This is a genomic window from Sulfurimonas sp. (genome assembly GCF_028713515.1).
GTDB lineage: Bacteria > Campylobacterota > Campylobacteria > Campylobacterales > Sulfurimonadaceae > Sulfurimonas.
This window is the reverse complement of sequence record NZ_JAQTOD010000003.1, coordinates 56,692-402,710: the sequence shown is the minus strand read 5'-3', so window position 1 is coordinate 402,710 and position 346,019 is coordinate 56,692. Positions and strand designations below refer to the sequence as shown.

Sequence of the window (346,019 nt, the reverse complement as noted above, 5' to 3'; positions counted from 1 at the left end):
TTAGTTTTCAATGATCTCAAACGAAGTTATTTCGGCTCTTCTAGAGCGTTACACCTAAACTTTAGGTCGCTTTGTTTGTGGATGGGAATTATAGGTAAGAGTTGCTTAGAGAGGGCTTAATTGGTGGGTGATATTTAAAAAAAAAGGAATATTACTTGAAATCTATCTGTAAGTTTTACGGATAGCTTATATAGTCGCAATTAAATTTTTTAGTTAGAGCCAAGTTTATCAATTATAGGAGCTAGATTATGCCAAAGTAGCTTCATATCAATTTAGTAAATTTAACTTTATTTTAAATATAGATGGTGCGACCGGGGAGATTTGAACTCCCACACCCGTAAGGCACTACCACCTCAAGGTAGCGTGTCTACCGTTCCACCACGGTCGCATTTTTTAATAAAGAGAGATGTCTAACTCAAAAATGAGTTAGACTTTGAGGTATTTTTACTTATTAACCTAGGTAAGGGTTAGCGTAAAGAGCGATTAACGCTATTACTAGTGCATAGATAACTTGAGCTTCAATCATTGCAAGAGCGATGAACATTGTAGTCATAAGCTTAGCGCCTAAACCTGGATTTCTTGCAGTTCCAGCGATTGTTGCAGCAGCAGTATGACCCATACCGATAGCTCCACCAAGAGCAGCTAAACCAAGACCAAGACCAGCAGCGATCATCGAGTAAGCTTTAAGAGTTTGGTTAGCAACCTCACCATCAGCAGCGAAAGCAGCAGCAGTAAAAGCTACCACCAAGAAAAGAATTTTTTTCATTTGAATCTCCAATAATTATTACAAATTTGTTCGGCTAGCGTAACCACTCTTGCGAATAGCAATAGATACATAAATGCAACTATTTTCCTACTTAAAATTTGATTTGCGAATTATACAAGAATTGTACTAAAAGATTATTTAAAAACCTTTATGCACGACCAAGAGAGATTTTATTGCCCTTAAACTCCAAGATTTCAACGCCAATCTCTTCGCCTTCGCTTAGAACATCAGAGATTTTCTCTACTCTTTGATCAGATACCTTGGAGATATGCAAAAGTCCATCAGTTCCATCTGGAAGCTCAATGAACGCTCCAAAATCAACTATTTTTTTTACGATTCCCTTGTATTTATCTCCAACCTTATACTCTATCTTTGCGACTTTTGGTGTGTTTATGATACCTTCAATATGAGCTCTTGCTCCCTCTACACCACTTTTGCTTTTTCCAGTAACTTTAACTTTGCCATCTTTTTTATCTATATCGATAGCTACTTCAAATTTCTCTATAATTTCACGAATAGTTTTTCCAGCTTGGCCGATAATATCACCAATAAAACTTGGATTTATATGAAAGAAATCTGAATTTGGTAAAACGCCATCATTAAGCTCTATGTTTGTCTCGGCCTCAAGCATAATATCAATTATATGTGCTCTGCCCTCTTTTGCTTGGTAAAGCACCTCTTTTAGGACATCAAGGCTGATTCCACCTAATTTTATATCCATCTGCATAGCTGTAATGCCATTTTTTGAACCAGTAACTTTAAAATCTAAATCGCCATCATGATCCTCAAGCCCCATAATGTCTGATAAAATCGCGTATCTGTCTCCATCGCTAACCATACCCATAGCAATTCCAGCAACAATATCACTAGTCTCTATATCGGCCGCGCGAAGAGCCATATAGCCACCACAAACAGTGGCCATTGAAGATGAACCATTTGATTCAAGTACTTCAGAAACTAAACGAATCGTCTGTGAGTCTAAATCAAGAATCGGCTCTAGTGCTCTTTTTGCAAGATTTCCATGACCTAGTTCTCTTCTTTTTACGCCAGTAATCGGCGAAGCTTCACCCACACTAAAGCCTGGAAAATTATAATGAACCATAAAGTGTTCATTTTGTGTTCCGCTATCCGTTAATGATTCATACATTTGAGCATCTTTAGCTCCACCTATCGTAAGAACAACTAGCGCTTGTGTCTCTCCACGAGTAAATAGACATGAAGAGTGAGCAGATGGAAGGACATTTGTGCTAATACTTATAGGTCTAACTTCTCTTAAAGTTCTACCATCTGCACGAATGTTTTCATCTAAAATCTGAGTTCTGACCTGTCCTCTCTTAACCTTCTCTACTGCATCTTTTAACTCTACTTCATCCCAACTCGCGTTCGTTTTGAGTATGTTTTTTCTTAGCGTTCTTAGTGCTGTTGAACGCTCCGATTTTGCCATTTGATTCATCGCAGATTTTATCTCTGGCATATGAGTTGTTCTTACAAAATCAACCATCTCTTCGTTAATATTATGTGCTTTATACTCAAGACTCAAGCACTCTCTTTTATATGGAGCAAAAAGTTCTTCATATTTTATATTATTCTGGGATAAAGCCTCTTGCGCTTGTTCAAAAATTCCAATAAGCTCATCTTCACTAATTGCATTTGAAACATGCATTTCCACTATCGGCATGCCAAGAGTTGGATCCATAAATGGGTCAACTACTAAGCTGTTGTCAAACTCATTTGAGCCAATCGTCCTCATCTCAATCATCAAAAGATCATCTTTTGTTCCAGAGAGATAAAGGTCTAATGTGGAACTATTTAGTTGTGAAAGTGTTGGATTTAAAACCAACTCTCCATCAACTTTTACAACTCTCAGTGCGCAAACAGATTTATCAATACTGATGTCACTAACAAAAAGAGCAGCAGATGCTGCATTTAACGCCAAGACTTGAAGGTCAGACTCTTTATCTGCGCTAAGCACTAGTATGGTTACCTGTGTTGGATATCCAAAACCTTTTGGAAAAAGTGGGCGCAAAGAACGGTCAACTATACGAGATGTTAATGTTTCAAAATCGCTTGGCTTTGTCTCGCGTTTAAAAAATCCGCCAGGAATCTTTCCAGCTGCGTAACTTTTTTCTATATACTGAACAGTCAGTGGTAAAAAATCATCTTTTACTATCTCTGTTTCATCTATAACAACTGTTGCCAAAATAACTGTTTTACCGCTTCTTAGCCATGCTGCACCATTTGCCTGTTTTGCAACTTCACCAAAAGAGTACTTCTCTTCTCTGTTTATTAAATCTACTGTTACATCATATTTCATTTTTTATCTCCCAATAATTTTTTCATTAACTTAGTTTCCTTTTGAGTTTTCTGGTAATTTGTAGATAAATCCAGAGGCCTTACTTCCTGGCACAGTTGATGGCATAATTGGCTTCAATGCCACCGTTACAAATACATATCTATCATTTATCGAATCTGCTATCCCATACTTACTTAGAGTTGGTCTGTTGTTTTCAATATACCTTAAACCAAAGTCCCAGCATCTTTTTTTATATAATAATCCAAAATCAACTCCTTTTTTTCTATCAAGCTCTAGGTCATAATCATATTTAAAATCATAAGTATAGTGTTTATTGTATCTATAACTCAAAAATGAGGTCAAATAACTTGTATTTGGAATCGACTCTACAAACTTATTTTGACGCATGTGAGACAAACCTATATCAAAACTACCGCTCCTGTATGTTATTTTGTTAAAGTTCTTAGAAAAACCACTCTCATCATAGTTATAAAACATATTATTATAGAAATTTAAGTTAGTAGTTATCTGATAATCAAATTCATTTTCAAGCTCACCTGCTCCGCCATTAACATCACCATAAGAGATAATCTGAGCAAGCCTGTGATATATTATCTGCGCTCCATCAGCTCCGTAAAAATATTGTGAATAGTAGAGTTGTAGATTCTCTTTAACATCTGCAATATTATAAAATTCACAAATTGGCAGTGACTTATTTTGTGCGAGCGAACACTGATCTTTTCGCTCCTTATAATATCCATTTCTTAACTCACTTCCAGCAGTAGTATATGTTGCACCAACATCTATGGAGTGAGTAACTGTATCAAAGGCCCTTGTTAGTTGAGAGGATAGAGAAAACGAGTGGGAAGTTCTTGCAAAAAAGCCATTGCTGTACTCACTGTCAACTGTTTGATTTGTGTCTTGCCCCTTAAAGGTTGTCTGTTGTGCATAGATATAGGGCTTATATGAGGCATTTATATGCTCATTAAAAAGTGATGTCTGAAATGACAATGGAATATTTATATCTGTCTGCACCGCACTTTTGCCAACTTGTCTATAAAAGTCATTACTTTTTATATCAAAATTATATAAAAAGTGATTTTCAAAAAGCGTATCTAAATACCTGTGATATTGGACTGCTGGAAGATTTTGTAGAGTTGTTTCATTGCTGGATTTTATTAGATCTTTATAGTATTTGAAATATGCACCTATATAATTTTTATCTGTGTTATAAAAAAGGTTTATTCTTGAGAGTAGCTGTTTTGCTGTCACGGTTTTAGTCATATTATTTGTTGAGAGATTTAGGTACTCAACATCATTCATGTTTATTATATCAGCATATATGCCGGACTGACCTTCAAAATTTGTATTGAACCATTGATTGATAAAATCACTATTAATATAGTTAAACTTAAACCCATAGTGCGATTGATTTGCTAAATTGTTATCAATAAAATATTGACTTTTTTCTTTAAAATAGCCAATATTCAGTGCTCCTTTTGATGTATTTGTATCTACAAATCTGAAGTCTGAATATATTCCATCACCACGGCTAGTTCTTATTTGTGGTGTTAATTCTAAATCCCACCAATTCTGCTCAGCAATATAGAGTGATTGCTCATAATAAAACCCATCCCTGTTTGAGATTCCAAATGTTGGAGGCAAAAGTCCTGTCCTTCTGGTTGTATCTAGCGGGTATCCAAAATAGGGGGTATAAAAAACAGGAATATCGTATATATAAAGTCTTGCATTATACAAATTTAGCCATTTAGTATCCATGTTATAGTCAGAGGATGAAAAGTCCATTCTCCAGAGTGGATTGTTTGGATCACATCCGCTCATCGAGCCAGATTTTATGTTTAAATCTTTATCTTTTAAACAGCCCTCTTTCCCACTAAGCCAAACTCTTGATGTATCTTCTGCCATATAAAACGGCTTAAACTCTTTCTCTTTTTTTGCAATATTTAGTCTTGCATAATTTCCAAGGAGCTTAACGCTGTCCCCTTTAGAAGCTCTAACATTATCAAAAAGTTCTAGTTCACCACTGTTTCTATCATATACTGCTTTTTTCGCGCTTAAGTGATAATCTTGGTAGATTACTATAACCTCACCACTTGCTGTTACTATGTTATCTTTTGCATCCATTTTTGTTGCGTAGAGCTCAACTTTTTCATCTGCAACTAAAAATGTGGTTAATATCAAAAAAGACAGGAGAAGCTTAAGCATTTATTACCAAAGTTTTAGCGCTCTTGTCGTGCCAAGCTTGTCTATTTTTATCTAACATACCCCACAAAAAACCTAGATAATAGATAGCTTCACTAAAAATTCGCACAATTGCACGGTTTAGTGAAATAATTACATTTGGATTTTGTAGTGTTTTTATCTCAACAACTCTAATTTTCATAACTATTTTGCCTATTGTCGCACCATACTTCATAACAAAAAAAGCTTGATAAAATATTTTTATGGCGACATATTCTAAAATAAAAGAGTAGATAACCTTAATCATCTCTTCTTGTGTTTTTGCTGCAAAGAAAGAGTCGCCAACTGCTATTATCAATAAAACAGTAAGAATTACTTCATCTATAAAAAAAGCTGTTGCTCTTTTTTTTATTGGAGCAAGAGTCATCTCTTGATGATTAAGAATTTTTTGAATCTCTTCGTCCACTTTTATCTTATCCTACAGCGCTTGATAAGCTATATCGGTACGAAGTTTTTTGCCAGCAAAATGAACCTGTCCACATCTCAGATACGCTCTATCTCTTGCCTCTTTTATACTATCACCAACACCAATACAAACTAAAACTCTACCACCATCTGCATACAAAATACCATCTATCATACTCACACCAGCAAAAGAGATATGGCTATTTTTTTCTACATCAGTGTGAAGAACTTTATCTAAAATAATCTCTGCTGGTTTTGAGTTTTTATATGGATAATCTCCACTAGCCATCACAACACCTACAGCAAACTGCTTTGAAAACTCTACTTTTATCTCTTTTAGTCTGTTTGTAGAAGCTTTATAGAACATATCACTCACGCTTGAAGTCATAAGAGGCATAAGAATTTCGCACTCAGGATCTCCAAAACGAACATTAAACTCTAGCGTAATTGGCTCGCCCTTAACAACCATAATGCCTATGAAAAGAACGCCCTCAAACGGTGCACCCTCTTTTTTCATTCCATCTAGTGTTGGACGAATAATTCTGTCTCTTACTTTTTGATAAAGCTCTTCATCTACTAAAGGGGTTGGAGCGTATGCGCCCATTCCGCCAGTATTTGGTCCCATATCATTATTTAAAAGTCTTTTGTGATCCTGCGCAGCTGGTAGCAAAATATAGTCATCTCCATCGCAAACCGCAAACATGGAAAGCTCATATCCATCTAAAAACTCTTCTACAACGACTTTTAGTCCTGCATCTCCAAAGCTTTTTCCACTTAACATCTCTGAAATTGCAATTTTTGCCTCATTGTGATTCTGGGCGATTATCACGCCTTTTCCACCACAAAGCCCATCTGCTTTTACAACGATTGGAGCAGTTAATTTGTTTGTAAAGTTAAATGCTTCCTCGATTGAAGCGGTTTCAATATAGCGAGCAGTTGGAATGTTATATTTTGCCAAAAAATTTTTCATATAAACTTTTGAACCCTCAAGTTGAGCGGCTTCTTTGCTTGGTCCAAATATAACAAGTCCATGGGATTTGAAAATATCAACAACACCATCGACAAGCGGAGCTTCTGGACCGACAATTGTCAGCTCTATTTTGTTCTCTTTTGCATAAAGCGCTAGTTCATTGTAATCTTTTATATCAAGATTTACTCCAAAATCTGTCGTAGCACCATTTCCTGGCATAAAAAAAAGCTCATGTTTTTCATCTTCGTTTGATATCGCACGAGCAATTGAGTACTCTCTGCCACCACTACCTAAAATTAAAATTTTCATTCATACTCCAAAAAAAATAAAAAAATATCTATTTAAAAAATCAGTAAATTCTAAATAGATATTTTTGAAAAATAGCCCAAGTAGCCGTTTCGCATTGGCTTGGTTCTAAAAGCCGTATTTAGGCGAAGAGAGAACTTTCTAACGGCGGCAGTATCTCGACAGAGCTAACATATCTCAAACGATAGCACCACACACGAAAATCCTACCTATTCGCAAGTTGAATATGTAGAACCCTCATTATGCGATATGTCGAACTACCTAGACTATAAACACTATTGTACAAAAATGATACTTGATTTTTCTTTTAAAGAGTGAGTGCCAGCTCTACGCAGCTCTCTATAGATGTTGCTTTGGAAATATAAAAATCTGTCCCATCTGGCAACTCTTGCGCCGTTGTTTTGCCAATTACTACAATTTTTGCATCTTTATGAAGTGTATTGTTTTTTAAAAAACAGCTTATTGACGATGGAGAAGTAAAGATAAGTGTAGAATCATCATTAATTCTCACATCTAAAATCTCTTGTGAACACTCACTTACATACAAAATTTCTTCATCGATTAAATATCCGCTATCTCTACTTTTTTGTACAAAGTCTGACGCAATTAATTCCGCTCTTAGATATAGCCATTTTGTGTCTTTAGGAAATTTCTCTATAAATTCTGTTAAATTATCGCCATATCCATCGCCAACAGCTAAAACTTTTCCACCAAAATTCTCATAAGCCACTGCTGTTTTTTGTGAAACACAAAGAGTCTCGGTTGCTATAAAATCTTCTTTGTTATACTGCTCTAACGCTTTTACCGTCTGTTTTGATGTAACTATAAGATAGTCATAATCTAAAAAATTTATGAAAGGTTTTAAAAAACGAACCTCAAGAGATTTAATATTGATTGTGTTCTCGTTTTTGGAAGTAGCAAAGAGGTAAATTTTTTTCGGCATTCATTCTCACTAATGTTTAAATACAGCAAATCATAAAAAATTTGATGTAGTTTGGGATGTTTTAAGACAAAAGCATAGTGAACTATGCTGAAGTTTTAATCATTTCAAAATGCATTGAAATTTTTATGATTTTACTCCCACTCGATTGTTGCTGGTGGCTTTGAACTTATATCGTAAACGACTCGGTTTATCCCATCAACTTCATTGATAATTCTTCTGCTTATTCTCTCTAACAAATCATGTGGAAGATGAGCAAATGTAGCAGTCATTCCATCAACTGCCTCTACAACTCTCACACAAACAGTGTTGTCGTAAGTACGGTTATCGCCCATAACACCGACTGATTTTACATTTAAAAGCACTGCAAACGCTTGCCATGTTTTTGCATAGTATCCGCTAGCTTTTAACTCATCTAGTAAAATCACATCAGCCTCACGAAGCAGATCTAAATCTGGCTGGTTTACATCGCCCATGATTCTGATTGCAAGTCCTGGTCCAGGGAACGGATGACGGTTTATCATAGACTCTGGAAGTCCAAGCTCAAGACCTATTTTTCTGACCTCATCTTTAAAGAGTTCACGAAGTGGTTCGATAAGCTTAAAATCCATCCAGTCTGGTAGGCCACCAACATTATGATGAGATTTTATAACCTCTGATGGACCGTTCACGCTGATTGATTCGATTACATCGGGATAGAGGGTTCCTTGAGCTAAAAACTTAATACCATTATGTTTTTTAGCCTCTTTTTCAAACTCTTCAATAAAAGTGTGTCCAATAATTTTACGCTTTTTCTCCGGATCGCTAACACCTGCCAATTTACTTAAAAAACTCTCTCTTGCATCAACCACAACCAAAGGAACTTTTAAATTAATTTTAAAAACTTCTTCAACCTGTTCTCTCTCCCCTTTTCTAAGAAGTCCATTGTCAACAAAAACCGGAACCAACTGATCACCAATTGCCTCATAAAGCATCGCTGCAACAACAGAACTATCAACCCCACCGCTAAGACCACAAAGAACTTTTCCATCCCCAACCTGAGCTCTGATTTTAGCAATTTGCTCTTTTAAGAAATGTTCCATTTTCCATTTTTCACTGACGCCGCATATGCCTCTTGCAAAATTACGAAGCATCAAATAACCCTCCTCAGAGTGCTGAACTTCTGGGTGGTATTGCATTGCGTAGATTCTTTTTTCTTCATTAGAAATGGCCGCGTAAGGCGAATTTGGCGATGTTGCAATAGGCTTAAATCCATCTGGGAGAACATCTACTTTATCGCTATGACTCATCCAAACAACTCTCTCATCGTCACAATCTTTAAAAAGTGGTGAACAATTCTCACCAACGGTTATGATATTTAGCTCTGCTTTTCCATACTCATGATGAGATGAGCGGATTACACTGCCACCAAAATCTGCTGCGATTCTTTGCATACCATAGCAGATGCCAAGAACAGGTATTCCCATAGCGTAAACTTCTTGATCTACAGTATAGGCATTTTCATTATAAACAGATGATGGACCACCGCTAAGAATGATTCCTTTTGGATTTTTTGCTCTAATTTCGCTTGCTTTTGTGTAGTATGGAAGAATTTCACAATATATTTTATCTTCACGCAAACGACGAGCTATAAGTTGAGTATATTGAGAGCCAAAATCTAAAACTATGATGCTAACATTTATCATTTTGAATGCCTTTTGTAAGAGTTTTTATAGGTGCCAGAGGCGGATTTATGAGGATTTGCACCCCTTCAAGTAGTGAAAGGATACAATAATCAACATTAATGTTTTATGTAGAGACCGAGCATTTGATACTGAACATACCATATTGCGACTGAGACAATATAGCCAACCAAAATTGTCCATGAGTACTTCATATGAGAGCCGAATGTGTATATTCCAGATAGTTTACCCATAACACCTACGCCAGCAGCAGAGCCAAAACTAATCAAAGAGCCACCGATTCCGGCGGTCATGGTAACTAACATCCACTGATCAACTCCCATATCTGGGTTTGCCTTTAGTATTGCAGACATCACTGGAACATTATCAACTATTGCGGAGAGGAATCCTACGCCAATGTTTGACCATGTTGCACCCAAAGCATCAGGATGATAAACCACAGATGCAAGAGCCAACCAACCGACAAAGTAAAGTCCACCAACAGCCGCCAATATACCAAAGAAGAACAGAAGCGTATTATTCTCTATTTTACTCATAGATTCAAAGATGTTTAGTTTTGAATTATATTTTCTCTTTAATCTATATTGAAATAACTTAAGCACAGCCAAACCAAGCATCATGCCCCACATAGCTGGTAGATGAAGAAGCTGATGAGATAAAACGGCTGAGGCAATTGTAAAAACTCCAAGAGCAATCACGCCACCCGCCCCCTGCATTAAAATTGGGGCTTTCTCTGTCTTTGCATCAAAAACAGGTTTAGTTTGTGGTACGAATCTACTAAGCAAGTATGCAGTTACAACATATCCGCCAGCCGAGGCTGGGAAAAGAAACAGGAAGTCAGAAAAAACCCCTTTTCCAGTTGTCCATGCCATCAAAGTTGTAATATCTCCAAACGGACTCCATGCGCCACCTGCGTTTGCTGCTACGACAATATTTATGGCTCCAGGAACCAAAAAAGATGTTTTTTCTCTCTCGATTGTTATAAGTACAGTTGAGAGAATAAGCGCTGTTGTTAGGTTGTCTGCTATTGGTGAGATGAAAAATGCCAAAAGTCCAGTTAACCAAAAAAGCTTTCTGTAGTTGTACCCTTTTGACACTAAATTATATTTAAGTTTTTCAAAAACATTCATATGAATTAGCGTCTCAATATATGTCATAGCCACAAATAGAAAGAAAAATATTTCAGCAATTTCAAGTATTTGATGTTGTGCTTGAGCATGCACAAGCTCCATATCTAAACCATTCAAAGCATAATAAATTGCCACTAAAATAAAAATGATTGTTCCTGCAAAAAGAGCAGGCTTTGATTTGTCTAAATGGTACTTATCTTCAGTTGCAACAAAATAGTATGCAATCATAAAAATAAGAAGAGAGCTTATTCCAGCCCATGTTAGAGTCAAATCTGGCATAGTCTCTGCTGCACAGCCAGAGCTTGCGAATGCAAAAGTAGAAACAAAAATCAGCAAGATAAATTTAATCACCTACATCCTCTTTTATATAATGAACGCCTATCGACTCTTCTCTTTTAAGTGCCGATAAGACTATCTCTCTTGCGGTTAATAGACGAAATTTTAACAATCTGCCAATCTTCTCATTTAAAAGAGCATCTATCTGCTCCAACGCACTATTTAATCCATCTTTTGTTTTAACAATAGAGACATTTTCCCACATTATCTTACGAAGCAGGTTTTTTTTGGCTTTGTCATCTTTAAAGCTCATAATCTCATCATCTACTTTAAACTCTATGGATTTAGTTGAGTAATTGGAGTTCAGGATATCTTTGGTCGCTCTTGTGGCAAATACCAAACCCTCCAGAAGAGAGTTTGAGGCAAGTCTGTTCGCTCCATGAACTTTAGTAGATGCCACCTCTCCAATAGCATAAAGATTTTTTATATTTGGCACTTTGCCATCAACATCAGTCTTAATTCCGCCAATCGCATAGTGAAACGCTGGGGATATTGGGACTCTCTCATACGGTACATCAAAACCTAAATCTTGTAAACTCTTAAATATATTTGGAAATCTATGCGTGAAATAGTGATAGTCAAAGTTACTAAACGCGAGATATACCTTAAGCCCTGTTTTTTTATTGTACTCATAGATAGACTTGCTAACTATATCTCTGGAAGCAAGTTCCCCTCGTTCATCATAATCAAACAAAAATCTTCTTCCATTTTCATCTTCTATAGTAGCGCCCTCGCCTCGGAGTGCTTCGGTGAGGAGGAGTTTTTGTGCGGATTCACTTTTTACAAAAACGGTTGGATGAAACTGCATCATCTCCATGTTTTCAAGCTCTATATCCTTAAGTAGGCAAAGCCCCTGCATATCGGCGCTAATACATGGAGCATTTGTGTGATACTCATAAAGCGAACCTACTCCACCACTAGCAATAATCACACTGTTTGCATATATGTTTCTGCTCTCTCTATGATCAAGCACGGTTACACCATAGCAAACACCATCTTTTATTAACAAATCTACCACCCTGGCATCGCCTAGCATCGGATGAGGATTTTTTGATAGTAAAAAATAGTGCAAGTATCTTCCCGTTGCATCTCCGCCGGCATGAAGAATTCTTTCTCTTGAGTGAGCCGCCTCTTTTGTGTAAAGAAGCTCTCCATTTTCATCAGAATCAAAAAGAAATCCGCGATTTATCAGATCATCAATAGTACCTCTTGAGCTCTCACTAAGTACTCTAACTGCGTCTTCATCGCAAAGCCCAGCTCCTGCATCAAGAGTATCTTTAATGTGCATTGGTATATCTTTACTATCAACCGCTAGTGCGACGCCACCTTGAGCATAAAAACTGTTACATTTAAATGTCTCTCTTTTGTTTATAATTAAAACCTTTTTATCACGAGGAAGGTGCAGTGCAGCGTAAAGTCCAGCTACTCCAGCACCTACAATTATTACATCATATTTCATTACTGCTTATCAACACTTTCATTATCATCCATATTTTGGTTTTGGATAATAAACTCTATATTTTTATCACCTTGCGGTGCTTTTTCTTGATAATATGGATTTGCTTTATACCCACATCCGCTCAAACTTAACAAAAAGATTGTTATAATTATCAGATGAAAAATGCTACTCAAATTATTAATTCTATTCAATGCAAACCTCAATTTCACAGATTATTGGAACATGGATGTATTAGCAGACTAAAATCTTCACTGCTATCAAGCATACAAAAAAGCATCAAATTTGGATACATCAAAAATGAGACACTTTTCTTCGTTTTGTCCACCAATTTAAATAAATTAGATGTCAATAATATTATAAATATGATTAAATCAATTTTAAACTCACCTATGATTATGGAATCACAAAATTTTCTAGAGTGTTCAGATTTGAAGATAAAAGATGTTGTCTGTTTTGTGGATCATAAACCAAAGATTGCGCTAGAAGTTTACAGCTCAAATCAAGGCAATACAAATTATGTAGAGAGAGCGACTGGCGACATAGAAGTAGACATAGAGGACCCAAAACTACGAGAACTGGCTATGAGTATTTTAACAATCATAAAAGCAAAACATGAATCTTGAAGAGACTATAAAACAGCTTCCCTCTTCCGCTGGAATCTATCAATACTTCGACAAAGATGGACATCTGCTCTACATAGGAAAAGCGAAAAATCTATCAAACAGAGTGAAAAGTTACTTTAATTTTACTCCCATATTTAAGCCAAACCAAAATCTATCTCTTCGCATAACAAAGATGCTCGCTCAAACTGTTTCGCTTAATTATATCGTCGTAAACAGTGAGCATGACGCACTTATACTTGAGAATTCACTTATAAAACAGCTAAATCCAAAATATAATATTTTGCTTCGTGATGATAAAACTTATCCATATATTTACATAGACTACTCACAAAAATATCCTAGATTTGAGCTTACAAGAAAAGTTATTGATTCTACGGATATTAAATATTTTGGACCCTACTCTGTTGGTGCGAGAGATATTTTAGACTCGATTTACGAGCTTTGCAAACTCGTTCAAAAAAAGGGCTCACTAAAATCAAAAAAGATCTGTCTTTATCATCAAATAGACAGATGCTTAGCTCCTTGTGAACTTGCCGTGAGCGATACAGAGTATAAAAAAGAGGTTGATTTAGCCATAGAGTTGATTCAAAATAAAAAAACAGTCATAAGCAAACTGCAAAATAGAATGGAGTTTTATGCAGAAAATCTTAGGTTTGAAGAGGCTGGAGAACTTAGAGATAGAATCCTAAGAATTGAGCGTTCACAAATAAAAAGCGAGATTGACTTTGCAACTAATGAAAACTACGACATTTTTGCTATCTGTTCCAAAGAAAAAAGAGCAGCAGTCGTTAGGATATTTATGCGTGACGGCAAGATAATCTCCTCAACTCATGACTTCATAAACCTTTATGAGGGTTATGATGAAGATGAGTTTTATCAGAGAGTTTTGTTAGAGTTTTATAAAAATGAGAAACCACCAATTATCGCGCCAATTTTAGTGGCCTCAAACTTTGAGTCACTATCTTTAGTTCAAAAGCATCTCACGCAAGTTTTTGGGAAAAAAGCAGAGATAAAAGTACCTCTAAAAGGTGAAAAGAAGGAGTTGATAAATCTAGCACTTTTAAATGCTGAGGAGCTTTTAAAAAATGATAAAACTCAAAACAGTGGTCAGATACTGGATGAAATCAAAGAGCTTTTTAAGCTAGAGCGCACTCCAAATCGTATAGAAGTTTTTGATAACTCCCACATGGCAGGAGTTGCAACAGTTGGAGCAATGGCAGTTTATGAAGACGGCAAGTTTGATAAAAAAAGCTACCGGATATACCATCTTCAAGCAAAAGATGAGTATTCGCAAATGAGAGAGATGCTAACAAAAAGGGTAGAGAGTTTCTCAAAAAATTCTCCGCCTGATTTATGGATACTCGATGGTGGAGCTACGCTTTTAAAGTTGGCATCAGATATTTTGGTGTCAAACGGTATATCTCTAGACTTAATTGCAATATCAAAAGAGAAAATAGACGCAAAAGCCCATCGGGCAAAGGGTAAAGCGAATGATATCTTGTATACCAGAGAGAACATTGTAAAGTTACCAAATAGCGACAAAAGGCTCCATTGGGCTCAAAACATGAGAGATGAGGCTCATAGATGCGCTATAAATTTTCATAAAAAAACAAAACTAAAACTTGACAACGAGAGTAAGCTATTGACACTAAATGGTATATCACAAGCAAAAATAGTTAAGCTTTTAAAACATTTTGAAACATTTGATACCCTTAGAGAATTAAGTGTTGAAGAGATAAGTTCTATTTTAAATCAAAAAGATGCCCAAATTATAAAAAACATTTATAAATAAGTTTTATTTTAAACTATTCATGATATATTAGTGCCGTTTATAGTGACATTTAAGTAGAGGTTTTTTATGAATAAAGTTATACCAACTAGTGAAGAGTATATCTATGAAGGCAAAGTGGCAATAAGTCAAACAGATTTAAATGATAATATCACTTTTGTAAATAGAAAGTTTTGTGAAATTTCGGGATACTCAGCAGAGGAACTCGTAAATAATAATCACTCCAAAGTAAAACATCCAGATATGCCACATGAGGTGTTTAACCAGATGCACAAAGCGCTTAAAAGTGGGCAAGTTTGGAATGGACTCTTAAAAAATCTGCGTAAAGATGGCTCTTTTTACTGGATAAACTCAGAGATTGCGCCAATCCACAATAATCAGGATGAAATAATAGGTTATATCTCTGTGAGCAAACCTGTACCTAGAAAAAATATTGAAGAATACAATATAAATCATATAAATTAAACAAAAACAGTGTAACACAAAGGGCAAGTATGCTAATTTACAACCACAAAAAAGAGTTTATAGGAATTGATGAGAATGATTTAAGAGTATTAGGTTTTTCAAACCTAGCTGAGCTTCAACACGAAGCAGCTGATTTTGCAGATCTTTTTGCAAAATCGGTTGGCTATATACATAACTTCAAGCATGTTCATTGGATTGACTATGTTGCTTGTGATGACTCAGGAGCAAAACAAAAAGTAATTATCCGTGCAAAAAGCAAAAATTTCGTAGCTTCACTAGATATACAGACGATTTATCTCTCTGATAACCCATCACAAAAAGCCTATATTATAAATCTACTAAATATCAGAGCACTTCTTGATTCTCAAAGTGAGCAGATAAAAATAGAGCCTCTAGTTACATCAGCACCAAAAATAGATATACCAAAAAACACTCAAGCAACAGATAGTTATGTTCCTAAACAGATATCTAGTGAGCCAATTTTAAATATAGAGGCAGATCTTTATCCAAAAGTAGATGAAAATATCTCCTTGCCTATCGATATTGATATAAGTGAACTTACACAAGACAATAAAAAACATATACCATCTAAAGAGTTAAAAGATTCAAAACAGCCAGCTTTCGAGCCAAAGCAAATTACTGAAGCAGATGATGATCTCGGTGAGTTTGCAAACTACAAATTTAGTCCGGAAACGGCTTCGGAAGCACTTGGTCTTCCAGTTGATCTTATAGAAGAGTTTATTCAAGATTTTATTGCTCAGGCCAATAGTTTTAAAACAGAACTATATCAAGCTGCACATGACAAAGACATAGATAAAATTAAAATACTTTCTCATAAGTTAAAAGGTGTGGCAGCAAATCTACGAGTAGAAGATGCACTTAGCATATTAACCTCCATTGGTACAGTCAACGAAAGTGACGATATAGAGACAATTTTAAATAAACTATTCAAAACACTCGACAGGCTCTCAGGAAGCGAAAACAAAAACACAACATACACACAAACTGACATAAGAGATAACAAAATAGATATAGATGAGGACGATTTTGTTTTATCACTTAAAGATGAAGAACCTTTTCCAGCAAAGAGTGTTGAGATACAAGAGAAAGTTTTAGAAATAGATGACAGTCAAGTACCAGACATCATAGAGATTGCGGAACTTGCTGATGATGACTTCTATAAACAAAATAAAGAGCCCATACAAAATAATATAAGCGACGAAGAACTAATGATATTAGACACAGACGCTACACTAAAGGAAGATAATTCTGATATAGAAAAAGAAATTTTAAATATAGCTCTTTCGTACGACAAAGAGTTAGTTGCCAACAGTATTGGACTAGATGCAAATAGTTTTAATAAACTTCTTGAAGAGTATCTAGAAACCAGTCGTCAACTATGCGAAAACATAGTTGTATCTATGGAAAATGGTGATTTCAACAGCTCAAAAGAAGATGCAATAGAGCTAAAAGGAATGAGCGACAATATGCGAATTCATAAGTTCGATGATGAACTCAATACTATAATCAATTCTAACAGTAGCGAAGAGGTTATAAAAAATATTAGTGTTATTACAACAAAACTAAACCAAATCTCAAACATAGAAGGTAAATAATGCAACTAGGATTAAAAAATAGATTACGCCTAATAAGCCTACTCCCAATTCTTGTTCTTTTTTCATTGACGAGTTATTATGTTTATAGCTCTTATATTGCTTTTCAAGCAGCGGAGCAACTACAAAACAGATTGACTCAAAATAAACATCTCAATGAAGTAGTTGGAAATATTGCGAGAGAACGTGGTATGAGCGCCATGTATCTTGGTAACAAAACAGAGAATATTCTAAAGTCACTACATGAACAGAGAAAAGTTGTTGATGAAAAAGTTGCAGTATTTCTTAAGTATTCAAGAGATTTACAAACTTCAAACATCAGTTCGTCTGAAAAAAGAAGATTAGTTGCAAACATAAATGATGTTGTTACTTCTATTGCAAAAATAAAAGCAGTAAGACCAAAAATCGATCGACTAGATGCTAAGTTTGATGAATTTTTCTTTAAAGTATATACGGATGCTCAAGGAAAGTTTGTTAAACAGTTAGAGCAAATTACAGAGAATCAAATTGACAAAGAGATTAGCCAACTATATTCTCAATATATAACCATGGTTAACGCAAAAGAGGCATCTGGCATTGAGAGAGGATATATGTCATATAACATCTCTCGCTCAGCAAAGCTTATTGATAATGACCTAAGCAAATGGATTTCGATTATCGGTAAAGCGGACTCAGTGAATTACGCTGGCATCCAAAATATAGAACTCTCTAAAAAATTAGATTCTCTCTTTAAGAGCGAAGATAGCATAGAGTTATTTCAAGATATAAATACAGAAAGAACGGCGTTAATCACCGCTTCACAAAGTGGAGAATATGAAATTGCCTCCGGCGTATGGTTTACCATGCAATCAGAAAAAATTAATATTATCACAGAGGCAGAAAATTTACTAATTGCAGCAATGGACAAAAGAGCTCAAAAAGTACAAGCTGACTCCATACAATTTCTTGCTATTACTTTTAGTATCTGGTTAATTGCTATAATACTTGCTGTTTTAGGCTATCTACTTTCAAATGAAATTGCAAATAACATTAAGCATCTAGAGAGCGTTCTAAAAAGAGTTGCAGAAGATACATCTCTACAAAATAATAAAAAAATTAACCTTCATACTGCCGAAGGTACAAATATGGCCTACGCACTTCTTGAAGAGATTATTGATCAAACAAGAAGAGATAAACAATCAGCACAAGAAGCAAGTGAAGCAAAATCAATGTTCTTGGCAAACATGTCGCATGAGATTCGTACACCACTAAATGGAATTGTTGGATTTACTGAACTTCTAAAAGATTCTGGACTTCAAGAAGAACAGATTGAGTTTGTTGAGATAATAGAAAAAAGTTCTGAAAATCTTCTTGAAATTATAAACAATATCCTTGACTTATCTAAAATCGAGAGCAATAAGCTTGAGATAGAAAATATTGCATTTAACCCAATCTTAGAGTTTGAAAGTGCTGTTGAAGTTTACGCAGTAAGAGCAAGTGAAAAACATATAGATCTTGGATGTTTCATTGATCCTGCGTTAGAGTTCCCACTCAAAGGTGATCCAACAAAACTAAAAGAGGTAATAATAAACCTTCTCTCAAATGCAGTTAAATTTACAAATAATGCTGGCGCAATAAATGTTGACATAAGAAAAGTAAAATCTGACACAATTGGTAAAACTACTATAAAATTTGAGATTCAAGATAGTGGTATTGGTGTAACGAGTGAACAAAAATCTAGAATCTTTGAAGCATTCTCTCAAGCAGATACATCGATTACTAGAAAGTATGGTGGAACTGGACTTGGTCTTACTATATCAAGTAGTTTTGTTGAACTTATGGGTGGCAAACTTGATCTTCACAGTATTCCAGGACAGGGGACTACATTCTTTTTCAGTATTGAGTTTGATGAAGTCGAGACGCTAAATGATAGCTCAGAGGGTATGTTTAATCAGTTGAATGCTCTAATACTCAGCGACTCAATAAAACTTAAAAAACAGGATAAATACTTAAGGGAATACCTTGAATATTTTGGCGTAGGATATACAACTTTTAAAGATATCAACAAAGTACAACTTCTCCAAAATGACACAAACTACAATCTTCTTTTTGTGGATTATGACTATGTTACAAACGAGAGTCTACAGGAGTTTGCAAAACTTTCTCTAGAGCTGATTGTACTTACAAAATCCAATTTAATAAGAAAAATTGACTCACTAGGGCTAGATATATTTAAAACTCTCTATGAGCCTATTCACTCATCAAAACTCAAGCAAACACTCGAAAATTATGTGATGCTAAACTCTACTACGCAGATTGCAAAGAAACAAAATCGTAGAAAGTTTGACACGCTTACATCAAGGTTTAAAGCTGACATCTTGGTTGCGGAAGATAACATAATCAACCAGAAACTAATCCAAAGAACTCTTGAGGATTTAGGCATAACCGTAACTATAGCAAACAATGGTCTTGAAGCATTTCAAAAAAGAAAAGATGGCAAGTTTGACATGATTTTCATGGATATACAGATGCCTTTCTTAGACGGCGTCGAAGCAACAGCTGAGATATTAGAGTGGGAAGAAGATTACAATCAAGAGCATATACCTATAGTAGCACTAACAGCAAATGCGCTCAAAGGTGATAGAGAGAAGTTTTTAGCAGCTGGTCTTGACGAATATACAACAAAACCACTTATCCGCTCAGAGATAATCTCTCTGTTAAATCATTTCTTGGTAGATAGCATTGTTGATATAAGCGATATTTCTGTGCAGAGACAAAAAACAGTACAAAATAGTCCTCAAGAAGAAAAAGAAGCGATAGAAGCAAAAGCTCAAGCAGTATACAAAGCTGATATTTTAATCGCAAAGAAAAGTAGTTTTGAAATGAAACTCTACAACAAAATCATAGAGGGCATTGATGGAATAAGCTGTGAAGCAGCAACATCTCTAGCGGAATTTAAAGAACTAATCAAAAATAATTCGTATAGAGTTGTTCTGTTTGACAAAGAGTACAACGAGTTAGATATAGCAGATATATCTTCTACTATCAGAAATAAAAACAACATAGATGGACTAAAATCACATATAGTACTTGTTGATGATTCCATGGAAAAAAATGGATCTGATCAAAAAGAGTATGTAGATGAAATAATAAAAAATGCAGTAGATAGAGAAGTTATAAAATCTCTATTTACTAATTAATGAGAGGTAATCTATAATGATAAAAAGCTTGATAGTACTAGCAGTAGATGATGACATGATAAATCTAAAACTTCTAAAATCTATGTTAATGAAAAATGAAAGTGTCAAAGAAGTGATTGAGGCAAAAAATGGTGCAGAAGCAATAGGATTCATAAAATCAAGAGACGATATAGATCTCATACTTCTTGATATAATAATGCCAATCATGAACGGTATAGAGATGTTAAAAGTAATTCGTTCAGATGAAAATATAAAGCAAGTTCCAATAATTGTTCTTACTACTGATGAAACAAAGAAGAATGAAGCGCTAGAACTTGGTGCTAATGGATTTTTAATGAAGCCAATTAGAAGCATTGATTTACTTCAAAAAATAAATGATCTTGTGATTTAGTAATTTTTTTGGTCTAGAGCTATTCTAGACTAAAAAGTATAATTGGCTCTAAACCAATATCTGGCTTAAAACCTCTTCCACTCTACTGACTGGTACAATCTCTACGCTATCTCTAACCTCTTTTGGGATATCTTCCAAATCTCTATCATAATTCTTGCTCGGAATCAGAACTTTGGTCATTCCTGCTTTGTGTGCAGCTATAAGTTTTTCTCTAAGTCCGCCGATTGGTAGGACATCTCCACTCAAAGAAACCTCTCCAGTCATAGCAATCTCAGAGCGGATTTTTCTAGAACTCAGAATCGAAGCTATAACGCTAACCATCGCGATTCCAGCACTTGGTCCATCTTTTGGAGTAGCTCCATCTGGAACATGTAGATGCAGGTCGTATCTTTTATATACTTCACTGGCATCAATCTCTTCTTTATCCTCTTTCTCTTTTGTGGTAAGAGGAATATTTGAGGCATCAATTTTTAGTTTTTTGTTATCGATGAGTGTTTTTACAACACTAAAAGCTATCCTTGCGGACTCTTTCATAACATCACCAAGGCTTCCAGTTAGTTGCATCACACCTTTTCCGTTTATCCTGATGCTCTCTATTTTTAAAACATCACCACCAACCGCTGTCCAAGCAAGACCATTTACAACACCAACCACTGGGATTTTTGTTGTTTTTTCTATCTCAAAAACAGTTTTATCAAAGTAATCTTTTAAATTTTTAAGATTTATAGAAACCTTAATAACCTCTGGATGCTGCAAAATCTCTTTTGCAATTTTCCTTGACATATTTGCAACTCGTCTGCGAAGATTTCTAACTCCTGCCTCACGAGTATAACTATGGATTATCTCTTTTACAGCAGGGGTTGAGATTGATACTTCTGATTTTTTAAGTCCATGCTTTTTTAACTCTTGAGGAATTATGTACCTTTGAGCAATCTCAAATTTCTCCTGTGGAGTGTATGAGCTGATTGATATAAACTCCATCCTGTCTCTCAGTGGAGCCGGAATTCTTCCAACATCGTTCGCCGTTGCTATAAAAATAACTTTAGATAAGTCAATGTTGAAGTTGAGATAATAGTCTCTAAATTCAACATTTTGCTCAGGGTCTAATATCTCTAAAAGTGCTGCAGTTGGGTCACCTCTTCCGGTTTTTGCTACTTTATCTATCTCATCTAAAACAACAACTGGATTCATTTTTTTAGCATCTATCAGACCTTGAACAATTCGCCCTGGCATCGCTCCAACATAAGTTCTTCTATGTCCACGAAGTTCATTTACATCTTCTAACCCACCAAGCGCGATTCTTACAAGTGGTCGCTTGAGTGCTTTTGCTATCGAGTTTGCCAAAGAAGTTTTACCAACACCAGGAGGTCCCGAGAAACATAAAATTGCACCCGTACTCTCCTGATCTTTTACTCCTCTAAGCTCCATTAACTCTTTTACAGCAAAAAACTCCACTATTCTCTCTTTTGGTTTTTCCAATGAGAAGTGATCTTTATCTAATTGATTTTCAACATTATCAATATTGAGAGCTTTTGTACTCTCTTCACCAAAAGGAATCTCTAAAACCCAGTCTAAGTATGTTTGAGTCATCGAAGCGTCAGAAGAGTCTGGATGCATTCTTGAGAATCTCTCCAGCTGCTTATGTACCTCTTTATAGGCTTCTGGACTCATTTTACTTTTTTTTGCTTCGAGTTTTTTTCTATACTCCTCTTGCTCTTCTTCTCTTGAAGTATCAGTTCCGAGCTCTTTTTGAATCTGCTTTAACTGCTCTTTTAAAAAATACTCTTTGTTTATTTTTTCTATATGAGAGTGAACTTTTGTGCGAATCTCTCGTTGGAGCTTGTTAGCTTCTATCTCATCTATCAAATGCTCAATTAAATCTAAAAATCTTTTTTCAGTATCTACCTCTGCGAAAAGCCCATAAGCCTGCTCTTTTTTAAGCTTGATGGTTGAGCAGATAAGGTCTATAATACGGTTATGATCATGATTTTCTTCTATAGTACGAAGCAAGTCTGGAGGAAAATAGCTACTGACACTTGAGAGTGTTCTGACTTTTTCTCTAACAACCTCTAAAATGGCATCTATTTTCAGAGAGTTGACATGAGTGGCATGTATAATGTCTACTCTTGCACGAAGAGGGTTGTTAGATGTTTTTTCAAAAGTTTTTGCACGAGCTAAACCTTGAAAAAGAACTTTTACTCTACCATCTGGAAGTGAAACTTTTCTCATGATTGAGCCGACAACGCCAACATTATAGAGTGACTCAAACTCTCTTTCTCCCTCATGAGAAGGTTTTGTTGGACATACCATAACTAAAGAGCCCTCTTCTATGGCTTTTGTAGCGGATTTTATATTGCCATCATCACTTAAAAAAAGTGGAGAAATCATAAAAGGATATAAAAAAAGTTCATCCTCCGCAATAATTGGTATCTCTGCTGGAAAGTCACTATAATCGCTTAATTTCATTTTTTACTCTCCGAACTATTATTTTCTTTTACTGATGTTTCATTGTCATCTTTTACAGAGTTTCTTGAAACAACGCTTTTTGTATTTGGTATCATAAACGCATACCAACTCTGGGTGCCATCGCCCTCAAACCAAGAGCGATACCAAGGAACTTCTGCTCTTTGCACATCGCTCCAAACTATCCAAGGAACTGGTTTTAAGATTTTATAGTAAGATGCACTTTTTGGTTTATCAAGCCTTTTGTACAGATCTGCTATATCCTCATTTAGAGATGCTTGAGCAAGATATAGGCGAGTAAGCATACTGTTGACTACTTCAATGTACATTGAGCTTGTATAATTTAACTTGAACTCTTCACCATTTTTTATAGCTTCATCTATAAGCGCTTGATCTCTTCTTGGGTTTGGCAATGACATATACTTTGCTCTAATTTTTAAAAAATCAGCCTGCTCTCTCTCGTTTGCTGTTGCATATCTCTTAACATACTCATCTAAAAAATGTTCACTTAAGATATACTCTTCTTCGTGCATATGAGCGATGGCCAAAATCATAGTAGCCTCGGGCAGAAGTGGCGATCCAGCGTGCTCGCTTTGAAGCGAACTGTAGTAATTATCTGCTTTTTCTAAATCACCGCTTGAAACTTGTTCGACAATCTTGGAGTACCAATACGCTGCAGGTTTATTGTACTCCTCAATCTCTTTAGAGCACCCTAAAAACAGTAGAGTTACAGTCACCACACTTACTAAAAAATAACTTTTAAATCTCATACAAAATCCCTAATATTTGGTAGGTTGGCATTTTATACAAATTACCATTAATTTTATATTTTAGCTAAACGCGAAACAAACTAGGTACGGTTTATGCTTTAATGTCATAATGCCAAAAAAAGAGGTTGAACAGTATGAAATTTGATATGTGCGTTCCTATACTAGGATTTGAAAATGTAAAAGAGGTAACTCTAGAAAAAATCGATGATACTCTTATGATAATGAAGCCAACAAATGAAGAAAATATCTCTTTTGCGCTGATTGATCCTTTTATACTAAGAAACTATGATTTTGAAGCTCCCGATGATATTCAAAAGCTACTAGAAATCACCGACAAATCAAATATTATTGTTTTAAATATTGTACTTATCCAATCTCCAATCGAAGAATCGCTTGTAAATTTTGCTGGTCCTTTTATATTTAACACAGACACCAACAAAGCCGCTCAAGTCATCTTAAGTCACTCCCCAGAGTATGGTGTAGCCGAGAAAATATCTAGCTTTTTAAACAAATAACCTAACTAAACCTTTCATAATATAGCCACGAAAGGTTTAAAACTTCCTCTCGTTTGCGCTCCTATAAGAAAATACTATTAAGCATCATATAAGCATAGTTGCGTGTATAATCTAGTATTGTATAACGCTTACTTCTAGAGCCCTGTTTTTGTGTGCAGCAAAGTTAAAAATAAGAGGTATGCTAAATCCCAAGGAGGATAAGATGAAATCTTTAAAAATATTTTCACAGCTTATAGGCATTTTTGGAATACTAATGATGTTTTCTGTGTCTGGGTGGGGGGCTGTTTGTAGCAGCGGTTCTCTGCATGACAGTCATATATTTACTGAATCTGGTTCAAATGCCTCTTATACGGATGCGGTGACCAATAATAGTTTTGACAACAACGACCAATATAATTATTATTTTCAAGTTCCGCTAGCGGGTGTATTAACATTTATAAAAAATTCATCCACAGCTTCGGTAACATTTCGTTACGACTTAACTAATTGTCCTACTGGTTCAAGCACATTACTTAGTTCAGGAAATAGTATCCATCTTACTGCTGATACTGATTTCAATATGGCTGTTTTTGCAAGCGCAAATAATCAACATTATGACTTTACATTTAGCTTTGTTGCTGATCAAACTCCACCAATCATGGGTAATGTCCCAAACCAAACGGCAAATGTTGATAGTGCATTTTCTCTTAACTTATCTTCTTATGTAACCATCACTAACGGTGATGCAATTTCATCATACACACTCACCGGCACACTGCCGACCGGTTTAAATTTTAACTCTTCAACAGGTGTTATTAGTGGCACACCTGTAGCTACGGCTTCTGCGGTAACATTTAGTATAACAGCAACAGATAATGACGGCACATCAAATTCGGATAGTTTCACAATCACAGTAGATCCAAAATTAACTGAAACAACTGGCGGACGAGACTTTGTAGAGCGAACCCAGCATAATCTTTTTGGGGATGTAAAAGTTATAGGAAACACCGTCTTGTGTGTTCTGAGTGGTGGTGCTTGTGTCGAACCTACAACAACGGATTCAAATTCACAAACAAACTTAAGCAAAGCGCCAACATCATACTCAACACTTGCTATACCATCCAATGCTGTTATTAAATATGCTAGGCTTTATTGGCAGGGACGCAAAGCTGCCACAAGCTCTAATGACGCATGGGATGCTACTTCTAAAGCAGCTGCTGGAACTATAAATATAAGAAAAGGTGCTACTGGAGCATTTACTACGCTAACTGCTGATATAAAAGATTTTGATTCAACAAGCTCAACTAATTATATTAGAATCTACTCTGCAAGCGCAGATGCTTCAAGTATCGTCGATAGCAATGGAACATACTATATTGATACAACAAGTTTTTATACAGAAACAGGACAAACGGGTAGTAAGACCATAAGCGATGGTTTAGGAGCATACGGCGCATGGATTTTAGCAGTTGTTTATGAGGACCCAAGTGGAACAGTAGCTAGAAATGTTACTATTTTTGATGGCTACAAGCAAGTAACAAGCAGCTCTGGAAATATAGACATTAGTGTTAGTGGATTCTTAACACCAAAATCTGGCACAGTAGACTCTAACACATATGTTTTTGCTGGAGAGGGAGATAAGTATATAACTGGAGATATTATTAAGATGGCTGGGTTAACATACAATACAACTCTGCAATCAATAGGCACATTTGACTCAAGAGTAGATGTTACTGGAACCAGAAGCCCAAGCTTGACCAACAATAATGGTATTGATATTCAACTCTACAAAACCGGTACAACTTCAGGAGCATTAAACATTATAGGAACCAATGAAGTTGGGGCCAAATTTCAATTTACATCAACTCAAGATACATATTTCCCATCAGTAATTGCTTTTTCCACTCAGCTCTATCTGCCACAAATGTGTTATGACTACTCAATAAAACAAGATGGACGGTATCTTGATGTAAACAGAACCGCTTACCCTATAGCACATTTAAACTCAACTATCTCATCTTCTCCACTAGATATAGTCGTTTATTTGAAAAACAGAGAGGCAGATATAGCGGCTCAAGGCATAGCACTTAAAGCGGATGTAAATGATACGCGTTTTAACTTTGTAGGAGATATCTCTACTTCAAATACAAATGGCTCAATGCTAATTGACAGAGGGGCACCAACTTTAAGTTCACCACTTTGCGCTTATGATAAAAATGGCGATAACTCAACAACAAACAATGGATGTACAAATGGCCACGATATACGAAAGGGTAATGGTTCGCTTAACTCCCAAGATTATGTTTATACAAAATTTCAACTGACCCCTAACTATATAAATGGTACGGGCGAAGTAGATGAACCACTCGGATTATCACTAAAATACTACATTGTCGCTGGTGGGAATAAGATAGAGTATCCAGACTATCTACTAGGAAGCACCAATGTTCCTCTTTGTCCACCAACCAATGGTTATCAACCAGCATGGGGGCAGTTTAATGTTGTAAAAAGCGGACAAACTTCAAACAATTTAGAGACTCAGATCTCAAGAAAACCCTTTAATTCAGCAGTTATTTTTGATTCTACGCCAGCAACTGGTAACAATTCAGCTCCAACATCCAACATAAATACTACTGTTTTAGTAGAAATGGTAGATATGGATGCATTTGGTGACCTAAATGCCTCTTGCGCAAATCCAGACTCCGCTATATCTGCCCCTATTTTTACTCCAATAAATTTTACATCGGCTAACTATCAAACAACGATAGCAGCTCAGACTGATGATTACTATAATTTTGCAGTAAAAAATGGTGCATTCCGTGTTTGGTATTTTAATGACAGCAATGGAACACTGATTCAAAATTGGAGTGCTTCAACATCAAACAGTGGTAAAACACTCTCTAGTATTTCGGGCTTATACAAAAGTGGCACACACACGCAGTGTTCTGCTTCTAATAAGTGTGGAACGACTGACGCAGGAGCGCAAGCGCAGACTACAGCATGCTTTGAGTGTATAAAAGATAATTATGCTAGACCTTTATGCTCAAGGGATAATTTTTCTATCCGTCCAGAATCGTATGATGTTCGCGTTTATGATATCAATCAAACACTGCCAATATACAATATTGTCTCAGATCCATCAAATGTTAAAAACAACACAAAAGTTAATCTCTCTAATTTGTATGGGTATTCCCCAAACATTTCATCCGCATCAAGTCGTATAAATATGGCAGGAGGATATAGTTATCGTTTTGATATAAATGCCACAGGACACGATGATAGTTCTTTAGGTGTGCCTGGCTACACACGATACTTCAATGGTGATAGCAACTACAATGCAACAATGTTTTGGGATCCTCAATCTGCAAAAACAGGATGTAATGATACTGCAAATAAAAATATTTTATTCTATGTGGCAAATGGACAAATGCAAAACGAAGAGCGCAATCACCAAGAAGTTGGAGAGTATAAGCTAAGTATTGTTGATTACTCATGGACAGCTGTTGATTGGCAATATATAGATCATCATACCGTGGCGAATGGTTTTGCTATTGGGGCTGACTGCGTTACAAACTCATCAACAACCACCGGAGCTCAAAATGGATGTGTAATCAAAACGAATCACGGAAGCAATGGAAGTACCTATACATACAAAGACCAAGACTTTACATTCCATCCGTATAAATTTGATTTAAGCACTATAACTTCAACCGTTGGATTAAACAATGCAGCACTTGGGGTTAACTCATTTATATATGACGCAAATATAACAAGAGCTGAAGATCAAAACATGTCAGTACACTTTAATGGCTCTATAAAAGCTTTTGGTTATGACGATTCTGTTTTAAGCAACTTTGTTAGTGGCTGTTATGCAAAACAATTAGATATAAATGTATCTCACTCAACAACTTCTGCATCACCTAGCTATGTATTTAAAAATTTAAACCAAGATAACACAATCCGAAGAAGCATTAGTGGTGATTTAAACAGTACAATCACAGTGCTTCCTGGTGACTTCAATCAAACATTAATTGGAGAAGCAAAAACAATAACAAATATCAACTACATAAGAGATGTAAACAATTCACTTAATCCAATTGTTGTGACATACGGCAATTATGATGTAAACTGCACAGCTACAAATCTTAATTGTAAATTTAATGCTGATCTGATTCCAGACAAAATGACGGGAGGTAAAGCTACCATAAACAAGGGTGTTGCACATCTATATGGTCGTACTCATGCTTCAAGACAAAGATATAGTGGAAATGCAGGAGACGCAAATATATATTATGAAGTCTACTGTTTTGGCACAGATAAAAACAATACCATATGTAACAAAAATCTGCTCCTCCCAACAATAGGTGCGAACCTACGAAACACCGATGACTTAAGATGGTTTATCAACGACAACCATGATAGCGCAACACATGGCGCAGTTGGTGTGATTACTGAGTTAACGAATAACCATGTTGCCAGTGTATTTAATGGAGCTGGAGCGACAACAAATCCTGCACGAACAACCCTAACCTATGATGGAACCAGAGGATATCCATATAAAACAACTATGGAAAACACCGCATCTGGCTGGCTAATATATGACCCCAACAATCCACTAGCTATAAGAAATCAATTCTCTATAGAATTTGAAAATGGTGGGGCTGGATGGAGTGGTGCCCACGAAACAAAAGCTACCACTAAAAGCAGCAATGGTGCAGCTAAAACCAACAGGAGAACAAATTGGTAAGAAGAGAACAGTTCATGCAAAGATACGCTTTTACGATGATAGAGCTTATCTTTGCTATTGTTATTATCTCTATTGCAGTAATTTCTTTACCGACTATAACTGACACCAATTCAAGAGGGATTGAGAACGGCATCATGCAAGAAGCAGTGTTTGCTGGTTCTGCTGAGTTAAATAGTGCGACTTCAAACTATTGGGATAGCAGATCTATGGAAGATAACAATGTTAGTAACCTTGAGAGAGTTATAGATATAAACAGCAATTGCGATAACAACAGACTAAAGCCTGGACACATAAATCAGCCGTTTCATAGAAGATGCTTAGATAGCAATACCACAACTGTTAATGACATCAACGATACAACTTTTCCAAATTTAAACAATGCAGCTCATCTAAGTGAAGATATTTTTGAGCACTATGGAGATGTGGATAATAATGTGAGTGCTGGCTATAAAAACACATATCAAAGCACGGTTACTGTCACTCGTCCAAACAATAGCAATGTAAAAACACTCGCAGTAACTGTTACAAATGGTGGTACAAATATCATAATCCTAAGAACTCAAAGCACCAATATTGGCGAAGTTGACTATTTTAAAAGAAGGTTTTAATGCGCAGATATGCCTTTACTCTCATAGAGCTTATTTTTGTTATTGTTATCATGGGCTTGCTAAGCAAATTTGGCGTAGAGTTTTTGGCTCGTGCTTATGATAGTTTTATAGCCTCAAGTATAAACAACTCTCTACAATCTAAAAGTGCTATGGCGGTTGAGACTATTGCCACCAGGCTTCAATTTCGCATAAAAGATTCTATCATAGCAAGACAGCCTGGAGTAACCTATCAGGCACTAGCAAGTTCAACTCTTGCGGAAAGCGCCACTGTTCTTGAGTGGATTGGGTATGATATTGATGGTATGCGAGCTGGTGCAACTCCATCGTGGAGCGGGATTATAGATTTATATCATCCAAACACGACCGCAGCAACGCTTTTTTCTCCTCAGACAAATACGACTGATATTGATGCAAGTATAGCTGCTTTATCAGATGGTGGCAGCAGTATAAGCAGCGCTGCGCTATATTTTATCGGCTCAAATAGTGACATAACAGCTGGTTATGGATGGGGTGGCGCTATAGCAGATCACAACAACTCTACAATACATCCTATAAATTCTACCGGTGCTGGTACTGATAGGTTTGTAACAGGAATAACTGGGGTTAATTTTAATGGGGCTGATTTATATGAATACTACCAACTTGCTTGGAGCGCTTATGCCGTTTCTCATGAGGGAGCTAACCTATGGCTCTACTATGATTATCAGCCATGGCTTGGGGAAACATATTTAAACGGTAAAAAAGTTCTACTTATGCAAAATGTAGATACTTTCAGATTTAAAGCTATCGGCTCCATTGTAAAAATTCAAGTGTGCGTTAATCAAAGCATACTTGTAGGAAAGGAGTACTCTTTATGCAAAGAAAAAACTATATTTTAAGAACAAATTTCAAGGGCAAAAGAGCTGGAATTGCGATGATAATGGCAATTATTGTTGTGGTTGTGATATCAACCATAATGGTTTTATCACTTATTCTGACATCTGAGACAACTAAAAAAACAGCAGATTTGTATCTTTACGAGCAGGCAGTTTTATACTCAAGAAGTGCTGCTGAACTTGCTCTTTTAGAGATAGCAAACAATGGATGTCAAAATAGTTTTAATCAAGTTTTAGGAAATGCGGGCGAAATACAATACGATGCCAATATTAGTATGCAATATATCTATACAGGACCTGCTACTAATATAGCGGGAACAGCATGTACACCTTACAATCCAACATCTCCACTATACATAACAACCCCAGAACAAAATGGTTCGGTTTTAATGGATATAACAATAACACTACATGACTCAAGCATTGCTAATGAACCAATAACATACTTCCGAAGAACTATACAAAAACTCTAACTATGTAAACTTTTTAATGTTATAATATTTTACACTTGATTATTAAAGGATTTACAATGAACATTTCTCTAACAGGGCGTCATTTAGAGCTAACTGACGCTATTAAAACTCACATGACAACGTCGATCGACACACTTAGCAAATTTCACATGGACATAATATCTGTAAATGTAATAGCATCCAAACAAACCAAAAAAGGTAAAGAGCAATCAGTAGTTGAGTTTGTTATAAATCTTGCCCATAAAAACTCTATTGTTATTAGTCAAAATGACCAAGACCTCTACACTGCGATTGATTTAGCAACCGCAAGAGCACAAAAAGCAATGGGGCGAATACACGAGAGAGAGAGTGACCATAATAAAGTTGGCATGAATGAAGCGAAAGCTGAAACCAAGATTGACCTGCACGCAATAGCAGAAGCTATGGAAGATGAGATAGTTCCTGTTGAACTAGCACTCTACAAGCCTCGCGAAGTTGAAGATGTTCTTCAAGACCTAAAAGAGAGTGGAAAACTATTTGAGATTTTTATAGGTCATGATGGAAAAACTCGTGTTTTATATAAAAGAAATGACTCTAAATTTGGATTGTATTAGTCGATGCTATTATCTGAATCTTTTGCATTAGTGCGAAAGATTCGTTAATTTAACCAAATCATCTTTTACACTCTTAACTATCTCTTCATCTTCTGCCAAATCAACCCACTTAAACTCACTTCCGCTTTGCGTTGTGCCTCTTAGCAAGTCACCGCTTTTTCGGTATTTAAGATCCAGATTTGCTATGTCAAATCCACTTATGGTTTGTGTAAATTTCTCTAGTCTCTGGGAGCTATTTTTATTTGTATATAAAAAGCAGTATCCCTTTAAACCCGTTCTACTAACTCTTCCACGAAGCTGATGAAGTGTTGATAGACCTAATCTCTCGGCTCCAACTATAACAACTGTACTAAGTTTTGGAAGAGAGATACCAACTTCCACAACTGTTGTGGCTATCAGAATATCTCCTTTTTCACGAAATGCTAAAAGCACCTCCTCTTTCTCTTTGTCTTTACCGTGAGTAACATAAACATTTTGAAATCTTTTTTCCCAATATCCCCTAGCCTCTTGTATGCTCTGGTACTCCAAAACCTCGCTCTGCTCTACAAGCGGATAAACCAAAAGCACCTGATTACCAAAACTTATCTCACTTTTAATATGCTCTAATAACTCCGCAAAATCACTCTTGTGAATAATTTTGCTTGTTATATCTTTTTTAAAAGGTGTTGAAGTTATTAGTGAAACATCAATATGCGCACTATCTATCATCGCCTGTGTTCTTGGGATTGGAGTTGCTGAGAACTGCAGAAAATGCGCTCTTTGCGTGGTGCTATCTATAAACTTTTCAAGCGTATTTCTCTGCACAACTCCAAAGCGATGTTGCTCATCAATCATTATAAGCGAAGATGGCGGCAACTCTCTATAAAGAAGTGCATGTGTGCCGATGATAAAGTCAAAACTACTCAAATCCATCTTCTTTGTTTTATTTGTAATTATGGCAATCTTTATATCGGGGAGAAATTTTTTTGCCTCTTCAAATAGCTGATTTGCTAAAATTGTGGTCGGTGCCATAAGCACTGAGCGGTGTGGCAGCATCATAAAACATGATGCAAGAATAACCATAGTTTTACCGCTTCCAACATCGCCAACAACAACTCTTTTTGCAGAAACTCCGCTAGAGAAATCTTTTTTTATATCCTCTATGGCTTCTTGCTGTGCTTTTGTGAGCTCGAATGGCAATTTTTCTGCCCACTCTTTATAGTTGCCGCCGGCATAAGATATAGATTTAAAATATCTTCTTTTTCCAGACAACTGCCTCATGTAAATAAAAAGCTCAAGATATTTTAGAGCATCCAAACTCTCTTTGGATAGCTCTCGCAAATTAGGACTATTATCTTTTGGAAAATGAAACTCCAGCACTTTATCTGCTATATCTTTTCTTACTCCGTCACTTAAAAGATTCTCTTTTGTCAGAACCTCTTGAACAAGACGGCTCATGACATCGCTTCTTAGTGTTGTTTTATATTTTGGAGTAATTGCACCGATATTTATCACTTTTTTTGGCATACTCATAGTGCAAAATCCGCTATTGCACTCAATACTACCATAAAAATAGTCTCGCATACCAACCCTAAATTGATGAAGCATATATGGTTTTGGATGAAAAATAACCCCTTTTATTAAAGCATCAAAATTATGTGCATAAAAAGTTATCTGAATTGAATTTTGGGAGCGGTGAATCGACTCAACCGTTGCGTCTATAAGCTGTGATTCTTGGGGTCTAAGCTCATCATGAAGTCGTAAATCTTCATAGCTAGATGGGATAATTATGGCAAGTTCCAAGCAAGAAGCTATACCAAGTTTTTTAAACTTCTCCTCTTGCTCTTTTGTAAAACTCATAGTTATCTGCCTAGTTTGTTCTCTAGTTTCTTAACTCGTGAGTATAAATTGCCTATCACAAACACCATAAACATAAGCATTACAGTCAAAATTGTATCTTCTATATTTTGCATACTTTTTCCTTTTTATATTACCATAGCACTTGAAAAACAAGAAGGTCGAGCCCCCTGGTTAAAATTCTGAAAAAATTTGATAATCACATAGAAAATCATTAATATTTTTCAGGATTATGTTAAGAGTATTTATCTTAACTTCCTCATGCTAAAATTGTCCCGCCTTAATCGGTGGCGACAAGAGGTATTATAATCAAAAACACTTTTTTATTAAAAAATATTGCAAATTGTCATATTTTTGGATTACTTTGTCACAATCGAGAAGCTAAGTTCTTGTATCTCTGTATGCTCTTTTATGAAACTGTTTAAATCATCCAATTTTAGATTTTTGATAAGTTCTAGCTCTTTTAGTGAGTGTCCAAGCTCTCTACCATCATAAAACTCCATAAATGCACGGCTTAATCTTTGGCTCATCGTCTCAACCCTTAAGGGTTCACTTCCAAGCATAAATTTTTTAGTCTGCTCTAGCTCATCTTTTGTTACACCATTTTTAACAAAATTCTCAATGACCTCTTTAACGCTCTTTTTAGCATCCTCTTGTGACTCTAGTTTTGTTTGCAAATATCCACTCATATAAGAGCTAGATTGACTTACATTTGTTTTTGCATAAGCCGAGTACGCTAAACCTTTTTTCACTCTTATCTCTTCCATAAGTCTTGAACCAAAACCACCAGCGCCTAAAATATATGACGCTACTCTTGCTTTATAATTATCACTAAAATCTACTCTCATGTTATATGGTGAACCAAAGTATATATAAGCCTGCTGGGTCTCTTTTTTGATAACACTCTCGCTAGGTTTAACAACTACTTCATGATGCTTAAGAGAACCTACAGTACCTTTTTTTATGTTAGCGATTATCTTAGAGATTTTTACTTTTATATCTTCTATCTCAACATCTCCTCCAACCATAACAACAAGGTTTGAGCCTACAAGATGGTTTGAGAGAAACTCTTTTACATCACTAAGCTCAATGCTCTTTACACTCTCTATAGTTCCAGAGTCGTTATTTGCCATCGGCGTATCGTTAAAAAGCATCGCTTTTAGTGCGTTTGAAGCGACATAATCATAATCATTTACTTTTGAGCTGATAGAGCCAATTGTTGTAGTTTTAACTTTACTTATGACATCTTCACTAAGATTTGGGTCTTGCAGAAGCCTATCGAAATAGCCAAGTCCTTCATCTAGTTGCCCTTTAAGCGACCCTAGTTCAACAACAAAAGTCTCTTTTCCGGCAGTGGCAGAGATATGTATAGCTTTAGCTTCAAGAGCCTCAGCAAAAGCATTACTGCCGAGTTTTAGTGTACCTTCATTCATAACTTTTGCACAAAATCTTGCTAATCCTACTTTTTTCTCATCCGAGATGCTTCCGCTGTTTTTAAAAACAAACTGCACGGTTGCTAATGGTAACCTTTTATCTTGCTCTATTATGATTGGTACGACTATATCATTTACTTTTATCTCTTGTATAACTGTCGCCATTATTGTACTTCCTAAAATTAGTAGTGTTAAAAATATTTTTATCATCTATGCGAACTTCTCTAAAATCTCATAAGCCGTATTTCTTATAGCTGGAATCTCTCCAATGTTTCTTATGAGATGAACCATCTCCTCTTTCGCCATTTTATACGCCACTCCAGCACTGCTTACAACATTTTCTTCCATCATGGTTGAGCCCAAATCATTTGCTCCAAAAGAGAGAGCCATCTGCCCAATATATGGTCCTTGTGTTACCCATGAGCTCTGGATATTTGGTACATTGTCAAGATAGAGTCTCGCAACCGCTAAAAGTCTTAGATAACGATTTGAAGATGGTTTATCCATATCTGGAATTAGGCGAAGAAGCTCTGTATTTTTACCTTGAAAACTCCACATAATAAAAGCTCTAAATCCACCAGTCTCATCTTGAAGCTCTCTTATCATATCGAAGTGATCTATGATATCCTCATCGCTCTCAACCGTTCCATACATCATCGTAGCCGTTGACATGATACCAAGTTTATGAGCCTTTCTGTGAATATCAACCCACACTTCGCTATCAATCTTTTTAGGTGCAATGATGTCTCTTACTTTATCACTCAGTATCTCAGCACCAGCACCAGGGATTGATGCTAGGCCTTTAACTTTCAAACGCTCTAAAACCTCTTCGACGCTTATATGCGAGACTTTTGCTATAAAATCTATCTCAATTGAAGAGAATCCATGGATAGTAATTGTTGGATATTTTGTGTGAATATGTTCAACCATATCCTCATACCACTCAATCTTTAGCTTCGGATGAACTCCGCCTTGAAAAAGTATCTGCGTTCCACCAATCTCCAAAAGTTCATCGATTTTTTCATCTATCTCATCATAAGTTAAAACATAAGCATCTGCATCTTTTTCATGTCTATAAAATGCACAAAACTTGCAATCAACCCAACAAATATTTGTATAGTTAATATTTCTATCGACCACAAAAGTTGTAACACCGTCTGGATGAAGCTCTTTTTTTCGAGCAGTTGCCATTCGACCCAACTCTTTGAGATCTGCATTTTTAATAAGCTCAAGCGCTTCTTGTTTTGTTAATCTTTTCATCTATTTAATTTATTTATCTTTTGAAATAGCGTCAAGTACGCCATTTATAAACTTTGGCGACTGTTCTGTTCCAAATGCTTTTGTGATTTCCACCGCTTCATTTATAACAACAGCAGAATCAAGCCCTCCAAAAAGTATTTCATAAGTTGCAAGTCTAAGAGTGGCTCTCTCAATCGCTCCTAGTCTCTCAAAATCCCACTCTTTAAGATGTTTAACAATTGCCTCATCGCAAGCCTCTATATTTTGCATGACACCCTCATACAATGTAAGCGCAAAATCTTTTTGCTTGTTTCTGATTTTTTTCTCTTCTAGAATCTCGTCTGTATGTTCTGCGATATTTCCATTTCCCAAATCAAAAGCGTATAGCAGACTTACAACCGCCATTCTAGCCTGATGTCTAGTCGCCATAATTACGCACCTATCGCTTCATAAAGATCAAGCATCTCTATAACAACAGTCATCGCCTCAAAGCCCTTATTTCCGGCTTTTGTTCCAGCTCTCTCGATTGCCTGCTCAATTGTATCTGTTGTTAAAAGTCCAAAAGATACCGGTTTTTTATGTTTCAGACTAACAGTAGCGATTCCTTTAGTTGCTTCAGCACTAACATAATCAAAATGAGGAGTTGAACCACGAATTACCGCACCAAGAGCACAAATAGCATCATATTTTCCACTTGCTAAAAGTTGCTCAATTACCATCGGGAGCTCAAATGCACCAGGCGCTAAAACATGAGTTAAATCCGCCTCTTCCCCACCATGACGAAAAAATGCATCTTTAGCACCCTCAACTAATCTATCAACAATGAAATGATTCCATCTTGTGCTTACAATAGCAACTTTTTTGCCATTTATTACTTTTAATTTGCCTTCTATGATATTCATCTTATATCTCCCTAATTTTTTTAATTTTATTTATCAGACTCTCTAACTCATCAAGCTTTATCATATTTGGTCCATCGCTAAGTGCTATGCTTGGGTCGAAGTGAGTTTCAAAGAAAAATCCATCAACCCCAACCGCAGCAGCAGCTTTTGCAAGATACGGAACCATAGAACTGTCTCCACCTGTTTTGCCGCCTAAAGAACCAGGCATCTGAACAGAGTGAGTTGCATCAAAAATAGTCGGCGCAAACTCCCTCATAATAACAAGTGAGCGCATATCCACAACGATATTTCCATAACCAAAAGATGAGCCTCTCTCACAAAGATAGACTCCATATTTTTTAGAGTTTTCATAGCTAACCTCATCACATCCACGAGTTTTTAGCACTTTCATAACTGAGTGCTTCATATCCGGGGGGTTGATAAACTGCCCTTTTTTGATATTTACCTCTTTTGTAGTTTTAGCACACGCAACCAAAAGATCTGTTTGACGGCATAAAAACGCAGGAATTTGAAGCATATCTACAACCTCAGCAACCACAGCAACTTGATGCGATTCATGGACATCTGTTACTATTTTGTAACCAAAATCATTTTTCACCTTCTCTAAAATCCGAAGCCCTTCATCGATTCCAAGCCCGCGAAAACTATCAAGTGCTGTTCTGTTTGCTTTATCAAAACTAGATTTGAAGTAAAAATCTATTGAGCTATCATTTTGATAAATTTCCAACGCTTTAGCAATCTTAAAAATATTATCTTCACTCTCAATAACGCAAGGTCCAGCTAGTAGTTTCATATATTTTACCTTTTAAAAATGAAAAAAATTATATCATAATGGGTTTAATCAAAGCTGTTACTATTTTTGAGGTTCAAATATGCATTTAATATATTATTTTAAAAAGTGAAATGAGTTATCTATCTTTCAATATCACTCTTATTATTATCACACAAGCAATAGTAGCTCTTCACATGCTCTATCTCAGAAGAAATCATAGTGCAATTTTAGCTTGGCTGATGGTTCTTATGCTATTTCCATATCTCGCCTTTGCCTTTTACTTTGTGTTTGGTAACAGAAAAGCGGGACAAAAAAATAGAAAAAAAATATTGCTTCCTCAAAACACTCTTCCTAAAGATGCGCCTTATTTAAACCCAATTGAAACAGTTATGAAGCATCACTCTATTTTTGCAACAACCTATAAAAACAAAATGATGTTATGTTTTAATGGAGTTGAAGCCTTTGAGCTTATAATGGATGAGATTAGTCGTGCTAAAGAGTCTATCTGTATTGGTATGTATATTTTCAACAATGATGAAACTGGCAAAATCATCCTGAGTGCACTGCGAGACAAGGCTGCACAAGGAGTTGATGTTAAACTCTTACTTGATGGCGTTGGTTCGTACTGGCTCTACTTTAACCAATATTTACTTAATCCCCTTAAAGAAGCAGGTGCGCATGTGCTATTTTTTAATCCCATTTTACAAAATCCATTTAAAAATTATCTAAATCTACGAAATCACCGTAAAATATATATCTTTGATAAGCAGACAGTTGTAAGTGGAGGAATGAATATCTCCAAGGAGTACCTAGGGGCAAAAGCATCAAAAAAACAGTGGATTGATATGCTGTTTCGAATTGAAGGGGAAGCTATTTTGCCATATCTTGATATTTTTAAAGCGGATTTTGAGTTTGCTGGTGGAGAGACTATTTTAACAAAAATAAAAAATTCTACCTCACCACAAGAGGACCTAGTTCAAGTTGTCCCCTCTGGTCCAGATGTTAAAAGTGACGCACTGTATGAGGCTCTACTAAGTGCAATATACGCCGCAACACAAAGAGTATGGATAGTTACTCCATATTTTGTACCAGATGAAAACATCCTAAAAGCACTTATTATTGCCAGACATAAGGGCATTGATGTAAAGCTAATTACTCCTTATGATTCAAAACATTGGATTGCCAATGTTGCTAGAAGCAGTTATATGCGTGAACTCGAAGAGAATGAGGTCGATATAGTGCTACTAAGCAAAAAAATGCTTCATGCAAAAGCGATACTCTTTGATGAGTATGCCGTGATGCTAGGCTCAGTTAATATTGACAACAGAAGCCTTTTTCTTAACTACGAAGTTGTCAGTTTTGTATATACCAAAAGAGTTGTGATTGAAGTTGAGCAGTGGATTAAAAAACTAACAGAAGGATCGGTACAAAAAATGAAAAAAGCTTCCTACTCGCGAAGAATCTTAGAGAATCTTATGAGAATCTTTTCCCCACAATTATGATTAAACAAGAGCTTATCAAATCTAAAAAGGAGAAACTGACAAGTGAGTTTGGGCTTCTGTGCTGGAATATTTATAAACAAAATGACAAAATCCGTTTTAACAACTATCTTGAATCACTGCTTAGGGAACACAAAGTAGATTTGATTGCCTTCCAAGAAGTTAAAATAAATATGGGTAGTAAATCTTTCCTCAATCAATTTCATCTCTCATTCGCTCCTAATATCAAAATTTTTAACAATATTTATGGTGTTATGAACGGCGCGTGCATTCCTGAAATAAAAACATTTTCACTTCTATCTAAACATAAAGAGAGCGTACTTGCAACCCACAAAAGTGCCGTTTTTTCATCATACAAACTTAAAAATGGTGAGACTTTACTGTTAGTAAATCTCCATGCAATTAACTTTAGAGGAACCAATGTCTATAACAAAGAGATGGACCAAATCATAGAAGTACTTCGCCATCATGAGGGAGCGATGATTGTCGCAGGGGATTTTAACAGTTGGAATAAAAAAAGGATGGAGACGCTTTCAAAACTCGCTCACACACTGCATCTTCAATCAGTCACAATGGACCACGGTCATCTAATCAAATCTTTTATGCGTCATAAACTTGATCATATTTTTTATCGCGGAATAGAGCTCAAAGATAGCCATGTAATAGATACAGCAAAACACTCAGACCATAACGCACTATATGCTCGTTTTAGAATCTCTGAAAAATAAACTATAGTTCTCTTAAAATTTCTTCTTTGATATTTTTAAACGGTGCTTTTATTGTTTTTATTTTGTATGATATATTATTCTTTATAAGCGGAGAGAGAGTCATTATTCCCTCTAAATCTAAGTTACAATCCGCAACCACAAACCTATCACCCCAAATTCTAAACACTAAAAGCTCATTCATCTCTTTTTTCAAAAACTCTGCAAACTCTATGAGCAACTTATTGCCACCATCCCAAGTTTTCTCTCTGTTGTATTTTGTGAAATTAGATAGTGAAATTACACTTAAGCTATCAGGAATCTGGTACCCTGAACGACCATCAACAACAAGAGTAAAGTACTCCTCATTGTATAGTTTTGTGAGTCTATCTTGAAAGAAATAACTCAATCTCTCTTTTTCTATCTCGCTCATTGGTACTATCTGGTCTATGATCTGATTTATTTTAACATCTGCCAATACTTTTGTTGCCGCCGCAACAGCTAGCGGATGGTAATGACTTCCACTCAACTCTTTTAGTTCAGCGATAGCTATTTCCACACTTTTTCTAGGTTTATAAATTCTGTTTGTTGTCATAGCATCAAACGAGTCTGCAATCGCCAATATACACCCAGAGAGCGAGATCTCATCCCCTTGTTTACCATATGGGTAACCGCTTCCATCAAATCTCTCATGATGAAGCAGAACTATCTCTGCTAGTTCTTTGTATGAATCTATATTTGAGAGCACCTCATAGCCAGCAATAACATGCTCTTTGATAAGGTCATACTCAAGTTTTGTTAGCGCTCCAGGTTTTAGCAGTACAGAATCTGGCGTAACAACTTTACCTATATCATGAATCTTTGCTGCTTCAACTAAATCTTTTATATTTTTCTTAGATAACCCAAGCTCTGTAGCTATCATAGAAGAGTACTCAGCAACCCTTGCGGTATGTCCTGCGGTATAAGTGTCTCTTTGTTCTATCATTTCCACAAGCGCTTCAATAAAATCTTGATATCTTTTAATTTTTTCCTCACGCAAAAACTCCAGCGCGTCTTGTTGTATAAATGAATTAATAGCAAAGCCTATATCACCAGCGAGCTCATCAAGCATATTAATGTCATCATCACTAAATCCATTCTCCATTGTTGTGCATATCGTCATAACACCTATTGACTCTTTTGCAAAACTATTGCTCTTAAGAGGAGTGGAGTAAATCGTACTAATACCGTACAGTTCTGCTTTTTCTCTACAAAATTCTGGCACACTATCGTTCTTTAAATCTAAAATCAAAAGTTGCTGAGCAGATTCAAAAACATCTATATCTACTTTTGTTATCATCTTCTCATTCCATGGGCTATAAGAAGCCATAACTTCTAGCGCTTTACCTCTCATGATGGCTATTTTAACACTTGAAAAAGAGTCATTAAGACTTAATGCCGATGCAGCTTGATCTATAAGCTCTTCTATACTCTTTGCTGTAATTAAGACTTGATTTACATCCGCCACCGTTCTAAGCACTGAACGAAGATGTTTTTCATGCAAATATGCATTTTCGAGTTTTGTTGTTTTTTCTTTTACCATCACCTCTAACTCTTGCTTTATATGAGCTTCGCGATAAGTAAGTCTTCGTATAACTATGTATATAAACGCCAAAAACAAAAGAGAGATTCCAAAATTAATAAAAGTAGCATTTAAGAAAATCTTCATTGCAGGGTCTTTAAAAATATATTTAGGTATTTTTATACTAGTAACACCTCTTATATCGCCAACTTTATAGCCATACGCCGTATCGTTGTATCTATCTTTTATATACCCATTTACTTTATCTATCTCTCCATGACAAGCAAGACAATATGGGACAATTTTTAATGGCTCACTGAAAAATAGAGACTCTTCTCCGTTTTGCACAATAGTCTTAACAAATTGGGTTTTTTCTGGATATGCTTTAAAGTAAGCGATAGACTCCGCTTCAAGCTTGTCTGCTCTGTTTTTTTGATTTCGAGGTCGATCGGAGACATTTCGGATAGTTATGCCCTGAGTTGTTCTTTTTGAAAACTCATCACTAATAAGAGTGGAAGCATGTGCTGGCAAAAATCCAACAGTAGAGTCGTTGAGATCAATTCCGCTTTTTAAAAATTGTTGATGATAGACATACCGCATAGATAACAAGTATTCATTTAAGGCTTTTGCCCTGTTGTAACCCTCTAGCTCAATTGCCTCTTTTGTTTGGCTATAGCGTTTGAGCGTGTCAATCGTCAACCCAACTACAACAAGCACACTTATAATCCAAAAAAGGCGAGTAGTTAGATTTAATTTAAAAATACTTTCTGAATTCACTACAAACCTTTAGATGGTAACTGTTTTATTGAAAATTCTTATGCTAAAAAATCCAAATAGTTATAAGAATACTACTTTTAAAGTTAAATTAATTTTAATAAAACTAACTATTTATTTTATCACATAAAAATTGCTATTTCTCTTTAGCCACAACAATTCCAGCAAGCACAATCAAAACAATCCCACAAATAGTTATAATATCAGGAAATATATCACCAAGCAAAACTCCAACAATTATCGAAAAGATGATTCCTGTATAGCTAATTGCACCAATAATTCCAGCCTTTGTTTCACTGTATGCTTTTGTCATGTAATACTGAGACAAAGTCCCCAACACTCCAAGTCCAATGATATAAATCCAAATAATTCCAATGGGCATCACAAACTCACCAAGCATAAAATCCAAGCTCGTAATATAAAAGTATTTTGACAAAATCATCAAGATTATTGGACCAACCGTTCCAACTAAAGTAAAAGAGAGAACGATTGCTCTTGTGTCATAATACTCTTTAAGCTCTCTAATGGAGGTATAAGCAAGTGCAGCGCCTACCCCACTAAAAATTCCAAGTAAATCGTACTTTGTAAAACCTATATTTGAAGGCTGAGTTATCAAAAGTATGCCTGCAAACCCTACAAATACCCCAAACCAAGCATTTACGGATAACTTTTCATTTAAAAATAACCATGCAAAAATAGCAGTAAAAATCGGGGCTGTTTTTGAAAATGTCATCGCGTCGCCAAGAGGTATATGAGCAACATTATAAAAATATGCGAGAAGCGCTAAAAACCCCATTAAGCCTCGAAAGAAGAGCAAAAATGGTTTTGAACCTTTTTTTGTCATTGGTTTTTTGTATATGGCATAGCCTATGATAAAAACACCAAAAATATTTCTAAAAAAAACAACTTCAAGTGAACTCATATATGCTGAAGCAAGCTTTGCAAATGCCCCCATAATGGCAAACAAAAATGATGCAAAAAGCATATACTTAATACCGCTGTTAAACTCTTTTAATCTTTTCATTGAGCAATTATAGCTCTTTATTAACTTCTATTTTCTATAATTATCAAAACAATAAAGGGAAATTATGGGAAACATAGTACTTCTAGCAATCGTGATTGGATTTTTTTACTGGATATTTAAGAGTTACTCAAGATACACAGCATACTCAGCGGAAGCTTTTAAAAATTTCTCAGTAAGCAAAGAGTCCCTTAAGCGAAGCGATTTGGGTCTTTTTGTCGCACTTGTCGCCAAAGTAGCTAAAGCCGACGGAAGAGTTGATGCACTTGAAGCACAGCTTGTTGGGATAATGTTTGATGATATCTCAGCAATTTTTCCAGAGCCCACTAAAACAAAAGAGATATTAAAAGAGATATTTTACGAAGAAAAAGATAACTTTGATAATTTAGCCCAAATCGCACAAACACTCGGGAATGCAACCAAAAAAGATAGAGCAAAACAGCAGCAATTTATGGGCTTTTTAATTCAGTTGGCTTTTATTGACGGAGAGGTTAGCAAGAGCGAAGATGAAGTGCTCATAACCATAGCTGAGGCTTTTGAGTTTGACCCCGACAACTATCATGCTATTTTTGACCAATTTGAAAACATTATGAAAAATGTCAAGCCTAAAACAAATATAAGCGATGCTTACGCACTTTTGGGCGTAAAAGAGAGTGATGATATAAGCGTGATTAAAAAAGCATATAGAGATTTGGTTCGCAAGTACCATCCAGACATCATAAAGTCACAAAACAGTGATGAGGCGTATATGAAAGAGGCGACTGCCAAAACTCAAGAGATAAATCAAGCGTATGAGATGATAAAAAAGGTTAAAGAAAGTGTTAAAATCTAAAAAACTACTACTTTTTCTTTCTGTTTCATGCTTACTTGAAGCAGACAACGCAAGCTCACTTCTCTTTAATGGCAATTGTTTAACTTGTCACCATGAGACAAAAACAGTATCTGCGCCATCAATGGTAGAGTTAAGGAGCAGATATCTGAGTGTGTTTAGCAAAAAAGAGGATTTTGTAAACTATATGAGTGCATGGGTTGAGCATCCAAATGCTAAAACTTCCATCATGCAAGATGCCATCAAAAAACATGCTCTTATGCCTGATCTTGGCTTCGATAAAGAAGTATTAAGAGATATTTCTACATATATCTATGAGACAGATTTTAAAAAAAGAGGTGGACTATACTAACTGGACTAAACCATAGTTTTTACACTACCGCATAAAGTCTCTCTCCCAAAAAAAATCTATCCAATCATCGGCAATATTTATCCAAAAATCTGGCTCATATTTTGAAGTTTCTTTATAGAAAAGTGTTGCGGATTTAAACTCTATATTTTTAAACTCTGACTTCAAACAACCCATTACAACACTCAGTGTCTCGCCACTATCAGAGATATCATCAACAACTAAAACCCTCTTAACCTCCTTAAAATTACAACTTCCAAATATTGCAATCTCGTCTCTTTTTATCTGAATATCATAAAATTCAGTTCTTATACTTTGGACATCTCTTATATTTAATCCCTCCGCCAAAGCATGAGAAAGGGTCAATCCACCTCTCGCAATAGCAACTATTGCCTCTGCTTCAAACTCAGCAACCATAGAAATCAGAGTGTTTACATCATTTTTAAAATCATTATAAGCGTAATATTTCATGCTCAAATTATACTAAAAAAACTTATTTAAGATTAGAATTGATAGAATGTTACATCTAATTTTAAGGAGATCGTATGATCAAAACTCTTTCATCAATAGCTTTAGCAGGCTTAATAGCTGCTTCTATCTCAGGGTGTAACTCTTCTGTAGCACCTGAAAAAGACGCTGACTTTCGTTGTAAGCAAGAGGGTGTTTTAGCTCCAAAATGGACTTGTGTTCCTATGATGGAGGGTGCTTATGCTGGTGTTGGAATAACTCCTAAGAGTGCCGCTGGAATGGGTCATATGAGAACAATTGCTACTGCAAATGGTAGACAAGACTTAGCTCAACAGATTCAAACTCAAGTAAAAGCAAAAGTTGAGACATTTACTCGCACGACTGGTGTTGGTTCAGGAGAGACTGTTGACGCTGTTGCAACAAGTGTTTCAAAGCAAATTGCTAAAATTGATTTAAGTGGTTCAAAAGGTGTTGACACTTGGACTGCTCCATCAGGTGCTCTTTATATGCTTGTAACTGTTCCTGAAGCTACAGTAAACAAAGAGGTAAAAGAAAAAGTTAAAACTAGCTTTAAAAATGACGAAGCTCTTTGGCAACAATTTCAATCTAAAAATGCTCTAGAAGGATTAGACAAAGAGTTTCCAACTAACTAATGCTAAAAATATTTGCCTTTTCACTACTTCTTGCGTTAATTCTTGTTGGTTGTGTTAAACCTTTACCAAAAGATTCAAAAGATTTGCAACCTGCTTGGGTTTTAAACCCAAGTCTAAATGGTAAAATAGGAGCAATTGGAACTGCAAATAGACACTATAAAGGTCTAGCTTTTCAAAGAGAACTCGCGATCACGCGAGGACTTGATGAGTTAGCATTACAGCAAGGTGTAAAAATATCCCTAAGTATTGAAAAAAAAGATAGAGTTGTAAACGACAACTCTACACTATCCATGGAAACGCAAGGTTCATACTCAGTAAACTCAAGCAATGTTACAGCCCACATTGAAGATGTATGGAGAGATCCAATAAGCGATGAGATATACATCTGGCTGATTCTTGACAAATAAAACTGCAATCATAAGCAAAGACGCTCATAAACTCCCTCACCAAAAGTTAAACCTTATCACTTTTTATTTAGCTATAATTCCACACTAACTACAAATTTTCTTCACAAAAACAAGGTAAATCAAATGAAAAAAATCGCTATTATAGGTCGTCCAAATGTTGGCAAAAGCTCACTTTTTAACAGACTTGTTAAAAAAAGAGACGCTATTACTTCAGATATAGCTGGAACTACAAGGGATGTTAAAAGACGACCGGTAATGATTCTAAATAAACAAGCTCTGCTACTCGATACGGGTGGACTAGACCAAGGGTGTGAATTGTTTGATAAAATCAAAGAAAAATCACTCTTGGCTGCAAAAAATGCAGACATAATTTTGTTTATGGTTGATGGAAAAAGTTTGCCAGAGGAAGATGATAAAAAACTTTTCTATCAACTACAAGCGCTCGGTAAAGATGTCGCACTTGTGGTAAACAAAATAGATAATGATAAGATGAAAGATAAACTATGGGATTTTTATGAATTTGGTACTGATGCTATTTTTGGAATATCCGTAGCACACAACAGAAGCACCTCTGAGCTATTTGACTGGCTTTATAGTAAAATTCCCGATTGTGATATCGTAGCAGAAGAAGATGAAGAGTCGCAAGACGATATAGAGAATGAAGAGGATAGTATTGAAGAGGATGATTTCTTTGAAGAGCATGACGAGGAAGAGGAAGATGATGGTTTCTTCTATTCAGATGCAGAAGAGGAGGAAGAATTTGATGATGACTCAATCTTTGCCCAAAATGATAAAATAAAAGAGTTTGATGAAAATGATATCAATCACATCAAAATTTCCATAATAGGCAGGACTAATGTTGGAAAAAGCTCCCTTTTAAATGCTCTGCTTGGCGAAGAGCGATCTGTTGTAAGCAGTGTTGCAGGAACAACAATTGATCCAATCGATGAGAGCATTGACTACAAAGGCAAACAACTAACATTTGTTGATACCGCAGGTTTAAGACGCCGCGGAAAGATTGTAGGTATCGAAAAATTTGCTCTTATGAGAACAAAAGAGATGCTTGAAAACTCAAATATGGCTCTTGTTGTTTTAGATGCAAGCGAACCGTTTATGGATCTTGATGAGAAAATTGCTGGCTTAGTTGATCAAAACAGACTTGCTTGTATAATAGTTCTAAACAAGTGGGATATTGCGCAAAGAGAAGACTATGACAAGATTATTGAGAATGTTAGAGATAGGTTTAAATTTTTGGCCTATGCTCCAATCATAACACTATCTGCAAATACTCACAGAAGAGTTGATAAGCTCTATGATATGATATTGCAGATAAATGAAAATTACTCTCAACGCATAAAAACTTCAGAGCTCAATGTTGTTATGGAGAAAGCCCTAAGAAGACATCAACTTCCAAGTATGCGTGGGCAAGTTATTAGAGTTTACTATGCAACACAATATGAAACAAGACCGCCTAAAATTGCTATAGTTATGAATAAGCCAAGAGGACTTCATTTTACATACAGAAGATATCTCACTAATCAACTAAGAGAAGCGTTCAACTTTAGCGGAACACCTGTTCTATTTAAAGCAAAAAAGCGTGGGGAAAAGTAAATCTTTTTACATAAATATAAAAAGATTTAAAAAAACTCAAAAGAAGAAATTTATCTCTTTTATTTTAGTTGGTTAGATATTTTCCTTTTAAGCGCATAGCGTTAAGCGCTTAAAATGGTCTTATAATAACCATTGCAACTATAAGCAGAAGCAAAATTGTTGGTACTTCATTATAAGCACGAAAGAACTTCCCACTCTTTTTGCACTCATTATTTAAAAATTTTATCCTATATGAGCCAAGCGAAAAAAAGTAAGCCATTAAAATAAGAACAAAAAATATCTTAGCGTGCAACCAGCCACCGGTTGAAAAAATATTAACCCCACCATACTGCGCGGTTGATAAAAATATCATAGCGACTCCACTCAAAACAGTAGCCCACATAGCCGGGATTCCAATATATTTGTAAATCTTCATCTCCATGACTTTCACAACCTCAACAAATCCCTCATTCTCTATGTTTTCTGCATGATAAACAAAGAGTCTAGGCATATAAAAGAGTGCTGCAAACCATGAAATCAGAGATATTATGTGAAACCAAAGAATCCAGCTATACATATCAGTCTTCTATTATTCCAACATCTTTTATAGAGGTAGCTTTATGAGATATAACTTTATCATGAAGACGACGAAGCGCTTTTGATGCTCTCTCTATTGCTAAATCTATTGCTACATCTAAATCATTATCAGCTTGGTTTATAACCACCGGTTGAGAGTGAGCTATATGAATATCAAACTCTATCTCAACACCTTTTTTTTCCGCTTTTAAATTAACATTAACAGTGGTAATGTCTAAAGAGAATTTTTTAAAACTCTCTATCGCTGCCTCAATATGAGCTCTTGTATTTGCTTGGAGTGTAATATCTTTTGCGTGAATTTGTACATTCATCTTAAATCCTTTTGAACCTATGTTTATTTAATGATAACAAAATAAAGTTAAAAAAAGTATAATTTCTCAAACAATTATATGAGGGTTTTAAGAATGAGAGTTTTAACTGGTATCCAGCCATCTGGTGATTTACATATTGGAAACTATTTTGGTTCAATCAAACAGATGGTCGAAGCTCAGGAGAATAGTCAAACATTTGCTTTCATTGCAAACTATCATGCCATGACTAGCGTGAGCGAAGGAGAGAGACTCTCAAAATTAACAATGCAGTGTGCTACTGACTTTTTGGCACTCGGCATTGACCCAAAAAAATCAGTTTTTTGGGTTCAGTCTGATGTCAAAGAGGTACTTGAACTTTATTGGATACTCTCATCATTCACTCCAATGGGGCTACTCGAGCGAGCACACAGCTATAAAGACAAAACAGCTAAAGGATTTGCAACAAATCACTCACTTTTCTCCTATCCTGTTTTGATGGCTGCAGATATTTTACTTTTTAATTCAGAGGTAGTTCCTGTTGGAAAAGATCAGATTCAGCATGTAGAAATTGCAAGGGATATAGCAATAAAATTCAACAACAAATATGGGGATATACTGACAATTCCAGAATTTAGAGTTCAAGAGGAAGTTGCAACCGTCCCTGGAATAGATGGACAAAAAATGTCTAAAAGCTACGGAAATATTGTAAATATTTTTGGCGAAGAAAAAGCCCAGATGAAGACTATTAAAAAAATTGTAACCGAAAATGTAGCGATGGAAGAGCCAAAAGAGTATGAAACCTGCAATGTCTACAATATGGCAAAACTCTTTTTAGAAGGCGACAACCTGATAGCACTTCAAGAGAGGTACAAAAGAGGTGGCGAAGGTCACGGGCATTTTAAAATTTATCTTGGAGAAGTTATGTGGGAATATTTTAGAGATTTCAGGGAAAAACGAGAATATTTTGAAGCTCATCAAGACGAAGTTAAAGAGATCTTAAAAGCGGGAGCTTCTAAGGCTAGGGAAGTTGCACTTACGACTATTGAGAAAATCAGAAGCGTTACTGGGATAAGTTACTAACCTCTTCTATAATCAGCAAGGACAAGCCCTTGCTCCCCAATATTATTGATTTTCTATAACTCCAAAAGTCTATTTTTTACTAAATTTTAATAATTAACACACATTTAACATGTAAGTTATTTTTATTTTTTTAAGTTACTATGTATATAATGTGTATGGATAAATAGTTGTCCGCTCGCTACGCGACCGTTATACATTCACAGTAACTTTTCTCAAAATTTTACAATTTAATATAAAAATGATATACTTATTATATGAAATATGAATATGATAGTAATAAAAGCTTATCAAATAAGCAAAAGCATGGAATTGACTTTGAAGATGCAAAGCTTCTTTGGAATGATGACAGAATGATTGAAATTTCAACATCTTATGAAGATGAAGAAAGATTCATTAATATTGGCAAAATCAACTCAAAGTTTTATACTGTTGTTTCAACAATTCGTGAAGATAAAATTAGAATTATCTCTGCACGAAGAGCAAGAAAAAAGGAGATTGAAATCTATGAAAGCTGAAGAATTCGATAAAATTTTTGATGACAATGAAGAAGATATAATTGAATATCTTGATTTATCAACGATTAAGAGACCGAACTTAGAACCAAAAAGAATTAATATTGACTTTCCTACATGGATGGTTAAAAAACTTGATGAAGAAGCACAACACATTGGAGTAAGTCGTCAAGCTATCATTAAAACTTGGTTAGCTGACAAAATTATGCAAATTCAACATCACAAAGAAGCTGTATAACAAATCAGTGGAGCCAATCAAAAACTTCAGTGAATATCACTTAGGTTTTGATATAATTGAAGCTACAAAATAAACACAAAGGTGTGGATTATGCAAACTTTATCAGTTCATATACAAGATGATTATATGCAACAGTTTATGAATTTTGTAAAAAACAGTCATTCAAATATAACTATTTCAAAAGATAAAAACCTTGAACTTGACCCTTACTTTTATGAGAGACAACAAGAACTTCATCAAATAAGAGCTGATGTTAAAAGTGGAAAAATGGAGATGTTATCAGAAGAACAGTATGAAAAAGAGATACAACAATTTTTTTCAGAACTTGAAAAATAAATATGAAGATAACTCGTTCAAGAAAATTTCAAATAAATCTCTTAATTACTTTAGGGCATATTGCCACTGATAAGGTTAGTGCTAGTAGAAAATTTCAAAAAGAACTTGATACGCTCATAAAAAATATTCCGAACTTCCCATACAAATATAGACAATCTATTTATTTTAACGATAAAGATATAAGAGATTTAACATACGAGAAACATACAATAAACTATGAAGTCAATTTAGAAAATAACACTATTGAAATCTTAAATATTTTTAACCAAAACAAGCCTAAAGAAAGTTAATGTTGACTCCCATCAATCGCCAAAAAACCTAAAAAAGCTATCATTCGCTAAAACTTATCAGGATAGCTTACATGTCAAATATAAAAGAGTTCTTGACAAACGACCACAGAGAGTGTGACGAAACATTTGCCGAGATGGAGGATGCCGTTGCCAGCAACAGTGACAACGCACTTTTAAAATTTGAGAAGTTTTACGATGATTTGAGCAATCATTTCAGTATGGAAGAGATAGTGTTGTTTCAGGCGTTGGCTCAAGTAAGCGCTATAGAGAATAATCCTGCGAAACTTATGGAGATGGAGCATGAGCAGATGCGTGAGCTTTTATCTAAAATGAGAAAAGCTCTTGAACAAAAGGACAAAGAGAAGTTTTTTTCGGTTTCGGAAACGCTGATGATACTTATGCAACAGCATAATATGAAAGAGGAACAGATGCTCTACACTTTGGCACAGCGACACCTTGAAGATGATGCCGAGCATCTCATATCAAGAATGAGAAGCGTAGTCTATTAACAGACTATCTCTGTCTATCCAGCCAAACCATCAGCCCTTTTTGGGCATGAAGCCTGTTTTCTGCCTCATTAAAAATAATTTCAGAGTGTTTTTCAAAAACTTCTTCACTTACCTCCAAACCTCGATAGGCTGGAAGACAGTGTAAGAATTTAGCATTTGAATCAGCTAAAGACATCATCTCATCATTAACCATAAATCCTTTAAAAATTTTAATACGCTCCTCTTTTTCATCCTCTTGTCCCATTGAAGTCCATGTGTCAGTAGTTACGACAGTAGCGCCTCTAACTGCCTCTTTTGGATCATTCATCATCTTGATAATCGCTCCGCTCTCTTTGGCAATCTCTTGCACTTCATCCAAAACAGCACTACTTACTTCATACCCTTTTGGAGTGGCAACCCTTAGCTCAAAACCAAGTTTGGCAGCGAGCATCATCCATGAGTGTGTCATGTTGTTTCCATCGCCAACATAAGCAGCGACAATATTTTTCTCCATACCGTGCTCAACCAGGGTCATATAATCAGCCAAAAGTTGAACTGGATGGTAAGTATCCGTTAAACCATTTATGACAGGTACTTTTGAAAAAGAGGCAAACTCTTCAAGTTTTGAGTGCTCAAAAGTTCTTATCATAACCATATTACACATGCTTGAAATAACGCGTGCCGTGTCTTTTACTGGCTCACCACGACCTAAATGAATATCACGATTTGATAAAAACAGCGCGTGCCCACCTAACTGAAACATTCCAGCCTCAAAACTAACCCTTGTTCTTGTTGAACTCTTCTCAAATATCATAGCTAGAGTCTGGTTTTTTAGTTCATGCTTATAAATGCCTAATTTCAGGTTCTTTTTTATCTCTAAACCTATATCAATAATCTCTAAAATTTCATATTTTGTAAAATCTTTTAGCGTTAAAAAGTGTCTCATTAATTTTCCCAAATTTTTAAATAAATATACCGAATTTAGCTATTTTAGCTGAGCTTAGTATCAAAAGTTTATAATAATTTACTTTAATACTACTTTTGCAACAGCTTCGCAACCTCTTTAGCGTGATATGAGATGATGATGTCAGCACCTGCGCGCTTAAAGCTAACCATAGTCTCCATTACAACTCTATCATAATCAATTAAGCCATTTAGTCCAGCAAATTTTAGCATCGCGTACTCTCCACTAACATTGTAGACCGCCATTGGACGAGTGGTTCTATCCTTTATCTCACGAACTATATCTAAGTACGCTAAAGCAGGTTTTACCATTAAGATATCTGCACCTTGAAGCTCGTCCGAGAGGCTCTCGCTTATCGCTTCTCTTCTGTTTGCTGGATCCATTTGGTAGCTTGCACGGTCTCCAAAACTAGGAGCTGATTCCGCTACATCACGAAACGGTCCATAGTATCCAGATGCAAACTTTGTTGAGTAACTCATAATAGGCAAGTTTTCATATCCTGCGCCATCAAGTGCTTCTCTTAGAGTTTGAATAATTCCGTCCATCATTCCAGAAGGTGCTATCATGTCAACTCCTGCTTCTGCGTGGATAATGGCTTGCTTAGCAGATATCTGAAGCGTTGCATCGTTATTTACTGTTTGTAATTTCTCATCAATAATCCCGCAATGTCCGTGATCTGTGTATTCACAAAAACATAGGTCAGTCACCACAAACATCTCTGGATGTGCTTTTTTTATAGCACGAATTGATGAAGCAATAATCCCGTTACTACAAAGAGAATCAGAACCGACAGAGTCTTTTACATCAGGAATTCCAAAAAGGATAATTGCGTAAAGTCCAAGTCTCTTTAGCTCTTCGCACTCTTTTAAAACCTCATCTATACTCATCTGAAATACTCCAGGCATTGAAGCAATCTCTATTTTTACTCCTTTGCCTGAGCGGATAAAAAGTGGATAGATAAAATCATTTACACTGACATTAGTTTCACGAACAAGTGAGCGAAGATGACCATTTAGGCGAGTTCTGCGAAATCTTTGAAACATAGTTAAACCTTTTTTTGGCTATAATTTTTAAAAAAATATTTTACCTTTTTAAAGTTAAGGACAAGTTTATTGAATATAGAGATATCAGAAATCGCCAATCTCCCATCTAGATTTGGCGATTTTAAAGTTAAAGCTTTTAAAGAGGGACACAAGGAACACCTTGTTATATACAAAGAACCACTAGATGAAGTTCCAATAGTCAGAGTTCATTCAGAGTGCCTGACAGGCGATGCCATAGGAAGCCTAAAATGTGATTGCCGCGATCAGCTTGAGTATGCTCTAAGGCTTGCTTCACAAACAAATGGAATGGTGATTTATCTTAGACAAGAGGGGCGAAATATCGGTCTTTTGAACAAGATAAATGCTTATGCCCTTCAAGATAAGGGCTTAAACACCATAGAAGCAAATCATCAATTGGGTTTTGACACAGATGAGAGAACTTATGAGATAGTCCCTTTTATTTTGGCTCATTTTGACATCAAGAAGATTAAGCTCCTTACAAATAACCCAAGAAAAATAGACTCTTTAGGCGATATTGAGATTGTTAATAGAGTGCCAATTATTATGAAGTCAAACCCGCATAATGAGGCGTATTTGAATGTAAAAAAAGAGAGTATGGGGCATCTTTTATAATGATAAATCTAAAACAGACGCTTCATGATGATGGAATTTTACTTCCTGATGACTTTTTTTATAATATCCAAAAGTTTAAAGAGCATCTTTTTAAGTGGAACAAAATTCACAATTTAACTGGCGCAAAAGATGAAAAAACAATAGATGAATTTATATATGATGCTATTTTCCCACTAAGTTTTTTACCAAAGTGTAAAAATCTACTAGACATTGGCACCGGAGCTGGTTTTCCTGGTCTGATTTTAGCAATGGGACTTCCTGATACAGAAGTAGTTTTGATTGAGCCTTCGCCAAAAAGATCTAGTTTTTTACAGTTTGTAAAAGCGGATTTGAAACTGGGCAATGTTCGAGTTGTCAAAAAGAGGGTCCAGGATATGGAGAGTGAATTTTTTGAACTCATAACTTCAAGAGCCGTAACGGACACTGAGATGCTTCTAGAGCTTAGTAAAAATCTTAGAGATGAGAACTCAAAACTTCTTTTTTACAAAGGTGAGCGCGTCTATGATGAAGTCTCTAAAGATATGAAGCATAAAATTATAAAAACAAAAAACAGGCATTATTTGCTTATAGGAGAGAATTGATGATACTAAAATATCTTTTAATTATTGGCGTGTTCGTTGCGATTTACTTTTACTTGTTTAAGAAAAAACCGATTACACATACACAAAGCAAAGAGAGAGATAACGATGCAAAAAAAGATAAAACAAAAAGCAGCGATATGGTTGAGTGTGCTACTTGTGGGATTTACTGCGAACTTGACGATGCAATTTTAAGTGTAAACAAATATTATTGCAGCAGTGAGTGCCTAAAGAACGCGAAATGATTTTTTTTGGTCATAGATTTATAGAGAGTGAAAAATTTTATCATATCTCTGGCATAGATTCAATTCTTCGCACACCACCATCGTCAATACTTTTTATAGAATTTAGCGAAAAAAATATTGAGACAATCAACCACGCAGTTATAAACAGTATGTCAATTGCAGTAAGTGTAAAAAATATCACTGAAATTTTATATGCTTCAGCTCTTGGGGCATCTTATGTAGTTGTCCAGGAAGAGCTTGCAAAAACGGCTCAAGATCTCGCAGATAGCTACCTTTTTGATGCAAAAATCTTAGTTATGGTAGAAGATGAGGAAGATATAGAAGAGCTAGCACTTTTGGGCGCTGATGGGGTTATTTTCGCAGAGGCGATTGTAAAGGTTAACTAAACAATCTTTTTTATATCAGCCTTCAAAGATGTCAAAACCTCATAACTTATAGTACCAGCATATGAAGCTGCAACTCTGGCGTCATCAAAAATTAATATCTCATCTTTGTCACATAAAAAAGAGCTGTTATCCATTGAGACTCTACCAACTATCTCAATATCATGGGGAGTTTTATAGTTATTTGAACAAGACCTAAAAAATCCATCGCCATATCCAAAATCATAATTACTCACAACTGCATCACTCTTTATCTCACGCGTTGCGCCATATCCGACTCTCTCGCCACTCTTTAATTTTCTTGATGAGATTTTATTTGCATATAGTGACAAAACGGGTTTTATGCCATCGACTGATATTGCTTTTGGAAGTGTCATACATCCATAAGCGACAATCCCGACTCTTGCCATATCTTCATCAAAACTGCTATCTCTAAATAGTGCTGCCGAGTTTGAAGAGTGAAATCTAAGAGCAGTAAATCCTAACTTCTCTGCTAGTTTTGTTGACTCTTGCTTGATTTTTTTAAAATTTTCTTTTTGCCAAAACCACTCAGTTGTTAACTCATCTGCACTTCTGTGGTGTGTAAAAACCGCCTCCAGCTGTAGTCCCTGCCCTTTTATCTTTAAAAATGAGGCCTCTAGTTCACTTGGAGAAATTCCATTTCTGTGCATTCCGCTATCTACTTTTAGCTCAACTTTTGTGCCAAGAGGAAATTTACTGATGCTGTTTATGTCGTTAATCGTATACCTAATCTTATCGCTTGAAACGGTCGGAGTGTCACTTAAGACTAAGATATACTCAAAAAACTTCTCTATCAAAAGTGCTTCTTCTGTTTTTTGCACAACTGCTTTTTTGATGCCGTACTCGTTTGCCATTGACGCCATCTCTAAAAGACCGTGTCCATAAGCGTTATCTTTGAGAACCAAAGCTATTTTATCTACGCTTTTGGTACGATTTGCAATAATGTCGAGATTATTAAAAAAATTATTTTTATTTAAAATTATATAAGCCATGAGGGAATTATACCAAATGAAAAGATTCATTGCGGAATTTGAAGAGCAGAGTTTTACGCAGATAATGTTTCCACATGCCAAAAGTGACTGGGTTGATTACTTGGACGAGGCGCAAGAGACATTTACAAACATCATTAACGCCATTATAAAATATCAAAAATGCTTGGTGGTTTGCGATGATATAGAGAGTGTAAAAAGTAGATTTCAAGAGAGTGAAAATCTATTTTTTGTGGAGTATGAAACAAATGACACTTGGGCCAGAGACTGCTCGGTGCTCTGCGTGGAAGAGGATTCAGACATAAAACTTCTTGACTTTACTTTTACTGGCTGGGGCGGTAAATTTGAAGCCGCAAAAGATAACGCTATGAGCGAGGCGATAAAAAATCACTACAGTAAAAACTTAACCAAAATAGATCTAGTTTTAGAAGGTGGAGGAGTTGAGAGTAACGGGGTTGACACCATTCTCACAACTTCCGAATGTATGCTTAACAAAAATAGAAATGCCTCTCTAACTAAAGATGAAATCACAAAAATCCTTCAAAATGAGTTTGGTATGGGCCGGATTTTATATCTTGAACATGGTTATCTTGCCGGAGATGATACGGATTCACATATTGATACTTTGGCTAGATTTATAGATGAGAAAAGCATCATGTATGTTAAGTGTGAAGATAAAAATGATGAGCATTACAAAGAGTTAAAACTTATGGAAGATGAGCTTTTGGATTATGCCAAAGAGTATGGTTTTAGACTTGTTGCACTTCCTATGAGTTACGCCTGTTACTTTGATAATGAGAGGCTTCCTGCTACTTATGCAAACTTCTTGTTTGTAAATGGAGCTGTTTTGGTTCCAACTTATAGGGTAGCGCAAGATGAAGAAGCGCTGGATATTTTTAGAAAAACATTTCCGGAAAGAGACATTGTCGGTATAAACTGCTTTGAGCTAATCAAACAACACGGCTCACTTCACTGTGTTACTATGAATTTTGCCATTGGAGTTTCTCTCATTAAATAGCATAGAAAAACCACCATATAAAAAATAGGTCGAAAGACCTAAACCCAAAATAACAAAAACCGCTCTTTTTATCTTCTCTTTTTTATTCATACTGAAATCTTAACACATCTGTAACGGTTATCTCATATAATTATTCAATTTTAATATTCAAGGTTAGTTGCATGATATCCAAAAAAGTGATTCCTTTATCATTAGTTGTTGCCGCTATTTTAGGCGCGAGTGAGACCAAACTAGAAAAAATTGCCATAGAATCAACGGTAGTAACAGAAGTTAGTCAAAACGCGCAAGTATCAGCAGACTTAGCATCTGCTCTAAGCTCCAGTGTTCCAAGCATAGATATGAGCCGTCGCAGTGGTATTGCCAATGATGTATTTATAAGAGGTCAAAAAAGAGACAATATATCCGTAGATGTAGATGGCACAAAAATTTATGGAGCTTGCGTAAATAGGATGGACCCACCGGTATCACATATCTTAGCAAACCAAATCAATGAAGTAGAAGTTATAGAGGGTCCGTATGATGTTGAAAACTTTGGCACACTTAGTGGTGGGTTAAAGATAAAAACGAAAAAACCCACAAAAGAGCTTCATGGAGAAGTTGATTTTGGGCTAGGAAGTTGGGGATATAAAAAGATAGGTGCAACAGGAAGTGGTGGAACAGATACTATTCGTGCCCTAATTAGTGCATCTTATGAGACAAGTGATCAGTATGAAGATGGAAATGGAAACACTTTAGCAGAGCAGATTGACAAAGCTGTGATAAAAGGCTCTGCTCCAGCTGCTACAAAATTTCAACCAAAATACAAAGACATAGAAGCCTATACGAAAAAGAGTGTTATGAGTAAAATTTTTGTAAAAACTCTTGAGGATCAAGAGATTCGTCTTAGCTATACAGGCAACAGAAGTGATGGCGTACTCTATGCGAACTCAAAAATGGACGCTGCTTATGATGACTCAAATATCTACAGCGTTGAGTACAATATAGACAATGTAGCAAATGGTTACAAAAACATAAACATCCAGTATTACTACTCTGATGTAGATCATCCTATGGATACAAAATACAGGGTGTCTGGTGCTACAAACTACAGCACAAACCATCTGAAAACCTCTATGCAGGGAGTAAAACTTAAAAATAGTTTTGATATTGACTCCTATAAACTTCTTCTTGGCTTAGATGGTAGTAAAAGAACATGGGAAGGTGAAAAATATAGCACAGCCGTTGCAACTGGCATAATCACTCCAATGGGAGTAAGTTTAACACATACAGAAACAGACAATAGAGCTATTTTTGCAAAGCTTGAGAAGAGTTTTGGTGATCTAAAAATTGAAACTGGTGCTAGATATGACTCAACAGATATTACACCAGATGATGTAGCAAAACACTCAAATAGCTATGACGCATTCAGTGCAAATATTTTAGCAACCTACTCTATCAACCAACAAAACAGAATTTTTGCTGGTTTTGGTTCAGCCGCAAGGGTTCCAGACGCAAGAGAGTTATACCCAATAGTTGACACTATCACAGGAAATCAAGAGTTAAAACAGACAAAAAACAGAGAGATTGATTTAGGATATGAAGCATCTTACGATAGTTTTAACTTTAAAATTAAAACTTTCTACTCAATGCTAGAGGACTACATATATCTCAGAAAAACAGGGGCAACAACATATACATTTGAAAATATAGATGCAGCCGTATATGGGGCTGAACTTAGCTCATCATACTTTGCAACTGACAAACTAAACATTAATCTTAACGCTTCTTACAAAAGAGGCAAAAAAGAGAGTAGCGCTTCTCAACCAGATAGCGACTTAGCAGATATGGCACCTCTTAGAGGGAAAATTGGGATAAACTATGAGTACATGAACAACTCTACAGCAACTTTAGAGATGCAAGCTTCGGCTAGATGGAACAACATTGATAGCACCAACGGTGAACAAGAGCTCGCTGGTTGGAATATCTATAATGCAAAAATCAAACATGCAATAGATAAACATACAGAGCTGAGTGTTGGCGTAAATAATCTTCTTAATAAAACATATATACAAAGCAACTCATATGTTGACTTAATCCTCCTCAGCTCTGGCGGTCCAACAATGCTACTTAATGAGCCAGGTAGATACTTCTATACAAATCTAACTTTTAAATTTTAATCTAGCAGAAAATTGGCTCTCTGCTAGATTACCAATAACAAAATAATCATCTTTATCGTTATCCACATCTTATGGGCAGAGGGGTAAAGTTTCATGAGATAACTCCGCTTGATAGACTCAGCTACATAGGTGCTTATGGCATCGGAGCACTTAGTTGTAAACTGGTCTTGGAGTCATTTTATGTTAAGAGTGACTCTCCTGCACTTGATGATACGACTACATCTTCACTAGAGATTCTAAAAGGTACTAGTGCAGAGTTTTTAGAGACATTTTAGCCATAGGAGGTTCTAGCGCAGGAGCCAAACCAAAGATTATAGTTCAGATAAATGATACTGATGAGATTATCCATGGCTCTCAACAACTCCAAAAAGGATACAAGCATTTTATAGTCAAGTTTCCATCAGCTAACGACGCTCAAGAGATAGGCAAATTAGAGTACATCTACTCACAAATGGCTCATAATGCAAAGATAGATATACCCACCACAAAGCTACTTCAAACCCAGCGAAATAGCTATTTTGCGACTAAAAGATTTGACCGCAACAAAGATGCCAGAGTAGATATTCACTTGGTACATAGTGATTTTAGGCTTCCATCATTGGACTATGATGATCTGTTGTCATTAGCTCTTCATCTTACAAAAGATATGAACGAGGCGTTAAAGATGTTTAGGTTAGCTTGTTTTAATCTCTTTACACATAATCGCGATAATCATGCAAAGAATTTCTCTTATATGTTAGATGAAAACAGCCGTTGAAGGCTATCTAACATTCTCATATGGACCAGGCGGAGAGCACAGCACAACTTATCTAGGAGAAGGTGCGGAACCTATAGAAAAACATCTGAAGCAACTGGCATCAAAGATGGAGAGAAAATTATTAATGAAGTGAAAAGTGTAGTAAAAAATTTTGAAACTTATGCTCAGAATACAGGGCTCAGTAAAAATATGACGCAGGATATTTTTTTCAAATCCTATAATCTAAGCTTCCCCGCCCACAGAGGGCTTAATCTCTCTTTTAAGATGAAACATATACCTAGATAAGAATAATTTACATGGGGAATTTTATATATTGCGAATGGATTAGTATTGCAGATGCTGCAGATAATCGTGTATCTGAAAATACCCTATCATGGCCTCAAACATCATTCTCCAGACTATTTCACAAAATATAATGCAAAAAAGAGAGACTATTTTTATACGAGTAGGAGTTGAGCGATGGAGCGTGTTGCTCACTTTTTTTATGAGAGGGTATTTGCTTAAAAAATGAGATTTTGAAAAAAAGAGCACCAAAGGGATAAGTAGCGCCCCTATATAATAAAAGCCTACAAGAAAGTAGATTGATATAAATTTGTCAAATGTTAAGAAGTCTATCATTCCTAAAAAAGCCTTTATCTGTTTTTATTAATTTACCAGCTGAGCACACTACCTCTAAGTTTAATACCTCCATTGCTGGTACCACCATCATAGTGAGCGGCTCCTTGCACAGATGTACAACCGTTAAGTGTCATAATAAAAAGAAGTATGGTTATGCAAAAAAGCAATCTCTTAATATATTGCATCATTATGTTTACTTCTCTAACTCCACCGCTAAATCTGCATAGATATGAGCTTTGGCGATATTAAACCGATGAGATTCGCCACTCTTTTCTAACAAAACTATTTTTTGGTTCAGTTGTATCATGCGGTCATTAATTGAGTTGCGATTTTGTACAACTTTACTCTTCTCATCACTACTACTACTTGGTTGTCCCATTCCCACAAAACCTTTGGCTTGATTCATATAACCGCTAGTTGTATCGAGCGCATCTGTAATACTCTGCGTTGTTGCCGCCATCATTGTAGTTGATGCTGATATCTCTTTTAATGCTATTTCAAGATTCTTTGCATCACCTAGAAGCTTTGTATCGGCATAGAGTGCCAGTTTTGCAATCTCGGTTGCTTTTATGTTTATCTTATCTATCTTATCAAACTCAACCAAAAATGTATTGGTCGTATTTTTGTATCGGTTTAGCGTACTTGCAGCACCACCTAAATTTAGCACGGTTCTTGAGATAAGTTTAGTAGTATTTGAGACCTCTCCAGCATAAGGGATAGGCAAAAATCTCACAACATTGCTGATGTAAACACTTGATTTTATCATATTTGCGTAGCTGTCCACCGTCCCCCTCATCACATTAATAAACATCTCAAATGATTCAATATTTTTCTTATCTTCTCGTAGCAATTTTGCTACTTTTTCTAAATAATCATATCCGTATAAATTTAGTTGTTGTGCACTCACACATTTTTGCTGTGGCTGAGGGCTTGACTGTGGAGCGCATCCACTAAACAAGAAGAGGGCAAACGCTACTACAAATATCTGTTTCATATTTTTCCTTTTATTAGTTATGCGCCGGATGTGGACCTAAAATACCAAAATGCTCCAACAACAATGATGCCAAAGATAGCGATTTTAAACACCCACTTCATCAGTTTTAAATAGAGCAAAAAAAGTATAATTCCAATCAAGCCAATGCCACTTATCCCATATCCAGTCATTAAAAAATCAAACATATTTGCTCCAACTATAAAGTTTGTGATTATATCAAATAAGATAAGATAAAAAAATAGACCATATAGCTTTAGCTCTGTTTTTCTATTTTTATATCATCAAATTTCATTTAAATACTTTTTAATATTATAAATTATAGACTCCATCATATACTAGAAAGGGTTTTTTATGTTAAAAAAAGATTGGTCGGTCATCAAAATCACTCTACTTCTCTATTTTGTTGTGTTGTTGCTTCCGTTAAACTATTATTTTGCTAAAGAGTCGTTTGGCACTATAAGAAACGACGCTAGAGTAATGAACAATATTGTTCTTCTAAGTGGTGCACTTCCAAGCCTCATAATAAGTGATGACTTCGACAAAAGAGATGCCATTATAAAAAAAATTGATGACTCTTTTCAAATAATTGAACAGGTATTTATTAAGCACCCTCAAAATAGAGAGTATATAGATCTATTTGGTGCTGATGAAATTTATAGTTCACTAAGGTTATCTTATGAGAAACTTAAGGTATCGCTAAAAAACAACAGCTCCACAAAAGATGATATCAGTGCACTAAACCAAGGAATTACTCTTTTCTCCAAAACAACACAAGAGATAATGAGCTATAAAATTGAGGTAGCCCTAGATAAATTTTACATCTCCATTCTTATTACAATGATTTCAATTATTGCACTAGTATTTTTTATTCGTATCTACATGAAGCTACAGCTTCTAAAACATACAGTTCATGATCATATCACATGGCTTTACAATAAAAAATATTTTGAAGGTATTTTAAAAAATGCCACACTGTTAGCAATTCGTCAAGACAGATCACTATCTCTGTTGATTCTTGTTATCTCTAATTATGATGATTTGCAAAAGTCACTAGATAAGAAAAGTTTTGAAAAAAATCTAAAAGAACTTGCTGCAGTTTTTAGTCATTTTTTCCGACAAAGTGATACTGTGTGCAGAATTGAAGAAGAGTGTTTCGCCTCGATCATGCCAGATGCGACATCTACTAATATTAACAAACTATCAAGCAGATTAAAACAAGAGCTAGAATCCAAACACTCCAATATATCATGTAAAGTTAATGTTCGTATCGGTATTGCAACATTTAACAACGAGAGTGCAGTATCGCTTCTTGATGAGGCAAAAAATAGCATACAAGCTTGCAACACAATAGCCGTAGGTGGTATCTTATGAAACGGAATGCTTTTAATATGATAGAGTTAATCTTTGTCATAATAATTCTTGGTATATTATCAACTGTTACTGTAACAAGAATTGGTTCCATGACAGAACGCGCAAAAGTAGCAAAGCTTAAATCATTTGTTGGAACACTAAATAGATCAGTAGGTCCAGCTATCTGGTTCAGCTCCATAAACAATAATCACAGCGGCAGTATTGTTTCTCCGGATTACACAACCAACATAAATAATTATATTGAACTCATTCCAGATTACACTTCAGGTCCATCACTTACGAATTGCAACAGCACAGGAGATGGTATCTTTCTCAGCTATTCATACTCTGTAAATTATGAAATACATTGTACTGATGGTAATCAAACAACAAGCCCTGCCTTTAAACTCTACAACCAAACAGACAGTATCTATGTTGAGTAACTTAAATTCATTCCGTGATTTTTTAAGAATATACAATACTACAATACTTCAATTCACCATCTTGTTACATTGCTTCGATATACTTTTTTCAAAATAAAATAACAAAAGAGGTTTAAAAAATGTTTATATATTCTAAAATTTTATTAATTCTACTTCTTATGGGCGCAGTTGCTTTCGCTGATAATTTGCCGACAGTACATCAAGTTTATGAAACTGCTAAAACCGGTGACTTAGCTAAAGCACACAGCATGATAGAAGAAGTTTTAAAAGCTCATCCAGATAGCGCGAAAGCGCATTTTGTTGATGCAGAGATATTATCTCGTCAAGGTAACCTAGAAGAAGCAAGAAATGAACTCAAAAAGGCTAGACAGATAGAGCCGGGGTTATCATTTGCTAAACCGCAAGCTGTACAAAAACTTGAGCGTAGTATTCTTGAAACTAATTTGGTTAGCAATACAAACGAAATAATGCCGCGCTCTTCTCAAGCGCAAAAGAAATCATTTCCATGGATTATGATAATTGTTTTGTTTGGTGCCGGATTAGTTATTGTACTACTAATAAAATCATCACTTTCTCGTAAACAAAACGGTTACCCAGATCAGGGAAACAGTCAACAAAATGCACCTATGAGACAGAATCTTTATGGAAACAATCCTTCATCTTATCCTCCACAGCAACCACAAAGTAGTGGAATTGGAAGCACTATCGCAACTGGTTTAGCCGCTGGCGCTGCAGCTGGAGTTGGAATGGTAGCAGGAGAGGCGCTAATGCATCATTTTATGGATGAACCATCAAATACCAACAATTCATCCCCAGAAAACAGAGCATTTAACAATAACCAGTCAGCAGCAGATGATAGGGATGAAACGGACTTTGGCATAAATGATAACTCTTCTTGGGACGATGATTCAAATGATAGCTCTGGAGATGACAATTGGTAAACAAAATTATATATTTTAATTTAAAGAAGGTGGCATAGATGTCAGGACACGGATTTCATGTGCACGGTGCACATGACCATGCAGTAGAGGCTGAACACGAGAGCTCACTTGGGCAATATATTGCAATATTTACAGCTATTTTAGCTTCAATCGGAGCAATTGTAAGCTATCAGGGAGGCGATTCACAAAACAAAGCAATGTTGTTAAAAAATGAAGCGGTATTTCTTAAAACACAAGCGTCCGATCAATGGAATTTCTATCAAGCAAAAAGCAGTAAACTTCACCTAATGGAACTAGCTACCGACGTAGCTCCAAAAGAAAAACAAGAGTTTTATAAACAACAAAAAGGTAAATACGAACAAGAAAAACAAGCCATTAAGAAAAAAGCGGAAGCCTTAGACGCAGAATCAGCGAAAACAAATAAATTAAGCGATGAAGCAATGATTCCTCATCATCATTTAGCACAATCTATGACGCTAATTCAGATTGCAATATCGCTAGCATCAATAACTGTTTTAACTCGCAAAAAATGGCTATTTGCTATTGCTGCAATAGCTGCCGTTGGTGGAATTGTTCTATGGGCAGAGGCACTTTTATGAAGGCTATATTTTATGACTGGGGTGGACTTAATGTTTGGTTGTTTCATCTCATAAATAACATTAGATTCGAATTTTTAGACAAAATAATGCTTACAGGAACCACACTCGGTGCACATGAACTTTTTGGTCCATATCTTGCACTACTGAGTGTATTTTGCCTAATTATGCTTCTAAAAGATAAAACAAACACCCTCTCAAGATCAAAGGTTATTTTTTGGATAAGCCCTATTATGATTTTTAGTATTGGGTACATACTTGATGCATCTTTTGTTGGTGCGGTCAAAGTATTGCTAGATTTTCCTAGGCCACCTTTAGCGCTAGGCGTTGAGGCGGTAAATATTGTTGGAAGAGCTGAATTTCATCATAGCTTCCCAAGCGGTCACTCATCTTTTGCAATGCTTATGCTTGGAAGTATCTGGTCATTGTTAATAGCACCATGGCAAAAAGTAATCGGGATAATATTTGTAATTTGGGTTGGATTATCACGCATTAGCTTGGGAGCTCACTTTCCAGCGGATGTGTTAGCAGGATGGTTATCAAGCCTAATTATTGTTATTTTTGCAAGATATATTATTAACTATTATCTTACCAAAAAGATATAATCAATCTTGAACATTAGCAAATTAGCTTTTGTTCATCTATTGTGTTTTAACATTGCTGCACTCTATATAAATTATTAAAACTGAAGCACTTTTTTATACCAAAATAGCTAAAATCTTCTTATGATTAAACGAATTCCTACTAAACAAATTTTTGTCGGCAATGTGGCTGTTGGTGGCGATGCACCTATCTCTACTCAATCAATGACTTTCTCAAAAACATCCGATGTTGCCACTACTATTGAGCAGATAAAACGGCTTCATTTTGCAGGATGTGATATTGTCCGTGTTGCAGTTCCAGAGATGGAAGATGCCCTTGCACTAAAATCTATCAAAGAGCAAATTTCACTTCCTCTGATTGCAGATATTCACTTCAACCATCGCTTAGCACTCGTTGCTGCTGAAGTGGTTGATTGTATCCGTATAAATCCGGGAAACATTGGCTCAAAAGAGCGAGTGAAAGAGGTTGTAAAAGCTTGTCAAGCTCGAAACATCCCGATACGAATCGGCGTAAATGCTGGAAGTTTGGAAAAAGAGTTTTTAAACAAGTATGGACAAACCGCTGAAGGAATGGTGGCTTCTGCTGAGTATAACATTAAATTTTTAGAGGATTTGGGATTTGATGATATTAAAATCTCTCTAAAAGCAAGTGATGTTCAAAGAACTGTCGATGCGTACAGAATGCTTCGTCCAAAAAATAGCTACCCTTTCCATCTTGGAGTTACAGAAGCTGGAACACTTTTTCATGCAACCGTCAAAAGCTCCATTGGGCTTGGTACTCTGCTTCTCGATGGCATCGGCGACACTATGAGAGTCTCTATAACTGGAGAACTTGAAGAGGAGATAATCGTCGCTCGAGCTATTTTAAAAGATAGCGGTGCCCTTAAAGATGGGCTAAATATCATCTCATGCCCTACCTGTGGACGAATCGAAGCGGATTTAGTAACTGCAGTTGGCGAAATTGAGAGACGAACCGCTCACATCAAAGCTCCGCTAAATGTCTCTGTTATGGGATGTGTTGTAAATGCTATTGGTGAGGCGGCTCACGCTGATGTCGCCATCGCTTATGGCAAAGGAAAAGGGCTCGTTATGGTTAAGGGTGAAGTTGTTGCAAACCTAGATGAGAGCGAACTTGTAGATAGATTTGTGCTAGAAGTTGAAAAAATGGCGAAAGAGAGTTAAACATGAACGATAATCTATATAATCTTGTTTTTGAGAGAAGCATTCTTAGCTCCATCATCTTTGAACCAACTCAGTTTGATGACCTTAGTAACACCATAAAACATGATGACTTCTACCTTCCGGCACATCAAGATATCTACAAAACAATGGTTCTTCTTTTTCAAAAAGATCAACCTATTGATGAAGAGTTTATAAAAAAAGAGCTTATAAAGGCTAAAAAATTTGATGAGAGCGTTATGCTTGAGATACTCTCCGCAAACCCTATCTCAAACACAAAAGCTTATGTTGATGAGATAAAAGACAAATCCCTTAAACGACATCTTTTGACACTCACAACAGAGATAAAAAGAGTAACAGTTGAAGAACAACTCCCTGCTGCTGATGTTATTGATATTGTAGAGAGAAAACTATATGACATAACACAAGAGAATCAGACAAGTGATTTTAAAGATTCTACTAAAATGACATTTGAAACTCTTGAGTATATCAAAGAGATGAAAGCTCGTGGAAACAATGTTCTTGTTGGAGTTGATACAGGCTTTAAAGAACTCAACAAAATGACAACTGGGTTTGGCAAAGGTGATTTGGTTATTGTAGCTGCTAGGCCTGCTATGGGCAAAACAAGCTTTATCTTAAACACTGTAAATAACCTTATCGTACAGGGTAAAGGAGTTGCATTTTTCTCTCTTGAGATGCCAGCAGAACAGCTTATGCTAAGACTTCTCTCTATCCAAACTTCTATCCCTCTTCAAAAACTTCGAGTTGGCGATATGGATGATGGTCAATGGAGCCAACTAACCCATGCCATCGGCAAAATGAATGACGCTAAACTCTATGTTGATGATGCCGGAAGCATAAACATAAATCAACTTCGCTCAAAGCTAAGAAAACTCAAAAACCAACATCCAGAGATAGAGATAGCCGTAATTGATTATCTACAGATTATGAGTGGTATCGGAACTCAAGATAGACATCTTCAAGTCTCAGACATATCTCGTGGACTAAAAATGCTCGCCCGTGAGTTAAGTATGCCGATAGTTGCTCTCTCTCAACTAAACCGTGGACTAGAATCAAGAAACGACAAGCGACCAATGCTTAGTGATATCCGCGAATCTGGCTCAATTGAGCAGGATGCAGATATCATCTTGTTTGTTTACCGCGACGATGTTTACCTCTACAAAGAGGAAAAAGAGCGAGAAAAAGCTGCAAAAGCTACTGGCAAAGAGTATGCCTCTACTTATCAAGAAAGAGACGAAGAAGAGGCTGAAATCATTATCGGAAAACAGAGAAATGGACCAACTGGGCATGTAAAGCTTCTGTTTCAGAAAAAACTTACAAGATTTGTTGAATCTTCTCCTAGAGGAGTTGAAACTGTTTATGAAAATGTTGATACTCGCTCTGCTAATATGGGCTTTAACGACTCTATGGCAATGCCAACTCTATAAAACATGCTAAAGAGAATCTCTCTTTTTAGTACAAAAAAAGAGTTTTTTCTTTTCCTGCTTTTTTGCATCTCTATCCTTTTTACCACCGTTATTTTTGAATACAAAAATTACAAAGAGTTCATCCGTTTTGACTCGCAAGTAGTTCAAGCAACAGTTATAAAACAGTACACAAAAGAGAAAAACTCAAAAATATTTCAAGTTCTTAAACTCCATTCCGATGATGGTTTGACTTTTTATACAACAGCAAAAAAATCACTAAAACCACTTACGGATAGAAAGATTGAGATTGAGATTTTTCCAAACGAGCTCTCATTTTATAGCTATTTCACAACATTTTTTGCAAAAAGTAAAATCAAACAGATTTATAGTGAGACATCTTTAAAACAAAAGGTAAATGAGCGGATTTCAAACGCACATCAAAATCAAGATATTGCAAACATCTATCAAGCACTCTACACTTCTGCGATAGTCAAACAAGAGCTACAAACAGCATTCTCAAACCTAGGAGTTGCACATATTATCTCCATAAGCGGTTTTCATCTTGGCGTTTTAAGTGCTATTTTGTACTTTTTTCTTAGTCCAATCTATCGGTTTTTTCAAAGTAGATTCTTTCCATATAGAAACTCAAAAGTAGATCTATTTGCTATCGTAGTGGTCGTACTTTTTTTCTATATGATTTTTCTAGACTCTCCGCCAGCACTTGTTCGCTCTTTTGGGATGTTTGTAGTTGGTTTCGTTCTTTATGACAGAGGCATCAAAATCCTATCAATGCAGACTCTTCTTGTAACCATTTTCCTGCTTCTAGCATTTTTTCCAAGACTAGGGTTTACGCTAGGTTTTTGGCTCTCAGCAGGTGGAGTTTTTTATATATTTTTATTTCTAATTCACTTTAAAAACCTAAGTACTCTTTGGCAGATAGCAGGCATCTCGGTGCTTGTCTATCTCTTTATGTTGCCAGCATCACTTTTTATATTTCAAAATTTCACACTCTACCATCCACTCTCTATTATTTTATCTGTGCTGTTTACCCCATTTTATCCGCTGAGCATATTTTTACATTTTGTCGGTTATGGAGATTTTTTTGACTCATTTTTAGCATGGCTTTTGACTTTAAGTAGAGACGGTACGAAAATAGAGTTAAGTCCATATCTATTTTTACTTCACATAGAGTTATCTTTTCTGGCGATATTTGACAAGTTTTGGATGTGGGCTTTAATCCTGCTCTCTAGTTCGATTATAATATATGCGGTCTATGATGTAGCAAAGCTTTAGTCCATAGATAAAAATAATCCACGATAGGTAAATCCACAAAAACAGAAACATTATGATAGAAAATGAGCCATAAATAGTTGTATAAGATTTATTATAAAAAACATACTGTATAAAGCTATTTTTAGAGACACTAAAGATTATTGATATTATAAATGAGCTTATAAGCGAGGCTTTTGGATTTACTTTTGTATTTGCAGCAATCTGAAAAATAAGAAAAAAGAGAGCCCAGATGATAATGTACGGAATCCATGGAAGTATATTCAAACCTGCTGTAAGCTCATTTTTACTAGCTAGATTTACCACATAGCCAGTTATAAAAAAAGATACTCCAAGAGCTATTGGTGTTAGCGTAAGCATCGTCCAGTATGTTGTTATGGATTCCCAAAGTGTCCTTGACTTTGCATGAAAGATTTTGTTCGCAATATACTCAAAATCTTTAAAAAATAGCAGTGAAGAGACCAAAATCATCGCAAGTCCAACAATCCCCATTTTTGCAGAATTTTTTAGAAAATCATCCATATAACCAATAAAAATTTCTGAATTTACCGGCATAAGATTTGAGAATATAAATGTTTTAATAGCCCCATAATACGCAGTAAATGAAGGCAGAGAGGTCAGAAGCGTCATCATTATCAGAAGCATGGGAATGATTATAAAAATTGTATAAAAACTTAAACTTGCAGCAAAAAAGGTCAGTTCTTTATCTAAAAAAGAGTCTATAAGAAATCTTGCGTTTCTATAAATTTTTTTTAGATTAAATTTTAGCTCTTGCATAGCTCACGCACCTTTTGTACTTCTTATAGTCCCATTTTTGATGGATTTAGAATATTATTTGGATCAAATGCTTTTTTTATAGATCTAAAAAGGTTCATCTCTTCATCCGTAAATGCCATGTGCATATATGGCGCTTTTGCCAAACCAATCCCATGTTCTCCACTAAGTGTTCCACCTAAGTCAATTGTCGCTTGAAACACCTCTTCTATCGCTAGATAAGCTATCTTTACCTGCTCAGGGTCTTTACCATCAACCATAACATTTGTATGCACATTTCCATCACCTGTATGCCCAAAACATGGGATTTTTATATTATATTTATCGGCAATCGCGTAAAATCTCTCCAAAAGTTCAGGAAGAGCCGATCTTGGAACCGTTACATCTTCGTTTAACTTTTTACTTCCATAAACACTTAGCGATTGTGATGCGTTTCTTCTTGCAAACCAGATATCTTTAGCTTCGGCATCATTCTTTGCAATTTTAAACTCACTACAGCCATTCTCTTTAAACACCTTTTCTATTTGAGCTAACTGGAAGTTTAAATCCTCTTCTAAATTACCATCGACATCAGTCACAAGCAACGCTCCAGCATCTACCGGCAATCCTTTTTTATATATCTGCTCAACCGCTCTGATGGTGAGATTGTCTAGAAACTCCATAGCAACCGGAGTGATTCCGCTTGCCATTGTCTTATAAACAGCCTCCATTGCCATGCTAACAGTTGGAAAAATTCCCATAGCTGTTTTTGTCATCTTTGGCTTTGGTATAAGTTTAAGAGTTATCTCACTTAAAACCGCTAAAGTCCCCTCGCTTGCTATCAAAATACCGCTAATGTTATAACCTGCGACATCCTTGATAGTTCTTTTTCCAGCCTTGATTATGTCGCCATTTGGTAAAACCGCTCTTGTTGCCATGACATAATCTTTTGTGATTCCATACTTCGCAGCTCTCATACCACCAGCGTTTTCACTAACATTTCCGCCGATGCTTGAATACTCTTGACTTGCTGGATCTGGTGGATAAAAAAGACCTACCGCTTCGACTGCTTGTTGCAGCTCCATGTTTATAACACCTGGTTGAACGACTGCTACCATATTTTTCATATCAATCTCTAAGATTTTGTTCATATGGCGCTCCATAGCAAGCACAACGCCACCACTACTTGGAAGCGCCCCACCAGTAAATCCACTTCCAGCACCTCTTGGAACTATAACGATTATATGCTCATTGCAGTACTTTAAAATCTTGCTTATGTCATCTTCATCTCTTGGGAAGATAACCGCATCTGGCTCAAAATGCTCTCTCGTTGCATCATAAGAGTAGGCTATAAGATGGGCTTTATCGCTGTAAATATTCTCATCCCCCACTATGCTTGTAAAATACTCTAGGTGTTTTGCTTCAATCATAACTACTCCTTTATCTCAAATAGTTTAAGTAATTTTTTTATTTTTTCATCGCTATTTTTTACTATATCATAAAGCTCTCTATTTTTTGAGTTTGCTTTTATTATCAGCTCGTAGTAGTATGGCTCATACTCTTTAAGTCTTCCACTACCCTCTCCCCACCATGACGCCTCTATCTTTTCTACTCTTGTGTAAAACGGCAGATTCACACTCTCTTGTGCAAGTTTTACTTCCGTCACTGTCAATATTTTAAAACTTTTTGCATCTAGCGTGTAAACTCTGTCGTTAAGAAATAGGTAAATTAATCCAACAGAAGTGGTTGTACTCATCTTTGTAAAATCAGCCCTCAGAGGTGTAGGATGACCACTAAACGATAAATATGTTGCAAATATATCTGGATGAATCCACTGAATATTTGCACTTTTTGCAACCTTATAGTAAATATCTTCATTAGGCGCAATCAGCAACCCTCTGCTGTAGCCAAAAGCAAGTACCGCCATATCTCCATTTTTAATGCCCCACTTCCCGCTCGGTAAGGCGTTACTATCTAGTTGTGTATATTTTTCTAGTTTTAATTTTGCTATTTTACTATCTTTGTCAAACTCCACAACAACAGCATTTTTTAATATCATTTCATGATTTTTATCTACCGAATGCACTATAAAACCACTCACTCCAACATCGATTTTATCAACACTTATTGTCGCCTCTGTTTCATCTTTATTAACGCTGATAATTGGTGATTTTACAACAGCTCCATAAAGTCCCATAGCAATAAAAAAGATTAAAAAAATATGTTTCATTTGTTTACTTCCAAAAATTAATATGTTGCGATTATATCAAACAAATCTCACACTAAGGCAAAATTTGTTAGAGTTTGTTCAAAAATAAATAATTATGGTTAACTAAATGATAAAAATTTTCATACTTTTACTGCTAACTACAGCCCTTTTTGCTTCAAAAGTTGAGACCTATAGATGGAGTAGCGGAGATAGCTACCTCTCCTTTTTGCAAAAAAATAAACTACCCCTAAAGAGCCTTTATTATGATTTAGACAAAGATGAGCAGGAACTAACAGAAGAGATTTTATACGGAGTTCGTTACCAAATTTTAAAAACAGATAGTGGTGAGATAACGCAACTTCTAATCCCTATAAATGATGAACTCCAAGTGCACATATATAAACTTAAAGGGGAGTTTCTTTTTGAAATCATCCCAATCATAAGTGAAACAAAAACAGAATCGCTACTGCTTAAGATAAAAAACTCTCCCTATTTGGATATTATAAAAGAGACTGGTTACGCAAACCTTGCCCATATATTTATAGCTAGTTTTAAAAAATCTCTCGACTTTAAAAAAGATTCACGAGAAAACGATACTCTAGTTATGTTATATGAGCAAAAATATCGTCTTGGAAAACCTTTTTCTATGCCACTTTTAAAATCTGCTATGATTGAGATGAAGGGCAAAAAACACTATATGTATCTTAGCGATAATGGCAAATACTACAATGAGTTAGGGGCCGAACTTGAGGAGTTTTTGCTAGCAAAACCTATAGGAAATGCTAGAGTTTCATCTCTTTTTACACTTCGAAGATTTCATCCAATCCTTAAAAAATACCGCGCGCATCTTGGTGTTGACTATGGCGCCCCCATCGGAACCCCTATCTTAGCATCTGGAAATGGAAGAGTTATCTATGCAGGCTTTACAAGAGGATATGGAAATGTAACAAGAATCCAACATGACAATAATTACCAAACGCTGTATGCTCATCAATCAAGCTTTAAAAAAGGTATCACAAAAGGAAAAAGTGTTAAAAAAGGAGAAGTTATAGGTTTCGTTGGTAATACTGGCTTATCTACGGGTCCACATCTTCATTTTGGTCTATATAGATCTGCACAAGCAATAAATCCACTTAGCGTTATTCAGCTCGTTGTCAAAAAACTATCAAATAAAGAGAGAAACGAATTTTTAAAATTAAAAAGTACCAACGATAAGGCAATAGCTCAAATTCTAAAAAACAATAAAAAATTTCCAAGAATCTCAAATTTTGATTCAGTATGTTACTTTTTTAATGAAAAGTGTGAAGCCAGTCCTATCCAAAATCAATAGGGTCCATGTCTACCTCAGCTAAAGTATTTTTGGAGGCGTGGATAGCTTTTATTATATCTGTGCTCTTGTTTGCTCTTAATAGTATCTCAAATCTGTATTTATTAGAAACCCTCTCAATAGCGCATTTGCCAAATCCAACAATCTCTATATTTGGGTAATTTTGCAAAGTACTGTGCATTTTGTTCATCTCATCTTGAGCCTTTAGTCCATTTTTATGAGAAAAAAGGATTCGGCATAGTTTTTTATATGGAGGGTACAGCTCTTTTCTGTACTCTTTTTCTTCTTCCAAAAACCCTTCGTAGTTATCTACAAATCTTCTAAAAAACTCCTCATTAAAGCTCTGAACTAAAACTGTGGCATTTTGTTTTCTTCCGCTTCGTCCAGCTACCTGAATAAGCGTTGAGAGAGCTTTTTCTCTTGCTCTATAATCGCCCATGCCTAACATGTTATCAAGGCCCAAAACAACGGCAAGGGTAACACCGTGGTAATCATGCCCTTTGCTTAACATCTGCGTTCCGACAAATATATCAATAAGTCCATCATTAAAACGCGATAATGCTTTTTTTAGCTTGTTGGCCGTTGTGATGATATCTCTATCAAACTGTTCAACTCTAGCTCCGATAAGCTCACTGCTGATATTGTCAACCATCTCCGCAGTTCCAACCCTTGAGCTAACAAGCTCATGACTTTCACACTCTGAACATTTCTGTGGGATTGCTTGCATAAAATTGCAGTAGTGACATTTCAGTGCGTTACTTTTTTGATGGATGCTCATACCAACGCTACAAAACACACATTTAGTTGTGTAACCACAATCGGCACAAACTAGGTATTTAAAATTTGCGCGAGTAGGAAGAAACACAATGCTCTGTTCTTTTTTCTCAAGTGTTGTTCTTAGATGTTTTGAGATCAAAGGTGTCAATTTATCTACGCTTCTCTCATAAATTAACTCTTTTGAAGAGTTAAAGTGACCACCCTTTAATCTAAAGAATGGAAACTTCACAAAACTATTCATGGATGGCGTAGCACTTCCTAAAACTACATTTATGCCATAAAGTTTACCCATATATATTGCTATATCTCTGGCGTTGTAGCGAGGTCTTGATGATGATTTGTAGCTATCGTCGTGTTCTTCGTCTACAACTATCAAAGCCAAATCTTTTATCGGCAAAAAAAGAGCTGAGCGAGGACCTGCGATTATGTAAGCTGTTCCATCATAAATCTTTTCAAGTGATTTTTTTTTCTGCAGAGGAGTTAGTTTTGAGTGCCACATCACAACTCTATCTTTAAAATGAAACTCAAGTCTCTTGTGCATCTGAGGCGTAAGTGAAATCTCTGGCATCAAAAACAGACTTCTTTTACCAGATGCTATCATTTGCTCAAACAGTTTCATATAAATTTCAGTTTTTCCGCTTCCAGTATCGCCAAAAAGAAGCGAGGTATTGTGCTGTTTTAAAAACAGAAGAGCTTCTTCTTGCTTTGAGGAGAGCACTATTTCAGAGTGGATGGGTACTTGCAAATCTTCTTTGCTTTGCTCCAAAGCTCTAAAAGAAAACGGCACCATAAGAGCCAAAGCTTCACCAACGGAGCAGAAATAATAGATAGAGATAAATCTGGCAAGCTCTAGTTGCTTTGAGGAATAAATGAAACTATCTACCTCTAAAATGTCGCTGGTTTTAAACTCTGGTTCTTCACAAGCAGAAATTACAACAGCTTTATGGTCTCTATTTATTAGTTTTAAGTAAACTAAGCAACCTATGTTTATTTCTGCGTAGGATTTATATATCAGTGGTGGTAAAGGGGAGCCGAGCAGTGACAATTCATAGTAATTCAATAATGCTACCTAAATACTTTCAATACCAACTAATTTAATCTCTGAAAATATTTGAGTTAATGTTTGTAAAAATCAATCTGTCAGTTTTGAACACTCAACTCCACCCGTACACATAAATTTTCCATCAGCCGGCGTATATGTAAAGGTGTTTACACTGTTATCTCCAACCCTATACTCATATGTTGTATCATCTACTTTATGCCAATTCCCAGAAGTTGTGCTATCTGTCATTCCGTATTTTAAAAGTTGACTTGTACCATTTCCATCAAATAGTTTTGCACTGCTCAGCACTGGAATAAAACTATTATCCCCAAGTAAAAGTCTCGACTGCCTCTCATTTATAATTGCAGTACGAATAGTTGCAACATCTGCACGACCTTTTCCTATATCCGCCAATACCCTCGTGCCTGCAAACTTAGGAAGAGCGATAGCTGACAAAATCCCCAAAACAACAATAACAAATATAAGTTCTATCATCGTAAAAGCATTAGAATTTTTCATAAGAGCCCCAAATAACTGTTTTTAATCCATCCGATAATAAGTTAAAAACCACTATTTTTATTTATATTACCATATTTGTTCTACCTCACAAGAGGTAAAACAAGAAAATAGAGCGAGAAAATCAAGGAGCAACTGTCCATGTAGGTGAATTTGTCGCATTTCCATCAACAAATGTAATATGCTTTGATGAGCCAGCAGTAGCATTATTATCAAATGCACAAGCATTTAATGTAACTTCCTCTGGAATCTTGTCAAGATACACACTCAAATGAGCTACAGTATCACACATCCCACTAACAGCACCACCAGTTCCTGCGGCTAAAGACGCTGCCCACATAGACGGTCCAACAGTTCTATTTAGTGTTCCAGCAAATGCAGTTACTTTTTGATCATGAGCTTGCGAAGACACTCCCATAAACTTTGGCAACGCCACAGCAGACAAGATACCTAAGATAACGATAACAAAGATCAATTCGATCATAGTAAAACCAGCTCTTTTCATAAGAACTCCTTGTGAGTAAAAGATTCGAGTTACTCTTGTAACCTTAGCAACATTATGGAGCAGTTGATATTAATCTTTGCTTAATTATTGTCTAGAACTCTTTTTTGATATTAAAACTTCTTATTTTAATTTTATTGTGATTTGAAAGTGAGGCTTGTGAGAATTAAGTAAATATTTATAATTATAATGCCTAAGTCCAAAAGACTAGGCATTATGAATTTTTAGTGTAGGTCTCTCCACACTTGTTTTTTCCATAGTAGTGCAAAGATTGCAAAGATTACTATAAAAATCATTACATTTTTACCAGTAGCTGTTCTCTCTGCTCTTTTTGTGTCACCAGCATCTTCTAGGTACTCTATAACTTTCTCAGCAGTGTGAGCAGTAACACCAACTCTTGGCATTGCAGTTCCCTCTAAATGAGCTTGAGGATTCTCTATAAATGTGCTTATAAAGTGTTCACCACGAGAGCGGATATACATTGATAAATCTGGAGGTAATTTACCCATATATTTTGTTAATGACTCTTGGTACTCTAAAACTTTGATATCAAATGCTAAAGACTCTTTTTGGAACTTAAATGCAGGTTTTTCACCAATTTGAGTCCATTTTTCATAACCAACAGCGTGACATCTTCCACAAGCATTTTCAAATGCCATTTTAGGAGTTACTTCTTCTGGTTTAACAGCAATTGATTGTAAGTATGCAACTATGTCGGCAACTTCTTGATCAATTTCTCCGCCAGCTCCAGCAAATGGAGTCATTGGGTGCATTTTACCTTTAGCAGCATCAAACTTATGCTCAACTTTTAAAGCATGTGCAGGATTTTTAATCAAATCTGATAAAAATTTAGCATCATAAAGCGCACCAGCATTACTTAAGTCCGGTGGGTTAACACCATAAGTTCCAGCAGCAGTAACAGCATCCATAGCAGCAGGTAAGCCATCTTTAGTGATTGCGTGACAACCAGTACAAGCAGCAGCGCCTGTTACTAGCTCTTTACCAGTCGCAGCAACACCAGTTTTTGTAACTGCTGGCAAATCAGCATACGCAAATTTTTCGCTCTCTACATGCTTGTGCATTTGAGAGTGTGCAAATGGCTCAACTAACCAGTATGTTAGGAGAGTAAAAGCAACAACAATTATAAATATTAAAGGTTCTTTGTTTTTCATCCTATTCTCCTTATGCTTTTTTTTCATTTTTAGTTATAAATGGAAGTGCTATCCACAGAACTATAAAAGCTAGTGCCGCAACTAAACCGATAGTGCTAAAAATTCCAGCCGGAGGTAATTTACCCATAGCAGTTAAAACAATCATATCAATTAGCAATAACCAAAACCATACGCCAAATGCTCCACGGCGACTTGCAGGGATTGCGTTTGGACTTCTATCTAAAAATGGTAACAACATAAAGATTACTTGAGCAAAACCAAATGCCATTAGACCGATATTTACAGAGAACGGACGAAGAATCTCATAAGACCACAAGAAGTACCACTCAGGGTAGATATGCGCAGGAGTTTTAAGTCCGTCTGCAGGGTCAAAGTTTACAGGGTCAAGTGCAAATTCATATTGGAAAAACACAAGATAGAAGAAGAAAATCAGATAGATTCCTACAACCATCATATCTTTACTCATAAAGTCATTAGCGAAACGCATAACTTTTGAACCAGCTTTATCGCCAGCTAAATATTTTTTAGACTCTTTTTCAAAATCAATCTCTTCACCATCTTGATTATTAACATGAGGAATACGAAGAGTTGCAAAGTGAAGACCGATTAGTCCCATAATTGCTAGTGGCAATAAAAGTACATGAAGCATAAAGAAGCGAGTTAAGAATGCTTGTGCAGGAACATAATCCCCACGAATCCACTCAACCAAACCGTCCATATGTAATCCGCCAAGACTAAAGATATTTGTAATAACCATACCAGCCCAGTAGCTCATTTGTCCCCATGGAAGCATATAACCAGAGAATGCTTCAGCAGAAAAAGTAACAAAAAGGAGCATACCAGAAATCCAAATCATCTCACGACCTTTTTTGTAAGAGCCATAGTAGATACCTGTAAACATATGGATATAGATAACCAAGAAAACAACAGATGCCGCAACACCGTGAACATGTCTCCATAACCAACCATAACCAACATCTCTCATGATAGTGAAATTTACACTATAAAATGCATGATCAACATGTGGTTGATAGTACATTAATAAAAAGATACCTGAAACTAAAAGTAGTGCAAATGTGATTGCTAAAACCATACCCATTGCCCACAAGAAGTTAATATTTTTTGGAATCCAGTACTCAGATGCCATAACTTTTTCAACTTTTTCAATTGCTAATCTTTGGTTTAACCAATCTTTAACACTTGTTGCTTTTGTAAAATGTGCCATATTTCCTCCCTCTTAAAGCGTTATGCCGCTATCTTTCATAGCTTGATATTCTGGTCCAACTTCACCTAGAATCATATTGTTACCCTCAATTTTAAATGGAGGAATATCAAAACCGCGCGGAGGTGGAACTTTAGTAACTTGACCAGACCAGTCAAATTGTCCGCCATGACATGCACATAAAAATGCTTTTTCGGCAGGATTATATCCTGGAATACAACCTAAATGCGTACATAGTCCGATACAAAGCATAAAGTGAGAACCGCCAACTACGATGTCTCTTGCTTTTTGAGTTGCTGTTTGACTAGCAACCATTTCAGCAGTTTTTTTCAAAACAAAGATTGGCTTGCCTCTCCATTTCTCTGTTATTAACTCACCCTCTGGATATTTAGTCATATCTAAAGTAGTGAAACCAGCAGCCTTAACGCTTGGAAGCGGATCCCAAGTCTTTTTCATTGCAACCAATGAACCAACTGCACCAACACCTGCTACGGCGCCAAATGCTTTGCCCATAAAACCTCTACGGCTAATGTTTTGCATATTTGCTCTCTTTCACATAATTTTAAGATGCTGATTATATACTAAAATAGATTTAAGCAATTATAAATTTAAGTTTTCTTTTATGAAAATAGCCAATTTATCACTTTTTTGTTTCATTTTGTAGTAGTTATGATTATTTATTTGGCTTATGATATTGATAAGTTGTTTATAATTACCATCTACTATAATAGGAATATTTAACTCACTAAATAATTTTTGAAAATTTAAACTATAATCATCTCTTTGCACATATATGGGTTTTCCGCCAGATACTAGATTTTCCAAAACCGCTTGAGGAGATGAAGTTACTAAAATCTCTGAATTTTGTATGACCTTATCATAATCTTCAAACTCATGATGATTTTTAAACTTCTCTCTTAGCATATCTTCATAATCTAAGAAATAGTAAAAACCAAGCTGCAAATCTGGATTTAACTCCTCTAAAAAAGATAAATTTTTCTCTAAATCTTTTTCATAATCATCATCACCAAAAAAGTAGGCTAATTTAATCGTTTTTTGCTTATCTTTAGCTCTGAAATATTTGTCATCTACCACAAGAGCATTGCAGATTCCATCACCACTTAAATATGGAGAGATTAAAAATTCATTTACTGCTTTTTCATCATCAGGGTCATCACTAACTCGAATAAAAGTAGAAAAATAATCCCTCATATCCTCAAGCATTGTTGGATTTGCTTCATCGGAATCAAAAATCATAGCATCACCTCGTTCAGCTATTTTTGGGATATTTTGAACCAAATCAATTCCAACGCTCTTGTGAATTCCAAACTTTCTAGCCTCATGTGCAATGCGAAAATCTGAACACAAAAGCGTGATATCAACATCCCCTAAAGCCCTTATAATAGTCGTCGCTCTTCTAAATCTATCAAGTCCGATACGGTGTCCTGTGTGAACATAGTAAAATATCTTCACAGTTTATCTTCTTGTCCAATGCAAGACATAAAATATTTTAATGATAAAACATTCATAACACCACCCTACTTTCAGCTATATACTTCGGGTATTTTAACACATCTTTCCCTGCAGAACTTTTAACATCCAAACACCGTTAAAATGCACCAATAAATTTAACTCATCTCATGAACAAGCTGCTCTATAACCAATACCTGTTTCTGTTAGAATTCTTTTAGGCCTAGACGGATCTGCTTCAATCTTTTGTCTTAATTGATTTACAAAAACTCTCAAATAATGTACCTCGTTTTGATATCCTACTCCCCATACTTCTTTTAGCAGTAAATTATGAGTAAGCACTTTTCCGCTATTTTTTATAAAAAGCTTTAATAAATCATACTCTTTTGGAGTTACTTTAATTTCATTGTTGTTCAATGTGATAATTCTCGCCACTAAATCCAGCTTTAATTCACCACATTCTAAAATATGAGTTGTTTTTATATTTTCACTTCTTCTTAGCACTGCCCTTATTCTAGCAAGCAATTCATTTGTGCTAAATGGTTTTACTAAATAATCGTCCGCCCCAAGTTCCAGGGATTCGATTTTCTTCTCTTCTTGGTTTAGTGCCGATATAACTATTAGTGGTGAGCTACTCCATTCCCTAAAAGATTTTAAAAAATCAATCCCGCTACCATCAGGTAAACCCAAATCAAGTAAAACCACATCCGGTATATTACTTGTAGATTTTATCACTGCTTCTTGTATATTTGCCGCTTCAATTATTTCAAATCCTGAACCTTTTAAAGAAAGAGATAGGAGCCGTCTAATAGCCTTATCGTCATCAACGATTAAAATTTTTTGTTTCATCATGCTTACAACCTAATATAAATACAAAATCGGTCATCACTTATTTTGATGTCGATAGAACCTTTTAAGGTTTCAATTATTCTTTTTGTCAAAAAAACACCTAGTCCTAAACCTGATATATTTGTAGAGTTAGAAAGTCTTGTAAACTTTTCACCAATCATCCTAAGCTCATTCTGGTCAGGTAATGCTCCCGTATTGCATATATTAATTAATGCATTATTTTGATGATAACTAATTGCAACGGTTACCTCTTCGCCATATTTAAATGCATTATCTAGAAGATTATAAAAAGCTTGTTCAAGCAATGTTGCATCACTCATAATGGATGGCGAATATTCATTGACAAGGAAAATTGCTTCTTTTGAATATTTATTTTCGGCCCTAAGAAGAGCATTCGAAATAATCTCTTCTATAGAGCAATCCCTCATTATTGGTTTAAAATGTCCACTTTCAAACCTTGCGCTTGTGAGCAAATTTTCAATCAACTCTTTCATGCCAAAGGCACTATTATATACTTCTTGACTAAGTTCATTTTTTTCCTCATCCGTAAGCTTTAATTCGTTCGATATAACAGAACTTGTTGCTCCAATAATTACTGCCAAAGGAGTTCTAAGCTCATGTGATAAAGAATTTAATACGGCCTCATACAGTCTTTCGCTTGTTTCAAACTCCTTTGTTTTTGCAGCCTTTGTTGCCAATATTGAAATTAGTTGACCAACGATTATAATGATTATAAAACTAAGCAAATGCCTAGCATCGTGAACAGCAAATGTAAATACGGGAGGGATAAATAAGAAATCAAAAACCAAAACAACAATTAAAGATATAAAAAAAGTCTGAATCTGACCATAATTTATGGCAACATACAAGATTGGTAAAAGATATAACATAACAATATTTAGCACTTCTAAATCACCTTTGTATAGCATACAAAAGAAAGTTACGGCAAGTACTAAAAACAAACCCTTACTAAATTGAATATATTGTATTTTCATAAATACTATTATACTGCTGTTAAACACAAAAACATGATTGTGATTTTTTCATAACTTATACTTAAATTTCTGCTCTTCTTGCAACCCCAATGAGCTTTTCATTAGGAAAATTATAAAAGCTAACAAATGTAGGCGAAAGACTTTTAATCATTGCAAATATATTCCACAAGAAATTTTTTGAAACTATCTCCTCTTGACCATAAAATATTACTCTTGCCTCTAGCCCTTTACCGTATAATATCTTTTCTACATCGAGCATCTCCATATATCCTGGATATATCATCAACAAATCAAGTCCTTCACCCAATGGGGATAGCTCTGTATTTATACCATATGGCTCATTAGTCGGCTTTACAACAACAATAATATTTCTTTGGTAAATAATACCGTTTTGAAACATTGTTTTTGAAATGTAAGCTGGAATTTCACCTGCTTGTCTTGCAAAAAACAGAGCAATCCCTTCAATATGGGTTCCTTTTGCATATTTCACACTGTATTCTTCCAAAAAATATTTTTTTTCAATAGGTATGAATGACTTATACAGTTTTTTTTGACCCATTGTATATAAAATAACAATAAAAAGCGGTACAGAGGCTATTATTAGAGACCAGTATCCACCATTTGGAATTTTTTGAGTACAAGAAGCAAAAAATATCGTACTTACCATGCCTGATAGTATTGCAAATGACATCGCAATATGTTGTTTTTTATACCAAAACACCATACTAACTAAATAACCAGTAATACTCATTGCGCCTGAAACAGCTAAACCATACGCAGCAGCTAATTTTGCTGATTCACCAAATACAAACAACATAACAATTACACAGGCAAATAAAAACCAATTCACTGAATTTACATATATCTGCGCTCTTAGCTCATTAGAGGTATATTCAACTTTGAAATGCGGAAATATTCTTGTTGTCATAGCTTGGTAGAGTACTGAAAATATACCGCTTATCATCGCTTGCGATGCGATGATAGTTGCAATAATTGTTAATATTAAAAACGGAACATACAGATAAGGAACTAAGTCTTTTGTCATTTCAAAAAGCGGACTTGTTATTGCCGCTGGATGTGTCATCAAAAATGCACCCTGCCCCAAATAGCTTAATATCAATGATACAAATGCAAACAACCATCCCTTTAAAATCGGCAATCTCCCAAGGTGTCCCATATCTGCATACAATGCTTCGCCACCCGTTGCAGCAAGTATGACATCTGCTAACATTACAAAACTAATCACGGGGTGAGATAATGTAAAGTTAATGGCATAAAGAGGAGAGATCGCTTTTAAAATTGAAAAATTTTGGGATATATACCACAAGCCAACCAAACCGAGTGTAAAAAACCAAACTACCATAATAGGTCCAAAAGCAGAAGCTACTTTTTCAATTCCTTTTCTTTGAACATAAAACAGTATAAATGCTATCACTGATGCTATCAACAAAAGAGTTATTTTAGGAGTATTTTCATATCCCGGTATTAACACCATACCTTCAACTGCCGAAAGAATACTAATTGCCGGTGTAATAACACCATCACCTATCATCAACGATATACCAACAAAACTCAGCATACTGACTGTTGCAATAGCTTTCGTATTTTTAAGATAAGGCAGAAGAAGTTGCACAAGAACCACTGTTCCGCCTTCCCCTTTTTTTGATAAACTTGTAGCTAGCCAGCCATATTGAACGGTAACAAGTATTGTCATTGTCCAAAATACATATGAAAGTATTCCAAATATATTTTCAACCGTAGGTGAAATGAGCGCAAAAATAATTGCCAAGGTGTATATTGGACTGGTTCCAATATCCCCATAAACTACTCCAAGAGCTTTGATTACCATAAATTCATTTTTCATTCGTTCTTGCAGCGTCATATTGTCTCCATTAAATTTCAGTGATTCTACAACTTTTAGTATCATGAAATAATCAATATTATGGGCTACAGTATAAAGAAAGTATCAAAACCTACAACACAAAGTATCTCTGTATTTCAAAAACCACTTTTTATCTTTTCTTTGCAAAGAAAAATCTATATTTTTTGAGATGATTTTTTTCAACTTTTGGGCAATTGGTGTATTTTTTAAATAGCTGTTTTGCTTATCATCGCCTATGATTTTGTTGGTTTCTTGCACCTTTTTGTGCATAGCTTATGTTATCTGTAAACTTATACTTCTCTATTCCCACTACAAAAAGCCATTTTTTGCTGTCTTATTTTACTGCTTGTAAATCTTTTAAAAGAGCGTCAAGTTCTTCGAAATTGCTTAGTTTGCTTGTGTCAAGATGCCTAACATCATCGTTTGCAACAGTGATGGAGCTATTAAAATTACTGTCCATTTTTATATTATTTATGATATTTACTGCCACTTGAGTATCTTTGAGTTTTATGTCTGTAAAAAGCGTTGCGTACTCTTGACCTCTATAAGGAACTCGCACCCATTTGAACTAGCATGCGCTTGACAAGTCCCTATTTTACGGAGTCTCAGGCAAAAATTCATTGATTGCGGTTGACTTCCATATTTTTATGTTTATCATAGTAAATCGTGTAGAATAGAGGATTTCAGAAAAAATCCAATTTTTATTTAGAACTTTTTGTGATTTAATTTTTCAATAGCAACTACATAAAAATTACATAATTTTTTGAAGATCAAAACTATCTAATTCTAAATTTATCAATAATACAATCAATCATAAAAGGCATGTATTGGTATAATTCCAAATGCCAATTAATGAAATTATCCCTGACAGTACAATAGAAAGCATTTTAAATGATAATAAAGTGCTTGTTACAGAAATGTATTTCAACCTTCAAAAATATTTTGAGGAGAAATACGGAAGTGACACTATTGTTATTATGGAACTTGGCACTTTTTTCGAAGTGTATGAAGTTGATAACGATGAAATGCAACTTGGAAAAGCTAAACTTGTTTCGGAACTACTGAACATTCAGCTCACCAGAAAATCAAAACTCATTTTAGAAAATGATGTCAAAAACCCTTTAATGGCAGGGGTGCCAGCGGTTTCATTTGACAGATACCTTGCGAGACTAGTCAGTGAAGACAAATATACGATTGTCATTATTAGACAAAAAGGTACTCCGCCAAAAATTTCACGATATCTGGATAGAATCATTTCCCCTGGTACAAATTTCGACTTTATCAATGATAATGAAGCAAATTACACTACATCTTTGTTAGTCGATGAAAGCAATGGAATCTATCTCATCGGATATTCTGCGATTGATATAACAACTGGCAAAACTCTCCTCTATCAAGCTGAAGGTAATTTAGACGATAAAACACTTGCTTTTGATGAAGTATTTAGCCTTATGCATGCTAATAAAACGAAAGAAGTGGTTATTACTTTTGCCCATAAAGATATAAAACAAGAAGAGGTATTAACATATCTTGAAATTGATGCACATTATATTCATGTCATTAATACCAATCGTCAAAAAATTGCTTACCAGAATGAACTGTTCAATAGTGTCTATAAGCCTGAATCACTTTTGGCGCCAATAGAGTTTCTTGATTTGGAGTTTATGCCATTAGTATCAGAATCACTGGCAGTATTGATTGACTTCATTATTGACCATGATATCAATATCATCCAAAAGCTTTCTCACCCAATCATTGTAGATAATAGATCGACAATGCTTTTAGGTAATAATGCAATTGAACAGTTGCAGATTATCTCTAAAGACCCCGATGAAATGACAATTTATAAACTGATCAACAATACTGCTACTTCAATGGGAAAACGATTGTTAAGAGATAGACTCTTACACCCTCAGATTAATAAACAAGAAATCAACCGCCGCTATCAGCTTTCGGAAAAAATAACACAACAGCATAAGATACTTTTTTCTAAACTCAATAAGATATACGATATTGAAAGACTGAGTAGAAGACTAGCATTAATTAAACTGCATCCATGTGAACTCAATTATCTACATGATTCACTTTTCGCAATAAATGAGATGCGCACTATTATCGAGCAACTTGATATCACTTCAAACCAATATAAACACACAAAAATATTAGAGTTTATGTCTGAGATTCAACAAACATTCGATTTGGACAAAACAGCACAATTTAACTATAACCAGATTGATGACAATATGATCAATGCAGGAGTTAGCCCAGAAATTGATGACCTTGTGTTGAAAAATCAAAAACTGGTTAATGATCTTGAGTCGATTGCGGATGTTTTTCGTGAAGCACTATCAAATGAGTTGGGTAAAGATGTAGCTCAAACTTTTGTCAAGGTAGAACAGACAGATAAGACAGGTTTTTATATAGACATTACAAAATCTCGTTTTATGCTGATTGCAGACCAGATAAAAGATAAAAATGTAGTTATTGGAGATCGTAGAATATTTTTTGATGAATTCTACTATAGAACCCAAACAAATAATGTGAAAATATCTGCTCCTATCATTGATGAAATTTCAACAAACTATTTAAGCAATCAAAGCAAAATAGTTGCATTAACTAAAAAACTTTACCGAGAATATCTTGGTATATTTGACCGAAAATATACAGGTATGATGACAACACTCAGTGAGTTTATTGCTGATTTAGATATAGCTGTATCAAACATCATTACTGCTAAAAAATACAATTATGTAAAGCCCAAAATTGTTGATGCAGAAGAAGGAAAAAATTTCCTACAAATCATTGGTCTTAGACATCCACTAATAGAAGTGCAAGAAGAGCATGGTGTTTTCGTTCCAAACGATATTATCATGGGGGATCCAAGTCTAATAGATAATACCTACAGAGATAATTTACTTTCTACCTCTGCACGAGGGGAAGAAGTAAAAGGGATATTGCTCTACGGTATCAATTCGAGTGGTAAATCGTCATTGATGAAAAGTATCGGTATTACTGTCATAATGGCTCAAGCGGGACTATTTGTACCGGCAGAAAAAATGAAATTTTCATTGTTTGAGAGTGTATTTACCCGAATTGTCAGTAAAGATAACCTGATTAAAGGCATGTCTACATTTGCAGTAGAAATGACAGAGCTTCGAAATATTTTCAATAGAATCAATGCTAAATCACTTGTAATAGGTGATGAACTGAGTCATGGTACTGAAACGCTAAGTGGAGTCGCATTGGTTGCTAGTGCTCTTATGAAGCTAAATCGTTTGAATTGTCTTCATATATTTGCAACGCATCTACATCAGTTAACAGAGCTAAAACAAATCAATGAAATTGCTTCGCTCATTAGTATGCACTTGTCGGTTTCATATAATCCACAGAATGACCGTTTAATCTATAACCGTACCTTACAGCCCGGTAATGGAAGTACGGTTTATGGGCTAGAATTTGCTAAATCCCTACATATGGATAATGATTTTATCCGTGATGCAGAAGAAATCAGAAAGCAACTTGCTAATGATTATTCATCATTGGAACTACTATCAAAAAAACGGCAGAGTAATTACAATAAAAATGTTTACATGAGCACTTGTATTATTTGCGCTGAGGAAGCCACTGAGACGCATCATATTCAAGAACAAAACAGTGCTGATAATGAAGGTTTCATTGGTCATGTTCCTATGAACCACAAATACAACTTGATTCCTCTTTGTCCAGAACATCATAAGATGGTGCATCAAGGAAAAATTACAGATTTAAAATTTGTTGTGACATCCAAAGGGATTCAACTTACATATGAACAGTGCTGATTGACTACTGTCGGTCCAAAAATCAATTTTTTTCATAAACTCAAAGATGTTTGTAACAATGATTTTCAAGTTATTTTCTTCTATAATCTTTGAAGTATCTTCTGTAACAATCGTATAGAGAACATCTTGTAAGCCCAATTCTTCTATCACTTTCCCAAAAGCACTTACTTCTCTTTGGTAGGTTTTTGTATCTTTTAGCGTTTTTGTCAACAAAAGTATCATCTGGATTATCTAGCATAAATTCAGGAATGATTCTTTTAGGCTTTCCCATTTTAGATATCCATTCTCAAACTTTATGTTTCATATTATCAATCTATCTTGACTATTATCAAACTTTCTTATTTTTTACATCTATTTTTATATAAATATGAAGTATCTCAATAGCGGCTGGGGTTATGCCGCTTATCTGTGAAGCTGCTTGAAGTGTTGGCGGGTTGAATTTTTCTAGTTTTTCGACAATCTCTTTACTTAAACCGCTAACGCTTCTAAAATCAAAATCTTGCGGGATTTTTATTTTGAGGTATTTTTTCATATTTTCTATCTCTTGACTCTGCATGATGATATATCTTGCGTATTTGCCCTCGACTAAAATCTCCTCTTTTATATACTCATCATAATGTGAAAGTTCAGGGGCTATTTTTATCATTTTTTCAACATCAAAGCTCTTTCTTGCGACTAGCTGCTCTGCTGTAATGCTATCGCTGATTTTCTCTTCGCCCATACTCTCTAAAAGGGCTATAAACTCTTTGTTTGGAGTGAAGACTCTCTCGTGAAGTATCTTGGCACCCTCTTGAATCTGCTCATGTTTGAGTCTGACTTTTTCATAAGTTTCATCACTGATGAGTCCTAGTTCGTGTCCATAGTGGCTAAGTCTTGTGTCTGCTGACTCTTCTCTCAAAAGAAGCCTATATTCCGCACGGGAGGTAAACATACGGTATGGCTCTTTTGTTCCTTTTGTCACCAAATCATCTATCAAAACCCCAATATAAGCCTCATCTCTTCGCAAAACGAGCGGCTCTTTTCCTTGTACACTAAGAGATGCATTTATCCCAGCCATAAGTCCTTGTGCGGCGGCTTCTTCATAACCTGTTGTTCCGTTAATCTGCCCTGCCAGATACAAACCGCTGATTTTTTTTGTCTCCAGCGAGTGTTTTAGCTCTCTTGGATCTACAAAATCATACTCTATCGCGTAACCATAGCGAACTATTTTTGCATTTTCCATTCCGCGAACCGAGTGAATCATCTGCTGTTGAACATCTGGCGGAAGCGATGTGCTCATACCGTTTATGTAGCATTCTGTATTCTCCATAGTTTGCGGCTCTATAAAAAGATGGTGTCTCTCTTTATCGCGAAAACGATTTACTTTATCCTCTATACTTGGGCAATACCGTGGTCCTGTTCCCTCAATTTGACCGGTAAAAAGCGGAGCACGGTAGAAGTTGCTCTCTATGATGTGGTGAGTGTTTTCGTTTGTATAAGTTATGAAACATGGAATCTGCTTTTTCGTTTTTCTAAACTCATCACGATTGGTTCTAAAACTAAATGGGCTTGGCACTTCATCGCCACCCTGTTCTTCCATAACAGAAAAATCTATGCTCGAACTGTCAACTCTAGCACATGTACCGGTCTTTAGTCTTCCCATCTCAAGTCCACACGCCTTCAATGACTCACTTAGCCCTACACTGCTCTGCTCGCCAAATCTTCCACCTTGCTGTTGAATCTCTCCGACATGGATAACACCCCTTAGAAATGTTCCGCTTGTGATGATAACTTTTTTTGCTCCGTAACTGTTTAAAAGATTTGTCTTAACACCCTTAACCTCGTTATTTTCGACAATAAGCGACTCCGCCATCTCTTGAACTAAATCAAGATTTGGAGTGGTTAAAATCTTGTTTCTTGCGATTACTTTGTACTTATCCATATCAATCTGAGCGCGACTTCCTCTAACTGCTGGACCTTTTGTGTGATTTAAGATACGAAATTGTATTCCGGCTTCATCGGTTATAAGTCCCATCTCTCCGCCTAATGCATCTAGCTCACGAACCAGATGCCCTTTAGCTAAACCACCAACTGCCGGGTTACAGCTCGTTGCTCCAACATTCTCGGCAAGCATTGAGATCATCAAGGTTCTATTTCCCATTCTTGCACTTGAAAGCGCGGCTTCTACTCCGGCGTGACCACCGCCAATTACTATTACATCATAATTCATTTTAATTCCTTAAGTGATACTACACCCGTTTCTTTAGCCGAATTTTAGCATTTTTGAGTATTATTTGCATACTTATTTCAAAGCCACTCAAAGGTTTCTCAAATGATAGAAGAAGCGCATAAAGCTTATAACAGTCAAGATTTTAAAAAAGCATTAGAACTATATACTATTTTAGCGGGGCAAAACAACGCAGATGCGCAAACTTCTCTGGGCTATATGTACCAAAATGCACAAGGTTGTGATGCGGATGAAAAAAAAGCTCTCCAACTCTATGAGATGGCGGCGAAAGCAAAACAGCCATACGCACTTTTTAATCTAGCTATTTTATATATGAATGGACTTGGTGGCATTGAACATAACCAATTTAAAGCTCATGACTATTTTTTAGAAGCCGCAACGAGAGAGGTTCCTCAGGCGATGTATGAGGTTGCTTTGATGCTAGAGAGAGGTCTTGGGTGTTTGCAAAATTTTTCAGAAGCCGCGTTTTGGTACGAAGAGGGAGCAAAAAGAGGAAACTTAGCCTCTTTTAACAACTTGGGCGTACTATACAAAGAGGGTCATGGGGTTGAAATAGATGAAGCAAGATGCTTTATCTGTTTCAAAAGAGCCGCTGATGGCGGTTTGGCTGAGGGTTATTATAACTTAGGTCAACTCTATGATCAGGGTTTTGGATGCAAACAAGACCACGACAAAGCACTTGATATGTGCAGAAAAGCCGCTTATGCTGGGCATGAAAAAGCAAAAGCCATCATAAGAGGTTTGCAAGAAGACGGTAAAATAGTTTTTTAACAGGAAGAGGAAACAGATGTTCACAGGACTAATTCGCGAAATTGCGACTGTAAAGAGCTTTGCAGGAAGCACGCTTAGTATAAACTCTAAGTACAGAGCAAAAATTGGCGACTCTATTGCTATAAATGGGGCATGCTTAACGGTCATTAAAGTTTCTGATGCTGGCTTTAGTGTTGAACTCTCTCCTGAATCTCAAAAGCATTTAGCGATTGAAAATTATAAAAATGAGGTTCATATTGAGCCTGCCATGATGATGGGAGATAGATTTGAAGGACATGTTGTTCAAGGGCATGTTGATGCTATCGGCGAGATAAAAGAGATAAAAAACAACGGAAACTCTTTTGATGTTTTCATAAAAATAGAGAAAAAATTTATCCCTTACATTGTCCCAAAAGGCTCCATAACTATTGATGGTGTAAGCTTGACTGTAAATGATGTTTTTGAAGATAGTTTTAGGCTCACAATAATCCCACACACCATGAGAGAGACACTCTTTAAGAACTACAAAAAAGGCTCAAGAGTAAATATTGAAACCGATATGTTTGCGAGATATGTAGCCCACATAATCTCTCATAAAAAAAATCATCTTAGCTGGGATGAAGTCGAATCAATAACCGCTAGGTATTAATCAACCAAAAATGCAAAACAAAGCAGCTGCACTAAAATACGATAAGGCAAATCAGGGTGCACCAAAAGTCATAGCCTCCGGTAAGGGAGCTATTGCAAAAAAGATCATCGAAAAAGCAAAAGAGTTTAATGTACCGATATTTGCAAACGAAGCGCTTGTGAACTCTCTGGTTGATTTAGATATAGACCATGAGATACCTGCAGAGTTATATAAAGCTGTTGTAGAAGTCTTTGTTTGGCTTATGAAAAATGAAAAAAAATACAACAATGAAGCATAAAGTTTTAAAAGATATTTTTGGGCACAATAGCTTTAGAGAGCTTCAAGAAGAGGGCGTTGACGCTATACTAAATGGGCAAGATTTGCTTATGATACTGCCAACTGGTGGGGGAAAATCTCTAGTTTATCAGCTTCCAACTATGCTTATGAGCGGCATAAGCATAGTTGTTTCACCTCTGATTGCCTTGATGCAAGATCAGGTTGCCTCCCTAAAAGCTCAACAAATCAGCGCTGATATGATAAGTTCAGCGCAGAGCCGTGATGAGGTTGATGAGATTATCCAAAGAGCTTATGACGGCGAGTTAAAATTTCTCTATCTCTCACCCGAGAGACTAAACAACCAATCAACTATAAATATGCTGCGAGAGCTAAATATAAACTTCTTTGTCGTGGATGAAGCTCACTGTATCTCGCAATGGGGTCATGAGTTTAGAGATGACTACAGAGCACTTGGAAATCTAAGAGAGAATTTTCCTAAAACAGCTATTTGCGCATTTACTGCAACAAGCACAAATCTTGTAACAGAAGATATATTAAGAGAGTTGAGAGTTGAAAATCCGCTGCTGCTTAGAGGTAAAATATTTCGTAAAAACATCTTCATCTCTCTGCAAAGAAGAGTTGGCGGTCAATACGACCAACTAAAAGCTTTTTTGAGTCGCCACAAAAACGAGAGCGGAATCATCTATGTTAGCTCAAGAAAAAAAGCCGAAGATGTGAGCATATATCTAAACATGAACGGATACAAATCACTTCCCTATCATGCAGGACTTCCAGCTCACATAAGAGAACAAAACTTTAAAATTTTTGTAAATGATAGAGTAAATATTATGGTTGCAACAATTGCTTTTGGGATGGGTATAGACAAAAGCGATATCCGTTTTGTAGCCCACATGTCACTGCCTAAATCCATTGAAAACTACTATCAAGAGATTGGACGAGCTGGCAGAGATGGCGAGGACTGCGAGGTTCTTCTGCTTTTTAATGCGGCCGATAGCATCCAACATAAAAGATTTTTAAGCGACATCATAAACGCTGATTATAGAGAGCATTTGGGTCAAAAGATAGATCAAATCTACAAATACGCAACAAGTGAAATCTGCTTTCATAAGCAGTTAGCGGAGTATTTTGATAACTCATTAGATGAGTGTTCTGATAGATGCGACAATTGTATAGATGATAGCGCAAAGAGACAAAGCATCACAAAAGAGGCGCAGATGATACTTAGCGCCATCTACAAAACCAACCAAAACTTTGGAAAAAACTATATTATTGATGTTTTAAGAGGTTCCAAAGAGCAGAAGATTTTAGCAAATGGCGCAGACGAGCTATCTGTTTATGGTATTGGGATGCATCTTGGTAAAAAAGAGTGGTTTGTTATACTTGAGAGACTTTTAGAGTTGAGGATTTTGGATGTTGGAGAATTTAGTGTTTTAAAACTAACAAACAGCGCCATTGATATTTTAAAAAATAAAAAAGAGGTTCTTATAAAATCTTCAAGACTTCAGATTGAGGTTAAAGAGAAAAAGATAAAAAGAGATAGTGAACTTGAGTATGATGAGGCATTATTTGAGAATCTTCGAGCAAAAAGAGCTGAGATAGCGACTAAACTAGGGGTTCCAGCATACATAATTTTTTCAGATAAAACACTAAAAAACATCTCAGCAGATAAGCCAAAAGACAAAACAGCCATGCTTATGGTAAATGGTATCGGAGAGAAAAAATTTGAGCAGTTTGGCGAAGCATTTTTAGAGGTGCTTACCAAACTAAGCTAATAATTTAAGCGCGCAGTCAACCTAGTTTGACACAATCCCGCAAAGAGGCAATCTCTGGATTGCATCTCATTTTATGCTCTACATCAACAAATGAAAATTCGCCAAGCAAAGAACGAGATGCAACAGTTGAATCCCTAAACCCATCTCCACTGTTCAGATAGAGAGTAAATCCATTTTCAAATAGAGCAATTCTTGTTGGCAGAGAGATAGAGTAGGTTGTTAAGATACCATCTTTTTTCATCGCTTTTGCAATATCACTAAAATACTCCAAAGTCCAGAGTGTTGGATTTGCACTTGGCGAGAATGCATCTTGGTAAACTATGTCAAACTTATCTGTAAATTTAGTGATATATTCCCGTGCATCGCCTAAAAACAGCTCTATGAACAGCTGTTCATCTTTGTAATAACCATTTTTTATTAGCTTAACTATAATCTCTCTAAGTTCTTCAAACTCTTTGGGATAGATGAAGTTTTCAAGTGAGTTTATAAGCTTAGCATCTAGCTCTGGAGAATAGATATTTAAGCGACAGGAGAGAGAGTTTTTCTTTACAAAATAGATTGTTGCGAGAGTGTTAAATCCCAAACCAAAGCAAATATCTAAAATATTTATCTCATCTTGGTGCATCTTTACTTTAAAAGCTGGAATTACATGTTTATTTAGAGACTCATTTAGCGCGCCATCTTTTGTTGAGTGATAGTGTTCGTTATACTCTTTAGAAAAAGCGGTATAGCTTCCATCATCACTAATTGTGGTTATATGAAAATCTGTGTCTAACATAATAGTTCCAATAGATAGAGAAATTATAAAAATTAAAAGGTGGGGATATTTTGGATAAAAAGATCTGTTTTAAACGCAACAAAAGTTGCGTTTAATAGCTAAATTACTTAGCTAGTGCTGCTTTTGATGCTGCCACAACTGCGCTAAACGCTGCTGCGTCATTCATCGCCATTTCAGCAAGAATTTTGCGGTCAAGCTCGATGCCAGCTTTGTGAAGTCCATTCATGAAAGTTGAATAGTTCATTCCATTTAAACGAGCGCCAGCATTTACGCGAATAATCCATAGTTTACGGAAATCGCGTTTTTTCTGCTTGCGATCACGGAATGAGTAGTACATTGAGCGCTCTAACTGCTCTTTAGCTTTTCTGTAGTGTTTACGACGACCACTATAGAAACCTTTTGCTAATTTTAATATTTTTTTGTGTCTTCTTCTACGAACAACACCAGTTTTAACTCTTGGCATATTTTTCCTTTTTCTTTACCCAGCCACTTATTGTTGTGCTCAGGGTGCCATATCTATGATGGACTTGCCCAATTATAAATTGGAGATTTACAAATAACTATTTACTAGTTAATCATAGCCTTAACATTTGCTGCATCAACTTTAGCAATCACTTTTGGTGTTTTGTTTGCGCGACGAGTTCCAGCATCTTGTTTTGTTAAAATGTGGCTTCTAAACGCTGTACCGCGCTTAACAGTACCATTTTTCTTAACCTTAAAACGCTTTACTGCGCCTTTTACCGATTTCATTTTAGGCATCGATTGCTCCTTTGACAAAATTCTCTTAGAGTACAAAATGTACTTTGAGGGCGCGATTATACCGAAATAATTATAAATTTTTGCTACAATTTGCCTATGAAATCAATAACACATATAAACAACGCACTCTCAGACCTAGACAAAGAAGTTGAAGCAATTCTTATGAATATGGCGCTTCCATTAAATGAAAAAGATAATCAAATGCTACCTTTACTGCAACAAAAGAGAGTTTTAGCTCAAACGCTAGAGGATTTGATATATCTTAAAAATAATCCACCAAAACCAAATCAAGCGTGCGGAATATCTAAATACAGAAAAGATTAAATCATTTATTGATTAGCTACGAAAAATAGTTTATTTTTTATACTAAGAAATTCTATCTGGGTTTAGTGAAATTATAATTTGAGGATTTTTAAGAAAGACTCCCCTCCAGATACCTGCGGCACATAATAAATCAAGGTGTGCTGCTGTATTCCTACCCTGACACAATATCTCAAAGATACCATTGCACAGGTCTAAAGGGAAGCAGTGGAATTATAACTAGATTTTTTTAAATTCTAGTTAAATATTAAATAAAAAAAACTACGAACGGATATCCAATTTATTGTGGGTTTGCAACTGTGTTGAATTCAAAAAATCTATATTTTTCTTGAGCTGAATCATTGTCATTTTTGTCTCATTTTTTAATTCTTGAATGACCTTTACAGCTTCAAGTAGGAGAAACTGCGCTCTTTGCGCCTCATCAGCATCGTTTGATTCAAATGGAGAACCAAGCAAATCTTTCAATGCATTTTCATCTCGTTCAATGATTGCAATTTGAAGCCTTTCAAGCCACACTGTTTGTCTCTCTCCAAGCCTCTAAAAGAGATTTAAACACATTGTTTACTTCCTCTAGTTTATCAATATCATTGCCCATGTTAGCAAAAGTAAGTAATTGAATCTGATAATTATAGAGTCCCTCTAGATAAAGAGAGATGTCACCTTGCGACTTATCTAGTATCATCGCAAGTTCTGATATTATAGCAATCGAACGATTTATCCAGTAAACTTTTTTCTCTAAGTTTTCATCTTTTATTGCTTTTTTAGCCTGTGCGTTAAAGCGCAAAACGCCCTCATACAGCATCTCAATCAGCTTTGCCGGCGATTCTATTCCTAGATTGTTTTGTGCATAAATGTTATAAGCTGTGTTACCATACATAATAAATCCTTCATTGTTTCCTAGTGAGTATATCGGCAGGAATTTTATTTTGTTAATATAAAATTTGGGAACAATAATTGTTTGTGTCCTTTAAAGTTAACAAAACTTTGCCGATATTGTTGTGTATGGTTTTTTATAAAAGGATTTATTATGAGTGGAACTATAAACTCACTAGGAATAGGCTCTGGGGTTTTAACCGCAGATGTTATTGATAAGTTAAGAGCCAATGATGAAGCTAATATCATCAAACCTATTGATGACAAAATTACTTTAAATACACAAAAAACACAGGCATCTACTTTACTCACTAGCTTGGTTTCTTCTTTTAAAACCAGCGTAAGTGCTTTAGATAACGACACTCTTTACCAAAAGCGCACAGTTACGGGCAGCAACGATGGGGTAAGTGTTAGTGCTCTCTCTGGAAGTCAGATACATGATTTTTCATTGGAAGTTACCAGTATCGCAAAAAAAAGCGTTCTAAAATCTGGTGATTTCGCTTCAACTACAACAAATATAGCTAGTGGGGATGGAACTTTAAATCTCAATATTGCTGGCACCAACTACAAAGTTGACTATACTAGCTCAACTACACTTGGTGATTTGAAAGATAAAATTAATGATATTGCTGGAAGCAAAATTGGTGCAAGTATTTTACAAACTAGCGCAAACACTTACAATCTTGTACTTACTTCTAAAGATACAGGGAAAGATCAGACAATTTCGTTAAGCGATCTTAGCGGAAATCTCACTGGCGGCTTGCTTGAAATGCCAAGCGTAAGCACAGGGTCGTTTACTAGTGCGTCATCTACTCTTGCCAGTGGAGGAACAGCAGGTGATACAATAATCTCAGTTGATGGGGTATCCTATAATTTTGCTTATAGTGCCTCCAAAACTCTTCAACAATTAGCTGATGACATCAACAATCATGCCACACTTGGCACAAAAGTATCTGCCAGTATTGTGCAAAATGGGACTAATGACTACAAGATGGTACTTACGCCAAAAGCTGGTGTCTCTTCATCGATTACAATTAGCGACTCAGCAATAAATGCAGGACTTACTTCCTCAATAAAAACAACTGCAGCAGCCGCTAACGGTCCAGTAACAACTGGGCTATTTTCAGGGGCATCTGCAACTATTGCTAGTGCCGCTACTTCTGGAAACACCGACATTAATGTTAATGGAGTGGTTTACTCCTTTGCGTATGATGACACAACTACCCTACAAGGTCTAACAGACAGTATTAATAATGATGTCGCAGGCCTAGGAGCAATGGTTACTGCAAGTATTGTGCCAGATGGAACTTCATTTCGCATGGTATTGGCTCCAAAAGTAGCTCTTACAGCACCCATTACAATCGCTGATTCATCAGCTGGTCTTGCAGCCGAATTAACAACAACAGTACCAGAACCGGGCAGTGTAGAGACTGGTTCTTTTGCAGGAGTTAATACTGCTATTGCAGGCAGTGGAACTTATGGGTTTATGAAGATTAATATTAATGGGACGGACTACTCTATTGGTTATAATGACACAACTACCCTACAACAATTAACTGATAACATTAATGCTGACACAACCCTTAAAAATTTAGTTACTGCTAGCATTATAGATGATGGGGCGGGTGGTTTTCGTATGCAACTTGTTCCCAAAGTAACTACTGGTCCAATAACCATAGGCGATATAGTGCCACAAATAACTTCAACAACCACCAGCACTGGAGGCATGAGTGTTATTCAAGATGCAAAGGATGCTTCATTTAAATATGATGGTATAGCTATGACTCGTAGTAAAAATACAATTACCGACATAGCAACTGGTCTTACTGTAAATTTACTAAAGGATGGTGGAAGTGCCAACATCTCAATTACTCAAAATCGTGATCAAATTTCAACCGAAATAAAAGGACTTGTAACTAGCTACAATACCCTCATAAAACAACTTGCAGATATGACCGGAAGCAACAGCGAAGCCAAGACCGCTGGAATCTTTAATGGTAATAACAGTATTAGAGGTATCGGTCGGGAGATTACTAATTTTATTACATCTACTGACTCTAAAGGACGATCTTTTTTACAGTATGGCATTGATATCGACAAAGATGGAGTAATGACATTTGATGATAGTAAATTTTTGGAAAAAATGAATGCAGCTCCAGATGATACTGAGGCATTTTTTAGTGGTAAAACTACAATTACAAGCGCAGAAAAAACTGTTACAGGCGCTTTTGCTGGAACTAGCAGTCTTATTAGTGACGGTATTAATGGCGGAACAATGAATATAAATATAGGAGATACAGGATACAGTCTAGCATATAGTGCCACAACAACTCTTCAACAGATGGTAGATTCTATTAATGCCAATACATCATTAAACACCAAAGTAACTGCAAGTGTCGTAAAGTATAATACTTCTGATTACAGAATGGTTTTAACACCTAAAGATTCAACCATTGGGGAACTTTTTACTATTACTGACAGCGTTGGCGGCGGATTGCTATCAAACATAAAATCAACCAGTTTCTCTCCAGAGACTTCTACGACAGATAACGGTCTTTTTACATTTTTAAATGATTTACTAAAAGGTTACACTAACACTAATGGGGTTATAGACAGCCTAAATACTTCAACAAAAAACAGTGCCGCATCTTTAACAGCAGAACGGTCAAAGAACATGAAGTCGCTTGATGCTCGCTACGAAGCAATGAAAGTAAAGTTTGCTTCTTATGACCTTCTTATAAACCAAGCAAACTCAAATTTTTCATCTTTAAAGATGATAATAGATACTTCAACGGCGACCAGCAAATAATTTTAGCTCCCTCCTATAAAAGTGAGACAACTTTATAGGAGCAGAAAATTGATTAGTTAATTTTAAATAGAAATTGCACTTATTTTTTAAAATTAATGTAATAAGTTTTATGTTTAGTTAAATTCTTGAAAGAAATAAAAGAAAGAAAATCCAAAAAAATATTTTGGTTTTATGGGTGGTGCGGATGAAAAGACTCGAACTTTCACACCTTGCGGCACCAGATCCTAAGTCTGGCGTGTCTACCAATTTCACCACATCCGCACATTTGTCTAATAATTTTTACTTTTAAAGTAAAGTGGTGCGCTCTTCAGGATTCGAACCTGAGGCCGATGCCTTAGAAGGGCATTGCTCTATCCAGCTGAGCTAAGAACGCATTCATTATAATAATGGTGCGCCCGATAGGATTCGAACCTATAACCGTCGGATTCGAAGTCCGAAACTCTATCCAATTGAGCCACGAACGCCACTATATTTTATATTTTATTATTAGGTTTTACATTTTTTTATTTAATTATGGGGTGGGATGCGGGGCTCGAACCCGTGACCCCCGGCACCACAAACCAGTGCTCTAACCAACTGAGCTAATCCCACCATATTAAAAACAATTAAAATAAAAAATGGTCGGGGTGAAAGGACTCGAACCTTCGGCCCCTTGGTCCCAAACCAAGTACTCTAACCATACTGAGCTACACCCCGACCTACACGATAAACAGCTATTAGACTGGTTAACGAGGCGAAATTATAGTCAGTTACAATTAATATGTCAATAGTCTAATCATAAATTTTTAAAAGTTACTAAAAATGAGATTAAGATTAGTTTGTTACAATTCTTTAACTTAGCATTTGAGGTAAATTTTGAGCGAATTTTTTAGTAACATAAATTCTTTTTTAGAAGCAATTCTTTTTTTTGATATTCTGTTTGGTTATGTCGATGGAGTTAAACTTCCTTTTCTTGTTGCTTGGCTTATTTCTGGAGGGGTCTATCTTACAATTTTAACAAAATTTATAAACCTTAGAGCCATGAAACACTCTTTTGACATACTTAGAGGAAGATATGACACAGAAAAAGATGTTGGTCAAATCTCATCTCTTGGAGCATTAACAACTGCCCTTAGTGCTACTGTTGGTCTTGGCAATATAGCAGGTGTTGCTCTTGCAATTGGAATAGGTGGTCCAGGAGCTACATTCTGGATGATAATTGCTGGTTTTTTAGGAATGAGCCTAAAATTCACAGAAGTAACACTTTCAATCCAATACAGGGAATTCCTAAAAGATGGAAGCATTATGGGCGGTGCCATGGAGTATCTCTCAAAAGGATTGGCACAAAAGGGATATGCCAAATTTGGGAAAATCCTCTCTCTTATTTTTGCAGTTCTTATGATTGGTGGTGCAATTGGTGGCGGAAACACTTTTCAAGTATCTCAAGCGCTAAGCGCCGTCTCTCAAGAGATACCATTTTTTGCTCACTATCCCATAGTTTTTGGAATCATAATCGCGATTTTAGTTGGTTCTGTTATTATTGGGGATATCAAAAGAATTGCATCAACCACTGAAGTTCTTGTTCCTTTTATGGCGATTGTCTATATTGGTGCTTCAATCTGGATTTTAGGATATCATTTTGACAAAATAGATGATGCATTTAGTATAATTTTTCATGAAGCATTCTCTGCAAGTGCGGTTTATGGCGGTACTCTTGGCGCCATCATACAAGGATTCCAAAGAGCTGCTTTTTCAAATGAAGCAGGTATTGGCTCATCCCCAATAGCACATGCCCCGGCAAAAACAAAATATGCAATCAGACAAGGTCTTATCGCACTATACGAGCCATTTATCGACACTGTTGTTATATGCACGATGACGGCACTTGTTATTGTGATTACTGGTGTTTATGCTCACGACGGGGCATATATGGCACTCATAGAGGCAAAACAAGGCGCTGCCTTAACGAGCGTAGCATATGGAACAGTTATTTGGTGGTTTCCTATCATTTTGACAGCAAGCATATTTATGTTTGCTTTTTCAACTCTTATCTCTTGGTCATATTATGGAGAACGCGCTTGGGTTTATCTTTTTGGCTCAAACTCATCTATGATATATAAACTGATTTTTCTCTCACTTACAATCATTAGTACAGTTGTTAATACCGGCGTAATGGTTGATTTTAGCTCTATGCTATTTTTAATGATGGCGCTACCTAATATTTTAGGACTCTTTATTCTTAGTGGAGATGTTAAAACACAGCTTAATGTCTATATGGCAAAACTAAAAAGCGGGGAACTTGACGCGGAGGCGATAAGATGAGTGCGATAGAGCAAAAGTGTAAGAATCTTCTACTGCAAGAGGGAATTGACATCAACTCTTCAATAGGGTTTGTTGTAAACGGCGAGACACATACTCTTACATTTGGTTATATTTTAGAGACTTTTATGATGGCATCCGATGAGTCGCAGATTGTTTTTTTAACTGCACTTGAGAAGTCACTTAATGCCAAAGATATGGGAGTTGATAAATTCTTTGAGGGAATGGGGCAACTTCTACTTATGACACATCTCTCAAATAAAATTGAGATTTAGTGTCAAAGATAGATATAACTTTTTAAAACTGTATCATCCCGTTTATTGGGCTTGACGCCGTTGCATATGGTCGTTTTGCGATTCGTCCAGAGAGATAACTCATTCGCCCAGCAATTACTGCATGTTTCATTGCTTCTGCCATCATTATTGGGTTTTGCGCGCCGGCAATTGCCGTGTTTGTAAGTACGCCGTCAGCTCCAAGCTCCATAGCATAAGCCGCGTCACTAGCACACCCGATGCCAGCATCTACTATAACTGGAACACCAACCGCCTCACGGATAAAAACTATATTGTAAGGATTTTGAATTCCTAAACCACTCCCAATAGGCGCAGCAAGAGGCATAATAGCGTGAGCTCCTGCATCTTCGAGTCTTTTTGCCATGATCGGATCATCTGAAGTGTATGCCATAATAGTAAAACCTTCACGAGCCAAAATTTCGCAAGCCTTAATAGTTTCCAAAACATCCGGATAGAGAGTTTTTAAGGTATCGCCGATTACCTCAAGTTTTATCAAATCAATCCCCGTTGCCTCACGAGTTAAACGAAAAGTTGTTATCGCTTCCTCTGCAGTAGTACATCCAGCAGAGTTTGGTAAAAACTTTACATTTGTACCTTTAAATGTGTCTCGCAAATTTTCTTTATCTGGGTCTGTGATATTAAGCCTACGAACAGCTACCGTAATTAGTTCGCTTCCACTTGCAAGAGTTGCCTCTTTTGTTGTTAAAAAATCTTTATATTTTCCACTTCCAACAATTAACCTAGAACCTAATTCGTACTTTCCAATTTTTAGTATATCTTTCATATTATTCCTTATTATCTGATATTACACACCAAAACAAATTTTTCAAAAATGTAAGGTTTGTTATTATTTAAGTTTACCAATTCCGCTTATTAACTCATCTGGAGTGAGCGAAAAATCAACTCCATCATAATTTTTACTCAAAAGAGCGTGAGCCAAAGAGCCGTTTATCGCAGAGTCTAATGGTGTATAACCCTGTGCCAAAAGTGCGCCAATAAGCCCACTTAAAACATCCCCGCTACCACCTTTTGCAAGAGCAGAAGTTCCGTGCGGATTTACAAAAAAATCGCCATCTTTACCAATTATTACATTTGCACCTTTTAAGAGCAGTACTGCTGTTGGAAACTTAGCGCAAAATTTCTCTGCATAAAAAAAACGATTTTTCTGCAAAACCTCAACACTTATATCTGCAATATTTGTCATTTTTAAAAGTGAGATAAACTCTTTTGGATGTGGCGTTAGAACAACGCTTTGTCTCTTTAAAATCTCTAAAAGAATCGGCATATAAAAAATATCCGCATCTCCGATTAGTGGAAGATTGTTATCTAAAAATTTATCTAACTCAATTATACTAAATTCCTCTCCAAGCCCCATGCCAATAGCTAATGCAGTGCTATTTTTTGGTAACTCATGAGAATACATCAGTGTGTGCGGAATTTGTGGATTCTCATACCCAACAAGCGTTACTAGCCCACTTCCAAACCTTAAAGCACTCAAACCACTGATTACACCGGCTCCAATTTTACTCCCTGAGGCTATTGCCAGATGCCCATAGTTCCCCTTGTGAACATCTTGTTTTTCTCTATTTGGAAGTTTTATATCACCTAAATCAAGAAGTCTCCAGTTGCTTTTTGTCTCATAAAAACTCCTAGAAACCCCAAGATCTATAACTTTTATTTCCCCTATTCTCTCTTTTGTTTCATCTAAAAACATACTCTTTTTTAAAGCACCCATTGTTAGTGTGACATCTGCTTTAAAAACCCAAGCCGATGGAATATCGCACGCTATTTTAAAAGCTTTTATTTGGTTCATTTTCTCAATAAGAATGCTTAATTCTGTGCTTAATTCCCCACCAAAACCAGTCCCAAAGATTGCATCCACCAAAACAGCACAATCCTCAATCTCTCTGCACTCTCTAACACCTATACTCTTAGCTCGTTTCTCTTGAAGAAGTGCCATTGCTGATTTTGGCTTGTTTGCGTAAAAGATAGAAACGGCATAATCTCCATGCAAAATCCTAGCAAGAGCCAAACCATCGGCTCCATTATTTGAGGCTCCGCAAACAACTATTATTTTTGAATTTTTAGGAAAATTCTCTCTGATATAAGCAGCCATGCCACCCGCGGCATGTTCCATAAGCAGATCCTCACTTAAGAAAAACTCCTCATAACATCTTCTGTCTAGTGATACTACCTCGTCAAAAAGATTTTGCACCCCTACTCCTCGATCTTGTACTCATCTATCTGCACAAAATCGCTCTTTATATCGCTAAAAGCGAGTGTTGGATGAGCTGTTCTATACTGAAAAAAGAACTTATTTTTTGATAGTGTTTTTAGTTTTGCTGTGTTAAAATAGTTTAGGTTTGAGCATTTTCCAAGATAAAGATATGTAAAAAGCAGTTTTATCTGCTGGCTCTCAAAAGTGCTATGAGGCTGAGCTAAAAATGTAAATCCATATTTTTTTAGATTCATAAAGCCCAACATATAAAGTAAAAAATCCTCAAATTTTGTATAAAAACCATTTAAATTTTCTATATCATGAAAAAAGTAGTAGTAGTTATCTATTAACTCTTGCTGTGTGATTACTTGAGATAATCTACTTCTTATATCTCTTTTATTTGAGAAATAGTTTGGATTTGTTGCCATATAAATATGTTTTTTCTCAGAAATTAACTGCTTAAATTTAGCGTCAAACTCCTCACTCTCTTCAAATCTTATGTAGTTGAAATACTCATCTTTGTATCTTATCTCAATATCCTCTTCGTTTGAATCTGCAAAATCCATATAGAGCGTTGCTACTCCGCTATCAATTGCAAAATTTCTTATCCTGCACGCTAAATTTGTTTTACCAGACCCTTCTTCTGCTAAAATCAGCGTGTTATAGCTCAAAAATCTTTTGTCTAATTTATGTACATTAATACTTGTTGTGCACTTTCCTAGCTTGTCTCTCATATTAATCCTTGAAACTATTTGTTGATTATTATACCAAATTCAGTACAATAGATATAAAATGTCATACAACACACAAAAAGGAATCTTTATGTATAAAAAAATAGCCCTCTCAGTCGTACTCATAACCTCTTCTCTTCTTGCTTCTAGCTTAGTTGATGACGCAAAAAAAGCTGGTCTTGTGGCTATTCCTAGCTCAAAAGCCGCGCTTATGAAGTTAATTGATAATCCAAAAAACCCTATAACCGGCAAAAAAGTTGAGCTTGGCAAAAAACTATATTTTGATCCTCGTCTATCAAAAAGTGGTTTCATAAGTTGTAACAGTTGCCACAACCTAAGCGAAGGTGGCGACGATGGTATTTCAGCCGCTATTGGGCATAAGTGGACCGCAAACCCTCATCATCTAAACTCGCCAACAGTTTATAATGCAGTATTTTTCTCATCACAGTTTTGGGACGGCAGAGATGCTCATCTAGAAGCGCAAGCGCAAGGTCCTATCCAAGCTGCTCCAGAGATGTCTGCAACACCTGAACATGTGGTTGCAGTTGTGACCTCTATGCCTCAATATGTGAAGGATTTCAAAGATGCTTATGGCAAAGATGTAAAAATAACTTTTGAAAAGGTAGCAGATACTATCGCTACATTTGAGAGAGTACTTGTTACTCCATCGGCTTATGACGACTTTTTAAATGGCAAGAAAAATGCACTTACAAAAGAACAAAAAGCTGGGCTAAAAACATTTATAGATAAGGGTTGTGTAACTTGTCATACTGGAATAGCTGTTGGTGGCGAGATGAATGCGTTTAATGTAACTGGCACTTATAAGTTCCAAGAAGTTGGTGATTTTAGAGGGAACAAAGATGGTCTAGTAAAAGTACCAACACTAAGAAATATTACTCAAACGGCACCATATTTCCATAATGGTCAGTTCTGGGAACTTAAAGATGCTATAAAAGAGATGGGTAGAATCCAACTCGGCACAACTATAACAGACAAAGAAGCTAGCGAAATTGAAGCATTTCTAAAGTCACTAGAGGGAAGAAAAAAGACAATCGTACTTCCACAATTACCATCTTCAACAGCGTTAACTCCAAAGTCAGATATAAACTAATTTTTCTACTTGTGCCCTAAAGTTGGGCATAATAGAGCTTCAACTACCGCTTTTGGCATTATCTCAAACTCTAACTCTTTTATCTTTGCTTTAAACACCTCAAAACTATCATCGTCAACCCTTGTTAGGCTTTTTTGCAAAATTATTTCACCACCATCAAGCTCGCTATTTACCCAGTGAACACTCACTCCAAAAAGGCTGTCTTTGCTCAAGTAACTCTCCTCTATCGCCTTTGCACCTTTGTATTTTGGCAGAAGTGAAGGATGAAGATTTATGGAGTTGATTTTTGAAGTAAAAGCAGTGCTTAGAATTCTCATAAATCCACTCAGAACACTCAAATCTGGCTTATACGACTCTATAAGTTTTACAAGTTCTTCATCAAACTCGGTGCGAGAGTTAAAATTTGTATGCTCCAGAACCTCAACTTTTATGCCCAAATCTTGAAGTTTTTGGATCCCTTTTGCATCTGCGTTGTTTGTGATTCCTGCTAAAACAATACACTCTTTGTTGTGCAGCTCTTTTACAATATTTTGCGCATTAAACCCATCACCGCTAAAGAGAATTACTATTTTTTTCATCATCACACTACTTTTTAAGATATTGGCATTATACCAAAGTAATAAAAGTGTACAATTACGCCATGAATTACAAAGAAATAGCACAAGAGACTTTAACAATCGAAGCAAACACTCTGTTGGAGAGTGCAAAAAATGTGGATGATGATTTTAGCAGAGCAGTTGAGATTATCCTTGGATGCAAAGGCAAGCTTATCGTAACTGGCGTTGGAAAATCTGGTTTAATCGGCGCGAAAATGGCGGCAACTTTTGCCTCAACTGGAACGCCTAGTTTTTTCCTACATCCAACTGAAGCGCTTCATGGCGATTTAGGGATGATTGGCAAAGATGATGTAGTTATTGCGATTAGCTACAGCGGAGAGAGCGAAGAGTTAAGCTCGATTCTTCCCCATGTAAAAAGGTTTGAAACACCACTAATTGGGATGACAAGAGATAAAAATTCTACACTTGCAAAATTTAGCGATGTTGTTATCTCTGTGGTTGTTGAAAAAGAGGCTTGTCCGCTAAATATCGCACCAACTAGTTCGACCACGCTAACTCTGGCACTTGGCGACGCACTCGCAGTTTGTCTTATGAGAGCAAGAAATTTTAAAAAGAGTGATTTTGCATCTTTTCATCCTGGCGGAGCGTTAGGAAAACAGCTTTTTGTAAAAATCAGTGATTTGATGCGAGTTAAAGATTTGCCTATCGTGAGTGCTGATACAAAGGTTAAAGATGCGATTGTAAAGATTGGCGAAGGCAGACTTGGAACTGTTTTGGTTGTAGATGAAGGTGGCAAACTCTTAGCGCTTATGAGCGATGGAGATATCCGAAGAGCGCTTATGAGCAGTGATTTCTCACTTGAAGAGAGTGTTTTAAAATACGCAACAAAAAATCCAAAAACAGTAGATGATGAAAACATACTTGCAAGTGAAGCACTTGTGATGATTGAAGAGATGAAGATACAGCTTTTAGTTGTAACGGATAGAGATAAAAAAGTAAAAGGCGTGCTTCACATCCATACTTTGATAGAAAGAGGAATAGGCTCGTAACATGAGATTAAACAAATACATTGCGCACCACGCAAGCTACTCAAGAAGAGAAGCAGATAAAACCATTCAAGATGGATTCGTCAGAGTTAATGGTACGATTGAGACAAATCCAGCTACGCAGGTTGAAGAGGGAGTCGATACCGTTTATGTTAGCGGTAAACAAGTTAGCGTTAGAGACAAATACACTGTTATTGTCTATCACAAACCAAGAGGAGAACTTGTCACAAAGAGCGATCCAAGAGGCAGAAGAACCATCTATGACACTCTAGGAAAAGAGTACAAACACTACATCCCAGTTGGAAGACTTGACTTTGCATCTGAAGGATTGTTACTGCTTACTGATGCTTCAAAGATAGCATCAGCGCTTATGGAATCGGATTTAGAGAGAGTTTATAGGCTAAAAATCAAAGGCGAAATCACAAGAGATATGGAGAGTGCGATGCTTCAAGGTTTAGTTCTTGAAGATGCGACTGCTGGCGGACATGAAAAAAGCAAAATAACATCTATGACAATAAATCCTTTTATAGGATACAAAATACAGAAAAATCAAGGCGACTACTCAATCCTAAAAGTAGCACTAAATGAGGGTAAAAACCGTGAGCTTAGGCGATTTTTTGCTCACTTTGGGGCAGAAATAGTTGACCTTAAAAGAGTTAGTTTTGCCGAGATTGAACTAAACAATCTTCCAGTTGGAAAGGTAAGATTTCTAACAAGAAGCGAATACTCTGCTCTTTATACATTTTTAAAAGATGAAAAAAAGAAAGCCAAAGAGAGAGCGTAATAGTTGAACTTTGCGCATCTACTTAGACCAGAATGTTTCAATGATCTAATCGGTCAAGAGCATCTGAGTGGTAAAAATTCGCCACTTAGGGTATTGTGTGAAAAAGAAGCACTTGGGCATAGTTTTTTGTTCGGTCCTGCTGGGTGTGGAAAAACCTCTCTTGCTAGGATTATTGCAAAAGAGATGCGATTACCTTTTTACGAACTAAATGCGACAAGTCTGAAAATAGAAGAGTTAAGACGCATCTTTGAGCAACATAAAAATAGTCTGCAAAAACCGCTTATTTTTATAGATGAAGTTCATCGTTTAGCAAAAAATCAGCAAGAAGTTCTGCTTCCTGTTATGGAGAACAACTCTGTTCTTATCATCGGTGCATCAACCGAAAATCCATTTTTTTCACTAACTTCTGCAATCCGTTCTCGCTCTATACTTTTTGAACTCTTTAGCATCTCAAATGAAGCACTAAAAAAACTGCTTGAGAAGACCATCTTAAACCATAATCTTATTATTGACGAGAAGGCAAAAGAGTATCTAGTTGCAAGCAGTGGCGGTGATGCTAGAGCTATGCTTAAACTCTTGGAGTTTGCATCGAGCATCACACAATCTATCACGCTTACAACCCTAAAATCACTTCGTCCAAATGCGCTTAGTGCTGGGAGTAGCGAAGCTGGCGTTCATTATGATTTGGCAAGTGCTTTAATAAAGTCCATAAGAGGCTCTGATATGGATGCTGGCATCTACTATTTGGCTCGCCTTATTGATGGTGGGGAGAGCGCTGAGTTTATCGCCAGACGATTAGTTGTGCTTGCCAGCGAAGATATTGGAAACGCAAATCCTCAAGCACTTACGCTCACAACTTCCGCCATGACAAGTGTCTCTAAAATTGGTTATCCAGAAGCTAGAATTATTTTAGCTCAGGCTGTTATATACCTTTGCGCTTCGCCAAAGTCAAACTCTGCATATCTAGCAATAAACTCAGCGTTAGATGCCATAAAGAGTGGCACGATACTGGAAATTCCAGAACATATAAAAAACAGCGCAAAAAACTACAAATATCCACATAATTATGGTGGTTTTGTCAAACAAGAGCATCTAGCAAAGCCACTAAAATTTGTAGAACTGAAAGAGATTGGGTATGAGAAAAAAATGCGTGAGTGGGCAGATAATCTAAGCAGGCATTAATTTTTCTTATTATATTCTATACGCAACACATCTCAAAAAAGAAAAGGATTGTTATGAAAATTGATATCTCTGGAAACAGAATCATAATAGCTGGTAATATAAAAAGCATTGTAGATTTTCAAAATATAAAAAAAGAGATTGATATCATCGTGACTTCTTCTCAGTCCGTTACGATAGAGATTGTTGACTCCCTATCAATTATATCATCGGTTATTGGATATTTAAACAAGCTTGTTCTAAAAGATGGAATTGATATCAGCATAAAAGCAGGAAGCCAACAATTAATTGAACTGCTCGATGATTTAGACCTTACAACAACACTAAAAGCCACTAGGATATAGTCATGACAATCAAATCCAAATTAAACCTAATAGCAGTAGTTGTAATCTCCTTTGCGTTAATTATTATCGGTGTCGCAATAAACAAAGCATACTCCGATAGAGTGTCTATGATTCGGGCGCAAGAGCTGAACAACCTCTCCCAAAAGCTAAGTCTTTTAATCCATGAAACGCAAAAAGAGAGAGGTCTTAGTGCTGGATTTATTGGCTCAGGAGGCAAAAAATTTGGTGATGTTTTGCCGAAACAGACAAAAAAAACAACAAAAGAGTATGAAGGCTTAGTTCAGTATATCACTACTTTAGAGCTAGAGGAGCTAGGTAGAGAACTAGATGGCGAACTTGATAATCTTAAAGCAGATATGCAAGAAATAGAGGAAATTCGCTCAAAAGTTACCTCACTTACAATTAGCACTAAAGATGCTGTTTCATACTACACAAACATGAATAAAAAAATCTTAGCCGTTATTTCTTTGACTGCAAAATCAGCTAATGAACCAGAGCTAGTTAAAGCATTAGAAGCGTACTCAAACTTTTTAAAATCTAAAGAGCGGGCTGGAATTGAGAGAGCGTTACTAAGCGGGGTTTTTGGCGCGGATAGGTTTGATGATGGTGTTTTTGTTAAATGGACATCCGCAGTTGCGGAACAAAATACATTTTTGGATATCTTCTTGTCAATTGCAAATGATAAATCAAAAGATCTCTATAAACAAAAAATCAACTCTCCTGTTCTGGCTAAGATAGAAGAGATGAGAGCTGTCGCGAAAGATAGGGCAATTAGTGGTGGTTTTGGCGTAGATAGTAGTGTGTGGTTTAATGCTATGACCCAGAAAATAGATATCTTAAAAGAGATTGATGATGAGCTAGCACAAGAAAATAGTCAATTACTAGAGAAGATAAAATCAGATTCTATCGCTAGGGTAACGATATCTCTTGCTGGGTACACTATTTTTGCTATTGCTATTTTTATTATTATTTTTACAATAAGCAGAGGGGTCAACAGAAGCGTTGGCAGTAGCCTAGAGAAGATTAAGTGCGTATCAGATGGTCTTGATTTAACTTGCGTAGTTATAGTTGAGGGCAAAGATGAAATCTCGCAAATTTCACAGGCACTACACACCATGATTACTGCATTTAAAGAGAGCGTTTATAAAGCCAAAGATGTCTCAGTATCAACCTCATCAGAGGCTACAATTTTAAATAGTGTGGTTGATGAACTTGCAACAAATAGTGAAATTGCTGATGAGAAAATAAAAAATATTGGTGTTTTAGTTAGTGAGGTGGGGCAAAGATTAGACGCAGTTGAGGATGCCTCCATAACAGTAACGGAGGATTTAACTAGAACCTATAATGTTTTAGATAGATTTATAACCGAGCTGAACCTAGTTGTTACATCAATCGATGAGAGCAGTGAAAACCAACAAGAACTAGTTCAAAAAGTTTCTTCTTTAACAGAACAAGCAAAAAACATAAAAGATGTTTTAGCAATCATCTCCGATATAGCAGATCAAACCAACCTTCTGGCACTTAATGCAGCTATTGAAGCGGCAAGAGCAGGAGAGCATGGAAGAGGATTTGCTGTTGTAGCTGACGAAGTTCGTAAGCTTGCCGAGAGAACACAAAAGAGTCTTACAGAGATAAGCGCAAATGTTAACCTAATCACCCAAAATGTTGTAGAGATTTCTGATGAGACGGCAAAAACATCACAAAACATGTTAAATATCTCAGATTCTGCCCAAGAGTTAATCTCATTTTCGAAAGAGACTAAAGAGAATCTTTCCATAACAGCAGATAGATCAAGAGATGTAGTTCATCAAAGCACATATATTGCAACAAAAACGAAAGAGCTTATAGCAAATATGGATGAGATAATCGACTTATCTTCCAAAAATAGTAGTCATAGATATAAGATAGAGAGCGTTGTGGTAAGATTATCCGAAGATACAGAAAAACTACAAAATGAACTCAACAAATTCAAAATATAATTTTGATAATTTTTCTATAAAAAAGAAAAAAAACAGAAGAATAGAAGAGCTAGAAAAAAGGGAAGAATACACAACCTATCAAGAGGATTTAGCTTTCGCAAAAGAGCTTAATCTTTTGCGAAACGACTTTTATTATCAGATGGTAGAATCTGAGCAGGTATTTCTTATTGACTTTATGTATAAGCCACTTGATATTTTAAGCGGTGATGCCTATAGTGCAAGAAAGATTGATAACGATAGAGCTTTTTATCTTATAGTTGATGGTATGGGTAAAGGTCTATCAGCATCGCTGGGTGCTATGCTGATAACATCCTATGTTAATCACATTATAGACACATGTATATTTGATCTGTACGAACTTGTTGACAAAACCATAAAATATATTAAGCCTATTTTGCTTGAGGAAGAGACAGTTTCTGTAGATTTTATTTTAATAAATCATAAGACAGAGCAGCTGCACTACTCAAAATTCTCAATGCCACGATCGCTTATGCAAACAAACAGTGGTGAAATTATAAAAATAAAGTCAAATAACCCACCAATAAGTAAATATATTGATAATTTTATATTATCAGAACTTGACATCTCAAATATTACAAAATTTCTATTTCATAGTGATGGAATGGTTGAAAATAGCACAAGATTTGGTAATCAGCTGTATGCAGAGTATGTTGAGAATGATTTCCTAACTTCTTTTACTAAAGATGATTTAAGAGCTAAATTTTTGTGGAAAATTGATGAGCAAGAAGATGATATAACTTTTATTTTTTTGAATAAGTTGGATTTAAATAGCGCGACAATTGCAACAAAAAAATTTAGTAGCACTCTTGAAGACATAGAGAGCGCAAGCGGTTGGTATGGTGACATATGGGCAACTTTAACCGAAGATGCAGAACTACAGGGTATGGCAGCAATTGTTTTTTCAGAGTTGTTTATGAACGCTTTTGAACATGGAAATCTAAGCATAGATTCTGCCAATAAACATAAGCTTTTAGAAGATGGCATATATTTTGATACACTGGAAGAGCTTTCAAAAGGATGTCCTAGAAAAATAAGCGTAAATATTAGCAGGGTAGAGCATCAAAAAAATAGTTATATTTTAACTTCAGTTAGAGATGAAGGAGATGGTTTTGACACTGAAATATTAAGTAAAATTTTTAGAAATTCAAAAACTTTTAATGGGAGGGGCGTTTTTGTATCAAGACGCTCTTCCCTTGGCATCTACTATAACTCAAAAGGAGATAAAGTACTTTATCTCCATAAGCTATAGTCCCGCTTTAACTCTTAAACTCGTTTATAGTACTTTGAAGAGATGAGGCGACTTCTACAAGCTGTTTTAAATCAGACTCTATACTTTTTGCGCTCACTCCATTGGCAGTTGATAGTGTCTCAATTTTTGAGATATCAATGATAATCTCATTTATTTGCTCCGACATCTGCAAACTATCCTCGGTGGACTCCTTTGCAACCTTCGTAGAGTATGTTATTGCATTGGAAGTTGTGTTTATTTTATCCTCAACATCACTCGAAATATTTGTAAGGTTCTCTATATTTTGAGCATTTATATGCATTTTATCACTTACATCATTGATAGATTGAACAATTGTACTGACGCTTATGTCTATTTCAACTAAGCTTTTTTGTGTTCTCTCTGCAAGCTTACGGACCTCATCAGCTACAACAGCAAATCCTCTCCCGTGCCTCTCCTGCTCTTGCTGCTTCAATAGCTGCATTTAGTGCCAACAGGTTTGTTTGTTCCGCTATATCTTTTATAACATTTAAAACACTTTTCACTTCACCAGCATTATTTTTTAATCCAGAGAGTTCATTTGAAAGTTCATTCTCAATCTCAACAAAGCCACTTACTTCTCTACTAAATAACGATAGTGATTTTTTTGCAGTATCTAGTTCCTCATTTGCCTCTAGAATATTTTCCTGCGTCTCTTGTGTTGTTTGTATATTTTTTTGAAGAAGCTCTTTAATGAACTTACTTTTTTGAGTTGTAGCATAGACTATTTGTTGCTCCTGCTCTGTACTTTTACTGATTATATGACTTGATGATTCTATCTCTTTTGCGATATCTGCATTTTTTAAGCCTAAAGTTTTGACATTATTTACAGTATTTTGAACCATCTCTAAAAATTTATTAACCTCTTTTGCGGTATCACCAAACTCATTTTCATTTTTATCATTCAGACGCTTTGTAAGGTCTTTGTCGCCACCGACAAGCTCTGAAATACGAGCTTTTAAACCAAAAAATGGTTGAAATATTTCCCTAGAAAAGAAAATCCAACTTACAATCGTAAAGAGTATACTTGCTATCAACAAAGTACCTGCGAGTGTTCTTTCTGTAGAGCTGATACTTGAATCTGATTTATCAAGCGACACCGTTAAATCCATAGTCCCTAAAACATACCCTTCTTGTGCATTAGCGTGACATGATAAACATTTAGCTTGAGCTATCATAGCTCTTATCATTCGAATTGTATGATGGTTATTTTCATTGCTCTCTACAGTCTCAGCTCTCTTCGTCTGCATAACTTTTTGAACAAGCAAATCTGATGTAAATTTCTCCGTTGGAGCATAAACCTCTATAACAGCTTTTGATTTTGCAACTTTTAGTGATTCTATACCATCAATAGAGCTAGCTGCGCGCAACGACTCTTCCACCACAGAAGAATCGCCAGCAACCATACTGTTAGGTTAGTAAGAGATTGAAAAATAGACTCACTCAACATTAATAGGGACTCTTTTGTTGATTTGTTTGATATCTCATGAATGGTTGATGACAAATAGTATGTCATACTAATTAGCCCAACAATACTTAAAAAGATTGTTGAAGCAATAACTTTTGATTTTACAGTTTTTAACATAGTTTCTCCAGATAAAATTAATTTAGATCAAACAAAGAAAGTTTACTTATACTCTATCTTTGTGTAGATTAGAGTTTGTTTGATACTAAAATTTCTTTTATTTCTTGGTATCAATTTTGTCTTTAGCACTTTTTATAGCGCCATCTAACGCTGTTTTAGCTATTCCCCATGCTTGAGCACCCATCCTTTTTGCCTCTTGTGCGGCAGGAGATTGCATGGCTTTACTGCCTCTCTTTACTGCTTTTTTTGCAATATTTGAAAATCTATCTCTCATAAGCTCTGCCGTCTCTTTTGAGATATGCACAAGTTCCTCAAGATCATATCTCATGCTTTCGTTTATCTCTAAAAGTAGTTTTTCTATTGTTAGAGAGCATCCAGTCGCTTGAGTTTGGATTACTTGAGAAAAAAGAACATCTGTTTGGTTTAAGTCTTCCATAATTGTGTCATAGTCCTCAATCAGAATATGTTTAGCCTCAAGCGGAATAAATGCAAGTCGCTTTTTAAATCTATCTATTGAGCCAACCAAACCGCTTCTCATTCCCCTTAGAGTAGAGTTTAGTATCTGCGAAGCTCTGTTTGGCGAAGCTTCTGAGACATCAATAGCTGATTGTAGTATAGTTGAGAGTATTTTTCTGATTCTTATCGTGTTTAGTGAGCCCTCTTTTATAGCTTCAAAGGTTAACTCTTTTATAATCTCTTGAGTGGTCTCTTTTATATCACCGTCCGTATCTTTTTCTAACGCCGTGATTATGGCGGACTCTACCATCTCGCTTAAAATATCAAAGAGGTCAATCGACTGGAGTTTTATCTGATGTAGTTTTGCAAGAGTGCTTAAATCTTCAGGATTTACCTGCTTTTCCATAGCATTAAAAACTGTATATTTCAACTCTTGCAACACCTCTGATTTTCTCTCCAACTGTCTCTCTATCTGCTCTTTTTGCGCCAAAAGTGACTCAACCTCATCATGTAACGATTTCGTCTCAATCTCCAGTATAGAAGTTGCTAACGCTCTCATCTCATTTAAACTTATCTCATCAGCAGTAATGCTCCACTCCTCAACTAAGTGTTTAACAATATCTTCAACTCGCTCATCTACACTAGCGAGATTTTTGTTGTATGATTTTTTCAGATCTCTTTGTAATTTTTCTAACTCCATAACTATTCTCCTTGATTTTATAGAACCATCTTTATATCTTGATGCGCTTTTAGTGCTTCATATATAAAGTTTCTATCATCTTCGTTATGTACAATCATCTCAAGATTCATGCTGATATACTTACCGCCTTTACTTACATTTGAGTGCTCAATCTTGTGAATTCTCTCTTCCACTACATCTCTGATTGCTTTTTCTAGCGTCTCTTTCTCGCCAGCAATCAGCTTATATGACCATGAACACGGGTAGTTAAGCTCTAATTTTTTCTCCGAAAAAGGAGTGTTATCGTTTAAAGTCTCCACTTTTTCCTCCTGATTTTCTCTCTAATTGAACATGACGAATAACCATGCCTTTATCTATGGCTTTTACCATATCGTAAATCGTTAGAAGTCCTATGCTAACTCCAGTTAGCGCCTCCATCTCAACACCAGTTTGACCTGTTAGTTTTGCAGTTAGTGTTAGTTTAAATCCTGGTAGTTCTAATAGTTCTTCAACATCACAATTGATGCCGCTAAGATTAAGCGGATGGCACATTGGGATAAGTTCACTTGTTTTTTTGGTTCCCATAATTGCAGCAATAACCGCAGTTTGAAGCACAGGACCTTTCTTTGTCTTCTCGCCCACTATAGCATCATAAGCATCTTGACTCATCTCTATAATCCCACTTGCTACAGCAACCCTCGTCGTGAGATTTTTTTCGCTTACATCAACCATTTTAGGTCTGTCTTTTTCATCTAGATGTGTTAATTTCATATATTTCTCTTTTTTATTTTACTTGATTTATTATAGCCAATGGATATGAATAATAGCAAATTAGTATGAATTCTATTTCTAAAGAGTGGTAATTTTTTATAAATGGGGCTTTAGCCTATAGCAATTATGCTACAAGCTGGTTTAAGTAGATTAGTCTTCGTGTTTACCTTGAAACGAAGAAGGAGCAAATGATTTTTCCATATACTTATCAACACTTAAATCAATCGTATGTACTATAACATCATCAAGAGATTTTAAAAGTGAAGCTGCTTTTTTATTTGTAGCAATCCCCGATGCCTTTATAAATAGAACTATAGTTTTGCCACCTCGCTGTATAACGGAGATACGAACTGGACAAAATGCCATCATTTCAATATCTATATTAGAGATTTGATTAGCAACATAGCCATTACAAATAACCAGCGATGTAACTTTTTCAAGTTTGTTTTTATTAAAATCAGCACCAAACTTTTTTTGATATCCAGCTTCTTTAAATCTACTCATAAGATCTATCTCAGAGACAATATTCATGTGATTCGCTTCAATTGCTTTTTTCAGCTTAGGAAAATAATCATCATAAGGCTCATTTATAATCTTCTTATATATGCTACCCTGAGCAGCCATTAAATTACTTGACAATAGAAGAAGCAGGGTTAAGATTAGTTTTTTCATTTTATTCCTTATTTTTAGCAGATGAGGCTAAACTCTTTATTTTTTTGTGATAATAATATAACAAAATTTAGCTAAATCTATTTTAAAATTAATACCGATTGTTTATTTTATTGGAATCATTGCAAACTATCTACCCAAGAAGCAATCAAGTTGTTTTTATACAAAATCTCAATCTGGATATAATGTTATAATTATTCTCAAAAAGAGTTGAGAAAGACGGAAAAACAAGGAAAAATTTTGAAACAAAACCAATACTTAGAACTCGGAACAATAAACACTCTACTCATAGATAGGCACACCCCACACGGTATATTTTTAACCTCGCTTGATGAGAGAGATGTGCTTCTTCCACAGGCCTATGTAACCGACAAGATGCACGATGGTGACCTTTTAGATGTTTTCTTATATACCGATTCAGAAGATAGACTTATAGCAACTACACTAAAACCAACTGCGATGCTAAACGAATACGCACTATTTGAAGTTGTAGATGTCGCACCTTTTGGAGCATTTGTAAAATGGGGGCTCCTAAAAGATTTGCTCGTTCCAAATATGTTTCAAAAAGAGCCATTTAAAGTTGGAGATAAGCGATTTTTAAAAGTTGTTTATGATGAGAGAACTCACAGACTTGTAGGAACAGAGAAGCTTGGTGATTTTTTTGAAAAAAGAGTCAAGGGACTTTACCCAAATCAAGAGGTAAAAATCATCATAATTGCAAAAACACCACTTGGATTTAAGTGTATTGTTGAAGAGAGATATGAGGGTTTGATTTACCACAACGAGATATTCCAAAAGGTAAATATTGGCGATGAGAGAAGTGCTTTTGTAAAAACAGTGAGAAAAGATGGATGTATTGATTTGAGTCTTCAAGCTTGTGGTGGCAAACAAAAAGATGTAGCATCTGAGATAGTTTTATCACTCTTGAAACAAAACGGTGGGATTTTACCTTACAACTATAAAAGCGATGCCGAACTTATAACAGAGTTTTTTGGACTTAGCAAAAAAGCCTATAAAAGCGCTTTGACAATGTTACAAAATGATGAAAAAATAGAAGTCAAAGATACTGGCTTATATCTGAGGAGCTAGATTATGGCGAAAGATAAAAAAAGCATAGAGCTGTCTGAAAAAAAGATAGCATTTGAGATAAAAAAAGTCTCTTACAAAGTTATAAGATTCTATCCTTCGCAAATGATGGTTGATGTTATGGCTGTAGATGATGGCGTAAAGCTTGGAATGCAGACGCTTCCTTTTGCACATATGCCAAAAGAGATAAAAAAGATAATCAAACCAAACTAATGGAGAATTTTTGACATTCAATCAACTTAAAATGGCTCTTTACTCTATAGTAATTACAAACTACTATGGGCTGAGACTAAAAAACGCTAAAAATTTGCAAGAGAAAAAAAGCCTAAGAATCGAGTATGCACAAAAATTACTAAATAAGCTAAACATCCAAATAGAAGTAATCAATGAAGAAAAGCTTCCAAAAGATGGGCAGTATCTCTTAATCTCAAACCATAGAACAATTATAGATCCTCTTATAGTTGAAATTGCCACAAAAAATAGTAAGGTATTTGGTTATTGGATCTCTAAAAAAGAGCTCTATAATTCACTGTTTTTTGGACTATTTGTTAGAAATGGTGGTTCAGTTTTACTAGATAGAGACGCCACGCAGATGAATGGCTTCTTTAAAGATGTTAAAGAGTGCGTTAAAGAAGGTAACTCAATCTATATGTTTCCAGAAGGAACTAGAAATAAAAGCGATGCACCAATTGGTAAGTTTAAAGAGGGCGCACAGATAATCGCCATAAAAAATAGACTTCCAATTCTTCCAGTTTTTATACATGCAAGAGCAGATGCCACTTTGATGTCTGCTATAAAAAGCTCATCTCAAAGACGAACTATAAGCATTGAAATAGGTGATATTATAGACCACAAAGACAAAGGATGCTCGATTCAAGAGAGTTTTAAGAAACAGTTTAACATTAAAGACTCAAAGGCGGAATAAGTTGTGATTTTAAAAGTGATTATGGGCATTGGAGATAGAACTACTGCCTACTTTTTATCATTTTTTAGTACTCTGAAATTTGCTATCATCTGCTTTATGTTAATGTTTAACCCCAACAGCTACTCTCCTGCTAGTAAAATGGTGCTCATAAAACAGATATACTTCACAACAGTCCAGATAATACCTCTCTTTAGCGTAATGGCGGTACTATTTGGCTCTGTAATCATCGGCGTTGTTATCTCTCTCGCCACACTATATGGTCTTCAAAATAATATTGGTTCAATTTTAATTACTTTCTCAGTAGATGAATTTTCCCCATTTTTTACGGCACTTCTCATATCTCTTCGCTCTGGAACTGCCGTAAATACAGAAATCGCAGTTATGAATGTAAATAAAGAGCTCAACAGTCTAAAAGAGTACAAAATAGATATCGTAAGCTACCTCTTTATACCAAGAATAGTTAGTGGCATAATCAGCGTAACGGCTCTCTCAATCATCTTCTCTATGATAATGCTAACAAGTGGCTATATCTTTACTCTATTTTACTTAAACATGGATCTTCACACATATAAGTCCATACTGATCAGTGCAGTTGAGATTAAAGATATTTTTACGCTTTTACTCAAAGGCATCTCTTTTGGTTTCGTAGTCATGTTTATTCCGATACAGAGTGGACTTAAAACTGCAAATAGCTATACTGCTATACCAATATCTGTTTTAAATGGTATGGTTAAGCTCTTTATAGCTCTATTTTTTATCGAGGTGATATCATTACTGCTTCAGTCAATCTAACTCTATTTCATACTCATTCACAAATCGATGAGTTTATCTCCATACAAAAAGAGTATGCACTTATATCAAAAGATACTCCTCTGATTTCCAATCTAAATATGTGTGAAAATATTGCTCTAATCAAAGAGACGCACGAACACAAGAGTATTAAAGATGCCGAAAATGAAGCGTTTGAGATGCTTCAAAAGATAGAATTAGGTGAAATTGCTCTAAAAAGAGTCCCACAATGTAACTCTCTAGAGATCTTTTTCGTTATGCTAATCAGAGCCTTAATGACAGAGAAAAAACGGGTTATCATAGTGCCTCTTTTCTTGTTGACAAGTAGTTTTGAGGATATGAAAAATATTTTAAAAAAGATATCGGTTCTAAATAGTGATAAATGTATCTATATTTTAGACCTTGTCTCAAATAAAAATTATTATAGTGACTCTAATCTGGAGGGGAAAATTTATGCAGTATGAAAAAATGAAATTTGCCGTAGGGCTTTTTGTATCAATTCTGATTTTAACAATCTTTGCTTCACTCTACTTACTTTTAGATGAAAAAGGGACTTTTGATAAAAGATACAGCTACCATTTTAGTACAGACAGCGCAGAAACATTTAATGTTGGGATGCCATTAAAGTTTTCAGGGTTCAACATTGGTGTTATTGACAATATTGCTCTAAAGGATGATGGAAGCGTTTTTATGACATTTTCCGTAACATCAAAATATAGAAAATGGATAGCAGAGGATAGTGTTTTGATGATAAAAAAGCCTCTTATTGGCTCCCCACACATAGAACTCTACTCAGCAAAAGGAAACAAAACCCTCAAAGAGGGCTCGCAGTTGGTTATACTTAAGAGCGATGATATAAACGATATGATTTCAAAGTTTGAACCGGCTGTAAACAGGCTTATAAACATAGTAAATTCTATTGATATAATTACCTCGAAAATGTCAAAAGATGATTCAAATCTCAATAAAACAATGCAAAACATAGAAAAATTTAGTGGGAATTTAGCTGTGAGCAACTCTCTTTTAACCTCTGTAACTGGTGATGATGCCTCCACTAAAAATCTTATCAAAACCATTAATTCAACCACCAAAATTGTAGGAGAAGTGGATAAAATCAGCAAAGATATAAGCGCCATAACGGCGAAACTTGATGCAAATATAGTCACTCCTGCCTCAGTCTCAGCGCAAGAGCTAGAGAAGATTTTAAAAGATGTAAAACAAAAACTTGATACCCTCGACTCAACCGTAAAAACTGTTGGTAGTTATGATAAAGATTTAGTTGAGCTAAAAGAGCAGATATCCGTTGGTTTAATAAAATCAAATCAGATTATGGACAGAGTTGATGGAATTTTACAAAATAAGAAAAAAAGTGAGATAAAACTACCATGAAAAAACTATTTTTATACTTAGTAGTCCTATTTTTGTTTTTTGCATGTTCATTTGATACACCACCTAATGAGTGGCAGTTTAAGAGCATTAACGCCTTTGATTCTTACCAAAAAAACTTTCTAAGCTCGAACGATACTTTGGCAAAAAATGATCTCTCTAGAGCCATAAAACATGCAAAAAGCAGCGATGACTTAACTACGCTAGCTAGAATATATTTAGGTGAATGTGCATTAAACATAAGCGTTGGAATAAGTGATAAGTGTGAAAATTACGAGAAAATATCTTCGCTAATAAAAGATGAAACGCTCAATAGTTATTTTTTGTTTATTAACAAACAAAGCTCTGATGATAGTTTAAAATTACTTCCAAAACAGTATAAAAACTTCTCGCGTTATTTAAAAGAACAAGACTATAAAAAAGCTAACGAAACACTAAGAGAGATAAAAGAGGCTACATCTATGTTTCTTTGCACTGCCATTTTGGAGGATTCTGCGGATGATGAATCAATTGATAAAGTTATAAGCACAGCATCTCTTTATGGATACAAAAAAGTTGTAATTTATTGGCTAAATATCAAAAAAAATAGGACTTTTGATTCAATACAAAAAGAAAAAATAGCCCGAAAAATTTCTATACTTGGTTCTTAAAATTAGGCTATAATCTACCATATAGTAAATACAATAAGAGGAAAATTAGATGCAAAATATAAAAACATGCAGTTCACTCAAAGAAGTTAGAGATGAGATAGATATTATTGATGATAAACTAGTTGAGTTAATTTCGCAAAGAAGTCATCTAATTAGACAAGCAGCTGCTTTTAAAAATAGCGTCGATGAGGTAAAGGCCGAGGAGAGAATAGAGTTTATTTTACAAAAAGTTCGCCATGCTGCCATTCAAGCAGGAATTTCTCCAAATATGATGTCAGAACTATTTACAATTATGATAAATGAGATGGTTGAGATGGAGATATCTGAATTTAGAAACAAGCAAGCGTTTTAATTTATCCAAAAAAGGATAAATTATTTGTATCTGTAAGTGATACGACCTTTATCAAGCGAGTAAGGCGTTAACTCTAGCTTTACTTTGTCGCCTGGTAGTATTTTGATGTAATGCATACGCATTTTCCCAGCGATATGACATAAAATTATGTGTCCGTTTTCTAACTCTACACGAAATGTTGCATTTGGCAAAGCCTCTATAATCTTGCCATCTACTTCGATAACATCTGATTTAGCCATTTTAATCCTTCTTCTTCTCTAAGCTTGAGATAAAATTTCAGCTTTACCATTGACAATTGCAACAGTATGCTCGTAGTGTGAGCCGCGTAAACCATCGGCACTGACAACATCCCATTTATTCTCTAAAATAAGTGGTTTCGAATCTTTTTGACATATCATGGGCTCCAAACAAAAAACCATTCCATCTTTAATCTTTGGACCATCTTTTGAACTTTTACCATTCAAATAGTTTGGTATCTCAGGTTCTTCGTGGGGCTTCTTTCCAATTCCATGTCCACAAAAACTATGTAATGGAACAAACCCTCTTGAGCGAATGGACAACTCTAAAATTTGAGAAAGTTCTTTAAATCTCATACCAACTTTTATAGATGATATTGCTTCATAAAGACTCTCTTTTGCACATGCAATAAGCTCTTCGTCCTTAGTAGATACTTCTCCAACCGCAACAGTAATAGCAGCATCTCCAAACCATCCATCAAGCTCCGTACCAACATCATAGCCGATTATATCGCCATCTTGAAGCTTGTAATCAGTTGGGATACCGTGGATAATAACTTGATTGAGTGATGTGCAAACTGCATTAGGAAAGCCATAAAGGCCTTTAAAAGATGGTCTGGCACCATGAGAGAGAATATACTTCTCTGCCATAGCATCAAGTTCTTTTAAAGAAACCCCTGCTTTTGTATTTTGTCTTAGTAGCTCTAGTGCGCCGCCAACAATTTTATTGGCAGCTCTAAGTTTCTCTATTTCCCCAGGTTTTCTAAGCGCAATGGCCATTATTTAAAGACCAACTGCACTTAATGTTTGGTACTTGCTCATATAAACCTGAGCTTCAATTTTTCTCATTGTATCAAGTGCTACTTGAACAACAATTAGAACCGCTGTACCACCAAAAAAGAATGGGACTCCCATTCCTTTTATAATCATAACTGGCAAAGTTGCAATAAGTCCAAGATAAAGTGCACCCGTAAAAGTCAATCTACCTGCTGTCTCATTCAAGAAATCTTTAGTAGCTTCACCGGTACGAATACCTGGAATAAATCCACCCTGTTTTTTTAGATTTTCTGAAATATCTTTTGCATTAAAAGTAATTGACGCATAAAAGAATGCAAAGAATACAACAAATACAAATGTTAGAAAATTAAAAAAGTAACTATTTGGATTTAGATGATCAGCAATAGCAACTAGTGTAGGATTTGTACTGCTTGATAAAACAGTCATTGGAAACATTAAAATTGCACTAGCAAAGATAACAGGGATAACACCAGCAAGGTTAACCTTAATAGGAATATAGTTCATGATTCTTTTGTTTTGATTCTGCATAATCACTTTTTTAGCATAAGTAACAGGGACACGGCGTTCACCAAGCTCAACATAAATAATAATAGCAACCGTTCCAAACACAAGAGCAAGAATAGCAAGCACAACAAAGAAGCTCATAGCACCACTATTTACCATAGTAAACATTTGACCAATTCCTTTTGGAATCGCCGATACAATACCTGCAAAGATAATAAGAGAAATTCCATTGCCTATACCAGCCTGAGTTATCTGCTCACCAATCCACATCAATAACATTGTTCCTGCAAGCATAGAAACCGCAGAGAGTATTATAAATGTATTATGATCTACAAGAATCGCGCTGTTTCCATTTGGTCCAGTTAAACTCTGTAATCCAACACTTATACCAATTGCCTGAATAACTGTTATTACAATAGTTGCATAACGAATTATCTGCATATATTTCACCATTCCGTCTCGCTCTTTTTTCATTTGACCAAGAGGAGCAAATGTAGCAGCTAGAAGTTCCATAATGATAGATGCGGTAATATAAGGCATGATTCCAAGTGCGATTATAGACATTCGTTCAACAGCATTGCCACTAAACATATTGAATAGACCGAGTGAATCTGATTGATGTGATTTGAAGAAAGAAGCTATTACAAGACTATCTACGCCAGGAACTGGCACATATGCCAGTAAGCGGTAGATAAATAAAAACCCGATAGTAATAAATATCTTATTTACTAGATTTTTATTCACGACTATTTACCTGTAGTTGTAACGTTGTCGTCTTTAATTTTTGATGCTAGCTCTTTTGCTGATGCACCAACTAATTTAACTTTTGATACCGATAAAGACATCTTGTGAACACCACGAAGAGCTTCAACAGTAATTTCAGCTAGTTCTAATACAGCTGTAATTTTATCAACATTGATTACATATGGTTTAACTACGCGAGATTTAAAACCAATTTTAGGCAATCTTTTTGCTAATGGAGTTTGTCCACCCTCAAAATTTCTTTTTCTTTTACTTCCAGTACGAGCCGTTTGCCCTTTTCCACCGCGAGTAGAAGTTTTACCCATTCCACTTCCACAACCACGACCTACTCTCTTACGAGAGCTTGTTGAGCCTGGAGCTGGAGTTAAATTATCAATACTCATTTTCTATCCTTTCAAGCGACTTAATGCATCAACCGTAGCGCGCACTAGTGTATTTGGATTGTTTGAGCCAATTGATTTTGTAAGTACATCTTTAATACCTGCAAGTTCAAGAACTGGACGAGTTGCACCACCTGCAATTAGTCCAGTACCCTCTGATGCTGGCTTTAATAAAACACGACTTGCATTATATTTTTGCTCAATATCATGTGCAATAGTTGTACCTTTAATTCTTATCGTTGTTAAGTTTTTAAATGCATTATCTACTGCTTTTTTAATAGCATCTGGAACCTCTTTCGCTTTTCCAGTACCATATCCGATAGTGCCTTTTTTATTACCAACCACTATAAGAGCCGTAAAACGAAATCTACGACCACCTTTTACAACTTTTGTAACGCGACCAATATTTACAATTGATTCTTCAAATTCTTCTCTATTGATTTCCATTTTAACCCCTAGAACTTAATTTCGTTTGCACGAAGTGCGTCACCAAATGCAGCTATAACACCGTGGTATTGGTAACCATTACGATCAAATACGATTTCTGTAACATTAGCTTTTTTTAGTGTTGCAGCAAATGCCTCAGCAAGTGCAACTGCACCTTCCTTGTTTGATCTGTGATTAATTGCTTTAGAATTAAGTCCAGCCAAAGTTACACTTGCCACATCATCAATAGCTTGTACGCTTAAAAAACGATTTGATTTAAAAACAGAAACACGAGGAACTAAAGCAGATCCAGATATTTTTGCACGAATACGACGCTTACGCTTTAAACGATTAACGACTTTACTTTTTAATACTTTTGCATTCATTATTTAATACCCTCCCTTACTTTTTAGAAGTTTTACCGGCTTTGCGCGCGATAACTTCTCCAACGTATTTAACACCTTTACCTTTGTATGGTTCTGGTGGACGGAATGATCTAATTTCAGCAGCAACTTGACCAAGAACTTGCTTGTCATGAGACTTTAAAGTAATAACATTCTTTTCAACAGAAGCTTCTACACTTTCTGGTAACTCATAGTTAACATCATGAGAAAAACCTAACTGTAAATTAAGAACTTGACCATTTACAGCAGCACGGTAACCAACACCGTTAATCTCTAAAGCTTTTGTATATCCAGTAGATAAACCAGTAACAATATTAGCAGCTAGAGCACGGTATGTTCCCCAGAAAGCTCTATGAGTACGAGCATCCGAAAGATTACTAAAAGTTAATGTTTTGTCTTCAAGTTTGAAGCCAACATTTCCTTTTGTATCTAAATCAACACTATTTTTGCCTTTAGCAAAAGTTATAACATTTTCATTTACGCTAACATTAATATCAGCTGCAACTATTACAGGTAATTTACCAATTCTTGACATGTTATCTCCCTACCAAATCGTACACATAACTTCGCCACCAACGCCAAGAGCATAAGCCTTGTCATTTGGTAGTATGCCATGTGATGTACTAACAATAATAGTTCCGTAACCATTTTTGAAACGCTTTATATTCTCTTTACCCTCGTAAACACGACGACCAGGCTTAGAAATTCTTTTCATTTCATTAATAACGGTTTTACCTGCATCATTGTATTTTAATACAACTTTGATAGTTTTTTTAACGCCATCTTCGATAACATTAGCACTCTCAAGGTAACCTTTTTCCACTAGAATATTAGCTAGAGCTTCAATACCTTTTGAATGTACCAAAGTTGTAACCGATAATCTTCTCATACCAGCATTACGAATACGAGTTAACGCATCCGATACTAAATCATTTATCATATTTTTTCCTTATGCTATGCAATTAGCAGTATCTAATCAATATATAACAGTGTCAAATCTATCTAAAAGAGAGATTAGCACTTGCGTTATATTACCAAGAAGACTTTCTAACGCCTGGGATTAACCCTTCATTTGCCATTTTTCTAAAGCAAACGCGACAGATACCAAAATCACGAATTACAGAGTGTGGACGACCACAAATCTGACATCTAGTGTAACCACGAACTTTAAATTTCGGCTCTCTTGCCGCTTTTACGATCATTGACTTTTTAGCCATTGTTGCTTCCTTTAGTAAAAGGCATACCCATTTTTTCTAGAAGAGCAAATCCTGCTTTGTCTGAATCAGCAGTAGTTACAACTGTGATATTCATACCATGAATTTGCATTACAGAATCATAATTAACTTCAGTAAAAATAAGTTGCTCTTGTAGTCCGAAGTTATAATTACCACGACCATCAAAACCATTTCTTGGAACACCACGGAAATCTTTCACACGAGGAAGTGCAACAGAAATCAAACGATCTAAGAAGTTATACATATTCTCACCACGAAGAGTAACACGAACACCAACTGGCATACCTTCACGAACTTTAAAACCTGCAACAGATTTTTTAGCTATTACGGTTGATGCTTTTTGACCAGCGATTGCTGTAATTGTATCTTCTATGTTTTGGATAAGCTTGTTATCTTTCATTGCAAAACCAGTACCAACTGAAATAATAATTTTATCAAATGCTGGTGCCTGCATAGGGTTTTTAATCCCTAACTCTGCTTGTAACTCAGATCTTAAACTTAAATATTTATCTTTAAAACGAGCCATCTATTATGCCTCCACTTTACGAACATTTGAAATATCTATTGGCATCTCTTTATTGATATGTCCGCCTTTAGTATTGTCTTCAGTTGGTTTGATTGCTTTTTTAGCAATTTTACAACCCTCAACAATAACTTTGTTCTTTTTTACTAAAACTGAAAGCACTTTTGCTTTAGTTCCACGATCATCACCAGCGATAATTTCAACAGTATCGCCTTTCTTGAATTTAATCTTTGCCATCAAACAACCTCCGGCGCAAGAGATACAATCTTCATAAAACCAGCATATCGTACTTCACGAGCAACAGGGCCGAAAATACGAGTGCCAATTGGCTCTCTTTTGTCATCAAGTATAACAGCTGCATTATCATCAAAACGGATAAGAGAACCATTTTCACGGTGAACCTCTTTAGATGTTCTAACGATAACAGCTTTTACAACTTTACCTTTTTTAACTTTAGCAGTTGGAGTCGCTTTTTTTACAGAAGCAATAATAACATCACCTACTGTTGCGTAACGACGCTTAGAACCACCAAGTACCTTAATACACATAATCTCTTTTGCACCTGTGTTATCAGCTACAACTAAACGACTAAAACTTTGAATCATGAATTTTCTCCTGATACTACTGTTTTAAGTCTATAAGATTTTGTTTTAGAAAGTGGGCGACACTCGATTGCAACAACCTTATCGCCAACTTTTAACTCATTGCGCTCATCATGTACCAAGTACTTTTTGAAACGCTTTACAACTTTATGGTAACGAGGGTGCATTACACGACGCTCAACAAGAACAGTTGCTGTCTTGTCGCCTGCAATTTTAACTACGCTACCTTGAATTTCACGCTTATGTGTCATTGCTTGCCCCTATTTCGATACTGCAGTAAGTGCAGTATTGATTCTTGCAATATCTTTTTTAGCTATTTTAAGTTCGCTACTATTTTGTAATTGCATCATCTGTTTTTTTATTTTTAAAGTAAAAAGCTCTGTTTTTCTTGTTTTAAGCATAGCTTTTAATTCAACCGAGTTTTTATCTGCTAAATCAGAATATTTCATTGCTCATCTCCGCAGTTATTATTTTTGTTTTGAATGGTAATTTGTGTAACGCAAGAGTTAATGCTTCACGAGCAAGCTCTTCTGGAACACCAGCCATCTCAAAAATTATACGACCTGGTTTAATGTTCATAACCCATTGGTCAACTGAACCTTTACCTTTACCCATACGAGTTTCAAGAGGTTTTGCAGTTAACGGTTTTGCAGGGAAAACACGAATCCAAATCTTACCAGATCTTTTGATATGACGAGTAGCTGTAATACGAGCTGATTCGATTTGACGAGAGTTAATACGACCCGCCTCAACAGCCTTAATTGCAATATCGCCAAATGCAAGCGTAAATCCTGAACGAGCGTTACCACGGTTACGCCCTTTCATCATTTTACGGTATTTAGTTCTTTTAGGCATTAACATAATTATTCAGCCTTTCCGCTATTTTCGCGTTTTGGAGCACGCTTGTTTGGACGACGCTGCTCTGATTTTTCTTCTTCTTTAGCTTCAGCAGGGATACCTTTAGTGAGAACCTCACCTTTAAATATCCAAACTTTTACACCGATACAACCATAAGTAGTATGAGCCTCAGCAAAACCGTAATCGATTTTTGCACGAAGAGTATGAAGTGGAACGCGTCCCTCTAAATACCACTCAGTACGAGCCATTTCAGCTCCACCAAGACGACCGCTTACAGATATTTTAATACCTTTAGCGCCTGAGCGTTGTGCATTTTGCATAACTTTTTTCATAGCTCTTCTAAAAGCAACACGATTCTCAAGTTGAGTAGCTACATTTTCAGCAACAAGCTGAGAAACAGTTTGAGCTTTTTTCTCTTCTTTAATGTTTACTGATATTTGCTTACCAACAAGTTTTTGAAGATCTGTTTTAAGAGTCTCAATGTCCGCACCCTTTTTACCAATAATGATACCAGGACGAGCCGCAACAACAGTTACTCTAAGTTTTTTAACAGTTCTCTCTATGATAATGTTAGCAACACCAGCATAGTAAAGTTTTTTCTTCAAATATGTACGAATCTTGTAATCTTCACCCAAAGATGCTGCTGCAGTCTTAAAATTAGGGAACCAACGACTCTCCCAATTACGGTTGATACCAAGACGTAAACCAATAGGATTAACTTTTTGACCCATATTATTTACCCTCTACTTCTACTAATATATGTGCTGTCGGTTTTCTTATTCCAGAAGCCATACCACGAGCACGAGGACGAAATCTTTTAAGAACTGGACCGTTATCAACACGACATGATGTAATTACACAATCTGCCGCTTCATTACCACTGTTTGCAACTGCTGACGCAACTACTTTATAGATAATTTTTGCTGCTTTGTTTGGTGTAAACTCTAAAGCTGCCAATGCTAGCTCAGCGTTCATACCTTGAATCTCTCTTGCAATAAGACGAGATTTAGTTGGAGAAACACGGATAAATTTTAATAATGCTCTAGCCATGATTACCCTTTCTTCTGAACTGAGCCCTTATGGCCCTTGAATGTACGAGTAGGTGCGAACTCACCTAGTTTGTAACCGATATGATTCTCTGTTACGAAAACAGGAACAAATTGTCTTCCGTTATGAACATTTAAAGTTAGTCCTACCATATCTGGTAAAACCATACTTCTGCGAGACCAAGTTTTAATAGGCTTTTTATTGCCTTCTGCTTTAGCTTCAACTACTTTTTTAAGTAAATGATCATCAATAAATGGACCTTTTTTTACGCTTCTTGCCATTTAACTACCTCTTCGGATTAGATTTACGGCGAGTAATAATTAGTTTATCACTAGCTTTTTTATGACGAGTTTTAGCACCTTTAGTTGGTTTACCCCATGGAGTAACCGGATGACGACCCGAATTTGTTTTACCTTCACCACCACCATGCGGGTGATCAACTGGATTCATTGCTGAACCACGAGTCTGAGGACGGATACCCATATGACGAGAGCGACCCGCTTTTCCGATAACTATATTGATATACTCTTCATTTCCAACAATACCGATAGTAGCCATACACTCACCAAGAACTAAACGCATCTCAGATGAAGGCATACGAAGTGAAACATACTTGCCATCACGACCCATAATTTGAGCAGAAGTTCCAGCTGAACGAACTAGTTGTCCGCCTTTACCAATTTTAAGTTCAATATTATGAACAAGTGTTCCAACAGGAATACTCATAAGTTTCATCGCATTACCTGGCTTAACATCAAGTCCAGTTTTAGCAGACATAACTGCATCTCCAACTTTTAAACCTTTTGGTTGCAGGATATATCTTTTGTCACCATCAACATAAGTAACTAATGCAATACGACAGTTACGATATGGATCGTACTCTATAGTGCTAACCGTACCTGGAACATCAAATTTATCTCTTTTGAAATCTATGATACGGTAAAGTTTTTTAGCACCAGCTTCTTTATGACGAGAAGTTATACGACCATTATTGTTACGACCAGCACTTGCAGGAAGTTTTATTAATAGTGAACGAACAGATGGCTTAGCAGTGATATCACTGTTATCAACATTTGTTAAAAAACGACGACTTGGAGTTGTTGGTTTATAAGTTTTTATTGCCATGTTAAACCGCCAAACTTTCTATTTGTGCACCCTCAGGTAATTTAACATAAAACTTTTTGAAGTTATTTTGTTTACCAGCTACACCACGGAACTTTTTAATTTTTCCGGTTTGATTAAGTGAGTTAACTCTTGTTGGAATAATTCCAAAGTACTCACGAAATACCTCTCTAAGACCACTCTTGCTCATACGAGGAGATGTTTGAACAACAAGAACACCATCTTCTTGAAGACTTAAACTCTTTTCTGTATAAAGTATAGATTTAATATCTGTAATATCTGCCATTATTTAGCCTCTCCTACAAGATTTTCCCAAACTGCTTTTTCAATCACAAGTGAACGATAGTTTGCAGCTAAATAAGCATTTAATTCATTTTCTTCAATTACATAAGTACTTGCGATATTTTCAAATGCTAAATAAGTTTGTTCATCTAAAACAGTTTTAACAAAAAGAGTATCTCTTTGGTTAAGCGCTTTAAATATTGCTGCTGCATCTCTTGTTTTACCTGATGCAACTTCAATACTATCTACGATGAATAGACTTCCATTTTGAGCGTGCTCGTTTAGAGCGAAGTTAAGAGCAAGTTTCTTTTGCTTTTTATTAACTTTAAGATCATAATTACGATTGTTATTAGGACCAAACGCTTTACCACCGCCCACAAAGATTGGAGAACGACGAGAACCAGCTCTCGCACGACCGCCACCTTTTTGAGCCCATGGCTTCTTACCACCACCTCTAACTTGTCCACGAGTTAAAGCTGAAGCACTGTTAGCTCTTTGAGCTGCTTGTGCAGATTTAACATATAGATATAAGTTGTGTGGATTAATTCCAGCAAAGCTCTCTGGTAATGCTAACTCAGATGCTTTTTCCATTTTTTCATTTAGAACAATTGCGCCCATTATTTAGCTACCTTTACACGACCCAAAGCACCATTAGGACCTGATACTGAACCAGATACCACTAAGATGTTGTTCTCAGCATCGAAAGAGATTATTTCATTTTTAACACTATTGGTTGTGTTACCGTATTGTCCAGGCATTTTCTTGCCCTTCATAACACGACCTGGATACTCATTACTACCGATTGAACCTGTCAAACGACCAAATCTATGACCGTGTTCAGCAGGACCACCAGAGAAATTCCAGCGCTTCATAGCACCAGTAAATCCACGACCTTTTGTTTTAAAAGTAACTTTTAACACTTTAGCAGTTGCCAATGGTGATAAATCTAAATCACCAGCTTCGCTATTTGCTACTTCTAAAGTAACAAAACGGTTAAACTCAGATGAAATATCATACTTTTTTTGTTGACCTTGAGTAGGCTTGTTCAATTTTTTACCAATATTGTAAGCAACAATAGCAGTACCTTCATTTACTTCACAAACCTTAGCATCTAACACTCTTAAAAGAGTAACAGATTTACTAGGAACTGTGATAGTACGGCTCATACCAATTTTTTCAACGATGTATTCCATACCAGCTCCCTACTTATCCATAGAGCGGACTTCAACATCCACTTCAGGTGCAAGATCAAGTTTCATTAGAGCATCAACTGTTTCAGGCGTTGCAGAAACAATATCAATAACTCTAGCGTGCATACGGATTTCAAACTGCTCACGAGAACTTTTGTTAATGTGTGGAGATTTTATCACCGTATATTTACGAATCTTTGTTGGCAAAGGTATCGGACCGCGGATTACCGCACCAGTACGCTTTACAGCCTCTACGATTGATGCTACAGATCTATCAAGAACACGATGATCATAAGCTTTCAATTTTAAACGAATTTTTTCCATGTTTTTCCTTCTAAAGAACTCATTAGGTCATGCCTAACATTTTTAAACGAGCGGAATTGTATCTAAAGAAACTCTAATATTCAAGTAAATAGGCACTAAAAATGGTTTTTTACTAAAATTAACTTCCTTTTAATAAGGAAACTGTAAAATAGCGATATGGAAATATTACTTGAAGAACTATATAAAACCGACATTACTATTGATAAATTTCATTTTAGAAAAACTTTTTTGGATGATTCAAGCTATCAGATAAATGGAGTTACTCAAAGCGGAAAGACAAAACTTGTAAAAAATTATCTGCTTGGATTTAAAAAAAATAGCTACCTCTATATAGATTGCAACGATGTCAGAATTAATATTGAGACGCTAAACAGCGATTTACAACCTTTTTGTCTAAAGTATAAAATCAACACTCTCGTTTTAGATAACTACAAAAAAGAGGTTAAAGTAGCAAATGTCTCTCAACTCATAATCTGCTGCGAAAAAAACTTCGATATTGAGTTTTTAACCACAATCACTCTCTATCCACTTGACTATGAGGAGTTTTTAGCGTATGAGCATAAATATGACTCCACGGCGTTAAACCACTTCTTTCAGCTTGGAGGATTTGCATCTATGCACAAAATTAACGCTGACGAGAGAGCACTTTTTATCCAAAAAACATTGAAGTACACTCTTAGTGAGATGGAGTTTGATCTTTTAGTTTACTGCACAAAAATGATGGCACAGAAAATCTCCCCTTTTTCTATATATGAGAGAATCAAATCAACAAGAAAAATCTCTAAAGATAAACTATATAAGTCTTTTGAGGATCTAAGCAATAAAAACTACATTCATCAGCTTCAAAAAGTTAACCATCCAAAAGCTATTAGAAAAATTTATCTTTGCGATACCTCTCTGAAATCTGCACTGACAATAGATAAAAATTTTGGTAAACTTTTTGAAAATATGATTTTTTTAGAGCTTTTGAAATCAAGCACAGCGTGTTATTATGATGATGGGATAGATTTTTATCTCCCTAATAGTGACGAAGTAGTTTTGGGAATGCCTTTTGCCGAAGAGAGATCACTCTTTAAGAAAATGGAGGCTATTGAGGCTTTTATCTTTAGATACCAAGTTAAAAAAATAACAGTTGTTACAATGAGCAAAGAGGGAAAGATAAATCATCCACTATCAAAAGTTGAAATGATACCTTTTGATATTTGGGCGATAGGAGATTAGGATGAAAATGGAATTTGGTAATTTATGTGGAATTGATGAAGCTGGAAGAGGACCAATTGCTGGTGATTTAGTTATTGCTGGCTGTGTATTGGCTTGCAATATTGATGGATTGAATGACTCAAAAAAACTTACGGCAAAAAAAAGAGAAGAGCTATATGAAATAATCATTAAAAATTCAACATATCATATAGTAAAATTTAGTGCCAAAGAGATTGATGATAATGGAATTTCACTCTGTTTAAACAGAGGACTAAAAGAGATTATAAAAAATCTAAGCAGCAAAGAGTATCTTTTTGATGGAAACTCCTCGTTTGGAGTGGATGGAATCACTACCATGATAAAAGCTGATGGTAAAATCGCAGAAGTTAGTGCGGCCTCCATCTTAGCTAAAGTAACTCATGACAGAGATATACTAAAAGAGGCGCTTATCTATCCATTGTATCAATTTGAAAAGCATAAAGGATATGGAACAGCACTTCATGTAGAGATGATTAAAAAATATGGATATTGTGATATTCATAGAAGAAGCTATAAGCTAAAGGCGCTAACTCCCAGTTTAATATGACAAAAGATTTACTATTTTAACTCCATCTATACCATGGAGCTAAATAAGAAATTTTCACAATACATTTAAAACTTAAATGGAAGGAAGTGCTTCACTAATGACTTAGCGCCTTCTTGGATAACAGCATCTTGAACACCTTTAACGACAGCATTCCCTGCGGTACTTTCTTGTTGTGTAACCTGTTGTTGCACAATTGGCTGTTGTGCAATGGGCTGTTGCACAACTTGCTGTTTGGTGAGAAGTTTTTGCTCTTTTTGGTACTGTGTATTGGCTGTAATCATGGCAGCCACTACCTCATCAGAGAGTCCCATCTTCTCTAATTGAGCCATATCATCTTCTGTAAAAGATTTATATGCTCCTTCTGACGCATTTATTTTAGCGATAATAATCACATCTTTTTTGTTTGCTTTGTGTAGCGCCACTATGTCGATGATACGAAAAGTAGCTGGACCAGTATAAAGTAGCTTTAACACTGGATCTTCAATACCGCTAAGTTGCTCTGGGTGTTCATCTAAAAAAGTGCGTAATTTTTTACGATCACCGCTTGCAAGAATGGCTTTGAGCTCATCAAAAGATTTTTTTGGTTCAGTAGTTTTTTTATCCACTATAGTGCTAGTTTGCCCAAAAGTGATGATAGTATTATAGATAGTTATATAATTTAGTCCCAGTGCCCAGTCGGCAGCATTTTTTCCAGTTTTGTCTCTTGCTGATGTGTCCGCTCCATTAGCTAGAAGCAGCTTAACAATCTCAATGTAATTGCGCGAAGAGGCATACATTAATGGCGTATATCCATTCCTGTCAACATAATTTATATCAGCTCCTTTTTTAAGTAGTTGCTGAACTAGATTAATATCACCTGTTGCAATAGCATAGTCAAGTGGGCTCGAGTTTTTATCTTTAACTAAATTTACATTCGCTCCATGCTTTATTAGCAAGGACACACTCTCTAGATAGTTAGAACTTACTTTTTTAAATGTAGTGACATCAACATGAATTGAATCGTAGTATTTGATACTACTATTGATTGCCTCTATTTTTTTGATACATCTATCTAGTTCAAAAGAGTTATTGATTTCAAAATTTGGATTAGCTTTTTTTAAAAGCAACATTTCCGTTACTGCTGGCTGACCACAAGAGTAGTGAAGTAACTGCGATGGTTCTGCCTTGTAATCAAGAAACAGTTTGAATTTTGACATAGCACTTTGCTCAGGAGAATATTCTATATTTACAAGACCTTTAAGAGATTGATTTATATCTGCGCCTTCTTCAATTAACATCTTAAACATATCTTCTCTATTATGAAGAATAGCGAGTGCTGCGAGTGAAAAACCATTATATACCACATACGGAGCTCCCTGGATATAACTCGGAGAAACTCCCTTGGCAAGCTCACTTTTTAAAGTAACCATATCATTTTTTGTAATTGCCTCTACCGAAGGACTCATCATCGGAGCACACCCAGAGAAGAAGATAGCACCCATCACAAATAACATTATCAAAATATTTTCTTTCATAATATCACACTCCTCGCATAGACAAACAGTTAAGATTTAGATTGTATTTTAACAATATCTAGAGCTATAAAAATTAAATCTACTGTATATTTTCAAGCAAAATAACATTTACAAAAGTACCACTACTTAGATTTCCATCATCTTCGCCACTTATCATCAGAGCACTTGAATTTAGCATATTTGTAAGAATCGCTGAGCTTCCAACTTTTTTATCTTTAAAATTTATAAAATATTCGCCATCTAAAATCTCCACATTGCACGCCGTGAACTCTGTTAATTTGCTTCTTTTATTAAAATCCTCGCTCAGCTTTGCTTCTATTATTTTATATACACTTTCTCTACCAAGCATTTTGGCAATAAGCGGAAGAACATATAGTATGGCGGTAACAGTTGAGGAGTAGGCAAATCCAGGAAGAGCTAAAATAAATTTATCTCCTCTTTGTGCCACTAAAACATGCTTACCAGGCTTTATTGCGACACCCTTGTAGATAACCTCAGCACCAAGACGAGGGATGATATCTTTTACAAAATCATAATCACCCACACTAACGCCACCAGTACTTACCAATATATCAGCACAAGCAAGAGCATTTTCAAACGACTGCATTATAGAAGTTTTGTCATCGCCTACGGTTCCAAGCTGGATAGACTCTGCCCCTGCTTGTTCAAAAAGAGCACACAAAGTATAGTTGTTTGAGCTTCTGATTTGTGCTGAGTTATCACTGCTTACACCCAGATCAAGGATTTCACTTCCAGTTGAGACAACCGCAACACGAGGCTTAAGTGCAACTTTTACCATCACTTTATTGAGTGATGCCATTACCCCAATTTCCACAAAACCTATCTTTGTACCTTTTTTTATTAGCACATCACCAGCTCTGAATCCTTCGCCAATAGGGCGAACTGATGAACCTTTTATAACACCCTCGTTTATGATAATTGTTCCATTTTCAACAACCACATTTTCTATCTGAATCAAAGTGTCTGCGCCATGAGGCATCATAGAGCCTGTAAAAGTCTTTATACACTCGCCACTTTTAATAGCTCTCTTTTCTTCATGCCCTGCTGGATTATCTCCAAGAATTAGGATGGATTTATTTTGTAAATCAGCGTGAATTACGGCATATCCATCCATTGAGGCTGTTGGGAATTGAGGATCATTAAACTGGGCTACCATATCCTCTGCCAAAACTCTTCCCAAAGATGAGCTAAGTGCAATACTTTCATATCTATTAGAATTTACCTTTAGCAAATTCAACATATCTTGACTTGTTTCATAAGATAATAGACTCATTTTAAAAATCCTTAATTTTATTGCATGCCCTCAAGGAACACCTTGCAAAATGAAGGAAGCCTCCACTTGCTAGTCCCGCCTAGAAACAAAGTCCCCAGACTCCGCTTGCGCCGCTGTGGCGACTAAATGGGCAAAAAATGCCATTATCTAGCGTTTCTAAAATATGACTTACTCTTTAAGATAATAAGCCACTCCCTTTTATAGCAGTTGAGCGCTCAAGTGCATAAACTCTTTTACCATCTATAATATCATACTTCCAAATGGGCGCAGATGCTTTAAAATCCTCTACAAACTCATCTATAAACTCTAGCGCAACACGGCGTTTGGGCGAAAAAACTGCTGTGATATATGAGGATTCATGAAGCATAACATCGCCCTTTGAGTGAGCCATTTTTATAATAGCACCCTTCTCTTTCGCTTTTTCTTGCCAAGCATCAAACCAAGAGTTCAGTATCGGCTCATAAACATCAAAACTAAGACCATCAATTCCACCTTCACTTCTAACTGTTCCAACAAAAGGGATATATGCTCCATAATTACTTTTTGCTTCATCTTCGTACCATTTTTTTAAAATAGCAGGAACATCAAGCGCTCCCTCACATAGGTACAACACTCATCAACCCCCACAAACAGGTGGTAAAAGAGATACTTTGTCGCCACTTTTTAGTTCAATATCTCTGCTACTTACAAGAGTATCATTTACTGCTACCGCCGAATTTTCTAACCACTTTTGCATCTCTTCATCATCTTTGAGTATTTTTGCTAACTCGTTTAAATTTGTAATATTTAGTTCCAATGGCTCTTTTTGGATTGGACCTAAAAATTCTACTCTTACCAAAAGTTGCTCCTATTTTTTTGTTGATTATATCTCAGATTAACTAAAGCATGTATAATAGCGCACTTAATCATATAGATAAAAAGAGAAATAATGACAATTTTTGATTCAATAATTTTAGGCATCGTAGAAGGATTTACGGAATTTTTACCAATCTCTTCAACTGGGCATCTAATCGTTTTTAGTGAACTTTTAGGCATAAAACAGACGGATGTTACAAAAGCGTATGAGGTTATCATTCAATTAGCTGCGATTTTGGCGGTGGTTTTTAGCTACAGAGATAAATTTACATTTAAAAAGATAGATTTGTGGAGCAAAGTTTTTTTAGCATTTCTTCCAATTGGAACAGTTGGTTTTATCTTTTCCTCACAAATAAAAGAGCTCTTTAGCATAAGCATAGTTGCAATAATGTTCATTGTTGGTGGCATTGTATTTTTAATTGTAGAGAAATTTTTTATCGATGAGAATAGCCATTTTACGACCGATGTGGAGAGCGTGACTTTCAAGCAGGCTATGATAATTGGCTTTGCACAAGTGCTAGCACTCATTCCAGGGACAAGCAGAGCTGGCTCAACTGTTGTCGGTGCTCTTTTAGTTGGACTAAACAGAAAAACAAGTGCGGAGTTTAGTTTTTTACTAGCTTTTCCAGTTATGTGTGCTGTTTCAGGATATGATCTGCTAAAACACTACAAAGAGTTTAGCGATGCAAATCTCATGGTTTTGGCAGTTGGGTTTGGTATCTCTTTCGTCGTTGCATATCTGACAATCAAGCTTTTTTTGAAATTCTTAGACAAATTTACATTTGTCTCTTTTGGCGTATACAGAATCCTTTTTGGGGCTCTGCTTCTATTTTACTTTAACTAATTGGAATAAAATTTGCTTGATATTACTCAAATAGTTTCAGGGAGAGATCATGAAATCAACTCAAACAATAAGTTCAAAATTAGATTTTTTTTTCAAAAAAATTGAGATAAATTTTTTGAAACTAAGCAGTAGATTCTTATAGACTATAATTTAATTAATCAAGCGTTGCTATGACTTTTAACTATTTCACATCTTAGAAGTGATATTTTCTATAACTATCTTGGCTAAACAGAGAGCCTTTGATCTATGTGAAAGTTTCTCTTTTATCTCATCCTCTAGCTCCCCTAAAGTTTTATCATAACCATCAGGAACAAAAATTGGATCATATCCAAAGCCACTGCTTCCCCTTGCTTCACTCAACACAGTCCCATGCATCCAACCATGAACACTATACTCCCCATCCTTTGTGACAACCGCTATTGCCGCCGTGTAATGAGCTGGCGAAGAGAGAGCACCTTTTGCTTTAATCTCCTGCATAAGCTTGTTAAGATTATCTTTATCGCTTGCGCCTTCTCCACCATATCTTGCACTATATATTCCTGGTCTACCATCTAAAATATCTACGCTTATTCCACTATCATCAGCAATGACGACCGCATCTTCACATAAGAGCAATCTATTTTGCAAAGCTTTAAACACAGCTCGTGCTTTTATAAGCGCATTCTCTTTAAATGTATTGGCGTCCTCGATAATATCAAACTCTTCCATCAGTTCACTGTATGGCACAACCTCATGATCTCTACATTGCGCCTTAATCTCTTTGACCTTGCCTTTGTTTGAAGTTGCAAGTATTAACCTCATTTTTTATCCTTATTTTTCGCTTTAATTATATAATTTTTTATGTCACAAAGTTTGTGTAAATGTTTTTTCATTATAATTCACAAATTATATACTGTTTAAGGCAGAAAATGTTTAAAAAAATACTACCTCTCTCGGCAATTCTATCTCTTAGTTTTCTTGGTCTTTTTCTTGTACTTCCAGTTATTTCTGTATTTGCATTAGAATTAGAAGGTTCAACACCATTTTTAGTTGGTATGGTTGTTGGTGGATATGCACTAACTCAAGCTATTTTCCAGCTCCCTCTTGGCGCGTTAAGTGACAAAATAGGGCGAAAACCAACCCTGTTACTTGGTCTGCTTATTTTTCTTGTCGGCTCTTTAATTTGTGCTTTTTCTACAGATATTTATACTCTTATGGCAGGGCGTTTCCTCCAAGGTGCAGGAGCTATTGGCTCAGTTGTAACAGCTATGATATCCGATGTAGTTGCGGAAGAAATTCGTGGAAAAGCCATGGCTATCATGGGAGCATCAATTGCTCTTAGTTTTGCAGCCGCTATGGGCTTAGGACCTGTTATTAGTGGTAAGTTTGGTATAAGTTCACTTTTTTTTATTACAGCAACTCTAGCTGTTTTTGCAATTATCTTACTTTTTACAAAGGTTCCAACTCCTCCAAAAATTAAACATATATATCACGCAACTGCTAAAAAATCTGATATTTTAAAGAATCCAAATCTCTTAAATATGATTGTTATTAACGCTATGCAAAAAGCTCTTATTACAGTTGCTTTTGTTCTGATTCCAATCGTATTAACAAAAGATTTTGGGTGGCAAAAAAATGAACTCTGGATGGCCTATGCACCAGCTATGCTTCTTGGACTTGCTGCGATGGGTCCGGCAGCTGTGTTTGGAGAGAAGCATAATAAACCAAAACAGATATTTCTTTTATCGATTCTTCTTTTTATAGGGGCATTTTTGATTATGGGACTTACAGCTTCTAGCACTATTTTTGTTGTAGGTGTAGTTATGTTTTTTATAGCCTTCAACATGATGGAGCCTTTAGTTCAGTCAATGATTACTAAATTTGCAAAAGTGCATCAAAAAGGAGTAGCAATTGGTACTTCAAACTCTGTGGCTTATTTTATGACATTTATTGGTGGAACTTCAGCAGGACTATTTTTAGGCATAAGCGACAGAGCGACTATCGGGGTTTCGGTTGCTATTATCGCCGCTATATGGTTTTTATGGACACTTAAATTACAAAACCCACTTAAATACTCTCACCTATATTTAGCGCAAGATAGTGTTGATTTGAACAAGTTAGAAACACTTGAAAATGAACATATTGCAGAGTGGTATATAAATCAAAGTGAAAATATTGTTGCAATAAAATTCCTCAAAGATGCTTTGAGTGGAGATGAGTTAACAGCTAAAATATCAAAAAGTAGTTAGAAACTCTAGTGTGCGAAATTCAGATAGTTTTTAAAACTATCTGAATAATAAAAAGATTAATTTTTCTGTGGTGTTACATATAGGTTAAAATAACGACCCTCAAACTTTGGTGGTTTATCCATAACAGCCACATCTTCTATCATGTGCCAAACTCTCATCAAAACATCTTTTCCTGCTTCAGGATTTGACATCTCACGACCTTTTAGAAATACACGAAACTTTACATGTTTGCCCTCTTCCAAAAACTCTTTAGCATGTTTTACTTTATAGTTAATGTCATTTTCAGCAATTTTTACAGATAACTTAATCTCTTTTACATCAATTTTAATCTGATTTTTCTTCTGCTCTTTAAGTTTTCTCTCTTCTTGATATCTATATTTACCATAATCCATAATCTTGGCAACAGGAGGCTTTGCAGTTGGAGCAATTAGAACTAAATCTAAACCTAATTCATTTGCTTTATCCATAGCTACATCTATAGAAACAATTCCTAAAGATTCTGCTCCATCTATATTACAACGCACTTCTGGCACACGGATATCGTCATTCATTATGACTTGGTCTTTTTTAGTCAAAAATTTACCTCATTTATTTTAGTTTGAATAAGCTTTAGAAATTCCTCTTCGCTTATGTTGTACTGTTCCCTTGTTCTACGGTCACGAATAGAAACTCTGCGAGACTCAACCTCTTCATCGCCTATAATGGCGAGCATTGGCACTCTTGTTTTTTCTGCTGTTCTTACTCTTTTGTTTAAAGAGTCATTTTTAGAGTAGATTTCACTATCTGCCCCTAAATCTATCAGTTTATCTGCTAACTCTTTAGCGTAATCGTTGTGTGGTTGGGCTATTGGAACGATTGCAACTTGAGTTGGAGCGATAAACATTGGAAACTCTCCAGCATAATGCTCCGTTAATATACCAATAAAACGCTCAAATGAACCTAAAATTGCTCTATGAATCATAACGGGTTGAATTTTGTCATTATTCTCACCGTTGTACTCAAGCTCAAATCTTGAAGGTAGGTTAAAATCCAGCTGAATTGTCCCGCACTGCCACTCTCGCCCGATTGCATCTGTTATCTTGATGTCAATTTTAGGACCGTAAAAAGCTCCGCCTCCCTCATCTATCTCATAAGCAAGACTGTTTTTATCCATTGCATTTTTTAGTGCCTGTGTAGAAATTTCCCACACTTCGTCACTTCCAACCGCTTTTTCTGGCTTAGTTGAGATCATCATTTTATAATCGAAATCAAAAGTCGACATAATTTTATCAACAAAATCAACAACTTCTATAATCTGCTCTTCAATTTGATCTGCTCTACAAAAAATATGCGCATCGTCTTGAGTAAACTCTCTAACACGAAACAGTCCATGAAGTGCACCAGTCATTTCATGACGATGAACTACACCATACTCAAAATATTTTAGTGGCAGATCACGATATGAGTGCAAATCTTCTTCATAAACTTTTATGTGTCCAACGCAGTTCATAGGTTTTACACCAAACTCCACATCATCTATATTTGTAAAATACATATTTTCGCCATAGTTTTGGTAGTGTCCAGATGTCTTCCAAAGGTCTGAACGAAGCATCTCTGGACCACGAACAGGCTCATATCCGCGTTTTCTGTGAGCTTTAAAAAGAAGAGACTCTAATCTTGCACGAAGCCTGCCACCTGCTGGAAGCCAGATAGGAAAACCAGCACCTACTTCCTCACGAAATGTAAAAAGTTTCATCTCGTTGCCAAGTTTTCTATGGTCTCTTTTCTCAGCTTCAGCCATTTGGTCTAAATACGCTTTTAGCGACTCTTTGTCAGCAAATGCGATTCCATATATGCGAGTCAGAACCTCATTTTTAGAATCGCCGCCCAAGTAAGCACCTGAAATTTTTGTAAGTTTAAAGTATCTTATTAATCCAATATTTGGCAGGTGAGGTCCACGACACAAGTCTTCAAATGCACCTTGCTTATAGATAGAAACTCTTTCGCTCGGGATTCGCTCCATTACTGCTAGTTTTAGATGATCATTTTTAAACTTCTCTTTTGCTTCGTCCATAGAGATTTCGTATTTTTCAATATCATATTTTTTCTTGGCAAATGAGAGCATCTCTTTTTCTATCTCTTTTAAATCGCCCTCGCCTATCTCGTGAGAGGTTTTAAAATCATAATAGAATCCCTCTTTTACGGTTGGTCCAACATAAAACTCCGCATCAGAATAGAGAGATTTGATGGCCTGTGCCATAAGATGGGCTGTTGAGTGACGAAGAATCTCTAGTGAGTCTGGAGAATTATCTAAGTGAATCTGCTCACCCTCAAACCCAAGCTCTTTTGCTGTTTGTAAATCAATAATTTCGCCGTTATGTTTTATTGCTATTGCGTTCAAAATATATATTCCTATCTTTTTAAAGTTCTGTTTTTAAAATTGCGCCATTTGAAGCGTTTGAAACTAAAAGCTGATAGCGTTTAAGCCATTTTGATTTAACTTCATTTTTATAAGGCTTATAATTTGCTTTTCTTTTTGCTATGACATCATCACTAACATTCAAGCGCAATAAATGATTATCAGTATCTAGCTCAATCTCATCGCCATCTTCAACAAATGCAATCAAACCACCCTCAGCAGCCTCAGGAGAGACATGCCCGATGCTAGCGCCTTTTGTGGCACCAGAGAAACGACCATCAGTTATAAGAGCTACACTATCACCAAGTCCCATTCCTTGAATAAGCGCAGTAGGAGCGAGCATCTCTTGCATACCAGGTCCACCTTTTGGCCCCTCATAGCGGATAACTACTACGCTTCCAGGTTTTACTTTATGACTCATTATTCCAGTAATCGCTTCTGGTTGAGAGTTGAAGCAGATTGCTTTGCCTTTAAATTGTCTCATATTTAGCTCGATTCCAGCAGTTTTTACAACTGCGCCCTCGGTTGCTAAATTTCCAAAAAGAATAGAGAGTCCACCAATCTGAGAGTAAGCATTTTCATTTCTGTGAATAATCTCTTCATCTAAAATTTTAGCATCTGCTATTCTCTCACCTAATGTTTCACCCGTAACAGTAGGATTATCAAGATAAAGAAGTCCGCCTCTTCTGCTTATCTCTTTCATAACTGCATTAACACCACCGGCTTTGTCTATGTCATCCATATGAACAGTTGTTAATGATGGAGATATTTTAGCGATGTGAGCGACATTGTCAGCTATTTCATTGATTTTTTCAATTTTATACTCAACACCAGCTTCTCTTGCGATTGCCAACATATGAAGAACAGTATTTGAACTTCCACCCATCGCCATATCTACGACAAATGCGTTGTGAATAGCTTTTTCGTTTAGTACATTTTTCAGATTATACTTACTATCATCAGCCTTTGCCATCTCAACAATTCTCTTAGCAGCCGCCTTGACCATCTCTATTCGCTTAGGTGTCATAGCTAAAACAGTGCCGTTTCCAGGAAGCGCAATTCCCATCGCTTCACAAAGAGTGTTCATAGAGTTTGCTGTAAACATGCCAGAACAACTTCCACCGCTTGGACATGCATTGCACTCTATCTCATACAACTCTTCATCTGTCATTTTTCCTTCAGCGTGCTGACCAACAGCCTCAAAAGCAGTTGATAAATCGATAGGCGTACCATCTTTTTTATGCCCTGCAGCCATTGGACCGCCAGAGACGAAAATAGTAGGAACATTAACACGAAGCGCTCCCATAATCATACCAGGGACAATCTTATCACAGTTTGGGATACAGATAAGCGCATCAAGCTTGTGAGCGTTCATAACAGTCTCAATAGAATCTGCAATAATTTCACGAGAAGGCAGAGAGTACAACATCCCGTCGTGCCCCATAGCAATACCATCATCAACGCCAATGGTGTTAAATACAAATGGAACTCCACCAGCCTCGCGAATTGCCGCTTTGACTATTTCACCATACTCATGTAAAAAGAAATGCCCTGGGATAATATCTATATAACTGTTTGCTATTCCGATGAATGGTTTGTCGAAATCTTCATCTTTAAGTCCAGTAGCTCTAAGCAGTGAACGATGCGGAGCTCTGTCAAAACCTTTTTTTATAGTATCGCTTCTCATAAAAATCCTTAATTAGTGGTGTTATTATCTTTATAAATATAGACGGGATTGTACCATTTTTTTCATTTTTTTTATAAAAGCTCTTTACAAACAAAAATAAAATAGCTATAATTCCGCTCACTTAAAAAATAAGTAACAAAAAATGCGGGAATAGCTCAGTGGTAGAGCACAACCTTGCCAAGGTTGGGGTCGCGAGTTCGAACCTCGTTTCCCGCTCCATAAATAAAAAATAAAAAAAAGATATCCGATATCTTTGAAAAAACCCAAGCCCGGGTGGTGAAATCGGTAGACACAAGGGATTTAAAATCCCTCGCTCGTAAGGGTGTGCCGGTTCAAGTCCGGCTTCGGGCACCATTATTATAAATTATTGTTGAAACTGGTGCCATCGCCAAGTGGTAAGGCCGCAGCCTGCAAAGCTGCTATCCCCAGTTCAAATCTGGGTGGCACCTCCAATTTTATAGTAACTTCTTTACAAATGTGGATCTTTGGCTGAGTTGGTCGATAGCACCGGTCTTGAAAACCGGCGAGGGTTATACCTCCCAGAGTTCGAATCTCTGAGGGTCCACCATTTTTTAAACACAATCCCATGCTTTGCAGAAATTATTCATAACTAATCACTATATCAATTTATATTCCCTTTAGAGCAATCAATATTCTCTTCTCTCAATTTAGCAAGGTAAAAATAAATAATTTTTCAATTAAAACACCAAAAAATTTAAATATCCTCCTCTAAAAAAATATACTGATATAAATTTAAAATTATAAGAATATAAAGCAAAAATACTTTTATAGTAGAGTGACAATTGCTTTGTTAAAATAGTTTATTGTAAACAGGAGGACTAATGATATGAAAACAGCAATTTTTTATGGAAGCAGTACTGGAAATACCGAGAGTGTCGCAAAAAAGATTTTAAAAAAACTAGGCGGCGTAGAAGTTTTGGATATTTACGATATCTCAAGCACTAAAGTCGAGAAAATATCTGAATACGAAAAACTAATCATTGGCTCACCTACTTGGGGTGATGGAGACCTTCAAGATGATTGGGAAAGTGTTTTTGAGAAGTTAAAAAATATTGATTTTGCAGGAAAAACAGTTGCTTTGTTTGGCTTGGGTGATCAAGAGGAGTATCCGGATAAATTTTTGGGTGCTATGTGGTTGCTTTATGAAGTAATTAAATCAAAAGGGGCAAAAATCATCGGAGAGTGGCCTGCTAGTGGGTATTATCACAATAACTCAAAAGCTCAAGATGGAGACCAGTTTGTAGGTTTGGCTCTGGATGAGGATAACCAAAGTGAGATGAGCGATGGTCGTATTGATGATTGGTGTGAGCAAATTCGTTCAGAGATACTTTAGCTAATAAAAATTATAAAATGGTGCCAACACAAAAAGTGTGGGCACCTTCTACTCATACAAAAAAGCCTACCTAAGGTTTAAGAAATCACTTTTTTTATCTTCTTTTTGAATTATACTCACCGAACAAGTCATTCCAGCTGCTAACACGAATCCTTTGGGGACGCTGTCTATATGTATCCGAACCGGGATTCGTTGTGCTAAACGCACCCAAGTGAAGGTTGGATTTACATTGGCTAGAAGTCTCTGATCTGTTACATTGTCTCTGTCTGAGATGCCACTAGCTAGGCTCTCGATGTGCCCTTGGATGATATATTTTGTTCCGAGCATACGCATCTGCGCCTTGTCGTTTATATGTAAAAGTGAGAGTTTGTTCTCCTCAAAATATCCATATATCCAAAAAGAGTCTTTTTTGATCATTGCCATATGACTCTCACCAGTTTGCACATAATCCCCTTTTCGTAGAAGAAGATTGCTCACCCAGCCATCACTTGGAGCCTTAACGCTTGAGCGTTCAAGATTAAGTTCTGCTGTCTCTATCTGTATTGCTGCTTCTTCATATTTTGCTTTGGCTATAGCAACTTCAAGTTTAGCATCATTTCGATTTTCCTCTGACATTACCTCATCACTAAGCCCTACTCGACGCTTATACTGATTTTGCTTCATCTCATGTTCTGCTTTTCTTATCTGAGCGAGAGTCTTAGCCTCAGCCAAGGCGTGCTCAAATCTTACTTTATCAATTTGAAATAGTAAATCGCCTTTTTTTACAAATTGGTTATCAACAACATTAACGCTAGCTACAAGACCGCTCACATCAGGCGCTATCATTACAACTTCAGCGCGCACCCGTCCATCACGTGTCCATGAGCTATTCATATAGTTGTTCCATAGCTTGAGTCCAAGAAAAAAAGCAAGACCAACCACACTAAGCGTGATAATAAGGCGTAAAATTTTAAAAAGTCTGTTTTTCATAAGTTCCTCAATGATAAATAGTTAAACATGCTAATGTAAAAAAACAGACAAAAAGAGCCATTTTAAAAAGCCCTGGATGCCAGACATGACGATAGATGCCAGTGTCGGTAATAATCCCATCAATTGCGATTTGCAAAATAGCCACAATTATAAAAATTGGCAACAGAGTAGGCATCTGAATACCATATAGTGTAATATCTAGCGGCATGAACCCTCCTTTGGCATAGGGATTGACACTCTGCTTAACAAAATAGTCCTAATAAGTGGGAGCTCCGCGACGATGTTAGCCTCTTGCTTGTGCTCTACATGTAGAGACTTTATTGCATTTTTTAGTGATTCCAGCAGGCTTTGCCTCAAAGCTTCTGTCGGTGCTTGAAAATATTGTTTGATCCCTTCTAGCGACTGGTTTATCATTTTAAACTCCCCATTTAGCCGATTTAGATTTTTTCTTACTCTTATAATCGCACCGCCTATCTCTAGAGTTGCCAACAGCCACTCATAAACAAGGCGGTTTGAACGAATATTGAGTTGTCCTTGCGTTGAAAACTGCTGTATCATATCTCGTCCCATGCTCTCTAGCGAGCCTCGCTGAAAATTTAAAGGTGCATTGCAAAGAAAAACAATCTGCCCACGCAAAACTTTTGCCACTCTTTTTTGCGATAGTGAGCATGACCAAAAGTTCACAAGCATATAAGCCGCACCTGCAAAACTAACTCCAAGTAAAGAAGCGATGGTTGTTTCCAGAAAAGTTGTTGGGTCGATTTTATAGTAAAGATCAAACGAGGTTTGCGACATAAATAAAAATACAAACCCCAAAGAAAATCCTGCCCATTTAGGTTTAGTCGTCATCCATCCGACAAACGCAAAAACGGGTGTGACAACAAGACTAAGAGTATAAGCATCTGTTGCAAATTCAGGCACTATATAAAAATCATACAAAGCCGCTACAAAAGCCGCACTCACAGCACCTTTTAGAAAATTTATCACGGCATCCAATGGTCTTGGAAGTGTACCAATAAGCAAGCCAATGACAACAGCCATTGTAATGGTGAGCGTGCCATATTTCCAGCCACTGAGTATCCAAAACGCCATCGTAATAAGCAATACGCCGCTTCCCCTAAGTGCTGCAAGAGTAACAAGCAGATTGTCTGTATGTGTTTTAAAACGCACAACTCGGCTTAGCTCTTTGGTCGCTTTGCCTGAGCTTTTGAGTCTGTAAAAAGCAAGATAACTGTTTGCATAAATAAAAAACTCATCCAAAATTCTTGTTATCAAATAGCCAGCAGAGCGAAATGCATCATACTCATCACTGCCAAAATGTGCTTCTAAACTGTTTTGTTGTTCTGTGAAACGAGAATGTATAATCTCCTTTAACTCTTTAAGCTGATTTATCATGCTATGAAAACCCTCTTCATCAAGATTTGAAACATTTTGGAGCACCTTCGCAAAAGGAGCATAAAGCTTTTTTAAATTATCAACAGTTTCATTAGAGGTGTGTAGTTCTATGTTGCCTACAATATTTTTGAGCGAATGAAATGTCGTTGAGAGATGCATAAACTCTATATTTAACTGCTCCAAATAGAGCCTATTTCTTTTGTCTATTGCACTCTCAAAAGCACTGTTGACTGCAACTGCATGTACTCCAACAACCCCGCTTGAAAACTTTACAACCTCTGCATCTTTCATATCTTGTGCCCCAAAGAGAGAGTTTTCGTCTACAAGTGATGCAAGGACGCTCTCAAATCTTTCTCTCTCGCTTGTAAGCAGCGAATCAGAAAGTTTTCTTGGGAAAAAAATTTCACTCACAACTGTCGCACATAGTATCCCAACCATTACCTCTGAGAAACGCGAAGTTGCAATATTAAATATCTCCATCGGCTGCTCGATAACCGGAAGTGCCACGATACATAAAGTGTACCCTGCCAAAACAAAACCGTACGATTGAAAATTTCTATACTTTACGCCCGCTGCAGTAGTGATACCAATCCAGATAGCAAAAAAGAAAATAAACCACATGGGCTCTTGCGCAAATGCTCCAACCATCAAAAACGAGACTACTACGCCAGCAATTGTTCCAAGTACACGATAATAACTTTTAGAAAAAACAAGACCGCTTTGTGGCTGCATGACAATAAATGTCGTAAAAATTGCTGTTCTAGGATCAGGTAGAGTGAGCATCATAGAAATCATCAAAGCAAGCAGAGCTGCAAGCGTTGCTTTTGCCATATAAATAAGCGTTGGCGCATCTTTAAGCAACCACTCTTTTGGTGCATTTTTCAGAGAAAAGATGAGCAGCGTGCCAAAGGGCGCTGTTTTACTTAATGACATTTTTATCCACCATATCAACATACCCGCCACCAAGTGCTTTAATTAAACGAACTTCAAGCAGAGCTTTTGTGTTGCTTAAATCAATACTGCCGAATTTAGTTAGTGTTGCTTCTCTTTTTGCTTGTAAATATGGTAACTTATTTGCAAGCTTTGCGCTGAACTTATCTTGCGCTATTTTTACATTAAAATCTTTTGCCTCAACCTCTTTTGTGTGCAACTCTATCTCGCTCTCTAAAATCTTTGTTTTTTTGAGTGTAGAGACCACTTCATTTGCTGCTTTTATAACAACATTGTCATAATCATTAACAGAGCTGTTGTAATCACTTGTGCGCACAGAGAGATTTGCTTTTCTCTCTCCGCCATCAAAAATAGGCAAAGAAAAAGCAACCCCAGCCGATGGAGCAAAAGAGCTATGACCAAAAAATTTACCTAAATCAAAAGAGATAAGGTTTGTCATCGCCGAGAGGCTTATATTTGGATAGAACTGAGCCTTTGCATTTTGGATATTTTGATCCTTGCTTAGCACGATATATTTTTGCACTGCAATATCCGCTCTGTGTGCGATGAGGTTTAAAAGTATCTCTTTTGGCAGAGGAACTTCAATGCTTTTTATGTTAGGAGAACTCCATTTATCCGCGACTGATGGCATAAATCCTCCAAGCATTGCGATGGCTTCCCTTTTTGCTTCGATGGAGCGCTTGATGCTCTGCACTTCTTGATTGAGCTTTGCAATTTCAGATCTCTTAGTGTTAAACATCACTGCATCACTAAGTCCACTTTTCAAACTTAAAAGGTAAATATTTTCCTCTTGTTCTAGCAATTTTTTCACTTCATGGAGCAGTTGAACTCTTTTTTCATCAAAATCCCATGAGAGATATATTTCACAGATTGTAGTTGAAAGAAAAAGCTTTATCTCCTGTATATAGGTTTTTTGAGCCATTGCGCTATATTTTGCTGAGAGAATTTTTGAGTCCCTTGAACCCCAAAAATCAAAATCATAGTTTAGAGACAAGCCTGTTTTGTATAGAGTTTCAGTCCCTCCACCTAGAGGTGGTGGAAAGATGTAGTTTTCACTAAAGCGTTCGCGCGAGATGCCTGCATCTGCTGAGATACTCGGCAGATTGCCAGCTTGTTTGGATGCGATAATGCTATTTGCCTGAGCGTATTTTGCCTCAATACTTTTTATGCTTGGGGAGCTACTAAGTGCAAAATCTATGATCTCATTTAATTGCGAATCACCATAATCTTTGTACCAATCAACTTTAAGTTTTACTCCATCAGACATCACAACATTTTTTTCAATATCATCTTTTATATTGAGCGCTTGCAGAGGTTTTTGCATCTGGATTTTCGGCACACAAGCACTAAAAAACAGAAGAGGCAACAGCAATAACAGTGTTAATTTTAGATTCATTTTCCATCCATAAATTTTCGTCATTATATTTGTTTCAAAACTATTATTCCATACAAAAAAACACTCAATAATTCACATTATTTGCTATAAAAATTCTTTTTTCTTGCTATAATAAATATTATGAAAAAAGACACAGCACTTCTTAGAACAAAAGTTACAAATGATTTGATGCACTATATCTACGAAAATATTGATTCGCAAATCAACCTAGACACTCTAAGCGAAGATTTCCATCTCTCTAAGTTTCATTTGCACCGTATTTTCAAACAAGAGTTTGACTCAAATATCTATGAAACCATAAAATCTATACGACTTCAAAAAGCATCAAATCTTCTTATCACAAACAAGAACTCTACTATATCTGAAATATCTTCGACATGTGGATATGGCTCACAAACCTCTTTCATCAGGGCTTTTAACGCGAGATTTGGAATGAGTCCAAAAAAGTGGAGAAAGGGGGGATTTATAGAGTATTCAAATAAAATTATAAATGAAGTTCCAAAAGAACTTATTTCAAACAGAGACTACTCAAAACTCTTGCCTATCATAAAAAAAATGCCCTCTGTCACAGTTTATTATATTCGCCATCATGGTTATAGTGAAGAGATAAAAAAATGTTGGCAGAAACTGCAGACCTTTATTTTAAGTAACAATATACAAAATTACTCACAAATAGCGATATATCATGACAACCCTATTATAACTCCACTAAAAGATTGTAATTATGTTGCCTGCTTATCCATAGAAGATACTCAAAACATGAGCAAAATAAATCTTCCTTCTTTTGAATTAAACGCTGGAGTCTATGCGGAGTTTAGCGCAAAGGGGTACAATGACGATATCCTAAAATTAGTACAGTGGATTTATCATGAATGGCTTCCATCAAGCGGTTATGAGACCACAAACAAACCGCCTTTTCTCATCTATGACGAAAATAATTTTTTAAATGAAGATGGTTTTTTCTCGCTTAAATATTACATACCGATAATACTTGCCTGATTTGATTTAGCAATAGATTATAAAAAAAGATTTGTAGAGTTGGATGGATAGAGCTCTAGATGCGTCAAGTAGAGCCTCAAATCAAACTCTACTTGATGGTAAGATGGTTGCATATAGACACAGAGTTTATAAAAAGCTTTGTTGTGCTCTTTCTCTTTAAAATGAGCTAGCTCATGAACTGCTATCATCTCCAAAAACTCCTCTGGCAGAGCTTTAAACATTGATGATATTCGTATCTCATTTTTTGCTTTTAGCTTAGCGCCTTGAACTCGCGAGATGAAATGATGGGTTCCTAGCGCGCTACTCACAACATCCATTTTCCCATCATAAAGCACTTTACTAAGTGGATTTGACTTTTTCATATGCTCATTTTTTAGATTATTTATATAACCAAAGAGCGTTTTATCCGTCTTATACGAATGCAGATTTTTATATTTGCCTTTAAGATAAAGACCAAGTTTTTCTTGCTCAACCAGCGCCCTAACTTGATTTTTTGTGACCTCTGGATAGTGGTTGATGTATCTATACATTTTTAAATCCTATAGCAGAGCTCTTAGTTAGAGAATCCAAACGGAGAATTTTTTGCCTTTGATTTTTCCATTTTTTAGCTTCTCATGAGCATAATCTACTTCACTTGCTTTGATTGCAACATAACTCTGTCTATCATAAATATCTATTTTCCCAATAGAAGCGCCCTCGAGTCCAGCCTCACCGGTCAGTGCGCCAAGCAAGTCGCCAGCTCGAACTTTATCTTTTTTCCCACCCTCTATAACAAGCGTTATGTTAGTAGGTTTCATCTCAAACCCATTCATTGATTTGAGCTCTGATGCGTCTTCAAAGAGTGGATTTCTGCTTTTGTATTCGTTTGCATTTTGCGCTTCATTTGGAGTGTAGAGTGTAAAAGCGAGTCCTTCTGCTCCAGCCCGTCCTGTCCGTCCTATTCTGTGAGTATAAGTCTCGCTACCATGAGGTATATCATAGTTGACAACCATAGAGAGCTCTTTTATATCTAAACCTCTAGCCGCCACATCTGTTGCAACTAACACTCTACAACTTTTGTTAGCAAACTGAACTAATACATCGTTTCTCTCATACTGCTCTAAATCCCCATGAATAGAGAGTGCGTCTATCTTTTTTGTTTGTAGTGTGTTAGCGATTTCATCGGCTTCAGCTTTTGTGTTACAAAAAACTATGGCATTATCTGGAGAGAAATTGCTAAATATTTTTACCAATACCTCTAGTTTTTTACCATATTCAACCTCATAAAATCGCTCTACTATTTTGTTACCGCTCTCGGTCGCGGTTGTTTTTACGGTTATAGCGTCGTTTTGGATAGATGCACTAACGGCTAAAATCTCCTTGCTGTAAGTAGCCGAGAAGAGAAGTGTTTGTCTCTCTTTTGGTACAAATGTCAAGACCTCGTTTATCTCTTCGCTAAATCCCATATCCAACATTCTGTCCGCTTCATCTAGCACTAGAGTATCAACATCTGTGAGTGATAGAGAATCTTTTTTTAGATGTTTTAAAATTCTTCCTGGAGTTCCTACGATAATATGCGCACCATGACGAAGCGAACCTAGTTGTGGACCAAAAGCAACGCCGCCACAAAGTGTTAAAATCTTAACATTGTGAGTAGCGCGAGCAAGCATACGAATCTCTTTTGCAACCTGATCAGCTAACTCTCTTGTGGGACAAAGGATGAGTGCTTGAACTCTAAATTTTTTAACTTGAAGTTTATAAAGCAAGCCTATGCCAAACGCCGCAGTTTTGCCACTTCCAGTCTTTGCCTCAGCAATAACATCTCTGCCCTGCAAAATATATGGCAAACTCTCGGCCTGAATGTCAGTCATCTCTGTATAGCCAATATCTTTTAAATTCTCTAACATTTCAGCAGAGAGAGGAAGTGTTTTAAACTCTTTTGTATTCATAAAATCCCTTTATTTATAATATGGTTTTACAACTTTTTAATGTGCAATAATACAGTATATTACCTATTGTCCTTATTTTTTGTATAATCCAATAAAAAAGAGAATATATGTTTGAACTATTATATCTTATCGTTGGAGTGGCACTTGGCGCTCTGGCTATCTGGGTTTTAAGTGTTAAAAATTTAAGAGATTTGCTTGATAGAGAAGTTACGAACTCTTCAACACTTTATAGCCAAAATAGTGTTTTAAATGAGCGGATAAATGGCTTGAATGAAAAGTTTGAAGCACAAATGGCTCTGGAAAAAAGAGCAAATAGTGAAAAAATTGAGCTTCTTGAGAAAAACAAAGAGCAGATGAAGCTTGAGTTTAAAGAGATTGCAAACAGGATTTTAGAGTCAAATTCACAAAAATTCTCCTCACAAAATCAAGAGAGCATCAGTAAGATTATTGCCCCGATGAAAGAGCAGTTTAACGAGTTTAAGAAACAAATAGATGATGTTTACATAAAAGAAGCAAAAGACCGCTCGATGCTTCAAGCCGAGATAAAGAGCATAAAAGAGATAAATCATCAGATGAGCAGAGATGCAAATAGCCTAACAAACGCTCTAAAAGGCGAGAGTAAAAAGCAGGGTGTTTGGGGCGAGATGATTTTAGAGAGTGTTCTTAGCCACTCTGGTTTACGCGAAGGAGTTGAGTTTGAGAGAGAGGTCAGTCTTGAACACGAGAGTGACGGAAGCAGATTTCGCCCTGATGTTATAGTGCATCTCCCAGATGGCAGAGATATTATCATAGACGCAAAAACATCTCTAAATGCCTATGAGAAGTACACATCTGCTGAGGATGAAGAGCAAAAAGAAGCATCTTTAAAAGAGCATATCGCCTCAATGAGAAGACATATAAAAGAGCTTAGTCAGAAAGATTATGCAAATCTCAAGGGGGTTGAAACTCTTGATTTTATCTTTATGTTTGTGCCTATCGAGAGTGCTTTGCTTGCGGCATTAGAGTATGACAATACACTTTTTGATGAAGCGTTTAAGAAAAATGTTATTTTGGTTGGACCAACAACTTTGATGGTGTCGCTGCGTGCAGTTGAGAACACTTGGAAATATGAGCATCAGCAGAAAAATGCTCAAGAGATAGCAAAAAGAGCAGGACTGCTTTTTGATAAATTTTCAAGTTTTATAGATAGTGTGGACAGACTTGGAAAACAGATTGCAACGGTTCAAAAGACATATGATGAGGCGTTTTCAAGGCTCCACAGCGGAGCGGGAAGCATAACTAGCCAGTTTCAAAAGCTAGAGCAATTGGGTGCTGCAACTTCTAAGAAATTACCGAATCATGTGACAAAGCAACTTGAAGAGTAAGATTATATAATTCTCTACAATGAAGCTCCTGCAAAACTAAAAAACACGCTAAATAAAGCTTCGCTTTGCTGCAAAATCGTTCGCTTAGTTTTTTAGTTTTGTAAGGAGTTTAATTTTAAAATATGGAAAAAAGAAAATGCAAGAGCTAGAAACTGTAGAAGAGCTAGAAGAAGAATTAGAGGCAATCTTGGCAAAAATAGATAGCATTGAGGCTTTAGTCTATGAGCAAAAGATGGACGCTTATGAGGGCTTTGTAGAGTCCGATAAATATAAAGATAGAGTTATAGAGCTTGGTTACAAACTCAAAGCATTGGGCATAGATATAACAACAAGAGAGCAATAGTCTCAGCAAAATTAGTGAAAAGGTTTAAGATGTCAAAACAACCAACCATATTAGAGCAATTTCGCTCTTTTTATTTTCAAAACAACTTTAGTGATTTTGAGCAAGCTATTGAGTATTTTTCTGTTTTTGGAGGAATGGGCTGGAGTGTTGAAGCTTCTAAACCACTTGAAGAGATTATTGAGAGTAAGGTTTTTAAAAACTACACCTACATTCATGGCGATATTACAAAGATAACACAAAGCGACAAGACTACTCACTCACTGCTAAGTGGCATCGCTATGGGTGATCGTAGAGTTCACTCCGCACTAAAGCGAGCGAGAATCAACAGAAACGATGCAAACAGCGCCATAGATGCACTCTTTAAAAGAGGTTTTATAATGACAGAGAACTCGCTTGAAGCTCCACCACAATCAGAAGATAGCATCGACGAGAAGATAAATTTCTCTTCTCCTTTTATGAGATTTTGGTTCTCATTTATATCACCATATTTTAAAACCATAAAAGAGGGTGACTACAAAGAGGCTAAAGAAGCCTTTATAAACCGAAAACAAGGGCTTTATGAACTAACATTTTTAAAACTCTCTATGGAACTTATAAAAAAGAGTTTCACAGATGATGCTATCGTCGAGATAGGTAGTTACTGGGATAGAAACAGCGAGATAGAGATTTTAGCAAAAACGGCATCTGGTAAAATAGTCGCTGGAATATGTAAATACTCAAACTCCAAAGCAAAAAAGAGCGAACTAGCTAAACTCAAAGAGCAGTGTTTATCAGCTGAGCTAAACCCTGATATTTGCGTGATTGTCTCAAAAAGTGGCTTTACAAATGAGCTAAAGACACAAAAAAATACGAATTTAAAACTATTGACGCTAAAAAACTTTAAAACCCTTGTTGAAGATTTGAGTCAGAAAGATTTGATTGAGAGTACAGGAAAGAGATACTAAGATACCGCTAAGAGCCCAAACCCTTAGCGAAAGTTATAAAAAGTTTAGAAGCGAACCATCATACCAGCATAAAAGCCAGAAAATTCTATATTTGCTTTCACATCAACACCGCTTTCATCAATATCAATTTTTTGAGTTCTATATCCAATTTCAACAGCAGGCTGAACAACAGGAACGAAATCTAGCATATAATCTACCTTTGCCCTAAAATCATAAACCGTCGAGTTGCCTGTTGTCAAATACTTTATATCTGATTCAATTCCAATATTTGTAGATGGAATTTGAACTCTTGCTCTTGCATAAAGAAGAGGAACAGCTAGCATTGCACTATCACTATAACCGGTAAAAGCGCCAGATGGAGCAGCTCTATACGAGGCATCTAGAATCTTAATATCAACTCCCAAATCAAGAGTAATCCACGCCGTGTTATCTAAGATATTATAGTAAGGGATAATATCGTACTGTTTTATATCATATGACAGGGTTGTTGTGGCTACTCCGATATTGAAATCTTTAAATTTACCAGTTGCCGCACCATCATCTTTTACAGATGTATACTCCAGTCTTAAGTTAGGAAGAATAGGAATCGGATGCTTAATCAACATCCAGACATATGGCTGAGTGCTATCTTTCTCATTTGATATATAGCTACCGTTTGCACCAGCATCAGTATAAGAAGCGGTTCCTTTTGAAGATTGCATCCACGCCCCAGCGCCAGCCTCAACTCTTGTAAAATCTGCGGACGCACTAGAAGCTAAAATCGCACCGCATGCCATTATGCTTAAAATTTTTTTCATTAGAACTCCAATTGTGTAATTTATATGATTATAACGGATTGAATTTATGAATAAACTTAATATTACCAGCCCTAAACAGAGCTTATGACTGGTAAAAAATTAGAAGGAGAGATAAAATGAGGTCATCACCTCATATGTAGTTTGTGGCGCAAAAGCACCGTTTTTAGATTGCCCGAGGGAGAATCGGCAACCTTGTGAAATTATCTTTTAGTTATGTCAGGAGTCACACATCATGTATCTTGCGAGCGAACAAGATACATAAAAATTTATTTTACTGCAGCGATTGCAGCGTCGTAGTTTGGTTCCTCAGTTATTTCAGGAACAATCTCTTTGTAGGTAACAACTCCTTGCTCGTTTACAGCAAAGATTGCACGACAAGTCACACCAGCAAGAACAGAACCACCAAGTAAAACACCATAAGCGTTAGCAAAATCTTTGTTTCTGAAATCTGAAGCAACAGTTAGCTTATCTATTCCCTCAGCTTGGCAAAAACGACCAGATGCAAATGGTAAGTCAAGTGAAACGATAGTAACTTTAACACCTTCCATTGAAGAAGCTTTTGCGTTGAAATTACGAGTTTCAGTAGCACATACACCAGTGTCCAATGAAGGAACAACGATGATAAGTTGTTTTACACCTTGTGCACCACCAACTACTACATCACCTAAACCAGCCGAGTTAACAACTGTAACTTCTGGAGCTTTATCACCAACATTTACTTGATTTCCAAGTAACTCAACATCTACACCTTTAAACTTTGTTGTTGCCATTTTTGGCTCCTTATTTTGTTTTTCTTGTTTGTTGAGAGAAGTATAATTTAAATCGGATAATATTACTCTTAATTAGAAAAAGTGTGTTTTCAAATAAGAAATTTTTAAGATTATATACTGCTTCTTGGAAAAACGACAAGCTCATCGAGACTACTAAACAACTTCTTTTCATACATCTCTAAAGACGCTCTTCCTATCATAGCGGCATTGTCTGAGCAAAATTTTAACTCACTTAAGAGAAGCTCTGCTTTGTATGGCTGCAACAACTCTTCTATATTCTTACGGAGATATAAGTTTGCACTAGCTCCGCCAACAATAGCAAACCTCTTTGGAGGAGTGTTTTTAAAATATTTTTTTAATTTTTGCACTATATGAACCGTTGCTATGTGCTCAAACGAAGCAGCAATATCCACATAATCAGCCTCTGTTGCCTTTTCAACTGCAAGCCTAACTGCATTTTTAAGTCCTGAGTATGAAAAAGCAATTAGTGGGGAACGAGAAAGTGGAACTGAAAAATCATATCTTTTTCTATTTCCATTTTTTGCTAAATTTTCTACTACAGGTCCACCTGGATAGCCAAGATTCATCATTTTGGCAACCTTATCGAAACTCTCGCCAAAACTATCATCCATGCTTTTAGCAACTGTTTTTATCTCAGTAAAGCTTTTTACTTCCATAACCTGCGTATGTCCACCTGAGACCAAGAGGACAGTAAGCGGGAATTGCTCCTCTTTTTCTATAAACAAAGAGTATATATGGCCAACAAGATGATTAACCCCAATCACTGGAATATCAAGCGCAACAGAGACAGCTTTTGCCATAGTTACCCCCTCCACAAGAGTCACGCTGAGTCCAGGAGTTGTTGTAACTGCAACCGCTTTAAGTTTAGAAAAATAACTCTCACACTCCTCTAAAATCTTAGGAAGCGCCTCTGCGTGAAGCCTAGAAGCGAGCTCTGGAACAACACCGCCATAAACCGAGTGCTCTAGTTCTTGAGAAATTTTCTTATGAAAAAGAAGTTTTTTTGTAGCAATCTCTGTTATAGCAACAGCACTATCATCGCAAGAACTCTCAATGCTTAGTATCAAAATTGACTCCTAAAATATTATTGCGAGATTATACAATAGTGTTCTTGTGGTTTCTAAAGATTATATGGGGGAAATAAAGAGAAATATAAAGAAAGCTCCGCTTATAAAAGCGAAGCTTTGTAGTTTTTTTAAGACTACTAGTTTGTAGGATAAATGTCCTGACTTGGATAGTTTGGCTTGCTAATTTGCGTACCTTTGTCACCTTGAGTATCATAGTGAACTATATTGTCAGCCTGGAGAGCACCTAATGTTAATGCGATAAGTAAAATAACTTTTTTCATTTTGTATCCTTTGGTAAGAGCGCATTACGCTCTAAAATTTTAAATCAGAGAAATTTTATCTGATTTAACTTTTAACGGTTATTTTCTTTTCACGCTACTTATTTTTCTTAAGCAAATTTTATGAATTAAGACAAAAAATCTCTTATTTCTCTATCTATCTCAAACACCTCATCTATGCACTTTGGAGGCACTTGAAATTTTTCATATATATCTAAAATATTTTTTGATATATTCATAAATCCTATTTTTCCACCCATAAAACTCTCAATTGAGGCTTCATTTGCTGAATTTATAACAACTCCCAATGCTGGATTTTTAAGGAGCTCATCTTTTATCTGCCAGATTGGATATCTCTCTTTTGTTATCTCTCTAAACTCCAAAGAGCCGATTTTTAGCAGATCCACATGAGGGAGTATATTTTCCTGCATCTTGTTATTGATTGCAAAAGCGATGGGGAGTTGCATATTTGCGTTGGCAAAATGAGCAGTGGTTGAGCCATCTTTAAAGTCTACAAGCGCATGAATTAGAGATTTTGTCTCTATGATAGCATCATATTTTCCCTCTCCAAAAAGCCATCTTGCCTCTAAGAGCTCAAACATTTTATTTACCATTGTCGCACTGTCTATAGTAATTTTTTGCCCCATTGACCAGTTTGGATGTTTTTGTGTGTCCGCTAAAGTTGCGTTTTTTAACTCTTTTATATCCCAATCTCTAAATGCGCCGCCGCTTGCCGTAATAATCATCTTCTCTACAGCTCTATCCTGCAATAGATACCAAAGTCCAAAATGTTCACTATCAATTGGCTGGATTCTGCTTACATCTATAAATGCACCGCAAGCAACCAGAGACTCTTTGTTTGCAAGAGCAACCTTTTTGCCAAGTGAAATAGCTTTTAGAGTTGGGCGAAGTCCTAAAAAACCAACGAGGGCATTTACAACAAGTTCGCTTTTGGAGTCTTCCATGACACTTAAAATAGCATCTTCTCCATAAAAAACATTGTTATGATTTACTTTTAAAACATCTTCTTTGTTGGCTACGACTACAACTTTTGGAGAGTGTTCTAAAATTTGCTTGTTGAGTAGAGTGATATTTTTTCCAGCCACTAAAACTTCAATTTGTATATTAAATCTTTTAGCAACTTCGAGTGTATTTACGCCGATAGAGCCAGTCGAGCCAAGCAGTATCAACTATACAAGTCCGCGAAGAAGAACGAGCATTATAATTGCGCCAAAAAGATAGCCGTCTATTCTGTCAAGCACACCGCCATGCCCTGGGAGCATATTTCCGCTATCTTTTACGCCAGCATCTCTCTTTAGTGCACTCTCAAATAGATCTCCAAAAATAGAGCTTAGAGAGACTAAAAAAGAGATGATAAATGCTGTGCCAAGAGTAGTTACGCTGAGTCCGACAAACATCCCGGCAAAAGTTGCAACAACTATTCCGCCAACAACTCCCTCTGCTGTTTTGTTTGGGCTAGTTGGACTAAATGGTGTTTTACCTATACTTTTACCGACCACATATGCACCAATATCACTAAGAGCAACGATTGCAAGAAGCCAAAGAAGAGATAACATGCCATGCTCTTGATACATTGTAAATATAAAGAGCATCCCAGCTGTCGGATAGATAAATGGAAGAAGATTTCTCCAAGTTCTATTTCTGTCATAAGCTACTCTGCTTGCATAAATTACGCCAGCTACAACAAAAAGGTCATCACCTTGAGGATAAACGCCTGCCACAAGCCATATTATAATGGCAAAAACAAGCAGAGCGTTGTCTTCTGTACCAAAAAGCTTCATCGCCTCTTTAAAAGCTAAAATATATATCAATCCGAGAAACAGCCATGTTAAAAAAAAGTTATTTATAAAACCAATAACAAAAACTCCACCAACAAGGGCTAAACCTGTTGTTATTCTCTCTTTTGAGCCAAAAAATATATCCATTACAGTTCCTAATAAGTGTTGCTATAATGATAACAAATCACACTTTAATATCTAATATATGCAGACGACTTTGTGTTGCTTCTTCTTTGTTCTCATCATTTTCTGGGTGCGTATGTTTTTTGCTTCTACTGTTTTCCTGCTCGGCCTCATTCTTTTCATGCTCACGGTCGGACGCCACTTGATGGTTTTCCTCCGCTGGACGAACCTCAAGCACTTTCTCGTCTTTCTCGCTTAGCGAAGCCTGAGCCATTACATTTTGCATATCGATACGATTATTGTGACTGTTTACAACCGAAGCTACATTGGGTATCTGCTGATTTGCATAAATAACGCCTCCAACTCCATCTATTGACATAGTATCTCCTTTGTAACTTTAATCTCTTGTATCTACCTCAATGGTTTTGTACTTATTGTAAAGTACATTCGCCCCGCTCTGTATAGTTACTTCTCTTCTGGGAGTATAATCGACTAAAAACTTATCTTTTTGAAACATTGTAAAATCAACGCACAACCTCGCGGCACCCTCTATGATATTTATGGGGATATTTTGCTTGTCGGTTGTAATGATGACATGAGTAGATGGCATGCCCTTCATATGCAACCAGATATCTTTAGCCTTGGCTCTTTTTAGTAGTTCAATGTTTCCTTTTTCATTTTTACCGACCCCTATCTTATATCCCTCTATCCAGAATATTTCTATGGAATCTTCACTTTTCACTTTTTTTGCTTGTGTATTTTTTGGAAAAAGAAGTGCTATTTTCGACATATCTTTTGCCTCTTTAACGGTGTGGATAAAAAGTTCTATATGTTTGATTTTCTCCTCTAGCGAGTTTTTTTCTATATGCAGATGCGCTGCTCTCTGCTTGGCTTTCTTGCTTCTCGTAAAAAGTGAATTTACCATCAAAGAGGTGGATGAAAACTCTTTTTGAAACTCTATTTGAACCTCGCTTCCATCATAATCAAGAAGTTTTAGAACTCTTTGATATGGCTTGACATTGTGCATATTTGCTAAAAGCAGATTTCCAAAATGGTTCTGTTTAACTGCTTCGTCCATAAGCGAGTTCTCGTCATCGAGTCCAGAATATAGTTTTTGAAATTTTGTAAGTTTTTTTTCTAAAAGTGAGATCTTCTGTTTTTTTAGTGAAATCAGCTTGTTTGTGAGCTCTTTTTCATACTCTTCATATAAAAACACCTCAACATCTTCAAGCGGATACTCTTTTGCCTCAAATGAAGCCTGCGGAACATCTAGAAGTTTTTGCCCGACTCTTACTTCTCGAAACGATGAAAAGAGATCCACATGACGAAGCGCCTCTAAAACAATACCCTCCTCATCTAAAATAATGACATTTGTATATTTTCCGGTAAATTCGATTTGCAGATTTGTTTTTTCTTCTTTATAGGCCGAGGCGATAGTTGTTTGAAGATGCAAAATCTTATCACCATTTAGAAGTTCTATGTTTAAGATATTTGCACGATTAAATCTCTTTGATAAAACCACATCAAAAGGCGCATTGTAAACCTTTGAACGAGGATAAGCAGCACATTTAAATATCTTTGAATTGCTTCTTTGCATCTCAAAATAGAGCTCATCGTCTCTATCAAAAACAATTTTTACAATGGTATCGCTTACTCTATAGATAGCTGATATTTTTTTAAATTTTTTTAAATATGAGTTAATTTGTTTTAGGTGTGATAGTTTCATAAAAGAATTCTAGCCTACTTTTTTAGTTATAATCGCAAAAAAATAAAAGAGTCCGCTTGCATCTTCCAAAAGGTTTCGGTAAAAACTACTTTACCCTAAGAGCTATTACTGCAACTACTAACCAAGTTACGCTAAATGCTAATGCTGCGAGAGTGGAGGCGTTTCATATGGTTGGTTTTTTTGGCGGTGAACAACAAGAAGAGTTAGAAGAAGAGGACATAGCCACACTTTGCACGCTAGAGCTCTCTAAAAAACCTTGTCATTGCAACTGTTACTATCTAAAACGCACCAAAAAAATACTCCAACTCTTTCCATCCCAAAAACTTGACTTTTACTACTTCAAATCCCTTAAAAACGCCGTTTCTCCACCATTTCTTTAATTTTCTAAAGTACAAAAAAATTAACTATGGACAAAAAATGAAAATAAAGATACTTTTATCACTGCTAACTTCAACCATCTTAGTTGCTCAAACGATTGAGCTTGAACCGCTTGTTATTAAATCTACGCTTATAAAAACAGATGAATTAAGATCAACTGATGCCATAGAAATTTACACTTCAAGCGATATACAAAAAGCTCATGTACAGAATATTTATGAGTTTTTAAATCAGCAAACATCCGTTATAGCTATGCCTGCTTACGGAAACCCATTTACGCAAAAGCTTGACATGAGAGGGTTTGGCATAGGTGATGGGTATCAAAATATAGTTGTAACGGTTGATGGCAGAAGATTGAACAATATCGATATGGTCGCTCCGTTATTATCTGCAATTTCGCCGGCTTCTATTGAGAGAATTGAGATTATAAAATCCGGCGGGATTGTAGCTAATGGTGATGGTGCAAATGCCGGAGTCATAAACATTTTAACCAAAAAAGATAGCACCAGAGAGGTTTCTGTCTATGGCGGAACCTATGGTATGGCTGATGGCTCTTTTTATCTGGGACATAGTGATGATAAACTTTCCATAAGCGCGAGTGGTGAGGTGCAAAAAAGTGATGGTATTCGCAATGTTGATAGTGTCGGCGGCAAAGACAATAGTAAACTTAAAACCGCTTCACTTAACATAAGCTATATACCGACAAAAGAGCTAGAACTAAGGGCTGGAGCCTCATTTGCGAGAATTGATGTTATATATGGCGGAACCATGAAAGAGTTTGAGTATGAGAACGATCCATCTCAACAAGGTACAAATGCCTATGGAAGCAGTGTATCATCACATCAAAAGTTTGATACAGATGCGGTAAATGCAGGCATGAGCTACCAGATAAACAGCAATTTATCTTTAAATGTTGATGCAAACCATGAGGAGAAAACATCAAATTTTATAACTTACTCCTCCATTGCCGATTACAAATATAACTCTGCAAAAACCACTTTTGAGTACGCTACAGACGCACTAAGCATCTCTGCTGGCTTAGACCTTTTAAATGGAGAGAGAGATTCTCATGTTACCTCTTACTCTGTTGCAAATGAAACCACAAAAAACAATCTTGCTGGTTTTATTATGAGCAATTTTAGGTTTGGCGACCACTCCATAAAAGCTGGTTATAGATATGAAACTGTGAATTATAAGTTTAGAGACACTGGCAATAATCTGGAAAATTCTCACTCGCTTTATGGTGCAGAACTGGGCTATAACTATATGATAAGCAGAGATAGTTCATTGTTCTTAAACTATGCTCACTCTTATCAAGCCCCTGATATTGATAGGTTTTTTAACAAAGATTGGACAGGAGTGGTTAGCTTCAATGGTTTTATAAATCCAAGCAAAGCAGACTCCATAACTATTGGATACAGCAATATAATAGACAACAACAAGCTAAAACTCTCAGCATATTACATCAGTTTAAATGATGAGATTTACTACTACGCCGACCCATCATACACAAACTCTAAAAATACAAACATAGACAAATCTCATAAATACGGTATAGATGTTTATGACAAATATCTTCTCTCAAATACATTTAGCGTTGCATTAAATTACAATTTTGTGCAGGCGATTATAGACAAAGAGAGAGAAAACGGGGAAGATTTTAGCGGTAAAAAACTTCCTGGTGTCAGCAATCACAACATAAAAGCAACGCTTAATTATCTGCTGACTCAGCATACAACAGTGGCTCTTACACAGACATACAGAAGCGATGCATATGCCATGGATGACTTTAGCAATAGCTTCTCACAAAAACAAGATGCTTACAAAAGTACCGATATTTCAGCGACATATAAAAAAGAGAACTATGAATTTTTTGCTAAAATAAACAATCTATTTAACCAAAAAAATGGACTATGGGTTAGCGATGACGCCATCTATCCTGTTAACTACACAACAACCGCCATTGCGGGACTAAAAATCAAGTTTTAAGGCAGAGAGTTGAAAACAGAGATAAATCCACGAGATTTTATAAAGTACAAATTCTTTAACTCTCTGTTTTTGGGCATATCTGTTGGGAGTATATTTACCATTTATGCTCCACTTGAGCCTTCAGTTTATAGTTTGGGCGGGATAATGCTCGCTCTTGGTATGCTCTTTGTGGCTAAGTTTTATCATAAAATATTAACAATTCCATACTTTTTTAAAATCTCACTTCTTGTTGAGGTTGTCGCCTTTTTTATGGTTACATATTTTTTGATATTTTCATATAATTACCAAAGCGCTCTTGTTGTGTATGCTGGATATCAGCTCACTTTTACCTTTGGGGCTTATCTAACAAGGGCTGAGACACTTTTTTTAAAAAAGAGGCAAATACTAAGTTTTGTGGATATGACAAATCAAAAAGGGTACCTCTTTGGGATGCTTTTGTCTTATGGTTTTTATAAAATTCTTGAATTTGCCTTTGATATGCAAGGCAAACAGGAGCAAGTTTATACGATGCACTTTTTGCTTCTTGGCATAGAAGTTCTTACTATATACTTTTTAGCAAAAGCTTTTAAGGTTAAAAGATCTGTGCTTCAATGTGATTGATATTAAATCCCTCTAGAGTTTAAGCCTTTTGTGATAGCGTCGTTAATCTCCTCTTTGTAGTCAGGATTTAGTGCTACAAGCTCTTTATCAAATTTTACAACAATATTTTTATTTGTATTTTTATGCCTACAAATCGTCAGAATAATATCAACATATATGTCAAAATCAGGATGCGCTCTTATGCCTAGCTTTTTAGCAATAACGCCATGATGTTTTATAACTAAATCAAGAACAGTGGCTAGCTCTTTTGTGGTTGTACCTTTGTTTTTTATGACCCCTAAAAGATAGTCCAAGTCTGTTCTAGTTATTATTTTTGGTTCATAATTTTTACTGACTTGATTGCTATTTTGTTCTGCTACGGCACCTTTTTTAGGGCTTAAAAAGAGCAACAGCATTAAAAATGCTAAAACAACAACAAGTCCAAGAATCATATATATAATCAACTCTGTTCCCATTTTTACCTCTATTTATAAAATCTTATTTTTGTCTATCTCAACTCCGCCGTACTCGAGTGTGTTGATTAAATCTGTTGTTGAAAGTTTATCGAAATTTGCCATCATAACTTTTTTTAGATACTCTTTTTCTGCCTGCTCAGCTCGCATAAGACTAGGAGCAAAAATTCCTTTTTTATCAAGAATCAAAGAAGTGATATCACTATCAAGATTTATATGATTCATTAACTCTTTAATATCCATCTCAAAAATAGAACCCATCAAAGAGAGCATACCAGCAAGATAGGCTTTGCCTTTGTTGTTTGGATGCGCATCCGCTTCCATTCTCTCAGCTCTTTTTATTGCCATCTCCAAGAGAGTCTTTGACGCAGGACTTTTAGAGACCTCTGAGTAGAGATAGACCAAAAGCCATCGCAGTAGCTTATCTCTGCCCATCAGATTGATTACTTGAGGCAAAGATTCAACTTTGACACCTAGTTTATGTGAATTATTGAAGTACTGAATAAGCTTAAATGATAAATCAGCCTGTTTTTTTAGAAACTCTTCTAATTTTTCATTATTACTATTGTCTGCTTTGATGATTTTGATTAGTTGCAGTATGATAAATTGAGTAGGTTCTTTAAGTCCTACTATCTCCATAACTTCAGGTCTATCAAGATAATACCCTTGAAATAGATCAAATCCCATATCTTGATATTTTCTAAAGTCATCTTTGGTTTCAATATTTTGAGCCAAAAGTTTGATTCTAGTGCCTTTAAATTTATGCATAACCTTCTCTAGATTCTCAGGCTCAGATAACGCTGTATCCATTTTGATTATGTCAATATAGTTAAACAGTCTACTGAACTTTGTTATCATTTGTGCACTCGAATCAAAATGCTCTAGCGATAGCCGAAATCCTCTTTTTCTGTACTGTATAATTTTGCTTATTATATTTTCATCAAGATGAATATCTTCAAGTATATTTAAAACAAATCTATCCTTATCAAGCACTTCTAAAATCCCTTTTGTTAGGGTGATTTCATCTATATCAACAAAAGCCAAGGTCTGTTTTCCAAGCAGTTTGTCAAGTTCTGCACTGGTTATAGAGCTCATTATGAGCTGAGCAGTTCCTTTTACACTATCCGAGAGACCGGTTGGCATATTTGAGCTATTTTTAAATATTAGCTCATAGGCATAAACTTCATTTTTACTATTAAATATCTTCTGTTTAGATATATTTATTATATTCATCTTCTTTATCCTTGATCTTGTAAATTATGACATAAACTATTAAGTAAAGAGCTTTAAGGCGATATTTGTTAAAATCTAGCACTTGTTAAAAGGCTTAAAATGTATAAAAAAGTTCTTACTTATCTACTTCTGGGCTATGCCATCTTTGGTTTTGTTCTTCTCCCACTAATATCAAAACCTTTGATTTCCAAGGTTATGTCCGAGAAAACAAATGGTAAAATTTCAGTTAGTAGTATATCTTTTAACCCTTTTTCTTTTAAAATCACTCTAAATGAAATCACTCTTAGCACTCTTGAGGATGAAAAAGTAGCAACAGTTAAAAAACTTGAAGTTAACCTAGAGCCACACTCAATGCTGTATGGAGCAGTTCATATAAAAAATATTCTCTTAGAAAAACCAGAACTTTTTGTGGTTTATAACAAAGACAAAACTTTTAACTTTATGAAGATAATCAAAAAGAAAGAGGATGATAACAGCACAACGTCGAGGCTAATATTTGATGCCGTGAGTGTTACAAATGCAATATTTAACTATAAAGATTTAACAAAAAAAGAGAAGTTTGAGATTTCTGCTGATGATTTTAACTTTAAACTAGCCGGTGTGGATACAAATGATTTTAATGCAAGTGGCGCTTCTGCTTCATTTCACACAACCCTAAGTGATGGCGCTCTCTTGGAGTTTAAAAGCAATATCCGAGGATTTAAACCTCTTGTGGTTGAGGGTAATCTATCGCTCAGCGGAAGCAGACTCTTTACTGATTGGAAATATATTAAGGATAATCTAGCTGTTGAGGTAGCGGATGGAAAACTCTATTTTAGAACTAAGTTTTTTCTAAATTTGGATGATTTAAACTCCACTAAACTTGATGATTTATATCTTGGCGTGGATGATTTGAGGATTAAACCAAAAGATAAAAGCGCGGATATTATCAGGTTAAAATCGTTTAAGGTGGCTGGCGTAACGGTTCTGCCTCTGAAAAAAAATCTACAGATAAACTCTATTTTAGTGGATTCTCTAAATCTTAAAGTTGAAAAAAGTGCGACTAAAGAGATAGATTTGCTAAACTATCTAAAGTTTAAGCAAGATAAAAAAGAGAATGGTACTCAAAGCGAACAAAACAGCACAAAAGCCCTATGGAGCGTTAATGTAGGAAAAATTTCTCTGCAAAAAATAGAAGCTGACTTCATGGACAGAAGCATTGTGTCTGGTGTTAACACAAAACTAAATGAGCTAAATCTTGAGATGAAAAATCTCACTCTTCTTGGAGAAAAACCATTCTCATATAACCTAGATTTTGCCCTGAATGATTCACTAAAATGTGCTTCAAGCGGAGATGTGATTCACAAAAAATTAGAGATTAACTCCTACACAAAATGTAGCAATCTTGATGTGATGCAGTTTTTGCCGTACATAGACGAGGCGGCATCTAAAGAGCTTAAAACTTACGCTGTTTCACTAAAAAAAGCTTATCTGGATTTTGATTTTAACGCGTCTATAAAAGATGAAAATTCAAAGATAGGCGCGGTTGTAAAAAATGCAAACTTAGCTCTGCGTGATTTTGAGCTAAAAAGAAGAGATAGGGATGAGAAAATTGTCTCTTTTGAGCGCTTTGAAGTTAATAGCACCAACCTAGATACACAAACAAAAGCTGTTACAATAGGCAAAGTAACACTAAATGGGCTTGATCTGTTTGCAAAAAAAGATAAAAACTCTATCATGAGCTTTGTTGGTTTGATTGAGCCAAAAGAGCAAACAAGCGACCCAAAAGATGCAACTGCTAAAAAAGATGATAAAAAGTACAACTTAACACTAAAAGAGCTTGAGTTAAATTCAGCAAAAACAACATTTATGGATGAGAGCGTTAAAGGTACGCCGACTACAACTCTCGATAAGATGGATTTAAGGGCAAAAAATATCTCTTCAAAAGAGAACAGCTGGCTAAAGTACGACCTCTCTCTTAGAGTAAATAACGCAGGAAACATAAGCTCAAAAGGGGAGCTAAAACATACTCCACTGGAGCAAAAAGGAACGGCAGAGTTCAAAAAAATCTCACTTAAAGAGATAACACCATATCTGCAAGATAGTACATTTTTAAAGATTAGCGATGGGTACTTAAATCTAAATGTCAAGACCGAGTATAAACAAAACTCTCAAAAGCCAGATGCAACCGTTAATGGTTCGCTTAGTGTGGATGAATTTTTCCTTCATGACAGTAGAGACAACAGCTCTGTTGCCTCTTTTTCAAAGGCTGATGTCAAATCATTTGCGTTTAAAACATCTCCAAACTCTCTCTATATAGATGAAGTAGCACTAAACTCTTTTTATGTAGACGCGGTGATTGATAAAAACAAGAGCATGAACCTCTCGAAGCTTATGAAGCCAAAAGCCCAAAAAAAGCAGACTTCAAAGGATAAAAACGAGACAAAAGAGGCCACTAAAGATGCTATGGCATTTAAGTTAGCAAAACTTAAAGTATCAAACGGAAGTGCCAACTTTGCGGATTATTCGCTTCCAATCAACTTTAAAACTTCAATACATGACTTAAGCGGAAGCGTCTATGCCATCTCAAACAGCAAAGGCGAAATAAGCCTAGTTGATATAGATGGAGAGGTTGATGAGTATGGCTCAACAAAACTAAAAGGTTCTCTAGAGAGTGCGAATCCAAAATCATTTATGGATCTGGATTTTAACTTTAAAAACATCAATTTAAGCTCTGCAAGTGGCTACAGTGCACAATTTGCGGGGTACAAAATAGCAAAAGGCAAACTCTTTCTTGATCTGAAATATAAGATTAAAGATTCAAAACTTCTCAGTAAAAATAGTGTAATTATAAAAAAGATTGAGTTAGGCGATGCAATCGAAGATAAAAGCATTACAAAACTGCCACTTGGTTTTGCCATAGCTCTGCTTGAAGATAGTGATGGTGTTATAGATATTGATATGCCAATAGAGGGCAATGTTGATGCGCCTGATTTCAAGTACGGCACCGTTGTTTTGAGCGTTTTAAAAAATCTTATCGTAAAAGCAGTTACTTCTCCATTTAAGTTTCTAGGTTCCCTTATGGGAATAGACGGCGATAAGTTAAAGTATATAGAGTTTGAACCGGCAAGAGAAGTGTTACTGCCATCAGAGAGAGAAAAGCTTGACACTCTCTCATCTCTTTTGATTAAAAAACCAAAAATCTCTTTGACAATTCAAGCTAGTTTTGACAATGAAAAAGACAAAAGAGCACTTAGAATCCAAAAGCTAAAAGAGAGAGTTATACAAATCAGCAAGCAAGAGCATGCAACTACTGAGATACTAGAAAAAATACTTATGACATCTGAGTCAAAAAGTAGTCTAAAAGCCATAAAAGAGAGTGTTAAGAAAAGAGTAAAAGAGGATGCGGTTGCTTCAGAATATCAAAAAGAACTTTTTGAGAAGTGCTTGAATACACAAGCAGTATCATCTGATGAGCTGAGGAACATGGCAAATAAAAGAGCAAAAACTATTTGGGATTATCTCGTTGTAGCAAAGAGAAATAGTGCAGATAGAGTTTTATTAAAAGAGATTAAAGAGATTAACGAAAAAGATGGGGATTTTGTAAAAACAGAACTTAAAATAGAGATTAAGTAACCTTATCTTTGGTATAATTTTGCCCCTATAAACAAATTTTCAATAAAGGCTTTTTAGATGCCATTTTCAGCACAAAACAGAAAAGGCACCATGAACGGTGTTATTTTCGTGGCAATTTTTGCCGCAGCAGCTACTATGATAGGCGACATCCCAGCCATAAAGGCACTTGGGATTTCACCGCTTGTTATCGGTATAGTTTTAGGTATTTTTTATGCAAATACTCTTCATCACAAAACTCCAAAAGAGTGGAGCACAGGTATAACATTTTCAGGTAAAAAAATCCTTCGTTTTGCCATAGTTTTTTACGGTTTTCGTATAACATTTCAGCAGATTGCTGAGGTTGGAATTGACGGATTTTTAGTATCTTTGATAATGCTTGCTTCAACTTTTGTGTTGGGAACTTGGGTTGGCCAAAGATTTTTTAAGATGGACAGAGATACTTCAATGTTAATGGCTTCTGGTGCTTCTGTTTGTGGAGCGGCTGCAGTTTTAGCAACTGAACCTGTTTTAAAAGCAGAAGAGTATAAAGCTGCCATCGCTGTATCTATGGTTGTTCTATTTGGAACAATCGCGATGTTTTTATATCCAGCACTTTACAATATGGGCTTTTTTGATATGAACGCCAAAGAGTTCGGCATATATGTTGGTGGAACTATCCACGAAGTAGCTCAAGTTGTAGCAGTTCCAGCTTCCATACCAGGCTCAAGCCCAGAGATGGCTAACTCGGCCGTGATTGTTAAAATGACAAGAGTTATTATGATTGCACCGATGCTAATTATTTTAGGCATATATCTCTCTTTTAGTGCAAAGAAAAGTGGCGGTGAAGCTAGTGGTGTTAAGTTGGTTATTCCATGGTTTGCGGTATATTTCATAGGTATGGCAGGATTTAACTCACTTGGATTAGTTCCAATGAACATAGTTGGAATAATAAACGAAATAGACACATTTCTGCTAACAATGGCAATGACCGCACTTGGAATGGGAACAATTTTCGCTAAGTTTAAAGGTCTAGGACTTACTCCAATTTATACGGCCGGCACAATGTTTATCTGGCTTATGGTTGGTGGATACTTTATAACCAAGTGGGTTGTTGCTACATTTTAGGAATCTTTACCACTAAAATGGACTTTTACCACCCACTTTAGTGCATAATATGAAAAAGTGGATGGAGTTAAATATATGTCATACATGCCAAATACGCTTAACTCTTTTTGGCTCTGGCGCGAAGTATCTTCAAGGCTCGGTGTATCAAATCCAACATATAAATATTGGAAAAATACGCCAAACCTAAAACTAAATAATAAATATCTTTTTGTGCAAAAAAACAGCCTTCCACAAAAATATAAATATGTAGAAAATATACTCACAGATTTATCTGGGCATCTACCTATAAAATATGCATCAGACCAACTTCATGTGAACGAACATATCTTTTCCTATGATAAAATGAAGCTATATAAAGAGTTTGAGTACAAGTTTGTTGAAGATGTAAAGTTTGTAAATATAAAAAAATTTTTCAGCGAAAATGGAATAAAAACTGATAAAAATTCAATAATTCAACTTGGAAAAATAAAAGATTTAGAATTTAGCATAAATTGCACATTTTACAATCTTAAAAATGATTACGGAATTGTAGTGTATCAATCATGAGTACTTTTTTTATAGAATTTAGAGACCCACTCTTTGGTGCGATTCTCTTTTTTGTTATTATTTTCGTTATTGCAATCTTTTCATACTGGTTCAACAGATATAAAAAAAGAGAAGACTACAAACATTTAGATAGATTTTTAAAGCAGTTTAACACACCAGTTTCTAAAGAGGAGCTATATGTTTTAATCACAAAGGGCGAGTTATCAGAAAAAACTTGGCTACTTCTGGCTCACTCTTTTATTAAAAATGGTGATTATGAAAAAGCAATAGAGATTTATAGTGAACTGTTAAAGGTTGGCAACAAAGATAACTACAGAGATACGCTCTTTTTGCTTGGGAAAACTTATTTAAAAGCTGGTTTTTTAGTTCGTTCAAAAACAATATTTTTAGAGATACTGCAGAATAATCCACGAACGCCGCAAGCCCTAAACTATCTTCTATTAGTTTATGAGCATATGAGAGATTATAGCGCTGCTATCGAAATTTTAGAGCCTTTAGAAGAGCTTCAGATAGAGACAAAAATACAAAGAGCATATCTTGATGCTAAGATAATTTTGAGCTCTACAGAATTTTCTGTGGAGCAAAAAGTTGAGAAACTACTTGAAATATATAAAAAGGACAATCAGCTAACCTATATGATTTTTGAGTATATATTTAGAGTTAACCCTAAAGCTGCATGGGTAAACCTTGATGTATCTAAATCAGGGCTACTGCTTGATATATTGTGGGGTTGTGATAAAAAAGATTTGAATCTTGATATAATTATGAGTAGTGGCTATTTGAGGGAACTTTATAGTGCAAAATGGTATATAGAGTCAGAGAAAAGTAGTTCTATTTTTGAATTTGATGTACTGATAAATCTTAACAAAAGCGTTAACGCAACACTTAGTTTTGAGTATTTGTGTGATTGTTGTAAGCAGGTTTCTCCTTTTGCATTTCATCGTTGCAGTAGTTGTCATGCAATAGATAGCTTGAGAGTTGAGTTTAGTTTAGCAAAAAGTTATTATGGAGATTTTAGTGAAGAAAATAACTCTTTTCAGTGATGGAAGCGCCCTTGGTAATCCAGGTCCAGGTGGATATGGGGTAATTCTAAGATTTGAAGATAAAGAGAGAGAGATAAGTGGAGCAGAGGCACACACAACAAACAATAGAATGGAACTTTTGGGCGTTATAGAGGGGCTAAGGGCTCTTAAAGAACCGTGTATCGTTGATGTAGTGTCTGATTCATCTTATGTTGTAAAAGGGATAAATGAGTGGCTCGATGGCTGGATTAAAAGAGATTTTAAAAAAGTCAAAAATCCAGATTTGTGGAGTGAATATATAGCAGTTTCAAAAATACATAGAGTAACTGCTATCTGGGTCAGAGGGCATGATGGACATATTGAAAATGAGAGATGTGATATTCTTGCAAAGAGTCAAGCAGAGAGAATCAGAGAAGAAAATAGGGGGTAGCGCGTGAATAAAAATATAGAAAACCTAGAGATAGCTTTGGGTTATAAGTTTAAAAACCAAAAGCTCATTACCGAAGCGCTGACGCATAAAAGCAACAAACAGCCCTACGATAATGAGCGACTTGAATTTTTAGGCGATGCGGTTTTGGATTTGATAGTTGGAGAGTATCTTTATAACAAATTTGATAAATCAGATGAGGGTAATCTATCAAAAATCAGAGCATCACTAGTAAATGAAAATGGTTTTGAAAAACTAGCGAAATCTATCAACTTGGGTGAGTTTATCTACCTATCAAACGCGGAAGAAAACAATGGCGGCAGAGATAAATCATCCCTACTCTCAAACGCTTTTGAGGCAATAATAGGTGCAATCTATCTTGAAGCTGGCTTAGATGAAGCCAAAAGAGTAGCGATAGCATTGATAGAAAAAAATCATAAGGATATTTCACTTGACTCTCTCTTTAGCGACTATAAGACATCACTTCAAGAGCTAACACAGGCTAGATTTGGACAAACTCCAGAGTACATAGTGGTTGCAAGTCGTGGACCAGACCATCAAAAAGAGTTTGAAGTTGCTGTTCATATAGAGAACAAAGAGTATGCAAGAGCAATCGGTAAAAGTAAAAAAATCGCACAACAACTAGCAGCTGAGATGGCAGTTGGACTGCTAAATGGAGAAAAAAAGTGAATAGTTTTGGACAGAAATTAAAATTTAGTACATTTGGGGAGTCTCATGGAGTGGCGATTGGGTGTCTGCTTGATGGTGTTCCTGCAGGACTTGGCATTGATGAGGCATTTATTCAGAGTGAGCTAGATCGTAGAAAACCTGGTAAAAGTGAGTTTGAAACAGCAAGAAAAGAGGACGATATAGTCGAGATTTTAAGTGGGGTTTTTGAGGGCAAAAGTACGGGAACACCGATAGCTATGGTTATTTATAACACTAACCAAAAGTCAAAAGATTACTCAAACATCAAAGATATTTTTAGACCAGGACACGCAGATTTTACATACTTTTACAAATATGGCATAAGAGATTATCGTGGTGGAGGAAGAAGCTCTGCTAGAGAGACTGCCGCGAGAGTTGCTGCTGGAGCAGTTGCGAAGCTGATGTTAAAAGAGTTAAACATTGAAGTGCTTAGTGGCATTTGTGAGGTTGATGGTATAAAATCTGAAACTTTTGATTATGAAGTGGCAAAAAAAAGCATTATTTATGCACTCGATGCAAACAAAGAAGAGGATCAAAAAGATGCTATCCTAAAGGCGAAAAATGAGCATGACTCTGTTGGTGGAGTTGCAAGAGTAGTTGCAAGAGGTGTGCCAAAAGGTTTAGGTCAGCCGCTTTACTACAAGCTAGATGGAGTTTTAGCGGAAGCTATGATGGGCATAAACGCAGTAAAAGCAGTTGAGATTGGCGATGGCATACTAAGTGCATCTCTTCATGGTTCACAAAACAACGATGAGATAAGAGCTGACGGATTTGCAAGTAATCACGCTGGTGGTATTTTGGGTGGAATCAGCAACGGTGAAGAGATAGTTATGAGCATTTATTTTAAACCAACACCTTCAATCTTCAAAGAACAACACACCGTTACAGCACAAAATGAAGAGGTTGATTTTTCATTAAAAGGAAGGCATGATCCATGCGTGGCGATTCGCGGAACGGTTGTGTGTGAGGCGATGATGGCGTTAGTGATAGCGGATATGTTACTGCTGAATATGGGCTCAAAGATGGATTCGGTTGTAAAATATTATAAATAGCGTTGGTAGGATATCGATTGGTGCGAAACTTTAAAATTAGGCTGATTTTTCATCGGTGAAGATATATTTTTATGTTGCAAGTGGGGTGAGTTTTATACAATTATAAAACAAGTGCCAAAGGTACTTTACCATCCAAGATGAAAGCAGAAAAAAAATATGTTAAACAGCGAAGTTACAAAAGATAATCTAAATAAAATGGTAATCTTGTTTTACTCAAAAGTATTAAAAGACCACACCGTTGCTCCCTTTTTTATTGAAAAATTAGGAGACGATATGAAAAACGATAGATGGCGCCCTCATTTAGAGCTACTAACAAATTTTTGGGCCTCCATCACTCTGGGCGATAGCACTTATAGAGGCAGCCCATTTGCCCCACATCTAGATATAAAAGGTATCTCAAGAGAAGCATTTCAGGGGTGGCTAAGGCTATTTTATGAGACCCAAGATAGCATCTATACTCCGGAAATAGCTGACTTTTTTAAACAAAGAAGCACTCTAATAGCCGGTAACTTCATGAGAAATTTAGGAATCTAGCAAATAAGATCAAAGACCAATGGAGATACTAAGACGCTAGACTCCTTGGTGGTATGAACCTGCGATAATTCCCCCCTCCTCCACAAACAACACAGTTACCAATCCAATTGAACCAACTTCGAAATTAGCGCAATATAGTTGGTGTAAGATAAAAAATGTTATCATTAAAAAGAATCCGAGAAACAAACCATAAACATATATAAAGGAAAAAATAAATGAAGGGTATAATCCTAGCGGGCGGGAGTGGAACAAGGCTTTATCCAATCACAAAAGGGGTGAGCAAACAACTTGTGCCCATCTATGACAAGCCTATGATCTACTATCCTCTGTCTGTCTTGATGCTCGCGGGCATCACTGAAGTTCTTATCATCTCTACCACACATGATTTGCCACGATTTGAAGAACTTTTGGGTGATGGCAGTGATCTCGGTATGAAATTTTCTTATGTTATTCAACCTTCTCCCGATGGGCTTGCACAAGCTTTTATTTTGGGTGAAGAGTTTTTAGCAGGTGATGATGCTTGTTTGGTCTTAGGAGACAATATTTTCTATGGGCATGGCCTTACAGAGATGCTCACAAAGAGTATTCATAATGCAAAAGATGAAAACAAAGCCACGGTGTTTGGTTATTATGTAACCGACCCAGAGAGATATGGTGTTGCAGAGTTTGATGAAAAACACAATGTTATAAGCATAGAAGAAAAGCCAAAAAAGCCAAAAAGTAATTATGCTGTTATTGGTCTTTATTTCTACCCAAGAGATGTTGTACAAAAAGCAAAACTCGTAAAACCATCAGATAGGGGTGAGCTAGAGATTACAACTCTAAACCAAGAGTACCTAGATGAAAACAGACTAAGAGTAAAACTTATGGGAAGAGGATATGCATGGTTGGATACCGGAACCCATGAGTCACTTCTGGCGGCGAGCACATTTATACAAACTATAGAGCAAAGACAAGGGTTAAAAGTCGCTTGTCTTGAAGAGATAGCGTATGAGATGGGGTATATCTCAAGGGAAAAACTTCTAGAGTTAGCTCAACCACTAAGTAAAAATGGATATGGACAATATCTTATACAAAGAGCAAATCAGCCAAGAAAAGTGATCTAATATGAACTTTATAAGAGCTACCATACCTGATGTAATCATCATTGAACCAAAAATACACGGTGATGAGAGGGGCTACTTTATGGAGACATTTAGAGCAGATAAGCTTGAAGAGTTTTTAGGTTTTAAAATCAACTTTTGTCAAGATAACGAGAGCAAGTCTAGTCGCGGTGTCTTAAGAGGGGTTCACTACCAGCTTGCACCTTATGCTCAAACCAAACTTGTTCGCGTAATTCAAGGAAGAGTTTTGGATGTGGCAGTAGATATTCGCAGAGGAAGTCCTACATTTGGGCAACATATAGCAGTGGAACTTAGTGGTGAAAATAAAAAACAGGTATTAATCCCAAGAGGATTTGCACATGGATTTGTGGTGCTTGAAGATGATACTATTTTTGCATATAAAGTTGATAACTACTACAATCCAGAGTGCGACAGAGGCATAGCTTTTGATGATGAGAGCTTAAATATAGATTGGATACTAAGCAAAGAAGAGCTAAACCTCTCAGCAAAAGATAAAATACAGCCACTGCTTAAAGAGACAAAAGATATTTTTGAGTTTGGCGTAGATTACTACACCTCAAAGGGCACATGTGCTTAATATTTTAGTAACTGGCTCCAGCGGACAACTAGGTTCAGAGATAAAAGATTTAGTACAAAATGAAAAATCAGATATTAAAAATTACATTTTTTACTTCACGAACTCAAAAGAACTCGATATTACCAACTACAAGAAAGTAGAATCTTTTTGCTCCGACAACAGCATAAAAACCATCATCAACTGCGCAGCCTACACAGCAGTAGACAGAGCAGAATCAGAGCAAGAACTAGCAGATAAAATCAATCATTTAGCAGTTAAAAACCTTGCAACGATTGCAAAAGAAAATAACATCAAACTTATCCATATCTCAACTGATTATGTATTTGATGGAACAAACTACAAACCATACACAGAAGATGATGCCACTAACCCTCAAAATATCTATGGAAAAACAAAGCTTGATGGCGAAAACGGTATGCTAGCCATAAATCCAAAAGATTCTATCATCATAAGAACATCATGGGTTTACTCTAGTTTTGGAGCTAACTTTGTAAAAACTATGCTCCGTTTAGGCAAAGAAAAAGAGTCTCTGAGCGTGGTTTACGATCAAGTGGGAACTCCAACTTATGCAAGAGATCTCGCAAAAGCCATTTTAGATATTGTCCCTAAGATAAAAAATTTAAAAGTACAAATTTATAACTACAGCAACGAGGGCGTACTCTCTTGGTACGACTTTGCCAAAGAAGTAATGAAAATGGCAAAGCTTGATTGCAAGATAAACCCAATAGAGACAAAAGAGTATCCAACGCCAGCATCAAGACCATATTACAGTTTGCTAAATAAGTCAAAAATAAAATCAACTTTTAATCTAGAGATGCCTTACTGGAAAGACTCTTTAGATGATTGTTTAAGAAGATTAGGAGTAAGAAGATAATGTTCAACAATAGTGATAAAACCATACTAGTAACAGGTTGCGCAGGCTTTATAGGCTCTAACTTTGTACCATATTTTTTAGAAAAATACCAAAATTACAATCTTGTAAACTTAGACCTCTTGACTTATGCGGGAGATTTACAAAACCTAAAAGAGTGCGAAGACAACCAAAGATATAAGTTTATAAAAGGCGATATCTGCAACCGTGAACTTGTAGAGTTTATATTTGATGAATACAACATCAGAGGCGTTATCCACTTCGCAGCAGAGTCGCATGTAGACAACTCTATTAAAAATCCAGAAGTGTTTATACAAACAAATGTAAATGGAACTTTTACGCTACTTGATGTTGCTTATAAATTCTGGATGGAGAAACCATTTACATATAAAAACAGTTATCAAGATTGTAGATTTCATCATATCTCAACTGATGAAGTGTATGGAACTCTAAATGAAACAGACCTGTTTACGGAGTCCACTCCATACGCTCCAAACTCTCCATACAGCGCAAGCAAAGCAAGCTCCGACATGATTGTGCGAAGCTATCAAGAGACTTATGGACTAAACACAGTTATAACAAACTGCTCAAACAACTACGGACCAAAACAACACAATGAAAAGCTAATCCCAACAATCATACGAAAAGCATTGGCTGGTGAAGCCATACCAATATATGGGGATGGTAAAAACATAAGAGACTGGCTTTATGTACTTGACCACTGCAAAGGGATAGATTTGGTTTATCATACCGGACTTGAAGCAAATGTGTACAATATTGGCGGAAGAAACGAGAGAACAAACCTTCAAATCGTAGATGCTATATGCACTATTCTTGATATAAAAGCACCAAAAGAGACTTCTTATAAAAAGCTTATCACTTTTGTAGAAGACAGAGCAGGACACGATAGACGATACGCCATAGATGCTACCAAACTTGAAAATGAGTTGGGCTGGAGAGCAGAAGAAACATTTGACACAGGAATTATTAAAACCGTGGAGTGGTACTTAAAAAAAATATAAGGAAGCAGAGTGATAACAAACGCACGATTAACTCACTTAAAACAACTAGAAGCTGAATCAATTCACATTTTACGCGAGGTTGCAGCAGAGTTTAGAAATCCTGTTATGATGTACTCTGTAGGAAAAGATAGTTCCGTTATGCTTCATCTTGCTATGAAAGCATTTGCTCCAGCAAAACCACCCTTTAAATTTTTACATGTAGATACTCTTTGGAAATTTCATGAAATGATAGAGTTTCGCGATCAACGAGCAAAAGATTTAGGTTTCGACCTTGTTGTTCACTCTAATCCTGAAGGCGTAGAGATGGGTATATCTCCGTTTGTTCACGGAAGTAAAGTTCATACAGATATTATGAAAACGCAAGGTTTAAAACAAGCTCTTGATGCCGGTGGCTATGATGCAGTTATTGGCGGAGCTAGACGCGATGAGGAGAAATCCCGTGCAAAAGAGAGAATCTTCTCTTTTCGTGATAAATATCATCGTTGGGACCCTAAAAATCAAAGGCCAGAGCTTTGGAATATATACAATACCGCCATACAAAAAGGAGAGAGTGTTCGTGTCTTTCCTATAAGCAACTGGACTGAACTTGATGTTTGGCAGTATATATATTTAGAGTCTATTCAAATACCTTCTTTATATTTTGCAAAAGAGAGATCAGTGGTTGAATATGAAGGAACAAAAATTGTAGTAGATGATGAACGCATGCCAGAAGAGCTTAAAAAAACTGCAAAAAATGAGATGGTTCGTTTTAGAACTCTTGGTTGTTATCCACTAACAGGAGCCATAAAATCTACTGCCACAACTCTTCCAGAAATCATCAAAGAGATGCTACTCTCAACCTCAAGTGAAAGAGAAGGTCGCCTTATTGACAAAGATCAAGAGGGTGCGATGGAACTTAAAAAAATTGAGGGATATTTTTAATGTTAGGTATAAACAATATAGAAGAGTACTTAAAAGCTCATGAAAACAAAGATATGCTTCGTTTTTTAACATGCGGAAGTGTAGATGACGGAAAAAGTACACTTATCGGTCGCATGCTTTATGACTCTAAAATGATATTTGATGATCAACTTAGCGCCGCAGAGAGTGAAAGCAAAAAGTATGGTACTACTGGCGAGAAGATAGATATGGCACTTCTTGTAGATGGGCTTCAAAGCGAGAGAGAGCAAGGCATTACTATAGATGTTGCATATAGATTTTTCGCTACTCAAAATCGTAAATTCATTATAGCAGACACTCCAGGACATGAACAATATACCAGAAATATGGTAACGGGAGCCTCAACTGCGGATGTAGCTATTGTACTAATTGATGCTCGCAAGGGAATACTTACGCAGACAAAAAGACATAGCTTTATAGTAAATTTGCTTGGCATAGAGCATGTAGTTGTAGCTATAAACAAAATGGACTTAGTAGATTTTAGTGAAGATACATATAATAAAATAAAACAATCATATGACCACTTAGCAGACCAGCTTGGAATTAAAAATAGATACTATATTCCACTCAGCGCACTAGATGGGGATAATGTAGTCGATAAGAGCATAAAAACTCCATGGTATGATGGAAAACCTCTTTTGGGTCTGCTTGATAGTATGGATATCTCTAAAGAGATAAAAGCTGAAAATTTTAGATTTCCAGTTCAGTATGTGAACCGCCCCAATCTGGACTTTAGAGGCTTTTGTGGAACCATATCAAGTGGCAGCGTCCAAGTCGGTGATGAAATAACAGTTTTGCCATCAGGTAAAACTACAAAAGTTAAAAGCATTATTAACGCTGGCGACACAACAGAAGCAAACAGAAACACTACAACAAATTATGCTTATGCACCTATGGCTATAACAATTACAACTGAGGATGAGGTAGATATATCTCGTGGAGATATGATAGTTCATACAAAAAATTTACCAAAAGTTTCAAATAGTTTAAAAGTAATGTTAGTGTGGATGGATGAAAAACCCATGAACATAGGTCGCACTTACGACATAAAAAGAGCAACCTCTGTAATAACAGGAAGCTTTGAGCATATCAACTACAAAATAGATGTTAATAGTTATGAAAGAACACAGGTAGATACTTTGGAATTGAATGACATATCATCATGTAAAATGTTGCTAACGCGACCAATTGCTGCTGATTCTTACAAAGAGAACAAAGAAACAGGTAGCTTTATAGTGGTTGATAGAATCAGCAACAACACTGTTGGAGCCGGTATGATTGTTGGTGTCACAAAGCGAGATGAAGATAAAACTCTAAGCAATCACAGAGAGTACACAAAAGCAGAAACAGCACTCAATCAGTACATTCGAGATAATTTTCCTGAATGGGATTGTAAAGAGGTTTGATGTATAAAGAAACAAATAAGCGCTCAATAGTTAAGGGCATAAGTTGGAGAGTTCTAGCTACAAGCACCACTATTATAATAGTTTATATTTTTTTTGATAGATTAGATTTGGCTATAGCTGCCGGCATGATGGAAACTGCACTAAAAGTAGGGTTATATTGGGCACATGAAAGAGCCTGGTTTAAGATTACTTGGGGTAGAAAAAAAATAGAACCTTTCAATCTTTGGTTTACAGGACTTCCTTTAAGCGGAAAAACAACTATTGCCGATAAAGTATACAAAGAGTTAGAAAAACTGCATATACCATTAGAGAGAATTGACTCAAAAGATATCAGAGATCTTATTCCAGATATAGGCTACAGCAGAGAAGATAGAAACAGGCATATGCACCGCATAGGAAATTTGATTTGCACCCTGCAAAAAAACTCTATCTCAACAGTAGCATCTTTTGTATCACCATACAAAGAGTCAAGAAAAGCGATTCGAGAGATGGTAATAAATAACATAGTTGTGTATGTAAAAGCAGATATACAAACATGCAAACTAAGAGATTATAAAGGCGTCTATGCAAAAGCTCTTAGTGGGGAGTTTCAAAACTTTTCAGGCATAAATGATGTTTATGAAGAGCCACAACGAGCAGAGATTACAATAGATACGGATGTTATGTCCGCTGATGAAGCCACGCAGATGATAGTTAAATATATAAAGAAAAATTATGTCAAATAATATAGTCTGGCACAGCGCTCAAATAAGCAAAGAAAAAAGAGCAAAACAAAAAAAACAAAAACCTTGCATTTTATGGTTTACAGGACTTAGTGGAAGTGGCAAGTCAACTCTTGCCAACGCACTAGAAGCCAAACTGCATGAGATGGGATATCACACATATCTACTAGATGGCGACAATGTTCGTCATGGACTAAACGGTGACTTGGGATTTGATGAAGCATCAAGAGTAGAGAACATAAGACGCATAGGCGAAGTAGCTAAGCTCTTTGTAGATAGTGGCACCATAGCTTTAACAGCTTTCATATCTCCTTTTATAAAAGATAGAGAACTAGCAAGAACTCTCGTAGAAGAAAGTGAGTTTATAGAGATATTTGTAGATACTCCTTTTGAGGTTTGTGAGCAAAGAGACCCAAAAGGACTTTATAAAAAAGCGAGAGCTGGGGAGCTGAAAAATTTTACAGGCATAGACAGCCCATACGAAAAACCTACCAATCCAGAGGTTTATCTACTAAACGATAAAGAAGATATAAATAAAAATATAGATAAAATAATCACTTATTTAAAAAACAACGGATATCTGAATGCTTAAAAGTATAAATATAGAAGATATAAAAAAAATAGCACTAGAAGCAGGTATTGCTATTATGGAAATCTATAACAAAGATTTTACAGTCGAGTATAAAGATGACAAATCACCATTAACGGAAGCAGACTTAAAAGCAAATGAAATCATCTGTAATGCACTTCAAAAACTCTACCCAAATATACCACTTATGAGTGAAGAAAACAAAGAAGTTCCCCACGAGACAAGAAAAGAGTGGGAATACTACTGGTGCATAGACCCCATAGACGGCACAAAAGAGTTCATCAAAAAAAATGATGAGTTCACTGTAAATATTGCTCTTATTCATAAAAACACCCCTGTTTTAGGCGTCGTATATGCTCCAGCTTTACATGAACTGTACTGGGCTAAAAAAAACGAGGGTGCTTACAAAAACAACCAAAAACTTCCACTACAGATAAATCAAAATCCAAAAGAAAAACTCTTTGTAGTTGCAAGCAAATCCCATCTATCAGATGAAACACAAAGTTTTATAGATCTCCTTGATGCAAAAGAGATTGAACAAGTATCAAAAGGAAGTTCACTAAAACTATGTATGGTAGCAACTGGGGAAGCAGACATCTACCCAAGATTAGCTCCAACCATGGAGTGGGACACGGCTGCTGCGGATGCTATTGTGCGAGAATCTGGAAAGATGACATATCAATTTAAATCTGATATTCCCTTGGCATACAATAAAGAAAATTTATTAAATCCTTGGTTTGTTGTGAAATGAAATGAACTATATAAAAACTTTTTATAGATTTATAAGAGATATTTTTAAAAATAAAAGACTTCTTATAGATTTAGCCAAAAATGATTTTAAATCAAGATATATGGGCAGCTATTTAGGGGTGCTTTGGGCTTTTATACAGCCCATGATTACTGTTTTTATTTTTTGGTTTATTTTTGATATAGGCTTCAGAAGTGCGCCTGTTCAAGATTTTCCTTTTATTCTTTGGCTTATGGTCGGTATGTTTCCATGGTTTTTTATTTCAGAAAGCTTATCAAATGGTACAAATGCCATTTTAGCAAACAGCTTCTTGGTAAAAAAAGTAGTGTTTCGTGTCTCACTATTGCCAATTGTTCAGATTACTTCAGCTCTTGTTATACATCTGTTTTTTATCTTGATTTTACTTGGAATGTTTATGTTATATGGGCAAAAACCAACAGTTTATTGGTTTCAAATATTTTACTATCTATTTTGCACGATTATTTTGATGCTTGGGATTTCATGGGCAACAAGCGCCATCGTTGTATTTTTTAGAGATATGAGTCAGATTATAGGGATGGTAATACAGTTTGGATTTTGGCTTACTCCTGTCTTTTGGTCATTAACACAAATCCCTGAAAAATATCGTTTTATCATAGAGTACAATCCCATGAATTACATAATACAAGGATATAGAGATAGCCTTATAAATAATGTTTGGTTTTGGGAAAAGATGGATGCAACTATTTATTATTGGGCCGTGAGTGCTTTATTTTTATTTGGCGGTGCTATTATCTTTAGAAAATTGAGACCTCACTTTGCGGATGTACTATAATGAAAAATATTGCTATAAAAGTTCAAAACCTTACTAAAACTTATAAGCTTTATAATAAACCAAGCGATAGGCTAAAAGAAGCTTTGCATCCTTTAAAAAAGAAGTACCATAATGAATTTCATGCACTACATGATATTAGCTTTACAATAGAAAAAGGTGAAACTGTAGGTATTATAGGACATAATGGGGCAGGTAAGTCAACATTACTAAAAATAATAACAGGTGTTTTATCCCCAACTCATGGGCATGTGCATGTAAATGGAAAGATAGCATCGCTCCTTGAGCTTGGAGCAGGTTTCAATCCTGAATATACAGGTATAGAAAATATTTATTTACAAGGTACTTTAATAGGATATACCTATCAAGAAACAGAACAGAGATTAGATAGAATTCTTCAGTTTGCAGATATTAATGATTTTGTTTATCAGCCTGTAAAAAGCTATAGTAGTGGCATGTTTGCTAGACTTGCTTTTGCAATAGCTATAAATGTAGACCCAGACATACTTATAGTAGATGAAGCTTTAAGTGTGGGAGATATGAACTTTCAAGCAAAGTGTATGACCGCAATGGATAGAATCAAGCAAAAAGGAACGACCATACTTTTTGTGAGTCATGATATAAATAGTGTGAAAAGTCTTTGTGAAAGAGGTATATATATAAAAAATGGCGTAATGCATGCTATAGGTAAAGCTAGTGATGTGGCCGAACAATATATAAAAGAAATGAGAGAAAATCTTAATGATGAAAACATTAAATTCTCAAAATACTTAGAGTCAGATGAAACAAAACAAAATAAAAATATAGTATCTAATGATTGTCTTATATTTAAAATATCAAATGAATTTGAAAAAAAACATGCTCAGTTTCGCTATGGTTCTGGGGAAGTTAAAATTTGTTATGTTGAACTTCTGGATGGTAGTAATAACCCAATAATAGAGGCAGAATTTAACCAAAATGTAAAAGTTAGAATACATTTAGAAAGTTATGCCAAACTTTCTGTTGCCGTTAACTTTCAAATTTTTGATGATAAAAAAATAAATATTGTTGCAGGAGGGTTTAAACAAATTGGTGAAGAGCTATTATCTTTAAAAGAAAATGATAGATTTATTATTGACTATGATTTAAAACTTCCTCTTTTTCAAAGTAACTATTCTATACAAGCTGTTATTTCTACTTTTGTAGGCGGCACAAATACTCCAGTATTTATTGATTGTGTTCCTGATGCATATGTTTTTCAAGTCGGCCAGAGACCTGGTTTCCCAATATGGTCAAAAGTCGATCTGTTTCCAACTCTTAAAATCAATAAGATAAAAGAAAATTTTCATGATTAATGTCACAAAAACATATTTGCCTAATATAGAGAAATACAAAAAATATATTGATGAAATTTATGCAGGTAATAAAATAACTAACAATGGTCCTCTTGTTAAAAGACTTGAAAAAAGACTTGCTGATTACTTGGGTGTAAAAAATATAGTGCTTGTGTCAAATGGTACTATAGCACTTGAAATAGCATATCGTACTCTTGGATTAAATGGTTTTGTGATCACTACTCCTTTTAGTTTTGTAGCAACTACTAGTTCGCTAGTGACAAATAATCTGTTACCAATATTTGCTGATATTGATGAAAGAACTTTAAATCTAAATCCAAAAAATATCGAACAACTAATCACGCCAAATACATCCGCTATACTTCCAGTACATGTATTTGGAAATGCTTGTGAAATAGAAGAGATAGAATGCATTGCAAACAAATACAATCTAAAAATAATTTATGACGCAGCACACGCTTTTGATGTGAAGTATAAAGATAGAAGTGTCCTTAATTATGGAGACATTTCTACTCTTAGTTTTCATGCTACAAAACTTTTTCATACTATAGAGGGTGGGGCTTTGATCATCAATGATGATTCACTTGTAGAAAAAGCAAGATACCTCATAAATTTTGGTATAGAAAATGCGGAATCTATTCCACATTTGGGCACAAACGCAAAGATGAATGAGTTTGAGGCGGCTATGGGGCTTTGTGTACTTGATGATATAGAAGAGATAAAAGCAAAAAGAAAAACTCTCTTGGACGCTTACAAAAAAGAGCTCAATGGTTTAGTGACATTTCAAGAACAAAATAAAAATGCAAACAAAAACTATAGCTATATTCCAGTAGTTTTTAAAAGTGAAGAAGAACTTCTAAAAGTACAAAAAGCACTTAATGATAAACAAATATTTCCAAGAAGATACTTTTACCCATCACTTGATACTTTGGAGTACATAGAACCAAAACAGACGATGCCAATATCAAGAGATATCTCAAAAAGAATACTATGTTTGCCAATGTATTCTGAACTTACAAATGAAGAACAAATACTTATAATAGAAATTTTAAAGAAATCATTATGACATTAGCAATAATGCAACCATATTTATTTCCTTATATTGGATATTGGCAGCTTATAAATATTGTTGACACTTTTGTTGTTTATGACAATATTCAGTTTTCAAAAAGTGGCTGGTTCAATAGAAATAATATTTTGCTTAACGGAAAAAAAACTCTATTTTCAATGCCTTTAAGAAAAGATTCTGATAGCTTAGATGTTGTTGATAGATTCATTTCAGATGAAGCACAAAATCAAATAAATAAGATTTTGAGTCAGATTCAAAGTGGCTACAATAAAGCACCATATTTTAAAGATGTTTTTCCTTTGGTTAAAAATATTTTTATGTATGATGAAAAAAATCTATTCAAATATATACATAACTCTATTGTTGAAGTATGCACTTATCTAGATATTGACACTCATATAATAATCTCTTCGGCTATAGATATAGACCATAGTTTAAAATCGCAAGAAAAAGTTATAGCTTTAAATAAAACTTTGGGTTCAAGTCAATATATAAATCCAATAGGTGGAACTGTACTATATAATGCAGATACATTTAAAAATGAAAATATTAAATTAAAATTTTTAGAATCCGAAGTTCCAGAATATAAACAATTTAACAATGAGTTTATACCTTATCTTTCTATTATTGATGTTTTGATGTTTAATAGTAAAGAGGATGTAAAATTGATGTTAAAAAGATACAAATTAATTTAAGGAGCATTGTATGAAATGTATTATTTGTTATTCAGATATGAAATTTTATTTTACAAAAATATTTAATATTTATGATTTAAAAGAAGTTCATTATTGGATATGTCCACATTGTGGTTTTTGTGCTTCTAAAACACACTTTGAGATGACAGATATAGAGTGGACAAATTTAAATAATTCATTTCATAACAAAAGCCATAACAGTGAAGAAAATCCATATAACCGTAATCAAAGATATTTTAAACAAGCACAAATGCTGCATTTGATGACTAAACATAAGCTTATTGATAAAAATAATTGGTTGGATTGGGGATGTGGGGTAGGTGCCGTATCACTTCTTTTAAAAAAAATGTTCAGTATTAAATTAATGACATATGATAAGTACTTTACTCCAAAAATAAATTTAATTGATGTGAGAGCTATGACAGCCAGATCATTTGACTTAGTTGTAAATACAGCTGTTTTTGAACATGTAAGAGATAGAGATACATTGAATGAGATCGAATCATATGTTAATGCATCTGGCTGTTTCGCTATACACACCCTAATTCCAGAAGCTATTCCAAAAAATCCAGAATGGATGTACTTATTGCCAGTGCATTGTGCATTTCATACAAATAAAAGCATGCAAATTTTAATGGATTCATGGGGCTATAATTGCTCAGTATATAATGAAGAATCAAAATTGTGGATATTATTTCGTAAAAAGAGCAGTGTAATTAAACCCAAAGTTGAAAAGATAAATAAATCATTAGGTTGGAATTATTTACATTTTAAAGATGGATTTATGGATTACTGGAAGTAGGCATTTTGACATGAAAGAAATAGGTGGATATTTTGAATTAGAACTAGCCCAAAAAGAAGAATATCATTTTAAAGCTATAAAGCTCAATAGCGGAAGAAATGCTTTTAAATATATTTTAAAAACTCAAAGTATTAAAAAGGCGTATTTACCATGCTTTATATGCGATAGTATCGTTGAGCCACTTCAAGAGCTTGAAATTGAATATGAATTTTATAATATAGATAATAATTTTGAGATAGTACAAAAATTAGATATCAAAGATAATGAAAAGTTATTCTATATAAATTATTTTGCGTTGAAATCTGAATATATAAAAAGATTAACTGATATGTATTCAAATAAGTTAATAGTAGATAACACACAAGCTTTTTTTGAGAAACCTATTAAAAATATAGATACTATTTATAGCCCAAGAAAATTTTTTGGTGTAAGTGATGGCGGATATTTGTATACTTCTAAAACAATAGCCGATAAACTAGATGTAGATGAGTCTTCTGAAAAAACTATTCAACTTTTAGGAAGAATAGATAAAAATGCGACATCATTCTATGATGATTATCAAAAAGCAGAACAAAGACTAATGAACCTACCAATCAAAAATATGTCAAGGCTAACACAAAAGATACTTTCTTCTATTGATTATCAAACCATACAGCAAAAAAGAAAAGAAAATTTTAAATATTTACATAGCGAATTAAAAAGTATAAATTTACTAGAAATAGATGAAAGTCTAAAGTTTACACCGTTTGTTTATACTCTTTTAAGTGGGGGGGAAATATATACTAGTTTGAAAACAAAGTTAATAGAAAATAAAATATATGTAGCTAAATATTGGAATGAAGTTTTAGGGAGAAAATCCACAACAGAAATAGAAAAAGATTTTGTAAACAACATCATTCCTTTACCAATAGATCAAAGGTATAGCCTAGAGGACATGAAGAGAATAATAGAGACCATAAAAGGAAACTATCTAAATGTATAAGAATATGGAAGAGAGTAAAAGAGTAGAAAATTTTAAAAGAAACAGTTCACTAGAAGATTTTTTAAATGAAATCAACAATGATTTATGGGAAACAGAAAAAAATCTTTTAAAGATAGCAGAACCTGATTATCCACTTATTTTTGTAATGGGATCACTAAGAAGTGGTTCTACGCTTATGATGCAGTGGCTTGTAAATTTAGGTTTTGCATGTCCCACAAACATGATGTCAAGATTCTATAAGACACCAATTATTGCAAGTAAAATACAGTTACTTTTAACAGATGAAAGATATAACTATCGAAATGAATTGAGAGATTTTAATAGTGAAATTGATTTTAGCAGTGAAAATGGTAAAACAAAAGGTGCTTTATCACCAAATGAGTTTTGGTATTTTTGGAGAAGATTTTTACCTTTTAAAGAGTTAGATTATTTACCTACAAGCGAGCTTTTAGAAAAAGTGGATATAGATACTTTTAGAGCAGAATTTGCAGGTATAGTAGATGTATACCAAAAGCCATTTGCACTTAAAGGTATGATACTAAACTATAATATTGACTTTTTGGATAAGATATTTGAAAAAGCAATATTTATATATACAAAAAGAGATCCTCTTGCAAATATAGAATCAGCTCTCAAAGCAAGAGAAAAACAACTAGGGAGCATAGAAGAATGGTACTCTTTTAAGATACCTGAATATACTGAACTTAAAAAGCTCAATCCTTATGAGCAAGTAGCAGGACAAATATATCATATAAATAAAGCTATTAAATCTGGACTAAAAAATGTGGCAGAGCATAAAAAAATGACAGTAATCTATGAAGAGTTTTGTGAAAATCCGAAAGTTTTTTATGATGAATTGAAAGAAAAGCTAAGAGTTCAAGGATATGAGATGGAAAATGAGTATTACGGTGCAGATAGCTTTGAAATAACACGAAAAAGTGTTGATGACACAAATATAATAGAAGCGTATAAAAAGATTTATGAGAATGGTAAAAATGTTTAATTTTATGAAAAAAAAACAGAAGATATTCTGTATTTCAATGCAGCGAAACGGAACAACTTCTGTTGGTCAATTTTTTCAATTTTTTGGATATAAAGTTGCAGATAATAGTGTTTCACAAAAAAATCAATGGGGCTATCTACATTATTTAGGTGATTTTGAAAAAATATTTAACTCTGGAGACTTTAAAAATAATTCTATTTTTGAAGATGGGCCTTGGTTTTTTCCAGAATTTTATAAGCAACTTTATTTCAGATTTAACAATAGTAAATTTATTTTATTTAAAAGAGACCCTGAAAAGTGGTTCGCTTCAATGTTATCTCATTCAAATGGAAAAAGTTTAGGGAGAACATATGTGCATGCTAAAATTTATAGAAGAGAGAGAGAACTATTTGACATATGGAATAATGAAAATATGGATAAAGATATGAATGGATTAGATTTAAAAAATCTTAAAGAACATTATATTGATGTGTACAATAGACACAATTTCGAGGCTGAACAATTTTTTAAAAAACATGCCCCCAATTCATTATTTATATGTGATTTGGAAGATAGTAGTAAATGGATAAATTTAGGTAGATTTTGTGGCATATCTGTGCCAGAATCTTTTGATGTTCATGTCAATAAATCAAAATAAAAAAAGGTATGTAAAATGTCAATGTTTTTTTTAATGTGCTCAGAAAGAAGTGGGAGTAATTTTATTACAAAGTTATTAAATGGTCATAACAATATTTGTGGACCTTCTACAAAACATATAATCAATCCTGTTGCGAGAAATTTATTTAGATATAAAGATTTAAAAAATGAATCTAATTGGAATGAATTACTTGTTGATATTCATAGATTGATGAGTGTAGGTTTTTCTATATGGGAAAAAGAGTTTAATGTTGATGAATTAAAAAAATTAGCACCTACTGGAGATATAGAATCTTTAATAAGAAATATTTTTATGGAAGAAGCTAAAGCTAATGGAAAGCAACATGTATTTATTAAAGAAAATCAGGTATATGAGTTTTTACCATTTTTACTTTTAAATTTTCCAGAAGCAAAATATATTTATCAAACAAGAGATCCAAGGGATATGGCGCTATCTTGGAAAAAACATACAAATCACCCTGGTGGAGTGGTTCAAGCAGCAAGACAATGGCAGAAAGATCAACAAAATTCACTTAAAAACTACGATGAACTTGCCAAAAGAGGGAAAGCCTATTTTGTACACTATGAAGATTTAATATCTGATGCTGACAAGTATACATCTGAAATAATTCATTTTTTAGGATTACCTCAGGATGCAAACATTGAGAATTTTCATAAAGATGAATTGACTCAAAAAAATGCTGGGATGCATAAAGCTTGGAATAATCTTTCGCAAGGCGTCATAAAAGATAATAAAAATAAATATCTTAATGAACTAAGCGAGATGGAAGTTAAGGTAATTGAGAAAATTTGCTATTATGAAATGAAATTTTTAGGATATATATGTAAATATTCAAAAGAAGAGCTAGAAGAAATTCTAGAAGAAGATATTGAAAGGTTAAATCGAAGCGAATTTGAAAACATTCAATATGAAAGTTCAGAAGGTGTAAGGTTAAATATGGAAGCTAAAAAAATATTTTATAACAAACTTATAGATGAATTATAATGCAGTCTGATAATATTGTTTACCCATTAGTTAGCATTTGTACCGCATCATATAATCATGAAAAATTTATTAAACAAATGCTTGATAGTGTTGTTAACCAAAAAACTAATTTTCAATTTGAATTATTAATTTATGATGACGCTTCAAGTGACAATACTCAAAGTATAATAAAGGAGTATGAAAATAAGTATCCAGAAATTATAAAGCCTATTTTTCAGGAATTAAATCAATTTTCCTTAGGTAAAAGACCTCAGATGTTGTTTAATTTACCAAGAGCAAATGGCAAATATATCATTTTTATTGATGGCGATGATTATTGGCTAGATGAATTGAAGCTACAAAAACAAGTTGATTTCTTAGAAAACAACTTAGAATATATGGCATGTGCTCACAATACTAAGGTTTTAAGAGAAGATATCGATGTGAATAATGATGAGCTGATTGTTAATAATCCACAAAAAAGTATATTTGGAATAGAAGATTTTACAAAGGGAGAAATATATTTTCACACGGCTTCAATACTGTATAGATTTAATGATGAAATGAGAACAAATAAGAATTTTTTAAATTTATATAGAGGTGATTGGTTTCGCGTTATGGTATTTGCTCAGCTTGGTCCCACAAAATACTTAGATGAGGTAATGTCCGTGTATCGTATACATAATAAAGGTATATGGTCATTGCTAAGCAAAAAAGAACAAATCCAAAAAAACCTAAAAGCTATTCTTGATATAAATAAAATATTTAATTATAAATATGAAAAAAATTTTCTAATATTATTTGCAAGAGTATTTGTAACAAGCGAGGTTGATAATAGCCTTGAAAACTTGTTTGAGCTTTTTAAAGATGAAGAGAAGAGTGACTTGATAAAAGTAATAGCATATATAAATAGTTATGCCAAAACAAAAGAAAAATATGTTCAAGAAAGAGAAAAGCATTTTCAAGAACTTGAGAAGTATGTTCATGAAATGCAAGCACTTAAAACATGGAATGTTTTAGCGTTGGAGCGAAGGCTATTTCCAAAAAAAGATGGAAAATGAGAATTAGCAAAGTATTTCGCATAGTAGCCAAATCATTTTACATGTTACTCCCAAAAGTGATAAGAGAGCAATACAAAGAGAGTGAATTATATTTTATTGATTTAGCGAGGAAGGTGAAAAATCGCTATCTTGGAACTTCCGGTGGAGGCTTACATGTTCTTCAATTTGTAAAATCCATAGATAAGCTAGATATCCAGTATGAGACTTTAGCTTCTATAAAAACAAGGAAATCAAGACTAGGTAGTGTCGTTTTATTTGATAAAACAGGAAATTACACTAAGCTTGATGAAATCGAAGAAAATGTTTTGGATATAGATCTTTATTTTTTTAAAGAGATAACCGTTTTGGGTAACACTGACGCTTTAATCAATGGGCATGAGCTTTATCATCAAGAACTTCTGGCAATGAAAGAACATCATGACTTAAAGCGATCGGATATTTTTTCTTACTTTGATCGAAAAGATAAAAGTATTGTGTCTATAAGTATGTCAAAATCTCAAGATTTGACAAATATAGACATACTATATATATCACTACTGAAAGAACATTCACAAAATTATTATCACTGGACGACGGAAATCATACCTAGAGCTTTATTTAGTATAAAAGAACTATCAAAAAAAGAAAATAGTCAAATTTTTGAAAACAAAAGCATAGTATTTCTTATCGATGAAAATATTCCAAAACAATGTCTTGAGATTTTAAAAGTTATAGTGCCATTTAAGTACAATCTAACAACTATAAAAAAAGGAAAGCTATACACATGTAACAATCTTGTCTATTGCTCACCATTTTGGCAATCGCTTGACAATACTTCAGGCAATTTAGAACAAGAAGAATTTTTTGTAGATACTTATGGCTTGAAATTATTTCACGAAGAAATATTTAATTGTTTAGCATTACCAAAAGAAGAACCTTTTAGAAAAATATATTTAAGACGAAAATCTACACAAATGAGATCTATTGTTAATACAAAACAAGTTGAGGATTTTTTCATCAACCATGGCTTTGAAATTGTAGAAACAGAAAAATTAATTTTTACAGAGCAAGTAAAGTTATTTTATGAATCAAAAGTAGTTGTGGGAGCTTCAGGAGCAACTTTTACAAACATACTATTTATGCAACCTAATACAAAAGCAATAATATTTTATCCAAGTCATCCATCGATAAATCATGGTATATTTCAACCGCTAGCTGATGTATCTGGAGTAAAATTGATACACTATAAAACAATTCCTAGTGATGAAAAAAGTATACACAGCAACTTTATGGTAGATTTAAGTAAAATACAAATCATTTTAAAGGGGTGTTGATAGTGGGATTTGGCTTAATAGACTTCAAAACACTGGGAGATGAACGAGGCTCTCTCATAGCAATCGAAGAAGGGTACAATGCTCCATTTGACATAAAGAGAGTTTACTATATTTTTGATACAAAACAAGGTGTTGAGAGGGGTTTTCACGCTCACATAAATCTCAAACAAATTGCCATAGCCGTAAAAGGCTCTTGTACTTTTGTCTTAGATAATGGGAAAACAAGGAAAGAGATAAAACTAATAAATCCAAATCAGGGACTATTTATTGAAGGGCTTATATGGCGAGAAATGAAAGATTTTAGTGCAGATTGTGTTTTAGTAGTTCTTGCAAGTGAGCATTATGATGAGAGTGATTATATACGAGATTATGACAAATTTATAGAAGAAGTAAATAGATGATTCATAAACTATCTGATGTCCAATCAAAAAATATTGGAGAAAATACAAATATATGGCAATTTTGTGTAATCCTTGAAAATGCAATAATTGGAAATAATTGTAATATTAATGCAAGTGTATTTATAGAAAATGATGTAGTTATTGGTGATAATGTCACAATAAAAAGTGGTGTACAGGTTTGGGATGGCATAATTTTGGAAGATAATGTGTTTGTTGGTCCTAATGTAACATTTACAAATGATTTTAATCCCAGAAGTAAGCAATATCCAAATAAGTTTTTAAAAACTACAATTAAAAAGAATGCTTCAATTGGTGCAAACAGCACAATTATTGGTGGGATAACTGTTGCAGAATATGCAATGGTGGGTGCTGGAAGTGTTGTTACAAAAGATGTAGGAGTACAAGAACTTTGGTATGGAAACCCTGCCACAAGGAAGGGACATGTTTGTAAATGTGGACAAAAGTGTGATAGAACATTAATATGTGAAGATTGTGAAATGGGGGGGGGTAAATAGTTATTTTTGCCTAATGGCAGCATGATTATTTATGGTAAAAATATAAATATGAGAAATGAATTTGGATTTTATGGTTTAGGATTTGAAAAATCTCATTTCGATGTACGAAAAGGGAATGATAAGGTTATAGCATTTCATCAAAGATTTGGGGCAAAGATAGTTGATGAAGATGAGTTGGATTATTTTTTTAATTTTGAAAAAAATGATTATGAAATAACAAAAGAAAAATATAGAAGGTATTTGTACAATGATTCCAAGTTTTAAAGATTTTTTAAAAGAGAAGCAAATAGTTGAGAAAATAATGTTATTTGAGCATATAGTTTACAAGCAAATTGATGGAACAAAAAACTCATATAGACAAGATACTGGTAATACAAATAATATGACAATAACTCATAGTCATGTTTATGCAAAACCAAATGGTAATGGCAAAGAATTGTATTCTGTGAACATAGATGGAAGTACTCATGACGGCTATTCAGGAACTGAAGTGCCTAAAAAGCATGCAGATTTTTTTAGAACCAAAGGTTATGAAATAAAACATGATAATATACTAGAATGCTTGTTTTTGGAAAGTTTGAATAAAAATGATTATGAAATCATAATTTTAGAAGAAAGCGAGGAAAACTAATGATCCCATTTTTAGATTTAAAAGGCTTAAATGCTCAACACAGAGCTGAATTAATAGAGGCTTTTACTGAGTGCAAATGATAACTTTATTAAATTACAAATGGTTTATATATTCTATATATTTTTCAGTGTTAATGCTTATATCTCTTTTTGTAAGAGATATCCCAGATCAATTTAACGTATATTTCACTATCGATCAAATAATAAAAACTAGTAGTTTAGGTGATCCTGTGAGTTTTTTAACTGGTGCAATAGATGTATCTAAAAATGGATGGTTTACACCTGCTAATCAATGGTTAATAAATTTATGGCCACCCGGTTTTATGCTGATTGAAGGATATATTCTAAAATTATTTGGGGAATATGTATACATAATATTAACATTACAAATTCTTTCATCTTTAATATTTTCATTTGTATTGATTATGATATATGGTTTTATACCTAAAAATATTAACAGACTAATTGCGTTTTTCATACCTTTAATTTTATTTATTTTTCCTGTATCTAGGGTTTTTTTGCTCGAACCTACCGGGGTATTATTAGGAGAAAGTTTTTCAATAGGGTTTTTTTTATTATTTGTCTTATTTATGCTAAAAGCGCACTATCATTCATATACAGTTTACTCAATTTTAGCAGGGCTATTTTTAGGGATATCAGCCTACTTCAGATCACAATTTGAAACGATATTAGTAATTCTTTCACTATTCGGTATCTTTTTTATTATATTTAATATTTTGAGATATAAGTTTAATTCAAAAAGAAATAAAATTGATTTAAAAAATATACGTATACTTTTTTATATCATTATAACATCAGTTCTCATTACCTTACCGTGGAGAATTTATAACAAAATCCATAACGACAGAATTTCATGGGTAGCAACATCATCTTTAATTTATAGCAATTTAGTAAGTTCAAATGAAAAATTGTTAAGCATTGGTGGAGGTTGGATAGTTGAAGGCAAAGGGAATATGATTTGCTTAGTCAATCCTTCAACGTGCGATGACATAAAAAATAGTAATCCAGAATTATTGATAAAAACTTTTTTAGGTGACCCCATTTTATGGTATCAGATAAAATTTATTCCCTTAAAAAATTACTGGTTCTCTGAGCTTGGCTATTGGACATCACCAAGCCCAAAAATTACACAAAACAGCATGATCATTAACAATAGTTTTATTTTAATGTGTATATTCATCGTCATAACAATTTGTTACAAGCACAAAAATAGTATTGCACAACTTTTGGGATGGATATTTGTTTCACTTTTTATAACCTATTTAATGATTTTTACAGTTGTTCATTTTGAAACTAGATATTTCTATTTCCCAAAGATATTTATTATCTTTTTATTTTTACTATCTTTAATATTTTATTTCCGAGAAAAAAAATATGCTTAATAATACAACATTGCAATCAAAAATATCAATTATAACCCCAGTATACGGATGTTGTGGGAGTCTCAACAATCTATATGAAAGATTAACCCAATCTCTTTCAGCCGTAACAGATGATTTTGAGATAATCATGGTAAATGATTCAAGCCCTGATAATGCATGGGGAACCATCAAAAAATTAGCACAAAGTGATAGCAGAGTAAAAGGGATTAATCTATCACGGAATTTTGGACAGCACAAAGCTATCACAGCTGGTCTTGACTATGCACAAGGCGATTGGATTGTTGTGATGGATTGTGACTTGCAAGACCAACCAGAAGAGATTATAAAGCTTTATAATAAAGCTCTTGAGGGACATGATATTGTTTTTGGGAGAAGAGCCAAGAGAAAAGATACCTTTTTTAAAAAGCTTAGTTCAAAACTTTTTTATAAAGTGTATGATTATTTTACGGAAAGTAAAATTGATAATACAATAGCAAATTTTAGTATTATTTCCAAAAAAGTTTTAAATACGCTAAAACAAATGAGAGAACAAAATAGAACATATCCTTTATTCGTAAATTGGGCAGGATTCAAAAGAACTGAAATTAATATAGAACATTCCTCAAGAGATGAAGGAAAAAGTTCTTATACTTTTAGTAAATTGATAAATTTAGCAATCGATAGTATAGTTTCACAGTCCAATAAGCCACTAAAACTTTCTATCAAGTTTGGTTTTATCGTAGCTTTTTTCAGTCTTTTATATGCAAGTTGGTTAATTTTAAGATATTTTATGTTTTCCATTCCTGTTGAGGGCTGGACGAGTGTAATGGTATCTATATATTTTATAGCTGGGTTACTCTTTGCTAATATGGGAATACTAGGACTTTATATAGGTAAAATATTTGATGAAACTAAAAATAGACCAATATATATAGTTCAAGAAACTACTTTTGAAAATGAAGGAAATTGATGGGATACTTCTATATATTTGGAACAATATTTTTTACAGTTTACGGACAGTTGGTTCTGAAATGGCGAATATCTTCATTGAACTTTACTTTGCCAAATGATTTTTTAGACAAAGTTTTATTTTTATTCAAATTAGTGTTTGATCCATTTATTTTTAGTGGTTTTGCAGCCGCATTTATAGCATCATTTTTTTGGATGGCAACTATGACAAAATTTGAACTTAGTTATGCTTACCCTTTTATGAGTGGAGCATTTGTATTAGTTTTTATTTTGTCAGTATTAATTTTTGATGAAATAGTTACGTGGCAAAAGATATTAGGTCTTATGTTTATTGTAGCTGGCATTATCGTAACAAGCAGGAGTGTTTAACAAATGGCATACTATACACAAGAGCAATTACAACAATTAGGCTTTAAACACATAGGCAAAAATGCAAAAATCAGCGATAAAGCAAGTATTTATAACTGTGATCAAATAGACATAGGAGACAATTCTCGCATCGATGATTTTTGTGTGCTTTCTGGAAAAATCAAAATAGGTAGGAATGTTCATATTACTCCAATGTGCTTGGTTGCTGGTGGAGAAAAAGGGATAGTTTTTGAAGATTTTACAACTATAGCTTATGGTGTTCAAGTCTTTACTCAGTCAGATGATTATAGCGGTAAAACTATGACAAATTCAACTATTCCAAAAGAGTATAAAAATGAGTTAATGAAAGAAGTAATTTTAAAAAAATACTCTATTGTTGGTGCTGGAAGTATTATTATGCCAGGCGTTATATTGGCTGAGGGGACTTCAATAGGTGCAATGAGTTTAATACTAAACTCAACTGAACCTTGGGGAATCTACATTGGTAGCCCTGCTAAAAGACTAAAGGATCGAAAAAAAGATTTATTAGAATTAGAAAAAAAATACTTAGAAAACAAGGAATAAACAATGATCCTATTTAACAAACCGCCTTTTACCAGTAATGAAGAAAAATACGTTTTAGCATCGATGAAAAGCTCAAAAATCTCGGGAGATGGAGAGTTTACGAAACGCTGCCACGAATGGTTTGTAACTAAACTCGGATGCAGTAAAGCACTTTTGACCACATCGTGTACGCATGCACTTGAAATTGCTGCAATATTGCTAGATATACAAGAAGGCGATGAAGTGATCATGCCTTCTTATACTTTTGTCAGTACTGCCAATGCATTTGTTCTTCGTGGAGCTAAGATTGTGTTTGTAGACATTCGTCCCGATACAATGAATATAGACGAAACATTAATCGAAGCTGCAATTACCAACAAAACAAAAGCGATTGTGCCTGTCCATTACGCAGGAGTTGGATGTGAGATGGATGTTATTATGGATATTGCCAATCGTCACGGACTTTTTGTGGTCGAAGACGCTGCTCAAGGAATGATGTCTACCTATAAAGAGCGACCGCTTGGGACAATCGGGCATATAGGAGCGTATAGCTTTCATGAAACAAAAAACTATACCAGTGAAGGTGGACTTCTTGTTATCAATGATGCAAGATTTACACAAAGAGCTGAAATCATAAGAGAAAAAGGGACAAACAGAAGTCTATTTTTTAGAGGCATGGTTGATAAATACTCATGGGTAGATTTGGGCAGCAGTTATCTTATGAATGATATGAGTGCAGCCTATTTGTGGGGGAATCTTGAAAAAGCAGATGAAATTAATTCGAACCGATTAAATAGTTGGCAAAAATATTACGATGGATTAAAAGAGCTTGAAGAGAAAGGATTTCTTGAGCTTCCAAAAATCCCTACAGAATGTGTACAAAATGCACATATGTTTTATCTAAAAGTGAAAGATTTAAAAGAGAGAACAAAGCTGTTAGAGCACTTAAAAGAAAATGGCATCTTAGCAGTTTTTCATTATGTGCCATTACATTCTGCACCTGCAGGTTTGAAGTTTGGTAGATTTGAGGGGATGGATGAGTTTACTACAAGCGAGAGCGAAAGGCTAATTAGGTTGCCAATGTATTATCAACTTTTAGAGAATGACATTTTTATTATTGTCTCGAATATAAAAAAATATTTTCAAGGTACACATTTATGATCCCATTTTTAGATTTAAAAGGCTTAAATGCTCAATATAAAGATAAATTAATAGAAGCTTGTACCAGAGTAATAGATAGTGGTTGGTATATTCAAGGAAATGAGTGTAAAGAGTTTGAAAATGAATTTGCTGAATATTGTGGTACAAAACATGCCATCGGTGTGGCAAATGGTCTTGATGCACTTATCTTAATACTAAGAGCCTATAAAGAGCTAGGAGTTATGAAAGATGGCGATGAAGTGATAGTTCCTTCCAATACCTATATCGCATCGATTCTTGCTATCTCTCAAAACAATCTCGTTCCCGTTCTCGTAGAACCGAATATCGATACCTATTTGATCGATCCGATAAAAATCGAAGAAAAAATTACCTCTAAAACCAAAGCGATCCTCCCTGTACATCTCTACGGTCAAACGTGTGATATGGATGCTATTAATGCAATAGCAAAAAAATATAATCTAAAAGTAATCGAAGACTCAGCACAATCGCATGGAGCCTATTATGGTGAAAAGCGGAGTGGAAATCTGGGGGATGCCAGCGGATTTAGCTTTTATCCTGGTAAAAACCTAGGTGCACTAGGCGATGGTGGAGTTGTCACTACAAATGATGATACTCTTGCAAGCACTATCAGAGCACTTGCTAACTATGGAAGTCATAAAAAGTATGAGAATATTTACAAAGGCATAAATAGTCGCTTAGATGAAATGCAAGCAGCAATGTTAAGAGTAAAGCTAAAATATCTTGATATAGAAATAGAAAAAAGAAGAGAAATAGCAAACTACTATATGCAAAATATTAAAAATGAAAAGATCATCCTTCCAATTCAAAATTCAAAATTAAACACTCAAAATTACTCAAATCATGTGTGGCATTTATTTGTCATCAGAACAGAAAAAAGAGAAGAATTACAAAAATACCTCTTAGACAATGGAATTCAAACATTAATACATTATCCAATCCCACCACATAAACAAAATGCCTATAAAGAGTGGAATGATGTAAGCTATCCTGTCAGCGAAAAGATACATGAAGAAGTTCTAAGTTTACCTATAGGTGGGGCGCAGAGCCTAGAAGATACTATAAAAATAGTACAAGCAATCAATGGGTTCTGATTTTCCATTAGTTTCTATTATTATCCCAGCATATAATCATGAAAGATATATGGTTAAATGCTTGGATAGTGTACTAGAAACCAGCTATTCAAATAAAGAAATAATTATTATAGATGACGGCTCAACCGATAGTACTGATGAGAAGATTGCAGATTGGATAAAATTAAACTCAAATAAAATAGATATTATATACAAGAGTCAAGAAAATCAAGGTGTTAGTAAAACATTAAATAAACTAGTATCTTTAGCAAAAGGTGAGTATATATGTCTTTTGGCAAGTGATGATTATTTATTGCCAGATGGACTTTCTAGTAGAGTTAATTACCTAGAAGATAATTATAGCAAAATGGCTGTAATAGGTGATTGCATTATTGTAAATAACAATAATAAATGTTTATATACAAGTGCTTTAAAGGAGCACTTCAATAGAGATATAAAGCTTTATATGGACGACAATAGTCTTAAAAATGAAATTATTAGACATTGGTCTATTCCAGGCCCTGTCTTAATGGTGCGAAAAAAACTGTATGAGGATAACGACTTTAAATACAACGAAAACCTTATGACCGAAGATTGGGATTTTTATTTAAAGTTGGTATCAAAAAATTATTTAGGTTTTATAAATAAAAAAGTTAGTGCCTATAGAGTACATGAAGAAAATATCTCAAATATTCTCCGAAATAAGGTACTTAGAGATAGATTTCGTACCGTTTTTGCTAATCTCTCTTTTTTTGGCCCAAAAGATAAAATAAAGTTATTGAGCACGCTGTTTATATTTGTTATTATTTATTGTGCAAGATTTATAAAATTAAATAAGCTAAAAAAATACTTCAAATGAAAGCAATGCAAAAGAAAATAGTCATACTTTTATCCACTTATAATGGAGAGAAGTACCTAAAAGAGCAATTGGATTCGTTATTTGCTCAAACATATAAAGATTTTGAAATAATAACCAGAGATGATAAAAGCAGTGATGCTACATTAGATATACTGAAATCCTATAATATTAGGTTGATGGACATAAATGAGAATCTAGGTGCTAAAAATAGTTTTGCTACACTATTGCGATATGCAGTTGAAAATAGCAATGCGGAGTATTTTATGTTTTGTGATCAAGATGATATATGGGAAAACAATAAGATACAAATATCTCTTATAAAGATGCAAGAGACCAGTGAAAAGTTTGGTGATGTACCTCTTTTGGTGCATACCGATTTGGAAGTAGTGGATGAAAAGCTACATATTATAAATAATTCTTTTATGAATTTTCAAAAGATAGATCCATATAAAAATAAGTTCAACAATCTCATTGTGCAAAACACCATCACTGGGTGTACCATGATGATAAATAGAAAACTTGCAGAAAAGTGCCTACCTGTTTCAGACAGAGCCATTATGCATGACTGGTGGATAGGGCTTGTTGCGAGTCAATTTGGCAAGATAAGCTTTATAGATACAACTTGTATAAAATACAGACAGCATGTCGGCAATACCGTAGGGGCAGATGGATTTAGTTTTAAAGTATTATTTAAAACTTTTTATAAAATATTTTCTTTTGATATTGTTGGACAATACAAGTTTCAAGCTAAAGCTTTTTTGGAACAATTTGAAGATGAGCTGGATGAAAAAACTAAAGCAATGCTAAAGGATTTTACTGAGTTAGAGGAAAAATCATTTTGGCAAAAAAGAGTAATATTATGGAAATATAAACTTTTGAAACAAGGCTTTATTCGTAATCTAGGGTTATTTTTAAAGATTTAAGAATATAGGGGAAAGAGCTGTGCAGATAAGTGGGTCGATAGTTTTATATCAAAATAATGAAGAGCTTCTAAAAAAGGCAGTTTATAGTTTTTTAAACACTTCTATGGATGTAAAACTCTATTTGATAGATAATTCACCTACAGATAACTTAAGGTATCTCTCAAATATAGATGAGAGAGTGGAGTATATATACAACAATGCAAACTTAGGCTTTGGCAAGGCTCATAATATAGCTATAAATAAAAGTATCACAGATGGCACTAGTTACCACTTGGTTTTAAATCCCGATGCTTATTTTGAGCAAGGTGTGATGGAAGAGTTACATGAGTATATGCAAGCAAATCAAGATGTGGCAAATATAATCCCAAAAACATTTTATCCTAATGGAAAATTGCAGTACCTTTGTAATTTACTACCAACTCCAATAGAGCTAATTGCTAGAAGATTTATTCCTTTGGATAAAATGGTCCAAAAAATCAATCATAAATATGAACTTCATGATTTTGATTATGACAAGATTTTAAATGTTCCATTTTTAAATGGATGTTTTATGTTTTTACGAGTTGAACATCTAAAAAATATCGGTCTGTTTGATGAAAATATCTTTATGTATATGGAAGACACTGACCTCAACAGGCGACTCCATGCAAAATATAAAACTATTTTCTATCCAAAAGTCAGTATTACCCATGTACACGAAAGAGGGTCTCATAAAAATAAATCTTTACTGATAGCTCATATAAAATCTACAATCTACTATTTCAATAAATATGGTTGGTTTTTTGATAGTTTTAGAAGAGAGAAAAACAGAGAAGTTCAAGAAATAATAAAGAAGTATAAAATATGAAAAAATATCTCCTAAGTCTCATTCTTATTTTAATTGACATAGCAGTTTTGATGGCTCTTTTTTATTTAGCATATTATTTAAGAGTAAATATAGGCGACTTATTTCTACCAACATTTCATGAGCTGAGGCTTCAAAACTTTTATTTTGTCATTTTTGTCATTTTTATATTAATGTTTTATGAAAATATATATACTTTAAGATATGACTTTTGGCAAGAGACCAAAAAAATAATGCAGTCCATCCTCTATGGGTATCTTGTTATTATGGCGTTATTGGCGTTGGCAAAAATTTCAGATGGGTATTCGCGGATTTTTATAACCATCTATTTTACATTGGCCCTACTTATAATACCTCTAGCTAAAAGATATACTAAGAAATTTCTTTATAGATTTACATTTTTCCAAAAAAGAGTTTATATCATCGGAGAACAGACACAAAAAGATATTTTAAAAAAAGAGTTTCATGAAAACTGGTATCTTGGTATGCGATATGATGAAAAAAGATACGACACGGTAATTATCACATCAAAAGGTAGCGATACTTCAAAAATGAAGCAAAAGATTGCAAAATATCTACTTCACCATGCCGAGGTTTACATCGTCCCTTACATTTCGAGCGTTAATTTTGCAAACTCAAATATCATAGAGTACTCAAACATACGATACAACACAATCCAAGTGGAAAATAAACTTCTTCTTGCACACAATATATGGATTAAAAATATAGCGGAATTTTTTATTATACTTATTATCTTACTGCCATTCTTGGTTGTGCACACTGTCATTGGTTTATTGATTCGCTTGGATTCCAGAGGTGCAATTTTTTTCAAACAGCCTAGACTTGGAAAAAACAGTAGTAACTTTATCTGCTACAAGTATAGAACTATGTATGAAAACTCAGAGGCTACATTGGAAAAATACTTAAAAGAGCATCCTGAAGAAGTGGTATATTATGGAGAGTATCACAAATACCAAAATGACCCACGCATTACAGGACTTGGAAAGATGTTACGAGCCACTTCTTTAGATGAGCTACCTCAAATTATCAATATCTTAAAAGGTGAAATGAGTCTAATCGGTCCTCGCCCATATATGATAAATGAATCAGATAAGCTAGGGGAGAATAAACAATTTATTTTAAAAGTAAAACCTGGCATTACGGGGCTATGGCAAGTAAGCGGTAGAAACAATCTTACCTTTAAAGAGAGAAATGAACTGGAAATTTGGTATATAAAAAACTGGTCACTATGGGCTGATTTTGTAATCATAATGAAAACCATCAAGGTTGTTTTATCCAAGGTTGGAGCAAAGTAAAAATGGGTAAAGAGATAAAAGCTGAGTCAAATCAGCTGAGTTCACCTCTATTTTCCCACACTTTCTCAAAGGCACGAACTACATCATCCATATCATCTCTACTCATTCCAGGGCGCATAAGCTCATGAGTTATGATTTTGTTGTAGTGCATATCTTCACAAACAGGACAGTCGCCTTTTTTGTACTCCCGCTCTGTATGGTTAAACGGATACTCTCCAAAACAGATTTTTTCCTGATAGAGCGGTTGAAGATATAGAGGTTTTACATATCCGTAGCTAAGCAAAACAGCGCTGTCGTCCCGCATAATAGTTGGCGGAAGTTCAGCTTTTACAGCATCTATAAATCTGTTTCTATGAACTCCTGCTATCTTCTCATCAAACACAAGTATATGAACATAATAAGAGTGAGCTGCACCATCTCTAATGGGTGGAACTTTTAAAAATGGCATCTTTTTAAATCTCTCTTCCATATATAGAACATTTTCTACTCTTTGCTCAACCAAATCTTTTAACTTTAGCAGTTGAACTCTTGCGATAGAAGCCTCGATTTCCGTCATACGGTAGTTAAACCCTAGCATATTGTGAAGCTCACTCTTCTCTTTGTACCCTTTTGCGCCAATTACAACCTCTGCATGATTTCGGATAAGCTGAATTTTAAATGCTAGCTCATCACTGTTTGTTACCACGATTCCACCCTCTCCGCTATGTATATGCTTGTGATAGTTAAGCGAGAAAATACCAATATCCCCAAGCGTTCCAGCAAATTTACCATCAAGTTTTGCATAAGGAGCTTGTGCGCAGTCCTCTATGATTTTAAGATTGTGCTTGTCTGCTATCTCTCTCAAAGCCCTATAATCGCTCGGCTGTCCAAATATATCAACCGCCATAATCGCTTTTGTTTTTGAAGTTATCTTGCTCTCAACGGATTTTGGATCTATACAAAAAAACTCCTCTTCAATATCCGCAAACACAGGAATTCCACCATAAAGCAGTATCGCCGTAGCACTCGCACTCATAGTATAGGGAGAAACTATCACCTCATCGCCAGCGGTTATACCAAGCGCTCCGACTGCGGCATAAAGCCCAGAGGTTGCAGAGTTTACGCTTATGGCATGTTTGGAGCCAAAATACTCAGCCCACTCTTTCTCTAGTGCCCTAACTTCTGTCCCACCATAGAAATCATCATGCCAAGAGCCGATGTAAGTAGAGAGTTTACCGCTTCTAAGCACCCTTAAAACCGCTTCTTCTTCCTCTTTGCCTATTGTGTTGTAAGCTGGAAAAGGCTTATCTCTTAATTTTTTCCCACCATTTATTGCAAGTTGCACGACTCTCCTTTGAGTAGATTTTCTCTTATTTTTAGCAGCTTAGAACTAATACTGAGATGCTTTTCTAGCTGCTCTTTTGAGTTTTTATCCAAAAGAAACTCTAGACTATTTTTTGCGTAGTATTTTAGACTATTTGGATATTTTTTATGAAGTTTTAGCTCTTTTGTCCCTTTTACTTTTTTGGACTCTTTTGCCTTATAGACTCTTATATCAAAACCAGATTTCTGAATCTTTATAACACCTTTTTGACACACAATTTCCATCTCAAATATAGAAAACTCACTACTGTCAAAATTTATCAAAACTCCACTTGTCTGCTTGGTCTGCATCCAAAAAGAGCCGTAAATATCGCCATCAATTACACTTGCACCATTTGCCTCAAATTTGTTTATCTCTCCAAAAAAATGCTCAACAAGGCTCAGCACATGGGAACCGTTATGATAAAGCCCTTTGTTTACTCTTGCACTAAACCCTAAAACAGCTCCAAGTTTTCCTTTTTCAAGTAGTTTTTTAACGCCGTTTATAGATGGGTCAAAACATCGGATGAAGTTTATAAGCAGATTTGGGTTTTTCTTCTCGATAAGTTCATGGATTTTACTATACTCTCGCATATTTGAAACAAATGGTTTTTCACAGATTATATGTTTTATATCCGTTTTCAGAAGCACTTTTTCTAAAACATCAAAGTGCGATTCTGTATTTGAAGCAATAACTAAAAGGTCAATATCTTCCTTTTTTAGCATCTCATCAACACTTAAGTATGTACGAATATCACTTCTCCAGACGGAGCTAAATTTTTGCAAACTCATTTCGTTTATATCACAGCATGCTATAAGTTCTGTTATCTTACAAAGGGCAAACGCATGAGCATGAGTTAAAATTTCATCAGAATCTGGAGTGTCGTAAAATCCAGCGATATTTCCACATCCGACTATGGCAGCGTTCATCTTTATCCTATTTTACTATCTGTTTTATCATAGTAGCAAAATCAATTCCAAATGATTTTATCTCGTCCACAGATAGAGCTCTTTTAAAATCAGATAGTTTCATATTTTTATTTATGGCTCTAATTTTATTTTGCTCAAAAATAGGTACAACACACTCTCTTTTTGAAGGTGGCATAAGCGAGAGAGAGAGTTTTCCAAGCAACATTGCTTCAAAAAGTACGAAACCATCTATTCCAATGATAATTTTATTTTTACAGAGTGAGCTAATCAACGCTGTTTCATACGGATTTTCTATCTCTATTTTTATGTTTTTATATCTACTTGTCAAATAATCATATTTACCAATTTCATCCGAGGGATGAAGCCTTATATTTAGCTCATTTGTGCCGAAGAGTTCCATATTTTCACATATCTCTTCGTAAACCTCAAACTCATCAAATCCCCAATAATTTTCATTACCATAACTATTAAGAGCCACTTTTTTTGTAGGTTCACTTATAAAAAGCAGACTATTTTGCTCTTTTATCTGAGTATTCTCAAAAATCTCTATATCATCCAAAAGATTATAAAATCTAAGTTTTATGATATTTGCAAAACCTAAATCATCAGCCATTTCATAGCCATAAATATCATTCACGGTTATAAAATCAGAGATATTTTTTCTATAGTTTTTATCGGGATAGCCAAATCTCTCTCTATAGTTTACCCAATGTTCCAGCATCGCAACCGATGGAATATGAAGAGTTTTTGCCACTTTTATAAACTCTAGATGAGTCCTATTTTGCCAACTTGTGCCAACCAAAACAACGGCAGGTTTTAAAAAAAGAAGCTCTTGTTTTATGTCAGAATCTTTATCTAACTCTTTTATACAAACCCCAAGATTCGCTTTTTCAAAAACCAACCAAGCAGGAGACTCTTTAAACGCAAACAGGTGCCACTCATAATCTTCTTCATATCTTTTGATGATAGAGATTAGGTTATTGCTAGGTCCGCCATCATTAAAAAAAAGAGCAATTTTTACCAAGATATATCACTTTTTCCTAAAGCTTCTGCAAATGAAATATCACGAGTTGCCACTTTTCCTAAAATCTCTTTAAAATATTTTGGATGAAGTCCAAACCCGGGTCTTACGCTTCGCACAGACTCTTGGCTAAAAATTTCACCTTTTTTCATATTTTTTGTTACATAAAGACTTCTTGAGAACTGCCTATTTTTTCTCTTCTTTTCACTCATGCTATAGTCAACTCGCCCAAGAAGTTTCTCAGCATCTCTTATGGCTCTTACCATATCGCTAAACTCCTCTTTATTCATAGAAAACTCAGCATCAGCTCCGCCGATGGCTCTGTCAACTATAAAGTGTTTCTCTATCACTTTTGCCCCAAGAGCAACTGCGACAATAGGAGCGGTGCTTCCCATAGTGTGATCTGAAAAACCACTCACAACACCAAAAGTTTGAGCAAGGTTTGGGATAGTTAGGAGATTTGCCTCATGAAGCGGTGCCGGATATGCGGAAGTACACTTAAGCAGTATTATATTTTCATTACCCTCGGCTCTGCAAATATCAACAACATCTTGAATCTCATCAACCGTAGCAATTCCTGTACTTATGATAATGGGTCTGCCCTTAGAGGCAACATACCGCACAAGCTCATAATCCGTTATCTCAAAAGAGGCTATTTTATATGTTGAGGGACCGAACTGTTCTAAAAAATCAACAGCACTTTTATCAAAGGGAGTAGAAAATATATCTATCTCTATGCTTCTAGCAAACTCAAACAGCTCTCTGTGCCACTCCCATGGAGTGTATGCTTCTTTGTACAAATCATAAAGCTTTTTATCATCCCAAAGCGTTGTGCCTTTGATGATAAAATCCTCTCTATCACTGTCAAGCGTCAAAGTATCGGCGGTGTATGTTTGAAGTTTTATAGCATCCGCTCCGCACTCTTTCGCAGCCTTTATGGTATCAAGCGCATTTTGCAAACTTCCATTATGGTTAGCGCTCAGCTCCGCTATAATGTAAGTGCCATCTTTTTCTAAATCAAAATTACCTATTTTCATCTGCTACTCCTCTTCATTTCTAAACTTCATACAAATAATACTTTTTCCATCGGCTACTTTTTTACCACTATCTTTAAAGTTAAATTTTCTATATAGACCAATGGCTCTTTCATTATCAATAAATACTTCAAGATTTAGAGTTTTAAGTTTTAGAACCTCAAAAGCATACTTCAAGCCAACTTCTAAAAGCATACTTCCAGCTCCCTTGATTTTATCAATAGGATTTGCATAAAGCCCTATATCTGCGCTCTTTTTAGCAAAATTAATATCTGTAAAATCTACAACGCCGATATAATCAGTGTTTTTTTTCACAACCATATACTCTTTTGTTTTAGACATTTTCAGCGACGCTATAAACTTTAAGTGATTTTTAGTTGTGATATTTTGTGAGTCATGCATCCATTTTTTCACACTCTCATGATTTCGCCACACTAAAACCATCTTTTGCTCATTAAGTGTTAAATCAATAAAATTAATAAGCTCAAAGACCTCTTCTTTTAGCTCAATTTTCATTTTTTAATCATTTCTTTAACCATGGAGTTTAACTTTTTTTTACTAAATCGTCCCATAACACCAAAGCCATTTTTCTTCAAAAACTTATACATCTCTCCCTGATTATCGGCAGTTTTAATAGCTATAAAAGACAACTTCATAAAGTAAGCTTCATTTGCACTAACGCTAGGAGTGATGATACCAAAATCACTTTTTCTCATTAGCTTTGCAATTTTTTCTGAGTTTATATAAAGTTTTATCCACTTTTTTTCTTTGGCATACTCTTTTAAATCTTCCAAATTTTTATTTGCACTCGTAGTCACCACAACCGCTTTTACATGGTCAAAATCTTTAATAACTTCTAATATTTTTATATTTAGATTTTGAGTATCTGCCCCACCCATAGCTATAAAAATTTTTATATTCTTACTTTTTGTTTTAGGTATAGCTTTGGCTTTTTCTTTGTGGAATTCATCCCTAAGAAGCGTCTGTTTGCTTCCGCATCTAACTTCGCATGAGGATGGAACCAGCTCTTTGTATTTTGATTTTTTTGCATAGATATTATGATTTAAAAGTATGTCGCAGTGGTGTTTTTCGTAAGTATCGTCTAAAACAAAGATTTTTAACGCTGGGTTTTGTTGTTTTAATCTTTTTTCAAACTCAAAATCTATATCATAGTGGTCAATCACCAGCATATCTATATTTTTCTCTTTAACTAAAGCCTCTAGTTCGCCAATATTGGCACTTTTTAGTATCTCTAAATTATATCCCGCTTCTGTTATTTTATAATTTATATTTCCAGCTAAATCTTGCACGGCAAAAATAATTTTGGAATTTTCAAACTGCTTTGCAAGAACCAAATCTCGCATGATATGTCCAGTACCTATTGTCGAAGATGAGTCAGCTCTAATTAGGATGTTCATCTGTTGTTGTTTTCATAACGGCCTCGTACATAAACTCGGCTCTTTGCCAATCTTCTAAAGTATCAATATCTTGAACCAAATGACGAGGTAAGATAACAGGGATACTATCTTTTCCAAACATAACCTCGCTTGAATATTTACCGACTTTACTCCAGTAAAACTGCCCTGCATCTTGGTATGCTTCTTCCAAATCTTGACTTCTTTTTGGATAGTTTTCAGGCCAAAACATCTCACATCTTCCATTTTCATCCAGCTTAAAAGTTCGCTGAATTGGAAACGGCATAGAGGTGCATGAAAAAGCGTTTATGGCACTGCTATTTTTTAACTTCTCATACCCCTCTACAAGATATCTGCCTTGAAGCAGAGGTGCCGTTGCGTAGATAGTGCACATGTACTCATATTTCTCGCCCCTATCTTCTAAATACTTTAAAGCATGGTCTATAACCTCTTTTGTATTTGTGAAGTCATCACTAAGCTCTTTTGGTCGTAAAAATGGAACCTCTGCACCATATTCTCTTGCAATCGCCGCTATCTCTTCATCGTCCGTAGTAACTATAACTTTTTCAAAAATATTTGCATCAAGTGCCGCTTGTATGGAATAGGCGATGAGTGGTTTGCCATGAAATAACTTAATATTTTTTCGTGGAATTCGCTTACTTCCGCCTCGCGCCGGGATAATTGCAACTGCTTTTGTTTTCATTTAAAAACTGCATCCTCTATGATTATATTTGCGAATGGTATCCAAAAACATATCTGCAACATATTTTGCATCTTCCATACTCATCTTTTGATGACATGGTATTGAGATTTCACTTCTGTAAAAATCATCCGCCACCATAAGCGAGACATCACCGAATTTCTCTCTGTAAAAACTGTTTTGATAGATTGGTTTGTAGTGAACCTGAACACCAAGCCCAAGACTTTGCAACTCTTTGAAAATATCCTCTTTTGGGCATTGCAGTTCTGGATTTAAGATTATTGGATATAAATGTCTCGAACTTATCATATTTGAGGGAGTCTTTTGAGTGATAAAGAGCTTCTCATTTTTAAATCTCTCATCATAATAAGAAGCTATGTCACTACGAACTTTTATAAAACTGTCCAATTTTTTAAGTTGGTTAAGTCCAAGCGCTGCCGCGAACTCTGTTAATCTAAAGTTGTGTCCCATGGCTACCATGTCAGAGTTCCAAAGCTCTTTTTTAACCACTCCATGTGAGCGAAAAAGCCTCATTCTTTTTGCAAGCTCCTCATTGTCGGTTAAAACTGCACCGCCCTCACCTGTTGTTATGGGCTTGATTGCATGGAAAGAGAATATTGTCATGTCAGCAAATGAACCGACTTTTTGCTCATCAACACTTGAACCTAGGGCATGGGAAGCATCATCTATTAGTATTAGATTGTGTTTTTCTGCTATATCTTTTATCTTTTGTATCTCAACAACTTTTCCGCCAAAATCTACAACTACTATCGCTTTTGTTTTTGGAGTTATAAGCCCTTCTATAAGTCGCTCGTCTATGTTTCCATCAAGTTTCACATCGCACCAGACGGGCTTTGCTCCAAGCAAGACAAACATATTTGAGGTTGCTACAAAACTAATTGGGGTTGTGATTATCTCATCACCCTCACTGATTCCACATATGACATAAGCGGCTAAAAGTGCAGAGGTTGCAGAGTTAAAAGAGACGGCAAATTTCGCACCAGCATAGTCGCAAAGAGCATTTTCAAACTCTTCAACTTTCGCGCCTTGAGTTAAAAACGGAGAGTTTAAAACACTTACCACCACATCAATATCATCTTGCTCAATCAGCTGTGTAGAGTAGGGAATCATCTGCTATTTCTCAATCTCGGTATGGTTCATTTTTGCAACCAAATCCTCACTGCTTAACCACTCTGTATTATTTCCAGAGTTGTACTCAAAGCCCTGAGCAACCGCCACTCCAGTCTCACCTATAAGATTCTTTTTAAAGTCAGAACTTTGCGTAAACTGAATAGTAGGCGTTATTACATAATGATCATCAAACTCTAGCGTAAGATGACTATCGTCCGATGGACACATAATCTCATGGAGTTTCTCTCCGGGGCGAATTCCTATGATCTTATGAGGCAGATTTGGAGCCATTGCAAGTGCCAAATCAGTCATTTTCATAGATGGGATTTTTGGGATAAATATCTCTCCACCCTGCATCCTCTCAAAGTTTTTAAGAACAAACTTTACCCCATCTTCAAGTGTGATTAGAAATCTTGTCATTTTCACATCAGTTATTGGGAGCTCTGTTGCACCCTCATGGATAAGTTTTTGAAAAAATGGTACAACTGAGCCACGAGAACCTATAACATTGCCATATCTAACAACCGAAAACTTTGTTTCTCTATCGCCAGTTAGGTTATTTGCTGCCACAAAAAGCTTATCACTTGCTAGTTTTGTTGCACCGTAAAGATTTACAGGATTTGCCGCTTTGTCAGTCGAGAGGGCTATAACTTTTTGCACGCCTGTTTCAAGTGCTGCATCTATAACATTTTGAGCACCCATAATATTTGTTTTTATGCACTCCATCGGGTTATACTCTGCAATCGGCACATGCTTCAGTGCTGCTGCATGTATCACAAAATCAACACCTCGCATAGCTTTTAAAAGTCTCTTTTCATCTCTAACATCACCAATAAAATAGCGCATGCAAGAATCCGTAAAGGTTTGTGCCATCTCATACTGTTTTAACTCATCTCTTGAAAATATGATTATTTTGTTTGGTTTGTATTTTTTTAAGATTATCTCTGTGTATTTTTTGCCGAAACTACCTGTTCCGCCCGTTATGAGTATATTTTTTTCATTGAACATTGGCAATCCTGTAATTGAGGCTATTTTTTAATTTTTAAGCAAGTTTAGTACCATGTTGTTTTGATTATCAAAATTTTGTGTTGAGTATAAGCAGTATGTTTTTAGATAAAGCAGATAGTCTTAAAAATTAAGATTTGGCAATTTTGTTTGTCTGAATCTATTTCGCCACTGCCAACATCAAAATAACCGCTTTAATAACCAAATAAATAAAGATAATATGAGGAACACGATTAATTAAGGCGTTGCCAAAATTGTTGGTTTTTTGCAAAATAAAATTCTATCTATTAAATTTTGAATAACTTTAAAACAACCAAAGCAGTAAAAATATTTCAAAATAAAAATTAAGTTGTTTTTTATGATATTCTAAAAGAAAGAGTATCTCCATATGAGTTTTAAAACTTATATGGAGGATTTAAAATTAGTTAATTAGAGTTTTATTTACTTTGTAATTCTTCTACAATAGCTTCTCTTAACTCTTTGAGTTCAAGCCCAGCAAGCGAATTCTTATTTTATAAAATTAAGTTAAATTTTTAATAATAAATAAAAACCCTAAAGCCCATTGCCCCACATATGCATCTTCTTGGCAATTATTAAATCACAGTCATCTAAGATGGCTATCTCGTTTGCAACTCTAAATTCACACGCCTCTAACATCTCTTTTACTAAAGCAGTATCTACTAAATCTTTTTTTTCTATAATGATTATGTTTGCGGTGTTTGCTAATGCTCGGTATGCTAGTTTTAAAATCATCTCTTGATTTTCATGAAGAGAGAATATATGGCTTAGCATAACCATATCATAATCTCTTGGGGATGCACGAAAAGGCAAGGAAAACTCTTTTATATGTTGAAGATTCTCATATTTTGCGAATAGCGCATCAGTTAGATTGTCTTCACTATAAAGTGCGAGATTAAATCGTCCATCCACTTTTTTGATTATCTCATCGAACCAGATAGTTGTATCATCTACTTCTGTTGTTACTTGTAGGTAGCAGTTGCCAGGAAGTGGGTTAAATAACTTCTTAAACTGCTCCAGATTTTTCACTTTTGTTAGTACGCCAGTTCGTTTAACTCTCTAAATAAGTAGGCTTCCACAATGTCATCAATATTTCTTTGTGTATGAGCAACTAAAACCATCATATTTTGCTCTATAAACGGCCATACATACTCGTTATCGTTACTAACGACAAGAACTTCACTTAGGTCTTCAAACGCATCTTTGTCTGCATTAAAGTTTGTTTGAGTAACTCTACCCTCTTCTATAAGCAGTTGCGCCCAAACTTTTACATCTTCTATCTTTGTAAGTGACGCTTCTTCGGCATCATCACTATCCATTGGAATTAAAATGAACATTGCTAATCAACCTTTTTAAGGTCAAGTGCTAATGCTTCATTATCCATAACGCCTATATCTTTGCTCAAAACTGCTTTTGCTATGTTTTTTGCATCTTCAAGTGAGTGCATTTTGTATGTTCCGCATTGGTAAACATTTAGCTCTGGAATATCCTTTTGCTCTTTTACCTCTAAAATATCCGACATACTTGCTCTCCAAGCATCTGCAACAACATGCTCATCAGGCGTGCCGATAAGACTCATATAAAAACCAGTTCTACAACCCATCGGCGAAATATCTATAATCTCAACGCCATCATGATTTAGATGTTCTCTCATAAATCCAGCAAAAAGATGCTCGAGTGTATGGATACCCTCTTGAGATAAAATCTCCTCATTTGGTCTAACAAATCTCAAATCAAAAACTGTAATATCGTCTCCACTTGGAGTTTTCATCCCTTTTGCACGACGAACGGCAGGAGCTGGCATAATTGTGTGATCTACACAGAAACTATCGAGTAGTGGCATATAAATTCCTTTTTTTATTTTATTGTATCTTTTTTTGTTAACTATATATCTTTTTTACGCGCCCAACTTCGCCGCTCATTAAGCGAACTTTTATCCCATGTGGATGATTTGGTGAACTTGTTAAAATATCCCTAACTACGCCATCTGTTAAAACTCCGCTACACTGGTCTTGCTTTAAAACTATGGCTACGCTTTGATTACTTTTTATATTTTTTCTCTGGGTGCCATCTGACATGGAATACCTCCTCTTATTGCGCTCTGTTTATATTTTTTAAGTGGCTATAAAAGCATTGATTCTGCGTTTTTAACAATATGGTCTATCTCTTCTCCCTCTTTTTGTATGGCGGTGCCGAGGCGTATTCTATAATGAGACTCTTGGCGTAATTTTTCACTTATTTTTTCACTATTTTCAGCTGTATCAACAAAATATGCAAGCAAAAATTGTTTCTCTCCCCATCGCACAAGCATATCATTTTTGCGAATAATGCCCTTAATATGTGTGACAAAATCTTTTAAAGTTTTTTCATTAATAACATTTTGAGTTACTAGATCTATGATAGTAATTCCAATGGTTTTTTTATTAAAAATTGCTGCATTATAAAAACTTTGCAATGTATGCATAAAATATTTTTTATCATACGCAAGGCTCTCTTTATCAATACTTGTATCATTTTCAATCATAATTCGCTTAATTAAGTCTTGAGAAATATCAGTAAATGTCAATAGCGCATAATCTAAAGCAGGCGTTTGAACATCTAAAGAAAAAGCGTAAGCATCAATTTTATAATCTAGCATGCTAACAATTTTTTCTTCTTCTGGCAGTTTTATAAATTCATCAACCCAATGTTCTAAATTTTCTATATTTCCAGCATGAAAATAGCTATCATAAGGGACAAAACGGCTAAATATAGAGCTATATTCCCGTATAAACTCCTTAGGGGTATCAATATTTGTAAAATCAATAAAAGCCTTGTTAAAGAGTATTGGAGTATTGTTGTGCAGCAGAACAATAAGATCTTTTTGTCTATCTATGGTCGATTTAAATAATTTATAATATGGGGTGTTGCTATCCGTCTTATCTTTTTGTTCGTCTAAATTATTCATTACCCAACCTTTTTTGCAATATAATTAACTGCCAGAAAGTATATCTTTTCTATCAAAAATATGACTTAAACTATTTAAAAAAAATATACTACGAACACATAATATCATAAGGTCGTCTTATCTCTTTTATAAGCTCATCAACACTCATATGACGAGACTTTCTCAAAAATTCACTTCCTTCTAGAAAAATTAAAACAGTAGGAATGGCAAAAACGCTAAAACTTGCGGCTAGCTCTTGCTCTATTGAAACATCAATGTTTATGATTTTAAACTCACTAAAGTTACTCTCTATAGCGCTTACTAATTTTGGCTTTAAGGCATGGCAGACATTGCACGACGGTGCTGAAAAGTAAAGCATTACCGCCCTATTTTCTTCTATAATTTTTTTAATATCTTCAACTCTCTGCATATCTTAAAACCTCTGTTTTTGTACGAAATTATACTATAATCGCACTTATGAGTTCTATTATATACTCCATCTTAGGTATTTACTTTTTTATATTCTTGGGCTATCTTGCGAAGATGAGCTTTAAAGATGATGTTGATGAGAAAACAATAACAATCATAAATATTTACTTCTTACAAGTTTTTCTGACATTTTGGGGACTTCTGATTCGCCCCATAGACATAACTCTACTTTTTGCACCATCCATATATTTTCTAGTTACTATAATTGTTTTAGCGTTATCTGCTTTTATTGCAAAAAAAATATTTTCTACACAAAAAGAGCGTTCAATTGCAACAGTTTCGGCCGCTATAGGAAACACAGGAAATCTAGGGATACCGCTTTGCATAGCCATTTTCGGCGAAGAGTCCATCCCGTATGTAACAGTCATAAATCTTGTAAATGTTTTTGTGGTCTATACTTTTGGAGTTTTTTACTACTCAAGAGGCGCTTATGATACAAAAACATCGCTAAAAAACATAGTAAAACTTCCTATACTCTGGGCTGCAATGTTTGCCATCGCTCTTAGTTTCTTCAACTACAAACCAAACGAAGCTATTATGAAAACACTCATGATGGGCGCTTATGCCTCAATGACAATGCAGCTATTTTTATTTGGAATCTACCTCTACGGAACAAAAATAAAAGAGATAAGCAAAAAGCTGGCTATATGGGTCATAAGCATGAAATTTATCATAATTCCGGCTGTATCTTTTTTAATTCTCTACAATATTGAACTAGATTTAACCATAAAAGGGATAATTTTTATAGAGCTTCTAATGCCACTAGCAGTTGCAAATGTTAACATCGCATCGCTTTATGATTGTAGTCCAAGAGTTGTAACCGCCCTTGTATTTGTCTCTTCAATTCTATTTTTAGGAGTTATTTTTGTAGGAGTTAAAGTTTTGGCTTACTTATAAAAGATGAATAAAATATATGAGATATACAAACAACTGCACGCCAACTATGGGTCTCAAGGATGGTGGCCAATTTTGGGATATGGGTACCATAAGGATGATTACACTTTTCCAAGAAATAGTGATGAAATATTTGAAGTCTGTTTGGGTAGTATCTTAACTCAAAACACAACATTTACCTCGGTTGTAAAATCGCTAGAAAATTTATATGCAAAAGGGGCGATAAACCCTTATAAAATTGAAAATATGGATATTAAAGAGCTAAAAGAGGCAATAAGACCATCCGGATACTACAACCAAAAGGCTCTTTATATTTTAGAGTTTATAAAGTTTTACAAATCACTTGATGGCAAAACCCCAACCAGAGAAGCCCTACTTAACATAAAAGGAATAGGTGAAGAGACGGCGGATTCTATGTTGCTTTATGGTTATAAAGAGCTGGAGTTTAAAGTTGATGCTTATACAAAAAGATTATTAACTCATTTGGAACTTGTAGATGAGAGAGCAAAGTACGGCAACATAAAACAACTTATGCAGAATTCTTTAAAAGAGGTTATTAATGATAAAGAAAATCTCCTCAGAGTGTATCAAGAGTTTCATGCTCTAATAGTAGAACATGGTAAAAAATACTACTCTAAAAAGCCTTATGGCGTTGGATGTTTTTTGGCGAATTAATCACCAAAAACAGTTCCACCCACATCTTTATCGCTATATTGGCTATGAGTTCCATCACAAAATGGGAAATTTTTACTAGACTTGCACATACAGATATGATATTGTCTTGTATCTTCAACAACAACTTTTTTTGGAAGACAACTTGTTACTTTGTGACTTCCATCACAAAAAACACCATCTTTACTTCTGCCACAAGCACATAAATAGTACTCAACGCCACCTTCTAGCGTAACACCTTTTGGTTTATTAGAAAAAACTATAGCTTCGCCGCACATATACTACTCCTTTTTATCTATTTGCATACCATTATAAGATAAAAAAAGCCAATAATGCTTAAGAAAATTATACTCTAGCTAAAATTCCCTCTACGCTAAATCCAAATTTCTCAAATAGCTTTTCAGCCGGAGCAGAAGCACCGAATGTGTCCATACCAATTACCTCATCAGCCAATCTGTACCACTCTAACCCTCTTGCTGCTTCAACTGCTACTTTTTTACTGTCTACTTTTATAACTAAATCTATATATGTCTTATCTTGCTCTATAAAAAGGTCGTAACACGGAATTGAAGCAACATTGACTTTAATGCCTTTTGCATTTAACGCCTCTTTTACTTTAAGACATAGCTCAACTTCCGAGCCAGATGCCATCAAAGTTATAGTTGCATTTTCATCTTTTGCAACCAAATATCCACCTTTAGAAATTTCACCAACTACGGCTTTTGGAAGCACACTTAGATTTTGACGAGAGCAGACAAATGCCGATGGAGATTTTTTCATACTAAGAGCAACTCTCCACGCTTCAATATTTTCAGCGCCATCTGCAGGACGCCATACATAGAAGTTTGGAAGTGCGCGGAACTGGCTTAAATGCTCAATCGGCTGATGTGTAGGTCCATCTTCTCCAACTCCGATGCTGTCATGTGTCCAGATAAAAAATTGCTGAATTCCTGTAAGTGCCGCTATTCTAGCTGCTGGTTTTAAATAGTCCGAAAACACAAAAAATGTAGCCGAGAACGGCATAAGCGGTCCATAAAGAGCCATTGCATTTACAATTGAAGCCATTGCATGTTCGCGAATTCCAAAGTAAATATTTCGCCCTTTTGGATAGACTCCCATATCTATAAGTTCTGTTTTATTTGATGGACTTAAATCTGCACTGCCGCCTAAAAAGCAAGGAAGAGCCCTAGCTATTGCGTTCATAATCTTTCCGTTTGTGTTTCTTGTAGCATCTGCCTTTTCAAAAAGAGGCCATTGGATTTTTGAGAAATCAGGATTTTGCAGAGCAACAAGCGCTTCATTTTGCTCCATAAGCGGAAGAGTTTTTAAGCTATGAATCCACTCTCTCTCCGCCAAATCGCCCTTTTCAATCGCACATCTAAAACGAATTAAAACATCCTCATCAACATGGAATGATTTTTCAGGATTAAAACCAACAGCTCTTTTTGCCTCTGCAATAACATCAGCACCAAGCGGAGCGCCATGAGAGTGATGTGAGCCCTCTAATTTGCCGGCACATTTCGCTATTGTTGTGTTTGCTATGATTATAGTCGGCTTAGAGTTTGATTTTGCAGTAGTAATCACACTATCTATCTCATCAAAATTGTGTCCATCACACTCTAACACTGCCCAATCCTGAGACTCAAATCTGCCGCGGATATTTTCACTTATGCTTAAACTTGTTGAACCCTCAATTGTAATACGGTTTGAATCATAAATGAGTATAAGATTGTCTAGTTTGTTGTGTCCAGCAATAGAACAAGCTTCATAGCTAATCCCCTCTTCTAAATCCCCATCTCCGCATAAGCAGTAAACTTTATGGTCAATCACATTTGCAGTCTCTGAATTTGTCTGTGCGCCTACAAACTTTGAAGCCATAGCAAAACCAACAGCATTTGCGATGCCTTGTCCTAGTGGTCCAGTTGTTATCTCAATTCCAGCTGTATGTCCAAACTCTGGATGTCCAGGAGTTTTAGAGTCTAGCTGGCGAAAATTTTTCAAATCATCGATAGTTAAACCATATCCCCAAAGATAGTAAAGTGAGTATATTAAACCAGTTGCGTGTCCACCAGAAAATACTAACCTATCGCGATTTAACCAAGATGGATTTTTTGGATTATGATTCAGATGTTCGCTTAAAACAACTGCGATATCTGCTAAACCCATCGGTGCACCAGGATGACCTGAGTTTGCTCGTTGAACCATATCTGCTGCTAAAAATCTTATACTGTTTGCCATCTTTTGACGAATTTCATTGCTCATACTAATTACCTTTTTGATTTATCTATGTCTATTTATATATTGAAGAAGGAGCGATGAGAGCTCATTTTTAAGTTTATCATCAAAACTATTTAACTCTAAAATTAGCTCATCTGCCAAAGAATCCGCCTCTTTTAATGTCGCGCTAAGCCCAAGTAGCGTCACAAAACTATTTTTCGCTTCATCATTATTTGTAAGTTTCCCCGCTTCATGAGAACTTTGAGTTACATCCAAAATATCATCTTGAATCTGAAACAGAAGTCCTAGCTTTATGCCAAACTCATAAAGCTCTTCTGCTAACTTCTCTTTACCAACTATAATCGCACCCATTTTTAGTGAGCATGCGATCAGTTTTGCAGTTTTGTTTGTGTGTAAAATCCTTACATCCTCTATGCCAAGAGGTCTATTTTCAAAATAACAATCAATTGCTTGACCCAAAACCATACCGTTTAATCCGCCACTGCTAGCTAGTTCTCTAATAAGATAAATTTTTGTGTAGTCTGAAAATGGCGCGTTGCTTAAAACTTCAAACGAGTAAGTGTTAAGTGCATCGCCAACCAAAATCGCAGTTACTTCATCAAAAGCAACATGAAGAGTCGGTTCTCCTCTGCGAAGAGGCGAGTTGTCCATAGCCGGAAGATCATCGTGAATAAGTGAGTAGGTATGAAGAAGCTCAACAGCGTAAGCAGCATGCATTGCTCCTTCTATGAGAAGCGGATTATAAGCTTTTACGACGCCTAGTAAAAGTTCTGGGCGAAATCTTTTTCCGCCAGCAACAAGCATTTTTTGTAGAGCCTGTTCGTATGTTGGATGTATGCTTTTTGATACTGGAAGATGATTTAGTAAAAATGACTCAAAATTTTGCATTTGGAATTTTAGCTAATTAATATTCACAAAAAACTGAAAATCATCTCTTTGAAAAAGTAAAATAGCTGTTTTCTTGCCGCCAGAGAAGATTTTATAAATATCCTCTTTTGTCTTTACGCTTTGCGCTTCAATCTGGAGTAGTCTATCTCCAACTATAACGCCATGAGCTTCAGCTTCTTTATCTGTTTTTATAACTAACAGATTTTCATCATAACTAATTCCAAAAAACTCCAGTGGTTTCTCGCTCACAAAACCACCACTCTCTCTGTTTTTAGTTGTCATGTTAAGCATAAGCTCCGAGCCATCTCTGCGCACTTTTGCACTATGAGCAGAACCAACCTCGCTAAACAAAATATCTCTCATCAGAGCCGCGCTATTAGTCACTTTTTTGCCATCAAACTCAACTATTAAATCGCCTTTTTTAAACAGGTTGCCATCTAAAAAAGGGTTGCTTTCATCTACAATAACAGATTTTTCAGTATCTTTTATCTTAATCCCAAAATCACCGTATGAAACTTTTTTTGTATCAATAAACCGTTGAATATACTCTTTTTCTATAGCTCCTCTTGGAGTAACGATTGCTTCCAGATAGCAACAACCGTTTATGACAACTCCAAGATTGAGTAAATTTTGACTATATTGTGCAAAACTATCAACCCCTATTTGGTGCTTTACTATCTCACCTTTTAGGGCTACTTTGTCATTAATTACTGCTCTATTGCCGGAAAATTTACTGTTAAATCTAAAAGGATATTTGAATCCATAACTCTCCTCTACAAGATAAAGAGACAGAAATGGATCATATTTGATAATTTTTTGTGTTGGGGGAGTTTGGGAGAAGATTAGTCTTTGATTTTTTTCTATTGGTATTTGAAGCGACTCATTCACGACTGTTTTTGAGTCGATAACTTTTTGTTTGCAAGAGTCAAAGTTGGCACTGTTGCCACATAAGGCAAAAAGGTTTAAAAAAAGAGCTACCAAAAGAAAAAGTAGCTTTAGCATCTACACAACTTCAAGCAACTCATTGCTTCTTTAAACATCAAAATTGTAAAGAAGCAGTTGTTGCGCATTGCTATATCTTCTCTAATATCTCTTCAATATCATTGTTTTCATCAACCAAAACAACTCTTGGCTTATAGTTTTCTAACTCTTTTTCATCATAAGTAGCGTACGCAACAATAATAATTTTATCGCCTTTATGAACTTTTCTAGCAGCAGCACCATTTAGGCAAACATCTCTTTTGCCTCTCTCACCAAGGATTACATAAGTCGAGAATCTCTCGCCATTATTGATGTTTAAAATCTCTACTTTTTGTCCAATTCTCATCTTTGAAGCTTCTAAAAGCTCTTCATCAATTGTAATAGAACCAACATAATTCAAGTTAGCATCAGTTACAGTTGCACGATGAATTTTGCTGTATAACATCTCGATTGTCATGATTACATTCCCATCTGTTTTTTCATCTCACATGGAGAGATTGGTTCATCCCAAACATCAGCGCTTATAAGAAACTCTTCAACAACTTTTCCGCCAAGAAGATGCTCTTCTACAATTCTGTCAATCTTCTCTTTTGTAAGTCCTGCATACATAAAGTGTCCCGGTTCAACTAACATAACAGGACCTGAACTGCAGCGACTTAAGCAAGATGTACGGATAGGTTGAACTGTCCCCATTATGCCATTTTTCATAAGCGATTGTGCTAAATGCTGAAACAAGTCCTGAGTCTGCGGTGTTACACATGATGGCTTTGGCATACCCGGAGGAGATGTTTGTTCACACTTAAATATATAAAATGCCGGTTGAGGAATTCCCATAAATTATCCTTAATATTTTTCGCAATTATAACAAAAATAAGTTCATAAATAATTGCGTTACTTATTTAGTTATATTTTTAAGCAGTTCTCGCACAACTTCTCTATCATCAAAAGGTAGTTCTTCATCATAGATTATCTGGTAAGCTTCATCACCTTTGCCAAGAATTACCACAACTTCATCATCTTTTTGATCAATTAAAGCCATTTTAATGGCTTCTCTTCTGTTTGGCTCAACTTGAACATTAGTTTTATCTTCAATGCCACTCAAAATATCCGCAATAATCATCTCTGGGTCTTCATGTCGTGGATTGTCACTTGTTATATAGACTCTCTTTGCCAAACTAGCAGCAACTCTGCCCATTAAAGCTCTTTTTGATTTGTCACGATCACCACCGGCTCCAAAAACTACCAACAACTCTTTCTCTTTTAGAGCATTTAGTGCTTGTTGCATCCCATCTGGCGTATGAGCAAAGTCGACAATCACATTTGGAGTTTCACTCACTTGCTCCATTCTACCACTAACTCCAGCAAAATTATCCACAACTTCTGCAACTTCTTCAAGTTTTTTACCAGTTATAAGGTGCACAGCACTAATTGCTGCCATAAGATTATAGAGATTAAAAAATCCATGGAGTGCTGCCGTAAATGGAACAACATCTTTAAAATGCTGGATAATTCCACTTGTGGCATTGTTTAGAGAGTATGCTATAAGTCTATATGTAGCAGGATTTTCTATGCCGTAAGTAAAAGTATTTTTAAAGTTAAACGATGCTCTTGGCTCATCTTTATTTATTAGTTTTTTACTCTCATCCTGAAAAAAACTATTTTTTGTAGCTATGTACTCGCCGATTGTTTTGTGATAATCCAAATGGTCTTGAGTAATATTTGTAAGTATTTTCAGCTCAAAATTCAATCCCTCAACTCTTTTTTGAGCGATTGCATGAGAGCTAACTTCCATTATAAAAAATTCACAACCAGCCTCTACGGCTTGATAAATATGTTTATAAGTATTTAAAACTGATGGTGTAGTCAGAGTTTTGCCCTCAACCATCTCATCATTCATAAAAAATCCTCTAGTTCCTTGCATTGCGGCTTTGTAGCCCAAATCTAGTAAAAATGAGTAGATTGCACTAGCGGTTGTTGTTTTACCATTTGTCCCTGTTATACCAACTATTTTTATTCTATCCACTCCAAAAAGTTTTGAAACGCTCTTTATGTCTATAACTGAATGAGCTCCATTATCTTTTGCGTTTTGTAAATATTTCTCATTTTGTGGTGTTAGAACAAAAGCTGTCTGGGCATCACATAGTTTAGAATCTTCTGTAACAAATCTAAACTCTTCGTTTGGTAGTTCAATTTTCAATTCGTTTGCCTTTTGCTAATTTTACAAATAATTTTTTAAGAAGTCTGTCTCCAGGATAGATGCTGAGCGCATTTTCCAAATAACTTAGAGCCATTTCAGCAAAATCATTCTCTATAAGCTTATCAAGAAAGTCAATAAAGTCATCCTTTTGAGTAATTATTACCTTTGTTGAGAACATTATATTTTCAAATGTCTCTTTAAAGCCCTCTCCACTATCGAGTAGTACCTTGAAGTCCTGATAAAGTATACCGTCTTCAAACTCTAACCTGTTGCGAAGTGGTTCTGCAAACATACTGCTAAGCCTATCTAGCGTGCCATCCATATTTTGTAAAATATCGCTCATAATCATATCTGCTTGCTCTTCATCTTCCGCTTTTAAAACTTCATAATAGTCAAAAAGTGCCTCAGCTCCGCCCTCTCCGCTCATAGCCATTTCTGATAAGATAACGCCATTATACGCCTCTTTTGAGTTTGGATAGTTTTGCAAAACTATCGCGAAATTCTTTAGTGCATTTTGAAAATCTGACTTTGAAAAATAGTCTTTTGCTTGTGATAATATTTTGTATTTGCTAATACTCATTCGTCTCTACTTCTTTTATAAATTATCTATATCATGTTCCATACCAACGGGTACATTTATAACTGTTAACTCTGGGTGTATATCAATTTTTAGCTGCCTCTCAACGCCATATTTCAGGGTTGTTCCACTACTTGCGCAACCGATACAAGCCCCCTTTAGCTGTATATAAACTTTTGAGTTTTTAACGGTAATAAAAGCTATATCACCGCCATCAAGGGCTAAAGATGGACGAACTTTATCAATAGTGTTTTTTACTGGAACCATAAGCTCTTCGTCTGTAAATGGGATCATCTCAATTGCCTCTTATTAGTTAATTTTAATCCGTAAAATATGACAAAAACACTTAGTTAGCGATAAATAATATCAGTTATCTATTTAAAGAAAGAATCTGATGGACATAAATTGGTTTTCTCATTCCTACAATTATATAGTTAATACTCTTTTTTTGCATTAAAAAGTCTATGGAACACTCTTGCATAGAAGAAGAGCATCCACTAAAGAACTCATTTAGCTCAATTCTTGTCTTTCTTGAGCACTCATAAGCTACTATTTTTTTATATTCCCATAAGTATTTATCTATAAGAGTAAATAGTTCCTCTTTTAGAGCATCATCAATGTTTCTCATACTTTTTTCAATATGTGGGATAACCTGTTGATATAAAAATATATCTAAATCACCAATCCAGCTAAACTTATGTTTATAATCGTCAAGTTGCTCTAAAAGATTATAAATTGGCTCCAATGCCTCAGTTTCACAAATTTCCATCAGCTCATTGAAAGAGCTATAGTAGGCTCCATTTTCTTCATAGTCAGCTAAGCGAAACATCTTATTTTGAATCTTTGCATTTAGTGGTCTATTTGCTAAAACTCTAATCTCATTTTCATGTGCCCACATTGCGCATCTTAAGCCTTCTGTTTCAAGAAGATTTATTGGCAGCTCTATTGTGGAGAAACTATTTTTTTCATTTCCAACTTCATCTGCTGCGTTTTGAGCCAAAACAATCAAATCTTTGTATGGTAAAAACTCATCACTATTTTGCAGAGCCGAAAAACTGTTTGAGCTTATGCCGTAAGAGTTAATCCTGCCATTTTTTACCTCTTTTTCAAGCCCGACAAAGGCTCTCTCGATTCTTTTGTACATTTCATCAAGTCTGTCATCTCTGCTGATGCCCTGCTTGATTGCATCCAAAATATAATATTCTGGATTATGTATCAAGTAACAATCTATTTTTTGCATCTCTAATCTTTTTAGAGATTTACTAAGTTCTGATCTAAGAAAATTTTCTGAAATTGAGTGGTAGCAGTCATCTGCAAATCTGACAATTTCTATATCCTCTTTAAAAGTGTGAGAATTTTCTTTAAATTCAGCAAGTGCAGTTCCTTGAATATAACCAAACTTACTAACTATCTCAACTTCATCTCTCTTGCTTTTATCAAACTCTCTAAATGCAAGTGCGATAGCTCTCTCTGCTCCACCGTCCATGTAGTTTGATGATGTATCTATCATGGTTATACCGGATTCTATTGCTTCTTTTAATGCTTCTATATGCTGGGGATTAATATCGCTTACTCTATATGTTCCAAATGCGAAATTACTCATAATATCTCACTTTTTATTTTTAAGTATTTTGGTATGTGGAGGTTTTTAGATGGAATAACAAACAGGAAAGATTCCTGCTTATTAAAGTTAATTTACACTAATGATATAAACGCCATAGTAGTAGCATCACCACGACGAATTCTAGTTCTAATTATTCTAGTATATCCACCTGGACGGTCAACATATTTAGGCGCTATATCATTTAGTAAAGCTTTTGTTGCTTCTTTGCTTTGAAGCGCAGCGAATACTGCTTTGTGAGCATTAGAATCATTTTTACCTGCAACTGTAATCAGTTTTTCAATGTAAGAACGAAGTTCTTTTGCTTTTTCAACAGTAGTTTCAATTTTACCATGTTCTATTAACGAAATGCTAAGGTTCTTAAGTAAAGCTGCACGATGTGAACTTGTACGACCTAGCTTACGGTATCCATGACGATGTCTCATCTCTAATTCCTCTTCTTACAAGCTTATAAAGCTTCTATTTTCTTTTTTAATGCACTAGCGATTTCATCTGAGAGAGTACCAACTTCAAAGCCAAACTCTGAAAGTTTTTCTAAAATCTCATCATACGATTTCTTACCAAGGTTTTTAACATTTTTAAGATCATTGATGCTCATTAATGCTATTTCGCCTACCAATTTAATGTTTGAACGATCAAGGCAGTTAAAACTTCTTGCGCTCAAACCTAAAGTGTCTATATTTGTTGTTAATCTTTTAATATCAGAACTCTCTTCTACTCTTTCGATTGAAGTTGGAGCTTTAACACTAATTTCGCTATTAAATACTGCTAGTTGAGCATACATAACTTCTAGTGAGTTCTTAAATGCATCAAGTGGAGATATTTGACCATCTGTCTTAATGTTTAAAATAACTTTTTCAAAGTTAGGATTGTCTTCAACTAATATATTGTCTATCTTATATGTTGCGCTACGAACTGGAGTAAAATAAGCATCAAGTGCAATATATCCACCTTCCATTTCACTCATAGTGTCTTCACTAGCGACATAACCGATACCCTGTACAATCTTAAGAGAGAAATTTAATACAGAGTCTTCATTTAATGTAGCAAGATGTGCTTCTGGAGTCACAATTGTAACTTCATCATTTGAAAGATTACTGCCCTTGATTGTACAAGGACCTGTAAAACTATATTTTATTTCAGACTCTAAAGTTCCATTTAGTAATTTAAAGCGAATCTCTTTAAGATTTAATATAAAATCAGAAATATCTTCAAGCATACCACGCACAGAGTCAAACTCATGCTTAGCACCCTCAATTTTAATAGCCACTGGAGCATAGCCAACTGAACTACTTAGCAAAAAGCGTCTAAGTGGATGAGCTAAAGATATCGCATAGCCTGTTTCAAAAGGGTATGCAATTATATTTGCTTCATTCTCACTTATTTGCTCTACCTCAAATTCATGAGGAGCAAGTGGGGTTGTTTTAATTTTCTTCATTCTCTAACGCCTTTTATTAACTATTATTTAGAGTAAAGTTCAACGATTAAACGCTCTTCAACAGGAATAACTACCTCTTCGCGCTCTGGTAAACGAGTAAAAATTCCAAAAACTTTTTGTGAGTCAACATCAACCCACGGAGCTATACCAGTTTGATTTGTAAGTTCTATAGCACGAACAATCTGAGGATTATTCTTACTGCTTTCACGAATTTCAACTTTCTGACCAGCTCTAACACGATATGAAGGGATATCAAGTTTTTGACCATCTACCAACAAGTGACCATGAGTAACTAATTGACGAGCAAAACGACGAGTTGTTGCGAATCCCATACGGTAAACAACATTATCAAGTCTTTGCTCAATTAGTGTAACAAGGTTTGTACCTGTATTTCCATCTCTTCTTTTAGCTTCAACAAATATAGCACGGAATTGCTTTTCAGAAACACCATACATAAATTTTGCTTTTTGTTTTTCGTTTAACTGCAAACCATATTCAGAAACTTTTTTACGGCGTTGACCGTGTTGTCCTGGAGCATATGGGCGCTTCTCTAACGCAGATTTACCTGCTAAACGACGCTCACCTTTAAGATTAAGACTTACGCCAAATCTTCTTTCGATTTTTTCTACTGGACCTCTATATCTTGCCATCAGTAATCTCCTTAAACTCTACGACGCTTAGGTGCGCGACAACCGTTGTGTGGTAATGGTGTAACATCTTTCATATATGTAACACGGATACCTTCGATAGCACCTACAGCTTTAGTTGCTGTTTCACGACCTGAACCAGGACCTTGAACTTTAATACCAAGTTCTTTTATACCATGCACTTGAGCTTTTGCTACTGCATCTTCAACAGCCGCTTGAGCAGCAAATGGAGTAGATTTTTTAGAGCCTTTAAACCCAAGGCTACCAGCAGAACTCCAAGCTATCATATTTCCCATATCATCAGTAATAGTCACTAAAGTGTTATTGAATGATGAAGATATATGAATAATGCCACGAGCAATATTTTTCTTAATTACTTTTTTTCTAACAGCTTTTCTTTTTGCCATCTACTATCCCTTACGCTGCGCCGACAGTTTTGCGTTTGCCCTTACGAGTACGCGCATTTGTCTTAGTTTTTTGGCCACGACATGGAAGACCACGACGATGACGAAGACCACGGTATGAACCAAGATCCATAAGTGCTTTGATATCCATTGCAACTTTTTTACGTAAATCACCCTCAACCATATGTTTTTCACGGATTTCATTTGTGATAGCCGCAACATCTTCTTGAGTTAGTTCGTAAACTCTTTTATTATAGTCTATGTTTGTCGCGTCAAGAATTCGACGAGATGCATGTAAACCAATACCATAGATGTATGTTAAACCATACTCTACTCTTTTTTTCTTAGGTAAATCAACACCAGAAATACGAGCCATGATTATCCTTGTCTTTGTTTATGTTTTTTAACTTTGCAGATTACTCTTACAATGCCTTTTCTTTTGACAACCTTACAGTCATCACACATCTTCTTAACTGAAGCGCGTACTTTCATAGAAAGCTCCTATTTTGTTTTCTTTTCAGAGAGATAGCTCTTTGAAAATATAAATAATTAAAGCTACCACTAGCTTGTAGTAGCAAAAATAACTAAACTTTACTGCATCTAGGCAAGGCAACAATCAGCTTGCCAATACTTTTGTCTATACAATACATATATAGGTAAAAATACTCTTGTCATAATGTCGAGACAGCAAAGCGGACCAGAATTGTACACAAACAAATGTAAAAGATTTATTAAGAGCGCATCATTTATGCCGCAATCTCTCATATGGTGTGTACAAAAAGTCTGTTTTATAGAAAACTTGGTGGTTTAATTCACTCCCATAAAACAGAAACACCATATTCTCTATCCAACACTATATATTTTTTATACTCTATTTTTTTATTTCCTTTTTTACTAAATAGCTCAACCTCAACACTCTCTTTTTCTAAAAGCTCTCTAATCTCTTTATATGAGAGCCATTTTCCATATTTAGCAAGCGAATTTTGCCAAATCCTAAAACCGCATTTGGACTCTTGCGAGAGTTCAAAAAACTCTCCATCTTCGGTTACCCACTGGGCGTTTGAACAGGCATAAAGTTTTACTTTTTTACCTCTTGCTTCTTTGTCTCTAACCTCAATATCTCCGTCACTGCAAAATGGGCATTTTCCTAAAATCATAATAGAACTCTTTTTTTAATTAGAATTATATAGCACCAGCAAGATAGAGATAATTTATATGACAATTTGCAATATTAACACTAGCTCCAGACACCATCAATTTTAGTGGCACAAAACGGGCAACTATCCATCTCGAGCAGATGGTTTGTTATGTATTGCCCAATATTACCATGCCTCTCAATGACTATTTTATTGCAATTAGGGCAGTATGTTGACTCGCGAAGCCCATCGTCAATATTGCCAACATAAACATATTTCAATCCTGCTTTTTTACCAATCTCATAAGCACGCCTTAGAGTTTTGGCTGGTGTTTTAGGAACATCTAGCATTTTATACATCGGATGAAAAGCACTAATGTGCCATGGCATAGACGAATCTAAAGTAGCTTGAAATGTAGCAATTGCACGAATTTCTTCATCTGAATCATTATATCCAGGGATAAGAAGCGTTGTTGTCTCAATCCATATCCCCTTTTTGCGGGCATATTCAATCGTATCAAGCACCGGCTTTAGCGCTCCTCCACATATATCCTCATAAAACTCTTTACTAAAACCCTTGATGTCAATATTCATTGCATCTAAATATGGAGCGATTGTATCTATCGCTTTATGTGTTTCATATCCATTAGTGACATAAATATTTTTAAGTCCTGCTTCATGAGCAAGTTTGGCAGTGTCGTATGCGTACTCAAAAAAAATAGCTGGTTCATTGTATGTATAAGCAATGCTCTTACATTTATACTCCAACGCCAACTCAACTACTGCTTGTGGGGAAAGAGAGCGACCTATAATTTCGTGATGATGCTCTTGTGGATACTGTGAAATATCAGCATTTTGGCAAAACTTACAGGAAAAATTGCATCCGACAGTTCCAAAAGAGAGTACTTTGGAGTCTGGTAAAAAATGAAACATTGGTTTTTTTTCAACGGGATCAACATTTACTGCTGCGGCAATACCATAGGTTAAAAGTTGCAACTCTCCATTTTCAACTTTTCGAACACCGCAAATGCCATATTCTCCATCGTTAAGCTTGCAGTGTTGATTGCAGGCTTCGCACATAATTCTACCATCATCAAGTTTTTTTGAAAGCCATGCTACTGATGACATAAAAGCTCCTTTTATAAAGATTTCACTTTCAATATTTTTTGTGAAATACTCTATTGCTATCAAAAATTTTAGTCAAATTTAAATGAGAATTTGCTTCTACTTTGTTTGTTGTTCACAGAATTATACTAATCTTTCAGCGCAAACAATTGACATTAAAAATAGTAATTTGCTTCTAGGCGGAGCTCACGATTTGAAGTATCGTTGCCGTAGCCTTCAGAGGCAGTTGCTCCTGCGTTTGGTGATTGACTTGCCAATATGATTTGATTGTCTTGAATCATGTAGCGAACTTTAAGTTCAAGCTTTTTGATTGTTGGGACTTTATACTTGGCATCGATGTTCCATTGATGGGTATCTCCATTATTATAATAACGATCAGTTGATCCTTGATAACCTACTTTGGAGGGATCACGATTATAATAACTGTAGCTAATCAATGCGCTTAGACCGCTTACCATGCTGTTAAAATCATAATTCAATTCTGCTTTATAGGCTTTTGTATTTGCATTCCAGTCGGTAATTGTCATGGAGCGAGTATATCCATCTGTTGGAAATCCTCGCCATGGAGCAATTAAGTCGCCACCACCATCTGTATGGGAATATGCAACAAGGAAGCGAGCCGCTTTGTAGTTGACGACTGCACGCGTAGCATACATATAGGTGTTAACAGAGTTATCATTATCTCCTTTGAGCTGAACTTTTGAAGTGCCACCGGTTGTATTAGTGGCAGTAACTGCACCTGATGCATATATAGAGGAGCCATCTTTTGGAGTTATGATATCTCCTGCACCTGTATCAAACTGTTGCATATATCTAACTCCCAAAGTGATGACGGTATCCCCAGCTTTTATTGCGTAATTGGCTTCTAGCATCCCTTGGTCAATAATATTTTGCCAATGCATCCCCCATGCTTGTATTTCTAGTGGATCAATTGATTTGTTTTTAATACCTATGATTGTTACTCCAGGAGTCTCATCTACACCATAATTTATTCCATCAACAGGAGTAGTATAAGCGGTATAGTGAGTTTTATAATAGTTTTTGATAGCATCAGGAGTATCACCTGTGTCGGCCATAGAGCCAAAATAGGTCATTCCTCGTTCTTTGATCCTATCGGCATAATCAAGTTGAATGGTAGTGTTTGCTAAATCATTTGAAATTACCTGAGCTCCCTGAATGGCAATAGGAATCATTTTTGTATCATTTGGGGTAATCCACGGATTGGACATTAAAAATCGACCCCCTTTAATCGATGTTTTTGCAATATCATATTGAAGATACGATTGTGCTAGAACACTGTATCCGGCTCCAAAATTTGTTGCAGCTCCAGGACCGCGAGCAAAAAGATCAGAGGCAGTTGTATTTTTAGCATAACCTTTTGTATCTCCATTGGTATCATCAGTGAAAAAATTTACTCCATGTGTTATATAAAACCCCACACCGGCACTAAGCCCATGTAGCGGCGCTGTTTTATAAATTAAACTACCACCTATCGCCATTCCTTGACTATCTAAGTTTGGTTTATTCGGGACTGCCCATCCATCGTTATCAATCCAGTTGGTATTGAAGTATTGGGCACGCAAGCGCCCATCAAATTTTCCATCTTTAAATGCACTCTCTAAATCATCTGCTGCATATGTGAAAATCGCAGTTGCAAGCATTAGTGCAGTTGCAATACTAAGTTTTATCATACTAAATCCTTATTTATTAGCAGGTAGGCTGTACCCGCTTGCTTTTAAAATTGTTTGTGCTTGGTTTGAGCCCATAAACTTGAGAAATTTTTCTGCAGCTATCTGGTTCTGTAGTGAAGCATTTTTTAGTCCTACCATCGCTTGATCTATTGCGTTATATGATTTTGGATCAACTTCGACCCATTTACCAACATTTTTCATCTCAGGAGATAGCACAATTGACTTTGCCATAAATCCAACTTCAACAGCTTTGGTAGTTACATAAGCTCCAACTTGAGAGATTGATTCTGCGGTTATGATTTTATGAGCAGCAGCGTCCGCTACTTTGTAAAAGCGCATTGAATTCATCGCTTCTGTGCCATATGGAGCTGTTTTAGGGTTAGCAACTGCGACTTTGTTTACGGCTACATCAGTTACTACGGCAACTCCCTTAGAGAGATCTGCGCCAGTATCACTCCACAAAACCAAAGAACCATAAGCATAAACTGTCGCCGGAGTTGTTGTGTAGCCGCCTTTGACCAACTTAGATGGAAACTCAACATCCGCAGATAAAAACAGATCATACGGAGCACCGCTCATAATCTGTTGAGTCAGTTTTCCAGAAGCACCAGTGATGATTTTTACATCAATCCCCGACTCTTTAGTAAACTCTTTTGCTATGTCTGTAACGGCATATTTTAGGTTAGCAGCAGCAGCAACTGTGATAGCTTTAGCAGTTAGTATCGAAGTAAAGAGAGCAGAGACAAGAGCTAATTTTAGTAATTTCATAATTTTCCTTAAAAAATATCTCGTTATGTTTAGTAAGATATAACGAATTGTAGGGCGATGGAGCTGAAATCTACTTTAAACAGTGGATTATTATCTTGTTTAGTAGAAATAGCAATGTTTAACTAATATTTTTTTGGCACCCTATTTGCTTTGGTTGTAAATTAATTCTAACTTTGTGAGGTAGTATGTGAATAATCCTTTTCTTGTTGGTGAGACAATATATCTTCGTGGATTAGATGTTGAAGATGCCAGAGGCGATTATCCTAGCTGGCTAAATGATGAGAGTAGTTGCAAATACAGTGAGCATCATGTTTTTCCATACTCTGCCGATTTGGCGGTTGACTATTTAACAAAATTACCACTCCAAAAAGATAAGATTATGCTTGCTGTAGTTGATAAAAAGAGCGACACTCATATTGGAAACATAACTCTTCTTGCCATCTCATCTCTTCACCGTAGTGCTGAATTTTCCATAATGATTGGAAATAGAGAGTTTTTGGGCAAAGGAGCCTCAAAAGAAGCATCCCTGCTTATGTTAAATCATGGCTTTAATACAATGAACTTACATAGAATCTGTTGCGGAACTATGGTTCTAAATAGCTCTATGAGAGCACTAGCGAGCTATTTGGGAATGATAGAAGAGGGAGTATTTAGAGATGAAGTTTATAAAGAGGGGAAATACCACGATACTATTCGTTACAGTATTTTAAAAGATGAATTTAACAACAATCTAGCGTCAAACAGATATAAATAAAAGGCAAATTATGAACCAAAGAGCACCAAAAGATATTCATCAAGAGCGCCTAAAGATGCACAATGCAAATGTTGCAAACAGAGTTCAGTACTTTGATACTCAAACTGGCTTTTTTTATGAAAAGCTTCTAGAAAAGAGAGCTTGTCCTGTGTGTAAAGAAGATAAAGAGCAGTTTTTGTTTTTTAAAGATGGTGGGCGACATGTTAAGTGCCTGGAGTGCGAGATGATATATCTTAACCCTGTTTTTAAGGATGAAAATCTTGAAAAACATTATCGTAACAACCATGATTTACAGAGTGAGATTGTTGCAAGTGATAGTGAGTTTTATACAAATCTTTACCAAAAAGGGCTAGATTCCATACAAAAAGCAACGACGGTTGGCAACATTTTGGATATTGGTTGTTCGGCCGGTACATTTTTAGATCTTGCAAAAAAAGCCAACTGGAGTACATTTGGTGTTGAGCTAAACGAGCAGGAGGCTTCATACGCAACCGCAAAGGGGCATAGTGTTTACAATAAGTTTCTCTCAGAGGTTGCCTTTGATGTAAAGATGGATGCGATATGCTTATGGGATGTTTTTGAGCACCTAAAAGATGGAGAGGCGTATTTAAACGAGATGAAGCCTCTGCTGTCCAAAAATGGGGTTATCTTTATCCAGATACCAAGCGCGGACTCTTTGGCAGCTAAAATACTTCAAGAGAAATGCAATATGTTCGATGGAATCGAGCATGTCAATCTCTACTCGTTTAAAGCGGTGGAGAAGCTGGCAAAGAAGTGTGGATTTGTGGTTGAGGGTTATGAGACTGTTATCTCAGAAATTGGAGTTATAAATAATTACTTAAACTACGAAGACCCATATTTTGGAGAAACTAGCAACACAAAAACACTATTCAATTCACTAGATGAAGAGTGGCTTCACAAGAAGAAAATGGGATACAAGATGCAACTTGCACTCAGGAGAAGCTAATGAGATTCTGTACAAAATGTGTTATGCCTGATACAAAACCAGACCTGCATTTTGATGAAAACGGTGTGTGTGATGCTTGTCGTTCACAAGAGAGCAAGAATTTTCATATCGATTGGGATGAGAGAAAAAAAGAGTTTTTAGAAGTTGTAAAAAAACATAAAAAAAACAAGCACTATGACTGCATTATCGGCGTAAGTGGCGGTAAAGATTCTACTTTTCAAGTAGTAAGTGTCCTTGAAATGGGGTTAAATCCTCTTTGCGTATGTTTCGAGCCAACTATTCCAACAGAAGTTGGACGCCAAAATCTTGCAAATATAAATAGTCTTGGAGTAGATTTAATCCATATAAAACGAAATCCAAAAGTTTACAAGTCGATGATAAAAGAGGCGATGAAGAGAGTTGGAGATTGTGAATGGCCAAATCATCTAGGCATATTTACAACCCCTGCGCATATTGCTGTAAATTTCAATATACCACTAATTATCTGGGGTGAGAACTCCGAACTTGAATACGGCGGACCAGCATCAAGTAAAGATAATGCGTACCTTGATCGTAAGTGGCTTGAGGAGTTTGGCGGACTGCTTGGAAATAGAGCTACCGATATGATAGGCGTTGATGGAATTAGCGAAAAGGATTTGGCACTCTACTTCTACCCAGAAGAAGAAGATATTCACAGAGTCGGAGTCACTGGGCTATTTTTGGGTTACTACATCAAATGGGATTTAAGAAAGATATTGGAAGTCTCCAAAGCTCATGGCTTCAGTACATCAAGTAGCAGAGTTGAGACAACTTATGAGAATTTTGAGAATCTTGACTGCTATAGCAACCATGTTCACGACTATTTAAAGTATGTTAAATATGGCTTTGGAAGAGCTAGCGATAATGCTTGTTTGGATGTTCGACTAGGTTACATCAGCAGAGATGAAGCGGTGCGTTTAGTTAATAAATATGATGGAATTCCGCCAATGAGAGCAATCGAAGAGTTTTTAAAATATAGCGATTTTTCACGCGCAGAATTTGATAATATCTGTGACTCTTTTACAAATAAAAAAATCTTTACAAGAGATTCGGATGGAAAATTTATCCGTGATATTGATGGTTCGTTAGTGCGAAAAGAGGAATATATTGTCCGCTAGTATCGTTATCGTCGACTATGGGATGGGAAATCTTCGCTCGGTACAAAAAGCGTTTGAAAAAGTTGGTTTTAGAGCCATTATAACTCGTGAACATGAACTTATAAAAAGTGCCACACATATAGTTTTACCTGGTGTTGGAGCCTTTAGGGATGCTATGAAAAACTTAAACTCCCTAGGGTTAGTAGAAGTTTTAAACGAGGAGGTACTTAAAAATAAAAAACTTTTTTTGGGTATCTGTTTAGGTATGCAACTCATTGCGCAAAAGAGTTATGAGTTTGGTGAATGTGAGGGTTTGGGCTGGATAGAGGCTGAAGTTATAAAGTTTGATGAGGGGGATTTAAAAATTCCTCATGTCGGCTGGAACAGCGTGGATTATGCAAGTCCATCTATACTTTTTGAAAATGTGCCCAATGGTAGTGACTTTTACTTCGTGCACTCCTACTACTTTAACGCCTTAAACAGTTATGTAATCGGGCACTCATCTTACGGAAGGAACTTTATTTGTGCCTTGCAAAAAGATAATATCTTTGCCACTCAATTTCACCCTGAAAAAAGCCAGAAACATGGACTTCAAATAATTAAAAATTTTGCTTCTTTGACAAAAGAGTCGCTATGTTAAAACATCGTCTTATACCATGCGTTTTACTAAAAAACTGGCAGTTAGTAAAGAGTATAGAGTTTGATTCTTACCGCACTATTGGGCATCCAACTGCAACGGTGCGAGTCTATAACTCTCGAAATGTGGATGAGCTTATTGTTTTAGATATTGATGCAAGTCTTAATAATGAGCCAATAAATAGTGAAATTATTACTGATATGGCAAATGAGTGTTTTATGCCGCTGACCATAGGCGGAGGCATCAGGACAATAGATGATGTTTACACGGTTTTGGGTGCTGGTGCAGATAAGGTTGCCATTAACTCAGAAGCTATTAAAAATCCGCTCTTTATCAAAGAGATAGCTACTATATTTGGCTCGCAGTGTGTTGTCTGCTCTATTGATGTTAAAAAAGTTGATGAAGCTTATAGGGTTTTTAGTAAAAAAGATGGTTTGCTTGACATTGACCCATTAGAACTCGCACTTGAGTATGAAAAACAGGGAGCAGGAGAGATTTTACTAACTTCAGTTGATCGCGATGGCACAACAAAAGGTTATGATATAGAACTCTTAAAACTCTTTAAAAATGCCCTCAAAATCCCCATCATCATAAATGGTGGTATGGGAGAGCCGAAACACGCCATTGAGGCACTACAAAATGGTGCGGATGCCCTTGCTGCGGCATATATATTTCACTTTACGCAGTTCACACCACAAATGATTAAAGAGGAACTCTCTCTAAATCACTACCCAGTTAGATTATCATAAGGAACAGACATGGACGATATCACACTAAAAGCACTAGATACATACAATAAAAACCTTATCTACTTTGAGAAAGAGCATAAATCCGTATTTGATACAATCTCTCTTTTAACTCAGCTTATAGATGATGGAGTATATATAGAACAGTATGCACTTGAGTATAAAGATGAGGGATATTTTGACATACAGGAGCTCTCAAGTGGTGAGTTTTTGTATAAAAGTAGCAGTATTGATGCCTCTTCTAGGATGGTTGATGCTATTGACTTAAAGCGAACAGGTGCAGTTTTTAAAGCTCAAAAATATGCTTATGCTGGTGACGAGCAAGCTGAAGCCATAGATAAAAGTGAACTCTCTTTTCATAACTCTCTTTGGGCAACCATAAAAATAATCAACTATGTGACAAAATACGCATCTCCAACTACCATGATGGGGCGTGTTCATAAGATTATCTTTTTGGGGGTGGGGCTGGGACTTCATATTGCAGGAGTTATCAAAAAACTAAACCCTCAGGTTATTTTTATCAAGGAGAAAAATCTAGAAACATTTCGTCTATCACTTTTTGTCACTGACTATGAAGAGCTATCAAAGGGATGTATATTCTCTTTTTCACTTACAGATGATGAAAATCAAGAGAGAGAAAACTTCTTAGAGTTTCTAAACAGAGGAAATAACTATAACCTCAATCTAAAGCACATCCCTTTTACGCTTGATTATCAACTTGAACTGCAACGGCTACAGACGCATGTCGTGTCGCAGAGTTATATAAACTATGGTTACAGCGCTATGCTTTTTCGTTTTATAAGCTCCCCTCGTTATTTAGCACAAGGGTACTCATTTTTAAATGTAAATAAAATCTATAAAGATAGCTTTTTTGCTCAAAAGCCAGTTTTGCTTCTCTTTTCTGGTCCTTCAACTTCAAAAAATATTGAGTGGGTTGTTGCTAATCGTGATCGATTTATTGTTGTCTCTGCTCTCTCGACATGCAGATTGTTGCAGAGACACGATATCAGACCAGATATCATTATCCACATAGATCCAGGTGAGAATTCAGCTCTGCTTTTTGATAATTTAAAAAGTGATTATTTTAATGATATTGCAATTCTTCTTGCTTCTAATGTTGACGAGGCAACTCTTCAAAGATTTGAGCGCTCAAAAGTTCATTTTATTGAGCAGGGAACACTTTATAAGAAAGGCTTTGGAAGATTTTCTGCTCCAAGTGTTGGAGAGTATGCTTATGGTCTGTTTTTACTTTTTGGTACGACAAATCTCTTTATGTTGGGTGTAGATTTAGCTCTTGATGCAAAAACTTTTCAAACGCATGGGGATTTTCATCCGTTTCAGGCAACAGGAACACACAATAACCAAACCTCTTCACTAAATCCAAGTGAGTCCATAACTTATGTAAAAGGAAATCTACAAGAGAGCGTTCCTACACTCTCAGCATATAAAATTTCAATTGAACAGGCCGCCATTTTTACTGATATGTTTAAAAAAGATTATCATCATCTATATAACTTAAGTAGTGGAGCATATCTTGATGGGCTTGAACCATTGAAGTTTGATGATTATGATTGGGATACACTTGCTGTGCTTGATAAGAGATATATTCATGAAGAAGTAAATAAATTCTTTAGTGAGATTGGCTCGGATGATTTTAGCAAAGAAGATAGAGGACAGATTCTTTATCAAATTAAAGAAGCAAAAAAACTAGAAAAAATCATCAAACAACACCAAAAGAAAAAGTTTGCAAATGCAGAAGCCTATCTTAACTCTCTAGCGCAACTTTCATGGGATTTGGGAGATATGGAGTATAAAACAAATTCAGATTTGGCACAGGTCTATTATGAGTATTTTTCTATTATTCTTAGCTATATTTTTGACCTCTTTAACACAGAAGAACTTATTAATCCAAACAAACGCCTCGTAGAGATTAATGCGATTTTAGTTAAACAGCTTCTTAAGATGTCGCAACTCTATATTGTAAAATTAGAGGATTATTTAAAGTAAGATAGCAGAAGCAAGATAGTTTGCTCCTGCTATAAAGAGAATATCAAACAGCACCAAAGGATGCTGTTTTGATTACTTTTAACTACTGTAAAAGCTTTAATACATTCTGTTGAACAGCATTTGCTTGACTCATAGCATAGCTTCCAGATTGTGCAAGGATATTAAATTTAGAGAAATTCGCACTCTCTTGAGCGAAGTCAACATCACGGATATTAGACTCAGCTGCTTTAACATTTACCTGAGTTACAGAGATATTGTTAATTACTGAAGTGATCTGGTTTTGTACAGAACCTAAGTCTGAGCGAATTGTATCAAGGTTTGTAATAGCTGCACTAACAGTATCTATAGCTTTCATAGCACCTTTTAGCGTTGTAACATCAATACCAGAGAGGTTTGTAAACTCAGTGTTTGTCATGCTTACACTATTTTGTCCGCCACCATTTGCTGCTATTTTTGATCCAGCTGCAATAGAAGCGTTTGTTCCAGATGTACCTTTAATCATGCTAAAGTCTTTAAGAACACTTACTTGATCTGTAAGCGTAACATCTGTGCCTAAGATAGTACCGGCTTTAAGTCCTGAACCAGTTCCACCACCAACTTGTGCATCTGTTAAGTCTTGATTGATTACTGTGCCTGCTTTAAGTACAGTACCTGTATTTAGCGTTGAGCCAGCTTTGATAACCATATCTTGATTTAAAGTTACAGCAGCACGAAGTTGAAGCTCGCCACCGACAGTTGAGTTCTCTTTTAATGTTGAACCGCTTCCAATTGTTGAACCAAGTTTCAGTTGAGTCTGTTCTGTTGTTGTTACATTTGAAGAGATAACAAGAGCATCACCTAAGATTGTACCAGCTGCAAAGTTAGTACCAGTCAAGAATGTAGAACCAGCTTTAGCAGTCATAGCAATAGAGACAGTAGCCGTTGAAGTAGTTACTAAGTCTTCACCTAAAATAGTTCCAGCCAAAAGTGTACTTGAAGCACCGATTGCAGCATTTTGGTTTTGGATGTCAACGCTAATTGTCATATCTTTAGTCAGCGTTGTAGCTGTTGCTAAAGTAACATCTACCGCAAGAGTTGTGCCTGCTTTATATGAAACACCTGAAACCGAGAAATCTTGTTGTAAAACAGTACCAGCATCAAACACTGTACCAACACCAAGAGTTGAACCTGCTTTAATGAACATATCTGCAGTTAGTGTTGTTGTTGCACGAGTAGTGATTTTTGCTCCAAGTTCTGTTCCATACTGAAGTGTAGATCCTGAACCGATAATAGAGCCTACTGCTAATTTATCATCTTTAGTTGATACAGCAAGAGCCATTGCAACAGTTCCACTTACTATAAATCCAAGTGATGAACCAGCAGCAATACTAGCATCAGAAACGATTACACTTCCAACTTCAAGCATTGAATCTTGAATAGTTGTCATTGTTCCAGTTGTTACTATGTCCTCGCCAACAGCAGTACCCATTTTAGAGCCAGTGATTTGGAAAGTTGATGAACCTATTTGAGCAACTTCAAGATGACCTATTGTGCTCATTGCATCAGCAGTTGTACCCATTACACCCGACATATCGCCAGTCACAACCATTGCGCGACCATCATTTGAAGTAAGAGTAATCTTACCATCTTCTGTTTTAGTAGCACTTACGCCTGTTGATGTTGTTTTGTTATTGATAGCTGTAAGAAGTGTTCCATCAGTATCACTTGCTGAAACATTGATTGAACCTATATTTACGCCATTGATTGCAAAATCAGCTCCAGTTGTTCCAGCAGCTATTGAAGAAGCAGTTGTAGTTGTTACAACAGCTTTTGCAGTAATACCTGTCTCTCCGCTGTATCTATTAATCTGATCAGCTAAAGCACCCATACCGTTTGCAGGATTGTTGTTTGCTTGGATGTTAACAGATGCAAGAGTAAGCTCTTTGCCAGTAACTGCACTCTTTAGTGTTAGCTGGTTTTCACCCATTTGAGCAACATTCAACTCAGCGTGAGTTGTTTGACCAATTTGGCTTGTCTCAGCAGAAGCGATTGATGTCTTGATGCTTTCGTTAGCGCTTGCACCCATTTGGAACTCTTTGTTAACAAAAGTACCTGATAGAAGCTTTTGACCATTGAAAGATGTAGTTTTTGCAATCGTGTTTAAGTTCTCAAGAAGACGGTTAATATCTTTTTGGATTGCTTGACGAGAAGTTGTGTTTTGACCATCAGACGCAGCTTGAGTAGCTTTAGTTTTGATAGTATCAAGAATATTTGAGTACTCACTAAGAGCACCATCAGCAGTTTGGATAAGACCAATTGCATCATTACCATTACTTACAGCTTGACCCAAAGCACTAGCTTGCGCTCTTAGTGAGTTTGCAATAGCAAGACCAGAAGCGTCATCCGCCGCTTTGTTGATTCTAAGACCTGAAGATAATTTGCTTAGAGAGTTATCTAAGTTTCTGTTGTTCGTTGTAGCAGCTTGGTGTGAGTTAAGTGCCGCAGTGTTTGTGTTAATTCTAAATCCCATGATAAATCCTTTGTTTTATTTGCATAAATACATTATTCAACAATGGTTAAAGCAAAAATGATTCCATAATTATAGTTTGACTTAGAAAAAACAGAGAGATTAAATTTAAAGCTATGTAGGAGTTTAGTCGGGCAGTTTACCCGACTAAGAAGATAGACTAAAGAAGCAGTAGATACTTGCTTTAGTTAGTTAAAACTATTGTAATAATCTTAATACATTCTGTTGAACAGCATTTGCTTGACTCATAGCATAGCTTCCAGATTGTGCAAGAATATTAAATTTAGAGAAGTTCGCACTCTCTTGAGCGAAGTCAACATCACGGATATTAGACTCAGCTGCTTTAACATTTACCTGAGTTACAGATACATTGTTAATAGTAGAAACGATTTGGTTTTGAACAGAACCGAGATCTGAACGGATTCCATCAAGGTTCGTAATAGCTGCACTAACAGTATCTATAGCTTTCATAGCACCTTTTAGCGTTGTAACATCAATACCAGAGAGGTTTGTAAACTCAGTGTTTGTCATGCTTACACTATTTTGTCCGCCACCATTTGCTGCTATTTTTGATCCAGCTGCAATAGAAGCGTTTGTTCCAGATGTACCTTTAATCATGCTAAAGTCTTTAAGAACACTTACTTGATCTGTAAGCGTAACATCTGTGCCTAAGATAGTACCGGCTTTAAGTCCTGAACCAGTTCCACCACCAACTTGTGCATCTGTTAAGTCTTGATTGATTACTGTGCCTGCTTTAAGTACAGTACCTGTATTTAGCGTTGAGCCAGCTTTGATAACCATATCTTGATTTAAAGTTACAGCAGCACGAAGTTGAAGCTCGCCACCGACAGTTGAGTTCTCTTTTAATGTTGAACCGCTTCCAATTGTTGAACCAAGTTTCAGTTGAGTCTGTTCTGTTGTTGTTACATTTGAAGAGATAACAAGAGCATCACCTAAGATTGTACCAGCTGCAAAGTTAGTACCAGTCAAGAATGTAGAACCAGCTTTAGCAGTCATAGCAATAGAGACAGTAGCCGTTGAAGTAGTTACTAAGTCTTCACCTAAAATAGTTCCAGCCAAAAGTGTACTTGAAGCACCGATTGCAGCATTTTGGTTTTGGATGTCAACGCTAATTGTCATATCTTTAGTCAGCGTTGTAGCTGTTGCTAAAGTAACATCTACCGCAAGAGTTGTGCCTGCTTTATATGAAACACCTGAAACCGAGAAATCTTGTTGTAAAACAGTACCAGCATCAAACACTGTACCAACACCAAGAGTTGAACCTGCTTTAATGAACATATCTGCAGTTAGTGTTGTTGTTGCACGAGTAGTGATTTTTGCTCCAAGTTCTGTTCCATACTGAAGTGTAGATCCTGAACCGATAATAGAGCCTACTGCTAATTTATCATCTTTAGTTGATACAGCAAGAGCCATTGCAACAGTTCCACTTACTATAAATCCAAGTGATGAACCAGCAGCAATACTAGCATCAGAAACGATTACACTTCCAACTTCAAGCATTGAATCTTGAATAGTTGTCATTGTTCCAGTTGTTACTATGTCCTCGCCAACAGCAGTACCCATTTTAGAGCCAGTGATTTGGAAAGTTGATGAACCTATTTGAGCAACTTCAAGATGACCTATTGTGCTCATTGCATCAGCAGTTGTACCCATTACACCCGACATATCGCCAGTCACAACCATTGCGCGACCATCATTTGAAGTAAGAGTAATCTTACCATCTTCTGTTTTAGTAGCACTTACGCCTGTTGATGTTGTTTTGTTATTGATAGCTGTAAGAAGTGTTCCATCAGTATCACTTGCTGAAACATTGATTGAACCTATATTTACGCCATTGATTGCAAAATCAGCTCCAGTTGTTCCAGCAGCTATTGAAGAAGCAGTTGTAGTTGTTACAACAGCTTTTGCAGTAATACCTGTCTCTCCGCTGTATCTATTAATCTGATCAGCTAAAGCACCCATACCGTTTGCAGGATTGTTGTTTGCTTGGATGTTAACAGATGCAAGAGTAAGCTCTTTGCCAGTAACTGCACTCTTTAGTGTTAGCTGGTTTTCACCCATTTGAGCAACATTCAACTCAGCGTGAGTTGTTTGACCAATTTGGCTTGTCTCAGCAGAAGCGATTGATGTCTTGATGCTTTCGTTAGCGCTTGCACCCATTTGGAACTCTTTGTTAACAAAAGTACCTGATAGAAGCTTTTGACCATTGAAAGATGTAGTTTTTGCAATCGTGTTTAAGTTCTCAAGAAGACGGTTAATATCTTTTTGGATTGCTTGACGAGAAGTTGTGTTTTGACCATCAGACGCAGCTTGAGTAGCTTTAGTTTTGATAGTATCAAGAATATTTGAGTACTCACTAAGAGCACCATCAGCAGTTTGGATAAGACCAATTGCATCATTACCATTACTTACAGCTTGACCCAAAGCACTAGCTTGCGCTCTTAGTGAGTTTGCAATAGCAAGACCAGAAGCGTCATCCGCCGCTTTGTTGATTCTAAGACCTGAAGATAATTTGCTTAGAGAGTTATCTAAGTTTCTGTTGTTCGTTGTAGCAGCTTGGTGTGAGTTAAGTGCCGCAGTGTTTGTGTTAATTCTAAATCCCATAATAAATCCTTTTTGGGTAAGAGCCTTACGCCCTTTGGTTTAATTTTTATCTCAGCTTCCTTGCCTTGACTCTAACTAAATCGGTAACACAAAAAATAACTTTAATAAATTTAGTGCTTTTCTTTATTTAAATTTTTTTCGATACACTTTCGCCACTAAAAACTATACTATATATAGGAAAACTATTTGAATTTAATTATCGTCGAATCACCAGCAAAAGCTAAAACCATAAAAAACTTCTTGGGTAAAGAGTATGAAGTTATCGCATCCAAGGGGCATATAAGAGATTTGCCAAAGTCTCGTTTTGGCATCACGATAGATGAAAATGAGAACCTTGTGCCTGCTTATAGCGTGGCAAAAGAGAACGCCGCAACTGTAAAAGAGATAGCGGCTTTGGCTAAAAAGAGTGAAACCATATATATCGCGACCGATGAGGACCGTGAGGGTGAGGCTATTGGCTGGCATATAGCTCATGCAATAAAAAGAGACCCGACAGAGCTTCCTCGCATCGTTTTTCATGAGATTACAAAAACGGCAATTCAGCACGCACTTGAATCTGCTCGCAAGATTGATATGGACATGGTAAATGCTCAACAAGCTCGCCGTCTGCTTGACCGCGTTGTGGGCTATAAACTCTCCCCACTTTTAAGTTCAAAAATTCAAAAAGGGCTCTCTGGCGGACGCGTTCAATCCTCGACTCTAAAGCTTGTTGTGGATAGAGAACGGGAGATTAAAGCGTTTGTTCCTGTTGAATACTGGACTATTGATACGCTGTTTAAAAAAGAGATAGAAGCGGCGCTTATCCTGCATAAGGACGAGAAGCTCTCAAAACTCTCGATTACCAACAAACAAGATGCACATAACATCGCTAAAAGTGTAAAAAGTGACTCTTTTGTTATAACCTCAATAGAGACAAAGCAGAGAAAAAGCTCAACTCCACCGCCATTTATGACATCAACTCTTCAACAGACCGCATCTAGTAAACTCGGATTTACTCCGCAAAAAACTATGATGGTAGCACAAACACTTTATGAGGGTGTAAAAACTCCTGATGGAACCTCGGGTGTTATAACATATATGAGAACTGATTCACTAAATCTTGCAAACGAGGCGGTTGAAGCAGTTAGAGAGATGATACTTAGTAGATTTGGAGAAAAATATCTTCCAAAAGAGCCAAAAGTTTATAACAAAAAAGCAAAAGGTGCACAAGAAGCGCACGAGGCAATCCGCCCAACAATGCTAAGTTTTACTCCACAAATTGCAGAAAAGTTTCTTAAAGCTGACGAGATTAAACTTTACCGTTTGATTTATGAGAGATTTGTATCTTGTCAAATGAGCGACGCTATTTTTGAGCAACAAAGCATCATCTTTAGTGGAAAAGAGAACGAATTTAGAGCGAGTGGCAGAAAACTTACCTTTGACGGTTTTTACGCACTCACAGGAACCGAAGATAAAGATAAGCTTCTTCCAACTCTAAAAGAGGGCGATAAAATCGAGCTTCAAAGCACAAAACCAGAGCAACACTTCACAGAACCACCAGCTCGTTACTCTGAAGCAAGTCTTATCAAAAAACTAGAATCCGAGGGTGTTGGAAGACCATCTACTTATGCGCCAACAATTGCAACACTTAGTAATCGTACTTATGTAAATATAGAAAACAAACAGATAGTTCCAACTGAGATGGCGTTCACGGTTACAGATATTTTAGAGAAAAATTTTGCGAACATTGTAGATATCTCTTTTACAGCCAACATGGAAGAAAAACTCGATGAAGTTGCAGAGGGAAACATTGACTGGCAGGTACTTTTAAAAGATTTCTACTCTCCTTTTATTACGCAGGTTGAAGAGGCAAAGACAAACATCATCTCACTTAAAACTTCACAGCCATTAGGCAGAGCTTGTCCAAAATGCGGGGAAGAGTTACTGCTTCGCTCTGGGCGATTTGGCGAGTTTATAGCTTGTAGCGGTTTTCCTAAGTGTAAATACACAGAGCAGGTTGAGGGCGAAGAAAAAGCTGACTCAGGTGAGCAAAAGAGCGATGAGATTTGTGATAAATGTGGAAAAGAGATGGTTGTTAAAAGTGGTAGAAACGGCAAGTTTTTAGCATGCAGCGGTTATCCTGAGTGTAAAAGCACAAAAAGCATGGAGCAAGAGAGCAAAAGCTCAGATGTTCCATGTCCTGATTGTGGTAGCAGACTTGTATGGAAACTCTCAAGAAGAGGTGCATTTTGGGGATGCGAAAGTTATCCTAAATGTAAATTTATATCAAAATTTGAACCTTCAACTATAAAATGTAAAGAAGATGGATGCGGTGGCGTTTTGGCAGAGAGAGTTTACAGAGGCAAAGAGGTTTACGAGTGTGTAAAATGTAAAGCAAGAACGCCTAAAGAGGAACTAAAATAGTAGATGAAGAGCATAAAAGTAGGGATTATCTCAGACACTCACTCTAAAGTAAAAAAGGCCAAAAGAGCCATAGATGCTTTAGTGAAAAATGGTGTAGAGTTTATAATCCATGCAGGGGATGTTTGCAAGTTTGAAACACTCGAGCTTCTTCGTGATAGTGGTGTTAAATATGTTGCCGTTTATGGAAACAACGATGCACATTTAACAGAGTTTCATAACAATTTTAACCTTGTTCAAGAGCCTTACCACTTCAAACTAGCAAACACAAAATTTAAGCTTATGCACCTTCCTTTTTATATGTCACCAGATGCGGATGTTGTTGTGTTTGGTCATACGCATATATTTGATACCGACTTTAGAGGAAATACTCTCTTCTTGAACCCCGGAGAAGTTTGCGCCAGAAACAAACCAATCTCAGAGTGGGCGATGCTTGAAGTCACAAGAGAGAGCTTTTTTGTAACACACTACACAAGGGCAAACAAGAGCGACATGATAGAAGAGAAGCATTATAAATATGAGAGAGAACATCATGGGTAACAATATTTTCTTATGTTCAATCTGCAATATAAATAGTGGAACATGCAACGAAGATTGTAAATTTTGCTCTCAAAGTGTGAGATATAAAGCTGACATTGCGCGATATAAACAAAAGCCAATCGAAGAGATTATAAAAGAGGCAAAATCTGCAAGAGATAGCGGAGCTTTGGGCTTCTGCTTGGTTACTGCCGACAAAGGATTAAACGAAAAATCATTAGAATTTGTTTGCAATACTGCGAGAATTTTAACAAAAGAGACACCAGAACTTAGACTCATTGCCTGCAACGGAACAGCAACTAAAGAACAGTTGTTAACTTTGAAAAAAGCTGGCATAAAAGCCTACAATCACAACCTAGAGACCTCAAGAGAGTTTTATCCGCAAATATGCACAACCCACTCATGGGATGAGAGATTTGAGACTTGTCAAAATGTAAACGAAGCTGGTCTAGTTCTTATAAGCGGTGGGATTTTTGGTCTTGGCGAGAGCCATGAAGAGAGAATCTCTATGCTCAAAGCACTTGAATTACTAAATCCAACATCAGTTCCTATAAACTTTTACCATCACAATGAAGCGCTAGAACTAAAACCTAACTCCCTAAGCGTTAATGAAGCACTAGAACTTATAAAACTAACAAGAAAATTGGTTCCAAATGCTATGCGAATAATGGTGGCAGGTGGCAGAGAGTTAATGTTTGGAGATAGACAAAGCGAAATCTTTGCAAACGGTGCAAACTCCATTGTTATAGGTGACTATCTCACAACAAGCGGACGAGCAAAAAGTAGAGACTTGGAGATGTTAAAGTCTCTAAATCTTACTATTGCTAAAAGTGTTTAGGTTAAAATGAGCAACTCAACTCTGTTTATAAGCATTGCTTTTTTAATAGTCCTTTCGCCGATTTTCTCAAACAGAACTAAACTTCCCTTAGCTGTTGTAGAGATTCTTTTAGGCTCTGTCGCACTCTGGCTTGGAGTGCTTGATTCAGGCAACGAGGTGTTTAAAGATCTCTCTAAAATAGGTTTTTTCTACCTAATGTTTTTAGCAGGGCAAGAGATAGACCTAAAGAGATTTAAGTCTCAAAAAGAGAAAATTTTTAAAAATGCAATTGTCTATTTTAGCACTCTTTATGCCCTCTCTTTTGGAATATATCTTATTTTTGATCTGAATCCTGTCTATATAGTCGCTATTCCCATAGTATCTCTAGGGATGATTATGGCTCTTATAAACGAACATGGCAAAGAGTTTAAGTGGCTTGAGATGGTTTTGATTGTTGGTGTTATCGGCGAAATAGTTAGTATTTCTGCTATTGTCATCTATGAGTCATTTATTCATTTTAGGCTAGGATTTGATTTTTACAAAAATATATCTATATTTTTTATAGTTCTCTTTCTAATTTATTACTCATTTAAGCTTCTAAATATCATATTTTGGTGGTATCCAGAACTAAAAAAAATTATAATGCCAGAAGATGACTCTAAGGTTCAAAGTGTCAGAATAAGCGTTGCTCTGTTTATTATTCTAATTGCCATCATGAATATACTCCATATAGATATGGTTTTGGGCGCGTTCTTTGCTGGCATCTATATCGCTAACTTTTTTGAGCATAAAAAAGATTTGCCACACACTCTGCATAAAGTAGGATTTGGCTTTTTGATTCCTGTTTTCTTTATTTATGTTGGAACTACACTCAATCTAGACCTTATTTTTGGCAGTGATATTATCTCTCATGCTCTGCTTATCTTATTGGCTATTGTCTCTGTCAGAATTATTGGCTCATATATTGCGTACAGCTCACATCTAAATCCTAAAGAGACATTTTTATTGGCTCTTGGTGACTCTATGCCCCTAACATTTCTTATTGCGATATCCACAATCGCTTACGAAGCTAAACTAATCACGCAGAGTGAATATCTATCTTTTGTTGTTGCTGGTATGTTGTCCGGTATTATTATAATGAGTATATTAAATTTTTTAATATACTATATTTATAAAAAAAGATAATGGTATAAAAAATGCTGACATTCCGTAATAGTGTAAAAAATTCATATTAGGGTTGCGAGATGTATTATGTTATAAAGAAGCAACTAGACCAACCTCTTCGCTCTTTTGTAGGGTTTAAAGTACCAAAATATATCGCCTCAAAAAACAGTGACAATGTAATTTTTGAGTTTATAATAGACGACAAACCCCAAAGAAAATGGGTAAAAAAAGAGGAGATCATCCTACTTACTGATAATAAAGAGTACTTCTTAAAGATACTCTCTCAGCTCCAAGCCACCCAAGCGGAACAAGAAAAGTTAGTAGAAGAGGCGAAAGAGCAACTAAACAGATGCTTAGAGAATTTTGTAGAGGCTATAAGTAGTGATATAAGAGATTTTGAAAACATGAGAGATACGGACGATGGCGTACCTTGTATATTGAAATATCTATAATTTATCTATACTAAAATATGCCGCGCATCGATAACGAAAAATTTTACTCCTCAGCTATAGAGAAATTTGGGACCACAGCAAAAGGTGTGAATTGGCACTCCAGCGAATCTCAGAAATTAAGATTTAAAATTATTTTAGAGATGTTACCCAATGATATAAGTGGTTACACCATAGCTGACGCAGGATGTGGATTTGGTGATTTTTTTACCTACCTAAAGAAGAAGAAAAGAGAGCCAAAAAACTACGCTGGTATAGATTTGCTTCCAGATATGTACTCTATTGCATCAAGCAAAACGGGATGCGAGATAATAATTGCTGACATTTGTAAAGATTCACTACCATTGGCTGATTACTATATTTGCAGTGGCGCTATGAATGTTCTAGAGAGTTTTGAGACACATCTTTTTATACGAAACTGCTTTACATCATCAAAAATCGGCTTTATTTTTAATGTACTTCATGGCGATAAAGAGAGTGAAACCTACAACTATATGACAACCGAGCAGATTAGCTGTATTGCGGCTGATTTGGGTGTAAAGAGCGTTATCATGAGAGATGACTACATGGATGACGATATAACAGTTGGATTTTTTAAAGAGAGAATTAATTTGTAATGTGTGCTATTTTTGGAATTATCGGCGAGTATGATGAGCAAAAAGCAAAATCTGCACTCGCTAAACTTACCCACAGGGGACCAGACTTTTGTGGAGTAATCCAGAGAGAGAACCTGTTTTTTGCACACCATAGACTAAGCATCACCGACATACACTCCCGCTCAAATCAGCCACTAAAACATAAGAAAATTCTGCTTTCGTTTAATGGTGAGATCTATAACTTTAAAGAGCTAAAAGAAGAACTTAAGAGCGACTTTGATTTTAAAACACAAAGTGATGGCGAGGTTATAATTGCCTCATATCTGAAATGGGGTTTGGATTTTGTAAATCATCTCAGAGGTATGTTTGCAATTGCGCTTCTGGATGATGGGACACTCTACCTTTTCCGTGACAGACTCGGCAAAAAACCGCTCTTTTATCTACATGAGAGTGCGTTTGTGTTTGCTTCGGAGATAAAGGCCTTAGTTCCATTTTTAAATAAAACCCTGATGGATGAAGATGCACTTTTGAGTTATCTCTCATTTTTGGCTCCGACTCCGCCTTTTACATTTTTTAAAAACATAAAAAAGTTAGCTGCCGGAGAGTATCTAATCTTTAGAAACAGCAAAACGGAAGTAAAGAGATATTTTGACTTACTGGATGTTTCGCCAAATCTCATAACCGACAAAGATGAGGCGATTTACAAACTCGGCAATGTTTTAGAGGAGTCTATAAAACTTAGACTTGAGTCCGATGCACCGATGGCTTCGCTTCTCTCCGGAGGCATAGATAGCGCCGCGATAAACGCTTACGCTTTAAAAAATGGCGTAAATCTTCAAACTTACACAATCGGTTATGAGGGGTTTGAAAAATATGATGAGAGAGCAAATGCGAGAGAGAGTGCGGAGCTTCTTGGAGTGAAAAACAGAGAAATCGTAGTCTCAAAAGAGCAATTTTTGAACGCAACTGACAAGGTGTTAGAAACACTGGATGAACCGCTAAATGACCCAGCTTCTATCCCTTTGTATCTGCTATTTGAAGAGATAAAAAAAGATGGCTACAAAGTTGTTTTAAGTGGGGAAGGAAGCGATGAACTTTTTTTGGGGTATAGACAATATTTTGAATTTCTTGATATAGAAACTCTAAAAAATCTCAAAAATAAAAATTGGCTAAGCGGATATTTTCACTCGAACTTCTCCATGAACAGAGAGTGGGAGCGATACAAAAGAGTTTTTGACAGCACTCTGCTCTTTAGAACAAGCGGCGAAAATTTCACGGATTTACAAAAAAATATAGCAATGCGAAAAAATATCAGGGACAATCACTCTTTAAAATATCTCAAAAGCTATAGGGATAGATTTGATAACTCACTCCATAAAGATGAGAGCATCTGGTATAGCAACATAGACCTGCATCTCTTTCAAGCAGAGCATTACTTAACAAAACTTGACCGCATGAGTATGGCTCACTCAATCGAGTCAAGAACACCGTTTTTAGACCATAAACTAGCCTCTTTGATTTTTGAAATAGACCCCAAACTCCGCTACAAGGACGGTGTCACAAAATCGCTGTTAAAATCTGTTTTAGCTCCTCTCGTTGATGTAAAAATACTCTCAAGGAGAAAAAAAGGGTTTTCAAATCCCTTTATGGAGTACTTAGTTGAGAGCGAAAGAGTAAACCTCATAAAAGAGGTAAATGAGCAGACGGGAATATTTAAAAAAGATATTTTGGATAAGCACATAAAAGAAGCATCAAAAGGTGCCTTCAAACAGCACATCTGGGGACTTTATGTACTTAGTGTTTGGATAAAAAAGTATTTATTATAGAGAATATAACGAATCTAGTTATCCCTTCGTATGCTCTTCGATTTTTTCCATCAACATATCATTCATCTAAGGAAGCTTTAGCGGAGAGATTTCTAACTTAGAGTTTTTAAACTCTTTGTCATACTCAAAATAAACAACACCATTTTTTAAAAGAATTGTTCCAATTTTTTTGTCATAGATAGATGCATCAACTTCGTAACTATTCACTTGACAATCCTTTTTAGTAGTAAATCTTCCTTCTTAATCTCATCAAGAGTTTTGTACTCTCGTTGTTTTAAAAGTCCGCTAATGTTATCAAAAAGTCTAAGAGCAATCAATATTTTTATCAAACTCTCGAGTGAAATTCTCTTTTTATAGATAAAATCTCGATATGATGGAAGTGGAACATCCGCCTTTAATGCTAGTTCTTTTTGCTGAAGATTTTGCATTCTTCTTTCATTTTCAATGAGACTCGAAAGATTTACTATAATCTCTTGAGGTGTAGCTAGTTCTATCATACTCTCTCCAATATATGCTATTACATATTTATATACTGTATTATATATTAAAAATATGCTATTACATTGTTTATTATCTCAACATTGGGTGGAGGTGTTGGTAGCGGTGCGACGCCTGAGATTGTTAAAAAAAAGATCTTTTAGCCTACTGCTAACTTAACGATGGTACTAATCTAGGAAAAACTGCATGAGATGGTTTTATAGCCTTGAGACTAATATAGTCCATAGCACAATGAGACTGTTTACTACTCCTCTATTTTTAAAGAACTTAGTGGCTCAAAATATAGTGTCTCAGGATTGTAGTAATCTACTTCGCCAGTTGCAATGTTATAAATCCAGCCGTGGAGTTGAATCTCTTCAGCATCTACTCTCTTTTTTACAGATGGGTAAGTCAAGAGATTTTCTATCTGAGAAATTACCGAGAGTTTCTCTGTCAAACGCAAAAGAGTTTCTCTGTCTGCATCTCTTCCAAGTGCTAAAATAGCCTGTTTTTTTGGTTGTTCGCCCAAAGTTAGCCATTTTCTTGTGTGGATTAACTCTTCGGAATTAAGTTCGCTTTTATCGTGAATAGCTTCGATTGCCCCACATTGAGTGTGTCCGCAAACGATTATATGTTTTACTTCTAAAATGCTCACAGCGTACTCTATAGCAGATGCTGTTGAGTGAAAATCTTCGCTGGGGCTGTAAGGTGCTACAAAGTTACCGACATTTCTGACAACAAACAGATCTCCCGGAGCGCTATTTGTCATCATATCTGGAATCACTCTTGAGTCTGAACATCCAATATATAAAGCTTTTGGATTTTGACCCTTTTTGGCTAACTCTAAAAACTCTTTCTCATGAGCTCTGCAGTAGCTTTTTCTAAAGAGTTCATTTCCAGTAAATAGTCCATCATGCGACATCTTTCATCCTTTTATTTTATGTTGCTCGCCAAAACGAACAAGTCTCTAAAGCTATGAAAAACAAGTTTTTCAAAAATTACAAAGCATTATAGGCTTTTTTTAAAAATGGATAACATCATTCTATGATATTTTCTAGTATCCAAGGCCACTCTCCATATCCACTATCACTATTTATATGCCCTGCATTTTCTAAAATTTTCATAGGAATATCAAGAGATTTTTGAAGAGATTTTGCTTCATCCACTGAGAGATATGGATCGTTTGTTGAGGTTATAAGTAGTGACTCTTTGGCATATAAGTTTGTAGGAGTTGCGCATGGATAAAAGCTATTAAGCTCTGCAATATCACACTTAAGTGATGGAGGTGCCACAAGATATAGTTTTTCAAGCTCAACCAATACAAACTCATGACACATTTGAAACCAGAGTATGTTTGCTATGGAGTGACAAATAACGACATCTGGCTTAAACTCTTCTAGCTCTTTTTTTAACTCATTCATCCATCTGTTCTTATCTGGAAAATCAAAATCACTAAATTTTAAAAAACTTACAGTTGAGTAGTTTTTAGCGAGTTCACCAGCGAGCCAACTCTGCCAATGTGGAAAATCGCTTCCGCCCCAACCGTGTAGAATTAAGTATTTTTTATTCATAAATTGCCATCAACCTTTTTTATACAGAAACACCCTTTTCATAAATCTTTTTACTATTAATAGGCAATACCATTTTATATAAATATTGATTAAGAGGCAATTAGGCTCTTTAAGTTTCGCATTAGTAGTATTATATAAGAAAAAAAAGTTTACAATATTGAATTAACTATATAAACAATTATTATAGTTTAGAGGGTGATAATGAGAAAAAAGAGTATCAAAAAAATAACGCTAACTCGCCTGCTACAGGTGTTTATTGTCTCTATTTTACTTATAGTTTTTGCAATAGGTTTGAGTTACAGAAGTTTTTTTCAGTTTGTTGTTGAGAATGAAATAAAGTCAGTTTCAGAAATTATAAAAGCTGGTCTTACTGCTCAAATGAAGGCTGGAATTATGGATAAGCGGGAGTATTTTTTAAATGAGATATCCTCCGTCCATGACATAGCATCTATTAAAATAATTCGTGGAGATAGTGTTATAAAGCAGTATGGAGAATCAAATCTATCTGAAAAAAAAGAGAACAGTACCACTAGAAATATACTAGTGCAAAAAGAGATGTATATAGAGTGGATGGACACAAAAAGTAGAGTCAAAGCCATTGTCCCCTACATTGCAAGTTCACAGGGCAGCTTTAACTGTCTGCAGTGTCATAAAGCTAAGGACGGTGAGGTTTTGGGTGCTATAGATATCAGTATGGATATTAGTGCATATCAAAACTTTGTACTAAAAAATGCCTATATAATTGTTGGGTTATTACTTTTGTTTGCCTTAATTACGATACTTGATATGTTTCATGTAATAGAGCGGTATATCCGCAAGCCACTTATAAATATCATTAGTGATGGTGAAATTGCTTATATATCACATAAAGATATAGATAGCCAAAAGTATGAGAGCATAGAGTTTGATGAGGTTGTGCGAAATATCAACAATTTTAACAGAACCGTTACAGAAAAAGAGAAGCAACTGCAAGATAAAAACAGGCAACTAGAGCTCTTAAACGAAGAGATAGAATCAACGCTAAAAGAGACTATGCTAACCATTGGACAAATAGAAGAGATAAGGTCGGATGAGACAAAATTTCACACTAGACGAGTTGCAATGATGAGCAAGGTAATAGCCAAAGACTACGGCATGAGCGATGAGCAGATAAAGCTTATAGAAATCACTTCGCCTCTGCACGATATCGGAAAGATAGGCATTGCTGATGCTATTTTAAACAAGCCTGGAAAATTGACACAAAATGAGTATGCTGGAATGAAATCACATGCTCTTATGGGCTATGATATTTTAAAAAATTCAAACCGTCAGATACTCAAAATTGCATCTATTATCGCTTACGAGCATCACGAAAAATATGATGGAACTGGCTATCCAAGAGGGCTCAAAGGCGAGGAGATAAGCATTTATGCAAGAATAGTTGCGATTGTTGATGTTTTTGATGCTCTGCTCTCTAAGCGCGTTTACAAGAGAGCGTGGAGTGTAGAGGACACGGTTGCGCTACTTAAAGAGGAGAGAGGCAAACATTTTGACCCTAAGTTGGTGGATATAGTTGTAGAAAATATTGATAGATATGTGCAGCTGTTTGAGAATCTCTCAAAATTAGATTGAGGCCATGAGGCCTCTTAAGGAGTGTAGGTTTTATATCGAAGAGTGTGCAGAGAGAGCCTTTGAAATTCTTTGTAGAGTCTCATCTTTGCCAATTATCGCCATTACGCTATCAAGTGCAGGACCTGAGAGTTTGCCTAAAAGCGCAACTCTAAGAGGCTGACCAATCTTTCCAAAACCAACCTCCATCTCTTTGACAACCTCTTCCATCAAATGATGATAATCACTTGGAAGATGTAGCTCATTTGAGGAGTTGATTTTTATCATAAATGCTTTTAAAACATCTACCGCTTCGCCTTTAAAGGCTTTAGTCATAGTAGCTTCATCGTAGTTTTCTGGTGCTACAACTATCTCGCCAATAAGATTCGCTAGCTCTTTTATAGTTTTTGCTCTATCTTTTAACGCATCTAACAAAATCTCTTTTTTATCATGAGATGTCAAAGCTAGACCGTAAAATTCCAATAGTTTCGCTAGTTTATCATTTGACATATTTTTTATATAGTGAGAACTTAACCAGTCAAGTTTTTCGGTGTTGTAGATTGATGCGGATCTGTTTATATCTTTTGGATTAAACAGCTCTATCATCTCATCCATTGAAAATATCTCTTGATCCCCATGACTCCAGCCTAAACGAACTAAAAAGTTCAGTAGCGCTTCTGGAGTGTAACCCATATCTTTGTAAGCCATAACATCAGTAGCGCCGTCTCGTTTGCTTAGTTTCTTTCCTTCAGAGTTGTGAATCATCGGGACATGGTTAAATTTTGGAAGAGCAAAACCGAGAGCCTCATAGACCACTATCTGCTTTGGTGTATTTGAGAGGTGATCATCCCCTCTTATAACCTCAGTTACACCCATTAATGAATCATCAACGGCTACAACGAAGTTATAAGTCGGCGAGCCATCAGAGCGAGCGATAACAAAATCATCTAAAATATCTTCGGCTCTAAAGACAACATCACCCTTGACTCCATCTCTAACGATAATCTCACCACTAAGAGGTGATTTTATGCGGATAACGCTATCTCTGCCCTCTGGCGGAATACCGTTGAAATCACGATATCTGCCATCATACTTTGCTCTCTCTTTGTTTGCCATCTGAGTCTCACGAAGAGCATCAAGCTCCTCTTTTGACATATAACATCTGTAAGCTTTGCCCTCATCTAGAAGTTGCTTTATATAGGCAGCATATATATCATCTCTTCTTGATTGGTAAATTATCTCGCCATCATGCTCTAGTCCAAGCCACTCAAAAGCTCTTAAAATAGCCTCTGCTGCTTCAACAGAATTTCTAGCTTTGTCGGTATCTTCAATACGAAGAAAAAACTTTCCACCATTTTTTTTCGCCCAAAGATAGGAAAAAAGAGCAGTTCTTAAACCGCCAATATGAAGATAGCCAGTAGGACTTGGGGCAAAACGAGTAACAACCATAGGGAGCCTTTATGTTTTTAATAGCCGAATTTTAGGCAAATATTTGTTAAAGATGGGTAAAATAAGCGCTCTATTAACAAACAGGATAATTAATGTACAAAATATTTTTAGCTCTTATTTTAACCACGCTTCTGAGTGCAGAGATGATTGATGGTATTGCTGTCATCGTAAAAGGGAGCATTATTACGCTTAGTGATCTTGAAAAAGAGATGACAACTTCAGATCTAAGCGCAAAGGGTGCGACAGATAACCTCATAAGAAAAAAGCTAGAAGAGCTAGAGACGCAAGAGCGAAAAATAAGTGTTACGAGCACAGAAGTTTACGATGATATAAAAAATATGGCAACTAAAAACAACATGAGTGTTGATGAGTTTTATGAAGCGGTTCGAGGCTCAAACGGATTGAATTCCACCGAGTTTAAGCAGAAGATTAAAGAGAAACTTCTCTCTCAAAAACTCTACTCCTCAATTGCTTATACTTCAGTACCACAACCGAGCGAACAAGAGGCAAAAGAGTATTTTACGCTTCACAAAGAGGAGTTTTCACATCCTAGTTTTTTTGATGTTATCATCTATAACTCTAAAGATAGAGAAATTCTTGAGAAAAAGATGGCAAATCCTATGTTTTTATCAAAATCACTTTTAGAGACGAAAGAGCTTCTTGACGCCAAAAAAATCTCACCAGAGCTTGTAAGGTTTTTATCAAAGGCGCAAGTAAAAAGTTATACCCAGATTGTTCCGGATGGCAAAGACGGGTTTATGCTATTTTTTATAAAAGATATAAAAACAATAAATGAAGATAACTTCGAGGGTGTTAAAAATCAAGTTATAAATCTTATCATGGAAGACAAAAGAGAGCAGGTTCTGAGTGATTACTTCGCAAGATTAAGAGGAAATGCAGACATTAAAATCATAAGAGAATCAAAACAAGATGCTAAGTGATAAAAATTTTATAAAAATCGCACAAGAGATAGCAACTGCTTCAAAGTGCGTCTCTAAGCAAGTTGGCGCCGTAATAGTTAAAGATGGAAGAATCCTAAGTACGGGCTACAACGGCACGCCAGCAGGCTATATGAACTGTCGTGATTATTGGGATGACAACTACACAAAAGAGCATCACGAGTGGTCAAAAACTTATGAGATACATGCAGAGATGAACGCCATAATCTGGGCGGCGAGAAAAGGGATAAGCATAGAAGGTGCAACCATCTTTGTAACGCTAGAGCCTTGTAGTGAATGTAGTAAAAACATCATTGCAAGCGGGGTTAAACGAATAGTTTATCTTACGCCATACGAACACACTCATTCTGAGGTTATATCAAAATTTATAAAAGACAATCGTGTGAGCATAGAACAGCTTGATGTTACCCACTAAAGCTATGAAAAAACAAGTTTTTCAAGAATTACAAAGAGCACTACCAATATGGAGCAGAAAATGAACGAGCAAAAAGAGCTAGAGGCAGAGATAGGCAAACATCTTATGCAGCCTGAAAATTATGGGAAAATCGAAGATGCTGATTGCGTTGGTGTTGGGATTGACCATGCGACTAAAACTTATGTAATAATGTACATAAAAAGAGATGATAAAACTATTTTGGATATTAAGTTTGGAACAAATGGAAATCAAGACACAACAACGCTTGGTTCACTGCTTACAGAGATGATTAAAGGTGATGAGATTGTAAATGTTTTGAAAGCAGTAAGTGCGCTTGAGGCGGATTTGAATGAGTCGTACGCAAATATTAAAGCGCCAAAAATTGACTTAACGAAGCCAGAGGGTGAGCAGGTTGAAAGAATTTCTACAGAGCATCAAGATAGTGCAAATATGGTTTTAACGGCTTTTCGTGCAGCGATGCGCCACTATGATAGAAAAGATGGTGGTATTGTTGAAGAGCAGTTTGAGATGAGCATTGTAAAAACTTGTCCATACTCTACAACTGAGTGTCACTTTGTGCAAAAAGTAGATAAGTAACACTTAGAGATTAAACTAATTTCACTTATTTTAGCAGTGGCTTACCATTTTTTTCATGCCACTCTAAAATGCTACTCCATATCTCCGCTGCACTCTCAGCGTACCAAAAAAGTCTCATATCTTCAAAATCTATAAGACCTTCATCTAAAAAATACTCAAAATTTATAGCGCCCTTCCAAAACTCTTCTCCAACAAGAACTACTGGAAATGGTGCAATTTTACGCGTTTGGATAAGAGTGAGCGTCTCAGCCAGCTCATCAAGTGTTCCAAAACCACCAGGAAAGGCAACAAGAGCCTTTGTTCGCTTTAGAAAATGGAGTTTTCGCATACTAAAGTAGTGAAACTGGAAGCATAATTCTGGCGTGATATATGGATTTGGAAACTGCTCTCTCGGCAAGATTATGTTTAACCCAATTGATTTAGCGCCAACATCAAATGCTCCGCGGTTTGCAGCTTCCATAGCACCAGGACCACCACCTGTCATGATTGTTAGTGTGTTGTCATTTGCAGTTTTTCTAGAGGTTCCAACAAGTCGTCCAAACTCTCTCGCAATATTATAAAAATTACTTTTTTTCAGCACATTTTGAGCCATTTTCACTTTTTTAGCAAGCATCTCATCTTGCGGGTTCATCTCATAAGCCTCTAATACTTTTTCAAGCTTGCGCTTTGCGTGAGCCTCTTCAAGTATGCGTGTACCACCAAAAACAGAGATAGTCTCCTCAATTTTATGCTCTTGTAAAAGTAATTCGGTTTTTAAATAGTCAATCTGTAATCGAACTCCCCTTACCGAGTCTTCTCGTAAAAAATCATAATCCTCATCTGCAGGACGATAACTAGGACTATTTTTTATATCCAAAAGCCTTTGTTGTGCATCTGGGTCATCCTCTAATGATTTTGGAAGCTCACTTGGAAGTTTCTCTTGCCTTTTTGTCGCCTCTGGCGGTGTTGGAACATGTATTGAGCACCTATTTCTATCCTCTTTAGTTCTTTTTTTCATGTTAGTTTTCACTTAAAAATAGAGCGATTTTTTCAGTAGGTCTTCCTATGATAGCCCTGTTGCCCTTGAAAATTACAGGTCTTTCAATAAGTTTTGGATTCTCAACCATAGCATCTACAAGCTTGTCATAATCATATTCTTCTTTTAGATTTAGCTCTTTGTATATATCTTCTTTAGTTCTCATAAGCTCTCTGGGACTCATTCCGAGCATTGTAAGTGCAGTTGTAATCTCATCTTTAGTTGGAGTAGTTTCTAGGTATTTTATAACCTCTGCTTCACAATTGTTTTCTTCTAGTATAGCTATAGCTTCGCGTGATTTTGAGCATTTTGGGTTGTGCCAAATAGTTGTTTCTTTCATACAGACTCCTTTATTTGTCGCTATTTTACAATATAATTCAATAATAATTTTTTGTTTAAGAGGTGCAAAGTGATAGAGATAGTCTTATATGTTCATATTTTAGCGGCAACTGCGTGGATTGGAGGAGCTCTACTACTGTTTCTTCTTGGTGTATTTATGAAAGATAAAAATGCTCAAAAGCAGACATATGAACATCTCGGTCCATTTTATGGGTATTTTGAGGTTTTTTGGCTCATAATACTTCTTAGCACAGGCTCTTATATGTTTTATTATTTTAATCTTATAGATGTGCTTACTCTTGACATCAACGAATCAAAATTAGGTTATATGATGTCTCACAAGCTTTTTTATGTGGCTGCAATAACATTTTTAACTGTTATTCATATGCAAATCGCACTAAAAACACACAACAAAGAGCGCAGTAAACTCCAAAAAATTATATCGCGTGGAAGCTCTATGATGATCTTTTTTTTAAACCTCGGAATATTATGGTTTGCTATGCAACTCAGACAGATTCTCTCTTAAATATAAAAATTGATTGTGATCACTAAACCATTAAACTCGTTTAGAAAAACTTCTACAGAGATACTTGAGGATTTTAAAAATCTTTCCCTAAAAGATGGCGAGATTACTCAGGTAGAAGTTTTAGATTCTGACATAGAGACTATCGGTTATAAGGCATTTGTAGATTTAGCACAACTCTTTTTTATGAAGATGCTTACACCATTAAAAACAGACAAAGAGAGTGTAATTTTAAAATTTCAAAAACTAAATCAAAATAGCTCCTTTCATAAAGTGGATGATAAAAGTAGTGAGAAATATGGCGCTCTTAGCGAGTTTTTCACCATCGACAAGACAACTCAGTTTAGTTTTTTATATCACTACCAAAAAGCATTGGAATTCATAGACATAAAGTCAAAAAAACGACTCTTAAACCTCGGTATAAATAGAGGTGATGAGTTTAAAGTCATAGAAAATATGATTGACATCGGCGAATTTGACGCAAAGGAGTTTGTGGGAATTGACTACTCATCTAGTGCTATCGAGTACGCTTCTAAAGAGTTCGCCAAGAGTAATATGAAGTTTATATGCCACGATATAAACTCCCTTGACGAACTTAATCTTGGAAAATTTGATCTAATTATATCCATAGGAACGCTTCAAAGCTCAAACATAAGCTTCAATGAAATGTTTATGTCTTTGTATCAAAATTACTTAGAAAAAGATGGAGCGATAATACTAGGTTTTCCAAACTGCAGATGGATAGATGGTGAGATGGTTTATGGTGCAAAAGCTCCAAATTACGCCTTTAGTGAGATGAGTTTGGTCTTAAAAGATATTCATTTTTGTAAAAAATATCTACAGCAAAAAAAGTATAGAGTTGTGGTAACTGGCAAGGATTATCTGTTTTTAACAGCCAGAAAAATAGTGGAATCAACAATCCAATAACAGCTATTTTTTTGTTTTAATAAAAAGCAGATAAAATAAAATCTATTTTGTATGAAAAAAACCATCATGCTCTTTGATTTTACAAAAAGGATCTATCTTGAGTATTAGTAACATTTTGTTTGTATCCGTTGAAGTACCTATCACACTAACCAAAGCCGAGCTAGAGAGAGAGTTTCCAGGGCTGATACTAACTACGATTGAAAACTCATTGGTTGGAGAGGTATCTAACAATAGATTTCTTTTTGCTTCATCTTTTGGTGTTTTAACATTTTGTAATTTTACTCATCAAGAAATAGGGTCCATACTTGAGAGATTGGGCGTGCCAGAGGCTCTTAGCTACTCTACTGCTCTGCTAAATCAAGATTATCCAATGGTTTTAGATACACAGTGTGAAAAACCACAAATTGACTCTAATGTTATTCGATATAACAAATTTGATAAATCTGTAGCGTCTATTATTTCACTCGCAATATCACAAAGTGTGGGATTGGAAAAACGAGAAGAGTCTTTAGAAAAAAAGATGTATGAGAGCAGATTGATTTATGACATAGTAGAAAATCTAAAGATGAAAGACAGAAAAAGGCTAATGAAATTTTCATCAAGTATTGCGAAAGAACGCTTTGATATACTCAGTCAGCTCTATTTGCTAGATAAGCCAGACATTATATGGGACGATACGGAGCTTGAATCTTTGTACAATCAGCTATCAAATCAACTAGAGTTAAAATCTAGATTTGACATTATCGAATATAAAATAAACTATCTAAAAGAGTCCGTAGAGCTGGCAATTAATCTGGTAAATCAAAAAACTAGCGAGTATCTGGAGTGGATTATTATTTGGCTTATAGCCATAGAGATATTTTTTACAATATATGAGAATTTCATAAAAATTCATCCATAAAAATAGAGCAGGAGAGCGTATTTGAAAATAGCTATAACGGGAACAGCTGGATTTATTGGAAGTCATTTGGCACTTAAATTTTTAGAGCGAGGCGATGAAGTTGTTGGTATTGATAATATAAACAACTACTACGACCAGAGTGTAAAATATGGCAGGTTACTGCGAAGCGGGATTATAGAAAATCTTGAGGATGGGGCAGATATTGCATATAACTCATTTATAACCAGCAGTAAGTATCCAAATTATAGATTTATAAAATTGAATCTTGAAGATAATGAAAACATAGAAAAGCTATTTAAGAACGAGAACTTTGACAGCGTTATAAACCTCGCAGCTCAAGCAGGTGTTAGATACTCTTTAACAAACCCAAGGGCATATATTGATAGTAACATTGTTGGATTTGTAAATATTCTTGAAGCTTGCAGGCATAATAATATAAAAAGTTTGGTTTATGCGAGCAGCAGTTCTGTTTATGGGCTAAATGAAGTGCAACCATTTTCAACTGCTTCTTGCGCGGATCACCCAATGAGTTTGTATGCGGCAAGCAAAAAATCAAATGAACTTATGGCCCATACATATTCACACTTGTACAATATTCCAACAACGGGATTGAGGTTTTTTACTGTTTATGGACCATGGGGCAGACCCGATATGGCGCTTTTTCTTTTTACAAAAGCTATATTGGAGGGGACTCCGATAGATGTTTTTAATTATGGAGAGATGTGGAGAGACTTTACCTACATTGATGATATTGTGGATGGAATCATAAGGGTGAACGACAACCCTCCGTCTGGCAACAAAGAGTGGGATGGCAAGTCCCCAGACTCATCTAGCTCGCCAGCTCCATATAAAATCTACAATATAGGCAACAACAACCCTGTGAAACTTACAGATTTTATAGAAGCATTGGAGAAAAAATTAGGCCGTAAGGCTCAAAAAAATATGTTGCCAATTCAAGCCGGAGATGTTCCAAGTACTTATGCGGACATTAGCGATATTGCAAAAGATTTAGGGTATGAGCCAAAAACATCCGTGCAAGAAGGTATAGATAATTTTGTGGATTGGTATTTAGAGTTTTTTGAACAACAGGGAGAAAAATGCAAAAATTAATCAAACTATTAACAGAAAAAACAGCACTAAAACAGGAGCATATAGCCAACATCTTAAAACTTTTAGGGGAAGGCGCAACCATCCCTTTTATTGCTCGCTATCGCAAAGAGATGAGCGGCGGTGCTAGTGATGAGGTGCTGCGAGATTTTGAGCTTATTTATGAGAGTTCAAAAAAGCTTCTTGAAAGAAAAGAGGAGATATCAAGGCTGATTGAGCAAAGAGCTACCCTGAGCGAGGCTATCAAAAAAAGTATAGAAGAAGCCGATACGCTTAGGGTTTTAGAAGATATTTATAGGCCATACAAAGAGAAAAAAAACTCAAGAGCCCAAAGCGCTATTGATAGCGGTTTAACGCCTCTTGCGGACGCACTTGGCAATGCAAAACTCTCTCTTGCGGAGTTTTATATTCTTGCGAAAAACTTTATAAAAGGCGAAATAAAATCCGTTGAGGAGGCAGTGAAGGGCGCTCAAGATATTTTGGCTGAGAGATATGCAGATATGCCCCGTGAGAGAGAATTCATTTATGGCGCAATGATGCGCTTCGGCTCTTTGGAGATTAAAAAAGGGAAGGAGTTTGATGAAAAAGGAGTTTTTGCAAACTTTGCAGACAAGAGCGAAAAAGTTGCTTACATTCCATCTCATCGCTATCTTGGAGTTATGCGCGGAGTCAAAGAGAAGCAACTATCTGTAAAAATAACAATTGATGTGGAGTCGATAGAAAAAAACATAAGAGAGTATAAAATCCCGCGAAATGCTTCAAGCTCTAAAGAGTTGTTGTTTGAGGCTTATAAGGATGGGCTAAAGAGACTTTTGCTGCCATCAATCGAGAGAGAGGTGCACGCAGAGCTGAAAATCAAAGCAGATATGGGAGCTATAAATGTTTTTGGCAAGAATCTAAATCAACTCCTCATGACTCCTCCGGTTGCTAACAGAGTTATGTTGGGAGTCGACCCTGCGTTTGTTAGCGGATGTAAGCTGGCTGTTATTGACGAGAACGGAAACTACCTAAAACACGATGTCATCTACCCAACTGCACCAAAAAATGACTATAACACCTCTAAAACAAAAGTGTTATCGTTAGTAAAAAACTATAATATTACAGCCGTTGCCATCGGCAATGGAACCGCTTCAAGAGAGACTCAAGAGTTCTTTGCCCGTCTCAACAAAGAGGAGAATATAAATCTTGCCTATACTGTTGTTTCAGAAGCTGGAGCATCTGTTTACTCCGCCTCAAAACTAGCACAAGATGAGTATCCAAACCTCGATGTAACCATAAGAGGCGCCATCTCAATAGCCCAAAGACTTCGCGACCCCATGGCAACACTTGTAAAAATAGATCCAAAATCTTTAGGCATCGGACAGTATCAACATGATGTGGATCAAAAACTTTTAGAGAAAAAACTAGGCGATGTAACGGGCGACCTTGTAAACCGTATCGGTGTTGATATAAACTCTGCATCCACATCTCTGCTTGCTTTTGTCGCTGGCATTGGTGAAAAAATAGCTAAAAATATTATAGCTTTTAGGGATGAGAATGGAAATTTCAGAGCCAAAGATGAGCTTTTAAAAGTAAAAGGTTTAGGCAAAAAGGCGTATGAGCAGGCGGCAGGTTTTATTCGCATAAAAAACGGCAAAAACAGTTTTGACAACAGCGGCATCCATCCTGAGAGCTACGGAGTTGCCAAAAAATTAGATGGCTTGGAGCTGGAAAAAATCGATATAAAAAGCAAAGCCCTAGAGCTTGAAGTCGGCGAAGAGACCTTAAAAGATATCATCAAAGAGCTTCTAAAACCAGGATTTGACCCCAGAGAAGATTTGCCGCCAATTCCGTTTAAGAATGATATAACTGACATTAAAATGCTAAAAGAGGGGAGTTTTGTCTCTGGAGTAGTTAGAAATATCGCCGACTTTGGAGCATTTGTTGACATCGGACTAAAAAATGACGGCTTTATACATATCTCAAAAATGAGTCAAAAAAGAATCAAGCATCCGCTTGAAGTTCTCTCTTTAAATCAATATCTTCCACAAATAGAAGTTGTCTCCATAGAGCTTGAAAAAGGAAAAGTCGGACTTAGTTTGGTGGGTGGTGTTTAACTATTTTGTAGTCCATCGCCTATTTCTATGAGAAAAATTAAAAGAGAACAAGAAGATGAAAAAATAGCTAGCAAAAATAAATGGTATTTTGAATAGATAAGTTTATAAAATTGCTAAAATCATCAATCTCAAAGGTGGCAAAAAGTGGGGATTTAAATATAATGGATCAAATATATAAACAATATAGTACAAGGCTACTTTCTTTTATTAATTCAAAAGTTCACAATAAAGAAGATGCAAAAGATATACTCTCTGAGGTATTTATAAAGATATATACCAATATAGATAAACTTAAATCAGATGAAAAATTAACATCATGGATGTTTACAATTACTAAAAATACCATTATTGATTTCTACAGAAAAAACAACAATAAGCAAGATAATATAGAATTTGATGAGGAGTATATTTTTGAACAAAAAGAGCAATCATCAGCAATAAGCGAACTCTCACACTGTATAGCACCAATAATAAATTCACTTGCACCAAAATACGCCAAAGTGTTGCATTTATCTGAAATAAAAGAGTTAAAACAAAAGGAAATAGCCGAAAAACTAGATATTAGCACCAACAATATAAAAAATATAATTTTTCGAGGCAAGAAACAGATAAAAGATAAACTACTTCAATGTTGCCATTACGAGTATAATAAATTTGGAAATATCATAAACTATGATGTTAAAGATGAAAACTGCAATTTTTGCTAAACATGAACAAAGATGAAACCTTTTTAGAAAATTTTCGTCTATATACATAGAGAAGTGATTCTCGAAATACTTTTAAAGGAAAATTATGAATTTCACACAAGAACAAAAAAGAGATGCCATAGCTAATAACTATGCAACTATAGGATCAAATGACAATAGTTACGGTTGTAATATTAGTGGCTGTTGTAATAGTGATGAAATCTCTTTAAACTTAGGGTACTCAAAAAAACAACTTAACTCCATACCCAAGGGGGCAGATAAAGGTTTGGGATGTGGAAATCCTACAACTATAGCTTCGCTTAAAAAAGGTGAAATGGTTTTAGACTTAGGAAGTGGTGCTGGGCTTGATTGTTTTTTGGCTTCACAAGAAGTTGGAGAAAAAGGGCAAGTCATTGGTGTAGATATGACAAGAGAGATGATAGCAAAAGCCCGAAGCAACAAAGAGAAAAATGGCTATGTTAATGTTGATTTTAGATTAGGTGAAATTGAGAACTTACCTGTTAGAGATAACAGTATAGATGTCATTATATCAAACTGCGTTATCAATCTATCTTTGGACAAACAAAGGGTTTTTAACGAAGCTTTTAGAGTTTTAAAAGTTGGTGGTAGATTGGCAATTTCTGATATTGTATTAACAAAACAAATTCCCTCCCACATGATTACACTAGACAGCTTTGGAGCTTGCATCGCCGGTGCTAGTTTTATAGATGATTTAGAGTTACTTCTCAAGAACTCTGGTTTTAAAGATATTAATATCACACCTAAAACCGAAAGTAAAAAGTTTTTAAAAGATTGGTCTGAGAACATTGAAAACTACATAGTTTCGGCAAATATTGAGGCAGTTAAATAGATAACAAAACATAGGCCTACGCCCCTGTAAGCGAATCTCCACTTTTACGATATACTTTTCTATCCATGAATCATCAAAAAGTGGGGACTAAAAATACCAAGCAGACTACGAGTAGATTTGGCTGGTTTACCCTCAAGGGGCTATTTCACTATGTTGTTTTAACCATTCCGATGACAAAGAGATGTTATGCGCAAATACACCCTCAATGAATAAATCCCCACTTTTATAAAAAATTACACCCCTAAAAATCAAAGTTACTAAGATTCTAAAAGCTTTTCAATTGTCTCTTTAAAAATTGGTAAATTGTAGCGAATAACATCCTCTATGATATTGTCGTCGGTACTGTCATAATCATGTGCAATATAGTTTCTTACCGCACTAATACCCTTTAACTCTTCACTTGTGAATGCTTCAAGGATTTTGAACTCATTATCATCTTTGAGTTTGCTAAACTGCTCAGCTATTCTTACAATATTCATTCTAATGGCGGGTTTTATTATTTTATCTTCAATGGAATGGGTAACTTTTAATTCACTCTCATGCAAAATAAATTCTATATTTTTGATACACTCATAAATTTTGTTAAGTCTATCTATACCTTTAGACATTGATTAAGCCATTTAAGATTGATTTATTTGTATCTGGAACTAAATCTATAGGAGTTTTAAAAAGTGCTTGTAGTTCGTTCTTTATGCCATCTATTCTAAGAAGTTTTGAGAAACCGTCTCTGTATTTTAAAGAGAATTTATCATAATCTAATTTGTAGGCAATATCAATATCACTAAATTTAGTTTGTGTATCTTTTGCATAACTTCCAAACAATCCCAAAAGTATCAATCCCTCTTTCTCGTAAATCGGTTTTAGCTCTTTGAGTGTTGATAAAATCTCGCTCTTTTGTGGCATTGTGTGATCTCACTTTTTAATCTGAGTTAAGTATAACATAGATTGATTTATATGTAATTGTAAAAATCTAAAGTACCATCTCAATAAAACAATTTATTTAATACCTAGGATTATCAGCTTATTGCTATAATTTTAAAAAAATCAAAAGAGCCTCATGATACAACTAATAAATATCTCCAAAAACTATGGGAAACAGGAACTTTTTAGCAACCTGAATTTCAAACTAAACAGCGGTAACAGAGTCGGTTTGGTTGGTAGAAACGGAAGTGGAAAATCTACGCTTTTTAAGCTTATTCTGGGCGAAGAGTCTGCTGATAGCGGCGAAATTATTATACCAAAAGGGTATAGAATCGGCACGCTAAAACAGCATCTAAGTTTTAGCGAACACACTCTAAGAGAAGAGGCTTCTTTGGCTTTAGAGGGCGATATGAAGTATGATTTATATCGAGTTGAGAAGATTCTTTTTGGTTTGGGATTTAGTGCGGAAGATTTGGGGAAAAATCCTCTCTCGTTTTCAGGCGGATACCAAATACGGATAAATCTGGCAAAACTTCTAGTAACAGAGCCAAATCTGCTTCTGCTGGATGAGCCGACAAACTACCTTGACATTCTCTCTCTTCGTTGGCTAAAGCAGTTTTTATGCTCATTCGAGGGAGAAGTTATCCTCATAACTCATGATAGAGATTTTATGGATGCAACAATGACTCACACGATGGGAATCGTACGAAAGGGACTTAGTTTTATTCAAGGCAATACCCACAAATTTTATGATCAGCTAAGAGCAAATGATGAGCTTTATGAGAAACAAAAAATTTCACAAGACAGAAAAGTAAAAGAACTTGAAGATTTTATAGCCAGAAACAAAGCTCGTGCCTCAACCGCCGCCCTCGCACAGTCAAAAGTCAAGCAACTAGAGAAGATGGAACTTATGGATGATTTAGGATTTGACTCATCTCTAAAATTTGATTTTAACTTTAAAGAGACTCCAGCAAAGGTTCTTCTTGATGTTCATGGCTTAAGTTTTGGCTATACACCAGAGCAAATCCTATTTAAAAACATCTCATTTGTGCTTAAAAAAGGGGAGTGTTTAGGGATTATCGGTAAAAACGGAAAAGGTAAATCAACTCTGCTAAATGTAATTGCGGGTGAGTTAAAACAGCTTCATGGAACAATTCACTCTCATCCAAGCGTTGTAAGTGCACACTTTGGGCAGACAAACATAGCTCGTCTTCATGCAGGGAACAGTGTTATGGATGAGATTCACTCTGCAAACACAAAACTCTCTACTCAAGTTATCAGAAGCATAAGTGGAGCCATGATGTTTAGCGGAGACAGCGCCGAGAAAAAAGTCTCCCTTTTATCTGGCGGTGAAAAAAGCCGTGTAATGCTTGGGCAGATTTTAGCAAGAGAGGTTAATCTTTTGCTTCTTGATGAGCCTACAAACCACCTAGATATGGACTCTATCGAGGCACTAACAATGGCAATAAAACGCTTTGAAGGCTCTGTGATAATCGTCACGCACTCAGAAGAATTGCTTAGAAGTGTGTGTGATAGATTGATTGTTTTTGCAAAAGATACAGCCCAATATTTCGATGGCGGATATGATCTATTCCTGGAAAAAATTGGCTGGGAAGAACAGGAAGAGAGTGCTAAAGTTGAGAAAACAGCACCGCAAAATAACCAAAAAGAGAGCAAGAAAGTAAAAGCAGAACTAACTCGTAAAAGAAACGAGATACTCTCTCCTCTAAGGAAAAAAGCTGAAAAAATCGAAAAACATATTATAGACACAGAGAAGCAGATAGAGTTAAATCACAAATTGCTTCTTGATGCCACAAATATCAATGATACAAAAAAACTTGTGGAGTTGTCGAAGCTTATCTCAGAACAAGAGAGTAGCGTCGAAGAGAGCTTTGAAGAACTCGTAGAAGTCCAAAGTCAAATTGATAAGATTATGGAGGATTATGAAAAAAGATTTGTAGAACTAGAGGGATAGCATTTGACAAAATAGAAGGTTTTGCCGAGTATAGTCATATAATTACCGATCTATGCCAAGTAAATATGTTGTATTAAAAATGATTATAAGGGATTTTTTGGGGGCTTTATGGTGGACAAAGAGGGATTTGAAAAAAGCTTATCCTTATTTTTAATTTTATTGTATTTATTTCTCATTCTGTGTTATACTTTTATCCGAGAACATGTAGTGCCTTAATGGTTGCAATTGATTACTGCAACTTGTTGGGATGAGGGGTAGTTAGATTAATTTCTAGCTACCCTTTTTTTTTGCTTATTTTTAAGTGGGTTGTGTTGGGTGGGATTCTAACGCGAGGTACTGCTATGTTTTCCCACATGATAGTAGTCTTTTTAGTCTTGATGGTGTTCACACCTTTATTGCACTAATCAAAACAGAGGAATTAATCACTCCTCTGGCTACTATTTTCCTATTTTCAATTTTTTCTCTTTTAGATTTTTAAATAAAAAATATCAATGCTTCTATAATGTTTCATAGTGATTGATAAATAATTAGTGTGAATTGTAGCCGAACTCGCGTGAGGTGGTTTCACATAGTGAAAACTATTCATTCTAATTATTGTTGTTACTTAGGAAATTCTTTTTCTCTACCGCAAACAAAAATGTTGCTGCGCTCCTAGTTCTGGGACCCGCGAGGTACGAGTGGGTTTAGGAGCGTAGCTCCCTTGTCAAATTATCAAAAGTTTACAGACATTTAGTCTATGCAGTGTTTGTTGGTTAATGTTAAAAGATATTTCTTTTATGGATATTGGATATTGACATTACAAGTAACTTTAGTTTGAACTAAAAGTTTATATTTTCCTTTTGGAACTTCTGTGTTAATGCTATAGTGCATAAATATTTGACCAAGTCCACCATTAACTTTTTGATTATTGTCTGTCAATAATGAAACTTCTGCACAACTTTGTGGATTTACATTTACATTCACAAATCCATCTTTTAATGTTTCAAACTCTCTAACTTGTTCTTTCATTGAGTGTTCAAATCTTGATGTGCCTCTTTGTATTATTTGAATATATGGTCTACTATCTGCTCTTTCTCTTGATTCGCTAAATTTCTTTCCGACTGAATACACAAAAATCATTCTTATTGGCGTTGCCTCTTTTGGCATTGGGTAGTTTTTAAGAGAAGTTTCTATAATTCTTTTTGATAAATTATCAAATTTTCTCTCACTGCTTCTTGCGATATAGTTTATTTCTCCTATACTTCCATCACTGTTTAAAATAAATTCAATTACATTTTTTTCATCAATAAATTTTTCTTTTTGCAAATTCTTTGTCTCTTGTTTTAACACTGCTTCAGTTATTTCTTTTATTTTGTTCATATTGTCATAAATATAATTTTGCTGTTTTTCGGATAATGTTTCAAACTTATCTTTATATAGTGCTTTGATGTTCATTTTCACTTCCATGTTTGCACTCGCAATCACCCAACTCAACATAACTATTATTAATGCTTTTATTGTGTTCATCTTTTTTACTTTAGTTGGAATTTGCCGTTACTTGATTTGTTTTTTATTTCTTCTAGTCTTTCTAAATGTCTTTTTGTCTCTTCTATGCTTTCGTCTAAAGCGAGTCCTTGATTTATTAATTTTACTAAATCTGGTTTCTCTTTTTCCCAATTGTCCAATGATCTTAATGATATTCCAAGTTTTTCTGCTAATTCTTTTCTTGTCATTTTCCTATTTCCTATTTTATATATGCAATATTTGCATATTTTAAGCTTTTTTTTATTTATTTGCATGTATGATTTTAAATATCTGCAAATATTGCATATCGGAGTGATAACCATGAAAACAAATACTCGTCAAAACAAACCTCTTACAGTTAAATCGACAAAAGAGAATAACGCAGGTCTATCACTCCTACAACATCATGAGACTAAGCCCATTTATGCGATTAAAGATTATAACGAATTTTTAATTACACACTTACTAAATAGTTTTAAACAATCTCGGCATACGCTTTTAGCGTTATAAGTCCGACCGCGGGTTGACTATCACTCCCCCGCGTTAACAAAAGAGAGATAGAAAAAAATTTTGCCTAAATAAGGAGTGTGATATGAGTCAAGTGATTAGCCAAGGTTTTCGAACTATGTACGAAATCTTAGAGGTAGGAACAATTAAGCCCGGTAAATCTGGAACAATGGAAAACGGTACAAAATACAGTGCTAATGTTAAATTTCGTTCTACTAATGTAGTTCAGCGTGAAGATAAAATTGTAGGAATTCAAGAAGTAGATACAACGGTTGAGTATCGCATTATTTGTGCGACTGAGGAAGAATCTATCAAAGTTGCAGAGATTATTCGCAATTATCGCAATTCAAAAATGCCTTTTTTTATCTCTGGCGACCTCCCTAGAAAATATCAAGGTGGCGATATTTTTATGGTTGATTCATTTGATAATGGTGCAGAATTCATTAAAAATTCTTTGTCTCAATCTAAACAAACTTCAAAGGCTTAAGTATGTTGGCAGTGATTGAGATTGGTTTCCAGTCCTCTTGTGTAAGCCCAAATACTTTATCTACCCAAAGGGGTTTCTTATGTTAAAAAAACTTAATTTTCGTGAGCGTTTAATCGCTGCTGGTGTTGCTGTAACTGCTGTTGCTTCTCAAGCTTCTGCTGCTTTAACTGCTCCAACAATTGCAACAACAGATTTTGAGACTGTTGCTGGTGCTGTTCTTATTGCTGCCGCTGTTATGTGGTCAATAAAAAAAGCAATGGGCTTGTTAAGAGCTTAATTATAGGGGGTTCGCCCCTTATTATAAGGATATAAAATGCTTACTCCTACTATAGACATCATAAATCTTACTATCTTATTAGGTTCTGCACTTGTTGGTTTTGCTGTTATTTGGGGTATTAAAAAATCAATCAAACTATTATTTTAAAGGTTAAAAAATGAAACGAATCTTATTACTACTCGCTTTATCTTTTAGTCTTTCTTTTGGTTCTATATCCGTTCAAGGTGTCTATTTTAGTGATTTTGATGAAAACGCTACAACCTATTTAATCTCTTACTATCCAAAAATAATATTTTCTGATTTAGGTTTATCATCAACTCGTCAAACAAATATAACAGATTGTAGAAATTCTGGCACTTCCACTCTTGGTTGTTTAAATTCTAAAGGTTTTGTTGGTTCTGATTTTTTAAGACTTCGTGAACAATCTCATCTTATAGATTGGTCTTTAGCTACTAACGCATTAGGCATAAACCAAAGAGATTTTAATTATATGAACTCGTTAAGCGGTGTTCTTTTTGGTTTTGTATTTCTATTTTTTATGGTTTTAACTGTTGTAAATATCTCATCTTCAAAAAGGTTTTAAAATGGAAATTTTAGCTTTGTCTTCTGATATGTATTTTAACTACTTCTTTTCAATCGGCGTTTATTGGGGCTTTGCCTTATCTAGTTTCTTTGCTGTTTTATCTCTTTTTAGTTTGTAATATGAAGATATTTTTTATTATTTTTTCTTTGTATTTTTCTTTGTTTGCTCAAACATATACAGGTGCCGATTATTCTCCTTATTCTCCTAATGGTACAGCTGACGCTCCTACTACTTGTGCGAATTATATAAATGATAAAAATATTCAATATGGTTATCCATCTACTGACTTAAATGGTTCTGCTTCTCGTTCTTTGTGTAATGATAAATTTGGTGTTCAAAATTGGATATGGTCACAAAATACAAATATTTTTAAACAGGATGCCTGTACTATTTTTTCTAATTATACTTCTGTTCGATATTCTTTACATAAAGTTGATGTTTCATGTTCTACTGCTTGTATTGCTCCAGAGGTATGGAATGCTTCTACTCATACTTGTACTGCTCCATTAACTTGTACAGCTCCTTTATCTTTAAGCCCTCTAACTCATACTTGTGTTAATTTACATGACTATGATGGTCAACCTACAAATTGTCGTAATAATGGTGGTGTTTCTACTACATCAAGAATTAGTTTATGGGGCATGAAATATCCTTCTAAATGTGTTTCTTATCGTGATTATTTAAAAACTGATGCGAATGATTTATTAAATGCTCTTGCTAATGGTATGGGCATACATAATTCTTTACGAAGAGCATTAGGAAAAGCTCTTGATTGGTGGGCCAACTTAGCTTCAGATAGTCCTCTTTTAAAAAAAGATATGGAATATAGCGCTGGACTTCCAAAAATTGAAAATAATAGTGTAACCATTCCTGTAACTGCAACTGAAAAAACTTCAGGCTCTGGCGATTCTTTAAACAATAATGCCTATTATAATTATCTTCGTGATGAATTTTTCCCTAAAAATCCCTCTTTGGCTCCAGAAGTATCAGATGAGTTAAATATTGCAAACATTGATAGATGGAATAGAATGAATGAAGTTTCTAAAGATAATAATACTAATCCTATTCCTAATGTTAATCAAAGTTCTGGTTCTGCCAATATTTCTTCTGAAACTATTAGCGCTACTCCTCAGCGTCAAGTTCAAGATACTACAATCATGTATCCACAATCTTTACCTTTTAAAGATCCCCCTAATTTAGTGCAACAATATCCTGACCTTTTTGCAGATTATGTGCCAAAGCCTTATTCTTTAACTCCTCCTCCTGTAACAACTACTGCTATGGTTGTTCCGCAGACTAATACTGTTGCAAGAACCGTTATTGATGGTTTTCCGTCTAAAGTTTGGACTAGTACTTCTGCTTATCCTGATGGCTCTTTTAGTACTTCCGAAACAATAGTTAATGAGCCTTTAAAGAAAGGCAGTACATCCGTAACAACTGTTTCTCCAACAGGTAAAACTAGCACGGTTGGCTATACATTCGATGTTCCCGGATATATTTCTGAACCTACTCCTGACCAATTAGTTATTACTAAAACTAGTCCTATAGTAACCATAAAACCTACTCCTTTGAAAGTTACCGAAATGATTCCTCTTGTAGGTTCAGACGGTGCACCAATTGCTTCAGCTCCTTTATCTCCTACCACCACTACTGGTCAAGATTTGGTTAATGCTGCTATGCCTGCTTTTAGTTTTCCAACTCTTAGTGAATTTACACCTTTTAATTTATCGGATGTTACAGAAATGTTCAATAATGGTAAAACAATGATTGACAATATAAAAACTCAACTAGATACTGCCAAAACTTCTTTTGATACAACAAAAACTCTAATTACTGGTGGCTGGACTGCTCCAACTTTTCCCTCTGGTAGTTGTGGCAACTCTTTAGTTATTAATTTTCGTGGCAAATCTACTGATTTATGCCCTCCAATGTTAAATAATATTTCTAAAATTAGTCCTATTTTTTCAAATGTTGTTGCAATTGGCGGAATGGCTTTCGCTGTAACTATTTTTATAGGAGGCTTTTAAATGTTAGCTTTTTTTTCTATGGTTGCAAATGGATTTGGTCTTATTTTCGCTTTTATTAGTAAATATACTGGTTTTTTTAACACAGCTTCACTTTTATCTAATTTTAGATTTTTATCAAGAAAACTGCTTTTTGTAATTGTTATAGTCATGATTGTTGCTTTGTTTGCCATTTTGATAGCTTTTTTCTATTTCACTGTTGATTCTCTTATATCTGCTTTTAATTTAATTTCTGCTCTTTTAGTTCGTATTCAAACAATGTCTGGCGGTGGTGGTTCCGCTGATGTTATTTTTTTATTTCTGAATGCTTCTGGTTTTACTACAGGTTTTAATATAGCTTTTCCCTTTATAGCTTCCGCTCTTACTTTTAGATTGATGAAATTTTTATATTTAAGTTTTTCAAAATTGTTAGAAAAAACTACAACTTTAGTTATGAATTTCAGTAGTGCGATTACTGCTTCATAAGGCTAAAAAATGACTCAAATCCAAATAGACAAGCTGTGTGAAAAGATTTTAAAAATAGTTGCAAAGATAAATAAAATCAAAAAATAAAGAGGATAAAAAAAGTGATAGAGTATTATACAGGTGTTCCCGGTTCTGGTAAAACATACAATGCAGTAAATCATGCATATAACTGTTTTATAGATTCGTCTCATAAACAGTATGGAAAATATAAAAATTTCTATACAAATATCAATGAATTTAATTTTGAGTTTTTTAATGATAATGCTTTGATTGCTTCAAAATCAGATAAAAAACAATCATTACTAAAATCAATATTTTCTTCTATAAAAACTCCATCAATAAACAAAAATCACTTTTTTACCAAAGAGAAAAAATTGATACCAAATGAGAGTGCTTTAGCTTCTGATACAGAGGTTCAAAGTGTTAAAAAAGTTGTTGCATATAATCTAGAAATTGATAAGCTTTTAGAGAGTTTTACTATATTGCACACTTTATATCTTGAAAAAGCAGACGATAGTGTCTTAATTGAAAAATCAAGAGAGTTAAATATTTTAGACACTCTATTTATAATTGATGAGTGTCATAACTACTTTTCTGATTCAAATACAGTTTTAATTTGGTGGCTTTCTTATCATAGACACTTGCACCAAGACATCATTTTAATCACTCAAAATTTCTCTCTTGTTAATCGCAAATATTTAACTTTTGGCGAGTTCTTCTATAAAGCAGTTGCAAGCTCTTTGCGCGTTCGTAGCAGTGTTTTTACTTATCATCAGTATATCAATTACCATTTATATAAAAATGCTCATTCTGATACAATAAAAGTTAATTTCCGTGCTTCTGTTTATGCCCTCTACTCTTCTGGTGCCAACACTCAAAGCAAAAAAGTAATTTATAAATATATATTTATAGCTGTTGTTCTTCTTGCTGTTGTTTTTTTAGTTTTTAATATGATTATATCTCGCTTTTCTCATGCTAATGATGATTCAAAAAAAGCAACACTTGCAACTAATTCTAAAAATATAAACGCAGTACAATCTCCAATTCTTAACTCTCCAGCTCCTCAAAACATCAATAATGTAGATTCTTTTAGTGTTGTTTGTGTTGAAAATGATTGTATATCAAATAATCAAAGATTTTCTGTGACTGATTTAGTTACATATACATCAAAATATGGCTTAACTCAAATCGGTATTGATAAGTTATGCTCCGATGTTTTTATTCGTTCTTATTCTAAAAATGAAAAATTTCAAAAAGAGGTTTTAAATGTTTCGCTTAATATCCCTGCTAATAATTAGCATTTCACTATTTGCTCAGACTATAACATTGTCTGATTTAGTTTTTATTGTTCAAAAAAAGGACAAAATTAATATCATATTTTCCAATGATGTTCCAAAAACTCTTTTGGTTGATTTACCGTCAGATTATAATAAATCAACATATTTGCCATATCTTAAGAGTCTTTTATATGCTAATGGTTTTAAGATTTCAAATGATGATGGTATATATATTATTTCAAATTCAAATTCTTCAATTAAAGATTCATTTTTAAATCAAAATCAACCAGGTGAGTCAACATCAGATAATAATAGTTTTATACAGCGCAAATCTCAATCTTTTAATCAAAATTATAATCAGCCTTATCAATCAAACGAACAAAGAATAGATCCTATTACGGGTCGCCCTATAATTTTTAATTCTACTAATCCACAGCAACCAGATTTAAAAAATGATTTAAACATCTCTTTTTCAACTCAAAAGCTAGATTATTTACAGTTTGAAAATATTAAGTCATTTTTGGATTTCTCAACCGTTCCTTATGTTTACTCAAATATCTCTAAAACAATCATATTTAAACAGACTTCTAAAAATGTTTGCTTGATAGATAAGATAAAAGAGCAAATTGAATTTTTAGACATAAAAAAAGAGCAAGTAACTTTAAAAATAACTATATTTTCAACCAACAAAGAAAAACTCAAAGAGGTTGGTTTAAATTCTTCTATAAATTTTGATTTCTCTTTACTTTCAAAAAGTGGTGCATTGCTTACTGGCGAAGCTGTCGCAGGGTTCAAGGGTTCACTAAAAGCTTTAAGCATTCAGGGTGCACTTGATATTATTCAGTCAACTAGCTACTTGATAAGTGATAATGACAAACTAGACTATAAAAAAGTTGTTTCCATTCCGTTTCTTGATGAAAATTTTGTTTTAACGACCGACAATGGTACCAATCAATCAAAAAAATATAAATACAAAGATATAGGTTTTAAAGTCTTAGCAACTCCTAACATAGTTGGCGAAACAATTAACTTAGATTTTGCATTGAACTACGGCGAAATTCTCTCTTCTGGGGATTATCCAATTACCTCGGATAACTCAATTATAAATAAATTTAGTGTTAAAAAGGGAGATATATTATTACTTTCTGGTTTAACAAAAGATTCAATAAATGATAAAAATGAGGCTCTTCCATTTTTTGAGGATATTCCATTTATAAGAGATATTTTTACACATAAAACCAAATCAGACAAAAAAGAGATATTCAATATTTCAATAGAAATTCAGTAATAAAAATTAACTTTGGAGTGATAACCATGAACTACGGCTTAACATATAACGATTTAAAATTTGCAAGACAAAAACTTGATACACAAAAGAAGTATCTAGAAGATAACTCTTTTACAACTTCATCAGGTCAAGTTAAATCACTTCTTGAAGTTTCGTTTTCTGCAAATATCAGCGAGAGATATTATGCGCAGCTCTCAAACAAAATAAACACGATGCACTCTTTGGCAATCTCTCAAAATCTAAAGCCATTATTTTTAACAATAACACTTGATGGATTTTTTAGAGGTTTTTTAACTTCTAACTATGATAAATGGGATAATAAAAGCGAAATAAAAAGAGAAGAGTATTTAAAACATATTCCAAACAATGCAGTGTATGGATTACTCAGAGATAAGATAAACAACAAAGAGCAGTTTAACGCAAAAGATTTGTATAATATTTTATGTTTTCAATGGTATAGATTCTCTGCTGGCTATGCCTTTAAACAACTAAAGAAAAGCTCACGACCCTATATTTATCTAAAATCAACCGAGCCACATAAAGACGGTGTTCCACACATGCACATTTTGTTCTGGGTTCCTGAAGATTCATTTTCATCTTTTCAAAAAGATTTTGTTCGTTATTTCCCTGCTCCTCAAAATCATAAACCAATCAATAACTCAGCAGATGGAGATACCAAAGGCTTTCAAACTGCAATTAACAACCCTGTTGGCTATATTATGAAATATACTACAAAGTCATTTATGGATTTAAGAACGGGCGAGGATTTGAATTTTCTACAAGCTTGGTATATCAAAAATAAAATTAGACGCATAACCACTTCTCATTCAACAATACCACAATGGGTATATCAAAAGGTTTTCGCCTTTGAGCAAGATTGGTATCATCTTACAGATTTAACCATCAGAGAGCCGAGACTATGCGAGTGGAGTAAAGAGGATGATTACTTTATACTTATAGAAGATAACGGTCGCTGTTTAGAGTATGATAGCGGTTTGCTCACTTTAAAACATATTGACAGTAACAACATTATAAAGCAGATTGGTGAATACTCTAAAAAATCAAAAGTTATAAAAAGTAAATTTAAAAGTATCCCTACTAAATGGATAAATTTCAAAAAAACTAAACCGAATCTATATGAAGTTTGGATTGATGATAAGCTTTATATATATAGAGATAAAAAACTCTCAATACCTACTCCAAAACCTCTGCTTATGAAAAACTACGAATTATTAACCTATTGGCAAAACTTAGACATAGAGAGCGTCAATCCTTATCATTTTGCACACACTCATAATGTAATGATAGAACGAGGCTTGATGGATGGCTTTAAGATTCCAATAAATCATAATGTAGAGCAAGAAATGTGGGGTTTTGATAATTTATATTTAGAAAGTGAGGTGTTTTAATATGAAATTGAAATCTTTTACAATTTTTGGTTATCAGTTTTTAATTGATGGTAATGAAGATATTACTATTTTTTGGTTCAAAGATTATGGTGTTTCACGTAAAGAATTGAAAAAAAAATCTTTTTTATATAAGTTTTTTTATTTTGTTTTTAAATCCATTAAATAGAGTGAGATGTTTTAAATGAAATTCTCTCACTACTCATCTTTATATCTTGATTTCAAGCTTCATGAGCTTAAAAACTCAACACTAGATAAATATGAAAGTATCGTAAAAAACAGAATTGATCCATATTTTGGAGAGCTTGAAATTACAGATATTAAGCCTACCGATATAAAAAAATGGCTTTATAGCATAGATGATGTGGGAGTAAAGAGCCAAAAGCACTACTTAGGCGTTTTGAGTGGTATTTTTCAGGAAGCTTTTTTTGATGAAGTTATAACTAGAAACCCTGTTAAGCTTATTAGAATCCCAAAATATGACAAACCAGATATCAAACCATTTACCAGCGATGAAGTACAGCAGATTATGGAAAACACTATCGATAATAATTTCAAATTTTATCTAGCTATCGCTTTTTACACTGGTATGCGCTCTGGCGAGATAATTGGACTCAAAAAGAGTGATATAGATTTTGAAAACAAGATAATAAATGTTTCTCGTTCTCGTAGTAGATTTGGAGAGAGTACACCAAAAACAAAATACAGCATTAGAGCTATTCCCATAATAGAGCTTTTAATGCCTTTTATTCTGCAACTTTATAACTTTCACGACCATGAATATTTATTTGTAACTCAATACAATAAACCATATCTAGATACAAATGTTTTTATTAGCTTTTTTTGGATTCCATCTTTGAAAAAGTTAAATATTGAGTATAGGCGACCATACAATACGCGGCATACTTATGCAACAAATATGCTCTACAATAATCTAGTTTCGCCTATTCAACTATCACAGCTGCTAGGTCACTCTAATACTCAAATGGTCTATGAAGTCTATGTCAAATATATAGAATCAAACTATAAAAATTTTGATAGAAGTATTTCAATTTATCAATAACGCATAAGTAAGGGATTTTTTATCTTTTTTTGAGGTCTTGCAAAGTCCTATATTTAGGGCTTTCTGGTGGACAAAGAGGGATTTGAACCCTCGGTACCTTTCGGTACGCTACCTTTCCAAGGTAGTAGATTCGACCGCTCTCCCATTTGTCCATTTTAAGTATGAGGGCAGAATTTTATCTTTAAAACTCTTAAGATTGCCTCTTTTGCTTGAAGATATTTTGTTTTAGATTAGCAAATCATCATAATTATATTTTTGTAAATCCAAATAGTACTTTTTTTCTAGTTTTACAAATCTTTTATCTTTGGGGGCTATGGCCTTTAGTTTCTCTTTTTGTTTTTCGCTCTGTTTTTCTGATAAGTTCTTACTTTTAATGAATTTCTTTATAGAGACTAGGGTTGCTTTTTCTTGATTAGAATCAATATCTATCTCTGCTTCAAATATCTCTTTTTCAACTTGAAACTCGCCTATCATAAGCTTTGAAGAGATTGCATTTATAATATTTTTTAGTTGCTCATCTTTATCTCTATAAATCTGCTCAATCTTTCTCTTTTCCTCAATCAGCATCTGCTCTTTTTGGTCTCGCAGTGTTCTTGTTTCGACCTCAAGAGACTCTACTTTTTTTTGAAGTTTACTGTTTTGCTCTTCCAAGAAAATATAGTATTTATCATCAGACTTAAATGCTGTTTTTCTTTTTGGTGTCTCTTTTTGCTCTGCTTTTTGTTCATCGTCGATTATGACAAGCTTCACACCATTTTCTACACTACTCACAAGAGAACCTCTTCTTATACGGTTAAAAATTGCCTCTTTTGAGACTCCTAGTTTTAGTGCAGCTTCGGATATGCTTAGTTTTGTCATTGCCTTATCTCATATTTTCAAAAACAAGTGGTGCTTCCCACTCCATAGCGCGAATGGTTGAGATTACTTTTTGTAAATCATCTATTTTTGCCCCTTTTACGCGGATAGAATCACCCTCTATCTGGGCATTTACCTTGAGTTTCAGGTTTTTTATCTCAGCTGTTATCTTTTTTGCCTCTTTTGACTCTATGTAATCCACAATTTTAAAAGTAACTTTTCTGCTGTTTCCGCTGGCGTTTTCGGTTTTCATCTCTTCTAAAACTTTTGAGCTAAGGTTTTGTTTAAGGAGTTTTGCTATCACAATATCTTTTAGTGCATCTAGTTTGTTATCACTTGATGCCACTAACACCAAGAGCTTATCTTTTTCTTTATAGCTAACTTCATAAGTTGTTCCTTTGAAGTCATAGCGGTTTGCAACCTCTTTATCAACGAGGTTTATAGCGTTTTTAAAATCCTGCATATCGATTTTTGCGCTTATGTCAAATGAGTACTCTTTTGCCATTGCTAACACTCCCTTTGTTATGTTTGTTTTATTGAAATTCTTGCAAAACTAAAAAACTAAGCGAACGATTCTGCAGCAAAGCGAAGCCTTAGCAAGCCTGTTTTTTAGTTTTGCAAGAAGTCTATTTTATAACAAACAAACTTAAAAACTAGGGCTTCCATCAAAGCTAAATCCACTGCCAAAACTGCTAAAGCTAGGATCCGTATAGCCTTGTATAACGCTTCTTGTTCTTAGTTTTTCTATGTCAGCTTTGCTTGAGATTCCTTGTGGACAGACGATTGTACAGGCGTTGCAGAGTGTGCAGTCCCAAACACCGTTTGTTTGTATATCGTCAATTTTTTCATTTTTGTTTAGTTCTCTTTTGTCGCTAACATATCTCAAAACTCTTGTTAGTGAGAATGGTCCCAAGAACTCTTCGTTCACGCTATAAACTGGGCAAGCGCTATAACATGAGCCACACAAGATGCAATCACTTTGAAGTTCATTTAGTTTTTCATCTTCATGAGAGAGTAAAATATGCTCAGATGCGGAGCTTTGCCACGCTTTTACTTTTTGGTTGAACTCATAAGCTCTATCCATATTTACAACTAAATCTCTTATGACTTCGCTATTTCTCATAGGTTCTACAAAATCACCATCTTGTACATGATAGCTACAAGCCAAAACCTCTTTGCCATTTACTCTAACAGCACAACTTCCGCAAACACTGCTTCTGCATCCACTGCTGTATGTGAGTGATGAATCAAGCGTTGTTTTTATCTCGCCCAGAATCTCTAAAAGGGTTTTATTGTTTGCCTCTATCTCATACTCTACAACACTCTCTCTTTGTATATTAATTTTCATAACTAACCAAGCCATCTCTTGTTATAAAAGTGTTAGCACAAAACATTTCATTATTAGCCGTTGGATAATCAACCCTAAAGTGTGCTCCTCTGCTCTCCTCTCTCGCAAGCGCAGAGATTAAAACCAACTCACTTAACTCCAACATATTTTTAAATTCTAAAAACTCTATGAGGTTTGTGTTATAAACTTTTGCTTTATCGCCAACACCCATATTTTTTAAATCTTTTTTCATATCCCTAAGCACATCAAGTACATTTTGCAGACCCTCTTTGTCCCTTTTGATACCAACAAATCTATAAAAAAGTTCTCCAAGTTCTGCCTGCTTTGTATAAAAATTTATCTCATTTTTATAGCTCATTATCTCTACAATTTCCGCTTCAAAGAGACTTTTTTGCTCATCAATATTTGCCTCACCCTTAAACTCTTTCGCATACTTTGCCGCATTTTCTCCAGCAACTTTACCAAATACAACAAGCTCTAAAAGTGAGTTTCCACCGAGTCTGTTTGCTCCATGAACTCTATGGTTTGCACACTCGCCAACTGCAAATAGCCCATCTATATTTGTCATGGCTTTCTCATCCACTACTATTCCACCCATTGTGTAGTGAGCAACTGGTTTGATTGGTATTAGCTCATGTATCGGATCAATGTTTTCATACAGTTTTGCTAATTTTACCTCTTGCGGTAACTCATTTTCTATGAACTCTGAACCTAAATGACGAATATCTAAAAAGACATCTCCGCCTTTTGCTATCTCATCATCAATCGCACGAGCTACTTCATCACGGGGTGCCAGCTCATTTGTAAATCGTTCTCCATTAGAGTTTAAAAGATAGCCACCAGCGCCTCTGGCACTCTCTGAGATTAATATTGAGGAGTTTTTAAGAGCTGTTGGATGAAACTGTATAAACTCCATATCGCTAACAACTCCGCCAGCTCTAATGACTGACGCTATACCATCACCTGTTGTTGAGACTGAGTTGGTTGAGTTTTTGTGAAAGATTCTACTATATCCTCCAGTTGCAATTATGACACTACTACTTTTATGGATTTCAACTTCACCACTTCTCTTGTCAAGCACACTAACACCGCAAACAAAACTTTTGTTAGAATCTTGTTTGTTAGTGATAATCTCCAAAAGGTATCTCTCATTTAAAAACTCAATTCCTAACGCCAAGCATCTATCATAAAGTGTGTGAAGAATTTTTAATCCCGTATAATCTTGTGCATAACACGCTCTGGCTGCATAAGCTCCACCGAGTTTTCTTTGAGCAATTTTAGAATCTTTTGTTCTGCTAAAAGGCACTCCAATGCTATCGAGCCATAAGAGTGCATCCGGAGCATTCTTACATAAAAATTCTACTGATTTAGGGTTTGCTAAATTTTTGGCGGAACTTAGAGTATTTTCTATGTGAAGCTCTATGCTGTCACCATTTTCACCACCCAAAACAGCATTGATACCGCCTTGCGCCATGGAAGTTTGGCTTCTTGTTGGGTACTCTTTTGTTATAACCACAACATCAGCACCACTACTCTTTGCGTGGATAGCAGAGACTAAACCCGCTCCACCTGCTCCTATTATGATTACTTTGTTACTCATTTATTAGATATCTTTTATTTTTTTAATCAGCTCTCTTGCTTTTGCTAGTGCTAAATCCACTTTCCCAAACACAAGCGCCACAGCTAAACGACGACCTTTATGAGCTTCTGGTTTTGAAAAAACTCTAACAAAACTATCTTCATTAAATAAAGACTCATCAACTTCAACAACAGGAGAATAGTTGTGGACTTCTGATTTAAACGCAGCAGATGCACCCTCTCCATAAAATGTAAACCCTAGCGGAAGCCCTAAAACTGCACGAAGATGAAGTGCAAATTCACTCTGACTTTGAGTTATAAGTGTTACCATTCCAGTATCATGAGGACGAGGCGAAACTTCTGAGAAATAGACTTCATCGCCTTTAACGAAAAGCTCAACTCCAAAAAGACCACGACCACCTAAGCCATCAGTGATTCTTTTTGCCATATCCTGAGCTCTCTCTTTTGCAACTTCGCTCATCTGCATCGGTTGCCATGAAAAAACATAATCACCATCGCGCTGCTCATGTCCGATTGGTTCACAAAAAACAGTCTCTTTGCCATTTCTAACAGTTAGCATAGTTATCTCATAATCAAAATCCACAAATGCCTCAACTATAAGTTCACTTGCATCGCCACGAGCTTCCTTTGCAATCTCCCAAGATTTTTCTATATCCTCGGCACTTCTTGCTATGCTTTGCCCGTGTCCAGAACTGCTCATAACAGGCTTTATAACACATGGGAAGCCCATCTCCACAGAAGCCTCTTTTAAGCCCTCAAGTGTTGTTACAAATCTATATGGCCCTGTTTTTAGCTCCAAAACCTCAGCTGCAAATGTACGGATATTTTTTCTATTCATTGTTTTACTAACAGCATTGGCATTTGGTATAACATTGTAGCCCTTATCTTCTGCCGCAAATAGAGCATCTATGCTTATGGCTTCAATCTCTGGCAAAATATAGTGAGGTTTTTCACGGTAGATAATCTCTAAAAGTGCGTCTTTATCTTGCATATTTACAACATAAGAGCGATGAGCCACATGATGAGCTGGAGCGTTTTGGTATCTATCAACCGCTATGACTTCAAGACCAAGTCTTTGAGCTTCGATTGCTACCTCTTTGCCAAGTTCACCAGAACCTAGAAGCATAATTTTTTTTGAGTTCGATTTTAATGGAGCAGGAAAGTGCATGGGAGTCCTTTGAAATAATTGGGAAAATTATATCAAAATTGACTATATGAGGAAGTTAAATAGCACAAGCGAGACAAAATGCCCCGCTTAAAAAGTTAAAAATTTAGCGTTTAATACCTAGAAGTGTCTCTAAGAGCGTGTCAGAAGTGGTAATAGTTTTACCATTTGCCTGATATCCTCTTTGAATAATAATAAGCTGTGTTAGAGCGGATGATAAGTCAACATTTGACGCTTCAAGAGCCGATGACTGTATAAATCCACGCCCAGAAGTAGCGGCAGTTCCGATGATTGGATCCCCTGAGTTGGCGGATTGTACAAAGATATTTCCACCCTCTGTTCCTAGACCTTCATTGTTTGTAAATTTCGCCATTCCCATTTGTGCCAAACCAAAAGAGCGACCATTGCTAAATGAGCCAACTAAAGTTCCACTTTGATCAATTCTAATTCCGATCAAATCTCCACCAGTAAAACCATCTTGGCTTATTCCGGAAGTAGCTGACGCGGCATCAAAACTTGTCATACCATCAAACGCATTTGCTGTTCCGAGGTTAAGATTTACCTGCTGTTGTGGCGCTGAACCGTTGTTTCCACTAAAAGAGACATTTGGTGGGTTATATGTTGCTAAAGAACCATCATTGTTAAATCTTACAGAACCCATCTTCTCATTTGTTGGAGACACTGTGTTGATTGTTGCTGGTGGTGGGACAGATACAAGCATACTCCAAGTACTACCAGTACTTGAGTCCACTGAAGTTTTTCTAAACTCAACTCTAACAGTATGCTTTGAGCCCAGTGAGTCAAATATATCTATACCGCTTGAGTGTGTTGCGTCATTGAAACTTTGTGAAAATGCTTTTCCAGTTGTTCCATTAGGTAGCACTGAATTTAGCGCTTCCATATTCCTAGTAAATCTTGTGTTTTCTGTTATGCCGCCACCAACAACGCTGTTTGCATTCATTCCAGTAATTGATAGGTTTATGTCATAGTCAAAACCACTTCCACCAGGATTTGTTAGTTCAAATTTTCCCTGAGAGTTAATTTTTAACTCTACATTGTTTAAGTTTTGAGTCTGTGTTGCTACTGGAATCGCGGTAGGATCAGCAAATCCAAGAAGTCCAGCCTCACCCAAAACTATTGTATCGAGAGTTGTCGGACCCATATTTGAGTTTATAATATCCATCGTATCAGTTGCAGCGTTGTAAGATGCTACTATTCCAGATACTCCACCAGTTGCTAACTGAGCATTAATCTGAGTCTCATAGTAAGCACCATTTGCATCTGCCGTATTTGCTCCAGTATTTGGAATAATAATAGCTACACCACCCAAATTGAAACTAGCTGAGTTATTGGCCACCGAAGCAATAACACCCGCAGATGTTACGCTTGGTGTAGTAACGGTAACCGTACGAGCTTGCACCTCCATTGCTTCACGAAGATCTGCGATTGTTGTAAATTTTTTATCCGTATCAGCAGTTTTTATAGAACCACTTGGATCATACTGATATCTATATGCGGTTATATCATTTGCTATGCTAAAGCCACTGTTTGTGTTTCCAAGAGCAGTTAGCTTGATGTTATGAGATGCCGAATCAATACTGTTTGTATTTACTAAAACAATCCTATTTGTTGCTGAATCATACGATGCTGCGATTCCAGTTACGGAAGTTTGCCCGTTTATAGCCGAGACATATCTAGCGGCATTTTGGGCAGCATTTTCTATACCCGTACCACCCGTTGTTGTGATTCTTTTTACATCTCCGTTGTCAAGAGTAAATGAAACATCTAGTTGATTCCCACCAATAACTGGTGTGGCAACCAAACCACTAAAGCCACCATCACCGCCGCCGATTGTCATAGCAACTGAAGCAGTGTTTGTATTTGAGATTGTGATTTGATTGCTGCCTGAGTCATACGCAGCAGCTATTCCTGTTCTACCTGCTGCTATTAGCTGAGCGTTAATTGCTGCAGCATATCTAACACCATTCGTATCAGCCGTATTTGCAACACCAGAGTCTGCTAGAGTTATATTCACTCCATCAATTGTAATGTCCAAAGCATCATTTTGTGCAACTAAGTTTGAAGACACTGAGCCAACTGCAGTTACAGATGTTGCCACAGGACCAGTTGATGTTACGGTAGAGTTTTCAAACGCAGCCCAGATACCCTGATTTGCTTGTAAACTAAACGCTTCACCCGCCTCATTAAACATAACTCCCATATTGCTAGAAGCTATTGGATTCCCATTTTTATCTATTGCTGGTGGCGTTGGAATCGCCGGTGATGGTCCTGCTGGGACTTCATAAGTTGGTGAAAAACTAGTTACAAGTGGACCTGAACTTAGGTTTGCTTTTAGCACAACTTCGGCTGTTGGATTTGCTGGAGTTGTTAATCCTGGTGGTATATTTATGTTAGTGATGGGCGCTGTTGCATCTACCTTTCCCGTAACCTTATCTCTCAACCAACCCTGAGCAATGAAACCGTTGTTATCAACAAAATTTCCACCCGCGTCAAATTTAAAATCTCCGGAACGAGTATATTTATATGTATTTCCACCATCTGGAGAAATTATAAAAAACCCATCACCCTGAATCGCCATATCTGTATTTTTATCGGTATTTTGAACAGAACCTTGCGAGAAAATACGAGTCATTGAACTAACGGTTGAGCCAAGACCAACTTGAACAGCATTTTTACCACCTAAAGCGCCTTGAGGAGCAGTAGCAATAGCCCTTGTTTGCGCTAAAAGGTCAGAGAAATTTGCACGAGAGTACTTAAATCCTATCGTGTTTACATTGGCAATATTATTTGATTCAACATCCATCGCAACTTGGTGTGATTGTAGCCCAGATACGCCAGAATAAAGTGATTTTAACATTTTAAATCCTTTTTTATTTTATGCCAAAGAGAGTAGTGTTGCTCCTTAGCGTGATAGATAACAAACTCTTTACATACTTAAATAGTAGAAAACAATAGCATTTATTGTTCCAGATTTATTTATGCATTCCTAAAGCTTTTTGCAACATCTCATCGGCTGCTGTTACTATTTTTCCACTTGCATCAAATGTTCTTTGAAATATAATTAACTCCGTAAGTGCCGATTCTAGCGATACATTAGAATTTTCTAACTTGTAGTTTATGACCTCGGCACCCAGTATATTTTTACCATTTGTATCTTGATAAAATATCGGTTTACCACTATTTGAACTCTCTGCAAATTTTGTACCATCTACACGATCAAGACCTTGCTCATTTTGAAAATGAAACACTCCAATTCTGCCAACACTACTCTGCTTACCATTTGTAAATGTTGCTATTACATCAGCATTTCTATTTATCTCATAGCCAACTAAATCACCGCCTATGGTTCCATTCGAGGTACTAGAGCCGCCAGATATAGTGCCATTTGTTGAAACTATACCACTGTAATTTTCCCCCAAATCTATTGCTACGGCCGTACCTTTGTTATCAATTGAAGTTAGTGTATTGGAGATTTGAGCACCAGTTGCATCAAAGCTTACAACACCACTCTGAGTGGAGTATATAGTCGCTCCATCCAAGCTACCAACTGTTGCCACAACATCCCACTGTGCGCCAGGTGGAACCTGAGTAGCACTTTTACTAAATGTAAGTTTGAGATTATTTTTGACTCCAGTAGAGTCAATCACCCCAGCGCTAACAGTTCTACTCTCATCAAGCACTCCCAAATTTGCTTGAAAACTAGCCTGTGTTGTTGCCTCTGGCGGATAGGTTAAAACATTTGGGAAACGAAGAGGTGTTTGTGAACTAGCACTATTTAGTAGAGTCTCTGCTGATGAGCTAACTAAAACATCATTGCTGATATTTTTTCCCATAGTTCCCAAAACAAAATAACCATCTGGCGTAACCAGATCATTATTTTTGTCAAAAGTAAAATTACCAGCTCTTGTATAAGCGGTTTGACTGTTACCACTAATACCAAACCAACCATCTCCGTATATAGCCAAATCTGTATTTCTTTCAGACAACATCAAAGAACCATCAGTCTGATTCATACTACTAGTTTGCACTCTTGAACCAATTCCAATACCGCTATTTACACTACTAAAACCGCTGTCTGTATTTACTGCAGTTTCAAAAAGTGATGCGAATTCTGTGTTATAACCACGAAACCCAACAGTGCTGACATTTGCTATGTTATTTGATGTTACATCTATGGCACTTTGTTGCGACATAAGTCCTGAAACACCAGTGTAAAAGGCTTGAATCATCACAAACTCCTTTAGTAAACTTCTTTAACCTGCGCCAATGGAACATAACTGGATCCAAGTTTTAGATAAGTTGTACCACTATCAAATTTAACAGATTCTATTGGATAAGCTCCAAGTCTAGTCGTTTGTGTGGTTCCGCTTTGATCTGTGTAATTTGCAGTAACTTTATATATTCCGCTCTTAGATTTACCACCGGATGAGTCTTTTCCATCCCACTCAAACTTATATACACCAGATGGATTTGTACCAACATTAATGGTTGCTATTTTATTATCTTGTAAATCAGTAATATTTACAGTTCCCTCTTGCACGCTATTTGGAAAATAGACTTCAAACTCTGAGTTTGTACCCTCATCATAAGTTATAGCGTTACTTCCGATATCAGCAGTTTTGCCAATAGCCGAAATTGTAGAAAATTGCTGTGAGCTCCCAAGAGAAGCTGTTAAGTTTTCTAAAGCTGTGTTTGTGTTAGTTGATGACTCTAGTGCTGCTAACTGAGAAGTTTGGCTTAAAATCTTATCCGTATCCATAGGTGCGGTTGGGTCTTGATACTGCAACTCGACCAAGAGAAGCTTCAAGAAGTCATCTTTACCTAGCGAGGTTTTATCTTTTACCGCTGTGCTAGCTGTATAGTCTGTATTTGTTGCGGCATTTAAGCCTGTTGATGTAATTGACATAATATTCTCCTTGTTGTTGATTATCTAACCTCTTTTGAGGTATAAATTTGCTTTAAATATACCTAGGAACAACTATCTCTAAAGAGCTTAATATCTCTTCGTTCACACTCTCATTTGCAAAATAACCATACTCTTCTTTGGCTTTTTGTTCATTTTGGCGTTGCTGCTGTTGTCCACCACCAAAGCTGTTGGCACCAGAATCGGCACCGTTACTGAAGTTTATCGTAGCACTATTTATTCCACTATTGTTTAACTGCGTTTTTAACTCATTAATATTCAGGGCCAGCGTATTTATAGCTGAGTTGTTTGAGCTAAGATTTACATGTAGATTTTTTCCTCTTTGAACAATTGTCAAATCAATTTCACCTAGATTTTGTGGATTTAACTGCACTTTCACTCTTGTAAAAGGAGATCTATAGTCATCTACTGCTGTTTTAATATCATTCGAGAGATACTTAATCATCTGTTTTGCTTCGTTTAGCTTTAGTTCCAGAGAATCACTTTTTACAGAAGCCACTCCATTTATGCTCAAATTCTCATCTGACTCTTTTTTTGTTGTAGATTCACTACTTGTCTTAGCCCCAACCTGAAGTAGCTGTTCTAAAGAGACAACTGCATCCTCTTTTGCCTTTGGAGCTATAACCTTAGCGGTGGCAACAGAGAAATCAGAAGTAAGTACCACATCACTTTGTGCTGGCTTCTCTGCTCTTAATAACAATTTTAAGGTCTCATCGGATCTATCTTTTGTTGTTTTTTGATCAGATTGTGGTGCAATATTTTTCTTTGAATTAACAAACTGCTCAGTAGTTGCTCTCTCAAAAAGTGCTTCTGTTTTAAAAAGTGGTGTTGTTTTTATCTCTTTGAGCGGTTCTTCTTGAGATTTTGAGATTATTTTATCAAATATATTTTGTCTCTCTTTGTCTTGTTGCGTGTGCATTTTAGTGCTCTCTTGCGGTTTAGAACTCTCTTGAGTTATGTTGCCATCAAGCAAGCTCTCTGAAGAATCAATTTTTATTTTAGGAGAGAGCTTAACATCTTCAACACTTACTTTTGAAACATCTATACCAAATTTTTGAGCAACCTCAACAAGACCTTTTAGAGTTGTTGGCATCTCTTTAATCTCTGATTTTTTATAGCCGTCACTATCTTCTATCTTTGTTTTTAGATATTTTTTTGCATCGAAGATAAGTGATTTAACCTCATCCTTGCTCATAGCTGTAACTAATTTTGGATTTAGTAACAGTGGTTCATCTTTTAGTTCTGCAACTATTTTTTCAGTACCCTTAAGAAGAGTTGCAAGCACTTCACTTTTTGAAATATTTTTTGCACTATTTGTACTATTTGCACTTTTCATGCTTTTTTCTTCTGAATTTATAGCAAGAACTAAAGGGTCCGTGCTAGCACTCTTCCCCTTTGTATTTAGACTTTTTAAAAGATCAGAAAAAGAGACTTTTGGCTTATCTTTTGAAGCTGATAGGTCTAGAGGTAACGCTTTTGACGCGGTTTTACTATTGAAATCCAACGCAATCATAGCTTGCTCCTTAGTTATATATCCTAAACCAAAGCATTATTTATTCCATAGTTAATTGAGTTTGGTATAATGATGTTATGGGATTATTATTTATTTTATTATTACCATTTTTACTGTTCGCACTCAGCCCATTTGAGACACCAAAGTTCAAATATAAAGATACCTCAATATTTAATACACCAATAAGAGGAGTTACAGACACTTCTCTTTTTAACACTAAAAAATTTGAGAAAATTGATACGGGAGTTTATGACACAAAAGATAGAGATGAAAATACGAAAGCATCAAAAAACAGCCAGATCATTTGCAGATATGTGTGTGACAAGAAAGTCTATAAAGAGCAAAAAATAGTGGACGCAGTTGAGTTTTATAAAAGAGAGAGAGGATTTAAGTAGTTTATCAATACTACACGCTAAAACGAATAAGTCCATCCTAGGCAGAAAGAACTCATCATATTGCGTCGGCTATCTAAATGGAATCTCTAGGCATTTCAGGTCAATCTTATAGTTTGACTTAACACTCTGTCTTAGTTTTTCTACAACTGCTCGTGAATCTTCGCCATCTGCTGGGTAGCTCATAGAAAAACCATTCACTTCTCTTGCTGAAAACTCTTCAAACATCTTTTTGACAACCTCTGCGCCATATTTATCGGTATATGGAAGAATAAAAAAATAGTTAGATTCACAGTTAACAACGGAGTCTGAATTTCTTAAAACACTATCGAGAGAGCCATCTATTACCTCTTTTGATATTGTTGAAAAATCACAGTACAAAAGCGTAAAACTCTCAGAGCGATTCTCATCCAGCCTCTGCGCCAAACCCACAGTCAAATCAAGAAGTTGTTTGAAATTATCAAATGTAAAGTGAACACCAGCCATATTGTTTCCTTTTTTTACTATTATAGCTCAAATTACTAGTTAAAAAAGATTTTGAAGCTACTTAACCAATACTATTATTTCTCATATTTATTCTGTAAAAGTGGCATCATTTCGTATTGTTTACAAGATTATTACAATTTTACTCTTAGCTTATCACAACTCTTTAGGTGATGAAAAGTAATATCCCTGACATTTATCCACCCCCAGCCCCCTAAGTGCCTCGTAAATCTCTTTGCTACTCACAAACTCTGCAATTGTCTTTATATTTGCCTCTTTGGCGAAGCTAATAATATTTTTAGCAACTAAATATGAGAGTTTATCGGTTAAAATGTTTTTAATAATACTTCCATCTATCTTTATCACATCTGCATTTATCTGGGCAAGATATATAAAGTTAGAGTAGCCACTTCCAAAATCATCAATATATATCTGATAACCTAGTGATTTTAACATTAAAATATTTTGTTGAGCTTCTTCATAATTTACAATCTCTTCTGACTCAAGTATTTCAAGCCCTAATCTCTGTGAGAAGGTATCAATTTTTGCATACATTTTTAGTATCTCAAGAATTGTTTCGCTCGTCAAATCTTGTGGATTTAGATTTACACTCAGGCTTAGTGATTTGTCTAAAAAAAGCTTTTTGTAACAGATATCTAAAACTTCTTTCGTAAGATTTCTCGCAATAAAAGTTCCTTTTGTAACAGATAAAAATTTATCTGGCGTAATAATTGTTCCATCTTTTGCCCTGATTCTAACAAGTGCTTCATGATGTACCACCTTTTGTGTTTTAGTATCTACAATAGGCTGAAAAAGGCACATGAGCCTGCCATCATATATGGCATCTTTAATCTCATTTATAGTTAGAAAAGAGCTATCCTCAATACTTTCTGCGTATATCTCTATTCTGTTTCTGCCACCATTTTTAGCATTGTAGAGCGCGATATCCGCCAGTTTAAATGCAGTTGTAAAATCTCTTTGGTTCTCTGGATTTAAATTTACACCAATTGATATAGTTACACCTATTCTCTCATATTCAGATATTTCAAATACCTCTTGAGCTACTTTTGTAAAGATTCTGTCTAATAAATTAAGTCCTACAGCATCACTTTCTCGCTCTTTTTTTATTAGAAGACAAAACTCCTCCCCACCATACCTAATGAGTATATCTCTGTTTTTGCGAGTCTCTATAAACATAACACTAGCCAATCGCTCCAGAACCCTATCTCCAGCAGCATGTCCATAAGTATCATTTATTTTTTTAAAATGGTCAATATCAATTGCACATATTATGTAATCGTGCAGATTCATATATGGTTCATAATCTAGTAAATAGTTCTTATTATAAATCTTTGTTAGCCTATCAATATAAACATCTTTTTTACTTCTTTGATATCTTAAGGCCTGAAACAGAGCAAAAATAGCAAAACCCAAAATTGCAAGAGCAAGAAGAAGAATTCCATATCTTATTTTCTTCATAATATCTTCAATATCATCAACTCTTTTAATGGAAAAATCAACTACCAAAATCATCGAAACTATATTTTTATGAACAATAGGCACAAGATATGTAACGGAGAGCTCTTTTGATACTCTGTTTTCTAAAAAAATTGGCTCTTTTGTATTAAATGGCTTATTCCATAAAACAGAATCTATATCAAACTTTTGGTCAATAAATGCTTTCTCGCTCTGCTTTGATGCATCCGCCAAAAATCTAAAAATTCCTTTTCTATCTCTATAAAGTAGATAAGCATATTTAATATCTTTTGTTAAAAATAGAGAAAGTTTCTCTTCTATTTCCTTTTGTAGGGCGGTATTACTTTTTATATTTTGTATAACTTCCCTAGCGCCGTATTGTGCAGTAAGTCTATATATCTCTTTTGAGATGTTGCGAGCTATAGAGGTGGTATCATTTGTGGAAGTTTCAAAAATCTTTTTCTCTAAATTTTGCTGAAGCTTTATCGTTGAGACATATAGACTAGCAAGTAAAAATACTAAAAAAAGAATCGTTGTCCCGATTATAATACTTTTTTTTGTGAGCAGTTTTGTTTGAATCATCAAAACTCCTCTATAAACTGCTCATAAGATTTTGGAAGCATTGTCAATTTCGATTCCAATCTTTTAGACGAAAAAGTGATATTCGGTCTACTTTTAAACCAGTAAAAAAGTCCAACAAAATCTCTATTTTTATTAAATAATTCTCTGCTGTTGGTAAAATGTATTGCTCTGCTGTTTTCACACAGCTCCATGTCATCAACACTCTGCTTGGAAACAAATATAAAATTAGCTTCTTTACAATTTTTAGCGATTCTAAATCCATTCATTCCCAATGTCATAAAATCTTTTTGTTCTCCAACCACATAAATATTTACATCTTTATTCAAAATATCGGCTGCTATTTGAGCAACTATCTTTGCTTCAAGCTCTCCTATTGTATCTTTTTTTCTAAGCGTAAATGGACCATCTTGTGCTGTTAGAAGCGAGACAAGCAGTATGCAAAGAGTGATTATTTTCATTAAAATATCCACTGCATAGAGATAGTACCTTTTCTGTCACTATTTTGAATACCCTTATATACAATATTGTTCATATTGGAGAAATCAGGATATAAAACATTTACATCATCATCAAGAAGATTTTCTCCCTTTAGTGAAAAAAGTAGGTTTTTTCTACACTGATACTGCACTCCAAGAGAGAGGTTATAACTTGTGCCCATATCTATTGTTTTGTTGTATACATAACTATTTTTAAATATCAGCTCTTCATAAAAGTCAAATTTACCATATTTTTGAGAAGCCCTGATTGTCGCTCCTTCTGTTGGGCTTGCATATTGGGAGGTACTATTTTTTATCTTATAGAGAGTAAAGTTTAGCTCATTGTCTTTACTAAATTTTCTCTTATAGTCAAAAGTTATGCTCTCTCCTCTCATCTTTTCATCTGAGTTTATAAACCCCATTTGAGTTGACATATTTCCAGGCACTATTGCATCGTCTATCTCATAATGATTCAGATAAAGTGAAGCTCTATTGTCGACATCATCATAAACTCCCTCTAGAGAGTAAATTTGCTTTGAGAATGGTTTTAAATTTTTATTATCTTTATTTGCATAGTCTATTTCAAAAAATGAGGGTGGCGTAAAAGAGCTTGAAGCAAATGCTTTTACACCAAAATTTTTGTTTAAAGTAGCTATAACCCCTGCTCTGGTGGAAAATTCATCAAAATCATAAAAATCACCATTTCTGTAATATTTATCATACTTCAAGTCTAACACAAGCATATTATTGTCATTAAGATAGTAATTATCCTCTAGCATAACAGAGATAACTGACTCTTTTTTAATATTTGAAAATGGCGTATTTATAGGAGTATCAGCCAGAGATACCATCTCTCTTTTATCCACTCTATAATCTTTTGTTTTAGCTACTGACGACAAAAAGAGGTTATTGTCACCTAGAGAAAACTCTTTCGAAACAGAGAGTTCATATTTTGTAAGAGTTAACTGTTCATTATATATTTTAGGGATAGTTGTAGTTGGATTTAGAAGATCTATAACAGGCAAAACCATTATACCTTCGCTATTTGACTCTTTCAGATCTCTTATATTTTTATCTATAGAAAAATTTATATTCCCGCTACGATTATCAAAATATTTTGTAGCAGAGACAAACAGGTCCTCAGCTTTTATGCTTCCATCATCAGGAGCTGTATCTTTTGCAAACCCAATAAACCTATCTTTTGAGAGTTTTGTGTACCCTAAATCAAGCACAAAATCATTTATGCCAAGGGATGCGTAAGCAAAAATTCTGTTGTTGTCATTCTTGATATCCTCTCCATTATAATGAGTCGTAGGATTGTTTGTGTTTGAGCCATCCACCATAGTCAAAAGGGTAATTTCTTTATCCTCTAGCCCATAAACGACAGCGATATCTAGGGAGTCTCTTGAATCAACACTTGTTCTAAGCGTGCCACCATTTAAATGTTTTGCACTTTTTGTATAAAGCTTTATGGTTATATTTGATGGCTCGCCAGCCATCGATAACGAGCCATCACCCCAATATACCTCAATATGACTAATATGGTCAAGCGGATACTGCTCGTACATTATCCAGGGCGAGAGAGAGTTTATAGAACTTACTTCATGATTATTTATATAGAGTCTCATTGATGTACCAACACCCTGAGAACCACCGGCAAATACTGGGGAGTTTGCACCAAAAACATTTTTCTCAAATGATAGAAGTGGAAGAGTTTTCAATACATCGCCAAGCTTAAAGGCCTGCATTTTTTTTAAATCTTCTCCGCTGTAAACTATAGTATGTCCAAGCGACTCTTTTTTTGTCTTTGATGCTCCTTCAATCTCTTTTTGATACTGACCAAGCAACTCGGTTATATCATCACCAAAAGAGATTGCGGATAAAACTACAGAGTGATATAAAAATATAATAAAAAATCTTCTAAAAAACAAAATAAACCTTAAAATAAAACTATAAAAACCATACAACAAACTTACTTAATGTTATCATTAAAACAAATAATTTAATGAAGAATCTCAGAATTTATAGAGATGGATTTTATGTATAATAGCAAAAATAAAAAATAGGATTTTTATGTTTCATTTCCTTAGCATCTTCTTGCTTCTTGTCTCAACACTTCTTTTTTCATCTGAGTCCAAAAAAATACCAATCTTAACTTATCATCGCTTTGGAGTTGAAGTAAGCGACTCAATGACCATAAAAACAGCCTCATTTGCATCACAGCTTGAGTGGCTTAAACTAAATGGCTATACTGTAATCTCACTTGAAAACGCTTATGCCTATCTGCACGGCGAACTAAAATCTCTCCCTACAAAACCTGTTGTCATAACTGTCGATGATGGACACAAAAGCGTCTATACTCAGATGGCACCGCTTGTAAAAAAATACGCTATTCCGGTAACGCTCTTTATATATCCAAGTGCAATCTCAAATGCCTCTTACGCCATGAGTTGGGAGGAACTAAAAGAGCTTGAAGCGACAAAACTCTTTCATGTTGAGTCACATACTTATTGGCATCCAAATTTCAAACGAGAGAAGAAAAAACTCTCACACGAAGAGTATGCAAAATTTGTTGATAAACAGCTCCGCGGTGCCAAAGAAAAGCTAGAAGAAAAAATGGGGCATGAAGTTAAATATCTGGCGTGGGTTTTTGGTATCTACGATGATGAACTCTTGGATAAGGCAAAAAAAGCGGGGTATAAAATGGCATTTACCATAGACAGAAAACATGCCTCTTCAAGCGATAACATGATGGCGCAAGGTCGCTATATGGTGGTTAGCAAGCACGATATCAAGGCTTTTGAAAATATGGTGAATGGGAAAGAGGAGAAAAACACTCACTAGCTCTACTAAACTCAATGGTGCTTCTTGGTGTTTTTCCGAATTCCTTTTACCGTATAGTTTTTCTTAAAGCATGATTGACAAATGCTGTATGGTGAATTTAGAGGCAGTGGGATATTGCATATTTTGCATCTTTGAGCGAGTTGGCTTTGTTGTAGAGACTCTTCTATGTATTTGTTCAAAACAGCTCTTGCGGCTCTCGCTTTTGGAGCATCTGGGAAGAGGTCATCAAATCTATAACTAAGCCAAAGATATAGCGAAATCTCTTTTACCATATCCTCTGCACGAAGCAAATCATCGCTCGTACTTGCAAAAGCACCGTGGAGTCGTGGCGCGTGATAATCGATTGGGATTTTTTTCTCAAAAGCACCCAAATAACTCTCAAACACACCAACTATATATGGAGATTTTAAAGTTAGCGGCGCGCAAGCGAGATGGTATTTTGTCGCTATATCCAAATCATAACTATCAACTATTAGAGCCACCTCAACCATATCTTCTAAGTTCGTTGCAACAAATGGACCATTAAACTCCATATTTTGCACAAAAAATTTCAAAATTTCACTCAAAGAGTTCTCTTCAAGTATGGTTGCAACTAGCTGAATATGCTCTAGATTTGCCATAACTTTAAATGGCACCGATATTTTTCTTGCCTCTTTTTGGAAACATTTTTTGACAATTTTTAAGATACTTGAACTTAATGCTCCAACAAAGCCTTTCTCGTGAAGACCAAATCTCCCGGCACGACCCGAAATTTGATGCACTTCACTGGCATCTAAATCTCTAACAGTTACTCCGTCAAATTTTTGGGCACTTGAGAAAAGTATAGTTTTTATAGGAAGATTCATTCCCATAGCGATGGCATCGGTAGCGATAAGTATCTGCGTCTCTCCGGCTCTAAATCTTCTAGCCTCCTCCCGTCTAACTTCAGGGGAGAGATTGCCATAAACTACACTGATTTTATAATGTTTTGAGAAATTTTGCTTTAGCTTTAGTACATCTTTTCTGCTAAAAGCGATAATCGCCGTGCTCTCTTTTACATCTTTCATCATCGTTGGCTCTTCAAGAAGAGTTAGCGGGTTTTTTCTCTCGAACTCAACTATCTCAAGCTCTTCGCCAAGATACTCAGCAATAGCAATAATTGCCTCTTTGACATTTGGCGAGCCAGTCATTATAACCTCGCTAGCAGGAGCACCGATGATGGCATTTGCCCACGCCCAGCCTCTATCTCTATCATCTATCATTTGTACTTCATCAATTACACAAACATCTACATCAACTTCAAAATTAAGCATTTCAATGGTCGAGCTTATATGGGTTGCATCCGCATCCAAAATCTGCTCTTCGCCAGTTATAAGAGAGACAGCAACTCCATTTGCTCCCAACTCCTCATAACCCTCTAATGCCAGAAGCCTAAGCGGAGCCAGATAGTAGCCAGTATCTGCTCTTTGGAGCCTCTGCATAGCCTCATATGTTTTCCCGCTATTTGTTGGTCCTATATGAAGTACTAGTTTTCTTTTCATACTTCTTGCTTGAGGAAACAGATTTTTAAAATCTCTTATAGTTCTAGCTAGAAGTGTGTATCTCTGTTTTTTTACAATCTCATCGCCAATGTTGTGAACAAATCTTCTAACACATTTGCGGATGACTTTTGATGATAAAACAAGAGAGGATGGCAACAACTCAAGCAAAATCTCATAAACTCTCTCGTGGAGCTGCTCACTGCTTAGATGAAGTAGAGTTGCGTAAGAGCCGCACTCATCTACAACTGCTTGTAAATCTTCTAAAAAATGCTCCTCATGCTCTTTTTTGGCCTCTTTTACGGCTTCACTAAAATCAAGTTCATTGCCCTTCCAGATATCCTCTAAAAGTGAATTAAGCTCGATATGAAGCTCCAGAGAGTAATGTTTAATTTTGTTCGAGTATGGAAGCAAGAGAGCTTCTTCTAGTTGAATCAAAAGTTCTTCATTGTGAACTTTTATATCAGATGGACCAACTGCATCATGGATAATTTTTGCTAATTTACTCTCTTTTATACTTGGGTAAGAGAGTTTGGTTTTTGGGGGTGAAGAACGAAGAGCGGTTATAATCTCTTTATGATCTAGATATCTGTGCGGATTTTGAAGATTTTTTATAAAGTTATCTATCTCATCTTGTTTAAGTTTTACAACTCTCTCTTTATCTTGTGAGATCTCGTCAATTATGAGATTTTCATCACTCTGCTCGATATACTCATAGGTATAGTTTTTACTCTTTAGTGTGATGATTTTATGAAAACTCTCTCCATAAAGAGTGTATTTGAGTGATGCGTTAAACTCAAGTGAGTCATCTAGGTCAAAAACACCGTCAAGCGCTTTCTCAAGTCTCTCCTTTTTTTCGGTGTATCTTATGTGACGAAGCTTTGATTCCATCTTCTCTATAGTTATTTTTTTGCTTCTAACATCAACAAATGCCTTGTGCAAAAGCGCTCTCTCATGACGCGAAACACCAAGACTATCCATAACTAACTCTATCTTACCCTCTCTATCTACGCTCTGCTCCTCCTCTGAAACTGCTTTGTAGATTTTGCCATTTTTAGTAAAAAAGTCCAGTATTGCTGGACGATAACCGCTATCTACATCACTCCAAATCATTCTTGCTATCTTTACAAGCATCTCTCTGCTTTGATCAACATCATGAATACCAAGGGTTGCAAAAAGTTCACTCAAGGTAGCTGTACTTACTCTGACTATGCCTACATCAAACGGATCTTCGTTAAAATATTTTTTAATTTTTTGGTTAATTTTGCTTTTTTTTGCCATATATGATTGTAACCAAAAGGACTCAATTGTGCAAAAGAGTTTTATTATTTGGTATCATATCTTTAAAAAAATGGGTACAAAATGAACTTTGCTGACGAATGGACACAAAAAGAGTTTTTACAGAACAAAATAAGACTTGAAAAACTAGGCATAAAAGTTCTTCTCATCGACACTATTCTCTCTGGGATTGAAAACATGGATACAGTTCTCTACAACCCTCATGAGCTAGCAAAAGAACCAGAGGGAAGCGTCTTTGTTTTTTATTGTGATAGTGGAAAAGCTACGCTAAACAGACTTAGTGAGTATAAAAAGAAGTTTTATAAACATCATTGCATCTCGCTCAAAGGTGGGCGAGGATATTGGCGAAGAAATATGATGCTTTTAGAGAAGGATGAGCTGTGAAAGCAGTTGATGAAAAGACTCTAAGTAACTTCATCCAAAACCTCTTGGATGGAAATTTTTATGAAGCACATGAGGATTTGGAGGCGATCTGGTTTGCTCGAAGGTTTGAAGATAGTGATGAGATAAAACTAATTAAAGGCTTTATCAACGCCTCCGTTAGCTTTGAGCTAAAGAAAAAAGGTAAAGAAACGCAAGCAGAAAAAGTTTGGCAAAATTATCTTAAATACTTGCCTCTACTTGATGAGGTGTACTCAACTCATAAAGAAAAATATATCTATATTTCAAAAATTATAAATGATTTAAAAAACAAAAAGATAGAATATAAAAAAAAGGATATTTATGAAAAATTTCTTTAAACTGTTGCCGTTGATTGCTATCGCTCTATTTCTTTTTAGTGGATGTGTTGCTATATCTCCAGTAATTCAATCATCTGCATCTGGCGATATTAAAAACTTGGATATTGCAATAAGAAATGGTGGTAATGTTAATGAGAAAGATCAGTTTAATTTAACACCACTAATTTGGGCTACTAGAAATGGACGATTAGAGACTGTCAAATACCTGATAGAAAAAGGTGCTGATGTTGATTTGAAAACAGGACACAATGAGACCGCTCTCCACTGGGCAGCCGCTTTTGGACACATCGATATAGCCAAATTTCTAATAGAAAAAGGTGCTGATACTGAAGTAAGAAATTATCAAAACAAAACTCCTATTGATATCGCAGCTGTAAGTATAAAACAGAATTTACAAAATTTTGTAGCTGAGCGAAAAAAAGAAAAAATAGAAGCGCAAGCTGTTCTTGTAAAAAAAGAAGCCCAAGAAACAAAAGCAAAGCAAGAACAAGAAATAGCAACTAAAATCAACGATTTAATCATTCAAAAAGATTTTGAGGGATTAAAACAACTAACAGAGAAAGATCCAAATCTTGTAAACTATATACAAGATGAAGAGTTAAGACTTATGCTAACAGGTCCTAAGGGGATGAAAGTTGGAGATATTCGTAAACTTCTTAAAAATGGAAAGAGTGAGATAATCGTTGTTTCTCTTATAAAGCGAGTTCAAGTTCCATACAAAGAGTTTACACTTGAAGAAATAGAAACACTAACAAAAATGGAACTAACAGATAAAACTATCTCTGCCATGATAGATGTAACAACAGAGTTACTAAAAGATGAGAGAAGACGAAAAGAGCAAGAGTTTTATCAAGCTGAAAACAAAAAACTTATGGATCAAAAAGCTCAACCACAGACTATTATCAGAGAAGTACAAACTAACAACCAAAACAACAACTCGCAACTCCAAGACAAAGCAACTGAAATACTTCTACAAGAGGGAAGTAAGATGCTGCTTAAGAGTTTGTTTAGGTAGCTGAAGGAGAAGAGATGAAAATAGTTTGTCCTAATTGTAGAAGCATCAACAATGTTCCGCAAAAAGAGTCTTATGCGAAAGCAAATTGTGGAAAGTGTAAGCATTCACTTCTGGATACAAAGCCGGTTGAGTTAACTAACAATAGTTTTGATGAGATTATAGTAAATAGTGAAATACCAGTCATAGTTGACTTTTGGGCGCCATGGTGCGGCCCATGCAGGATGATGGCGCCAAATTTTGAAAAGAGTGCCAAAAACTTCCCGCTTAAGGCACTTTTTGCTAAAGTAAATACAGAAAATGAACAAAATCTCGGTGCAAGGTTTGGAATAAGAAGCATCCCAACAATTATAGTTTTTAAAAACTCGAAAGAGGTTCATAGAGTATCTGGCGCTCTTGATGAAAATAGTATAAACTCTCTAATAAATAAATTTCTATGATATTAAATAAAAAAATAGGGTTTAAATGAGCAAAGATATAGCGAATCAAGACAAAGTAGTAACTGCTTCAAATGTCAAAAGAGCATTTTGGATAACTAAACTATTTTATGGCATATCTTTTGTAATGCTCCTGCAGGGTTGTGCCCCTATTGCTGAAAATACCCTAAATAGTGCTATTATTAATGCTCATAATGATGCGCTGTTTCTAACTGATGGCTCATTAAAATGCCCCTCAAGCTTACAAGGAAAAACAGTTAGATTGCAAAGTAGATTTGATGAATGTTTGCAACCAATGGCTATGGAAGCACTCTCTTTAAAAGCTGATGGCTCAATGGAGCCTATCAGCTTTGCTTACAACGGCTCATGGCAGGATGATGTAACAAACACTATAAAACGCAATCTTGCTACTGCATGTGATACCAAATTTTCGGATCAGCCTAATACTCCATCAATTGATCTGAAATTTAAAAAGCTTACTTCTCAAATTTTATCAATTGATCAAAAGAGTGAGACAAAAGATTTTAATCTTATTAGTCTCGATAGTAGGTACGATTACAACTACACCACAAATTATGTTATGGATGTTGAAGTGGGCGGTTCTTTATTTGAGCATCCACTGAAATATGCAAAAGGTCTCCAGAGAAAACAATCCGGACACCAAATTTCACTTGGTAAAAACTACCTTTTAACTATCAGCACGCATGCCGAGGGCTCTAGAGTCGTGGATGTTTCAATTTTACCAGAAAACTATCTTTTATATGCCCAAAAAACAGCAGAAGTAATGGATATGAGAACGGTTGTTGTTCCAATTTTTTCAAACGAGATGATTATTGACTATAAACTATATTCGCCATCTGGTGAAATACGGAGTAAAAAAAGCTTATCCATGCAAGCTGGAGAGATAATTAAAAATTTAAATTTTACAACCGTTGCGAATCCCTCAGATCAAGCACTTATTGATATGTTTGCGGGCACAGGCGCAGGTATTGGCTGGATAAATAACGCAGTCGTTGGCCCTTACGCTTGGCTGCTATACGATTTTTCTCAGGAGATAATTAAAAATGTTAACTAAATATATTTATCTTTTATTTTCAATATTCTTTATCTTTGGGTGTGCTAGCAATACACAATATCGTACCAAAGAGATTATTGCTGAGCTCGACAAGCCCGCCCAGTCTCCAGTTAAAAAGCAGGCAGTGCAAGTTGTTGCTACACCAGAAACAGACAAACAAAGAGAGATTCAAACAAAAGAACAAGACCAAGAAATAACAACTCAAATCAATAATCTAATTATAAAAAAAGATTTTGAGGGATTAAAACAACTAACAGAGAAAGATCCAAATCTTGTAAACTATATACAAGATGAAGAGTTAAGACTTATGCTAACAGGTCCTAAGGGGATGAAAGTTGGAGATATTCGTAAACTTCTTACAAAAGGTAAGAGTGAGATGATTATAGTCTCTCTTATAAAAAGGGTTCAGGTTCCATACAAAGAGTTTACGCTTGAAGAAATAGAAACACTAACAAAGATGGAGTTGACAGAAAAGACCATCTCTGCCATGATAGATGTAACAACAGAGCTATTAAAAGATGAGAGAAGACGAAAAGAACAAGAGTTCTATCAAACAGAAAACAAAAGATTAATGGAGCAAAAAGCTCAACCACAAACTATAGTACAAACCAATAACCAAAACAATAACTCGCAACTCCAAGACAAAGCAACTGAAATACTTCTACAAGAGGGAAGTAAGATGCTGCTTAAGAGTTTGTTTAGGTAGAGTTAAAAAGTGTATACCACACCCAATGATGTTGCCCACAAACTGCTGTCATAGAAATCAATGTTAGAGTTTCCAGAAAATGCGTAAGCAGCTGCGTTTAGTGACCAATGGTCTAGTCCAAATATGTTTTTGTATGTAGCATCAACTCCAGCTGATAAGTAGGTTGTATCTTGTTTCTTTTGAAAAACTGGATTTTCTTTACTGTATGTTGATGAGCTGGCTTGGATGCTAGTGCCAATGCTCCATCTTTGACTACCGTAAAAGTGGGTAATTCCTATCTCTGAGTTTATATAGTCTCGCGCGTTGCCATCGCTGTCATTGGTGGTTAATTTGAGTGTTGGGATTAGAAAGTTATTAGCATTTAGTGGATATATAAAGAGTAGTTTTGCTGAGTTCATATTTGCACTTCGTCTCAATAGCTGTTGTTCAGACTGAGTTATGTAGTAAGAGCCATTATCACCAGTTAGTGTACCAGCTAGGCCAGCGCTAACTAAGCTCTGGGCGTTGCTATCTGTATCAAGTTCAACTTTTCGCGACTGAATCTCTATCTCAAAGCTACTTCCCATAACTCTCTCCCATTTTATGCCTATACCACTAAATGTTTGCTCCGTTGATGCACGGTTCTGGTTGCGAAGAAGTGGATCTTCCCATACTTTGGTGGGAGTAGAACTTTTAAATAGTCGTAGTCCGACTATGCCCACATCCCCTAAATCATGGCGAACACCTAACCCAGCGCTTGTTTGCATTGCAGAAAAATCATCTGTAACATTATCTACAAAAATTTCTGTTTTTTTATCATCTAGCGTGTATCTAATCACCCCTAAGAGTATTGGAAAAATAGCTGATTCGCTTGGTGGAGAGCCGAGATCACTAATCTTTTTGACTTCAAAATCCATTGTCCTAGTCCCTAAGATTTCAGAGTTTTTATACTCTCCATAACCACCACCAAGAAGAATCGAGCCACTCCATCCGCTCTCTTTTTGTATTGATTCTGCTCCAGCATAGCCAGCTAACAACGCTACAACTAACATACTTTTTACTATTTTCACAAGCTATCCTCACATACTCTATTTTAAATTATTATAATGATTTAAAACTTAATGGTTAGTGAAACCTCTTTTTTGCTTAAAGTTTATAGTGAATCATTTTCTATGATATAATAATTTTTAATAACAAAAAAGGATATTTTATGAGCAAAGATACGGTAACACTAACAAACAACAGAACTGGCAAAAGTTATGAGTTTCCCATATTTGATGCCACTGTTGGACCTTCAGTTTTTGACATCTCAACGCTCTATAAAGAGAGCGGAATGTTTACTTATGACGAGGGCTACACTTCAACAGCGTCATGCCACTCTGAGATAACTTTCATAGATGGTGATGAAGGTAAGCTTATGTATAGAGGGTATGACATCTCATATCTCTCTAAAAAAAAGAGCTTCTTAGACACCGCCTATCTTCTGCTAAATGGTGAACTCCCAACAGAAGAGGAGCTAGAGAGCTTTGCGCTGGAGATGCAAAAACGCTCTTTTGTTAATGAGGGAATCAAAAAACTATTTGATGCTTTTCCTGACAATGCCCACCCTATGGCGATACTCTCTGCTGGAGTCTCTGCTCTTTCTACATTTTACTTTAAACATCTAGATATAAAAACTAAAAAAGAGTACAAAGAGATGTCAAACAGAATAGTTGCAAAAATCCCTACACTTGCTGCATTTTCATATAGATACTCACAAGGTCTTCCTATAATCTATCCAGATATTAACAGAGGTTTTACAGAAAATTTTTTATATATGATGAGATCTTATCCTCATAATCATGTTGAAATAAAGCCTATCGAGATAAAAGCATTAGATACTATTTTTACTCTTCATGCTGACCATGAACAAAATGCTTCAACTACTGCCGTTAGAAATTTAGCATCAACAAATGCTCATCCATATGCTGCCATAAGTGCTGGGATTGGTGCACTGTGGGGTAAAAGCCATGGTGGGGCAAATGAGTCTGTTATCCGTCAACTTGAGATGATTGGAACAGTTGATAGAGTAAATGAGTTTATAGCAAAAGCTAAAGATAAAGAAGACCCGTTTAGATTGATGGGATTTGGTCATAGGGTTTACAAAAACTTTGACCCTCGTGCGACAATACTAAAAGATATCAGAAATAAGCTTATGAATGAGCTAGGCATAAGCAGTCAGCTTATAGAAGTTGCAAACAAAATAGAGGAGATTGCGCTTACTGATGAATACTTTATAAGTAGGAGCCTATATCCAAATATAGACTTTTACTCAGGACTTATCCTTCAGGCATTAAAAATTCCAAAAGAGATGTTTGCTGTAATATTTGTCATCGGAAGAACTCCTGGCTGGATTGCTCAATGGAGTGAACTAAACCAACAAAAAAATGTAAAAATTGCTCGTCCGCGTCAACTTTACAATGGTCCAGTGGATAGGACCCCAAATTATTAACAGATTTTCTTGTTAGTAGTTAGTTGCTATTGCTGTCTCTTGTTAAAACCAGATACTTTACTTTTTTGATTTGAGATAAACTCGGCTGAGTATGGCTTTAGATAGAGCGGGATTGTTCTACCTTGGTATTTCATCATATCATCAAGCATTGTTTTTGAAACAAACTCAACTTCCATATTTTTAACATCACAAAGATACCTAAAGAGAAGTTCTCCTAATCTTTGAAGCGAGATTTTGTATGTTGCATCAGTTTGGGCATAAATCCACGCACTAAAGACATAAAACTCACGAAAAACACTTCCATCTTGCCAGATTAGTTCCACGCTTCGCTTGAAATTCCCGTTGTTGTACATAAGATCCCAAAATCGCGAGAATCTCTTCATGATTTGGATATCACTAAACGAGAGAGTTGAGGTCTGCAAAACATCGTACGGCGGTATATCACTGTATATCATACCACATTCTATATCATGACGATTTATGTAGGTTCCTGAGAGTTTTTTTAGTATCCCTATCTGGATTTCACAGCTACTTAGGCTCATTAGCTTATCTAGATTTGCTCCGAAACTCTCCAAGCTCTCTCCAGGAAGCCCAACAATTAAGTCGAGGTGCATGTGAACATTTGTTTGTTCTAGCCACCCAATATTTTCTTGTATCTTATCTAGCTTTAGAGGTCTTGATATATTGTTTGCAATCTCTGGATTTAGCGTCTGTATGCCTATTTCAAGTTGCAGAGCACCATGAGGAAATTTTGCTATTTTCTCCTTTAATGATTCTGGAAAATGATCAGGCACAACTTCAAAATGAGCAAAATATGGCTCCTCTTTTGCTAAAAAAAAGTCTAGCAATCTATTTGCAGTTTTTATGTTTAGGTTGAAAGTTCTGTCAATAAACTTGAAATTTCTAGCACCTCTCTGCCAAAGCAATTCAAACTCTTCTAGAAGCACCTCTATATCAAACGCTCTAACCTTTTCATCCATCGAAGAGAGACAAAACTCACACTCAAACGGACATCCTCTTGATGCTTCAACATAGATGTAGCGATGTTTTATGTCGTAGTCTGTGTAAAATTTGTATGGAAGTTCTATATTTTTAAGGGAAGGCATACTCATTTTTATGATTCTATCTTCTGGTGGATTGCCATCTACTATACTATGGCAAAGCTCATAAAAAGCTCTATCTCCTTCACCTTGGATGATATAATCAGCTCCATCAAGATTCACACGAAACGGCTCATGCGATACCTCTGGACCACCTAGTATTATCTTTGTATTTGGAGATATTTTCTTTAAGAGGTGGAGAAGTTCACGAACCTCCGATACATTCCATATATAAACACCAATACCTATAATGGTTGGGTTATGGACTAAAATCTTCTCTACTGTAGTCTGGATGGCGTCATTGATACTAAACTCTACTATTGTTGTATCTTCTTGTAACTCTGCCATGTTTGCATAAAGATATCTTAGAGCAATTGAAGTGTGAGTGAATTTTGAATTCAGTGTAGTTAATATGATTTTTTGCATTTGGAAGTTTAGCATAAAGAGTAATTACCTAGCCAAAAAAAGGGAAAGCCAGGTAATTAAAATAATTTATAGGAGCATCTCTCTCAAATTATGAAAGGGGTTAAACATAACTGAGACTCAAATTATATGAGCTATAAGTTAATCGCAGTTAAACGAAATAAAAGAAATAGTTAATGGTTACCATGTTTTGAATACTCATCAACAATCTGGTCTAATTGCCTAAACAATTTGCCAGATGCCTCTTCCATATTGCTAAAGTTATCGTAGATGGCGGTAGTATTTTCAGGTCTATATGCACTATTATTATCAATAAACACTTTATTTTTAAATACTGATTCGTGCACTATCTCATGAGAGCTATCCATCTCTTGGAAAACCTTCATATGACCAAATTTCTCTTTACCAACACCAAGATACCATTTACCCATACGACAATTTCTATGATCAGCAAAAGTTTTGCTTACATCACTGGAGAGCAGCGCGTGATACGCGAATGATTTAAATATAATATGATCAACTTTTACGAGCGTTGTAAACAGTTTTGTATCAATTTTTGAAGCCAATTCTGATGATTTGTTTGCAAATGAGTTTAGTTCTTCAAATGTTTTTTTGAACTCATGAATTACATCATTTGATTCTTCCGCAATATTTGAAATATTATCAGAGCTTCCTCTCATATTGTTCGTCTCTTGTTGTAGTGTTGATATGTTTATCTCTATCTCGTGCGTTGCCTTTTGTGTTCTCTCGGCGAGCTTGCGAACCTCATCCGCTACAACAGCAAATCCTCTACCATGCTCACCCGCTCTTGCAGCCTCAATTGCAGCATTTAGAGCAAGTAAGTTTGTCTGATCCGCAATATCTTTGATAAGCCCTACAACATTTGATATATCTCGAGATCTATTTTCAAGATTAACAATAGTCTCGTGCGAAGTAGATATGGAATCAAGAAGGGTACCCAGCTTATTGCTAATGCTCACTACACTATGCAGACTTCTTGATGATAAGTCTGCTGTTTTATGGGAGACTTCAGTAATCTCTTTTGAATTATCTTGTGAAACAATAATATCTTGTTGTATAACAGCAAGTCCAGCTCCAACCCCTCCACCAAGACCACCTAGCTTATCTGAGAGAGCATTTTTTAAAGCAGCCTCATAGCCCAAAGCAATAGATGATATAGCTTGTTTTACTTTTTGTGAGGTGGATTTAAATATACCATGCAAGCCAGATGGGCTAGTTGTTCTATATGCTTTACCAACAGAGGCATACTCTATAGAAGTTTCCGTATCTCTCATAAATGCTTCTAGTTGATCCAGCGCATTGTTTACGCTCCATGCAAATACCGATTCTTTTGAGTTATCATCTGGTATGTTGGTAATTCTACCATTCACTTTTCCATCTGCCATATCTTTTAATAATCTAATTGCCTCGTCATGTATCTGATTATGTCTACTATTGGTTTTATTGGTTCTGAAGAGAGATAATAAGTTCATCGTAACTAACTCCTTTTTCTTTTAAAATATCTGTTAAAACTTTAAATGAAGCGTCAACTCCACTACTTTTTTCAATATCTACCATCTTTTTGTAAAGAGGAATAATAGTATCAAGGGCTTTTTGGTTTGGCTTTCTTCTAACTGAGTAGTAGTCAACCACCTTGCCATTTTCGTCGAGCGATGCAGTTATATTTGCATACACCCAGTAATCATTTCCATTTTTTGTTTTGTTAATAACATAGGCAAAAATTTCTTGTTTTTTGGGGATAGTCTCCCATAAAAATCTAAAAACTGCTTTTGGCATATCTGGGTGCCTTATGATGCTGTGTGCCTTTCCAAGAAGCTCTGACTCACTATATTCCGCCATATCCATAAAGATTTTATTGCAGTAGATTATACGACCCTGCAGGTCTGTTTTGGATACAATAAAATCTTCATCTTGCATTATTTTTAACATGTGTGACCTTTTAAAATTTTTAATCTGAATTTAAGTGGTAAAAATTATACCATTATAATTTATTTTTTATAGCAAACTCAGCAACTGATTCTCTATGCGTTTTTGTCTGTATAGTTGGTTGAGTTTGCTATAATTTCGCATGTCAATATTACTAGCTGCATTTTATTTTTTTTATTTCTCAATCATCGGCGTATATATAATATTTTTGCCAAAAGTCCTCTCCATGACTGGCTACTCGGCGAGTGATATTGGTATCATATTTGCAGCGGCTCCGCTAGTGAGATTTTTAGTTCCTTTTGCTTTTATCAGGGGGCTCAAAATAGATATTACAACCTTTACTGTGGCACTTTTGATTATGTGCTTAAGCGCGATATCATTTTATTTCTCACTTAGTAATTTTTATAGACTTCTTTTTTCAAATATAAGCTTTGGCGTAGGGCTTAGCCTTGTGCTCCCATATATTGAGCTTATATCTCTAAGGTATCTTGGTAAAGAGCAATATGGAAAAATCAGACTTTTTGGCTCGGTTGGTTTTATACTTGTAGCGCTTGTTTTAGTGAAGTTTTTAAATGCTCCAAATACAGCACTTTTGTATCTTCTTATTTTGACATTTATAACCACAGCAGTAGCTTTTACTATAGCAAAAAAAGTGGATACTCTTTTGGAAAAGCATGAAGAAACCGCCAATGACATTAACCTATTGCAAGATTGGAAATTATGGGTTGGATTAACGCTTATGCAAGTTAGTTTTGGCTCGTTTTACAACTTCTTTACTATTTATGTAACCGATAATGGAGCAAGTTTAGATATGGCGATATATTTATGGAGTTTTGGTGTAATAGCTGAGATTTTTATGCTCTTTTTTCAAGGCGCATTTCTTCGTAAAAATTTGCTTTTGATTCTTCAATTTACCACTTTTACAACCGCTATAAGATGGTTAATGCTCTTTTTGTTTCCTCAAAACATAACACTTCTGTTTTTCTCACAATCTCTTCATGCACTTAGTTTTGCACTATTTCACTCTGCCGCGATTAGCTACTTATTTCATCTTTATAGACACAAATCTCTAGCGCAACAGTTTTTCTCGGGCATAACTTATGGATTTGGCGCATTTGCAGGAGCATTAATTGCTGGATTTATTTATGAGCTTTATCCAAAACAGCTATTTTTAGGTTCAGCGCTTATTGCTCTGGGGGCAAGTCTATTTTTATATCTTTGGGGCAAGCAAAAATCAAAACAGACACTATAGCAACTCATTTTTGTTTTTAATAGTTACATCCATCTGGGGGAAAGGCACAGAAATTTTATTTTCATCAAATGCCAACTTTGCTTCTTCCAATATAGCAAAATAAACATCCCAATAATCTGCATTATTTACCCAAACACGGAGAACCAACTCCACACCATTATCGCCAAGCTCACTCACTGCCACAAATGGAGCAGGCTCCGCCAGAACTTTTTCTTCATCTTGCATAAGTTTCATCAAAACATCTTTCGCAACTTTAAGGTTATCTCCATAATCAATAAGTAGCTTATGTTCAATACGACGAGTTGGTTTTTTTGAGTAGTTGACAATATTTGAAGCAATTACTGCGGAGTTTGGAATCATTACAATTTTGTTATCCGGCGTTATAATGGTTGTAGAAAAAAGGTTTATCTCCTCTACCATGCCATGAACTCCAGCAACATCAACGGCGTCGCCAACATCAAAAGGTCGAAAGATAATGACAATTACTGCTGCTCCAATATTTGAGAGCGAATCTTTAAGCGCTAGGCCAACAGCCAGTGAAGCCGCCCCAAAGACAGCTAAAAATGATGTCGTGTTTACACCAAGTGCATTAAGAGATGCTAAAATCACAACAATTAAAAGAGAAAAATAGATAAGATTGCCCAAAAATTTAACAAGCGTATCGTCTACATGTGCCTTATTCATTAATCTTTTAAATACATTTGTCACTCTCTTAACTACTATTTTACCAATATAAAATATCGCAACGGCAGCTACAATTTTCAACCCATATTCACTAGCATAAACAACAACCGCATCTGTGTACTTTGTTAACATTTTCTTTCCTTTTATTAGTATATCTATCCAAACAAACCCTTAAGCGACATCAATAGAAGTTTTGCTTTTAAAATTTCTTATTTCGGTGTTGGCACCTTTAAAATTAAAAAGCTCCCTCTTCATACTTTAAAGCGCAAGAGATTAAAAAACATATAGAATTTTTTATATTTAACAGGTTTTTGTAATCTCCAACTCCAAAAGCAAAACTATTATCTTCAAAAATTATATTTATGCCATCACTCATATCTACAAGCGAGAGTTTTGAGTTTTCTAACAACTTTGCCTTATGTACACCGCTAAACTCAAAACAGACTGTTAGCCAGTCAAAACCTCTGGCACTATCTTGTCCTGTTAGAGTAATTTTAATAGTTGTAGGAGAAATTATTTCTATGGAGCGAAGTTCTCCATCTGTAAAGTTGCTAAAACGAGCTAGAAGAGGTTTTATATCTTTTGCTAAGAGTGGTTTCATACACAACTCTTAGCAAATTGGTTGATAATGCAGATTATTGACAACCTGCACACTCCAAACTTCTGTCTTCTATATCTTTTGAAACCTCTGGTGATTGAGAACGAAGATAGTAGGTTGATTTTAAACCTAACTTCCACGCCAACATATAAATCTCATTCAGATATTTTCCACTCGCTTTATCAAGAGTTATAAATATATTTAAACTCTGACCTTGATCTAGCCATTTTTGACGAATCGCAGCGGCTTTTATAAGTAATGTTTGGTTCAAATCATATGCAGGAGTATAATAAACCCAAGTCTCAGGTGAAAGATTTGGCGCCACGACAGGAATAAGTCCCGATAGATTCTCTTCATACCATTTTCTCTTAAACACCGGCTCAATCGCTTGAGTTGTTCCAGTGAGTATAGAGATAGAACTCGTCGGTGCAATGGCCATCAAGTAACCATTTCTAATGCCCTGCTTTTTAACTTTTGCTCTTAATTCATCCCACTCGTATGATGATGCGAAAAGTCCGCCACGATCAACAAGCTTTTTAACTTCAGCATTAGCATGGTCCATAGGCATAATGCCTTGACTCCACTTTGAACCATTAAAATCTGGATAAGAACCCTTCTCTAACGCAATATCTGATGATGAATTAATAGCATTATAACTAACAGCCTCCATAACCTCATCTACTTTATCAAAATGCTCCTGGCTTCCCCATGTTATGGCTTTTTCCGCTAACATCTGAGCTTCACCCATAACACCCAAACCAATTGCACGGCTTTTCATGTTAGTTCGCTTCACTTTTTCTATCGGATAAAAATTGAGGTCAATCACATTATCCAGTGCACGAATTGCAATTGGTACTATTCTATCTATATCCTCTCTTGTATTTATGCGAGCAAGATTCACAGAAGCTAAATTACAAACAGCGGTATCACCGTTTACCTTCTCTTTTTCAACAACATAGATTGGCACTCCACCAAGCGAGTCAAGAGCTGTTACTTTTTTCGCGAATTTTTCTAAACCGCTATCTAGTTTTACTATCTCATCTTCCTCATAACTAACACTCTCGCCATTTTCAAAAATAAACTTTATCTTGTAACGATTTGGACTTGTGTTTTGAAATATTTCAGTACAAAGGTTTGAACTTCTAATAACACCAACATGACTGTTTGGATTAGCTCTGTTAGCATTATCTTTAAAACACAAAAACGGACTTCCAGTTTCAAAATAAGAAGTTAGTATTTTTTTCCATAGATTTTTAGCTTTGATTTTTTCCTTAACAATCCTGTCGTCTTCTTCAAGCTCCTTGTATCTTTTGCTGAACTCTTCACCGTAAAGCATTGTTAGCTCTTTCACATCGTAAGGATCAAAAAGTGTCCAGATGTCATCATCTTCTACTCTTTGCATAAAGAGATCATTTAGCCACATTGAGGGGAAAAGATCATGAGCACGACGACGCTCTTCCCCAGAGTTTTTCTTCAAATCTAAAAAGTCATTTATATCTATATGCCAAGGTTCCAAATAAACAGCAATAGCACCTTTTCTTGTTCCGAGCTGATCTACGGCGATGGCAATATCATTTGTTATTTTCAGAAATGGCACGGTTCCACCGGCTGCATTTTTATGTCCATCAATATAAGAACCCATTGAGCGAACATTTGTCCAATCCCAACCGATTCCTCCGCCAAACTTAGAAAGCATCGCCATCTCTTGATAAGAGTCAAAAATACCCTCTATATTGTCTGGTGTTGAGCCGATGTAACATGAACTAAGTTGATGTCTGATTGTTCTAGCATTTGAGAGAGTTGGAGTTGCAAGCATAACCTCAAACTTAGAAATCATGTCATAAAACTTGATAGCCCACTCCTCTTTTTTCTCTTCTCTTTGTGCCAAAAACATAGCAATTGCCATAAACATATGCTGAGGAAGTTCTATTGGATCAGAATTTCTATCTTTTATAAGATATCTGTCATAAAGTGTTTTTACTCCTAGATAATTGAAGAGCATATCTCTCTCTGGCTTAATATGTTTCTCTAAAATATTAAGGTCGTAAAGCTCTCTTATACCAACAAGAAGCCTTCCCTCTTTTTCGCCTTTTATAAAATATTTCTCCAATGAATCATAGCCGGTAAAACCATTTACTTGATGGTACAGATTAAAAAGAAAAAGACGAGATGCAACGAATGTCCAATTCGGAGCATCTATATCTATCTTGTCTACCGCGGTTTTTATAAGAGTTTCTTGTATCTCTTTAGATGTTATACCATCACGAAAATGGATTTGTGCATCAACCTCTAACTCACTCTGAGAAACATTGTCAAGTCCCTCTACTGCAGCAGAAGTATATTTTTGTATCTTTGAGATATCCAACAGTTCAGTACGGCCATTTCTTTTTATTATTGTTATCATTTTCATCCTATTATTTAAAAACTCTTGCAAAAATTTTATCTACATTTTTGGTGTAATAGTCGTAGTTGAAGCACTCGCGAATCGCTTCTTCGTTTAGTGAACTTCTAAGTTCTTCATCTGCTAAAAGATGATTCAGATAAAGACTCTCACCTTTTTCATTTGTAGTAGGTTTTCCTTGCTGTATCTCTTCCCAAACTTTCATCGCATTTCTTTGAACTATGCGATAAGCATCCTCACGACTAACACCTTTTAGTGGAAGCTCTAAAAGAACTCTTTGCGAGAAAACCAAGCCACCAGTTAGGTTTAGATTTTTCATCATATTCTGGGGATAAACTGTTAGTTTTGCTATAACACTGTTCATACGGTGTAGCATAAAGTCAGTTGTTATAAAGCTATCAGGTAACCAAAATCTCTCGGTTGATGAGTGACTTATGTCTCTCTCATGCCAGAGCGCTACATTTTCCATCGCTGGGATTGCGTAAGCTCTTATCATCCTTGCCAAACCTGTTATATTTTCTGTTAGTATAGGATTTCGTTTGTGTGGCATTGCAGATGAGCCCTTTTGTCCTGCGGCAAAATACTCTTCACACTCATAAACTTCAGTTCTTTGCCAGTGACGAATCTGAACTGCAAACTTTTCAATAGAACTCGCCATAAGCGCTAACGCAGTTGCAAGCCTTGCATATCTATCTCTTTGGATTACTTGATTAGATGCAGGTGCTGGTTTTAGTCCTAACTCTTCGCAGGTGTACTCTTCAAGCTCTAGTGGTGCATGAGCAAAGTTGCCCATCGCACCACTAACTTGACCAACACTTATAACAACAAGCGTTTGTTCTAAATTCTCTAAATGTCTTGCCATCTCATCATACCAAACAGCTAACACAAGACCAAATGTTATAGGTTCTCCATGGATACCATGACTGCGTCCAACCATCAAAGTCATTTTATGTTCCATCGCTCTTGTTTTGATGGATTCCATAAGCATCTTCACATCTTTGATGACTAACTCCAAAGAACTTTTCATCTGAAGCGCTACGGCAGTGTCAACTGTATCAGAACTTGTCATTCCATAGTGAAACCATCTACTCTCTTTTCCAAGCGTCTCAGATACACTTGTTGTAAATGCAATCAAATCGTGACGAGTAACAGCTTCTATCTCATCTATTCTAGCTATATCAAAACTAGCATTATCAACAATCTTTTTTGCATCCTCATCTGGGATAAGTCCTAGTCTATTCCAAGCTTTAACAACCGCTTTTTCTACATCCATCCAAGCCTGATATTTTGCCTGCATAGTCCATTTGGAACTCATCTCTTCTCTGGAGTATCTCTCAACCATATCTAGCCCTTATAATTATTATTTTATGTTAAAATTTAGGTATTAAGTTTACAGAAATTTATGTAAATAGTTGATTAAAAAAGGATACTAATTTGCCGTTTATTACGAAGAAAATATTTTTACAAGGGAAGCAAAGAGCCAGCCTTTTTTTGATAAGAGAGTTAAACTTTACCCAAAGTGAAGCGCAAAAAGTGATTGCCAAAGCTCGCCTGTTTTTTAATGGTAAGTTAGTTGAAAAACCAACAGACGAAATATTTGGCGACATAGAGTTTATGTATTTTGAACCAATCACGAAAGGTCTAAAAGCCCATATTGAGTATGAGGAGTTTGTAGTTTTTGATAAACCTAGCGGCTTATTAATCCATCCACAGAATAGACTCACTCCATACTCTCTCATAGATGAACTAAAAGCTCAATATGGGATGGATGCAAATATTGCCCACAGAATAGATCAAGAGACAAGCGGTTTGGTTCTATGTGCAAAAAATAAAAAGAGTGAGATTGCATTAAAAGTAATGTTTCAAGAGAGAGATATGAAAAAAAAATATCTAGCCATGGTTCATGGAGAGTTAAAAGATGAACTTAAGATAGATGCACCTCTTTTAAGATTTGATGATGAAAAAAGCGCATTGGTTAGAATGGTTGTAAAAGTTCACGAGAGTGGTAAAGAGTCGCTGACATTCGTAAAGCCTCTAAAATACTTTAAAGAATCAAATACAACTCTTGTTGAGTGTTCTCCTCATACCGGAAGACAGCATCAGATCAGAGTGCATCTGCTTCATGTTAATTACCCAATCGTAGGTGATCCGATTTATGGTCAACCAGAAGAGAATGTTGTAAAATATTTAGATAGAGAGATGACGAGAGATATGAGAGTTGAAAATAGTGGTGCTAGGAGATTACTGCTTCATGCGAATGAGTTGAAATTTGAACTATATGGTAAAAGCTATTGCGTTAAAAGTGATGTTGATTTTGAGAAAGTTTGTTTTGAAAATATGAGATAAAGCTACATTTTACTTTAAACCATTAAACTCTTTAAAATTTAAAAGACCTCAATGTTTCATGTGAAACATTGTTAAATAAATTGATTTTGATTCATATTTAAGAAAATATTTTGTGAATGTGAATAATAAAATATTTACTATTTTTTATATTATTTATAATTAAGATAAAAAAAAATAATAATCCTTTAAAACACCATAAAATAGGCATTTAAGCTATATAAAAGTATATAAATTTCAGCTTATTTTTATATAAATTTATTCTTAAATGACACATAAATTTTATAATTTACGCTGGGTAAAAATTCAGGTTATTCACAGATTACAACAATGTGTGAATAACAGGCACTTGAGTGATTTTTAAATAAAGTTAATTCAAGACATAGCTTTAATTATTCATAAATTTTAAATATTTTATTTAAATTAATCAGGATTATGCACGAATAGCTACAAAAGATAAGTAAGTTTCTGATCGGGAGCTCAAGACTAAAAAAGCAAGCTTATAAAAAAGATTTTATATAAAAGCTCGAGTGATGCTCTTATTTCTCTATAAGGAAAGTAAGGTATTATTTTGCCTATAAACGACTTCCCTGGTGTGTTGGTCGTTTAGTTATTTCTCCGCTATACAATCTTCTTAATCAAATCAAAACTAAATTCTGAAAACCAATCTATTAAACACCATAGATTAATCTCTGCTTATTTTCGAACTAGTTACAGCCTTGACCCTGTTAAATTCATCCTGCTCTTTTAGTTGTCCACACGCAGCACTTATATCTATGCCCTTAGAGTCACGAATAGTGCACAGAAGACCATGATTGACTAGATACTCCTGAAAAGCAACCATATCGGCTTTTGATGGTCTATCATACGGAGTTCCTGGATATGGGTTAAAGTATATTAAATTTACTTTAGCTTTTATACCCGAGAGCAGTTTTATGAGCTTTTTTGCAGAAGCGATATCATCATTCTTGTTTTTTATCACAAGGTACTCGAACATAACTCTTTTTCTTGTGTCTATCGGAAATCTTTTAACTGCTTCTATAATAGAGCTAATATTGTGCGCTTTGTTCATTGGTATAAGCTCTGATCTTAGCTCATCATCTACTGCGTGCAAAGAGATTGCTATATGAACACCCAAATCCAACTTACCAAGTTGGTCAATCTTATTACTCAATCCACTTGTAGAAACAGTTTGTCGCTTCGCTGATATACAAAGTCCATCATCTTCTTTAAATATCTCTATCGCTTTTGCTAAGCTTGTGAGGTTATCAAGTGGTTCTCCCATACCCATATAGACTATATTTATCATTCTGTTGTGTTTGTGGTCATTATCTCTCTTTAAACTCACAACCTGAGCTACAATCTCCCCCGCTGTTAAATCTCTTGTAAACCCACCTTTGGCAGTTAAACAAAAAGTACATCCCATCTTGCACCCTACCTGCGTAGAAACGCAGATGGTATATTTTGCTTCATGTAAAATAACTCCATTTTCATCGAGTTCTGCATCTTTCATCTTGAGCCAAACCGCTTCTATTGTTTTGCCATCTTGAAGCTCAAATAGATATTTTATTGTTCCATCACTAGAAACCTCTTTCTTAGCAATCTTCATCGGATTAACTAAAAATTTTTCTTCTAACTCATCTTTTAATGTTTTTGGAATATTTTTCATATCTTCATAATTTTCCGCATACTGATGATACAGCCAGCCAAAAACTTGTTTTGCTCTAAATGATGGTTTAATCTGCTCTTGCAACTCTTTTAGTGTAAACTCTAATAGTGATGGTTTTATGTTGCTCATTTTTGCGGTAGCTCTTTAATTCTTTTTTTTACATGCATAGATAACAACTCTTTTGCTTTTTTATGGTTAGCTAAAAAATCCTCATGAGCTGTTTTGTTAGTATAATTTGTTATACAAAAAACGCCACCAGCTGGAATATCAAACTCTTTTGCCACACTCAAAACAGAAAAAAATTCCATATTTTCTATGCCTATTCCTAGGTTTAAAAACTTGTTTGTTAGTTCTTTATTAGTTGAAATATAGTTTGAAGAGTTTACAATTATATCTTTTTGATTAGTTGTATTAGTAGAAATTACATTATCTAAAGGTGTATAAGCATCACTATTTAAAAATGCAAGTTCTATATTTGAAGCAGTTTTTGACTCTACTATATCAAATATTTTAAGCTCTCCATAACTTCCAGCGCTCCCAATAAAAAACAAAAACTCTGGTTTATCAAACAAGCAAAGCCTAGTTAAATTCATAGCGCTCTCAATCAGACCAACCCCGATAGGTTGAGCAAAATCAAATGATTCACTATTTCCAGCACAGATTATCATAGGCGAACCGGTATATTGTTGTCGTGTAAATAATGCTTTAGTTCCATTATATCTATCTCTTTATAGTGAAATATAGTAGCAGCAAGTGCGGCATCCGCTCCATGAAGAAACGCATCTTTTATATGCTCCATCGTCCCAGCACCGCCACTTGCAATCACCGGGACATTTACAGCTTGGCTAATCAGCTGGGTTATGTTTAACTCAAAACCTGCTTTTGTGCCATCAGCATCCATTGATGTCAAAAGTATCTCCCCGCTCCCACGGCTAACAACTTCTTTAGCCCAAAGAACTGCATCTAGCCCAGTATCTTCTCTTCCACCATTTAAAAAAACATGATATCTGTCGCCAACTCTTTTTACATCTATTGCCGTTACAATGCACTGCGAGCCAAATCTCTTTGCCCCCTCATCTATAAGTTCTGGGCGTTTAATTGCCGCTGAGTTCACGCTAACTTTATCACATCCGACATTTAAAAGTTTGTATATATCTTCGAGTTTTCGTATGCCGCCACCAACAGTTAATGGTATAAAAACCTCTCTTGCTACCTGTTTTACAATATCCACGATTGTGTCGCGGTTATCAGATGAAGCCGTAATGTCCAAAAATGTGATCTCATCCGCGCCCTCTTCGTTATAGCGCTTTGCAACTTCAACAGGATCACCAGCATCTCTAAGTCCAACAAAATTCACACCCTTTACAACACGACCATCTTTGACATCTAGGCATGGAATAATTCTTTTAGCAAAATAATTCATAATGGTTTAAACCTCTTTTTACAATACGAAATTATACTATTAATGACTTATACAAAGCCCAATCAATTGATTTCAAAATGTTTCACATGGAACAATTCTGCTGCACAATCTACTATAATATTAATATAAGTAATATTATAGTAGACTTCACACAATGAATAAAGTGATAGCAAAAAAGAAGTATGGACAGAACTTCTTAAAAGATGAGGTAGTTTTACAAAAAATAATCGAAGCGATGCCCCATAACAACAATAAAATTGTTGAAATTGGGCCTGGCTTAGGTGATTTAACTAAATATTTAGTAGATGTCAAAAGCGTAGAAGCTTTTGAGGTTGATACCGATTTGTGTAAGCTATTACAAAAAAAGTTTGAGAAAGAGATCGCAACCGAGCAACTCCACATAAACTGTGGAGATGTATTAGAAGCTTGGAAGAGTGAACTTATAGAAGAATCGTATGATTTGGTGGCAAATTTGCCATACTATATCGCGACCAACATAATTCTAAAGGCCCTCGCAGATCCAAAATGTAAAAACATACTTGTAATGGTACAGCTTGAAGTTGCAGAAAAATTTTGTGCGAATGAAAATGATAAAGTATTCGGTTCTTTGAGTGTTATAACTCAAAGTGCAGGGAGCTCACGAATAGTCGTGAGAGTCCCACCAACAGCATTTGAACCACAGCCAAAAATAGATTCTGCAATTTTTTTAATAGAAAAAAGTAGTGATAGAAATGATGAGATTTTTGAGGGTATGCTTAGAGTTGCATTTAAGCAACCTAGAAAAACTCTCATGAAAAACCTATCCGAAATTTATGAAAAAAATAATCTTCAAGATGCTTTTTTAAAGCTAAACCTCGCACAAACGATTCGTCCTCATCAAGTCTCTACAGCTGACTATCACCAATTACACAATATAATACAAAGGAATTTTAATGTCAGAAGAGACTCAACAGACGAGTGAAGTTATCGTAACTAATTCACAAAATACTCAAGAAGATCGTAAGCCACACAACAACAATAACAACCGAAGACCAAATGGTCCAAACAATAGCAATCCTAATGCTTCAAACAACAAACAAGGTGGTGGAAAAAGTCGTCGTCGTCAAACTTTACCTATTGATGAAAGCTTAAAATCTATGGTTTTTGCAAATCAAGAGTCACACAAACAGAGATTAAACCCTCATTACAAACTTGATCTGAACTCTAAAGATAAGATTCGCATCACTCCACTTGGTGGACTTGGCGAAATTGGTGGAAATATAACTATATTTGAGACACAAACAGAAGCTATTTTGGTGGATGTTGGAATGAGCTTTCCAGATGAAGATATGCATGGTGTCGATATACTAATACCTGATTTTAGCTATGTAAGAGAGATAAAGGATAAAATAAAGGCGATTATCATAACTCACGCTCACGAAGATCATATTGGCGCAATGCCATACCTTTTTAAAGAGATGCAGTTTCCTATATATGGTTCACCTCTACCACTTGCTATGATTGCTGGCAAGTTTGATGAGCATCACATAAAAGATTTTAAAAAATATCTAAACCCAATCGAAAAAAGAAAAGTTTATGATATAGGTAAAGACTTTAAGATTGAATGGATGCACATGACTCACTCAATTATTGACTCATCATCTTTGGCTATTACAACTGCAGCTGGAACTGTTATTCACACGGGAGACTTCAAGATCGATTACACTCCTGTAGATGGCTATACTGCGGACCTTCACAGACTTGCTTATTATGGAGAAAAAGGTGTACTTTGTCTTTTAAGTGACTCAACAAACTCATACAACACAGTGCCAACACCATCTGAACTTAGTGTTGCTCCAGCTATGGATAGAGTTTTTGCAAAGGCTGAGGGTAGAGTTTTACTATCTACATTTAGCTCAAACATTCATCGTGTCTATCAAGCTATCCAATATGGCGTAAAATATGGAAGAAAAGTTTGTGTAATAGGTCGCTCAATGGAGAGAAATCTAGAGATTTGTATGCAGTATGACTACATTAAATTACCAAAAAATATCTTTATAGAACCAGAACAGTTAGCTGATATGAATGATAAAGAGGTTCTGATAGTTACAACTGGCTCTCAAGGTGAAACAAGCTCTGCTCTCTTTAGAATGTCTATAGGTGAGCATAGACATGTTAAAATTAAGCCAAATGATTTAGTTGTTTTATCATCAAGAGCAATTCCCGGCAATGAGGGCTCTATCTCTGCGATGCTAAACCATCTACAACGCGCTGGTGCTAAAGTAACATCAGAAAAAGATATCCATGTCTCAGGGCACGCTTCGATAGAAGAGCAAAAACTTATGCTCCGCCTTGTTAACCCTAAGTTCTTCTTACCAATTCACGGCGAATACAACCATGTAATGAAGCATCAAGAAACTGCTATAATGTGTGGTATCCCCGAGAGAAATATTGGTATTATGAACGATGGAGACACTATCGAAGTTGCTCCAAAATATATGAGAAAAGTTAAATCAGTTAGAACTGGTAAGACATACATTGACAACCAAAACAACCATAAAATTGATGATGATATAGTCTTAGATAGACAAAAACTAGCTTCTGATGGAATAGTTATGATAATTGCTCAGATTGATGGGCAACACTCTAAAATGATATCTAAACCTGTAGTTACAACATTTGGTCTAGTAGCCGACAAGCAAGATAAGTTTTTTGCAAAAGAGATGGAAGAAGTTCTTGAACACTTCCTAATCAACATCAAAGAGGGATTGATAGAAAACCCAAGAGCCCTAGAAAATGACCTTCGTCAAGTTGTAAGAAAGCATATCTATAGAAAAATGAAAAGATATCCTCTTATTGTTCCACATGTATTTATACAATAGATGGTAAAAGAGTTTAAAAATTAATTTAAAGAAGCCTAAATGACCGGTGGTTTTTTTGCAATTTTAGACGACATCGCTGTTTTATTTGATGATACTGTTGCCATAAGTAAGATTGCTATTAAAAAAACAGCTGGTGTTTTAGGCGATGATTTAGCCGTAGGCGCTGAAAAAGCAGCCGGTTTTAGTGCATCAAGAGAACTTCCTGTTCTTTGGGCAATAACAAAAGGCTCATTTAGAAATAAACTAATTTTGCTCCCCCTATCTTTTTTGCTTAGTGCTTTTACTCCACAATTAATCATCCCCATTCTTATTCTTGGTGGCACTTATCTTAGCTTTGAAGGGGCACAAAAGATATACGAATACTTTACCCCAAATAAGCATCACAAAAAACCATTAGCAGAAATGATTATGAGTGAAAAAGATCTTTTAGCCCTTGAGAAAGAGAAGATTAAGTCAGCAATATTAACAGACTTTATTCTCTCTATCGAGGTTATTATCATAGCGCTTGGAACCGTAGCATCGCAACCATTGACTATGCAAATTACCATTGCTTCTGCTATTTCAGTGCTTGCAACTATTGGGGTTTATGGAATTGTTGCTTTCTTAGTGCGAATAGATGATATAGGAATCGCTCTAATAAAAATTTCGGAAAAAGTTGGTGGTTTCAGAAAGAAAGTATATAAAAAAATCGGCAATAGTTTAGTAATCTCTCTACCTAAAATTATCAAGTTATTATCAATTGTAGGTGTAATTGCTATGTTGTTAGTTGGTGGTGGAATATTTGTTCACAATATAGAGTCACTTCACAATGTAGTGAGTTTTATACCAATTATTGGTGCTGAACTTTTTATTGGATTAATAGTAGGCTTTACAATTTTAGCAATTGAAAAAACAGTAAGTCTATTTTTTCAAAAGTAAAAATTTGGATTATTTAATATACGAGCAACAATAATCAGTTACAGTTTTTATCTTCAAATCAAAAGAAGAGTTAGCAGGTACATTGAAAGTCTCTGGAGTGTTTAAAGTTTTCCACTCTTCTCCTGGAAGCTTTATATCTAAATCTCCACTCATAATTTCCATAATTTCAGCCGCATCCGTCCCAAAAGTGTAATCACCAGGCATCATAATTCCAAGAGTTTTCATAGAACCATCTTCAAAATCAACTCTTCTGCTTGTAACTTTTCCATCATAATAGATATTCGCTTTTTTTACTATATTTACATTTTTAAAACTTAACATTTTTTTACCTTTTTTTTAGAATTATATCCTATTCCCAATCTAGTAGTCTTTGTTGACCTTCTAAACCTCTGATGTGAGTAACATCTTGAGAAACCTCTATAACGCCCTTGTATGAGCCATTATTATCTCTTATAGCAAAATAACGGATATGAATAAATTTGCCTTTAAATGTTATCCAAAATTCAGCTTCATCTCTTCTACCAGCTTTAAACTCACGAAGAATCGTAAGAACTTGATCAACACTCTTTGGAGGATGACAAAACTTTACTTCACGACCTATAATTCCAGCACTTCTTGGAAATACTCTATCTTCACCACGATTATAAAAAATTACTATATCGTTTTCATCAACATAAGTGATATCAACAGGCATAAATTTCAGTAACCAGTTAATCTGCTCTGGCAACATAAATCCCTCTTGAAGATTAATTCTGCCCTCAAGTGAAAATGGTAATTTTCTTTTTTTTGTATCTTGTGATGGGTGAATATACTCACCCTCTTCATGTGCAGGATATGGAGCAGGTACTTCATCAAACATCCAACCTATCTCTTCATCTCCACTTCTCATCTCTTTCCAATCATCTTCTTGAAGCATCTCTAATGCTCTTGGAAGAAGCCTTCCCTCTTCAACTTGCATTATATGTTCAAGATTATGAAAAAGATTTTGTAATACTATATTCAAAGACAATAGCTCATTTGCTTGAACTAAATTTCTGGCATTTTTTACTATTGCACGAATATCATCATGAAATGCCCACATACCTTGAGATGGACTTGTCCAGCCATATTTTTCCAGATATGGAAACAATTGGTTCTCTTTTCTAGCAAAATGTTTTTCTATCAAGCAGAGTCTTGTAAACTTCTCTTTAAACTCTTCATAATTATTCTCAATATCGATGCTGTTAATACTCGCTATCAGTCCTCTAATTAACTGATTTTCTTCAAGATATACTCTTGCTGGGTGACCCTCAGGTAAATTTGTAAATGGATTCATTTTGTGCCTTAGTGATTAATTGACAAAATTATACTGTTTATAAAATTTTACTTTTTGATTTGAAGCAAGTTAACTCTTTGTGAGTGTGTAATTGCAACTGCCATAGCATCTGTGATATCAAGAGGTTTAATCTCTTTTTTTATATTTAGTAACATTTTTACCATAAATGAGACCTGTTCTTTAGCGGCTTTGCCATTTCCTGTTAATGATTTTTTAACTTGTAGTGCTGTGTATTCACTAAATTGCCCAAAATATTGAAGAATAAGTAGTGAGATAGCTCCACGAAATTGAGCCAATTTTATAGTTGTTTTTGGATTATGTGCATAAAAAATGTCTTCTATTGCAACTTCATCTATCTTATGATTTTTAAATATTCCCTCAAATGCCTCAACCATCTGCGGGATTTGAAATTGTAACTCTTCTGCTTTTATTTTTATAAGACCGGCTTCAATAAGCGAAATCTTTGAATTTTCTAAATTTATAATGGCATAACCCATATTTCTCGTACCTGGGTCTATTCCTAAAATTATCATACCTCTCCCATTATATTATATATCAAATTTTAACTATTCACACTATTCACAATCTAGTTATTCACATAAATTTTAACCATTTTTTATAAGAAAATTGATATTATTAACATATAAGGATTATATATGAATATTGGTCAAAAAGTTTTAAATTTACTTAAAGATGAGATATCTGAGATTGAATATGATAGGTATGTTAAACATTTAATTTATGATTTAAAAAAATCTAGTACTAATTTAGCAATATTTTATGCTCCAAATGCTTTAGTTTTAAATTGGATAAAAAGTAAATATAAAAACAAAATTCAACATCTTTTTGAAATAAATAGTGATTCAAAAGTAAATATCGAAATAACACTTATAAATTCTAAAGAAAAATTTATAATAAAAGAAAAAAATATACAAAAACAACCAATTCACTCTCTTTTAAATCCATCATTTACATTTGACAATTTTATGGTCGGTGGTTCAAATCAATTTGCTTATGCTGCTGTAAAAAGTGTAAGTGAAAAAGCTGGAATTTTATATAATCCTCTTTTTATTCATGGTGGTGTTGGGCTTGGTAAAACTCATCTTATGCAAGCCGCTGGAAATATTTTTCAAAATCAAGGAAAGGTTGTTATTTATACCACGGTTGAGCAGTTTTTAAATGATTTTATTAGACATATAAAAAACAAAACTATGGAAAGATTTCAAGAAAAATATCGAAATTGTGATGTTTTACTTATTGATGATATTCAATTTTTAAGTAATAAAGAGACAATCCAAGAAGAATTTTTTCACACTTTTGAAGCACTTAAAGGTGAAGGAAAACAAATTATTTTAACTGCTGATAAACATCCAAAAAAGATAGCAGGGCTTGAAAAAAGGCTTCAAAGTAGGTTTGAGCATGGACTTATTGCAGATATTCAACCACCAGAACTTGAGACAAAAATCGCTATTATTGAAAAAAAATGTGAAATAAATAGAGTTATTTTAACTAAAGATATTATCAACTATATTGCAACGGTTATAGAGAGCAATGTTCGTGAAATAGAGGGTATTTTATCTAAACTCCACGCTTATTCAAAACTTATGCATGTTGATATAACACTTGATTTTACAAAAAATGTATTAAGAGATCAAGTTCAAGAAAATCTTGCAAATTTAACTCTAGATACTATAACTAAAAGTGTTGCAAAAGATTTAAATATTAAACCAAGTGAAATCCGTTCAAAAAGTAGAAGTAAAAATCTAGTTTATGCAAGAAGAATTTCTATATATTTATGTCGTGAATTAACACAAAATACAATGCCTCAGCTAGCTCAATACTTTGGAATGAAAGATCATACTGCAATAAGTCATACTCTTAAAAAAATAAATGAATTAATACAAAATGATGAAGATTTTAAAGTCAAAATAGAAGAGCTTACCAATAAAATTACTTCATCTTCATAAAAATTAGAAAAAAAGATATAATTGCTAAAGTGAATAGATGTGAAAAAAGTTGTAGTGGTTTGTTACATATAAAAACTCTTAATTTAGGGTTCAAATGGTGATAATCACATATTCACATTACCCTACTACTATTACTAAAATTTTATTAAATAAATAGGATTTCAAATGAAAATAACAATACAAAAATCAATTATTGAAAATATTTTAATCCATGCTCAACCATTTTTAGAAAAAAGAGATACATCTCAAATAACTTCTCATATTTTTATTGAAGCATTAAACTCTAAATTAACTATAAAAGCTACAGATTATGAAATAGGTTTTTTAGTATCAACAGAGAGTGTAGAAATAGTAAGTGATGGTAGTATTACTGCTAATGGTAAAAAACTGTTAGATATTATTAAAATATTAAAAGATGACAAAATAAATTTAGAAACAAAAAATGATATTTTATATATTTCACAATCTAACTCTAATTTTAAATTACCAACATTTTCTCACAATGAATTTCCTGAATTTCCTGAACCTATTGGAAAAGAACAAATTTCAATAGATTCTCAATCTTTAATTGACTCTCTTAAAAAAGTAACTCCATCAATTGATACAAATAATCCAAAATTTGAGTTAAATGGTGCTTTAATTGATATAAAAGAAAACAATATAAATTTTGCTTCAACTGATACAAGAAGATTAGCTATTGTTACTCTTGAAAATAGAAGTAATAAAGAGTTATCAATAATTATTCCAAAAAAAGCAATAGTAGAAATACAAAAACTTTTTTATGATAATTTAAAACTTTTTTATGATGAAACTAGTTTAATTATTATCTCAAAGCAGTACACATTTTTTACAAAACTTATAAATGGTAAATTTCCTGAATACTCTAGAATAATTCCAAAAAATATATTAAAAAATTTAATATTACCAAAAGCCAAAATGATAGAATCAATAAAGCAAATAACAACTATCTCATCTGATGTAAAAATGACTTTTTTAAATGATCTAATAACTTTTGAATCTCTTAGTGATGACAATATTGAAGCAAAAACAGAAATGAGTTTTTCAACTGGATTTTCATCACCATTTATAATTGCTATTAATAGTAAATATCTTTTAGATTTTTTAAATTCTATAAATAGCGTTGATTTTACAATTGGACTGAATGAGAGTAACTTACCATTTATTTTAAGTGATGATAATTTTAAAACAGTAGTAATGCCAATAGTAATTTAGTAATATTTTAACTCCTATTTATGGGGTTAATTCACTTTTATTTTTAACTTCAAATTAAATCACAAAACTTTCTTTTAGTAAATGTTAGATAAAATGCCCGATTAATGTTATATTTGGAGTGATAAATGGAACAAGGTTACGGTGCTAGTAATATTAAAGTTCTAAAAGGGTTAGAAGCAGTTCGTAAACGCCCTGGTATGTATATTGGTGATACAGGTCACAGAGGTCTTCATCATTTAGTTTATGAAGTTGTTGATAATTCTATTGATGAAGCTATGGCTGGTCATTGTAATACAATAACTGTTTTATTAACAAAAAATGGAACTTGTAAAGTTACAGATAATGGTCGTGGTATCCCAACAGATATGCATCCAACTGAAGGTATGAGTGCTGCAACTGTTGTTTTAACAGTTCTCCATGCTGGTGGAAAATTTGATAAAGATACTTATAAAGTCTCTGGTGGTCTTCATGGAGTTGGTGTTTCTGTTGTAAATGCACTCTCAAATAATCTTAAAATGACTATTCATAGAAATGGAGAGATTTTTGAGCAAGACTTTAAAAAAGGTATCCCTCAAGAAATCATAAAAGTTATAGGAACTACTAAAAAAACTGGTACGACTATTGAATTTGCACCAGATCCTAGTATTTTTACAGAAACAATAACTTTTGAGTATGAATATCTTTCAAAAAGATTTAAAGAATTAGCATATTTAAATCCATTTATTACAATTATTTTTAAAGATGAGAGAACAAATGTTTCTGAAACATACCATTTTGAAGGTGGTATAGCTCAATATGTTGCAGATATGAATAAAAAAGTTCAAGTTGCAGCCGTTTATTCATTTTCCTCAAAAATAGAAGATATAGAGTTTGATATTGCACTAATGTATAATGATTCATATGATGAAAAACTTGCATCATTTGTAAATAATATTCGTACTCCAAATGGAGGAACACATGAAGCTGGTTTTAGAGCAGGACTTACTCGTGTTATTTCAAATTATAATGCCCAAAATGGTGCAGCAAAAGAAAAAGATGTAAAATTCTCTGGTGAAGATACTAGTGAAGGTCTTATTGCTATTGTTTCAGCTCGTGTTCCTGAACCTCAATTTGAAGGACAAACAAAAGGTAAACTTGGAAATACTTATGTAAGACCACTAATTCAAAAAGCAACTTATGAACTTTTATCTAAATATTTTGAAGAAAATCCAATAGAAGCAAAAGCTATTGTCTCAAAAGCATTAATGGCAGCTCGTGGACGCGAAGCAGCTAAAAAGGCAAGAGAACTTACTCGTAGAAAAGATTCTATGAGTGTTGGAACACTTCCTGGAAAATTAGCTGATTGTCAGAGCAAAGATGCCTCTATTTGTGAACTTTATCTGGTAGAAGGTGATTCTGCTGGTGGTTCTGCTAAAATGGGTCGGGATCGTGTATTTCAAGCAATTTTGCCACTTAAAGGTAAGATTTTAAATGTTGAAAAAGCTAGACTTGACAAAATATTAAAATCAGAAGAAATTACGAATATGATTACTGCTATGGGTTGTGGTATTAGTGAGGATTATAATGAAGAAAAACTTCGTTATCATAAAATTATTATTATGACCGATGCTGATGTTGATGGTTCGCATATTCAGACATTGCTTTTAACATTTTTCTTTCGTCATTTTAGAAAAGTTGTTGAAAATGGTTACCTTTATTTAGCACAACCACCTCTTTATAGATATAAAAAAGGTAAAAAAGAGATCTATTTTAAAGATGATAGAGCAATGAATGATTATCTAATTGAAAATGGAATAGAGTCTTTAGAAATAGATGGAGTTGGAGAAAATGATCTTATATCTTATTTTAAAATGGTAGATCATTATAGAACTTCTCTTCAAGCACTTGAGAGAAGATATGCTCTTGTTGATTTAATTCGCTATTTTATAGAAAACCCTGATTTAGTTGGTTTAGATATGAATAGTATGTATGAAAAAATTGAAGAATTTTTGTTAAAAAATAGTAATAATATTTTAACAAAAAGTATAAATAGTGACTCTATTCATCTCTTTGTTCAAACAAAAGATGGAATGGAGGAGCTACTTATTAATGATGATTTATTTAGCGCACCACACTTTAACGAAGCAAATTTTGTATATAGAAAAATTCAAGAGTGGAATTTAGATTTTGGTGATGATATTATTAAGGTATTAGAAAATATTAATGAATATGCTAAAAAAGGTGCCTATATACAAAGATATAAAGGTCTTGGGGAAATGAATCCTGATCAACTTTGGGAAACAACAATGACACCAGAAAATCGAGTTTTACTTCAAGTACAAATAGAAGATGCTGAATCTGCATCAGACACATTTACACTATTTATGGGTGATGATGTTGAACCTCGCCGTGATTACATCGAAAAACATGCAAAGGATGTTAAACATTTAGATGTTTAACCATTAGTATGACCCTTCCACAAGTAAAAGAGAGAGAGTATCGTTTTAAACTAGCACTTAGAATGGTACTTCCAATCTTTACTCTTATTATTGCTTTTATCATTAATTTCTCAATTTCAGAAGATGAACAATTAACATATCTATTTTATATTGAATTAACACTAATTCTTTTTTTTAGTATTTATTTTATATTTTATTTAATTTATAACGGTTTTGATACAAAAATAACTGATAATGTATCAAAAGTATTTTCCAAAGAATATTTGTATAATTATTTGAAAAAAGAGATTAAAAGTGTTAATGAATACTCACTTTTACTTATTAGTATAGATAATATAAGTGAGATTAATAGTCGATATGGTATGAGTAGTGGTGATAAAATACTTTTTGAAGTTGTTATATGGATAGAAAAATATTTTAAAGAAAAAAATATAGATAATTTTCCAATAGGTCACATCAAGGCTGGTGATTTTGTATTAGGTTTAAAAGGAAAAAAAAGTGTTTATAAAGCAGTACTTGAGTTGTTTTGTTTAAAGAGCGAAGAACTAAAAATTGATAGTATTGAAGTACAAATATCCGGAGTTATTAATGACATTACCCTTTCAAAAGATGTTGATTATCTTATAGAGAATCTTTTTTATCTACAAAAAATAGATAAAAATATAACAAATGTGGAGGATGAGACAGATCCTAATGAGTTAGAATTTTTAGTGATTGATGCTATAAATAAAAAAAATATAGAAGTTATGCTGCAAGATGTTTTTAGTGGGAATGCCCAAACAATAAAAGAGTGTTTCATTAAGTTAAAAACAGTTGATGGCAAGTTGGTTTATCCAAAAACATATATGAAAATCTTAGATAAATTAAGAATTATGATTGAGTATGATTTGATGATTTTAGAAAAAGTTATAAGTTTGTGCACACAACAAACCGATGTAGTTTTTGCTCTGTCTATATCACCAACCTCAATTAGAAATTCACTTTTTATAGCAAAAATAAAAGAGCTTTTTTATAAAAATGATTCTCTTAAAAATAGAGTAATATTTATACTTAGCGAAAACGAATATTATCCATTTATAGAAAATTATAATAATATTTTGCAAACATTAAGAGCTTTTGGAATTATTATAACCATAGATAGGTTGGGTTCACTAAATAGCAGTTTTTTATATCTGCGTGATTTACATATTGATATAGTTAGATTTGATAGCTTTTATACAAAAGAGGCAAATCGGGCTAAATATAAAAATATAATAGATGGTTTTAATATAATGGCACACAATAAAGGTGTTAAAAGTTGGGTCAAAATGGTTGAAAATGAGAGTAGTTATGAAACCTTAAAAGAGCAAAATATTGATTATTTTCAAGGTAAATATTTGGCACCACTGGAAAAAATTTAAGAACAGGAATAAAAATGAAATATGGTGAAAAAATTGTTAATGAGTTTGATGTGGAAAAAGATTTGGAAATTTGGCCAAATCTGCATAAAAGAGATTATCTTATAAAAATGACACTTCCAGAATTCTCTTGTCTTTGCCCTAGAAGTGGTTATCCTGATTATGCAACGATATATCTTGAATACACACCAAATGAGTGGGTTGTTGAGTTAAAAGCTATCAAACTTTATATAAACTCTTTTAGAGATAGGCATGTTTCCCATGAGAATAGTGCAAATGAGATTTATGAAATTTTAGACAAAAAATTAAAGCCAAAGTATATGAAAGTTATAGCAGATTATAACCCAAGAGGCAATGTTCATACAGTTATAGAGATTGACAGCTCAAAGCTTTAGCTCCTTTGTAAAGCTATAGTTTTTTATAAAATTTTATAAAACCTTCTAACCAAGAGATGGCTTGCACACGGTCCATTATTTTACCACTTATCTGAGCCTCATAAGCACTACTAAGTATGATTGTAAATTCTGGTGATGGAATTATGCCAAATGTCAAGATATCTTTACCGCTTAAGAGCGGTGGGAGTTTTTTAGTTAGTATGTTTAACTCCCTTGCTCTTTTTTCTATAGCGTCCGCTATATCATAATCAAAAGAGTAATTTTTAGAAAAATATACGGCTCTGCTTAAAATCAAGAGTTCACTTATATTTACTTTTGTGGCAAGTTTATAGAGTGCATAGTCACTAAACTCCTTGGCGTAAATTTTTTCTATCTTGCCATGTAACTCTATAAGTACAAAAACTCTTTTTAGTAACTCTTTTTCATTTGTAAATTTCCACAAAAAATGTTCTGCTCGCTCTTTTGTAAAATCATAACACAAGCCAGCTAGCATCAAAACCAATTTTGTTTGATCTTGATTTGTTAGTTGTTTGGATATCTCATCAACTACTAAAAGATTGTCAGTAAATATATCACTTCCAAAACTTTTTAAAAGCTCAAATGCAATGGATGGTTTTTGGCAGATGAGCAAAATCTTTTTTATTTCTTCAAAAATTCTCTCTTTTGGCAACTCTTCAAGCACTCTATTTTTAACCATTTGCCTACATAGCAAGTAGAGTTCATTATCAATTTTAAAGTCATAAACAACACTAAACCTAACAGCTCTTAAAACTCTAAGTGGGTCCTCTATAAAAGTTTCTGGATTAACAGCTCTTAAAATTTTGTCGCTTAAATCTTGAGTTCCATTAAAAGGATCAACTATTTTTCTCTCAACTACATTATATCCAATCGTGTTTATTGTAAAATCTCTTCTTGAAGCAGCGGTTTTAAAATCAAGATTTGAGTCTATTTTTATGCTGAATCCTCGATGCCCAGAGGTTGTTTTGTTATCTATTCTTGGAAGTGTAAAGTCAAGTTCATAGCCCATATAGCTTAGCTTGCAGACTCCAAAACTCTTTCCAACACTATTAACCGAGCCAAACTCTTTTAGAATATTTTCTAGCTCCGCCAGAGACGAAATCCCATATAGCTCAATATCTATATCATTTACAGTAATATTCAAAATAGAGTCTCTTATAAACCCGCCAACAATTATAGGCTTTATGCCATAAGAAATAAGTTTAGAGAAAATAGGCTCTAATTTTTTAGGGTATGTAATCATTTCATAAGTATAACACTGCTTTAACTCATATATAACAATTACTTGGGTATAATCGCGAAAAATTTTCCCACCTTAAGGAAACCTAATGCAAAAGATTAGAAACATTGCCGTTATCGCTCACGTTGACCACGGTAAAACAACACTAGTAGATGGTCTGTTAACACAGTCAGGAACATTTGGTGCTCATGAGCAGCACGCAGAAAGAGCTATGGACAGCAATGCACTAGAGAAAGAAAGAGGAATCACGATTCTTTCTAAAAATACAGCTATTCGTTATAAAGATTTTAAAATCAACATTATCGACACTCCAGGTCACGCGGATTTCGGTGGAGAAGTTGAGCGCGTTTTAAAGATGGTAGATGGTGTTTTAGTTCTTGTTGATGCTTATGAAGGTGTTATGCCTCAAACTAAGTTTGTTGTTAAAAAAATGTTAGCACTTGGTAAAAAACCAATTGTTGTTATTAACAAAATCGATAAACCTTCAGCTGAGCCAGATCGTGTTGTAGATGAGATGTTTGACCTTTTTGCAGCGATGGGCGCAACTGATGACCAGCAAGATTTCCCAGTTATATACGCTGCAGCAAGAGATGGTATAGCTAAGCTTGATATGAGTGAAGAGGGTGGTGACTTTCAATGTATTTTTGAAACTATTATAAATCATATTCCTGAGCCAGAAGGCGATAGAGAAAACCCAACTCAAGCTCAAGTATTTACACTTGATTATGATAACTATGTTGGTAAAATCGGTATCTCTCGTATCTTTAATGGTGTAATTAAAAAAGGCGATAACATTATGCTTGCAAAAGCTGATGGCGAACTTGTTAAAGGTAAAATCTCTAAATTAATCGGTTTCCACGGACTTAACCGTATGGAAATCAATGAAGCTGAAGCTGGCGATATTGTTGCTTTTGCTGGGTTAGAGACCGTTGATGTTGGAGATACTGTTTGTGATCCAGCTAGACCTATGCCACTTGATCCACTTCACATCGAAGAGCCAACTTTAACGGTTATATTTTCCGTAAATGACTCTCCACTTGCCGGTCAAGAGGGTAAACATGTTACTTCAAATAAACTAAAAGATAGACTTGAATCTGAGATGCAAACGAATGTTGCAATGAAGTTAGAAGTTGTTGGTGAGGGTAAATTTAAAGTTTCAGGTCGTGGGGAGTTACAAATCACTATTCTTGCTGAAAATATGCGTCGTGAGAATTTTGAATTTGGTGTAAGCCGTCCAGAGGTTATTGTTAAAGTTATCGAAGGTGTTAAATGTGAACCATTTGAACATCTTGTTATCGATGTCCCTGAAGAGTTGAGCGGTAGTGTTATTGAGCGCCTTGGAAAAAGAAAAGCTGAGATGAAATCTATGCTTCCAATGGGTCAAGGTTTCCAGAGAATCGAGTTTGAGATTCCTGCTCGTGCACTAATTGGATTCCGTGGACAGTTCCTAACAGATACTAAAGGTGAGGGAATCATGAATCACTCATTCTTGGAATTCCGCCCGTACAGTGGAACAGTTGAGTCAAGAAGTTATGGCGCGCTTATTTCAATGGAGAATGGTGAAACACTTGCTTATTCACTATTTAATATTCAAGATCGCGGCGTTCTTTTTGTAGGACCGCAAACTAAAGTTTATGAGGGTATGATTGTTGGTGAACACTCTCGCTCAAATGACTTAGTTGTAAATCCTATAAAAGGTAAGGCTCAATCGAATGTTCGTTCAAGCGGCGCAGATGAAGCTATCAAGCTTATCCCACCTCGTGATATGTCACTAGAGCGTGCTTTAGAGTGGATTGAAGATGATGAACTTTTAGAAATTACTCCTATTAGTATTCGTATTCGTAAAAAATACCTAACAGAGAGCGAAAGAAAAAGAAACGATCGTAAATAATTTCTTTAATATCCTCTAGTCAAAAGGGATTTCCTTTTGACTGTCTATCTCCCAGCTTATTTTAAAATCTTTTTGTATAACTATGACAGTAGGGCTTAGAACCTTTTTTGTTGTAATAGTTTTGATGATAATCTTCAGCCGCAAAAAACTCTTTTTTATCCAGTATCTTTGTAACTACGGCATATTTTTTTGCCTTAAGAAGTGATATGAGTTCCAAGATAATTTCTCTTTCTTCTTTCGATGACACAAAAACAGCACTTAGATACTGCTCTCCAATATCTGGACCTTGTCCATTTGCTTGGGTTGGGTCATGAATCTCAAAGAATGCTTTTGCTAACTCTTTATATGAGATTTTAGTATTGTCATAAATAACTTCGACAGCTTCAAGGTGCCCTGTTTTTTTATAAATAACATCTTCATAAGATGGATTTTTTAGCTCTCCACCCATAAAACCACTTGTTACCTCTTTTACGCCTGGGAGTTTCTCTAGGTAATACTCAACTCCCCAAAAACAACCTCCGGCAAAATAGGCTTTTGAGAGTTTTGCTTTCACTATAAACTCCAGAGAAATAGAGTTTACGCAGTGCCTCTCGTTTTTTGGTGTGTAACCTTCCCCACTAAAAATATGACCCATATGAGCACCACAATTTGCACAAACTATCTCTGTCCGTCTGCCATCTACATCAGGAATCGATTTAATTGCTCCTTTTATGGCGTCATCAAAACTAGGCCATCCACAGTGTGAGCTAAATTTATCTTTTGAAGTATAAAGTGGTGCTTTACAGAGCTTGCATCTATAAACTCCATCTCTGCTCTCTTCTGTATACTCGCCAACAAAGGCTCTTTGAGTGCCTTTGTTTATAAGAACATGCTTTTCATCTTGAGTAAGTTTTTCTATATTGGCGTTCCATTTTACTAAATCCATATTTTGCCCCTATTTTTTGTTTAATTATAAAATATTTTTTTATTTAGATGATAGATTTTTTAGCCTAGACATTTTTATAAAGTTACTATAAAGGAGCTCAAAAAGCTCGGTATAATTACGGATTAAAATGTTTGAGGTATTTGCATGAAAAGAAAAAAAATATACAACCCCGACTCTAAAGAGAGTGTTAATGATAGAAAAATATTTGGTGGGGATCCAACTGGTATTTTTGAGTTAAATAATATCAAATATCAGTGGGCTTACAATCTTTGGGAAATGATGCTAAATAACACTTGGTTCCCAAAAGAGGTTGATATGACTCGCGATGTAAATGACTATAAAAATCTTACAGAAGCCGAAAAAACTGCCTATGACAAGGCTCTCTCACAGCTTATCTTTATGGATTCGCTCCAAACAAATAATCTAATTGACAATATTAATCCTTATGTTACATCTCCAGAGATAAACCTTATTTTAGTTCGTCAATCATTTGAAGAGGCGCTTCACTCCCAAAGTTATGCCGTTATGGTAGATAGCATCTCAACAAATTCAGCAGAGATTTATGATCTTTGGCGTCGTGACATGATGTTAAAGACAAAAAATGATTCAATCGCAAAAGTTTATGAAGAGCTCTCAGAAAACCCGACAGAACACAATTTCGTAAAAGCGTGTTTTGCAAATCAGATACTAGAGGGAATTTACTTTTATAGTGGATTTGCATATATCTACACGCTTGCCAGAAGTGGAAAGATGCTTGGTTCTGCTCAGATGATTAGATTTATCCAAAGAGATGAAGTAACTCACTTGGTGCTATTTCAAAACCTTATCAACACTCTAAGAAAAGAGAGAGCCGATCTCTTTACTGATAGACTAATTGTAGAAGTTATAGAGATGTTTAAAGAGGCAGTTGAGCTTGAGGTTGCTTGGGGTAAATATATAACTGCAGGACAGATTCTGGGTCTAACAGACACCATCATAGAGCAATATATTCATTATTTGGCGGATGATAGGCTCTCATCCGTTGGATTTGAAAAACTTTATAATGTCACAAACCCTATAAAGTGGGTGGATGATTTCTCTAAATTTAATGATCAAAAAACTAACTTCTTTGAGGGAACAGTTGCTAACTACTCAAAAGGTAGTCTTACATTTGATGATGACTTCTAAAAATAGTGAGCATAAGTTATGCTCACTCCTCTTTAAAACAACCTCAGATTATAATGCCAATCTACAAACTCTCTTAGGTCTGATAAACGAGTCTCAAGAGAACTCGATAATTGTAGCACCCGAGGTGTGTCTTACTGGGTATGATTATGATAATTTTGAAGAGGTTTTGGAGTTCGCACATATTGCAAATAAAGAGATAAAAAAAGCTTCATACAACAAAATAATCATCCTCACTATAATTGAGAAAAAAGATGGTGAGGTTTTTAACTTTGCTAAGATATTTTTCAATGGTGAGATAGTTTATGAGAGAGGAAAAGCAAAACTATTTCGCTTTGGCAATGAGCATAAATATATGTCCGAGGATAGTCATGAGAGTGTTGAAATCATAGAAGTTGATGGGATAAAGATAGGCGTTCTTATCTGTTTTGAGCTTCGCTTTAAAGATTTATGGCAAAAATTAGAAGGGTGTGATGTGATAGCGGTTCCCTCATGGTGGGGAGTTTTAAGAACGCAAAATTATGTAATCTTAACAACGGCTCTTGCCATTATGAATCAGTGTTTTGTAATTGCAAGTGATTCATTAAATGAAGAGTGTACAAAGATGAGTGGCATCGTAAAACCAAGCGGTGAGAGTGTGAGAAACGAGGATATGGAATTTTTAGAAATAGCGTATGATAAAAAAGAGATAATTGCCATGAGACGATATATGGATGTTGGCATTGGATAGGATAACGGCCACAAAAACCGCAAAATTGGCAGAAGAGTGCGGCAAAATATTTAAACTGCAGAGTGAAGTAAAAGATGCGATTGCCAATACAAATAGAGAGGTTTTTGTGCCTGCTGGTTTTAGACACAATGCATACAAACTAGATGCCCTACCAATGGGCTCGGCGCAGTGGATAAGCTCTCCTTTGACGGTTGCCAAAATGACACAATATTTGGAATCAAAAGGTGCGGATAGAGTTTTGGAGATTGGTTGTGGAAGTGGTTATCAAGCCGCTGTACTCTCACATCTGTTTCGTGGTGTCTTTACTATTGAGAGGATTGAGTCTTTGATGCTTGAGGCAAAAGCAAGGTTTAGACAGCTTGGCATAAATAATATCCATACAAGAACAGACGATGGGCAAAATGGGTGGGTTCAGTACGCTCCCTATGATAGAATCATTTTCTCTGCAACAGCGCAAAAAATACCACAAAAACTCTTTGACCAACTAAGTGAAAATGGCATTTTGCTGGCTCCGATGCAAAAAGGTTTAAAACAAGTTATTACCCGCTTTAAAAAAGTTGGAGGCGTTTTGCAAAGGGAGGAGCTAGAGGAGTGTGACTTCGTTCCTATTTTGGATGGTGTTCAGAAGTAAATTATAAGGGTAGACTGCTATAAGATTTGTCATACTCTTCAACCCTATTGCGTCCATTTTCTTTTGCCTTATAGAGTGCAGTATCGGCTCGTGCAAAAGCAGTATCAGAGTTAATATCATCGTGCATTATGGTTGTAAGACCTATGCTGACGGTAAAATTTATATTTTTGTTGTCAATATTTATTGTTTTGTTGCAAACTTCTTCTCTGATTCTATTTGCTAAAATTGTCGCATGTTTTGCATCTGTATTTGGCAAAATCATGGCGAATTCTTCCCCGCCTATTCTTCCTACAATATCTGTTTTGCGCAGGTCTTTTTTTAAAATGTTAGCAAACTCTTTTAGTACAACATCACCTGTTAAATGCCCAAGTGTATCATTTACATGTTTGAACTTATCTAAGTCAAATATGAGCAAAGAAGTCCTAGTTGTTTTATCCCGTTTCATTTTAGACACCTCTTCTTCTAGACGACTTGTAAAATATCTTCTATTGTAAAGCTCTGTCAGAAAGTCCGTTGTTGCCTGTTTTTCAAGTTTTTCTTGCATCTCTTTCTGAATTGTAATATCTAATATGCTCCAAATCATAGTGGTTGAATCTTTTGCCAACTCTATTTGAGAACCAATAAATTTACACCAAATTAGTTTGCCATCTTTTCTTTTTAGCTGATGTTCCATATTTATATAAGAACTTTTGTCAGTCTTTGAAATTTTATCTCTTGCCGTTTGGTAGGAGAGCTCGTCTAGGTAGTAGATTATTGCATTTTGTCCTACAAGTTCAGATTTTGAAAAACCTATTATTTCACAGAATCGTTTATTGACCATTAAAATTTGACAACTGTTATCTATAAGCAGTGTTCCCGATCCGTTATT

General features: G+C 35.3%; 367 protein-coding genes, 11 tRNA genes and 1 other RNA gene (1 of these 379 running past the window's edge). 184 read left to right on the top strand and 195 right to left on the bottom strand.

Annotation, left to right across the window (positions count from 1 at the left end; translation table 11 throughout):
• Window positions 1–303: 303 nt before the first annotated feature.
• The 11 genes from PHV22_RS08545 to PHV22_RS08495 form a co-directional block, all read right to left on the bottom strand.
• Window positions 304–388, bottom strand: a tRNA-Leu gene (locus PHV22_RS08545).
• A gap of 63 nt (window positions 389–451) precedes the next feature.
• Window positions 452–766: a F0F1 ATP synthase subunit C gene (locus tag PHV22_RS08540; protein ID WP_295022949.1), complete on the bottom strand. Its 315-nt coding sequence runs from the start codon at window positions 764–766 to the stop codon at window positions 452–454.
• Window positions 767–914: 148 nt separating this feature from the next.
• A complete protein-coding gene (locus PHV22_RS08535) occupies window positions 915–3,080 on the bottom strand; it encodes a polyribonucleotide nucleotidyltransferase (RefSeq protein WP_299947036.1) in 2,166 nt (721 codons plus the stop codon).
• 30 nt (window positions 3,081–3,110) lie between these two features.
• Window positions 3,111–5,285 (bottom strand): LPS-assembly protein LptD, encoded by a 2,175-nt coding sequence (locus PHV22_RS08530; protein WP_299947033.1) that lies wholly within the window; start codon window positions 5,283–5,285, stop codon window positions 3,111–3,113.
• Window positions 5,278–5,727, bottom strand: coding sequence for an RDD family protein (locus PHV22_RS08525; RefSeq protein ID WP_295022946.1), 450 nt, complete (start codon window positions 5,725–5,727; stop codon window positions 5,278–5,280). Before PHV22_RS08525 ends, PHV22_RS08530 begins: the two co-directional genes overlap by 8 nt.
• 12 nt (window positions 5,728–5,739) lie before the next feature.
• Window positions 5,740–7,005: a phosphoribosylamine--glycine ligase gene (gene purD / locus PHV22_RS08520; RefSeq protein WP_295022945.1), complete on the bottom strand. Its 1,266-nt coding sequence runs from the start codon at window positions 7,003–7,005 to the stop codon at window positions 5,740–5,742.
• 304 nt (window positions 7,006–7,309) lie between these two features.
• Window positions 7,310–7,945, bottom strand: a complete 636-nt coding sequence (locus PHV22_RS08515) for a uroporphyrinogen-III synthase (RefSeq protein ID WP_295022944.1) — start codon at window positions 7,943–7,945, stop codon at window positions 7,310–7,312.
• Window positions 7,946–8,076: 131 nt separating this feature from the next.
• Entirely contained in the window at window positions 8,077–9,627 is a 1,551-nt protein-coding gene (gene guaA / locus PHV22_RS08510) for a glutamine-hydrolyzing GMP synthase (protein WP_295022943.1), read from the bottom strand.
• Between the two features lie 95 nt (window positions 9,628–9,722).
• Window positions 9,723–11,105, bottom strand: a complete 1,383-nt coding sequence (gene nhaD / locus PHV22_RS08505; RefSeq protein WP_295022942.1) for a sodium:proton antiporter NhaD — start codon at window positions 11,103–11,105, stop codon at window positions 9,723–9,725.
• Entirely contained in the window at window positions 11,098–12,549 is a 1,452-nt protein-coding gene (gene nadB / locus PHV22_RS08500; RefSeq protein WP_295022941.1) for an L-aspartate oxidase, read from the bottom strand. Before nadB ends, nhaD begins: the two co-directional genes overlap by 8 nt.
• A complete protein-coding gene (locus PHV22_RS08495; protein WP_295022940.1) occupies window positions 12,549–12,740 on the bottom strand; it encodes a hypothetical protein in 192 nt (63 codons plus the stop codon). The genes nadB and PHV22_RS08495 overlap by 1 nt, the downstream gene beginning before the upstream one ends.
• 171 nt (window positions 12,741–12,911) lie before the next feature.
• Here PHV22_RS08495 and PHV22_RS08490 point away from each other — a divergent pair, with 171 nt between their 5' ends.
• From PHV22_RS08490 to PHV22_RS08465, 6 genes are all read left to right on the top strand, one after another.
• Window positions 12,912–13,172, top strand: a complete 261-nt coding sequence (locus PHV22_RS08490) for a hypothetical protein (RefSeq protein WP_295022939.1) — start codon at window positions 12,912–12,914, stop codon at window positions 13,170–13,172.
• Entirely contained in the window at window positions 13,162–14,964 is a 1,803-nt protein-coding gene (uvrC, locus tag PHV22_RS08485) for an excinuclease ABC subunit UvrC (RefSeq protein WP_295022938.1), read from the top strand. Before PHV22_RS08490 ends, uvrC begins: the two co-directional genes overlap by 11 nt.
• Before the next feature lie 66 nt (window positions 14,965–15,030).
• Window positions 15,031–15,426: a PAS domain S-box protein gene (locus PHV22_RS08480; RefSeq protein ID WP_295022937.1), complete on the top strand. Its 396-nt coding sequence runs from the start codon at window positions 15,031–15,033 to the stop codon at window positions 15,424–15,426.
• A gap of 29 nt (window positions 15,427–15,455) precedes the next feature.
• Window positions 15,456–17,042 carry an Hpt domain-containing protein gene (locus tag PHV22_RS08475; protein WP_295022936.1) on the top strand — a complete coding sequence of 529 codons (1,587 nt, stop codon included), beginning with the start codon at window positions 15,456–15,458 and terminating at the stop codon, window positions 17,040–17,042.
• Window positions 17,042–20,218, top strand: coding sequence for an ATP-binding protein (locus PHV22_RS08470; RefSeq protein ID WP_299947022.1), 3,177 nt, complete (start codon window positions 17,042–17,044; stop codon window positions 20,216–20,218). Before PHV22_RS08475 ends, PHV22_RS08470 begins: the two co-directional genes overlap by 1 nt.
• Before the next feature lie 16 nt (window positions 20,219–20,234).
• On the top strand, window positions 20,235–20,609 hold the full coding sequence (locus PHV22_RS08465) for a response regulator (RefSeq protein ID WP_295022934.1): 375 nt from the start codon (window positions 20,235–20,237) through the stop codon (window positions 20,607–20,609).
• Window positions 20,610–20,657: 48 nt separating this feature from the next.
• Here the strand turns inward: PHV22_RS08465 and lon are convergent, their stop codons facing one another.
• Together lon and bamD are read right to left on the bottom strand one after the other, a co-directional pair.
• Entirely contained in the window at window positions 20,658–23,075 is a 2,418-nt protein-coding gene (gene lon / locus PHV22_RS08460; protein WP_295022933.1) for an endopeptidase La, read from the bottom strand.
• Entirely contained in the window at window positions 23,072–23,842 is a 771-nt protein-coding gene (gene bamD / locus PHV22_RS08455) for an outer membrane protein assembly factor BamD (RefSeq protein WP_295022932.1), read from the bottom strand. Before bamD ends, lon begins: the two co-directional genes overlap by 4 nt.
• Before the next feature lie 134 nt (window positions 23,843–23,976).
• On the opposite strand from bamD, the gene fliW reads away from it, so the two are divergent.
• From fliW to raiA (PHV22_RS08425), 6 genes are all read left to right on the top strand, one after another.
• The gene (fliW, locus tag PHV22_RS08450; RefSeq protein WP_295022931.1) at window positions 23,977–24,357 is read left to right on the top strand and encodes a flagellar assembly protein FliW; all 381 of its coding nucleotides are present in this window, start codon (window positions 23,977–23,979) and stop codon (window positions 24,355–24,357) included.
• Between the two features lie 202 nt (window positions 24,358–24,559).
• Complete coding sequence (locus PHV22_RS08445; RefSeq protein WP_299947017.1) at window positions 24,560–29,083, top strand: Ig domain-containing protein; 4,524 nt, start codon at window positions 24,560–24,562, stop codon at window positions 29,081–29,083.
• On the top strand, window positions 29,077–29,691 hold the full coding sequence (locus PHV22_RS08440; protein ID WP_299947014.1) for a prepilin-type N-terminal cleavage/methylation domain-containing protein: 615 nt from the start codon (window positions 29,077–29,079) through the stop codon (window positions 29,689–29,691). Before PHV22_RS08445 ends, PHV22_RS08440 begins: the two co-directional genes overlap by 7 nt.
• Window positions 29,691–30,569 (top strand): type II secretion system protein, encoded by an 879-nt coding sequence (locus PHV22_RS08435; RefSeq protein WP_299947011.1) that lies wholly within the window; start codon window positions 29,691–29,693, stop codon window positions 30,567–30,569. The genes PHV22_RS08440 and PHV22_RS08435 overlap by 1 nt, the downstream gene beginning before the upstream one ends.
• Window positions 30,545–31,039 (top strand): hypothetical protein, encoded by a 495-nt coding sequence (locus PHV22_RS08430; protein ID WP_299947007.1) that lies wholly within the window; start codon window positions 30,545–30,547, stop codon window positions 31,037–31,039. The genes PHV22_RS08435 and PHV22_RS08430 overlap by 25 nt, the downstream gene beginning before the upstream one ends.
• A 56-nt stretch (window positions 31,040–31,095) precedes the next feature.
• Complete coding sequence (raiA, locus tag PHV22_RS08425; protein WP_299947004.1) at window positions 31,096–31,632, top strand: ribosome-associated translation inhibitor RaiA; 537 nt, start codon at window positions 31,096–31,098, stop codon at window positions 31,630–31,632.
• A gap of 27 nt (window positions 31,633–31,659) precedes the next feature.
• Here the strand turns inward: raiA (PHV22_RS08425) and recG are convergent, their stop codons facing one another.
• The 6 genes from recG to kdsA all read right to left on the bottom strand — a co-directional run bounded on the left by recG (window position 31,660) and on the right by kdsA (window position 37,835).
• On the bottom strand, window positions 31,660–33,471 hold the full coding sequence (gene recG, locus PHV22_RS08420; protein ID WP_299947001.1) for an ATP-dependent DNA helicase RecG: 1,812 nt from the start codon (window positions 33,469–33,471) through the stop codon (window positions 31,660–31,662).
• A 356-nt stretch (window positions 33,472–33,827) separates the two neighbouring features.
• Window positions 33,828–35,066, bottom strand: coding sequence for a pitrilysin family protein (locus tag PHV22_RS08415; RefSeq protein WP_299946998.1), 1,239 nt, complete (start codon window positions 35,064–35,066; stop codon window positions 33,828–33,830).
• 45 nt (window positions 35,067–35,111) lie between these two features.
• The gene (locus PHV22_RS08410; protein ID WP_295022923.1) at window positions 35,112–36,161 is read right to left on the bottom strand and encodes a dehypoxanthine futalosine cyclase; all 1,050 of its coding nucleotides are present in this window, start codon (window positions 36,159–36,161) and stop codon (window positions 35,112–35,114) included.
• A gap of 9 nt (window positions 36,162–36,170) precedes the next feature.
• On the bottom strand, window positions 36,171–36,569 hold the full coding sequence (nusB, locus tag PHV22_RS08405; RefSeq protein WP_295022922.1) for a transcription antitermination factor NusB: 399 nt from the start codon (window positions 36,567–36,569) through the stop codon (window positions 36,171–36,173).
• A 2-nt stretch (window positions 36,570–36,571) separates the two neighbouring features.
• The gene (gene ribE / locus PHV22_RS08400; RefSeq protein ID WP_295022921.1) at window positions 36,572–37,042 is read right to left on the bottom strand and encodes a 6,7-dimethyl-8-ribityllumazine synthase; all 471 of its coding nucleotides are present in this window, start codon (window positions 37,040–37,042) and stop codon (window positions 36,572–36,574) included.
• Between the two features lies 1 nt (window position 37,043).
• Window positions 37,044–37,835 carry a 3-deoxy-8-phosphooctulonate synthase gene (kdsA, locus tag PHV22_RS08395; protein ID WP_295022920.1) on the bottom strand — a complete coding sequence of 264 codons (792 nt, stop codon included), beginning with the start codon at window positions 37,833–37,835 and terminating at the stop codon, window positions 37,044–37,046.
• Window positions 37,836–37,945: 110 nt separating this feature from the next.
• Between kdsA and PHV22_RS08390 the strand changes: the two genes are divergently transcribed.
• Together PHV22_RS08390 and PHV22_RS08385 are read left to right on the top strand one after the other, a co-directional pair.
• Window positions 37,946–39,316 carry a phospholipase D-like domain-containing protein gene (locus PHV22_RS08390; RefSeq protein WP_295022919.1) on the top strand — a complete coding sequence of 457 codons (1,371 nt, stop codon included), beginning with the start codon at window positions 37,946–37,948 and terminating at the stop codon, window positions 39,314–39,316.
• Window positions 39,313–40,041: an endonuclease/exonuclease/phosphatase family protein gene (locus PHV22_RS08385; RefSeq protein ID WP_295022918.1), complete on the top strand. Its 729-nt coding sequence runs from the start codon at window positions 39,313–39,315 to the stop codon at window positions 40,039–40,041. Before PHV22_RS08390 ends, PHV22_RS08385 begins: the two co-directional genes overlap by 4 nt.
• A 1-nt stretch (window position 40,042) precedes the next feature.
• Here the strand turns inward: PHV22_RS08385 and PHV22_RS08380 are convergent, their stop codons facing one another.
• On the bottom strand, window positions 40,043–42,355 hold the full coding sequence (locus tag PHV22_RS08380; protein ID WP_299946991.1) for an HD domain-containing phosphohydrolase: 2,313 nt from the start codon (window positions 42,353–42,355) through the stop codon (window positions 40,043–40,045).
• Window positions 42,356–42,488: 133 nt separating this feature from the next.
• Window positions 42,489–43,376, bottom strand: coding sequence for a DMT family transporter (locus PHV22_RS08375; protein ID WP_295022916.1), 888 nt, complete (start codon window positions 43,374–43,376; stop codon window positions 42,489–42,491).
• A gap of 64 nt (window positions 43,377–43,440) precedes the next feature.
• On the opposite strand from PHV22_RS08375, the gene PHV22_RS08370 reads away from it, so the two are divergent.
• Both PHV22_RS08370 and PHV22_RS08365 read left to right on the top strand, forming a co-directional pair.
• Window positions 43,441–44,205: a DnaJ domain-containing protein gene (locus PHV22_RS08370; protein WP_295022915.1), complete on the top strand. Its 765-nt coding sequence runs from the start codon at window positions 43,441–43,443 to the stop codon at window positions 44,203–44,205.
• Entirely contained in the window at window positions 44,192–44,554 is a 363-nt protein-coding gene (locus tag PHV22_RS08365; RefSeq protein WP_295022914.1) for a cytochrome C, read from the top strand. The genes PHV22_RS08370 and PHV22_RS08365 overlap by 14 nt, the downstream gene beginning before the upstream one ends.
• A gap of 24 nt (window positions 44,555–44,578) precedes the next feature.
• On the opposite strand, the gene PHV22_RS08360 is transcribed toward PHV22_RS08365, so the two are convergent.
• Window positions 44,579–45,022, bottom strand: a complete 444-nt coding sequence (locus PHV22_RS08360) for a phosphoribosyltransferase (protein ID WP_295022913.1) — start codon at window positions 45,020–45,022, stop codon at window positions 44,579–44,581.
• Window positions 45,023–45,096: 74 nt separating this feature from the next.
• Here PHV22_RS08360 and PHV22_RS08355 point away from each other — a divergent pair, with 74 nt between their 5' ends.
• The 3 genes from PHV22_RS08355 (at window position 45,097) to der (ending at window position 47,690) form a co-directional block, all read left to right on the top strand.
• Entirely contained in the window at window positions 45,097–45,672 is a 576-nt protein-coding gene (locus tag PHV22_RS08355) for an LPP20 family lipoprotein (protein ID WP_295022912.1), read from the top strand.
• Window positions 45,672–46,079 (top strand): hypothetical protein, encoded by a 408-nt coding sequence (locus tag PHV22_RS08350; protein WP_295022911.1) that lies wholly within the window; start codon window positions 45,672–45,674, stop codon window positions 46,077–46,079. Before PHV22_RS08355 ends, PHV22_RS08350 begins: the two co-directional genes overlap by 1 nt.
• A gap of 123 nt (window positions 46,080–46,202) precedes the next feature.
• Window positions 46,203–47,690 carry a ribosome biogenesis GTPase Der gene (gene der / locus PHV22_RS08345; RefSeq protein WP_295022910.1) on the top strand — a complete coding sequence of 496 codons (1,488 nt, stop codon included), beginning with the start codon at window positions 46,203–46,205 and terminating at the stop codon, window positions 47,688–47,690.
• Window positions 47,691–47,799: 109 nt separating this feature from the next.
• Here der and hemJ read toward each other — a convergent pair whose 3' ends face one another.
• Complete coding sequence (hemJ, locus tag PHV22_RS08340) at window positions 47,800–48,246, bottom strand: protoporphyrinogen oxidase HemJ (protein WP_295022909.1); 447 nt, start codon at window positions 48,244–48,246, stop codon at window positions 47,800–47,802.
• Window position 48,247: 1 nt separating this feature from the next.
• Entirely contained in the window at window positions 48,248–48,577 is a 330-nt protein-coding gene (gene raiA / locus PHV22_RS08335) for a ribosome-associated translation inhibitor RaiA (protein WP_295022908.1), read from the bottom strand.
• Between the two features lie 93 nt (window positions 48,578–48,670).
• Here raiA (PHV22_RS08335) and trpS point away from each other — a divergent pair, with 93 nt between their 5' ends.
• The 6 genes from trpS (at window position 48,671) to PHV22_RS08305 (ending at window position 51,521) form a co-directional block, all read left to right on the top strand.
• Complete coding sequence (gene trpS / locus PHV22_RS08330) at window positions 48,671–49,636, top strand: tryptophan--tRNA ligase (protein ID WP_295022907.1); 966 nt, start codon at window positions 48,671–48,673, stop codon at window positions 49,634–49,636.
• Window positions 49,637–49,890: 254 nt separating this feature from the next.
• Window positions 49,891–50,151 carry a BrnT family toxin gene (locus tag PHV22_RS08325; RefSeq protein ID WP_295022906.1) on the top strand — a complete coding sequence of 87 codons (261 nt, stop codon included), beginning with the start codon at window positions 49,891–49,893 and terminating at the stop codon, window positions 50,149–50,151.
• A complete protein-coding gene (locus PHV22_RS08320; protein ID WP_295022905.1) occupies window positions 50,141–50,386 on the top strand; it encodes a CopG family antitoxin in 246 nt (81 codons plus the stop codon). The genes PHV22_RS08325 and PHV22_RS08320 overlap by 11 nt, the downstream gene beginning before the upstream one ends.
• 90 nt (window positions 50,387–50,476) lie before the next feature.
• A complete protein-coding gene (locus PHV22_RS08315) occupies window positions 50,477–50,722 on the top strand; it encodes a hypothetical protein (protein WP_295022904.1) in 246 nt (81 codons plus the stop codon).
• Between the two features lie 2 nt (window positions 50,723–50,724).
• Window positions 50,725–51,012: a type II toxin-antitoxin system RelE/ParE family toxin gene (locus PHV22_RS08310; protein ID WP_295022903.1), complete on the top strand. Its 288-nt coding sequence runs from the start codon at window positions 50,725–50,727 to the stop codon at window positions 51,010–51,012.
• A 71-nt stretch (window positions 51,013–51,083) separates the two neighbouring features.
• Window positions 51,084–51,521: a hemerythrin domain-containing protein gene (locus tag PHV22_RS08305; RefSeq protein WP_295022902.1), complete on the top strand. Its 438-nt coding sequence runs from the start codon at window positions 51,084–51,086 to the stop codon at window positions 51,519–51,521.
• Window positions 51,522–51,525: 4 nt separating this feature from the next.
• On the opposite strand, the gene argF is transcribed toward PHV22_RS08305, so the two are convergent.
• A complete protein-coding gene (gene argF, locus PHV22_RS08300) occupies window positions 51,526–52,446 on the bottom strand; it encodes an ornithine carbamoyltransferase (protein ID WP_295022901.1) in 921 nt (306 codons plus the stop codon).
• Window positions 52,447–52,535: 89 nt separating this feature from the next.
• The gene (gene hemB / locus PHV22_RS08295; RefSeq protein WP_295022900.1) at window positions 52,536–53,507 is read right to left on the bottom strand and encodes a porphobilinogen synthase; all 972 of its coding nucleotides are present in this window, start codon (window positions 53,505–53,507) and stop codon (window positions 52,536–52,538) included.
• Window positions 53,508–53,576: 69 nt separating this feature from the next.
• Here hemB and ribA point away from each other — a divergent pair, with 69 nt between their 5' ends.
• From ribA to PHV22_RS08275, 4 genes are read left to right on the top strand one after another with little or no spacing between them, the layout of a single operon-like run.
• The gene (gene ribA, locus PHV22_RS08290) at window positions 53,577–54,140 is read left to right on the top strand and encodes a GTP cyclohydrolase II (RefSeq protein ID WP_295022899.1); all 564 of its coding nucleotides are present in this window, start codon (window positions 53,577–53,579) and stop codon (window positions 54,138–54,140) included.
• Complete coding sequence (gene rsmG / locus PHV22_RS08285; protein WP_295022898.1) at window positions 54,140–54,721, top strand: 16S rRNA (guanine(527)-N(7))-methyltransferase RsmG; 582 nt, start codon at window positions 54,140–54,142, stop codon at window positions 54,719–54,721. The genes ribA and rsmG overlap by 1 nt, the downstream gene beginning before the upstream one ends.
• Window positions 54,721–54,963 carry a PP0621 family protein gene (locus PHV22_RS08280; protein ID WP_295022897.1) on the top strand — a complete coding sequence of 81 codons (243 nt, stop codon included), beginning with the start codon at window positions 54,721–54,723 and terminating at the stop codon, window positions 54,961–54,963. The genes rsmG and PHV22_RS08280 overlap by 1 nt, the downstream gene beginning before the upstream one ends.
• Window positions 54,960–55,349 (top strand): hypothetical protein, encoded by a 390-nt coding sequence (locus tag PHV22_RS08275; protein ID WP_295022896.1) that lies wholly within the window; start codon window positions 54,960–54,962, stop codon window positions 55,347–55,349. The genes PHV22_RS08280 and PHV22_RS08275 overlap by 4 nt, the downstream gene beginning before the upstream one ends.
• Here the strand turns inward: PHV22_RS08275 and PHV22_RS08270 are convergent.
• Complete coding sequence (locus PHV22_RS08270) at window positions 55,346–56,359, bottom strand: alanine racemase (protein ID WP_299946976.1); 1,014 nt, start codon at window positions 56,357–56,359, stop codon at window positions 55,346–55,348. The genes PHV22_RS08275 and PHV22_RS08270 overlap by 4 nt on opposite strands.
• Before the next feature lie 16 nt (window positions 56,360–56,375).
• Between PHV22_RS08270 and PHV22_RS08265 the strand changes: the two genes are divergently transcribed.
• The 5 genes from PHV22_RS08265 (at window position 56,376) to PHV22_RS08245 (ending at window position 60,420) form a co-directional block, all read left to right on the top strand.
• Window positions 56,376–57,374, top strand: a complete 999-nt coding sequence (locus PHV22_RS08265) for an agmatine deiminase family protein (RefSeq protein WP_295022894.1) — start codon at window positions 56,376–56,378, stop codon at window positions 57,372–57,374.
• Between the two features lie 161 nt (window positions 57,375–57,535).
• The gene (locus PHV22_RS08260) at window positions 57,536–59,530 is read left to right on the top strand and encodes a TonB-dependent receptor (RefSeq protein ID WP_299946972.1); all 1,995 of its coding nucleotides are present in this window, start codon (window positions 57,536–57,538) and stop codon (window positions 59,528–59,530) included.
• Window positions 59,531–59,601: 71 nt separating this feature from the next.
• Window positions 59,602–59,805 (top strand): hypothetical protein, encoded by a 204-nt coding sequence (locus PHV22_RS08255; protein WP_295022892.1) that lies wholly within the window; start codon window positions 59,602–59,604, stop codon window positions 59,803–59,805.
• Window positions 59,799–60,287, top strand: coding sequence for a type II toxin-antitoxin system HipA family toxin (locus tag PHV22_RS08250; protein ID WP_367187085.1), 489 nt, complete (start codon window positions 59,799–59,801; stop codon window positions 60,285–60,287). The genes PHV22_RS08255 and PHV22_RS08250 overlap by 7 nt, the downstream gene beginning before the upstream one ends.
• Window positions 60,271–60,420: a hypothetical protein gene (locus PHV22_RS08245; protein ID WP_295022891.1), complete on the top strand. Its 150-nt coding sequence runs from the start codon at window positions 60,271–60,273 to the stop codon at window positions 60,418–60,420. The genes PHV22_RS08250 and PHV22_RS08245 overlap by 17 nt, the downstream gene beginning before the upstream one ends.
• A 191-nt stretch (window positions 60,421–60,611) precedes the next feature.
• On the opposite strand, the gene PHV22_RS08240 is transcribed toward PHV22_RS08245, so the two are convergent.
• From PHV22_RS08240 to PHV22_RS08230, 3 genes are all read right to left on the bottom strand, one after another.
• On the bottom strand, window positions 60,612–60,905 hold the full coding sequence (locus PHV22_RS08240) for a DUF4282 domain-containing protein (protein ID WP_295022890.1): 294 nt from the start codon (window positions 60,903–60,905) through the stop codon (window positions 60,612–60,614).
• A 193-nt stretch (window positions 60,906–61,098) separates the two neighbouring features.
• Window positions 61,099–61,899: a hypothetical protein gene (locus tag PHV22_RS08235; protein WP_295022889.1), complete on the bottom strand. Its 801-nt coding sequence runs from the start codon at window positions 61,897–61,899 to the stop codon at window positions 61,099–61,101.
• A 17-nt stretch (window positions 61,900–61,916) separates the two neighbouring features.
• The gene (locus tag PHV22_RS08230) at window positions 61,917–62,084 is read right to left on the bottom strand and encodes a hypothetical protein (RefSeq protein WP_295022888.1); all 168 of its coding nucleotides are present in this window, start codon (window positions 62,082–62,084) and stop codon (window positions 61,917–61,919) included.
• Window positions 62,085–62,250: 166 nt separating this feature from the next.
• Between PHV22_RS08230 and PHV22_RS08225 the strand changes: the two genes are divergently transcribed.
• The 8 genes from PHV22_RS08225 to PHV22_RS08190 all read left to right on the top strand — a co-directional run bounded on the left by PHV22_RS08225 (window position 62,251) and on the right by PHV22_RS08190 (window position 69,730).
• The gene (locus tag PHV22_RS08225) at window positions 62,251–63,270 is read left to right on the top strand and encodes a diguanylate cyclase (protein WP_295022887.1); all 1,020 of its coding nucleotides are present in this window, start codon (window positions 62,251–62,253) and stop codon (window positions 63,268–63,270) included.
• Window positions 63,267–63,692: a type II secretion system protein gene (locus PHV22_RS08220; RefSeq protein WP_295022886.1), complete on the top strand. Its 426-nt coding sequence runs from the start codon at window positions 63,267–63,269 to the stop codon at window positions 63,690–63,692. Before PHV22_RS08225 ends, PHV22_RS08220 begins: the two co-directional genes overlap by 4 nt.
• Window positions 63,693–63,811: 119 nt before the next feature.
• On the top strand, window positions 63,812–64,633 hold the full coding sequence (locus PHV22_RS08215; protein WP_295022885.1) for a tetratricopeptide repeat protein: 822 nt from the start codon (window positions 63,812–63,814) through the stop codon (window positions 64,631–64,633).
• 38 nt (window positions 64,634–64,671) lie between these two features.
• A complete protein-coding gene (locus PHV22_RS08210) occupies window positions 64,672–65,232 on the top strand; it encodes a DUF4337 domain-containing protein (protein ID WP_299946964.1) in 561 nt (186 codons plus the stop codon).
• Window positions 65,229–65,834 (top strand): phosphatase PAP2 family protein, encoded by a 606-nt coding sequence (locus tag PHV22_RS08205; RefSeq protein WP_295022883.1) that lies wholly within the window; start codon window positions 65,229–65,231, stop codon window positions 65,832–65,834. The genes PHV22_RS08210 and PHV22_RS08205 overlap by 4 nt, the downstream gene beginning before the upstream one ends.
• A 120-nt stretch (window positions 65,835–65,954) precedes the next feature.
• Complete coding sequence (gene ispG, locus PHV22_RS08200) at window positions 65,955–67,013, top strand: flavodoxin-dependent (E)-4-hydroxy-3-methylbut-2-enyl-diphosphate synthase (protein WP_295022882.1); 1,059 nt, start codon at window positions 65,955–65,957, stop codon at window positions 67,011–67,013.
• Window positions 67,014–67,015: 2 nt separating this feature from the next.
• Entirely contained in the window at window positions 67,016–68,458 is a 1,443-nt protein-coding gene (locus PHV22_RS08195) for a replicative DNA helicase (protein WP_295022881.1), read from the top strand.
• Between the two features lie 3 nt (window positions 68,459–68,461).
• The gene (locus tag PHV22_RS08190) at window positions 68,462–69,730 is read left to right on the top strand and encodes a ComEC/Rec2 family competence protein (RefSeq protein ID WP_295022880.1); all 1,269 of its coding nucleotides are present in this window, start codon (window positions 68,462–68,464) and stop codon (window positions 69,728–69,730) included.
• Here the strand turns inward: PHV22_RS08190 and PHV22_RS08185 are convergent.
• From PHV22_RS08185 to PHV22_RS08175, 3 genes are read right to left on the bottom strand one after another with little or no spacing between them, the layout of a single operon-like run.
• A complete protein-coding gene (locus tag PHV22_RS08185) occupies window positions 69,671–70,504 on the bottom strand; it encodes a YihY family inner membrane protein (RefSeq protein WP_295022879.1) in 834 nt (277 codons plus the stop codon). The genes PHV22_RS08190 and PHV22_RS08185 overlap by 60 nt on opposite strands.
• Before the next feature lie 23 nt (window positions 70,505–70,527).
• On the bottom strand, window positions 70,528–71,910 hold the full coding sequence (locus PHV22_RS08180; protein WP_295022878.1) for an FAD-linked oxidase C-terminal domain-containing protein: 1,383 nt from the start codon (window positions 71,908–71,910) through the stop codon (window positions 70,528–70,530).
• Window positions 71,911–71,912: 2 nt separating this feature from the next.
• On the bottom strand, window positions 71,913–72,710 hold the full coding sequence (locus PHV22_RS08175) for a plasminogen-binding N-terminal domain-containing protein (protein WP_295022877.1): 798 nt from the start codon (window positions 72,708–72,710) through the stop codon (window positions 71,913–71,915).
• Window positions 72,711–72,816: 106 nt separating this feature from the next.
• Between PHV22_RS08175 and PHV22_RS08170 the strand changes: the two genes are divergently transcribed.
• Complete coding sequence (locus PHV22_RS08170) at window positions 72,817–74,019, top strand: peptidoglycan DD-metalloendopeptidase family protein (protein ID WP_295022876.1); 1,203 nt, start codon at window positions 72,817–72,819, stop codon at window positions 74,017–74,019.
• Here PHV22_RS08170 and PHV22_RS08165 read toward each other — a convergent pair.
• From PHV22_RS08165 to PHV22_RS08115, 11 genes are all read right to left on the bottom strand, one after another.
• The gene (locus tag PHV22_RS08165; RefSeq protein WP_295022875.1) at window positions 74,003–75,853 is read right to left on the bottom strand and encodes a primosomal protein N'; all 1,851 of its coding nucleotides are present in this window, start codon (window positions 75,851–75,853) and stop codon (window positions 74,003–74,005) included. The genes PHV22_RS08170 and PHV22_RS08165 overlap by 17 nt on opposite strands.
• A 72-nt stretch (window positions 75,854–75,925) precedes the next feature.
• Window positions 75,926–76,354 (bottom strand): type II secretion system protein, encoded by a 429-nt coding sequence (locus PHV22_RS08160; RefSeq protein ID WP_295022874.1) that lies wholly within the window; start codon window positions 76,352–76,354, stop codon window positions 75,926–75,928.
• 121 nt (window positions 76,355–76,475) lie between these two features.
• On the bottom strand, window positions 76,476–76,856 hold the full coding sequence (locus PHV22_RS08155) for a type II secretion system protein (RefSeq protein WP_295022873.1): 381 nt from the start codon (window positions 76,854–76,856) through the stop codon (window positions 76,476–76,478).
• A gap of 221 nt (window positions 76,857–77,077) precedes the next feature.
• A complete protein-coding gene (locus PHV22_RS08150; protein ID WP_295022872.1) occupies window positions 77,078–78,025 on the bottom strand; it encodes a c-type cytochrome in 948 nt (315 codons plus the stop codon).
• Window positions 78,026–78,035: 10 nt separating this feature from the next.
• On the bottom strand, window positions 78,036–79,250 hold the full coding sequence (locus PHV22_RS08145) for a cytochrome bc complex cytochrome b subunit (RefSeq protein ID WP_295022871.1): 1,215 nt from the start codon (window positions 79,248–79,250) through the stop codon (window positions 78,036–78,038).
• A gap of 12 nt (window positions 79,251–79,262) precedes the next feature.
• Window positions 79,263–79,787, bottom strand: coding sequence for a ubiquinol-cytochrome c reductase iron-sulfur subunit (gene petA, locus PHV22_RS08140; protein ID WP_295022870.1), 525 nt, complete (start codon window positions 79,785–79,787; stop codon window positions 79,263–79,265).
• 60 nt (window positions 79,788–79,847) lie between these two features.
• Window positions 79,848–80,720, bottom strand: coding sequence for a hypothetical protein (locus PHV22_RS08135; RefSeq protein ID WP_295022869.1), 873 nt, complete (start codon window positions 80,718–80,720; stop codon window positions 79,848–79,850).
• A 165-nt stretch (window positions 80,721–80,885) separates the two neighbouring features.
• Window positions 80,886–81,569 (bottom strand): response regulator, encoded by a 684-nt coding sequence (locus PHV22_RS08130; protein WP_299946952.1) that lies wholly within the window; start codon window positions 81,567–81,569, stop codon window positions 80,886–80,888.
• 2 nt (window positions 81,570–81,571) lie between these two features.
• Window positions 81,572–82,561, bottom strand: a complete 990-nt coding sequence (locus tag PHV22_RS08125; RefSeq protein WP_299946949.1) for a DUF4118 domain-containing protein — start codon at window positions 82,559–82,561, stop codon at window positions 81,572–81,574.
• 61 nt (window positions 82,562–82,622) lie between these two features.
• Window positions 82,623–84,488, bottom strand: coding sequence for a KUP/HAK/KT family potassium transporter (locus PHV22_RS08120; protein WP_295022866.1), 1,866 nt, complete (start codon window positions 84,486–84,488; stop codon window positions 82,623–82,625).
• A 289-nt stretch (window positions 84,489–84,777) separates the two neighbouring features.
• The gene (locus PHV22_RS08115) at window positions 84,778–85,002 is read right to left on the bottom strand and encodes a hypothetical protein (RefSeq protein WP_295022865.1); all 225 of its coding nucleotides are present in this window, start codon (window positions 85,000–85,002) and stop codon (window positions 84,778–84,780) included.
• 283 nt (window positions 85,003–85,285) lie between these two features.
• On the opposite strand from PHV22_RS08115, the gene PHV22_RS08110 reads away from it, so the two are divergent.
• Entirely contained in the window at window positions 85,286–88,261 is a 2,976-nt protein-coding gene (locus tag PHV22_RS08110; RefSeq protein WP_295022864.1) for a DNA mismatch repair protein, read from the top strand.
• A gap of 70 nt (window positions 88,262–88,331) precedes the next feature.
• Here the strand turns inward: PHV22_RS08110 and PHV22_RS08105 are convergent, their stop codons facing one another.
• Together PHV22_RS08105 and mnmG are read right to left on the bottom strand one after the other, a co-directional pair.
• A complete protein-coding gene (locus tag PHV22_RS08105) occupies window positions 88,332–88,532 on the bottom strand; it encodes a hypothetical protein (RefSeq protein ID WP_295022863.1) in 201 nt (66 codons plus the stop codon).
• Window positions 88,533–88,589: 57 nt separating this feature from the next.
• Window positions 88,590–90,470 carry a tRNA uridine-5-carboxymethylaminomethyl(34) synthesis enzyme MnmG gene (gene mnmG, locus PHV22_RS08100; protein WP_295022862.1) on the bottom strand — a complete coding sequence of 627 codons (1,881 nt, stop codon included), beginning with the start codon at window positions 90,468–90,470 and terminating at the stop codon, window positions 88,590–88,592.
• Window positions 90,471–90,572: 102 nt separating this feature from the next.
• On the opposite strand from mnmG, the gene PHV22_RS08095 reads away from it, so the two are divergent.
• From PHV22_RS08095 to recQ, 4 genes are read left to right on the top strand one after another with little or no spacing between them, the layout of a single operon-like run.
• Complete coding sequence (locus PHV22_RS08095; RefSeq protein ID WP_295022861.1) at window positions 90,573–91,259, top strand: tetratricopeptide repeat protein; 687 nt, start codon at window positions 90,573–90,575, stop codon at window positions 91,257–91,259.
• A 16-nt stretch (window positions 91,260–91,275) separates the two neighbouring features.
• Window positions 91,276–91,887: a riboflavin synthase gene (ribE, locus tag PHV22_RS08090; RefSeq protein WP_295022860.1), complete on the top strand. Its 612-nt coding sequence runs from the start codon at window positions 91,276–91,278 to the stop codon at window positions 91,885–91,887.
• A 10-nt stretch (window positions 91,888–91,897) separates the two neighbouring features.
• Window positions 91,898–92,164, top strand: a complete 267-nt coding sequence (locus tag PHV22_RS08085) for an EscU/YscU/HrcU family type III secretion system export apparatus switch protein (RefSeq protein WP_295022859.1) — start codon at window positions 91,898–91,900, stop codon at window positions 92,162–92,164.
• On the top strand, window positions 92,136–93,935 hold the full coding sequence (gene recQ / locus PHV22_RS08080) for a DNA helicase RecQ (protein WP_295022858.1): 1,800 nt from the start codon (window positions 92,136–92,138) through the stop codon (window positions 93,933–93,935). Before PHV22_RS08085 ends, recQ begins: the two co-directional genes overlap by 29 nt.
• Before the next feature lie 16 nt (window positions 93,936–93,951).
• On the opposite strand, the gene PHV22_RS08075 is transcribed toward recQ, so the two are convergent.
• The 3 genes from PHV22_RS08075 to rpmI all read right to left on the bottom strand — a co-directional run bounded on the left by PHV22_RS08075 (window position 93,952) and on the right by rpmI (window position 95,472).
• Window positions 93,952–94,713: an MnmC family methyltransferase gene (locus PHV22_RS08075; protein ID WP_295022857.1), complete on the bottom strand. Its 762-nt coding sequence runs from the start codon at window positions 94,711–94,713 to the stop codon at window positions 93,952–93,954.
• A gap of 103 nt (window positions 94,714–94,816) precedes the next feature.
• The gene (gene rplT / locus PHV22_RS08070) at window positions 94,817–95,176 is read right to left on the bottom strand and encodes a 50S ribosomal protein L20 (RefSeq protein ID WP_295022856.1); all 360 of its coding nucleotides are present in this window, start codon (window positions 95,174–95,176) and stop codon (window positions 94,817–94,819) included.
• A gap of 104 nt (window positions 95,177–95,280) precedes the next feature.
• The gene (gene rpmI, locus PHV22_RS08065) at window positions 95,281–95,472 is read right to left on the bottom strand and encodes a 50S ribosomal protein L35 (RefSeq protein WP_295022855.1); all 192 of its coding nucleotides are present in this window, start codon (window positions 95,470–95,472) and stop codon (window positions 95,281–95,283) included.
• Between the two features lie 96 nt (window positions 95,473–95,568).
• Here rpmI and PHV22_RS08060 point away from each other — a divergent pair, with 96 nt between their 5' ends.
• Window positions 95,569–95,796 (top strand): hypothetical protein, encoded by a 228-nt coding sequence (locus PHV22_RS08060; protein WP_295022854.1) that lies wholly within the window; start codon window positions 95,569–95,571, stop codon window positions 95,794–95,796.
• Window positions 95,797–95,895: 99 nt separating this feature from the next.
• Here the strand turns inward: PHV22_RS08060 and ffs are convergent.
• The 3 genes from ffs to fliS form a co-directional block, all read right to left on the bottom strand.
• Window positions 95,896–95,994: signal recognition particle sRNA small type (gene ffs, locus PHV22_RS08055), an RNA gene on the bottom strand.
• Between the two features lie 60 nt (window positions 95,995–96,054).
• Entirely contained in the window at window positions 96,055–96,309 is a 255-nt protein-coding gene (locus tag PHV22_RS08050; RefSeq protein ID WP_295022853.1) for a hypothetical protein, read from the bottom strand.
• The gene (fliS, locus tag PHV22_RS08045) at window positions 96,299–96,670 is read right to left on the bottom strand and encodes a flagellar export chaperone FliS (protein ID WP_295022852.1); all 372 of its coding nucleotides are present in this window, start codon (window positions 96,668–96,670) and stop codon (window positions 96,299–96,301) included. Before fliS ends, PHV22_RS08050 begins: the two co-directional genes overlap by 11 nt.
• A gap of 150 nt (window positions 96,671–96,820) precedes the next feature.
• Between fliS and fliD the strand changes: the two genes are divergently transcribed.
• Window positions 96,821–99,475, top strand: a complete 2,655-nt coding sequence (fliD, locus tag PHV22_RS08040) for a flagellar filament capping protein FliD (RefSeq protein ID WP_295022851.1) — start codon at window positions 96,821–96,823, stop codon at window positions 99,473–99,475.
• 176 nt (window positions 99,476–99,651) lie between these two features.
• On the opposite strand, the gene PHV22_RS08035 is transcribed toward fliD, so the two are convergent.
• The 5 genes from PHV22_RS08035 to PHV22_RS08015 form a co-directional block, all read right to left on the bottom strand.
• A tRNA-Leu gene (locus PHV22_RS08035) sits at window positions 99,652–99,736 on the bottom strand.
• A gap of 35 nt (window positions 99,737–99,771) precedes the next feature.
• Window positions 99,772–99,848, bottom strand: a tRNA-Arg gene (locus PHV22_RS08030).
• Between the two features lie 14 nt (window positions 99,849–99,862).
• Window positions 99,863–99,939, bottom strand: a tRNA-Arg gene (locus PHV22_RS08025).
• A 50-nt stretch (window positions 99,940–99,989) separates the two neighbouring features.
• Window positions 99,990–100,066, bottom strand: a tRNA-His gene (locus PHV22_RS08020).
• Window positions 100,067–100,093: 27 nt separating this feature from the next.
• A tRNA-Pro gene (locus PHV22_RS08015) sits at window positions 100,094–100,171 on the bottom strand.
• 159 nt (window positions 100,172–100,330) lie between these two features.
• Between PHV22_RS08015 and PHV22_RS08010 the strand changes: the two genes are divergently transcribed.
• Window positions 100,331–101,776 (top strand): sodium:alanine symporter family protein, encoded by a 1,446-nt coding sequence (locus PHV22_RS08010; RefSeq protein WP_299946937.1) that lies wholly within the window; start codon window positions 100,331–100,333, stop codon window positions 101,774–101,776.
• Entirely contained in the window at window positions 101,773–102,048 is a 276-nt protein-coding gene (locus PHV22_RS08005) for a hypothetical protein (RefSeq protein ID WP_295022848.1), read from the top strand. The genes PHV22_RS08010 and PHV22_RS08005 overlap by 4 nt, the downstream gene beginning before the upstream one ends.
• A gap of 22 nt (window positions 102,049–102,070) precedes the next feature.
• Here PHV22_RS08005 and PHV22_RS08000 read toward each other — a convergent pair whose 3' ends face one another.
• The 3 genes from PHV22_RS08000 to PHV22_RS07990 all read right to left on the bottom strand — a co-directional run bounded on the left by PHV22_RS08000 (window position 102,071) and on the right by PHV22_RS07990 (window position 105,018).
• Complete coding sequence (locus PHV22_RS08000; RefSeq protein WP_295022847.1) at window positions 102,071–102,850, bottom strand: thiazole synthase; 780 nt, start codon at window positions 102,848–102,850, stop codon at window positions 102,071–102,073.
• A 63-nt stretch (window positions 102,851–102,913) separates the two neighbouring features.
• Window positions 102,914–104,281, bottom strand: a complete 1,368-nt coding sequence (locus tag PHV22_RS07995) for an NAD(P)H-hydrate dehydratase (protein WP_295022846.1) — start codon at window positions 104,279–104,281, stop codon at window positions 102,914–102,916.
• A gap of 2 nt (window positions 104,282–104,283) precedes the next feature.
• Window positions 104,284–105,018 carry an ATP-binding protein gene (locus PHV22_RS07990; RefSeq protein ID WP_295022845.1) on the bottom strand — a complete coding sequence of 245 codons (735 nt, stop codon included), beginning with the start codon at window positions 105,016–105,018 and terminating at the stop codon, window positions 104,284–104,286.
• A gap of 88 nt (window positions 105,019–105,106) precedes the next feature.
• Here PHV22_RS07990 and PHV22_RS07985 point away from each other — a divergent pair, with 88 nt between their 5' ends.
• Window positions 105,107–106,126: a cytochrome-c peroxidase gene (locus tag PHV22_RS07985; protein WP_299946933.1), complete on the top strand. Its 1,020-nt coding sequence runs from the start codon at window positions 105,107–105,109 to the stop codon at window positions 106,124–106,126.
• Window positions 106,127–106,131: 5 nt separating this feature from the next.
• On the opposite strand, the gene purN is transcribed toward PHV22_RS07985, so the two are convergent.
• The gene (gene purN / locus PHV22_RS07980; protein WP_295022843.1) at window positions 106,132–106,704 is read right to left on the bottom strand and encodes a phosphoribosylglycinamide formyltransferase; all 573 of its coding nucleotides are present in this window, start codon (window positions 106,702–106,704) and stop codon (window positions 106,132–106,134) included.
• A 62-nt stretch (window positions 106,705–106,766) separates the two neighbouring features.
• On the opposite strand from purN, the gene PHV22_RS07975 reads away from it, so the two are divergent.
• From PHV22_RS07975 to PHV22_RS07950, 6 genes are read left to right on the top strand one after another with little or no spacing between them, the layout of a single operon-like run.
• Window positions 106,767–107,732, top strand: a complete 966-nt coding sequence (locus tag PHV22_RS07975) for a KpsF/GutQ family sugar-phosphate isomerase (protein WP_299946930.1) — start codon at window positions 106,767–106,769, stop codon at window positions 107,730–107,732.
• Window position 107,733: 1 nt separating this feature from the next.
• Window positions 107,734–108,513, top strand: a complete 780-nt coding sequence (locus PHV22_RS07970) for a pseudouridine synthase (protein WP_295022841.1) — start codon at window positions 107,734–107,736, stop codon at window positions 108,511–108,513.
• A 3-nt stretch (window positions 108,514–108,516) separates the two neighbouring features.
• A complete protein-coding gene (locus PHV22_RS07965) occupies window positions 108,517–109,695 on the top strand; it encodes a replication-associated recombination protein A (RefSeq protein ID WP_299946926.1) in 1,179 nt (392 codons plus the stop codon).
• Window positions 109,696–109,748: 53 nt separating this feature from the next.
• Complete coding sequence (locus tag PHV22_RS07960) at window positions 109,749–110,036, top strand: hypothetical protein (protein ID WP_299946923.1); 288 nt, start codon at window positions 109,749–109,751, stop codon at window positions 110,034–110,036.
• A gap of 2 nt (window positions 110,037–110,038) precedes the next feature.
• On the top strand, window positions 110,039–112,015 hold the full coding sequence (locus PHV22_RS07955) for a methyl-accepting chemotaxis protein (protein WP_299946920.1): 1,977 nt from the start codon (window positions 110,039–110,041) through the stop codon (window positions 112,013–112,015).
• Window positions 111,990–113,285 (top strand): SpoIIE family protein phosphatase, encoded by a 1,296-nt coding sequence (locus PHV22_RS07950; protein ID WP_299946917.1) that lies wholly within the window; start codon window positions 111,990–111,992, stop codon window positions 113,283–113,285. Before PHV22_RS07955 ends, PHV22_RS07950 begins: the two co-directional genes overlap by 26 nt.
• A 7-nt stretch (window positions 113,286–113,292) precedes the next feature.
• Here the strand turns inward: PHV22_RS07950 and PHV22_RS07945 are convergent, their stop codons facing one another.
• The 7 genes from PHV22_RS07945 to PHV22_RS07915 form a co-directional block, all read right to left on the bottom strand.
• Window positions 113,293–113,748 (bottom strand): methyl-accepting chemotaxis protein, encoded by a 456-nt coding sequence (locus tag PHV22_RS07945; protein ID WP_295022836.1) that lies wholly within the window; start codon window positions 113,746–113,748, stop codon window positions 113,293–113,295.
• A complete protein-coding gene (locus PHV22_RS07940; RefSeq protein WP_295022835.1) occupies window positions 113,687–114,709 on the bottom strand; it encodes a methyl-accepting chemotaxis protein in 1,023 nt (340 codons plus the stop codon). Before PHV22_RS07940 ends, PHV22_RS07945 begins: the two co-directional genes overlap by 62 nt.
• Window positions 114,643–114,888 (bottom strand): hypothetical protein, encoded by a 246-nt coding sequence (locus PHV22_RS07935; protein ID WP_295022834.1) that lies wholly within the window; start codon window positions 114,886–114,888, stop codon window positions 114,643–114,645. The genes PHV22_RS07940 and PHV22_RS07935 overlap by 67 nt, the downstream gene beginning before the upstream one ends.
• Before the next feature lie 97 nt (window positions 114,889–114,985).
• The gene (locus PHV22_RS07930; protein WP_295022833.1) at window positions 114,986–116,044 is read right to left on the bottom strand and encodes a DUF6781 family protein; all 1,059 of its coding nucleotides are present in this window, start codon (window positions 116,042–116,044) and stop codon (window positions 114,986–114,988) included.
• 17 nt (window positions 116,045–116,061) lie between these two features.
• Window positions 116,062–116,343: a DUF493 domain-containing protein gene (locus PHV22_RS07925; protein ID WP_295022832.1), complete on the bottom strand. Its 282-nt coding sequence runs from the start codon at window positions 116,341–116,343 to the stop codon at window positions 116,062–116,064.
• Entirely contained in the window at window positions 116,324–116,794 is a 471-nt protein-coding gene (gene moaC, locus PHV22_RS07920) for a cyclic pyranopterin monophosphate synthase MoaC (RefSeq protein WP_295022831.1), read from the bottom strand. The genes PHV22_RS07925 and moaC overlap by 20 nt, the downstream gene beginning before the upstream one ends.
• A 150-nt stretch (window positions 116,795–116,944) precedes the next feature.
• Entirely contained in the window at window positions 116,945–117,466 is a 522-nt protein-coding gene (locus PHV22_RS07915) for a DUF302 domain-containing protein (protein ID WP_295022830.1), read from the bottom strand.
• Window positions 117,467–117,703: 237 nt separating this feature from the next.
• Here PHV22_RS07915 and PHV22_RS07910 point away from each other — a divergent pair, with 237 nt between their 5' ends.
• The 8 genes from PHV22_RS07910 (at window position 117,704) to PHV22_RS07875 (ending at window position 122,651) form a co-directional block, all read left to right on the top strand.
• The gene (locus PHV22_RS07910) at window positions 117,704–118,552 is read left to right on the top strand and encodes a S1-like domain-containing RNA-binding protein (RefSeq protein WP_295022829.1); all 849 of its coding nucleotides are present in this window, start codon (window positions 117,704–117,706) and stop codon (window positions 118,550–118,552) included.
• Window positions 118,553–118,555: 3 nt separating this feature from the next.
• Window positions 118,556–118,762, top strand: coding sequence for a hypothetical protein (locus tag PHV22_RS07905; protein ID WP_295022828.1), 207 nt, complete (start codon window positions 118,556–118,558; stop codon window positions 118,760–118,762).
• A gap of 10 nt (window positions 118,763–118,772) precedes the next feature.
• Window positions 118,773–119,474, top strand: a complete 702-nt coding sequence (locus PHV22_RS07900; protein ID WP_295022827.1) for a lysophospholipid acyltransferase family protein — start codon at window positions 118,773–118,775, stop codon at window positions 119,472–119,474.
• 3 nt (window positions 119,475–119,477) lie between these two features.
• Window positions 119,478–120,266, top strand: coding sequence for an ABC transporter permease (locus tag PHV22_RS07895; RefSeq protein ID WP_295022826.1), 789 nt, complete (start codon window positions 119,478–119,480; stop codon window positions 120,264–120,266).
• Window positions 120,267–120,364: 98 nt separating this feature from the next.
• Window positions 120,365–120,727 (top strand): hypothetical protein, encoded by a 363-nt coding sequence (locus PHV22_RS07890; protein WP_295022825.1) that lies wholly within the window; start codon window positions 120,365–120,367, stop codon window positions 120,725–120,727.
• A complete protein-coding gene (locus PHV22_RS07885; RefSeq protein ID WP_295022824.1) occupies window positions 120,717–121,652 on the top strand; it encodes an MlaD family protein in 936 nt (311 codons plus the stop codon). Before PHV22_RS07890 ends, PHV22_RS07885 begins: the two co-directional genes overlap by 11 nt.
• Window positions 121,649–122,299 (top strand): hypothetical protein, encoded by a 651-nt coding sequence (locus PHV22_RS07880; protein ID WP_295022823.1) that lies wholly within the window; start codon window positions 121,649–121,651, stop codon window positions 122,297–122,299. The genes PHV22_RS07885 and PHV22_RS07880 overlap by 4 nt, the downstream gene beginning before the upstream one ends.
• A 49-nt stretch (window positions 122,300–122,348) precedes the next feature.
• Window positions 122,349–122,651: a chorismate mutase gene (locus tag PHV22_RS07875; RefSeq protein ID WP_366826477.1), complete on the top strand. Its 303-nt coding sequence runs from the start codon at window positions 122,349–122,351 to the stop codon at window positions 122,649–122,651.
• Between the two features lie 20 nt (window positions 122,652–122,671).
• Here the strand turns inward: PHV22_RS07875 and infA are convergent, their stop codons facing one another.
• From infA to rpsJ, 23 genes are all read right to left on the bottom strand, one after another.
• The gene (gene infA, locus PHV22_RS07870; RefSeq protein ID WP_008338996.1) at window positions 122,672–122,890 is read right to left on the bottom strand and encodes a translation initiation factor IF-1; all 219 of its coding nucleotides are present in this window, start codon (window positions 122,888–122,890) and stop codon (window positions 122,672–122,674) included.
• 18 nt (window positions 122,891–122,908) lie between these two features.
• Window positions 122,909–123,667, bottom strand: coding sequence for a type I methionyl aminopeptidase (map, locus tag PHV22_RS07865; protein ID WP_295022822.1), 759 nt, complete (start codon window positions 123,665–123,667; stop codon window positions 122,909–122,911).
• A 3-nt stretch (window positions 123,668–123,670) separates the two neighbouring features.
• Complete coding sequence (secY, locus tag PHV22_RS07860; protein ID WP_295022821.1) at window positions 123,671–124,933, bottom strand: preprotein translocase subunit SecY; 1,263 nt, start codon at window positions 124,931–124,933, stop codon at window positions 123,671–123,673.
• Between the two features lie 2 nt (window positions 124,934–124,935).
• Complete coding sequence (gene rplO / locus PHV22_RS07855; RefSeq protein ID WP_295022820.1) at window positions 124,936–125,334, bottom strand: 50S ribosomal protein L15; 399 nt, start codon at window positions 125,332–125,334, stop codon at window positions 124,936–124,938.
• Between the two features lie 3 nt (window positions 125,335–125,337).
• Complete coding sequence (gene rpsE, locus PHV22_RS07850; protein WP_295022819.1) at window positions 125,338–125,778, bottom strand: 30S ribosomal protein S5; 441 nt, start codon at window positions 125,776–125,778, stop codon at window positions 125,338–125,340.
• A gap of 8 nt (window positions 125,779–125,786) precedes the next feature.
• Window positions 125,787–126,143 (bottom strand): 50S ribosomal protein L18, encoded by a 357-nt coding sequence (gene rplR, locus PHV22_RS07845; RefSeq protein WP_295022818.1) that lies wholly within the window; start codon window positions 126,141–126,143, stop codon window positions 125,787–125,789.
• A 16-nt stretch (window positions 126,144–126,159) separates the two neighbouring features.
• Window positions 126,160–126,696 (bottom strand): 50S ribosomal protein L6, encoded by a 537-nt coding sequence (rplF, locus tag PHV22_RS07840; RefSeq protein WP_295022817.1) that lies wholly within the window; start codon window positions 126,694–126,696, stop codon window positions 126,160–126,162.
• Window positions 126,697–126,705: 9 nt separating this feature from the next.
• Window positions 126,706–127,101: a 30S ribosomal protein S8 gene (gene rpsH / locus PHV22_RS07835; protein WP_295022816.1), complete on the bottom strand. Its 396-nt coding sequence runs from the start codon at window positions 127,099–127,101 to the stop codon at window positions 126,706–126,708.
• Window positions 127,102–127,192: 91 nt separating this feature from the next.
• Entirely contained in the window at window positions 127,193–127,378 is a 186-nt protein-coding gene (locus PHV22_RS07830; protein WP_011371935.1) for a type Z 30S ribosomal protein S14, read from the bottom strand.
• Complete coding sequence (rplE, locus tag PHV22_RS07825) at window positions 127,371–127,922, bottom strand: 50S ribosomal protein L5 (RefSeq protein ID WP_295022815.1); 552 nt, start codon at window positions 127,920–127,922, stop codon at window positions 127,371–127,373. Before rplE ends, PHV22_RS07830 begins: the two co-directional genes overlap by 8 nt.
• Window positions 127,923–127,925: 3 nt before the next feature.
• Window positions 127,926–128,156, bottom strand: coding sequence for a 50S ribosomal protein L24 (gene rplX / locus PHV22_RS07820; RefSeq protein ID WP_295022814.1), 231 nt, complete (start codon window positions 128,154–128,156; stop codon window positions 127,926–127,928).
• Window positions 128,156–128,524, bottom strand: coding sequence for a 50S ribosomal protein L14 (gene rplN, locus PHV22_RS07815; protein WP_295022813.1), 369 nt, complete (start codon window positions 128,522–128,524; stop codon window positions 128,156–128,158). The genes rplX and rplN overlap by 1 nt, the downstream gene beginning before the upstream one ends.
• The gene (gene rpsQ, locus PHV22_RS07810) at window positions 128,521–128,772 is read right to left on the bottom strand and encodes a 30S ribosomal protein S17 (protein WP_295022812.1); all 252 of its coding nucleotides are present in this window, start codon (window positions 128,770–128,772) and stop codon (window positions 128,521–128,523) included. Before rpsQ ends, rplN begins: the two co-directional genes overlap by 4 nt.
• A gap of 9 nt (window positions 128,773–128,781) precedes the next feature.
• Window positions 128,782–128,970 carry a 50S ribosomal protein L29 gene (rpmC, locus tag PHV22_RS07805; protein ID WP_295022811.1) on the bottom strand — a complete coding sequence of 63 codons (189 nt, stop codon included), beginning with the start codon at window positions 128,968–128,970 and terminating at the stop codon, window positions 128,782–128,784.
• On the bottom strand, window positions 128,957–129,382 hold the full coding sequence (gene rplP, locus PHV22_RS07800) for a 50S ribosomal protein L16 (protein ID WP_295022810.1): 426 nt from the start codon (window positions 129,380–129,382) through the stop codon (window positions 128,957–128,959). Before rplP ends, rpmC begins: the two co-directional genes overlap by 14 nt.
• A gap of 2 nt (window positions 129,383–129,384) precedes the next feature.
• Window positions 129,385–130,110 carry a 30S ribosomal protein S3 gene (rpsC, locus tag PHV22_RS07795; RefSeq protein WP_295022809.1) on the bottom strand — a complete coding sequence of 242 codons (726 nt, stop codon included), beginning with the start codon at window positions 130,108–130,110 and terminating at the stop codon, window positions 129,385–129,387.
• Between the two features lies 1 nt (window position 130,111).
• The gene (rplV, locus tag PHV22_RS07790; protein ID WP_295022808.1) at window positions 130,112–130,429 is read right to left on the bottom strand and encodes a 50S ribosomal protein L22; all 318 of its coding nucleotides are present in this window, start codon (window positions 130,427–130,429) and stop codon (window positions 130,112–130,114) included.
• A gap of 2 nt (window positions 130,430–130,431) precedes the next feature.
• Window positions 130,432–130,707, bottom strand: coding sequence for a 30S ribosomal protein S19 (gene rpsS, locus PHV22_RS07785; protein ID WP_295022807.1), 276 nt, complete (start codon window positions 130,705–130,707; stop codon window positions 130,432–130,434).
• A gap of 4 nt (window positions 130,708–130,711) precedes the next feature.
• Window positions 130,712–131,551 carry a 50S ribosomal protein L2 gene (gene rplB, locus PHV22_RS07780; protein WP_295022806.1) on the bottom strand — a complete coding sequence of 280 codons (840 nt, stop codon included), beginning with the start codon at window positions 131,549–131,551 and terminating at the stop codon, window positions 130,712–130,714.
• A gap of 1 nt (window position 131,552) precedes the next feature.
• Window positions 131,553–131,834, bottom strand: a complete 282-nt coding sequence (locus tag PHV22_RS07775) for a 50S ribosomal protein L23 (RefSeq protein WP_295022805.1) — start codon at window positions 131,832–131,834, stop codon at window positions 131,553–131,555.
• Complete coding sequence (gene rplD, locus PHV22_RS07770) at window positions 131,834–132,448, bottom strand: 50S ribosomal protein L4 (protein WP_295022804.1); 615 nt, start codon at window positions 132,446–132,448, stop codon at window positions 131,834–131,836. Before rplD ends, PHV22_RS07775 begins: the two co-directional genes overlap by 1 nt.
• Window positions 132,448–133,023 carry a 50S ribosomal protein L3 gene (gene rplC, locus PHV22_RS07765; RefSeq protein ID WP_295022803.1) on the bottom strand — a complete coding sequence of 192 codons (576 nt, stop codon included), beginning with the start codon at window positions 133,021–133,023 and terminating at the stop codon, window positions 132,448–132,450. The genes rplD and rplC overlap by 1 nt, the downstream gene beginning before the upstream one ends.
• A 9-nt stretch (window positions 133,024–133,032) precedes the next feature.
• Window positions 133,033–133,344, bottom strand: a complete 312-nt coding sequence (gene rpsJ, locus PHV22_RS07760; RefSeq protein ID WP_295022802.1) for a 30S ribosomal protein S10 — start codon at window positions 133,342–133,344, stop codon at window positions 133,033–133,035.
• Window positions 133,345–133,500: 156 nt separating this feature from the next.
• Between rpsJ and PHV22_RS07755 the strand changes: the two genes are divergently transcribed.
• Together PHV22_RS07755 and PHV22_RS07750 are read left to right on the top strand one after the other, a co-directional pair.
• On the top strand, window positions 133,501–134,565 hold the full coding sequence (locus tag PHV22_RS07755) for an ATP-binding protein (protein ID WP_295022801.1): 1,065 nt from the start codon (window positions 133,501–133,503) through the stop codon (window positions 134,563–134,565).
• A gap of 1 nt (window position 134,566) precedes the next feature.
• Window positions 134,567–135,130, top strand: a complete 564-nt coding sequence (locus PHV22_RS07750; protein WP_295022800.1) for a ribonuclease HII — start codon at window positions 134,567–134,569, stop codon at window positions 135,128–135,130.
• A 65-nt stretch (window positions 135,131–135,195) separates the two neighbouring features.
• Here PHV22_RS07750 and PHV22_RS07745 read toward each other — a convergent pair whose 3' ends face one another.
• The 4 genes from PHV22_RS07745 to PHV22_RS07730 form a co-directional block, all read right to left on the bottom strand.
• Window positions 135,196–136,644 carry an ankyrin repeat domain-containing protein gene (locus PHV22_RS07745; protein WP_295022799.1) on the bottom strand — a complete coding sequence of 483 codons (1,449 nt, stop codon included), beginning with the start codon at window positions 136,642–136,644 and terminating at the stop codon, window positions 135,196–135,198.
• Between the two features lie 79 nt (window positions 136,645–136,723).
• Window positions 136,724–137,938 (bottom strand): molybdopterin molybdotransferase MoeA, encoded by a 1,215-nt coding sequence (locus PHV22_RS07740; protein ID WP_295022798.1) that lies wholly within the window; start codon window positions 137,936–137,938, stop codon window positions 136,724–136,726.
• Window positions 137,939–138,113: 175 nt separating this feature from the next.
• Window positions 138,114–138,551, bottom strand: a complete 438-nt coding sequence (locus PHV22_RS07735) for a molybdenum cofactor biosynthesis protein MoaE (RefSeq protein WP_295022797.1) — start codon at window positions 138,549–138,551, stop codon at window positions 138,114–138,116.
• A gap of 3 nt (window positions 138,552–138,554) precedes the next feature.
• A complete protein-coding gene (locus PHV22_RS07730; RefSeq protein ID WP_295022796.1) occupies window positions 138,555–138,776 on the bottom strand; it encodes a MoaD/ThiS family protein in 222 nt (73 codons plus the stop codon).
• 90 nt (window positions 138,777–138,866) lie between these two features.
• Here PHV22_RS07730 and PHV22_RS07725 point away from each other — a divergent pair, with 90 nt between their 5' ends.
• Window positions 138,867–139,637, top strand: coding sequence for an undecaprenyl-diphosphate phosphatase (locus PHV22_RS07725; RefSeq protein WP_295022795.1), 771 nt, complete (start codon window positions 138,867–138,869; stop codon window positions 139,635–139,637).
• Between the two features lie 186 nt (window positions 139,638–139,823).
• Here PHV22_RS07725 and rdgB read toward each other — a convergent pair whose 3' ends face one another.
• Window positions 139,824–140,438, bottom strand: coding sequence for an RdgB/HAM1 family non-canonical purine NTP pyrophosphatase (rdgB, locus tag PHV22_RS07720; RefSeq protein WP_295022794.1), 615 nt, complete (start codon window positions 140,436–140,438; stop codon window positions 139,824–139,826).
• A gap of 107 nt (window positions 140,439–140,545) precedes the next feature.
• Here rdgB and PHV22_RS07715 point away from each other — a divergent pair, with 107 nt between their 5' ends.
• A complete protein-coding gene (locus PHV22_RS07715; RefSeq protein ID WP_295022793.1) occupies window positions 140,546–141,865 on the top strand; it encodes an MFS transporter in 1,320 nt (439 codons plus the stop codon).
• Between the two features lie 56 nt (window positions 141,866–141,921).
• Here the strand turns inward: PHV22_RS07715 and infC are convergent, their stop codons facing one another.
• From infC to ilvD, 3 genes are read right to left on the bottom strand one after another with little or no spacing between them, the layout of a single operon-like run.
• Window positions 141,922–142,440 carry a translation initiation factor IF-3 gene (gene infC, locus PHV22_RS07710; protein WP_295022792.1) on the bottom strand — a complete coding sequence of 173 codons (519 nt, stop codon included), beginning with the start codon at window positions 142,438–142,440 and terminating at the stop codon, window positions 141,922–141,924.
• Window positions 142,437–144,245, bottom strand: a complete 1,809-nt coding sequence (gene thrS / locus PHV22_RS07705) for a threonine--tRNA ligase (protein WP_295022791.1) — start codon at window positions 144,243–144,245, stop codon at window positions 142,437–142,439. Before thrS ends, infC begins: the two co-directional genes overlap by 4 nt.
• 19 nt (window positions 144,246–144,264) lie before the next feature.
• Window positions 144,265–145,950, bottom strand: a complete 1,686-nt coding sequence (gene ilvD, locus PHV22_RS07700) for a dihydroxy-acid dehydratase (RefSeq protein WP_295022790.1) — start codon at window positions 145,948–145,950, stop codon at window positions 144,265–144,267.
• 144 nt (window positions 145,951–146,094) lie between these two features.
• Here ilvD and PHV22_RS07695 point away from each other — a divergent pair.
• From PHV22_RS07695 to PHV22_RS07675, 5 genes are all read left to right on the top strand, one after another.
• A tRNA-Gly gene (locus PHV22_RS07695) sits at window positions 146,095–146,169 on the top strand.
• Between the two features lie 48 nt (window positions 146,170–146,217).
• Window positions 146,218–146,304, top strand: a tRNA-Leu gene (locus PHV22_RS07690).
• Between the two features lie 24 nt (window positions 146,305–146,328).
• A tRNA-Cys gene (locus PHV22_RS07685) sits at window positions 146,329–146,402 on the top strand.
• Window positions 146,403–146,429: 27 nt separating this feature from the next.
• Window positions 146,430–146,518, top strand: a tRNA-Ser gene (locus tag PHV22_RS07680).
• 279 nt (window positions 146,519–146,797) lie between these two features.
• Window positions 146,798–147,304, top strand: coding sequence for a flavodoxin (locus PHV22_RS07675; RefSeq protein ID WP_295022789.1), 507 nt, complete (start codon window positions 146,798–146,800; stop codon window positions 147,302–147,304).
• A 66-nt stretch (window positions 147,305–147,370) separates the two neighbouring features.
• On the opposite strand, the gene PHV22_RS07670 is transcribed toward PHV22_RS07675, so the two are convergent.
• Genes PHV22_RS07670 through PHV22_RS07655 form a run of 4 tightly spaced genes read right to left on the bottom strand, consistent with a single transcriptional unit; the run spans window position 147,371 to window position 152,015 of the window.
• Window positions 147,371–148,273 (bottom strand): HlyD family secretion protein, encoded by a 903-nt coding sequence (locus tag PHV22_RS07670; protein WP_295022788.1) that lies wholly within the window; start codon window positions 148,271–148,273, stop codon window positions 147,371–147,373.
• A gap of 7 nt (window positions 148,274–148,280) precedes the next feature.
• The gene (locus PHV22_RS07665) at window positions 148,281–148,481 is read right to left on the bottom strand and encodes a DUF1656 domain-containing protein (protein WP_295022787.1); all 201 of its coding nucleotides are present in this window, start codon (window positions 148,479–148,481) and stop codon (window positions 148,281–148,283) included.
• The gene (locus PHV22_RS07660) at window positions 148,472–150,601 is read right to left on the bottom strand and encodes an FUSC family protein (RefSeq protein ID WP_295022786.1); all 2,130 of its coding nucleotides are present in this window, start codon (window positions 150,599–150,601) and stop codon (window positions 148,472–148,474) included. Before PHV22_RS07660 ends, PHV22_RS07665 begins: the two co-directional genes overlap by 10 nt.
• On the bottom strand, window positions 150,588–152,015 hold the full coding sequence (locus tag PHV22_RS07655; protein WP_295022785.1) for an efflux transporter outer membrane subunit: 1,428 nt from the start codon (window positions 152,013–152,015) through the stop codon (window positions 150,588–150,590). Before PHV22_RS07655 ends, PHV22_RS07660 begins: the two co-directional genes overlap by 14 nt.
• A gap of 120 nt (window positions 152,016–152,135) precedes the next feature.
• On the opposite strand from PHV22_RS07655, the gene PHV22_RS07650 reads away from it, so the two are divergent.
• Window positions 152,136–153,014: a GyrI-like domain-containing protein gene (locus tag PHV22_RS07650; RefSeq protein ID WP_295022784.1), complete on the top strand. Its 879-nt coding sequence runs from the start codon at window positions 152,136–152,138 to the stop codon at window positions 153,012–153,014.
• Window positions 153,015–153,031: 17 nt separating this feature from the next.
• Here PHV22_RS07650 and PHV22_RS07645 read toward each other — a convergent pair whose 3' ends face one another.
• A complete protein-coding gene (locus PHV22_RS07645) occupies window positions 153,032–153,544 on the bottom strand; it encodes a YgjP-like metallopeptidase domain-containing protein (RefSeq protein ID WP_295022783.1) in 513 nt (170 codons plus the stop codon).
• A 27-nt stretch (window positions 153,545–153,571) separates the two neighbouring features.
• Window positions 153,572–154,942, bottom strand: coding sequence for an ATP-dependent RNA helicase DbpA (gene dbpA, locus PHV22_RS07640; protein WP_299946880.1), 1,371 nt, complete (start codon window positions 154,940–154,942; stop codon window positions 153,572–153,574).
• Between the two features lie 107 nt (window positions 154,943–155,049).
• Here dbpA and PHV22_RS07635 point away from each other — a divergent pair, with 107 nt between their 5' ends.
• The 3 genes from PHV22_RS07635 to PHV22_RS07625 all read left to right on the top strand — a co-directional run bounded on the left by PHV22_RS07635 (window position 155,050) and on the right by PHV22_RS07625 (window position 157,593).
• A complete protein-coding gene (locus PHV22_RS07635; RefSeq protein ID WP_299946877.1) occupies window positions 155,050–156,306 on the top strand; it encodes a DNA recombination protein RmuC in 1,257 nt (418 codons plus the stop codon).
• A gap of 136 nt (window positions 156,307–156,442) precedes the next feature.
• Window positions 156,443–156,649: a hypothetical protein gene (locus PHV22_RS07630; protein WP_299946874.1), complete on the top strand. Its 207-nt coding sequence runs from the start codon at window positions 156,443–156,445 to the stop codon at window positions 156,647–156,649.
• A 29-nt stretch (window positions 156,650–156,678) separates the two neighbouring features.
• A complete protein-coding gene (locus PHV22_RS07625; protein WP_299946871.1) occupies window positions 156,679–157,593 on the top strand; it encodes a DUF234 domain-containing protein in 915 nt (304 codons plus the stop codon).
• 44 nt (window positions 157,594–157,637) lie between these two features.
• On the opposite strand, the gene PHV22_RS07620 is transcribed toward PHV22_RS07625, so the two are convergent.
• From PHV22_RS07620 to PHV22_RS07585, 8 genes are all read right to left on the bottom strand, one after another.
• Window positions 157,638–158,390: a TIGR04219 family outer membrane beta-barrel protein gene (locus PHV22_RS07620; RefSeq protein ID WP_299946868.1), complete on the bottom strand. Its 753-nt coding sequence runs from the start codon at window positions 158,388–158,390 to the stop codon at window positions 157,638–157,640.
• Window positions 158,391–158,656: 266 nt separating this feature from the next.
• On the bottom strand, window positions 158,657–159,160 hold the full coding sequence (tpx, locus tag PHV22_RS07615) for a thiol peroxidase (protein WP_295022777.1): 504 nt from the start codon (window positions 159,158–159,160) through the stop codon (window positions 158,657–158,659).
• Window positions 159,161–159,270: 110 nt separating this feature from the next.
• The gene (gene tsaD, locus PHV22_RS07610) at window positions 159,271–160,248 is read right to left on the bottom strand and encodes a tRNA (adenosine(37)-N6)-threonylcarbamoyltransferase complex transferase subunit TsaD (protein ID WP_295022776.1); all 978 of its coding nucleotides are present in this window, start codon (window positions 160,246–160,248) and stop codon (window positions 159,271–159,273) included.
• A 137-nt stretch (window positions 160,249–160,385) separates the two neighbouring features.
• The gene (locus PHV22_RS07605; protein ID WP_295022775.1) at window positions 160,386–160,529 is read right to left on the bottom strand and encodes a hypothetical protein; all 144 of its coding nucleotides are present in this window, start codon (window positions 160,527–160,529) and stop codon (window positions 160,386–160,388) included.
• Window positions 160,530–160,654: 125 nt separating this feature from the next.
• A complete protein-coding gene (gene dxr, locus PHV22_RS07600; RefSeq protein ID WP_295022774.1) occupies window positions 160,655–161,716 on the bottom strand; it encodes a 1-deoxy-D-xylulose-5-phosphate reductoisomerase in 1,062 nt (353 codons plus the stop codon).
• The gene (locus PHV22_RS07595) at window positions 161,717–162,472 is read right to left on the bottom strand and encodes a phosphatidate cytidylyltransferase (RefSeq protein WP_295022773.1); all 756 of its coding nucleotides are present in this window, start codon (window positions 162,470–162,472) and stop codon (window positions 161,717–161,719) included. It lies immediately after the preceding gene.
• Between the two features lie 37 nt (window positions 162,473–162,509).
• On the bottom strand, window positions 162,510–162,827 hold the full coding sequence (locus PHV22_RS07590) for a hypothetical protein (RefSeq protein ID WP_295022772.1): 318 nt from the start codon (window positions 162,825–162,827) through the stop codon (window positions 162,510–162,512).
• A gap of 18 nt (window positions 162,828–162,845) precedes the next feature.
• Window positions 162,846–164,174 (bottom strand): NFACT family protein, encoded by a 1,329-nt coding sequence (locus PHV22_RS07585; protein ID WP_295022771.1) that lies wholly within the window; start codon window positions 164,172–164,174, stop codon window positions 162,846–162,848.
• A 56-nt stretch (window positions 164,175–164,230) separates the two neighbouring features.
• Here PHV22_RS07585 and PHV22_RS07580 point away from each other — a divergent pair, with 56 nt between their 5' ends.
• The 3 genes from PHV22_RS07580 to PHV22_RS07570 are packed head-to-tail and all read left to right on the top strand — an operon-like array spanning window position 164,231 to window position 167,141.
• Window positions 164,231–164,554, top strand: a complete 324-nt coding sequence (locus PHV22_RS07580) for a hypothetical protein (RefSeq protein WP_295022770.1) — start codon at window positions 164,231–164,233, stop codon at window positions 164,552–164,554.
• Between the two features lie 37 nt (window positions 164,555–164,591).
• Window positions 164,592–166,541, top strand: a complete 1,950-nt coding sequence (locus PHV22_RS07575; protein WP_299946860.1) for a TonB-dependent receptor — start codon at window positions 164,592–164,594, stop codon at window positions 166,539–166,541.
• A gap of 9 nt (window positions 166,542–166,550) precedes the next feature.
• Complete coding sequence (locus PHV22_RS07570; RefSeq protein ID WP_295022768.1) at window positions 166,551–167,141, top strand: hypothetical protein; 591 nt, start codon at window positions 166,551–166,553, stop codon at window positions 167,139–167,141.
• A gap of 2 nt (window positions 167,142–167,143) precedes the next feature.
• Here PHV22_RS07570 and PHV22_RS07565 read toward each other — a convergent pair whose 3' ends face one another.
• Both PHV22_RS07565 and PHV22_RS07560 read right to left on the bottom strand, forming a co-directional pair.
• Window positions 167,144–167,584: a hypothetical protein gene (locus PHV22_RS07565; RefSeq protein WP_299946857.1), complete on the bottom strand. Its 441-nt coding sequence runs from the start codon at window positions 167,582–167,584 to the stop codon at window positions 167,144–167,146.
• 24 nt (window positions 167,585–167,608) lie between these two features.
• On the bottom strand, window positions 167,609–168,826 hold the full coding sequence (locus tag PHV22_RS07560) for an EAL domain-containing protein (protein WP_295022766.1): 1,218 nt from the start codon (window positions 168,824–168,826) through the stop codon (window positions 167,609–167,611).
• 99 nt (window positions 168,827–168,925) lie between these two features.
• Here PHV22_RS07560 and PHV22_RS07555 point away from each other — a divergent pair, with 99 nt between their 5' ends.
• From PHV22_RS07555 to PHV22_RS07350, 42 genes are all read left to right on the top strand, one after another.
• Window positions 168,926–172,441, top strand: coding sequence for a DUF748 domain-containing protein (locus tag PHV22_RS07555; protein WP_295022764.1), 3,516 nt, complete (start codon window positions 168,926–168,928; stop codon window positions 172,439–172,441).
• A 57-nt stretch (window positions 172,442–172,498) separates the two neighbouring features.
• Entirely contained in the window at window positions 172,499–173,545 is a 1,047-nt protein-coding gene (locus PHV22_RS07550) for a YeiH family protein (protein WP_295022763.1), read from the top strand.
• A 75-nt stretch (window positions 173,546–173,620) separates the two neighbouring features.
• Window positions 173,621–174,091 carry a hypothetical protein gene (locus PHV22_RS07545; RefSeq protein WP_295022762.1) on the top strand — a complete coding sequence of 157 codons (471 nt, stop codon included), beginning with the start codon at window positions 173,621–173,623 and terminating at the stop codon, window positions 174,089–174,091.
• Window positions 174,088–175,134, top strand: coding sequence for a tetratricopeptide repeat protein (locus PHV22_RS07540; protein ID WP_299946852.1), 1,047 nt, complete (start codon window positions 174,088–174,090; stop codon window positions 175,132–175,134). The genes PHV22_RS07545 and PHV22_RS07540 overlap by 4 nt, the downstream gene beginning before the upstream one ends.
• Window positions 175,109–175,543, top strand: a complete 435-nt coding sequence (rnhA, locus tag PHV22_RS07535) for a ribonuclease HI (protein ID WP_295022759.1) — start codon at window positions 175,109–175,111, stop codon at window positions 175,541–175,543. Before PHV22_RS07540 ends, rnhA begins: the two co-directional genes overlap by 26 nt.
• 3 nt (window positions 175,544–175,546) lie before the next feature.
• Window positions 175,547–176,230, top strand: a complete 684-nt coding sequence (gene rnc / locus PHV22_RS07530) for a ribonuclease III (RefSeq protein WP_295022758.1) — start codon at window positions 175,547–175,549, stop codon at window positions 176,228–176,230.
• Window positions 176,227–177,300, top strand: coding sequence for a chorismate synthase (aroC, locus tag PHV22_RS07525; RefSeq protein WP_295022757.1), 1,074 nt, complete (start codon window positions 176,227–176,229; stop codon window positions 177,298–177,300). Before rnc ends, aroC begins: the two co-directional genes overlap by 4 nt.
• A 156-nt stretch (window positions 177,301–177,456) precedes the next feature.
• The gene (locus PHV22_RS07520) at window positions 177,457–177,834 is read left to right on the top strand and encodes a group III truncated hemoglobin (RefSeq protein ID WP_295022755.1); all 378 of its coding nucleotides are present in this window, start codon (window positions 177,457–177,459) and stop codon (window positions 177,832–177,834) included.
• 215 nt (window positions 177,835–178,049) lie between these two features.
• Complete coding sequence (gene rfbA, locus PHV22_RS07515; protein WP_295022753.1) at window positions 178,050–178,940, top strand: glucose-1-phosphate thymidylyltransferase RfbA; 891 nt, start codon at window positions 178,050–178,052, stop codon at window positions 178,938–178,940.
• A gap of 1 nt (window position 178,941) precedes the next feature.
• The gene (gene rfbC / locus PHV22_RS07510) at window positions 178,942–179,535 is read left to right on the top strand and encodes a dTDP-4-dehydrorhamnose 3,5-epimerase (protein WP_299946842.1); all 594 of its coding nucleotides are present in this window, start codon (window positions 178,942–178,944) and stop codon (window positions 179,533–179,535) included.
• Window positions 179,528–180,409 carry a dTDP-4-dehydrorhamnose reductase gene (gene rfbD, locus PHV22_RS07505; RefSeq protein ID WP_299946839.1) on the top strand — a complete coding sequence of 294 codons (882 nt, stop codon included), beginning with the start codon at window positions 179,528–179,530 and terminating at the stop codon, window positions 180,407–180,409. The genes rfbC and rfbD overlap by 8 nt, the downstream gene beginning before the upstream one ends.
• Window positions 180,409–181,428, top strand: coding sequence for a dTDP-glucose 4,6-dehydratase (rfbB, locus tag PHV22_RS07500; protein ID WP_299946836.1), 1,020 nt, complete (start codon window positions 180,409–180,411; stop codon window positions 181,426–181,428). Before rfbD ends, rfbB begins: the two co-directional genes overlap by 1 nt.
• Window positions 181,429–181,437: 9 nt before the next feature.
• The gene (cysD, locus tag PHV22_RS07495; protein ID WP_299946833.1) at window positions 181,438–182,349 is read left to right on the top strand and encodes a sulfate adenylyltransferase subunit CysD; all 912 of its coding nucleotides are present in this window, start codon (window positions 181,438–181,440) and stop codon (window positions 182,347–182,349) included.
• Window positions 182,349–183,773, top strand: a complete 1,425-nt coding sequence (cysN, locus tag PHV22_RS07490; protein ID WP_295022744.1) for a sulfate adenylyltransferase subunit CysN — start codon at window positions 182,349–182,351, stop codon at window positions 183,771–183,773. Before cysD ends, cysN begins: the two co-directional genes overlap by 1 nt.
• Window positions 183,773–184,498 (top strand): adenylyl-sulfate kinase, encoded by a 726-nt coding sequence (cysC, locus tag PHV22_RS07485; protein ID WP_295022742.1) that lies wholly within the window; start codon window positions 183,773–183,775, stop codon window positions 184,496–184,498. The genes cysN and cysC (PHV22_RS07485) overlap by 1 nt, the downstream gene beginning before the upstream one ends.
• A complete protein-coding gene (gene cysC / locus PHV22_RS07480; protein WP_295022739.1) occupies window positions 184,488–185,087 on the top strand; it encodes an adenylyl-sulfate kinase in 600 nt (199 codons plus the stop codon). Before cysC (PHV22_RS07485) ends, cysC (PHV22_RS07480) begins: the two co-directional genes overlap by 11 nt.
• Window positions 185,080–185,835 (top strand): 3'(2'),5'-bisphosphate nucleotidase CysQ, encoded by a 756-nt coding sequence (cysQ, locus tag PHV22_RS07475; RefSeq protein ID WP_299946828.1) that lies wholly within the window; start codon window positions 185,080–185,082, stop codon window positions 185,833–185,835. The genes cysC (PHV22_RS07480) and cysQ overlap by 8 nt, the downstream gene beginning before the upstream one ends.
• Window position 185,836: 1 nt before the next feature.
• Window positions 185,837–186,646 (top strand): ABC transporter permease, encoded by an 810-nt coding sequence (locus PHV22_RS07470; protein WP_299946825.1) that lies wholly within the window; start codon window positions 185,837–185,839, stop codon window positions 186,644–186,646.
• On the top strand, window positions 186,646–187,977 hold the full coding sequence (locus PHV22_RS07465) for an ABC transporter ATP-binding protein (protein ID WP_299946822.1): 1,332 nt from the start codon (window positions 186,646–186,648) through the stop codon (window positions 187,975–187,977). Before PHV22_RS07470 ends, PHV22_RS07465 begins: the two co-directional genes overlap by 1 nt.
• A complete protein-coding gene (locus PHV22_RS07460; RefSeq protein WP_299946820.1) occupies window positions 187,970–189,043 on the top strand; it encodes a DegT/DnrJ/EryC1/StrS aminotransferase family protein in 1,074 nt (357 codons plus the stop codon). Before PHV22_RS07465 ends, PHV22_RS07460 begins: the two co-directional genes overlap by 8 nt.
• Window positions 189,040–189,741: a WbqC family protein gene (locus PHV22_RS07455; RefSeq protein ID WP_299946817.1), complete on the top strand. Its 702-nt coding sequence runs from the start codon at window positions 189,040–189,042 to the stop codon at window positions 189,739–189,741. The genes PHV22_RS07460 and PHV22_RS07455 overlap by 4 nt, the downstream gene beginning before the upstream one ends.
• 10 nt (window positions 189,742–189,751) lie before the next feature.
• A complete protein-coding gene (locus PHV22_RS07450) occupies window positions 189,752–190,543 on the top strand; it encodes a methyltransferase domain-containing protein (protein ID WP_299946815.1) in 792 nt (263 codons plus the stop codon).
• A gap of 10 nt (window positions 190,544–190,553) precedes the next feature.
• Complete coding sequence (locus PHV22_RS07445) at window positions 190,554–191,525, top strand: hypothetical protein (protein WP_299946812.1); 972 nt, start codon at window positions 190,554–190,556, stop codon at window positions 191,523–191,525.
• Complete coding sequence (locus PHV22_RS07440) at window positions 191,518–192,528, top strand: sulfotransferase (RefSeq protein ID WP_299946809.1); 1,011 nt, start codon at window positions 191,518–191,520, stop codon at window positions 192,526–192,528. The genes PHV22_RS07445 and PHV22_RS07440 overlap by 8 nt, the downstream gene beginning before the upstream one ends.
• Entirely contained in the window at window positions 192,506–193,165 is a 660-nt protein-coding gene (locus PHV22_RS07435; protein ID WP_367187082.1) for a sulfotransferase, read from the top strand. Before PHV22_RS07440 ends, PHV22_RS07435 begins: the two co-directional genes overlap by 23 nt.
• A gap of 15 nt (window positions 193,166–193,180) precedes the next feature.
• Window positions 193,181–194,170 carry a sulfotransferase gene (locus tag PHV22_RS07430; protein ID WP_299946803.1) on the top strand — a complete coding sequence of 330 codons (990 nt, stop codon included), beginning with the start codon at window positions 193,181–193,183 and terminating at the stop codon, window positions 194,168–194,170.
• On the top strand, window positions 194,170–195,210 hold the full coding sequence (locus PHV22_RS07425) for a glycosyltransferase (protein ID WP_299946800.1): 1,041 nt from the start codon (window positions 194,170–194,172) through the stop codon (window positions 195,208–195,210). Before PHV22_RS07430 ends, PHV22_RS07425 begins: the two co-directional genes overlap by 1 nt.
• Complete coding sequence (locus PHV22_RS07420; RefSeq protein WP_299946797.1) at window positions 195,207–196,523, top strand: glycosyltransferase family 61 protein; 1,317 nt, start codon at window positions 195,207–195,209, stop codon at window positions 196,521–196,523. The genes PHV22_RS07425 and PHV22_RS07420 overlap by 4 nt, the downstream gene beginning before the upstream one ends.
• Entirely contained in the window at window positions 196,523–196,924 is a 402-nt protein-coding gene (locus PHV22_RS07415; protein ID WP_299947043.1) for an FdtA/QdtA family cupin domain-containing protein, read from the top strand. The genes PHV22_RS07420 and PHV22_RS07415 overlap by 1 nt, the downstream gene beginning before the upstream one ends.
• Window positions 196,921–197,439: an acyltransferase gene (locus tag PHV22_RS07410; protein ID WP_299946795.1), complete on the top strand. Its 519-nt coding sequence runs from the start codon at window positions 196,921–196,923 to the stop codon at window positions 197,437–197,439. Before PHV22_RS07415 ends, PHV22_RS07410 begins: the two co-directional genes overlap by 4 nt.
• Window positions 197,440–197,445: 6 nt before the next feature.
• Entirely contained in the window at window positions 197,446–197,703 is a 258-nt protein-coding gene (locus PHV22_RS07405; RefSeq protein ID WP_299946792.1) for a hypothetical protein, read from the top strand.
• Window positions 197,687–198,070, top strand: a complete 384-nt coding sequence (locus PHV22_RS07400; RefSeq protein ID WP_299946789.1) for a hypothetical protein — start codon at window positions 197,687–197,689, stop codon at window positions 198,068–198,070. The genes PHV22_RS07405 and PHV22_RS07400 overlap by 17 nt, the downstream gene beginning before the upstream one ends.
• 76 nt (window positions 198,071–198,146) lie before the next feature.
• Window positions 198,147–199,472: a hypothetical protein gene (locus PHV22_RS07395; protein WP_299946786.1), complete on the top strand. Its 1,326-nt coding sequence runs from the start codon at window positions 198,147–198,149 to the stop codon at window positions 199,470–199,472.
• Window positions 199,465–200,421, top strand: a complete 957-nt coding sequence (locus PHV22_RS07390; protein WP_299946783.1) for a glycosyltransferase family 2 protein — start codon at window positions 199,465–199,467, stop codon at window positions 200,419–200,421. Before PHV22_RS07395 ends, PHV22_RS07390 begins: the two co-directional genes overlap by 8 nt.
• The gene (locus PHV22_RS07385; protein ID WP_299946779.1) at window positions 200,421–200,789 is read left to right on the top strand and encodes a hypothetical protein; all 369 of its coding nucleotides are present in this window, start codon (window positions 200,421–200,423) and stop codon (window positions 200,787–200,789) included. The genes PHV22_RS07390 and PHV22_RS07385 overlap by 1 nt, the downstream gene beginning before the upstream one ends.
• A gap of 3 nt (window positions 200,790–200,792) precedes the next feature.
• A complete protein-coding gene (locus PHV22_RS07380) occupies window positions 200,793–201,353 on the top strand; it encodes an acyltransferase (protein ID WP_299946776.1) in 561 nt (186 codons plus the stop codon).
• Window positions 201,354–201,356: 3 nt separating this feature from the next.
• Window positions 201,357–202,493: a dTDP-4-amino-4,6-dideoxygalactose transaminase gene (gene rffA / locus PHV22_RS07375; protein ID WP_299946773.1), complete on the top strand. Its 1,137-nt coding sequence runs from the start codon at window positions 201,357–201,359 to the stop codon at window positions 202,491–202,493.
• On the top strand, window positions 202,490–203,605 hold the full coding sequence (locus tag PHV22_RS07370; RefSeq protein WP_299946770.1) for a DegT/DnrJ/EryC1/StrS aminotransferase family protein: 1,116 nt from the start codon (window positions 202,490–202,492) through the stop codon (window positions 203,603–203,605). The genes rffA and PHV22_RS07370 overlap by 4 nt, the downstream gene beginning before the upstream one ends.
• On the top strand, window positions 203,595–204,443 hold the full coding sequence (locus PHV22_RS07365) for a glycosyltransferase (RefSeq protein WP_299946767.1): 849 nt from the start codon (window positions 203,595–203,597) through the stop codon (window positions 204,441–204,443). The genes PHV22_RS07370 and PHV22_RS07365 overlap by 11 nt, the downstream gene beginning before the upstream one ends.
• Complete coding sequence (locus PHV22_RS07360) at window positions 204,440–205,366, top strand: glycosyltransferase family 2 protein (RefSeq protein ID WP_299946764.1); 927 nt, start codon at window positions 204,440–204,442, stop codon at window positions 205,364–205,366. Before PHV22_RS07365 ends, PHV22_RS07360 begins: the two co-directional genes overlap by 4 nt.
• 19 nt (window positions 205,367–205,385) lie before the next feature.
• A complete protein-coding gene (locus PHV22_RS07355) occupies window positions 205,386–206,213 on the top strand; it encodes a glycosyltransferase family 2 protein (protein WP_299946761.1) in 828 nt (275 codons plus the stop codon).
• Complete coding sequence (locus tag PHV22_RS07350; RefSeq protein WP_295022731.1) at window positions 206,210–207,526, top strand: exopolysaccharide biosynthesis polyprenyl glycosylphosphotransferase; 1,317 nt, start codon at window positions 206,210–206,212, stop codon at window positions 207,524–207,526. Before PHV22_RS07355 ends, PHV22_RS07350 begins: the two co-directional genes overlap by 4 nt.
• A 31-nt stretch (window positions 207,527–207,557) precedes the next feature.
• On the opposite strand, the gene PHV22_RS07345 is transcribed toward PHV22_RS07350, so the two are convergent.
• The 15 genes from PHV22_RS07345 to PHV22_RS07275 all read right to left on the bottom strand — a co-directional run bounded on the left by PHV22_RS07345 (window position 207,558) and on the right by PHV22_RS07275 (window position 219,477).
• On the bottom strand, window positions 207,558–208,850 hold the full coding sequence (locus PHV22_RS07345; RefSeq protein WP_299946758.1) for a DegT/DnrJ/EryC1/StrS aminotransferase family protein: 1,293 nt from the start codon (window positions 208,848–208,850) through the stop codon (window positions 207,558–207,560).
• Window positions 208,835–209,797, bottom strand: coding sequence for a Gfo/Idh/MocA family oxidoreductase (locus PHV22_RS07340; RefSeq protein ID WP_295022727.1), 963 nt, complete (start codon window positions 209,795–209,797; stop codon window positions 208,835–208,837). The genes PHV22_RS07345 and PHV22_RS07340 overlap by 16 nt, the downstream gene beginning before the upstream one ends.
• Window positions 209,798–209,804: 7 nt before the next feature.
• Complete coding sequence (locus PHV22_RS07335) at window positions 209,805–210,821, bottom strand: hypothetical protein (RefSeq protein ID WP_295022725.1); 1,017 nt, start codon at window positions 210,819–210,821, stop codon at window positions 209,805–209,807.
• Complete coding sequence (gene pseI, locus PHV22_RS07330) at window positions 210,815–211,855, bottom strand: pseudaminic acid synthase (protein WP_295022723.1); 1,041 nt, start codon at window positions 211,853–211,855, stop codon at window positions 210,815–210,817. Before pseI ends, PHV22_RS07335 begins: the two co-directional genes overlap by 7 nt.
• A 3-nt stretch (window positions 211,856–211,858) precedes the next feature.
• Window positions 211,859–212,368: a UDP-4-amino-4,6-dideoxy-N-acetyl-beta-L-altrosamine N-acetyltransferase gene (gene pseH / locus PHV22_RS07325; protein WP_295022721.1), complete on the bottom strand. Its 510-nt coding sequence runs from the start codon at window positions 212,366–212,368 to the stop codon at window positions 211,859–211,861.
• Complete coding sequence (gene pseG / locus PHV22_RS07320) at window positions 212,365–213,270, bottom strand: UDP-2,4-diacetamido-2,4,6-trideoxy-beta-L-altropyranose hydrolase (protein ID WP_299946754.1); 906 nt, start codon at window positions 213,268–213,270, stop codon at window positions 212,365–212,367. The genes pseH and pseG overlap by 4 nt, the downstream gene beginning before the upstream one ends.
• Complete coding sequence (pseF, locus tag PHV22_RS07315; protein ID WP_299946751.1) at window positions 213,254–213,970, bottom strand: pseudaminic acid cytidylyltransferase; 717 nt, start codon at window positions 213,968–213,970, stop codon at window positions 213,254–213,256. The genes pseG and pseF overlap by 17 nt, the downstream gene beginning before the upstream one ends.
• The gene (pseC, locus tag PHV22_RS07310) at window positions 213,971–215,098 is read right to left on the bottom strand and encodes a UDP-4-amino-4,6-dideoxy-N-acetyl-beta-L-altrosamine transaminase (protein WP_299946748.1); all 1,128 of its coding nucleotides are present in this window, start codon (window positions 215,096–215,098) and stop codon (window positions 213,971–213,973) included. It lies immediately after the preceding gene.
• 3 nt (window positions 215,099–215,101) lie between these two features.
• Window positions 215,102–216,106 carry a UDP-N-acetylglucosamine 4,6-dehydratase (inverting) gene (gene pseB / locus PHV22_RS07305; RefSeq protein WP_299946745.1) on the bottom strand — a complete coding sequence of 335 codons (1,005 nt, stop codon included), beginning with the start codon at window positions 216,104–216,106 and terminating at the stop codon, window positions 215,102–215,104.
• A gap of 549 nt (window positions 216,107–216,655) precedes the next feature.
• Entirely contained in the window at window positions 216,656–217,150 is a 495-nt protein-coding gene (locus PHV22_RS07300; protein WP_299946742.1) for a hypothetical protein, read from the bottom strand.
• 5 nt (window positions 217,151–217,155) lie between these two features.
• The gene (locus PHV22_RS07295) at window positions 217,156–217,458 is read right to left on the bottom strand and encodes a hypothetical protein (RefSeq protein ID WP_299946739.1); all 303 of its coding nucleotides are present in this window, start codon (window positions 217,456–217,458) and stop codon (window positions 217,156–217,158) included.
• Between the two features lie 2 nt (window positions 217,459–217,460).
• On the bottom strand, window positions 217,461–217,964 hold the full coding sequence (luxS, locus tag PHV22_RS07290; protein WP_299946736.1) for an S-ribosylhomocysteine lyase: 504 nt from the start codon (window positions 217,962–217,964) through the stop codon (window positions 217,461–217,463).
• A gap of 37 nt (window positions 217,965–218,001) precedes the next feature.
• On the bottom strand, window positions 218,002–218,199 hold the full coding sequence (locus tag PHV22_RS07285) for a YwbE family protein (protein ID WP_295022676.1): 198 nt from the start codon (window positions 218,197–218,199) through the stop codon (window positions 218,002–218,004).
• A gap of 44 nt (window positions 218,200–218,243) precedes the next feature.
• Entirely contained in the window at window positions 218,244–219,068 is an 825-nt protein-coding gene (locus PHV22_RS07280) for a hypothetical protein (RefSeq protein ID WP_295022673.1), read from the bottom strand.
• Window positions 219,069–219,156: 88 nt separating this feature from the next.
• Entirely contained in the window at window positions 219,157–219,477 is a 321-nt protein-coding gene (locus PHV22_RS07275) for a co-chaperone YbbN (RefSeq protein ID WP_295022671.1), read from the bottom strand.
• Window positions 219,478–219,524: 47 nt separating this feature from the next.
• Here PHV22_RS07275 and PHV22_RS07270 point away from each other — a divergent pair, with 47 nt between their 5' ends.
• A complete protein-coding gene (locus PHV22_RS07270; protein ID WP_295022670.1) occupies window positions 219,525–220,433 on the top strand; it encodes an AEC family transporter in 909 nt (302 codons plus the stop codon).
• Between the two features lie 3 nt (window positions 220,434–220,436).
• On the top strand, window positions 220,437–221,105 hold the full coding sequence (locus tag PHV22_RS07265; RefSeq protein WP_295022668.1) for an endonuclease III domain-containing protein: 669 nt from the start codon (window positions 220,437–220,439) through the stop codon (window positions 221,103–221,105).
• Here PHV22_RS07265 and PHV22_RS07260 read toward each other — a convergent pair.
• The 20 genes from PHV22_RS07260 to modA form a co-directional block, all read right to left on the bottom strand.
• A complete protein-coding gene (locus PHV22_RS07260) occupies window positions 221,102–221,380 on the bottom strand; it encodes a CDGSH iron-sulfur domain-containing protein (protein ID WP_295022666.1) in 279 nt (92 codons plus the stop codon). The two genes, PHV22_RS07265 and PHV22_RS07260, sit on opposite strands and share 4 nt — an antisense overlap.
• A gap of 67 nt (window positions 221,381–221,447) precedes the next feature.
• Window positions 221,448–223,364, bottom strand: a complete 1,917-nt coding sequence (gene tkt / locus PHV22_RS07255; RefSeq protein ID WP_295022659.1) for a transketolase — start codon at window positions 223,362–223,364, stop codon at window positions 221,448–221,450.
• An 18-nt stretch (window positions 223,365–223,382) separates the two neighbouring features.
• Window positions 223,383–224,228, bottom strand: a complete 846-nt coding sequence (locus PHV22_RS07250) for a polyprenyl synthetase family protein (RefSeq protein ID WP_295022657.1) — start codon at window positions 224,226–224,228, stop codon at window positions 223,383–223,385.
• Between the two features lie 12 nt (window positions 224,229–224,240).
• On the bottom strand, window positions 224,241–225,230 hold the full coding sequence (locus PHV22_RS07245; protein ID WP_295022655.1) for a PDZ domain-containing protein: 990 nt from the start codon (window positions 225,228–225,230) through the stop codon (window positions 224,241–224,243).
• A 70-nt stretch (window positions 225,231–225,300) separates the two neighbouring features.
• On the bottom strand, window positions 225,301–225,666 hold the full coding sequence (panD, locus tag PHV22_RS07240) for an aspartate 1-decarboxylase (RefSeq protein WP_295022653.1): 366 nt from the start codon (window positions 225,664–225,666) through the stop codon (window positions 225,301–225,303).
• A 2-nt stretch (window positions 225,667–225,668) separates the two neighbouring features.
• Entirely contained in the window at window positions 225,669–226,043 is a 375-nt protein-coding gene (locus PHV22_RS07235) for a (2Fe-2S) ferredoxin domain-containing protein (RefSeq protein WP_295022651.1), read from the bottom strand.
• Window positions 226,044–226,104: 61 nt separating this feature from the next.
• A complete protein-coding gene (locus tag PHV22_RS07230; RefSeq protein ID WP_299946725.1) occupies window positions 226,105–227,406 on the bottom strand; it encodes a UDP-N-acetylmuramoyl-L-alanyl-D-glutamate--2,6-diaminopimelate ligase in 1,302 nt (433 codons plus the stop codon).
• Window positions 227,396–227,986 carry a hypothetical protein gene (locus tag PHV22_RS07225; protein WP_295022648.1) on the bottom strand — a complete coding sequence of 197 codons (591 nt, stop codon included), beginning with the start codon at window positions 227,984–227,986 and terminating at the stop codon, window positions 227,396–227,398. Before PHV22_RS07225 ends, PHV22_RS07230 begins: the two co-directional genes overlap by 11 nt.
• Window positions 227,987–228,001: 15 nt before the next feature.
• On the bottom strand, window positions 228,002–228,277 hold the full coding sequence (locus PHV22_RS07220) for a NifU family protein (RefSeq protein WP_295022646.1): 276 nt from the start codon (window positions 228,275–228,277) through the stop codon (window positions 228,002–228,004).
• 76 nt (window positions 228,278–228,353) lie between these two features.
• Complete coding sequence (locus PHV22_RS07215) at window positions 228,354–229,586, bottom strand: aldo/keto reductase (RefSeq protein ID WP_295022644.1); 1,233 nt, start codon at window positions 229,584–229,586, stop codon at window positions 228,354–228,356.
• 92 nt (window positions 229,587–229,678) lie between these two features.
• On the bottom strand, window positions 229,679–230,029 hold the full coding sequence (gene rplQ / locus PHV22_RS07210) for a 50S ribosomal protein L17 (RefSeq protein ID WP_295022642.1): 351 nt from the start codon (window positions 230,027–230,029) through the stop codon (window positions 229,679–229,681).
• Window positions 230,030–230,052: 23 nt separating this feature from the next.
• Window positions 230,053–231,042 carry a DNA-directed RNA polymerase subunit alpha gene (locus PHV22_RS07205; RefSeq protein WP_295022640.1) on the bottom strand — a complete coding sequence of 330 codons (990 nt, stop codon included), beginning with the start codon at window positions 231,040–231,042 and terminating at the stop codon, window positions 230,053–230,055.
• A 23-nt stretch (window positions 231,043–231,065) separates the two neighbouring features.
• Window positions 231,066–231,692 carry a 30S ribosomal protein S4 gene (gene rpsD / locus PHV22_RS07200; protein WP_295022638.1) on the bottom strand — a complete coding sequence of 209 codons (627 nt, stop codon included), beginning with the start codon at window positions 231,690–231,692 and terminating at the stop codon, window positions 231,066–231,068.
• Window positions 231,693–231,703: 11 nt separating this feature from the next.
• Window positions 231,704–232,096, bottom strand: a complete 393-nt coding sequence (rpsK, locus tag PHV22_RS07195; protein ID WP_295022637.1) for a 30S ribosomal protein S11 — start codon at window positions 232,094–232,096, stop codon at window positions 231,704–231,706.
• 10 nt (window positions 232,097–232,106) lie between these two features.
• Window positions 232,107–232,469, bottom strand: a complete 363-nt coding sequence (gene rpsM / locus PHV22_RS07190) for a 30S ribosomal protein S13 (RefSeq protein WP_295022635.1) — start codon at window positions 232,467–232,469, stop codon at window positions 232,107–232,109.
• 2 nt (window positions 232,470–232,471) lie between these two features.
• Window positions 232,472–232,585, bottom strand: a complete 114-nt coding sequence (rpmJ, locus tag PHV22_RS07185; protein ID WP_011371958.1) for a 50S ribosomal protein L36 — start codon at window positions 232,583–232,585, stop codon at window positions 232,472–232,474.
• A 320-nt stretch (window positions 232,586–232,905) separates the two neighbouring features.
• Window positions 232,906–233,250: a hypothetical protein gene (locus PHV22_RS07180; protein WP_295022632.1), complete on the bottom strand. Its 345-nt coding sequence runs from the start codon at window positions 233,248–233,250 to the stop codon at window positions 232,906–232,908.
• Between the two features lie 80 nt (window positions 233,251–233,330).
• Window positions 233,331–234,356 carry an AmmeMemoRadiSam system radical SAM enzyme gene (gene amrS, locus PHV22_RS07175; RefSeq protein WP_295022630.1) on the bottom strand — a complete coding sequence of 342 codons (1,026 nt, stop codon included), beginning with the start codon at window positions 234,354–234,356 and terminating at the stop codon, window positions 233,331–233,333.
• A 152-nt stretch (window positions 234,357–234,508) separates the two neighbouring features.
• A complete protein-coding gene (locus PHV22_RS07170; protein WP_299946718.1) occupies window positions 234,509–236,044 on the bottom strand; it encodes an OprD family outer membrane porin in 1,536 nt (511 codons plus the stop codon).
• A 9-nt stretch (window positions 236,045–236,053) separates the two neighbouring features.
• Window positions 236,054–236,812, bottom strand: coding sequence for a molybdate ABC transporter substrate-binding protein (modA, locus tag PHV22_RS07165; protein ID WP_295022627.1), 759 nt, complete (start codon window positions 236,810–236,812; stop codon window positions 236,054–236,056).
• A 187-nt stretch (window positions 236,813–236,999) separates the two neighbouring features.
• Here modA and PHV22_RS07160 point away from each other — a divergent pair, with 187 nt between their 5' ends.
• The 6 genes from PHV22_RS07160 to PHV22_RS07135 are packed head-to-tail and all read left to right on the top strand — an operon-like array spanning window position 237,000 to window position 243,038.
• Window positions 237,000–237,566, top strand: a complete 567-nt coding sequence (locus PHV22_RS07160) for a GNAT family protein (protein WP_295022625.1) — start codon at window positions 237,000–237,002, stop codon at window positions 237,564–237,566.
• 10 nt (window positions 237,567–237,576) lie between these two features.
• The gene (locus tag PHV22_RS07155) at window positions 237,577–238,533 is read left to right on the top strand and encodes a class I SAM-dependent methyltransferase (protein WP_295022622.1); all 957 of its coding nucleotides are present in this window, start codon (window positions 237,577–237,579) and stop codon (window positions 238,531–238,533) included.
• On the top strand, window positions 238,533–239,669 hold the full coding sequence (locus PHV22_RS07150) for an N-acetyl sugar amidotransferase (RefSeq protein WP_295022620.1): 1,137 nt from the start codon (window positions 238,533–238,535) through the stop codon (window positions 239,667–239,669). Before PHV22_RS07155 ends, PHV22_RS07150 begins: the two co-directional genes overlap by 1 nt.
• Window positions 239,659–240,288 (top strand): imidazole glycerol phosphate synthase subunit HisH, encoded by a 630-nt coding sequence (hisH, locus tag PHV22_RS07145; protein ID WP_295022619.1) that lies wholly within the window; start codon window positions 239,659–239,661, stop codon window positions 240,286–240,288. The genes PHV22_RS07150 and hisH overlap by 11 nt, the downstream gene beginning before the upstream one ends.
• Complete coding sequence (locus tag PHV22_RS07140; protein WP_295022617.1) at window positions 240,282–241,034, top strand: HisA/HisF-related TIM barrel protein; 753 nt, start codon at window positions 240,282–240,284, stop codon at window positions 241,032–241,034. The genes hisH and PHV22_RS07140 overlap by 7 nt, the downstream gene beginning before the upstream one ends.
• A 9-nt stretch (window positions 241,035–241,043) precedes the next feature.
• A complete protein-coding gene (locus PHV22_RS07135) occupies window positions 241,044–243,038 on the top strand; it encodes a 6-hydroxymethylpterin diphosphokinase MptE-like protein (protein WP_295022615.1) in 1,995 nt (664 codons plus the stop codon).
• Window positions 243,039–243,120: 82 nt separating this feature from the next.
• On the opposite strand, the gene PHV22_RS10195 is transcribed toward PHV22_RS07135, so the two are convergent.
• Together PHV22_RS10195 and PHV22_RS10190 are read right to left on the bottom strand one after the other, a co-directional pair.
• Window positions 243,121–245,547, bottom strand: a complete 2,427-nt coding sequence (locus PHV22_RS10195; protein ID WP_367187079.1) for a flagellin — start codon at window positions 245,545–245,547, stop codon at window positions 243,121–243,123.
• A 195-nt stretch (window positions 245,548–245,742) separates the two neighbouring features.
• Entirely contained in the window at window positions 245,743–248,169 is a 2,427-nt protein-coding gene (locus PHV22_RS10190) for a flagellin (protein ID WP_367187078.1), read from the bottom strand.
• A gap of 186 nt (window positions 248,170–248,355) precedes the next feature.
• Between PHV22_RS10190 and topA the strand changes: the two genes are divergently transcribed.
• The 7 genes from topA to asnB are packed head-to-tail and all read left to right on the top strand — an operon-like array spanning window position 248,356 to window position 255,958.
• Complete coding sequence (gene topA / locus PHV22_RS07110; protein ID WP_295022609.1) at window positions 248,356–250,572, top strand: type I DNA topoisomerase; 2,217 nt, start codon at window positions 248,356–248,358, stop codon at window positions 250,570–250,572.
• 3 nt (window positions 250,573–250,575) lie between these two features.
• Window positions 250,576–251,109 carry a YfcE family phosphodiesterase gene (locus tag PHV22_RS07105; protein ID WP_366826437.1) on the top strand — a complete coding sequence of 178 codons (534 nt, stop codon included), beginning with the start codon at window positions 250,576–250,578 and terminating at the stop codon, window positions 251,107–251,109.
• A complete protein-coding gene (locus PHV22_RS07100; RefSeq protein WP_295022956.1) occupies window positions 251,102–251,944 on the top strand; it encodes a biotin synthase in 843 nt (280 codons plus the stop codon). The genes PHV22_RS07105 and PHV22_RS07100 overlap by 8 nt, the downstream gene beginning before the upstream one ends.
• Window positions 251,945–251,950: 6 nt before the next feature.
• The gene (locus PHV22_RS07095; RefSeq protein WP_295022607.1) at window positions 251,951–253,108 is read left to right on the top strand and encodes a cation:proton antiporter; all 1,158 of its coding nucleotides are present in this window, start codon (window positions 251,951–251,953) and stop codon (window positions 253,106–253,108) included.
• A gap of 59 nt (window positions 253,109–253,167) precedes the next feature.
• Entirely contained in the window at window positions 253,168–253,539 is a 372-nt protein-coding gene (locus tag PHV22_RS07090) for a hypothetical protein (protein ID WP_295022605.1), read from the top strand.
• A gap of 17 nt (window positions 253,540–253,556) precedes the next feature.
• Window positions 253,557–254,153, top strand: coding sequence for a class I SAM-dependent methyltransferase (locus PHV22_RS07085; RefSeq protein WP_295022603.1), 597 nt, complete (start codon window positions 253,557–253,559; stop codon window positions 254,151–254,153).
• Window positions 254,153–255,958: an asparagine synthase (glutamine-hydrolyzing) gene (gene asnB, locus PHV22_RS07080; protein WP_295022601.1), complete on the top strand. Its 1,806-nt coding sequence runs from the start codon at window positions 254,153–254,155 to the stop codon at window positions 255,956–255,958. Before PHV22_RS07085 ends, asnB begins: the two co-directional genes overlap by 1 nt.
• Before the next feature lie 66 nt (window positions 255,959–256,024).
• On the opposite strand, the gene PHV22_RS07075 is transcribed toward asnB, so the two are convergent.
• From PHV22_RS07075 to PHV22_RS07060, 4 genes are all read right to left on the bottom strand, one after another.
• Entirely contained in the window at window positions 256,025–256,165 is a 141-nt protein-coding gene (locus tag PHV22_RS07075) for a hypothetical protein (RefSeq protein ID WP_295022599.1), read from the bottom strand.
• Window positions 256,162–256,455 carry a helix-turn-helix domain-containing protein gene (locus PHV22_RS07070; protein ID WP_295022597.1) on the bottom strand — a complete coding sequence of 98 codons (294 nt, stop codon included), beginning with the start codon at window positions 256,453–256,455 and terminating at the stop codon, window positions 256,162–256,164. The genes PHV22_RS07075 and PHV22_RS07070 overlap by 4 nt, the downstream gene beginning before the upstream one ends.
• A gap of 245 nt (window positions 256,456–256,700) precedes the next feature.
• Window positions 256,701–257,357: a carbonic anhydrase gene (locus PHV22_RS07065; protein WP_295022595.1), complete on the bottom strand. Its 657-nt coding sequence runs from the start codon at window positions 257,355–257,357 to the stop codon at window positions 256,701–256,703.
• A gap of 115 nt (window positions 257,358–257,472) precedes the next feature.
• Window positions 257,473–258,006 carry an alpha/beta hydrolase gene (locus PHV22_RS07060; RefSeq protein WP_295022594.1) on the bottom strand — a complete coding sequence of 178 codons (534 nt, stop codon included), beginning with the start codon at window positions 258,004–258,006 and terminating at the stop codon, window positions 257,473–257,475.
• A gap of 201 nt (window positions 258,007–258,207) precedes the next feature.
• On the opposite strand from PHV22_RS07060, the gene PHV22_RS07055 reads away from it, so the two are divergent.
• Window positions 258,208–259,617, top strand: coding sequence for an HD domain-containing phosphohydrolase (locus PHV22_RS07055; RefSeq protein ID WP_295022592.1), 1,410 nt, complete (start codon window positions 258,208–258,210; stop codon window positions 259,615–259,617).
• 30 nt (window positions 259,618–259,647) lie between these two features.
• Here the strand turns inward: PHV22_RS07055 and gltX are convergent, their stop codons facing one another.
• A complete protein-coding gene (gltX, locus tag PHV22_RS07050) occupies window positions 259,648–261,042 on the bottom strand; it encodes a glutamate--tRNA ligase (RefSeq protein WP_295022590.1) in 1,395 nt (464 codons plus the stop codon).
• A gap of 92 nt (window positions 261,043–261,134) precedes the next feature.
• On the opposite strand from gltX, the gene PHV22_RS07045 reads away from it, so the two are divergent.
• From PHV22_RS07045 to PHV22_RS07035, 3 genes are read left to right on the top strand one after another with little or no spacing between them, the layout of a single operon-like run.
• Window positions 261,135–261,983: a peptidylprolyl isomerase gene (locus tag PHV22_RS07045; RefSeq protein ID WP_295022588.1), complete on the top strand. Its 849-nt coding sequence runs from the start codon at window positions 261,135–261,137 to the stop codon at window positions 261,981–261,983.
• Window positions 261,973–262,416 (top strand): dCMP deaminase family protein, encoded by a 444-nt coding sequence (locus PHV22_RS07040; protein WP_295022586.1) that lies wholly within the window; start codon window positions 261,973–261,975, stop codon window positions 262,414–262,416. Before PHV22_RS07045 ends, PHV22_RS07040 begins: the two co-directional genes overlap by 11 nt.
• A gap of 60 nt (window positions 262,417–262,476) precedes the next feature.
• A complete protein-coding gene (locus tag PHV22_RS07035) occupies window positions 262,477–263,013 on the top strand; it encodes an iron-sulfur cluster assembly scaffold protein (protein WP_295022584.1) in 537 nt (178 codons plus the stop codon).
• A 25-nt stretch (window positions 263,014–263,038) separates the two neighbouring features.
• Here the strand turns inward: PHV22_RS07035 and PHV22_RS07030 are convergent, their stop codons facing one another.
• Entirely contained in the window at window positions 263,039–264,010 is a 972-nt protein-coding gene (locus PHV22_RS07030; RefSeq protein ID WP_295022582.1) for an LOG family protein, read from the bottom strand.
• Window position 264,011: 1 nt separating this feature from the next.
• A complete protein-coding gene (gene arsC, locus PHV22_RS07025; protein ID WP_295022580.1) occupies window positions 264,012–264,368 on the bottom strand; it encodes an arsenate reductase (glutaredoxin) in 357 nt (118 codons plus the stop codon).
• Between the two features lie 69 nt (window positions 264,369–264,437).
• Between arsC and PHV22_RS07020 the strand changes: the two genes are divergently transcribed.
• The 7 genes from PHV22_RS07020 to arsM all read left to right on the top strand — a co-directional run bounded on the left by PHV22_RS07020 (window position 264,438) and on the right by arsM (window position 271,478).
• Complete coding sequence (locus tag PHV22_RS07020) at window positions 264,438–264,893, top strand: hypothetical protein (protein ID WP_295022578.1); 456 nt, start codon at window positions 264,438–264,440, stop codon at window positions 264,891–264,893.
• A gap of 15 nt (window positions 264,894–264,908) precedes the next feature.
• Window positions 264,909–265,817, top strand: coding sequence for a class I SAM-dependent methyltransferase (locus tag PHV22_RS07015; protein WP_295022955.1), 909 nt, complete (start codon window positions 264,909–264,911; stop codon window positions 265,815–265,817).
• Between the two features lie 97 nt (window positions 265,818–265,914).
• Window positions 265,915–266,718 carry an RMD1 family protein gene (locus tag PHV22_RS07010; RefSeq protein ID WP_295022576.1) on the top strand — a complete coding sequence of 268 codons (804 nt, stop codon included), beginning with the start codon at window positions 265,915–265,917 and terminating at the stop codon, window positions 266,716–266,718.
• A gap of 21 nt (window positions 266,719–266,739) precedes the next feature.
• Entirely contained in the window at window positions 266,740–267,828 is a 1,089-nt protein-coding gene (locus PHV22_RS07005) for an NAD-dependent epimerase (protein ID WP_295022574.1), read from the top strand.
• On the top strand, window positions 267,816–269,921 hold the full coding sequence (locus PHV22_RS07000) for a Tex-like N-terminal domain-containing protein (protein ID WP_295022572.1): 2,106 nt from the start codon (window positions 267,816–267,818) through the stop codon (window positions 269,919–269,921). Before PHV22_RS07005 ends, PHV22_RS07000 begins: the two co-directional genes overlap by 13 nt.
• A 134-nt stretch (window positions 269,922–270,055) precedes the next feature.
• On the top strand, window positions 270,056–270,628 hold the full coding sequence (locus PHV22_RS06995; protein WP_295022954.1) for a sigma-70 family RNA polymerase sigma factor: 573 nt from the start codon (window positions 270,056–270,058) through the stop codon (window positions 270,626–270,628).
• Between the two features lie 85 nt (window positions 270,629–270,713).
• Window positions 270,714–271,478, top strand: a complete 765-nt coding sequence (gene arsM / locus PHV22_RS06990) for an arsenite methyltransferase (protein ID WP_295022570.1) — start codon at window positions 270,714–270,716, stop codon at window positions 271,476–271,478.
• A 257-nt stretch (window positions 271,479–271,735) separates the two neighbouring features.
• On the opposite strand, the gene PHV22_RS06985 is transcribed toward arsM, so the two are convergent.
• Both PHV22_RS06985 and PHV22_RS06980 read right to left on the bottom strand, forming a co-directional pair.
• Window positions 271,736–272,086 carry a HepT-like ribonuclease domain-containing protein gene (locus tag PHV22_RS06985; RefSeq protein WP_295022568.1) on the bottom strand — a complete coding sequence of 117 codons (351 nt, stop codon included), beginning with the start codon at window positions 272,084–272,086 and terminating at the stop codon, window positions 271,736–271,738.
• Complete coding sequence (locus PHV22_RS06980; protein WP_295022566.1) at window positions 272,079–272,381, bottom strand: nucleotidyltransferase family protein; 303 nt, start codon at window positions 272,379–272,381, stop codon at window positions 272,079–272,081. The genes PHV22_RS06985 and PHV22_RS06980 overlap by 8 nt, the downstream gene beginning before the upstream one ends.
• A gap of 154 nt (window positions 272,382–272,535) precedes the next feature.
• Here PHV22_RS06980 and PHV22_RS06975 point away from each other — a divergent pair, with 154 nt between their 5' ends.
• Window positions 272,536–274,374, top strand: a complete 1,839-nt coding sequence (locus PHV22_RS06975; protein WP_295022564.1) for an ABC-F family ATP-binding cassette domain-containing protein — start codon at window positions 272,536–272,538, stop codon at window positions 274,372–274,374.
• 774 nt (window positions 274,375–275,148) lie between these two features.
• Here PHV22_RS06975 and PHV22_RS06970 read toward each other — a convergent pair.
• Both PHV22_RS06970 and PHV22_RS06965 read right to left on the bottom strand, forming a co-directional pair.
• Complete coding sequence (locus PHV22_RS06970; RefSeq protein ID WP_299946647.1) at window positions 275,149–275,880, bottom strand: hypothetical protein; 732 nt, start codon at window positions 275,878–275,880, stop codon at window positions 275,149–275,151.
• Window positions 275,881–275,885: 5 nt separating this feature from the next.
• A complete protein-coding gene (locus PHV22_RS06965; protein ID WP_299946645.1) occupies window positions 275,886–276,086 on the bottom strand; it encodes a hypothetical protein in 201 nt (66 codons plus the stop codon).
• 383 nt (window positions 276,087–276,469) lie between these two features.
• Between PHV22_RS06965 and PHV22_RS06960 the strand changes: the two genes are divergently transcribed.
• From PHV22_RS06960 to PHV22_RS06920, 9 genes are all read left to right on the top strand, one after another.
• Window positions 276,470–276,871: a hypothetical protein gene (locus PHV22_RS06960; RefSeq protein ID WP_299946642.1), complete on the top strand. Its 402-nt coding sequence runs from the start codon at window positions 276,470–276,472 to the stop codon at window positions 276,869–276,871.
• Between the two features lie 79 nt (window positions 276,872–276,950).
• The gene (locus tag PHV22_RS06955) at window positions 276,951–277,148 is read left to right on the top strand and encodes a hypothetical protein (protein ID WP_299946639.1); all 198 of its coding nucleotides are present in this window, start codon (window positions 276,951–276,953) and stop codon (window positions 277,146–277,148) included.
• Window positions 277,149–277,305: 157 nt separating this feature from the next.
• Window positions 277,306–277,731 (top strand): hypothetical protein, encoded by a 426-nt coding sequence (locus tag PHV22_RS06950; protein WP_299946636.1) that lies wholly within the window; start codon window positions 277,306–277,308, stop codon window positions 277,729–277,731.
• 119 nt (window positions 277,732–277,850) lie between these two features.
• Entirely contained in the window at window positions 277,851–279,758 is a 1,908-nt protein-coding gene (locus tag PHV22_RS06945; RefSeq protein ID WP_299946633.1) for a hypothetical protein, read from the top strand.
• Window positions 279,759–280,220, top strand: a complete 462-nt coding sequence (locus PHV22_RS06940) for a hypothetical protein (protein WP_299946630.1) — start codon at window positions 279,759–279,761, stop codon at window positions 280,218–280,220. It abuts the gene before it with no gap.
• Window positions 280,221–280,321: 101 nt separating this feature from the next.
• Entirely contained in the window at window positions 280,322–281,518 is a 1,197-nt protein-coding gene (locus PHV22_RS06935; RefSeq protein WP_299946627.1) for a zonular occludens toxin domain-containing protein, read from the top strand.
• Window positions 281,487–282,785, top strand: a complete 1,299-nt coding sequence (locus PHV22_RS06930; protein ID WP_299946624.1) for a hypothetical protein — start codon at window positions 281,487–281,489, stop codon at window positions 282,783–282,785. The genes PHV22_RS06935 and PHV22_RS06930 overlap by 32 nt, the downstream gene beginning before the upstream one ends.
• Before the next feature lie 26 nt (window positions 282,786–282,811).
• Window positions 282,812–284,194, top strand: a complete 1,383-nt coding sequence (locus PHV22_RS06925) for a hypothetical protein (RefSeq protein ID WP_299946621.1) — start codon at window positions 282,812–282,814, stop codon at window positions 284,192–284,194.
• A gap of 181 nt (window positions 284,195–284,375) precedes the next feature.
• Window positions 284,376–285,254: a site-specific integrase gene (locus tag PHV22_RS06920; RefSeq protein ID WP_299946618.1), complete on the top strand. Its 879-nt coding sequence runs from the start codon at window positions 284,376–284,378 to the stop codon at window positions 285,252–285,254.
• A 64-nt stretch (window positions 285,255–285,318) separates the two neighbouring features.
• On the opposite strand, the gene PHV22_RS06915 is transcribed toward PHV22_RS06920, so the two are convergent.
• From PHV22_RS06915 to PHV22_RS06870, 10 genes are all read right to left on the bottom strand, one after another.
• Window positions 285,319–285,406: transfer RNA gene (locus PHV22_RS06915), tRNA-Ser, on the bottom strand.
• Window positions 285,407–285,479: 73 nt separating this feature from the next.
• Window positions 285,480–286,112, bottom strand: coding sequence for a DNA-binding protein (locus PHV22_RS06910; RefSeq protein ID WP_295022562.1), 633 nt, complete (start codon window positions 286,110–286,112; stop codon window positions 285,480–285,482).
• Window positions 286,113–286,116: 4 nt separating this feature from the next.
• Window positions 286,117–286,614 carry a YajQ family cyclic di-GMP-binding protein gene (locus tag PHV22_RS06905; RefSeq protein ID WP_295022560.1) on the bottom strand — a complete coding sequence of 166 codons (498 nt, stop codon included), beginning with the start codon at window positions 286,612–286,614 and terminating at the stop codon, window positions 286,117–286,119.
• 141 nt (window positions 286,615–286,755) lie between these two features.
• A complete protein-coding gene (locus tag PHV22_RS06900; RefSeq protein WP_295022558.1) occupies window positions 286,756–287,457 on the bottom strand; it encodes a 2Fe-2S iron-sulfur cluster-binding protein in 702 nt (233 codons plus the stop codon).
• A complete protein-coding gene (locus PHV22_RS06895; RefSeq protein ID WP_295022557.1) occupies window positions 287,447–289,057 on the bottom strand; it encodes an FAD-dependent oxidoreductase in 1,611 nt (536 codons plus the stop codon). The genes PHV22_RS06900 and PHV22_RS06895 overlap by 11 nt, the downstream gene beginning before the upstream one ends.
• Before the next feature lie 3 nt (window positions 289,058–289,060).
• The gene (gene purT / locus PHV22_RS06890) at window positions 289,061–290,224 is read right to left on the bottom strand and encodes a formate-dependent phosphoribosylglycinamide formyltransferase (protein ID WP_295022556.1); all 1,164 of its coding nucleotides are present in this window, start codon (window positions 290,222–290,224) and stop codon (window positions 289,061–289,063) included.
• A 103-nt stretch (window positions 290,225–290,327) separates the two neighbouring features.
• Window positions 290,328–293,099, bottom strand: a complete 2,772-nt coding sequence (locus tag PHV22_RS06885) for a flagellar hook-basal body complex protein (RefSeq protein WP_295022555.1) — start codon at window positions 293,097–293,099, stop codon at window positions 290,328–290,330.
• Window positions 293,100–293,214: 115 nt separating this feature from the next.
• A complete protein-coding gene (locus PHV22_RS06880; RefSeq protein WP_295022553.1) occupies window positions 293,215–294,471 on the bottom strand; it encodes a flagellar hook protein FlgE in 1,257 nt (418 codons plus the stop codon).
• 11 nt (window positions 294,472–294,482) lie between these two features.
• Window positions 294,483–295,148, bottom strand: a complete 666-nt coding sequence (locus tag PHV22_RS06875) for a flagellar hook capping FlgD N-terminal domain-containing protein (protein ID WP_295022551.1) — start codon at window positions 295,146–295,148, stop codon at window positions 294,483–294,485.
• Between the two features lie 52 nt (window positions 295,149–295,200).
• Window positions 295,201–296,679, bottom strand: coding sequence for a flagellar hook-length control protein FliK (locus PHV22_RS06870; RefSeq protein ID WP_295022550.1), 1,479 nt, complete (start codon window positions 296,677–296,679; stop codon window positions 295,201–295,203).
• 77 nt (window positions 296,680–296,756) lie between these two features.
• Here PHV22_RS06870 and PHV22_RS06865 point away from each other — a divergent pair, with 77 nt between their 5' ends.
• Window positions 296,757–297,074 (top strand): hypothetical protein, encoded by a 318-nt coding sequence (locus PHV22_RS06865; RefSeq protein WP_295022548.1) that lies wholly within the window; start codon window positions 296,757–296,759, stop codon window positions 297,072–297,074.
• Between the two features lie 69 nt (window positions 297,075–297,143).
• Here the strand turns inward: PHV22_RS06865 and PHV22_RS06860 are convergent, their stop codons facing one another.
• The 4 genes from PHV22_RS06860 to PHV22_RS06845 all read right to left on the bottom strand — a co-directional run bounded on the left by PHV22_RS06860 (window position 297,144) and on the right by PHV22_RS06845 (window position 302,019).
• Window positions 297,144–297,557: a hypothetical protein gene (locus tag PHV22_RS06860; RefSeq protein WP_295022546.1), complete on the bottom strand. Its 414-nt coding sequence runs from the start codon at window positions 297,555–297,557 to the stop codon at window positions 297,144–297,146.
• A gap of 153 nt (window positions 297,558–297,710) precedes the next feature.
• A complete protein-coding gene (locus PHV22_RS06855; protein ID WP_295022544.1) occupies window positions 297,711–299,612 on the bottom strand; it encodes a bifunctional diguanylate cyclase/phosphodiesterase in 1,902 nt (633 codons plus the stop codon).
• Window positions 299,612–300,070, bottom strand: a complete 459-nt coding sequence (locus tag PHV22_RS06850; protein ID WP_295022542.1) for a hypothetical protein — start codon at window positions 300,068–300,070, stop codon at window positions 299,612–299,614. Before PHV22_RS06850 ends, PHV22_RS06855 begins: the two co-directional genes overlap by 1 nt.
• On the bottom strand, window positions 300,070–302,019 hold the full coding sequence (locus PHV22_RS06845; protein ID WP_295022540.1) for a hypothetical protein: 1,950 nt from the start codon (window positions 302,017–302,019) through the stop codon (window positions 300,070–300,072). Before PHV22_RS06845 ends, PHV22_RS06850 begins: the two co-directional genes overlap by 1 nt.
• Window positions 302,020–302,161: 142 nt before the next feature.
• Between PHV22_RS06845 and PHV22_RS06840 the strand changes: the two genes are divergently transcribed.
• Entirely contained in the window at window positions 302,162–302,932 is a 771-nt protein-coding gene (locus PHV22_RS06840; protein ID WP_295022538.1) for a polysaccharide deacetylase family protein, read from the top strand.
• Window positions 302,933–302,943: 11 nt separating this feature from the next.
• Here PHV22_RS06840 and PHV22_RS06835 read toward each other — a convergent pair whose 3' ends face one another.
• Entirely contained in the window at window positions 302,944–305,730 is a 2,787-nt protein-coding gene (locus PHV22_RS06835) for an SUV3 C-terminal domain-containing protein (RefSeq protein ID WP_295022536.1), read from the bottom strand.
• 81 nt (window positions 305,731–305,811) lie between these two features.
• Here PHV22_RS06835 and PHV22_RS06830 point away from each other — a divergent pair, with 81 nt between their 5' ends.
• From PHV22_RS06830 to PHV22_RS06805, 6 genes are read left to right on the top strand one after another with little or no spacing between them, the layout of a single operon-like run.
• Window positions 305,812–306,132 (top strand): hypothetical protein, encoded by a 321-nt coding sequence (locus tag PHV22_RS06830; RefSeq protein ID WP_295022534.1) that lies wholly within the window; start codon window positions 305,812–305,814, stop codon window positions 306,130–306,132.
• The gene (locus PHV22_RS06825; RefSeq protein ID WP_295022533.1) at window positions 306,129–306,488 is read left to right on the top strand and encodes a DUF309 domain-containing protein; all 360 of its coding nucleotides are present in this window, start codon (window positions 306,129–306,131) and stop codon (window positions 306,486–306,488) included. The genes PHV22_RS06830 and PHV22_RS06825 overlap by 4 nt, the downstream gene beginning before the upstream one ends.
• Complete coding sequence (locus PHV22_RS06820) at window positions 306,472–307,503, top strand: ankyrin repeat domain-containing protein (RefSeq protein WP_295022531.1); 1,032 nt, start codon at window positions 306,472–306,474, stop codon at window positions 307,501–307,503. The genes PHV22_RS06825 and PHV22_RS06820 overlap by 17 nt, the downstream gene beginning before the upstream one ends.
• A 14-nt stretch (window positions 307,504–307,517) precedes the next feature.
• Window positions 307,518–307,940, top strand: a complete 423-nt coding sequence (gene trxC, locus PHV22_RS06815; protein WP_295022529.1) for a thioredoxin TrxC — start codon at window positions 307,518–307,520, stop codon at window positions 307,938–307,940.
• 25 nt (window positions 307,941–307,965) lie between these two features.
• Window positions 307,966–309,012 (top strand): hypothetical protein, encoded by a 1,047-nt coding sequence (locus PHV22_RS06810; RefSeq protein WP_295022528.1) that lies wholly within the window; start codon window positions 307,966–307,968, stop codon window positions 309,010–309,012.
• Window positions 309,002–309,718: a hypothetical protein gene (locus tag PHV22_RS06805; protein ID WP_299946600.1), complete on the top strand. Its 717-nt coding sequence runs from the start codon at window positions 309,002–309,004 to the stop codon at window positions 309,716–309,718. The genes PHV22_RS06810 and PHV22_RS06805 overlap by 11 nt, the downstream gene beginning before the upstream one ends.
• A gap of 2 nt (window positions 309,719–309,720) precedes the next feature.
• Here PHV22_RS06805 and PHV22_RS06800 read toward each other — a convergent pair whose 3' ends face one another.
• On the bottom strand, window positions 309,721–310,767 hold the full coding sequence (locus tag PHV22_RS06800) for a DUF2860 family protein (protein ID WP_295022523.1): 1,047 nt from the start codon (window positions 310,765–310,767) through the stop codon (window positions 309,721–309,723).
• 140 nt (window positions 310,768–310,907) lie between these two features.
• Here PHV22_RS06800 and PHV22_RS06795 point away from each other — a divergent pair, with 140 nt between their 5' ends.
• On the top strand, window positions 310,908–312,188 hold the full coding sequence (locus PHV22_RS06795; RefSeq protein ID WP_295022522.1) for a citrate synthase: 1,281 nt from the start codon (window positions 310,908–310,910) through the stop codon (window positions 312,186–312,188).
• Between the two features lie 26 nt (window positions 312,189–312,214).
• Here PHV22_RS06795 and PHV22_RS06790 read toward each other — a convergent pair whose 3' ends face one another.
• From PHV22_RS06790 to PHV22_RS06780, 3 genes are all read right to left on the bottom strand, one after another.
• Window positions 312,215–313,714, bottom strand: a complete 1,500-nt coding sequence (locus PHV22_RS06790; protein WP_295022521.1) for a B12-binding domain-containing radical SAM protein — start codon at window positions 313,712–313,714, stop codon at window positions 312,215–312,217.
• Between the two features lie 170 nt (window positions 313,715–313,884).
• Window positions 313,885–315,204, bottom strand: coding sequence for a methyl-accepting chemotaxis protein (locus tag PHV22_RS06785; RefSeq protein WP_299946595.1), 1,320 nt, complete (start codon window positions 315,202–315,204; stop codon window positions 313,885–313,887).
• Window positions 315,173–315,661: a PAS domain-containing protein gene (locus tag PHV22_RS06780; RefSeq protein ID WP_299946593.1), complete on the bottom strand. Its 489-nt coding sequence runs from the start codon at window positions 315,659–315,661 to the stop codon at window positions 315,173–315,175. The genes PHV22_RS06785 and PHV22_RS06780 overlap by 32 nt, the downstream gene beginning before the upstream one ends.
• Window positions 315,662–315,800: 139 nt before the next feature.
• On the opposite strand from PHV22_RS06780, the gene PHV22_RS06775 reads away from it, so the two are divergent.
• Window positions 315,801–316,910 carry an MFS transporter gene (locus PHV22_RS06775; protein WP_299946591.1) on the top strand — a complete coding sequence of 370 codons (1,110 nt, stop codon included), beginning with the start codon at window positions 315,801–315,803 and terminating at the stop codon, window positions 316,908–316,910.
• Here the strand turns inward: PHV22_RS06775 and PHV22_RS06770 are convergent.
• From PHV22_RS06770 to purB, 4 genes are all read right to left on the bottom strand, one after another.
• Window positions 316,905–317,726 (bottom strand): mechanosensitive ion channel domain-containing protein, encoded by an 822-nt coding sequence (locus PHV22_RS06770; protein WP_299946589.1) that lies wholly within the window; start codon window positions 317,724–317,726, stop codon window positions 316,905–316,907. The genes PHV22_RS06775 and PHV22_RS06770 overlap by 6 nt on opposite strands.
• A 103-nt stretch (window positions 317,727–317,829) precedes the next feature.
• Window positions 317,830–318,195: a hypothetical protein gene (locus tag PHV22_RS06765; RefSeq protein ID WP_295022513.1), complete on the bottom strand. Its 366-nt coding sequence runs from the start codon at window positions 318,193–318,195 to the stop codon at window positions 317,830–317,832.
• A gap of 34 nt (window positions 318,196–318,229) precedes the next feature.
• Entirely contained in the window at window positions 318,230–320,596 is a 2,367-nt protein-coding gene (locus PHV22_RS06760) for a ribonucleoside-diphosphate reductase subunit alpha (protein ID WP_295022512.1), read from the bottom strand.
• A gap of 10 nt (window positions 320,597–320,606) precedes the next feature.
• Window positions 320,607–321,935, bottom strand: coding sequence for an adenylosuccinate lyase (gene purB, locus PHV22_RS06755; protein WP_299946587.1), 1,329 nt, complete (start codon window positions 321,933–321,935; stop codon window positions 320,607–320,609).
• A 149-nt stretch (window positions 321,936–322,084) separates the two neighbouring features.
• Between purB and PHV22_RS06750 the strand changes: the two genes are divergently transcribed.
• Window positions 322,085–322,939, top strand: a complete 855-nt coding sequence (locus PHV22_RS06750; protein ID WP_299946585.1) for an RluA family pseudouridine synthase — start codon at window positions 322,085–322,087, stop codon at window positions 322,937–322,939.
• A 682-nt stretch (window positions 322,940–323,621) separates the two neighbouring features.
• Here the strand turns inward: PHV22_RS06750 and rlmN are convergent.
• The 3 genes from rlmN to hisF are packed head-to-tail and all read right to left on the bottom strand — an operon-like array spanning window position 323,622 to window position 326,028.
• Window positions 323,622–324,734, bottom strand: coding sequence for a 23S rRNA (adenine(2503)-C(2))-methyltransferase RlmN (rlmN, locus tag PHV22_RS06745; protein WP_295022507.1), 1,113 nt, complete (start codon window positions 324,732–324,734; stop codon window positions 323,622–323,624).
• Window positions 324,731–325,273, bottom strand: a complete 543-nt coding sequence (locus PHV22_RS06740) for a purine-nucleoside phosphorylase (protein WP_295022505.1) — start codon at window positions 325,271–325,273, stop codon at window positions 324,731–324,733. The genes rlmN and PHV22_RS06740 overlap by 4 nt, the downstream gene beginning before the upstream one ends.
• Window positions 325,270–326,028 carry an imidazole glycerol phosphate synthase subunit HisF gene (gene hisF / locus PHV22_RS06735; protein ID WP_295022503.1) on the bottom strand — a complete coding sequence of 253 codons (759 nt, stop codon included), beginning with the start codon at window positions 326,026–326,028 and terminating at the stop codon, window positions 325,270–325,272. The genes PHV22_RS06740 and hisF overlap by 4 nt, the downstream gene beginning before the upstream one ends.
• A gap of 154 nt (window positions 326,029–326,182) precedes the next feature.
• Between hisF and rsmA the strand changes: the two genes are divergently transcribed.
• The 3 genes from rsmA to PHV22_RS06720 are packed head-to-tail and all read left to right on the top strand — an operon-like array spanning window position 326,183 to window position 329,807.
• Window positions 326,183–326,989: a 16S rRNA (adenine(1518)-N(6)/adenine(1519)-N(6))-dimethyltransferase RsmA gene (gene rsmA, locus PHV22_RS06730; RefSeq protein WP_295022501.1), complete on the top strand. Its 807-nt coding sequence runs from the start codon at window positions 326,183–326,185 to the stop codon at window positions 326,987–326,989.
• Window positions 326,961–328,889 (top strand): ribonuclease J, encoded by a 1,929-nt coding sequence (locus PHV22_RS06725; RefSeq protein ID WP_295022499.1) that lies wholly within the window; start codon window positions 326,961–326,963, stop codon window positions 328,887–328,889. Before rsmA ends, PHV22_RS06725 begins: the two co-directional genes overlap by 29 nt.
• A 39-nt stretch (window positions 328,890–328,928) precedes the next feature.
• Complete coding sequence (locus PHV22_RS06720) at window positions 328,929–329,807, top strand: DUF808 domain-containing protein (RefSeq protein WP_295022497.1); 879 nt, start codon at window positions 328,929–328,931, stop codon at window positions 329,805–329,807.
• Between the two features lie 9 nt (window positions 329,808–329,816).
• Here the strand turns inward: PHV22_RS06720 and PHV22_RS06715 are convergent, their stop codons facing one another.
• From PHV22_RS06715 to ruvC, 3 genes are read right to left on the bottom strand one after another with little or no spacing between them, the layout of a single operon-like run.
• Window positions 329,817–330,128, bottom strand: a complete 312-nt coding sequence (locus tag PHV22_RS06715) for a pyrimidine/purine nucleoside phosphorylase (RefSeq protein ID WP_295022495.1) — start codon at window positions 330,126–330,128, stop codon at window positions 329,817–329,819.
• Between the two features lie 28 nt (window positions 330,129–330,156).
• Window positions 330,157–331,122 carry a PAS domain-containing protein gene (locus PHV22_RS06710; protein WP_295022493.1) on the bottom strand — a complete coding sequence of 322 codons (966 nt, stop codon included), beginning with the start codon at window positions 331,120–331,122 and terminating at the stop codon, window positions 330,157–330,159.
• A 47-nt stretch (window positions 331,123–331,169) separates the two neighbouring features.
• Entirely contained in the window at window positions 331,170–331,655 is a 486-nt protein-coding gene (ruvC, locus tag PHV22_RS06705; RefSeq protein WP_295022492.1) for a crossover junction endodeoxyribonuclease RuvC, read from the bottom strand.
• A 123-nt stretch (window positions 331,656–331,778) separates the two neighbouring features.
• On the opposite strand from ruvC, the gene dnaA reads away from it, so the two are divergent.
• The 5 genes from dnaA to queF all read left to right on the top strand — a co-directional run bounded on the left by dnaA (window position 331,779) and on the right by queF (window position 338,552).
• On the top strand, window positions 331,779–333,089 hold the full coding sequence (gene dnaA / locus PHV22_RS06700) for a chromosomal replication initiator protein DnaA (RefSeq protein WP_295022490.1): 1,311 nt from the start codon (window positions 331,779–331,781) through the stop codon (window positions 333,087–333,089).
• Between the two features lie 165 nt (window positions 333,090–333,254).
• Complete coding sequence (dnaN, locus tag PHV22_RS06695; protein WP_295022488.1) at window positions 333,255–334,322, top strand: DNA polymerase III subunit beta; 1,068 nt, start codon at window positions 333,255–333,257, stop codon at window positions 334,320–334,322.
• Between the two features lie 125 nt (window positions 334,323–334,447).
• Entirely contained in the window at window positions 334,448–336,760 is a 2,313-nt protein-coding gene (gyrB, locus tag PHV22_RS06690; protein ID WP_295022486.1) for a DNA topoisomerase (ATP-hydrolyzing) subunit B, read from the top strand.
• A gap of 8 nt (window positions 336,761–336,768) precedes the next feature.
• Window positions 336,769–338,160, top strand: a complete 1,392-nt coding sequence (locus PHV22_RS06685; RefSeq protein WP_295022484.1) for an EAL domain-containing protein — start codon at window positions 336,769–336,771, stop codon at window positions 338,158–338,160.
• Between the two features lie 14 nt (window positions 338,161–338,174).
• The gene (queF, locus tag PHV22_RS06680) at window positions 338,175–338,552 is read left to right on the top strand and encodes a preQ(1) synthase (protein ID WP_295022482.1); all 378 of its coding nucleotides are present in this window, start codon (window positions 338,175–338,177) and stop codon (window positions 338,550–338,552) included.
• Between the two features lie 13 nt (window positions 338,553–338,565).
• On the opposite strand, the gene PHV22_RS06675 is transcribed toward queF, so the two are convergent.
• The gene (locus PHV22_RS06675) at window positions 338,566–339,813 is read right to left on the bottom strand and encodes a CCA tRNA nucleotidyltransferase (RefSeq protein WP_295022480.1); all 1,248 of its coding nucleotides are present in this window, start codon (window positions 339,811–339,813) and stop codon (window positions 338,566–338,568) included.
• Window positions 339,814–339,898: 85 nt separating this feature from the next.
• Here PHV22_RS06675 and typA point away from each other — a divergent pair, with 85 nt between their 5' ends.
• Window positions 339,899–341,701, top strand: a complete 1,803-nt coding sequence (gene typA, locus PHV22_RS06670; protein WP_299946571.1) for a translational GTPase TypA — start codon at window positions 339,899–339,901, stop codon at window positions 341,699–341,701.
• 61 nt (window positions 341,702–341,762) lie between these two features.
• On the opposite strand, the gene PHV22_RS06665 is transcribed toward typA, so the two are convergent.
• Window positions 341,763–342,599: a bifunctional methionine sulfoxide reductase B/A protein gene (locus tag PHV22_RS06665; protein WP_295022953.1), complete on the bottom strand. Its 837-nt coding sequence runs from the start codon at window positions 342,597–342,599 to the stop codon at window positions 341,763–341,765.
• Window positions 342,600–342,764: 165 nt separating this feature from the next.
• Between PHV22_RS06665 and PHV22_RS06660 the strand changes: the two genes are divergently transcribed.
• Genes PHV22_RS06660 through PHV22_RS06650 form a run of 3 tightly spaced genes read left to right on the top strand, consistent with a single transcriptional unit; the run spans window position 342,765 to window position 345,151 of the window.
• On the top strand, window positions 342,765–343,793 hold the full coding sequence (locus PHV22_RS06660) for a ribonucleotide-diphosphate reductase subunit beta (RefSeq protein ID WP_295022952.1): 1,029 nt from the start codon (window positions 342,765–342,767) through the stop codon (window positions 343,791–343,793).
• Window positions 343,780–344,520, top strand: a complete 741-nt coding sequence (locus PHV22_RS06655; RefSeq protein ID WP_295022477.1) for a carbon-nitrogen hydrolase family protein — start codon at window positions 343,780–343,782, stop codon at window positions 344,518–344,520. Before PHV22_RS06660 ends, PHV22_RS06655 begins: the two co-directional genes overlap by 14 nt.
• On the top strand, window positions 344,504–345,151 hold the full coding sequence (locus PHV22_RS06650) for a protein-L-isoaspartate(D-aspartate) O-methyltransferase (protein WP_295022475.1): 648 nt from the start codon (window positions 344,504–344,506) through the stop codon (window positions 345,149–345,151). Before PHV22_RS06655 ends, PHV22_RS06650 begins: the two co-directional genes overlap by 17 nt.
• A gap of 1 nt (window position 345,152) precedes the next feature.
• Here the strand turns inward: PHV22_RS06650 and PHV22_RS06645 are convergent, their stop codons facing one another.
• Window positions 345,153–346,019 carry the 3' portion of a diguanylate cyclase gene (locus PHV22_RS06645; RefSeq protein ID WP_295022473.1) on the bottom strand. It continues 555 nt past the right edge of the window, so 867 of the gene's 1,422 nt are visible here — the last part of the coding sequence; its start codon lies off the right edge, out of view; its stop codon occupies window positions 345,153–345,155.

Excerpts from the sequence above, each read along its gene's own strand:
- PHV22_RS08125 (WP_299946949.1), bottom strand. The coding sequence starts at position 82,561 with ATGAAAATACAATATATTCAATTTAGTAAGGGTTTGTTTTTAGTACTT.
- PHV22_RS08175 (WP_295022877.1), bottom strand. The coding sequence starts at position 72,710 with ATGAAACATATTTTTTTAATCTTTTTTATTGCTATGGGACTTTATGGA.
- PHV22_RS08195 (WP_295022881.1), top strand. The coding sequence starts at position 67,016 with ATGAACGATAATCTATATAATCTTGTTTTTGAGAGAAGCATTCTTAGC.
- PHV22_RS07595 (WP_295022773.1), bottom strand. The coding sequence starts at position 162,472 with ATGGATATATTTTTTGGCTCAAAAGAGAGAATAACAACAGGTTTAGCC.
- cysC (WP_295022742.1), top strand. The coding sequence starts at position 183,773 with ATGTATAAAGAAACAAATAAGCGCTCAATAGTTAAGGGCATAAGTTGG.
- PHV22_RS07540 (WP_299946852.1), top strand. The coding sequence starts at position 174,088 with ATGAGTACTTTTTTTATAGAATTTAGAGACCCACTCTTTGGTGCGATT.
- pseB (WP_299946745.1), bottom strand. The coding sequence starts at position 216,106 with ATGTTCAATGAAAAAAATATACTCATAACGGGCGGAACAGGTAGTTTC.
- PHV22_RS07215 (WP_295022644.1), bottom strand. The coding sequence starts at position 229,586 with ATGAGTAATTTCGCATTTGGAACATATAGAGTAAGCGATATTAATCCC.
- PHV22_RS07260 (WP_295022666.1), bottom strand. The coding sequence starts at position 221,380 with ATGTGCGGCGAAGCTATAGTTTTTTCTAATAAACCAAAAGGTGTTACG.
- PHV22_RS07830 (WP_011371935.1), bottom strand. The coding sequence starts at position 127,378 with ATGGCTAAAAAGTCAATGATCGTAAAAGCGGCAAGAGAGCCGAAATTT.
- pseH (WP_295022721.1), bottom strand. The coding sequence starts at position 212,368 with ATGAAAATTGAGCTAAAAGAAGAGGTCTTTGAGCTTATTAATTTTATT.
- PHV22_RS07385 (WP_299946779.1), top strand. The coding sequence starts at position 200,421 with ATGGGATACTTCTATATATTTGGAACAATATTTTTTACAGTTTACGGA.
- fliD (WP_295022851.1), top strand. The coding sequence starts at position 96,821 with ATGAGTGGAACTATAAACTCACTAGGAATAGGCTCTGGGGTTTTAACC.
- PHV22_RS06830 (WP_295022534.1), top strand. The coding sequence starts at position 305,812 with ATGAACTTTGCTGACGAATGGACACAAAAAGAGTTTTTACAGAACAAA.
- asnB (WP_295022601.1), top strand. The coding sequence starts at position 254,153 with ATGTGTGCTATTTTTGGAATTATCGGCGAGTATGATGAGCAAAAAGCA.
- PHV22_RS06655 (WP_295022477.1), top strand. The coding sequence starts at position 343,780 with ATGATGACTTCTAAAAATAGTGAGCATAAGTTATGCTCACTCCTCTTT.
- PHV22_RS06765 (WP_295022513.1), bottom strand. The coding sequence starts at position 318,195 with ATGAAACCACTCTTAGCAAAAGATATAAAACCTCTTCTAGCTCGTTTT.
- PHV22_RS08210 (WP_299946964.1), top strand. The coding sequence starts at position 64,672 with ATGTCAGGACACGGATTTCATGTGCACGGTGCACATGACCATGCAGTA.
- PHV22_RS06950 (WP_299946636.1), top strand. The coding sequence starts at position 277,306 with ATGAAACGAATCTTATTACTACTCGCTTTATCTTTTAGTCTTTCTTTT.
- PHV22_RS08280 (WP_295022897.1), top strand. The coding sequence starts at position 54,721 with ATGATACTAAAATATCTTTTAATTATTGGCGTGTTCGTTGCGATTTAC.
- rfbA (WP_295022753.1), top strand. The coding sequence starts at position 178,050 with ATGAAGGGTATAATCCTAGCGGGCGGGAGTGGAACAAGGCTTTATCCA.
- rpmI (WP_295022855.1), bottom strand. The coding sequence starts at position 95,472 with ATGCCTAAAATGAAATCGGTAAAAGGCGCAGTAAAGCGTTTTAAGGTT.
- PHV22_RS08275 (WP_295022896.1), top strand. The coding sequence starts at position 54,960 with ATGATTTTTTTTGGTCATAGATTTATAGAGAGTGAAAAATTTTATCAT.
- PHV22_RS07465 (WP_299946822.1), top strand. The coding sequence starts at position 186,646 with ATGAAAAATATTGCTATAAAAGTTCAAAACCTTACTAAAACTTATAAG.
- PHV22_RS06920 (WP_299946618.1), top strand. The coding sequence starts at position 284,376 with ATGAAATTCTCTCACTACTCATCTTTATATCTTGATTTCAAGCTTCAT.
- PHV22_RS08000 (WP_295022847.1), bottom strand. The coding sequence starts at position 102,850 with ATGAAAGATATACTAAAAATTGGAAAGTACGAATTAGGTTCTAGGTTA.
- rplD (WP_295022804.1), bottom strand. The coding sequence starts at position 132,448 with ATGGGCGCAATTGTTCTAAATGAAAAAATGGAAAAAGCATCTGAGTTA.
- PHV22_RS06975 (WP_295022564.1), top strand. The coding sequence starts at position 272,536 with ATGATACAACTAATAAATATCTCCAAAAACTATGGGAAACAGGAACTT.
- PHV22_RS07950 (WP_299946917.1), top strand. The coding sequence starts at position 111,990 with ATGAACTCAACAAATTCAAAATATAATTTTGATAATTTTTCTATAAAA.
- PHV22_RS08230 (WP_295022888.1), bottom strand. The coding sequence starts at position 62,084 with ATGTTTGATTTTTTAATGACTGGATATGGGATAAGTGGCATTGGCTTG.
- dnaN (WP_295022488.1), top strand. The coding sequence starts at position 333,255 with ATGAAAATAACAATACAAAAATCAATTATTGAAAATATTTTAATCCAT.
- rplV (WP_295022808.1), bottom strand. The coding sequence starts at position 130,429 with ATGGCTAGAGCATTATTAAAATTTATCCGTGTTTCTCCAACTAAATCT.
- PHV22_RS07350 (WP_295022731.1), top strand. The coding sequence starts at position 206,210 with ATGAAAAAATATCTCCTAAGTCTCATTCTTATTTTAATTGACATAGCA.
- PHV22_RS07275 (WP_295022671.1), bottom strand. The coding sequence starts at position 219,477 with ATGCAGAGAGTTGAAGATATTAAAAAAATTATAGAAGAAAATAGGGCG.
- hisF (WP_295022503.1), bottom strand. The coding sequence starts at position 326,028 with ATGAATTATTTTGCTAAAAGAATTATTCCATGCCTAGATGTCAAAGAT.
- PHV22_RS06675 (WP_295022480.1), bottom strand. The coding sequence starts at position 339,813 with ATGATTACATACCCTAAAAAATTAGAGCCTATTTTCTCTAAACTTATT.
- PHV22_RS08310 (WP_295022903.1), top strand. The coding sequence starts at position 50,725 with ATGAAGATAACTCGTTCAAGAAAATTTCAAATAAATCTCTTAATTACT.
- PHV22_RS07400 (WP_299946789.1), top strand. The coding sequence starts at position 197,687 with ATGATTCCAAGTTTTAAAGATTTTTTAAAAGAGAAGCAAATAGTTGAG.
- cysQ (WP_299946828.1), top strand. The coding sequence starts at position 185,080 with ATGCTTAAAAGTATAAATATAGAAGATATAAAAAAAATAGCACTAGAA.
- PHV22_RS07930 (WP_295022833.1), bottom strand. The coding sequence starts at position 116,044 with ATGGAGTTAGAAAAATTACAAAGAGATCTGAAAAAATCATACAACAAA.
- PHV22_RS07915 (WP_295022830.1), bottom strand. The coding sequence starts at position 117,466 with ATGAAAAAACTAATCTTAACCCTGCTTCTTCTATTGTCAAGTAATTTA.
- PHV22_RS07445 (WP_299946812.1), top strand. The coding sequence starts at position 190,554 with ATGAAAGAAATAGGTGGATATTTTGAATTAGAACTAGCCCAAAAAGAA.
- PHV22_RS07205 (WP_295022640.1), bottom strand. The coding sequence starts at position 231,042 with ATGAAGAAAATTAAAACAACCCCACTTGCTCCTCATGAATTTGAGGTA.
- PHV22_RS07440 (WP_299946809.1), top strand. The coding sequence starts at position 191,518 with ATGTATAAGAATATGGAAGAGAGTAAAAGAGTAGAAAATTTTAAAAGA.
- PHV22_RS07265 (WP_295022668.1), top strand. The coding sequence starts at position 220,437 with ATGAATAAAATATATGAGATATACAAACAACTGCACGCCAACTATGGG.
- PHV22_RS07630 (WP_299946874.1), top strand. The coding sequence starts at position 156,443 with ATGCAAGAGCTAGAAACTGTAGAAGAGCTAGAAGAAGAATTAGAGGCA.
- PHV22_RS07545 (WP_295022762.1), top strand. The coding sequence starts at position 173,621 with ATGTCATACATGCCAAATACGCTTAACTCTTTTTGGCTCTGGCGCGAA.
- PHV22_RS07670 (WP_295022788.1), bottom strand. The coding sequence starts at position 148,273 with ATGAAAAACAGACTTTTTAAAATTTTACGCCTTATTATCACGCTTAGT.
- PHV22_RS06895 (WP_295022557.1), bottom strand. The coding sequence starts at position 289,057 with ATGAGTAACAAAGTAATCATAATAGGAGCAGGTGGAGCGGGTTTAGTC.
- PHV22_RS08480 (WP_295022937.1), top strand. The coding sequence starts at position 15,031 with ATGAATAAAGTTATACCAACTAGTGAAGAGTATATCTATGAAGGCAAA.
- PHV22_RS08160 (WP_295022874.1), bottom strand. The coding sequence starts at position 76,354 with ATGAAAAATTCTAATGCTTTTACGATGATAGAACTTATATTTGTTATT.
- PHV22_RS08245 (WP_295022891.1), top strand. The coding sequence starts at position 60,271 with ATGAAAACAGCCGTTGAAGGCTATCTAACATTCTCATATGGACCAGGC.
- PHV22_RS07150 (WP_295022620.1), top strand. The coding sequence starts at position 238,533 with ATGAGATTCTGTACAAAATGTGTTATGCCTGATACAAAACCAGACCTG.
- tpx (WP_295022777.1), bottom strand. The coding sequence starts at position 159,160 with ATGGCAACAACAAAGTTTAAAGGTGTAGATGTTGAGTTACTTGGAAAT.
- trpS (WP_295022907.1), top strand. The coding sequence starts at position 48,671 with ATGAGAGTTTTAACTGGTATCCAGCCATCTGGTGATTTACATATTGGA.
- PHV22_RS06885 (WP_295022555.1), bottom strand. The coding sequence starts at position 293,099 with ATGTTAAAATCACTTTATTCTGGCGTATCTGGGCTACAATCACACCAA.
- PHV22_RS08110 (WP_295022864.1), top strand. The coding sequence starts at position 85,286 with ATGCCAATTAATGAAATTATCCCTGACAGTACAATAGAAAGCATTTTA.
- rpmJ (WP_011371958.1), bottom strand. The coding sequence starts at position 232,585 with ATGAAAGTACGCGCTTCAGTTAAGAAGATGTGTGATGACTGTAAGGTT.
- PHV22_RS07655 (WP_295022785.1), bottom strand. The coding sequence starts at position 152,015 with ATGAATCTAAAATTAACACTGTTATTGCTGTTGCCTCTTCTGTTTTTT.
- amrS (WP_295022630.1), bottom strand. The coding sequence starts at position 234,356 with ATGTCATCAGTAGCATGGCTTTCAAAAAAACTTGATGATGGTAGAATT.
- PHV22_RS08465 (WP_295022934.1), top strand. The coding sequence starts at position 20,235 with ATGATAAAAAGCTTGATAGTACTAGCAGTAGATGATGACATGATAAAT.
- PHV22_RS07420 (WP_299946797.1), top strand. The coding sequence starts at position 195,207 with ATGAGAATTAGCAAAGTATTTCGCATAGTAGCCAAATCATTTTACATG.
- nadB (WP_295022941.1), bottom strand. The coding sequence starts at position 12,549 with ATGAAATATGATGTAATAATTGTAGGTGCTGGAGTAGCTGGACTTTAC.
- rplC (WP_295022803.1), bottom strand. The coding sequence starts at position 133,023 with ATGGAATACATCGTTGAAAAAATTGGTATGAGCCGTACTATCACAGTT.
- PHV22_RS08415 (WP_299946998.1), bottom strand. The coding sequence starts at position 35,066 with ATGGCGACAGTTATACAAGAGATAAAAGTAAATGATATAGTCGTACCA.
- PHV22_RS08540 (WP_295022949.1), bottom strand. The coding sequence starts at position 766 with ATGAAAAAAATTCTTTTCTTGGTGGTAGCTTTTACTGCTGCTGCTTTC.
- PHV22_RS07000 (WP_295022572.1), top strand. The coding sequence starts at position 267,816 with ATGCAAAAATTAATCAAACTATTAACAGAAAAAACAGCACTAAAACAG.
- PHV22_RS07880 (WP_295022823.1), top strand. The coding sequence starts at position 121,649 with ATGAAAAAACTATTTTTATACTTAGTAGTCCTATTTTTGTTTTTTGCA.
- PHV22_RS08410 (WP_295022923.1), bottom strand. The coding sequence starts at position 36,161 with ATGAAAAGATTAACAAAACAAGAAGCGCTTGAGCTTATTAAAAATGCA.
- cysC (WP_295022739.1), top strand. The coding sequence starts at position 184,488 with ATGTCAAATAATATAGTCTGGCACAGCGCTCAAATAAGCAAAGAAAAA.
- luxS (WP_299946736.1), bottom strand. The coding sequence starts at position 217,964 with ATGCCACTACTCGATAGTTTCTGTGTAGATCACACAATTATGCCAGCT.
- PHV22_RS06870 (WP_295022550.1), bottom strand. The coding sequence starts at position 296,679 with ATGATTGCGTTGGATTTCAATAGTAAAACCGCGTCAAAAGCGTTACCT.
- PHV22_RS06945 (WP_299946633.1), top strand. The coding sequence starts at position 277,851 with ATGAAGATATTTTTTATTATTTTTTCTTTGTATTTTTCTTTGTTTGCT.
- PHV22_RS07085 (WP_295022603.1), top strand. The coding sequence starts at position 253,557 with ATGCCGCGCATCGATAACGAAAAATTTTACTCCTCAGCTATAGAGAAA.
- PHV22_RS08225 (WP_295022887.1), top strand. The coding sequence starts at position 62,251 with ATGTTAAAAAAAGATTGGTCGGTCATCAAAATCACTCTACTTCTCTAT.
- PHV22_RS07365 (WP_299946767.1), top strand. The coding sequence starts at position 203,595 with ATGGGTTCTGATTTTCCATTAGTTTCTATTATTATCCCAGCATATAAT.
- PHV22_RS07245 (WP_295022655.1), bottom strand. The coding sequence starts at position 225,230 with ATGCTAAAGCTACTTTTTCTTTTGGTAGCTCTTTTTTTAAACCTTTTT.
- PHV22_RS07990 (WP_295022845.1), bottom strand. The coding sequence starts at position 105,018 with ATGAGAGACAAGCTAGGAAAGTGCACAACAAGTATTAATGTACATAAA.
- PHV22_RS07675 (WP_295022789.1), top strand. The coding sequence starts at position 146,798 with ATGAAAACAGCAATTTTTTATGGAAGCAGTACTGGAAATACCGAGAGT.
- PHV22_RS08315 (WP_295022904.1), top strand. The coding sequence starts at position 50,477 with ATGCAAACTTTATCAGTTCATATACAAGATGATTATATGCAACAGTTT.
- cysN (WP_295022744.1), top strand. The coding sequence starts at position 182,349 with ATGTTAGGTATAAACAATATAGAAGAGTACTTAAAAGCTCATGAAAAC.
- rpsM (WP_295022635.1), bottom strand. The coding sequence starts at position 232,469 with ATGGCTCGTATTTCTGGTGTTGATTTACCTAAGAAAAAAAGAGTAGAG.
- PHV22_RS07745 (WP_295022799.1), bottom strand. The coding sequence starts at position 136,644 with ATGAAAGAAAATATTTTGATAATGTTATTTGTGATGGGTGCTATCTTC.
- purT (WP_295022556.1), bottom strand. The coding sequence starts at position 290,224 with ATGCACTTTCCTGCTCCATTAAAATCGAACTCAAAAAAAATTATGCTT.
- PHV22_RS06900 (WP_295022558.1), bottom strand. The coding sequence starts at position 287,457 with ATGAAAATTAATATACAAAGAGAGAGTGTTGTAGAGTATGAGATAGAG.
- kdsA (WP_295022920.1), bottom strand. The coding sequence starts at position 37,835 with ATGAAACTACTAGCTGGACCTTGCGTTATTGAGAGTGAAGATAATATT.
- PHV22_RS07470 (WP_299946825.1), top strand. The coding sequence starts at position 185,837 with ATGAACTATATAAAAACTTTTTATAGATTTATAAGAGATATTTTTAAA.
- PHV22_RS06850 (WP_295022542.1), bottom strand. The coding sequence starts at position 300,070 with ATGAAAATAATCACTCTTTGCATACTGCTTGTCTCGCTTCTAACAGCA.
- PHV22_RS08530 (WP_299947033.1), bottom strand. The coding sequence starts at position 5,285 with ATGCTTAAGCTTCTCCTGTCTTTTTTGATATTAACCACATTTTTAGTT.
- PHV22_RS07360 (WP_299946764.1), top strand. The coding sequence starts at position 204,440 with ATGAAAGCAATGCAAAAGAAAATAGTCATACTTTTATCCACTTATAAT.
- PHV22_RS06835 (WP_295022536.1), bottom strand. The coding sequence starts at position 305,730 with ATGGCAAAAAAAAGCAAAATTAACCAAAAAATTAAAAAATATTTTAAC.
- PHV22_RS07060 (WP_295022594.1), bottom strand. The coding sequence starts at position 258,006 with ATGAATAAAAAATACTTAATTCTACACGGTTGGGGCGGAAGCGATTTT.
- rpsH (WP_295022816.1), bottom strand. The coding sequence starts at position 127,101 with ATGATAAATGATTTAGTATCGGATGCGTTAACTCGTATTCGTAATGCT.
- PHV22_RS06855 (WP_295022544.1), bottom strand. The coding sequence starts at position 299,612 with ATGATTCAAACAAAACTGCTCACAAAAAAAAGTATTATAATCGGGACA.
- PHV22_RS07775 (WP_295022805.1), bottom strand. The coding sequence starts at position 131,834 with ATGGCAGATATTACAGATATTAAATCTATACTTTATACAGAAAAGAGT.
- trxC (WP_295022529.1), top strand. The coding sequence starts at position 307,518 with ATGAAAATAGTTTGTCCTAATTGTAGAAGCATCAACAATGTTCCGCAA.
- PHV22_RS08535 (WP_299947036.1), bottom strand. The coding sequence starts at position 3,080 with ATGAAATATGATGTAACAGTAGATTTAATAAACAGAGAAGAGAAGTAC.
- rplE (WP_295022815.1), bottom strand. The coding sequence starts at position 127,922 with ATGGCTCGTTTTAAAGATAAATATTTAAGTTTAAGATCTGAGTTACAA.
- moaC (WP_295022831.1), bottom strand. The coding sequence starts at position 116,794 with ATGAAATTAACACATCTAGATGAAAAAGACAGACCTAAAATGGTTGAT.
- PHV22_RS07560 (WP_295022766.1), bottom strand. The coding sequence starts at position 168,826 with ATGAATATAATAAATATATCTAAACAGAAGATATTTAATAGTAAAAAT.
- rpsE (WP_295022819.1), bottom strand. The coding sequence starts at position 125,778 with ATGGAAATCAATAGAGAAGAATTTGAAGAATCAATTGTAAATATTGGT.
- PHV22_RS07055 (WP_295022592.1), top strand. The coding sequence starts at position 258,208 with ATGAGAAAAAAGAGTATCAAAAAAATAACGCTAACTCGCCTGCTACAG.
- PHV22_RS08145 (WP_295022871.1), bottom strand. The coding sequence starts at position 79,250 with ATGGCACATTTTACAAAAGCAACAAGTGTTAAAGATTGGTTAAACCAA.
- PHV22_RS08265 (WP_295022894.1), top strand. The coding sequence starts at position 56,376 with ATGAAAAGATTCATTGCGGAATTTGAAGAGCAGAGTTTTACGCAGATA.
- der (WP_295022910.1), top strand. The coding sequence starts at position 46,203 with ATGAAAAAAATCGCTATTATAGGTCGTCCAAATGTTGGCAAAAGCTCA.
- PHV22_RS07380 (WP_299946776.1), top strand. The coding sequence starts at position 200,793 with ATGGCATACTATACACAAGAGCAATTACAACAATTAGGCTTTAAACAC.
- PHV22_RS08130 (WP_299946952.1), bottom strand. The coding sequence starts at position 81,569 with ATGATGAAACAAAAAATTTTAATCGTTGATGACGATAAGGCTATTAGA.
- PHV22_RS08325 (WP_295022906.1), top strand. The coding sequence starts at position 49,891 with ATGAAATATGAATATGATAGTAATAAAAGCTTATCAAATAAGCAAAAG.
- PHV22_RS06710 (WP_295022493.1), bottom strand. The coding sequence starts at position 331,122 with ATGAATCCATTTACAAATTTACCTGAGGGTCACCCAGCAAGAGTATAT.
- PHV22_RS06685 (WP_295022484.1), top strand. The coding sequence starts at position 336,769 with ATGACCCTTCCACAAGTAAAAGAGAGAGAGTATCGTTTTAAACTAGCA.
- raiA (WP_295022908.1), bottom strand. The coding sequence starts at position 48,577 with ATGAATGTACAAATTCACGCAAAAGATATTACACTCCAAGCAAATACA.
- mnmG (WP_295022862.1), bottom strand. The coding sequence starts at position 90,470 with ATGAATTATGATGTAATAGTAATTGGCGGTGGTCACGCCGGAGTAGAA.
- PHV22_RS06715 (WP_295022495.1), bottom strand. The coding sequence starts at position 330,128 with ATGTTAAGTTTTAAAAATGTAAATATAGTAAAAAAAGCGAATATCTAT.
- PHV22_RS07460 (WP_299946820.1), top strand. The coding sequence starts at position 187,970 with ATGATTAATGTCACAAAAACATATTTGCCTAATATAGAGAAATACAAA.
- ribE (WP_295022860.1), top strand. The coding sequence starts at position 91,276 with ATGTTCACAGGACTAATTCGCGAAATTGCGACTGTAAAGAGCTTTGCA.
- bamD (WP_295022932.1), bottom strand. The coding sequence starts at position 23,842 with ATGAGATTTAAAAGTTATTTTTTAGTAAGTGTGGTGACTGTAACTCTA.
- PHV22_RS08005 (WP_295022848.1), top strand. The coding sequence starts at position 101,773 with ATGAGTGCGATAGAGCAAAAGTGTAAGAATCTTCTACTGCAAGAGGGA.
- PHV22_RS08320 (WP_295022905.1), top strand. The coding sequence starts at position 50,141 with ATGAAAGCTGAAGAATTCGATAAAATTTTTGATGACAATGAAGAAGAT.
- PHV22_RS07135 (WP_295022615.1), top strand. The coding sequence starts at position 241,044 with ATGGACGATATCACACTAAAAGCACTAGATACATACAATAAAAACCTT.
- PHV22_RS07340 (WP_295022727.1), bottom strand. The coding sequence starts at position 209,797 with ATGAACGCTGCCATAGTCGGATGTGGAAATATCGCTGGATTTTACGAC.
- PHV22_RS08075 (WP_295022857.1), bottom strand. The coding sequence starts at position 94,713 with ATGTTAGACACAGATTTTCATATAACCACAATTAGTGATGATGGAAGC.
- PHV22_RS07455 (WP_299946817.1), top strand. The coding sequence starts at position 189,040 with ATGACATTAGCAATAATGCAACCATATTTATTTCCTTATATTGGATAT.
- PHV22_RS07155 (WP_295022622.1), top strand. The coding sequence starts at position 237,577 with ATGAACCAAAGAGCACCAAAAGATATTCATCAAGAGCGCCTAAAGATG.
- lon (WP_295022933.1), bottom strand. The coding sequence starts at position 23,075 with ATGAAATTAAGCGATTATAGTGACTTTCCAGCAGAGATACCAATTATT.
- PHV22_RS06980 (WP_295022566.1), bottom strand. The coding sequence starts at position 272,381 with ATGCCACAAAAGAGCGAGATTTTATCAACACTCAAAGAGCTAAAACCG.
- nusB (WP_295022922.1), bottom strand. The coding sequence starts at position 36,569 with ATGGCGACTAGACATCAGGCTAGAATGGCGGTTGTAAGTCTGCTATAC.
- recQ (WP_295022858.1), top strand. The coding sequence starts at position 92,136 with ATGAAAAAAAATACAACAATGAAGCATAAAGTTTTAAAAGATATTTTT.
- PHV22_RS08060 (WP_295022854.1), top strand. The coding sequence starts at position 95,569 with ATGAAATCAATAACACATATAAACAACGCACTCTCAGACCTAGACAAA.
- gltX (WP_295022590.1), bottom strand. The coding sequence starts at position 261,042 with ATGGTTGTTACTCGTTTTGCCCCAAGTCCTACTGGCTATCTTCATATT.
- PHV22_RS07090 (WP_295022605.1), top strand. The coding sequence starts at position 253,168 with ATGTATTATGTTATAAAGAAGCAACTAGACCAACCTCTTCGCTCTTTT.
- pseI (WP_295022723.1), bottom strand. The coding sequence starts at position 211,855 with ATGAAAATAGGTAATTTTGATTTAGAAAAAGATGGCACTTACATTATA.
- PHV22_RS07620 (WP_299946868.1), bottom strand. The coding sequence starts at position 158,390 with ATGAAAAAAATTTTAAGCATAATGGCATGCGGTGCGATTTTAGCTTCT.
- PHV22_RS06760 (WP_295022512.1), bottom strand. The coding sequence starts at position 320,596 with ATGATAACAATAATAAAAAGAAATGGCCGTACTGAACTGTTGGATATC.
- PHV22_RS06965 (WP_299946645.1), bottom strand. The coding sequence starts at position 276,086 with ATGACAAGAAAAGAATTAGCAGAAAAACTTGGAATATCATTAAGATCA.
- PHV22_RS07045 (WP_295022588.1), top strand. The coding sequence starts at position 261,135 with ATGTACAAAATATTTTTAGCTCTTATTTTAACCACGCTTCTGAGTGCA.
- PHV22_RS06985 (WP_295022568.1), bottom strand. The coding sequence starts at position 272,086 with ATGTCTAAAGGTATAGATAGACTTAACAAAATTTATGAGTGTATCAAA.
- PHV22_RS06790 (WP_295022521.1), bottom strand. The coding sequence starts at position 313,714 with ATGCAAAAAATCATATTAACTACACTGAATTCAAAATTCACTCACACT.
- PHV22_RS07940 (WP_295022835.1), bottom strand. The coding sequence starts at position 114,709 with ATGGTTGCTGGCGATTCTTCTGTGGTGGAAGAGTCGTTGCGCGCAGCT.
- PHV22_RS07065 (WP_295022595.1), bottom strand. The coding sequence starts at position 257,357 with ATGTCGCATGATGGACTATTTACTGGAAATGAACTCTTTAGAAAAAGC.
- PHV22_RS07250 (WP_295022657.1), bottom strand. The coding sequence starts at position 224,228 with ATGCAAAATTTTGAGTCATTTTTACTAAATCATCTTCCAGTATCAAAA.
- PHV22_RS07875 (WP_366826477.1), top strand. The coding sequence starts at position 122,349 with ATGCAAAATATAAAAACATGCAGTTCACTCAAAGAAGTTAGAGATGAG.
- PHV22_RS07975 (WP_299946930.1), top strand. The coding sequence starts at position 106,767 with ATGAATTACAAAGAAATAGCACAAGAGACTTTAACAATCGAAGCAAAC.
- rplO (WP_295022820.1), bottom strand. The coding sequence starts at position 125,334 with ATGAGTATTGATAATTTAACTCCAGCTCCAGGCTCAACAAGCTCTCGT.
- rfbB (WP_299946836.1), top strand. The coding sequence starts at position 180,409 with ATGTTCAACAATAGTGATAAAACCATACTAGTAACAGGTTGCGCAGGC.
- PHV22_RS08215 (WP_295022885.1), top strand. The coding sequence starts at position 63,812 with ATGTTTATATATTCTAAAATTTTATTAATTCTACTTCTTATGGGCGCA.
- PHV22_RS08085 (WP_295022859.1), top strand. The coding sequence starts at position 91,898 with ATGCAAAACAAAGCAGCTGCACTAAAATACGATAAGGCAAATCAGGGT.
- PHV22_RS08190 (WP_295022880.1), top strand. The coding sequence starts at position 68,462 with ATGCTAAAGAGAATCTCTCTTTTTAGTACAAAAAAAGAGTTTTTTCTT.
- PHV22_RS06860 (WP_295022546.1), bottom strand. The coding sequence starts at position 297,557 with ATGGCTGGTGTTCACTTTACATTTGATAATTTCAAACAACTTCTTGAT.
- PHV22_RS07070 (WP_295022597.1), bottom strand. The coding sequence starts at position 256,455 with ATGATAGAACTAGCTACACCTCAAGAGATTATAGTAAATCTTTCGAGT.
- uvrC (WP_295022938.1), top strand. The coding sequence starts at position 13,162 with ATGAATCTTGAAGAGACTATAAAACAGCTTCCCTCTTCCGCTGGAATC.
- PHV22_RS06880 (WP_295022553.1), bottom strand. The coding sequence starts at position 294,471 with ATGATTCAAGCCTTTTACACTGGTGTTTCAGGACTTATGTCGCAACAA.
- arsM (WP_295022570.1), top strand. The coding sequence starts at position 270,714 with ATGAATTTCACACAAGAACAAAAAAGAGATGCCATAGCTAATAACTAT.
- PHV22_RS07370 (WP_299946770.1), top strand. The coding sequence starts at position 202,490 with ATGATCCCATTTTTAGATTTAAAAGGCTTAAATGCTCAATATAAAGAT.
- arsC (WP_295022580.1), bottom strand. The coding sequence starts at position 264,368 with ATGAAAGAAACAACTATTTGGCACAACCCAAAATGCTCAAAATCACGC.
- PHV22_RS08255 (WP_295022892.1), top strand. The coding sequence starts at position 59,602 with ATGGGCAGAGGGGTAAAGTTTCATGAGATAACTCCGCTTGATAGACTC.
- rplT (WP_295022856.1), bottom strand. The coding sequence starts at position 95,176 with ATGCCAAGAGTTAAAACTGGTGTTGTTCGTAGAAGAAGACACAAAAAA.
- PHV22_RS06925 (WP_299946621.1), top strand. The coding sequence starts at position 282,812 with ATGAACTACGGCTTAACATATAACGATTTAAAATTTGCAAGACAAAAA.
- PHV22_RS08445 (WP_299947017.1), top strand. The coding sequence starts at position 24,560 with ATGAAATCTTTAAAAATATTTTCACAGCTTATAGGCATTTTTGGAATA.
- rffA (WP_299946773.1), top strand. The coding sequence starts at position 201,357 with ATGATCCTATTTAACAAACCGCCTTTTACCAGTAATGAAGAAAAATAC.
- PHV22_RS08270 (WP_299946976.1), bottom strand. The coding sequence starts at position 56,359 with ATGGCTTATATAATTTTAAATAAAAATAATTTTTTTAATAATCTCGAC.
- PHV22_RS08120 (WP_295022866.1), bottom strand. The coding sequence starts at position 84,488 with ATGATACTAAAAGTTGTAGAATCACTGAAATTTAATGGAGACAATATG.
- rpsD (WP_295022638.1), bottom strand. The coding sequence starts at position 231,692 with ATGGCAAGATATAGAGGTCCAGTAGAAAAAATCGAAAGAAGATTTGGC.
- PHV22_RS07170 (WP_299946718.1), bottom strand. The coding sequence starts at position 236,044 with ATGATAAAACTTAGTATTGCAACTGCACTAATGCTTGCAACTGCGATT.
- PHV22_RS07605 (WP_295022775.1), bottom strand. The coding sequence starts at position 160,529 with ATGAAAAAAGTTATTTTACTTATCGCATTAACATTAGGTGCTCTCCAG.
- PHV22_RS06810 (WP_295022528.1), top strand. The coding sequence starts at position 307,966 with ATGAGCAAAGATATAGCGAATCAAGACAAAGTAGTAACTGCTTCAAAT.
- PHV22_RS06725 (WP_295022499.1), top strand. The coding sequence starts at position 326,961 with ATGTCAGAAGAGACTCAACAGACGAGTGAAGTTATCGTAACTAATTCA.
- PHV22_RS07585 (WP_295022771.1), bottom strand. The coding sequence starts at position 164,174 with ATGAAACTATCACACCTAAAACAAATTAACTCATATTTAAAAAAATTT.
- PHV22_RS07635 (WP_299946877.1), top strand. The coding sequence starts at position 155,050 with ATGTTTGAACTATTATATCTTATCGTTGGAGTGGCACTTGGCGCTCTG.
- rpsJ (WP_295022802.1), bottom strand. The coding sequence starts at position 133,344 with ATGGAAAAAATTCGTTTAAAATTGAAAGCTTATGATCATCGTGTTCTT.
- PHV22_RS07425 (WP_299946800.1), top strand. The coding sequence starts at position 194,170 with ATGCAGTCTGATAATATTGTTTACCCATTAGTTAGCATTTGTACCGCA.
- PHV22_RS06820 (WP_295022531.1), top strand. The coding sequence starts at position 306,472 with ATGAAAAATTTCTTTAAACTGTTGCCGTTGATTGCTATCGCTCTATTT.
- PHV22_RS07105 (WP_366826437.1), top strand. The coding sequence starts at position 250,576 with ATGAAGAGCATAAAAGTAGGGATTATCTCAGACACTCACTCTAAAGTA.
- PHV22_RS07520 (WP_295022755.1), top strand. The coding sequence starts at position 177,457 with ATGTTAAACAGCGAAGTTACAAAAGATAATCTAAATAAAATGGTAATC.
- PHV22_RS07235 (WP_295022651.1), bottom strand. The coding sequence starts at position 226,043 with ATGGGAATTCCTCAACCGGCATTTTATATATTTAAGTGTGAACAAACA.
- PHV22_RS06650 (WP_295022475.1), top strand. The coding sequence starts at position 344,504 with ATGTTGGCATTGGATAGGATAACGGCCACAAAAACCGCAAAATTGGCA.
- PHV22_RS07225 (WP_295022648.1), bottom strand. The coding sequence starts at position 227,986 with ATGAGTATTAGCAAATACAAAATATTATCACAAGCAAAAGACTATTTT.
- PHV22_RS07035 (WP_295022584.1), top strand. The coding sequence starts at position 262,477 with ATGAACGAGCAAAAAGAGCTAGAGGCAGAGATAGGCAAACATCTTATG.
- PHV22_RS08375 (WP_295022916.1), bottom strand. The coding sequence starts at position 43,376 with ATGAAAAGATTAAAAGAGTTTAACAGCGGTATTAAGTATATGCTTTTT.
- PHV22_RS07040 (WP_295022586.1), top strand. The coding sequence starts at position 261,973 with ATGCTAAGTGATAAAAATTTTATAAAAATCGCACAAGAGATAGCAACT.
- PHV22_RS08350 (WP_295022911.1), top strand. The coding sequence starts at position 45,672 with ATGCTAAAAATATTTGCCTTTTCACTACTTCTTGCGTTAATTCTTGTT.
- ispG (WP_295022882.1), top strand. The coding sequence starts at position 65,955 with ATGATTAAACGAATTCCTACTAAACAAATTTTTGTCGGCAATGTGGCT.
- pseC (WP_299946748.1), bottom strand. The coding sequence starts at position 215,098 with ATGATTCCCTACTCTACACAGCTGATTGAGCAAGATGATATTGATGTG.
- PHV22_RS06955 (WP_299946639.1), top strand. The coding sequence starts at position 276,951 with ATGTTAAAAAAACTTAATTTTCGTGAGCGTTTAATCGCTGCTGGTGTT.
- PHV22_RS07395 (WP_299946786.1), top strand. The coding sequence starts at position 198,147 with ATGATAACTTTATTAAATTACAAATGGTTTATATATTCTATATATTTT.
- argF (WP_295022901.1), bottom strand. The coding sequence starts at position 52,446 with ATGAGACACTTTTTAACGCTAAAAGATTTTACAAAATATGAAATTTTA.
- PHV22_RS06740 (WP_295022505.1), bottom strand. The coding sequence starts at position 325,273 with ATGATAATCTGTGCTGGAAATAGTGAATCATTTGATTTTGCTCAACCT.
- rlmN (WP_295022507.1), bottom strand. The coding sequence starts at position 324,734 with ATGAGCAACATAAAACCATCACTATTAGAGTTTACACTAAAAGAGTTG.
- PHV22_RS07435 (WP_367187082.1), top strand. The coding sequence starts at position 192,506 with ATGAGAATGGTAAAAATGTTTAATTTTATGAAAAAAAAACAGAAGATA.
- dnaA (WP_295022490.1), top strand. The coding sequence starts at position 331,779 with ATGAATATTGGTCAAAAAGTTTTAAATTTACTTAAAGATGAGATATCT.
- PHV22_RS07935 (WP_295022834.1), bottom strand. The coding sequence starts at position 114,888 with ATGTTAAAAACTGTAAAATCAAAAGTTATTGCTTCAACAATCTTTTTA.
- PHV22_RS07390 (WP_299946783.1), top strand. The coding sequence starts at position 199,465 with ATGCTTAATAATACAACATTGCAATCAAAAATATCAATTATAACCCCA.
- PHV22_RS06775 (WP_299946591.1), top strand. The coding sequence starts at position 315,801 with ATGTCAATATTACTAGCTGCATTTTATTTTTTTTATTTCTCAATCATC.
- purD (WP_295022945.1), bottom strand. The coding sequence starts at position 7,005 with ATGAAAATTTTAATTTTAGGTAGTGGTGGCAGAGAGTACTCAATTGCT.
- PHV22_RS07960 (WP_299946923.1), top strand. The coding sequence starts at position 109,749 with ATGAAAATTGATATCTCTGGAAACAGAATCATAATAGCTGGTAATATA.
- PHV22_RS06940 (WP_299946630.1), top strand. The coding sequence starts at position 279,759 with ATGTTAGCTTTTTTTTCTATGGTTGCAAATGGATTTGGTCTTATTTTC.
- PHV22_RS06875 (WP_295022551.1), bottom strand. The coding sequence starts at position 295,148 with ATGTCAATTACATCAACAGGCTTAAATGCCGCAACAAATACAGACTAT.
- rplR (WP_295022818.1), bottom strand. The coding sequence starts at position 126,143 with ATGAATGCAAAAGTATTAAAAAGTAAAGTCGTTAATCGTTTAAAGCGT.
- tkt (WP_295022659.1), bottom strand. The coding sequence starts at position 223,364 with ATGAGCAATGAAATTCGTCAAAAGATGGCAAACAGTATAAGATTTTTA.
- PHV22_RS07740 (WP_295022798.1), bottom strand. The coding sequence starts at position 137,938 with ATGAGTCTATTATCTTATGAAACAAGTCAAGATATGTTGAATTTGCTA.
- PHV22_RS08180 (WP_295022878.1), bottom strand. The coding sequence starts at position 71,910 with ATGATTGAAGCAAAACACCTAGAGTATTTTACAAGCATAGTGGGGGAT.
- PHV22_RS07985 (WP_299946933.1), top strand. The coding sequence starts at position 105,107 with ATGTATAAAAAAATAGCCCTCTCAGTCGTACTCATAACCTCTTCTCTT.
- PHV22_RS07550 (WP_295022763.1), top strand. The coding sequence starts at position 172,499 with ATGCCATTTTCAGCACAAAACAGAAAAGGCACCATGAACGGTGTTATT.
- typA (WP_299946571.1), top strand. The coding sequence starts at position 339,899 with ATGCAAAAGATTAGAAACATTGCCGTTATCGCTCACGTTGACCACGGT.
- PHV22_RS08515 (WP_295022944.1), bottom strand. The coding sequence starts at position 7,945 with ATGCCGAAAAAAATTTACCTCTTTGCTACTTCCAAAAACGAGAACACA.
- PHV22_RS07905 (WP_295022828.1), top strand. The coding sequence starts at position 118,556 with ATGGCGAAAGATAAAAAAAGCATAGAGCTGTCTGAAAAAAAGATAGCA.
- rplB (WP_295022806.1), bottom strand. The coding sequence starts at position 131,551 with ATGGCAATAAAAACTTATAAACCAACAACTCCAAGTCGTCGTTTTTTA.
- PHV22_RS07890 (WP_295022825.1), top strand. The coding sequence starts at position 120,365 with ATGTGTGAAAATATTGCTCTAATCAAAGAGACGCACGAACACAAGAGT.
- rpmC (WP_295022811.1), bottom strand. The coding sequence starts at position 128,970 with ATGAAATATTCTGATTTAGCAGATAAAAACTCGGTTGAATTAAAAGCT.
- ruvC (WP_295022492.1), bottom strand. The coding sequence starts at position 331,655 with ATGATAATTTTAGGAATAGACCCAGGTACGAGAAATATGGGTTATGCC.
- PHV22_RS08220 (WP_295022886.1), top strand. The coding sequence starts at position 63,267 with ATGAAACGGAATGCTTTTAATATGATAGAGTTAATCTTTGTCATAATA.
- PHV22_RS07180 (WP_295022632.1), bottom strand. The coding sequence starts at position 233,250 with ATGATTTTAGGAAAATGCCCATTTTGCAGTGACGGAGATATTGAGGTT.
- PHV22_RS07885 (WP_295022824.1), top strand. The coding sequence starts at position 120,717 with ATGCAGTATGAAAAAATGAAATTTGCCGTAGGGCTTTTTGTATCAATT.
- rdgB (WP_295022794.1), bottom strand. The coding sequence starts at position 140,438 with ATGAGGTTAATACTTGCAACTTCAAACAAAGGCAAGGTCAAAGAGATT.
- PHV22_RS07575 (WP_299946860.1), top strand. The coding sequence starts at position 164,592 with ATGAAAATAAAGATACTTTTATCACTGCTAACTTCAACCATCTTAGTT.
- rplN (WP_295022813.1), bottom strand. The coding sequence starts at position 128,524 with ATGATTCAAAGTTTTAGTCGTTTAGTTGTAGCTGATAACACAGGTGCA.
- rpsS (WP_295022807.1), bottom strand. The coding sequence starts at position 130,707 with ATGGCAAGAAGCGTAAAAAAAGGTCCATTTATTGATGATCATTTACTT.
- PHV22_RS07450 (WP_299946815.1), top strand. The coding sequence starts at position 189,752 with ATGAAATGTATTATTTGTTATTCAGATATGAAATTTTATTTTACAAAA.
- PHV22_RS08490 (WP_295022939.1), top strand. The coding sequence starts at position 12,912 with ATGATTAAATCAATTTTAAACTCACCTATGATTATGGAATCACAAAAT.
- PHV22_RS07755 (WP_295022801.1), top strand. The coding sequence starts at position 133,501 with ATGGAAATATTACTTGAAGAACTATATAAAACCGACATTACTATTGAT.
- PHV22_RS08155 (WP_295022873.1), bottom strand. The coding sequence starts at position 76,856 with ATGAAAAGAGCTGGTTTTACTATGATCGAATTGATCTTTGTTATCGTT.
- PHV22_RS07555 (WP_295022764.1), top strand. The coding sequence starts at position 168,926 with ATGTATAAAAAAGTTCTTACTTATCTACTTCTGGGCTATGCCATCTTT.
- fliS (WP_295022852.1), bottom strand. The coding sequence starts at position 96,670 with ATGTATGGTAACACAGCTTATAACATTTATGCACAAAACAATCTAGGA.
- rplQ (WP_295022642.1), bottom strand. The coding sequence starts at position 230,029 with ATGAGACATCGTCATGGATACCGTAAGCTAGGTCGTACAAGTTCACAT.
- PHV22_RS08430 (WP_299947007.1), top strand. The coding sequence starts at position 30,545 with ATGCAAAGAAAAAACTATATTTTAAGAACAAATTTCAAGGGCAAAAGA.
- PHV22_RS08240 (WP_295022890.1), bottom strand. The coding sequence starts at position 60,905 with ATGATAGACTTCTTAACATTTGACAAATTTATATCAATCTACTTTCTT.
- PHV22_RS08185 (WP_295022879.1), bottom strand. The coding sequence starts at position 70,504 with ATGCAAGAGCTAAAATTTAATCTAAAAAAAATTTATAGAAACGCAAGA.
- PHV22_RS07220 (WP_295022646.1), bottom strand. The coding sequence starts at position 228,277 with ATGATCCCATTTACAGACGAAGAGCTTATGGTTCCAGTAAAAAACACT.
- PHV22_RS08470 (WP_299947022.1), top strand. The coding sequence starts at position 17,042 with ATGCAACTAGGATTAAAAAATAGATTACGCCTAATAAGCCTACTCCCA.
- PHV22_RS08170 (WP_295022876.1), top strand. The coding sequence starts at position 72,817 with ATGATAAAAATTTTCATACTTTTACTGCTAACTACAGCCCTTTTTGCT.
- queF (WP_295022482.1), top strand. The coding sequence starts at position 338,175 with ATGAAATATGGTGAAAAAATTGTTAATGAGTTTGATGTGGAAAAAGAT.
- PHV22_RS07725 (WP_295022795.1), top strand. The coding sequence starts at position 138,867 with ATGACAATTTTTGATTCAATAATTTTAGGCATCGTAGAAGGATTTACG.
- PHV22_RS06840 (WP_295022538.1), top strand. The coding sequence starts at position 302,162 with ATGTTTCATTTCCTTAGCATCTTCTTGCTTCTTGTCTCAACACTTCTT.
- pseG (WP_299946754.1), bottom strand. The coding sequence starts at position 213,270 with ATGAACATCCTAATTAGAGCTGACTCATCTTCGACAATAGGTACTGGA.
- PHV22_RS06905 (WP_295022560.1), bottom strand. The coding sequence starts at position 286,614 with ATGGCAAAAGAGTACTCATTTGACATAAGCGCAAAAATCGATATGCAG.
- purB (WP_299946587.1), bottom strand. The coding sequence starts at position 321,935 with ATGGTTGAGAGATACTCCAGAGAAGAGATGAGTTCCAAATGGACTATG.
- panD (WP_295022653.1), bottom strand. The coding sequence starts at position 225,666 with ATGACAATCGAGATGTTATACAGCAAAATTCATCGTGCAACTGTAACT.
- rsmG (WP_295022898.1), top strand. The coding sequence starts at position 54,140 with ATGATAAATCTAAAACAGACGCTTCATGATGATGGAATTTTACTTCCT.
- PHV22_RS07665 (WP_295022787.1), bottom strand. The coding sequence starts at position 148,481 with ATGCCGCTAGATATTACACTATATGGTATTCAGATGCCTACTCTGTTG.
- petA (WP_295022870.1), bottom strand. The coding sequence starts at position 79,787 with ATGCAAAACATTAGCCGTAGAGGTTTTATGGGCAAAGCATTTGGCGCC.
- PHV22_RS08305 (WP_295022902.1), top strand. The coding sequence starts at position 51,084 with ATGTCAAATATAAAAGAGTTCTTGACAAACGACCACAGAGAGTGTGAC.
- rpsC (WP_295022809.1), bottom strand. The coding sequence starts at position 130,110 with ATGGGTCAAAAAGTTAATCCTATTGGTTTACGTCTTGGTATCAACCGT.
- raiA (WP_299947004.1), top strand. The coding sequence starts at position 31,096 with ATGAACATTTCTCTAACAGGGCGTCATTTAGAGCTAACTGACGCTATT.
- ribE (WP_295022921.1), bottom strand. The coding sequence starts at position 37,042 with ATGAATATCATAGAAGGCAAATTAAAAGTAATAAATGGCAAAAAAGTT.
- map (WP_295022822.1), bottom strand. The coding sequence starts at position 123,667 with ATGGCCATTGCGCTTAGAAAACCTGGGGAAATAGAGAAACTTAGAGCT.
- PHV22_RS10190 (WP_367187078.1), bottom strand. The coding sequence starts at position 248,169 with ATGGGATTTAGAATTAACACAAACACTGCGGCACTTAACTCACACCAA.
- PHV22_RS07625 (WP_299946871.1), top strand. The coding sequence starts at position 156,679 with ATGTCAAAACAACCAACCATATTAGAGCAATTTCGCTCTTTTTATTTT.
- PHV22_RS07955 (WP_299946920.1), top strand. The coding sequence starts at position 110,039 with ATGACAATCAAATCCAAATTAAACCTAATAGCAGTAGTTGTAATCTCC.
- PHV22_RS08435 (WP_299947011.1), top strand. The coding sequence starts at position 29,691 with ATGCGCAGATATGCCTTTACTCTCATAGAGCTTATTTTTGTTATTGTT.
- rplF (WP_295022817.1), bottom strand. The coding sequence starts at position 126,696 with ATGTCAAGAATTGGTAAATTACCTGTAATAGTTGCAGCTGATATTAAT.
- PHV22_RS08235 (WP_295022889.1), bottom strand. The coding sequence starts at position 61,899 with ATGAAACAGATATTTGTAGTAGCGTTTGCCCTCTTCTTGTTTAGTGGA.
- PHV22_RS06805 (WP_299946600.1), top strand. The coding sequence starts at position 309,002 with ATGTTAACTAAATATATTTATCTTTTATTTTCAATATTCTTTATCTTT.
- PHV22_RS08205 (WP_295022883.1), top strand. The coding sequence starts at position 65,229 with ATGAAGGCTATATTTTATGACTGGGGTGGACTTAATGTTTGGTTGTTT.
- hemJ (WP_295022909.1), bottom strand. The coding sequence starts at position 48,246 with ATGTATAGCTGGATTCTTTGGTTTCACATAATATCTCTGATTTCATGG.
- PHV22_RS06960 (WP_299946642.1), top strand. The coding sequence starts at position 276,470 with ATGAGTCAAGTGATTAGCCAAGGTTTTCGAACTATGTACGAAATCTTA.
- ilvD (WP_295022790.1), bottom strand. The coding sequence starts at position 145,950 with ATGAGAAGCGATACTATAAAAAAAGGTTTTGACAGAGCTCCGCATCGT.
- PHV22_RS08385 (WP_295022918.1), top strand. The coding sequence starts at position 39,313 with ATGATTAAACAAGAGCTTATCAAATCTAAAAAGGAGAAACTGACAAGT.
- PHV22_RS07430 (WP_299946803.1), top strand. The coding sequence starts at position 193,181 with ATGTCAATGTTTTTTTTAATGTGCTCAGAAAGAAGTGGGAGTAATTTT.
- PHV22_RS08355 (WP_295022912.1), top strand. The coding sequence starts at position 45,097 with ATGATCAAAACTCTTTCATCAATAGCTTTAGCAGGCTTAATAGCTGCT.
- PHV22_RS08370 (WP_295022915.1), top strand. The coding sequence starts at position 43,441 with ATGGGAAACATAGTACTTCTAGCAATCGTGATTGGATTTTTTTACTGG.
- rplP (WP_295022810.1), bottom strand. The coding sequence starts at position 129,382 with ATGTTAATGCCTAAAAGAACTAAATACCGTAAAATGATGAAAGGGCGT.
- PHV22_RS08475 (WP_295022936.1), top strand. The coding sequence starts at position 15,456 with ATGCTAATTTACAACCACAAAAAAGAGTTTATAGGAATTGATGAGAAT.
- PHV22_RS06910 (WP_295022562.1), bottom strand. The coding sequence starts at position 286,112 with ATGACAAAACTAAGCATATCCGAAGCTGCACTAAAACTAGGAGTCTCA.
- rpsQ (WP_295022812.1), bottom strand. The coding sequence starts at position 128,772 with ATGACACATAAGCGTGAAATTCAAGGTAGCGTAGTTAAAATTGCAGGC.
- PHV22_RS10195 (WP_367187079.1), bottom strand. The coding sequence starts at position 245,547 with ATGGGATTTAGAATTAACACAAACACTGCGGCACTTAACTCACACCAA.
- PHV22_RS06795 (WP_295022522.1), top strand. The coding sequence starts at position 310,908 with ATGAGCAAAGATACGGTAACACTAACAAACAACAGAACTGGCAAAAGT.
- PHV22_RS07945 (WP_295022836.1), bottom strand. The coding sequence starts at position 113,748 with ATGCAGCTATTGAAGCAGCAAGAGCAGGAGAGGCACGGGAGAGGATTT.
- PHV22_RS08105 (WP_295022863.1), bottom strand. The coding sequence starts at position 88,532 with ATGGGAAAGCCTAAAAGAATCATTCCTGAATTTATGCTAGATAATCCA.
- PHV22_RS07285 (WP_295022676.1), bottom strand. The coding sequence starts at position 218,199 with ATGTCAGATGGCACCCAGAGAAAAAATATAAAAAGTAATCAAAGCGTA.
- PHV22_RS07650 (WP_295022784.1), top strand. The coding sequence starts at position 152,136 with ATGAAAAAAGACACAGCACTTCTTAGAACAAAAGTTACAAATGATTTG.
- PHV22_RS08360 (WP_295022913.1), bottom strand. The coding sequence starts at position 45,022 with ATGAAATATTACGCTTATAATGATTTTAAAAATGATGTAAACACTCTG.
- PHV22_RS06785 (WP_299946595.1), bottom strand. The coding sequence starts at position 315,204 with ATGAACTTATTATCTCTCTTCAGAACCAATAAAACCAATAGTAGACAT.
- PHV22_RS08095 (WP_295022861.1), top strand. The coding sequence starts at position 90,573 with ATGATAGAAGAAGCGCATAAAGCTTATAACAGTCAAGATTTTAAAAAA.
- PHV22_RS07970 (WP_295022841.1), top strand. The coding sequence starts at position 107,734 with ATGAGATTAAACAAATACATTGCGCACCACGCAAGCTACTCAAGAAGA.
- PHV22_RS07645 (WP_295022783.1), bottom strand. The coding sequence starts at position 153,544 with ATGTATAGATACATCAACCACTATCCAGAGGTCACAAAAAATCAAGTT.
- fliW (WP_295022931.1), top strand. The coding sequence starts at position 23,977 with ATGAAATTTGATATGTGCGTTCCTATACTAGGATTTGAAAATGTAAAA.
- PHV22_RS06770 (WP_299946589.1), bottom strand. The coding sequence starts at position 317,726 with ATGTTAACAAAGTACACAGATGCGGTTGTTGTTTATGCTAGTGAATAT.
- gyrB (WP_295022486.1), top strand. The coding sequence starts at position 334,448 with ATGGAACAAGGTTACGGTGCTAGTAATATTAAAGTTCTAAAAGGGTTA.
- PHV22_RS08260 (WP_299946972.1), top strand. The coding sequence starts at position 57,536 with ATGATATCCAAAAAAGTGATTCCTTTATCATTAGTTGTTGCCGCTATT.
- PHV22_RS07280 (WP_295022673.1), bottom strand. The coding sequence starts at position 219,068 with ATGAATAATTTAGACGAACAAAAAGATAAGACGGATAGCAACACCCCA.
- rpsK (WP_295022637.1), bottom strand. The coding sequence starts at position 232,096 with ATGGCAAAAAGAAAAGCTGTTAGAAAAAAAGTAATTAAGAAAAATATT.
- rplX (WP_295022814.1), bottom strand. The coding sequence starts at position 128,156 with ATGGCAAAGATTAAATTCAAGAAAGGCGATACTGTTGAAATTATCGCT.
- PHV22_RS07715 (WP_295022793.1), top strand. The coding sequence starts at position 140,546 with ATGTTTAAAAAAATACTACCTCTCTCGGCAATTCTATCTCTTAGTTTT.
- infA (WP_008338996.1), bottom strand. The coding sequence starts at position 122,890 with ATGGCTAAATCAGATGTTATCGAAGTAGATGGCAAGATTATAGAGGCT.
- PHV22_RS07095 (WP_295022607.1), top strand. The coding sequence starts at position 251,951 with ATGAGCAACTCAACTCTGTTTATAAGCATTGCTTTTTTAATAGTCCTT.
- PHV22_RS07590 (WP_295022772.1), bottom strand. The coding sequence starts at position 162,827 with ATGTCAATAGATGGAGTTGGAGGCGTTATTTATGCAAATCAGCAGATA.
- PHV22_RS08150 (WP_295022872.1), bottom strand. The coding sequence starts at position 78,025 with ATGAAAAACAAAGAACCTTTAATATTTATAATTGTTGTTGCTTTTACT.
- PHV22_RS07660 (WP_295022786.1), bottom strand. The coding sequence starts at position 150,601 with ATGTCATTAAGTAAAACAGCGCCCTTTGGCACGCTGCTCATCTTTTCT.
- recG (WP_299947001.1), bottom strand. The coding sequence starts at position 33,471 with ATGAGTTTTACAAAAGAGCAAGAGGAGAAGTTTAAAAAACTTGGTATA.
- purN (WP_295022843.1), bottom strand. The coding sequence starts at position 106,704 with ATGAAAAAAATAGTAATTCTCTTTAGCGGTGATGGGTTTAATGCGCAA.
- PHV22_RS06780 (WP_299946593.1), bottom strand. The coding sequence starts at position 315,661 with ATGTTAAAAATAATGCAAGATGAAGATTTTATTGTATCCAAAACAGAC.
- pseF (WP_299946751.1), bottom strand. The coding sequence starts at position 213,970 with ATGAAAACAAAAGCAGTTGCAATTATCCCGGCGCGAGGCGGAAGTAAG.
- modA (WP_295022627.1), bottom strand. The coding sequence starts at position 236,812 with ATGAAATTACTAAAATTAGCTCTTGTCTCTGCTCTCTTTACTTCGATA.
- PHV22_RS07750 (WP_295022800.1), top strand. The coding sequence starts at position 134,567 with ATGAAAATGGAATTTGGTAATTTATGTGGAATTGATGAAGCTGGAAGA.
- PHV22_RS06720 (WP_295022497.1), top strand. The coding sequence starts at position 328,929 with ATGACCGGTGGTTTTTTTGCAATTTTAGACGACATCGCTGTTTTATTT.
- rfbC (WP_299946842.1), top strand. The coding sequence starts at position 178,942 with ATGAACTTTATAAGAGCTACCATACCTGATGTAATCATCATTGAACCA.
- PHV22_RS07295 (WP_299946739.1), bottom strand. The coding sequence starts at position 217,458 with ATGTTCATTTTAATTCCAATGGATAGTGATGATGCCGAAGAAGCGTCA.
- PHV22_RS07410 (WP_299946795.1), top strand. The coding sequence starts at position 196,921 with ATGATTCATAAACTATCTGATGTCCAATCAAAAAATATTGGAGAAAAT.
- PHV22_RS07270 (WP_295022670.1), top strand. The coding sequence starts at position 219,525 with ATGAGTTCTATTATATACTCCATCTTAGGTATTTACTTTTTTATATTC.
- PHV22_RS06865 (WP_295022548.1), top strand. The coding sequence starts at position 296,757 with ATGGGATTATTATTTATTTTATTATTACCATTTTTACTGTTCGCACTC.
- guaA (WP_295022943.1), bottom strand. The coding sequence starts at position 9,627 with ATGATAAATGTTAGCATCATAGTTTTAGATTTTGGCTCTCAATATACT.
- PHV22_RS06970 (WP_299946647.1), bottom strand. The coding sequence starts at position 275,880 with ATGAACACAATAAAAGCATTAATAATAGTTATGTTGAGTTGGGTGATT.
- rsmA (WP_295022501.1), top strand. The coding sequence starts at position 326,183 with ATGAATAAAGTGATAGCAAAAAAGAAGTATGGACAGAACTTCTTAAAA.
- PHV22_RS07100 (WP_295022956.1), top strand. The coding sequence starts at position 251,102 with ATGGGTAACAATATTTTCTTATGTTCAATCTGCAATATAAATAGTGGA.
- hemB (WP_295022900.1), bottom strand. The coding sequence starts at position 53,507 with ATGTTTCAAAGATTTCGCAGAACTCGCCTAAATGGTCATCTTCGCTCA.
- PHV22_RS07030 (WP_295022582.1), bottom strand. The coding sequence starts at position 264,010 with ATGAAAAAAAGAACTAAAGAGGATAGAAATAGGTGCTCAATACATGTT.
- PHV22_RS06930 (WP_299946624.1), top strand. The coding sequence starts at position 281,487 with ATGTTTCGCTTAATATCCCTGCTAATAATTAGCATTTCACTATTTGCT.
- dbpA (WP_299946880.1), bottom strand. The coding sequence starts at position 154,942 with ATGAATACAAAAGAGTTTAAAACACTTCCTCTCTCTGCTGAAATGTTA.
- PHV22_RS08390 (WP_295022919.1), top strand. The coding sequence starts at position 37,946 with ATGAGTTATCTATCTTTCAATATCACTCTTATTATTATCACACAAGCA.
- PHV22_RS07140 (WP_295022617.1), top strand. The coding sequence starts at position 240,282 with ATGTTAAAACATCGTCTTATACCATGCGTTTTACTAAAAAACTGGCAG.